The sequence below is a fragment of the Xanthomonas sp. F14 genome (assembly GCF_014199865.1).
The window spans coordinates 1-340760 of sequence record NZ_JACHOM010000003.1 but is presented as its reverse complement, the minus strand read 5'-3'; the positions used below and the strand labels follow the sequence as shown (position 1 = coordinate 340760).

At 66.9% G+C, this 340760-nt stretch carries 286 protein-coding genes, 4 tRNA genes, 1 other RNA gene and 1 riboswitch; of the genes, 185 read left to right on the top strand and 106 right to left on the bottom strand.

Annotated elements, in window-relative coordinates; genetic code table 11:
• Positions 1-288: 288 nt before the first annotated feature.
• Positions 289-1089: a DUF481 domain-containing protein gene (locus GGR73_RS12870; protein ID WP_104569115.1), complete on the bottom strand. Its 801-nt coding sequence runs from the start codon at positions 1087-1089 to the stop codon at positions 289-291.
• A 284-nt stretch (positions 1090-1373) separates the two neighbouring features.
• On the opposite strand from GGR73_RS12870, the gene GGR73_RS12865 reads away from it, so the two are divergent.
• Positions 1374-2339, top strand: coding sequence for a helix-turn-helix transcriptional regulator (locus GGR73_RS12865; RefSeq protein WP_024940221.1), 966 nt, complete (start codon positions 1374-1376; stop codon positions 2337-2339).
• 285 nt (positions 2340-2624) lie between these two features.
• Here GGR73_RS12865 and GGR73_RS12860 read toward each other — a convergent pair whose 3' ends face one another.
• Positions 2625-3194: a lipocalin family protein gene (locus GGR73_RS12860; protein ID WP_184457234.1), complete on the bottom strand. Its 570-nt coding sequence runs from the start codon at positions 3192-3194 to the stop codon at positions 2625-2627.
• Positions 3195-3482: 288 nt separating this feature from the next.
• Here GGR73_RS12860 and GGR73_RS12855 point away from each other — a divergent pair, with 288 nt between their 5' ends.
• Together GGR73_RS12855 and GGR73_RS12850 are read left to right on the top strand one after the other, a co-directional pair.
• Positions 3483-3794: a hypothetical protein gene (locus GGR73_RS12855; RefSeq protein ID WP_024940223.1), complete on the top strand. Its 312-nt coding sequence runs from the start codon at positions 3483-3485 to the stop codon at positions 3792-3794.
• A gap of 67 nt (positions 3795-3861) precedes the next feature.
• Complete coding sequence (locus GGR73_RS12850; RefSeq protein ID WP_184457232.1) at positions 3862-5955, top strand: prolyl oligopeptidase family serine peptidase; 2094 nt, start codon at positions 3862-3864, stop codon at positions 5953-5955.
• 357 nt (positions 5956-6312) lie between these two features.
• Here the strand turns inward: GGR73_RS12850 and GGR73_RS12845 are convergent, their stop codons facing one another.
• Positions 6313-7497 (bottom strand): pyridoxal phosphate-dependent aminotransferase, encoded by a 1185-nt coding sequence (locus GGR73_RS12845; RefSeq protein ID WP_184457229.1) that lies wholly within the window; start codon positions 7495-7497, stop codon positions 6313-6315.
• 109 nt (positions 7498-7606) lie between these two features.
• Here GGR73_RS12845 and GGR73_RS12840 point away from each other — a divergent pair, with 109 nt between their 5' ends.
• The 8 genes from GGR73_RS12840 (at position 7607) to hslU (ending at position 15519) form a co-directional block, all read left to right on the top strand.
• Positions 7607-9721 carry a S9 family peptidase gene (locus tag GGR73_RS12840; RefSeq protein ID WP_184457227.1) on the top strand — a complete coding sequence of 705 codons (2115 nt, stop codon included), beginning with the start codon at positions 7607-7609 and terminating at the stop codon, positions 9719-9721.
• A 162-nt stretch (positions 9722-9883) separates the two neighbouring features.
• The gene (locus GGR73_RS12835; protein WP_184457225.1) at positions 9884-10282 is read left to right on the top strand and encodes a YbaN family protein; all 399 of its coding nucleotides are present in this window, start codon (positions 9884-9886) and stop codon (positions 10280-10282) included.
• Between the two features lie 38 nt (positions 10283-10320).
• Positions 10321-10575, top strand: a complete 255-nt coding sequence (gene lptM, locus GGR73_RS12830) for an LPS translocon maturation chaperone LptM (protein WP_016903632.1) — start codon at positions 10321-10323, stop codon at positions 10573-10575.
• The gene (gene dapF / locus GGR73_RS12825; RefSeq protein WP_024940229.1) at positions 10565-11416 is read left to right on the top strand and encodes a diaminopimelate epimerase; all 852 of its coding nucleotides are present in this window, start codon (positions 10565-10567) and stop codon (positions 11414-11416) included. Before lptM ends, dapF begins: the two co-directional genes overlap by 11 nt.
• A complete protein-coding gene (locus tag GGR73_RS12820; protein WP_184457222.1) occupies positions 11416-12087 on the top strand; it encodes a DUF484 family protein in 672 nt (223 codons plus the stop codon). The genes dapF and GGR73_RS12820 overlap by 1 nt, the downstream gene beginning before the upstream one ends.
• Positions 12088-12165: 78 nt before the next feature.
• On the top strand, positions 12166-13053 hold the full coding sequence (xerC, locus tag GGR73_RS12815; RefSeq protein WP_184457220.1) for a tyrosine recombinase XerC: 888 nt from the start codon (positions 12166-12168) through the stop codon (positions 13051-13053).
• 446 nt (positions 13054-13499) lie between these two features.
• Complete coding sequence (gene hslV / locus GGR73_RS12810) at positions 13500-14051, top strand: ATP-dependent protease subunit HslV (RefSeq protein ID WP_005997221.1); 552 nt, start codon at positions 13500-13502, stop codon at positions 14049-14051.
• A 100-nt stretch (positions 14052-14151) separates the two neighbouring features.
• Positions 14152-15519, top strand: coding sequence for an ATP-dependent protease ATPase subunit HslU (gene hslU / locus GGR73_RS12805; protein ID WP_024940232.1), 1368 nt, complete (start codon positions 14152-14154; stop codon positions 15517-15519).
• Positions 15520-16092: 573 nt separating this feature from the next.
• Here the strand turns inward: hslU and GGR73_RS12800 are convergent.
• Genes GGR73_RS12800 through GGR73_RS12785 form a run of 4 tightly spaced genes read right to left on the bottom strand, consistent with a single transcriptional unit; the run spans position 16093 to position 19806 of the window.
• Positions 16093-16548: a nucleoside deaminase gene (locus tag GGR73_RS12800; RefSeq protein ID WP_184457218.1), complete on the bottom strand. Its 456-nt coding sequence runs from the start codon at positions 16546-16548 to the stop codon at positions 16093-16095.
• Positions 16545-17045, bottom strand: coding sequence for a GNAT family N-acetyltransferase (locus tag GGR73_RS12795; protein ID WP_184457216.1), 501 nt, complete (start codon positions 17043-17045; stop codon positions 16545-16547). Before GGR73_RS12795 ends, GGR73_RS12800 begins: the two co-directional genes overlap by 4 nt.
• 26 nt (positions 17046-17071) lie before the next feature.
• The gene (locus tag GGR73_RS12790; RefSeq protein ID WP_184457214.1) at positions 17072-18160 is read right to left on the bottom strand and encodes an HlyD family secretion protein; all 1089 of its coding nucleotides are present in this window, start codon (positions 18158-18160) and stop codon (positions 17072-17074) included.
• The gene (locus tag GGR73_RS12785) at positions 18157-19806 is read right to left on the bottom strand and encodes an MFS transporter (RefSeq protein ID WP_024940236.1); all 1650 of its coding nucleotides are present in this window, start codon (positions 19804-19806) and stop codon (positions 18157-18159) included. Before GGR73_RS12785 ends, GGR73_RS12790 begins: the two co-directional genes overlap by 4 nt.
• 87 nt (positions 19807-19893) lie before the next feature.
• Between GGR73_RS12785 and ubiE the strand changes: the two genes are divergently transcribed.
• The 11 genes from ubiE to GGR73_RS12730 all read left to right on the top strand — a co-directional run bounded on the left by ubiE (position 19894) and on the right by GGR73_RS12730 (position 35349).
• Entirely contained in the window at positions 19894-20655 is a 762-nt protein-coding gene (gene ubiE, locus GGR73_RS12780) for a bifunctional demethylmenaquinone methyltransferase/2-methoxy-6-polyprenyl-1,4-benzoquinol methylase UbiE (protein WP_016903622.1), read from the top strand.
• 217 nt (positions 20656-20872) lie between these two features.
• A complete protein-coding gene (locus GGR73_RS12775; RefSeq protein ID WP_024940237.1) occupies positions 20873-21763 on the top strand; it encodes a GGDEF domain-containing protein in 891 nt (296 codons plus the stop codon).
• A gap of 234 nt (positions 21764-21997) precedes the next feature.
• On the top strand, positions 21998-23959 hold the full coding sequence (locus tag GGR73_RS12770; RefSeq protein WP_184457457.1) for a M1 family metallopeptidase: 1962 nt from the start codon (positions 21998-22000) through the stop codon (positions 23957-23959).
• A gap of 250 nt (positions 23960-24209) precedes the next feature.
• On the top strand, positions 24210-24929 hold the full coding sequence (locus GGR73_RS12765) for a hypothetical protein (protein WP_039530950.1): 720 nt from the start codon (positions 24210-24212) through the stop codon (positions 24927-24929).
• Between the two features lie 142 nt (positions 24930-25071).
• On the top strand, positions 25072-25695 hold the full coding sequence (locus GGR73_RS12760) for an HAD family hydrolase (protein ID WP_184457212.1): 624 nt from the start codon (positions 25072-25074) through the stop codon (positions 25693-25695).
• Positions 25696-26311: 616 nt separating this feature from the next.
• Positions 26312-28327: a methanol/ethanol family PQQ-dependent dehydrogenase gene (locus GGR73_RS12755; RefSeq protein ID WP_456362953.1), complete on the top strand. Its 2016-nt coding sequence runs from the start codon at positions 26312-26314 to the stop codon at positions 28325-28327.
• Entirely contained in the window at positions 28324-30084 is a 1761-nt protein-coding gene (locus GGR73_RS12750) for a quinoprotein dehydrogenase-associated putative ABC transporter substrate-binding protein (RefSeq protein WP_184457208.1), read from the top strand. Before GGR73_RS12755 ends, GGR73_RS12750 begins: the two co-directional genes overlap by 4 nt.
• A gap of 25 nt (positions 30085-30109) precedes the next feature.
• Positions 30110-30754 (top strand): c-type cytochrome, encoded by a 645-nt coding sequence (locus GGR73_RS12745; RefSeq protein WP_184457206.1) that lies wholly within the window; start codon positions 30110-30112, stop codon positions 30752-30754.
• A complete protein-coding gene (locus GGR73_RS12740; protein WP_184457205.1) occupies positions 30751-31812 on the top strand; it encodes a beta-propeller fold lactonase family protein in 1062 nt (353 codons plus the stop codon). The genes GGR73_RS12745 and GGR73_RS12740 overlap by 4 nt, the downstream gene beginning before the upstream one ends.
• 35 nt (positions 31813-31847) lie before the next feature.
• Positions 31848-32954 (top strand): S-(hydroxymethyl)glutathione dehydrogenase/class III alcohol dehydrogenase, encoded by a 1107-nt coding sequence (locus tag GGR73_RS12735; RefSeq protein WP_047126074.1) that lies wholly within the window; start codon positions 31848-31850, stop codon positions 32952-32954.
• 10 nt (positions 32955-32964) lie between these two features.
• Positions 32965-35349, top strand: coding sequence for a TonB-dependent receptor domain-containing protein (locus GGR73_RS12730; RefSeq protein ID WP_184457203.1), 2385 nt, complete (start codon positions 32965-32967; stop codon positions 35347-35349).
• A 601-nt stretch (positions 35350-35950) separates the two neighbouring features.
• Here GGR73_RS12730 and GGR73_RS12725 read toward each other — a convergent pair.
• On the bottom strand, positions 35951-37924 hold the full coding sequence (locus GGR73_RS12725; protein ID WP_065032118.1) for a sigma-54-dependent Fis family transcriptional regulator: 1974 nt from the start codon (positions 37922-37924) through the stop codon (positions 35951-35953).
• A 247-nt stretch (positions 37925-38171) separates the two neighbouring features.
• Positions 38172-39104, bottom strand: a complete 933-nt coding sequence (locus GGR73_RS12720; RefSeq protein WP_003482735.1) for a carbohydrate kinase family protein — start codon at positions 39102-39104, stop codon at positions 38172-38174.
• Positions 39105-39380: 276 nt separating this feature from the next.
• Between GGR73_RS12720 and GGR73_RS12715 the strand changes: the two genes are divergently transcribed.
• The 9 genes from GGR73_RS12715 to GGR73_RS12675 all read left to right on the top strand — a co-directional run bounded on the left by GGR73_RS12715 (position 39381) and on the right by GGR73_RS12675 (position 51666).
• Positions 39381-40427, top strand: a complete 1047-nt coding sequence (locus GGR73_RS12715; protein ID WP_003482734.1) for a rod shape-determining protein — start codon at positions 39381-39383, stop codon at positions 40425-40427.
• Between the two features lie 172 nt (positions 40428-40599).
• Entirely contained in the window at positions 40600-41853 is a 1254-nt protein-coding gene (gene mreC / locus GGR73_RS12710) for a rod shape-determining protein MreC (RefSeq protein WP_184457201.1), read from the top strand.
• Positions 41850-42335, top strand: a complete 486-nt coding sequence (gene mreD, locus GGR73_RS12705; protein ID WP_016900812.1) for a rod shape-determining protein MreD — start codon at positions 41850-41852, stop codon at positions 42333-42335. Before mreC ends, mreD begins: the two co-directional genes overlap by 4 nt.
• A gap of 3 nt (positions 42336-42338) precedes the next feature.
• A complete protein-coding gene (mrdA, locus tag GGR73_RS12700; RefSeq protein WP_039523408.1) occupies positions 42339-44399 on the top strand; it encodes a penicillin-binding protein 2 in 2061 nt (686 codons plus the stop codon).
• The gene (gene rodA, locus GGR73_RS12695; RefSeq protein WP_054591925.1) at positions 44396-45514 is read left to right on the top strand and encodes a rod shape-determining protein RodA; all 1119 of its coding nucleotides are present in this window, start codon (positions 44396-44398) and stop codon (positions 45512-45514) included. The genes mrdA and rodA overlap by 4 nt, the downstream gene beginning before the upstream one ends.
• A gap of 322 nt (positions 45515-45836) precedes the next feature.
• Positions 45837-47237 (top strand): glycosyl hydrolase family 28 protein, encoded by a 1401-nt coding sequence (locus tag GGR73_RS12690; RefSeq protein ID WP_184457198.1) that lies wholly within the window; start codon positions 45837-45839, stop codon positions 47235-47237.
• Between the two features lie 412 nt (positions 47238-47649).
• The gene (mltB, locus tag GGR73_RS12685) at positions 47650-48789 is read left to right on the top strand and encodes a lytic murein transglycosylase B (RefSeq protein ID WP_184457196.1); all 1140 of its coding nucleotides are present in this window, start codon (positions 47650-47652) and stop codon (positions 48787-48789) included.
• On the top strand, positions 48786-50201 hold the full coding sequence (locus GGR73_RS12680; RefSeq protein WP_184457194.1) for a septal ring lytic transglycosylase RlpA family protein: 1416 nt from the start codon (positions 48786-48788) through the stop codon (positions 50199-50201). The genes mltB and GGR73_RS12680 overlap by 4 nt, the downstream gene beginning before the upstream one ends.
• 259 nt (positions 50202-50460) lie before the next feature.
• Positions 50461-51666, top strand: coding sequence for a D-alanyl-D-alanine carboxypeptidase family protein (locus GGR73_RS12675; RefSeq protein ID WP_016900824.1), 1206 nt, complete (start codon positions 50461-50463; stop codon positions 51664-51666).
• A gap of 145 nt (positions 51667-51811) precedes the next feature.
• Here the strand turns inward: GGR73_RS12675 and GGR73_RS12670 are convergent, their stop codons facing one another.
• Positions 51812-52873 (bottom strand): lipid A deacylase LpxR family protein, encoded by a 1062-nt coding sequence (locus GGR73_RS12670; RefSeq protein ID WP_024939686.1) that lies wholly within the window; start codon positions 52871-52873, stop codon positions 51812-51814.
• 276 nt (positions 52874-53149) lie between these two features.
• Between GGR73_RS12670 and GGR73_RS12665 the strand changes: the two genes are divergently transcribed.
• The 4 genes from GGR73_RS12665 (at position 53150) to GGR73_RS12650 (ending at position 57687) form a co-directional block, all read left to right on the top strand.
• The gene (locus GGR73_RS12665) at positions 53150-53428 is read left to right on the top strand and encodes a YbeD family protein (RefSeq protein ID WP_016900827.1); all 279 of its coding nucleotides are present in this window, start codon (positions 53150-53152) and stop codon (positions 53426-53428) included.
• The gene (gene lipB / locus GGR73_RS12660; RefSeq protein WP_184457192.1) at positions 53416-54114 is read left to right on the top strand and encodes a lipoyl(octanoyl) transferase LipB; all 699 of its coding nucleotides are present in this window, start codon (positions 53416-53418) and stop codon (positions 54112-54114) included. The genes GGR73_RS12665 and lipB overlap by 13 nt, the downstream gene beginning before the upstream one ends.
• Positions 54115-54129: 15 nt before the next feature.
• Complete coding sequence (gene lipA, locus GGR73_RS12655) at positions 54130-55143, top strand: lipoyl synthase (protein ID WP_024939683.1); 1014 nt, start codon at positions 54130-54132, stop codon at positions 55141-55143.
• A gap of 384 nt (positions 55144-55527) precedes the next feature.
• Positions 55528-57687 (top strand): carboxy terminal-processing peptidase, encoded by a 2160-nt coding sequence (locus GGR73_RS12650; protein WP_024939682.1) that lies wholly within the window; start codon positions 55528-55530, stop codon positions 57685-57687.
• Positions 57688-57861: 174 nt separating this feature from the next.
• Here the strand turns inward: GGR73_RS12650 and GGR73_RS12645 are convergent, their stop codons facing one another.
• On the bottom strand, positions 57862-58605 hold the full coding sequence (locus GGR73_RS12645) for a sulfite exporter TauE/SafE family protein (RefSeq protein ID WP_167708400.1): 744 nt from the start codon (positions 58603-58605) through the stop codon (positions 57862-57864).
• Between the two features lie 175 nt (positions 58606-58780).
• Between GGR73_RS12645 and GGR73_RS12640 the strand changes: the two genes are divergently transcribed.
• A complete protein-coding gene (locus GGR73_RS12640) occupies positions 58781-59665 on the top strand; it encodes a LysR substrate-binding domain-containing protein (RefSeq protein WP_102582039.1) in 885 nt (294 codons plus the stop codon).
• 54 nt (positions 59666-59719) lie between these two features.
• On the opposite strand, the gene GGR73_RS12635 is transcribed toward GGR73_RS12640, so the two are convergent.
• On the bottom strand, positions 59720-60586 hold the full coding sequence (locus GGR73_RS12635) for an endonuclease/exonuclease/phosphatase family protein (protein WP_184457190.1): 867 nt from the start codon (positions 60584-60586) through the stop codon (positions 59720-59722).
• A 163-nt stretch (positions 60587-60749) separates the two neighbouring features.
• On the opposite strand from GGR73_RS12635, the gene GGR73_RS12630 reads away from it, so the two are divergent.
• The 8 genes from GGR73_RS12630 (at position 60750) to gnd (ending at position 69331) form a co-directional block, all read left to right on the top strand.
• A complete protein-coding gene (locus GGR73_RS12630; protein ID WP_016900843.1) occupies positions 60750-61805 on the top strand; it encodes a bifunctional nicotinamide-nucleotide adenylyltransferase/Nudix hydroxylase in 1056 nt (351 codons plus the stop codon).
• A gap of 126 nt (positions 61806-61931) precedes the next feature.
• Positions 61932-63335, top strand: coding sequence for a nicotinate phosphoribosyltransferase (locus GGR73_RS12625; protein WP_184457188.1), 1404 nt, complete (start codon positions 61932-61934; stop codon positions 63333-63335).
• Positions 63336-63357: 22 nt separating this feature from the next.
• The gene (locus GGR73_RS12620) at positions 63358-64458 is read left to right on the top strand and encodes a hypothetical protein (protein ID WP_184457186.1); all 1101 of its coding nucleotides are present in this window, start codon (positions 63358-63360) and stop codon (positions 64456-64458) included.
• Positions 64451-65515 carry a DNA methyltransferase gene (locus tag GGR73_RS12615; RefSeq protein WP_184457184.1) on the top strand — a complete coding sequence of 355 codons (1065 nt, stop codon included), beginning with the start codon at positions 64451-64453 and terminating at the stop codon, positions 65513-65515. The genes GGR73_RS12620 and GGR73_RS12615 overlap by 8 nt, the downstream gene beginning before the upstream one ends.
• Positions 65516-65588: 73 nt before the next feature.
• A complete protein-coding gene (locus GGR73_RS12610; protein WP_184457182.1) occupies positions 65589-66362 on the top strand; it encodes a DUF2242 domain-containing protein in 774 nt (257 codons plus the stop codon).
• A 120-nt stretch (positions 66363-66482) separates the two neighbouring features.
• Positions 66483-66863 carry a glycine zipper 2TM domain-containing protein gene (locus tag GGR73_RS12605; protein WP_024939674.1) on the top strand — a complete coding sequence of 127 codons (381 nt, stop codon included), beginning with the start codon at positions 66483-66485 and terminating at the stop codon, positions 66861-66863.
• 213 nt (positions 66864-67076) lie between these two features.
• Positions 67077-68369, top strand: a complete 1293-nt coding sequence (locus tag GGR73_RS12600; RefSeq protein ID WP_184457180.1) for a hypothetical protein — start codon at positions 67077-67079, stop codon at positions 68367-68369.
• A 20-nt stretch (positions 68370-68389) separates the two neighbouring features.
• Complete coding sequence (gene gnd, locus GGR73_RS12595) at positions 68390-69331, top strand: phosphogluconate dehydrogenase (NAD(+)-dependent, decarboxylating) (protein ID WP_104560615.1); 942 nt, start codon at positions 68390-68392, stop codon at positions 69329-69331.
• A gap of 201 nt (positions 69332-69532) precedes the next feature.
• Here gnd and GGR73_RS12590 read toward each other — a convergent pair whose 3' ends face one another.
• Positions 69533-70600, bottom strand: coding sequence for an oxidoreductase (locus tag GGR73_RS12590; RefSeq protein ID WP_184457178.1), 1068 nt, complete (start codon positions 70598-70600; stop codon positions 69533-69535).
• A gap of 150 nt (positions 70601-70750) precedes the next feature.
• Between GGR73_RS12590 and GGR73_RS12585 the strand changes: the two genes are divergently transcribed.
• From GGR73_RS12585 to folK, 5 genes are all read left to right on the top strand, one after another.
• A complete protein-coding gene (locus GGR73_RS12585) occupies positions 70751-71125 on the top strand; it encodes a BON domain-containing protein (protein WP_184457176.1) in 375 nt (124 codons plus the stop codon).
• A gap of 286 nt (positions 71126-71411) precedes the next feature.
• The gene (locus GGR73_RS12580) at positions 71412-73223 is read left to right on the top strand and encodes a sensor histidine kinase (RefSeq protein WP_104609274.1); all 1812 of its coding nucleotides are present in this window, start codon (positions 71412-71414) and stop codon (positions 73221-73223) included.
• On the top strand, positions 73220-73660 hold the full coding sequence (locus GGR73_RS12575) for a response regulator (protein WP_016900854.1): 441 nt from the start codon (positions 73220-73222) through the stop codon (positions 73658-73660). The genes GGR73_RS12580 and GGR73_RS12575 overlap by 4 nt, the downstream gene beginning before the upstream one ends.
• A 3-nt stretch (positions 73661-73663) precedes the next feature.
• Positions 73664-75166 carry a hybrid sensor histidine kinase/response regulator gene (locus GGR73_RS12570; RefSeq protein WP_184457174.1) on the top strand — a complete coding sequence of 501 codons (1503 nt, stop codon included), beginning with the start codon at positions 73664-73666 and terminating at the stop codon, positions 75164-75166.
• 92 nt (positions 75167-75258) lie between these two features.
• Entirely contained in the window at positions 75259-75771 is a 513-nt protein-coding gene (gene folK, locus GGR73_RS12565) for a 2-amino-4-hydroxy-6-hydroxymethyldihydropteridine diphosphokinase (protein ID WP_046345647.1), read from the top strand.
• 12 nt (positions 75772-75783) lie between these two features.
• Here folK and GGR73_RS12560 read toward each other — a convergent pair whose 3' ends face one another.
• Positions 75784-76521: a pteridine reductase gene (locus tag GGR73_RS12560; protein ID WP_184457172.1), complete on the bottom strand. Its 738-nt coding sequence runs from the start codon at positions 76519-76521 to the stop codon at positions 75784-75786.
• Here GGR73_RS12560 and GGR73_RS12555 point away from each other — a divergent pair.
• Both GGR73_RS12555 and GGR73_RS12550 read left to right on the top strand, forming a co-directional pair.
• The gene (locus tag GGR73_RS12555; protein ID WP_024939666.1) at positions 76520-77773 is read left to right on the top strand and encodes a class I SAM-dependent methyltransferase; all 1254 of its coding nucleotides are present in this window, start codon (positions 76520-76522) and stop codon (positions 77771-77773) included. The genes GGR73_RS12560 and GGR73_RS12555 overlap by 2 nt on opposite strands.
• Positions 77774-77805: 32 nt before the next feature.
• Positions 77806-78174, top strand: coding sequence for a VanZ family protein (locus GGR73_RS12550; protein ID WP_202397592.1), 369 nt, complete (start codon positions 77806-77808; stop codon positions 78172-78174).
• Positions 78175-78398: 224 nt separating this feature from the next.
• On the opposite strand, the gene GGR73_RS12545 is transcribed toward GGR73_RS12550, so the two are convergent.
• The gene (locus tag GGR73_RS12545; RefSeq protein WP_184457170.1) at positions 78399-80444 is read right to left on the bottom strand and encodes a TonB-dependent receptor; all 2046 of its coding nucleotides are present in this window, start codon (positions 80442-80444) and stop codon (positions 78399-78401) included.
• A 311-nt stretch (positions 80445-80755) separates the two neighbouring features.
• Positions 80756-81616, bottom strand: a complete 861-nt coding sequence (locus GGR73_RS12540) for a 2OG-Fe(II) oxygenase (protein ID WP_184457167.1) — start codon at positions 81614-81616, stop codon at positions 80756-80758.
• Between the two features lie 189 nt (positions 81617-81805).
• On the opposite strand from GGR73_RS12540, the gene GGR73_RS12535 reads away from it, so the two are divergent.
• The 24 genes from GGR73_RS12535 to GGR73_RS12420 all read left to right on the top strand — a co-directional run bounded on the left by GGR73_RS12535 (position 81806) and on the right by GGR73_RS12420 (position 116268).
• Positions 81806-83284, top strand: a complete 1479-nt coding sequence (locus GGR73_RS12535; RefSeq protein ID WP_024939662.1) for a hypothetical protein — start codon at positions 81806-81808, stop codon at positions 83282-83284.
• 79 nt (positions 83285-83363) lie between these two features.
• On the top strand, positions 83364-86018 hold the full coding sequence (locus tag GGR73_RS12530) for a TonB-dependent receptor domain-containing protein (protein ID WP_167708410.1): 2655 nt from the start codon (positions 83364-83366) through the stop codon (positions 86016-86018).
• Positions 86019-86176: 158 nt separating this feature from the next.
• Positions 86177-86989 (top strand): type II secretion system protein N, encoded by an 813-nt coding sequence (locus GGR73_RS12525; RefSeq protein ID WP_184457165.1) that lies wholly within the window; start codon positions 86177-86179, stop codon positions 86987-86989.
• A complete protein-coding gene (gene gspD / locus GGR73_RS12520; protein WP_184457162.1) occupies positions 86986-89067 on the top strand; it encodes a type II secretion system secretin GspD in 2082 nt (693 codons plus the stop codon). The genes GGR73_RS12525 and gspD overlap by 4 nt, the downstream gene beginning before the upstream one ends.
• Positions 89068-89071: 4 nt before the next feature.
• Entirely contained in the window at positions 89072-90559 is a 1488-nt protein-coding gene (gene gspE / locus GGR73_RS12515) for a type II secretion system ATPase GspE (RefSeq protein ID WP_102582046.1), read from the top strand.
• The gene (gene gspF, locus GGR73_RS12510; RefSeq protein ID WP_184457158.1) at positions 90546-91742 is read left to right on the top strand and encodes a type II secretion system inner membrane protein GspF; all 1197 of its coding nucleotides are present in this window, start codon (positions 90546-90548) and stop codon (positions 91740-91742) included. Before gspE ends, gspF begins: the two co-directional genes overlap by 14 nt.
• 28 nt (positions 91743-91770) lie before the next feature.
• Positions 91771-92235 (top strand): type II secretion system major pseudopilin GspG, encoded by a 465-nt coding sequence (gspG, locus tag GGR73_RS12505; protein WP_184457156.1) that lies wholly within the window; start codon positions 91771-91773, stop codon positions 92233-92235.
• Positions 92236-92262: 27 nt separating this feature from the next.
• Positions 92263-92745 carry a GspH/FimT family pseudopilin gene (locus GGR73_RS12500; protein WP_154831443.1) on the top strand — a complete coding sequence of 161 codons (483 nt, stop codon included), beginning with the start codon at positions 92263-92265 and terminating at the stop codon, positions 92743-92745.
• Positions 92729-93109 (top strand): type II secretion system minor pseudopilin GspI, encoded by a 381-nt coding sequence (gene gspI / locus GGR73_RS12495; RefSeq protein ID WP_184457154.1) that lies wholly within the window; start codon positions 92729-92731, stop codon positions 93107-93109. Before GGR73_RS12500 ends, gspI begins: the two co-directional genes overlap by 17 nt.
• Complete coding sequence (gene gspJ, locus GGR73_RS12490) at positions 93106-93729, top strand: type II secretion system minor pseudopilin GspJ (protein WP_184457152.1); 624 nt, start codon at positions 93106-93108, stop codon at positions 93727-93729. The genes gspI and gspJ overlap by 4 nt, the downstream gene beginning before the upstream one ends.
• Positions 93726-94718, top strand: coding sequence for a type II secretion system minor pseudopilin GspK (gene gspK / locus GGR73_RS12485; RefSeq protein ID WP_184457150.1), 993 nt, complete (start codon positions 93726-93728; stop codon positions 94716-94718). The genes gspJ and gspK overlap by 4 nt, the downstream gene beginning before the upstream one ends.
• Complete coding sequence (gene gspL / locus GGR73_RS12480) at positions 94715-95803, top strand: type II secretion system protein GspL (RefSeq protein WP_184457148.1); 1089 nt, start codon at positions 94715-94717, stop codon at positions 95801-95803. Before gspK ends, gspL begins: the two co-directional genes overlap by 4 nt.
• Positions 95800-96276: a type II secretion system protein GspM gene (gspM, locus tag GGR73_RS12475; RefSeq protein WP_102255667.1), complete on the top strand. Its 477-nt coding sequence runs from the start codon at positions 95800-95802 to the stop codon at positions 96274-96276. The genes gspL and gspM overlap by 4 nt, the downstream gene beginning before the upstream one ends.
• Before the next feature lie 32 nt (positions 96277-96308).
• Positions 96309-96992, top strand: a complete 684-nt coding sequence (gspN, locus tag GGR73_RS12470; protein WP_102255680.1) for a type II secretion system protein N — start codon at positions 96309-96311, stop codon at positions 96990-96992.
• Positions 96993-97716: 724 nt separating this feature from the next.
• Complete coding sequence (locus GGR73_RS12465; protein WP_184457146.1) at positions 97717-100425, top strand: TonB-dependent receptor; 2709 nt, start codon at positions 97717-97719, stop codon at positions 100423-100425.
• A gap of 165 nt (positions 100426-100590) precedes the next feature.
• Positions 100591-103485: a beta-galactosidase GalA gene (gene galA, locus GGR73_RS12460; RefSeq protein ID WP_184457145.1), complete on the top strand. Its 2895-nt coding sequence runs from the start codon at positions 100591-100593 to the stop codon at positions 103483-103485.
• Positions 103482-105917, top strand: a complete 2436-nt coding sequence (locus GGR73_RS12455) for an alpha-N-acetylglucosaminidase (protein ID WP_184457144.1) — start codon at positions 103482-103484, stop codon at positions 105915-105917. Before galA ends, GGR73_RS12455 begins: the two co-directional genes overlap by 4 nt.
• Positions 105918-106038: 121 nt before the next feature.
• A complete protein-coding gene (locus GGR73_RS12450) occupies positions 106039-107205 on the top strand; it encodes a heparan-alpha-glucosaminide N-acetyltransferase domain-containing protein (protein ID WP_184457143.1) in 1167 nt (388 codons plus the stop codon).
• 260 nt (positions 107206-107465) lie between these two features.
• The gene (locus tag GGR73_RS12445) at positions 107466-108188 is read left to right on the top strand and encodes a GntR family transcriptional regulator (protein WP_016900882.1); all 723 of its coding nucleotides are present in this window, start codon (positions 107466-107468) and stop codon (positions 108186-108188) included.
• A 46-nt stretch (positions 108189-108234) separates the two neighbouring features.
• Positions 108235-109512: a sugar MFS transporter gene (locus GGR73_RS12440; protein WP_039523493.1), complete on the top strand. Its 1278-nt coding sequence runs from the start codon at positions 108235-108237 to the stop codon at positions 109510-109512.
• A gap of 40 nt (positions 109513-109552) precedes the next feature.
• Positions 109553-110620, top strand: a complete 1068-nt coding sequence (locus tag GGR73_RS12435; protein ID WP_024940298.1) for a LacI family DNA-binding transcriptional regulator — start codon at positions 109553-109555, stop codon at positions 110618-110620.
• Between the two features lie 5 nt (positions 110621-110625).
• Positions 110626-111654, top strand: a complete 1029-nt coding sequence (locus GGR73_RS12430; RefSeq protein WP_184457142.1) for an SIS domain-containing protein — start codon at positions 110626-110628, stop codon at positions 111652-111654.
• A gap of 2 nt (positions 111655-111656) precedes the next feature.
• A complete protein-coding gene (gene nagA / locus GGR73_RS12425; protein WP_102255674.1) occupies positions 111657-112811 on the top strand; it encodes an N-acetylglucosamine-6-phosphate deacetylase in 1155 nt (384 codons plus the stop codon).
• A gap of 793 nt (positions 112812-113604) precedes the next feature.
• On the top strand, positions 113605-116268 hold the full coding sequence (locus GGR73_RS12420; protein ID WP_184457141.1) for a TonB-dependent receptor: 2664 nt from the start codon (positions 113605-113607) through the stop codon (positions 116266-116268).
• A gap of 169 nt (positions 116269-116437) precedes the next feature.
• Here the strand turns inward: GGR73_RS12420 and GGR73_RS12415 are convergent, their stop codons facing one another.
• Together GGR73_RS12415 and GGR73_RS12410 are read right to left on the bottom strand one after the other, a co-directional pair.
• Positions 116438-117670 carry a multifunctional CCA addition/repair protein gene (locus GGR73_RS12415; RefSeq protein ID WP_024940295.1) on the bottom strand — a complete coding sequence of 411 codons (1233 nt, stop codon included), beginning with the start codon at positions 117668-117670 and terminating at the stop codon, positions 116438-116440.
• Positions 117671-118660: 990 nt separating this feature from the next.
• Entirely contained in the window at positions 118661-120634 is a 1974-nt protein-coding gene (locus GGR73_RS12410) for a transglycosylase SLT domain-containing protein (protein WP_184457140.1), read from the bottom strand.
• Positions 120635-120905: 271 nt separating this feature from the next.
• Between GGR73_RS12410 and GGR73_RS12405 the strand changes: the two genes are divergently transcribed.
• Positions 120906-123785, top strand: a complete 2880-nt coding sequence (locus tag GGR73_RS12405) for a TonB-dependent receptor (RefSeq protein ID WP_054591887.1) — start codon at positions 120906-120908, stop codon at positions 123783-123785.
• A gap of 833 nt (positions 123786-124618) precedes the next feature.
• Here GGR73_RS12405 and betA read toward each other — a convergent pair.
• The 7 genes from betA to GGR73_RS12370 form a co-directional block, all read right to left on the bottom strand.
• Entirely contained in the window at positions 124619-126289 is a 1671-nt protein-coding gene (betA, locus tag GGR73_RS12400) for a choline dehydrogenase (protein ID WP_184457138.1), read from the bottom strand.
• A 157-nt stretch (positions 126290-126446) separates the two neighbouring features.
• Positions 126447-127919 (bottom strand): betaine-aldehyde dehydrogenase, encoded by a 1473-nt coding sequence (gene betB, locus GGR73_RS12395; protein ID WP_024940791.1) that lies wholly within the window; start codon positions 127917-127919, stop codon positions 126447-126449.
• A 40-nt stretch (positions 127920-127959) separates the two neighbouring features.
• Positions 127960-129939 (bottom strand): choline BCCT transporter BetT, encoded by a 1980-nt coding sequence (gene betT, locus GGR73_RS12390; protein WP_184457136.1) that lies wholly within the window; start codon positions 129937-129939, stop codon positions 127960-127962.
• A gap of 136 nt (positions 129940-130075) precedes the next feature.
• Positions 130076-130813, bottom strand: a complete 738-nt coding sequence (locus GGR73_RS12385; protein WP_024940789.1) for an endonuclease/exonuclease/phosphatase family protein — start codon at positions 130811-130813, stop codon at positions 130076-130078.
• Between the two features lie 49 nt (positions 130814-130862).
• A complete protein-coding gene (locus tag GGR73_RS12380; protein WP_016902612.1) occupies positions 130863-131678 on the bottom strand; it encodes a thiol:disulfide interchange protein DsbA/DsbL in 816 nt (271 codons plus the stop codon).
• Positions 131679-131769: 91 nt separating this feature from the next.
• The gene (locus GGR73_RS12375; protein ID WP_184457134.1) at positions 131770-132420 is read right to left on the bottom strand and encodes a thiol:disulfide interchange protein DsbA/DsbL; all 651 of its coding nucleotides are present in this window, start codon (positions 132418-132420) and stop codon (positions 131770-131772) included.
• Positions 132421-132517: 97 nt separating this feature from the next.
• Positions 132518-133315, bottom strand: coding sequence for a c-type cytochrome (locus GGR73_RS12370; protein WP_024939455.1), 798 nt, complete (start codon positions 133313-133315; stop codon positions 132518-132520).
• 144 nt (positions 133316-133459) lie between these two features.
• Between GGR73_RS12370 and yihA the strand changes: the two genes are divergently transcribed.
• The gene (gene yihA / locus GGR73_RS12365; RefSeq protein ID WP_024939454.1) at positions 133460-134083 is read left to right on the top strand and encodes a ribosome biogenesis GTP-binding protein YihA/YsxC; all 624 of its coding nucleotides are present in this window, start codon (positions 133460-133462) and stop codon (positions 134081-134083) included.
• Between the two features lie 72 nt (positions 134084-134155).
• On the opposite strand, the gene GGR73_RS12360 is transcribed toward yihA, so the two are convergent.
• Together GGR73_RS12360 and GGR73_RS12355 are read right to left on the bottom strand one after the other, a co-directional pair.
• A complete protein-coding gene (locus GGR73_RS12360) occupies positions 134156-135133 on the bottom strand; it encodes an MBL fold metallo-hydrolase (protein ID WP_184457132.1) in 978 nt (325 codons plus the stop codon).
• 104 nt (positions 135134-135237) lie between these two features.
• The gene (locus tag GGR73_RS12355) at positions 135238-136074 is read right to left on the bottom strand and encodes a helix-turn-helix transcriptional regulator (protein WP_024939452.1); all 837 of its coding nucleotides are present in this window, start codon (positions 136072-136074) and stop codon (positions 135238-135240) included.
• A 291-nt stretch (positions 136075-136365) separates the two neighbouring features.
• Between GGR73_RS12355 and GGR73_RS12350 the strand changes: the two genes are divergently transcribed.
• The gene (locus GGR73_RS12350) at positions 136366-137730 is read left to right on the top strand and encodes a glutamate--cysteine ligase (RefSeq protein ID WP_184457130.1); all 1365 of its coding nucleotides are present in this window, start codon (positions 136366-136368) and stop codon (positions 137728-137730) included.
• A gap of 135 nt (positions 137731-137865) precedes the next feature.
• On the opposite strand, the gene GGR73_RS12345 is transcribed toward GGR73_RS12350, so the two are convergent.
• Both GGR73_RS12345 and GGR73_RS12340 read right to left on the bottom strand, forming a co-directional pair.
• A complete protein-coding gene (locus tag GGR73_RS12345; RefSeq protein WP_184457128.1) occupies positions 137866-139389 on the bottom strand; it encodes an ATP-binding protein in 1524 nt (507 codons plus the stop codon).
• Positions 139386-140105 (bottom strand): response regulator, encoded by a 720-nt coding sequence (locus GGR73_RS12340; RefSeq protein ID WP_087962308.1) that lies wholly within the window; start codon positions 140103-140105, stop codon positions 139386-139388. The genes GGR73_RS12345 and GGR73_RS12340 overlap by 4 nt, the downstream gene beginning before the upstream one ends.
• 137 nt (positions 140106-140242) lie before the next feature.
• Between GGR73_RS12340 and GGR73_RS12335 the strand changes: the two genes are divergently transcribed.
• The 7 genes from GGR73_RS12335 to fghA all read left to right on the top strand — a co-directional run bounded on the left by GGR73_RS12335 (position 140243) and on the right by fghA (position 149343).
• Positions 140243-141343 carry a glycosyltransferase gene (locus GGR73_RS12335; RefSeq protein ID WP_104594110.1) on the top strand — a complete coding sequence of 367 codons (1101 nt, stop codon included), beginning with the start codon at positions 140243-140245 and terminating at the stop codon, positions 141341-141343.
• 423 nt (positions 141344-141766) lie between these two features.
• Positions 141767-142144 carry a hypothetical protein gene (locus GGR73_RS12330; protein WP_456362971.1) on the top strand — a complete coding sequence of 126 codons (378 nt, stop codon included), beginning with the start codon at positions 141767-141769 and terminating at the stop codon, positions 142142-142144.
• Between the two features lie 362 nt (positions 142145-142506).
• The gene (locus GGR73_RS12325) at positions 142507-146085 is read left to right on the top strand and encodes a PAS domain-containing sensor histidine kinase (RefSeq protein WP_456362952.1); all 3579 of its coding nucleotides are present in this window, start codon (positions 142507-142509) and stop codon (positions 146083-146085) included.
• A 275-nt stretch (positions 146086-146360) separates the two neighbouring features.
• Entirely contained in the window at positions 146361-146636 is a 276-nt protein-coding gene (gene frmR / locus GGR73_RS12320; protein WP_016902624.1) for a formaldehyde-responsive transcriptional repressor FrmR, read from the top strand.
• A gap of 63 nt (positions 146637-146699) precedes the next feature.
• Positions 146700-147809 carry an S-(hydroxymethyl)glutathione dehydrogenase/class III alcohol dehydrogenase gene (locus GGR73_RS12315; RefSeq protein WP_054591879.1) on the top strand — a complete coding sequence of 370 codons (1110 nt, stop codon included), beginning with the start codon at positions 146700-146702 and terminating at the stop codon, positions 147807-147809.
• 68 nt (positions 147810-147877) lie between these two features.
• On the top strand, positions 147878-148453 hold the full coding sequence (gfa, locus tag GGR73_RS12310; RefSeq protein WP_039524052.1) for an S-(hydroxymethyl)glutathione synthase: 576 nt from the start codon (positions 147878-147880) through the stop codon (positions 148451-148453).
• 59 nt (positions 148454-148512) lie between these two features.
• The gene (gene fghA / locus GGR73_RS12305) at positions 148513-149343 is read left to right on the top strand and encodes an S-formylglutathione hydrolase (protein WP_104556174.1); all 831 of its coding nucleotides are present in this window, start codon (positions 148513-148515) and stop codon (positions 149341-149343) included.
• 603 nt (positions 149344-149946) lie between these two features.
• Here fghA and GGR73_RS12300 read toward each other — a convergent pair.
• Complete coding sequence (locus GGR73_RS12300; RefSeq protein ID WP_184457124.1) at positions 149947-151356, bottom strand: aminotransferase-like domain-containing protein; 1410 nt, start codon at positions 151354-151356, stop codon at positions 149947-149949.
• A gap of 128 nt (positions 151357-151484) precedes the next feature.
• Here GGR73_RS12300 and GGR73_RS12295 point away from each other — a divergent pair, with 128 nt between their 5' ends.
• Positions 151485-152276 (top strand): PhzF family phenazine biosynthesis protein, encoded by a 792-nt coding sequence (locus GGR73_RS12295; RefSeq protein WP_184457122.1) that lies wholly within the window; start codon positions 151485-151487, stop codon positions 152274-152276.
• Positions 152273-153199 (top strand): DMT family transporter, encoded by a 927-nt coding sequence (locus GGR73_RS12290; protein WP_184457120.1) that lies wholly within the window; start codon positions 152273-152275, stop codon positions 153197-153199. The genes GGR73_RS12295 and GGR73_RS12290 overlap by 4 nt, the downstream gene beginning before the upstream one ends.
• A gap of 40 nt (positions 153200-153239) precedes the next feature.
• On the opposite strand, the gene GGR73_RS12285 is transcribed toward GGR73_RS12290, so the two are convergent.
• The gene (locus tag GGR73_RS12285; protein ID WP_039509881.1) at positions 153240-153578 is read right to left on the bottom strand and encodes a hypothetical protein; all 339 of its coding nucleotides are present in this window, start codon (positions 153576-153578) and stop codon (positions 153240-153242) included.
• 1006 nt (positions 153579-154584) lie between these two features.
• Here GGR73_RS12285 and GGR73_RS12280 point away from each other — a divergent pair.
• From GGR73_RS12280 to GGR73_RS12255, 6 genes are all read left to right on the top strand, one after another.
• Entirely contained in the window at positions 154585-154677 is a 93-nt protein-coding gene (locus GGR73_RS12280) for a potassium-transporting ATPase subunit F (RefSeq protein ID WP_006452907.1), read from the top strand.
• A 15-nt stretch (positions 154678-154692) separates the two neighbouring features.
• The gene (kdpA, locus tag GGR73_RS12275) at positions 154693-156507 is read left to right on the top strand and encodes a potassium-transporting ATPase subunit KdpA (protein WP_184457118.1); all 1815 of its coding nucleotides are present in this window, start codon (positions 154693-154695) and stop codon (positions 156505-156507) included.
• 11 nt (positions 156508-156518) lie between these two features.
• Positions 156519-158567 (top strand): potassium-transporting ATPase subunit KdpB, encoded by a 2049-nt coding sequence (gene kdpB, locus GGR73_RS12270; protein WP_039515790.1) that lies wholly within the window; start codon positions 156519-156521, stop codon positions 158565-158567.
• Between the two features lie 3 nt (positions 158568-158570).
• The gene (gene kdpC / locus GGR73_RS12265) at positions 158571-159224 is read left to right on the top strand and encodes a potassium-transporting ATPase subunit KdpC (protein ID WP_184457116.1); all 654 of its coding nucleotides are present in this window, start codon (positions 158571-158573) and stop codon (positions 159222-159224) included.
• Between the two features lie 61 nt (positions 159225-159285).
• Entirely contained in the window at positions 159286-161946 is a 2661-nt protein-coding gene (locus GGR73_RS12260) for a sensor histidine kinase (protein WP_065032075.1), read from the top strand.
• Positions 161936-162652 (top strand): response regulator, encoded by a 717-nt coding sequence (locus GGR73_RS12255; protein ID WP_016903095.1) that lies wholly within the window; start codon positions 161936-161938, stop codon positions 162650-162652. Before GGR73_RS12260 ends, GGR73_RS12255 begins: the two co-directional genes overlap by 11 nt.
• A gap of 13 nt (positions 162653-162665) precedes the next feature.
• Here GGR73_RS12255 and GGR73_RS12250 read toward each other — a convergent pair whose 3' ends face one another.
• The 4 genes from GGR73_RS12250 to GGR73_RS12235 are packed head-to-tail and all read right to left on the bottom strand — an operon-like array spanning position 162666 to position 166710.
• Positions 162666-164051, bottom strand: a complete 1386-nt coding sequence (locus tag GGR73_RS12250) for an FAD-linked oxidase C-terminal domain-containing protein (protein ID WP_184457114.1) — start codon at positions 164049-164051, stop codon at positions 162666-162668.
• Complete coding sequence (locus GGR73_RS12245) at positions 164048-164587, bottom strand: metal-dependent hydrolase (RefSeq protein ID WP_024939435.1); 540 nt, start codon at positions 164585-164587, stop codon at positions 164048-164050. The genes GGR73_RS12250 and GGR73_RS12245 overlap by 4 nt, the downstream gene beginning before the upstream one ends.
• Positions 164588-164606: 19 nt before the next feature.
• On the bottom strand, positions 164607-164975 hold the full coding sequence (locus tag GGR73_RS12240) for a YraN family protein (protein ID WP_046345708.1): 369 nt from the start codon (positions 164973-164975) through the stop codon (positions 164607-164609).
• A gap of 4 nt (positions 164976-164979) precedes the next feature.
• Positions 164980-166710, bottom strand: coding sequence for a penicillin-binding protein activator (locus tag GGR73_RS12235; RefSeq protein ID WP_039530705.1), 1731 nt, complete (start codon positions 166708-166710; stop codon positions 164980-164982).
• A gap of 82 nt (positions 166711-166792) precedes the next feature.
• On the opposite strand from GGR73_RS12235, the gene rsmI reads away from it, so the two are divergent.
• Together rsmI and rnpB are read left to right on the top strand one after the other, a co-directional pair.
• On the top strand, positions 166793-167614 hold the full coding sequence (gene rsmI, locus GGR73_RS12230) for a 16S rRNA (cytidine(1402)-2'-O)-methyltransferase (protein WP_039523544.1): 822 nt from the start codon (positions 166793-166795) through the stop codon (positions 167612-167614).
• Between the two features lie 163 nt (positions 167615-167777).
• An RNA gene (rnpB, locus tag GGR73_RS12225) (RNase P RNA component class A) lies at positions 167778-168207 on the top strand.
• A gap of 269 nt (positions 168208-168476) precedes the next feature.
• On the opposite strand, the gene GGR73_RS12220 is transcribed toward rnpB, so the two are convergent.
• The gene (locus GGR73_RS12220; protein ID WP_054591405.1) at positions 168477-169250 is read right to left on the bottom strand and encodes an NRDE family protein; all 774 of its coding nucleotides are present in this window, start codon (positions 169248-169250) and stop codon (positions 168477-168479) included.
• 314 nt (positions 169251-169564) lie between these two features.
• Between GGR73_RS12220 and mraZ the strand changes: the two genes are divergently transcribed.
• The 15 genes from mraZ (at position 169565) to lpxC (ending at position 187276) form a co-directional block, all read left to right on the top strand.
• Entirely contained in the window at positions 169565-170020 is a 456-nt protein-coding gene (gene mraZ, locus GGR73_RS12215; protein ID WP_024939430.1) for a division/cell wall cluster transcriptional repressor MraZ, read from the top strand.
• Between the two features lie 14 nt (positions 170021-170034).
• Positions 170035-171078 carry a 16S rRNA (cytosine(1402)-N(4))-methyltransferase RsmH gene (rsmH, locus tag GGR73_RS12210; protein WP_184457453.1) on the top strand — a complete coding sequence of 348 codons (1044 nt, stop codon included), beginning with the start codon at positions 170035-170037 and terminating at the stop codon, positions 171076-171078.
• Positions 171075-171338: a cell division protein FtsL gene (gene ftsL / locus GGR73_RS12205; RefSeq protein WP_005991913.1), complete on the top strand. Its 264-nt coding sequence runs from the start codon at positions 171075-171077 to the stop codon at positions 171336-171338. Before rsmH ends, ftsL begins: the two co-directional genes overlap by 4 nt.
• 82 nt (positions 171339-171420) lie before the next feature.
• Positions 171421-173289 (top strand): peptidoglycan D,D-transpeptidase FtsI family protein, encoded by a 1869-nt coding sequence (locus GGR73_RS12200; protein ID WP_184457112.1) that lies wholly within the window; start codon positions 171421-171423, stop codon positions 173287-173289.
• A gap of 8 nt (positions 173290-173297) precedes the next feature.
• Entirely contained in the window at positions 173298-174773 is a 1476-nt protein-coding gene (locus GGR73_RS12195; RefSeq protein WP_184457451.1) for a UDP-N-acetylmuramoyl-L-alanyl-D-glutamate--2,6-diaminopimelate ligase, read from the top strand.
• Positions 174770-176263: a UDP-N-acetylmuramoyl-tripeptide--D-alanyl-D-alanine ligase gene (locus GGR73_RS12190; RefSeq protein WP_184457110.1), complete on the top strand. Its 1494-nt coding sequence runs from the start codon at positions 174770-174772 to the stop codon at positions 176261-176263. Before GGR73_RS12195 ends, GGR73_RS12190 begins: the two co-directional genes overlap by 4 nt.
• Positions 176253-177338, top strand: a complete 1086-nt coding sequence (mraY, locus tag GGR73_RS12185; protein WP_024939425.1) for a phospho-N-acetylmuramoyl-pentapeptide-transferase — start codon at positions 176253-176255, stop codon at positions 177336-177338. The genes GGR73_RS12190 and mraY overlap by 11 nt, the downstream gene beginning before the upstream one ends.
• The gene (gene ftsW / locus GGR73_RS12180; protein WP_184457107.1) at positions 177338-178711 is read left to right on the top strand and encodes a putative lipid II flippase FtsW; all 1374 of its coding nucleotides are present in this window, start codon (positions 177338-177340) and stop codon (positions 178709-178711) included. Before mraY ends, ftsW begins: the two co-directional genes overlap by 1 nt.
• Positions 178708-179979, top strand: a complete 1272-nt coding sequence (murG, locus tag GGR73_RS12175; protein ID WP_184457105.1) for an undecaprenyldiphospho-muramoylpentapeptide beta-N-acetylglucosaminyltransferase — start codon at positions 178708-178710, stop codon at positions 179977-179979. Before ftsW ends, murG begins: the two co-directional genes overlap by 4 nt.
• Positions 179976-181409: a UDP-N-acetylmuramate--L-alanine ligase gene (murC, locus tag GGR73_RS12170; RefSeq protein ID WP_046345715.1), complete on the top strand. Its 1434-nt coding sequence runs from the start codon at positions 179976-179978 to the stop codon at positions 181407-181409. The genes murG and murC overlap by 4 nt, the downstream gene beginning before the upstream one ends.
• Positions 181406-182362 (top strand): D-alanine--D-alanine ligase, encoded by a 957-nt coding sequence (locus GGR73_RS12165; RefSeq protein ID WP_184457103.1) that lies wholly within the window; start codon positions 181406-181408, stop codon positions 182360-182362. Before murC ends, GGR73_RS12165 begins: the two co-directional genes overlap by 4 nt.
• Positions 182363-182531: 169 nt before the next feature.
• Entirely contained in the window at positions 182532-183368 is an 837-nt protein-coding gene (locus tag GGR73_RS12160; protein ID WP_054591400.1) for a cell division protein FtsQ/DivIB, read from the top strand.
• A complete protein-coding gene (ftsA, locus tag GGR73_RS12155; protein ID WP_003485272.1) occupies positions 183365-184600 on the top strand; it encodes a cell division protein FtsA in 1236 nt (411 codons plus the stop codon). Before GGR73_RS12160 ends, ftsA begins: the two co-directional genes overlap by 4 nt.
• Before the next feature lie 293 nt (positions 184601-184893).
• On the top strand, positions 184894-186132 hold the full coding sequence (gene ftsZ / locus GGR73_RS12150) for a cell division protein FtsZ (protein WP_016902188.1): 1239 nt from the start codon (positions 184894-184896) through the stop codon (positions 186130-186132).
• 232 nt (positions 186133-186364) lie between these two features.
• Positions 186365-187276: a UDP-3-O-acyl-N-acetylglucosamine deacetylase gene (gene lpxC, locus GGR73_RS12145; protein ID WP_024938333.1), complete on the top strand. Its 912-nt coding sequence runs from the start codon at positions 186365-186367 to the stop codon at positions 187274-187276.
• A gap of 186 nt (positions 187277-187462) precedes the next feature.
• Here lpxC and GGR73_RS12140 read toward each other — a convergent pair whose 3' ends face one another.
• Complete coding sequence (locus GGR73_RS12140; RefSeq protein ID WP_080959932.1) at positions 187463-187909, bottom strand: DUF721 domain-containing protein; 447 nt, start codon at positions 187907-187909, stop codon at positions 187463-187465.
• Between GGR73_RS12140 and GGR73_RS12135 the strand changes: the two genes are divergently transcribed.
• The 5 genes from GGR73_RS12135 (at position 187910) to GGR73_RS12115 (ending at position 194163) form a co-directional block, all read left to right on the top strand.
• Positions 187910-188854 carry a M23 family metallopeptidase gene (locus GGR73_RS12135; RefSeq protein WP_184457101.1) on the top strand — a complete coding sequence of 315 codons (945 nt, stop codon included), beginning with the start codon at positions 187910-187912 and terminating at the stop codon, positions 188852-188854.
• Between the two features lie 155 nt (positions 188855-189009).
• Complete coding sequence (secA, locus tag GGR73_RS12130; RefSeq protein WP_184457100.1) at positions 189010-191748, top strand: preprotein translocase subunit SecA; 2739 nt, start codon at positions 189010-189012, stop codon at positions 191746-191748.
• 448 nt (positions 191749-192196) lie between these two features.
• Positions 192197-192565, top strand: a complete 369-nt coding sequence (locus tag GGR73_RS12125) for a VOC family protein (protein ID WP_016902193.1) — start codon at positions 192197-192199, stop codon at positions 192563-192565.
• 135 nt (positions 192566-192700) lie between these two features.
• Positions 192701-193648: a Nudix family hydrolase gene (locus GGR73_RS12120; protein ID WP_184457098.1), complete on the top strand. Its 948-nt coding sequence runs from the start codon at positions 192701-192703 to the stop codon at positions 193646-193648.
• 2 nt (positions 193649-193650) lie between these two features.
• A complete protein-coding gene (locus tag GGR73_RS12115) occupies positions 193651-194163 on the top strand; it encodes an AAA family ATPase (RefSeq protein ID WP_184457450.1) in 513 nt (170 codons plus the stop codon).
• Positions 194164-194322: 159 nt separating this feature from the next.
• Here the strand turns inward: GGR73_RS12115 and GGR73_RS12110 are convergent, their stop codons facing one another.
• Both GGR73_RS12110 and metF read right to left on the bottom strand, forming a co-directional pair.
• Positions 194323-194994: a hypothetical protein gene (locus GGR73_RS12110; protein ID WP_179464595.1), complete on the bottom strand. Its 672-nt coding sequence runs from the start codon at positions 194992-194994 to the stop codon at positions 194323-194325.
• 70 nt (positions 194995-195064) lie between these two features.
• Entirely contained in the window at positions 195065-195892 is an 828-nt protein-coding gene (gene metF / locus GGR73_RS12105) for a methylenetetrahydrofolate reductase [NAD(P)H] (protein WP_024938327.1), read from the bottom strand.
• A gap of 362 nt (positions 195893-196254) precedes the next feature.
• On the opposite strand from metF, the gene GGR73_RS12100 reads away from it, so the two are divergent.
• Complete coding sequence (locus GGR73_RS12100) at positions 196255-197232, top strand: NAD(P)H-quinone oxidoreductase (RefSeq protein ID WP_167708450.1); 978 nt, start codon at positions 196255-196257, stop codon at positions 197230-197232.
• A gap of 369 nt (positions 197233-197601) precedes the next feature.
• Positions 197602-198537, top strand: coding sequence for a Gfo/Idh/MocA family protein (locus GGR73_RS12095; RefSeq protein ID WP_167708451.1), 936 nt, complete (start codon positions 197602-197604; stop codon positions 198535-198537).
• Positions 198538-198670: 133 nt separating this feature from the next.
• Here GGR73_RS12095 and GGR73_RS12090 read toward each other — a convergent pair whose 3' ends face one another.
• Entirely contained in the window at positions 198671-200041 is a 1371-nt protein-coding gene (locus GGR73_RS12090; RefSeq protein ID WP_024938324.1) for an alpha-amylase family protein, read from the bottom strand.
• Positions 200042-200424: 383 nt separating this feature from the next.
• Between GGR73_RS12090 and GGR73_RS12085 the strand changes: the two genes are divergently transcribed.
• The gene (locus GGR73_RS12085) at positions 200425-200970 is read left to right on the top strand and encodes a DUF2058 domain-containing protein (RefSeq protein WP_184457096.1); all 546 of its coding nucleotides are present in this window, start codon (positions 200425-200427) and stop codon (positions 200968-200970) included.
• 57 nt (positions 200971-201027) lie between these two features.
• Complete coding sequence (locus GGR73_RS12080) at positions 201028-201585, top strand: DUF3228 family protein (protein WP_184457093.1); 558 nt, start codon at positions 201028-201030, stop codon at positions 201583-201585.
• A gap of 261 nt (positions 201586-201846) precedes the next feature.
• Here GGR73_RS12080 and GGR73_RS12075 read toward each other — a convergent pair whose 3' ends face one another.
• From GGR73_RS12075 to ahcY, 3 genes are all read right to left on the bottom strand, one after another.
• The gene (locus GGR73_RS12075; protein ID WP_184457091.1) at positions 201847-202152 is read right to left on the bottom strand and encodes a hypothetical protein; all 306 of its coding nucleotides are present in this window, start codon (positions 202150-202152) and stop codon (positions 201847-201849) included.
• A gap of 16 nt (positions 202153-202168) precedes the next feature.
• A complete protein-coding gene (locus GGR73_RS12070; protein ID WP_046345726.1) occupies positions 202169-202417 on the bottom strand; it encodes an SHOCT domain-containing protein in 249 nt (82 codons plus the stop codon).
• 328 nt (positions 202418-202745) lie between these two features.
• A complete protein-coding gene (gene ahcY, locus GGR73_RS12065; RefSeq protein ID WP_016902210.1) occupies positions 202746-204188 on the bottom strand; it encodes an adenosylhomocysteinase in 1443 nt (480 codons plus the stop codon).
• 31 nt (positions 204189-204219) lie between these two features.
• Positions 204220-204333, bottom strand: a riboswitch (S-adenosyl-L-homocysteine riboswitch).
• Positions 204334-204528: 195 nt separating this feature from the next.
• Between ahcY and GGR73_RS12060 the strand changes: the two genes are divergently transcribed.
• The 7 genes from GGR73_RS12060 (at position 204529) to GGR73_RS12030 (ending at position 217293) form a co-directional block, all read left to right on the top strand.
• Positions 204529-207003: a prolyl oligopeptidase family serine peptidase gene (locus tag GGR73_RS12060; protein WP_435014919.1), complete on the top strand. Its 2475-nt coding sequence runs from the start codon at positions 204529-204531 to the stop codon at positions 207001-207003.
• 387 nt (positions 207004-207390) lie between these two features.
• Positions 207391-210105: a phosphoenolpyruvate carboxylase gene (gene ppc / locus GGR73_RS12055; protein WP_184457087.1), complete on the top strand. Its 2715-nt coding sequence runs from the start codon at positions 207391-207393 to the stop codon at positions 210103-210105.
• 124 nt (positions 210106-210229) lie between these two features.
• Positions 210230-210802: a TetR/AcrR family transcriptional regulator gene (locus tag GGR73_RS12050; protein ID WP_184457085.1), complete on the top strand. Its 573-nt coding sequence runs from the start codon at positions 210230-210232 to the stop codon at positions 210800-210802.
• Entirely contained in the window at positions 210799-211836 is a 1038-nt protein-coding gene (locus tag GGR73_RS12045; RefSeq protein ID WP_184457083.1) for an Lnb N-terminal periplasmic domain-containing protein, read from the top strand. Before GGR73_RS12050 ends, GGR73_RS12045 begins: the two co-directional genes overlap by 4 nt.
• A 77-nt stretch (positions 211837-211913) precedes the next feature.
• Complete coding sequence (locus GGR73_RS12040) at positions 211914-213857, top strand: esterase/lipase family protein (RefSeq protein ID WP_435014918.1); 1944 nt, start codon at positions 211914-211916, stop codon at positions 213855-213857.
• Positions 213858-214182: 325 nt separating this feature from the next.
• Positions 214183-215385: an OmpA family protein gene (locus GGR73_RS12035; protein WP_184457079.1), complete on the top strand. Its 1203-nt coding sequence runs from the start codon at positions 214183-214185 to the stop codon at positions 215383-215385.
• Positions 215386-215970: 585 nt separating this feature from the next.
• Positions 215971-217293 carry a histidine-type phosphatase gene (locus tag GGR73_RS12030; RefSeq protein WP_456362970.1) on the top strand — a complete coding sequence of 441 codons (1323 nt, stop codon included), beginning with the start codon at positions 215971-215973 and terminating at the stop codon, positions 217291-217293.
• A gap of 960 nt (positions 217294-218253) precedes the next feature.
• On the opposite strand, the gene metK is transcribed toward GGR73_RS12030, so the two are convergent.
• On the bottom strand, positions 218254-219465 hold the full coding sequence (gene metK / locus GGR73_RS12025) for a methionine adenosyltransferase (protein ID WP_024938312.1): 1212 nt from the start codon (positions 219463-219465) through the stop codon (positions 218254-218256).
• 447 nt (positions 219466-219912) lie between these two features.
• Here metK and GGR73_RS12020 point away from each other — a divergent pair, with 447 nt between their 5' ends.
• Both GGR73_RS12020 and GGR73_RS12015 read left to right on the top strand, forming a co-directional pair.
• Positions 219913-220719 carry a UDP-2,3-diacylglucosamine diphosphatase gene (locus GGR73_RS12020; protein ID WP_047129583.1) on the top strand — a complete coding sequence of 269 codons (807 nt, stop codon included), beginning with the start codon at positions 219913-219915 and terminating at the stop codon, positions 220717-220719.
• A gap of 233 nt (positions 220720-220952) precedes the next feature.
• Complete coding sequence (locus GGR73_RS12015) at positions 220953-222041, top strand: metal-dependent hydrolase (RefSeq protein WP_184457074.1); 1089 nt, start codon at positions 220953-220955, stop codon at positions 222039-222041.
• A 60-nt stretch (positions 222042-222101) separates the two neighbouring features.
• Here the strand turns inward: GGR73_RS12015 and GGR73_RS12010 are convergent, their stop codons facing one another.
• The 4 genes from GGR73_RS12010 to GGR73_RS11995 form a co-directional block, all read right to left on the bottom strand.
• Positions 222102-222929 carry a class I SAM-dependent methyltransferase gene (locus GGR73_RS12010; protein ID WP_024938309.1) on the bottom strand — a complete coding sequence of 276 codons (828 nt, stop codon included), beginning with the start codon at positions 222927-222929 and terminating at the stop codon, positions 222102-222104.
• A 28-nt stretch (positions 222930-222957) separates the two neighbouring features.
• A complete protein-coding gene (gene dusB / locus GGR73_RS12005; protein ID WP_016903835.1) occupies positions 222958-223956 on the bottom strand; it encodes a tRNA dihydrouridine synthase DusB in 999 nt (332 codons plus the stop codon).
• A gap of 439 nt (positions 223957-224395) precedes the next feature.
• On the bottom strand, positions 224396-225352 hold the full coding sequence (locus GGR73_RS12000; protein ID WP_016903834.1) for a ribokinase: 957 nt from the start codon (positions 225350-225352) through the stop codon (positions 224396-224398).
• A gap of 78 nt (positions 225353-225430) precedes the next feature.
• Complete coding sequence (locus tag GGR73_RS11995; RefSeq protein ID WP_184457072.1) at positions 225431-226729, bottom strand: nucleoside transporter C-terminal domain-containing protein; 1299 nt, start codon at positions 226727-226729, stop codon at positions 225431-225433.
• A gap of 868 nt (positions 226730-227597) precedes the next feature.
• Between GGR73_RS11995 and GGR73_RS11990 the strand changes: the two genes are divergently transcribed.
• The 5 genes from GGR73_RS11990 (at position 227598) to GGR73_RS11970 (ending at position 233115) form a co-directional block, all read left to right on the top strand.
• The gene (locus tag GGR73_RS11990) at positions 227598-228566 is read left to right on the top strand and encodes a potassium channel beta subunit family protein (protein WP_184457070.1); all 969 of its coding nucleotides are present in this window, start codon (positions 227598-227600) and stop codon (positions 228564-228566) included.
• A 332-nt stretch (positions 228567-228898) separates the two neighbouring features.
• Positions 228899-229138, top strand: a complete 240-nt coding sequence (gene hemP, locus GGR73_RS11985; RefSeq protein ID WP_024938306.1) for a hemin uptake protein HemP — start codon at positions 228899-228901, stop codon at positions 229136-229138.
• Positions 229139-229294: 156 nt separating this feature from the next.
• The gene (locus GGR73_RS11980; RefSeq protein WP_184457068.1) at positions 229295-231526 is read left to right on the top strand and encodes a TonB-dependent hemoglobin/transferrin/lactoferrin family receptor; all 2232 of its coding nucleotides are present in this window, start codon (positions 229295-229297) and stop codon (positions 231524-231526) included.
• Positions 231527-231531: 5 nt separating this feature from the next.
• Positions 231532-232164 carry a ChuX/HutX family heme-like substrate-binding protein gene (locus tag GGR73_RS11975; protein ID WP_166771747.1) on the top strand — a complete coding sequence of 211 codons (633 nt, stop codon included), beginning with the start codon at positions 231532-231534 and terminating at the stop codon, positions 232162-232164.
• 27 nt (positions 232165-232191) lie between these two features.
• On the top strand, positions 232192-233115 hold the full coding sequence (locus tag GGR73_RS11970) for a DUF6607 family protein (protein WP_184457066.1): 924 nt from the start codon (positions 232192-232194) through the stop codon (positions 233113-233115).
• Between the two features lie 623 nt (positions 233116-233738).
• Here the strand turns inward: GGR73_RS11970 and GGR73_RS11965 are convergent.
• The 7 genes from GGR73_RS11965 to GGR73_RS11935 form a co-directional block, all read right to left on the bottom strand.
• Complete coding sequence (locus GGR73_RS11965) at positions 233739-234092, bottom strand: DMT family protein (RefSeq protein ID WP_024938302.1); 354 nt, start codon at positions 234090-234092, stop codon at positions 233739-233741.
• Positions 234093-234278: 186 nt separating this feature from the next.
• Complete coding sequence (locus GGR73_RS11960) at positions 234279-235163, bottom strand: ABC transporter permease (RefSeq protein WP_184457065.1); 885 nt, start codon at positions 235161-235163, stop codon at positions 234279-234281.
• Positions 235160-235999, bottom strand: coding sequence for an ABC transporter ATP-binding protein (locus GGR73_RS11955; protein WP_102252746.1), 840 nt, complete (start codon positions 235997-235999; stop codon positions 235160-235162). Before GGR73_RS11955 ends, GGR73_RS11960 begins: the two co-directional genes overlap by 4 nt.
• A 3-nt stretch (positions 236000-236002) precedes the next feature.
• The gene (locus GGR73_RS11950) at positions 236003-237049 is read right to left on the bottom strand and encodes an ABC transporter substrate-binding protein (RefSeq protein WP_184457063.1); all 1047 of its coding nucleotides are present in this window, start codon (positions 237047-237049) and stop codon (positions 236003-236005) included.
• Between the two features lie 85 nt (positions 237050-237134).
• On the bottom strand, positions 237135-238052 hold the full coding sequence (locus GGR73_RS11945) for a TauD/TfdA dioxygenase family protein (protein ID WP_184457061.1): 918 nt from the start codon (positions 238050-238052) through the stop codon (positions 237135-237137).
• Between the two features lie 194 nt (positions 238053-238246).
• Positions 238247-240730, bottom strand: a complete 2484-nt coding sequence (locus GGR73_RS11940) for an ABC transporter permease (protein WP_184457059.1) — start codon at positions 240728-240730, stop codon at positions 238247-238249.
• Complete coding sequence (locus GGR73_RS11935; protein WP_345778024.1) at positions 240727-241332, bottom strand: ABC transporter ATP-binding protein; 606 nt, start codon at positions 241330-241332, stop codon at positions 240727-240729. The genes GGR73_RS11940 and GGR73_RS11935 overlap by 4 nt, the downstream gene beginning before the upstream one ends.
• A 103-nt stretch (positions 241333-241435) precedes the next feature.
• Here GGR73_RS11935 and GGR73_RS11930 point away from each other — a divergent pair, with 103 nt between their 5' ends.
• The 3 genes from GGR73_RS11930 (at position 241436) to GGR73_RS11920 (ending at position 244338) form a co-directional block, all read left to right on the top strand.
• Complete coding sequence (locus tag GGR73_RS11930) at positions 241436-242104, top strand: arylesterase (protein WP_181106135.1); 669 nt, start codon at positions 241436-241438, stop codon at positions 242102-242104.
• A 104-nt stretch (positions 242105-242208) separates the two neighbouring features.
• Positions 242209-242922: a response regulator transcription factor gene (locus tag GGR73_RS11925; protein WP_002811889.1), complete on the top strand. Its 714-nt coding sequence runs from the start codon at positions 242209-242211 to the stop codon at positions 242920-242922.
• Positions 242923-243066: 144 nt separating this feature from the next.
• Positions 243067-244338 (top strand): sensor histidine kinase, encoded by a 1272-nt coding sequence (locus GGR73_RS11920; protein WP_184457057.1) that lies wholly within the window; start codon positions 243067-243069, stop codon positions 244336-244338.
• 235 nt (positions 244339-244573) lie between these two features.
• Here the strand turns inward: GGR73_RS11920 and GGR73_RS11915 are convergent, their stop codons facing one another.
• Positions 244574-245275: an SGNH/GDSL hydrolase family protein gene (locus GGR73_RS11915; RefSeq protein WP_104543800.1), complete on the bottom strand. Its 702-nt coding sequence runs from the start codon at positions 245273-245275 to the stop codon at positions 244574-244576.
• A 318-nt stretch (positions 245276-245593) separates the two neighbouring features.
• On the opposite strand from GGR73_RS11915, the gene GGR73_RS11910 reads away from it, so the two are divergent.
• The 7 genes from GGR73_RS11910 to GGR73_RS11880 all read left to right on the top strand — a co-directional run bounded on the left by GGR73_RS11910 (position 245594) and on the right by GGR73_RS11880 (position 250926).
• Positions 245594-245974 (top strand): diacylglycerol kinase, encoded by a 381-nt coding sequence (locus GGR73_RS11910; RefSeq protein WP_104608404.1) that lies wholly within the window; start codon positions 245594-245596, stop codon positions 245972-245974.
• A gap of 263 nt (positions 245975-246237) precedes the next feature.
• Positions 246238-246858 (top strand): LemA family protein, encoded by a 621-nt coding sequence (locus GGR73_RS11905; protein ID WP_024938291.1) that lies wholly within the window; start codon positions 246238-246240, stop codon positions 246856-246858.
• Positions 246859-247241: 383 nt separating this feature from the next.
• Entirely contained in the window at positions 247242-248138 is an 897-nt protein-coding gene (locus GGR73_RS11900) for a TPM domain-containing protein (protein ID WP_184457055.1), read from the top strand.
• Complete coding sequence (locus GGR73_RS11895) at positions 248138-248629, top strand: TPM domain-containing protein (protein WP_024938289.1); 492 nt, start codon at positions 248138-248140, stop codon at positions 248627-248629. The genes GGR73_RS11900 and GGR73_RS11895 overlap by 1 nt, the downstream gene beginning before the upstream one ends.
• 54 nt (positions 248630-248683) lie before the next feature.
• Positions 248684-249574, top strand: a complete 891-nt coding sequence (lgt, locus tag GGR73_RS11890) for a prolipoprotein diacylglyceryl transferase (RefSeq protein WP_184457053.1) — start codon at positions 248684-248686, stop codon at positions 249572-249574.
• Positions 249571-250365, top strand: coding sequence for a thymidylate synthase (locus GGR73_RS11885; RefSeq protein WP_104555959.1), 795 nt, complete (start codon positions 249571-249573; stop codon positions 250363-250365). The genes lgt and GGR73_RS11885 overlap by 4 nt, the downstream gene beginning before the upstream one ends.
• 66 nt (positions 250366-250431) lie before the next feature.
• Positions 250432-250926 (top strand): dihydrofolate reductase, encoded by a 495-nt coding sequence (locus tag GGR73_RS11880; protein ID WP_102252696.1) that lies wholly within the window; start codon positions 250432-250434, stop codon positions 250924-250926.
• 208 nt (positions 250927-251134) lie between these two features.
• Here the strand turns inward: GGR73_RS11880 and GGR73_RS11875 are convergent, their stop codons facing one another.
• From GGR73_RS11875 to GGR73_RS11835, 9 genes are all read right to left on the bottom strand, one after another.
• A complete protein-coding gene (locus tag GGR73_RS11875; RefSeq protein WP_184432040.1) occupies positions 251135-252094 on the bottom strand; it encodes a symmetrical bis(5'-nucleosyl)-tetraphosphatase in 960 nt (319 codons plus the stop codon).
• 28 nt (positions 252095-252122) lie between these two features.
• Positions 252123-252506 carry a Co2+/Mg2+ efflux protein ApaG gene (gene apaG, locus GGR73_RS11870; RefSeq protein ID WP_039523655.1) on the bottom strand — a complete coding sequence of 128 codons (384 nt, stop codon included), beginning with the start codon at positions 252504-252506 and terminating at the stop codon, positions 252123-252125.
• A 36-nt stretch (positions 252507-252542) separates the two neighbouring features.
• Positions 252543-253331, bottom strand: a complete 789-nt coding sequence (gene rsmA, locus GGR73_RS11865; protein WP_024938283.1) for a 16S rRNA (adenine(1518)-N(6)/adenine(1519)-N(6))-dimethyltransferase RsmA — start codon at positions 253329-253331, stop codon at positions 252543-252545.
• A 115-nt stretch (positions 253332-253446) separates the two neighbouring features.
• Positions 253447-254415 (bottom strand): 4-hydroxythreonine-4-phosphate dehydrogenase PdxA, encoded by a 969-nt coding sequence (gene pdxA, locus GGR73_RS11860; protein WP_184457050.1) that lies wholly within the window; start codon positions 254413-254415, stop codon positions 253447-253449.
• A 4-nt stretch (positions 254416-254419) separates the two neighbouring features.
• Positions 254420-255811 (bottom strand): peptidylprolyl isomerase, encoded by a 1392-nt coding sequence (locus GGR73_RS11855; protein ID WP_104577228.1) that lies wholly within the window; start codon positions 255809-255811, stop codon positions 254420-254422.
• Entirely contained in the window at positions 255808-258240 is a 2433-nt protein-coding gene (gene lptD, locus GGR73_RS11850; protein WP_184457048.1) for an LPS-assembly protein LptD, read from the bottom strand. Before lptD ends, GGR73_RS11855 begins: the two co-directional genes overlap by 4 nt.
• Positions 258241-258366: 126 nt before the next feature.
• On the bottom strand, positions 258367-259275 hold the full coding sequence (locus GGR73_RS11845) for a histone deacetylase family protein (RefSeq protein ID WP_046345757.1): 909 nt from the start codon (positions 259273-259275) through the stop codon (positions 258367-258369).
• A gap of 37 nt (positions 259276-259312) precedes the next feature.
• Complete coding sequence (locus GGR73_RS11840; RefSeq protein ID WP_184381335.1) at positions 259313-259870, bottom strand: cob(I)yrinic acid a,c-diamide adenosyltransferase; 558 nt, start codon at positions 259868-259870, stop codon at positions 259313-259315.
• Between the two features lies 1 nt (position 259871).
• Positions 259872-260450, bottom strand: a complete 579-nt coding sequence (locus GGR73_RS11835; RefSeq protein ID WP_046345758.1) for a hypothetical protein — start codon at positions 260448-260450, stop codon at positions 259872-259874.
• 269 nt (positions 260451-260719) lie between these two features.
• Here GGR73_RS11835 and ubiH point away from each other — a divergent pair, with 269 nt between their 5' ends.
• The 5 genes from ubiH to GGR73_RS11810 all read left to right on the top strand — a co-directional run bounded on the left by ubiH (position 260720) and on the right by GGR73_RS11810 (position 265622).
• Entirely contained in the window at positions 260720-261928 is a 1209-nt protein-coding gene (gene ubiH, locus GGR73_RS11830) for a 2-octaprenyl-6-methoxyphenyl hydroxylase (protein WP_184457046.1), read from the top strand.
• Positions 261925-263106: a UbiH/UbiF family hydroxylase gene (locus GGR73_RS11825; protein ID WP_102252703.1), complete on the top strand. Its 1182-nt coding sequence runs from the start codon at positions 261925-261927 to the stop codon at positions 263104-263106. Before ubiH ends, GGR73_RS11825 begins: the two co-directional genes overlap by 4 nt.
• Positions 263107-263221: 115 nt before the next feature.
• Positions 263222-263944 (top strand): alpha/beta fold hydrolase, encoded by a 723-nt coding sequence (locus GGR73_RS11820; protein WP_184457044.1) that lies wholly within the window; start codon positions 263222-263224, stop codon positions 263942-263944.
• An 86-nt stretch (positions 263945-264030) separates the two neighbouring features.
• Positions 264031-264462 (top strand): nuclear transport factor 2 family protein, encoded by a 432-nt coding sequence (locus GGR73_RS11815; RefSeq protein ID WP_024938273.1) that lies wholly within the window; start codon positions 264031-264033, stop codon positions 264460-264462.
• A gap of 125 nt (positions 264463-264587) precedes the next feature.
• Entirely contained in the window at positions 264588-265622 is a 1035-nt protein-coding gene (locus tag GGR73_RS11810; RefSeq protein ID WP_184457042.1) for a transporter, read from the top strand.
• 193 nt (positions 265623-265815) lie between these two features.
• Here the strand turns inward: GGR73_RS11810 and GGR73_RS11805 are convergent, their stop codons facing one another.
• A complete protein-coding gene (locus tag GGR73_RS11805) occupies positions 265816-266490 on the bottom strand; it encodes a GntR family transcriptional regulator (protein ID WP_024938271.1) in 675 nt (224 codons plus the stop codon).
• A 235-nt stretch (positions 266491-266725) separates the two neighbouring features.
• On the opposite strand from GGR73_RS11805, the gene GGR73_RS11800 reads away from it, so the two are divergent.
• From GGR73_RS11800 to GGR73_RS11790, 3 genes are all read left to right on the top strand, one after another.
• Positions 266726-267631, top strand: a complete 906-nt coding sequence (locus GGR73_RS11800; RefSeq protein WP_104577234.1) for a gallate dioxygenase — start codon at positions 266726-266728, stop codon at positions 267629-267631.
• Positions 267632-267641: 10 nt separating this feature from the next.
• Positions 267642-268001 (top strand): protocatechuate 3,4-dioxygenase subunit alpha, encoded by a 360-nt coding sequence (locus GGR73_RS11795; RefSeq protein ID WP_016900752.1) that lies wholly within the window; start codon positions 267642-267644, stop codon positions 267999-268001.
• 66 nt (positions 268002-268067) lie between these two features.
• The gene (locus tag GGR73_RS11790) at positions 268068-269069 is read left to right on the top strand and encodes a LysR substrate-binding domain-containing protein (protein WP_016900751.1); all 1002 of its coding nucleotides are present in this window, start codon (positions 268068-268070) and stop codon (positions 269067-269069) included.
• A 195-nt stretch (positions 269070-269264) separates the two neighbouring features.
• Here GGR73_RS11790 and GGR73_RS11785 read toward each other — a convergent pair whose 3' ends face one another.
• The 7 genes from GGR73_RS11785 to GGR73_RS11755 all read right to left on the bottom strand — a co-directional run bounded on the left by GGR73_RS11785 (position 269265) and on the right by GGR73_RS11755 (position 276250).
• On the bottom strand, positions 269265-270743 hold the full coding sequence (locus GGR73_RS11785) for an AMP-binding protein (RefSeq protein ID WP_184457040.1): 1479 nt from the start codon (positions 270741-270743) through the stop codon (positions 269265-269267).
• 204 nt (positions 270744-270947) lie between these two features.
• Positions 270948-272417 carry an aldehyde dehydrogenase gene (locus GGR73_RS11780; RefSeq protein ID WP_184457038.1) on the bottom strand — a complete coding sequence of 490 codons (1470 nt, stop codon included), beginning with the start codon at positions 272415-272417 and terminating at the stop codon, positions 270948-270950.
• An 83-nt stretch (positions 272418-272500) separates the two neighbouring features.
• Positions 272501-273328, bottom strand: a complete 828-nt coding sequence (locus GGR73_RS11775; protein ID WP_046345766.1) for a p-hydroxycinnamoyl CoA hydratase/lyase — start codon at positions 273326-273328, stop codon at positions 272501-272503.
• Positions 273329-273362: 34 nt separating this feature from the next.
• Positions 273363-273836, bottom strand: coding sequence for a MarR family winged helix-turn-helix transcriptional regulator (locus tag GGR73_RS11770; RefSeq protein ID WP_024938266.1), 474 nt, complete (start codon positions 273834-273836; stop codon positions 273363-273365).
• Positions 273837-273981: 145 nt separating this feature from the next.
• A complete protein-coding gene (locus GGR73_RS11765) occupies positions 273982-274377 on the bottom strand; it encodes an EF-hand domain-containing protein (RefSeq protein ID WP_039530569.1) in 396 nt (131 codons plus the stop codon).
• A gap of 166 nt (positions 274378-274543) precedes the next feature.
• Complete coding sequence (locus tag GGR73_RS11760) at positions 274544-275266, bottom strand: hypothetical protein (protein WP_016900745.1); 723 nt, start codon at positions 275264-275266, stop codon at positions 274544-274546.
• 81 nt (positions 275267-275347) lie between these two features.
• Positions 275348-276250: an SMP-30/gluconolactonase/LRE family protein gene (locus GGR73_RS11755; protein WP_184457036.1), complete on the bottom strand. Its 903-nt coding sequence runs from the start codon at positions 276248-276250 to the stop codon at positions 275348-275350.
• Positions 276251-276509: 259 nt separating this feature from the next.
• On the opposite strand from GGR73_RS11755, the gene GGR73_RS11750 reads away from it, so the two are divergent.
• Complete coding sequence (locus tag GGR73_RS11750) at positions 276510-277619, top strand: Gfo/Idh/MocA family protein (protein ID WP_184457034.1); 1110 nt, start codon at positions 276510-276512, stop codon at positions 277617-277619.
• A 302-nt stretch (positions 277620-277921) separates the two neighbouring features.
• Here the strand turns inward: GGR73_RS11750 and rlmM are convergent, their stop codons facing one another.
• The 6 genes from rlmM to GGR73_RS11720 form a co-directional block, all read right to left on the bottom strand.
• A complete protein-coding gene (gene rlmM, locus GGR73_RS11745; protein ID WP_184457032.1) occupies positions 277922-278965 on the bottom strand; it encodes a 23S rRNA (cytidine(2498)-2'-O)-methyltransferase RlmM in 1044 nt (347 codons plus the stop codon).
• A 36-nt stretch (positions 278966-279001) separates the two neighbouring features.
• Positions 279002-279562, bottom strand: a complete 561-nt coding sequence (locus GGR73_RS11740; RefSeq protein WP_184457030.1) for a nucleoside deaminase — start codon at positions 279560-279562, stop codon at positions 279002-279004.
• A complete protein-coding gene (locus GGR73_RS11735; protein WP_184457028.1) occupies positions 279562-279978 on the bottom strand; it encodes a hypothetical protein in 417 nt (138 codons plus the stop codon). The genes GGR73_RS11740 and GGR73_RS11735 overlap by 1 nt, the downstream gene beginning before the upstream one ends.
• 176 nt (positions 279979-280154) lie before the next feature.
• A complete protein-coding gene (locus GGR73_RS11730; RefSeq protein ID WP_167708183.1) occupies positions 280155-280406 on the bottom strand; it encodes a hypothetical protein in 252 nt (83 codons plus the stop codon).
• Between the two features lie 61 nt (positions 280407-280467).
• Positions 280468-281397 carry a DMT family transporter gene (locus GGR73_RS11725; RefSeq protein ID WP_046345772.1) on the bottom strand — a complete coding sequence of 310 codons (930 nt, stop codon included), beginning with the start codon at positions 281395-281397 and terminating at the stop codon, positions 280468-280470.
• Between the two features lie 217 nt (positions 281398-281614).
• Positions 281615-283354 carry a glutamine--tRNA ligase/YqeY domain fusion protein gene (locus GGR73_RS11720; protein ID WP_184457026.1) on the bottom strand — a complete coding sequence of 580 codons (1740 nt, stop codon included), beginning with the start codon at positions 283352-283354 and terminating at the stop codon, positions 281615-281617.
• A gap of 242 nt (positions 283355-283596) precedes the next feature.
• On the opposite strand from GGR73_RS11720, the gene GGR73_RS11715 reads away from it, so the two are divergent.
• Both GGR73_RS11715 and GGR73_RS11710 read left to right on the top strand, forming a co-directional pair.
• The gene (locus GGR73_RS11715) at positions 283597-284238 is read left to right on the top strand and encodes a glutathione S-transferase family protein (RefSeq protein ID WP_184457024.1); all 642 of its coding nucleotides are present in this window, start codon (positions 283597-283599) and stop codon (positions 284236-284238) included.
• 1 nt (position 284239) lies between these two features.
• Complete coding sequence (locus GGR73_RS11710) at positions 284240-284470, top strand: putative signal transducing protein (protein WP_016900736.1); 231 nt, start codon at positions 284240-284242, stop codon at positions 284468-284470.
• 65 nt (positions 284471-284535) lie between these two features.
• On the opposite strand, the gene GGR73_RS11705 is transcribed toward GGR73_RS11710, so the two are convergent.
• Genes GGR73_RS11705 through GGR73_RS11695 form a run of 3 tightly spaced genes read right to left on the bottom strand, consistent with a single transcriptional unit; the run spans position 284536 to position 287611 of the window.
• Positions 284536-285000 carry a response regulator gene (locus GGR73_RS11705; protein WP_024938256.1) on the bottom strand — a complete coding sequence of 155 codons (465 nt, stop codon included), beginning with the start codon at positions 284998-285000 and terminating at the stop codon, positions 284536-284538.
• Positions 284997-286907: an ATP-binding protein gene (locus tag GGR73_RS11700; protein WP_024938255.1), complete on the bottom strand. Its 1911-nt coding sequence runs from the start codon at positions 286905-286907 to the stop codon at positions 284997-284999. Before GGR73_RS11700 ends, GGR73_RS11705 begins: the two co-directional genes overlap by 4 nt.
• Positions 286904-287611, bottom strand: a complete 708-nt coding sequence (locus tag GGR73_RS11695) for a helix-turn-helix transcriptional regulator (protein ID WP_024938254.1) — start codon at positions 287609-287611, stop codon at positions 286904-286906. The genes GGR73_RS11700 and GGR73_RS11695 overlap by 4 nt, the downstream gene beginning before the upstream one ends.
• Before the next feature lie 124 nt (positions 287612-287735).
• Between GGR73_RS11695 and GGR73_RS11690 the strand changes: the two genes are divergently transcribed.
• Together GGR73_RS11690 and msrA are read left to right on the top strand one after the other, a co-directional pair.
• On the top strand, positions 287736-288251 hold the full coding sequence (locus GGR73_RS11690) for an SgcJ/EcaC family oxidoreductase (protein ID WP_024938253.1): 516 nt from the start codon (positions 287736-287738) through the stop codon (positions 288249-288251).
• Positions 288252-288333: 82 nt separating this feature from the next.
• Positions 288334-288984, top strand: a complete 651-nt coding sequence (gene msrA, locus GGR73_RS11685; protein ID WP_104541580.1) for a peptide-methionine (S)-S-oxide reductase MsrA — start codon at positions 288334-288336, stop codon at positions 288982-288984.
• 330 nt (positions 288985-289314) lie between these two features.
• On the opposite strand, the gene GGR73_RS11680 is transcribed toward msrA, so the two are convergent.
• The 6 genes from GGR73_RS11680 to ahpC all read right to left on the bottom strand — a co-directional run bounded on the left by GGR73_RS11680 (position 289315) and on the right by ahpC (position 295564).
• Positions 289315-289884, bottom strand: coding sequence for a type 1 glutamine amidotransferase family protein (locus tag GGR73_RS11680; RefSeq protein ID WP_167763015.1), 570 nt, complete (start codon positions 289882-289884; stop codon positions 289315-289317).
• A gap of 338 nt (positions 289885-290222) precedes the next feature.
• Positions 290223-291188: a transaldolase gene (tal, locus tag GGR73_RS11675; protein ID WP_184457022.1), complete on the bottom strand. Its 966-nt coding sequence runs from the start codon at positions 291186-291188 to the stop codon at positions 290223-290225.
• Between the two features lie 75 nt (positions 291189-291263).
• A complete protein-coding gene (gene rnk / locus GGR73_RS11670) occupies positions 291264-291686 on the bottom strand; it encodes a nucleoside diphosphate kinase regulator (RefSeq protein ID WP_054591346.1) in 423 nt (140 codons plus the stop codon).
• Positions 291687-292170: 484 nt separating this feature from the next.
• Entirely contained in the window at positions 292171-293112 is a 942-nt protein-coding gene (locus GGR73_RS11665; protein ID WP_184457020.1) for a LysR substrate-binding domain-containing protein, read from the bottom strand.
• Between the two features lie 79 nt (positions 293113-293191).
• Positions 293192-294784 carry an alkyl hydroperoxide reductase subunit F gene (ahpF, locus tag GGR73_RS11660; RefSeq protein WP_184457018.1) on the bottom strand — a complete coding sequence of 531 codons (1593 nt, stop codon included), beginning with the start codon at positions 294782-294784 and terminating at the stop codon, positions 293192-293194.
• 216 nt (positions 294785-295000) lie between these two features.
• Positions 295001-295564, bottom strand: a complete 564-nt coding sequence (ahpC, locus tag GGR73_RS11655) for an alkyl hydroperoxide reductase subunit C (RefSeq protein WP_016900725.1) — start codon at positions 295562-295564, stop codon at positions 295001-295003.
• A 199-nt stretch (positions 295565-295763) separates the two neighbouring features.
• Here ahpC and prmC point away from each other — a divergent pair, with 199 nt between their 5' ends.
• Positions 295764-296615 (top strand): peptide chain release factor N(5)-glutamine methyltransferase, encoded by an 852-nt coding sequence (gene prmC / locus GGR73_RS11650; RefSeq protein WP_104577244.1) that lies wholly within the window; start codon positions 295764-295766, stop codon positions 296613-296615.
• A gap of 236 nt (positions 296616-296851) precedes the next feature.
• Entirely contained in the window at positions 296852-297793 is a 942-nt protein-coding gene (gene pip, locus GGR73_RS11645) for a prolyl aminopeptidase (protein WP_039512881.1), read from the top strand.
• Positions 297794-297969: 176 nt separating this feature from the next.
• Here the strand turns inward: pip and GGR73_RS11640 are convergent, their stop codons facing one another.
• Genes GGR73_RS11640 through GGR73_RS11625 form a run of 4 tightly spaced genes read right to left on the bottom strand, consistent with a single transcriptional unit; the run spans position 297970 to position 300854 of the window.
• Positions 297970-298755, bottom strand: a complete 786-nt coding sequence (locus GGR73_RS11640; RefSeq protein WP_184457016.1) for an N-formylglutamate amidohydrolase — start codon at positions 298753-298755, stop codon at positions 297970-297972.
• On the bottom strand, positions 298748-299299 hold the full coding sequence (locus GGR73_RS11635) for an NUDIX hydrolase (RefSeq protein WP_181140953.1): 552 nt from the start codon (positions 299297-299299) through the stop codon (positions 298748-298750). The genes GGR73_RS11640 and GGR73_RS11635 overlap by 8 nt, the downstream gene beginning before the upstream one ends.
• Positions 299296-300282 carry a 5'-3' exonuclease H3TH domain-containing protein gene (locus GGR73_RS11630; RefSeq protein WP_184457014.1) on the bottom strand — a complete coding sequence of 329 codons (987 nt, stop codon included), beginning with the start codon at positions 300280-300282 and terminating at the stop codon, positions 299296-299298. Before GGR73_RS11630 ends, GGR73_RS11635 begins: the two co-directional genes overlap by 4 nt.
• A complete protein-coding gene (locus GGR73_RS11625; protein ID WP_039523709.1) occupies positions 300279-300854 on the bottom strand; it encodes a nitroreductase family protein in 576 nt (191 codons plus the stop codon). The genes GGR73_RS11630 and GGR73_RS11625 overlap by 4 nt, the downstream gene beginning before the upstream one ends.
• Positions 300855-300984: 130 nt before the next feature.
• Here GGR73_RS11625 and GGR73_RS11620 point away from each other — a divergent pair, with 130 nt between their 5' ends.
• Positions 300985-303231, top strand: a complete 2247-nt coding sequence (locus GGR73_RS11620) for a DUF1631 domain-containing protein (RefSeq protein WP_184457012.1) — start codon at positions 300985-300987, stop codon at positions 303229-303231.
• A gap of 222 nt (positions 303232-303453) precedes the next feature.
• Positions 303454-305811: a DUF1631 domain-containing protein gene (locus GGR73_RS11615; protein ID WP_054591339.1), complete on the top strand. Its 2358-nt coding sequence runs from the start codon at positions 303454-303456 to the stop codon at positions 305809-305811.
• 38 nt (positions 305812-305849) lie between these two features.
• On the opposite strand, the gene GGR73_RS11610 is transcribed toward GGR73_RS11615, so the two are convergent.
• Positions 305850-306713: an alpha/beta hydrolase gene (locus GGR73_RS11610; RefSeq protein ID WP_104541566.1), complete on the bottom strand. Its 864-nt coding sequence runs from the start codon at positions 306711-306713 to the stop codon at positions 305850-305852.
• 135 nt (positions 306714-306848) lie between these two features.
• Here GGR73_RS11610 and GGR73_RS11605 point away from each other — a divergent pair, with 135 nt between their 5' ends.
• Both GGR73_RS11605 and GGR73_RS11600 read left to right on the top strand, forming a co-directional pair.
• The gene (locus tag GGR73_RS11605; RefSeq protein WP_184457010.1) at positions 306849-307445 is read left to right on the top strand and encodes a TetR/AcrR family transcriptional regulator; all 597 of its coding nucleotides are present in this window, start codon (positions 306849-306851) and stop codon (positions 307443-307445) included.
• A 60-nt stretch (positions 307446-307505) separates the two neighbouring features.
• Complete coding sequence (locus GGR73_RS11600; protein ID WP_054591336.1) at positions 307506-308597, top strand: NAD(P) transhydrogenase subunit alpha; 1092 nt, start codon at positions 307506-307508, stop codon at positions 308595-308597.
• Positions 308598-308809: 212 nt separating this feature from the next.
• On the opposite strand, the gene GGR73_RS11595 is transcribed toward GGR73_RS11600, so the two are convergent.
• From GGR73_RS11595 to GGR73_RS11585, 3 genes are read right to left on the bottom strand one after another with little or no spacing between them, the layout of a single operon-like run.
• The gene (locus GGR73_RS11595; RefSeq protein WP_039810786.1) at positions 308810-309301 is read right to left on the bottom strand and encodes a DUF3106 domain-containing protein; all 492 of its coding nucleotides are present in this window, start codon (positions 309299-309301) and stop codon (positions 308810-308812) included.
• Positions 309302-309306: 5 nt separating this feature from the next.
• A complete protein-coding gene (locus GGR73_RS11590; RefSeq protein ID WP_184457008.1) occupies positions 309307-309651 on the bottom strand; it encodes a hypothetical protein in 345 nt (114 codons plus the stop codon).
• Positions 309648-310211 carry an RNA polymerase sigma factor gene (locus GGR73_RS11585; RefSeq protein ID WP_047128197.1) on the bottom strand — a complete coding sequence of 188 codons (564 nt, stop codon included), beginning with the start codon at positions 310209-310211 and terminating at the stop codon, positions 309648-309650. Before GGR73_RS11585 ends, GGR73_RS11590 begins: the two co-directional genes overlap by 4 nt.
• 123 nt (positions 310212-310334) lie before the next feature.
• Between GGR73_RS11585 and GGR73_RS11580 the strand changes: the two genes are divergently transcribed.
• Positions 310335-310640 (top strand): NAD(P) transhydrogenase subunit alpha, encoded by a 306-nt coding sequence (locus tag GGR73_RS11580; RefSeq protein ID WP_046346232.1) that lies wholly within the window; start codon positions 310335-310337, stop codon positions 310638-310640.
• Entirely contained in the window at positions 310637-312094 is a 1458-nt protein-coding gene (locus GGR73_RS11575) for an NAD(P)(+) transhydrogenase (Re/Si-specific) subunit beta (RefSeq protein ID WP_184457006.1), read from the top strand. The genes GGR73_RS11580 and GGR73_RS11575 overlap by 4 nt, the downstream gene beginning before the upstream one ends.
• Positions 312095-312757: 663 nt before the next feature.
• On the opposite strand, the gene GGR73_RS11570 is transcribed toward GGR73_RS11575, so the two are convergent.
• Complete coding sequence (locus GGR73_RS11570) at positions 312758-313177, bottom strand: hypothetical protein (RefSeq protein ID WP_184457005.1); 420 nt, start codon at positions 313175-313177, stop codon at positions 312758-312760.
• Positions 313178-313351: 174 nt separating this feature from the next.
• Here GGR73_RS11570 and sufT point away from each other — a divergent pair, with 174 nt between their 5' ends.
• From sufT to GGR73_RS11545, 5 genes are all read left to right on the top strand, one after another.
• Complete coding sequence (gene sufT, locus GGR73_RS11565; RefSeq protein ID WP_016900709.1) at positions 313352-313906, top strand: putative Fe-S cluster assembly protein SufT; 555 nt, start codon at positions 313352-313354, stop codon at positions 313904-313906.
• A gap of 64 nt (positions 313907-313970) precedes the next feature.
• The gene (locus tag GGR73_RS11560; RefSeq protein WP_039523741.1) at positions 313971-315056 is read left to right on the top strand and encodes a branched-chain amino acid aminotransferase; all 1086 of its coding nucleotides are present in this window, start codon (positions 313971-313973) and stop codon (positions 315054-315056) included.
• A 314-nt stretch (positions 315057-315370) separates the two neighbouring features.
• The gene (locus tag GGR73_RS11555) at positions 315371-317116 is read left to right on the top strand and encodes a S8 family peptidase (protein ID WP_024938591.1); all 1746 of its coding nucleotides are present in this window, start codon (positions 315371-315373) and stop codon (positions 317114-317116) included.
• 254 nt (positions 317117-317370) lie between these two features.
• Positions 317371-318780: a S8 family peptidase gene (locus GGR73_RS11550; protein WP_024938590.1), complete on the top strand. Its 1410-nt coding sequence runs from the start codon at positions 317371-317373 to the stop codon at positions 318778-318780.
• A 366-nt stretch (positions 318781-319146) separates the two neighbouring features.
• On the top strand, positions 319147-320844 hold the full coding sequence (locus tag GGR73_RS11545; RefSeq protein ID WP_184457003.1) for a S8 family peptidase: 1698 nt from the start codon (positions 319147-319149) through the stop codon (positions 320842-320844).
• A 198-nt stretch (positions 320845-321042) separates the two neighbouring features.
• On the opposite strand, the gene ybaK is transcribed toward GGR73_RS11545, so the two are convergent.
• The 4 genes from ybaK to wrbA form a co-directional block, all read right to left on the bottom strand.
• Positions 321043-321516: a Cys-tRNA(Pro) deacylase gene (ybaK, locus tag GGR73_RS11540; RefSeq protein WP_184457001.1), complete on the bottom strand. Its 474-nt coding sequence runs from the start codon at positions 321514-321516 to the stop codon at positions 321043-321045.
• A 4-nt stretch (positions 321517-321520) separates the two neighbouring features.
• Positions 321521-322006 (bottom strand): asparaginase domain-containing protein, encoded by a 486-nt coding sequence (locus GGR73_RS11535; protein ID WP_016900703.1) that lies wholly within the window; start codon positions 322004-322006, stop codon positions 321521-321523.
• 85 nt (positions 322007-322091) lie between these two features.
• Positions 322092-322436: a DUF2069 domain-containing protein gene (locus tag GGR73_RS11530; protein ID WP_047128204.1), complete on the bottom strand. Its 345-nt coding sequence runs from the start codon at positions 322434-322436 to the stop codon at positions 322092-322094.
• Entirely contained in the window at positions 322433-323089 is a 657-nt protein-coding gene (gene wrbA / locus GGR73_RS11525) for an NAD(P)H:quinone oxidoreductase (RefSeq protein WP_184456999.1), read from the bottom strand. Before wrbA ends, GGR73_RS11530 begins: the two co-directional genes overlap by 4 nt.
• A 51-nt stretch (positions 323090-323140) precedes the next feature.
• Between wrbA and GGR73_RS11520 the strand changes: the two genes are divergently transcribed.
• The 4 genes from GGR73_RS11520 (at position 323141) to GGR73_RS11505 (ending at position 326597) form a co-directional block, all read left to right on the top strand.
• Positions 323141-324418, top strand: coding sequence for a YihY family inner membrane protein (locus tag GGR73_RS11520; RefSeq protein WP_024938585.1), 1278 nt, complete (start codon positions 323141-323143; stop codon positions 324416-324418).
• Positions 324415-325023, top strand: coding sequence for a TlpA family protein disulfide reductase (locus tag GGR73_RS11515; protein ID WP_104568879.1), 609 nt, complete (start codon positions 324415-324417; stop codon positions 325021-325023). The genes GGR73_RS11520 and GGR73_RS11515 overlap by 4 nt, the downstream gene beginning before the upstream one ends.
• Entirely contained in the window at positions 325023-325289 is a 267-nt protein-coding gene (locus tag GGR73_RS11510; protein ID WP_184456997.1) for an acylphosphatase, read from the top strand. Before GGR73_RS11515 ends, GGR73_RS11510 begins: the two co-directional genes overlap by 1 nt.
• A gap of 84 nt (positions 325290-325373) precedes the next feature.
• Positions 325374-326597 carry a hypothetical protein gene (locus tag GGR73_RS11505; protein WP_126966979.1) on the top strand — a complete coding sequence of 408 codons (1224 nt, stop codon included), beginning with the start codon at positions 325374-325376 and terminating at the stop codon, positions 326595-326597.
• On the opposite strand, the gene ppk2 is transcribed toward GGR73_RS11505, so the two are convergent.
• The 5 genes from ppk2 to hemA form a co-directional block, all read right to left on the bottom strand.
• Positions 326579-327361 (bottom strand): polyphosphate kinase 2, encoded by a 783-nt coding sequence (gene ppk2, locus GGR73_RS11500; protein ID WP_024938581.1) that lies wholly within the window; start codon positions 327359-327361, stop codon positions 326579-326581. The genes GGR73_RS11505 and ppk2 overlap by 19 nt on opposite strands.
• 30 nt (positions 327362-327391) lie before the next feature.
• Positions 327392-327910: a molybdenum cofactor biosynthesis protein B gene (gene moaB, locus GGR73_RS11495; protein WP_024938580.1), complete on the bottom strand. Its 519-nt coding sequence runs from the start codon at positions 327908-327910 to the stop codon at positions 327392-327394.
• A gap of 604 nt (positions 327911-328514) precedes the next feature.
• A complete protein-coding gene (locus GGR73_RS11490) occupies positions 328515-330221 on the bottom strand; it encodes an O-linked N-acetylglucosamine transferase family protein (protein WP_184456994.1) in 1707 nt (568 codons plus the stop codon).
• Positions 330218-331303, bottom strand: coding sequence for a peptide chain release factor 1 (gene prfA / locus GGR73_RS11485; RefSeq protein WP_046345802.1), 1086 nt, complete (start codon positions 331301-331303; stop codon positions 330218-330220). Before prfA ends, GGR73_RS11490 begins: the two co-directional genes overlap by 4 nt.
• Complete coding sequence (gene hemA / locus GGR73_RS11480) at positions 331281-332579, bottom strand: glutamyl-tRNA reductase (RefSeq protein WP_046345803.1); 1299 nt, start codon at positions 332577-332579, stop codon at positions 331281-331283. The genes prfA and hemA overlap by 23 nt, the downstream gene beginning before the upstream one ends.
• A gap of 65 nt (positions 332580-332644) precedes the next feature.
• Here hemA and GGR73_RS11475 point away from each other — a divergent pair, with 65 nt between their 5' ends.
• The 12 genes from GGR73_RS11475 to GGR73_RS11420 all read left to right on the top strand — a co-directional run.
• Complete coding sequence (locus tag GGR73_RS11475; RefSeq protein WP_104553649.1) at positions 332645-334333, top strand: tetratricopeptide repeat protein; 1689 nt, start codon at positions 332645-332647, stop codon at positions 334331-334333.
• A complete protein-coding gene (gene lolB, locus GGR73_RS11470) occupies positions 334330-334983 on the top strand; it encodes a lipoprotein insertase outer membrane protein LolB (protein WP_104553648.1) in 654 nt (217 codons plus the stop codon). The genes GGR73_RS11475 and lolB overlap by 4 nt, the downstream gene beginning before the upstream one ends.
• Complete coding sequence (gene ispE, locus GGR73_RS11465) at positions 334965-335852, top strand: 4-(cytidine 5'-diphospho)-2-C-methyl-D-erythritol kinase (protein ID WP_184456992.1); 888 nt, start codon at positions 334965-334967, stop codon at positions 335850-335852. The genes lolB and ispE overlap by 19 nt, the downstream gene beginning before the upstream one ends.
• Before the next feature lie 3 nt (positions 335853-335855).
• Positions 335856-335932, top strand: a tRNA-Gln gene (locus tag GGR73_RS11460).
• A 186-nt stretch (positions 335933-336118) separates the two neighbouring features.
• Entirely contained in the window at positions 336119-337078 is a 960-nt protein-coding gene (locus tag GGR73_RS11455; RefSeq protein WP_002811729.1) for a ribose-phosphate diphosphokinase, read from the top strand.
• 110 nt (positions 337079-337188) lie between these two features.
• Positions 337189-337824 (top strand): 50S ribosomal protein L25/general stress protein Ctc, encoded by a 636-nt coding sequence (locus GGR73_RS11450; RefSeq protein WP_016900688.1) that lies wholly within the window; start codon positions 337189-337191, stop codon positions 337822-337824.
• Between the two features lie 49 nt (positions 337825-337873).
• Positions 337874-338458: an aminoacyl-tRNA hydrolase gene (gene pth, locus GGR73_RS11445; protein ID WP_054591843.1), complete on the top strand. Its 585-nt coding sequence runs from the start codon at positions 337874-337876 to the stop codon at positions 338456-338458.
• A gap of 74 nt (positions 338459-338532) precedes the next feature.
• Entirely contained in the window at positions 338533-339624 is a 1092-nt protein-coding gene (gene ychF, locus GGR73_RS11440) for a redox-regulated ATPase YchF (protein ID WP_054591844.1), read from the top strand.
• A 154-nt stretch (positions 339625-339778) separates the two neighbouring features.
• A tRNA-Tyr gene (locus GGR73_RS11435) sits at positions 339779-339864 on the top strand.
• Between the two features lie 29 nt (positions 339865-339893).
• Positions 339894-339967: transfer RNA gene (locus GGR73_RS11430), tRNA-Gly, on the top strand.
• A gap of 33 nt (positions 339968-340000) precedes the next feature.
• Positions 340001-340076, top strand: a tRNA-Thr gene (locus GGR73_RS11425).
• 46 nt (positions 340077-340122) lie between these two features.
• Positions 340123-340760, top strand: a 638-nt coding sequence (locus GGR73_RS11420) for a GTP-binding protein (RefSeq protein WP_184456990.1), incomplete at its 3' end; no start/stop codon positions are given.

The window sequence follows — 340760 nt, the reverse complement described above, 5'->3', positions numbered from 1 at the left end:
GTGGAGTGTCTGGGCCCATTGACCGCCGCGTCGCGCAGGGTCTGTCCGGCAAGCTGCGCTCTTCGTAGGAGCGGCCCCGGCCGCGAGAGGCTTTATCGGGAACACCCTCGCGGCCAGGTCCGCTCCTACAGATTGCGGTTGCGTAGTGGAGTGTCTGGGCCCATTGACCGCCGCGTCGCGCAGGGTCTGTCCGGCAAGCTGCGCTCTTCGTAGGAGCGGCCCCGGCCGCGAGAGGCTTTACCGGGAAAGCCTGTCGCGGCCGGGTCCGCTCCTACCGCTCGCGGGTGTTTACTTGAACGTATAGACCAGGTTGACCGTGGTCAGGGTGTCGGTCTTCTTGTCGCCGTCGCTGACCTCGCTGTTGTGGCGCATCTGCCAGGCGGCCTTGAGCGCGAAGTGCGAGTTCATGCTGACCTGCACGCCGAAATCGTTCTGCGCGTAGGTGTTGTATTCGCCCGATTCCACCAGCAGCGTGTTGATCAGGTCGGTGTTGTCGGTGACGGTGTACTTGAGGTCGAACAGCCCGCGCCCGATCAGGCCGGTCTCGTTGCGGTCTTCGTCGCTGTTGTGCGCGCGCCGGATACCCGGGCCGATCTGCGCATCCAGGTAGAACCGGTCGGCATCGATCAGGCGCGTGCCGTAACCGATACCGAAGGTGGCCAGGCGGTCGTAGGTGGCAAAGTCGTCGTGTTCGTAACGGCCGGTGGCGGTGAGCTGGCGGTGCTCGCCCAACTGCAGCGCGCTGCCGGCGCTGCCGGTGTAACGCTCGGCAGTGGTCTGGCGCTCGCGCGAGGTGCTGCCGTCGTCGTTGGTGTTGGTGTATTCGGAACTGGAGCGCAGCGCGGTGGCATCCAGGCTGTGGATCCAGTCACCGTCGGTATAGCGCAGGCGGATCCGGCCATTGAGGCTGTCGGTGGTGCTGTTGCCGTGGGCGGCGGCATAGCCGAGCTCGCCACTGCTCCCGCCCCACGGCGACGGCATCACGGCTGCGGCAGGGTCCGCCGGGGCCGGTGCGACTGCCTGGGCCCAGACGGTGGGCGTGATCAACAACAGCGGCAGCAGGGCAGACAACGGGGCACGGCGGGACATGGGCGGCTCGCTTTGGAGGACAGGGGCGAAAGAGGGTGGAAGCGATTTCATGATAACGGACTGAGCGGCTGCGTCATGAGTAAGTGAACGCCGCGCTTCAGAAGGGGTTCGGGCGTCGGCTTGCGCAATGGCAGCGGCTGGCGCATCGCAACCAGGCCCGGCCTTCGCGCGCTGCAGGCCCGCGGCCCGCCCGCCTGCGCGCAGTGGTGGCGCCGATCCAGGCATGATTGCCGGTGTACAGCGACGCTCACCCTGCCACGCAAAGACTCGGACATAATCGACGCATGGACCGCTACGAACGCATCAACTCCCTGCATCGCTTGCTCAAATCGGCACGCTACCCGGTCACGGTGGCGCGGCTGCAGGATGAGCTGAGCTGTTCCCGCGCAACCGTGTACCGCGACCTGGCGTTTCTGCGCGATGCGCTGATGGCACCCGTGGAAGGCGACGGCGAATCGGGGTTCCGCTATCTCTCCGGCGAAAGCGACCGCTTCGAACTGCCCGGCCTGTGGCTGAGTTCGGAAGAGCTGCATGCGCTGCTGGCCTCCCAGCAACTGCTGGCGCGCACCGGTGGCGGGGTGTTGTCCTCGATGCTGGCGCCGCTACAGCAACGCATCGAAGGGCTGCTGGCCGCCCAGGCCGGTGTGTCGCAATGGCCGGTGGACCGGGTGCGGGTGATTCCGCACCGCGGCCGCAAGCTGGACGAAGCCAGCTTCCGCACCGTGGCCTCCGGCGTGCTGGAGCGCAAGCAGCTAAGCTTCGACTACCGCGCCCGTTCCACCGACGAATCGACCAAGCGCACGGTGTCTCCGCAGCGCATCACCCACTACCGCGACAACTGGTACCTGGACGCCTGGGACCACGGCCGCGATGGCGTGCGCAGCTTTGCGGTGGACCGCATCAATCACGCACGCCTGCTCGAGAGCGTGCCGCGCGATGTGCCCGACAGCGAGCTGGACGAGCAGCTGGCAGCCAGCTACGGCATTTTTTCCGGCGCGCCCAAGGGCTGGGCGACCATCGTGTTCAGTGCCAAGGCCGCACGCTGGGTCGCCGACGAGCACTGGCATTCCAAGCAGCAGGGCCGCTTTCTGGCCGATGGCCGTTACGAACTCAAAGTGCCGTACAGCAACTCGCGCGAACTGCTGATGGACGTGCTGCATTACGGCTCGGACGCGGAAATCGTCGAGCCGGTCTCGCTGCGCGAGCAGGCCAAGGCGCTGCTGTCGCTGGCGTTGAGCAATTACGACTGAGCATGGCCGGGCTGTAGCGCGGGGTGCGAGTCGTCATGCGACAGGTGCCCGCGCGCGGTGAGGGTGCTGATTCGGCGCCCCCCGCGGCGTGCTGACATGGCCATCGCCGGTTGCGCGCGTCGGTGTTGTGCGCTGCATCCGGAGACCGCGCCAGGATGCTGGCACATGAAGTGGAGATCGGTGTCGGCCGCGACGCCGCGCGCCTGGTCTCCCCGACCGGCGCATCCAGTCGGCTGACGCCTGGAACACTCGACGCCAGCCGGGTAACCGACCGGCCCGCCAATGTCAGCGCTTGTTAGGCACTTCAAAGCCCAGGCGGTCCACCTGCTCGCGCAGCTGCGGCACGCGCTTGAGCTTGTCGGTGTAGATGGAATAGTCGTCGCGCATCTTGTCGACCAGCTTGCGGTACTGGTCGCGGCTCATGTCCGGCTTGCGCGCGAAGATCCAGGCCAGGTCACGACCGGGGTAGGAGATCAGCATCCACGAACCGTCCGGTGCGATTTCCAGGATGCGCTGCTTGGCCGGGATGACCTTGTAGAACCATACCCGCCAGTCGCGGTTGCCGCTCTCGGCATCCACCGAGGCACGCGCGTTGACCTCCTTCTCCGGCTCGCCGAAGCCCTCGCGGTACACATAGCGCACCGCCACCTTGCCGTCTTCGACCAGGGTGTATTCGTCGCGGCTGGTGACGTGGCCGCGCTCGACCGGGTTGGGCATGCGTGCGATCACATACCAGGTGCCCATGATCTTGGACAGATCGACCGCCGGCTCGCTGGTAGGCGCGTCCTTGGCGGATGCCACGGGCAGGCCGAGGACGAACAGAAAAGCGAGGGCGATCGTAACGGTCAGGCGCATCGCAACATCACAAAGGGGCAGTTGGAGCAGCACACTACCGCATGCAGGGGGCAAGTTCGCGTCAACGGTCGGGTCTGGCGCACGCGGCTGCCTCGGACGCGGCAACCGGGCGCCTGGGTCCGGGTGCGGAAGCGGACCCGGTTGGTGGCCTGGCGGTGGTTGTCGCACCGCGGCGCCGGCACCCGGCAAGGCGGTCTCTCCGGTTTTCGCCGCCAGGTCGCAGTCGGTGAGATGGGCGCAGGCAATCCTGCCGGCCTGTCCTCATCCTTCCTGCCACGGAGTGCCGCCATGTCGATTCGTCCTTCCCGTCGTTCCGAACGTCCCGACCCGCGCGTGCTGCGCCCGGTCCGGCAGATCGCCCTGGCCGGCCTGGCCCTGGTGCTGGTGTGGCCAGCCGCGCGCGGCCACAGCGAGTGGATCGGCTGGCTGCCGCTGTGGCTGGTCGGCATGCCGATGCTGGCTTGGTGGAGCCTGCACCGGTTCGCGTTGCCGGCCCTGGTACGGCCAGGTGCGCGGCGCGGTGCGCCACGTCGGCGCGGGCCGCAGGCGCAACGCCGACGCAGCACGTCGCGCGCGGCAACACAGGCGCGCGCGGCCTGACCTTCGGCAGGGTCGGGCGGCGGAGGGCTATGCTACGTTCCCGGCGTTCGTTCTCCCGGAAACATTCATGTCCAAACTCGCCTCGATCTGCCTGGTTGCCGGTCTGATCACCGCTGGCGCCGTCTCTGCAGAGGAAAACGCCGTGTCCAACGATCCCTACGCCTGGCTGGAAGATGTTTCCGGCGCCAAGTCGCTGGACTGGGTCAAGGCCCAGAACGCCAAGACCGAGGCGCGCCTGGCGGCCACGCCGGCCTTCAAGCAGATGGAGACCAGCATCCGCGAAGTGCTGGATTCGGACGCGAAGATTCCCGGCGTGCAGAAGATCGGCGAGTACTACTACAACTTCTGGAAGGACAAGCAGCACGAGCGCGGCCTGTGGCGGCGCACCACGCTGGACGAATACCGCAAGCCGGCGCCCAAGTGGGAAACGGTGCTGGACCTGGATGCGCTCAACAAGGCCGAAGGCGAGAACTGGGTCTGGCACGGCGCCGACTGCCTGCGCCCGGATTACCAGCGCTGCCTGATCGCGCTGTCGCGTGGCGGCGCCGATGCCGATGTCACCCGCGAGTTCGATCTGGCCGGCAAGCAGTGGGTCAAGGACGGCTTCTTCCGTCCCGAATCCAAGGGCGGGCTCGGCTGGGTCGACCAGGACACCGTCTACGTGTTCACCGATTTCGGTGCCGGCACGATGACCAGCTCCGGCTATCCGCGCATCGCCAAGCAGTGGAAGCGCGGCACTCCGCTCAGCGCCGCCACGGTGGTGTACGAGGGCAAGCCGACCGACATGTACATCGCCGCGATGCACGACGACACGCCCGGATTCGAGCGCGATTTCGTCAGCCGCACGCTGGCCTTCTACAACGAGGAGCTGTATCTCAAGGGTGCCGACGGCAAGCTGGTCAAGGTGGATGCGCCCAACTCGGCCAGCAAGTCGGTCAAGCGGCAATGGCTGACCCTGGAACTGCGCGAACCCTGGACCGTGGCCGGCAAGACCTACAAGGCCGGCTCGCTGCTGGCGACGCGCTTTGACGACTTCATGGCCGGCAAGCGCAGCTTCGATGTGCTGTTCGAGCCCACCGACAGCACCTCGCTGGCAGGTATCGCCTGGACGCGTTCGCACCTGGTGTTGAACGTGCTGGAAGACGTCAAGAACCGCCTGAGCGTGATCACGCCTGGGCAGGATGGCTGGAAGAAGAGCGCCTTCGTCGGTGCGCCGGCGTTCGGCACCGTCGACGTCGGCGCGGTGGACAGCGACGACAGCGACGCGCTGTGGTTGACCGTTACCGACTACCTGACCCCGACCACCTTGTCGTGGGTGGAGGTGGGTACCGCGCCGCAGCCGCTCAAGGCCATGCCGGCGTTCTTCGATGCCGGCAAGGACAGCATCGAGCAGCACTTTGCCACCAGCAAGGACGGCACCCGCGTGCCGTATTTCCTGGTGCGCCCCAAGGCGTTGAAGCTCGATGGCAGCGCGCCGACCCTGCTGTACGGCTACGGCGGGTTCGAGATTTCGATGACGCCCAACTATTCCGGCGGACTGGGCCGCGCCTGGTTGGAAAAGGGCGGCGTCTACGTGGTGGCCAACATCCGCGGCGGTGGCGAATACGGCCCGCGCTGGCACCAGGCCGCGCTCAAGCAGAACCGCCACAAGGCCTATGAAGACATGGCTGCGGTGGCCAGGGACCTGGTCGCGCGCAAGATCACCTCGACCAAGCATCTGGGCGTGCAGGGCGGCAGCAATGGCGGGCTGATGACCGGTAACATGCTGACCCAGTATCCGGAGCTGTTCGGCGCGGTGGTGGTGCAGGTGCCGCTGCTGGACATGAAGCGCTATAGCCATCTGCTGGCCGGTGCCTCGTGGATGGCCGAGTACGGCAACCCGGATACCGACGACTGGAAGTTCATCCAGACCTTCTCGCCGTATCACCTGTTCGACCCGAGCAAGACCTATCCGCCGGTGATCTTCCTGACCTCCACGCGCGACGACCGCGTGCATCCGGGCCACGCGCGCAAGATGGCCGCCAAGATGATCGAGGCCGGCAAGGACGTGACCTATTACGAGAACATCGAAGGCGGCCACGGCGGCGCGGCCAACAACGCACAGGCCGCACACATGGCGGCGCTGGCCTACAGCTTCCTGTGGGAGCGGCTGGCGGATTGAGTTGTCGACTCAAGGCAACTCCGTAGTTCGAGTTGTCTTGATCAGGTGCTGCGTTGAAGAAAGCCCTGGGCCGAATGGTCCAGGGCTTTTTTATTGGTTCCGTCTCCCATTGGCAGAAGGTGCCCGAAGGGTGGATGAGGGTACGCACGCACGCCACGGGCTACGCCCAGCAGGGCGCCCTTGCGGCCACGCGTGGCTGCGGCGCTGGTCTCGCTTCAGGGCGAACCAAGCCCACAAACAGCAGTGCAAAAGCAGCGGCAAATCACAGTCATGGCTGTTTACATCGAGGCAGTGAACCTGCGGCCACGTCCAGGCGCTGTTCGACGAGAGGCGCCGTGCGCACTGGCGCTGGTTCGATCAAAGACGTTGCAAACCACGCGCAATCCGCTCCACCGCCTGCTCGAGGCGCGGCAGGCTTTGCGTATAGGCGATGCGGACGTGCTGGTTGGCGCGGTGGTGGCCGAAGTCGATACCGGGGGTGAAGGCGACATGTTCGGTTTCCAGGAAGTGCGCGCAGAAGGCCTGGGCGTCGTTGGAAAATGCGCTGATGTCCGCGTACAGGTAAAACGCACCCTGCGGTTCGACGGCGATGTTCAAGCCCAGTGCACGCAGCGCGGGCAGCAGGTAATCGCGGCGCTGCTGGAACTCGGCGCGGCGCGCTTCGAAGATGGCGATGCTGTCGGGCGTGAAGCAGGCCAGCGCGGCGTGCTGGGCGATCGTGGAGGCGCTGATGTAAAGATTCTGCGCGAGTTTCTCCAGCTCCGGCACCGCTGCGGGCGGAGCGACCAGCCAACCCAGGCGCCAGCCGGTCATGCCGAAGTACTTGGAAAAACTGTTCAGCACGAAGGCGCTGTCGTCCACTTCCAGCACGCTGTGCGCATCCATGCCGTAGGTCAGGCCGTGGTAGATCTCGTCCACCACCAGGTGGCCGCCGCGTGCATGCAGCGCCTGCGACAAGCCGGCCAGTTGCGCGCGCGACAGCACGCTGCCGGTGGGATTTGCCGGCGAGGCGACCAGTGCGCCGACGCTGTCGGCGTTCCAGCAGGCGTCGATCAGGCCTGGCGTCAGTTGGTAATCGGTGTCTGCGCCGACCGGCACCAGTTGCGCGGCGCCTTCGACCAGGCGCAGGAAATGCCGGTTGCACGGATAGCCGGGGTCGGCGAGCAGCCAGTGTTTGTGCGGGTCGACCAACAGGCTGCTGGCCAGCAGCAATGCGCCGGAGCCGCCAGGAGTGACCAGGATGCGTTCTGGATCGATAGCGCAGCCGTACCGCTGCGCGTAAAACCCGGCGATGGCGGCGCGCAGCGCGGGCAGGCCGCGGGCGGCCGTGTAGCGGGTGTGTCCGGCCGCCAGTGCGGCCTGTCCGGCCGCGACGATCGGTGCGGCGGTGGTGAAATCCGGTTCGCCGATCTCCAGGTGGATCACATCGTGGCCGGCCTGTTCCAGCGCATTGGCGCGCGCCAATAGCGCCATCACATGAAACGGCGCGATGTCCTGGCTGCGGCGGCTGTAGCGGGGGGCATGCGAATGTAGGGAGTCCATACCGAAGAGGATAGAGCAGCATGACCTCGGGCACATGACGCTCCCGGCCGGGCTCTTCCACACTCGGGTGCTGGGATGGCATTGCGTTCATCCAATGGACCCCAATCTGATGAAGCCTGTCCTCGCCCTTCTGATCGCCAGCCTGATGACCACATCTGTTCCTTCCGCCTTCGCAGCTCTCCCGCCGCCACCGGACGTGGCCAAGCGTCCGCATGTGGTCAAGGCCCCGTTCGGCGCCACCCGCAACGACGACTACTACTGGCTGCGCGACGACAAGCGCGAGGACAAGGCGATGCTGGCCTACCTCAACGCCGAGAACGCCTACACCGACACGGTGATGGCGCCGCTCAAGCCGCTGGAAGACGCGCTGTATACCGAGATCGTCGGGCGCATCAAGCAGGACGACGCCAGCGTGCCGTATCGCGAGCGTGGCTACTGGTATTACACGCGCTTCGAGGCCGGCAAGGACTACCCGATCCAGGCGCGCCGCAAGGGCAGCATGGACGCGCCGGAACAGATCCTGCTCGACGTCAACCAGATGGCGCAGGGCAAAGGCTACTTCAGCGTCGGCGATGCGGAAGTCAGCCAGGACAATCGCATCCTGGCCTGGGCCGACGATGCGGTGGGACGTCGCCAGTACACGATCCGCTTCAAGAACCTGGACACCGGCGAGATCTACCCCGATACGGTGGAAGGCGTGTCGGCCAACGTGGTCTGGGCCGACGACAACAAGACCCTGTTCTATGTCGAAAACGATCCGGAAACGCTGCTCACCGTGCGGGTGAAGAAACACGTGCTGGGCACGCCCTCCAAGGACGACGTGCTGGTCTACGAGGAGAAGGACGACAGCTTCTACATGGGCATCGGCCGTACCCGCGACGACAAGTACATCACCATCGGCGTGGAAAGCACGGTGTCGTCGGAGACGCGTTATGCGCCGGCCGACAATCCCGAGCGGTTCACTCTGCTGGCCAAGCGCGAGCGCGATGTCGAATATCACCCCGAGCATTTCGATGGCCGTTGGGTGATCCGCACCAATGCCGATGGCGCCAAGAATTTCAAGCTGGTGACCGCACCCACCGATGCGACCACGCGCAAGCAGTGGACCGATTGGGTGGCGCACGATGACAAGGTCTATATCGAAAACTTCGAGCTGTTCGACGGGTTTACTGCGATCGAAGAGCGCTCCGGCGGGCTAGAGCGCGTACGCCTGCTCAAGGGTGATGGCAGTCATGAGTACGTCAAGGCGGACGAGCCTGCGTATTCGATGGGCCTGGCGGTCAATTCCGAGCCGGACACCGAGTGGTTGCGCTACAGCTACACCTCGCTGACCACGCCGGCGACCACCTACGAACTCAATACGCGGACCGGCGAGCGCAAGCTGCTCAAGCAGCAGCCGGTGATCGGTTACGACGCCGGCAAGTACGTCACCGAGCGCGTCTGGGTGAGCGCGCGTGACGGCGTCAAGGTGCCGGTGTCGCTGGTGTACAAACGCGGCTTCAAGAAGGACGGCACTGCGGCGTTGTTCCAGTACGCCTACGGCAGCTACGGCATGTCGATGGACCCGGCCTTCAATCTGCCGGCGATCAGCCTGCTGGACCGTGGCGTGGTGTATGCCATCGCGCACATCCGCGGCGGCCAGGAAATGGGCCGCCAGTGGTACGACGACGGCAAGCTGCTGCACAAGAAGAACACCTTCACCGACTTCATCGACGTCACCCGCGGCCTGGTGGAACAAGGCTATGCCGCCAAGGACCGCGTCGCCGCCTCCGGCGGCAGCGCCGGTGGGTTGCTGATGGGCGCGGTGGCCAACATGGCCCCGCAGGACTATCGCGTGATGGTCGCGCAGGTGCCGTTCGTCGACGTGGTCACCACCATGCTCGATGCCAGCATCCCGCTCACCACCAACGAATACGACGAGTGGGGCAACCCGGAAAAGAAGGCCTATTACGATTACATGCTGTCCTACTCCCCGTACGACAACGTGACCAGGCAGGCCTACCCGGCCCTGTTCGTCGGCACCGGTCTGTGGGATTCGCAGGTGCAGTACTGGGAGCCGGCCAAGTGGGTGGCCAAGCTGCGCGACGACAACACCGGTACCCAGCCGATCGTGTTCCGCACCAACATGGAAGCCGGCCACGGCGGCAAGTCCGGCCGCTTCCGCCGTTACCGCGAACTCGCCGAGTCCTATGCGTTTGTGCTGGATCAGCTCGGGGTCAAGTAGTTGAGGGGCGGGGATTGGGGAGTCGGGATTGGGGATTGGTAAGCAAAACCCGCCCAATCCTGCGTGCAGACGTCCCCTTATCCGCCGTTTGGAGCCCCTTCTCCCGGTGCGAGAAGGGGATGCCCGGACCATCTCGGCGCCCGCTGGCCGTATCATTTACCCATGACGCGACCGACTCGATTCCGCTGGGCCTGGTGGTTGCTGGCCTACGCCAGCCTGGCGACCGGCATCGTCGGTATCTTCGTGCCCGGCCTGCCGACGACCGTGTTCATCCTGATTTCCGCCTGGGCGGCCTCGCACGGCTCCGAGCGCCTGCACAACTGGCTGCTCTCGCACCCGCGCTTCGGCCCGGCAATCGTCGAGTGGCAGACCTATCGCGCGGTCAGCCGCAAGGCCAAGTGGATGGCCACGCTCACCATGACCGTCTGCGCCGGCATCATGCTGTGGTGCGTGCCGGTGTTCTGGGTCAAATGCCTGTCGATCGGCAGCATGGCGGTGGTGGCGATCTGGCTGTGGCTGCGCCCCGAGCCGCCACCGCGCGCGCTGCCCGCTGCGCGTTGAGCGCACGGCAGTCAGGGTGTTCTGGCTATACTTCGGGCATGAGCATCATGTCCCGACCGTCTGTTCGTCTCGCACTGGTTGGTGCGACCTTTGTCCTGCTTGCCGCCTGCGGCAACAAGGGCCCGCTGGTGATGCCGCAGAAGCCGGTGCCGGTGGAAGCCCAGCCGGTGCTGCAGCCGCCGGATGCGCCGCAACCGCTGGATGAGTCCTCGCCTGCGCCTGCGCCGGTGAACACCGATACGCAGCCCGCGCCCACTACCGACCAGCCCGCTAGCAGCGGCAATGAGCGCTGACGGCCGCAGCGGGCGTCTGCGTTTCACCAAAATGCATGGCGCCGGCAACGATTTCGTGGTGCTGGACCTGCGCGACGGCACGCCGCCGCCGGATGCCGCGCTGGCCGCACGCCTGGCCGACCGCCATTTCGGGGTGGGCTGCGACCAGATCCTGACCATCGAACCCCCGCGCAGCAGCGAGGCGGTGGCCGCGTACGGCATCTGGAATTCCGACGGCTCGGCCGCGCGCCAATGCGGCAACGGCGCGCGCTGTGTGGCGGCCTGGCTGGTGCGCGACGGCACCGCGCAGGGCGATGACTTCGTCATCGATAGCCCGTTCACCTCCCACCGCGTGCAGCGTCTGGACGCCGGCACTTATGCGGTGGCGATGGGCGTGCCGCAATTCGAGCCCACGCAGATCCCGCTGGCCGGCTTTGCGCATGCGCGCGAGGAATACGCGCTGCCGGTGCATGGCGAAACCGTGCGCTTTGGCGCGGTGTCGATGGGCAACCCGCATGCCGTGGTGGAAGTGGGGCGGGTGGAGGCGGCGCCGGTGGAACGCGTCGGCGGCCTGTTGCAGCAGAACGCCGCGTTCCCCGATTCGGTCAACGTCGGCTTTGTGCAGGTGGTCGACCCGACGCATGTGCGCCTGCGTGTGTTCGAACGCGGCGTCGGCGAAACCCTGGCCTGCGGCAGCGGTGCCTGCGCGGCGGCGGTGGTGCTGATGCAGCGTGGCCGTGTCGAGCGCGACGTGCAGGTGTCCTTGCCCGGCGGCGAGCTACGCATCCGTTGGGCCGGCGAACAACAGGACGTCGTGATGTCCGGTCCGGCCGTGTTCGTCTTCGATGGAGAGTGGAACTGATGAGCGAGAACACGGACACATTCAGCGCGCACGAAGTGGCAACCTGGTTGCGGCGCCACCCGACCTTCCTCAAGCAGTTCCCGGATCTGGCGGTGAGTCTGCTGGTGCCGCGCGACGACGGCCCCACCGCCTCGCTGGCCACCTATCAGCTGGAAGTGCTGCGCGACAAGAACCGCGAGCTGTCGCGGCGCCTGCACGAGCTTGGTCACAATGCGCAGGACAACGAGCGCCTGGCAGTACGCACGCATCAACTGACCCTGGCGCTGATGCGCCAGACCAGCGCGGCCGACACGCTCAAGGCGATGGCCGCCTCGCTGGCGGAAGATTTCAATGGCGAACTGGTGCGGCTGGTGTTGCTCAAGCCGGTCGCCGGCCTGGAGGCCGACTGGCTGCAGGTCATCGCCGCCGACGATGCGCGGCTTGCCCCGTTCCGCGATTGCCTGAGCGACGGCGAGCCGATCTGCGGCCGCCTTCAGACGGAAAAGCACGCGCTGCTGTACGCCGACCAGGCTGCCAACGTGCAATCCACCGCGCTGCTGCCGTTGCCCGGCATCGGCCTGATTGCGGTCGGCAGCAGCGACGCCAACCGCTTCTATCCCGGCATGGGCACCTTGTTCCTGCGCATGATGGGCGAGTCCCTGGGCGTGGCCTTGCAGCGCTTCGACACATGATGCGCCGTGCAGGGTGCGCCGATGCGTGCAGCCTGCGCTGGATGGCCGCGCCGATGGTGCGGCAGCGGGGAGTCTGAGGTGGCGTCGGTCGACGATTTCCTGGGATACCTGCAGGTCGAGCGGCAGGTGTCGGCGCATACGCTGGATGCCTACCAGCGCGATCTTGCCGCGTTGGTGGGCTGGGCCGGCGAACAGGCCATCGACGATGTGGCGCAGCTCGATAGCGCACAGTTGCGGCAGTTCGTTGCGTCCGAGCACCGGCGCGGGTTGTCGCCCAAGAGCCTGCAGCGTCGCCTGTCGGCATGCCGCAGTTACTACGCCTGGTTGCTCAAGCATGGCCGCATTGCCGCAAGTCCGGCGGCGGCAATGCGTGCACCCAAGGCGCCACGCAAATTGCCGCAGGTGCTCGATGCCGATGAAGCGGTGCGTCTGGTCGAGGTGCCCACCGACGCGCCGTTGGGCCTGCGCGATCGCGCCTTGCTGGAGCTGTTCTATTCGTCCGGGCTGCGCCTGAGCGAGCTCTGCGCGCTGCGCTGGCGCGACCTGGATCTGGACAGCGGCTTGGTGATGGTGCTCGGCAAGGGCGGCAAGCAGCGCCTGGTGCCGGTAGGCTCGCATGCGATCAGCGCGTTGCGCGACTGGCTGCGCGACAACGGCGGACGTGCCGACACCCATGTATTCCCCGGCCGCGCCGGCGGTGCGATTTCGCAGCGTGCAGTACAGATCCGCATCAAGCAACTGGCGGTGCGCCAGGGCATGTTCAAGGACGTGCATCCGCATATGCTGCGGCACAGCTTTGCCAGCCACATCCTCGAATCTTCCGGCGACCTGCGCGGCGTGCAGGAATTGCTTGGCCATTCGGACATCGCCACCACGCAGATCTATACGCATCTGGATTTCCAGCATCTGGCCAAGGTCTACGATGCCGCGCATCCGCGCGCCAGGCGCAAGAAAGCTGCTGAGTGAGTGGCGCGGCGTGTGTTGCGCGTAGCGGTTAACCACTTCTCTGAAGTACCGCCGCGTGCGAATCGCCGCTCTAGAGCCGCTCACCCATTCGGAGAGCGGCTAGAGCGCAGGCATCGGCGCTAGTGCGCGGATCCATGCGCGGGCCTGCGTGGTTATTCGGGCCGGAGCGTTTCTTGCAGTGATGCGCATATGACGGCCGCATACTGCGGTGACAGGTTTGCGCAGCAGCGTCTCCGCGCCGGCGACGATCACCCGGTTCATCCCGAAGCGCACACCACGCTCCCAATCGTTCTCGTGTGCGGCTGCTCGATGCCTGCGTGCCGGGAGCGCAGACGCATGCTGTCTGCCGTCTGAGCGCGCTGCATCAGTCGCCCGCGCCGCATGCGCGCAGCATGCTTGAACCCGGCAGGGGCGTCCCCACCTCATTGGAAACCCCCGGAGGACCCATGGACCCCAGCCAGAACCCCAACATCGTTCACGCCACCACCATCATCTCTGTCCGGCGTGGTGGGCATGTCGCCGTTGCCGGCGATGGCCAGGTCACCCTCGGCCACACCGTCATGAAGGGCAATGCGCGCAAGGTGCGCCGGCTCGGCCGCGAGGGGCAGGTGCTGGCCGGTTTTGCCGGCGCCGCCGCCGATGCGTTCACCCTGTTCGAGCTGTTCGAAGCCAAGCTCGACAAGCATGGGCAACTGACCCGTGCCGCCGTGGAGCTGGCCAAGGATTGGCGCACCGAGCGCCGCCTGGGCAAGCTTGAGGCGCTGCTTGCGGTCGCCGACAAGGAAACCTCGTTGATCATCAGCGGGACCGGCGATGTGATCGAACCGGAAGACGGCATCATCGCCATCGGTTCGGGCGGTTCCTACGCTCTGTCGGCTGCCCGCGCGCTGCTGGCGCACACCGAACTCGATGCCAAGACCATCGCCACCGAAGCGATCAACATCGCCGGCGATATCTGCATTTATACCAATCGCAATGTGGTGGTCGAAGAGCTGTGAGTCGGGATTTGGGATTGGGGATTCGCAAAAGCACTCCTTTCCCTGCGCCCGGACACGCATCGATCGTTCCTACTCCGCTTTTACGAATCCCCAATCCCCAATGCCAAATTCCGATACTTCAACCATGACTCCGCGCGAAATCGTTCAGGAGCTCGACCGTCATATCGTTGGCCAGCACGATGCCAAGCGTGCGGTTGCCATCGCGCTGCGTAATCGCTGGCGCCGCATGCAGCTGCCCGAAGAGCTGCGCAACGAGGTGATGCCCAAGAACATCCTGATGATCGGCCCGACCGGCGTCGGCAAGACCGAGATCGCGCGGCGTCTGGCCACCTTGGCCAATGCGCCGTTCGTCAAGGTGGAAGCCACGCGCTTTACCGAGGTCGGCTATGTCGGCAAGGATGTGGAACAGATCATTCGCGACCTGGCCGACACCTCGGTCAAGCTGTATCGCGAACAGGCCAAGGTGCGCGTGCGCAACCAGGCCGAAGAACGCGCCGAAGACCGCCTCCTGGATGCGCTGCTGCCGCGCCGTGCGGCCGGGATCGGGTTCGATCCGGAAGCGGCGCGCAACGAGCCCTCGGCGCAGGACAACGACACCCGCATCAAGTTCCGCCGCATGCTGCGCAGCGGCGAGCTGGACGAGCGCGAGATCGAGCTGGAAGTGGCGGTCAACGCCAGCATGGACATCATGACCCCACCGGGCATGGAAGAAATGGGCCAGCAGCTGCGGCAAATGTTTTCCAACCTGGGCAGCGGCAAGTCGCAGAAGCGCAAGCTCACCATCAAGGCCGCGCGCCCGCTGCTGATCGAAGAAGAAGCCGGCAAGCTGGTCAACGAAGACGACGTGCGTGCGGCGGCGATCGAAGCCTGCGAGCAGCACGGCATCGTGTTCATCGATGAGATCGACAAGGTCGCCAAGCGTGGCGAAGCCGGCTCCAACGGCGGCGATGTCAGTCGCGAGGGCGTGCAGCGCGATCTGCTGCCGCTGGTGGAAGGTTCCAACGTGTCGACCAAGTACGGCACGGTCAAGACCGACCATATCCTGTTCATCGCCTCCGGCGCGTTCCATCTGGCCAAGCCCAGCGATCTGATTCCCGAATTGCAGGGCCGTTTTCCGATCCGTGTCGAATTGACCGCGCTGACCAAGGCCGATTTCGTGCGCATCCTCACCGAGCCCAAGGCGGCGTTGATCAAGCAGTACGAAGCCCTGCTGCAGACCGAGGGCGTGCGCCTGACCTTCGGCGCCGATGCGGTGGAGCGCCTTGCCGAGATCGCCGCGCAGGTCAACGAGCGGCAGGAAAACATCGGCGCGCGCCGCCTGCATACAGTGCTGGAGCGTCTGCTCGATGTGCTGAGTTATGAGGCGCCGGATCGCGACGGCCAGAGCGTCACGGTCGATGCGGCCTATGTCGATGCGCAGCTCGGCGAGCTGGTGCAGGACCCGGACCTGAGCCGCTATATCCTCTGATCGCAGCGCACCTGCGTGCAGGTGCCAACGGTCATCAGACCGGTGTGGACGCAACCAGAACCGGCGTGTACGCGTTGGACATGCCGATTCTGACCGCGCTGGCCTGGCGGCGTTGTTAGCCGCCTCCTCCCGGATGCAGTCAAACGCTGGGTCGGTCGATGGCGCGGTGCCCTCACCGCTCGCGGGACACGCCGTGAATCCGTCCGTGGAGGCTCCTTGGCGGCATCCCTGCCGCCAAGGATCCCGCAATCGGTGAGGGCACCGCACCAAATAGTTGGTCGGTGGTCACGCAAAAAGCTGCTTATCGCTCGACTTACGCCGGATGTTGCGCCGGCGCATTAGGATCAAAAAACGCGCATCACGCACTGCCCTTACTGCTCTTAAGCAAGCACACCGACCATCTCGACTTGGTGCTTGCCCGCCCACCGTCGCGGGACCTTACGCGGCATGGATGCCGCGTAAGAGCCTACAGGGACGTACTTGCGGCGTGTCCTGCGATGGTGGGCGGGCAAGGGCCTCGCAGCCAAGCCGCAGATCAAGCGCTCTGCAGCCAAACCGCTGCACCCAAACCGCTCAGTCCTCGCCGATATCCTCGTTCCACACGTCGGGGTTGGCCGAGATATAGCCGCCCAGCAGATCGATGCATTCCTGGCTCTGCAGGTCGATGACAGTGACGCCGTGCTCGCGCAGCCAGGACACGCCGCCCTGGAAGGTGACCGACTCGCCGACCACCACGGTGCCGATATTGAACTGGCGCACCAGCCCGCTGCAGTACAAGCACGGCGCCAGCGTGGTGACCATGATGGTGTCCTTGTAGCGACGCTGCCGGCCGGCCTTGCGGAAGGCATCGGTTTCGCCATGCACGGAGGGATCGTTTTCCTGCACGCGGCGGTTGTGGCCGCAGCCGAGCAGACGTCCGTCGTTGTGGTACAGCGCCGCGCCGATCGGAATGCCGCCTTCGGCCAGGCCCTGGCGGGCTTCGGCAATGGCGGTGTCGAGCAGTGCGCGGTAGTCGGGGGTGGTGATCATGTAGGCTCCTGGGTGGCGGCGTCGGCGCGACGCAGCATGTCGATGTGGGGAATGCCGTCTTCCAGATACGGTGCGGACGAGGGCGTGAAACCGTGTGCGGCGTAGAACGCCTGCAGGTGTGCCTGCGCGCCGAGTTGCACGGCGCTGGCAGGCCACTGCCGGTGCACCAGCTGCAAGCCTTCCCGCAGTAATGCGTGTGCGAAGCCGTGGCCGCGCTGCGTGGCGGCAATCACTACCCGGCCGATGCTTGGCTCGGGGTAACTCACACCGGGCGGTAGCACGCGCAGATAGGCGGCCAACGCACCGTCGTCGGTGCTACCGAGCAGATGCAGCACGCCCGGCAGGCTGTCCTTGCCATCCAGCTCCGGATACGCGCACTGCTGCTCCACCACGAACACATCCGAGCGCAGCCGCAGCAGCGTGTACAACTGCGTGGTGCTCAGTTGGTCGAAGCGCAGGCATTGCCAGTGCAGCGAGGATGGGGACAGGGACGACATCACCGCATGATAGCGGCTGTGTCGCGTCAGTCGACCGCGCTGTCGGTGTCGATCGCCACCACCACCGACATGCCCGGGCGTAGCCGCGGTGCCAGCGCCTGGTCCGGATCGACGCTGATGCGCAGCGGAATGCGCTGGGCGATCTTGACGAAGTTGCCGGTGGCGTTGTCGGCCGGCAGCACGCTGAATTCCGAGCCGGCGGCCGGGGAGATTTCCTGCACACGGCCGTGCAGACGCGCATTGTCCAACGCATCCACGGTGAAGCTGGCGCGTTGCCCGATGCGGATCTTGGCCATCTGGGTTTCCTTGAAATTGGCCACGATCCACAACGTGTCCGGCACCAGCGACATCAGCTGCGTGCCATTGGTGACGTAGGCGCCCTGGCGCACGCCGAGCTGGCCGAGCTGGCCATCGCGCGGGGCCAGGATGCGCGTGTTGTCCAGATTGATCTGCGCCAGTTGCACGGCCGCTTGCGCATTGGCCACCGCCGCTTCCAGGGCGGCGCGATTGACGGTGACGCTGCGTGCGTTCTCCTCGGCGGCCTGCACGGCGGCACGCGCCTGTGCCACGCCGGCATCGGCCTGCGCACGTGCGGCGAAGGCGGTGTCGCGATCCTGTTCGGATACCAGTTTCTGCTCGGCCAGCTGCTGCGCGCGCGCATACGCCGAGCGGGTGCGGTCGCGCTGGGCCTGATTGCTGCTCAGTGCGGCGCGTTGTTCGGCGATGGTGGCATCGGCGCTATGCCGCTGCTGGTCCCAGTTGGACAGGTTGGCCTGCGCGGTCTGCAGCTGCGCCCTGGCCTGTTCGAGCTGCTGGGCATAGATGCGGTCATCGATCCTGGCCAGCAACTGGCCGTATTTGACGTGGGCGAAGTCCTGCACCGGCACCTCGGTGACATACCCGCTGACCTGCGGCGCGATCACCGTGATCTGGCCATGCACCATCGCGTTCTCGGTGCGCTCGACGGCGCTGACGAACGGTGGCAGGCGCCATGCATACAGCACCAGGGCGACACCGAGCAGGGCCAGCCCGCCGAAGCCGATCACGCCACCGATGCGGCGGCGCCTGCGACGTTGCAGATCGGCAGGAGAGGTTGAAGCTGCAGGTGTATTCATGGGCGCGCGGTGGAAGCAGGAGAGGGGGACGCAGCGGATGGGCGCAGATAACGCCGCCACACCAGCACGGACAGGATCCACAGCCCGGTGGCGATGGCGATGCAGCCGATCAACAGGAATACGTCGTTATAGGCGAGCACATTGGCTTCGCGCGTGGCCACGCTGCCCAGGGCGCGCACGCCCTGGGCCTGGCGCAGGGCCGGGTCGCCGATGCTGCGGCCGTACAGCGCGGCATAGGCCTGCACGCGCGCGGCCACTTGCGGGTCGGTCAATGCCAGATGTTCGACCAGTTGGCTGGAATGGTATTTCTCGCGCACGACCTGCACGGTGCCGAGCAGCGCGCTGCCGAGCAGGCCGCCCATGTTCTGTGCCATGCCGAACAGCACGATGAAGCTGATCAGGTTGCCCGGCTGCGCGATGACCCGGCCCAGCCCGGCCACCATCGCCGGGCCGATGAAAAAGGTGCTGCCAAAGGCGAGCAGGAACTGGCTGACGTACATCTGCTCCGGGCGGGTGAGGCTGGTGGCATCGGCATCCATGAAACAGCCGATGCAGATCGCCGCCACCGCAATGATCAGATGCTCGGCCACCCGCGCCGGATTGATCAGCCACGCGCTGGCGGCCACGCCGACCACTGCACCCAGCAACATCAGCGCGAACAGGGTCTGCAGCTGCGTGTTGGCCAGCCCCAGGGTCTGGAAGAAGCCGATCGCGCCGGTGCTCTGCTCGGACAGTACCAGCCGGATCAGCAGGATCGCCAGGCCCAGCCGCAGCATGTCGCCACTGGCCAGCCAGCGCGTATTGATCATCGGGTTGCGGCGGTTGTGCTCGATCCACGCCGCCGTGCACAGCAGCACGATGGAGGCCGCCAGTACCACGCCCAGCCACGGCGTGCTGGTCCACCACAGCAGCCGCCCCAGCGACAGCACCGCCGCCAGCCCGGCCGAACCGGCCGCAAACAGGCTGAAGGTGAGGAAATCCAGTGGCTCGAACACCCGATAGCGGTCGCTGGGCGGCAGCTTGAGCGCCAGCACGCAGGCCAGCGCGAACACCGCCAGGCCCAGTTCGAACAGGTACAGGCCCTGCCACTGCGCAAATTCCAGCAGATCGGTGGAGAACACCCGCGCCAATGGCAGCGCCAGCTGGGTCACCCCCAGCCCGGTCACCACCGCCTTGAGCCGGTATTTGGCCGGGAACGCCTGGATCACGTAATACAGCCCCAGCGAGCTGAGCGCGGCGCCCACCAATCCGTGCGCGGCACGCACGGTGATCGCCGAGCTCAGGCTGTGCACAAACAGATGCGCGAAGGCGATGACCGCATACAGCGCCAGGAAGATCTCGGTGAAGCGCCGCAGCCCGAACTGCTGGCGGAACTTCACCAGCAGCAGGTTGGCCGACATGTTGGTCATCACGTAGGCGGCCGGCAGCCAGGCCATTTCGGTGGCGTAGGCGCCCAGCGTGCCCTGCAGATAGGTCAGGTTGGCGGTGACCAGCGCATTGCTCAGCCCGCCGGTCAGCGCCACCACCACGCCCACCAGCCCGTACTGGATGCGGCGCCGGGTGGAGTGCAGGGGGGTGGAGGCCGACCCGGGCAGGGTGGGCTTCTCGTGGGGCTGCCAGTCGCGCTGGACGTACTTGTCGTGCACGCAGGGCTCGCAGGGCCGGTCGCAGGGAAGGCAGCGATTGTGGTCCGGTTGCGGTCATGGCGGCGTCAGCAGTGCGATAATCCGCCCATGAGCGAATCCCCCTATACCTCCGGTACCACCCATTTCGGCTTCCGCGACGTCGCTGCCAAGGACAAGCAGAAGCTGGTCGGCGAAGTGTTCACCTCGGTCGCGCGCAACTACGACCTGATGAACGATCTGATGAGTCTGGGCGTACACCGCGCATGGAAACGCTACTTCGTGGCGACCGCGCAGGTGAAGCCGGGCGACCGTGTGCTGGACCTGGCCGGCGGTACCGGCGACATCGCCGTGCTGCTCAAGGAGCGCGTCGGCAACGAGGGCGCGGTGGTGCTGGGCGACATCAACGCCGGCATGCTGTCGGTGGGCCGCGACCGGCTGACCAACCGCGGCCTGGTGGCCGGCTTCGATTACGTGCAATGCAATGCCGAGGCGCTGCCGTTCCCCGATCAGAGCTTCGATCTGGTGACCATTTCCTTCGGCCTGCGCAATGTCACCGACAAGGACGCCGCGTTGCGCGAGATGTACCGCGTGTTGAAGGTGGGCGGGCAGGCGCGCGTGCTGGAATTTTCCGAAGTCACCGCCGACTGGTTCAAGCCGATCTACGACTTCCACTCGTTCAAGATCCTGCCCAGGCTGGGCCAGCTGTTCGCACGCGATGCCGACAGCTACCAGTACCTGGCAGAAAGCATCCGCAAGCACCCGCCGCAGGAATCGCTCAAGGGCATGATGGGCGAGGCCGGATTTGCGCGTTGCCACTACAAGAACCTGACCGGCGGCATCGTGGCGATCCACTCCGGCTACAAGATCTGACCCAGATCCGACCCAGCGTGATCTGAGCGTCCGGTCCGGCGCGCAGCATGCGCCGGACATCGCGCGTCGGGCATCGCACGAGCAGGTCATGCTCGTGTTCGCTTGCCGCACGATTGCACTGTGCGCAGGTGCGTTTGCCGACAAACTTTTGAGACTCCCGTCGCGTTGGCTCCACTGACGGTCGGCGACACTAGGCGCTCTTTTGCCGGAGACGTGGATGCGCTTGTACGCAGGGTTGTCGCGCGTGTTTCCCCGCTCCTTCAGCGCCAAGCTGCTGGCGGTGACCTTTGTCGGCATCCACCTGCCGTTGCTGTTGTTGATCGCCTGGCTGGCCGCGCAAAGCGAGTTGAGCGGGCGTCCGCTGTGGTCGGTGGTGATCGTGGCGCTGCTGGCCACGCTGGCTGGCACTGCGGCGACCCTGTCGGCCCTGTATCGCCTGCTCGCACCGCTGCGCATCGCCGCCGACGCACTGGATGCGTATTACGCCGATCAACGTCTGCCCAGCCTGCCCGAACATGGCGACGACGAACTGGGGCGGTTGCTGCGTGGCATCAATCGCAGCCTGCGCGGCATCGATGCCGGCATGCGCGATCTGAAGAAGCACGCCTTGTTCGACCCGCTGACCGAGGCCTTGAACCGGCGCGGCTGCGAACAGGCGATGCGCGACTCGGTCACCGCCGCGCAGCGCGAAGGCTGGCCGTTCGTGCTGTTCGTGCTGGACATGGACAACCTCAAGCCGATCAACGACCGCTTTGGCCATCTGGCCGGCGATCGCGTGCTGGTGCGGCTGGTGGAGTCGGCCTACGGCTGGCTGGGCGCGCAGGACTGGATCGGGCGCTGGGGCGGCGACGAGTTCCTGATCGGCGTGCATGCCAGCGAGGACGACGCCACGCTCAAGCTCAATCAATGGCTGTCGATGCTCGAACGCGAGGATGCCGACGAGGCGCCGCTGCATGTGAGCGCCGGCAGCGCGGTGTGTGAGCGTGGCCTGGATGCCACCGAGCTGTATCGCCGCGCCGATGCGGCGATGTATCGCGCCAAGTTCTCCGGTGGCCGGCGTCTGGTACGCGACGGGCATGACAGCCCGCGCAGCCATCCGGTTGTCTAGGCGATCCGGTAATCGCCTGGCGGCCGGGCCGCAGGCGGGTGCACGCTAGGCACGGGTAGCCTGAGTTACGCCATTAACGCGATTACTGCGTAAGGTTCGCGCCGATGCGGCCAGCGACATGCACGGTGTCCCCAGCCGGCGCGGGTTGAGCGGCCGGGTGCTCGCCATCGGCCGCACGGGCAGGCAACCGCCCGGGGCGTTAAAATGCCCAATTCCCTTGCTGCGGTGCCGTCGATGCGCTTCCCGTTCCTGTCGCTGTCCCTGGCCGTGTCCATTGCGCTGGCCGGCTGTTCCAACGAGTCCACGCCGCCGGCCGCCAGCACCGCCGCGCCGGCCACCACTGCCAAGGCCCCCGTGAAAGCAGACGCCCGCAACCACGACGAAAGCTCCTACGCCCAGCCGCAGCTGGTGGTGATCAAGGATCTGGCGCTGGACCTGAAGCTGGATTTCGACGCCAAGCAGATCGGCGGCACCGCCACCTACACGCTGGAATGGAAGGACAAGGCCGCCAAGCAGCTGGTGCTGGACACGCGCGAGCTGAGCATTGCGCAGGTGCAGGCCGACGACGGCAAGGGCACGCTGGCGCCGCTGCAGTTCGCGCTGGCGCCGGCCGACAAGACCTTCGGCAGCAAGCTCACCATCGAGGCGCCGAATCAGCCGGCCAAGGTCGTGATCACCTATCACACCGCGCCGACCGCCTCCGGCCTGCAGTGGCTGGAGCCGTCGATGACCGAAGGCAAGCAGTTGCCTTTCATGTTCAGCCAGTCGCAGGCGATCCACGCGCGTAGCTGGGTGCCGTTGCAGGACACCCCAAGCGTGCGCTTCACCTATAGCGCGCACGTGACCTCGCGCCCGGACGTGATGGTGCTGATGAGCGCCGACAACGACCCCAAGGCCGCGCGCGACGGCGACTACAGCTTCAAGATGCCCGAGCCGATTCCGTCCTATCTGCTGGCGATCGCCGCCGGCGACGTGGTGTTCAAGCCGATTTCCGCGCGCTCGGGCGTGTGGGCCGAGCCGGCCATGGCCGACAAGGCCGCCAAGGAATTCGAAGACACCGAAAAGATGATCGGTGCGGCCGAAAAACTGTATGGCCCGTATCGCTGGGGCCGTTACGACATGCTGGTGCTGCCGCCGTCGTTCCCGTTCGGCGGCATGGAGAATCCGCGCCTGACCTTCGCCACGCCCACCGTGATCGTCGGCGACAAATCGCTGGTGTCGCTGGTCGCGCACGAACTGGCGCATAGCTGGTCCGGCAACCTGGTGACCAATGCCAGCTGGAAGGACATCTGGCTCAACGAAGGCTTCACCACCTACGTGCAGGCCCGCATCACCGAGGCGCTGTATGGCGCGGAGATGGCCGAGATGGAGCGCGAGATCGACCAGGGCGACCTGCTGGCCGAAGTGAAGAGCATGGCGCCGGCCGACCAGGCGCTGGCGCTGCCGCCGCTGGCCGAGCGCGACCCCGACGAAGCCCTGAGCCAGGTGGCATACGTCAAGGGCGCATGGTTCCTGCAGTTCCTGGAGCAGCGCTTCGGCCGCGAGGTGTTCGACCCGTTCCTGCGCGGCTGGTTCGACGATCACGCGTTCCAGAGCGCCACCACCGACCAGTTCGTCGATTACCTCAACAAGAACCTGCTGGACAAGCATCCCAACACGGTCAGCGCGGCCGAGGTGGATGCGTGGTTGAAGCAGCCGGGCATCCCGGCCTTCGCCGCCAAGGCACGCTCGCGCAGCTTCTCGATCGTGGACACCGCGCGCATCGCCTGGAGCGGCAGCGGCACGCTGCCGAGCAAGCAGGTCACCGGCGAATGGGGCACGCAGGAATGGGTGCACTTCCTCAGCGGCATGGGCGCCACGCTCAAGCCCGAGCAGCTCAAGCAGCTGGATGAGACCTACCACTTCACCGGCACCCCGAACGGCGAAATCGCCATGCGCTGGTATCCGCTGGCGATCCGCAGCGGTTACACCGATGCGCGCCCCGCGGCAGGCGAGTTCATCGAACGCGTCGGCCGCCGCAAGCTGGTGCTGCCGATCTACGCCGAGTTGTTGAAGACCCCGGACGGCATCGCCTTCGCCGAGCAGGCCTTCGAAAAGGCCAAGCCCAGCTACCACCCGATCACCACCGCATCGGTGGCCGAGATGATCGCCAAGGCCAAGGCGGCACCGCCGGCGCAGCCGCAGCCCCAGCCGTAATTGCAGGGGAGGGCGTTGCAGACGCCCTCCGCCGCTTTCATTGCTGCATCGTGCAGGTGGCACCGTGCCCTTGCTCTAGCATCGCGCCCTGCAATCGCCGTTGTAGGAGCGCACCCGGGCGCGACGTGGCGTTACCGGGAATGCTCCATCGCGCCCGGGTGCGCTCCTACGCTGTGTGGCCGTTTGATCGCGGCTGTCGCGGGCAGGCTGGTATCGTTGCCGCTGCCTTTCATGCCTTCCGGAGTCGACGATGAAGTATCTGCTGAGCGCGGCCTTGTGCGTCGCTGCGGTGAGTGGCTGTACCGACCGCGAGGCGCAGCGTCAGGCGCAGGCAAGCGCGCAGGCGCAGGCCAAGCAACAGCAGGCCGACGCACTCGCCAAGCAATACGACGAGGCGGTGAAGGCCGGTAACTGGGACATGGCACGCGCGCATGGCGCCGCACTGCTGGAAGGCTACGCCGGGACCGCGGCGGCCACACGCATCGAACCTGGCTATGCCGACATCAAGGCCAAGGGCGACCAGGCGCGCGAACTGCGCCGCATGCAGGCGTTGTGGCAGTACTCGCAGGTGCCGGCCAAGGGCGGCACGCAGCGCTCGGCGATGATCGATGCCAAGAGCCGCGTGGATGTCGACGGCAGCGGCCCCAAGCCGGTGAGCCTGGTGTTCCGCGATCACCCGCAATGGAAGCGTCACAGCTATCTCGTGCTCAAGGCCGGCGACTTCAATTGCTATGGCGGCTGCAAGGTGCAGGTCTCGGCCGATGGTGGCGCACCACGCCCGATGGCCGCGCACCGCCCCGACACCGATGAAGCGATCGCGATGTTCATCGACGACGACAAGGCGCTGTGGAAGCTGGTGCGCAATGCCAAGCGCATCAGCATCGCGTTCCCGGTGAAAGCTGGCGGCACACGCACGGCAGAGTTCGACGTGGGTGGCCTGGATACCACCCAGATGCCGGGCTGGAAGTAGGCGCACCGCCCTTGCACGGCAACAGCTGCGTAGTCGGCGTACTGCATCGGCATGAGGTGCCGGTCCATTCGGGTGAGTGCGCGATGTGCGTTCCCTGACGGCTTGCGGCGTTGCCTCAACCATCTCTGGAGTCTCCTCACGTATGGACGCCATGGCCATCACACAGATCTCGCCCGCGTTGTCCGGCTACCGCCACTGGGTATTCGACATGGACGGCACGCTGACCGAAGCGGTGCACGATTTCGCGTTGATCCGACGCGCGTTAGAGATCCCGCCCGAGGCGGACATCCTGCACTACCTGGCATCGCTGCCGGCCGAGCAGGCCGCAGCCAAACACGCCTGGTTGCTTGAGCACGAGCGTGAACTCGCACAGGCCGCACAGCCTGCGCCCGGTGCAGTGGCCCTGGTGCGTGCGTTGCAGGCAGCCGGATGCCGGCTCGGCATGCTCACCCGCAATGCGCGCGCATTGGCGCAGGTGACATTGCAGGCGATCGGCCTGCACGATGCATTCGCCTGGGACGACATCGTCGGCCGCGATGAGGCCGCCCCCAAACCCGCACCCGATGGCTTGCAGTATTTTGCGCAACGCTGGGCAGTGGGGGGCACAGCACTGGTCATGGTCGGCGATCACCACAACGACCTGGCCTGCGGCCGTGCAGTCGGTGCCTGCACCGTGCTGGTCAACACACCCGGCGATCCATGGCCCGGCCTTGCCGACTGGCGGTTGCAGGATTGCACGCAGTTGCTGGCGCAGTGGAACCGCTAGCGTGAGCTTTGGCGAGTAGGCCAGGCGCGCGAAGCATGGAGTGCGATGCGTGGCTGGCCGCGTGTCGCTGGATGACGATCAGGACACCGTCATCGCATTGGAAGTGACATGCGCTCGAAGGGGCGTGGACGCTGCTGAATCTTGCAATGCGTCATCAGCAAGCCGGACAGCACACGGCTGTCTGCGCCGTACCCTCATCCGCCCTTCGGGCACCTTCTCCCGATGGGAGAAGGGAAACGCGGCAGCACCCCGTTCGACGACGTAGCTGGCCTTCGGTGAGGTGTTGCCTTGCGCAAGCCACAGCAAGCTATGTCGCCTCAAGCGTGCAAGGTGCGCAGCACTGACCGACAGGCAGTCCCACCCCCGCTGCACCATCCATGTCACAGCACGCCCGGCGCAAACTGTGCCAGAACCGTGACAGTGCGCTTTGCGCAAGCGACTGCCATCACATCAAACCTTGCTGCTCCAACATGGTGCGTCGCACCAGTGCGCTGGCATGGCGTTTGCTCTTTCCCTCTCGACGTTTCCGACGTCCGCGGTGCAACTGGCGGGTGCAACGCCTGCGCTGCGGGATGTTTCAACCGACTGGTTGTTCAATCGAGAGGGGTAGACGCATATGCACCAATCTTCCTGTCGCAGCCTGCGCAGCAGTGTGCTGCTCATGCTTGCGCTGAGCGCCGCGTTGGCCGGCTGCAAGAAAGACGCCGCCACGGAAACGACGACAACGCCCGCACCGGCCGCCAAACCCGCCGCGCCGGCGGCCGCCGCCGTGGTCGATACCGACAGCGAGTTCACTACCAATGCCAGCAACCCGGATAACTGGGGTGGCATCGGGCGCGACTTCGCGCTCACCCGGCACAGCCCGCTGGCCGAGATCAATCGCGACAACGTCAAGAACCTGAAAATGTCGTGGGAAATGAAGACCGATGCCACGCGCGGCCACGAAGGCCAGCCGCTGGTGATCGGCAGCGTGATGTACATGGTCAGCGCGTATCCGAACAACGTGTTCGCCATCGACCTGGCAGCGCAGGACGACGGCGGCAAGGTGTTGTGGAAGTACACCCCGCAGCAGGACGAACGCTCGGTGGCGGTGGCGTGTTGCGATACGGTCAACCGCGGCGCCTCCTATGCCGATGGCAAGCTGGTGTTCGGTAGCCTGAGCGGCGATGTGATTGCACTCGATGCCAAGACCGGCAAGGAAGTGTGGAAGCAGAAACTCGCGCACCCGGACAAGGGCGAAACCATCACCATGGCGCCGATCATCGCCGACGGCAAAGTGGTAGCCGGCATCAGTGGTAACGAGTTCGGCGTGCTTGGGCGTGTCGCTGCCTACAACCTGGCCGATGGCAAGCAGGCCTGGTCCTGCGATGCGGCCGGTACCGACAAATCGATCTGCCTGGGTGCGGATTTCAACAAGGCCAACCCGCAGCATGGCCAGCTCGGCGATCTGGGCGTCAAGACCTTTCCCAACGACGAATGGAAGCGTGGTGGCGGTGCGGCCTGGGGCTGGTATAGCTACGACCCGAAGTTGAAGCTGCTCTACTACGGCACCGGCAATCCCGGCCTGTGGAGCCCGTCGTATCGCTGCGGCAAGACCTCGCAGGATGAATGCAACAACGGCGAGCATGACAATAAGTGGTCGATGACCCTGTTCGCGCGCAAGATCGATACCGGCGAAGCGGTGTGGGGCTACCAGAAGACGCCGTTCGACCAGTGGGATTACGACGGCATCAACGAGCCGATCCTGGTCGATCTGAACATCGACGGCAAGCAGGTGCCATCGGTGGTGCAGTTCGATCGCAACGGCTTTGCCTACGTGCTCGATCGCCGCGACGGCACCTTGCTACGCGCACACAAGTTCGTGCCGGCCAACTGGGCCGAACGCATCGACATGAAGACCGGCCGCCCTGTCAAGGTGGCCGCGCATTCGCCGCTTGAACGCGGCAAGAAGGTGCAGGCCTTCCCGTCGGCGATGGGCGGCAAGGACCAGCAGCCGTGCTCGGTGGATCCGGCCAATGCGGCAGTGTTTTTCTGCGGCACCAACAACTGGCATATGGAGCTGGAACCGCAGGAACGCGGCAACACCATGATGGGCCTGCCGTACGTGTTCGCCAACGTGATGATGAAGCCCAACGAGCCGGGTGCACTGGGCATCGTCAAGGCCTTCGACGTGGTGGAAGGCAAGTCCAAGTGGGAGATCAAGGAGAAGTTCCCGGTGTGGAGCGGCACCCTGGTCACCGACGGCGGGCTGGTGTTCTACGGCACGCTGGATGGCTGGTTCCGTGCGGTGGACAAGGACACCGGCAAGAAGCTGTGGGAGATGAAACTGCCCTCCGGCATCATCGGCAACCCGATCGCCTACAAGGCCAATGGGCACCAGTACGTGGCGGTGTTCTCCGGCATCGGTGGCTGGATCGGCCTGCCGGTGGCCGCAGGTCTGGATCCGTCCGATCCGTATGGCGCGCTGGGCGCAGCCGGTTTGGCATTTGGTGCCGGCTTCGACAAGATCCCGCTCGGCGGCATGGTGCACAGCTTCCGGATCGATGGTGCCGGCAAGACCGTGACCGCCAGTGCCACCGCCACGGCGGCTGCAGGCGGCACCGCCAACACCGCAGCGAAGACCGCACGATGAGTTCCACGCAAGGCGTTGGACGCGCGCACCGGCAGTTCGCTGCCGGTGCGCGTGGCATGCACCGGCAGCTGTGTCGGCTGCTGGTGCTTTGCAGCCTCGGACTCGTCGCCGCAGGCTGCACCCGCGAGCCGTCCTCACCGACGGCTCGCGCTTCTGCTTCCGCTGCGGCGCCCGCGACGGCGGCCTCCACTGCGGCACCGGCCACGGCCAGTGCTCCACCGCCAACGCCCGATCCGCATGTGCTGCGGGTCTGCGCCGACCCGGGCAACATGCCGCTGTCCAACAAGGCCGGCGAGGGCTTCCAGAACAAGATCGCGCAAGTCGTGGCCGATGCCATGGGCCGGCGCCTGGAATACGAGTGGCGCACCTATTACCAACGCGGGCTGGCACGCAGCACGATCACTGCCGGCCGCTGCGATGTGTTGATGGACCTCAACAGCGATTTCGAGCAGGGCCTGACCACGCGCCCGCTGTATCGCTCGGCCTATGTGCTGGTGACGCGCAAGGGCCTGGATCTGGTGCCGACATCGCTGGACGATCCGGCGCTGAAAACACTGCGGCTGGGCGTGTTCCAGAGCTCACCCGCACGCCAGGCCCTGTACGAGCACGGCATCAGCGGCCAGGTGCAATACCTGTTCTACGACTCGGCCACGGCGCCGGAGGAACATCCCGGCAAGCTGGTCGAACGCGTCGCTGCCAATGAACTGGATGCGGCCGAATCCTGGGGCCCGGTGGCCGGTTACTACGCGCAACGCAGCGGCCTGGGCATGGTGCCGCTCAATACCATCGACGATGCGGTGCTGGAGTATTCGATGGCGTGGGCGGTGTCGCGCAAGAACGCGGACCTGCGCGATGCCTTGAACACGGCCATGCAACAGAGTTCAGCAAAGATCGCCGAGATCCTGCGCAGCTATCACGTGCCGCTGGTGCGCTGTGGCGACTGCGTGGTGGCCGGCGATCTGGCCGCGCACGGGCCGTATGCCACGCCGACGCCGGTGTCCAAGGCGCCAAGCCCGGCCGCGTCCTCGCAGGAGCTGGCGCAGCTGCAACTGCGCATCGCCGACGGTGCCGACCCGAACCAGGAACTGGCGCATGCACTGGATGCCGGCGACGCGGTGCGTGTGGCGTGGCTGTTGCGGCATGGCGCCGATGCCAACCGTCCCAACCTGCTCGGCGAGCCGCCGTTGCATCAGGCCATCCGCAACCAGGAACCGGATCTGGTCGGACTGCTGCTCGATGCCGGCGCACGCCTGGATGCGCGCGATGGCAGCGGCTGGACCGCCTTGATGAAGGCGGCCTGGGCCAACGATGCCGGCAGCGTGACCAGGTTGCTCGGCAAGCGCGCGCCGGTGGACACCGTCTCCAGTGATGGCTGGAGCGCGCTGGACCTGGCGGTGTCCTACGCCGATGTCGGTGCGGTGCAGGCCTTGCTCAAGGCGGGCGCGGATGTACGGCGTGCCAATGCCACCGGCTTCACGCCGGTGATGTTCGCGGTGGCGCGCGACGACCCGGCGATGCTTGATGCGGTGCTGGCCGGCGGTGCCGACGTCGGCCACGCCAACCAGGCCGGCGTCACCGCATTGATGCTGGCCGCCGCGGCCGGGCGCGACGCGGCGGCCAAGCGCCTGCTGGCGGCCGGCGCCGACCCTGCCGCACGCAATCGCGACGGCAAGACCGCCGCTGCATTAGCGCAGGCACGCGGCGACAGCGCGCTGGCCACGCTGCTTACCGAGGCCAGGCGCCCCTCCCGGCAATGACTGTGTCACCCGCCGCGCGCACGGGGTGCGCGGTGCTCCCTCCGCTCAGAAAGGTTTGTTCATGCGCAAGTCCACCGTGGGTTGTTTCGATCGTTCCATGCGCGCACCGCTGTGCGCGGTGATGCTCAGCGTCGTGCTGGCGGCCTGCGGCAAGGACGCACCGCCGCCCGCGCCCGCGCCTGAGGCGGCCACCGCACCGGCTGCCAGCCCGCCGGCCACCGGCACTGCCGCGCCTGCGCCTGCGAGCGCCGCGGTGCCCAACCCGGCCGCCGGGCCTGCGCCGGATCCGGCCACGCCGCCCGCAGCGCCGGCCACCGTGGTGCCGATCCCGAAGGGGCCGGAGGTCAAGGTCACGCCCGAGCTGATCGCCGAGGGCAAGAAGATCTATTTCTCCGCCGGCTGCAATGCCTGCCATGGCGGCACCGGTGGCGGCGGCATGTGCCCGCCGTTGACCAACGACATCTGGGTGTATGGCAGCGACGACGACACCTTGCGCACGCTGATCAGCGAAGGCACCGCCGCGATGATCACCCACGGCAAGACGCGGGTCGGGCATGAAAAGGTGGTCGGGCAGATGCCGCCGTTCGCGCCGGTGCTCAAGCCGGGCGACACCGAAAAACTGCTCGCCTTCATCCATTCGATCAACAAGACCGCGGGCAAGGCGCAATGAGGCCAGTGGCAACCGGGTGGCGGTGCCTGCTTGCGGCAACTGCGCTGGGCGCGCTGCTGGCCTTGGCCGGTTGCCGGCGCGATGCGGAGCCGCCGGCGTCCAGCGCGGCGCCGGCGGCAGCGATGCCTGCAACGAAGGACGCGGCCCCGGTGCCCGCAACGCCGCCGGTATTTGCCTATGTGCCCAACCAGCGCAGCGGCACGGTGTCGGTGATCGATACGCACACCGACACGGTGGTGCGTACGCTCAGTGCGCAGGGACAACTGGGCAAGCGCCTGCAGCAGGTATTGCCGGGCCCGCAGGGGCATCTGTACCTGATCGATGCCGAGCATCACCGCCTGATCGAACTCGATACCGACAAGGACGCGGTGCTGCGCAGCGTGGAGATCGGCGAGAACGCCGAGGGCATTGCGTTGTCGCCGGACGGCAAGCAGTTTGCGGTGTGTGTGGAAGGCCAGAACCAGGTGATGTTGATCGATGCGGCGCAGTTCAGCGTGCAACAGGTGATCGCCACGCGCGGGCAGGCGCCCGAGCACTGCGCCTACACGCCGGACGGGCAGTGGCTGCTCACCAGCAACGAGGGCTCCAACGACATGGACATGATCGAGCTGGCCACCGGTCGCTCGCGTGGCGTGGTCGCCACCAGCGGCCATCCGCGCGGCATGGCGTTCGCGCCCGACGGGCACAGCGTCTACATCGCGCAGGAAACCGCCAACGTGGTCGATGTGATCGATCTGCAGACGCGCCAACGCCGCGCCAGCCTGCCGGCCGGCGTGCGCACGGCGGGCGTGGCGTTGTCGGCCGACGGCACGCGGCTGTATGCGTCCAACGGCGGTGCCGGCACGCTCAGCGTGATCGATACCAACACTGCGCGCAGTCTCGCCGAGATTGCGGTGGGAGTGCGGCCGTGGAACCCGGCGCTGACCCCGGCCGGCGACAAGCTGTATGTCGCCAACGGGCGCTCGAACACGGTGAGCGTGATCGACACCGTCGCGTTGCGCGAGATCAAACAGATCCCCGTCGGCGAACTGCCGTGGGGCGTGGTCATCGCGCGCTGAGCGGCGGGCATGCCGCAGCGCGCCAGGGAGGCCGGATGAAGACACGCGCTGCGGTGGCATGGGGTCCGCACCAGCCGCTGACCATCGAAGAGGTGGACCTGCAGCCGCCGCGGCCCGGCGAGGTGCTGGTGCGCCTGGTCGCCACCGGAATCTGCCATGGCGATGCGCATGCATTGGCGCATGCGCAGGCGGGCAGCTTCCCGGTGATCCTGGGGCAGGAAGGCGCGGGCATTGTCGAGGCGGTCGGCATCGGCGTCACCAGCGTGCAGCCCGGCGATCACGTCATCCCGCTGTACATGCCCGAATGCGGCGTGTGCAAGTTCTGCCGCTCCGGCCGCACCAACCTGTGCCAGGCGATCCGCAGCAGCCAGGAGCGCGGGCTGATGCCCGATGGCAGCAGCCGGTTCTCGCTGCACGGCCGGCCGATCCTGCACCACATGGGCACCAGCACGTTCTCCGAATACACCGTGGTGCCGGAGATCGCGGTCGCGCGGATCCAGCCGGAGGCAGCGCTGGATCAGGTCTGCCTGCTCGGCTGCACGGTCACCACCGGCGTCGGTGCGGTGCTCAACAGCACGCATGTGCGGCCCGGCGACTGCGTGGCGGTGTTCGGCCTGGGCGGCATCGGCTTGTCGGTGGTGCAGGGCGCGGTACTGGCGCAGGCCGGGCGCATCATCGCGGTGGATATCGACCCGGCCAAGTTCGCGCTGGCGCGCGCGTTGGGCGCCACCGATTGCCTGGATCCGCGCGACTACGGCGCACCGATCCAGCAGGTGATCGTGGACCTCACCGATGGCGGCGCCGACCACAGCTTCGAATGCGTGGGCGATGTCGGCGCGATGCGCGCGGCGCTGGAGTGCTGCCACAAGGGCTGGGGCGAGAGCGTCATCCTCGGCGTGGCCGACGACGCGCAGGAAATCAGCACGCGCCCGTTTCAACTGGTGACCGGGCGGGTATGGCGCGGCAGCGCCTTCGGCGGAGTGAAGGGGCGCAGCGAATTGCCCGGCTATGTCGCGCGCTATCTGCACGGCGACATCCGGCTGGCGCCGCTGATCACCCGCACGCTGGCGCTGGACGACATCAATCAGGCGCTGGCGGACTTGCGTGCGGCGCGCGGCATCAAATCGATCGTGCTCTATTGAGGAGACGCAGATGGCAGCAGGCACACGCAGCACGGCAAGGTTGCACCATCACGCACTGGCAGGCGCCTGCGCCAGCGCCTTGCTCGCAAGCAGCGCGCTGGCAGTGGCGGCCGATGCGCCGCAGGTGACCTGGCTGGACCGCATCGAGGTCACCGCCACGCCGATCCCTGGCACCACCATCGATGCGGCGCAACTGCCGTACATGGTGCAATCGGCCACCAACAGCGAGCTGTCGCGCGCGCGCAGCAACAACCTCGGCGATCTGTTGCAGCGGCGCTTCGTCGGCGTGGATGGCAACGATGTGCAGGGCAGCGCGTTCCAGAACGACCTCACCTTCCACGGGTTTCGCGCCTCCGCCTTGCCCGGCGCCTCGCAAGGCGTGTCGGTGTATCTGGATGGCGTGCGTTTCAACGAACCGTTCGCCGACATCGTCAGCTGGGACATGCTGCCCGAGTCGGCAATCAATGCAGTGACCCTGATGCCCGGCTCCAATCCCTTGTTCGGGCCGAACACGCTTGGCGGCGCGGTGGTGCTGTCTACCGCATCGGGCCTCACCTCACCGGGAGTGCAGGGCGAGCTGAGCATCGGCAGCGGTGCGCGCAAGCGGCTGGATGCCAGTTACGGGATCGCCAGCCAGGGCGGCTGGCATGGCTTCGTCGCGGTGACCGGTTTCGACGAGAACGGCTGGCGCGATGCCTCGGAGGGCCGCCTGGGAACCGTGTTCGGCAAGGTCGGCAAGCAGGGCGAGCAGACCGACTGGAGCCTGTCGCTGCTGCACGGGCGCAGCCGCCTGATCGGCAATGGCCTGCTGCCGGATACGCGCTACACCGACGATGGTCCCGAGCCCGGCCTGTATCGCGCCGACCGCCGCGCGGTGTACACCTCGCCCGATCTCACCCGCAATCGCAATACGCTGTTCACCGCGCAACTGGACCATCGCTTTGATGCGGACACCGCATTGCATGCACTGGCCTACGCGCGCGTGGGCCGCCGCGACACCGTCAATGGCGATATCGGCGAGGACTACGAGGAATTCGTCGAAGAATGCGCCTCCGGCTACGCCGCCGATGGCGGCGCGCTGGATGCCGATTGCGATGTGGCACGCGCCGATGCCGATGCATTGCCTACCGGCGCGCTCAATACCACCCAGATGCGCCAGGAGGCGCAAGGCCTGGCAGTCAACCTGAGCAGTCAGTGGGGTGCGCATGCGCTCAGCACCGGCGTCACCTTCGATCGTGGCCATGTGCGCTATCAGCAATTCGCGCACGACGGCTGGGTGCAACCGAACCGCTCGGTCGCTGCCGATCCGGATGCCGAGCGTGCGTTCTTTTCCGGCGTGCGCGGCAGCACCAAAACGCTGGGCGTGTTCGTCGCCGACACCTGGGCGCTGGACGATGCCACCCATCTCAGCGCTGCAGTGCGCTGGAATCATGTGGTGGTGGACAACATCCTTTCCACCGCCGACGACGGCGACCGCCCACGCGAGCGCTTCGTCTATGCCAAGGCCAATCCATCGTTAGGGTTGACCCATCGGCTCGATTCGGGGCTGACGTTGTACGGCTCGGTCGCGCAAAACAGCCGCGCACCGACCGCGATCGAACTGGGTTGCGCCGATCCCACCCAGCCGTGCCGGTTGCCGACCGGCCTGCAGGCCGACCCGCGTCTGGAGCAGATCGTCTCCCGCACATACGAGCTCGGCGCGCGTTGGGCGCCGTCGGCCAACAGCAACGCCAGCCTGTCGGTGTACCGCGCCGACAATCGCGACGACATTTTGTTCCTGCGTGCACCGGACACCCAGCTGGGTTACTTCGACAACGTCGGCCGCACCCGCTACCAGGGCGCGGATCTGGCGCTGCGTCTGCGCAGCGGCGACTGGCAATGGTCGGCCGGCTACAGCTTCCTGGATGCGACCTACCGCAGCAATGGCGAGCTGCTGTCCGGCGAGCGCGTGATCGCCTTGCGTCCAGGCTTGCGTATCGCCGCATTGCCACGCCACAACCTCAAGCTCGGCATGGAATGGCAGCGCGATGCGCTGACCCTGGGCGCCGGGGTGCGTGCGGTGGCCGGCCGCGTGGCCAGCGGCAACGAGGATGGTCAGGTCGACAATGCCGACGACGACGAGCCCGCACCCGAGCGCATCGACATCGGCACCGCCGGCTACGCGCTGGTGGATCTGCAGGCGCGTTGGCAACTGGGCGCGCGGCTGTCGCTGTTCGCCCGCGTCGACAACGTCTTCAACCGCCGCTATGCGACCTATGCAGCAGTGGCCGAAGACGTGTTCCCCGATGGCGAACTCGCGCGTCCGCAGGATGCGCCGGTGGAAACCGGCCCGGCAAGGTTCCTCGCGCCGGGTGTGCCGCGGCAGTATCTGATCGGGTTGCGTTGGGCGTTATGAGGCTGGGGATTCGGGATTGGAGATTAGGGATTCGCAAGGCGCAAGGTGCAATCGCCAGTCGCCCGCAGCGTTATCTGGATGGTGCCGAGCTGCGCTAGTCGAGGGCGCGGTGCCCTCACCGCTCGCGGGACACGCCGTAAACCCGTCCCTGGGGGCTCGGTGGCGGCATCCATGCCGCCACACGGTCCCGCAAGCGGTGAGGCCACCGCACCAGACAGTTGATTGGTTGCCTTGTTTAAAACCATGCACACCGACCATCTCGACTGGCCCTTGCCCGCCCACCGTCGCGGGACCTTACGCGGCATGGATGCCGCGTAAGAGCCTACAAGGACGTACTTGCGGCGTGTCCCGCGATGGTGGGCGGGCAAGGGCCCTGCAACCAAGCCCCAAATCATCCGCTCCACAATCGCGGCATCGACAAGTGGTGCATGCCGCACCAAACAACAGCGGCACCCACCTGATGGTCAAGAAGTGCTCTTGATAAATCGCTTCAAATACCAGCGCCAAGACCCCGCCTTGGCTCTGACGAATCCCCAATTCCGAATCCCGAATCCCTGCCCCTCAATTCCCCAATTCCGAATCCCAAATCCCCGCCCCTCAATCACCCGGTATCCAGGCCATGCTTGCGCAGCTTGCGATACAGCGTGTTGCGACTGATGCCCAGGGCATCGGCGGTGCGGCTGACATTCCAGCGGTGGCGTTCGAGTTGTTGCTGCAGCACCAGGCGTTCGGCCTGGTCGAGTGCGACGCGGCCGGGCATGTCGTCGGCGGCCACCGCGCCGCCATCGACCAGGCACGGTGCGCTGCCGGCATCGACGATTTCCTGCGGCAGATTCGGCAGGCGGATCACTCCGTCGCTGCACAATACCGCCGCCGTGCGCAGCACATTGCGTAGTTGGCGCAGGTTGCCCGGCCATGCGTAGCTCAGCAGCTTGTGCATCGCTTCTTCGCTGATGCGCACGCTGTGCTCGCTGGTTTCCTCGCGCAGCAGCGTGCGGATCAACTCGGCCTTGTCGCTGCGCTCGCGCAGCGGTGGCAGGTGCAGCACCACGCCATTGAGCCGGTAATACAAATCCTCGCGAAACTCGCCGGCCGCCACCCGCTGCGCCAGATCGCGATGGCTGGCGCTGATCACGTGCAGCTCCAGCGGTACCGCGCGTTCGCTGCCCAGCGGGGTGACGCATTGTTCTTCCAGCACGCGTAGCAGGCGGCTCTGCAAGGGCAGCGGCATGTCGCCGATTTCATCCAGAAACAGCGTGCCTCCGCTGGCCTGCAGCAATTTGCCATGGCGGCCTTCGCGCGCGGCATCGGTGAACGCGCCGCGCGCATATCCGAACAATTCGCTCTCGATCAATGCCTCGGGAATCGCCGCGCAGTTGATCGCCACGAATGCACCGCCAGCCCACGGCGAGCCGCGGTGCACCGCCTTGGCAAATTCCTCCTTGCCGGTACCGGTGTCGCCGCACAGCAGAATCGACACCCGATGCGCAGCCAGCTTCAAGGCATTGGCCAGGTTGTGGCGCATGCGCGAATCCGAGCCGACATGCTCACCGGGTTGCAGCTCGGTATCCGGTGCCAGCTGCGCCGGCCCGCCCACCGCCGGCAGCGCAGCGCGCGCGCGCGGCGGGCGCACCAGTGCGTAGAACCTTCGCCCGTGGCAGGCGCAGCGGATCGACCACAAGGTGCCGGCATCGCTGCCGGCGCGGTGCTCGAGGGTGTCGAAATCCAGCTGCATCACCTGCGCGATGTTGCGGCCCACCAGCTGGCTGCGATCGATCTTGCCCAGTTGCTCCAGCACCGCCTCGTTGACTGCCAGCACGCGGCCATCGGTATCGATTGCGATCAGTGCCTCGTGCAGCAGGCCGGCGAACTCGGGCCGGCTATGGAAGCGCAGGATGAAGGCATGGCCGAACTGGTTGAGGAAATGCGAGCGCGAGATCTGCGCCGCCGACATGCTCACCAGGGCCACGGTGTGGCGCTGGATCTGCTTGCCGTCCTGCGCGTTGGGGGTGGACGCATCCAGCACCGCCAGCAGCCCGCCATGCGGGTCCAGGATCGGTGCGCCGCTGCACGACAGCGGCAGATGGCGGGTCAGGTAATGTTCGCCGCGGTGCACGCTGACTGCGGTGCGTTCGGCGGCGCAGGTGCCCAGGCCGTTGGTGCCCTGGTGACACTCGGCCCAGCTGGCGCCGCAGAACAGACCGGCCTGGCGGAATTCGCGCAGCAGGGTTGGGTCGTGCACGCTGTGCAGCACGGTCGCCTCGGCATCGGCAAAGATCACGGCGTAGCCGCTGCCGGCGATCTGCTCGTAGAGGTTTTCCATCTCCACCTTGGCAATGCGCAGCACATCGCCCAGACGTTGCTGGCGCTCGCGCACGTGCAGCGCATCGTGCACCAGCGGCTCGGGGGCTGCCTCGGGCAACAACGCGTAATCGTCCAGACAGCGCCGCCACGAGCGCGACAGTGGCGCGGCAAGCGGCGCGATGTCGCGCAGCCGGCGGATCTGCCGGAGCGCATCCGGCTCGATCTCCGGCAGGGCGATGGACGTGGCGGCGACAACGCTTGGCTCGGACATGGGCCAGCGTTCCTCAGTGGGCGCGAAACGTCAGTAGAGGCACAGATCGGGCTGATGCTCAAACTGCATTGCAGCAATTGCGGTGCCGACGCGCCCCTTTCCTGCGGGAGCGGGGGTGCGGTGAGGGGGCGGTGCGAAGCCCGAAGCTGTTCAACTTGCACGGGTCTTCGCCCGTCCCCTCATCCGCCCCTGCGGGGCACCTTCTCCCGAGAGGAGAAGGGCAAGCGCTGATCAGCGGCGGTGCGCGTCAGAGCGCGTAGCCGAACTGCTGCTTGAACTGGTCGTTGAACTCGGCAAAGTCGAACCGCTGGTTCTGCGTGCCCGGGTGCTCCACCTTCAGCGCGCCCATCAGGTTGCCCATCCGCCCGATCGTCAGCCAGTCGTAACCGCCCTGGATGCCGTAGATCAGGCCGGCGCGGAAGGCGTCACCGCAGCCGGTCGGGTCGACCACGCGGCGCTCGTGCGCCGGCGGGATGTCGTAGGTCTTTTCCGGCGTATGCACCAGCGCGCCCTTGGGGCCCTGCGTGGTGATGTAGGCCTGCACGCGCGAGACGATGTCCTTCTCGTCCCAGCCGGTGCGTTCCTGCAGCAGGTTGGATTCGTAGTCGTTGACCACCACGTACTGGGCCTGCTCGATGAACTGGCGCAGTTCCGGGCCATTGAACAAGGGCATCGCCTGGCCGGGATCGAAGATGAAGGGAATGCCGGCGGCAGCGAACTCTTCCGCATTCTGGATCATGCCCTCGCGCCCATCCGGGCCGACCAGGCCCAGGGTCACGCCCGGCACATCCTTCACGTGGTTCTCGTAGCTGCGCATCATCGCGCCCGGATGGAAGGCGGTGATCTGGTTGTTGTCGTGGTCGGTGGTGATGAAGGCCTGCGGGGTGAACAGGTCGTCGATGATCTTCACCCGCGACAGGTCGATCCCCAGCGTTTCGAAATGCTCGCGATACGGGCCGAAGTCCTGGCCCACGGTGCCCATCGGGATCGGCGCGCCGCCGAGCAGATGCAGGTTGTAGGCGATATTGCCGGCGCAACCGCCGAACTCGCGGCGCATGCGCGGGACCAGGAACGACACATTCAGGATGTGCACCTTGTCCGGCAGGATGTGGTTCTTGAACTGGTCCGGAAACACCATGATGGTGTCGTAGGCGAGGGAACCACAGATCAGTGCGGACATCGAGTCAGGCCTTTGCGTTGGGAAATACCCGCCAGTTGCCGGGCATGGCAGCGGGACGGCGCGCGCGCCGCGGCGCAAAGGGTAACGGCTGCGACCGATCAGGGCCACAACCGCATGCCATGCCCGGCGTGACCGGCACATGAAAACGACGCCGCAACGGCCGATTTTTCCTTGCCCGCACCGGGGGGGATTGCTAGGCTAGTGGACTTCGTTTTCTGCCCAAAATTTCGCCAGTCTGGCGGCGGGCACGCGACTTACCCAGGAACAACTCCCTCGATGTTCAAGAAACTCCGCGGCATGTTCTCCAACGACCTGTCCATCGACCTGGGCACGGCCAATACGCTGATCTACGTACGCGGGCAGGGCATCGTACTGAACGAACCTTCGGTGGTGGCGGTGCGTCAGGACCGCGCAATCGGCGGCACGCGCTCGGTGGCCGCCGTCGGCGCCGAGGCCAAGCAGATGCTCGGCCGCACCCCGGGTCACATCACCACGATCCGCCCGATGAAGGACGGCGTCATCGCCGACTTCACCTACACCGAGGCAATGCTGAAGCACTTCATCAAGAAGGTGCACAAGTCGCGCTTCCTGCGCCCGAGCCCGCGCGTGCTGGTATGCGTGCCGGCCGGTTCCACCCAGGTCGAGCGCCGCGCCATCAAGGAATCGGCGGAAGAAGCCGGTGCGCGCGACGTGTATCTGATCGAGGAACCCATGGCCGCGGCGATCGGTGCCGGCATGCCGGTGACCGAGGCGCGCGGTTCGATGGTCATCGACATCGGCGGCGGCACCACCGAAGTGGCGGTCATCTCGCTCAACGGCATCGTCTACTCGCAGTCGGTGCGCGTGGGCGGCGACCGCTTCGACGAGTCGATCACCAACTACGTGCGCCGCAACCACGGCATGCTGATCGGCGAAGCCACCGCCGAGCGCATCAAGCTGCAGATCGGCTGCGCCTACCCGCAGGACGAGGTGCAGGAGATGGAAATCTCCGGCCGCAATCTTGCCGAAGGCGTGCCGAAGATGATCAAGATCAACTCCAACGAAGTGCTCGAGGCATTGCACGAGCCGCTGTCGGGCATCGTCTCGGCGGTCAAGCTGGCGCTGGAACAGACCCCGCCGGAACTGTGTGCCGACGTGGCCGAGCGCGGCATCGTGCTTACCGGCGGCGGCGCACTGCTGCGCGACCTGGACCGCCTGATCTCCGAAGAAACCGGCCTGCACGTACAGGTCGCCGACGACCCGCTCACCTGCGTGGCCCGCGGTGGCGGTCGCGCGCTGGAGCTGGTGGACATGCACGGCAACGAGTTCTTCGCGCCGGAGTGAAGCGTTCGGGATTGGGGAGTCGGCATTCGGGATTCGCAAAAGCGGTTCCTGCCTACGGCCCGGTAGGACTGCTCCGCAGTTCCGCGAGTTCACGTTTTAGCCGCATCCGTATCGGGGGCAGCCAACCGCTCCCCGAATCCCCAATTCCGAATCCCCAATCCCGGCCCTGACAGTGCCCTCCTACGCCGGTCCTCCCGTCGCCTCCCGTCCGGGCGAAGTCACCTCCACGCTGCGGCTGCTGGTCTATCTGGTGCTGGCGATCGTGCTGATCGCGCTCGATAGCCGGGGGGGCTGGCTGAGCCAGGTACGTCTGCAGGCCAACCTGCTGATCCAGCCGATCTGGGCGGTGGCCGGGTTGCCGGGGCGGATCGGCTCGCAGGTGCGCGACAACGCCGCCACCCATGCGCAGCTGGTGGAAGAAACCCGTACCCTGCGCAATCAGTTGCTGGTGGCCAATGCGCGCCTGACCCGGCTACAGACCGCTGCGCTGGACAATGCGCAGCTGCGCGAACTGCTCAACGTCGCCGAGCGCCGCGGGCTGGACGTGCAGCTGGCGCCGATCCTGGATATCGACCTGGACCCGACCCGGCAGCGCCTGTTGTTGGACGCCGGCAGCCGCGATGGCGTGCTGCTGGGCCAGGCGGTGATCGATGCCGGCGGGCTGATGGGCCAGGTGATCGAAGTGACCCCGCTGCATTCGACCGTGCTGCTGCTGACCGACCCCGACCACGCGGTGCCGGTCAGCGTGGCGCGCAACGGCGTGCGCCTGATCGTCTACGGCCGCGGCGACCGGCTGGAACTGCGCGACATCCCGCTCAGCGCTGGCGTGCAGGTGGGCGACGAAATCGTCACCTCCGGCCTCGGTGGCCGCTTCCCGGCCGGCTTCCCGGTCGGCAAGGTCTCCGAACTGCACCCGGACGACACCCACGCCTTCCTGGTCGGCGAACTGACCCCGGCCGCCAAGCTCGATCGCGGCCGCGATGTGCTGCTGCTGCGCGCGGGCAAGCCGTTGCGGGTGGTGCCTGGGGCCGGGATTGGGGATTCGGGAGTTGGGATTGGTCACGGCAACAGCAACGGCGTCGCGGCGGCGGCCGGCGCGCCGGTGACTGCGACACCGCGCACGCCTGCGGGCGGTGTTTCCAGCGCAGCGACTGATACCGCGCGCCCGACGGCCGCCGCAGCATCGGGCACCGGTACCTCGGCGCCTGCACGGTCCGCAGCGACACCTGCCGCGCCCGGCGCGCTCCCGTCCAGTGCGCCAGCGTCCGGCCGCCCGGCCAGCACGTCCGCCCGGCGTCCCGCATCGACTGCATCCAACGGCCCGAATCCCGATTCCCGTTCGTCCCCGCCACAGGGCGCTGCTTCCAGCCAATCCCCAATCCCCACTCCCCAATCCCGTCCGGCTCCGCAGGAGACGGACCAATGACCCGCATGCGCAACACCTGGATCCTGCCGGCGAGCATCGTCATCGCGCTGGTGCTGGGCCTGCTGCCGCTGCCGGTGGTGGTGCAGCCGCTGCGTCCGTACTGGCTGGCGCTGGTGCTGGCGTACTGGGTGATCGAGGAGCCGGATCGGGTCGGGCTGGGCATCGCCTTCGTGGCCGGCGTGCTGGCCGACCTGCTGTATGGCGGGCTGCTCGGCGAGCAGGCGCTGCGGCTGGTGATCATGACCTTCATCCTGCAGCGCTTCCGCGCGCGGATGCGCTTCTTCCCGGTCTCGCAGCAGGCGCTGGCGATCGGCGGGCTGCTGCTCAACGACCGCATCGTCTCCTCGGCCGTGCATCTGGCGGTGGGCGAGCCGACCCTGCCGTGGAGCTACTGGTGGGCGCCGCTGCTGGGCATGGCGCTGTGGCCGCCGCTGTTCGTGTTGCTGGATGCGGTGCGGCTGGGCAAGCGGAGCAAGAAGTAAGCCATGCACGGGCGCCGTCATCCCAAGAACCCGCATGCGGAGGCCGAGCAGTTCCGCCGGCGCGCGGTGCTGGGCTTTGTGATGGTGGTGATCTGCCTGGTCGGGCTGGGCGGCTGGTATTTCAAGCTGCAGGTGCTCGACCACGAGGTCTATGCCACGCGCTCGGAAGCCAACCGCATCAAGCCCAAGCCGGTGGTGCCCGGGCGCGGCATGATCTACGACCGCACCGGCCGGCTGCTGGCCGAGAACGTGCCGGCCTTCCGCCTGGACGTGACCCCGGACAAGGTCGCCGACATGGACGCCATGCTGGCCGCGCTGGGCAAGGTGATCCCGATCGCGCCGGAGGATCTGGAGCGCTTCAACCGCGAGCGGCGCGCGCGCCGCAGCTTCCTGCCGGTCACCCTCAAGCTGCGCATGAGCGATGAGGAAATGGCGCGCTTTGCGGTGGAGCGCTGGCGCTTCCCCGGCGTGGAGCTGGAGCCCTACCTGACCCGGCGCTACCCGTACGGGCCGCTGTTCGCGCACATCATCGGCTACGTCGGCCGCATCGACGAGAAGGACCTGGCGGTGCTGGGCGAGGGCAATGCCGCGCTCACCCACATGGGCAAGTCCGGGCTGGAGCGCTACTACGAGCAGGACCTGCGCGGCCAGGTCGGTTACGAGCAGGTCGAAACCAACGTGCAGGGGCGGGCGATCCGCACCGTTGGCCGGGTCGCGCCGCAGTCGGGCGCGGACCTGCGGCTGTCGGTGGATGCCGACCTGCAGCGCGCGATGGTGGCCGCGTTCGGCGAGCACGAAGGCGCGGCGATCGCGATGGACCCGCGCACCGGCGAGATCCTGGGCATGGTCAGCCTGCCCAGCTACGACCCCAACCTGTTCGTCAACGGCATCTCGCATACCGACTTCAAGATGCTCAACGACAACCCGTCGCGGCCGCAGTTCAACCGGCTGGTGCTGGGCGGCGTGGCGCCGGGCTCTACGCTCAAGCCGCTGATCGCGCTGGCCGGCCTGGACAGCGGCCTGCGCCGGCCGGAAGACCGGGTGTTGTCCACCGGCATGTTCTACCTGCCCGGGGTCAGCCGCGGCTGGGGCGATTCGCACCGCGGCGGCCATGGCTGGACCGATCTGCGCAAGTCCATCGCCCAGTCGGTCAATACCTATTACTACCGGCTCGCGGTGGACATGGGCATCGAGCGCTTCGACCACTACCTGGGCGAGTACGGCTTCGGCCAGCCGACCGGGGTGGACCTGCTCGGCGAGATCGGCGGCATCCTGCCATCGCCGGCCTACAAGTACAAAACCCGCAAGGAGCGCTGGTATCCCGGCGACACCGTCAACATCGCCATCGGCCAGGGCGACTGGAAGGTGACCCCGCTGCAACTGGTGCGCGGGGTGTCGGCGATCGCCAGCGGGCTGCTGCTGCGCCCGCACCTGGTGCTGGAGCAGCGCACTGGCTTCGATCACCCCTGGCAGCCGATGATCCAGCCGCCGGGCAAGCCGATCAGCCCGAGCGCGGCGCATCTGCAGGTGGTGCGCGAAGGCATGATGGACACCATGCGCCCCGGCGGCACCGGCTATGCGATCACGCCGGGCGCGCCGTATCAGATGGCCGGCAAGACCGGCACCGCGCAGGTGGTCAGCCGCAAGGGCGTGGCCGCGGTGGACCCGCGCAGCCTGCCGCTGCACCTGCGCCACCGTGGCCTGTTCGTTGGCTTCGCGCCGGCCGACAACCCGGTCATCGCAGTGGCGGTGGCGGTGGAGGGCGGTGGTTTCGGTACCAGCTCGGCAGCGCCGATCGCACGCAAGATCTTCGACGCCTGGCTGCTCGGCAAGCTGCCCGCCGGGCTGGAGCCGCTGGACAGCGAGCTCGGCATGACCGCGGTGGGCGTCAACCAGTTCGAAGCCGGCGCCACCGATGCGCGCCAGGCCGGCGATGCGGCCGCGGCCACGCTGGACGAGCTGCCGGTGGTGATCGGCCAGACCGCGGTGGCGTTGGACCCCAACACGCCGGCGCAGCCCGTGGTGCCGGATGTGCCCGATGCGGTCCAGGAGACCGACCATTGAGTGACATCCTGCGCTGGCTGGTGGACATGGTTGCGCGTTTCACGCGCAGCCTGGACTGGGTGCTGTGCCTGGCGCTGGGTGCGCTGATGGTGATCGGCCTGTCGGTGCTCAAGAGCGCGGGCGGCGCCGCCAACGGCGATCATCTGGTGATGGCGCAAGCCGTGCGCTTCGTCATCGGCCTGGCTGCGATGTGGGGCATTTCGCGCATGTCGGTGCTGCGCCTGCGCGCCTGGACGCCGTGGGTGTACGGCCTGTCGATGCTGCCGCTGCTGGCGGTGTTCGCGCTGGGCACCGGCAAGTACGGACGCCAGTGGCTGGACCTGAAACTGTTCTACCTGCAGCCGGCCGAACTGCTCAAGATCAGCCTGCCGATGATGGCGGCCTGGTATCTGCACCGCATGCCGTTGCCGCCGCGCATCTCCACCGTGCTGGTGACCGGCGTGATCATCGGCGTGCCGACCGCCCTGATCATGCTGCAGCCGGACTTCGGCACCGGCGTGCTGATCGCCGCCAGCGGCGTGTTCGTGCTGCTGCTGGCCGGCCTGCCGTGGTGGTGGGTGGCGGTGGGTGTGGGCGGCGTCTCGGCGGCCGCGCCGGTGGCCTGGTTCTGGCTGCTGCGGCCGTACCAGAAGGATCGCATCATGATGTTTCTCAACCCGGAAAACGATGCGCTGGGCGCCGGCTGGAACATCATCCAGTCCAAGATTGCGATCGGCTCGGGCGGTTTCGACGGCAAGGGCTGGGGGCTGGGTTCGCAGTCGCATCTGAACTTCATTCCCGAACAGACCACCGACTTTGCGTTCTCGGTGCTCAGCGAGGAGTTCGGCTGGATCGGCGTGGCGACCGTGCTCAGCCTGTACCTGATCGTGATCGCGCGCTGCCTGTGGATCGCCGCGCAGGCGCGCGACACCTATTCGCGCCTGGTCGCCGGTGCCACCGGCCTGGCCTTCTTCGTCTACGTGCTGGTCAATGGCGGCATGATTTCCGGGCTGCTGCCGGTGGTGGGCGTGCCGATGCCGCTGATGAGTTATGGCGGTACCTCGGCGGTGTCGCTGCTGGCCGGGCTGGGCCTGGTGATGGCGGTCAAGGCGCACCGCCCGGTGCACGGCTACTGAGCCGGCGCGTTCTGCAGCCGACGCTGACAGGCACTCACCCATGTCGAAAGAACCAATCGCACCTGGCCAGGCGGACTATGCCGCTGGCGACAGGGGGCATGACACGCAGCTGACGCTGCGCAAGGCGCGCGCGGTTCTGCGCGCTGCGTTGCAATGAGGACCTCCCGGCACGGGGCCGCTTCGCGCATGCGGTATCGGGTTCGCTCGCCTTCTGTGAATGGGCGCGTCGCTCCGTAGAGTCCGATGCGCCGCCGTCCTGCGCGCGGCCGGGTCGCGTTGCAGCTGCAGGCACGCGCCATTCCTCTTCCAGGTGAGCTCTTCCATGAAACTGCCAACCGCCGCGATCGGCAGTGTCTGTCTTACGTTCGCCGCTCACGCCGGCGCCATCAACCTTGCCACCGGCGATACGCGCGCGGTCTCCGAGCCGGCGATTCCCGCCACCTGCCAGCCGGTGAGCGCCAGCCATACGCCAAGCGGGCGGCTGTTCGACGCCGCGCTGGAAAGCGCACCGCCCGACACCAAAGCCATCCAGGCCGCGCTGACTGCCTGCACCGGCAAGAACGGCAGCGTGCTGCTCAAGGCCGGCACCGGCAACGCGTTTCTCAGCGGCCCGCTGACCATTCCCACCGGCGTCACCCTGGTCGTCGATCAGGGCGTGACCCTGTACGGCTCGCGCAATCCGGCCGACTACGGCAGCGGTTGCGGTGTCGCAGGCGCCAAGAGCGGCGGCTGCCTGCCGCTGATCAGCGTCAAGGGCACCAGGTCGGGCGTGATGGGCGTACGCACCGGCGGGCGTCAGGGCACGATCGACGGGCGCGGCGATCTGCCCATGCTCGGCAAGAGCACCACCTGGTGGGAGTTCGGCGAAAACGCCAAGGCTGCCGGCCAGGTGCAGAACAGCCCGGACCTGATCAAGGTGCAGAACTCCAACACGTTCACCCTCTACAACATCAATCTGATCAATGCGGCGTACTTCCATTTCTTCGCCCATATCGTCGATGGCCTGACCATCTGGGGCGTGCGGGTGAAATCGCCGGCGACCAGCCCCAACACCGATGGCCTGGACCTGGACAGCGTGGTCAACGCCAGCCTGGTCGACAACGATGTAATGGGCGGCGACGACTGCGTGGCGATCAAGACCATTGCGTCCAGGTCCGGCAACATCAGCGTGCGCGACAACCGCTGCTACGGCACCCACGGCATCTCGATCGGCAGCGAGGTGATGTCCGGGGTCAACAACGTGCTGGTCGACAACAACGCCATCACCGCCACCGACGATGCCGGCAACCGCAGTACCGACAACACCGGGCTGCGCATCAAGACCAGCCTCGCCAAGGGCGGCCCGGTCAGCCTGGTCACCTATCGCAATACCTGCCTGTACGGGGTGACCAGCCCGCTGGTGATCAACCCGTTCTATTCGGTGGGCGGTAGCGGCACCAAGCCCAGTTTCGCCGGGATCGTCGTCAACGGCCTGCGTACCACCGGCGATGTCGGCCTCAAGGGCAAGGGCTGGATCCTGAAAGGCTTCGATGCGCAGACGCCGCTGGACCTGACGCTGGCCAATGTGGCCACCGGCAATACCGCGGTCTCCGCCAGCGATGCGCAGATCGGGCTGAGCAACAGCGCGCTCACCCCGACCGGCAGCAACGTCACCACGTCCAGCGTGCAACTTGGCGGCAGCGTACCCACCTGCTCGACTGCGCCACGCTTCCCGGCCCTGTGATCGACCAGGCGCGGCCACCCGGCCGCGCCCGATGGCCTGAGTGACATCAAAGGAAGCAAAACCTGCCACTCATGCGGTCAGATGAAGAGGCCAGAAGCAGGCCCACGGCATGCCGCCAAACGCAAAGCCTCGCCAGCCTCTGGCCCGGTCCACCAGACAACCCCGGTCGGCACACGCGCACCCCCGCACCCCCGCACCCCGCACCCCACAATTCCCGAATCCCGAATCCCGAATCCCGAATCCCCATTCCCCATTCCCCATTCCCCATTCCCCATTCCCCATTCCCGGGCAGCACCCAAACCAATCCCCAATCCCCCTCCCAAATCCCCGCCGCTCAGAGCGGCAAGCTAAAGCTCTTTCCTTTCATGGTCTTATTGCCAGAAGTTCATCTGTTCTCTGTTACCCTCAGCCGATGATTCGACGCACTCTGACCTGCCTGCTCACCCTCGGCCTTGTCGCCTGCGCGACTCAGCCCAGCCCTCCGACCCCGCCGCCGGCCGCCAGCGCGCCCCCGGCCAAGCCGCCGAGCGCCCCGGTCGCGCCCGTCAGTGCCGCCGCCGAAGCGCCCGCGCTGCCGCCGGTGGACCTGACCCCGGTGCCGTTCGAGATCGCCCGCGCCAACTTCGTGCGCGACACCGCCGCCAAGTACGGCATTGACGCCGCACAGATCGAAGCAGTGCTGGCGCAGGCGCAATTCAAGGACGCCATCGTCACCGCGATGTCGCGCCCGGCCGAGCGGGTCAAACCGTGGAACGAATACCGCCCGATGTTCATCACCCAGGCGCGGATCGATGGCGGCCGCAAGTTCCTGGCCGAGCATCGTGCTGAGCTGAGCAAGGTCGAAGCGGCCACCGGCGTGCCGGCGCAGGTGATCGTGGCCATCATTGGGGTAGAGACCAGTTACGGCAGCAATGCCGGCAAGTACCGCGTGCTGGACGCGCTGTACACGCTGGCGTTTCGCTACCCGCGCAGCGGCGACCCGGCCAAGCTCGAACGCGAAGTGCGTCGCGAGCTGTTCTTCCGCGATGAACTTGGCCAGCTGTTCGCGCTTGGCAAGGAAGAGCAGCTCGATGTCACCACGCTGATCGGCAGCTATGCCGGCGCGATGGGCATGGGCCAGTTCATGCCGTCCAGCTACCGCCAGTTCGCCGTCGACGGCGATGCCGACGGCAAGCGCAACCTGTTCACCGACCACAACGACGTGTTTGCCTCGGTCGCCAACTACTTCGTCAAGAAGGGCGGTTGGGTGCGCGGTGGCCAGGTCGCGGTGCCGGCCACGCTGGCCGCCGGCCACGAGGAATTCAATCCCACCGACTGGTCGCCGGTGTACACGCTGGCCGACCTGTCTGCGCGCGGCTATCACCCGAATGCGCCGGTGGTGGCCGGCAGCATCGCCACCCCGATCACCCTGGACGATGCCAACGGCAAGCAGTACTGGCTGGGCTTCCAGAATTTCTACGCGATCACCCGTTACAACATTTCCAAGATGTACGCGATGGCCGTGTTCCAGCTGTCCGAGGCCATCGCCGGCAAGGAGTTACCCCCGGCATGAACAGCACGACAGGCCCCAAGTGGCTGATCCCGATGGCGCTGATGCTCGGCCTGGCGGCCTGTAGCAGTGCACCGAAGAAAAGCGCCGGCACCGGCGGCAGCGGCGCGATCAAGGGCGTCAAGGTCGACGGCAAGGGGCCGGCGTATGTGGCCACCGGTTGCCCCTCGACCTCGCCCTACGCACCCGCCAAGGAAGACCCGTCCACGCGCGGCGACTACACCGCCGGCGGCCTGTACAAGCCCGGCGTCAAGGACACCACGCCGGACCACGTGCCCAACGTGGCCTGCATCCCCGAACCGCTGGTCACCAACGAGCCGCGCTCGGCGGTGGGCAACCGCTCGCCGTATGAGGTGCTGGGCAAACGCTACGTGGTGATGGACAACCCCGGCGACTATGTCGAACGCGGGACCGCCTCGTATTACGGCAGCAAATTCCACGGCCGGCTGACCTCCAACAAGGAGGTCTACGACATGTACGCCTTCACTGCCGCCCACAAGACCTTGCCGTTGCCCAGCTTCGCCCTGGTGACCAACACCGACACCGGCGACTCGGTGGTGGTGCGCGTCAACGACCGCGGCCCGTTCCACGATGGCCGCGTGATCGATCTGAGCTACGCCGCTGCGGTCAAACTGGGCATCACCGGCAAGGGCACCGGCAACGTCGAGGTACGCGGCCTGACCGAAGCCGACAACGGCAATCTGCTGGCCAAGCGCCGCAACGGCCGCGCGCCGGTCAGCACTGCGGTGGCCGCCGCACGGCCGGCCGCCAGTGCCAGTCAGATCGATGGGTTGGTGCAGCGCCTGCCCACCCGCACCGTGCCGGCCGCCGCCCCGCGCGCAGTGGCCGCCAGTGCCGCCGCTCCGGTGGCCGCCGCAGGGGCGGGCAGTGCAGGGGCCGCTGCGATTCCTGAGGGCGAGCGTTGGCGCTACCGCGTGGCCGATTCGCGCCAGCCCGGCAACGCCGACAACTTCGATGCCTGGATGAAGTCGCAAGGCGTGCGCGTGGCCACCGGCAAGCCGGCTGCCGCCGCGCCGCGGCCTGCCTCGGCTGCCCCGGTCGCGGTGGCGCCAGCCGCCCCGGTCGCGGTGGCGGCGATCAAGCCCGCCGACAGCGCGCCGGCACGTCCGCTCAGGAGCGAACCGGTACCGGTCAAGGCGCCGAGCGTGGCCGAGGCGGCACTGGGCGACATCCTGTTGCAGGTGGCCAGTTTCGCCAGCCGCGAGAACGCCAACCGCGCGCTGTCGCAGCTTGCCTCGGCCGGGATCGCCGGTGCCAGCGTCAGCGACATCGTCAGCGGCGGTCGCACCTTGTGGCGGCTGCGCGTCAATGCGCGCGATCACGCCAATGCCTCGGAAATCGCGCAGCGCATCGCCGGCCTGGGCTTCGGGCGCCCGCAGATCGTCGCCAACTAGCCACGATCGATCCGGCAGCCAAGGCGTCGGTGGGTAGGCCGGCGCCCGCTATCGACAGCTAGCGTCGGGCAGCCGAAATCACGACGCGCCCCATGCAGCTTGCTCGATCGCCCAGTGCGTCAGCCACGTTCGGCGCGTCGTCTGCCCCCATCGCTGAACTGCGCAGGCGCGCGCAGCATCGCGTGCGTCGCCCTGATCGCCGTGGCGCCTTACAATTTCGCATTACCCAGCCTTCGGGCCCGTCAGGAGTCGTTCTTCAATGAAATTCCGCTTCGCCGCCGCTGCGGTGGCCACGTTCGCCTTTGGCCTGGTCTGCGCGCAGACCCCTGCGCCGCAGCCGACGCCTGCCGTTGCCGCTGCGCCGGCCGCCGTCCCGGTTCCGCCCGCACCCGCGCCGGCGGTGTCCAAGTCCTGGATCCTGATGGATTACGCCACCGGGCAGGTGCTGGCCGGTGAAAACATCCACCAGCAGCTGGCGCCGGCCAGCATCACCAAGGTGATGACGTCCTACGTGGTCGCGGCCGAAATCAAGAATGGCAAGGTCAAGCGCGACGACCAGGTCATGATGAGCGAGCGCGCCTGGCGCGAGGGTGGTGCCGGCACCGACGGCAGCTACAGCGGCTTCCCGGTCAACCAGACCGCGCGTCTGGAAGACATGGAAAAGGGCATGGCGATCCAGTCCGGCAACGATGCCGCGATCGCCCTGGCCGAGCATGTCGCCGGCAGCGAAGAAGCCTTCGCCTCGCTGATGAACAGCTACGCCGCCAAGATCGGCATGAAGGACTCCTACTTCGTCAACGCGCACGGCCTCAGCGCCGAAGGTCACCATTCCACCGCCTACGACCTGGCGATGCTGGGCCGCGCGATGGTGCGCGATTACCCGGAGACCTATGCCTACAACAAGATCAAGGAATTCCAGGTCGGCAGCATCAAGCAGAACAACCGCAACCTGCTGTTGTGGCGCGACCCGGCGGTGGACGGCATCAAGACCGGCCACACCTCCGAGGCCGGCTACTGCCTGCTGAGCTCGGCCAAGCGCGGCGACCAGCGCCTGGTGGCGGTGGTGATGGGCGATTCGTCCGAGCGCCAGCGCGCCGACGACAGCCTGGCCCTGCTCAACTGGGGCTTCCGCTTCTTCGAAACCCACAGCCTGTACGCGCCCGGCAAGGTCGTGACCAAGCAGAAGGTCTGGAAGGGCCAGCAGGACGAAGTGCAGCTCGGCGTGGCCCAGCCACTGCTGGTCAGCCTGCAGCGCGGCCGCTACAACGACCTCAAGCCCAGCATGGAAGTGGCCAAGAACCTGCAGGCCCCGATCAAGCAGGGCCAGCAGATCGGCACCGTCAAGGTCAGCCTGGACGGCAAGATCATCGCCCAGGCCCCGCTGGTCGCCATCAACGCAGTCGAGGAGGGCGGATTCTTCAAGCGCCTCTGGGATGCGTTCTGGATGTGGTGGGAATCGGAGTGATCCAAAGAAAAAGCCGGCGAAAGCCGGCTTTTTCTTTGCGGGGATTGGGGATTGGAGATTCGGGATTGGCAAAGGCGAGAGCAGCAGCGAAGCACCAGCAGCCCGCTCTTGCGAATCCCCAATCCTGACTCCCCAATCTCAGCCCTCAAAGCATCCGACTGATCGTGAAACTGCCATACACCGGCGTTTCGCGCTGGGTGTCGAATTCGCGGGTGCGGTGGTAGCGGGCGATGGCGAACTTCCAGCGGCCGTACATCACCGCCAGGCCGTAGCCGACATCGCCCACGAACGGGCGCTTGTCCACGCTGTGGCTGTTGCGGAAGGTGTTGCCGTCCAGGGTGATGTCGCGCAGCACCCAGCGCGCATCGGTGGTCAGGAACAGATGGCCCGACCAGCCGCTGGCGCGTCCGAGCCGGCTGGGGGCGGTGTTCTCGCCGGCCGGGCGGGTCGGGGTGCTGCCGAAGTCGTCCGGCAGCTTCCAGCCGAAGCGCACCTCGCCACCGGCATTCAGATGCGTGGCCATGTTGCCGACCGCGCCGCCCCAATGCGAGATGAAATCCCAGCCGAAGCCGTCCGCATTGACTGCCGCGTCGCCCGGCCAGCGGCGCATGCGCTCGTGCACCAGGTTGATCAGCGGCTCGTTGTGCAGCTGGTTGTCCCAGCCCTGGAATTTTTCGTCGCCCAGCACATCGTGGATCGCATCCTGCGCTTCCTGCGCAAATGCCCACGGGCCGACCACGCCGACCTGCAGCTGGGTGGTGCGCAGATGCGCATCGTTACGCGCGTTGTAGCCGAAGCTCGCCAGCAGGATGCCCGCATACGGGCGATCGTCCGGGATCACATCGCGGCGGGTGGGATCGGTGGGAGTGAAAATCGCCTGGCCGATCGAGAACACCATGTTCTGCTGGTCGAACTCGCCCGGATGCAGACGCTCCAGATAGCCGTTGACCCAGCGCGCAGTGCGCGGCAGGCAGGGGTCGTCGGTGTAGTCGACCAGATTGGGCGACACCAGCGTCAGCACCGCGCCGTTGGAATAGCCCTGGTCCTGGTCCTCTCCGCCGAACAGGTCGTTGTCGACCCGGAAGTTCACCGCCGGCGGCGTCCGGCTCATTCTGCTGGAATCGCACTGGTCGGCAGCCACGGCCGGCATCGACAGTGCGGAAAGAGAGAGCAGCAGGGCAGCGGACAAGGCGCGCGGTCGAAGCATGGAGGGCCTGGAAAGGTAAGGAGGGGCGATGTTCAGCAAAGGTGCCTGCGGCCGCTGCTGCGCCGCGTGAATGTGCGCAGCAGCAAAAGGCATTTTCTGCCGGCGCCCCGCCGTGTAGAACCATCACCGGCACGTAGCTGTGTTTGGTCCGGGACTGTAATGACAGATTCTTGCTGAAAGTTGGAGGCGGCCCGCCCGGCTCCCCGGCCGTGACCCGCTCATCCGTTCGGCCAGTGCGGGCTTGGGTTTGTCTGGCATCGTCCCGATAATGGGTGGATGGAAATCAGCACCGACAACCCCGATCACGGCTTCCAGTTTCCCGGTACCTTCGAGCTCAGCGCCATGGGCGCGGCCGAACGCGGGCTGGAAAGCGAACTTCCGCGCCTGCTCGCCGCCACCGGTGTAGAGCTGCTGGAGGAAAGCATCAGTTGGAAGCATTCGTCCAGCGGCAAATATGTCTCGGTCAAGATCGGCTTCCGCGCCGAGAGCCGCGAGCAGTTCGACGCTGCGCACCAGGCGCTGCGCGACCACCCGGAAGTGAAGTGGACGCTGTAGCGGTCCAGGCGGCGGAAAGCCCTGTTCCCGTCCTGCCGGCGCAGTTGCGCGATCTCGGCCGACAGGCCTACGCGCCAGTGTGGCGTGCGATGCAGCGTTTCACCGATGCGCGTGATGAGGCCACGGCCGACGAAGTGTGGGTGGTCGAGCATGCGCCGGTGTTTACGCTGGGCCAGGCCGGCAAGCCCGAGCATGTGCTGGCGCCGGGCGAAATTCCGGTGCTGCAGGTCGATCGCGGTGGCCAGGTGACCTATCACGGCCCCGGCCAGCTGGTGGTGTATCCGCTGCTGGACCTGCGGCGGCTCAAGATCGGCGTGCGCGATTACGTGTGCAGGATCGAGCAGGCGCTGATCGACACGCTGGACGAGTGGAATATCGTCGCCGAGCGCCGCGAGGGCGCGCCGGGCGTGTACGTGGGCGGGGCCAAGATCGCCGCGCTCGGGATCCGGGTGCGGCGCGGCTGCACCTTCCACGGCCTGTCGTTCAACGTGGCGATGGACCTGGAGCCGTTCCACCGCATCAACCCCTGTGGCTATCAGGGCCTGCAGGTGACCTCGGTGCTAGACTTGGGCGGCCCCTCCGGGATGGACGCCGTCAAGGCGGTGCTGCTCGATCAGCTGGCGCGCCAGTTCGGTCTCGTTTTGCAGCCTGTCTCCGCGTTGCCCGACCTTTCGCTTCCGGCCTGAGCGCCCGTTACTGCCATGACCCAGCCTATCGCCCGTTCCATCCCCTTGCAGGTCGTCTCCGGCGACACCGCCGCACCTGCGCCGCTGCAGACCGGCGTCAAGCAGATCGGTGGCGACAAGATCAACCGCTCGCCGGTGCAGTTCGTCGATGCGCCGGTGTTGCGCAAGCCGTCGTGGATCCGGGTGCGGATTCCGTCCGGCAATGCAGTGCAGAACCTCAAGGCCAAGCTGCGCGAAAACCGCCTGGTCACGGTCTGCGAGGAAGCCAGCTGCCCGAACATCCACGAGTGCTTCAGCCACGGCACCGCCACCTTCATGATCCTGGGCGAGGTCTGCACGCGGCGCTGCTCGTTCTGCGATGTGGCGCATGGCCGGCCCAAGCCACCGGATGCAAACGAGCCGGCCAGCCTGGCCACCACCGTGGCCGACATGGGCCTGAAGTATGTGGTGGTGACCAGCGTGGACCGCGACGACCTACGCGACGGCGGTGCCCAGCATTTCGTCGACTGCATTTCGGCCATCCGGGTCAGCTCACCCAAGACCCGTATCGAGATCCTGACCCCGGACTTCCGCGGCAAGGGCCGCATGGACCGCGCGCTGGAGATCCTGGCGCTCAGCCCGCCGGACGTGTTCAACCACAACATCGAAACCGTGCCGGATCTGTACCCGAACGTGCGTCCGGGTGCCGACTACCAGTGGTCGCTGACCCTGCTGCAGCGCTTCAAGGCGCAGCATCCGTCCATCGCCACCAAGTCCGGCATCATGCTCGGCCTGGGCGAGACGATGGAGCAGGTGCAGGCCACCTTGCGCGACCTGCGCGCGCACGATGTGGACATGATCACCATCGGCCAGTATCTGCAGCCGACGCCGCACCATCATCCGGTGATGCGCTACTGGACGCCGGAGGAATACAAGGCGCTGGAGGACTACGGCAATGCGCTGGGCTTCAGCCACGTCGCTTCCGGGCCGATGGTGCGCTCCTCGTATCACGCCGATCGTCAGGCCGCCGGCGCGGGCGTCGCTGCTTAAGCCAGCCGATCACGCCTGCGCCCACGCTCAGGCGGGCGCGGCCGCCAGTGCCGGCGTCATCTGATGCCGCATCCGGCCGCATGCCGAGTGCATGTCGTCGCGAACTGCCCGCGACCGCCCGCGAGTAGCTCCGTTGATTTCGAGCTAGAACGACCCACACGACCCCGCACACCGCGGGGTCGTGTCGTCTCCGGCCGCTGCTCTCGGCTTGCAGGGTACGGTCGCGTTCACAATCCGCTACAGGCCCGGCGCTAGGCTGATTCAGCCAGCGGATGACAACGCCAGCAACTTTCGGCACTGTCATGCTGTCTGATCCGTTCACCGCCTTTCTTTCGTCGGCCCTGTGCCGAGAGCCATTCGATGACCTACAACGTTTCTGCGTCCATGAAGGCCGGCCTGCTGGCGCTGGTGTTGACCACTCCGATGGCATTGCTCGCACGCGCCGACACGGCGTTGCCGGCGGCAGCCACGCCCGACCAGGCCACAGCGACCAAGCTGGTCTATGGCCTGCTCTCCGACAGCCGCTATGCCTACCGTCCGCGCACGCTGGACGAGGCCATGACCAAGGACGTGTTCAAGCGCTATCTGGAAACCCTGGACGGCAGCAAACAGTTCTTTACCCAGACCGACATCACCGGATTCGCACCGCTGGAAGCAGGCGTGGGCGACGCGCTGCGCGGCGGCAAGCTGGATCCGGCGTTCCAGGTGTTCTCGGTCTACAAGAAGCGCGTCGACCAGCGCGTCAAGTACGCGCGCGACCTGCTCAAGCAGGACTTCGATTTCACCGGCAGCGACAAGTTCGAGTACGACCGCAAGGACGTGCCGTGGGCTGCCGACGACAAGCAGCTGGACGTGCTGTGGCGCCAGTCGGTGATGAACGACTGGCTGCGCCTGAAGCTGGCCGGCAAGAAGCCCGAAGACATCCGCAAGACGTTGGACAAGCGCTATGCGGCGCTGGCTGATTCGGTCAACGAGTTGAAGGCCGAGGACGTGTTCCAGTTCTTCGTCAACGCCTACACCAACGCAGTCGATCCGCATACCGACTACTTCACGCCGCGCACGGCCGAAAACTTCAATCAGCAGATGTCGCTGTCGTTGGAAGGTATCGGTGCGCAGCTGCAGAAGCAGGACGACATGGTGGTGATCCGCGAGGTCATCCCGGGCGGTCCGGCGGCGGTGGATGGCACGCTCAAGCCGGGCGATCGCATCGTCGGCGTGGGCCAGGCCAAGAACGGCGCGATCGAGGATGTGATCGGCTGGCGCATCGACGACGTGGTCGCCAAGATCCGCGGCAGCAAGGACACCCAGGTGCGCCTGGAATACATCCCGGCCGAATCGGGCATCGACGGCAAGCACCGCACCGTGACGCTGACCCGGCAGAAGGTGCGCCTGGCCGAGCAGGCCGCCAAGGGCGAGACCATCACCCTGCCGGCCAAGGGCAGCGAGCCGGAGCGCCGCATCGGCATCATCAAGCTGCCGGGCTTCTATCAGGATTTCGAAGGCCGTCGTCGTAACGCGACCGACTATGCCTCGGCAACGCGCGACGTCGCCAAGCTGCTGGCCGGCTTCAAGACCGACAAGGTCGACGGCGTGGTGCTGGACCTGCGCAACAACGGCGGCGGTTCGCTGGACGAGGCGATCGAGCTCACCGGCCTGTTCATCGAGCAGGGCCCGGTGGTGCAGGTGCGCGAATCCGGCGGCCGGGTCACCGTCAATGGCGACAGCAATCCCAAGGTGGCCTGGGATGGTCCGCTGGGCGTGCTGATCAACCGCGGCTCGGCATCCGCCTCGGAGATCTTTGCCGGTGCCATCCAGGACTATGGCCGCGGCCTGGTGATCGGTGAAACCAGCTTCGGCAAGGGCACGGTGCAGAACATCGTCGACCTGGACCGCTGGCCGGCGGCGGAAGGCCAGCGCTACGGGCAGGTCAAGCTGACGATCGCGCAGTTCTTCCGGGTCAGCGGCTCCAGCACCCAGCACAAGGGCGTAGTGCCGGACATCGCATTCCCGGCCAGCGTGGATGCCACCGAGTTCGGCGAGAGCACCTACGACAACGCGTTGCCGTGGACGCGCATCGCCGCCGCACCGCACACCCAGTACGGCAACTTCGCGCCACTGCTGCCCAAATTGCAGGGCCTGCACACCGCGCGTATCGCCACCGACAAGGAATTCCAGTGGTGGGAAGAGGACGTCAAGCAGTTCCGCGATGAGAAGGCCAAGAAGTACATCTCGTTGAACGAAGCCGAGCGCGTTGCCGAGCGTCAGAAGCAGGATCAGCAGCGCAAGGATCGCCAGCAGGTGCGCAAGCAGCTGGGCCTGCCGCTGGACCCGCTTGCCGAAGACAGCGATGACGGCCTGACCGGCAACGAGCGCGATATCGTCAAGGACACCGCGCGTGAGAAGGCCGCAGAAAAGCGCCCGGATCCGTTGCTGCACGAATCGGCCGCCATCCTCGCCGATGCGCTGGGCCTGCTGTCGCAGGACCAGCCGCTGTCGGCGCAGGTGCTGCCGCAGTCGACCGCGCCGGGACGTTGGGCCGACTGATCGTTCGTCGAACAGCTGGCGACGACATCAGCGTTAAATACAAGAAACGCCACCGCATCGCGGTGGCGTTTTTATTGGCCGACCCTTTCATGTCTGGCACGACGTCGCGAGCGGATTTGACTGACGATCGATTGCCGGCTGCCGTGCCTGCGTGTCGTGCGACGCCCGTTGTGCTTACGCCAGTGCCTGCCAGACACCTTGCAGACCGAGCACCAGCAAGGTGGTGAAAAAGAAACGTCGAAACGTCTCGGCAGAAATGCGGTTGCGCACCCAGGCGCCCAGCCACATGCCGATGGCGGTAGGTAGCAGTGCCCACAACGACGGAGCGATCGCCGCGCGGGGTAGTGCGCCGTGCCAGGCCAGTGCACTGGCCAGCGCCAGCGTCGCCACGCCGAAACACCAGCCCAGGGAGCGGATCAACAGCTCGCGCGGTAGTTGCAGGGCGGTGAGGTAGGGCAGTGATGGCAGCACGAACACGCCGGTGGCGCCACTCAACAGACCGGTGGCCAGCCCGGCCAGTGGCCCTGCCCACGGTTCGTGACGTGCCTGCATCGTCCAGTGCCGACGAGCCAGCCCAAGCAAGGCGTACAGCGCCAGCAGCGCGCCCAACCCGGCGCGGACCAGGCTGGGGTCGGCGCCTGTCAGCACCCCAGCACTTAGCCAGGTGCCCAGCGTCACGGTGGCCAGCAATGGCCACAGACGTCGCAACAGGGTCGCGGTGTCCGGCCCCCAGGCTTGCTGCACATTCGTCACAAGCGAAGGCAGAACCAGTAAGGTCGCTGCCTCGGCAGGCGTCAGCCACAGACCCAGCAGCCCCATCGCAACGGTCGGCAAGCCCATCCCGGCCACGCCCTTGACCCAGCCTGCCAGCAAAAACACGCCTGCGATCAGATACCAGTGGGTGTGCAATGTCTCCATGCAGCCAAGGATCCGGGCTTGCTCCGGGGCGGACAATGCGTGATTGTTTGATGCAGGCTTCGGCAGCGCCGAAGGCTAAGGCGGGACGCCGCGCGTGCAGAGGCCCCTGGCTTGGCTGGCCTGTCCTGTCGGTGGCGAGCGCATGTCGATGACTGCACGTGCTTGTGGAGTGCTCATGCATCTGGAATTTGTCGATTTACGGTTGTTCATCGCAGTGGTCGAGACCGGCAGCATTACTGCCGGTGCACAACGCGCGGCGTTGTCGCTGGCCGCTGCCAGTGCGCGGATTCGTGCGCTGGAGCTGCAGGTGGGCGCCGTACTGCTGGAACGCGGGCGCCGCGGCGTCAGTCTGACTCCGGCCGGCGGCGTGTTGCTGCGGCACGCACGGCAATTGCAGCGGCAGGCCGAGGCGCTGCAGCTGGAGCTGGGCGGCTACGGTGGCGGTGGCCAGGTGACGCTGCGGCTGGCGGCCAATACCGCGGCGCTGTCGGCATGGTTGCCCGAACGGTTGGCGGATTTTCTCATCGCACATCCGCAGCTGGATCTGGCATTGACCGAGCAGGGCAGCGACGAAGCTGCCGATGCGGTGCGCGAGGAACGCGCCGACATCGCCGTGGTCGCGGGTCATGCCGATCTCAGTGGGCTGCAGGTGCTGCCGTTCCGTGAGGATCGACTGGTGCTGGTGATGGCTGCAGCGCATCCACTGGCCGGCGCCGCGACGCTGCAATTGAGCGAGCTCGCGGGAATGGACACGCTGGGGCTGGCCGGCGACAGCGCCTTGCAACGGCATCTGCGCGTGCACATGAACCGCGCCGGCGTGCAGGTGCGCATGCGTGCAAAGGTACAAGGCATCGACGTGTTGTGCCGCATGCTCGCACAAGGCATGGGCGTGGCGATTCTCCCGCACGCCGCAGTGCAGCGCTCATGCGTGCGCGATCAACTGGCCACGGTGCCCCTGGATGCAGCCTGGGCACCGCGGCAACTTTCGATCGTGCTGCGTTGCGAGCCTGCGCCGTCGACCATGCTGCAAGCGCTAGTGGATTGGCTGCAACACGACTGAGCTGCGTAGCGTCAGAGCGGCCGGCATCGTGACAGCGTCACGTCGCTGGCGCGATCAACGCGGCCAGGCGAATTCGGCCAGCACCGGATAGTGGTCGGACGGCAATACACCGCCGGGACGCTGATCCAGCGTGGAAAAGCGTGTCGGTGTCAGGCCGCGGAACAGGATCCAGTCGATACGACGGGTCGGCTGCGTGGTGAAGTCCTGGAAGGTTTTTTCCGGGCCTTGCGGTTCGGAGACGCGGGCGCGTGCATCGCCAAGCGAGGCGGTGAGGATGGGGTAGGTGCCCTGGTCAGGATCGCTGTTGAAGTCGCCGGTCAGCACCACCGGAATGTTTGCCGGCAGCGCCGCGATGCGCGACAGGATCAGGCGCGCGCTGTGCTCTCGGGCGGCCTCGTCCTGGTCGCGGTGGGCGAAGTGCGTGTTGAGCAGATAGAAGCGGCGCTTGTCGCTGCGACGCTCGAACAGGGCCCAGGTCACCATGCGCGGCAGGTCGGTGTTCCAACTGCTGCTGCCGGGGACCTGTGGCGTTTCCGACAGCCAGAAGTCGCCCGATTCCACCACCGACAACGCGCGGCTGTCGTAGAACACGCCCATGTGCTCGTCGCTGTCGTCGCCGCGGCGGCCCTTGCCGAACCAGCGGTAATCAGGCAATTGCGCAGCCAGATATTGCGCCTGCTCCTGCACCAATTCCTGCGTGCCGAAGACAACCGGGTGCGCTTGTTCGACCAATGCCGCCATCGCCGTGCGGCGCACGCTCCAACGCTTGTCGCCATCGGTATCCACCGGCACGCGCACATTGAACGACATCACCCGCAAAGGCGCAGGCGCAGGTGCAGACAACGCAGGCAAGGCGATGCACAGCAGCGCGAGTGCGGCAAACAGGAAACGTGAGATGGCGCGAACGGACAGGCGTGACATGCAGGCGGATTCCTCAAGGACCAATCGGCGAGTCTAATCGGCATGCATGACCGAAATGTCATCGCCACGCTGCACACGCTTGACGTCGTCGCACATCGGCGTAGCATTTGCACCAAGCCATCGGATAGACCGCTGGCTGCCTACTCAACCGTGAGGGATTCTCATGGCACCGCAGTACGACTATCTCGTGTTTATCGGGCGTTTCGAGCCCTTTCACAACGGCCACGCCGCCGTCGCCCGCCACGCGCTGGGCAAGGCGAACAAGCTCATCGTGTTGATCGGCTCTGCCGATACGCCTCGCACCATTCGTAATCCGTGGACCGTCGCCGAACGTGCGGTGATGATCGAGTCCGCGTTGCCGGGCGAGAGCCAGCGGCTGATCCTGCGCCCGTTGCGCGACCATCTGTACAACGAAAGCCTGTGGATTGCCGAGGTGCAGCGCCAGGTCGCCGAGGCCGTACAGGCCGATGGCGGCACGCTCGATGCGCGCATCGGCCTGATCGGCATGGACAAGGACGCCAGCAGCTACTACTTGCGCGAGTTTCCGCAGTGGCCGCTGGAAGATGTGCAACATACCGCCACGCTGTCGGCCACCGAGTTGCGCCGCTATCTGTTCGAGGCCGGCGAGATCGGTTTCCACGGTGGGTTGCTGATGCTGCGCGGCAATGTGCCGGCGCCGGTGTACGACATGCTGGAAGCGTTCCGGCGCAACTCGCCGAGCTACGCGCAGCTGGTGGCCGAATACCGTTTCATCGAGCAGTATCGCGCCGCCTGGAAGGATGCGCCGTATCCGCCGACCTTCGTCACTACCGATGCGGTGGTGGTGCATTCGGGCCACGTGCTGTTGGTGCGTCGTCGCGCCGAGCCGGGCAAGGGCTTGTGGGCATTGCCGGGCGGTTTCGTCGGCCAGGACGAAGGGCTGCTGGACGGCTGCCTGCGCGAGCTGCGCGAGGAAACACGGCTGAAGGTGCCGGTGCCGGTGCTCAAGGGCTCGTTGCGCGGGCGCCAGGTGTTCGACCACCCCGAGCGCAGCCTGCGCGGGCGCACCATCACCCATGCATTCCATTTCGAATTTCCGGCCGGTGAGTTGCCCGCGGTACGCGGCGGCGACGATGCCGACAAGGCGCGCTGGATTCCGCTTGCCGAAGTCATGGCGATGGGCCCGCGCCTGTACGAAGATCATCTGCATATCCTCGAATTCTTCCTGGGTCGCGGCTGAGGCCGACAACGATTGCGTGCCGTCATCCACCAAATGCGTCCGCGCGCAATCCAAGATCGGCTTGAACCGTAGCCTCCCCGCCGGCGGACAGACCGCTGGTTCATTCGACGCGAAGGAGCTTCCGTCATGCATTACCTCGATAACCTGCTGCTCAACACCGACAGCTACAAGGCCAGCCACTGGCTGCAGTATCCACCCGGCACCGATGCGGCGTTTTTCTATGTCGAATCGCGCGGTGGCGTCTATGACCAGACCGTGTTCTTCGGCCTGCAGTCGATCCTGAAAGAGGCCATCAACCGGCCGGTGACGCATGCCGACATCGACGATGCGAAGGCCTTGCTGGCCGCGCATGGCGAGCCGTTCAACGAGGCCGGCTGGCGTGACATCGTCGATCGTCTCGGCGGGCAACTGCCGATCCGCATCCGTGCCGTGCCCGAAGGCACGGTCGTGCCCACGCACAATGTGTTGATGACGATCGAATCCACCGATCCCAAGGCGTTCTGGGTGCCGTCGTACCTGGAAACGCTGCTGTTGCGCGTGTGGTACCCGGTGACGGTGGCAACGGTGAGCTGGCAGGTGAAGCAGGTGGTACGCGATTACCTGCAGCGCACCAGCGACGATCCGGAAGGGCAGTTGCCGTTCAAGCTGCATGACTTCGGCGCGCGTGGGGTGTCCAGCCTTGGTTCGGCCGCGCTGGGCGGTGCCGCGCATCTGGTGAACTTCCTCGGCACCGATACCTTGTCGGCGTTGCTGCTGGCGCGTGCGCATTACCACACGCCGGTAGCCGGCTATTCGATTCCCGCTGCCGAGCACAGCACCATCACCAGCTGGGGCCGCGAGCGCGAGGCCGATGCGTACCGCAACATGCTGGCGCAGTTCGCGCGCCCCGGTTCGCTGGTGGCGGTGGTATCGGACAGCTACGACATCTACCGCGCGATCCGCGAGCATTGGGGCACCACCTTGCGCGAGGAGGTGATTGCCTCCGGTGCGACGGTGGTGATCCGTCCGGATTCGGGCGACCCGGTGGATGTGGTCGAGCAATGCCTGCTGCTGCTGGACGAGGCGTTCGGCCATCAGCGCAATGGCAAGGGCTACAAGGTGCTCAACCATGTGCGCGTGATCCAGGGCGATGGCATCAACCCGCAGTCGCTGCGCGCGATTCTCGAACGCATCACTACTGCCGGCTATGCCGCCGACAACGTCGCCTTCGGCATGGGCGGTGCGCTGTTGCAGAAGGTGGAACGCGACACCCAGAAGTTCGCGTTGAAGTGCTCGGCCGTGCGCGTGGACGGGCAATGGATCGATGTCTACAAGGACCCGATCACCGACAAGGGCAAGCAGAGCAAGCGCGGTCGGCTGACCCTGCTGCGCGACCGTGCCGATGGCAGCTATCGCAGCGCGTTGCTGGATGAAGTCGACGCGCATGCCGACAGCGAAGATGCGCTGGTGACGGTGTGGGAGAACGGCGTCATGCAGCAGGAGTGGACCCTGGAGCAGGTGCGCGCACGTGCCGACGCCGCGCGCCGCTGACGTTCGCCGCGCGGCTAGCGGCATGTACGCCTCCTTCGACGACGACTCGTTGCTGTCTGCATCGCCGCTGTTGGCCGGGTTGCGCGCCGCCGCGCCCAGCCTGCGGCGGCGTGTGCCGCAACAGGACGAGAGCAGCCGATGGCATGCATTGCGCATCGGCGCGCGCGCGTATCGGGCAGCGTTGCCGATCACCTTGACCCCGTATGCCTCGGTACGGCCATGTTCGGCGCGCTGCGGCTTCTGTTCGGAAAACCTGCGTCAACACCGTGGTGGCCCGGCGGCAGCGATGTTGCGGCCAGGGCCGGACTACTTTGCGCAGTTGCGCGCTGCGTTGCAGCTGCTGCACGGGGTGCCGTTGTCGTATTCCTTGTCCGGCCTGGAGATGACCGACGACCCGGACTGGTTGCAGGCCTTGCTGCAGACCCTGGCGACGACGCCCGACGGCCCGTGCGTGGAGCAGCGTGTGCTGTACAGCAATGGTGCGGGCCTGGCGCGCGCGCAGGGGGCACAGTTGCTCGATGCCCTGGTCGACTTCGGCCTGTCGTGGATCGAGCTGTCGCGTCACCACCCGCTGCAGGCCGGCAACGACGCGATCATGCGCTTTCGTCCAGACGAGCCCATTGCCGATGCGGCCATTTTCGCGCGGACGGCGCAACGCATCGCAGCGCGCCTGCCGGTGCGGCTGGTCTGCATCGTGCAGCGGGGCGGCGTGGACTGTGCCGATGGCGTGGCGCAGTACATCGCGTGGGCGCGTCGCTGTGGCGCCACGCAGGTGATCTTCCGCGAGTTGTCGCGTCTGGACGATGCGTACCGCAACAATGGCACCTGGCGCTATATCGCGCAGCATCGCATCGGCATGGAAAGCCTGTTGGCGGACTGCATGCAGCAGCCGTGGTGGTCGCATTGGCAAGCCGACGGCATGACCGAGGGTTATTACTTCTGGAATCTGCGCATGCGCAGCGAGGACGGCCTGGAAGTGGTGTTCGAAAGCGCCGACTACGCGGCCATGCACGCACGCCACGCCACCGGCGACCTCTACAAGCTGGTGTTCTTCGCCAATGGCCGCCTGTGCGCGGGCTGGGACCCGGATGCCGATGTGCTGTGGGAGCCGGGCGATGGATGAGCTCGACCAGCGCAGCTGGTGGACGCCGGCGCCGGATGAGCCATCCTGGGCACTGCCCGAGGATCTGCGCGCAGCCGACCCGCTTGGCGGGCGCGACTGCGGCTGGGTGAATCAAATGCGCCCGTTCGTGCGGCACTTCAGCGTGCCGGGTGCACAGGTGTTCGATCCGTTCTGTGGATTCGGCAGCACGCTGCTGGCGGCGACGCTGGAAGGGCGTGGCGCGCATGGCATGGAGATCGATGCCGCACGTGCGCAACTGGCACGCACGCGCCTGCAGCGGCACGGCGTGCAGGCGCCGGTCGTGGTCGGCACGCTGGTCGACACCGCGCCCGCTGCGGCGGTCGATCTGTGCCTGACCAACGTGCCGTATTTCGGTTGCCACTGGCACGGTGCGGCATTGCCGGGGCAGTTGTATGCCAGCGCCGACTACGCAGGCTACCTGTCCGGCATGCGGGCGGTATTGCATGCCTTGCGCAAGCGGATGCGAGCGGATGGCTTCGGTGTGGCGATGGTGGAAAACGTCGTCGTCGGCGGGCGGGTGATTCCGCAGGCGTGGGATCTGGGGCGGATCCTTGCCAGCCTGTTCACCCTGCGCGAGGAGCGGGTGCTGTGCTACCGGCGGCCGGGCGCAGCGCTGGCGCCTGCAGGCACGCACAGCAATCGCAGCCACGAGTACGCGTTGATCTTCCAGCACTGCCGTGCGCAGTTGGACCTGCAGCAGGCAGCGCTGCTGCTGCAGGCGCTACGCGCAGACGGCCTGCCGGTGCAGGTGCACGGCAGCTACGCGCGCTGGCTGCAGGCGCCCGAGTCGGTGCCGGAGGGGCCGGCGGATCTGGACCTGATCCTGCAGGCCGAGCAGCCGCTCTGGGACCGCCTCACCGTCTGGCTGCAGGCGCAGGGATTCGCCTTGAGCCTGTGGGGCGAGCCGTGCCGGGCGCCGGTCGCGCTGGCGGCGGTGCGTGCGCACCACTATCTGCGCGCCGAGCGCATTGGCGCAGACGGCAGCCGCCTGCAGCTGGACCTGCAACTGCCAGCGGATGAACCGCCGTTGCCCTGATCGGCCACGCGACGCCGCGCGCACACCGGTTGCGGCTATGCTCTGTGCCGGTTTTGGATGCCGGAATGTCTCCATGTCTTGTTCTTCCCTGATTGCGCGCGGTGCCCTGCTTGGCGCGCTGGCAACCCTGGCTGGTTGCGGTGGCAGCAAGGGCGACACCATGCTGATGCGTGAGTCGTTCAATTCCGACGACACCTACTCGCGCAGTGTGGCCTCCACCTCGCCGCAGGCCTGCGAGGCCGCGCGCCGGGTGTTGTTGAGCCAGGGCTATGCGGTGACGCGTGCCGATGCCGCTGCGGTGGAAGGCAGCAAGAACTTCCAGCTCAAGGAAGCCGACCAGAGCGAACAACTCAATCTGCGCATTTCCTGCGCCACGCAGGACGGCGGCAAGGCGCAGGTGTTCGTCAGCGCATTGCAGGACCGTTACGCGCTGAAGAAGAGTTCGACCTCGGCCAGCGTCGGCGTGGGCGTGCTCGGTTCGTTGTCGTTGCCGGTCGGCAGCAGCGGCGATTCGCTGGTGCGCGTGTCCAGCACCACGGTGCAGGACGCGGCCTTCTACAAACGCTTCTTCGACCGTCTGAATTCGTACCTGCCCAAGGTGACCGAAGCGGTGCCTGCACCTGTTGCTCCGTCACCGCCACCGCATGCGATGTCATCGGCTCCGGTGCCTGCGGCCACTCAGGCCAGCGAGGCAGCCACTCCACCGGCCACGCCCACTACAGCTGCGCCGCAACCTGCTGCAACGCCTGTCGCACAGCCGCCGGTGGCGCCATTGCCGGTGGAGGCGCAGGACCCACCGCCGACACCAGCCAAGCTGCCGCAAACCGAGCCAGCAAGCCAACCGTGACGAAGCGATTCAGGCTCTGCTCCAGAGCCTGAATAGCCGGTTGCACGCTTCACGTCGCGTTCTCGACCAAGTGGCGAAAGTGCAGCCATGACTCGCCAAGGGGCGAGATGGAGACAGACGATGAAGATGCGCAATTCCCTCGTGGGTATGTCCCTGATCGCGTTGATGGCAACCAGCACACTGGCGCAGGCGCAGACGCGTTCGTACCAGCAGCGTTACACCGAAGCAGATGAGGGCCGCAAGTTCGGCGATGGCACGCGCGTGCGCTGCCGCAATGTCGAAGTGCAGAAGAACTCGACCGATCCCAATCGCATCGGCGGGACAGTTGCCGGCGCGGCCATTGGTGGCCTGCTCGGCAACCAGGTTGGTGGCGGCAACGGCAAGAAGCTGGCAACCGTGGCCGGTGCAGTTGCCGGCGGCGCAGCGGGCCGCACCATCCAGGGCAACCGCCAGCAAGCCAACGGTAACCGTCAGGTCGAGCGCGTCTGCGAACGCCGCTGAACCTGATGCAGTGAATCCTACGAGCCCCGGTCCTGCCGGGGCTTTCTATGTCTGAGGATGCAGCAGCTTGCTGCCGATCTACACCACCTTGTACCGATGAGTGCGTTCCAGAAGCCCCGCCCGCAGCGGTGGACGGGAGTGATGCGGCCTGCGTCAGTATCAGTATTCGCGCCGCACCGACCGCGCCGCCGCCTCTCCGTGCGTCTATGCGCGATGGCGCTGCTCGGTGTGCAGCTGTTGCAGGCTGCCGCGGCCGCGCCGAGCGAGACCGCACGCAAGGCGTCCGTTGACTGTGTGGATGCCTTGCTGCAGAAGCTGGGCTGGAGCATTCGCAGCGCCGCAGTGGGTGCGCCGGTGATCCAGCGCGGCGAGCCGTGTACGCGCGGTTCGCTTGCGCAGGCGCGTGCGGCCGGCGATCTGCAGCTGACGCTGCCGGCCAGCTGGAACGCGCAGCAACGCGGCGCCGCGCTCAAGGCCTTGCTGGACGACAGCGCCACCCAATGCGCATACGCGTTCGAACTCGGTGCGGCGACGCGGCGTGCCACCACGCAGCTACAGGACAACCCGGGCTACCGGTTTTCGGCGCTGCAGCTGGGCTGGATCGGATTCGGCTGGCGTGGCGCGGCCTCGCAGGGCTGGAGCGGCTTTCGCAGTTTCGGGCGCGGCTATCAACCGCGCGGCAGCAATGCGCAGGCGCTGGATGCGTTCTATCGCGGCCAGGTGCGTTCCGAATGCGGGGTGGGGCGGCAGGTGGCCCAGCTGGCCACCCAGCGCGAGTTGTATGGCGATGCCGGATTCGATCAGGTGTTCACCTCGGGCGAGTTGTCGATCGGCACGTTTCTGACCTTGCACAACACCGACAGCATCCTGCTGGGCGCGCATGCCGGCGAGTTCTTCGCCGACGGCAAGGCGGCCAGGACCGCGCAGCTGGGGCGGCAGGCATTTGTCGGCGCGCCGGGGTTTATCGCGCATGTGTTCGACAAGTCGTTTCTGGACGACATCCACAACCAGGCCGAAAACTTCGTGGTGGTGGACGTCAGTGATGCGGCGGCGCAGGCGCTGGCGCAGCACGGCGGCTTCGCGCATTACGACGCGCGCAACCGGCAGATATGGGAGCTGGCCAGGGAGCTGCGCGGGCCGGGCAAGCGTCGCTTCGAGCGGCTGCTGTACGAGCGCGATGCCGCGTTGCGTGCCACGCTCGATCCGCAGCAGCAGGCACACCTGCAAACGCTACAAGGCCTGCTGGATGACCCGTTCTACCAGGGCTTTCTGGTGTACGTGCATCCCAAGGGCATCAAGCCGATCGGGTACCACGTGGCGCGCCTGCTCGATCGCAATCCGCGCACGCCGTATGCCATCGACCTGACCCTGCACAATCTGCGCAGCACCTTGTACTGGCGTTGGATCGACTGGCAGCTGCAACAGTGCGGCGCCGGCACCGCGGCGGAACAATCCATTGAGAATTCCGCCACGCCAGCGTACGCCGGGCGTGGCACCCTGCACTGATCAGATCATGAGGAGCGAATATGGAACTGGGTATGGTGGGTTTGGGCCGCATGGGCGCCAACATGGCCGAGCGCCTGGTGCACGGCGGACACCGCGTGCATGGCTACGATCCGGGCGAAGCCGCGCGTAGCAGTGCACAGGCCAAGGGCATTGTCACTGCCGATGCGCTGGCCGCGCTGGTGTCCGCGCTGCCGAGCCCGCGCGTGGTGTGGTTGATGGTGCCGGCGGGCAAGATCGTCGACGACACCCTGGCGCAGCTGCTGCCGCTGTTGCAGGCCGGCGACATCGTCATCGACGGCGGCAATTCGTACTACAAGGATTCGCAACGCCGCGCCGCGCTGCTGCATGCCAGTGGGATCGCCTTTGTCGATTGCGGCACCAGCGGCGGCGTCTGGGGCCTGCAGGAAGGCTACAGCCTGATGGTCGGCGGCGACGAAGCGGCGGTGACCACGCTGCATCCGGTCCTGGCCACGCTGGCGCCGGCAGCGGACAAGGGCTGGGGCCGCGTCGGCCCGAGCGGCGCCGGCCACTTCACCAAGATGGTCCACAACGGCATCGAGTACGGAATGATGCAGGCCTATGCCGAGGGCTTTGCGCTGATGCAGCACAAGACCGACTTTGCGCTGGACCTGCACCAGGTCGCCGAGATCTGGCGCGATGGCAGCGTGGTGCGTTCGTGGTTGCTGGATCTCACCGCCGATGCGCTGGCGCACAATCCGACCATGGCCGGTATCGCACCGTTCGTGGCCGATTCGGGCGAAGGGCGCTGGACGGTGGCCGAGGCGATCGACCTGGAAGTGTCGGCGCCGATCATCACCTTGTCGCTGATGGAGCGGCTGCGCTCGCGCGACAAGGATTCGTTCACCGACAAGCTGCTGGCCGCAATGCGCAACCAGTTCGGTGGTCATGCGGTCAAGACCACCACGGAAGCCGCGCCGACGATCGGCAGCAAGGACGTCTGAGCGATGCCGATTCCTGCGCGCCTGCATGGCGCGCAGTGCAGGTCTGTTCCATCGCGTCTGTGTCTGGCGACTGCCGGCGTGCCCGCTGACTGATGGCAGTGCGCATCGATGCAGTGCCCGGGCGTGGCAGCGCAGAACGCGAGCGCGCCATTGCCGATGCCAAATGTCGGCTGGGCGCCTGCACCGGCGCCCGGCCGTGCATCAGTCGCGTGAAGCCGCGTTCGCGCCTTCCAGCCATTGCACCTGGCCCGAGGCGGCGCTGCGTTGTGCCAGCTCCAGCAGCTCCATCACCTGCACCGCGTCGGCAGTGCTGACCGGTGCCGGTCCGGCGCCCGCCAGGGCATCGCGAAACGCGGCGTAGCACTGGCGGTAGTCGCCCGGCGTGGTGTCGGGTTGATGGGTATGCACGCGGCCTTCGTCGTCGACGCGGGTCAGCGTGCCCGGAAGCGGGTCCACGCCCCAACCGGCGGTACCGGGGCGGCGCCCGGCGCGCAGCTGGTCTTCCTGGGTATCCAGCCCATGCTTGAGGTAACTGCCACGAGTGCCGTGCACGGCAAAGCGCAGGCCGCTGTCGGCCACCAGCGAGCCGGCGTGCAGGATCACGCGCAGCCGCGGGTAACGCAGGGTGACGTGGAAGTAGTCGTCGCTGCGTGCCTGGTTGCGCTGGCGCTGCAGGTCCGCGCCGATCGCCTGTGGCGTACCGAACAGCTGCAGCGCCTGATCGAGCAGATGCGGCCCCAGGTCGTACCAGAGACCGGCGCCGGGGATATCGCTTTCGCGCCAGCGGTCGCGCACCTGCGGCCGGAAGCGGTCGAAGTGAGAATGGAATTCCACCACCTCGCCCAACTGGCCTTCGTCGATCAGCCGGCGCACGGTGAGGAAGTCCGCATCCCAGCGCCGGTTCTGGAACACGCTGACGATGCGCCCGGCCGCCGCCGCCGCAGCGACCACTTCGCGCGCCTGTGCGGCGTCCAGTGCAAAAGGTTTGTCCACCAGTACATGCTTGCCGGCGGCCAGGGCCTGCAACGCGAACGGTGCGTGGGTCTGGTTGGGGGTGGCCAGCACCACCGCATCCAGCGCCGGATCGGCAAGTGCCGTTTCCAGATCGGCCAGCACGGCGACATCGGGAAAGTCGGCCTGCACCTGCTGCGGCTTGGACGACACCACGCTGTGCAGGGCCAGACCGGGGGTGCCGGCGATCAGCGGGGCATGGAAGGTGCGGCCGACATAGCCATAGCCGACGACGGCCAGATTGAACGGTTTAGGCATTGAAAACGGTTCATCGCAACGACGGAGGAGGCCTGCATGGTATTGCACCCACCCGTGTGCGCCGGGTTCACAACCCCTGCATCCGGCAGTCACGTGTGCACGACGAGCGCCACTGCAGACTGCGGCCACATTCACAGGAGGGTACATCCGATGAAGAACATCACACATGCACGCAAGTTGCTGGCCCTGGCGCTGTCGCTCGGTCTGACGCTGGGTGCCTCGCAGGCATTCGCTGCGCCGCAGGAGCACGCCGCGCACAAGGATCACGCTGCCGACAACATGAACGAATCCAAGAAGCCGGTGACCGACACCTGGATCACTACCAAGGTGAAGGCCGATCTGCTGGCCACCGACAATGTGTCGGGCACCGACGTCAAGGTCGAGACCAAGAACGGCATCGTCACCCTGACCGGCACGGTTGCCACCAAGGCCGAGCACGACAAGGCCGTGGCAGTTGCCAAGGGCATTGAAGGCGTCAAGAGCGTCAAGTCCACCGGCCTGAAGGTCATCGCTGCAAAGATGTAACTGCAGCGGTAGCGAATGCCGGGCCAGCCGAGGCGAGGCGGCTGAACCGAGCACAAGGCGCACTCCATGGGGTGCGCCTTTTTTGTTGCCTGCGCGCAAGACGGGCACGCCGACGGGCGGCCGGGCGCTCGCGCCATTTTCACGTTTACTGCACTTATGATATGCCCATTCAGCTATGTCGCCGTGGGAGTGATCAGGCTGAATCGTTAATCTCATCCTGGGCCTGATCGGAGACAATGCCGACTTGCCTTCGGGGCCTTGGCAGCGAGCGGATACAGACCTAGCAATGCAGACAACGGTCCAAGAAGACAGATGGGATCGCTGGCGCCTGCCATTACTGGCGGTTGCCGTGTTTCTGATTGTGGTGGTGCCGTCGCTGCTGCTGCAGCAGATGGCGCACAACGCCAACCAGGCCGCGGTGTGGGTGTCGCATAGCCAGGAGGTGCAGGAGACCGCCCAGCGCCTGGAAGCGGCGATGCGCGATACCGAATCTGCGGCCTTGATGCGCTCGCATGGCGTGCAGCGCCCGGCCCTGCTGGAGCGCATGCGGCGCGGCCGGCGCGAGTCGCTCGCGGCGGTGCAGCGGCTGATCGTGCTGACCAAGGACAACCCCGCACAGCAGGTGCGGATGGGGCGTATCCAGAGCACCATCGAGCGGCGCCTGTTGCTGGCCGAGCGGATTGCGGTGACCACCGCGCCGGAGCAGATCCGTCTGCTGATCAACGACATGACCCTGAACAACCCGATCCGCGTGCTGATCGACGAGTTGCAGGACGCCGAGGGCAAGCTGCTGGAGTTGCGCAATGCGCGCGCCGACACCGAACGCACGCATTACGCGGTGTTGAGCTGGGGCACGCTGGTGGTGCAGTTGCTGCTGCTGGGCACGGTGACCTGGTTGCTGCAGCGGCAGATCCGTCGCCGCCTGGCCGCCGAGCAGGAATACCTGCGCGCCAACGGCCGCGCGTCGTCGGTGCTGCAGACCGTGCGCGAGCCGATCGTGCTGCTGGATTCCGGCCAGCGCATCCTGCTGCACAACCCGGCGTTTGCCGAGTTGTACGGGCTGGACGAGCGCGGCAACGAATCGATGCCGCTGGAGGACGTGGGCGATGGCGTCTGGCGCGATGCGCAGATCCATCAGCGGCTGGCCGACGTGTTGCTGCGCGGCCGCGAGTTGTGGGACTACGAACACGAGCAGCGCGCCGCCGATGGCGTGCAGCGCACCATGCTGATCAACGCGCGGCGCATGCCGCTGCCGGACACCAGCGACGAAGACGTGGTGCTGATGACGGTCAGCGACATCAGCCTGCAGAAGGCCTCGCAGCTGCGCATCCAGGAGCTCAACCGGCAGATGGAAGGCAAGGTGGAGCAGGTGTCGGAGGTCAATCGCGAGCTGGAAGCCTTCAGCTATTCGGTCTCGCACGATCTGCGCGCGCCGCTGCGCCATGTGGCCGGATTCTCCGACAAGCTGGCGCGCCACCTGGGCGATGCGGCGGACGAGAAATCGCGTCACTACATGGAAGTGATCAGCAGCTCGGCGCGGCGCATGGCGTCGCTGATCGACGATCTGCTGGTGTACTCGCGCCTGGGCCGCAGCGCGCTGCGGTTGCAGGCGGTGGACATGCAGTCGCTGGTGTCGGAAACCCGCGCGATCCTGGATTCCAACGTACAGAGCGAGAACACCGGCCACCGTGTGGACTGGCATATCGCGCCGTTGCCGGTGCTGGTGGCCGACGAGAACATGATGCGCCAGCTGTGGATGAACCTGCTCGGCAACGCCGTGAAATACAGTACCAAGCGCGAGGTGGCCAGGATCGAGGTCACCTATACGCCGATGGCCGACGGCGGCCACCAGTTCAGCGTGCGCGACAATGGCGCCGGCTTCGACATGGAATACAGCGCCAAGTTGTTCGGCGTGTTCCAGCGCCTGCACAAGGCCAGCGAATATCCCGGGACCGGTATCGGCCTGGCCAGCGTGCGGCGTGTGCTGACGCGTCACGGAGGCCGGGTCTGGGCCGAAGGCGCGGTCGACGAAGGCGCCACGTTCTATTTTGTGCTTCCTCCTGCGCTTGAAGCGCCCAACCAAGAGTTCAATGTATGACCGCCATCCGTACCATTCTTCTGGCAGAAGACAGCCCGGCCGATGCGGAAATGGCCGTCGATGCCCTGCGCGAAGCCCGCCTGGCCAATCCCATCGTGCACGTCGAGGACGGCGTGGAGACCATGGACTACCTGTTGCGTCGGGGCATCTTCGCCGATCGCGAGGAAGGCCTGCCGGCGGTGTTGCTGCTGGACATCAAGATGCCGCGCCTGGACGGGCTGGAAGTGCTCAAGCAGATCCGCAGCGAGGAGTCGCTCAAGCGCCTGCCGGTGGTGATCCTGTCGTCCTCGCGCGAGGAGAGCGACCTGGCCCGCAGCTGGGACCTGGGTGTGAATGCCTACGTGGTCAAGCCGGTGGACGTGGATCAGTTCTTCAACGCAGTCAAGACGCTCGGCACCTTCTGGGCGGTCATCAATCAGGCACCGGAGCTGGACTGACCCATGCTGCAAGAGGGGGGCAAACTGGAGCAGCTGAAGATCCTTCTGGTGGAAGATTCACCGGAAGACGCCGAGCTGTTGTCCGATCAGCTGCTCGATGCCGGGCTGGATGCGGCGTTCGAGCGGGTGGACAGCGAGCCGTCGCTGCGTGCCGCACTGGATGAATTCCAGCCGGACATCGTGCTGTCGGACCTGAGCATGCCCGGTTTTTCCGGCCATCAGGCGCTGCGCCCGGTGCGCCAGAGCGGCGCCACGCCCTTCATTTTCGTCTCCGGCACCATGGGCGAGGAGACCGCGGTCAAGGCGCTGCAGGACGGCGCCAACGACTACATCATCAAGCACAACCCGACCCGTCTGCCGAGCGCGGTGATCCGTGCGATCCGCGAGGCGCGCGCCGACCTGGAACGCCAGCGCGTGGAGAGCGAGCTGATGCGCGCGCAACGGCTGGAAAGCCTGGCAATGCTGGCGGCCGGGTTGAGCCACGACCTGCGCAACATCCTGCAGCCGTTGCTGATCGTGCCCGACCTGCTGGCCGGACGCACCGACGATCCGCAGCTGCGCCAGCTGGCCAACGTGGTGGCCGAGTGCGGCCGGCGCGGGCACGAGATGGCCGAGTCGATGCTCTCGTTCGTGCGTGGCTCCAACAAGCCGCGCGAGCAGGTGTCGATCGCCAGCCTGTTCCAGGCGGTGCAGATGTTGCTCAAGAGCAGCCTGCCCGACGGCGTGCGCCTGCAGATGGACACGATTCCGCTGGATCTGACCATCGAGGCCAACTACACCGAGTTGCAGCAATGCCTGCTCAACCTGGGCCTGAATGCGATCCAGGCGATGCCGGGCGGCGGGATGCTGACCCTGTCGGCCGATCGCCACGACGGCACGCGCGTGCGCATGAGCGTGGCCGACACCGGCGTGGGCATGAACGAGGATACCCGCGCACGCCTGTTCAGTCCGTTCTTCACCACCAAGGCCGATGGCACCGGCCTGGGGCTGATTTCCTGCAAGCGCATCGTCGAAAGCTACGGCGGCAGCATCGTGGTCGACAGCCGCCTGGGCGAGGGCACGCGGTTCGACATGATCGTGCCGATGCGTGCGGCCGCGGTGACGATTGCCGACACCGAGCCGCCGCTGGCGTTGGGGCATGGGCAGCGCATCCTGCTGGTGGATGGCGAGGCCACGCGCCTGTCGCTACTGGGCAATGCCTTGTCCAGCCAGGGCTATCAACCGCAGCTGGCCACCGATGGTGCGGCGGCGCTGCAACTGGTGCAGCAGCACGCGATGCCGGACCTGGTGATCATCGACAGCGACATCATCCAGCTCTCGGCGGTGAGCGTGTTGTTGAGCATGCAGGAGCTGGGCTACCACGGCCCGGCGATCGTGCTCGAGGATGTCGGCGCGCCGCTGCAACGTTCGCATTTTCCGCCGGACATCCCGGTGCATGTGCTGCGCAAACCGCTGGAAATGCGCCGGGTGTTCCGCGCGGTGGCGCATGCGCTGGAAGCGGCCTGAGGCCAGGGTCTGGCGCGCTGCGGGCGGGCAGGCTCAGATGCGGCACGATTGCAACAGTTGACGCCCACGCTGGCCGCATGCGCGAATAACGCATGACCACCGTGCTTCTCAGCCTCGGCAGCAACGTCCAGCCGACCCACTACCTGCGCCTGGCCGTCGACGCCTTGCGCGCACGTTTCGGCCAGCTTGCCGTCTCGCCGGCGTACCGCACGCCGGCGGTGGGCTTCGACGGGCCGGACTTCGTCAACAACGCCGTGGCGCTGGACACGGACATGGACCTGGCTGCGCTGGATCATTGGCTGCATGCGCTGGAAGATGCGCACGGCCGCGATCGCAGCGGCCCGCGTTTCAGCGACCGCACGCTGGACGTGGATGTGGTGTTCTTCGGCGATTGCATCATCGAAGGCCCCGGTCATCTGCGCATCCCGCGGCCCGAGCTCAAGCATGCCTTCGTATTGAAGCCGCTGGCCGATATCGCACCCGACTTTGTCGATCCGCTCAGCGGGCAGACCCTGGCCGCGCTGTGGCAGGCGCACCCGCAGCACGGCATTGCGTTCATGACGGTGGCGCTGGACGCGGCCCCGGCGCTGGATGTGGCGCGCTAGCGCCATTGCAGCTCAACTGAGCTGGCGGCCACCGTCCACATGCAGGGTGTGGCCGGTGACGAAGCCGGCGTCGTCCAGCAGCCAGCGCACCGCCTCGGCGATTTCCTCGGGCGTGCCGATGCGGGCCAGCGGCGTGCGTGCGAGCAGCGCCTGCCTGGCCGCTGCGGATTTGCCCTCCTCCGGCCACAGGATCGCGCCGGGCGCGACCGCGTTGACGCGCACCTCCGGTGCCAGCTCCAGCGCGAGCGAGCGGGTCAGCATTTCCAGCGCACTCTTGGACGCGCCGTACAGCGGGTGATTGCGCATCGGCTGCTGCGCGTGCAGGTCGGTGATGTTGACGATGGCGCCGCGGTGCTGGCGCAGCTGCGCGGCGGCAGCCTGGGCGATGAAGAACGGTGCGCGTGCATTGACTGCGAACAGCTCGTCCCATTGCGCGGCTGTCGCTGCGCCGAGCGCGGTGGGGTAGAACGCGGAGGCATTGTTGACCACGCCATCCAGGCGGCCGAACGCGGTGATGCAGTCGGCGACCAGCTGCGCCGGCGCCTCCGGCAGGCGCAGGTCGGCGTGCAGGGCCTGTGCACTACCGGCGCGCAGGGCGCACAGCTCCGCTACGCGCGCGCCGAGCGCCGCGCCGGAGCGGTGCGCATGCAGGGCGACGCGGTAGCCGGCCGCATGCAGCGTGGTGGCGATCTGCGCGCCAATCCGGCGACCTGCACCGGTGATCAACACCACCTTGGAACTGTCTGTCATGGCGTACTCGCTCGGCGTTGCAAAGGGCTCGGCTATCCTGTGCATTGTCCCCGCAACCGGTGCCCGCATGCACGCCGACCTTCCTACTCCCGATCCGGACGCCCTGGCGCATAGCGACCGGCTGGCCGCGCATCTGCGCGCCGAGATCGCCGCCGCCGGTGGTGCGATTCCGTTCTCGCGTTTCATGGAGCTGGCGTTATACGCGCCGGGTCTGGGCTATTACAGCGCCGGCTCCAGCAAGTTCGGCGAGGCTGGCGATTTCGTCACCGCACCGGAGCTGGGGCCGTTGTTCGCGGCCACCGTCTCCGGTGCGCTGGCACCGGTGCTGCAGCAGCTCGGGCCGCAGGCGCGCGTGCTGGAAGTGGGCGGCGGCAGCGGTGCATTTGCCGAAGTCACGCTCAAGCGCCTGCTTGAGCTGGATGCGCTGCCGGAGCGTTACGCGATCCTGGAGCCCAGTGCCGACCTGCGCGAGCGTCAGCGCGAGCGGTTGGGGCGCAGCCTGATCCCGCCGGTCTTCGATCTGGTGGAGTGGCTGGACGGGCCGTTCCCGGACGATTGGGATGGGGTGCTGTTCGCCAACGAAGTGATCGACGCATTGCCCACGCCGCGCTTCACGCTGCGCGACGGCGAGGTGTATGAAGAAACCGTGGTGCTGGATGCGCAGCAGCAATTCGCGCGCGGTGAGCAGCCGGCCGATGCCTTGCTGGGCGCGGCAGTGCGGCATCTGGAACGTTATCTGGAGCAGCCGTTCGCCGATGGTTATCGCTCCGAGCTGCTGCCGCAGTTGCCTTACTGGATCCAGGCGGTGGCTGGCGGTCTGAAGCGCGGCGCGATGTTGTTCGTCGATTACGGTTACCCGCGTGGCGAGTTCTATCGTGCGCAGCGCGAAGACGGCACCCTGCGCGCGTTCTATCGCCATCGTATGCATGAGGATTTGTATCGCTGGCCGGGCCTGCAGGATCTGACTGCGTCGGTGGACTTCACCGCGTTGGCCGAGGCCGGCACCGGAGCCGGTTTCGAATTGGCCGGCTACTGCACGCAGGCGAGTTTTCTGCTCGGCAATGGCCTGGATGCGTTGTTGGCGCAGGCCGACACGCGCACCGACGAAGTAGGGCGCATGCGGCTGCGCGAGCAGATCAAGCGGCTGACCTTGCCCAGCGAAATGGGTGAGCGCTTCCAGGTGATGGGTTTTGCGCGCGACGTCGATTTTGCGCCGGCATTCCTGGCGGGCGATCTCACGTGGCGGCTGTGACGCAGACGCTGCGCCCGTTTCATCGGCCGCGGTTGTGGGTGGGGTTGTGGATCGCTGCGATCGTGGTGGTGATCGCGGTCTGCCTGGGGCCGCCGCCGGAGATTCCGGAGCTGCCGGATAACAGCGACAAGGCCGAGCACTTTTTGACCTTCGCGCTGTTGTGCTGGGGCGCGGTGCAGTTGTTTGCCACGCGCCGCGCGCAGCTTGGTGCGGCCATCGGTCTGGTGGCTTTAGGCGTTGGCATCGAGATCGCGCAAGGCGCACTGACCACCAACCGAAGCGCCGACCCATACGATGCGCTGGCCGACACGCTGGGCATTGCTGCAGGCCTGTGCCTGGCGTGGACGCCGTTGTGTCTTGTGATGTTGCGGATCGACCAGCGCCTGTTCGCGCGGGGTTGAGTTGCGTGCGCGCATGCGTGTACGAATGCGCGTGTGCGCCAGGCACTGCCGTTATCGGGCGGTGTACTTGCGATGGCGCATTGACGTATCGGCAGCGGGTAGCGGGATGTCGTGGCAGCTGCCTGCAGCGTGTGGAGTCCCGGATCCGGCGCAGGGCTGCATCGGGTAGCAGCCACGCGTACATCATCGGATGAGACGTCGATCGCAGCCTGTGGATGCGCGGGTTACAGCTTCATGTTCAGGCCAAGATAGAGCTGGCGCCCTGCCGCTGGCGAAAACATCGGCTGCGCCTGCGTCCAGAAGAAGCTGTCGTACCACACGTAGGCATACTCGCGGCCGGTGGCGTTGCGGACCTGCAGATCCACGCTCCAGGCGGGATTGATGGTGTATCTGGCGGTGAGATCCAGGGTGGCGAAGCCGCCGTATTTGCCGGCCAGGTTGCGCTCCTCCAGATAGTAGTCGCCTTGCGCGCGGCCCTGCATTCCCAAGCGCAGCGCAGCGGTCGGGCGGTACTCGACGCCGACGTTGCTGATGTAACGCGGCGTTGCGGCCACTTCGCGGCCGACCAGCGACACGCTGGCATCGCGGTCGTCGCGTTCGATCTTTGCCTCCTGGTACGCGTGCGATGCCCATAGCGTCCACCTGTCGCCCAGCTGCGCATTGATCTGCGCATCCACCCCACGCCTGCGTGTCTTGCCCAGGGTGACGGTGGTGCCGGTGGCGGGCATGTTGGAGACTTCGTTGGCCGCATCCTGTTGCCACACCGCAATGCGCGCCTGGCCGCCCTGGAACGGGCTGAATTTCATGCCCAGCTCCACGCCGGTATTGGTGGACGGGCGGACGTCCGCCTGCCCGGCGGTGAGGTAAGCCGGCGCCGTGGACCCGGTCAGCACCTGGAAGCTGCGGCCCCAGTTGGCATAGACGTTGGTGGTCGGGGTGAAGGCGTAGACCAGGCTCAGTTTGGGCTGCTCGATGGTGCCATAGCGCTGCAGCGGCGCGCGAACGCCGCCGGGCAGTTGGGTGTCGCCGTCGAAGCGGTCCACACGGTAGGCCGGCACGATCTTCAGCGCCTCGGTCGGCTGATAGATCGCCTGCACGTAGGCGCCCCAGTTGTCGAAGGTATGGCGGTCGTCGTTCTGGATGCGTGCCGGCGTGGCATTGAAATTAGTGGGCTCGGCGTAGCTGAAGCGCTCGCGTCGGTAGGCGTTGTCCTGATGCTCGTAGTTGATGCCGCCTTCCAGGGTGAGCGTGTCGCTGCTGCGCCAGGTCAGCGTGTTGAGCATGCCGACCTGGGTCTCGTCCCAGATGCGGCGCTGGCGTGGCGCATTGCCGGTGGGCAGGTCGCTGAAGGTCACCCGGCGGTCGTCGTGATAGCGGTTGGAGTAAAGCTTGGTGCCGAAAAACAGCCCGTCTGCCAGCTTCAGATCCAGATGGACGCCGAACTGGCGCATGTCGCGGTCGTCGCCGTCGTTGCGGTTGCGCAGGTCCGAACTGCGACGGTCTGCCTGCATTTCCGCTGCGGTCATGAAGCCGGGTTCGTCGGCCTGGTTGTGATAGACGCGTGCGGTCAGACCAATGCGCATGCCGTCGTCGAGGTTGCCGTAGAACCATTTGCCGCCCAACGAATACTTGCTGGAGGTGTCGTGGTCGCGGTAGCCATCGGAAGCCTGCACGCCGACGAAATAGTTCTGCGCAAACCCGTCGCGTTCGCGTCCCACGGCCAGCTGCGCATCGCGGGTGTTGAAGCTGCCGTAGGTCAGGCGCGCGTCGGTGTAACTGCCGCCCTGGCGCGTGCCGAAATTGATGTTGCCGCCGATATTGTGCAGGCCGTAGCGCGGATCATTGGTGCCGCGCACCACTTCGATGTAATTGATTTCCAGCGGGAACAGCATGTCGATGAAGCGCTGGTTGCCACTGTTGACGTTGCTGGGGATGCCGTCGATCAGCGTCTTGATCGCATTGAGGTAACCCTCGCCGTTGAAGGCGCGAAAGCTGACCTTGCCCGATTCGGCGCCTTGCCGGGTTTCGGTGAGCTGGATGCCGGGCATCTGCCCGAGCAGCTCCCAGCTATAGGACACGTTCTTGTCCTCGATCTGATCGGCCCCCAGCACGTCCACCGAGGTCAGTACCTGATGCGCGGTGAGTTGGCCTTCGCCATGCTGGTGGACATCGACCTTGCCGAGCGTCAGCGCCGAATCGGACGACTGTGCGCGTGCCTCAGGGAGCAGCAGAACGGCGCCGACGGCCGCCGCGAGAATGTGGATCTTCATGGATCGGACAGCACCAATGCGAAGTGGGAAACCGAATGTGGCATCTTTTGCAATATTATAACATAAATGACAAATCTTCGATCCGAGCTGCAGGGTGCTCGCGGTGCGCGTGCGCTGCCGGGGCTGGATCGCGGCAGCCAGAGCGCTTCGCACCGCGCTCAGCGTGGCTGCGGTCAGCAGGATTGGAGGCCGGCAGCAGCTCCGGTGACCAGGTGTGGCTGGCCCGGCGCAACAGGCTTGGGTGGCAGGCGGCAGGGGGGGCTAGTCGCGTCGGTACGTGCCGGCCGCTGGTGCCGGTGTTCTGCGGAGCGTTAGCCGGGCATGCGTAGCGCGCGTTCGCGTAGCCACTTGGTCGCCACCCACTTTTCGCCTGCCAGGACCGGTGCGCCGGCATGCAGGCTGCGTGTCATTGGATGCGGGCGGTCGTAGCTGAAGAACACCGCATTGCCTTTGACGGCGGCAACGTCCAGGTGCGCATCGGGAAAGCGCGTGGCGCCGCCGCGTTCCGGCGTGTTGAGATACATCACCAGCGACGCGACGCGTTGGCCGCCGGCCTGGAGCAACACCGGCGTGCCGGCGGCCGCAGGGTCGAAGTAATCGTAGTGCGGTTGATACTCGGCGCCGGTGGCATAGCGCAACACCTGCAGTCCTTCGCCGTGGTCCACGGGCCAGTCGAGCAGGCGGGCGATGCGTGCTTCGATGCGTTGGCACAGCGCATCCTGCCCCAGCTGCAGGCACATGCTGTGGCTGGTGCGTGCGGCATGCACGATCTGCGCGCCGTTGTCGTTGTCCACCGTGCGCGAACGCGCCAGACGTGGCTGCGCCAGTGCGATCAATGCCTCGCATTCGGCATCGGACAGGAAATCGCCCAGCACCACCACGCGCGGCAGCAACAGGCTGACCAGCACGCGCACCTGGCGATCGCCCAGGTCCAGCAACGAGGCATCGTTGTGCTGCAGCACTGCCGGCACGCGCACCGGCACCGGCAGGCCATGGGTCTGCGCGTGCTGGTGGATGTGGTCGCGCAGCAGGGCCTCGACTGCATCGATGGCGTCCTGTTCGTTCCAGCCCTGATCCAGGAGCGGCTGTAGCGCCTGTTCGGGCGGCTGGCCGGCCATTGCCTGCGCAATGATCCAGTCGCCCAGGGCAGCGGGGATGGGAGGCGGAGTCATCCTCCTACAGTGCATGTCAATGTGTGGCAGGCATGTGTCAATTGTGTCGTCGTAAGACAAATGAAACAGACAGCCCCTATAAAAGTGACGGGGATCTTGAACGTGCTCGCCACTGCAGTGAGCGGAACGCAACCAATTCTTGACGACTCCTCTTCATACCGGACCTTCCTTGACCTGGAGATCAGCCGCATGTCCGTTCGCAATAGCAGTAAGACACTTCTCATGACCTTTGGTACCGCGCTGGCCTTGTCGGCCTGCGGTGGTGGTGCCGATCGTGTCGCCTCGCCCGGCGAGGGCGCATTTCCGCCGGCACCGACGCCGGCTCCCGCACCGACCCCGGCGCCCACGCCTGCACCGACGCCCGCTCCGGCACCGACCGGCCCGGCCGCCGATTGCCCGACCGGTTTCTCCAACGTCGGCACCATCGCCAACAACACGCTGCGCGCCTGCCAGCTGCCGGACACCATCAACGGCAACCTGGTGGTGCCGGCACGTGCGGGCACGGCGTATTCGATCAGCGGACGCGTCAACGTGGGCACCGACCGCGGCGGCAACGCCATCGCACCGGCCGCCGGCAGCACGCAGGGCATCCTGACCATCGAGCCGGGCGTGACCCTGTTCGGTTCGGCGGGTAGCGACTACATCGTGGTCAACCGCGGTTCGCAGATCTTTGCCGAAGGCAGCGCCACCGCACCGATCGTGTTCACCGCGCGCCAGGCGCTGGAGGGCCAGGTCAGCGCCAACACCATCGGCTTGTGGGGCGGCATCGTGGTGCTGGGCCGTGCGGCCATCAACAACTGCCCGGGCACCACGGTCTCCGGTACGCCGGAATGCCAGGCGCAGGTGGAAGGCACCAACGCGTTCTACGGTGGCAACAGCGCCACCGACAACAGCGGCTCCATGCGCTACCTGCGGGTGATGTATTCGGGCTTCGAAATTTCGCCCAACAACGAGCTGCAGGGCATCACCCTGGCCGGCGTGGGCAGCGGCACGCGCCTGGATCATGTGCAGATCCACAATAGCTCCGACGACGGTATCGAATGGTTCGGTGGCACCGTCAACGGCAGCCACATCGTGATCACCGGCGCCGACGACGATTCGCTGGATACCGACGCCGGCTGGAACGGCGCACTGCAGTTCGGCATCGTGGTGCAGCGCGCCGGTGGCGGCGACCGCATGAACGAGTGGAGCAGCCTGCGCCGTCAGCCGTATTCGCGTCCGAAGGTGGCCAACTTCACCTACGTGGGCAATGCGCGCGCCGGCGCGGCGATCATGCTCAACCAGGGCACGCAGGCCGCGTTCTACAACTCGGTCGTCACGCGTCCGGCCGGTGGCAGCGGTGATGGCCTGGTGTGCTTCAACCTGGCCGATGCCGACACGCTCGGGACCTTCAACTCGGTGTTCTTCGCCTGCCCGACGGCCTTCGGCAGCGACGCGCGTGCGGCCACCCAGTTCGCGGCCGGCACCAACAACGTCGCCAACGGCGTGTCCACGTTGCAGAACACCTTCGTCAATGGCGCCAATGAAAGCGCCGTGCCGGCCTTCCAGGGCTTGAACGGGGTGAGCAGCTTCTTCCAGCAGGTGAACTACATCGGTGGCGTGCGCGATGCCAACGACACCTGGTGGCAGGGCTGGACCTGTGGCCTGACCGCCGATCGTCCCTGCTGAGGCACAGCATCGCAAGGCAGCCCACGCGGCTGCCTTGCGATGCGTCCAGCTTCATCTTTCAGTTGCCAGGGCTCCCACGATGCGAACCTCCGCTGTCGCCCGTCTCTCGCGGACGGGCCTGTCTCTTTCCATTTCCACCTTGCTGTTTTCCGGCGCTGCGCTGGCGCAGTCGACCACCACCGATGCCGGCTCTGCCAGCGGCAGTAGCAGCACCGCCACCAGTGCGCCCAAGCAACTCGACCAGGTCGTGGTGCGCGGCGAGTACATTCCCGAACCGATGCTGCAGACCTCGGAGGTGGCATCGTTCGTCACCCGTGAGGACATGGAGCGCACCGGCGACAGCAGCGCGGCGGTGGCACTGACGCGTGTCACCGGGCTGAGCCTGTCGCGCGGCAAGTATGTGTATGTGCGCGGCCTGGGCGAGCGTTATTCGTCGGCACTGTTCAACGGCTCGCCGTTACCCAGCCCCGAGCCGATGCAGCGCGTGGTGCCGCTGGATCTGTTCCCCAGCGATGTGCTGGCCAGCGTGACCGTGCAGAAAACCTATTCGGCCGATTATCCGGGCGAATTCGGCGGTGGCGTGATCGATCTGCAATCAATGGCAGTGCCGGACAAACCGTTCCTGTCGCTGACCGTGGGTGGCGGCGTCAACAGCGTCAGCACCGGCGAAAAAGGCCTGACCTATTACGGCTCCGGCGATGACGAATGGGGCTACGACGATGGCACCCGCAAGCAGCCTGCCGCGTTGCGCGATGCGATCCAGAGCGGCCGGCGCGTGGATCTGGGCAGTTTCTCGCGCGAGGACATCCGCCGTATCGGCCGCAGCTTGAACGACGCCAACCTGTATGTGCTGCAGGAAAAGGACAGTATCGCCCCGGACGTCAATGTCGGCGGCAGTGCCGGTTACAGCATGGACGTGGGCGAGGCCAAGCTGGGCATCATCGCGGTGGCCAGTTACGACAACGAGTGGCGCACGCGCACCGGCAGGCAGCAGGACGGCATCTTTGTCGGCGATACGGTCGAGTTCAATTCCAACTACGACTTCGCCACCACCCGCAACAACGTGCGCACCAACGGCATGCTGGGCCTGGGTTGGGAGTACGGCCGCCACACCATCGGCTGGACCACCTTGTATGTGCACGATGCTTTGAAAGTGGCACGCAGCCGTGCCGGCCGTGATGAGCTGGCCGGTTTCGATGTGCGCGACGACAACACCGAGTGGTACGAGCGCCAGCTGATCAACAACCAGCTGCGCGGCACGCACGCGTTCGGCGAGTACGACGATCTCAAGATCGAATGGCGCGCAGCGGTGGCCAATGCCAGCCGCGATGTGCCGTACGAAACCGGCATTCGCTACGAGTTGCTCGATGGCTACTGGGCGCACGATGCCTCGCGCGTGCAGAACTACACCCGCTTCAGCAAGGTCGACGACAAGGTGGCCAGCGGCGGGGTGGATGTGACCTGGCGTTTGCCGATCGAGCACGACTTCACCGTCAAGGGCGGTCTGGCCTATCTGGACAACGATCGCAGCGCGTGGAGCCGCGAGTTCCGCTTCCTGGCGCTGGACGGCCCGCTGCCGTTCTACAACCAGTTCCAGCGTGTGGATTACCTGATCTCCGATTACAACCTCAGCAACGATCTGCTGCGCCTGCGCGAGACCACCGGCAGCTTCGGTGCGGCCGCGTACGATGCGACCCTGAAGGTCAAGGCGGCGTATCTGCAGGCCGAGGGCGAGATCGTGCCGACCCTGCGCGCCACCGTCGGTGTGCGCTACGAAGACGCCACCCAGGCGGTGCATCCGTACGACATCTTCACTGGCGTGCGCCAGGACAGCGTGGCACCGCTGGAGAACAGCTACGCGCTGCCATCGGCCACGGTGACCTGGAACTTTGCCGAGAACCAGCAGCTGCGCTTTGGTGCGTCCAAGACCATCGCGCGCCCGCAGTTCCGCGAGATGGCGCCGCAGCAGTATCTGGACCCGGATATCGACCGCCAGTTCTTCGGCAACCCGTTCCTGGTCGATAGCGAGCTGGTCAACCTGGATGCGCGGTACGAGTGGTTCTTCGAGCCGGGCGAGTATTTCACCGTCGGCGCGTTCTACAAGAGCATCGACAAGCCGATCGAAGCCATCGTCAACGATGCGCCCGGCGGCGGCATCGTGCAGAGCTTCATCAATGCGCCCGAGGCCACCTTGTACGGCATCGAGCTGGAGGCCAAGAAATATCTGGACCTGCCGATCGCGGCCGACTGGTGGGGCGACAAGCGGGTGTTCGTGTCCGGCAACTACACGCGCACCAAGTCGGAGGTGAGTGCCAGCGATGGCGACACCGTGCAGCCGTTCGGCTTCACCGCACCGGTGCAGGCGACCTTGTTCATCCGCGATGGCTCGGCCTTGCAGGGGCAGTCCGATGACATCGCCAACCTGCAGATCGGTGTGGAAAGCGAGAGCACCCATAGCCAGGCCACCTTGATCGCCAACTATGTCGGCGAGCGGGTGTCCGCGCGTGGCCGGCCGGGGCAACCGGATTACATCGACAAGCCCGGCACCTCGCTGGATCTGGTGATCAAGAAGGGCCTGGTGTGGTCGGGCAATACGCTGTCGTTGAACTTCGCCGCTCGCAACCTGCTCAAGACCAAGTACCAGGAATATCAGAGCCTGGGCAGCAATCGGGTAGACCTGTACGAGTACCAGCCCGGCGTGACGTATGACCTGAGTGTGACAGCGCGCTTCTGATTCGACGCCCGCTGCCGGTATCGCAAACGCCCGCCCTGCCTCGCATGGCGGGCGTTTGCATCTGGGTCCGTGTCGCCGTGTGTCGGCCTGTGTCATCACTTTCTTCGAACTGACACATTGCTGCCGCATTCTGTCATCCGACCGCAATCCTGAGACGGATGTCCGCTTTGCAGCGAGTTTTGCCCTCCTTGAAACCCCTGATGACGGCGCGCGGCCGCAGCGCACTGGCCTGCGTGCTGCTGGCCTTGCTCGCGCTGCAGTGTGCGCGCGTGGTGTGGGTGATGATCACCCCGATCGGTCCGTTGGGCACCGCCCAGGTCGCCACGTCTGCACAGGCGGAATTGCCGGCACTGCGCCGCGATGTGTTCTATCGCAGCGTTGCGGAGGCGAATAGCGACGGCATCGTGTTGCATGGCATACGCGCGGGTGGCGCGCAAGCGGCTGCGTTCCTGAGCAGCGGCGACGGCAGGCAGGGGGCGTATCGCATCGGCGATGGCGTGGTGGCTGGCGTGACGGTGCAGGCGATCGCGAGCGATCACGTGCTGCTGCGTACCGGTAGCGGCGTGCGACGTCTGGCCTTGGTGGAATCCACCGCGTCTGCGGCGGCCACATCGCCGGCAACGACCACGACTGCAGCAGCGGGCGGCGCACCTGCGGTGACGTCGAATGTCGGCACCGCGGCCGGCACGGCCACGGCGGCGGCCGTCGACCCGCAACAACTGCTCACCACCGCCGGCCTGCGTGCAAGCGAAGACGGCAGTGGCTTCACCGTGATGCCGCGCGGCGATGGTGCGCTGCTGCGCCAGGCCGGCCTGGCGCCGGGCGATGTGCTCACCCAACTCAATGGCCGCACGCTCGATGCCGAACACCTGCGCGAGCTGCAGGACGAACTGCGCGATGGCCAGGCGGCCACGCTGACCTACCGCCGCGACGGCCAGACCCACACCATGACCTTGAAGCGCCCGCAATGACTGCTGCCCGCCCCAGATGGCTGTTTTCGGCCACGTTGTTGCTCGCCCTGCCGGCGGTGCCGATGCTGTCGCTGCATGCCGCCGATGCGCCGGCCGTGCGCCTGCAGGATGTGGACCTGCGCGCCTTCATCCAGGATGTGTCGCGTGCCACCGGCATCACCTTCATCGTGGACACGCGCGTGCAGGGCACGGTCAACGTGGCGCGTGCGCAGGCGATGTCGGAACAGGATCTGCTCGGCATGCTGCTGGCGGTCTTGCGTGCCAATGGCTTGATCGCGGTGTCCAGCGGGCCATCGACCTATCGCATCATTCCCGACGATACCGCTGCACAGCAGCCGGCCAGCGCCGCCAGCGGCAACCTGGGATTTGCCACGCAGGTGTTCACCCTGCAACGTGTGGATGCGCGCAGCGCTGCGGAGATCCTCAAGCCGTTGATCGGGCGCGGCGGCGTGATCATGGCGATGCCGCAGGGCAACAGCCTGTTGATTGCCGACTATGCCGACAACCTGCGCCGCGTGCGCGGCCTGGTCGCGCAGATCGACACCGACCGCGCGGCGATCGACACGGTGAGCTTGCGCAATAGCTCCGCGCAGGAACTGGCGCGCACGCTGACCTCGCTGTTCGGGCAGGGGGGCGAGCGCAGCAATGTGCTGTCGGTGTTGCCGGTGGAAAGCAGCAATTCGCTGATCGTGCGCGGCGACCCGGCGCTGGTGCAGCGGGTGGTGCGCACCGCGGTGGATCTGGACGGGCGTGCCGAACGTCGCGGCGATGTCAGCGTGGTGCGGCTGCAGCACGCCAGCGCCGAGCAATTGCTGCCGGTGTTGCAGCAGCTGGTCGGGCAGACCCCGGGCAACGAGGCGCAGCCCGGGCAGGACACGCGCTCCAACGCGGTGGATGTGGCCGCCGCTGCTGCGGGCGCTGCACAGACGCAGGTGATCACACCGGCCGCCGGCAAGCGCCCGGTGATCGTGCGCTACCCCGGCTCCAACGCCTTGATCATCAATGCCGACCCGGAAACCCAGCGTGCCTTGATGGATGTGATCCGTCAGCTGGACGTGCATCGCGAGCAGGTGCTGGTCGAAGCGATCGTGGTGGAGATCTCCGACACCGCCGCCAAGCGTCTGGGTGTGCAGCTGCTGTTGGCCGGGCGCAATGGCACGGTGCCGTTGATTGCCACGCAGTACAGCGGCGCCTCACCGGGCATCGTGCCATTGGCCGCGGCAGCGGCCGGCACGCGCAGCAACAACGGCGACGACGATTCGGTGCTGGAACAGGCGCGCAATGTGGCCGCGCAATCGCTGCTGGGCCTGAGCGGCGGCCTGATCGGGCTGGCCGGGCAAAGCAACGATGCGGTGTTCGGCATGATCATCGATGCGGTCAAGAGCGACACCGGCTCCAACCTGTTGTCGACCCCGTCGATCATGACCCTGGATAACGAGCAGGCGCGCATCCTGGTCGGCCAGGAAGTGCCGATCACCACCGGCGAAGTGCTGGGCGCGGCCAACGACAACCCGTTCCGCACCATCCAGCGCCAGGACGTGGGCGTGGAGCTGGAAGTGCGCCCGCAGATCAATACCGCCGGCGGCATCACCCTGGCGATCAAGCAGGAAGTCTCGGCGATTGCCGGGCCGGTCAGCGCGCAGTCGTCGGAGCTGGTGTTCAACAAGCGCCAGATCGAAACCCGCGTGGTGGTGGAAAACGGCGCCATCGTCGCGCTCGGCGGCCTGCTCGACCAGAACGACCGGCAGACCGTGGAGAAGGTGCCGCTGCTGGGCGATGTGCCTGGGCTGGGAGCGCTGTTCCGGCACAAGTCGCGCAATCGCGACAAGACCAATCTGATGGTGTTCATCCGCCCGACCATCATCCGCGACGCGGCCGATGCGCAGCGCATGACCGCGCCGCGCTACACCTATCTGCGCGATCGCCAGTTGGCCGATGGCGACCCGGAAGCCGCGCTCGATGCGTTGGTGCGCGACTACCTGCGTGCGCAGCCGCCGCAGCTGCCGGCCGCGCCATCGTCGGCCGTGCCCGCACCGGCAACAACGCCTGCGCCCGGCGCGCGTCCCGCGCAGCGCTGATGCCATGAATACCGCGCGTGCCAGCATTTCCTACGCGTTTGCCAAGCGCCACGGCGTGGTGCTGCTCGGCAGCGACAGCGCCGCGCAGATCGGCCTGCGCGAAGGTGGCGACGTGCAGGCGCTGATCGAGCTGCGGCGTGCGCTGGGCATGCCGTTGCAGGTGCGCACGCTGGCGCCGTCGGTGTTCGACCGGCATGTGTCGGAGATCTACGCCGATGCCGGCATGGAGCAGGGCGTGCAGGTCGAGGCACTGGACCTGCACGGCAGCCTGGATTCGTTGATCGACGACATCCCTACCGCCGATCTGCTCGACAGCCAGGACGATGCGCCGATCATTCGCCTGATCAACGGCATCATCGCCGAGGCCGCGCGCCTGGGCGCCTCGGACGTGCATCTGGAGTCCTACGAATCGCGGCTGCGCGTACGCCTGCGCGTGGATGGGGTGATGCGCGAGGCGGCCACCTTGCCCGGACGCATCGCGCCGTTGCTGGTGTCGCGGGTCAAGGTGATGGCGCGGCTGGATATCGCCGAAAAACGCATCCCGCAGGATGGCCGCGTGTCGCTGGTGATGGGCGCCAAGGCACTGGACGTGCGCGTGTCCACGCTGCCGACGCGCAGCAGCGAGCGGGTGGTGCTGCGCATCCTGGACAAGGAGCAGGGCACCTTGTCGCTGGCCCAGTTGGGCATGCCACCGGCGGTGATGCACACCGTGCAGCGCGCCCTGCAGGTGCCCAACGGCATCGTGCTGGTGACCGGGCCGACCGGCTCGGGCAAGACCACCACCCTGTATGCGGCGCTGAGCCTGCTCAACGATGGCTCGCGCAACATCCTCACGGTGGAGGACCCGGTGGAATACGCCATCGACGGCGTCGGCCAGACCCAGGTCAATGCACGTGTCGGCATGACCTTCGCGGCCGGCTTGCGCGCCATCCTGCGCCAGGATCCGGACGTGGTGATGATCGGCGAAATCCGCGACGCCGAGACCGCGCAGATCGCCGTGCAGGCCAGCCTCACCGGCCACCTGGTGCTGTCCACCGTGCACACCAACGATGCGGTGGGCGCAGTCACGCGGCTGCGCGACATGGGCATCGAACCGTTCCTGCTCGCGTCGAGCCTGCGGCTGATTCTGGCGCAGCGCCTGGTCCGTCGCCTGTGCACGCAGTGCCGCGCACCGCGCCTGCTGGATGCCAGCACGCGGCAGATGTTGCAGGCGCCCGACGATGCAACCATCTACGCCGCCGTGGGCTGCGCGGCCTGCCACCACAGCGGTTATGCCGGGCGCGTGGGCATCTACGAAGCCATCGCGGTGGACGATGCGATGCGCCGCCTGATCGGCGACAACGCCGACGAGGATGCCCTGGCGGCAGCGGCCTTCGCACGCGCAGCGCGCCTGGGCGATGCCGCGCGCGCCGCTGTGCTGCAAGGCCTCACCACGCTGGAAGAAGCGCTGCGGGTGACCCGCCAGCAGGACGATGCGCATGCCACGGTTTGACTACATCGTGCTCGACCTGCATGGGCACAGCCGTCAGGGCGTGATCAGCGCGGACACGGTACAGGCTGCGCGTGCGCAACTGGAGCAGCGGCAGTGGGTGCCGGTACGCGTGGAGGCGGCGGTGGCGGCCAGCAGCGTGCGTCCGGCGCGTTTCAGTGGCAAGGATCTGGTGCTGTTCACCCGGCAACTCGCCACGCTGGTGGAAACCGCGCCGCTGGAAGAAGCGCTGCGCACCATCGGCACGCAATCCGAACGGCGCGGCGTGCGCCGGGTCACCGGCCAGACGCACGGGCTGGTGGTCGAGGGCTTCCGCCTGTCCGATGCGATGGCGCGCCAGGGCACTGCGTTTCCGCCGCTGTACCGCGCGATGGTGGCCGCGGGCGAGAGTGCCGGTGCGCTGCCGCAGGTGCTGGAGCGCCTGGCCGACCTGCTGGAGCGGCAGGCGCAGGTGCGCAGCAAGCTGCAGTCTGCGTTGGTGTATCCGGCGGCGTTGGCCCTGACCGCCGGTGCGGTGGTCATCGTGCTGATGACCTTCGTGGTGCCCAAGGTGGTGGACCAGTTCGATTCGATGGGCCGCGCATTGCCATGGCTGACCCGCGCAGTGATCGGCGTGTCGAATTTCCTGTTGCATGCAGGCATTCCGCTGCTGGTGGCACTAGTCATTGCGGTGGTCGCAGCGCTGCGCCTGCTCAAGCGCCCGGAGTTACGCCTGGCGGCCGACCGTGCGGTGCTGCGCGCGCCCTTGCTCGGCCGGTTGATCCGCGACCTGCATGCCGCACGCATGGCGCGCACGCTGGCGATCATGGTCAACAGCGGGTTGCCGTTGATGGAAGGCCTGATGATCGCCGCGCGCACCGTCGACAACCGCGCCTTGCGGCTGGCCACCGACAACATGGTCACGGCAATCCGCGAGGGCGGCAGCCTGGCTGCGGCGATGAAGCGCGCCGGCGTGTTTCCACCGACGCTGCTGTACATGGCCTCCAGCGGCGAAAACAGCGGGCGCCTGGCGCCGATGCTGGAGCGCGCCGCCGATTATCTGGAGCGCGAGTTCGCGTCCTTCACCACCGCGGCGATGAGCCTGCTGGAGCCGGCCATCATCGTGCTGCTCGGCGGGGTGGTGGCGGTGATCGTGCTGTCGATCCTGCTGCCCATCCTGCAATTCAACACCCTCGCGCTTGGTTGAGCGCGGCCGCCCATCCCTGGAGATCCTCATGCAGTCCATCCCTTCTCGTGCACGTCCTAGCTCGCTCACTGCGCGCGCGCGCCTGCGCGGCTTCACCCTGGTCGAGTTGATGGTGGTCATCGTCATCATCGGCCTGCTGGCCACGGTGGTGATGATCAACGTGATGCCCAGCCAGGACCGCGCCATGGTCGAGAAGGCGCGTGCCGACGTGGCGGTGCTGGAGCAGGCGCTGGAGACCTATCGCCTGGACAACCTTAGCTACCCGAGCACCGAACAGGGCCTGCAGGCCTTGCTCAATGCGCCGAGCGGGTTGACCCGGCCCGAGCGCTATCGCCAGGGCGGCTACATCCGCCGCCTGCCGGAAGATCCGTGGGGCCATGCGTATCAATACCGCCGCCCGGGCCGCAGTGGTGGCTTCGACGTCTACTCGTTCGGTGCCGATGGTGCCGAAGGCGGCGACGCCGACAATGCCGATATCGGCAACTGGCGCTGAGTCGCAACAGTGCTCGCGCAAACGGCCATGGCAAGGCAAGCACGGGCATGTGCGTCGCGAGCGCAGGCGCGCGGCTTCACCCTGCTCGAACTGCTCGCCGTCCTGGTGATCACCGCACTGGCCAGTACGCTGGTGGTGCTGACCTTGCCCGATACGCGGCGCGACCTGCACGACCAGGCCGATGCATTGGCCAGTGCCCTGCTGCATGCACGCGACGAAGCCATCTTGAGCCTGCGCATGGTCGAAGTGACCGTGGATGCAGGTGGCTACAGGTTCCGCCGCCATGCGCAGCAACGCTGGGTGCCGCTGGATGAAAAACCGTTCGCCGCGATGCGCTGGCCTGCCGGCGTGCAGACGCAGTTGCCGGTGGGCGGGACGCAGTTGAGCGTGCGCTTCGATCCCACCGGTGCGGCCACGCCGCAACGCATCGCGCTGGGCGACGGCCAGCAACAGCTGCAGGTGGTGGTGGACGCCGCCGGCGTGGTACGGGTCGATGCGCCCCTGCGGTAAGCCCGATGCCTGCGCCGGATTTTCGCTGCTCGAACTGATGGTCGCGCTGGCGATCTTCGGCATGGCCGTGGTTGGCCTGCTGAACCTGTCCGGCGAAAGCACGCGCACCGCGGCGGTGCTGGAAGAGCGCGCCCTGGCTGCAGTGGTTGCGGAGAATCAGGCGATCGACGCAATGCTGGCGCCCACCGCCGCAGCAGTGGCGCCGGCGAACGGGCAGGAAATGCTGGGCGGACGCAGCTGGGACTGGCGGCGTACGTCGATGCCAGCCGGCAGTACCGGCATCGTGCGCATCCAGGTGCAGGTGCGCGCCGCAGCGCAGGCGCAGGAAATCGCCAGCCTCAGCGTCCTGCGGAGCGCCGAATGATCCGCACACCCGGCAGCGCAGCGGGCACGCGTGGCAGCGCGGGCTTTACCTTGATCGAGCTGCTGGTCGCCCTGGCGGTGTTCGCGCTGGTGGCGGTCGCCGCGGTGGTGGTGATGCGCCAGAGCATCGACCAGCGCGATGCGGTGCGTGCACGTTTGCAGCAGGTCCGCGAGTTCCAGCTTGCACATGGCCTGTTGCGCAGCGACCTGCAGCAGGCCGCAGTGCGGCGCACGCGCAACAGTGAGGGCGGCGCGGCACGCACCGCGTTCGTCGCCAGCCCGCCCGGTGTGCCGGGGCCGCTGTTCGGTTTTGTGCGACGCGGCTGGAGCAATCCGGATCAGGCGCCGCGCGCGTCGCTGCAATACGTGGAATACCGCGTGGTCGATGGACGCCTGGAGCGCAGTGCACGCCCCGCACTCGACGGTGCAATCGCCGGTCCGCCGCAGGTGGTGTTGCGTGGGGTGCGCTCGGCGGTGGTCGGGTTCCATTATCGCGCGCAGTGGAGCGATGGTTGGAGCGGCGGGCTCGACGCACTGCCGGATGCGATCTCGCTGGAGCTGGACCTGGAGCAATGGGGCCGCGTGCGCCAGTTGTTCCTGCTGCCGGAGGGGCGCGGATGAAGGCCTTGAACGCATGCAGGCAGCAACGTGGTGTCGCACTGCTGACGGTGCTGTTGCTGGTGGCGGTGATGACGTTGCTGATGGTCGCAGTGCTGGACGATCTGCGCTTTGGCCTGCGCCGCAGCGGCAACGGCGAGGCAATGACGCAGGCGCAGTGGTATGCGTTGGGCACCGAAACCATCGCCCGGCAACGCCTGCAGGCACTGGCCAGGCGCGACCCGATGCGCACCACGCTGGAGGGTGGCTGGAACGATCAACCGGTGACCCTCCCGCTGGACGACGGCGCAGTGAGCGTGCGGCTGCGCGACCGCGGCGGCTGCTTCAATCTCAACAGCGTGGTCGCCGGTGCACCCGAGCAATGGCAGCGCAGCGACGACGGCGCAGCGCAGTACCGCGCCTTGCTGGAGGTGCTGGGCATCGCACCGCAACAGGCGCAGGCGCTGACCGATGCGCTGGTGGACTGGATCGACAGCGACAGTCAGCCCGGTGCGCAGGGCGCCGAAGACGATCGCTACCTGCAATCGGCAGTGCCGTTGCGCAGCGGGGCGACCCTGCTGGCGGGCGTCAGCGAGCTGCGCGCCATCGCCGGCTACACGCCGCAGGTGATCGCGCAGTTGCGGCCGCATGTGTGCGCACTGCCGGAGGCGCGGCTGTCGCCGGTCAACATCAATACGTTGCGTCTGCAGGATGCGCCGGTGCTGGTGGCGCTGACCGAAGGCGCCCTGGAATTGCCGGCCGCGCGCCGCGTCATCGCCGCGCGGCCGGCCGGCGGATGGCGCGACGCCAGAACCTTCCTGAGCCAGCCTTCGCTGATCCAGGCCGAGCTTTCCAATGCAGCGCTGGAACAGATCGAATTACGCACCCGTTATTTTTCCCTCTACAGCCAGGTCGACCATGCCGGCGCGCAGGTCGTGCTGGACGCCTTGCTGCAGCAGGATCCTGCCGGGCGCGTGCGGCTGGTGGCGCGCCAATGGAGTTCCGACGAATGAGTACCACCGTGCTGTTGCTGCCCGCCGATGCCACCGCGCACGCGATCGCCGTGCGTGTGGACGCGCATGGCCAGGTACTGTCGCAGCGCGTGGCCAGCGCGCCGTACGAACCGTCCGCACGCACAGTGCTGGTGGTGCCGGGCGTGGATGTGCATCTGCGCTGGCTGAGCCTGCCCGGCCGCAGCATCGCGCAGTCGGTCGCGGCCGCGCGCCTGCAACTGGCCGAACATCTGGCTGTGGAGACGCCGGCCCTGCATGTGGTGATCGCCGATCGCAGCGAGGCTGATGGCACGCGCCTGGTCGCTGCGGTGGATGGCGCAACGATGCAGCAGTGGTTGGCACGCGCAGCGCAGCTGGGCGTCGTCCCCGATGCGGTGGTGCCCGATTGCCTGTTGCTGGAGCCCGGCGCGGACGCTGCGGCGGCAGTGGTGGACTGGGACGGTCGCTGGCTGATCCGTGGCGCAGGCCTGGCCTGCAGCCTGGAGCCGGAGGCCGCGCGCATGCTGCTGGGCGCGCGCGCGCCGGCACAGCCGCCAGCGCAGGACACCGCGCACGCCATTGCCTGCCTTGCGCAAGGCGCCACGCGCGCACCGATCAACCTGCTGCAACACGCGTTCGCTGCGCGGCCGGCCGCTGCGCACACGGTCACTGCGCGCCGTCTTGCGGCGCTGGCCGCACTGGTACTGCTGTCGCCGCTGGTGCTGCTGCTGGCACAGACACTGCGCTACGAAATCGGCGCGCGCCTGCTGCAATCGCGCGCCGCCGCGCAGTTGGGCGTGCGCGATACGGCGGCGGTGCCGGCCGCGCTGCAGGCACGCCGGCATACCGGGGCAGCGGCCGATCGCCTGGCCATGCAGCTCGGCGACTTGTTCGCAGCGGTCGATGCCATGCCGGCGGCGGAACTGGATCAGATCGACTACCACGCCACACAGCCGCTGCGCGGCACCCTCCTGCACGCCGATGGCGCCAGCCTGCAACAGTTGTCCACGCGGCTGGCCGGGGAGGGGTGGCAACTGCAGCCCGGCAGCAGCCAGGGCGAGGACGATCGCCTGCGGACGCCGTTCGTGCTGGAGCCATTGCGATGACTGCACCTGTGCAACGCGGCATGCAGTGGTGGCAGACGCGTGCGCCGCGCGAGCGGCTGATGCTGTGCGTGATGTGCGCCGCCGTGGCTGCGTTCGTAGCCTGGTATGCGCTCTACACCCCGTTGCGGCACTGGCGTGCCCAGGCGCAGGCGCGCTATGCCGCTGCGGCGCAGCTGGTGCTCGATGCATCTGCGCAGGCATCGGCGAGCAGGCGTACCGCTGCACCTGGTACGGCGGCACTGAGCGAGCTCATCGCAAGCAGCGCACGCGATGCCGGCGTCGGCATCACCGCCCAGCAGCGCAACGCAGCGGGCGGGGTGGACGTGCAGATCGATGCGGTCAGCGCCGCCAGCTTGTTCGGCTGGCTGGAGCGGCTGCGCCAGGCGCATGACCTGGCGCCGACGCAGCTGAGCATCGTGCGCGACCAGGGCCAACTGCGGGTACGCTGCGGGTTTACGGAGCCTGCACCGTGACGCGCCTGCGTTGGATCGTGGTCTTTTTGTTGATGGTGGGCGTTGCGCTGCTGGCATGGCTGCCCCTGCGCCTGGTGTTGCCACGCGAGGGCTTGCCGTTCTCGGCGCTGGACGTGGAGGGGCCGGTATGGGCAGGCACCTTGCGGCAGGTGCAATGGCAGGGCATCGCCTTTGGCGATGTCATGGTGCGGCCGCGCATCTGGCCGCTGTTGCGTGGACAGCGCCAGGTGCACCTGCAGGCCCCGCAGCTGCAACTGCTGCTGGTGGATGGCGCGCAACACGGTATCGGCGATGCGCAGGGCCAGCTGCTGTTGCGCCAGCCGGCGGGCATGGCCTTGATCGATCTGGCGGTGGAGCTGCAGCAGGTGGATCTGCTGTTCGATGCCACCGGCTGCGTGCAGGCAGGTGGCCGGGTCGGCCTGCAACTGCTGGCGAGCGGGGCGGGCGAGCTGCCCGGTCTGCCGCCGTTGCGCTTGTCCGGGCAGCCGCGGTGCGTGGACGACAGCGCCGTGCTGAGTCTGCTGCCCGATGCACCGTTGCCTGCCGGTGTGCAGGCCGATGCACAGCTGCAAGTGTGGCGCGATGGGCGTTGGCAATTGCAGTCACGCATCGATCCGGGGCAGGACGCAGTGTTGGGTGTGGGCCTGCAGTTGCTGGGCTTCGCCGCCACCCCGGAGCGCAGCTTGTTGCGCATCGACCAGGGGCAATTGCGCTAGGACTGCTGTTACGCGCGGCGCGGCGAGAAATCTGTCGCCTGCACCATTAGCGTGCATGCCCGGAGGCTGGTGTCTTCATCGTGGCCGCTGCGAAGGCACAGTTCATTGATCCGTTGACAACGTTGTCGGCGTAGGACCCTGCGTACTCATTGCGCCAGTTGCTGGGTTGCTTCGATAAGGCAGAAGTGCTGCTTCCGATACACGGGAGCGTGCGGTATGGACTGTGATCCAGCCCGCAACGCGTGTGCTGCGGCCCACACATTCCGGACCCGCCGGAATTGGTCTGGTTACCGGGGATTGGTCAGCGACTGGTCCTGTGACAACGATGCCCGCCACGCACCCAAATGATCCTTTGTGCACCGTCGAAGGTCTTGAAAAGCAGGGCTCAGACGCGTTCGTAGCCGCCGGTCAAACACTTTCGGCAGTGACTGTTGACAGGATCTTTTGAAGACCATAAGAATCAAATCCACTGAATTGGTATTTGCCAGTCAGGGCCGTTGATCAGCAATGGCATGCGATGTCCGTCCTGGGAGGGAGGCGGCATCGGCACCCACGGGGGGCCGTACGGGGTGCTCGCAGACAACAGATCGCAGGCGGTTCCGCACGTCCGGAACTGGTGGCCTGTGCGCGTGTGGGTGGGTTGCCCAGCGTCGTGATCTGTCTTTGCTGATCGATCGGAATGCCAGCCGCGTCGTCGTCCAGCCATTCCACCTCAGGATCTCCCATGTCACCTGTCCCGCGTGCCTCGTTGCGTTGTTGTTCGCCCTCCTCGCTGTCCGTCGCCATCGCGCTGTCGCTGCTTGCCTGCGGTGCCAGTGCGCAGACGCAGCAATCGCCGCCGCCGGCATCGGCGCAGATCTCCCAGCTCGATACCGTCAAGGTCACCAGCTCCTACCAGAAGAGCCTGATCACCGCGATGGACAACAAGCGCGACGACGTGCGCATGACCGATGGCATCTCCGCACAGGACATCGGCAAGTTTCCTGCCGAGAACATCGCCGAAGCGATCCAGCGCATCCCCGGCGTGCAGATCTCCACCATCAACGGGCGTGGCTCCACCATCAGCGTGCGTGGTCTGGGCCCGCAGTATTCGGCCACCACCATCAACGGCCAGGTAATCAAGAGCGCCGACTTCACCGACGGGTTCCGCTACGACATCATCCAGCCGGAAGTGGCCGCCGGGATCGAGGTCATCAAGTCGCCGTCGGCGGACATGGATGCCGGTGGCCTGTCCGGCACGGTCAACATCAACACCACCAAACCGCTGGACTACCAGCAGACCAAGTTGCTGTTCTCGGCCAAGACCCAATATGCAGAGTTCGCCGGTGGCTCGCCCACGCCCAAGGGCGTGCTGACCTATATCGACCAGTTCAAGTTCGGCGGCGGCGATCTGGGCGTGTTCCTCAGTGCCGGCTACCAAAAGCTCAAGGACCGCGCCGATTATCTGTGGATCGACCGCTGGTACACGCAGGACACCGACGCCGGCACCTTGTACATCCCGCGTCGTCCGCGCTATCGCTCGATCGAGCGCGAGACCACCCGCAAGATGTTCAATGGCGGCCTGCAGTGGAAGCCCAACGACCAGCTGGAGATGAACCTCACTGCGCTGTATTCGCAGGACAAGACCGCCAACGACATGAACCAGCTGGTGTACTCGTTCGAGCGCACTCCGCTGACGGTGCTGCAGACCAACGGGTTGACCGCCACGCAGGTGTCGGCATCGGACTACTGGCTGGAAAACAACCGCCAGATCGAACAACACGACCTGTCCACGCAGTTGCTCACCTACGACTTCAAATGGAAGGGCGATGTCTGGACGCTCAGCGGCGCGGCCAATTACACCCAGGGCAAGACCGACGAGAACGAACGCGCCGCGATCCTGGGCCGGATCCCCTCGGCGACGCTGCTGGATACCTCCAATCCCGACGCGATCTCGCTGACCACCGATGCCGACGCCACCGATGCCAGCGCCTGGGACAAGCGCAATCTGGTGCGCAGCGAGTACCCCAACGGCTCCATCCAGTCGCTCAGCAACAAGGAATGGTCGCTGCAGCTGGATGCCGAACGGTATCTGGAACTGGGTGCATTGAATGCGGTGCGCTTCGGTGCCAAATACCGCCGCGAAACCTTCGAGCGCGACGTGCGCCGGCGCGACTTTCTGTATCTGCTCAGGACCGGTGCGGTGTCGGGCTTCGACATGTTCCCGGAGCTGTCGGCCGCCAACAGCACGGTCAGCAACTTCCTCGACGGGCAGCTGGCCTCGCAGGACAGCTGGGTCACCCCGGACATCGCGGCCTACGCACGCTCGCTGGCGGCCGCCGGCATCAGCGTGCCGGTGCTGTTCGCACCGCAGAGCAGCTACAGCATCGAGAACGACATTTCCTCGGCCTATGCGATGGCGCGCATCGATACCGACATCGGCAGCATGCGTCTGCGCGGCAACCTCGGCCTGCGCTACGAAAACACCAAGCGCACCACCGACACCTACCTGACCCAGGCGCAGGCCGCCAGCGACGATGCCAATGTGGTGATCGGCACCGCGCGTGCGCCGTACGAGTATTCCAACTGGCTGCCCAGCCTGAATCTGGTGCTGGACATGCGTGACGACCTGCTGCTGCGCTTTGCCGCCGCCAAGGTGCTGGTGCGGCCGATCCTGGACAGCAACACCGCCATCGCCTCGACCATCTCCACCGGCACCAATACCGGCGGCACCACCACCTATGTCGTCACCCAGGGCCAGACCGATCTGAAGGCACTGACCGCCGACCAGGCCGACCTGAGCCTGGAGTGGTACTACGGCAACGGCGGCGCGCTGACCGTGGCCGGCTTCTGGAAGAACATCAAGAACGGCACCTTCAACAGCATCGTCTGCCCGACCGCCTTCAACGGCACCACGCTGTCCAGCAACGCGGCCGGCGACTGCGTGGACAGTGGCGGCGATATCTACGAGATCACCGCCACCACCAACGACCCGAGCAAGGTCAAGATCCGCGGTTACGAACTGGGCTGGACGCAATCACTGGATGCCTGGCTGCCGATCGACGGCTTCGGGGTGACCACCAACTTCACCCGGGTGATTCCGCAACGCGATACCGATTTCCAGATCCGCAACCTGTCCGAGCAGACCTGGAACGCCACCGCGTACTGGGAGAGTGCGCATTATTCGGCGCGCGTTTCGCTCAACCATCGCAGCGAGTACGAACAGGACAGCAGCGACAGCTTCTTCGCGCGCGAAGGCCACACCATGAAGGCGCGCACCCAGCTGGATGCAGTGCTCGGCTACCAGGTCAACGACAGGCTGAGCTTCCAGCTCGGTGGTCTGAATCTCACCAACCGCACCGAGCAGGCCTACAAGGACATCGCCAGCCGCTGGCAGATGACCGGCGTCACCGGCCGCAGCTACTACCTGTCGATGCAGTGGGACATGCTGTGATGCCGGGCCAGCGAGCACTGCGCCGGCAGGCATCGCTGCGGGTGGCAGCCAGCAGCGCAGGCAATGCCGCAGGTGTGATGGACGCGCGCCATGCAGTGGCTGCGCGCGTGGATGCGCGGCATGCGTCACGGAGCGCGCCTGCGGTGCAGGCTGGCGGGCGCCATCATGCGCAGGCGTGAGTTCCTTGCCGGCAGCGTCTGCGCCTCGTCGCTGCTTGGCGTGCCGGCGCTGCTGCCGGGCGCGGCGAACGCTGTAGCGACACGCGCGGGCAGTGGCGGCACGCCGCGTCCCGCGCCACCGCCAGCGGGCACCGATGGCGCAGGCCAGTGGCTGGACCTGGACGAGGGCTGGCGCTTCCATGCCGGCGATCTGCCGCCGCCGCGCCTGCTGGCGCAGGACGAGACCTACGACAACGCCAAGGCCGGCCGCGCCTGGGGCGCAGCGGCGCCGGACTACGACGACACCGGCTGGCGACAGTTGCAACTGCCGCACGACTTCGTGGTGGAGCAGGCGGTGCGCGCCGACGCCAACATCGCGCAGGGCTATCGCCCGCGCGGCATTGCCTGGTACCGGCGCACGCTGCGGCTGGACGAGTCCGCGCGCGGCCAGGCGGTGGAACTGCGCCTGGACGGCATCGCCAGCCATGCCACCGTGTGGGTCAACGGCATGCTGATGGCGCGCAGCTGGAGCGGCTACAACGGGCTGGTCATCGATCTCACGCCGGTCGCGCGCTACGGCAATGCCGTGAACAGCATCGCCATCCGCGTCGATGCCGAGGCGATGGATGGCTGGTGGTACGAAGGCGGCGGCATCTATCGGCACACTTGGCTGGTGCTGCGTGCGCCCTTGCATATTGCCGGCGATGGCCTGGCGGCGGTGCCGCGCGAAGGCCCGGGCGATCTCTGGCAGCTGCCGGTGCAACTGGACCTGGTCAACAGCGGCGAACGGCCTGCCGAGGCGTGGGTGGATGTGGCGCTGCGCGACCCAGACGGTGCTGTCGTGGCGAGTGGCGAGACGCAACTGCGCGTGGCTGCATTCGGTACCGTGCAGGCGGCCATCAGCATGTCGGTGCCGCAACCGCAGCGCTGGAGCGTGGACACGCCGGTGCTGTACCGCGTGCAGGCCAGCGTGCGTGGCGCGGACGGCCGCAGCGACCGTGCCGAGTGCGAGATCGGCTTTCGCAGCCTGCGCTTCGATGCCGACCACGGCTTCTTCCTCAATGGCCGCCCGCTCAAGATCAAGGGCGTATGCCTGCATCAGGACCATGCCGGCGTCGGGGTGGCGCTGCCCGATGCCTTGCACGCGTTTCGCCTGCAGCGCTTGAAGTCGATGGGCTGCAATGCCATCCGCCTGCATCACGCGGTGGCACCGGAACTGCTGCAGGCCTGCGACCGGCTCGGCATGCTGGTGATGGCCGAGAACAGGCTATTCAATCCCGCACCCGAGTATTTGGCGCTGCTGCAGAACATGGTGCGGCGCCAGCGCAACCATCCCAGCGTGTTCCTGTGGTCGCTGCTCAACGAGGAGCCGCTGCAGGGCACCGCCACCGGTTACGCGATCATGGCGCGCGCCGCCAGCGCCGTGCGCGCGCTCGACGACAGCCGCCCGATCACCGCCGGCATGAACGACGGCATGTTCGCCACCCGTGGCGCGGCCGATGTGGTGGACGTGCTCGGCTTCAACTACCGCCAGTTCAACTACGACCGCGTGCATGCGGCGCGGCCGCGCACGCCGATGCTGTCCAGCGAGGACACCAGCGCCTTCCAGACCCGCGGCGCGTGGTTCACCGACCTGGACGCGCACGTGGTGGCCGAAGACGACAGCCTGGCCGCGGACTGGGGCAATACCCACCGCCGTGCCTGGCAGCTGATTGCCGAACGCCCGTTCGTCGCCGGCAGCTTCGTCTGGACCGGCTTCGATTATCGCGGCGAACCCACGCCGTTCGAATGGCCGTCGGTGGGCGCGTTCTTCGGCATCATGGATCAATGCGGATTTGCCAAGGGTGCCTACTGGTTGCGCCGCGCGCTGTGGATCGACGACGCGCCGGTGCTGCACCTGTTGCCGCACTGGAACTGGCCCGGCCGCGAGGGCCGGCCGATCAAGGTGATGGCGTTCTGCAATGCCATGCAGGTGGAGCTGTGGCTCAATGGCCGCTCGCTGGGCAAACAGGCGGTGGATCGCGCGCAGATGAATCAGTGGCAGGTGGACTATGCGCCGGGTGTGCTGGAGGCGGTGGCCTGGCGCGACGGCCGCGAGGTGGCGCGTACGCGGGTGGAAACCACCGGCGCAGCGGTTGCGCTGCGGCTCACGCCCGACCGCCCCCAGCTACGCGGCGATGGCCGCGATGCGCAGCCGGTGACATTGGAAGCGGTGGATGCGCAAGGTCGCCACGTGCCCGATTGCAATGCAATGCTGACGCTGCAGATCAGCGGCGGCCGCTTGCTGGGGGTTGGCAATGGCGACCCGAATGCACACGCCGCCGATCGGGGCATGCAAGTGGCCCTGTTCAACGGGCTGGCGCAGGCGATCGTGCAGGCCGAGCGTGGCGCAGGCGTATTACGGCTGCAGGCGCGCAGCGCAGGCGTGCGCGATGCGGTGGTCGAGATCGCGTGCGTGACGGTGCCGCTGCCAGCCGCGGTGCCGATCGTGGCGCCGGTGATGGTGGTCGAGAGCTGGCGCCACACCGCCGCCTTCGCGCAGCCGCCGGCGCCGGATCTCTCGCGCCGCCCCAACGACAACAACAGCTGGAGCAACACGTTGCCCGGCACCCTGGAAACCGCGCCCGAACGCGCCGGCTACGTGTTGTACCGCACCCGGTTCACGCCGTGGCAAGGCGTGCAGGCCCACGGCGGCATGCTCGACCTGGGCCGCCTCAGCGGGCCGGCGCAGGTGTTTCTGGATGGCCGTGCAGTGACGCAGGCGGCGGCCGGCACACCGATCAAGTTGGCGCTTGCACCCGCGACCGGCGCGCGCACGCTGGCGGTGATCCTGCAGGTCGCTGCGGATCAACCGTTTGGATTCCACGACGTCGTCACCGTGCAGTATCGGAACTCGCCATGATTACCTCATCGTTTTTCCCGTCCTCGCCCGCGCGGCTGTTCGCCGGCGCAGTGCTGGGCGCCTTGCTCGCCATTCCCCTCACCGTGCTGGCCACACCACCCGCACAGGCGGTGCTGCAACGCCTGATCGGCGCACGCGCCGCCCAGTTCGAGATGCGCGTGGCACCGCGCGGCGACGGCGCGGACTGGTATCGCATCGATGCCGGCGGCGACACGGTGCGCATTGCCGGCTCCTCGCAGGTGGCCTTGGCGCGTGGCGCCTACGCCTATCTGGGCCAGGCCGGTGCGGCCTCGATGAGCTGGGAAGGCGACCGCGTGGCGCTGCCGGCGCAATGGCCGGCCTACAGCAGCGGCCAGGTGCGCACGCCGTTTGCGCATCGGGCCTATCTCAACACCTGCACCTATGGCTACACCACGCCGTTCTGGGACTGGCCGCGCTGGCAGCGCGAGATCGACTGGATGGCGCTGCACGGCATCGACATGCCGCTGGCGATGGAAGGGCAGGAGGCGATCTGGCAGGCGCTGTGGCGTGAGTTCGGCGTGGGCGATGACGCGCTGGCAGAGTATTTCTCCGGCCCCGCCTTCACCCCGTGGCAGCGCATGGGCAATATCGAAGGCTATGGCGCACCGTTGCCGCAGCAATGGATCGACAGCAAGCGCGTGCTGCAGACGCAGATCCTCACCCGCATGCGCGAGCTGGGCATGCAGCCGGTGCTGCCGGCGTTTGCCGGCTACGTGCCCAAGGCATTCGCGCAGGCGCATCCGAACGCGCGCATCTACCGCATGCGCGCCTGGGAAGGTTTCCACGAAACCTACTGGCTGGATCCGCGCGATCCGTTGTTCGCCCAGGTCGCGCGCCGGTTTCTGGAGCTGTACACGCAGGCCTACGGCGCAGGCGAGTTCTATCTGGCCGACGCCTTCAACGAGATGCTGCCGCCGGTGGCCGACGACGGCAGCGACGTGGCCGCCGCCAAGTACGGCGACAGCATCGCCAACTCCGATGCCGCACGTGCCAAGGCGGTGCCGGCGGCGCAACGCGATGCACGCCTGGCCGAGTACGGGCAGGCCTTGTATCGCTCTATCGCGCAGGTCAATCCGCAGGCCACCTGGGTGATGCAGGGCTGGCTGTTCGGTGCCGACCGCGAGTTCTGGCAACCGCAGGCGATCGCCGCGTTTCTCGGCAAGGTGCCCGACGCGCGCTTGATGGTGCTGGACATCGGCAACGACCGCTATCCCGGCACCTGGAAGGCGGCGCAGGCGTTCGACAACAAGCAGTGGATCTATGGCTACGTGCACAACTACGGCGCCAGCAATCCGTTGTACGGCGACTTCGCGTTCTATCGACACGATCTGCAGGCCTTGCTGGCCGATCCGGACAAACGCAACCTGCGCGGCTTTGGCGTGTTTCCGGAAGGGCTGCACAGCAACTCGGTGGTCTACGACTATCTCTACGCGCTGGCCTGGGAGGGCCCGCAGCAATCCTGGTCGCAATGGCTCACGCAATACACCCGCGCGCGCTACGGCCGCAGCGATGCGGCCTTGCTGCAGGCCTGGTCGGATCTGGAAGCGGGCATCTACCAGACCCGCTACTGGTCGCCGCGCTGGTGGAACAAGCGCGCCGGCGCGTATCTGCTGTTCAAGCGGCCAACCGCCGACATCGTTGGCTTCGACGACCGCCCCGGCGATCCGCAACGCCTGCGCCGCGCCATCGACGCGTTGCTGCAGCAGGCCGACCGCTATGCCGACGCGCCGCTGTACCGTTACGACCTGATCGAAGACGCACGGCATTACCTGAGCCTGCACGCCGACCGTCAGTTGCAGGCGGTGGTGCAGGCCTACGACGCCGGCGAGTTCGCACGTGGCGATGCGCTGCTGGCGCGCACCACGCAACTGGTGCAGGGGCTGGATGCACTGGTCGGCGGCCAGCACGAAACCCTGGCCGACTGGAGCGGCCAGGCCGCCGCAGCCGCCGGCAACGATGCCGCACTGCGGCGTGCCTATGTCGGCAATGCACGTGCGCAGGTCAGCATCTGGGGCGGCGACGGCAATCTGGCCGATTACGCGTCCAAGGCATGGCAGGGCATGTACGCGGATTTCTATCTGCAGCGCTGGACGCGCTTTCTCGGCGCATACCGCGCGGCACGCAAGGCGGGCACACCGTTCGACGCAGCGACAGTCAACGCGCAGCTTGCCGCGTGGGAGCGCCAATGGGCCGCGCAGGACGAAGTGCCGAAGCGACAGCCACCCCGCGACCCACTGACCTTGCTGCGCGGCTTGCTGGCGCAGGTGGACGCGCATGATGGTTTGCAACGTGCCATGCAACGCAATGTGCAAGGCAGTACGCACAGTGCAACGCAAGGCATTGCCCAAGGCGACGTGCACGGCATGGCGCACGGTGCCATTCGCGGCACCACGCAAGGTACTGCCCAATGAGCAGATGCGTATCGTACGTCGTGGCCCGACGTGAGCGCTTCCGCGCCGATGCAATGACGCTCGTCACGGGCAGCACGTCTGCACGCCGCCGCCACCTGCAGTCGCTGGGCAAGGAACTGCAATGAGCGCACAAACACTCCCCGCTGCAGCTGGCGCTGCAACCGCAGCACCCAGGCGCGAACGCTTCCTGTCGCTGGACGTGTTCCGCGGCCTGACCATCTTCCTGATGATCCTGGTCAACACCGCCGGGCCCGGCGCGCAGCCATATGCGCAGCTGACCCACGCGGCCTGGTTCGGCTTCACGCTTGCCGATCTGGTGTTTCCCTCGTTCCTGTTCGCCGTCGGCAGCGCGATGAGTTTTGCGCTGGCCACCGGCACGCCGCACCGGCAGTTCCTCGCCCGCGTGGGCAAGCGCGCCGCGCTGATCGTGATGTGCGGCGTGCTGATGTACTGGTTTCCGTTCTTCCACCCGCAGCCCGATGGTGGATGGGCGTTCACTGCAGTCGATCAACTCCGCCTGACCGGCGTGCTGCAGCGGATCGGCCTGTGCTATCTGCTCGCAGCGCTGCTGGTGCGCTATCTGCCGCCACGCGCTATCGCGCCAGTTTGCGTCGCGCTGCTGCTGGGCTACTGGGCGTTGCTGTACGTCTTTGGCGAGCCCGGTGCGGAGCTGAGCAAGACCGGCAACGCCGGCACCCGGCTGGACCTGTGGCTGTACGGGCGCGCACACCTGTATCGCAAGGATGGCGGCTTCGACCCCGAGGGCCTGCTTGGCACGCTATCGGCCACGGTCAACGTGCTGGCCGGCTATCTGGGCGGGCGCTTCCTGCAGCGGCACGGCAAGACCGGTGCCACCACGCGCAGCCTGTTGCTGGCGGGCGCGGGGCTGGTGCTGCTGGCATTGCTCTGGCACCCGGCCTGGCCGCTGTCGAAGAAGCTCTGGAGCGGGTCGTTCGTCGCCTGCACGGTAGGCCTGGATCTGCTGGCGCTGGGCGTCCTGGTCTACCTGCTGGAGTTGCGCGGCTGGAGCGGCGGCAGCGGCTTCTTCACCGTGCTGGGGCGCAACCCGCTGGCGATCTACCTGTTCTCCGAGCTGTTCGTGGTGGTGCTGCGGCTGATTCCGGCCGGCAGCTCCGGGCTGGACCTGTACGCCTGGGCCGGCATCCGCGTGTTCCAGACCATCGCGCCGGGCCCGCTCGGGTCGCTGCTGTGCGCGATGAGCTACACGCTGCTGTGTTGGTGCGTGGGCTGGTGGATGGATCGGCGGCGCTGGTATCTGCGGCTGTGATTGCCCGACCCGGCAATCGGTGACGCAGCCCCGGCGCGCGGACGGTGCAGCACCGGCCTGGTCATCGGCATGCATCCCGCCCTTGACCAGCGCGGTGGACACCTGCGTCAGCCAGTCTTGTCATCGCTCCCGACGATCCACAGCCGCTAATGCGCTGCAGGCAAATTGGTACTATATTGGACCTAACGAATCCAAGTCGGTCCGGAGGACAGGCAATGGCCAAACCGAAAACCGAAGCCAGGACGGACACCGACCCCCGGATGGACGCGCTGACGCTGGACGCCTCCGCGCCGACGCCGCTGTATCTGCAACTGGCGAGCAAGCTGGACGAGCAGATCCGCGGCGCGCAGTGGAAGGCCGGCGAAGCGCTGCCGGCCGAGCGCCAGCTGTGCGAGCGGCTGCAGATCTCGCGGGTGACGCTGCGCCAGGCCGTGGACGTGCTGGTCGAACAGGGTTTGGTCTCGCGCCGGCAGGGCGCCGGCACCTTCGTCACCACGCAGATCCAGCACCAGCTCAGCGGCCTGACCAGTTTCAGCGAGACGCTGCGCATCAAGGGCTACGAGCCCGGCACGCGCTGGCTGGAGCGGCGGCTGCGTCCGGCGCATGGCGAAGAGATCCTGCGGCTGGGCCTGTCGCCGGATGCGGCGGTGGCTTCGCTGACCCGCCTGCGCAGCGCCGACGACCGGGTCATGGCCTACGAGCATGCGGTGTTGCCGCAGCGCATCGTCGCCGACCCGCAGCAGATCGGCGATTCGCTCTACAGCTACCTGGATGCGCAGGGCACCCCGGTGGTGCGCGCGCTGCAGTACTTCCGCGCGATCAATCTGCCCGCGCGGCTGGCCGAACACCTGCGCATGAAGACCGGCGAGGCGATCCTGCATGTAGTGCGCGTGGGCTATGCGCGCGACGGCAGCGCGATCGAATTGACCGACACCTATTGCCACAACGATTTCTACGATTTCGTCGCCGAACTGCGTCGCTGATCCAGCGCGGCGCCCCCCAACCGACAACTCAAGAGCCAGCCGATCCATGACTACCGCCAGGCCCGCAAATCCCGTTGTCTCGATCGCCATCGTCGGCGTGCTGTTCTTCATCATCGGCTTCTTCACCTGGATCAACGGGCCGCTGATCACCTTCGTGCGGCTGGCGTTCGACCTCAACGAGGTCAATGCCTTCCTGGTGCTGATGGTGTTCTACCTGTCGTACTTCTTCCTGGCGCTGCCGGCGTCGTGGATCCTCAAGCGCACCGGTATGAAGAAGGGGCTGGCGCTGAGCCTGGTGGTGATGGCGGTGGGCGCGGCCGGCTTCGGCCAGTTCGCCACCCAGCGCTGGTATCCGGGCGCCTTGGGCGGCCTGTTCGTGATCGGCAGCGGCCTGGCGCTGCTGCAGACCGCGATCAACCCGTACATCAGCATCCTTGGGCCGATCGAGAGCGCGGCGCGGCGGATCGCGCTGATGGGCATCTGCAACAAGATCGCCGGCATCCTGGCGCCGATCCTGATCGGCTCGCTGGTGTTGCACGGCATCGGCGATCTGTCCGCGCAGGTGGCCAGCGCCGATGCGGCGACCAAGCAGCAGCTGCTCACGGCCTTCGCCGCCAAGATCCACGCACCGTATCTGGTGATGTCCGGCGTGCTGCTGTTGCTGGCGATCGGCGTGCTGTTCTCGCCGCTGCCGGAGCTGCGGGCCTCCGAGGCCAATGCCACGCCCGGCAGCGCGGTTGGCGTGCAGAAGTCCAGCATCTTCCAGTTCCCGCACCTGTGGCTGGGCGTGTTGTGCCTGTTCGTCTACGTAGGCGTGGAAGTGATGGCCGGCGATGCGATCGGCACCTACGGCCACGGCTTCAATCTGCCGCTGGACAGCACCAAGATCTTCACCTCCTACACGCTGGGCGCGATGCTGGTTGGCTACATCGTCGGCCTGGCGTTGATTCCGGGTGTGATCTCGCAGGCGCGCTACCTGAGCGTGTCGGCGCTGCTGGGCGTGCTGTTTTCGCTGGGCGCGCTGCTGACCCACGGCTATGTGTCGGTGGGCTTCGTGGCCGCGCTCGGTTTTGCCAACGCGATGATGTGGCCGGCGATCTTTCCGCTGGCCATTCGCGGGCTCGGCCGCTTCACCGAGATCGGGTCGGCCTTGCTGGTCATGGGCATTGCCGGCGGCGCGATCATTCCGCAGCTGTTCGCCATTCTCAAACAGCACTACGACTTCCAGGTCGTGTTCGCTGCGCTGATGGTGCCGTGCTATCTCTACATCCTGTTCTATTCGCTGCGCGGTTACCGTGTGGGCCTGCCGGCCCAGGCCAAGTGAACCAGGCAGCATGATGCGTTCCGACGAACAAGGCACACCCATGCGCAGGCCCACCATCAAAGATGTCGCCGAGCGCGCCAAGGTCTCGTTGAAGACCGTGTCGCGCGTGATCAACAACGAACCGTCGGTGATGCAGGCCACGCGCGCGCGCGTGCTGCGCGCCATCGCCGATCTCGACTACGAACCGGATCCGTCCGCGCGCAACCTGCGCAGCGGCACGCCGTTCGTGATCGGCCTGGTCTACGACAATCCCAACCCGTATCACATCATCGGCATCCAGAACGGCGTGCTGGCCGCCTGCCGCGAAACCGGCTTCGGCCTGCAGATCCATCCCTGCGATTCCACCTCGCCATTGCTGGCCGAAGAACTGGCCGAATGGGTGCAGCGCTCGCGGCTGGCCGGCGTGGTGCTGACCGCGCCGATGTCCGAGCGCCCCGAGTTGATGGCCGGCCTGGCTGCGCGCGGCATCAAGAGCGTGCGCATCATCGCCGCCACCGACGATCCGGGCGACGGCCCCTGCGTCTATATCGACGACCGCGCTGCCGCCTACGAGATCACCGAGCATCTGGTCCAGCTGGGCCATCAGCGCATCGGGTTCCTGTGGGGTGGCCCGCAGCACCGCTCCAGCGGCGAGCGTTACGCCGGTTACGAGGCGGCGTTGAAGGACTACGGCATCACCCTGGACAAGCACCTGGTGATTCCCGGCGATTACACCTTCGACGACGGCTTCCGTGGCGCGCGCCGGCTGCTGTCGTTGCGCGAGCCGCCGACCGCGATCTTCGGCAGCAACGATGAAATCGCCGCGGGCGTGCTGGCCGCGGCCAAGTCCACCGGCATGAACGTGCCGTATCAATTGTCGATCGCCGGTTTCGAGGACAGCCCGTTCTCGCGCCAGTCCTGGCCGGCGCTGACCACCGCCAAGCAGGCCACCGACGACATCGCGCGGCATGCCGCACGCCTGTTGATCAGCCAGCTGCGCAGCGATGCCTACGACGACCAGCCCGCGCAATTGCAGAACCGCGGCTTCGTGCCGCAGCTGGTGGTGCGCGGTTCCACTGCACCGGCGCAGACGCCGTCCGCCAAATCCCTTCCTCCCGAATCCGCCTGAGCACGATGAGCCTTCCCACCGAAACCGAGACCTTGATGTTCCGCGAGGCGGCGCAGACCGCTGACGTGGTCGCCGCACAGTTCGCCCGCAATGCCGACACCGTCGCCACCCTCGCGCAGTCGCTGCGCGATACGCCGCCGCCGTTCGTGGTGACCTGTGCACGCGGCAGTTCCGATCACGCAGCGACCTACGCCAAGTATCTGTTCGAAACACAACTGGGCATCGTGACCGCCTCTGCATCGCCGTCGGTGGGCTCGGTCTACGCATCGCCGCTGCAGTTGCGCGGTGCGCTGTACATCGTGATCTCGCAATCGGGCAAGAGCCCGGACCTGCTGCGCAATGCCGAGGCCGCCAAGGCGGCCGGCGCGCGCGTGGTCGCGCTGGTCAACGTCGAGGATTCACCGCTGGCGCAGCTGGCCGAGGTGGTGATTCCGCTGGGCGCAGGCCCGGAAAAAAGCGTCGCTGCCACCAAGAGTTATCTCGCCTCGCTGGCTGCGCTGCTGCACCTGGGCGCGGTGTGGAAGAACGACCCGGCCCTGCTCGCGGCGGTAGAGGCACTGCCGCAGCAGTTGCGCGCCGCCTGGCAGGCCGACTGGTCCGCGCTCACTGCCGGCCTGGTGCCGGCACACAACCTGTTCGTGCTCGGTCGCGGCCTGGGCCTGGGCGCGGCGCAGGAAGCGGCGCTGAAGTTCAAGGAAACCTGCGGCCTGCATGCCGAGGCGTACAGCTCGGCCGAGGTCAAGCACGGCCCGATGGCGCTGGTGGGGCCGGGCTTCCCGGTGCTGGTGTTCGCCCAGCCCGACGAAACCGGCGCCGGCACGCGTGCGCTCGCGGCCGAATTCCGTGCGCGTGGCGCGCAGGTATGGCTGGCCGCCCCTGACGGCGACCTGCCGCTCGTGGATGCGGCGCACCCGGCCAGCGCGCCGCTGCTGACCGTGCAGAGCTTCTACCGCGCGATCAACGCGCTGGCCCTGCAACGTGGCAACAATCCCGATCTGCCGCCGCACTTGAACAAGGTCACGGAAACCGTTTGAACATGGATGCTTCCCCGATTCAAGCGTTGTGCAATGCACGCGTGCTCACCGACGACGGCTTGCAGGATGGGCTGGTGGTGCTGCTGGCCGGCACGCAGATCCAGGCGGTGGTGGCGGCCGACGATGCGCGGGTTGCGCAGGCGCATACGCGCGTGGATCTGGGCGGCGCCACCTTGCTGCCCGGCTTCATCGACATCCAGGTCAACGGCGGTGGTGGCGTGTTGTTCAACAATGCGCGCGACCCGCAGGCGCTGGCTACGATCGCGGCGGCGCATCGCCGCTACGGCACCACCGGCATGCTGCCGACGCTGATCAGCGACACCGCCGAGGTGATGGCCGAGGCGATCGCCGCCACGCGCCAAGCCATCGCGCAAGGCGTGCCCGGCGTGCTCGGCATTCATCTGGAAGGCCCGTACCTGAGCCCGGCCCGCAAGGGCACGCACGACGCGCACAAGTTCCGCCTGCCCGACGCGCACGAGATTGCCGTCGATACCTCGTTGGACAACGGCGTCACCCTGATCACGCTCGCACCCGAGCGCGTGCCGCTGGACGACATCCGCGCCTTCGTCGCCGGCGGCGCGATCGTGTTTGCCGGCCACACCGCGGCCAGCTACGAGCAGGCGCGCGACGGCATTGCCGCCGGCGTCAGCGGTTTCACCCATCTGTACAACGCGATGTCGCAGTTGGCCGGGCGCGAGCCCAGCGCGGTCGGCGCCGCGTTGGAAGACCCCGATGTGTGGTGCGGCATCATCGTCGATGGCGTGCACGTGCACCCGGCCAGCCTGCGCGTGGCGCTGGCCGCCAAACCGCGCGGCAAGCTGTTGCTGGTCACCGACGCCATGCCGATGGTCGGTGCCGACAGCCCCAGTTTCGACCTGTACGGCGAAACCATCACCGCCGTGGACGGCGTGGTACGCAATGCCGACGGCGCACTGGCCGGCTCGGCGCTGGACATGGCCACGGCCGTGCGCAACAGCGTGCAGTGGCTGGGCGTGGACCTGGCCGAAGCTGCGCGCATGGCGTCCACTTATCCGGCGCAATGCATCGGCCTGGGCCAGCGCCTGGGCCGCATTGCACCCGGCTACCAGGCCGACCTGGTGCTGGTGGATGCCGACGTGCAGGTACTCGCCACCTGGGTCGCCGGGCAGCGCGACTAAGTCCGCTCGCCGCCGCACGAACCCGTTCGTGCGGCGCGATGCGTTTGAAACCTTGTTTGCGGTCGTGTCTGCGGTGAACCGCCATCGTCGGTACGCTGCAGCATGATCGTGCGTGCGTGCGTGCGTGCGTGCGTGCGCGAGTGCAGGGCGTGCTTTCGCCAAGCTCCGGAAAGGCATCAGTGTCGAACGCTGGAGCAGCCAAGCAGAACCCGGGCGCTTCCGACGTCACGCAACACGTAGTGCAACCGACGCGCTTTCCGTTGCAGTAGACGCTCGACGATGACTGCAGCCGTATGCGCTTGCCGCAGGTCAGCACTGCAATCGCAGTGGTTTGGCGAGGCGTTGCGTACACCATCCACCACATCAAAGCCTGCAACACACTCTGCATCGCAACATCCGGCTGCGCAGCCTTGTGGCATCAGGTCGCTACGCGCAGTGGTCTGCATCGTCGATGCACATGAGTGCGAACACGATCACGCTGTCATTCCAATATCTGCATCGCCGGTGCGGTTTCAGGCATGAAACTGGGCTTTTGTGGCAGCGAGTTGACAGGCCCGGCTGCGAAAGGCACCTTCGCTGATAACGTTGTCAGCGAGCAGGAGCCACTTCTGAATTCTTGAAAGCGTTGTCGTCCGGCCGCTGGTCGGACTGGCGCTGACCCGCATGCCGCTACGGCAGTGCGGGACGCTGCTCGCATCCGGCACAGGGGACGGAGTGCGGGCATGTCACGCGCACCGCGCGTTGTCGTGCAACCACATGGTTGCCACCTGACATCCGTCAAGAGGTCTACGCAATGCCGTCTTCCCGTGTATTCGAGTTGTCCCGTCACCTGTTCTGTCATGCGCACCCGCTGCGTCGTACTCCATTGAGCACTGCAGTCCGCGGCCTGTTGATCGGTGGCGCTGCCCTGGCAGGTCTTGCCGCGTTGCCCGCAGGTGCGCAGGAGCAGGCTGCAGCCCCGCAGGAACAGGCGCCCGCGCAAACCAATCCCTCGGTGTCCACGCTGGACGAGGTCAAGGTCGTCGGCTATCAGGCCAGCCTCGGCAAGGCACTCAACGTCAAGCGCAATGCCGATGCGATCGTCGATGCGATCAGCGCCGAAGACATCGGCAAATTCCCAGACACCAACGTCGCCGAGTCGCTGTCGCGCCTGTCCGGCATCACCGTGGATCGCCAGTTCGGCGAAGGCGAGAAGGTCAGCATCCTCGGCACCGATCCGGCACTCAATCGCGTGCTGCTCAACGGCCAGACCATTGCCTCCACCAGTTGGGGCGGCGATCCCAACGACCCGGATAGCCGCTCGTTCAACTACAGCACGCTGGCGCCGGAAGTGGTCGGCCTGATGGAGGTCTACAAGACACCGGAGGCACGCATCGACGAGGGCTCCATCGGTGGCACCGTGATCGTGCACACGCGCAAGCCGCTGGACCTTGAGCGCAACACGCTGACCGGCACGCTGAGCTACGGCTACAACGATCGTTCCGAGCAGGGCAAGCCGAATGCCTCGGCGCTGTACAGCTGGAAGAACCAGGATGAAACGCTCGGTGTGCTCACCTCGGTGATGCATTCGCAGCGCGTGTTGCGCCGCGATGGCGTGGAGATCTTCGGCTACGACAATGTGCAAGGCGCGGGGTTTCCGGCGGCCGTGGTCGGCAACAACACCGGCGTGTTTCCGACCTCGATCAACACCGCGTTGTTCCAGCAGACGCGCAAGCGTGACGGCGTCAGCGCGGCGCTGCAGTGGAAGCCGGATGCCGATTTCGAGCTCAACCTGACCGGTTTGTACGTCAAGGAAAGTTTCGACAACTACAACCAGAGCCGCTATGGCTACTGGGGTTCCACCCCCGGCGATGCGCAGGCGCTGGGCTTCGAGAACGGCGTGGCGACCTCGGGTACGTTCGGCGACCAGTCCAACACTTACCTGGACGGCTACCTGCGCAACAGCGAGGTCAGCACCGGCAGCATCCATCTACGCGCCGACTGGCATGGCGATGGCTGGAATGCGTCCAGCCAGGTGGGCTACACCAGTTCACAGGGCGGTGCCGAGCGCATCTACGGCATCCAGTTCCGCAATCTCGCCGGTTACAGCTATAACATCGACGGGCGTCGTACCGCGATGGACTACAGCACCGACCCCACCAACGCGGCGGCGATGCAGCTCAACAATGCCTCGGCCAGCCACAGCCCGCAGTACGACAAGGAACGCTACCTGCAGCTGGACTTCGACCATGCGGTGGAGTGGGGGCCGTTCACCCAGATCCTGACCGGCATCAAGCTGACCAATCATGCCACCGGGCAGTCCTCCTACAGCCGCACCTGGACCCCGAACGACGGCAGCACGCTGGCCGCGTTCTCGCCGGGCACCACGCCATCGGGCTATCTGGACGGCTTGTCGACCAGCGCCGACATGCAGCGCTGGTCGACCATCAACAGCGGCGCCATCAGCCAGTACATCGGTGGCCTGGAGGGCGATGACGGCTTGCCGATCAGCTACGCCGGCAACTACAGCATCGAAGAGCAGAACCGCGCCTGGTTCCTGCAGGGCAATTTTTCCGGCGAGCGCTATCGCGGCAACGTTGGCGTGCGTTACGTGCACACCCGCGATTCCACCGATGGTTTCAGCTACGCGCCCGGTGGCGGCTATACGCCGGTCAACTTCCTCAACAGCTACGGCAAGTGGTTGCCGTCCTTCAACATCGCCTACGACCTGCGCGACGATCTGATGCTGCGCTTTGCTGCGTCCAAGGTGATCGCACGGCCGCGCTACACCAACATGACCCCGTACGTGGCCACCGACGACACCACGCTCACCGCGTCCACGGGCAATTCTGGATTGAGTCCGTACGAGTCCACCAACCTGGGCGCATCGCTGGAGTGGTACTTCTCCGACAGCAGCCTGCTCAGCGGCGAGTTCTTCTCGCGCGATATCTCCAACTACATCCTGACCACGGTGGAAGACCGGGTGTTCTTCAACAACGCCACCGGCGGCTCGAGCACCTATCAGACCTCCGTGCCGACCAACGCCGGCGATGCCAAGGTGCGCGGCGTTGCGCTCAACCTGCAGCACAACTTCGGCAACGGGTTCGGCGTGGTGGCCAACTACACCTATTCCGATTCCAGGACCGACGGCGATTACAGCCTGCCGTACAACTCGCGCAACGCCTATAACATCAGCCCGTACTACGAGCAGGGCAAATGGAGCGCGCGGGTGAATCTGGGCTGGCGCTCGGAATACTTCACCCAGATTGGCCGCCTCAACGGCCAGCAGATGACCGATGCATTCACCCAGGTCGATGCCTCGTTCGGCTACCAGGCCACCGAGCGCCTGCGCGTGGCGCTGGAAGCCACCAATCTGCTGGACGAAACCTACTTCAGCTACATCGGCAACAAGAACCAGCCGTACTACATCTACAAGAACGGCCGCTCCTTCATGCTGAGCTTGAATTTCAAGCTGTGACGTCGGCCGGGCGGCTGCTCTCGGGCAGCCGCCTTGTTGCAATGGCGGCGGCTCGCGGTTGCAATTTCGACCCGGGGATCTTTCGCTAGTCCGGATCTGAGCGGCAACGCTTTGCTTGGCACGGCTATATCCCTGTCGTGTTGCGACAACGGTATGCGCGATGCATCGGCTATGTGCCGGCCTTTCTTGCGGCCGCAATCGCCGCAATCCGCGCCTTCGCCAATGCCTCGCCGATCTGCGGGCCTTGCAGGCCTTGTGCAGCCAGGTCGCGCGCATTGATGGCCAGCGCGGCGGCGTGCAGATGCTTGAGCTGTTCGCCCTGCGGATATGCGGCGTCTTCGCTGCCCAGCCGGCCACGCTTGTCGGCTTCGCAGACCAGCGCGAGTTGCGCGATGCGCTCGGGGCGGCGAAACGCGTCGCAGCGCACCAGCAGCTCGTGCACGGTGCGGTCGCGCAGTTCGGCCAGGCGATGCACGTTCAAGTGTTCGCGGCAGGCGGTGATGGCGAGCTGGCGATAATCCTGTGGCACCTTGAGCCGCTCGCACAATGTCTGCAGCGGGGCAACGCCGCGCTGTTCGTGCATGATGTGGCGCGGCCATTCTTCCGCCGGCGTGAGCGCCTTGCCCAGGTCGTGGGTCAATGCGGCAAAGCCCACCAGCGCGTCGCCGGGCGCCAGTCGCGCGGCCATGTCGCTGACCATTTCCTGGTGAATGCCGGTATCCACCTCCGGATGAAACTCGGCACGTTGCGGCACGCCATACAGCGCATCGATCTCGGGCAGGATGACGCGCAGCGCATCGGTGTCGTGCAGCGTGCGCAGGAATGCCGACGGCTGCGCACTCTCCAGCACGCGGCGCAATTCCTGCCACACACGTTCGGGCACCAGGCTGTCCAGCTCGCCGCTGGCGGCCATCTCGCGCATCAGTGCTGCGGTCTCTGGCGCGACAGTGAAACCAAGCGGTGCCAGCCGTGCCATGAAGCGGGCAGCGCGCAATACGCGCACGGGATCTTCGACAAAGGCCGGCCCCACGTGCCGCAGCACGCGCGCCTGCAGATCGCGCGCGCCGCCATACGGATCGAACAACTCGCCAGTGTCCTCGTCGCGTGCGATCGCATTGATGGTGAAGTCGCGGCGCAGCAGATCCTCCTCCAGCGTCACCGAAGGATCGGCATCCACCACGAAGCCGCGATAGCCGCGCCCGGACTTGCGCTCGGTACGCGCCAACGCATACTCCTCACCGCTGCGCGGATGCAGGAACACCGGGAAATCCTTCCCCACCGGTTTGAAGCCCAGGCGTTCCATTTGCGCCTGATCGGCACCGACCACCACCCAGTCGCGGTCGCCAGCGGGCTGGCCAAGCAGGGCATCGCGGACTGCGCCGCCAACAAGATAGATCTTCATCGCGACATGATGCCCGATGCGGTGCGTGCGTCGTAGAGCGACTGATCCACTGCCTGGCTGCAGGGCCTTTGCCCGCCCACCATCGCGGACATGCCGTAAGGCACAGTGGACGATCTACGGCTTTGCGGATAGATCCGCTGGAGGGCGGGGTGATGTGTGGCTTTACTGCAGGGCCCTTGCCCGCCCACCATCGCGGGACATGCCGCAAGGCAGTACGGCTTTGCGGATAGATCAGCTGTAGAGCGGGGGTGATGTGTGGTTTTGCTGCAGGGCCCTTGCCCGCCCACCCTCGCGGGACACGCCGCAAGTACGTCCCTGTAGGCTCTTACGCGGCATCCATGCCGCGTAAGGTCCCGCGACGGTGAGCGGGCAAGGACCAGTCGAGATGGTCGGTGCGCACAGCTAAGCGCAATGCTTGATGCGCGGTGTTTGATGCCGATGCGCCGGTTCAATGCGCGATGCGCGTTGAGCGGCAACCAGTCGGGATGTCTGCTGCGCATGGGCAAGAGCAGTGCGTGATGTGCACTTCGGATAGTGATGTACTTGCCCGGCCCAACGGCCAACGTCCAATGCACGTCGTGTAACAAGCTACTTTCACGTGACTACCGACCAACCTTCTGGTGCGGTGTCCTTGCCGGTTGCGGGACCGTGTGGCGGCACGGATGCCGCCACCGAGCCTCCACGGACGGATTCACGGCGTGTCCCGCAAGCGGTGAGGGCACCGCGCCCTCGACGACCCGAGCCTTCGATGCACCGAAACAACGCAAGGAAGGGAAAAGCCTGGTTGGCCTCACAGCCTCACAGTCTCACAGTCTCACAGCCACACAGCCACAGAGCCACAGAGCCACAGAGCTTCAAGCCTAGGAGCGAACGAAAGGCGAGTACCAGAGCGGCATCGCCTAGCTTGCGCCCCAGGCCAAGACAACCACGCGCAACCGCGCAAGCACGACCACCTCATCCGGCCGCCATGTTCGGCGGCTGACTGGGAGCTCAGTCCTGCGCCGCGTTATTGGTCGCCTGGCCTGGCGTGCACACCGGTTTCAGGCGCTTGTCCACCAGCTTGCCCATCAGGCGATCGCTCAGCGGCAGCATGTCGCCGTTGAGCCGCCAGTCGTAGATCACGCTGAAAGCCAGCACGCGCGCGACGTACTCACGGGTTTCCTTGTAGCTGATGGTCTCGATCCAGAAGTCCGGCTCGAAGTTGGGCCGTTGCGATTGCCAGCGCCCGGTCGGCCCCGGGCCGGCGTTGTAGGCGGCGATGGTGAGGTAGGGCAGGCCGTAGGTATTGAGCAACTGGCGCAGGTAGGCGGTGCCGATGGCGATGTTGGTGTCCGGCTCGTACAGACTGGTGGCGCCCGCGTAACCAGGCAGGGCGATGCCCTTGGCCACGGCCGCGCCGGTGCCCGGCAATACCTGCATCAGGCCCATCGCGTTGGCTGGCGAGCGGGCGCGCGGATTGAAGATGCTTTCGGCACGGATCTCCGCTGCCACCCAGGCCGGGTCGATCGCGTTCTTGGCCGCTTCGCGGCGAATGCTGTCGTCGTGATGCAGCGGAAAGCGCAATGCATACAGGCGTTGTTCGTCCGGCTGCTTGCCGAGCGCGAACACTGCGCGATCGAACCAGCCATTCTCGCTGGCCACCTGCACCGCCAGCCGGCGCTGGGTGTCGTCGAAGCGGCTTGCGGCATCGTTCCACTCGGCCACGGCCCAACCGGGGCGGTCGATCTGGAACAAGGCGATGGCACGGAGCAACGCCGGATCGCGCGCGACGGCGGCCTTGGCCTGCGGGGTGTCCTTGGGCTCCCACGGGCACAGCCGATAAGGCTGCTGCAGACGATCGGCGGCCAGGAAGCCGTGGAAGGTCGGCGATTGCGCGGCTGCGCGATACAGCGGCTGCGCGGCCGCGGCAGCGCCGGTCTTCTCGGCCAGGCGCGCCTCGAAATACTGCCAGCGCGAATCGCTGCGCTGGCTGGCGGGCATCTTGCGGATCGCCGCCAAGGCGGCCGGCCAGTCGCCGCGCGCCATCGCCTCGCGCGCACGCCATTCGTGCAGGCGCTCGTCGTACGAGGCATCGGGCACTGCATTGAGGCGACGCGCCGAATCCGGCAGGTACGACGCCACCGTCCACAGCGCGATCTGGTACAGCACCTGGCCGCGCTGCGCCTCGCTGAAACCGAGCGCGCTGGCCAGCTGCGGCAACTGCTGCTCGGCCGCATCCGGGTCGCTCTTGGCCAGCTTGGCCAGGCCATCGACTGCGATGCGTCGGCTGCGCTCGGTCCTGGGCCAGCTCGATGCACGCGGATGCACCTTGTCCAGAAACGCGGCGTAATCGTTGGCCAGGGCCAGATCGGCTGCCGGCAGACCGCGTGCGGCCGTGCGCATCACCGCAGGCAGTTGTGCATCGGCGGCTGCCTCCACGCGCTCCCAGCGCAGCGCCGGAGTGAGCTCGCCGCGCGACTCCAGCCCGGCGACCACCGGATCGCAGGCATCGGGCAGGCCCTTGCCGGTACGCCATAACGCCAACGCATCGCGACTCCACTGCGCATCCAGCTTGCCGGTTGCCTGTCGCGCGGTCAGCTGCGCACAGCGCAGGCCGACGTTGTCGGTGGGTTTCCAGTTGGCCAGCAACGTGGTCCAGTCCTGACGACGCGCCACCGCCGGCAACCAGGTGCTGCGGAAGCTTTCGGCCACCGGCTGGCCTGCATAACGCTGCAAAAATCCCTGTGCCTGCGTGTTGGAGACGTTGTCGATATTGCGCTTGAGCGTGGCAAATTCCAGCCAGCCATAGAGCGGGTGACGGCTCAGGGCACCGAGCTGACCGGCATCGGACTGGCCGCGCTCTGCGGCGGCGATGGCATCGCGCATGGCGGTCAGTTGCGGGTCGAGGCTTTGGGCATGCAGCGTGGTGCTGCCAAGGCACAGCAGGCCGACGAAAACAGTGGCAAGACGGGGGGCATAAGTCATTGCGCGATGATACCGAAGCGCGCCCGCGCGCCTGAGTGAATACGCGCAGGATCGACGCCCGCCAGCGCTGTCGGCAGCGACCTGCGCCGCGAGGCGCAGATGCGTCTCGTCGGCTCGCGCTCGTGGTCTGCAGCCCGGCGCGCAATGCGAAGCGTCTCTCACTGCCTGCATGGTTGGCTTGCGGGGCGTTAAGGTTTCGTTTAAAAGTTGGGGCGGACCGCAGGGCACGGGGGCGTGCGGACACTTAGCAGTCCTTCTGGAGAGAGAAAGGATGAAGCGTCTGATTGGCTCCCCGCGGTCATGCCTGGCCGTGCAGTTGTCGTTGTGTCTGGTTCCCACACTCGCCTGGGCGCAACAGCCCGAGGCCGCCCCGAGTACGCGCACGCTCGACAGCGTGCAGGTCACCGGCACCCGCATCAAGACCGCAGAGTTGCAGGGCCAGGTGCCGATCCAGACGCTCAACCGCGCCGACATCGAACGCACCGGCCTGACCTCGATCGGCGAGGTGCTGCAGGAACTCACCGCGTCGGGTTCGGCGCTCAACGCCAAGTTCAATTCGTCCGGCAACTTCGGCTTTCCGCCCGATGGCGGCGGTGTGGGCGCGGGCTCGGCGCAGGTGGATCTGCGCCATCTCGGCTCCAAGCGCGTGCTGGTGCTGGTCGATGGCATCCGCTGGGTCAACGAGTCTTCGGCCTCCGGCGTGGGCTCGTCGACCGATCTCAACACCATTCCGCTGGCCATCGTGGAGCGCATCGAGGTACTCGAAGACGGCGCCTCGTCGCTGTACGGCTCGGATGCGATTGCCGGCGTGGTCAACATCATCACCCGGCGCAGCTTCGACGGTGCGCAGGTCACGCTCAACTACGGGCAGTACGGCAAGGGCGACGGCGCCAACCAGGGCATGGACTTGGCCTGGGGCACCAGCGGCGAGGATTTCAGCCTGTTTTTGGGCGCCAGCTACGTCAAGCAGGATCCGATCTACGCACGCGACCGCGCGCAGGCCCGCTTCCCGATCCCGGGCACCGGGTTGACCTTTGCCAGCTCGGCAACGCCCGATGGTCGCTTCCAGTTCGTCGACCCCAACACCGGCGTGCGCCAGAACCTCACGCCCAATGCCGGCGTCGGCACGCCGCAATACGATGGCAGCGCCGGTTGTACGCGCAGCGATGACTATCACTGCTTCGGCACCGCAGACCGCTACAACTTTGCCGAACAGAACCTGTTGCTGACACCGTCCGAGCGCAAGGGCGTGTTTGCGCAATTTCGCTATTACTTCAACGACGACGTGCAGTGGTACGTCAAGGCGCTGGGCAACCGGCGCGAGTCGACCAACCAGGCCGCGCCCGAGCCGATCTTTCTCGGCCCCGATGCCGGCACCGGCAATCCGCTGGCCGACAACATCGTGATTTCCGCGCTCAATCCGTTCAATCCGTTCGGCTTCGAGTTGAACTCGGCCACCAACCTGATCCAGATCGGTCGCCGCCCGGTGGAAGGCGGGGCGCGCCGTTTCGAGCAGCAGGTCGACACGCAATACTTCGGCACCGGTCTGGTGGGCACCTTCGAAGGTGCGGCGCGCACCTGGTTCTGGGACATCAACGGCATGTACAGCAAGAACAAGGCCGAACAGACCAACTACGGCAGCTACAACCTCTACAACATCAACCTTGGCCTGGGCGATCCGGCCGCGTGCGCGGCGGTGGCCGGCTGCGTGCCACTGGATATCTTCAGCGGCGCCGGCAGCATCACGCCGGAGATGTTGCGCTGGATCCAGCCGGTGGTGCGCGACCGCAGCCAGAACGAGTTGAGCCTGTTCACCGCCAATCTGAGCAGCGAGCTGTTCCAGCTGCCCGGTGGTGCGGTGTCGTTCGCCACCGGCTACGAATACCGCAAATACGAAGGGTCCTACCAACCCGACCCGCTCACCGTGGCGGGGCGCTACAACGGCGTGCCGTCGTTGCCGACGTCAGGCAGCTACGACGTCAACGAGGCCTATCTCGAGCTCAATATCCCGATCTTCGCCAATGCGTCGTTGGGCGACAAACTCGACTTGAATATCGCCGGCCGTTATTCGGATTACTCCACTTTCGGTGGCGAGTTCACGCCAAAATACGGCTTGCGTTGGCAGGTCACCGATGAGCTGGTGCTGCGCACCAGTTATGCAGAGGGCTTCCGTGCGCCGACCATCGGCGAGCTGTTCGGTTCGGCCGCGCGCGCCGATCTGCAGTTGTCCGATCCGTGTTCGATCGGGCTGGGCGGCACCGCGCCGCGCGGCAGCGCCGCGAACTGCGCATCGCTCGGTGTGCCGGCCGGCTATCAACAGGCCAACCAGCAGATCTCGGTCACCACCGGCGGCAACGAGCAACTGGATCCGGAACGTTCGCGCAGCTTCAGTGCCGGCTTTGTGTTCAGTCCTGGCTTTGCCAGCAATGCCAGCTGGTCCGACCGCCTCGACCTGGAGATGACGTTCTATCGCCATCATGTCGATGGCGCGATCCAGGCGATCAATGCGCAAACCCAGCTGGATTTGTGCGTGGATACCCTGGACGCGCTGTATTGCAATGGCATCGGGCGCGCCTCCACCGGCGGCATCAATGCATTCAACAACCGGTTGACCAATCTCGGTTCGATCAAGACCGACGGTTGGGATGTGGACCTGTTCTGGACGCTGCCGGAAACTGGGTTGGGGCGATTCAAGTTGTCCTGGCAGAACACCTTTGTGGGCCGCTACGAGGCACTCGGTGCGGCAGGGCAGCGCCAGCCGCAGGGGCCGGGCATCGAAGTGGTGGACAGCGCGATCCCCGAGTGGACCAGCAACGCGGTACTGGACTGGTCGCTGGGCAACTGGACCGCATCGTGGACGGCGCGCCACATCTCCAAACTCACCGAGCAATGCGGCGATGCGGTGGAATTTGCGGTGTGTTCCGATCCTGCCACAGGCACCAATCGCCTGGATGCGATCACCTACCACGATGCACAGCTGGGTTATCGCGTCGATTGGCTCAAGGGGCTGCAGCTCACGGCCGGCTTGAACAACGTCTTCGACAAGGACCCGCCGCTCTGCCTGTCGTGCTCACTCAATGGCTACGACGCCTCCACCTACGACATTCCCGGCGGGCGCTTCTGGTATGCGCGGGTCGACTTGAAGTTTTAGTCCATCAGGTCGGGTCGGTCGTAAAGCGGAGGGCGGCTGATCTGCGGCTTGGCTGCAGGGCCCTCGCCCGCCCACCCTCGCGGGACACGCCGCAAGTACGTCCCTGTAGGCTCTTACGCGGCATCCGTGCCGCGTAAGGTCCCGCGACGGTGAGCGGGCAGGGACCCGTCGAGTTGGTCGGTGTGCATGGCTGCGAGCAATGCACGACGTGCGCTGCTCGGTAATGGCGCATCCGATCAGCTTCCCGATTCAATCCGAGTAACAAGCAGCTTTTCACACGACCACCGATCCACTCTCTAGTGCGGTGTCCTCGCCGATTGCGGGACCGTGTGGCGGCATGGATGCCGCCACCGAGCCTACAAGGACGTACTTGCGGCGTGTCCCGCGAGCGGTGAGGGCGCCGCGCACCCGACTAGCTAGCGTTTGACTGCATCTCAGGACGCTACTACCCGAAATCTCGGTTGTCTTGAAGTGCTTGGAGAGTGCGGATAGATCAATTGCAGAGCGGTTGATCTGTGACCTCGCTGCAGGGCCCTTGCCCGCCCACCATCGCGGGACACGCCGCAAGTACGTCCATGTAGGCTCTTACGCGGCATCCATGCCGCGTAAGGTCCCGCGACGGTGAGCGGGCAAGGACCATCGAAGATGGTTGGTGTGCATGGCTTTCAACAAACAACCTGCAAGCTCTTTGGTGCGGTGTCCTTACCGATTGCAAGACCGTGTGGCGGCATGGCTGCCGTCACCGAGGCCCCAGCGACAGGTTTAGGTCGTGTCCCGCGAGCGGTGAGGGCACCGCGCACTCCACCCAGGGGGGCGCACCGCGTTTTCTCGCATCACCCGCGCATAGGCGCATCGCCGGCCACGTAGTAGTCGGCGGTGCTGCGCGGCAGTGGCGTGCGGCCACGCATGCGGTCGGCGATCTTCTCGGCGATCATGATGGTGGTGGCGTTGAGGTTGCCGGTGATGATGCGCGGCATGATCGAGGCATCGATCACCCGCAGGCCCTCCATGCCGTGTACGCGGCCCTGTCCGTCGACCACCGCCATGTCATCGGTGCCCATCGCGCAGGAGCAGGACGGGTGATACGCCGTCTCTGCGCGTGCGCGCACGAAGGCGTCCAGCTCGGCATCGGTCCTGCAGTCCGCGCTCGGGCTGATTTCACGGCCACGATAGGCATCCAGTGCGGGCTGGGCAATGATCTCGCGGGTGATGCGGATCGCATCGCGAAATTCCTGCCAGTCCTGATCGGTGGACTGGTAGTTGAACAGGATCGACGGATGCTGGCGCGGGTCGCGCGACTTGGCATGCACGCGCCCGCGGCTGGGGGTGCGCATCGAGCCCACATGCGCCTGGAAGCCGTGTTCCTTCACCGCATTGCTCCCGTTGTAATTGATCGCCACCGGCAGGAAGTGATACTGGATATTGGGCCAGTCGAATTCTTCGCGCGTGCGGATGAAGCCGCCGGCCTCGAACTGGTTGCTGGCCCCGGTGCCGGTGCCGGCGAACAACCACTCCGCACCGATGGCTGGTTGATTCCACCATTGCAGCGCCGGATACAACGACACCGGCTTGGTGCAGGCGTACTGGATATAGACCTCCAGGTGGTCCTGCAGGTTCTGGCCGACGCCGGGCAGGTCGTGCACCAGCTGCACGTCGAGTGCGCGCAATAGATCGGGCGCGCCGACACCGGAGCGTTGCAGCAGCTGCGGCGAGGCAATCGCGCCAGCACACACCAGCACTTCGCGGCGCGCATGCGCGTCGATGCCCTCGCTGCTGTTGCCGACCAGGTAATGCACGCCGATCGCGCGCTTGCCGGCAAACAGGATGCGGTCGGTGGTGGCGTGGGTGACGATGTGCAGGCCATCGCGCGGACGTGCCATATCCAGATAGCCACGCGCGGTGCTTGCGCGGCGGCCCTGCGGCGTCACCGTGCGGTCCATTGGCCCGAAGCCTTCCTGCTGGTAGCCATTGAGATCGTCGGTGCGCGGATAACCGGCCTGCACGCCGGCGTCGACCATGGCATGGAACAGCACGTTGTTGTCGTTCTTCGGCGTGGCCACGCTGACCGGGCCTTCGCCGCCGTGATAATCGTTGGCGCCGATGTCGCGCGTCTCGGCCTTGCGGAAGTACGGCAACACGTCGCGGTAGCTCCAGTCTTCCAGACCCGGCCGCTTGGCCCAATGGTCGAAATCCAGTGCATTGCCGCGGATGTAGCACATGCCGTTGATCAACGACGAGCCACCCAATCCCTTGCCGCGCCCGCATTCCATGCGTCGGTTGTCCATATGCGGCTCCGGCTCGGTCTCGTAGGCCCAGTTGTAGCGACGGCCCTGTAACGGGAACGCCAGCGCCGCCGGCATCTGGGTGCGGAAATCCAGCCGGTAATCCGGCCCGCCGGCTTCCAGTAGCAACACGCTGACGCCCGGATCTTCGGTCAGGCGCGCGGCCAGCACGTTACCTGCCGAGCCGGCGCCGATGATGATGTAGTCGTATTCGCGTTGCATGGGGTTCTCCTTGTTGCGGTGCCGGTGTGAAGCGGCTTTCAAGACGATTGCGCAGTGGGCAGCTGTTCTTGTTCGAAATGGCAGCGCGGTCTACAGGCTTCAGCTCGCGCAGCTCGCCGGTATCGCCGGCGACGGCCTGCCAGGTGGCGTCGGCCGGTCAAAACACCGACGCGTAGCGTTCCAGTTCGACCTGGATGGATTTGGTGCGGGTATAGGCCTGCAGCGTGGCCAGGCCGTTCTCGCGACCCACGCCGGATTGCTTGTAGCCGCCCACCGGCATCGCTGCCGGCGACTCGCCCCAGGTGTTGATCCAGCAGATGCCCGCCTGCAGGCGATGGATCAGCCGATGCGCGCGCGCCAGGTCGGGCGTCACCACACCTGCGGCCAGGCCGTAGGTGGTGGCATTGGCGCGCGCGATCGCTTCGTCTTCGTCGTCGTAGGTGAGCAGGCTCAGCACCGGTCCGAAGATCTCCTCGCGCACGATGGTCATCACGTCGGTGCAGTCGCTGAAGATGGTCGGTGCGACATAGCAACCTTGTGCCAGCGCGCCATCGCGCAGACGTTCGCCACCGCATAGCAGGCGCGCACCCTCGGCCTTGCCCTGTTCGATGTAGTCCAGCACGCGCTGCATGTGCGCGGCGCTGACCAGCGGGCCGAAGGTGGTGCGCGCGTCCAGCGGGTCGCCGATGTGGATGCGTTGCACGCGTGCCAGCAGCCGCGCCTCGAAGGCGTTGCGCAGCGCGCGCGGCACGAACACGCGCGTACCGTTGGTGCAGACCTGCCCGGAGCTGTAGAAGTTGGCCATCATCGCGATGTCGGCGGCCAGATCCAGGTCGGCGTCGGCGCAGACGATCAGGGGTGACTTGCCGCCCAGTTCCATGGTCACGTCTTTCAGCGACGAACTCGAGGCGCTGGCCATCACCTTGCGCCCGGTCGCGGTGCCGCCGGTGAAGCTGATCTTTTCGATCTGCGGGTGTTCGGTGAGCGCGGTGCCCACGCTGGCGCCGTCGCCGGGCAGCACGTTGAACACGCCATCGGGCAGGCCGGCCTCGGTGAAGAGTTCGGCCAGCTTGAGTGCGGTCAGCGGTGTCACTTCGCTGGGTTTGAAGATCATTGCGTTGCCGGCCGCCAACGCGGGCGCGGCCTTCCATAGCGCGATCTGGATCGGGTAATTCCACGCGCCGATCGCGCCGACTACGCCGAGCGGCTCGTGCCGCGTGTAGAAGAAGCTGCCTTCGCGCAGCGGCACCTGTGCGCCCTGCAGCGCCTGCGCCACCCCGGCGTAGTACTCCAGCACGTCCGCGCCGGTGACGATGTCCACGCTGCGGGTTTCGCTCAGCGGCTTGCCGGTGTTGAGCGTTTCCAGCTCGGCCAGCGCATCGTTGCGCTCGCGCAGCAGCGCCACCGCACGCAGCAGGATGCGCGAGCGTTCCACCGCGGTCAGTGCCGCCCATTGCTGCTGGCCGGCCGTGGCGCTGTCGACCGCGGCATCCAGGTCGTCGGCACCGGCGTTGTGCACATTGGCCAGCACCTCGCCGGTGGCGGGGTTGACCACCTCGAAGGTGTGGCCGCCGCGGGCGGGAACGTAACGGCCGCCGATATACAGCAACTGGTCGGGAAAACGTGGCATGACAAACCTCCTGTGGGGCGCACGCGGCAGCGGCGGCACCTCAGCGAGTGAGATGCAGGAACTGCAGGTGACGCTCGTATTGATCGATGATGTCGTTGATGATCTGCTCGCGGCTGTAACCGACCAGGTCGTAATCCTGGCTGCCTTCGTACAGATACACTTCGGCGCGGTAATAGCGTTGGTTGCGCAGGCGTTGCGCGGCGAAAGACGGCGTCAGGTAGCCGCGCATCACCACTTGGTAGCGGAAGCCCTGCTGCTCGCCATGGTCGACGCTGATTTCCATGTCGTCGTCGTCCAGCCGACTGCTGACCTGCCAGCCTTCTTCCTGCAGTTGCGCGGTGACCGCTTCAATCGCCGGGCGCACCTGGTCGTGCATGAAGCGATAGACCTCATCGCGCGCCGGGAAATGCATCGCCTGGCCCAGGCGCTGACGCCAGCCGCGGTGATGCCGCGATTGCCCGATCAGCGGGCTGGGGCTGTAGAGCTGCGCACGCTTGCGTTGCGATTCTTCGCTGAGCGCGCGCGACAAGCCCCAGGCCATCAGCAGCAACACCGCAGAGAACGGCAGCGAGGCCAGCACCACGGCCGATTTCAATGCGTCCATGCTGCCGGCCAGCAGCAGGCCGCCGGTCACCACCGCGGTGAGCACACCCCAGAACACGCGCAGCCAGCGAGGGCCATCGTCGTGCGGCTCGCCGCCGTGCGAGGACAGCGTGGACAGCACCACCGTGCCGGAATCGGCAGAGGTCACGAAGAACACGAAGCTGATCGCCACCGTCACCGTGATCACCGTGCGGCTCCACGGGTAGCCCTGCAACAGCGAATACAGCACCGTCTGCGGCGCATCGATGGCCTGTTGCGCCAGCGCGCCCTGGCCGTGATGCAGTAACTGGTCCAGCGCGCTGTTGCCGAAGATCGACAGCCACGCCAGGGTGAAACCGAGCGGTATCAGCAACACGCCGAGCACGAATTCGCGAATGGTGCGGCCGCGCGAAATACGCGCGATGAAAAGGCCCACGAATGGCGCCCAGCCGATCCACCACGCCCAGTAGAACACCGTCCAGTTGCCGAGCCAGTCACTGCGGCCGCCGTAGGCGTACACATCGAAACTCTTGTTGACCACACTGCCCAGGTAGTCGCCCAGGTTCTGGATCAGCGCGTTGAGCAGATACTGCGTGGGGCCGGCGAACAGCATGAACAGCAGCAGCGCGATCGCCAGCAGCATGTTGATGTCCGACATCCAGCGCACGCCTTTTTCGACGCCGGACACCGCCACCACGATCGCCGCGCCCATCATCGCCACGATCAGCGCGACCTGCACCCAATGGGTATGCGGCACACCCATCAAGGTGCTCAGGCCGGCGTTGAGATGCAGCACGCCAAAGCCCATGTCCGCGCCCAGGCCGAACACGGTCGCCACGATGCCGAGCGCATCCACGGTATAGCCGATCTGTCCGTTGATGCGCTTGCCGATCAGCGGATACAGCGCCGAGCGCAGAGCCAGCGGCAGGTTGTGGCGGAATGCGAAATACGCCAGCGCCATCGCTGCAAGCGCGAACACGCCCCAGCCATGCAGTCCCCAATGCAGGAACAGCAGCTGCATCGCCTGCCGTGCAGAGGCTTCGCCGCTGCCGGTGCCGCCCTGTGGCGGTTGCAGGTAATGGGTGAGCGGTTCGGAGACGCAGAAGAAGAACAGCGTGATGCTGATGCCCGCGGCGAACAACATGCCGGCCCAGGACAGATAGCTGAATTCCGGCTCGTCGTGATCGGCGCCGAGCTTGATGTTGCCGTAGCTGGACAAGGCCACGCCAAGCACGAACACCAGATACACCGTCATCGCCAGCAGGTAGTACCAGCCGACATTACGCGAGGCCCAGGTCTGCGCGTCCAGCAGCACGCGGCCCGCTTCAAGCGGAAACAACGACACCAACAACGCAAACGTACACACCACCGTGGCCGCCAGCACGAACACCGGGCGCAGGGTGCGCACCGGCAACAGCTGCGGCTCAACCGCACTCATGCCGACACACTCATATGACGCGTATCACGTGCTGTGCTCCCAACGAGAAACCGCCTGCGTTATCGCACAGGCGGTGTCGAGGGGGTGTCATCGGTCGAGTCCGCCAGTGCGAACCCGTAGCCACTTTGCGGGGTGGCTAGCGCAGCAGCTGCAGCGGCACGCGGATATCCATGCCCACCGCAAGATGGTCGGAGAACGCGGCGGGAATCGCTTCGATATGCTCGATGGTCAGGCTGTCGCTGACCAGGATATGGTCGATCGCCCGGTCCGGACGCCAGCTCGGAAACGTATGCACTTCGCAGCTCGGCGGCTGCAACCGCGTGTGCCGGTACAGCGCCTGCATTTCCGGCCGGTCGGCCATGCAATTGAAATCGCCCATCAACATCGCGTTGGGATGCTCGGACAGCAACTCGGCGATGAAGGCCAGCTGCGCCATGCGCGAATTGGCGCCTAGCGACAGATGCGCCACCGCCACCGCCAGGCCTTCGCGCCCCTGCCCGAACTTGGCCAGCAGGATGCCGCGCCCGCCGATCCGGCCGGGCAGGGCGTGGTCCTGCACTTCCAGCGGTTCCAGCTTGCTGAGCAAACCATTCGCGCTGGAGGCCACCCCGCCCATGCGGCGGTTGGGCTGGTGGCTCCAGTAATGGAAGCCGGCGCGCTCGGCCAGATAGTGGGTCTGGTTGGTAAAACCCGAGCGCAGGCTGCCCGGGTCGGCCTCCTGCAGGCCGACGATGTCGCGCTCGCCGGCCAGCTTGGCAATGCTGTCCAGGCTGGTGCGCTTGCTGCCCAGCGGCAACGCATGCGACCAGCTGCGCGTGACGTAATCGCTGTAACGGCGGGTGCTGGAGCCAGCCTGGATATTGGCCGTCAGCACCCGCAGGGTGCGCGAATCCGAAGCGTTCACAGGGCGGCGATCGACAGGATCACTTGGCCAGCGTGGCGCGTTCGCGCGCAATCAGGTGATCGGCGATACGCAGCATGTCCGGGAAGCTCTGGCCCTTGACCAGGTACTTGCCGTTGACGATCAGCGACGGGGTGCCGGTGAGCTTGCTGCGGGTGGCGAACTGCTTGGCGCGGTTGGTCTTGGCCGACACGCCGAAGCTGCTCATGGTGTCGATGAAGGTCTTCTGGTCCACGCCGTACTTGGCGTAGAACGCGGCGATGTCCTGCACCGAATCCTTGCCGCGCTCGCCCTTGAGGGTCTGTTCGGTGTGGATGGCCTTGTACAGCGCTTCGTGGGTCTTTTCCTGCACGCCCAGGGTTTCGGCGGCGTAGAACGCACGGCCGTAGTCGTCCCACGGGCCGCCGAACATCGCCGGCACGTAGACGAAGTGCACGTCCGACGGCAGGCCGGCCTTCCACGGCCCGATCAGCGGCTGGAACGCGTTGCAGGCGGGGCAGACATAGCCGAAGACCTCGGCCACTTCGATCTTGCCGGCGGCCTGCTGGTACGGCTGGCCGCCTTCGATATCCAGATAGTCGGTGCCGGCGACCGGCTCGGGGCCGTTCGGCGCGCGCGGTGCGGCGCTGGGGGCGGCGGCCGGCGGGGTGCTGGCGCTCTCGCCAACTGCAGGCGGTGCGGCGGGATCGGCGGCCGGCGTGGCAGCGGCCGGAGCAGGTGCCGTTTCGGCAGCCGGCGTGGTGGCGGCAGGTGCGGTGTCGGACGAGCCGTCCTGGGCCTTGCAGGCGACCAGGATCGGCAGCAGCGCCATCAGCGTCAGGGCGAAGCGGGTCTTCATCGGATTGGATCTCCAGCGTGGGGCGAGGAAAGGGCCGGACGGCCGCGGGGCGCATGATGCCACGGGCGGCCGTCGGTGGCGGTTACGCGGTTCAGCGCTTGGCAGGCGCAGCGTGTTCGCGGGCGATCAGGTAGTCGGCCACGCGCAGCATGTCCGGGTAGTTGCGCGCGCCGATCAGATAGCGTCCGTTGACGATGATCGCCGGGGTGCCGGGCAGCTTGCTGCGCTTGGCGAACTCGCGCGCGGCATCGAGCCTGGTGTCGACCGCCTGGCTCTTGTAGGTCTCGATGAAGCGCTGCTGCGGCACGCCGTAGCCGGCGTAGAAGGAGGCCAGTTCCTCCGGGGCGACGTTCTGGGTCGGCACGGTCTGCTTTTCGTGGATCGCCTCGAACATGGCGCGATGGCTGCGCTTGGCCACGCCCAGGATGTCGGCGGCGAAGTAGGCACGCGCGAAGGCATCCCAGAACCCGCCGAAGGCCGCCGGCACCGGGGTGAAGCGCACATACGACGGCTGCTTGGCCACCCAGGCCTCCAGGGTCGGCTCGAAGTGCGCGCAGTGCGGGCAGGTGTAGCCGAACACCTCGACCACTTCCACCTTGCCGGCCAGCGGCGCGAACGGCTGGCCGCCGTCGATGACGATGTAGTCGTCGCCTTCGACCGGCGGGGCGTTCTTGTCGGCGGCACAGGCCGCCAGCGGCATCAACAGCAACAACAGCAGGGACAGGCGGGAAAGCAGATTCATGCAGGCTCCGTGGGGGTGGGAAGGGGGAGGGCGGGAAACGACGACGCCGGTCGCGGGACCGGCGTCGTGACACGCTGTGGCGGTTGCGGCGGTCAGCTCATGAGCGGGCGGGCGTTGCTGCGGGCAGTTGCGCGGCGGCGGCATCGTCGGCGCGGTCGTGCAGACCCTGCAGATAGCTGGCCAGCGCCTGGATCTCCTGCTCGGTCAGCGGGTGCGCCACCTGCGCCATGATATTGAACAGCGCCGGGTTGCGCTCCTGGGTGGTGCCGGCCTGGTATTCCTTCAGGCGCCGCGCCACGTACTCGGCATGCTGGCCGCCCAGGCGCGGATACGCCGGGCCCGGATTGCCGCTGCCGGACGGGCCATGGCAGGCCATGCAGGCCGGCACGCCGCGCGCGACATCGCCACTGCGGTAGAGCTTCTCGCCGACTTGGTAGAACTTCAGGCCCTGGTACGGCCCCTCGTTGACCACCGCATCGTCGGCCACCCCGGCAGCGGCTTTCTGCGTGGCGAAGTAGGCGCCCAGGTCGCGCATGTCCTGCGCGGTGAGGTCCTTGACGAACGGCACCATCACCGCCGACATGCCGGTATTGCGCTCGCCGCTGGCGATCAAGGCGACCTGGTGCGCCACGTAGCGCTCGGTCTGGCCGGCGATGCGCGGGTACATGGCCACCGCCGGATTGCCGTCCGGGCCATGGCAGGCCGCGCAGGCGGCGGCCTTGGTCTGACCGGCCTTGGCATCGCCCCAGGTGGTCTTGGACAGGTCCACCTCCAGCGGGGCGATGCGCACCGGCGGCGGATCGGGGATCGGCGTGACCGCCGACTGCGCAAACGCCACGGCGGCGATGACCGGCACGGCGAGGGCGGCGAGGACTAGCACACGAGCATGGCGCATCAGCTAAAGCTCCGTATGGACCCGGCCCGCGCGCGTTGGGTGCTGGCTGTGGCAGGCGTGCTTCGATTATCGACACGCCTTTGCGCCAGGGTCAACGAACAGTGCAGCAAAACCGTCAGGCCCCGAACGTGCGATCCTAGGGAGATGTCGCTCCTTATCGAACAAGCCCGCTACCACCTGTCCGCCCACAACGCCCGGCAATTGCCCGACGATGGCGGCTACGAGGTCGCCTTCGCCGGCCGCTCCAACGCCGGAAAATCCAGCGCGCTCAATGCGCTGACCCGCCAGAACGCACTGGCCCGGGTGTCCAAGACCCCCGGCCGCACCCAGCAGCTGGTGTTCTTCCAGATCCAGCCCGAGCGCTATCTGGTGGATCTGCCCGGTTACGGCTACGCCAAGGTGCCGCAGGACCTGCAGGCGCACTGGCAGGCCTTCATCGACCGCTATTTCCGCACCCGCGAAGCCTTGCGCGGGCTGGTGGTGGTGATGGACATCCGCCATCCGCTCAAGGATTACGACCTGCAGATGCTCGGCTATGCGGCCGAGCGTGGCCTGCCCGCGCATGGTTTGCTGACCAAGGCCGACAAGCTCGGCCGTGGCCAGCAGATGCAGACGCTGCAGAAGGTCAAGAAGGAAGTGACCTCGCGCTTCGGCGACAGCGTGACCGTGCAGACCTACTCCGGCGAGTCGCGCCAGGGCGTGGACGAGTTGCGCGGCATCGTCGGCGGCTGGCTGGGCCTGGACGTCGCGGCGCCTGCCGCGGAGTGAGCCGGGCCGGGCCTGGCGCATGACGCCTGGCCTTCAGAGCATCAGGACGGCGAGCCAGGGCTCGCCGTTTTTTCATTGCGGCACGGCGCCGAATTCGGTCGGCACCCAGGCGAACGCCTTGCCCTCACGGCGCACATGACCCAGCCCTGGGAACGGCAGATGCGCGCCGGCCACCCACCAGCGGCCGTCGGCGGCCTGCGCCAGCAGGCGACGCCGTGAGGCGATCGCCTTGCTGCGGTCGCTGTCGGCCTCGAACGAGGCGTCCGGCCGGGCAAACTGCACGGCGTGGTAATGCAGCACGTCGCCCCACACCAGCACGGTGTTGCCGGCGCCACCGTCGAAGCGATAGGAGACGTGGCCGGGCGTGTGGCCCTGGCTGTCCAGCGCGGTGATGCCGGCCGGCAATGCGCTGATGCCGGGCTGGAAGCGGCGCAGCCGACCCTGGGCCTGATACGGCGCGACGGCCGCGCGTGCCAGCGAGAAGGCGAACTGCAGCGTCGGCGCGGCACCGGCCTCCGAGGCCGGGTCCAGCCAGTACGCGGCATCGGCCTCGGACAGCCACACCGTGGCGTTGGGAAAGGCCGGCCTGCCCTGTGCATCGAGCAACCCGCACAGGTGGTCCGGATGCGCGTGGGTGAGCAGCACATCGTCGACCTGGGCGGGGTGGTAACCGGCGGCGCGCAGGTTGCTCAGCACCTGACCCAGGCCGGGCCCCAGGCACTGCGCGGTACCGGTATCGACCAGGCTGAGGTGGCTGCCGTCCTGGATCAGATAGGCGTTGACTGCCGTCTGCAGCCCCTTGCCGTCTTCGGGCACGTAGCCCTGCGCGAGCAGGCGGTCGCGCTCTGCCGGGGCCACGTTGGAAAGCTGTTGCCGCGTCAACGCCACGCTGCCGTCGAACAAGGCGGTGACGCGCAGCGTGCCGATGCGCTGCAGGTAGAAGCCGGGGACCTGTGCGTGGGTGGATGCGGGCGCAGCGGCGTGCGCCAGCGTGGCGCTTGCGGCGAGCAACAGCGGCGCCAGCGGACGCAGGGCAGAAAAAACAGACATGAGCAACTCCAGGACAGGCGGCAAGCGCCGCGGTGTCGTCATGCTGGCCGCGGCGACCTGCGCGATTCGCTCATTGCGCTGCGCGAAGCGCTCGCGTCGGCGATCTAGCGGCTATTGCCGATGCTGGCCGGATCCAGCCCGTAGCGCTGCTGGAAGCGCTGACTGAAGCTGCGGGTAGAGCGATAGCCGGCCCGCGCGGCCACGGTCTTGAGCGGCCAGCGCGTGCTGTAGAGCAAGGCCATGGCGTGCGCCAGCCGCGCGTCGGTGATCAGTTCGCGCAGCGAGCGGTGTTCGGCGGCCAGATGCCGGCGCAAGGTGGCGCCGCTGATGCCCAGGCTGTCCTCGATATCGCGCGAGCGCCACGCCCGCTGCGGTTGCGCGGTGATCAGCGTACGCACCTGCTCGGCAACGCTTGGCGCCGGCGGCAGCAACAGGCCGCCGTGGCCGCGGCGGCAGAGGGTGACGACCAGTGCGGCCAGCGCCAGGCGTGCTTCGGTATACAGGCCGTGCTGCAGCGCATCGCGCCATTGCCGCAGCGTCAGCGCGAAATCGATCGCCGGCAGTTGCGCGATGTCGGCGCCGGCCTCGGGTAGCGGCTCGTTCCACAACGCGCGTGCAGCGGCCAGCGCCTCTTCGCAGAGGGGGACCACCACGCTCAGGTAGAGCCCGGTCTGCGGGTCGGGCGTGTTGATCACATCGATGCGGCAGCGGCGCGTCACCAGGAACAGATCGCCCGGCACGAACTGCAGCGATTGGGTCGCGCTGCGCACCTGCTTGCGGCCCTGCAGCACCATCGCGAACTGCGCCTGGGTCAGATCCACCGAGCGCGCCCCGTGTTCGCGCCGCGCACTCACGCAGGCAAACCCCTCGGCGCGCTCGCAGTGCAGCAGGCTGGCCATCTGCGCGAGCAGGGCGTCGGTGGGTGTGGGCGCAACGGTCATGGCCGGGCGATGCTACAGGATCGCGGCTGCGCGGCTGAGGACGATCAAACGCCGTGCATCCGCGCCTGCGGGAAGTTGCGGGTGTCCAGTTTCAGCCTGGACGGTTGCGACCCACTGCGCCTCCGTCACGCCCGGCCTCGGCTGCCGCGGCCACGCCGTGCGCATGGATGGAAATCTCAGACCCGGCCGATGGCAGCAATTCTTTCCATGCCCTGCGGTTATAGTGCGGGCCTTGCGGTGGCAGGGGAGGACCCCCACATCGTTCCCCTAAATTTTCCTGCGAGCCTGCCCTTGTCGAGTCCCAGCCACGTTGCCGAAACGCCGATCACCGAACGCGCGGAGCTGGTCCAGGTGCTGGCCTCCGGCGAGAAGCCCAGTGCTGACTGGCGGATCGGCACCGAGCACGAAAAGTTCGGCTTCCAGCTCGACGACCTGCGCGCGCCCACGTTCGAAGGCGAGCGCGGCATCCAGGCGCTGCTGACCGGGTTGACCCGCTTCGGCTGGGAGCCGGTGCAGGAAAACGGCCACACCATCGCGCTGCTGCGCGACGGCGCCTCGGTGACGCTGGAGCCGGCCGGCCAGCTGGAACTGTCGGGCGCGGCAGTGGAAACCCTGCATCACACCTGCGTGGAAACCGGCACCCATCTGGACGAGGTGGCGCAGGTGGCCGGTGAGTTGCAGCTGGGGTTCCTGGGCATGGGCTTCCAGCCCAAGTGGCGCCGCGATGAAATGCCGTGGATGCCCAAGGGCCGCTACCAGATCATGAAGAACTACATGCCCAAGGTCGGCTCGCTCGGCCTGGACATGATGACCCGCACCTGCACGGTGCAGGTCAACCTGGATTACGCCACCGAAGCGGACATGGTGAAGAAGTTCCGCGTGTCGCTGGCGTTGCAGCCGATCGCCACCGCGTTGTTCGCCGATTCGCCGTTCACCGAAGGCAAGCCGAACGGCTACCTCAGCTACCGCTCGCACATCTGGACCGACACCGACGCCGACCGCACCGGCATGCTGGACTTCGTGTTCGAGGACGGCTTCGGCTACGAGCGCTATGTCGATTACCTGCTCGATGTGCCGATGTATTTCTCCTACCGCGACGGTGTCTATGTCGATGCCAGTGGGCAGAGCTTCCGCGACTTCATGCAGGGCAAGTTGCCGGCATTGCCGGGTGCGTTGCCGACGCTGCGCGACTGGTCGGACCACATGACCACCGCATTCCCGGAAGTGCGCCTCAAGAAGTACCTGGAAATGCGCGGCGCCGACGCCGGCCCGTGGGACCGCCTGTGCGCGCTGTCGGCGTTCTGGGTGGGGTTGCTGTACGACGACACCGCGCTGGATGCGGCCTGGGATCTGGTCAAGGATTTCAGCACCACCGAGCGCCACGCGCTGCGCGACGGCGTGCCCAAGCATGCGCTCGGCCTGCCGTTCCGCAATGGCACGGTGCGCGACCTAGCGGTGGAAGCGGTCAAGATCGCCCGCGAGGGCCTGCGTCGGCGTGCGCGCCTGAATGCCGATGGTCAGGACGAAACCGGCTTTGTGGATGTGATCGCCGAGATCGCCGAGAGCGGTGTTACCGCCGCCGAGCGCAAGCTGGCGCTGTATCACGGTGCATGGAAGGGCGACGTCGATCGCGTGTTCCGCGAGTTTGCGTATTGAGCGCTTGCTGATCGCAGCAGTGGTCGCGCGCGGCTGATCGATCGCGCGGATCGTCGTGTGCAGGCGTGAATTCCCGGATACGCGCCGGCCTGCACCGCCGAGCCTGCGGGCGGGATAACGTGCTCCAACCCGGCCCTAGCGCCGCTCCGGCATGCACGGCAGGCGCACCGTCACCCGCAGGCCGCCACCTGTTGCACGGTTGTCCAGGCGCAGGTCGCCGCCATGCGCCAGCACGATGCTGTGCGCCACCGACAAGCCCAGCCCGATGCCGCCGGTGTCGCGATTGCGCGAGGACTCGCCACGCACGAACGGCAACAGCAGCTGTTCGCGCTGGGTCGGGTCGATGCCGGGGCCGTCGTCGTCGATCCACAGCACGCCCTCTTCGCCGTCGCGCTGCAGTTGCAGGCGCGCGCGCTTGCCGTATTTCAGCGCGTTCTCCAGCAGGTTCATCACTGCGCGCCGCAAGGCCAGCGGGTCGCCATCCAGGGTGATCGCCGGGCCGGGCAGCAGTTCGGCATCGGCGCCGATGTCGGTGGCGTTGTCGACCACGCTTTCCACCAGCAGGCGCAGGTCCAGCGGCGCGCGTTTGCCGCGGTGGCGATCGTTCTGGATGAAATCCAGCGCGGCGGAAATCATCGCCTTCATCTCGTCGATGTCGGCCAGCGCCTTGTCGCGCAACGGCGGCTGCAGGCCGTCCAGGCGGAACGACAGGCGCGCCAGCGGCGTGCGCAGGTCGTGCGCGATCGCCGCCACCATGTGGGTGCGTTCGTTGATCAGGCGGTTCAGGCGGGCCTGCATCGCATTGAACGAATCGGCCGCGCGCACGATCTCCGGTGGGCCGCTGCGTTGCAGTGCGGCAGCATCCGGGTTGCGGCCCAGCCGGTCGGCGGCTTCGGCAAAGCGCTTGATCGGCGCCGACAACGCACGCGAGAACCACCACGCCAGCGGGACGTTGGCCAGCAGGCCGGCCAGGAACAGCAGCACCACATGGGTCTTGAACTCGGCCGACAGCCGCCGCGGTGGCGATTCGACCGTGCGCCAGCGGCCATCGGGCTGTTGCAGCGCGGCGGTGAAGCCGTCCAGCAAGGGCACGCCCGGGGTCAGGCGCTCGCTTTCCCAGGCGCCGGGGCTGTCGTCCGGACGCAGTCCATTGCCGAACGGCGGGGCACCGGGGGGGCGCTCGCGCGGCCAGTCGCCTGGCGCCGGCGGCGAGCGCTGCAAGGCCTCGTGGCGGTTGCCGGCGTAACTGGCATCGCCATCATCGGCCCCGAATGCCTGCGATTGGCCAGGCATGCGCGGCGGTGGGGACATGCCGATGCGCGGGCCCTGGCGATCGTCGGCGCTGCGGTAGAAGCGCACGCGCTGCTCGGGGACATCCAGCCAATGGGCCAGCAGCATTTCGGCGAACCCGTCGCGCACCTGGCCTGCCGGCGGCAGCGGGGCCTGGGCCGATTCGTGCACCGTCAGGGTCTGGGTGCCGGCCGGCATACGCGTGGACAGCAGCGCCACCACCTCCGGCGGATGCACCGGCGGCTCGTAGACCGGGGTGCGCATCACCAGCAGGGCGATGCCGACCGCCTGGGCGGTGAGCAGTGCCACCGCCAGCAACACGAAGGTACGGGCAAAGATCGACAGCCCGCGACGTGCCGGTTTGCTCACAGACGCGAGACGCCCGGCAGCAGCATGTAACCCTCGTTGCGCACGGTGCGGATCAACTCGGTATGCACGCGCTCGTTGATCTTGCGGCGCAGGCGGCTGATCTGGCTGTCGATGGCGCGGTCGTAGACGTCGGTATCGCGGCCACGGGCGTAGTCCAGCAACTGGTCGCGGCTGAGCACCCGCTGCGGATGCTCGACGAAGGTACGCAGCAGCGCGAACTCACCGTCGGACAGGTTGATGAAGATGCCGGTGGGGTCACGCAGGTCGCGCCGCACCACGTCCAGCCGCCAACCGGCGAACTCGTAGACATTGCCACGGTGGTCGGCCTGCTCGCTGCTGGCCTGGCTGCGGCGCAGCAGGGCGCGTACCCGCGCCAGCAGTTCGCGCGGATTGCAGGGTTTGGCCAGGTAATCGTCGGCGCCCACTTCCAGGCCGATGATGCGGTCGGTGTCGTTGCCCAGCGCGCTGAGCATGATGACCGCAGGTGAACCGCGCTCGCTGGCCAGCGCCCGCGCCGCGCTCAGGCCGTCTTCTCCAGGCATCATCACGTCGAGTACGATGAGGTCCGGGCGGCGCTGGGCGATGCTCTTGCGCATCTCCGCCACGTTTTCGGCAACGTCCACCTGGTAGCCGTGGGCGCTGAGGAACTCGCCGATCAGCTTGCGCAGGTCCGGGTCGTCGTCGACCACAAGAACGCAGGGTTGTTGCATGTCCATGGAGATCATCGTCGGTGGCGCGGAGCTTGGCCCGCGCAGGGTGGTGGCGACCGGGTACATGGTGCTCGCAGTTGCAGGGCTGGAGCACGCATCATAATGATTGAATTTGTCAACCTTTGGCACACGTGTGACGCAACATGACAGAACGGGACATCGCGCAGGAAACCGGGCCATCGACACTGTGCCGTAGCAATGGCGAGTGTACGCATGACAAGGCGTTTCCGATGATGCGGGTGATCAGCCGCGACAACGGCGTGGGCCTGACCCGGGACATGGTGCTGATGGCGCAGACGCTGCGTGCCGGCGGCATACCGGTGCAGGAAGTGGGCTTCACCAGTCAGCGGCTGCACGACACCGCACGCGAAGCCCGTCTGTGGGCCAGTCGCGCGCTGTTCGGGCGGGTGCCGGTGCAGATCTTTTCCGAGCGCGTGTATGCGCGCTGCCTGCCGCTGGGCCAGACCAACCTGCTGGTGCCCAATCCGGAATGGTTGCTGCCCAAGTGGCTGCCGCGGCTGCCGCAGTTCGACGCGGTGTTGTGCAAGACCCATCACGCGGAGCGGATTTTCCGCAGTCTGGGCTGCACCACGCGGTTCATCGGCTTCACCAGCCCGGATCGCTACGACGCACAGGTCGTGCGTCAGCGTGCGTTCTTCCATCTGGCCGGGCGCAGCACCGCCAAGGGCACCCGTGTGCTGCTGGAGACCTGGCAGCGGCATCCGGAATGGCCGCTGCTGACGGTGGTGCAGAATCCGCGCACGGCCGGCAAGCCGGTGGTGGCGCCGAACATCGACCACCGCGTCCGTTATCTCGACGACGCCGAACTGCGCCGCCTGCAGAACGCGCACCTGTTCCATCTGTGCCCATCCGAGGCCGAAGGCTTCGGGCATTACCTGATGGAAGCGCTGAGCGTGGGCGCGGTGACGCTGGCCACCGACGGTGAGCCGATGAACGAACTGGTCAGGCCCGAGCACGGCGTGCTGATTCCGGTGGCCGAGGTGCACCAGCGGCGTCTGGCGTCGTACTACTTCGTGGACGCGGCGGGCATTGCGCAGGCGGTGGAAACCGCGCTGGCCTTGTCGCAGGCGCAGCTGGATCAGCTGTCTGCCAACGCGCGGGCGTTCTACCAGGCCAACGATGCCGCGTTCGCCGCGCGCTTTCGCAATGCGGTGCTGGCGTCGTTGCCGGCAGATGCGGCGGAGGTCGCCACGGACGTGGCCCAGGCGGTCGTCGAAAATTGATGCGTTAGCCCCTGGCTTGGCCGGGTCACCGCTCTGACAAAGCCCCGGCGTGTTGGATGCAGCACGGTGCTGGCGTGGTCCCAGGTCTTGCACGCTGCATGACGGTGCACGCCAGCGATCGGCGCGCAGCGGCAAATGCACGACATATCACGATGCAACGCTCTCCCTGACCAAGCGGGTATCGCCCGCCATTGCCATGTGCGTGCAGTACGCGCATGCGCCATCCAGCCAGGGAGATCGACAATGGTCCAGACACGCTCCACAGCCGTTGCCATCAGTGCATTGCTCGCAGTGCTCGGCCTGGGCGGCTGCGCCAGTTTCTGCGGCGCGCCTTCCGGCGGGCCACCGCCTCCGCCCGCGCCACCGCAGGCGCAGCGTGGTCCGCCACCACCACTACCACCGAGTGCGAGCGATCTGGCCGCGATGCAGGCCTGTGCTCGTGAGCAGGGAATCGCATCGCCCCCGGCAGCTGCGGCCACGCCGCATCCGGATGCGCCCACGCAAGGCATGGACCGCAGTGCGTTTGAGCGCTGTCTGGCCAGCAACGGCGTGAGCTGGCCAACGCCGATGCCCGGCGAGCCCTGGCGCGACGGCCCGGCGCCCGATGGCCCGCACGGGCCTGGCGAACCACATGGTCCGCCACCCCACGATCCCGACTTCGACGCCGCGTTGCAGGCCTGTGCCACCGCGCAAGGCATCGCGTTGCCTGCGCCTGACGCGCCGCCCCTTGGCCCGCCTCCGCCCGCGCTGTCGCAATGCCTGGAGGCCGAAGGTTTCGCGCCACCGCCGCGGCATGGCTGATCGTGCTGATCACGCCGCCCGGCGGTTCCAGCTGCTGGCGGCGACGCTGCAGCTGGAGTGAGTTGCGCAGGAGCGGCGGTCGCCCTGCACGATGCATTGCGGAATCCGGACGAAGCGGACACTGGCCGCGCTTGGCGGCCTCTACCTGGATCCTCTGACAATCGCCAGGCAGTCGCGAGGCCGACTGAAGCGATTTCCCTCCGTGATGCTTCAGCCGGGTCCTATCCGTACGCCAGGCACTCGATGACACTCGGCAGTGTCGAGCACGCTACTGACAAGCTCTTCGCCATCGATTGCCCACTGTGTGGGCTCACCCGGTACGAATGATCGACGACGATGCGTGCAGGCAAGAGCCGGACACGATGAGTGCCGTGCCCGACGACACCATGCAGGACAACGCGGCGCTGCGGGACGAGCTTTCCGGCATGCGTCGCCTGCATGCCCTGCAGGTCAGCCTGGCGGCACAGGCCGATGCGCGCATCGCGCTGCAGGAGATCACCGCGCTTGCCTGTGCCTTCGCGCGTACCGACTGCGGCTGTGTGCAACTGGTCAGTGCACACAACAGCGAGATGGAGCTGCGTGTCTATCGCGGACATGACGAACGCAGCGCATTCGTCCAGCAGTTCCTGAAGGACGGCTTCCAGGCGACCTGCGACACCGTGCGGCGCGAACGCCGGCAGTTGGTGATCGAGGACATCGAAACCTTCACCCCGTTGAAGGGAACGCCCGATTACGAGGCCGCGCTGTGCAGCGGCATCCGTGCTGCCCAGTTCACTCCGTTGTTCAACCGTGCCGGTGGCTTGCTGGGATTGCTCGGGACCCAGTTCACGGTGCCGTATCGGCCTGCGGAGCACGAACTCAGATTGCTCGAACTGCTCGCATGGACGGCTGCCGACTACATCGAGCGCCATCGCGGCGAGCTGGCCTTGCGCATGAGCGAGTCGCGGCTGGCCGCGCTGTCGGCGGCAAGTTCCGAGGTGCATTACCGCATGAGCGCCGACTGGGACGAGATGCACCAGCTGAACGCCGGCGCACGCACTGCCGATGCGATGGCGACCAGCCGTTCCTGGATCATGGATTACATCCCTGCAGAGGATCAGGCGCTGGTGCGGAGCAGGATCGATGCAGGGATCCGCGCGCGCAGCGCGATCGTGTTCGAGCACCGGGTGCGACGCGCCGATGGCAGCATTGCGTGGATGGCGACCAAGGCGGTACCGGCACTGGATGCGGACGGGCGCATCACCGAGTGGTTCGGTGCCGGCGCCGACGTTACCGCGCGCAAGCAGGCCGAGGAACATCTACGCGAAAGCGAGGCGCGGCTGACCTATGTGCTCGATCAGGTTCCGATCGGAATCGGCCTGTTCGATACGCAAGGCCGCTTCACCTACCGTAATCCACAACTGCGTGAGCAGCTGGCAGAGCGGGTGCCCTCGCGCGAGTCATTGCAGGAGCAACCGTGGGCCGGGGTCGAGCAGCAGGGGCGGGCGGTTGCGATCGAGGAATTTCCCTGCGCCCGTGCGCTGCGTGGCGAAGATGCGACCATGCCGGTGGATTTCCTCGATCCCCGTGACACTGCGCAGCGCTGGTTGCGCATCACCGCGGTGGCGCTGCGCGAAGAGGATGGTGTGACCGGTGGCGTTGCGGTGGTGCAGGACGTCACGGTGCAGCGCCAGGTGCAGACGGAAGTGGGCGCGCTTGCCGAGCGCAATCGCGACATCCTTGAAAGTATTTCCGATGCCTTCTATGGCGTCGACGCACAGGGGCGCTTCACCTACATCAACCAGAAAGCCGAGCTGCTGTGGGGGCGTTCGCGCGACCAATTGCTGGGAAACCTGCTGTGGGAGCAGTTTCCCGACTCGATCGGGTCGCTTCCGTATCAGGCGCATGTGCGCGCGGCACAGACACGCCAGGTGGTCAGACTGGAAGCCTTGTCGCCGGCATTGGGGTACTGGGTGGATATCAGCATCTATCCCACCAACGATGGTGGCATGTCGGTGTATTTCCGCGACATCTCCGACAAGAAACGCGCCGACGCGCGGCTGCGTGCCAGCGAAGAACGCTTCCGCACCGCATTGACGATCGAAACCGTCGGTGCGACCTACTTCGACATGGGCGGCCGCCTCACCGATGCCAACGACACCTTCCTGAAAATGAGCAGCTACAGCCGTGCCGACGTGGAAGCGGGCACGCTCTCCTGGCAGGCGCTGACCCCACCCGAAGCCAGGGACCTGTGCGAGCGGGCGTTCGAGGAACTCAGGACCAAGGGCAGCGCCACACCGTATGAGCGCCAATACCTGTGCAAGGACGGAACCCGGCGCTGGGCCCTGTTTGCGTCCAAGCGCTTGCCCGACGGCACCGGCTTCGAGTTCGTGCTCGACATCACCGACCGCAAGCTCACAGAAGCGGCGCTGCGCGAGGTGCAGGACCGCAATGCCTTCCTGCTGAAACTCTCCGACGCGCTGCGGCCGCTGTCCGATCCGGCTGCGATCCAGGGCGAGGCCGCGCGCGTGCTGGGCGAGCATCTGGCCGTCGGCCGCGCCTACTACGTCGAGGTGGATGCCAGGGCGCAGCAGTACGTGGTCGAGCGCGACTGGCATCAGCCCGATGAAACCAGTCATGCACGTCGTTTCGCGTTGACCGACTGGCCGATGCCCTGGCTGCTCGACGCGCAGACCTGGGTGGTGCGCGATGCCGCCACCGATCCTGCATTGCCCGACGATCAGCGCGCGGCCTATCTGGGCAACCAGATCGCTGCGCTGATCGTGGTGCCGCTGATCAGGGACGGCCGGCTGGTGGCGACCTTCGTGGTCAATCAACGCAGCGCACGCAACTGGAATGCCGCCGAGATCCTTCTGGCAGAGGAAACCGCCGAGCGCACCTGGGCAGCGCTGGAGCGTGCGCGTGCACAGGGCGCGCTGCTCGAAAGCGAGGAGCGCTACCGGGTGATTCTGGAGAGCGCGCTCGACTACGCAATCTTTACCACCGATACGCGCGGACACATCCAGACCTGGCCACCGGGAGCGGAGGCTGTGTTCGGCTGGACCGCGGAAGAGGCGATCGGCCAACACATCGCGATGACCTTCGTTGCCGAAGATCGCCTGACCGGCGTGCCGCAGCGCGAGATCGAGCAGGCGCATTACACCGGCGGCGCGCCGAATGTGCGCTGGCATCAGTGCAAGGATGGCCGGCACGTCTTCATCGAAGGCGCAACGCGGCCGCTGCGCAATGGCAGCGCCGAGCCGCTGGGCTATCTCAAGATCGGCCAGGACGTGACCCGACGACGGCAGTGGGAAGATCGCCAGCAGGTGTTGCTGGCCGAGCTGCAGCACCGCACGCGTAATTTGATGGGTGTGGTGCGTGTGGTCTTCAATCGCACGCAGCGCAGCAGCAAGACCATCGCCGAGCTGGCGCTGATCTACAACGATCGCCTGGATGCCCTGGCGCGCGTGCAGGGCCTGCTGTCGCGCCTGAACGAGGGCGATCGTATCCTGTTCGACGAATTGATCCGGGTCGAGCTGTCGGCCATGGGCGCGATCGATGCGCAAGGCCAAGGCGACCGCGTGACACTGGACGGCCCCGCCGGCGTGCGTCTGCGCTCCAGCACCGTGCAGACCTTTGCGCTGGCCCTGCATGAGCTGGCGACCAATGCCAACAAGTACGGCGCACTTGCACAGGCCGGCGGCCAGTTGCGGGTGCGCTGGCGCCTGCTGGGTACCGCCAAGGGCACCCGCCTGCATATCGAGTGGAGCGAGACCGGTGTGCATATGCCGGCGCCTGGCGAAGCGGCGCAGGGCTCCGGCTATGGGCGCGAGCTGATCGAACGCGCGTTGCCGTACCAGCTGCAGGCCGAGACGACCTACGCGCTGGGGCCGGACGGCGTGCGCTGCACCATCGAGCTGCCGGTATCGCAGAGCATGCGTCTGGACAGCGACGACAGCTGACGGGCGCGTGTTGCGCCTGCACATGCCCGCCAATGGCGTGCTGCAGTGCGGCGGCGGCGGCCGGCGGGCCGAATCCGCCGCCGTGCAGCAGCAAGGGGCGAGGAGCTGCGGACGCCTGGATGGACCTTCAACGCCATGGCTGGCGTGGTGGTGTCGCAGCTGGACTCCGATCCAGTCCACAACCGTCAGCAGCCTCTTTGCGCCGACATGCTCATGGGCGTGGATTTTTTCGGGCGAATCCATATACTGCCCCCCAGTATCTGGCCGGAGCCGTCATGCCGCATTCGCCGCAGGAAAAAAAGCGGGCGCTAGCACGCGTGCGACGTCTGCGCGGGCAATGCGACGCGCTTGAGCGCGCGCTGGAGGCGGGCGCAGACTGTGCGCCTGTGCTGCAGCAGATCGCCGCAATCCGGGGTGCCGTCAATGGACTGATGTCGCAGGTGCTCGAAGCGCATATCCGCGAGGACTTCGGCCACGCCGCCGCTTCCGACGCGCAGCGCGCCGAGCGGGTGCAGGAGCTGCTCGGGCTGGTCCGGTCCTATCTCAAATGAACTCCCACCGGGCCGGCGCCTGCCGTGCCCGTCCTTGAACCCCATCGTCAGGAGCGCCACCACATGAAATCCCGTGCAGCAGTTGCATTCGGACCCGGCAAGCCGCTGGAAATCGTCGAGATCGACGTCGCACCGCCACAGGCTGGCGAAGTGCTGGTCCGCATCACCCACACCGGTGTGTGCCACACCGACGCGTTCACGCTGTCCGGCGACGACCCGGAGGGCATCTTCCCGTCCGTGCTGGGCCACGAGGGCGGCGGCATCGTCGAGCAGGTCGGCGAGGGCGTCACCAGCGTCAAGGTCGGCGACCACGTGATCCCGCTGTACACCGCCGAATGCCGCAAGTGCAAGTTCTGCCTGTCGGGCAAGACCAACCTGTGCCAGGCCGTGCGCGCCACCCAGGGCAAGGGCCTGATGCCCGACGGCACCACGCGCTTCTCCTACAACGGCGAGCCGATCTACCACTACATGGGCTGCAGCACCTTCAGCGAGTACACCGTGGTGCCGGAGATCTCGCTGGCCGTGGTGAACCCGGAAGCGCCGCTGGAAAAGGTCTGCCTGCTCGGTTGCGGCGTCACCACCGGCATCGGCGCGGTGCACAACACCGCCAAGGTCAAGCCGGGCGAAAGCGTGGCGGTGTTCGGCCTGGGCGGCATCGGGCTGGCGGTGATCCAGGGCGCGGTGCAGGCCAAGGCCGGGCGCATCCTGGCCATCGACACCAACCCGGGTAAGTTCGATCTGGCGCGCAGCATGGGCGCCACCGATTGCATCAACCCCAAGGACTACGACAAGCCGATCCAGGAGGTCATCGTCGAGCTGACCGATGGCGGCGTGGACTTCAGCTTCGAGTGCATCGGCAACGTCAACGTGATGCGTTCGGCGCTGGAGTGTTGCCACAAGGGCTGGGGCGAGAGCGTCATCATCGGCGTGGCCGGCGCCGGCCAGGAAATCAGCACCCGTCCGTTCCAGCTGGTGACCGGCCGCGTATGGCGCGGGTCGGCCTTCGGCGGCGTCAAGGGACGGACCCAGTTGCCGGGCATGGTGGAGCAATCGATGAACGGCGAGATCGATCTCGATCCGTTCATCACCCACACCATGCCGCTGGAAGAGATCAACGAGGCCTTCCACCTGATGCACGAAGGCAAGTCGATCCGCACCGTGATCCATTTCTGACCGTACGGCCAGGAGCGGCGCGCGGCCGCTTCCGCGCACGTGGTACCCGATACTCCGGGAGGGGCATGATGACCAGCGTCTCGATTCATCCTTCGGTAGACAGTGGTATAGCGCGTGGCGGTGCGGAGAGCTTTCAGGGCGGAACCCTTGAATGCCACTGCGCCAGCGACAAGGTGACCGTGGACGTGGCTGCGCAGACCGCGCACAACCACGCCTGCGGCTGCAGTAAATGCTGGAAGCCGGAAGGAGCAACGTTTTCAGTGATTGCGGTGGTGCCGCGCGACAAGGTCACGGTGACCGCGCATGCGGAAAAGCTCAAGGTCGTCGACGAAAGCGCGGCGATCCAGCGGCATGCGTGCACCGGCTGCGGCGTGCATATGTTCGGTCGCATCGAAGACAAGGGGCACGCGTTTTACGGTCTGGACTTCATCCATACCGAGTTGTCGCAGCAGTCAGGCTGGTCGCCGCCGGGCTTTGCGGCGTTCGTGTCCTCCATCATCGAAACCGGCACGCCGCCGGCGGACATGGACGGCGTGCGTGCGCGTCTCAACGAGCTCGGGCTGACCCCGTACGACTGCCTGTCGCCGGGATTGATGGATGCGCTGGCCGCCAATGTGGCACGCAAGAAAGGTTTGCTGCACTGACCGTCCAACCCCGCGGCCGGCGCTCGTGCCGGCCGCGGGTTTTTTATCGAAGGAATCTCATGGAACGTATCGAACACCACGCCTGCTTCGGCGGCTGGCAAGACGTCTACCGGCATCAGTCGCAGAGCTTGAACTGCAGCATGCAGGTCGGCGTCTATCTGCCCCCGCAGGCCGCCGATGGCCCGTTACCGGTGCTGTACTGGCTGAGCGGGCTGACCTGCACCGAACAGAACTTCATCAGCAAGGCCGGCGCGCAGCGGTATGCGGCCGAGCATGGCGTGATCCTCGTCGCGCCCGACACCAGCCCGCGTGGCGACGATGTGGCCGACGCGGATGGCTACGACATCGGCAAGGGCGCCGGCTTCTATGTCGATGCCACCGAGCAGCCGTGGGCGGCGCATTACCGCATGTACGACTATGTGGTGAACGAATTGCCGGCATTGATCGAAGCGCAGTTCGCCACCACCGGTGCGCGCGCGATCAGCGGCCACTCGATGGGTGGCCATGGCGCCTTGACCATCGCGTTGAAGAATCCGGGCCGCTATCGCAGCGTGTCGGCATTCTCGCCGATCGTCGCGCCCAGCCAGGTGCCATGGGGCGAGAAGGCATTCGGCCAGTATCTGGGGGCGGACCGCGCAGCGTGGCAAGCGTACGACGCCACCGCGTTGATCGCACAGGCACAAGAGCGCCTGCCGCTGTTGATCGATCAGGGCGATGGCGACGAATTCCTCGAGAACCAGCTGAAGACGTCGCTGTTTGAACAGGCCGCCAAGGCCGCCGGTTATCCGGTCACGGTGCGGCTGCAGCCCGGTTACGACCACAGCTATTACTTCATCGCCAGCTTTATCGGCGAACACATCGCGCACCACGCCGCGGCGTTGCGTGGTTGATCGGCTGGTCGAGTGCGCGGTAGATGCGTGGTATGCGATGGTGGATGGTAGTGGGCATTGCCTTACCTTGCATTGCCGCGCTGCCGTGTTGCGTGGGCCGCGGCTTGAGCAAGGCGTCGAATCGACCTCCCTTCTCCTATCGGAGAAGGTGCCCCTCAGGGGCGGATGAGGGTACGGGCTCACTGGCGGATGAGGTGACGAGCAAAGCTGGTGGAGCAGGCAGGTGGGCTTGTAGAGCAGCCGATCTGCGGCGTGGCTGCAGGGCCCTTGCCCGCCCACCGTCGCGGGACACGCCGCAAGTGCGTCCCTGTAGGCTCTTACGCGGCATCCATGCCGCGTAAGGTCCCGCGATGGTGGGCGGGCAAGGACCAGGCGAGATGGTCGGTGCGCTGGTGCAAGCAGAGCATGGCGTGCCGTTGTTTGGATAACGGCGTCCTGTCAGCTTTTCAATACAGCGCATTCAACAGGCAGGCTTCAACACAACGCCCTGCAAACTTCCTGGTAAGGCGCGCAAGCAGCCTTTTCGCATCTGAAGTCTGCGTCGACCAGCTGCGTCACATCATTATCTTGTCGGCTATAGCCATTGCCACAAACCAAGAACGGCTAATGCACTACCTGCGCCGCAAGCTTGCCCAATCGGCGCATCGCGCGCTCCAGCGTGTCGCTCCATGGCTGGCCGCAGGTCAGCCGCAGGTGGTCTGCGTAGTCGCCACGGCTGGAGTACAGATGACCGGGCGAGGTGCCGATACGTTCTGCCAGCGCGGCCTCGAACACGGCCTGGCCGCTACCGCCGTCGGGCAATTGCAGCCATAGCGATAACCCGCCTGCCGGGTCGCCCACGCGCGTGCCTTCCGGCCAATGCCGCACGATGGCATCGCGCAGCCGCTGCCCGTTGTCGGCCAGGGTGCGGCGTAGCTTGCGCAGGTGCCGTTCCAGATCGTGTTGCGCCAGGTAGTCGGCCAGTGCCAGTTGCGGCAGGCTGGCGCTGCCGACGGTGGAAAAGTACTTGGCGCGCACCAGGGCGTCGGTCCAGTCGCCACCCAGCAACCACCCCACCCGCAGGCCGGGCGAGAGCACCTTGGAGAACGAGCCGCAGGTGATCACGTTGGCACGGGCATCGAAATGGCGCAGCGGACGTGGACGTTGGCCCGACCAATCCAGTTCGCCGTAGATATCGTCTTCGATCACCACGGTGCCATGGCGTGCGCAGCTGTCGAGCAATGCGCGCTTGGCGCTGTCGGGCGTGAGGCTGCCGCTTGGATTGTTGAAGTTGGGAATCAGCACTGCCGCACGCACCGGCGTGCGCTGCAACAGCGTATCCAGACGCGCGACATCGATACCCTGGCCGGGACGGTTGGGTACCTCCAGCACCTTCAGGCGCAGTGCCGCCACCGCCTGCAGGATGCCGTGATACGTGGGCGTTTCCACCAGCACCACATCGCCTGGTGCGGTGAGCGTGCGCAGCGCCAGGCTGATCGCCTCCATCGCGCCGGCGGTGATCACCACCTCTTCTGCGTCGACGGTGGTTGCGCAGTGTGCATAACGTTGTGCGATCTGACGGCGCAGTGCGGCGTGCCCTTGCGGCGGTGCGTAATCCAGCGCCGCCGTGCGCTGGCGACGCAGCTGCCGCGACAGGGCTGCGGCCAGTTGCGAGGTGGGCAATAACGCAGGCGCGGGGGTGGCAGTGTGCAGCGGCACCAGGTCGGTGCGCGCCAAGGTGTCGAGTACGCGCTGCAAGGCCGGGTTGTCGACCATGCTCGGTTTGCGCCGACGTGTGACGGGTGCGGCGGCCGGCAATGCAGGCGCCGCGCTGCGCACAAAGTAGCCCGAGCGCGGGCGCGCTTGCACGCGCCCCTCGCGTTCCAGTTGCAGGCAGGCCTGCACGGCGGTGGCGGTGCTGATGCCATGGTTGGCGGCCAGTTGCCGGATCGAGGGCAGGCGCTCGCCGGCACGCAAGGTGCCGCCGTCGATCTGCTGCCGCAGCTGCGTGGCCAGCGATTCGTACAGCAGCATTTGCGGACGCCTTCCATCTGTATTGGTCAATTTGCAGCGTATCTGAATCTGTGATGGTCGGGTAGCACGTTGCAGACTGGCCGTGCCCGGTGAGTACCCCGGGTATCTTCCCCTCTGTGAGGTTGGCCGTGCTGCTTCCTGTGTTTATCGTCGATGCGTTCACCACGCTGCGTTTCAAGGGCAATCCGGCAGCCGTGGTGCCATTGCAGGCCTGGTTGCCGGAGCCGGTGATGCAGGCCATCGCCAGCGAACACAATCTTTCGGAGACCGCCTTCTTCGTTCGCGACGACAGCGGGGTGTTCGACATCCGCTGGTTTTCTCCGCTCAAGGAGGTCGGCTTCTGCGGGCATGCGACCTTGGCCAGCGCGTTCGTGATCGCGACGCACCAGCTGGCGGCGTTTCCACTACGCTTGCGTGCGCCGGCTGTCGGTGAGATCGGCGTTTCCAGGATGGATGAGCGCAGCTTCGAGCTGCGCTTTCCCAACCATGAGCCGTCGCTGCTGCAAGTGGTGCCGCACGCGTTGTCTGAGTCGTTATCGATCGCGCCCCAAGCTGTCTATGCGAACGCGCAGGCGTATATCGCCGTCTACGCCGACCAAGCACAGGTGCGTGCGGTGACGCCGGATCTGGGCCGGATGCTGGCACTGGCGCCGCGCGATGTGGCGGTCACCGCGCCAGGCCTTGAGCATGATTTTGTTTCTCGCTACTTCTGGCCCTGCAACGGCGGTAGCGAAGATCCGGTTACCGGATCGATTCATGCCGCGCTTGCGCCGTTGTGGGCGCAGCGGCTGGGCAAGACGCAGCTCACCGCGCTGCAGGCCTCCGCGCGTGGCGGCGAACTGCAGTGCCGGGTCGAGCCGCGGCATGTCTACGTGCGCGGCAGCGCTGTCCAGTATCTGCAGGGAACCATTGCGCTATGAACACTTCTTTATCTGTGCATGCAGTATCGGCCGGCGCTGGGCGACGGGCGGTCTGGCAATTGTTGGTTGCCGAAGTCCTGATCGGTTCGGTCGGCGTGTTCGTCCACGAAAGCGGGCAGGATCCGGTGACGGCGGTGTTCTATCGTTGCCTGTTCGGGGCGCTGTTTCTTACCGTATGCGGCTTGGTCGGTGGACAGCTACGAGGGCTATGGCGCGAGCGTGCGCTGTTGCGCGATGCCATCGTCAGCGGTGTGCTGCTGGTGTTGAATTGGGTGGCGTTGTTCGCCGGCATGGCGCGCTCGTCGATCGGCGTGGCGACCATGGTCTACCACGTGTTTCCGTTCGTGATGTTGCTGCTGGCCGCGCTGGTGCAAGGCGAGCGCACGCGGCGTGCCGATCTGGGCTGGACGTTGCTGGCATTCGTCGGCGTGGCCTGCTCGGCAAATCCGGCGCGGTTGTGGCAGGCGGCCGACCGTGGCTATCTGATCGGCATCGCGCTCACGCTGTTGGCGGCGCTGCTATGCGGTGCGTCGCTGCTGATGTCGCGCCGTATCAGTCGCGAGCGGCCGCTGGCGGTGGTGACGGTGCAGTGTTGGGTCGGCACGTTCCTGCTGGCCGGGTTTTCCAGCAGTGCGGCGTTGCATCCGGGTCTGCACTGGCTGTGGCTGGCGGGCCTGGGCGTGATCCACAGCGGCATCGTCTATGTGCTGTTCTATTCGTCCTATCGCCATCTGCATGTGGCCACGATTGCGGTGCTGGCGTTCGTGTATCCGCTGGTGACGCTACTGCTGGACTATCTGCTCTACGGCCACGCATTGGTGCCGGTGCAGTGGCTGGGCCTGGCGCTGATCGTGATGGGCACGCTGGCGGTGAATCTGAAATGGCGCTGGCCGCGGCGTGTGGCAGACAGCGCACCGGCCTGAACAAAGTGCCGCCGCGCAGTGCACGCGGCGGCCGTGGAACTCAACGTACGTCGCGCAGTTCCCAGTGGTGCCCGGCCAGGGCCTGCATGCGCTGCTTGAGCAGGTCGCCGGGGATGCTGGTGGTGGCGACCAGGTCCACACGCAGGTCGCCCTGCTTGCCGGTAACCGTGGCCGATGGATCGGTCACGCCCAGGCTGGGGTCCACCGCGTCCGGGTCGGCCTGCAGCTGGCGCCAGCGATCGAACCAGGCCGGATCACGCAAGGCGGCCTGCAACTGTTCGGCAAAGGCCTCGGCACCATGGGCACTAAAGCTCACGCTCGCATCGCCGCCGCGGGCGAGCTTGGGGTCGGGCAGGCTGATCGAGTAGCTGACAGGCATGTGCAAGGACTCTGATGGATGACGCCGGTACGTTAGTGCAGCGACGGTGATCGCTCCGTCGACAGGTGGGGACAGGTGGGAGCCTCCAGGTGCGAAGTCACGGCCTGTTCCGCGAGCGAAGAGGGTGCTGTGCGCTCGTCCCGCCAGGTCTTGACGGCATCTGGTGAACGAGGCTGCAACTCGGAATCCCGGCTGATTTTGGCTCCTCGTGTATTAGGAATGAGGTCGCTCGGCTAGATCAGTTGTAGAGCGGCTGATCTGCGGCTCCACTGCAGGGCCCTTGCCCGCCCACCATCGCAGGACACGCCGCAAGTACGTCCGTGTAGGCTCTTACGCGGCATCCATGCCGCGTAAGGTCCCGCGACGGTGGGCGGGCAAGGACCAGTCCAGATAGTCGGTGTGCACGGGCGAGCAGGGCGTGGCATGCAGTGTTTGCAGCATGCCCAATCAGTTGCCAAGACGAGCCGAGCAATCAGCAGGCTTTCGATAAAGCAATCTCAGAACGTCCTGGTGCGGTGACCTTGCCGGTTCCGGGACCCTTGGCGGCATGAATGCCGCCAAGGAGCCTCCATGGACGGATCTACGGCGTGTCCCGGAAGTGGTGAGGGCACCGCGCCCTCGACCAACGCGGCTTTGCTACCACCTCATAACGTCCTGACTCAAAACCTGGTCGTCCTGAGTTGGGACTAGAGGCCGAAGTTGCCCGGAAACGGCTGCATAGCGTGGAGACGTGACTGCAGACCGTCGCCACACAGCATTTATGCGGAATTTACGCGGCGGCTGTCGCAGATCCATAGCGACTTTACGCAGCCCGGGCAGACACTGCGCAGGTTGGCGGAGCGGTTCCGCCGTGGACGATTCCGATGCATCCCTTGACCTGTCTGCTCCATCGCCGCTGCGCGCGCGGTGCGGCAGCGCTTTGCCTTGTCGGCCTGCAGACGCTGCATGCGCCGCCGCATCTCGCATCCATCGCGCCGCGTTGCGCGCGTCTCGGGGAGTAGCTGACATGCCTGCCTGGTTGTCCCTGTTGTGCGGCGTGGCCGTACTCGTTGCCGCCGCGTACCTGTTGTACGTGGTCCTGCGCCCCGAAGACTTCTGATGCGAGTGCGCTCCAATGATTGAAACTCTCCTTGTCTACGCGCTGGCCATCGTGCTGGCCTGGCCCCTGGGCCGCTACCTGGCAGCGGTGATGCGCGGCGCCCCGATGCGTGGCGACGTGCTGTTCGGCTGGATCGAACGGCCGTTGTATGCGTTGCTCGGTACCCGCCCGCAGCAGGGGATGTCGTGGCGTGGGTATGCGGTAGCGTTCCTGCTCAGCAACCTGGTTGTCGGCCTGCTCACCTGGGCAGTGTTCATGACCCAGGCGTGGCTGCCGTTCAACCCGGACGCCATCCCGAACATGCGCTGGGACACCGCGCTGCACACCATGGTGTCGTTCGTCACCAACACCAATCAGCAGCACTACTCGGGCCAGGCGCAGTTGTCGTATCTGGCGCAGATGACCGGCATCGTCGGCCTGCAGGTGGTCACGCCGATGATGGGCCTGGCATTGGCGGTGGCGACCTTGCGCGCATTGTTCGGTGGGCGTGCCGTTGCAACTGTGTCCGACGCCTTGCCGGCATCCAATGCGACGGCCAGCGCCAAGCCACGGGTGGCCGGGCTGGAGGAGCCGGAGATCGTCACGCCGCGCCCGGGGCGGCAACAGTCGGCTGCCGGATTGGAAGCGTTGCCGGAGGCAGACGTCGGCAATTACTGGGCGGATGTGATCCGCGCCAGCGTGCGTGTGTTGCTGCCGCTGTGCCTGCTGTGGACTGTGCTGCTCGGCTGGCAGGGCGTGCCCTCCACGCTGCAGGGTGCGGCCACTGCCGCACCGCTGGACAGCAGCGCCGGCATGTCCAAGCAGACCATTCCGGTCGGGCCGGTTGCGGCGATGGTCGCGGTCAAGCAGCTCGGCACCAACGGTGGCGGCTGGTACGGCCCCAACAGTTCGGTGGCGCTGGAAAATCCCACGCCGCTGAGCAACCTGCTGGAGACCTTGGCGCTGGTGCTGTTGCCGATGAGCGTGGTGTTTATGGTCGGCTATCTGACCGGGCGCAAGCGTCTCACCGCGCTGGTGTTCGGCACCATGCTGACGATGTCGGTCGCATCCACCGCGCTGTTGCTGTGGTCCGAAGCGCATTCGGCCAGCGCCAGCTCGGCTGCCTTGATGGAAGGCAAGGAGGTGCGTGTCGGCGCAGATGCGTCTGCGTTGTGGGCGGCCTTGACCACGCAGACCTCCAACGGCTCGGTCAATGCGATGCACGATTCGCTGGCGCCGTTGAGCGGCCTTGTCACGCTGGTGGACATGCTGATCAACGCGATCTGGGGCGGCATCGGCTGCGGCCTGCAGCAGTTCGTGGTGTATCTGCTGCTGAGCGTGTTCCTGGCCGGTTTGATGACCGGGCGCACGCCGGAGTTGTTCGGCCGCAAGATCGAAGCGCGCGAGGTGCAGTTGCTTGCGCTGCTGATCCTGCTGCAGCCATTGGTGGTGCTGGGCTTCACCGCAGTGGCGCTGGCGGTGCCGGCATTTACCGCCAATTCCAATCCCGGCTTCCACGGCATCAGCCAGGTGTTCTACGAGTACACCTCGGCCTTTGCCAACAATGGGTCGGGTTTCGAAGGCCTGGGCGATGCGACGTACTGGTGGAACCTGAGTTGCTCGGCGGTGCTGGCATTGGGCCGCTATCCCGCGCTGATCCTGCCGCTGATGGTGGCCGCGCGCATGGCAGTGAAGCGGCGCGCGCCGGAATCGGCCGGCAGCCTGCATGTCGAAACGCCAACCTTCGCGCTGACCCTGATGGCGATCGTGCTGGTGCTCACCGTGCTGCAGTTCATGCCGGCACTGGTGCTGGGTCCTATCGCTGAACACCTCGCCCTGGCGGCGTCCTGAGAGTTTGAGCAATGTCTACGATCGATACGACTGAAAAACGCGCGCGCGGTGACGCGGCGTTGTTCGACGCCGCCGTGCTGGTGGCGGCAATGCGCGCGGCCTTCCTCAAGTTGGCGCCGCGGCATCTGCTGCGCAGCCCGGTGATGGCGGTGGTGATGGGTGGCACGCTGCTGGCGGCGGTGATCACCGCCAGCGGGTATGGCAATGCCGGGTTCGGCTGGGCGGTGACGGCGATCCTGTTCGTCACCGTGCTGTTCGGCAATTTCGCCGAGGCCATCGCCGAGGCGCGCGGGCGTGGGCAGGCCGCATCGCTGCGCCGTGCGCGCAAGGATCTGGTCGCCCGCCGGGTGGAAACCGCACTCGGCGGCCGCGAGACCCGCGTGCCGGCGGCAGAGCTGCGCCCGGGCGACTACGTGATGGTGTCCGAAGGCGAATTCGTCCCGGCCGATGGCGAGATCGTGCGCGGCGTTGCAACGATCAATGAAGCGGCGGTCACCGGCGAATCGGCACCGGTACTGCGCGAGGCCGGCACCGATCGCAGTGGCGTGATCGGCGGAACGCGCGTGCTCTCCGACGAGATCGTGTTCAAGGTCACCGCCGAGCCGGGGCATAGTTTCCTGGATCGCATGATCGCCTTGGTGGAAGGCGCCAACCGGCAGAAGACGCCGAACGAAATCGCGCTCACCTTGTTGCTGGCGGCGATGACGCTGACCTTCCTGATCGTGGTGGCCTCGCTGCCGGCGATTGCGGGTTTTGTCGGCGTTACGCTGGATCCGCTGTTGCTGATCGCGCTGCTGGTGTGCCTGATCCCGACCACCATCGGCGGGTTGTTGCCGGCGATCGGCATCGCCGGCATGAACCGCGCGCTGTCTGCCAATGTGCTGGCCAAATCCGGCAAGGCGGTGGAAGTGGCCGGCGACGTGGACGTGCTGTTGCTCGACAAGACCGGCACCATCACCTACGGCGACCGGCAGGCCACCGCGTTCCATCCGCTGGCCGGTATCGACCGTGCGCAGCTGCGCGATGCGGCAATGCTGGCCTCGCTGGCCGACCCGACGCCGGAAGGCAAATCTATCGTCAAGCTGGCACGCCAGCAGGGCGCGGTGGCGGTCGAGCCGGAGGGCGCGCATTTCATCGGCTTCACCGCGCAGACCCGCATGTCCGGCGTGGATCTGGCCGGGCGCAGCATCCGCAAGGGTGCCGGCGATGCGATCGTGGCCTATGTGCAGGCGCAGGGCGCCACGGTGTCGCCGGAGTTGAACGGCCGCATCGAAGAAGTCGCGCGCGGCGGCGCTACCCCGCTGGTGGTGGCCGAAGGCCGGCATGTGCTGGGCGTGGTCGAGCTGAGCGATGTGGTCAAGCAAGGCATCAAGGAAAAGTTCGCGCAGCTGCGTGCGATGGGCATCAAGACGGTGATGATCACCGGCGACAACCCGCTTACGGCCGCCGCGATTGCCGCCGAAGCCGGCGTGGACGACTACATCGCCCAGGCGCGCCCGGAAGACAAGCTGGCCCGCATCCGTGCCGAGCAGGCCGGCGGGCGGCTGGTGGCGATGGTCGGCGACGGCACCAACGATGCGCCGGCGCTTGCCCAGGCCGACGTGGGCCTGGCGATGAACTCCGGCACGCAGGCGGCCAAGGAGGCCGGCAACATGGTCGATCTGGATTCGGATCCGGCCAAACTGCTGGCAGTGGTCGAAGTGGGCAAGCAGCAGCTGATCACGCGCGGTGCGTTGACCACGTTCTCGTTGGCCAACGACGTGTCCAAGTATTTCGCGATCCTGCCGGCGCTGTTTGCGGCGGCGATTCCGTCGATGGCCGCGCTCAACGTGATGCAGTTGTCCAACCCGCGGCATGCGGTGCTGGCGGCGTTGATCTTCAATGCGCTGATCATCCCTGCATTGATTCCGCTGGCGTTGCGCGGCGTGCGCTTTCGCCCGTCCAGCGCCACGGCCCTGCTGCGCCGGAACATGCTGATGTACGGCGTCGGTGGCGTATTGCTGCCGTTTGCCGCGATCAAGTTGATCGACCTGGCGCTTGTCGCCACTTTGGGGAACTGAGTCATGACGATTTCTTCGAAAGCCGGTCCGTCCACGGCGCAGCCGTTGCGTGACGACGGCGCCCTGCGCGGGGCGGTGATGCTGGCGTTGTTCATCCTGCTGGGCCTGGGCTTGAGCTATTCGCTGGTCGCCACCGGCATCACCGGCGCGCTGTTCCCCGAGCAGGCGCATGGCTCGTTGCTGCGCGATGACGCGCGTGTGGTCGGCTCGGCCCTGGTGGCGCAGCCGTTTGCCAATGCGCGCTATTTCCAGCCACGCCCCTCGGCGGCCAAGTACGACCCGAGCGCGGCGGCCGGCAGCAACCAGGCGCGCTCCAATCCCGACCTGCAGAGCCGCATCGCCGCCACGCGCGCCGAGGTGGCTGCACGCGACGGCATCGCACCGGAGGCGGTCCCCGCCGAGCTGATCACCCAATCCGGCAGTGGCCTGGATCCACACCTGAGCCCGGCCGGCGCCCAGGTCCAGGTGCGCCGGGTCGCCGCCGCGCGCGGCTGGCCGGAACAGCGCGTGGCCGCGCTGGTAAGGACCGCCACCGAACAGCCACAGTTCGGTCTGCTCGGGCAGCCGCGGGTGAATGTGCTGGCACTGAACCTGGCGCTGGATCGCGCGGGGAATGGGGAGTCGGGAATCGGGAATGGGCCAAGGCAACAGCACTAGAGCTGTCAGCTCGCGGTAGGCTGCACCAATCCCCAATCCCGCTTCCCCAATCCCGGCCTCCATGATTGACGCCCGCACCCAACAAGCCGACGCGCTGATCGGCGAACTGCAGCGCGAACATGGCGGGCGCCTGACCGTGTTTCTGGGCGCGGCGCCCGGGGTGGGCAAGACCTACGCCATGCTGTCGCGGGCGCGCGAGCGCCTGCGCCAGGGCATGGACGTGGTGGCCGGAGTGGTGGAAACCCATGGCCGCAGCGAAACCGCGGCACTGCTGGATGGCCTGCCGCTGCTGCCGCGCACCCGCATCAACTACCAGGGCCGGGAGCTGGAAGAACTCGACCTGGACGCGTTGCTGGCGCGCAAGCCGAAGCTGGCGCTGATCGACGAGCTGGCCCATCGCAACGTGCCGGGCAGCCGGCACGAACGGCGCTGGCAGGACATCGTGGAACTGCTTGATGCCGGCATCGATGTCTACACCACGGTCAACATCCAGCACCTGGAAAGCCTCAACGACATCGTGCTGCGCATCACCGGCGTGCGCGTGTCCGAAACCGTGCCCGATGCGGTGTTCGACCGCCTGCGCGACATCGTGCTGGTGGACCTGCCGCCGCGCGAACTGATCGAGCGCCTGCAGCAGGGCAAGGTGTATCTGCCCGAGCAGGCGACACAGGCCTTGCAGGCGTTTTTCTCGCCTTCCAACCTCACCGCGCTGCGCGAGCTGGCGATGCAGACCGCGGCCGACCGCGTCGACAGCGACCTGCGCGACACCCAGGCCGCACGCGGTTTGCCGGGCACTGCCGCCTTGCGCCGCCGCGTGGTGGTGGCCATCGATGGGCGTGGCAGCTCGGATTATCTGGTGCGGGTGGCGCGGCGGTTGTCCGAACGACGCGATGCCCCGTGGACGGTGGTCACCGTGCAGACGCGCACCGTGGCCGACGCCGCCTGGCAGCTGGAGATCGACCGCGCCTTCGCACTTACACGCCGCCTGGGGGGCGATACCGCGCTGCTGCACGGCGCCAACGTCGCCGAGGCGTTGCTGGATTTCGCCGCGCAAAACGGCGTGTCCACGCTGGTGCTGGGGCGCACGCGCGAACGCCCGCTGGCGCGCATGTTCAACCGCACGCTGACCCAGCAACTGCTGCAACGTGGCGCGCATTACGAACTGGTCATCGTCAGTTCCGCCGATGCGCGCGCACGCGCACGCCAGCGTTGGCGCAATCCGCGCCAGTGGCTGCAGCGTTACGACCTGGCCTTCGCGGCGATCGCCGCCGCTGCCGCGGTCGCGGTGGCGTGGGTGATCCAGCGCTGGACCGACATCGACGACCTGTCGATGGTGTTCATCGTCGCGGTGGTGCTGGTGGCCTCGCGCACGCGCATGGCTGCCGCGGTGATCGCCGCGCTGCTGAGTTTTGTCGCCTACAACTTCTTCTTCATCGAACCGCGCTTCACCCTGCACATCAGCGCGCGCCAGGGCGTGGTGACGGTGTGCCTGTTCCTGATCGCTGCCCTGGTCGCCGGCCGCCTGGCCTCGCGCCTGCGCAGCCAGGTGCTGGCCTTGCGCGCCGCCAATGCGCATGCCAATGCGCTGCAGACGCTGGCCCGCGAGCTCAGCACCGCCGCCGACCTGGGGCAGGTGCTGGAAGCCGGCCGTCGCGCGCTGACCACGGCCCTGGATGCCGAGGCCTGGCTGCGTCTGGAGCAGCGCGAAAGCGATGCACCGGCCAGCTTCGGTGCACTCGATCGCAGCGCGGCGGACTGGACCCAGCGCCACGGTCAGCCGGCCGGCCGCTTCACCGATACGCTGGCCGGTGCGCAGTGGTGGTGCTTGCCGGTGCGGCACGAACGCGGCAGCCTGGGGGTGGCCGCGCTGCGCTTCCGTCAGAGCGTGCAGCGGCCCGGCCTGGAGGAGCGTCGGCTGGCCGAAGCGATGGTGGAGGACATCGGCCAGGCGGCGCTGCGCACGCGCCTGGTCGCCGATCTGGAAGGAGCGCGTGTCAGTGGCGAAACCGAGCGCCTGCGCTCGGCATTGCTGTCCTCGGTCTCGCACGATCTGCGCTCGCCGCTGGCCTCGATGATCGGCTCGGCCAGCAGCCTGGCCAGCTACGGCGATGCGATGGACGCGCAGGACCGCCACAGCCTGCTCGACACTATCCAGCTCGAAGGCGAGCGGCTGGATCGCTACATCCAGAACCTGCTCGACATGACCCGGCTCGGCCACACCGGGCTGACCTTGAAGCGCGACTGGATCGGCGTGGACGAGCTGATCGGCTCGGCCACGCGGCGGCTGCAGCGCTACCAGCCGGCGGTGCGCCTGCAACTGGATCTGGCCGCCGACCTGCCGGCGATCTGGGTGCACCCGGCGCTGGTGGAACAGGCCATCTTCAACGTGCTGGAGAATGCGGCAAAATTTTCGCCAGCCGGTGTGGCCGTCACCGTGCAGGCACGGCTGCAGGCTGGCGCGCTGCAGATCGATATCGGCGACCAGGGTCCCGGCATTCCCGAGGACGAGCGCGCGCGCATTTTCGACATGTTCTACAGCGTGGAGCGTGGCGACCGCGGCCGTCACGGCACCGGGCTGGGCCTGACCATCTGCCAGGGCATGATCGGCGCGCATGGCGGCAGCGTGGAGGCGCTGGCTGGTGCAGATGGTCACGGCACCACGATCCGCATTACGCTGCCATTGCTCGTTCCCGCTGCGCCACCTCGCCCCGATGCCGACTGACCCCACTGCCATCCCGCCTGCCCGCGTGCTGATCGTCGACGACGAGCCGCAGATCCGCCGCTTTCTCGACATCAGCCTGCGTGCGCAGGGCTACCGCGTGCTGCAGGCCGGCACCGCCGAGGAAGGCCTGGCCACGCTGGCCGGGCAGGGCGCCGAACTGGTGGTGCTGGACATCGGCCTGCCCGATCGCGACGGCCACGAGGTGCTGCGCGAGATCCGCCAGTGGTCCAACGTGCCGGTGATCATGCTCACCGTGCGCGCCGGCGAAACCGAAAAGGTCGCCGCGCTCGATGCCGGCGCCAACGACTACGTCACCAAACCGTTCGGCGTGCAGGAACTGATGGCGCGCATCCGCGCGCTGCTGCGCCAGGCCGGCGCCGGCAGCACGGTGGAAGAGAGCGTGTTCGACGACGGCCGCCTGCACATCCACCTGGGCCTGCGCGAGGTCACCCTCGATGGCGAAGCGGTGCCCTTGAGCCGCAAGGAATACGCCCTGCTCGCGCTGCTACTCAAGCACGCCGGCCGCGTGGTCACCCAGCCGCAACTGCTGCGCGAGGTGTGGGGCCCCACCCATGAGGAAGACACCCATTACCTGCGCATCCTGGTCGGCAAGCTGCGCCAGAAACTGCACGACGATGCCGCCGACCCGCATTACATCGTCACCGAACCGGGCGTGGGTTTGCGCTTTATCGGGGTGACGCGCTGAGGCGACCACGCCACTAGCGCGTTGGCAGCACCTTGCCCGGATTCAGGATCCCGTCCGGATCCAGCGCGGCCTTGATCGCGCGCATCGCCGCCAGCGTCTCTGCGCTGAAGGCTTGGGCCATGAAGTCGCGCTTGGCCACGCCGATGCCGTGCTCGCCGGAGAGTGTGCCTTCCAGCGACAGCACCAGTGCGAACAGACGCGGCAATGCGGCATGTGCGCGCGCGTCCTCGTCGGCATCGGCCGGGTCGTACATGATGTTGACGTGCAGGTTGCCGTTGCCGGCATGGCCGAAGGCCACGATCGGCAACGCGAATTCGGCGGCAAGCGCTTCCACGCCGGCCACCAGTTCGGGGATGCGCGAGACCGGCACCACCACGTCCTCGTTGATCTTGCCCGGCTTGATCGTGCGCAATGCCGGCGACAGCGCACGCCGCGCGGCCCACAACCTGTCGCGCGCGCTGCCATCGGCGGCCACGTCCAGGCTCACCACGCCTTCGCCATCGGCGGCATCGTGCAAGGCCTGCAATGCGTAGGGCAGGGTGTCGTGATCGCCATCGGCTTCGATCAGCAGCATCGCGCCGGCCTCGGGCACATCGCTGCCGTTGCGGCGCAGTAATGCGATCGCACTGGCATCCATGAATTCCAGCATCGTCGGCGTGGTCGGTTGCGCCATGATGCGCGACACCGCCGCCGCGGCGCTGGCCGCATCGCGATACAGCGCGCGCACGCCGGCTTGCGCGATCGCGCGCGGCGTCAGCTTCAAGGTCGCTTCGACGATGATCGCCAGGGTGCCTTCGCTGCCGACCAGCAGATGCGTCAGGTCGTAGCCGGTGGAATTCTTCGTGTACGCGCCGCCGCAGCGGATCACCTCGCCGGTGCCGGTCACAGCGACCAGGCCGAGCACGTTGTCGCGGGTGGCGCCGTATTTCACCGCGCGCGGGCCGCCGGCATTGGTGGCCAGATTGCCGCCGACGCTGCAGATGTCCGCGCTGGACGGATCCGGCGGCCAGAACAGGCCATGCGGCTGCAAGGCCTGCTGCAATTGGCCGTTGAGCAGGCCCGGTTGCACGATGGCGCAGCGATCGGCCGGACGCAGCGCAAGGATGCGATCCATGCGTGCCATCGACACCACCACGCCGCCGGAAAACGGCACCGCCGCACCGGTGGTGCCGGTGCCGGCGCCGCGCGCGACGATCGGCACGCCATGCGCGCGGCAGGCCTGCACGATGGCCACCACATCCTCGGTATCGCCCGGCAAGGCGACGGCGGCGGGCAATGCCCAGCGGCGCGAATCGTCCTCGCCATAGCGGCGCCGCGCGTCGTCGCCGGTCAACCAGCCATCGGGGCCAAGCCGCGCGGCCAGTAACGCGGCCAGGGCAGTGGGAAGCACATCGGTCATGAAGTGTGATCCTGTGGTGCCGCGCGCTGGATGCATTTCCATCCCAGCACCGCGACGGTGAGCGGCAGCCAGACCCAGCGCAGCTCGGAGAGCAGCGTGGCAAGGCCGCGCGCATTGAAGAAACCGTTGGCGAAAGGCGACACGCGAATCGGCCGCCATGGCGCGAACCAGCGCGCCTCGCTCCAGGGCCAGGTCAGTGCAACGCCCAGGCCACCGGAGGTCATCGCATCCAGCAATGGATGCGATGCGGCGCAGACGAACAAGAACGCTGCTGCCTGCAGCGCGTCCGCACGCAACAGGCGATGCGCAACACCACCCAGCAGCGCGATCAGCCCGGCAAACAGCAACGAGTGGCTGGCACCGCGATGGCCGAACGCATCCGCATACGGAACATGCAACGCGAACGCCAGCACGTCGGCATCGGGCAACATCGCCGCGACGATGCCGGCACCGAGCAGGCGCGGCGACAGGCGGCCGCGTTCACTGGCGCACCAGAGCGCCAGCGGCACCGCGGCATGGGTGATGATGGTCGGCATCGCGCGTGGGTCGTCGTCGTCAGCAATCGTCGGCGCGGAAGGCGTCGCGGATCCAGTTCAGCACCACCGGCTCGCCGCTGGCTTCCACCACATCGAAGCGGCACGGCAAGGTCGCCAGCGCCGGGTGATAGGCAAGGAACAACTGCGCGGCCAGCACCAGCTTGCGGCGCTTGCGCGCATCCACCGATGCCGCGCCGCCGCCGAAGCGGTTGTCGCGGCGATAGCGCACTTCCACGAACACCAGTGCCTGGCCGTCGCGCATCACCAGATCCAGTTCGCCGCCGCGGTAGTTGGCATTGCCCACCACCAGCTGCAACCCGGCCTGCTCCAGCAGCGTGCGTGCGGCCGCCTCCACCGCCGCACCCCGCTGCTGGCGCGCTGCCGGCATGGCGTCAACGGCCGTCGGCGATCGGCACCGGGCGGCCACCGTTGAAGGTGGACCAGGCCGGGGTGCGCAGCACGTTGCCGAAGCCATCCAGATGCAGCGTGCCGGTGGCGCCACGCAGGCCGCCGTCGGTGCCGGTGGCGAGTTTTTCCAGATAGGCGCTGATCTTCCAGGCGTCGTAGCCGAACGCGAACAGGCGCGCGCCGGGTCCGCGTGCGCTGGGCAGCGTGCTGGCAACCTGGGTGGAGGCCGGCAGCCCGGACACGCCCAGCGCGGTCCAGGTTTCGCTGGGGTAGATGATGCCGTCCAGGGCCAGGTCGTCTTCGACCTTGCCGGTGCCGGCCACCAGCTGCGAGGTGCCCACGCGCGATTTGCCGGCGAATCCGCTCAAGGCCAGTTGCGGCGCCAGCGCGCGCGCGGTGTTGCCGCGCACCGCCAGGAATACCGCATCGGCAGCACCGTAGTTGCGCAGCTGCGCACCGATGTCGCCCGGTACCTCGGCCACGCTGATGCTGCCGGCGACGCTGCCGCCGCGTTCGGTGAAACGGTCGCGGAAGGCCTTGATGGTGCGCTTGCCGTTGTCGTCGCTGGTGCCGACGATCAGCACGTTGCGGCGCTCGCGCGAGAGCAGGTATTCGGCGGCCATGATGCCGTCGTCTTCCGGCGCCAGCGAGAAGCCGGCGCTGCCGCTGGGCGGTGCTTTGTTGTCGGTGGGGCGGTTGAGCGCCAGCACCGGCACTGCCAATTGGCCGCGCGCGAACACGGCGCTGACCTCGTCGCGACCCAGTGGGCCGACCACGTAGTCGACCCCGGCGCTCACCGCCTTGTCGTAGGCGGCATTGGCGCCGGCGGCAGTGCCGGCGGTATCGAAGAAGCGCAGTTCCGGGCGGCGGCGGGTTTCGGCGTAGTAACCGGCCAGCAGGCCGTCGCGCACCGGCGCCGAGGCGGTGGCCAGGCTGCCGCTGAGCGGCAGCAGCACGCCCAGCTTGACCGGCGGGCGATAGCCGTCGCGTTCGGCCGGCGGGCGCTTGCTGGTGTCAAAGCCCCATTGCGCGTCGCGATCGAACGCGCGTGGCAGCGCCAGCCCGCGGCTGATCAAGGCGCGGCCGGCAAAGTTGTACAGCGGGTCGCCCGCCGGCAGCGCCGCGGTGCGGCCCTTCAGCGTGGCGTCGTCGAGTGCGGCGAGCAGGCGCACGATCGCGCGCTGGTTCTCGCTGCGCGGGGTGCCGGTCAGGCTGGCGTCGGCGCGTGCGCGGTCGGCGGCGGCCCCGAACAGGTCGCCGGTGCCTTCCAGTGCGGCGGCGCGTGCCAGCAGCCAGCGGGTCTGCAGCGGCTGCGGCAGGCCTTGCGGGCTGTCGCCCAGGGCCTGCAGCGCCTGCGCGGCCTGCTTGTCGATCACCGCCAGCTCGCCGGTCAATAGCGCGAAGCGGGCGCGGTCTTCGCCGCTGAGATGGCGCGGGGTCACCTGCGCCAGCAGCGTGCGCGCACGTGCGTCATCGCCAGCGTCGTGCCAGCCGAATGCAGACGCGGCCAGCAGGCGGCTGCGCTGCGCACCGCTGGCGCTGGCGGCCTCGGCTTCCAGTTGCTGCGCCGCCTCGCGCGGCTTGCCCTGGTCCAGCAACGCCAGCGCCGCGCTCTGGGTCGGCGAGGCGGTCTGGGTCACGCTGCTGGTGGCGCAGCCGGCGGCCAGCATCACCATCAGCGACAGGGCGGAGATCCTTGCAACACGCTTGTTCATTTCAGATCCATTGGACGGGGCCCGCCGGGGCGGACCGTTAAAAACGCTACGATTCTACCCTTTGCCCTACGGAATACCGTTGATGACCTCCCCCGGAACCCTGCACGTGGTCGCCACGCCGATCGGCAACCTGGCCGACCTGTCGCCGCGTGCGCAGGAGGTGCTGCGTGGCGTGGCCGCGATCTGCGCCGAAGACACCCGCCATACCCGCCAGCTGCTCGGCCATTTCGGCATCGACCGCCCGCTGCTGGCCCTGCACGACCACAACGAAGAGGCGATGTCCGAGCGCATCGTCGCGCGCCTGCGCGAGGGCGAGTCGCTGGCCATCGTCAGTGACGCCGGCACCCCGCTGGTCAGCGACCCCGGCTTCAAGCTGGTGCGCGCCGCCCGTGCGGCCGGGATCCGGGTCAGCCCGGTGCCGGGTGCCTGCGCCGCCATCGCCGCGCTCAGCGTGGCCGGCCTGCCCAGCGACCGTTTTGGCTTCGAAGGCTTTTTGCCGGCCAAGAGCGCCGCCCGCCGCGAGCGCCTGGCGCACCTGGCCGGGGAAACCCGCACCCTGGTGTTCTACGAGTCCTCCCACCGCATCGTCGAGTCGCTGGCCGACCTGCGCGGGGCCTTCGGCGACGAGCGCCCGGCGGTGATCGCCCGCGAGCTGACCAAGCTGTTCGAAACCGTGCTCGACGGCACCCTGGCCGAGCTGCAGGCCAGGGTCGAAGCCGACGACAACCAGCGCAAGGGCGAGTTCGTGGTGATGGTGCAGGGCGCCGCCGACGCCGCCGAAGGCCAGCTGGCCGAAGGCCGCCGCGTCTACGCCAAGCTGGCCGAACACCTGCCGCCGTCCACCGCTGCCAAGCTGGCTGCCGAGCTGACCGGTGCGCCGCGCAAGGCCTTGTATGGCGGCTAGGTGTGCTGTTGCAGGAGCACGTTGACGTGCACTGGGATTTTTCTCGGTAGCGCCTCTCGCGCCCGGGTGCGCTCCTACGGGCAATTGCGGGCCTGCCGGCGATGGCGGGGCCGGCTCGCGGCGCCGTTCTGCACGGTGGCGATAGCGTATAGTGCGCCCCGGCGGAGTCGGCCAGACAGTCGCGTCACTCGCAAGAGTGCCGAGGAAAGTCCGGGCTCCATAGGGCAAGGTGCCAGGTAACGCCTGGGCGGCGCAAGCCGACGGAAAGTGCAACAGAAAGATACCGCCTACGTCCCTCGTCACCCCTCTGCCGCCACTGAAGCGTGTCGGCGATGCATATAGGCATCGCCAAGTGCGTTCGGAGGCCGCAGAGGGGTGGCGAGGGGCCGGTAAGGGTGAAATGGTGCGGTAAGAGCGCACCGCGAGTCCGGTAACGGACCGGCACGGCAAACCCCACCTGGAGCAAGACCAAATAGGGATCCATTGGCGTGGCCCGCGCTGGATCCGGGTAGGTTGCTTGAGCGCTGCGGTGACGTAGCGCCTAGACGAATGACTGTCCACGACAGAACCCGGCTTACCGGCCGGCTCCGCCACCTTACTTTCGGGCGTTCGCCCTTCTCAACGCGGGGCCCCTCTGGGGGCCAGAATTCCGCGGCTGTGTCGCTGCCTTCTTTGGGTGTTCGCCCTAAGCAGACACCCACGCTTCGTACCGCCTTTGGCAGTACAAAACGCGGGCCCCGCTCCTAGGCATGCCAAAACCCTGCGGCTGTCGCCGCGCCCCCTTGACTCAAGGGGGCTTGCACTTGGGTGCGTTGCTGGGCGCCTTGCCTTGGCTGCGATCACTGTGCGCTGGTTGCGGCGGTCATTGTCGACGCGTCCCGACGATGTCCAGCCGCGTTTCGCCCTGGAAGATCCCGGCGGGGCCGAAGCGGCGTTCGTGGATGAAGCCGCTGCCCTGGTGGTCCACCGCGACGATGGTGCTGGCGCGGGTGCCGTAGCTGGAGCCGTTGATGAAGGCGGCCGAGAGCAGGCGTTCGGTGGGCAGGTCCACGCCGGTGTGGGGCAGGGCGGCGTCGGGCGCGATGGCGGGGTTGCCCAGGGCGCTCCACAGCGGTTGCAGGTCGTCGCTGCCTGCCGCGCACCAGTCGTGCAGGACTGCAGTCAGCGCGGCGGTCTTGGGCCAGTGCGCGTCCAGCGGGCCGTTGGACATGCCGTGGATGCCCGGCGCCAGCGTGCGTGCCAACGGCGGGTGGTTGCTGAGGTGTTCGCAGCGCTCGGCGTCGCACAGCAATAGATTGAATGGCGGGAATTCGTGCGCGGCCGCTGCCAGGTCGCCGGCGTACACGGCCGCGTCCAGGCTGCCGGCCAGGTAGTCGGCAATGAGATGTCCGCGCGAGCGGCCGGACGCCGTGGCGAGCGGGTCGCGGACATTGGTCACCACCGCGGCGCGGCCGTCGCTGCCCAACCCCACCCAGCTGCCGCCCGAGCGCAGGTCGCGGCCCGCCAGCACGCCGTCGGCGGGTGCCGGCCAGGGCGCCAGTGCAGCGGTCGGCCGGTCGTGGAATTCATCGCGGTTGCCCGCCAGCAGCAGACGCCAACGGGGGTGGGTTTTCCAGGCAAGAGCGACCAGGCACATGGCGCCGATTGTCGCCTGTTTGCGCAACGACCATGTGCAGCTGGCGCAGTGTGAAGTGAGACTGCGGTCGGGTTTACATGGCCTTCACGCCCCTGAATTTTTGTTCAATCTCAAAATCTGAGATGAAACAGCAACTTGTGGATAACCTTTGAACAAGTCTCTAAAGAGTGCTGCAACTCATTGATGCGACTGGCGATTTGTGACCTTCAAAGTTGTTGACAACCTTTGACGCGCTGCTAAGGTGGGCAACGGAGGGAAAACCAGGTGTTTTGTGGTTTTTCGTGGTTCAATGATCCCCCAGCGGGTATTCGAGGTTGTATTCGGTGTTTCAGGGCGAGACTGCCATCACGGTGGACGACAAGGGGCGTATGGCGGTGCCAACCGCGTACCGCGACCTGGTCACGCGTGTGAGCGGCAATCGCCTGGTGCTCACCTACAACCCGTTCGAAGCCGGGTGCCTGTGGCTGTACGCGGAAAAGGAGTGGGAGCGGGTGCGTGACGATGTGATGTCCAAGCCCAATACCCAACGCGTGATCCGCACGCTGCAGCAGAAACTGGTGGGTTCTTCCGCAGTGCTGGAGCTGGACGCCAATGGCCGTCTGAGCATCCCGGCCAGCCACCGCAATGCGGTCGGCATCGAGAAGAAGGCCGTGCTGCTGGGCATGGGCGACAAATTCGAACTTTGGAGCGAGCAGGCACATCGCGCACTGATCCAGCAGACATTGTCTGACGGGGATCTGGGCGATGAATTGCTCGATCTCAGGTTGTGAGCCGGGGTGCCCGGATGCGCGGTGAAGCGCAGCCCGGTCACCCGGTGTCGCAGCCACCGGCGGCCCATGTGCCGGTGCTGTACACGCAGGTTCTGGACGGCCTGCAGGTGATCGAAAACGGAACCTATCTCGATGGCACGTTCGGACGTGGCGGACACGCCCGTGGCGTGCTGCAACATCTTGGCCCGGGAGGTCGACTGCTGGTGATGGACAAGGACCCCGACGCGATCGCCGTGGCCGAACAGTCGTTCGGTGACGATGCGCGCGTGTCCATCCATCGCGGCAGCTTTGCCGGCCTCGGCCAGGTGGTCGTTGCGGCAACCGTCGACGGCATCCTGCTGGATCTGGGCGTGTCCTCGCCGCAGCTGGACGTGGCCGGGCGCGGTTTCAGTTTCGGCAAGGACGGCCCGCTGGACATGCGCATGGATCCGGACGCCGGCCAGAGCGCGGCCGAGTGGCTGGCGCATGCCAGCGACCGCGAGATAGCCGACGTGCTGTGGACCTATGGCGAAGAGCGCCAGAGCCGCCGCATCGCGCGCGCCATCGTGGCCCGCCGCGCCGAACAGCCGCTGCTGCGCACCGCGCAACTGGCCGAGCTGATCGCCTCGGTGATGCCGCGCGGCGACAGCAAGACCCACCCGGCCACGCGCAGCTTTCAGGCGATCCGCATCTACATCAACCGCGAGCTGGACGATCTGGAAGCCGGCCTGGACGCCGCCCTGGGCGCGCTCAAGCCCGGCGGCCGCCTGGCGGTGATCAGCTTCCATTCGCTGGAAGACCGCATCGTCAAGCAGTTCATGGCCCGCTACGCCAAGGCCCCGCCGAGCAACCGCCGCCTGCCCGAAGCGCAGCCGTTCGTACCGACGCTGCAGCTGATCAGTGGCGCCATAAAGGCCGACGACGCCGAACTGAGCGTCAACCCGCGCGCCCGCAGCGCGGTGTTGCGGGTGGCTGAGAAGCTGGGATTCGGGAGTAGGGATTCGGGATTGGAAAAGCGCTCTGAGCGAATCTCGAATCCCGAATCCCCAATCCCGGCGTCTCAAGGAGACGCTGCATGAGCCGCCTGCTGCTCATCGTGCTGCTTGCCTGCAGCATCGCCTCGGCGATCGGGGTCGTGTACATGCGCCACATGCATCGCAAGCTGTTCGTGCAGTTGTCCAAGCTCGAGCACACGCGCGATGAATTGAATATCGAATTCGGCCGGCTGCAGCTGGAGCAGGCCACCTGGGCGGAAAGTAATCGCGTGGATCAGGTTGCGCGTGCGCGCATCGGGATGAAGTTCCCGGAGACCAACGACATCGTGGTGGTGCGCCCATGAGCAGACGGCAGGTGACCGAACGGCAGGACAGCCGTTGTGCACGGCGTAGCCGCCCGCAGGGTGGCGCACACGGAGGTGCGGAATGAAGGCCGGCCGCAACCGCGCGCGCAGCAACTTCAATCTGCGTGGCCGCTTGACGCTGGTCGGCATCGCGCTGGGCCTGTGCTCGGTGACGCTGATCGGCCGGGCGGCGTTCGTGCAGCTGGTCAACCGCGATTTCTACCAGCGCCAGGGCGAAGCGCGCTACCTGCGCGAACTGCCGATCGCCACCTCGCGCGGCATGATCACCGACCGCAACGGCGAGCCGCTGGCGGTGTCCACGCCGGTGGAATCGATCTGGGTCAATCCGCAGGAACTGTTGCGCAACCCGGACCGCGTCCCCGAGCTGGCCAAGGCGCTTGGCCAGCCGCTGGACGAGTTGAACGCCAAGCTGGCGCAGAAGGCCGGCAAGGAATTCATGTACCTGCAGCGCCGGATCAACCCGGACAAGGCACATGCCATTGTCGACCTGAAGATCCCCGGTGTGTTCTCGCAGCGCGAGTTCCGTCGCTTCTATCCGCAAGGCGAGGCGATGGCCCACGTGCTGGGCTTCACCAATATCGACGACCGCGGCCAGGAAGGCCTGGAGCTGGCCTTCGACGAATGGCTGCGCGGCAAGCCGGGCTCCAAGAAGGTGGTGCGCGATGCGCGCGGCGCGATCGTGGAGAGTGTGGATCTGGTACGTCCGGCCCAGCCGGGCAAGGACCTGACGCTGAGCATCGACCGCCGCATCCAGTTCCTGGCTTACAAGGAGCTGCGCAACGCACTGGTCGAAAACAATGCGGCCGGCGGGTCGATGGTGGTGATGGATGTGGCCACCGGCGAAGTGCTGGCGATGGTCAACCTGCCCACCTACAACCCCAATGCGGTCACCGGCATCAACCCGTCGGCGCGCCGCAACCGTGCGGTCACCGATCTGGTCGAGCCGGGCTCGACGATGAAGCCGCTGACCGTGGCCACCGCGCTGACCGCCGGTGTGGTGACCAAGGACACGGTCATCGACACCAACCCCGGCTACATGTCGGTGGGGCGCTTCACCATCCGCGATGTGCCGCGCAACAACGGCGTGCTCAACGTCACCGGCGTGATCACCCGCAGCTCCAACATCGGCGCGGCCAAGATCGCCGCCAAGGTGCCGGACCAGACCTTCTATCAGTCGATCCGCAACTTCGGTTACGGCGCTGCCCCGCACAGCGGTTTTCCCGGCGAATCGGCCGGCGTGGTGCTGCAGCCGGCGCGCTGGAGCGGCCCGTCCAAGACCACCATGTCCTACGGCTACGGCCTGTCGGTGACGCCGCTGCAGATCGCGCAGGCCTACGCCACGCTGGGCAACGGCGGCAAGCTGACCCCGCCGACCTTCGTGCGCGGCCAGCACAACGAGACCCGCCAGGTGGTCACTCCGGAAGTGGCGCGCCAGGTCATCGACATGATGGAAACCGTGGTCACCCAGGGCGGCGCCAAGGGCGCGGCGATCCTGGGCTATCACGTGGCCGGCAAGACCGGTACCGCCCGCAAGAACGGCGCCAACGGGTACGAGCGCGGGCATTACAACGCGCTGTTCGCCGGCCTGGTGCCGGCCACGCGGCCGCGCTTTGCCACCGTCATCGTGATCAACGATCCGCAGGGCAAGGTGTATTACGGCGGCCTGGTGTCGGCGCCGGTGTTCCACAGGGTGATGGAAGGCGCGCTGCGGCTGATGGACGTGCCGCCGGACGACATCCAGTCGTGGCTGGCGGCGCAGGCCGCCGGCAAGACCGGGCAGCCGGTGGTCAAGCCGCAGCCGGCCGATCTGGACCCGGCGTTGGTGCCGGACCCGGTGGATGAAGTGTCTGCGGGTATTCCCACCGCACTCGCACCGGCTGCACTGCCCGCACCCGCCCAGCCTGCACCGCTGCAGGAGAGCCGCCAGTGAGCCGCAGCATGCCGCTGTCGCAGTTGTTGCCGGACGTGCCGCTTGCGCGCGAGGTGCAGGTGTCGGGCCTGGTGATGGACAGCCGTGCGGTGCGTGCGGGCGATGCCTTCGTGGCGATCGCCGGTTTCGGTGCGCATGGTCTGGGCTTTGTCGACCAGGCGCGCGCCAATGGCGCGGCGGCGGTGTTGTTCGAGCCGCCGGCGCCGGCCGATCTGCCGGCACCGGCCGACGCGATCGCGGTGCCGGGCCTGCGGGCGCGCCTGGGCGCGATGGCCGATCAGTTCCACGGCCAGCCCTCGCGGGCGATGCGCATGGTCGGCGTCACCGGCACCAATGGCAAGACCTCCACCGTGCAATTGCTGGCGCAGGCCCTGACGCTGCTCGGCACCCCTGCCGGCACGCTCGGCACCCTGGGCGTCGGTCTGTACGGCAGCGCCGTGCCGACCGGTTTCACCACGCCGCTGGTGCTGCAAACGCATGCCTTGCTGGCGCAGTTGCGCGACGCGGGCGCGCAGGCGGTGGCGATGGAAGTCAGCTCGCATGCGCTGGACCAGGGCCGCGTGGATGCGGTGCATTTCGACGTGGCGGTGTTCACCAATCTCACCCGCGACCATCTCGATTACCACGGCGACATGGCGCAGTACGGCGCGGCCAAGGCCAGGCTGTTCACGCGCGCCGGATTGAAAGCCGCGGTGGTGAACCTGGACGATGAATTCAGCCGCACGCTGCTGGCCTCGCTCGACCCCGCGCTGCGCGCGATCGGCGTGAGTTCGCGCGCGCAGGCCCAGGCAGGCGTGCGTGCGCAGGCACTGCAGCTGGATCACAACGGCATCAATTTCGCGCTGCATCTCGACGGCCAGGTGCACCCGGTGCACTCGCCGCTGCTGGGCCGCTTCAACGTGGACAACCTGCTGGCCGTGGCCGGTGCGTTGTCTGCGCTGGAGATCGCGCCGGCGCAGATCGCCGAAGTGCTCGGTCGGTTGCAACCGATCCACGGCCGCATGAATCGCCTCGGCGGCGCGCATGGCGCACCGCTGGTGGTCGTCGACTACGCACATACGCCCGACGCGCTGGAACAGGCATTGGCCAGCCTGCGTGCGCATGCACAGGACCGGCTGATCTGCGTGTTCGGCTGCGGCGGCGAGCGCGACACCGGCAAGCGCCCGCAGATGGCGGCCATTGCCGAGATCAATGCCGACGTGGCGATCGTCACCGACGACAACCCGCGTGGCGAGGATGGCGATGTGATCGTGGCCGATATCCTGCGCGGCTTCGCACGTCCGGATGCGGCCATCGTGCAGCGCGACCGCGCCGCGGCGATCCATCAGGCCATCAGCATGGCCAGTGCCTCCGACATCGTGCTGATCGCCGGCAAAGGTCACGAGCCGTACCAGGAAGTCGCCGGCGTGCGGCATGCCTTCGACGACGCCATCGTGGCGGCGCAGGCCTTGTTGCCGCGTACCGTGCTGGGAGTGCGCGCATGAAGCTCACGCCGCTGTCGTTGATCGCCCACTGGGCCGGTGGTGAGCTGCATGGCGACGACGCCATGATCGACACCGTCGGCAACGACACCCGCACGCTGGCCAACGGCAGCCTGTACGTGGCGCTGCGCGGCGAGCGTTTCGACGGGCACGACTTTGTCGCAGACGCGGTGGCGCACGGCGCCAGCGGTGTGCTGGTCGATCGCCTGCTGCCGGCGCTGAGCGTGCCGCAGGTGCTGGTGGAAAATACCGAACTGGCGCTGGCGCGTATCGCCGCCGGCATGCAGCGCGATCGTGCCACGCGGGTGATCGCCTTGACCGGCTCCAACGGCAAGACCAGCGTCAAGGCGCTGCTGCTGGCCATCCTGACCGAGGCCGGGCGTGTCGACGGCACCACCGTGTACGCCACGCCGGGCAACCGCAACAACGAGATCGGCCTGCCGCTGGCGGTGATCGCCGCCCCCGACGATGCGGACCTGGCGATCTACGAAATGGGCGCCGGCAAGCCGGGCGACATCGCCTATCTCACCGAGATCGCCCAGCCGCACGTGGCCCTGGTCAACAACATCGCCCCCGCCCATCTGGAACGCCTGGGCAGCCTGCTCGGCGTCGCCCGCACCAAGGGCGCCATCTACGCCGCATTGCCGGCCGATGGCGTGGCGGTGATCAATGCCGACGATGCCTTCGGTGCCTGGTTCGAGCAGCAACTGCATGCGCAGCCGGTGCAGGGCCGCCGCGTGTTGCGCTACGGCCTGCAGGCCAGTGCCGACATTACCGCGCATGGCTTGCGGCTGCAGGCCAGTGGCGCGCAATTCACCCTGGTGACCCCGCAAGGCCAGGCGCAGATCGCGCTGCCGTTGCCGGGCCGCCACAACGTGCTCAACGCGCTGGCGGCGGCCGGCCTGGCCTTGGGTGCGGGCATCGCCTTGCCGATCATCGCCGCCGGTCTGGCGCAGGTGCGTCCGGTGGCCGGCCGTCAGATCACCCACGCCCTGCCTGGCGGCGCGGTGCTGATCGACGACAGCTACAACGCCAACCCCGGCTCGCTGGATGCCGCCATCGACACCCTGGCTGCTGCGCCTGGCGAAGGCTGGCTGGTGCTCGGCGACATGCGCGAACTCGGCCCGGAAGGCGCCGCCCTGCATGCCGCCGCCGGACGTCGCGCGCGCGCGGCCAAGCTGCAGCGCCTGTACGCGCTGGGCGAGCTCAGTGCCGCCGCCGCACAGGCGTTCGGCGAGGGCGGCCGCGTGTTCGCCACCCATGCCGCGTTGATCGCGGCCTTGCAGGCGGATCTGGCGCAGCTCGCCGTTTCGCCGACCCAAACGCAGGAATCTTCTTCGATGTACGAACACACCGGTGCGGCGGCGCAGACTGCCGCCACCACGGCGCAAACCCCGCCCACGCTGCTGGTGAAAGGCTCCCGTGGCAGCGCCATGGACCGCATCGTCGCCGCGCTGCTCGCACCGGCGGAGGACGCATCCCATGCTGCTTGAGCTGGCGCGTTGGCTGCAGCAACTGGAGAGCCTGTTCGGGCTGTTCAACTATCTGACCTTCCGCGGCATCCTGGCCGCGCTGACCGCGCTATTCCTGTCGTTGTGGATGGGCCCGGCGGTGATCCGCAAGCTGGCCCAGTTCAAGGGCGGCCAGCCGATCCGCCAGGACGGCCCGCAGACGCATTTCTCCAAGGCCGGCACGCCGACCATGGGCGGCTCGCTGATCCTGCTGACGGTGACCTTGTCGGTGCTGCTGTGGGGCGACCTGCGCAACCGTTACGTATGGTTGGTGCTGGCGGTGATGGTCTGTTTCGGTGCGATCGGCTGGTACGACGACTGGATCAAGATCGTGCGCCGCGATCCCAACGGCCTGAAGTCGCGCTGGAAGTATCTGCTGCAGTCGATCTTCGGCCTGGCCGCGGGCCTGTTCCTGTACTACACCGCCGACGTGCCGGCCGCGATCACCTTCTACATCCCGATGTTCAAGTCGATCGCGCTGCCGCTGGCCGGCGTGAGCTTTGTGGTGATCGCCTATTTCTGGATCGTCGGCTTCTCCAACGCGGTCAATCTGACCGACGGTCTGGACGGCCTGGCGATCATGCCGACCGTGCTGGTGGCCTGTGCGCTGGGCGTGTTCGCCTACGCCTCGGGCAACGTGGTGTTTGCCGAATACCTGAAGATCCCGCTGATTCCCGGGGCCGGCGAGCTGATCATCATCTGCTCGGCGATCGCCGGCGCAGGCCTGGGCTTTCTGTGGTTCAACACCTATCCGGCCATGGTGTTCATGGGCGATATCGGCGCGCTGTCGCTGGGCGCGGTGCTGGGCACCATCGCGGTGATCGTGCGCCAGGAGATGGTGCTGGTGATCATGGGCGGGGTGTTCGTGATCGAAACGCTGTCGGTGATGATCCAGGTCGCCAGCTTCAAGCTGACCGGCAAGCGCGTGTTCCGCATGGCGCCGATCCATCACCACTTCGAACTCAAGGGCTGGCCGGAGCCGCGCGTGATCGTGCGCTTCTGGATCATTTCGGTGGTGCTGGTGCTGATCGGCCTTGCCACGTTGAAGGTGCGCTGATGAACGACATGTCCCGCCAGGCCACGCGACTGGACGCCATCGGCGGCCGCTACGACCCGTGGCTGCTCGGGGCAGCGGCCACGCTCGCCTCGCTGGGCGTGGTGATGGTGGCGTCCAGTTCGATCGAGCTGTCCGACAACCCGTTCTATTACCTGACCCGCCATCTGCTGTTCCTGGGCATCGGCGTGGGCCTGGCGTTCTGGGCGATGCGCACCGAGCTCAAGACCATCGAGCAGTACAACCAGGTGTTGCTGCTGGCCTGTTTCGGCCTGCTGATGGTGGTGTTCGTGCCCGGCCTGGGCAGCAGCGTCAACGGCGCCAAGCGCTGGATCAACCTGGGCGTGTCGAAATTCCAGACTGTCGAAGCGGTCAAGGTGCTCTACATCGTGTGGCTGTCCAGCTACCTGGTGCGCTTTCGCGACGAGGTCAATGCGACCTGGCCGGCGATGCTCAAGCCGCTGGGCGTGGCGATCGCCCTGGTCGGCCTGCTGCTGATGCAGCCGGACTTCGGCTCGTCCACGCTGCTGCTGGCGATCACCGCCGGCATGCTGGTGCTGGGCGGGGTGAACCTGCCGCGCATGTCGATGCCGATCGTGTTCGGCCTGCCGGTGTTCGCCTTCATCGCGATCCTGGAGCCGTACCGGCTACGTCGCATCACCTCGTTTCTGGACCCGTGGGCCGACCAGCTCGGCTCCGGCTATCAGCTGTCCAACGCCTTGATGGCGGTCGGCCGCGGCCAGTGGACCGGCGTGGGCCTGGGCGCCTCGGTGCAGAAGCTCAACTACCTGCCCGAAGCGCATACCGACTTCATCTTCTCGGTCATCGCCGAAGAACTCGGCTTTGTCGGCGTGTGTGGGGTGATCTCGCTGTATGCGCTGCTGGTCGGCCGCGCGTTCTGGCTGGGCATGCGCTGCGTGGAAATGAGGCGTCACTTCTCCGGCTACATCGCCTTCGGCATCGGCTTGTGGATCAGCCTGCAGAGCTTCGTCTCGGTAGGCGTGAACCTGGGCATCCTGCCGACCAAGGGCCTGACCCTGCCGCTGATTTCCTCCGGCGGTTCGTCGGTGCTGATGACCTGCGTGGCAATGGGCCTGCTGCTGCGCGTGTCCTACGAAATGGATCGTGCCGAGCGCCTGCGCAGCAAGTTGTCGCCGCAGGGTGCTGGCGCACCGTCGGCCGAGCCGGCCGAACCGGTGGTCGAGTCGGCCACGCCGGCCTACGCGCCCGCGCGCAAACCGCAGCGCGAGCCGGTTGCCGCCGCGCCGGCACCGGTTGCCGCAGCCTCGGCCACGTCTGCGCATGCGTCTGAGTTCCTGCGCGGCACCAGCCGCATGCAGCCGCGCGTGGAACCGACCTTCGGGAGGATTGCATGAGCGCTCATGCGAATCCCGCGCAAACGCCTGCACATCCAGGTGCGGGGATCCGACCAGTGATGATTCTGGCTGGCGGCACCGGCGGGCATATCTTCCCGGGTCTGGCCGTGGCCAAGGTGCTGCGCGCGCGTGGCGTGCCGGTGACCTGGCTGGGCGCCGACGGCGCAATGGAAACCCGGCTGGTACCGCAGCACGATATTCAACTCGATACGCTGGCCATCAGCGGCCTGCGCGGCAAGGGCCTGGTGAAATTGCTCGGTGCACCGGTGCGGGTGATGCGCGCGGTGCGCGCCGCCGGCTTCGTGCTGCGCAAGCGCCAGCCGCGCGCGGTGATCAGTTTCGGCGGCTTTGCGGCCGGCCCGGGCGGCCTGGCAGCGCGGCTGCTCGGGGTGCCGTTGCTGGTGCATGAGCAGAACCGCGCGCCCGGCATGACCAACAAGGTGTTGTCGCGGTTTGCGCGCCGTGTGCTGACCGGTTTCCCGGGCAGCTTCGCCGGCGAAGAAGCGGTGGGCAATCCGGTGCGTGCGGAAATCGCAGCGCTTCCCGCGCCGGCCACGCGCCTGCTCGGCCGTGGAACTGCGGTACGTGTGCTGGTGCTCGGTGGCAGCCAGGGCGCACGCGCATTGAACCAGGCCGTGCCGGCGGCACTGGCCGCGCTCGGTCACCCGGATGTCGAGCTGCGCCACCAGTGCGGCGAAAAGCTGCGTGCCGAAGCCGAGGCCGCGTACGCGCAGGCGGGCGTCAACGCCAGCGTCGAACCCTTCATCGCCGACATGGCCGCCGCCTACGCCTGGGCCGACCTGGTCGTGTGCCGCGCCGGTGCCTCCACGCTGGCCGAACTGTGCGCCGCCGGCATCGGCAGCGTGCTGGTGCCCTTCGCCGCAGCGGTGGACGACCACCAGACCCGCAATGCCGAATACCTGGTCGGCGCCGACGCCGCCGTGCTGCTCAAGCAGGACGACACCCTGGCCGCTCGCCTGCAGCAGGTCTTGCAGACCCTGCTCGCCGACCCCGCCCGCCGCCTGGCGATGGCGCAGGCCGCCCGCACCCTGGCCAAGCCGGACGCCGCCGAACGCATCGCCGACATCATTCTTCAGGAAGCCGGGAGTGGAGATTCGGGATTGGGGATTCGTAAAGAGCAACAGCACAAGCAGGAAAGCATGCAGAAATCCGTTAATGGTCAATTCTCGGCGCGATCGATCGCCGCCGTTGCCAATCTCCAATCCCGAATTCCCAATCCCGGCACCTCCACCGGAGGTGCCGCGTGATCCGCCGTCTGCAGGACAGTGGCGATCTGGTGCGTGCGTTTCCGCGCGTGCATTTCGTCGGCATCGGCGGCACCGGCATGAGCGGCATTGCCGAGGTGATGCTGACGCTGGGCTATGAAGTCTCCGGCTCGGACAACTCCGATAACGCGGCGACGCGGCGGCTGGCCAAGCTGGGTGCGCGGGTGATGCGCGGGCATTCGGCGGCCAACGTGCTCGGCACCGATTGCGTAGTGGTGTCCAGCGCGATCCGCGAAGACAACCCCGAGCTGATGGAAGCGCGCAGCCAGCGCATTCCGATCATGCCGCGTGCGGCAATGCTGGCCGAGTTGATGCGGTTCCGTCGCGGCATCGCGGTGGCCGGCACGCATGGCAAGACCACCACCACCAGCCTGGCCGCAGCGGTGCTGAGCGAGGGCGGGCTGGATCCGACCTTCGTCATCGGCGGGCAGTTGCTGGCCGCCGGCGCCAACGCTAAGCTGGGCGGCGGCCAGTGGCTGGTGGCCGAGGCCGACGAGAGCGATGGCAGCTTCCTGCGCCTGAATCCGCTGATGGCGGTGATCACCAACATCGATTCGGATCACCTGGAAAACTACGGCAACGATTTCGCACGCATCCAGGCCGCCTTCGCCGAGTTCCTGCAGCGCCTGCCGTTCTACGGCCTGGCGTTGCTGTGCATCGACGACCCGGAAGTGGCCGCGCTGGCCGGCAAGACGCCGCGCCACGTGATGAGCTACGGCATGAGCGAAAACGCCGACGTACGCGCTGAAGACGTGGTGCAGGACGGCCCGCGCATGCGCTTCACGCTGCGTCTGCCCGAAGGCACCACCACGCCGGTGACGCTGGCCTTGCCGGGCCGTCACAACGTGCTCAACGCACTCGCGGCCGCTGCGATCGGCTGGCAGCTGGGCGTGGCGCCGGAGACCATCGCGCGTGCGCTGGAAAACTTCGCCGGCATTGGCCGCCGCTTCAACGACCTGGGCGAAGTCACCACCAGCACCGGTGCGCGCGTGCGCGTGGTCGACGATTACGGCCACCATCCGCGCGAGCTGGAAGCGGTGTTCGCCGCCGCCCGTGGCGGCTGGCCGGACAAGCGTCTGGTCGTCGCCTTCCAGCCGCATCGCTACAGCCGTACCCGCGATCAATTCGATGCCTTCGCCGCGGTGCTGAGCACCGTCGATGCGCTGGTGCTGAGCGAGGTCTATCCGGCCGGCGAAGCACCGATTCCAGGCGCCGATGCGCGCGCGCTGGCGCGTGCGATCCGTGCACGCGGCCGCAGCGAACCGGTGGTGGTCGGGCAGATTTCCGGCCTGGCCGAAGTGCTGCCGGACGTGCTGCAGGACGGCGATCTGCTGCTGATGATGGGCGCCGGCGATATCGGCTATGTCGCGCAGCACATCATCAACAACGGTTTCACCGGAGCGAGCGCATGAGCGCGGTGATTCCCAACGCACGTACCAGCGATCCGGCCGCGTTCGGACGCGTCGCCGTGCTGCTCGGCGGTACCTCGTCCGAGCGCGAAGTGTCGTTGAACTCCGGCAGCAACGTGCTCGACGCACTGCGCGCGCGCGGTGTCGACGCGCAGCCGGTCGACGGCATTCCAGCCCTGGCGCAGGCGCTGGTCGAAAAACGCTTCGATCGCGTCTTCAACGTGCTGCACGGCCATAACGGCGGCGGCGAAGACGGCATCGTGCAAGGCCTGATGGAAGCCTTCAAGGTGCCGTACACCGGCTCCAACGTGCTGGGTTCGGCGTTGAGCATGGACAAGATCCGCACCAAGCAGGTGTGGCTGTCGCTGGGCCTGTCCACGCCGCGCTATGCATGCCTGGCCGCCGGTGCCAGCGCCGACGACATCCATGCCGCCGCCCGGCAGATCGGCTTGCCGGTGATCGTCAAGCCGGCCAATGAAGGCTCCAGCGTCGGCATCAGCCGCGTGTTCGACCAGGCCCAGCTCGAACAAGCCGTGCTGCTGGCGGCGCGCTACGACGGCGCGCTGCTGATGGAGCAACTGATCGAAGGCGACGAACTCACCGTGGCCGTGCTCGGCGAGGTCGCGCTGCCGTCGATCCGCATCGTGCCCAAGGGCCAGTGGTACGACTACAACGCCAAGTACCTGGCCGACGACACCCAGTACCTGTGCCCGGGCCTGGACGGCGATGCCGAGACGCAACTGCGCCAGCTCGCCCTGGACGCCTTCCGCGCTGCCGGTGCCCGCGGCTGGGGCCGCGTCGACGTGATGCGCGACCGTGCCAGCGGCCAGCTGTATCTGCTGGAGGTCAACACCGCCCCCGGCATGACCAGCCACTCGCTGGTGCCCAAGGCCGCGCGCCAGCTCGGCATCGATTTCGAAGAACTGGTCTGGCGCGTGCTGGAGCAGACGCTATGACGCGGGGATTGGGGATTCGGGATTCGGGATTGGCCAACAGCGACGCCATGCGCGCCGTTGTTGTTGCCGTGGCGAATCTCCAATCCCTAATCCCCAATCCCGCGCGCGCAGCGCGCGCCGTTGCGATTCCCTATTCCCGATTCCCCATTCCCGCGCGCGGAGCGCGCGCATGAACGCCACCTTGCGCATCCTGGCGTGGTTGCTCGCGGTGGCGCTGGTCGCGTTGCCGGTGGTGGCCGTGCTCAATGGCTGGGTCGGTGCCGAGCGTTGGCCGTTGGCGCGCTTGCGGGTGTCGGGCGACTTCAAGCGGGTGCCGGCCGAAGAGTTGCGCGCGGTGGTCCTGCCGTATGCGCGCGCGGGCTTTTTCGCGGTGAAGTTGCAGAACGCGCAGGACGCCATCGCGCGCCTGCCGTGGGTGGAAAGTGCGCAGGTGCGCAAGCGCTGGCCGGACGTGCTGGAAGTGCACGTCACCGAGCACAAGCCGTTCGCGCGCTGGGGCACCGACCGCATGTTGTCCGAGCAGGGCCGGTTGTTCCGCACCCCGCCGTTGTTGAAGGATTTCAAGCTGCCGCAACTCGGTGGCCCCGACAGCAAGACCCAGGACGTGGTGGCGCTCTACAACGAATCGCGCGCGTTGTTCGCGCCGACCGGGCTGGATGTGGAGCGCCTGGAAATGGACGCGCGCGGCAGCTGGTCGCTGGGCCTGAGCAACGGCGTGCAGATCGTGATCGGCCGCGACGACGCCCGCGCGCGCCTGCAGCGCTTCGCCCGCGTGCTGCCGCAACTGGCCGACCCGCAACGTCCGATCGCCCGCGCCGACCTGCGCTACACCAACGGCTTCACGGTCGAACGGAATTTGGAAAACGCGGTGCCCGAGACCAAGAAAAAACCTCCGCCGGCCACGCCCGCCGCACATCACACGGTCGTGCTGCAACTCCCTCGCACCCATACCCCGCTTTTCTCCAATCCCGAATCCCAAATCCCGAATCCCGGCTTTAAGACATGAACCGCAAAGGCGACAAATCCCTCATCGTTGGACTGGACATCGGCACCTCCAAGGTCGTCGCGCTGGTCGGCGAGTACTCGCCCGGCAATCCGATCGAAGTGATCGGCATCGGTTCGCATGAATCGCGCGGTCTCAAGCGCGGCGTGGTGGTGGATATCGAATCCACCGTGCAGTCGATCCAGCGCGCGGTGGAAGAGGCCGAGCTGATGGCCGGCTGCGAAATCCGCTCGGTGTACGCGTCGATTTCCGGCAACCACGTGCAGTGCAAGAACTCGCCCGGCATCGTGCCGATCCGCGACGGCGAAGTGACCTGGAGCGATCTGGAGCGCGTGCTGGATGCAGCCAAGGCCGTGGCCATTCCTGCTGACCAGCGCATCCTGCATGCGATCCCGCGCGAGTACGTGCTGGACGATTCGCAGGAAGGCATCCGCAATCCGGTCGGCATGACCGGCGTGCGCCTGGAGGTGCACGCGCATCTGGTGGTGTGCGCGCAATCGGCAGCGGCCAACATCACCAAGTGCGTGCAGAAGTGCGGCCTGCAGGTGGACGATCTGGTGCTGTCGTCGCTGGCCTCCAGCGTGGCGGTCCTGACCGCCGACGAGCGCGAACTGGGCGTGGTGCTGGTGGATATCGGCGCCGGCACCACCGATCTTGCGGTCTACGTGCAGGGCGCGATCTGCCACACCGCCTCGCTGCCGATCGCCGGCGACCACGTCACCAACGACATCGCGCACATGCTGCGCACGCCCACCCCGGAAGCCGAACAGATCAAGGTGCGCTACGCCTGTGCGCTGGCGCAGCTGGCCACCGCCGAAGAAAGCATCCAGGTGCCGTCGGTCGGCGATCGTCCGCCGCGGCGCATGCCGCGGCATGCGCTCGCGCAGGCAGTGCAGGGCCGTTACGAGGAAATCTTCGAAATGGTGCAGGCCGAACTGCGCCGCTCCGGTTTCGAGGAAATGGTGCGCGCCGGCATGGTGCTCACCGGTGGTGCGTCGAAGATGGAAGGCGTGGTCGAACTGGCCGAAGAGATGTTGCAGATGCCGGTGCGCGTGGGCATTCCCCAGCACGTCACCGGCCTGGGCGAAGTCGTCGGCAACCCGGTGCACGCCTCCGGCGTGGGCCTGTTGCTGATGGGCAGCCAGATCGAACACCCGCGCCGCCCGTCGATCCCGACCGGTCGCGCCGGGAGCTTGTTCAAGAAATTGAAGAACTGGTATCGCGGGGAATTCTGAGGGGCCGGGATTTGGAATTCGGAATTTGGGATTGGCAAGGGCGAAAAAAAGCAGAGTGGTAGCAACGATTAAGTGGAGAGCGGCGAGCGGGTAGGCGGTAAAATTTTTTGCAGGCATTGCGTCGAGGAGTAGGTGCCGTGAGTCGTAGAGCGCAACAGCGCATCCATGGCCCAGGCACACGAATCCCGACTTTCAAACAACAACACTCGCCGTGATGCGGAGTGGGACAGGGACCAGCGCGTTTGCGACTCCCCAATCCCCACCCCCCAATCCCGGCTCAAGAGGACACTGACATGGCACATTTTGAACTGATCGAAAAGATGGCTCCCAACGCGGTAATCAAGGTCGTTGGCGTGGGCGGCGGCGGCGGCAACGCGGTTGCGCACATGGTCAACACCAATGTCGATGGCGTGGAGTTCATCACCGCCAACACCGACTCGCAGGCGATCAAGAACTGCGGCGCCAAGCTGCAGCTGCAGCTCGGCACCAACGTCACCAAGGGCCTGGGCGCGGGCGCCAATCCGGAAGTCGGTCGCCAGGCCGCACTGGAAGACCGCGAGCGCATCATGGACGCGCTGCAGGGTGCGGACATGGTGTTCATCACCGCCGGCATGGGCGGCGGCACCGGCACCGGCGCCGCCCCGGTGGTTGCACAGCTGGCCAAGGAAATGGGCATCCTGACCGTGGCCGTGGTCACCAAGCCGTTCCCGTTCGAAGGCCGTCGCCGCATGCAGGTCGCGCTCAAGGGCATCGAGGAACTGAGCCAGCATTGCGACTCGCTGATCACCATCCCCAATGAAAAGCTGATCACCGTGCTCGGCCGCAACGCCACCATGATCCAGGCTTTCCGCGCTGCCAACGACGTGCTGCAGGGCGCCGTGCAGGGCATCGCCGACCTGATCGTGCGTCCGGGTCTGATCAACGTCGACTTCGCCGACGTGCGCACCGTGATGTCGGAAATGGGCCTGGCCATGATGGGCACCGGCTCGGCTCGCGGCGACGATCGCGCGCAGGCCGCTGCCGAAGCCGCCATCCAGAACCCGCTGCTGGACGACGTCAACCTGGCCGGTGCCAACGGCATCCTGGTCAACATCACCGCCGGCCCGGACTTCACCATGTCCGAGTTCGACGAGATCGGCCGCACCATCGAAGCGTTCGCCTCGGAAGATGCGACCGTGGTCGTCGGCACCGTGCTCGACCCGGACATGCAGGACGAAGTGCGCGTCACCGTGGTGGCCACTGGCCTGAACCGTGCGGTTGCCCGCCAGACCCAGCGTCCGGACCAGCGCGCGCCGATCAAGCTGGTGCGCAATGCCACCACCGGCCAGCCGGAGTTCGGCGATTTCGACACCAGCGGCGGCGATGCGGTGTCCAAGGCCGTCGGCGGCAGCATGGGCCTGGGCCTGCGTCGTCCGAGCAGCGACTCGGTCGGCAGCGGCAGCAACAACGGCGGCGGTTCGGCTGCGCCGGCCGCAGACTTGCCCAACGACTACCTGGATATCCCGGCGTTCCTGCGCCGCCAGGCCGACTGAGGATCGTCGGCTGCGTCGCTACGGCGGCGCGGTCCGTCCCGCCCCGGGGTTCGCCCCGGGGGTGCAGTGCCATGTCCTTTCTGCCGGATCGGCCACGATCCGGCAGCTTTTGCAGTGGCGTGACCCGGGGATTACAGTTCCCGTCACGCGCGACTTGTTAAAATTCAGATAATCTCTACGGATTAGACAGCCGGTTCAGCGTCTGTCTGCATTGTTCATCCAGACTTCGCATATGACCCAGCAACGCACTCTCAAGAACACCATTCGCGCCACCGGCGTCGGCCTGCACAGCGGCGACAAGGTGTACATGACGCTACGACCGGCTCCGGTCGATCATGGCGTGGTGTTCCGGCGTGTGGACCTGGAGCCGATCGTCGAAGTCCCGGCCGATGCCGAACTGGTCACCGAGACCACGCTGTGCACCGGCCTGACCTGCAATGGCGCCAAGATCCAGACCGTCGAGCACCTGATGTCGGCACTGGCCGGCCTGGGTGTGGACAATGTCATCGTCGAACTGTCCTCGGCCGAGTTGCCGATCATGGACGGTTCGTCCGGCCCGTTCGTGTTCCTGCTGCAGTCGGCAGGCATCGTCGAGCAGAACAAGGCCAAGCGCTTCATCCGCATCAAGCAGACGGTGGAAGTGCGCGAGGGCGACAAGGTCGCGCGCTTCGAGCCGTACGAGGGCTACAAGCTCGGCTTCACCATCGAATTCAATCACCCGATGATCCCGGCCAAGCAGTCGCGCCAGGAAATCGAGTTCTCCACCTCGGCCTACGTCAAGGAAATCTCGCGCGCCCGCACCTTCGGTTTCATGCGCGACCTTGAATACATGCGCGAGCGCAATCTGGGCCTGGGCGGTTCGATGGACAACGCCATCGTGCTGGACGAGTTCCGCGTGCTCAACGAGGACGGCCTGCGTTACACCAACGAATTCGTGCGGCACAAGATCCTGGACGCCATCGGCGACCTGTATCTGGCCGGCGGGGCCATTCTGGGCGCCTACGAAGGCTTCAAGTCCGGCCACGCGCTCAACAACAAGCTGGTGCGTGCGCTGCTGGCGGATCAGGCCGCCTGGGAATGGGTCAGCTTCCCGGAAGGCACCGTGCAACCGCCGGTCACCTACGCCAGCCCCGTCTACGCCTGATGTCGGGGAATGCCGCAGTCGGCGTTCGAAGTGTGAACTGCGTCGGATTACCGGCCCGTTCTTAACTTTTATTTAAGACTTCTCTAACTCCTGCGTGGCTGAGGCCCGCTAGGATGCGTCGGGTCGTGCGCGGTCTTCGCAATTCTTTCACGCTGCGGCGGCCGCTTCGCACCAGCGGCGCGGTGCTCACCGTTTGGTGGGTGGAACATCCTGCAGGGAGGCCAGCGCATCGCGCAGACCTCTGTGCGTGGCCTCCGAGACGGGGCGCGGACGCTCGCGATTCTGCTGCATTGGGGAATGCAGCGGGGTGGTGGCGGTCTTGATGGTCACTGCGGTGGCCTTCAGTCCGATGGATCGGGCGGCATCCAGTAGTTGGGTCTCGGCAAGTCGCAACTTGGCATGCCAGACAGGTGAATCAACCAGAAAAACGAGCTGTTCGTCTCTGACATTGGCCAGCCGGCAACGGGTGGCCAGATGAGGCGGTAACAGGGGGCGCAACTGTCGGTCCAGCGCATCGAGCCACAACGCTCGGCGCAAGGGGTCGCCAGCCTTTTCACCCAACGCGGCCTCGATGGCCGGTTGTGGGACGGAAGGGTTGCGTGCGTTGGACTTGGGCTTGGACATGACACTCATATGGCGTTGAAGAAAGTTGTAATCAAATCTCGCGAAACCCGGGCGCAGCGGTTGGCCCGCCAGTTCCAGAGCTTTGCCGCGGATCGACCGATGGTAGTCCTCGGCGCCGTGCTTGGGCTGGGCATGTTGATCGGCATCGGTGCCAGCACCGCCACCGGCATGGTGACCAATTCCGCGTTGCAGGCCAAGGTTGCCCGGCAGCAGGCCGAGCTGGCCCAGGCGCAGCGCGCCTCGCAGGCGCAGGTCAACGCACTGGCCGCGCGCATGGGCGAGCTGCAGGCGCAGGCCACCCGTCTCAACGCTTTGGGCGAGCGGCTGACCGAAATGGGCAAGCTGAAGGACGGCGAGTTCGACTTCGACGCCCCGGTCGGCGTCGGTGGCGGCGACGAGCCGGTCAGCGACATGCCGGTCGAGTCGCTCAAGCAGACGCTGGGGCAGGTCGAACAGCAGTTCTCCGCCTCCGGCCAGCAACTGAACGTGCTGGCCGCGCTGATGTTCGATCATCAGCTCGAACAGAATTCGGTGCCCTCGCGGATGCCGATCCGCAACACCTACATCACCTCCGGCTTCGGCGGCCGCGCCGATCCGTTCGACGGTGGTTCGGCCTTCCACAAGGGCGTGGACTTCCACGCCAACGTGGGCGACCCGGTGATGTCGGTCGCCGACGGCGTGGTCAGCTATGCCGGCGTGCGCGGCGGCTACGGCAACGTGGTGGAAGTGGACCACGGCAACGGCTATGTGACCCGCTATGCGCACAACTCGCGTCTGGTGGTGAAGGTGGGCGACCTGGTCCGCGCCGGCCAGCAGGTGGCCCGGGCCGGATCCAGCGGCCGCTCCACCGGCGCCCACGTGCATTTCGAGGTGTGGGCGGACGGGCGGGTGGTCAATCCGCGCAAGTTCCTGGGCGATACCAACACGCCGGTGGGCCGCCGCGGGCGCGGTTGACGACGGCGCGGGCGGCGCTTGATTCGTGAAGGCCCGCCCCAAGCTACAATAGGGTGTTGCCATCGACAGGGCGCAGTGCGCCCTGTTTCGTTTACGGCGGCCGGGTCTTGGGGACCGGCGTCGGTCAAACCGTTCCTTTTCAACCGGTTTCTTCAATGATCAACAGTCTGCTTACCCGTGTCTTTGGCAGTCGTAACGAACGCCAGCTGCGCCAGCTCAACCGCCTCGTCACCCAGATCAATGCGCTGGAGCCGACGATCGAGAAGCTCTCCGACGCCGAGCTGCAAGCCAAGACCCCGGAGTTCAAGCAGCGACTTGCCGCCGGCGAGTCCCTGGACAAGATTCTTCCCGAAGCCTTTGCGGTGTGCCGCGAGGCCAGCCGCCGCGTGCTCGGCATGCGCCATTACGACGTGCAGCTGATCGGCGGCATGGTGCTGCACCTGGGCAAGATCGCCGAGATGCGCACCGGTGAAGGCAAGACCCTGGTCGCCACGCTGCCGGTGTACCTCAACGCGCTGCAGGGCGAGGGCGTGCATGTGGTCACGGTCAACGACTACCTGGCGCGCCGCGACGCCGCGCAGATGGGCAAGCTGTACAACTGGCTGGGCCTGAGCGTGGGCGTGGTGTATCCGGGCATGCCGCACAGCGACAAGCGCGAGGCCTACGGCAGCGACATCACCTACGGCACCAACAACGAGTTCGGTTTCGACTACCTGCGCGACAACATGGCGCTGTCCAAGGCCGACCGCTACCAGCGCAACCTGCATTACGCGATCGTCGACGAAGTCGACTCGATCCTGATCGACGAGGCGCGTACCCCGCTGATCATCTCCGGCCCGGCCGACGAGTCGCCGGAGCTGTACATCCGCGTCAACCGCATCGTGCCGCAGCTGACCAGGCAGGAAAGCGAAGAGGGCGAGGGTGACTTCTGGATCGACGAGAAGGGCAAGCAGGTGCATCTGTCCGAGGCGGGCATGGGCCACGCCGAAGAACTGCTGATGCAGGCCGGCATCCTGGAAAATGCCGAAGACGGCCTGTACGCCGCGCAGAACCTGAGCGTGGTGCATCACCTCAATGCCGCGCTGCGCGCGCATGCGATCTATCAGCGCGACGTGGACTACATCGTGCGCGATGGCGAGGTGGTGATCGTCGACGAATTCACCGGCCGCACGTTGAGCGGGCGGCGCTGGTCCGACGGCCTGCACCAGGCGGTCGAGGCCAAGGAAGGCGTGCCGGTGCAGCGCGAGAACCAGACGCTGGCCAGCATCACCTTCCAGAACCTGTTCCGCATGTACAAGAAGCTGTCCGGCATGACCGGTACGGCCGACACCGAAGCCTACGAATTCCAGAGCATCTACGGCCTGGAAGTGGTGGTGATCCCGACCAACCGCCCGACCGTGCGCAAGGACCATCCGGACCAGGTGTTCCTCAACCGCAAGGGCAAGTTCAACGCGGTGCTGGCCGACATCGAAGACTGCGCCAAGCGCGGCCAGCCGGTGCTGGTGGGTACCACCTCGATCGAGACCTCGGAGATGCTGTCCGAGCACCTGCGCAAGGCCGGGGTCAAGCACGAAGTGCTCAACGCCAAGCAGCACGAGCGCGAAGCCACCATCGTGGCCAACGCAGGCCAGCCAGGCGCGGTGACCATCGCCACCAACATGGCCGGCCGCGGTACCGACATCGTGCTGGGCGGTTCGCTGGAAACCGAGCTGCATGCCATGGGCGACGACATCAGCGACGAGCAGCGCCTTGCGGCCAAGACCGAATGGCAGCGTCGTCACGATGCGGTCAAGGCGGCCGGCGGCCTGCACATCATCGGTACCGAGCGGCACGAGTCGCGTCGTATCGACAATCAGCTGCGTGGCCGTGCCGGTCGTCAGGGCGACCCGGGTTCCTCGCGCTTCTATCTGTCGCTGGAAGACAACCTGATGCGCATCTTCGCCTCGGACTGGGTCCAGAAGGCGATGCGCATGATGGGCATGAAGGAAGACGACGTCATCGAAGATCGCCTGGTCAGCCGGCAGATCGAAAAGGCGCAGCGCAAGGTGGAAGCGCACAACTTCGACATACGCAAGAACCTGCTGGACTTCGACGATGTCAACAATGACCAGCGCAAGGTGATCTACGCCCAGCGCGACGAATTGCTGGATGCCGAATCGGTCAAGGACAACGTCGACGGCATCCGTGGCGATGTGATCTACGACCTGGTCGCACGCTTCGTGCCGCCCAACTCCGTCGATGAGCAGTGGGACCTGAAGGGTCTGGAAGCCACGCTGGAATCGGAGCTGGGCATGCCGCTGGCGCTGAGCGAGATGGCACGCATGCAGGAAGAACTGGACGCCGAGCAGATTGCGGCCAAGGTGCAGGCAGCGGTGGATGCGCACTTTGCCGAGAAGGAAGCGGCGGTGGGCAACGACACCATGCGCGCATTGGAAAAGCACGTGATGCTGACCGTGCTCGACCAGGGCTGGAAGGAGCATCTGGCCAAGATGGATTACCTGCGCCAGGGCATCTATCTGCGCGGGTATGCGCAGAAGCAGCCCAAGCAGGAATACAAGAAGGAAGCCTTCGAGCTGTTCTCGGAGATGCTGGAGAACGTCAAGCGCGAAGTGATCAACCTGCTGGCGCGCGTGCGCATCCGCAGCGAAGAGGAAGTGGCCGAACTGGAAGAGCAGGAGCGTCTGCAGGCGCAGGCGCGCTTGATGGCCTCGCAGTTCCAGCATCAGGACGCCGGCGGCTACGGTGCCGACGAGGAAGTGGAACAGATGCAGGGCGGCAACGCTCCGGTGGCGGTGTCGCAGGTGACCCGCGACGAGCCCAAGGTGGGCCGTAACGATCCGTGCCCCTGCGGCAGCGGCAAGAAGTACAAGCACTGCCACGGTCAACTCAGCTGAGCTGAGTTGACCGTGGTGCAGCCCGCTTGGCGGGCTGCACACCAGGCGTCCGCATAGCGGACGCCTGGTGCACGGTCCTTGCTTCCGATCCCCACGCCTTTGGCGCGCTCCCTTACCAAGGGGGCTCTGCTTACGGATGGGATCCTGAGGGGGTCTTGAAGCAGGAAAGGGGATATCGCAGACCGGGTACGAGGCCACGCTCAGGTTTCGCCGCCCTTGGCCAACTCCCTGCGAAGCCATGGCTTGCATTGCTGCCAGGCAAGGTCGACAAGCACGGCATAGACGCTGGAAGAATCCGGTGAGCTGTCTTGCGGCGGGCCTCGGCACGGCAGGTCCGCCACACGCTGTCCATCTCTCGCGGCGCCAACGGCGCCTTCCGCATGCAGGCCTCTCCGCCGGTGCCACTGCGGGGCGTATGCTCGATCCACATCCTGCGTGGAGTGCGGTCATGGCGCTGCTGTCCAGCCAGCAATTGAAGGTGTTCGTGCCTGCACGCGACTACGCGGTGTCGCAGCGGTTCTATCGCGCGCTGGGCTTTGTGCAGGAGGACGAGGTAGGCAATGTGACCTGCTTCCGGCATGGCACGCATTGCGCATTCCTGCTGCAGGATTTCTATCTGCGCGAACTGGCCGAGAACCTGATGCTGCACTTGTGGGTGGACGATGCCGACAGCTGGTGGCAGCACGTGCACGACACCGGCCTGGGCGCGCAGTTCGGGGTGAGCTGCAGCGCGCCGGAAGATCGGCCGTGGGGCGCACGCGATTTCACCTTGCACGATCCCAGCGGTGTGCTCTGGCGCATCGGGCATCCACTGTAGGCCGGGATTGGGGATTCGGGATTCGGGATTGGCAGAAGCACACGTGCCGCGCTTTGACCAATCTCGAATCCCGAATCTCCATTCCCCGCCGCCAAGCGATTGCACTGAACGGCTCACTCGCGGCACTCTTGTGCCATGCCTGATTCTCTAAGATCCATCCACGTCGTTGCCGGCGTGATCACCGACGCCCGCGGCCGCATCCTGCTGACCCGCCGTACCGAAACCCGCGACATGCCCGGCCTGTGGGAGTTTCCGGGTGGCAAGCGCGAACCTGGCGAAACCTCCGAACAGGCATTGGTGCGCGAACTCAACGAAGAGCTCGGTATCGAGGCGCAGGTCGGCGAGCGGCTGATGGACGTGCCGCAGTTGTACCCGGACAAGCGGCTGCGCCTGGAAGTGCGCCACATCACCGCATGGAAAGGCAGCCCGCGCGGCCGCGAGGGCCAGGCGATGACCTGGGTGGCCGCCGACAAACTGACCCGTTATTCGATGCCGCCGGCCGATGTGCCGGTGGTCGGTGTGCTGCGCCAGCCCGACCGCTATCTGATCACGCCCGAGCCGGACGATGACGCGCTGTGGCTGGAGGGTCTGGAGCGTGCGCTGCAGGACGGCATCACGCGCATCCAGTTGCGTGCGCGGCAGGCCGAACCGGCGCGCTGGCAGGCCTTGCTGCAGCAGGTGATGCGCCTGCGCGGCCGTACGCGCGCGCAACTGCTGCTCAACCGCGACATCGCACTGGCCGGCGAACTCGGCATCGGCGTGCATCTGGGTTCGGAGCAACTGGCCAGCCTGCAGCAGCGCCCGTTGCCGGCCGAGCAGCCGGTCGCCGCTTCCTGTCACGGGTTGGAAGATCTGCGCCACGCACAGCGTCTTGGCTGCGATTTTGCGGTGCTGGGCCCGGTGCAGGCGACCGCGTCGCATCCGGGTGCGACACCCTTGGGATGGGATGGGTTCGAACGCCTGCGCGAGCAGGTCTCCCTGCCGATCTACGCACTCGGTGGCATGCAGGTCGACGACCTGCGCGAAGCCCGTTCGCATGGCGCGCAAGGCATCGCGGCGATTCGCGCGCTGTGGCCGCAGTGACCCTGCAGTCGGCGATCTTGGTGGTGTTCGGCGGATTGCCGGGCGTCGGCAAAAGTTCCATTGCCCAGGTGCTACTGACGCAATGCACTGCGTTTTATTTGCGTATCGATACGATCGAGCAGTCACTACGCGAAAGTGGTGCACTCGCCAACGATGTCGGAGCAGCGGGCTACATGACCGCTTACGCACTTGCCGAGGCCAATCTGCAACTGGGTCACGTGGTGGTCGCCGATTGCGTGAACCCGTTGCCGGTCACCCGTGAAGCGTGGCGCGATGTAGCTCGTCGTGCACGGAGCCGCTTGCTGGAGATCGAGGTAGTGTGCAGCGATCGCAACGTGCATCGGCAGCGCGTGGAATCGCGGCAAAGCGACGTGGTCGGATTGCGCGTGCCGGGGTGGGCCTCCGTGCTCGCGCATGATTACGTGGCCTGGACCGAGCCGCACTGGGTGATCGACAGCGCCGTGCTGAGCCCGCAGCAGGCGGTCACGCAGATCATGGGCCGGCTTGTCGCATAGCCTGCAAGCGTCACCTATGAGGCATGAGGTTCGGAGTCTCTGAGCCGATACGCTCACTGCCTCGCAGCCAACACCACCATCGTCACCATCACCGATTGCCGGGGCAATGCGCCGTCGCACGTACTTGGCCGCTGCAATCCGCTCACGCCGGGCGCTGCGCTAAAACGTCACCCAGAAGCAGTTGTACTGCCGGCGCAGCCGCAACACGCTGCTTGCTGGCGCACCGCTGGCGAGGTTCTGTTCCAAACGCAGGCCCCAGGGGCGCGGGCGGCTTGGCGGTGCCGGGAGTGGGGCGTCGATGGCGCTGCCGTCCAGGGATGGAGCCGCTGCCGTGCCGGCATCGGCTTCCCAGGTCGGCGGATCGCGTTGCGGGTACATCGGCACGATGTCCAGCAATGGGCGTTGCACGATCGCCTCCAGCCGGCTCAGCACCTGGTTGGCAGCGGCGTCGGACTGGCCGCTCCACAGGTAGAGGCTGGAGAGCCGATTGACGTCGCGGCTGTCCACCGCCAGTTGCAGCAACGACACCAGTTCGCTCAGCCGGCGCGGGCAGCCGTAGCGATGCAGGCCGGTGTTGCCCTGCGTGCGCGCGGCCGGCGGCGGACGCGCCGCGGCGCCGACATCTTCGCAACGACGGTCGGTGAACATGGTCTGCCCGTCCGCTGTCACGCAGCGACGGATCTCCTGCGCCTGCACGTGCATGGCCGGGCACAGGCAGAACAGCAGTAACAATGGCAGCAGGAGGCGAGGCATCGGCGCAGCGTAACGGGGCCTGCGTGAGCCGGCGAGCAACGCGCCGGGACAGTGGCAGCTTGCACGGCGTTTGCGCATCACGCGCGCGTTTGCCGATGATGTGCCCGCGTGGAGATGCCCGCCGAGGGCATGGCTGCGACCGGCTGGCTCAGCGCCCGAGCAGCTGCAGCACCTGCGTGGTCGGCTTGGCCAGGTTGAGCGTGTAGAAGTGCAGGGCAGGCGCGCCGCCGGCGATCAGGCGCTCGCACACGGTGGCCACCACTTCCGCACCGAAGGCGCGCACCGCATCGGCATCGTCGCCGTAGGACTGCATCTTCTTGCTGATCCAGCGCGGAATTTCCGCACCGCATTGCTCGGAAAAGCGCCGCAACTGCGAGAAATTGGAGATCGGCATGATGCCGGGGATGATCGGGATCTCCACGCCCATGCGCTGCACGGCGTCGCGGAAATGAAAGTACGCGTCGGCGTTGTAGAAATACTGGGTGATCGCGGCATCGGCGCCGGCATCCACCTTGGCCTTGAAGTAACGCAGATCGCTCAGCGCGTCGGTCGCCTGCGGATGGGTTTCCGGATACGCACCCACCTCGATCCGGAACGCATCGCCGTGCTCGGCGCGGATGAAGGCGATCAGGTCCGAGGCGTAGCGCAGGTCGCCGGGATGGCCCATGCCCGAGGGCAGGTCGCCGCGCAGCGCGACGATGCGGGTACAGCCGATCGCGCGATACAGCTTGAGCAGCTCGCGGATCTCCTGGCGGCTGCCGCCGACGCAGGACAGATGCGGGGCGGCTTCGAAACCGTGCTTCTGCTTGAGGTGACGCACCGTCTCGGAGGTGTAGCTGAGCGTGGAGCCGCCGGCACCGAAGGTGCACGACACGTATTCCGGCGCGTAGCCCTTCAGCCTGGCCGCCGTGCGGTCCAGCTGGGCGCGCTGGTCGTCGGTCTTGGGGGGGTAGAACTCGAAACTGAGATGCGTCATCGCGGCAGGTCCGGCGGATCGTGCCAGCATAATATCGCTTCATCGCGATGAATGCATATTTGGTTGCGGGTGTCCTGCATTCGGTTACCTGGCGTGCTGTCAGCGGAATGACGGCGCGATCTGCGGGGCCCTGCAGGCGCTTGCCGCGCGGCGGCGAGCGAAGCCTTGCCTTGCAGCGGGCAGGCGAATCGCGTTTGTCGCCGCACTGGTTCAGCGCGTGATGCCGGCCATCGCGTCGTTGCCTGCCGAGGGTTGGTGTAGAGGGGTTTCGCCAGGCCTGCGTGCCATGTCGCGACCGGGCTTGCGCCGGACGTTGACGCAGGCAGCTCTACACTGGGTGCACTTTCTACGGAGTGCTGCGCATGAGCGATACCACGATGACTGCAATCGCCATACGCGATGGCAAGGGCGATGCGGATGCACTGTACGCCAGCGAGCAGCCGCGCCCGCGTCCGGCGCCGGGGCAGGTGCTGATCCGCGTGCATGCGGCCGGGATCAATCGTCCCGACCTGCTGCAGCGTGCCGGCCACTATCCGCCGCCGCCCGGCGCGCCGCAGACGCTCGGGCTGGAAATCGCCGGCGAGATCGTGGAGCCGGCCGGTCGCTGGAAGGTCGGCGATCGGGTGTGTGCACTGCTGGGCGGTGGCGGATACGCACAGTACGCAGCGGTCGACGCGCGGCATGTGCTGCCGATTCCGCCGGGCATGGATCTGGCGCATGCCGCGGCGCTGCCGGAAACCATCTTTACCGCGTACACCAACCTGTTCGAGCATGGCCGGCTGGCGGCCGGGGAATGGCTGCTGCTGCACGGCGCCACGTCCGGGATCGGCGTGACTGCGATCCAGATGGCCAAGGCCGCCGGTGCGCATGTGCTGGCGACTGCGCGTTCGGCAGGCAAGGCAGCGCAGGCGCGCGAACTGGGCGCCGATGTGGCGATCGACTCCACCACCGAATCGTTTGTCGACGTGGCCAAGGCGCATGGCGGGGTGGATGTGTCGCTGGACATGGTGGGCGCTGCGGTATTCGCCGACACCCTGGAGGCGCTCAACCCACGCGGGCGCATCGTCTACATCGCCTCGCAGGCCGGCTCGACCATCGAGGTGCCGATCCCGCTGCTGATGCGCAAGCAGGCCATCCTCACCGGCTCGACGCTGCGCCCGCGCAGTGCCGACGAAAAGGCGCGCCTGGCTGCGGAAGTGGAGCGCGTGGTGTGGCCGTGGATCGCGCAGGGCAAGCTGCGCGTGCTGCTCGACAAGCGCTTCCCGCTCGGCGAAGCCGCTGCAGCGCACCGCTATCTTGAGCAGGGCAGCCACCTGGGCAAGGTCGTGCTGGAGATGTGAGCGCATCGCAATGCGCATGCAGGTAGCTCTGTCTGCAGCAGGCGTCGCAGGCCTGGCCATACATCGGCCGCAGGCCGGGCGCCCCACCGCAGCCGCCGAGTGCTCCAGCGCGACCAGGTGGAAGGCCACGAACGGCAAGGCGTGCCGTGCAGTTGCACCGATGCAGCATGGCGGCTCCTGCACGGCCACCGGGCGGCGCAGGTATAGCAAAACAAGCAGGAGCGATGTCTCGCAGCGAACCGCAGCCTGACCTTACACTGCGCCGTTGCGTGCGCTGGTGCAGCGCGCCGCTGCCGCAGTCTCCGTGCATGCGCCTGAAACGGGCGATCGCGCGGGTCCCGCCACGTCCCTATCAGCCCGAAGGTTTCGATGAAGCATCCAGACGCATTGCGCATTGCCCTTGTCGGCATCGGCAAGATCGCCCGCGACCAGCACGTGCCCACCATCGCCGCGCGTGCCGATGTGCAGCTGATGGCCACGGTGAGCCGGCATGGCACGGTCGATGGAGTGCCGGCCTACCACAGCCTGGAAGAGGCCTTCGCGGCGCATCCGCAGATTGAAGCGGTGGCGCTGTGCACGCCACCGGTCGGGCGGCACGCGCAGGCACAGGCCGCGCTGGCCGCCGGGCGCCATGTGTTCCTGGAAAAACCACCGGCCGCCACCCTGGCCGAGATCGACGATCTGCGCGCGTTGGCGCAGCGTGCGCAACGCAGCCTGTTCACCAGCTGGCATTCGCGCTGCGCCGCTGCCGTGGAGCCTGCGCGGGCGTGGCTGGCCGACAAGCAGATCCTGCGCGCGCATATCACCTGGAAGGAAGACATTCGCCATTGGCACCCGGGCCAGGACTGGATCCTGGAGCCGGGCGGCATGGGCGTGTTCGACCCCGGCATCAATGCGCTGTCCATCGTCACGCATCTGCTGCCGCGCCCCTTCGCGCTGCGCGAAGCGGAGTTGCACACGCCGGAAAATCGCCAGGCACCGCTGTATGCCAGGCTCGGTTTTGTCGATACCGCAGGGGTGCCGGTAACGGCGGAACTGGATTTTCTGCAGACCGGCCATCAGCGCTGGGATATCGAAGTGGACACCACCGATGGCCTGCTCATGCTCAGCGAGGGCGGTGCCAGGCTCAGTATCGATGGCCAGCCGCAGCCACTGGAAGCCGCCGGCGAATACGACGGCTTGTACCGGCGTTTCGTGCAGCTGGTGCGCGCCGGCGAATCGGAGGTGGATGTCACCCCGTTCGTGCATGTGGCCGATGCGTTCATGCTCGGCGCGCGCAAGGTCACCGCGCCGTTCGCCTGGTAGCCGGTCGCACCATCCAACGTGTTGCAGCATCCACAACACCGGCGATAAGCCGGTGTTTTCCTATGGCAGGGGGCGAGTGCCTTTGCGATCGGGCTTCAACCACGCAGCGGACGCCTCGTGCTGGCCCGACAGCTCAGCGGCGCCACATGCGTGCACCGCGCGCCGGCAGCGTGAAGGTATAGGAGCCGCTGGAAATGCGCACCACGCTGCCCGAGCCCAGTGCATCCACATAATCCGCATTCCAGTACAGCACGCTGCCATTCATCGCCACGGTGGTGGTGACCGGATTGCCACACTTGTTGATGCCGACGATGCCCAGGCTGCCGCGCCGGAACAGCACATGGCAGGAGCTGGACGACAGCACCTGCATGTCGCTGCCTTGCACGCCGTTGTGGAAGCCGATCATGCGGCGCAGGTCGTCGCGCAGGTAGGCGTTGACCCAGCGGTTGTCGCCGCTTTCGTTGTTGTCGGTGTAGACCATCGGCATGCCGCCGTTGCGGCCGATCAGATACGCGTATGCCAGCGTCTCGTCGACGGGGTCGAGGATGGCGTAGCGGAAGCCGGCATTGTTGGGGATGTCGTGGGTGACGGCGAAGGTCACCGCGCGATTGCCCGGCAACGCCTGTCCGGTGGACGCGGGATCCACCAGCTGCTGCAGGCTGGCGCCAATGGCGAATGCATTGCGCACCGCGTTGAACAACGGGAAGTCATAGGCCGCATGCGGCGTGGACTGCAGGTACGGCGCCAGGAACTGGTCGTAATCGCCATTGCCGCTGCCGCCGCCGGTGATCACTTCGCCGAACACATACACGCCGGAACGAATGCCCGCATCGAAGACCCGATTGAGATGGTCGAAGCTCATATGCTTGGCCGCATCGACACGGAAGCCGGTCACACCCAGGCCCTTCAGCGCTTGCAGATAGGCGCGCTGCTGCTGCACCACCCAATCGTTGCCGACCAGGTCGGGCAGGCCCGGATCGCTGCCGCCACCGCAGATGCGATAGGTGCGCACCTGGTAGGCGTCGTTGTAGTTGGTGATGCACTGGGCCGGACCGAAATCGCTGGCGCTCAGGAAATTCGATTGCAAGGTGCCGAACAGACGCAAGGTGTCGTAACGGCCTGGATTCGCAGCGTATTGCGCGAGCACGGCGCTGCCGGGGTAGTTGAGATCCGAACGTGTCGCGGCCTCGTTGGCCATGTGATTGAGCACCACATCGGCATAGGTTTCCACACCGTTATTGGCCAGCGCCTGCACCATGCGCGAGAACGCGGCGGTGTCGCCCAGCGGGCCATCGATCACGCGCAGATCCTGCGGCTGGTAGCGTGCCCACCACGCGCTGCCTTGCGAGCGATAGGCGGGAGCGACCAACACCTTGCGATAGCCGGCGTCGGCAATCTGCTTGGCGCGTGCCTCTACGGTGGCATACGGCCAATTGAAGGCGTGCAGGATCACATCGGCCTGCACATTGGCGGTGGTCAGCAGCAGCACCAGCGCGGCGAGCAGCAGCCGCGAGCTGCGTTGAAGCCGTGAGGGTGGGGGTGGAGTGTGCGTATCGCGCATCGGATGGATCTCCAGTCGGTAAGCGCGAGCACACGCATGCTGTGCGATGCCCGCATCAAGGCCTCCGGCCCCTGTTCCGGAAAGCGCGCGCACGGCGTGCAGCGCGCGGTGATGCTAAGCGTGCATCGCGGCGCAACATCGCTGTTGTGCATACGTATTCAATGCGAGTACCTGCAAAAAAACCGATGCAGGTCGCGCTTTGCGCGGTGCCGGTGGATCGCGGTACTGCGGTACGGCGCGGTGCTGCAGCCGGGGCGGGCTTGGGCAGTCAGGCTGGGTGGCGCGGGGCGCGGTAAACTGGGCGCACATTCACCGGTTCCCCTCCCATGCGCAATCCGCTGCAAGAACAACTGCTCAAGGCCGGCCTGGTCAAGAAGGCCCAGGTGGACAAGGTCGCGCGCGAGCAGAACAAGCAGCGTCATGCCAAGGGCGCGGCCGTGGTGCCGGCCGAGGTCGACAAGGTGGACGCGGCGCGGCTACAGGCCGAGCGCGCCGAGCGTGATCGCGCGCTGGCCGAAGAACGCAAGCTGCAGCTGCGGCGGCAGGAAGTACTGGCCCAGGTCCGGCAGATCGTGGAGACCAACAAGGTCAAGCGCGATGGCGAGATCGACTACCGCTTCAACGACGGCCGCGTCATCCGCAGCGTGCTGGTCAATCCCACGCTGCGCAGCCAGCTGGCCAGCGGAGCGCTGGTGATCGTGCGGCATGGCGATGGCTTCGAGCTGATTCCGCGCTCCGCCGCCGACAAGATCTACAGCCGCGATGCGGACACTGTGGTGCTGGATCATGGCCGTAGCAGCACGCCTTCGGCGCCGGACAGCGACGACGACTATTACAGCCAGTTCAAGGTGCCGGACGATCTGATCTGGTAGGTGGCCGCATGGCAGGGCTGCAGGCTACCCTGGCGTTCTTTGCCACCCACCACCGTCATGTCCATCGTTCTCACACCGTTTGCCCGCACCCGTCTGTTTCCCCGCGATGGTCGTCGCAACGCCATCCAGGACTGCACGCCCGAGCAGTTCATCCAGCGGCTCAATGAAGAGGCGCCGGTGCGCGTGATCGAAGGCTATGCGCCGTTCTGCCAGCTGCATGTGCACCGCAACTGGACCTCGACGCGCTGCCTCACTGAACCGATCACCGACGACAACCGCCACCAGCTGCGCTCCGGCTACGAGGCACGCAGCACGCAGGAGTTGCCGGTGCTGGTGCGCTGGTTCGAAGGTGTGGAGCCACCGGTGGCGACGTATCTGCTGCCGATCCTCTATAGCCGCGATCAGCTGGCCAAGGAGGGCGCGCCGATCGACGCCGACTGGGGCGTGGTCGGTTGCCTCTACACCACCGAGCCGGAAGAAATTCCGATGGCGCCCATCACCATGCTGCGCAATGCACTGGGCGTGGACGAGGGCGGCTCCGGTGTGGCACTGGACCGTGATGCCTACCGGCGCAGCGTGGCGTTCTGGGAACGCAATGCGAACTGGCGGCCGTAGCGGGCGGATAGCCACGGCGTGTCGTGCAATTCTTCCGCGCGGCAGGGAACGCAGCGCTGCTCTTGAACTCAGGCGTGGCGGTGCGGTGCCGCTCGCCACCGCGGGCGCTTGCTTTCGTCGAGCACAAACGTAGCTGCAGGTGGGACTGCAGAGCCGAGCTGCGTCTGCAGTTTTCGGACTTGCCGCAGCGCGACATTCTCAAGCGCGGCATTGCGTGGATTGCACCGGATCAGCTGCCGGCACCCCTGGCGCAGATGCGTGCTAGCCGACGCCGAGCACGGGCATGTCCGGGGCGACCCATACGACGGTAGTGATCGCGCCTTGCACCAGTCCCTGATCCCTGAGCTGCGCAAAGACGGCCGCCGGCGGCCAACCCGCAGGTGCGTCGGCAAAGGGAACCTGCAGTGACTGCAGCAGGCTGAGGATTTCGGAAAGTTCTTCAGAGCTCTTGAAGCTCAGACTGATGCGGTCTTGCATCGAACTGCCACGCGTCAGCAATCGCTGGCGCATGGCACTGTCGCAGATCACATGGACATGTTGATCCAGGACAGCGGAAACATGGTTCATGCGTTGCAGCCGTTGCTCAGATCTCGCTGAGGATATGGCTGCGGCGCTGTTGGTACTCCGCATCGGTGATCAATTGCTGCGACCTCAGCGTGTCCAGCTCCAGCAGTCTGGCTTGAGCGCTCTTCGGCACTGCTGACCCCGTCGTTGCCACAGTCGATTTGCGCGACGCGCGCTTTGCGACCCAGACGATCAGGCTGATCACGGCAGCAATGCTGCAGAAGAAGAAAAGAACGATGATCCAGTGCCAGATGCTGAAGCCGCCCATGTTGGTTCCTTTTGACGATGGGTGTTACCTAGTGGTTGACCGGTCTTGCTGCCACGCAGGTAAGTCACAAGCCTTGCGCGAGTATCGCACACGGCAACAGCTGGCACGCCGACGGCAAGGCTACCCGGCGTGCTGGATTCCATGGTGTCTTGCTCGAGGCGTTGCATCCATGCGATGCATGTCGATGCCGCATGGCACGAACGCAAATTGGTCGCCATGTGGGGCCGCTTGCACGCGGGGCCATCCAGCATCCTGCAAAGAAAACGGGCGCCTTGCGGCGCCCGTTCTGTTCAAGCGGTGACATCCGGGCAATCAACCGCCCGGCTGATCAGTAGCGGTAATGATCCGGCTTGTACGGGCCGGCCACGTCCACGCCGAGGTAGTCGGCCTGGTCCTTGGTCAGGGTGGTCAGCTTGACGCCGATCTTTTCCAGGTGCAGACGTGCCACTTCTTCGTCCAGGTGCTTGGGCAGGATGTAGACCTTCTTCTCGTAGCTGTCGCGCTTTTCCCACAGGTCGATCTGCGCCAGGGTCTGGTTGGCGAACGAGTTGGACATCACGAAGCTCGGGTGGCCGGTGGCGCAGCCCAGGTTGACCAGGCGGCCATCGGCCAGCAGGAAGATCGCATTGCCGTTGCCGAACACGTACTTGTCGACCTGCGGCTTGATGTTGATCTTTTCCACGCCCTTGAGTGCGTTCAGCGCATCGACCTGGATCTCGTTGTCGAAGTGGCCGATGTTGCAGACGATGGCCTGGTCCTTCATTGCCTGCAGGTGCTCGACGGTGATGATGTCCTTGTTGCCGGTGGTGGTGACGTAGATGTCGCCGCGGCCCAGGGTGGATTCGATGGTGTTGACCTCGAAGCCTTCCATCGACGCCTGCAGGGCGCAAATCGGGTCGATCTCGGTGACGATCACGCGGGCACCGTAGGCACGCAGCGAGGCGGCACTGCCCTTGCCGACGTCGCCATAGCCGCAGACCACCGCGACCTTGCCGGCCAGCATCACGTCCATCGCGCGCTTGAGGCCATCGGCCAGCGACTCGCGGCAGCCGTACAGGTTGTCGAACTTGCTCTTGGTGACCGAGTCGTTGACGTTGATGGCCGGGATCAGCAGCTTGCCGGCTTCGGCGATCTGGTACAGGCGGTGCACGCCGGTGGTGGTCTCTTCGGAGACGCCCTTCCAGTCCTTGACCACGCGGGTCCAGTAACCCGGACGCTCGACGGCCACGCGCTTGAGCAGCGCCTTGATCACGCCTTCCTCGTGCGAGGAGGCCGGCTCGTCGACCCAGGTGCTGCCATTTTCGAGCTCATAGCCCTTGTGGATCAGCAGGGTGACGTCGCCGCCGTCGTCCACCACCAGCTCCGGGCCGGTCTGGGTGCCGTCAGGCAGGGTGAAGGTCAGCGCGTCCAGGGTGCAATCCCAATACTCTTCCAGCGTCTCGCCCTTCCAGGCGAACACCGGCGTGCCGGAGGCGGCGATCGCGGCGGCCGCGTGGTCCTGGGTGGAGAAGATGTTGCACGAGGCCCAGCGCACGTTGGCGCCGATGTCCTTGAGCGTTTCGATCAGCACCGCGGTCTGGATGGTCATGTGCAGCGAGCCGGTGATGCGTACATCCTTCAGCGGCTTGGTCTGCGCATGCTTGCGGCGGATCGACATCAGACCCGGCATCTCGTGCTCGGCGATGTCCAGCTCCTTGCGGCCCCAATCGGCCAGGGAGAGGTCGGCGATCTTGTAATCGGTGTGTGGGGCGATTTTCGTGACAGCGTTCATGCAATAGCTCCGGTAAGCAGATCAATGTCTGCAATGCGGGGCGCCGTTGAACGATGAATGCTTGTCGAGCCTGGCCGTATTTCCTGCACTTTTCGTGCAGTTGGCGGATCAGTCCGCCATACCGGTCGCAGCGCCCCTCGACGAGAGCGTTGATTATATCGGCAGCACCCCCCTCCGGCATGAATTGGCCGGCTTGAAGTGGCACGCGCCCCAACCAACGGCAGGGGAGCGGGGAGCGGGGGGCGCGTGGCTGCTATGGTCCGGAGTCGATCGACACTGGGGATGGACAATGCAGGCGACACCCGATGCACGGCACGGCAGGCGGCAGCAGCGATGGGCCCTGGCAGGCGTACTGGCGCTGAGCGCACCACTGGCTGCGGCCGCAGCCGTCGCGCCGGCTGGCCCGCCTGCCGCTGCGGCAAGCACTGGCTACCAACTGCCCTCCAAGGCGCTGCAGGCAGTGGTGGACGCCCCGCGCGCGCCGCTGCTGCACCTGTCGCCCAAACGCGACCTGGGCGCGATGCTGCAGTTGCCGGCGTTGCCGGACATCGCCGAGGTGGCCCAGCCCGAACTCAAGCTGGCCGGCCTGCGCATCCATCCCAAAACCTTTGCCAGCAGCCGGTTCTCCTTTGCCGACAAGCTGTGGCTGCTGTCGGTGGCCGACGGCAGCGAGCGGCAGATCGCCGGGCTGCCGTCACCGTTGTCGCTGGCCACGTTGAGCTGGTCGCCGGATCAGCGCTACCTGGCGTTCCGCCGCGAGGACGCGGCCAGCGGTGCCAACGAGCTGTGGCTGGTGGACGTGGCGGCCGGGCAGGCGCGGCGTCTGGTGGCCGGTTTGAACACCAGTGTCAACGACGATCTGCGCTGGTTGCCCGATGGCAGCGGCCTGCTGCTGCAGCAGCAAGTGGCCGGGCAGGGCGCGCCGCCCACCCGCGATGCGGTGCCGGACGGCCCGGCGATCCAGCAGACCAGCGCCGCTGCCGGCGTGCGCTCGCTGCCGACCTATCAGGACCTGCTGCGCAACGAGGCCGATGCGCGCGTGTTCGAGTATTACGCCACCGGCCAGCCCATCATCATCAGCGTGAGCGGGCAGGTGCGCCCGATCGCCACGCCCGGCATCTATCTCAATCTGTCGGTGTCGCCGGATGGCCGTTACATCCTGAGCGAACGCAGCGAACGGCCGTTCTCGTATCTGGTGCCGGCGGACAACTTCGCACGCCGTATCGAGGTGCTGGACCTGCAGGGCAAACTGGTGCGCCAGATCGCCAGGCTGCCATTGGTGGAAGGCCTGCCGACCGGCAACGATGCCGTGCCCACCGGCGTGCGCGACATCGCCTGGCGCGTCGATGCGCCGGCCACGCTGGTCTGGGCCGAGGCGCAGGACGGCGGCGACCCGGCACGCGAGAGCAAGATCCGTGATGCGGTGCTGATGCAGGCTGCGCCATTTACGCGCGCGCCGGTCACGCTGGCGCAACTGGGTAGCCGCTTCGAAGGCATCCAGTGGGGCCGCGGCGATCTGGCCATCCTCAGCGAAAGCTGGTGGAAGACCCGCCGCACCAAGCAGTGGCGCATTGCACCGGACCAGCCGCAGCGCGCGCCCGAATTGCTGTGGGACCGCTCCTCGCAGGACCGCTACAACGATCCCGGCACGCCGGCGACCGTGGCCGACGGCAAGGGCCGCACGCTGCTGCAGACCGGCGCCGATGGCAACAGCCTGTTCCTGCTCGGCAAGGGCGCCTCGCCGGAAGGCGACCGCCCGTTCGTGGATCGCTTCGATCTGCAGAGCAGGCGCGCCACGCGCCTGTTCCATTCGCAGGCGCCGAGCTATTCCGCACCGCTGGCATTGCTGGATGCGCAAGGCACGCAGTTGCTGCTCAGCCGCGAGTCGCCCGAGGAGCCGGCCAACTATGTCGTGCAGGCGCTGGGCGATGCAGCGCCTGCGCCGCGGGCGTTGACGCATTTCGCCCATCCGCTGCCGCAGTTGCGCGGCGTGCAGAAGGAGCAGATCCGCTACAAGCGCGCCGATGGCGTGGACCTCACTGCCACGCTGCTGCTGCCGCCCGGTTACGACCCCAAGCGCGACGGCCCGCGGCCGCTGCTGATGTGGGCCTATCCGGGCGAGTTCAAGAGTGCCGACACCGCCAGCCAGGTCACCGACTCGCCCTATCGCTTCAACGCGATCAGCTACTGGGGGCCTCAGGCGTTTCTGGCGATCGGCTATGTGGTGCTCAACAACCCGACCATGCCGATCGTCGGCGAAGGCGATGCCGAACCCAACGACACCTATGTGCCGCAGCTGGTCGCCGATGCGCAGGCCGCGGTGGACGAAGTGGTGCGGCGCGGGGTCACCGACCGCGAGCACATCGCCATCGGCGGGCACTCCTACGGCGCCTTCATGACCGCCAACCTGCTCGCGCACACGCGGCTGTTCAAGGCCGGCATCGCACGCAGCGGTGCCTACAACCGCACGCTCACCCCGTTCGGCTTCCAGGCCGAGGAGCGCAACTACTGGCAGGCGCAATCGGTGTATCAGGCGATGTCGCCGTTCAACTACGCCGACAAGATCAAGGATCCGCTGCTGTTGATCCACGGCCAGGACGACAACAACACCGGCACCTTCCCGATCCAGAGCGAGCGCATGTTCGCCGCGATCAAGGGCCTGGGCGGTGACGTGCGGCTGGTGCTGCTGCCCAACGAATCGCATGCGTATCGCGCGCGGCAGTCGATCCTGCAGATGTTGGCCGAGAGCGAGCAGTGGTTGAAGACCAATCTCGGCGAGCCGATGAAGGAGACCGGCGCGACGCGCACGCGGTGATCGGTGGCGCGCTGGCACCGATAGGAGCGCGCTTGGGCGCGATGCGGCTTTATCGATAACGCCTCGTCGCGCCCGGGTGCGCTCCTACGGCGAATGCGTCCGCCTCGCGTCCCGGGAAGATTCGCTGCGCCGTCCACGCGATTGCCGCGATCACCGGTAGGAGCGCACCCGGGCGCGACGCAGCATGACCAGAACAGCCACCTCGCGTAGCAGCGGGCCTGTCCGCGATGGGGCATCACCGGGAAGCCCCATCGCGCGCCAGCGCGCTCCTACGGGGTCATGGGCAGGCACGATGGTTGGTGTTGAAACCGTCGTGCCGGTCGCGATCATCTAATCCTTTTGGGTTAGTCTTCGACGACTTTGCGCTTGAGAGGGTGTGCGTTTCCGATGAACGAGTACCGCAGCAGTCTTGTGTTCGCTACCCCCGATCTTGCCTTGCGCGACGATGTGCGTCGGCTCGGTGCACTGGTCGGTGACCTGCTCGCCGAGCAGGTCTCTGCGGAATTCCTCGATGAGATCGAACGCGTCCGCACCACGGCGATTGCGCGCCGCGAGAGCGATGCACCGCCGTCGACGCTGAGCGAGCAGCTGGCCGGGCGCGAGCCGCGCGAGGCCGAGTCGCTGGTGCGCGCCTTCAGCACCTATTTCCAGGTGGTCAACATCGCCGAGCGCGTGCACCGCATTCGCCGCCGCCGCGAATACCAGCGCAGCGGCACCGACACGCCGCAGCCGGACGGGTTGCACGATGCCTTGCGCAGGCTCAAGGCGCAGGGCGTGACGCTGGACGAGCTCAGCGAGTGGTTGCCGCGGATCGACGTGGAACCGGTGTTCACCGCGCATCCCACCGAAGCGGTGCGCCGCGCGCTGCTGGAAAAAGAGCAGCTGATGGTCGCCAGCCTGGTCGACAACCTGGACGGCATGCGCACGCCCAACGAGCGCGCCACCGACGCGGCGCGCTTCCGCATGGCCTTGACCGCGTCCTGGCAGACCGCTGACTCCTCGCCGGTGCGCCCGACCGTGGAGGACGAGCGCGAGCATGTGGGCTTCTATCTCACCCAGGTGCTGTATCGCGTGGTCCCGGTGATGTACGAAACCCTCGAACACGCCATCGAAGAAACCTACGGTAGCGTGCCGACCCTGCCGCGGTTGCTGCGCTTCGGCACCTGGGTCGGCGGCGACATGGACGGCAACCCCAACGTGGATGCCGTCACCATTGCCGGCACGCTGGATGCGCAACGGCGTGCGGTGCTGGACCGTTATCAGAAGGAACTCTGGCAACTGGCCAGCCTGCTCAGCCAGTCGACCACGCTGGTGGCGGTGAGCCCGGCATTGAGCGAGCAACTGCAGCGCTACCGCGCGCTGTTGCCGCAGGACGCCGCACGCTCGCGTCCGCGCCACGGCGACATGCCGTACCGGCTGCTCAACGATCTGATGCGCGCGCGCCTGCAGGCCACGCTGGACGATGCCGAGGGTGCCTACACCAGCCCGTCCGAGCTGGAACACGATCTGCAATTGATCCTGGACAGCCTGCAGGCCAACAAGGGCCTGCACGCCGGTTGGTTCGCGGTGCGCCGCCTGTTGTGGCGCGTGCGCACCTTCGGCTTCCACCTAGCGCGTCTGGATGTGCGCCAGGAATCGAGCGTGCATGCACGTGCAGTGGCCGATGCACTCGGCCAGGCGGATTGGGACGAACAGGATGCCAGGCAGCGCGCTGCATTGCTCGGTCCGTATGCAGCCGGCGAGCAGGCATTGCCGCGCGTGGATGACGAAGGCAATGCGCGGCTGGATGCGGTGTTTGCCGCGCTTGCCGATGCGCGCAGCCGCCACGGCGCCGATGCGCTGGGCAGCTACATCATCTCGATGGCGCACAACCGCGCCGACGTGCTCACCGTGCTGGCGCTGGCGCGACGCGGCGGCCTGGTCGACGACGCCGGCGCGGTGCCGCTGGATATCGTGCCGCTGTTCGAAACCGTGGACGATCTGCGCGGCGGTACCGGCACCGTGCAGGATCTGCTGGCCGACCCGGTCTACCGCCAGCATCTGGCCGCGCGCGGTGATACGCAGATGGTGATGCTCGGGTATTCGGACAGCGGCAAGGACGGCGGCATCACCGCCTCGCGCTGGGGGCTGCAGCGCGCGCAGGTGGAACTGCTCGAAGCCGCCGCCGAGTTGGGCGTGCGGCTGACCTTCTTCCACGGCCGTGGCGGCTCGATCGCACGTGGCGGCGGCAAGACCAGCCGCGCGCTGGATGCCGCACCGCGTGGCAGTGTCGATGGCCGGCTGCGTGTGACCGAGCAGGGCGAGGTGATCCATCGCAAGTACGGCATCCGTGCCCTGGCGCTGCGCTCGCTGGAACAGATGACCGGCGCGGTGCTGCTGTCCAGCCTGCGCCCGCGTGCGCCCGAGCCGCGCGAGGATCGCTGGCGGCCGGTGATGGACCTGGTCGCCGAACGCAGCACCGTGGCGTACCGCGCCTTCGTCGGCGCGCCGGATTTCATGCAGTACTTCCGCCGCGCCACGCCGATCGACGTGATCGAACGCATGACTCTGGGCTCGCGCCCGTCGCGCCGGCTCGGCCAGGACGCGGCCTTGTCCAACCTGCGCGCGATTCCGTGGGTGTTCGCCTGGAGCCAGGCGCGTGCGGTGATCCCGGGCTGGTACGGCGTGGGCAGCGGCCTGCAGGCGGCAGTGGATGCCGGGCACGAAGACACCTTGCGCGAGATGGCGCAGGACTGGCCGTTCTTCCGCACCTTCCTCGACGACGTGGCGATGGTGCTGTCCAAGGGCGATCTCACCATCGCCGAGCTGTTCTCGCGGCTGTCGGGCGACCTGCACCAGCGGTTCTTCCCGACCATCGGCGCCGAGCTGGCGCTGACCAAGGGCTGGGTGAAGGCGTTGACCGGCCAGCAGTCGCTGCTGCAGCACGACCCGCGGCTGGCCTTGTCGATCCGTCTGCGCAACCCCTACATCGACCCGATCAGCGTGCTGCAGGTGGACCTGCTGCAACGCTGGCGTGCCACCGATGGCGAGGACGACGAACTGCTGCGCGCGCTGGTCGCCTGCGTCAACGGCGTCTCGCAAGGCGTGCAGAACACCGGCTGATCCGGTTCGCTGATTGGACCGTCGGATTCGATGGTCCAATCCGATCCGACCGTTGGTCGGAGAGGGCGCGAAATCGACAAGCGGACTCTGGCGTAACCGGACAAATCTGTCCGATAATGCCGCGATGACGACTTCCCGCCCTGATGCCGCGCTGCGCCGCCGGCAGATACTCGATGCCGCCGACGAAGTGTTCAGCGAACACGGCGTCAATGCCCCGCTGGAACTGGTGGTCGAGCGTGCCGGCCTTGGCCGCGCCACGTTGTACCGCAATTTCCCCGACCGGCTCGCGCTGATGACCGCGCTGATGACCCGCGGCCTGGATGGCCTGGAGCGGCTGGCCGCCGATCTGGCCGAGCGCCCGGACGGACTGGCCGTGCTGCTGCACGACGTGGCCGAGCACATCGCCCAGTCCGCGCCGCTGGTGGATTTCTGGCGGTCCATCGAACGCGCGCACCCGGCGGTGGAAACCGCCGACCGGCGCGTGGTGCGCATCTTCCTGCCATTCGTGCATCGCGCCCGCGACGCCGGCCTGTGCCGTGCCGATGTCGACGACGAACAGCTGCTGCTGGTGATCGACATGCTGGGCAGCTGCCTGCGCGGCAATGACGAGTCCGAACGCAAACGCCTCGCCCATCGTTCGGCCGATCTGTTGATGCAGGCATTGGGCATGCAGGTGCCGGAAGGCGGCACCCGATGAAACCGGCCACGCGTTCGCGCGTCGGGCGCTGGACGTTGCGGGGGGCGCTGGTGCTGGCCGCGCTCTGGGGCGGGCTGGCGATCTATTTCGCACTGACCGGCAATGCGTTCGTGCGCGCGGCGTGGGTGGGTTCGTGGTGCGCGATGGCAATCGCGGCGTTGTGGGGCCTGCGCCGTGGCCGCGAGAACTGGGCCTTGGTGGGCATCTTCAGTGCGGCATTTGCGGTGCTGGCGGTGTCGTGGTGGATGATGCAGCCCAGCCAGGACCGCGACTGGGCCGACGATGTCGCCCAGCGCCTGCAGCCCGAGGTGCACGGCAACATCGTCACGCTGCACAACGTGCGCAATTTCGACTGGCATAGCGAAACCGACTACCAGCCGCGCTGGGAAACCCGCCAGTACGATCTGGACCGTCTGGTCAGCGCCGATCTGGCGCTGTCGTACTGGATGGGCCCGGCGATCGCGCACACCCTGGTGTCGTTCGGTTTCGACGACGGCTCGCACGTGGTGTTCTCGCTGGAAATCCGCAAGGAGCGCGACGAGTCGTTCTCGGCATTGGGCGGGTTTTTCCGCAGTTTCGAAGAGACCCTGGTCGCCGCCGACGAGCGCGACATCCTGCGCGTGCGCACCAATGTGCGCGGCGAGGACATGTATCTGTATCGGCTGGCGATTCCCAAGGCCGGGCTGCGCCGCATGTTCATGGGCTACGTGGGCCTGGCCAGCGACTTGAATCGCGCGCCGGCGTTCTACAACACGCTCACCAGCAACTGCACCACGATCGTGTTTGCGTTGGCGCGGCAATTGCAGCCCACATTGCCGCTGGATCATCGCCTGCTGCTGTCCGGCTACGCCGACGCATACGCCTACGATCACGATGGGCTGATGCCCGGCTACGACTTCGCCACACTGAAGCAGCGCGGGCATTTCACCGCACGCGCGATCGCTGCCGACAAGGCGGCCGATTTTTCCGAGCGCATCCGCGCCGGCATGCCGCAGGCACCGGCGCCTGGGGCCACCGCGAGCGCACCCCGGTGAAGGCTTGCCTGCGTGGATGCCGTACCGCCGCGGTGCTGGCGGGCGTACTGGCGAGCCTGTGGCTGAGCGGCTGCGCCATGGTCACGGTGCAATCGCACAGCAGCGGCGACTTCATCGCGCGCACGCGTGGCGATGTGCTCAGCACCGGCGCGTTGAGCCAGGCCAGCGGCGAGACGGTGCAGGTGGCCGGTCTGCAACCCAAGGCCTGCCGCAGCGACCCGCTGCCCTGCCTGCAGCAACTCGCCACCGTCGCAGGCATCGGCGATGAGCGCCGGCTGGCAACGCAGGCCGAGCTATGGACCGCACATGCGATTGCGCTGGGCGGGCGCGACCCGACAACCATGAGCGATGCCGCAGTCGACGCCTGGCTGGAGGCCGCGCGGCATGCGTACGCGTACCTGTTTTTCACCGATCGGGCGCCCAGTGCGCGTGCGTTCGAAAATCGCCAGACGCAGGTGCGCGACTACTACAACTACGCCGTGCAGCAGGTGATCGAACGCCTGTTCGCACGCGCGCAGCAGACCGGCCAGAGCGAGCGCGAACCGACCAGCATAGGCCGCTGGCAGGTCGGTATCGACATGTCTGCATATCGGTTGCCGGGCGGCGGCAACACGCCGCGCGCGATCTTTGCCGCCTCGGCATTGCGCTTCGATGGGCTGCGCAGCACGTATCGACGCGACGGCTTCGGCGCCGAACTGGTGGCCGAGGTGGACCCGCAGGTGGTCGGCGACCCTGCCGGACTGGCCTTGCAACAATCTGCTGCCGCTGTCGCGACACCTGAGCGTCCATTGCCCACCTTCAGCGAGATGCCGTATGCACCGGCAACGCTGCTGCTGCGCTTCGAGGGCGATACGCTGGATGCGGTGCTGCGCGGTCGTGCCGTCACCGTGGTGCCTTACGACCCGTATCGCCAGAACGAAGTGGTACTGCATGGCCAGCGCGTGCCGCTGGCGGCCAACTTCACCGCCGCGTATGGCCTGTGGCTGGCCAGGTCCGGGTTTGCCGCGCAGTCCCTGCGCTCGATGCTGGGCAGCGCGCGCGGCATCGACCGCCCGCATCTGTATCTGATGCAGCCCTACGACCCGAACCGACGCGTGCTGCTGATGCTGCATGGCCTTGCCAGCAGCCCGGAAGCCTGGGTCAATGTCGCCAACGAAGTGATGGGCGATGAAGCGCTGCGCCAGCGCTACCAGATCTGGCAGGTGTACTACCCCACCAATGCGCCGGTGGCGGTCAACCGCGCCGAAATCCAGGCCCTGGTGGAGCGCAGCCTGCAGCACTTCGATCCGTCCGGCACGGCGATCGCATCGCACGACATGGTGTTGATCGGCCACAGCATGGGCGGGGTGATCGGGCGCCTGCTGGTGTCTTCGTCGGGCGAGCGCCTGTGGAATTCGCTGCTGGAAGACTACCGGCTGGACGGCGAGCGCGGCGCACGCATCCGCGCGAAGTTGTCGCCGTTGCTGCATTTTTCGCCAATGCCGCAGGTCGACCGCGCCATCTTCATCGCCGCGCCGCATCGCGGCACGCCCTTGGCTGAAGGTGGTCTCGGGCGCTTTGTCGGCCGCCTGGTGCGTTTGCCGATCGCCTTGCTGGATCGCTTCGGCGATGTGTTTCAGGACCTAGCTAGCAGCGAGCGTGGCGGCCAGGGCGACGACCCGCGACGCAAGCGGCGCCTGCTGCCACCGACCAGCATCGACAACCTGCGCGATACCGACCCATTCGTGCGCGCCAGCATGGACCTGCCGATCTCACCGCAGGTGCATTACCACACCATTGTCGGGCGCGAAAAACCGCAGGTGCCGCTGGCCGAGTCCGACGATGGCCTGGTGCCGTATCGCAGCGCGCATCTGGACGGTGCCGAGTCGGAGCTGGTGGTGACCTCCTGGCATAGCGTGCAGGAAACCCCGCAGGCGATTCTGGAAATTCGCCGCATCCTGCACGAGCAGCTGCAAGCCGAAGCGGCAGGCACAAACCAGGCGCAGGCCGCGCGTCCGGCTGCGACGCCTGCGACGTTCTGAGTGCGCTGCACCCTCGCTGGAAGGTGTGGCTACTAGTCACGCACCGCGGGGTGTGGAGTTTGTCCGCTGCCAATGCGCACCATTGTCCGGTACGCGTCCCGGCGTTGCGATCGCTCACGCCTGGGCCGGCAAACCTGGGCAACACGCGGTCATCCGGTGGGTGCGGACGACGCGCAGGAGGCGGAGTGCACGAGCATGCCGATCCCGGCACCGACCGCACTGCCTGACGGTCGCGCAGTCGTTGCGTTGGCCGCGTTTAGCGCGTTGTTTACCTGGCCCGTGCTATCAGGCGGTTCTCGAACACGCTCGAACCAGGGAAGACGCAATGCGCAAGACGCTGTCGGCAGTGATCTGGGTGCCCTTGCTGCTGGCCGGCTGCGGCCGCGGCGAAGGGCAACGCGAGGTAGCCGACCCTGCGGGCGCCACGCCGCCGGCAGCGCAGACCGCAGCGCCTCCATCCGCATCGCCACCGGTCGCCGATGAAGCGGTGCCCGAATTCCCGGCCATCCCGTCGATCGTGGTGCCGGAGATTGCCGGCGTGACCCCGGCGCAACGCGCGCTGGAAGCCTCGCTGCAGGACATTCTCGACCCGATCGAAGGCGTCAGCGTGACGCCGGCACGCTGCGGCGATGGCGGCAGCCTGATCAACGACGCCGGCATCACCAGTGTCGATGCCAACGGCAATCTGCTGCGCAACGGCGACGGCGGGCTATTCGACCTCAAGGCCGATGGCAGCGGTAACGCCAACTTCGACGGCGGCCTGATCCGCGTCAATGCCGACGGCAGCGGCACCATCAACGCCAGCGGCGCCGGTGGCGACGACGCGATCATCCAGGTCCAGGCCAGCGGCGCTGGTACCTACAACGGCCCGGCCGGCCTGATCAGTCTGGACGGAAAGGGGGCAGGCACCTGGAACAGCGACAAGAGCGGCTTGGTCGACAACCACGGCGATGGCAGCGGCACCTGGAACGGCCCGCGCGGTCTGATCACCATCAACGCCGACGGCTCGGGAACCTGGAACGGCCCGGACGGACTGGTGCAGAACCGCGGCAATGGCACCGGCACCGTCGGTACCCCGCCGCGCGAAGTGCGCATGCCGCCGCTGCCGAAGGTGCCGCCGGCCGGGCGCTTCCCGCTGCTGCAGAAGTTCGCACTTCCCGGCGCACCGTGCGGCTATCTGATCACCTTGAACGAGCGCATCCTGTTCGACTTCGACAAGGCCGAAATCCGCCCCGACGCCGCGCGCGTACTCGACGTGCTGGCGGCCGCACTCGGCAAGGTCAGCGCCAAGGACATGGAGGTTCGCGGGCATACCGATGCCAAGGGCAGCGACGCCTATAACCAGGCGCTGTCCGAGCGCCGCGCCGAGGCGGTGCTGGCCGCATTACGCACCCGCGGTGCCGCGCAGTCGGCCGGCGCAAAAGGCTATGGCGAATCGCAACCGGTGGCACCCAATACGCTGGATGGACAGGACAACCCCGGCGGGCGACAACTCAACCGACGCGTGGAAATCTTCCTGCGCACCTGAGTGGGCCGATCTGCACGCATACAGTCGCATGCAGGCGCAGGAGCACGACGGTCCCGGATAGCTGGCGCGCCGCGCAGGCGTGTGTCGATGGACGGATGCCGGTCCACCTCATGTCAGCGCGGCGCGGCCTCGCGCAGTGCGTCCTGATGGTCGGTGCGCGGGTGATCTACTCAAAGTGGCGCACCACGCGGTGAGTTGCGGGTGTACAAAACTGATGCCGCGCTTCGAGCGGCCAACACATCGACTGCGCCGCCGGCATGCGGGGCGGCCGTGCTCGGAAGCATCACGGACCACTCGTACATTTCGATTCTGGGCGCGCGTCCGCACCTACCTGACGACCGTCAGCGTTCTTGTGTTGGCCGCTCTGGTACCGCAACCGTGCGACCGCTTCCGGGCATTCATCGCCGCGTGGTGGCTACCCGGACATGTTGGATAAGTTCCGCCAGGTGTCGTCTGCCTTGCACATTGGCCCGGTAAATTCCGCGATGAACAACGGGATGACTGACAGGTATGGGTTCCAGGCAAGCGAAGAAAATGGGGCAGGGCGGTGAACAGACGCCCGCAGGCGATGACGGCAACGACGCGATGGGGATCGCGTCGTTGCCGTCGTGCGGGATCAATGCGCCGTTGCACGCAGGTGCCAGGCAACGTGCGACGACAGCGCTGCGGTCGCGATGGCGGATGCCGGCACTCGCACTCGGCGCGCTGTTGCTGATCGGCTGCACGCCGCGTCCGCCCGGGCCGCCCGCAATCGCGCAGACCGCGCAATTGGAACGCGTGGTCGCTGTCTTCCGGCACGGCGTGCGCGCACCGCTGCAGGGCGAAGCCGCCGCAGCGCACTATGCCGATGCGCCGTGGCCGCAATGGTCCACACCGGCCAGCCTGCTGACGCCGCACGGGCGCATCGGCGTGCAGCTGAGCGGTGACTATCTAAGGCAATGGCTGGCGCAGCAGGGCGTGCTACCGCGTGGCGGGTGCCCGGCAGCAGGCAGCGTCTCGGTCTGGGCCAATACCGATCAGCGCACCATCGACAGCGGCGCCTTGCTGGCCGAGGCGCTGGCACCGGGCTGCGGGATCGTCGCCGGACATCGCCAGGCCGGCAGCAACGATCCGTTGTTCCGCCCGATCGAAGCCGGCGCGGTGCCGTTCGATGGCACGGCGGCGGTTGCGGCGATCGAAAGGCAAACCGGTGGCCCCGCCGCATTGCTGCGAGGGCACGCAGCCGAGTTGCAGGCAATGCAGCAGATCCTGGGTTGCACGCGCACGCCCTGCGACTTCGCGCAGATGCCGTCCACGCTGGCGCCGTCGGTCAACGGGCGCGGCCTGGCCCTGGGTGGGCCGATCGATCTGACCTCCGGCACCGGCGAGGTGTTGCTGCTGCAATACGCCGAAGGCCTGCCGCTGTCACAGGTCGGCTGGGGCCGCGCCACACCCGAGCGGCTGGCGCAGGTCTCGCGCCTGCATGCCTTGTTGTTCGACATCTACGCGCGTCCGCATTACATGGCCTCACGTTCGGGCGCACCGCTGGCGCGCGAAGTGCTGCAGCGCTTCGGCGATCTGCAGGCGCCAAAGGTCTCGGTCTTCGTTGGCAGTGATACGCATATCGCTGCGTTGAGCGGTTTGCTGGGCGTGCACTTTCATCTCCCCGGCTACGGTGCCGACGATCCGCCGCCGGGTGGTGCATTGCTGCTGGAGCTATGGCGCGAACCGAATGGGCAGCAGGTGGTGCGTGCGCGGTATCTGGCGCAATCGCTGGATCAACTGCGGACGCTGGCGCCGCTAAATCTTGAACATCCGCCGTTGCAGCAGAAGTTGGCGCTTGGAGTTTGCAGAGCAGAGCAACGCATGGCGTGTCCGTTGAAGGCGTTCGCTCAGGCGTTGGAGCAACAGTTGCAACGTGAGCCTTGAACGCAATGCCGGGGCTGCGATGTGCAGGCACCTTCAGCTCGTCGAAGCATCCGCATGGAGCGGGTAGATGTCGTGCGCAAGATTGATCGGAGTACGGAATTGGTCGGCAGCGCGGCCCCGCATCCGGTGTCGGGACACGCCGTAAATCCATCCGTGGAGGCTCGGTGGCGGCATCCATGCCGCCACACGGTCCCGCCCCCGGACGCGACACCACGCTCCCAGCATTGCTGCTGCTGATCGGCAAGCACTGTTTTCAAGCAGACGTAGCGCCTGCGGATTGGGTCGGCCAGGTCGTCGAGATCACCTCAACACTTCGTCGTTAGGTAGTGGCGGTAGAAACAAGATCCAGGCCACGACCAGTCAATCAGCCGCCGCTTTTCTCTCAGTTGCCGACAATGATCGGTGGTGCTTGCGCGGGTGCCGGCGTGGGACCTTGAGCGGCATGGATGCCGCGCCAGAGCCTACATGGACGTACTTGCGGCGTGTCCCACGCTGGTACGCGTGCAAGCGCCCGCAGCAAACCGAAGCAGATGCATGAAACGCAAGGTGTCGTGCGCAAGATCGATCGGTGTACGGAGTCGGCCGGCAGCGCGGCGGCGCACCCGGTGTCGGGACACGCCGTAAATCCGCCCCTGGAGGCCCGGTGGCAGCGTCCATGCCGCCACACGGCCCCGCGCTCCCAGTATTTCCACTGCTGATCGGCAGACACTACGCGTGCAAGCGCCTTCAGTGGCCGAAGCCCTCAGTAACAAAGCATCAGTGACCGGAGCATTCGCACAACCCCACTAGACGTCCAACACGGAGATTCGTCAGTACGCGGTGGCTGCATCAAAAAACCGGACACGCAGTGAATCCATCCGTGGTGCTTCGTTGGACGCATCCACTCCACCAAAACGCACATGGGCCGCATCAGCGGCCCATGTGCAATTCACTATATTCGCTCCCGCAGGAGCAGCTGGCTTACTTCAGCTTGGCGTCGGCGCGCAGGGCGTCGGCGCGGTCGGTCTTTTCCCACGAGAACGCGGTGGCGGTGTGCTGCGCACCGGTTGCGTCGGTGTAGGAGAAGTCCTTCGGCTTGCGGCCGAAGTGGCCGTAGGACGCGGTCTGCTGATACATCGGGTGGATCAGGTCGAGCATCTGGATGATGCCGAACGGACGCAGGTCGAAATGCTTGCGGATCAGCTTTTCGATCTGCTCGTCGGCGATCTTGCCGGTGCCGAAGGTGGTGACCGAAATCGAGGTCGGCTCGGCCACGCCGATGGCGTAGGAGACCTGCACTTCGCAACGGTCGGCCAGGCCGGCAGCCACCACGTTCTTGGCCACATAGCGCGCGGCGTAGGCTGCCGAGCGATCGACCTTGGACGGATCCTTGCCGGAGAACGCACCGCCACCGTGACGCGCCCAGCCGCCGTAGGTGTCGACGATGATCTTGCGGCCGGTCAGGCCGCAATCACCCACCGGCCCGCCGATCACGAACTTGCCGGTCGGGTTGATGTGGAACTTGGTGCCCTTGTGCAGCCACTTGGCCGGCAGCACCGGCTTGAGGATTTCCTCGCGCACGGCCTCGACCAGATCCTTCTGCTTGATGCCAGGATCGTGCTGGGTCGACAGCACCACCGCGTCGATCGCGGTCGCAACGCCGTCTTCGTAGCGCAGGGTGACCTGCGACTTGGCGTCCGGACGCAGCCACGACAGCGCCGAGTTCTTCTTCTTGCGGATCTTGGCCTGCTGCTCGACCAGGCGGTGCGCCAGATGGATCGCGGCCGGCATGTGGCTGTCGGTCTCGTTGGTCGCGTAGCCGAACATCAGGCCCTGGTCGCCTGCGCCCTGCTGTTCCGGGTTCTTGCGATCCACGCCCTGGTTGATGTCCGGCGACTGCTTGCCGATCAGGTTGAGCACGCCACAGGTCTCGCCGTCGAAGCCGACGTCGGAGCTGTTGTAGCCGATGTCCAGAATGACCTTGCGGGTCAGCGCTTCCAGGTCGATCCAGGCACTGGTGGTCACTTCGCCGGCAACGATCGCCACGCCCGTCTTGACCATCGTCTCGCACGCCACGCGGGCGCGCTTGTCCTGGGCCAGGATGGCATCCAGCACTGCGTCGGAGATCTGGTCGGCGATCTTGTCCGGATGGCCTTCGGAGACCGATTCGGAGGTGAACAGGTAGCTGGACATCAGGCTTATATCCCTTGATTCGGATGAAAAGATGGGTGCGGATGATACACCGTCCGACAACCCCGTGCATTGTGCGCCTGAACAGCCCGCTGTGGCGTTAAACCCGTGTCGTGGCGGGGTTTGCACGGTCATCCGGGTGTCGTCAGCTTGCCATGCAGCGGTCGTACTGACCGGTCAGCATGCGCGCGTGCCTGGCGGCATGGCTGCGTGCAGCCACGCCGCTGGAGGGGAATGAGCCATATCGTCGGACAGCGTGCCGGGGCGAGGGGCGCATGGCTGCCATGGCGACCACGAGCCGGGATGCGCGCGTCCGATTGCAGTGCTACGCCGCGGCTTGCTGCGGGGCGCATCTGTGTCAGCGCGCTGCCGATGCCTGCGGGCGGCGCGCGCAGCCTGCCTGCGCAGCGCCCGATCGCGGCCGACATTTTTTGCCCTGGAGATGTCCGCATGCACGTGTCCACATTGCACCCTCCCGTCCGCGCCCTGTTCCTGTCCGACCTGCACCTGGGCTCGCGGCACTGCCATGCTGCCGAGATCGCCGCGTTCATCGGCCGCCAGCGTTGCCAGACCCTGTATCTGGTCGGCGACATCATCGACCTGTGGTGGATGTCGCAGCGGCGCGCGGTCTGGGATGCGGCGCATCAGCAGGTGATCGCCGCCCTGCATGCGCAGGCCAGGCGCGGCACCGAGATCATCTACGTGCCCGGCAACCACGACCGTGCCATCCGCCGCTTCTGCGGCCTGGTAATGCCGGCCATGCAGGTGCGCCGACGCAGCGTCCACACCTTGCTGGACGGGCGCCGGCTGCTGGTCACCCACGGCGACGATTACGACGCGCAAACCCATTTCGGCGGCTTGCAGGAACGATTTGGCGACTGGCTCTATTACCGCATCCTCACCGGCAATCAGCTGACCAATCGTCTGCGGCGGCGCCTGGGCATGCGCTACTGGTCGCTGGCCGAGTTCCTCAAGCGCCGCAGCGGTGCGGCCGAGCGCTACATCGGCCGCTTCGTGGCGGCCGGCCTGGCCGATGTGGTGCGTCGCGATCTGGACGGCATCGTCTGCGGGCACATCCATCGCGCCGCACTGCGCATGCAGGCCGGCCATCTCTACGCCAACACCGGCGACTGGGTGGAGAGCCTGACGGCGCTGCGCGAAACGCAGTCCGGCGCACTGCAACTGGTCAACCATCACGGCGACGTGCTGGCCGAGCTGGCGCCGCAACCTCATGCCGCGCAGCAGCGCGCGGCGTGAGGTTGGCCAGGCGCAGCAGCTGCCGGCAGACCGCAGCTGCCGGTATGTGCCATCGGACGTGCGCGGCGTGCAGCGTTCGCTGTCCTGGTGCAAGGACTGCGGACGGCGGCTGCAGCGCCGTTTTCGACCGCGAGCCGCAGCGCGATGCGAGCACTGCGGCTACTGGCTGACTGCCGGCCGGCCGGAACGCACGTGATGGCACTGGACGATGCCCGTCCTGCTAGCATCGGCCGATGGATTCATTGACCCAGATCGTTCTTGGTGGCGCCGTCGCTGCCGCCATCGCACCGGCCGGACAGCGCCGTGCAGCCCTGTTGGCCGGCGCCGCACTGGGCACCTTGCCCGATCTCGATGCGCTGGTATTGCTGCCGCTGACCGACGATCCGGTCACGCTGATGACGGTGCATCGCAGCGCCAGCCATTCGTTGTTCGTGCTGCCGTTGCTGGGCTGGCTGATCTGGTGGCTGTTTCGCCGTTACGGCAACGGGCGCGTGGCCACTGCGCCCAAGCGCTGGTTCTGGGCGATCCAGCTGGCCTTGATCACGCATCCGCTGCTGGATGCCTTCACCGTCTACGGGACTCAGCTGTGGTGGCCGCTGCAGCCGCATCCGGCAATGTGGTCGAGCGTCTTCATCATCGACCCGGCCTACACGCTATGGCTGTTGCTGGCCTGCGCGGTGGCATGGTTTGCGCGCGCGCGGCCGCTCGCGCAGCACGCGCTGGTGATCGGGCTGGCGCTCAGCTCCGCCTATCTGGGCTGGTCGTTGCTGGCCAAGCACATGGTCGACCAGGAGGCGGACCGTGCGCTGGCCGCGCTCGGCTTGAAGGATGCGCCGCGCTTCTCGGTGCCGATGCCGCTCAACACCTTGCTGTGGCGCGTGGTGGCGATGACGCCCAACGGTTATGTGATCGGCGAACGCTCGCTGGTGGCCGACAAGGGACCGATGCAGTTTCGCGGCTATTCCAGCAACACCCAGGCCCTGGGCGAGGTGGCCGGTTTCGACGCGGTGCGCCGGTTGACCTGGTTCAATCGCGGCTTCATGCGCGCACGCCTGGTCGATGACGAGCTGATGCTCAGCGACCTGCGCATGGGTCTGGAGCCGGACTACAACTTCAACTTCGTGGTGGCGCATCGCCAAGACGGGCAATGGCAACCGATTACGCCGCGACAGATCCAGGCCGCCTACCGCGCGCCGGTGGCGCGCGATCAGATCGGCGAGGTGCTGGCGCAGATGTGGCGCCGTATCTGGCACGAGCCCGCCGGCACGGTGCTGACCGGCGACCTGGAACACGCCGCCACGCCTGCTCCGGCAGCTCGGTAGGCCTGCTTGGCGGGGGGCGCTCGGCAACGCGGACGTAGTAAGCCCGAGCAGCCCGCCGGCTCAATACACTGTCGCGCGCGCCTGCACGAACGAGTAGAAGAACACCGCGTTCGGGTCGCTGTGCACCTGCGCCAGTTCGCGGCGCATGCCATCCACGGTGTCTGCGTTCACCGCACCGGCCTCGCGCAACTGGTCGGCCGCCGACAGCAGCACTTCTTCCCAGAACCCGATCATGGTCTTGCGCCGGCCCGGCTCGCGGTTGTCCAGATGCAGCGTCTTGATCTCGGTGTGCACATCGCGAAAGCCGCCGGCCAGCAGCAGGTTGCCCAGCTTGGCGCCGACGAACGGGTCGCCGCCCTGGTCGTGCTGGAAATCGTTGAAGGCCATCCAGTAGCGCCACAGATTGGGCGAATACGGATGCAGCAGGAACGAGGCGTTCATCACCTCGGTGACATACACCGGCGAGCCCGGCAGCAGCACACGCCGCACCTCGTTGAGCACGCGCGCAGGCGAGGGCACATGCTCCAGCACCCAGCACAGGAACGCCGCATCGAACTGACGCGCCTCGAACGGCAGATCGCTGGCATCGGCCTGCTGTAGCGTGTAGCGCTCGCGGCACCATGCCAGCCGTTCCAGATTGGCGCGTGCCGCGCCCAACTGCGCCTCGCTCAGGTCCACGCCGGTGACATGCAGGTCGGGGAAACGGCGCAGCAGGATTTCGGTCTGCGCGCCCACGCCGCTGCCTACTTCCAGCAGCCGGCGTGCGCCGCTGTAGTCGATCTGGTTGAACAGCGTGGCTTCCAGCAGGCGCGCCTGTTTGAGCAGGCGTGCCTGTTCGGTAGACGAAAACCCATGCAGATAGGTCGGGGTGTCGCTTGGTGCGGTCATGGCTGCAGCTCCAACAACGCAGGAAAACTCAGGCGGCAACCGACAACGCTGGCGGCACACCGGCGATCAAGGCGTCGAAATACGCGCGGGTCAGTTCCAGCTGCGCTTCCGGCGTTTCGGCGCGATTGACCACTGCACGGAAGTCGGCGCTCTGCGGGTGATCCTTGGCGTACCAGCCCAGATGCTTGCGCGCGATGCGCACGCCCTGCGGCTGCCCGTAGAACGCATGCAGCGCTTCCAGATGGCCGAGCAGGGTGTCGCGCACGAACGCCAACGACGGCGGCGGCAACAGCTCGCCGGTGGACAGATAGTGCGCCACTTCGCCGAAGATCCATGGGCGCCCCTGCGCGGCACGCCCGATCATCACCGCATCCACGCCGGTCTCGCGCAGCACCTGCGCCGCCTTCTGCGGCGAGTCGATATCACCGTTGGCGATCACCGGAATCTGCAGCGCCGCCTTGATCTGCGCAATCGTGGCGTACTCGGCAGTGCCGGTGTAATGCTGATCGCGGGTACGCCCGTGCACGGCCAGCGCGGCGATCCCGCAGTCCTGCGCGATGCGCGCGATGGTCGGGCCGTTGCGGTGATCGCAGTCCCATCCGGTGCGGATCTTCAGGGTCACCGGCACATCCACCGCCTGCACCACCGCGCTGAGGATGCGTGCCACCAGGTCTTCGTCGCGCATCAGCGCCGAGCCGGCCCAGGCATTGCAGACCTTCTTGGCCGGGCAGCCCATGTTGATGTCGATCAGCTGCGCACCGTGGTCGACGTTGTAGCGCGCCGCCTCGGCCAGTTGCTGCGGCTCGGTGCCGGCAATCTGCACGCTGACCGGATCCGGCTCGCCGGCATGATCCATGCGGTGCAGCGATTTGCGCGTGCCCCAGAAGCGTGGATCAGAGATGGTCATCTCCGACACCGCCAGCCCGGCGCCCAGCCGCTTGCACAGCAGCCGGAACGGCTTGTCGGTGACGCCGGCCATCGGGGCCAGGATCACTTTCGGGTCGATGGAATAGGGGCCGATCTGCATGGTGGCATTGTAGCTGGGTGGGGATTCGGGAATCGGGATTCGGGAATCGGGAATCGGGAATCGGGAGAGCAGTTCCGGCCTTCGGTCTTGTGCGGTTGCTGTGTGGGTCAGGTGACCAGTAGAGCGAGGGCAGCGGCGAGATTGCTGGCTGACCGTACCTTCACCCCAACTCCTCTCCCGTCGGGAGACGGTGTCGCGTCAGCGCCGGATGAGGGTACGAGTGCCCGACGCGGCATCACGCCGGGTCCTGCCGCCCAGACTGCTATCCGATGAAGAAGATCGAAGCTCCGGCGCAGCGGGTCTGGCGGCGTCCGTCGATGGACAGGCCTCGACATGCTGTTCGCGGATCGAAGCAGTCTCCTGTGTATGCCGACGCCTTGAACGCAAAAGGCGACCGCATCGCTGCGGTCGCCTTCGTTGTTTGCTTGAAGCGTGCGGATCACACGGCCGGTTCGGGCACCATGCGCGGCATCGAGGTGGCGGCGCCTTCCACTTCGGTAGAGCGCGCGGCGTAGCGGGTGGCAAAACGCACGTGGGTGATGAAGCTGGCAGTCGGCGCCTGCGCCAGCGAGGCGACCAGCGCGCCATTGAAGGCGTCGCCAGCGCCAGTGGTGTCCACCGTCTGCGCGCTTTCCGCGCCCACGCGGTAATGCGCGGCCGTGTCGCCGCGCAGCTGTTCTTCCGCATGCGAGATGAAGGCGCCCACCGATCCCAGCGTCACCACCACGGTACCGCCCGGCAGCAGCTTGCGGCACAGCGAATGCAGCGTGTTGCCGTCCAGCGCCGCCACATCGTCGGCATTGATGCGTTCGCCGACGTGGCGGCCGAGCAGGGCTGCAAATTCGGTTTCGTTGGGCGTCAGCACGTCCGACAGCTTGAGCAGGCCGATCGAGGTCGGCGCATTGGCCGGTGCGGCGTTGAGCACGGTCAGCACGCCGCATTCGCGTGCCAGCGCCAGCGCCGACTCGATCGTCTCCGCAGGCGATTCCAGCTGCGCCAGCAACACGCCGGACGAGGCCACCAACGCGCGCTGGTTGTCCACAAACGCTGCGCTCAGCACCGAGTTGGCACCGGCGCCGATCACGATGGTGTTGCGGCCGTGCGCGTCGACATAGATGCCGCCGGTGCCGGTCGGCTCATTGCTGGGCTCGGCGATCAACGCAAAGCCGTCGTGCGCAGCCAGCGAGCGCGCCAGCGCGCCGCCGGCGTCGTCGCCCAGCGCGCACAGGAAGTGCGTCCTGGCACCGGCACGTGCGGCCGCGACCGCCTGGTTGAAGCCCTTGCCACCCGGGCCGGTGCTGTAGCGACCGGCGATGGTGGCACCCGGCGCAGGCAGGACATCACAGCGCCACACGTGATCGACATTGAAGGACCCGACAACGACGACCGAACTCATAAATACCCTTGACTTGAATGACTGAATGAAACGTGGCGTGCGGCGATTAGACCGTCACACCGATGAACCCGCGCCGCCTCAACCGAAATGCGAGAACACGCCGGCAATGGTAGCGGTCATGAACGTGGCGATCGAACCGCCCAGCACTGCGCGCAGGCCGAACTTGGCCAGATCGTGACGGCGTTCCGGTGCCAGCCCGCCGATGCCACCGATCTGGATCGCAATCGAGCTGAAGTTGGCAAAGCCGCACAGCGCATACGTGGCAATCAGCCGACCTTCCGCGCTCAGGCCAACGCCCGGCACTTCGCCCTTCACGATACGCGACAGCTCGCTGTAGGCGACGAACTCGTTGATCACCACCTTCTGCCCGATCAGCGAACCGACCGTGGTCGCGTCCACCCACGGGGTGCCGATCACCCAGGCGATCGGCGCCAGCACGTAGCCGAAGATCGTCGACAGGTTGGTCGGCCGGCCCAGCAGCGCGGCGGCGCCGGTGATCTCGCCCAGCCAGGTCAGCGGTGCGTTGATCAAGGCGATCAGCGCAATGAAGGCCAGCAGCATCGCGCCGATGTTCAGCGCCAGGCGCAAGCCATCGCCGGCACCGGCCGCCGCCGCATCGATGACGTTGCTGGTGGTCTTTTCCACTTCCATCTTGACCGTGCCGCGGGTCAGCGGGGTGCCGGTCTCCGGCACCAGCAGCTTGGCCACCACCAGGGTGGCGGGCGCGGCCATGATGCTGGCAGCGAGCAGATGCTTGGCATAGAACGCCTGCTGCGCGGGGTCGCTGCCACCGAGCATGCCGACATAGGCGGCCAGCACGCCGCCGGCGATATGCGCCATGCCGCCGATCATCATCGTCAGCAGCTCGGACTGGGTCATTTTGGGGATGTACGGACGCACCGTCAGCGGCGCTTCGGTCTGGCCGATGAACACGCTGGCGCACACGCTGGTGGTTTCGGCACCGGACACGCGCATCACCTTGGTGATTGCCCACGCCATCGCGCGGACCACCACCTGCATCACGCCCAGGTGGTAGAGCACGCCCATCAGCGCCGAGAAGAAAATGATGGTGGGCAGCACCTGGAACGCAAAGATAAAGCCGTAGCTGTCGATGTTCATCAGGTTGCCGAAAATGAAGGTGGACCCCTCATTGACGAAGCTCAGCACCTTGACGAAGCCCTTGCCCAGCGAGTCGAACACATCGCGTCCGCCCGGCACCAGCAATACCAGCGCGGCGAACGAAATCTGCAGCGCCAGACCGGTGGCGACCAGCCTCCAGTCGATCGCGCGGCGGTTGCTCGAAAACAGCCAGGTGATGCCGATGAGCACCGCCAGACCGAACAGGCCGAAACCGATCCTTCCCAAACCTTCGACCATTCCAATCCCCGGGGCTGCTGACGGCAAAACGAGAAGCCTAGAGCAGGGGGTGACCGTGGGCAAGGTGAGCAGCATTCAGGGCCCGCCCGTTGGCCCGCAGGCAAGCCAGGGCGGGCGCGGGCAGTTGCCTGCGCCCGGGCGGGCGAGCCGCGCTTGCGCAAGGTCTTGGGGCGGGGGCGTCGATTCGACGCCCGTGCGTCGCCCGCAAAGACCGCGCCCCGAAGCGCGATCACCTTACCGGACGCCGCTTTTCCAATCAGCCGTCGACAAAACCCGTGGTGCTTGCGCGCGTACCGGCGAGGGACCTTGAGCGGCATGGATGCCGCGCCAGAGCCTACATGGACGTACTTGCGGCGTGTTCCACGCCGGTACGCGTGCAAGCGCCCTCGGTAGACCGGAGCTTGCACTGAGAACCTGAAGATCTCATGCGCGTGGTCGGTCGGCGGCGCGGCGCCGCATCCGGCGTCGGGACACGCCGTGAATCCGTCCCTGGAGGCTCGGTGGCGGCATCCATGCCGCCACACGGTCCCGCCCCCGGACGCGACACCACGCTTCCAGCATTGCCACTGCTGATCGGCAAGCAATGCGTCAAGCACGTGTTGATCTCTGCGGACTCCGTGGCCGCTGTGATCGGTAAGCGATCCATCTGGCGTCACGCGCCAGGAATGGACGCTAGGAAGAACGTGCAGCTCATCTGGCTGTTCGCACTTCTTTCCGGAACCGATAGAACCGGTGGTACCTGCGCGTGCCGGCATGGGACCTTGAGCGGCATCGATGCCGCGCAACCCTGTCGCCCCGGCAGCACCACGTCCTACACTGCGCACGCCGATCCGGGGCAGGGCGCCGCGGAGGTTGCTGGAGTCTGCCAATGCAATACCGTCGTCTGGGGTCCACCGGGCTGCAGCTGTCGGCCCTGTCGTTCGGGGCCTGGGTCACCTTCGGCAAGCAGATCGGGCGCAGCGAAGCGCGCAACCTGATTGCCGCCGCCTGGGACAACGGCATCAATTTCTTCGACAACGCCGAGGTCTACGCACGCGGCCGCGCCGAAGAGGTGATGGGCGATGTGATCGCCGACCTGCGCCTGCCGCGCGATGGTTACTGCGTGTCGAGCAAGGTGTTCTTCGGCGCGGTGGACAGCCCGCGCCCGACCCAGCGCGGACTCTCGCGCAAGCATGTCACCGACGCCTGCCATGCCGCGCTCAAGCGCCTGCGCGTGGACTATCTGGACCTGTACTTCTGCCACCGGCCCGATCCGGACACGCCGATCCGCGAAACCGTGCGCAGCATGGATGCCCTGATCCGCCAGGGCAAAGTGTTGTACTGGGGCACCTCCGAGTGGAGCGCCGAGCAGTTGCGCGAGGCCATCAGCATCGCCGGGCAGGAACACCTGCACGCTCCGGCGATGGAGCAACCGCAGTACAACCTGCTGCACCGCGACCGGCTGGAGCGCGAATACGCGCCGCTGTGCGAGGGCGGGCTGGGTACCACGATCTGGTCGCCGCTGGCCTCTGGCCTGCTGACCGGTAAGTACAACGCCGGCGTGGACGCGGACAGCCGCCTCGGCCAGCCTGGCAATCAGTGGCTGCAGGACGAAGTGCTGGGCGCACCGGAAGCGCGCCGCCTGGAACGTGCCCGCACCTTCTGCGCGTTGGCCGCCGAGCTGGGCCAGTCGCCCGCGCGCCTGGCGATCGCCTGGTGCCTGCGCAACCCGCACGTGTCCACGGTGATCCTGGGGGCCAGCCGGGTCGCGCAGCTGGAAGAAAATCTCGGCGCGCTGGAGACCCTGACCCAGGTCGATGCCGACGGTTGGGCACGGGTGGAGGCGGCGACGCGCTGAGGAATGCCCCATGCGGTGGGTGCAAGTGCGGGACGGTTGGCTGCGACGCTTTTTCGTCGGGCGCTTCAAAACAAGCGAGAAGCCGCATCTGACCGGTCGTGCACGTCAGCCAAATCCATGCATCGCAAGGTGCTGCCGTCCGCTCAGTCCTCGCGCTTGCCCAGCGTAGTCCTCACCACCGATGTGATCAGCAAGGCCACGAGCTCTGCACGGAAAACCCCAATCAGAAATCGCGGCTGAATCTTTTCAATAGGATTGGTGAATCGAAATCGTCTGAACCATGCAAAGGTCGTGTCAAGAAGATGAGAATGGCTCTTGATCATTAAATGAGAATGGTTATTATTTGTCTGGCCAACCGACTGGAGATCCAGATCATGACCGCTCATCCCGTGCTGCTCCGCTCCGAACCGGTCAACCTGCGCGACCGTGCTGCTCCGCGCGCCGTCCCCGCAGAAGACCTCATCAGCAGCGAGGCGCTGCTCAAAGGCCGTCGCGAAGTGCTGATCCAGCATGGCGACCGGGTCTATCGCCTGCGCCACACCAGCAACGACAAGCTCATCCTGACCAAGTAAGTTTTTACCCTCCGATTCCGCGCAGTGGCGCCGGGGATCGGGTTGTCTGCCGCGGGCGTTGCCGCCGCCGTCCGCGCATCCCACGCTCTTTCCCGGCGGCCGGTCGCGGCCTAGTCTGCAGCACACGCTGCCGGGAACTTCCCTCAAAGGTTCCCGATGATTCGCCTGCATCCGCTGGTGGTCGCGCTGTCGCTTGCGCTGCCCGCTCTTCCGTTGAGTGCCCACGCTGCCGACCTTGCCGCCAATGGTGACGCCGCGCGTGAGGTCCACGACTTCGACCGCTTGCAGGTGACCGCCACGCGCACCCAGCGTGCCCTGGTCGATGTGCCGAGCACCGTGGATGTGATCGATCGCGAACAACTGGACAACCAACTGGTGCGCGAGCTCAAGGATCTGTTCCGCTACACGCCCGGCGTGTCGGTGACCAGCACCAGCGGCCGCTTCGCCGGCGCCAACGGCATCCGCATCCGCGGGCTGGACGGCAACCGCGTGGCGATCCTGGTCGACAACGTCCCGGTGTCTGACACCTTCAGTTTCGGCAGCTACCTCAACGCCAACCGCAACTTCGTCGATCTGGAAACGCTCAAGCGCGTCGAAGTGGTGCGCGGGCCGGCCAGCTCCCTGTACGGCTCCGACGCGCTGGGTGGCGTGGTGGCTTTCGTCACCAAGGATCCATCCGATTACCTGAGTGCCGACAAGCGCAGCTATGTCGGCCTGAAGTTCGGCTACGAAGGCGACTGGAACGGCCTGTTCGCCGGTGCCACCGGCGCGTTCGGCGGCGAGCGCTGGAGCGGCATGGTGGCGGTCAGCCATCGCCAGGGCCAGGAAGCACAGAACCAGGGCGACAACCGCAGCCGCGATTTCACCCGTACTGCGGCCAACCCGCAGCGCATCGATGGCCGCAGCGTGCTGGCCAAGCTGGTGTACGCGCCCAGCGCGCAGCAGCGCTTCAAGCTCACCGTGGAAGGCAACGAAGACTATGGCAGCATCGAGGCGTTGACCGGCATCGACCCGCGCGTGACCACGCCATCGCTGCGCATCCTGTCGCAGGACGGACGCGACCATCAGACCCGCGCGCGCGTCTCGCTGCGCCACGAGCTGGATGCATTGGATTGGGCGCTGGCCGACGACCTGCAGTGGCAGCTGTATCGCCAGGACAGCGAGAGCCTGCAGCGTACCGACGAGCTACGCGGCAACAACACCCGCCGTCATAACGAACACAACTTCGATCAGCGCGTGTACGGCCTGCTGGTCAACGCGCACAAGACCATCGACACCGGCACGCTCAGCCACGACATCACCTATGGCCTGGACGGCACCTGGACCGACACCCGCGCCAAGCGCGATGGCTACTCGGTCAATCTGGCCAATGGCGCAATCACCAACCGCGTCGGTCAGGACGTGTTCCCGGTGCGCGATTTTCCCAAGAGCGAGACCACCAAGCTCGGGCTGTATGCGCAGGACGAGATCCGCCTGTTCGATGGCCAGCTGTCGCTGACGCCCGGGGTGCGCGTGGATTACTTCCGGCTGTCGCCGCAGGTGGACGACATCTTTCGCGAAGACAATCCCGGCGTTGCCGCCGAGACCATCGACGAGACCCAGGTGTCTCCCAAGTTCGGTGCGGTGTGGCGGTTTTCGGACGCGTGGTCGGCGTATGCCAATTACGCACACGGCTTCCGCGCGCCGCCGTACAACGACGTCAACATCGGCTTCACCAATCTGCAGGCGCGCTACACCGCCATCGCCAATCCGGATCTGAAATCGGAGACCAGCCGCGGTGGCGAACTCGGGCTGCGTTTCAATGATGCAGTCGGCTATCTCGGTGTCAGCGTGTACTACACCGACTACCGCAACTTCATCGAATCGTATGCGCCGGCCGGCTTCAATGCCGAAGGGCTGATGCTGTTCCAGTCGCGCAACGTGGACGATGTGGTGATCAAGGGTGCCGAAGCGCGCGGCGGAATCGACCTGGGCGCGCTGGCCGGCTGGCAGGGTTGGTCGCTCAACAGCGCCGTGGCGTATGCGGAAGGCGACAATCTCACCGACGACACCCCGCTCAACTCGGTCGACCCGCTGCGCGGCACGCTCGGCGTGGCCTTCGACAGCGATGCCTGGGGCGCGGAGCTGATCGGCACCTTCGTCGCGCGCAAGCGTCGCCCGCAGCTGGACAGCTATTACACCCCGGCCGGCTACGCCACGCTGGACCTGATGGGGCATTGGCAGTTCGCACCCGGTGCCAAGGTCACCGCCGGCATCTTCAATCTCGCCGACCGCCGCTATGTGGACTGGAATGCGCTGCCCAACGGTACGCTGGCCAGCAGCACGGTGCTCGATCGCTTCACCGGCGCCGGGCGCACCGCCTCGGTCAGCCTGGCGGTGAGCTGGTAGCGGCCATGCCCATCGCCCGCCCGCTGCCGTCGTTGTCGCATGCACGTGCCACCCGCGCAGCGCTGCCGCGTCCGCAGCAGTTGGCGGCGTTGGGCACGGTGCTGTGCCTGTACCGGCCCGCATTGGGCAACGAACTGGATGGTTGGCAGCATGCGGTGGATGCGGCGGCGTGCCGGCAGGTCGACAGCGATGGCGTGCGTGAGAGCATCTGGTTCTTCGATGCCGAGGGGCAGTGCTGCTGGCGCATCTGCCTGCTGCCTGACAGCGATTTCCTGATCTGGGATCGCCTGGTCTCGCGGCTGCCGCCGTTGCCGATGGAAACCCATGAGCTGGGCGTCGGCGAGCGGCTGTGGCGTCGTCTGGCCGGGCGCATGCGTGGGGAGGCGTGGCGATTGAGCGCATTGCGCCTGCAGGCGGCCGCCGCCCGCGAGCAACCGTTTGTCGCCAGCCTGGCGACCGTGTCGGCGCTGGGCGCGGAAGTTGCCGCACGCCTGGCGCGCGAAGAGGGCATCGACGGCCGCGTGGCGGTGGACGATTGCTGCTGCGCGCGCGCTGCCGCCTTGCGCACGGCCTCCGCCACATCCAGCAACAACAACCCATCCGGCATGACCACGTCGCTGGTGCGCCTGCGCCGCTGACGTCTCCCACCACTCCCGAGAGCTACGATGAGCCGAACGTTTTCCCGTTGTATCGCACTGACGCTGAGCCTGTTGCCGTTGATTGCCGCCGCCGACGCCCAGCGCGATCGGCAGAGCATCCTGGCGATGCAGGGCGAATACGCAGTGGACTTTGCCTTCGACGAGACGGTGTTGCTCAAGCCCGGTTACGAGCGTGCATCGGCCATGCGCAGCGGCGCCAGCGAAGTGGTGATCGTGGTGGAGGATTCACCGCGCAAGCTGGTGTTGCAGCATCTGCTGGTCGACGAGAAGAGCAGGCATGTGACCAAGCATTGGCGGCAGGACTGGATCTACGAGGCGCCGCAGCGTTTCGAATTCAGCGCCGATCAGACCTGGACGGTGCATGCGCTGCCCCCGGCAGTCACCGCCGGCGCCTGGACCCAGTGCGTCTACGAGGTCAGCGACGCGCCACGCTATTGCGGCACCGGTCGCTGGGACTATGCCGACGGCCATCCCACCTGGACCAGCGACCTGAGCTGGCGCCCGTTGCCGCGCCGCGAGTACACCAAGCGCAGCGACTACAACGCGCTCGCGGTGATCAATCGCCACACGCTCACGCCCAACGGCTGGACCCACGAACAGTTCAACACCAAGGTACTGCGCAAGCCCGACGGCAGCCAGGAAGCGATCGCGCGCGAGTTCGGCTTCAACGATTACCGCAAGACCACCGAGGTCGACTTCGCCCCGGCCTATGCGTACTGGAAGGGCACCCAAGGCTACTGGGCCAAGGTGCGCACGCGCTGGGCAAGGTTCCTCGATACGCCCCCCGGCCTGCATCTGAAAACCAAGCCGGACGGCATGGCGATGATCATGCCGATGTTCCAGCAGGCCGAGGCGGTGCAGAACGGCAAGCGGATCAAGGACGCGCAGTTGGACGCGGTGTTCGCGCAGTGGGTCGAACCGGCGAACTAGGCACCCGCATGCCGTAGGAGCGCACCCGGGCGCGACGTGGCATTCCCGAAAAGGCCCATCGCGCCGCAGGACGCTCTTGCGAGGTCGCGCCCGGGTGCGCTCCTACGAGCGAGACGGCGGGGCGCCCAGAGCGATGGGGCCAAGGTGCGCACGCGCTGGGCCAGGCTGCTCGATACGCCCCCGGCCTGCATCCGAAAACCAAGCAGGACGCGGTGTTCGCGCAGTGGATCAAACCGGCGAATTAGCCACCCGCATGCCGTAGGAGCGCACCCGGGCGCGACGTGGCATTCCTAAAAAAGCCCATCGCGCCGCAGGACGCTCTTGCGAGGTCGCGCCCGGGTGCGCTCCTACGAGCGAGACGGCTGGACGGGCGCCCAGAGCGATGGGGCCAAGGTGCGCACGCGCTGGGCCAGGTTGCTCGATACGCCGCCCCGGCCTGCGTCCGAAAACCAAGCAGGACGCGGTGTTCGCGCAGTGGGTCGAACCGGCGAATTAGCCACCCGCATGCCGTAGGAGCGCACCCGGGCGCGACGTGGCATTCCCGAAAAGGCCCATCGCGCCGCGGGACGCTCACGCGAGGTCGCGCCCGGGTGCGCTCCTACCGGCGAGACGGCGCTTGGTCGTTATTCCTTGAACATCAGGAATGCCGCGACCAGGATCAAGCCGAATGCGGCCCAGTGATTCCACTTCAACGACTGGCCCAGGTAGAAGGTCGAGAAGCCGGCGAACACCAGCAGCGTGATCACTTCCTGCATGCCCTTGAGCTGCGGCGCCGAGTACACCGCGCTGCCCAGGCGGTTGCCCGGTACCTGCAGGCAGTATTCGAAGAACGCGATGCCCCAGCTGACCAGGATCGCGATCATCAGCGGCGTGCTCTTGTACTTCAGATGCCCGTACCAGGCAAAGGTCATGAACACGTTGCTGGCGATCAGCAACAGCACCGGATACAGATAGGCAGTGAAGGGGGCGGTAGGCATGACGGCAGACGGCAGGTAAGGGGCCGGCAGCATAAGCCAGCCCCGTTAAGCGCACGCGACCGTGCCGATGAGCCCGGCACGCGGGCTCAGGGCGTTGGTGGCCGGCGCAACACGTTCATCTGCAGCGTGGCCAGGCAAAACGCCTGGCCACGCATCGCTGCGCTCGCAGCGCCTGCGGTCATCCCGCTAGCGCTGCATGCCCCAGCGGCGCACGGTCAGCCGCTCGATCGCCTGGAACACCACGCCCTCCACCAACAGGCCCAGCACGATTACCATCGCCAGGCCGGCGAACACGCGGTCGGTATACAGCTCGTTGCGGTTCTGGAAGATGTACCAGCCCAGGCCGCCCTGGCCGGAGGTGGCGCCGAACACCAGCTCGGCGGCGATCAGCGTGCGCCAGGCGAAGGCCCAGCCGATCTTCAGCCCGGACAGGATCGCCGGCAGCGCGGCGGGAATCAGCAGCTGCGCCACGTAGCGCGGCCCACGCAACCCGTAATTGCGCCCGGCCATGCGCAGCGTTTCCGGCACGGCCTGGAAACCGGCGTAGGTGGTCAGCGCCAGCGGCCACAGCACCGAATGCACCAGCACAAACACCAGGCTGCCGGTGCCCAGGCCGAACCACAGCAAGGCCAGCGGCAGCAGCGCGATCGCCGGCAGCGGATTGAACATGGCGGTCAACGTGCCGAGCACGTCGCGGCCCCAGCGCGTGGAAGCGGCCAGCGCGGTCAGCACGAAGGCCAGCACCACGCCGAGCGCATAGCCCTGCGCCAGTACGCGCAGCGAAGCGCCCACGCGGCGCAGCAGCTCGCCGGACAGCAGTCCGTCGTAGAACGCGCGTGCGGTCTGCAGCGCGCTGGGCAGCATCAGATCGTCGCCGACCACGCGTGCGGCGATCTCCCACACCGCCACCAGCATCACCAGCACCAGCGCCTTGCGTAGCCACGGCGGTGCCTGCCAGCGCGTCGGCGCGGCGGCTGCAACCAATGCCGGGTCCAGCGGCTGCAGGGCGACTTCGTACTCGGCCCGCACCGGTGGCAGTGGCGGCAGCGCGGTGGCGTTGCTGCGGCTCATGGCAGCGCCTCGCGTTGGCGCTCGGCCGGGCGACGCAGCGGCGCCACCTTGGCGTCTTCCAGGGCGTCGTCGGGCAGGTCGAACAGCAGCCGATGAATGCGCTGCGCAGTCTGCTGGAATGCCACGCTACCGGCGCTGTGCGGGCCGAACGCATGCGCGTTGAGCTCGGCGCGCACCTGGCCCGGATGCGGCGACAACAGCAGCACGCGATTGCCGACCACCAACGCCTCCTCGATCGAATGGGTGACGAACAACAAGGTGAAGCGCGATTGCTCCCACAGCTCCAGCACCTGCTCCTGCATGCGCGAACGCGTCAGCGCATCGAGTGCGGCGAACGGCTCGTCCATCAGCAACACGCGCGGCCGCATCGCCAGCGCGCGTGCAATCGCCACGCGTTGCTTCATGCCGCCGGACAAGGTGTGCGGGTAGGCCTGGGCAAACGCGCTCAGCCCGACCTGCGCCAGGCTGTCGTCGGCACGTTCGCGCGCCTCGGCGCGCGACAGCCTGCGGGCTGCGCGCAGGCCGAACACCACGTTCTCGCGTACGGTCTTCCAGGGCGCCAGCTGGTCGAATTCCTGGAAGACGACGACCCGGTCCGGCCCCGGCCCGGTGACCGCCTTGCCATCCAGACGGATCTGCCCCTCGCGCGGGGTGACGAAGCCGGCCACCGCCTTGAGCAGGGTGGATTTGCCGCAACCCGAAGGCCCCAGCAGCACGAAGCGATCGGCTTCATGCACATCGAAGCGCACGCGATGGGTGGCGCGCACCACGCGTTGCGCCGAGGCGTATTCCAGGCTGACGTGATCGACCTGCAGCAATGGTGTGGACGGACTCATCGCTCAGCTCCCGCCCGCAATCAGCGGATCGTCGAAGAAGTAGTCGCCCAGCTTGCTCGGGGTCTGCTTGATCGCGCCGCTGTGCCGCATGAACTTGCCCAGCCCCAGCGTGTTCTGCGGCACCACGGTGAACTGCACTTTCGGGTCCTTGAGGATCTGCAGCACCAGCGCGCGATCGATGCTCGAGCCATTGCGACGCAGGAAGATATCCGCCGCCTGCTCCGGATGCGCGGTGACGAAGCGCGCGGCCTGATCCAGTGCCGCGACGAAGGCGCGATAGGTCTTGGGATTGTCGCGGCGGAATTTCTCGGTGGCATACAGCACGGTGGCCGAGGAGGGGCCACCTTCGATCTCGTAGGAACTGGTCACGATGTGCGCGGCCGGGTTGCGCGCCAGCTCCTGCTCCTGGAATGGCGGGCTGGCGAAATGCGCGGTGATCTCGGTGCGGCCACGGATGATTGCGGCGGCCGCGTCCGGGTGCGGCAAGGCGACCTGCAGCGGATCCAGCTGGTGGGTGCCCTTGTCGCCCCAGCGTTGCTGGGAGGCATGCTGCAGGAAACGCGACTGCACCGACACGCCGGTGGCCGGCACCGCGATGCGGTCCTGCGGGGTGAAATCGCCGATGCTCCTGATGCGCGGATTGTTGCTGATCAGGTAGTACGGGAAGTTGCCCAGCGACGCCACGCCGCGCACGTTCTGGCGGCCATGCGTGCGGTCCCAGATGGTGAACAACGGCCCGACGCCGGCACCGGCGATATCGATCGAACCGGTCAGTAGGGCATCGTTGACGGCCGCGCCACCGGACAGCTGCAGGAACTGCACGTCGATGTCCACGCCGGCGGCCTTGCCCTGCTGCTCGATCAGCTTCTGATCCTGCGCCACGTCCAGCAACAGATAGACGATGCCGAACTGTTTGGCGATGCGCAGCTTTCCTTCGGCCTGCGCATGCGCGCTGTGCAGCAACGGCAATGCGGCCAGGAGCAGCAGCGCGACACGTCGGGAAAAACGTCGGCGCTGAGGACGTGCGTGAGAGTTGACGGTCAAACGCATGCGGCGCTCCAGTCGAGGGGGGAGGAAGAAGGCGCGTTTCCCAGCGCATTACGTGTTGCGAAACGCGCGCGAGGCAGCACCTTGGCTAGAACGGCGCATCGCCTTCGATGGTGGTGCGGTTGAGCCGGCGACGCAGATGATCGGGCGTGCCGGCGGCCAGATGCGTGACCGAGCGGTTGTCCCAGAACACCATGTCGTGCGGCTGCCAGCGATGCCGATACACCAGCGCATCGCCGGTGCTGTGTTCAAACAGGGCCTGCAGCAGCGCAGCACTTTCGTCGTCGGGCAAGCCGACGATGCGGGTGGTGAAATGCTCGCTGACAAACAGCGCTTTCTGGCCGGTTTCCGGATGGGTGCGCACGATCGGATGCTGCACCGGCTTCACTTCGGCAATCTGCTCCGGCGTCAGCGCCGGGCGCCACGGATTGCGCGCACGCAGTTCTTCGTACTTGGCCAGATAGCTGTGCTCGGCACGCAGGTCCTGCACCGCGTGCTTGAGCGCGTCGGGCAGGGTCTGCCAGGCCAGGTGCTGGTTGGCGAACAAGGTGTCGCCGCCTTCGCTGGGCAGTTCCTGCGCATGCAACAACGATCCCAGGCTGGGGGTGTCCTTGTACGACAGGTCCGAGTGCCAGTAGTGGCCGGCATCGCCCAGACCGATCGGCTCGCCGTTCTCCTTGATGTTGGATACCACCAGCACTTCCGGATGTCCTTGCAACTGGAAGTTGCGCAGCACATGGATCTGCAACGGGCCGAAGCGACGGCTGAAAGCGACCTGCTGCGCCGGTGTGATGCGTTGCTCGCGGAACACCAGCACGTGGTAGTCCAGATGCGCCTGATGGATGCGCGCAAAGGTGTCTGCATCCGGTGGCTGTGACAGATCCAGGCCGATCACTTCGGCGCCCAGCGGGGCATCGAACGGTACGATCCGGACACTGGAAGAATGCTCTGTGGAAACCGCATCGCGCGGCGGCTGCGCACGCGCAGCGGAAGTGACGCTGGCCATGACGGTGGCACCTCGACGGCAACGGATGGCCGCCTGGGCCGGCGGCCGGACACACCACTGTAGGCAGTCCGGTCGCCGCTGCGAACGTACGATTGGCAAGGTGCTTATGCGCTGCCGGTATATGCAGCGGTGTGACGGAACGCGGACGGGCGACGCCTGCGCGCCGCCCGTCCGCGGGTTCAACCGACCCGGCCTTAATCGGTCCGCAGTGCCAACGCCGGTGGCGTGGACAGGATGCGTCGCGTGCCCGACCAGCCGGCCAGCAGGCTCAGCGCAAGGCCAAACGCGCCGCCGAGCAGCAGGCGCGGCCAGTCCGGCGTCAATGCGATCTCGAACGCCTTTTGCCCGACCACCGCACCGATCACCGCGGCGGCGGTCACCGCCAGCGTCGCCGCCAGCAGACCGAGCGCGCCGAACTCCACCAGCACCGCACCACGCAACTGGCCGCGCCGCGCGCCCAGCGTGCGCAGCACCGCGCTGTCATAGCGACGCTCGCCGGCGGTGGCCTGCAAGGCCGCCAGCAGCACCAGCACGCCGGCCAGCAGGCTGAAACCCATCACCAGTTGCACCGCCTGCGCCACCTGGTCGATCACCTCGCGTACGCGGCCGAGGATCGCATCGATGTCCAGCACCGAAATGTTGGGGTAGTCGCGGCTCAGCGCCGCCAGCTTGGGTGCATTGCCGGGCGGCAGGTGGAAGCTGGAAATCAGGTTGTACGGCGCATCGCCGACCGAGCCCTGGTTGAGCAGTAGGAAGAAATTGACCCGGAACGAGTCCCAGTCGGCCTTGCGGATGCTGGTGACGGTGAAGCTGCGCTGCTGCTCGCCCAGCAGCAGGGTGATGCGGTCGCCCAGTTTGAGCTGATACCGCTGCGCCCAGCCTTCTTCCACCGAGGCCTCCGGCGCGGTGCTGTCGGCCGCCCAGAACTTGCCTTCCAGCAAGGTGTTTGCCGGCGGAAATGCATGCCGCCAGGAGAAATTGACCGGCCGGTTGTCGCCGTCGCCATCGTCGGCCGGATCGCGGTCGCCGCGCAGTGGCGGCTTGTCGTTGATCGCCACCAGGCGCCCGGTCGAAAACGGCTCCACGGCCGCATCCTGCACACCCAGGCCGCGCAGCGTCTGCAGCACCGGTTCGGTCTGCTCGGGCTGGATATTCATCAGGAAATAGTTGGGCGTGTCCGCCGGCAGCCGATCGCGCCATTGCCCGAGCAGGCCGGGGCCGACCACCGCCAGCAATAGCAGCGCGCACAACGACAGCGACAGCCCGACCAGCTGCACCACGCTCAGCCCGCGGCGCCGCGTCAGCGAGGCCAGGCCCAGCTTCCAGGCGCCGCGCAGGCGGTGCTGGATCGGCCGCAGCAGGGCCAGCAGACCCAGTCCCAGCGCCATCGCCACCAGCGCCAATGCGGCCAGGCCACCCAGCACCCAGCCGGCCAGCACCAGGTTGCCGGTCGCGTACACGGTCAGCGCCAACGTGGCCGCCAATGCCGCGGCGTAGACCAGCAAGGAACTCGGCGGCACCGCGGCAAAGCTGCGGTTGAGCACGCGCATTGGCGGCACGTTGCGCAGCCGCAGCAGCGGCGGCAGGCCGAAGCCCAGCAACAGCACCAGGCCGATGCCTGCGCCCGCCAGGGCAGGGGTGGCCTGCGGCAGCGGCAGCCGGTTCGGGATCAGGCTGCCCAGCGCCTGCACCAGGCCTTCCTGCGCGAGCATGCCTAAGCCGATACCGACCAGGCAGGCAGGGATCGCGGTCAACAGCAATTGCAGCGACAGCATCGCCAGGATGTCGCGCTGACGTGCGCCCAGGCAGCGCAACACCGCCACGGTGTCGATACGCCGCATCGCAAAGCGGTTGGCTGCCAAGGCAGTCGCCACACCTGACAACAGCACCGCCAGCAACGCCGACAGGGCCAGAAAGCGCCCCGCGCGATCGAACGCCGCGCGCATGCCGCGCTGGGTGTCCTCGATGCCGACCAGGCGGTATTCGCTGGCGCGCGGTTTCAGCCAGGCACGCAAGTCGGCGATGGCCTCCGGCGCGCCGGAGAACATCAGCCGATACGAAGCGCGACTGCCCGGGCCGAGCAGGCCGGCACCAGCGATATCGGCGCGATTGACCAGCAGCGGCGGCGACAGCTGCATCAGCTCGCCGGAGGCATCCGGTTCGGCACGCAGCACGCCGGTGATGGTGAGATGGCCGGCGCCGAATTCCAGCTGTTCGCCCACGCGCAGGCCCAGGGCCTCCAGCAGGCGGGGATCGGCATAGGCCTGGCCCGGCGGCGGTGCGCCCGCAGGCTTGCCCTGCATGCCGGCACTGTCCGCGGACACCAGCAATTGCCCACGCAGCGGGTAGCCCGCGCCGACCCCGCGGATATTGGCCATCTGGCTGGCGTCGCCATGGAACAGCACGCTGGGGAAGCTGACCATGCGCGTGCTCTGCAAGCCACGCCGCTGCGCTTCCGCGGCGAAGTCGGCCGGAATCTCCTGGCGGCCGGTCACGCCCAGATCGCCACCGAGCACCTCGGCCGCGCTGGAGGTCAGCGCCAGGGTCACCCGATCGACCAGCGTGCCGACGGCCGTCATCACTGCCACGCCCAGTACCAGCGCGGCAAACACGGTCAGCAGGTCGCCGGCCAGGAATTCGCGGCGCACCGCGCGCGCGGCTTGGCGCAGCACGTTCATGCGGCCGAACCGGGCTGGGCGTGCAGGCGGCCGCTGTCGATGCGGTAGATGTGGTTGCAGCGCTGCGCCAGCGTCATGTCGTGGGTCACCAGCACCAGGGTGGTATCGCTGGTGGCATTGAGCGCAAACAGCAGGTCGCTGATCTGCGCGCCGGTGGCCTGGTCCAGGCTGCCGGTGGGCTCGTCGGCAAACAGGATGCGCGGTTTGGCCACGAAGGCGCGTGCCAGCGCCACACGTTGCTGCTCGCCGCCGGACAGCTGGCGCGGGTAGTGGCGCGCGCGCGCGCTCAGGCCCACCGCCTCCAGCACCTCGCGCACCCGCGCCGGGTCCTCGCGCCCGGCCAGTTCCAGCGGCAGTGCGATGTTTTCTTCGGCGGTGAGTGCCGGCAGCAGATGGAAGCTCTGGAACACGAAGCCCACCTCGCGCGCGCGCAGGGCGGCACGCGCCTCTTCGTCCAACTGGCCCAGCTGCTGGCCGGAGAGCGCGATGCTGCCGCGGCTGGGCAGGTCCAGCCCGGCCAGCAGGCCGAGCAGGGTGGTCTTGCCCGAGCCGGACGCGCCGACGATGGCGATACTGTCGCCTTCACTGACCGTCACGCTGATGTTGTCGAGGATGTGGAGTGTTCCCTCCGGTCCGCTGACGGACTTGCCGACCTCGCGGACGTCGATGGCGGTGCGGGTGCTGGAGCGGGGGGCCAGACTGTCGATGAGGAATCTCCGAATGCGTGAAAGAACACTGCGATATGGCGCGCTGGTCCTGTGGCTGCTGACACTGTCCCTGCTTGCGCCGGGAATTGCCTCTGCCAAAAGTCCGGTGGCGACCGCACCGATCCTGGTGGTCGGCGACAGCCTGAGCGCTGCGCACAACATCCCGGTGCAGTCCGGCTGGGTCACCTTGCTGGACCAACGCCTCAAGCGTGACATGGCGACGCCACCGGCGGTCGTCAATGCCAGCATCAGCGGCGAAACCACCTCCGGTGCGCTGACGCGGCTGCCCGGCCTGCTGCAGAAGCACCGCCCCGGCGTGGTGGTGATCGAACTCGGCGGCAACGATGCGCTACGCGGCCTGACCCCGGCCCAGCTCAAGGGCAACCTGGAAAAGATGATCCAGCTCAGCCAGCAGGCCGGGGCGAAGGTGCTGTTGTTGGGCATCGATGTGCCGCCCAACTACGGCCCCGCCTACCGCGAGCGCCTGAAGGCGAGCTACGCCGACCTGTCCAGGCAGTACAAGACCGCCTTGGTGCCGTTTTTCCTGGAAAAGGTCGCGCTGCAGCCAGGCCTGATGCAGGCAGACGGCCTGCATCCCACTGCCGCTGCCCAGCCCAGGGTGCTGGAAACGGTGTGGCCGGCGCTGCGTCCGTTGCTCGGGCGCTGACAACCGGCGGCCACCGCGCACCGTCACAGAACGTTAGTTGGTCTTCACGCCCTTTCCACTGCCGATCCGGCATGTTTCACAAAGCTGAAGACCGAGGAAAGTCCATGCGTCAGACCAAGGAAACGTCCGGCCTCGTGCTGGTCGTCGAAGACAACCGCAATATCTCTGAAATGATCGGCGAGTACCTGGAAGGCCGTGGCTTCGAGGTCGACTATGCGCAGGACGGACTCGACGGCTACCGTCTGGCCGCCGAGAACAGCTACGACGTGGTCGTGCTGGATCTCATGCTGCCACGTCTGGACGGCATCGAAGTGTGTCGCCGCCTGCGTAACGACGCACGCAAGTCCACCCCGGTACTGATGCTGACCGCCCGCGACACGCTGGACGACAAGCTCACCGGTCTGGGTTTCGGTGCCGACGACTACCTGACCAAGCCGTTTGCGATCCAGGAACTGGAAGCGCGCCTGCGTGCCCTGATCCGCCGCGAGCGCCGCCAGGTCGGTTCGGAAGTGCTCAAGGTCGCCGACCTGGTGCTCGATCCGGTCAGCATGCGCGCCACCCGCGCCGGCACCGAGCTGCAGCTCTCGCCGATCGGCCTGCGCCTTCTCACCATCCTGATGCGCGAGTCGCCGCGGGTGGTCACCCGCCAGGAAATTGAGCGCGAGATCTGGGGCAACGGGTTGCCGGATTCGGACACCCTGCGCAGCCATCTGTACAACCTGCGCAAGATCATCGACAAGCCGTTCGACCGTCCGTTGCTGCACACCGTGCAGAGCGCCGGCTACCGCATCGCCGACATCGCCCAGCCGATGGCCTGATGTCACCGGCCGGCCGCCGTTCTGGCGGCCGGTCACCTCCTTTAGGCGCCCACGCGCCTGTCGCTTCCGCGTGCTGCCGTCTGGCTGCACGACGGGCTTACGGAAGCGTTGCCTATAATCCGGCGCTCTCCCCTGGATGCAGCAATGCCGCACGGGCTTCCACGAAAAATACGTCTCGCCTTCCTGCTGCAGGTCGCCCTGGCGAGCCTGGCGATCGTGCTGGGCGGCTATCTGCTGTCCTTCGTGATCAAGTACAGCCTGGTGCGCACCGTGCTTGCCGACGAGGCAGTGCATTTCTGGCGCCTGCACAAGAATGCGCCGAGCAATCCGCCGCCGAATACACGCAACATCCAGGGCTATTTTTCGCCCGCCGGCCAGGGCCGCGATCCTGCGCCCGCGGCGTTGCGGCAGTTGTCGCCGGGCTTCAGCGAAGTGGCCGCCGCCGACGCCCTGGTGTATGTCGATCAACGTCCGGAAGGGCGCTTGTACCTGGTGTTCCCACGCTCGCGCGCGGCGCACCTGACACTCTGGTTCGGGGTGGTGCCGGCGATGCTGGTGCTGCTGGCGATCTATGGCGTGTTCTGGGTGACCTACCGGATTTCCAAGCGGCTGGTCTCGCCGGTCAGCTGGCTGGCGCGGCGCGTGTCGCAGTGGGATCCGCGCAATCCCGATGTCGACGAACTGGCGCCGGAGCGGTTGCCTGCCGATCTGCAGGGTGAGACGCGGCAATTGGCCGCCGCGCTGCATGCGCTGGGGCAGAGGGTCAGCGATCATGTCGCACGGGAGCGCAATTTCACCCGCGATGCCAGCCATGAGCTGCGCACACCGTTGACGGTGATCCGGGTGGCCAGCGACATGGTGCTGGCCGACGACGAACTGTCGCAGCGCACCCAGCGCAGCCTGCGCCGGATCCAGCGTGCCGGCCGCGACATGGAAGCGGTGATCGACGCCTTCCTGATCCTGGCGCGCGAGGCCGAGATCGACCCGCAAAGCGAAACCTTCGATGCCGCCGAACTGGCCAGCGAGGAAGTCGACAGCGCCCGCGAACTGCTGGGCGACAAGCCGGTGTCCCTGACGATGGTTGGCGACCGCAGCCTGCAGATGTTCGCCCCGCCGCGGGTGATGCGGGTGGTGCTCAGCAACCTGCTGCGCAACGCCTGTGCCTATACCGACACCGGCAGCATCGAAGTGGAAGTCACCCAGGACCGCATCATCGTGCGCGACACCGGCATCGGCATGAGCGAGGAAGCGCGCGCGCGCGCATTCGAGCCGTTCTTCCGCGCCGATCCCACGCGCCCGCAGGGCACCGGTCTGGGCCTGTCGATCGTGCGCCGGCTGTGCGATCGCTTCGGCTGGCGGATCGAACTGCATAGCGAGTCCGGGGTCGGCACCTCGGTTGCAGTGGTGGTGGCCTGAGGTCGTGGTGGCGTTAGCGACATGCGGGTCGCCTGGAATCGTCTGCTGACGAGGCAGGCGCGCTGCATGCGCCTGGGGCGCTGTTTGCGGTTGCAATGATGGTGTTTTCCACTGCGCGGCATTGATCCCGCGCGCGGTGGCGATCCACCGCAGACGCCAGCTGCATCTGCGGGATCGCTTGCCGCAATTGATCGACCGATCTGGCAAGCGCCTCGCCAGATCGACCTGCAGGGCGCTACTTCTGCTCCAACACCGGGGCCACCGCCTTGCGCCAGATGGCGTAGCCATCGGCGGTCATATGCAGCATGTCCTGGCGAAACAGCTCGGCGCGTGGTTTGCCGTCGGTGTCGAGCATCGGCGTGTAGACGTCCACGTAGTCCACGTGCGGCAGCGGCGCGAGTGCGTCCTTGATCAGGCGGTTGGCAGTGACGATCGAAGGCAGCAGATGTGCACGCGACGGGCTGGGTTTGATCGACAGATAGCTGATGCGCGCGGTGGGCAGATCACGGCGGATGCGCTGCACGAATGCCAGCACGTCATCGCGCACCTGCTGCGGCGTGCGGCCGCTGTTGAGATCGTTGTCGCCGGCATACAGCACCACCTGGCGCGGCGCATACGGGATCACGATGCGGTCGGCGTACCAGGTGCTGTCGCGCACCTCCGAACCGCCGAAGCCGCGATTGATCACCGGCATGCCGGGGAAATCCTGGGCCAGCGTGTCCCAGAAACGGATCGACGAACTGCCGACGAAGACGATGCCGTGCTTGGGCGGCGGTTGTTGCGCATCACTGTCGGAAAAGCGCCGCATGTCGTCTTCCCAGGCGGCGTTGGACACCTGCGCCGGTATCTGTGGTGCGGTGTGCGGGGCGGCGGCGTGGACGTGGCCGGACAACAAGGCAAGCGCGCACAGCAGCGTGCGCAAGGGATGTTTGGTCATGCGAAAGAACCTGCGACAGTGAAGCGGACCACCATGGTGCGACAGGCTGGAAGCCGAGGGCAAACCGGCGGGCGTTCAGCGCCTGCCACGGGTTGCTCGCAGAGCCTGCCGCCGGGCCTGCACCGGCAATGTGGAAAAGATCGCGCCATGCGGCAGCATCTGACGGCCTTGCAGGCCCAACGCCAGCTGTTGCGGCACCTGGTCACGCCCTGGCGGCGCGCTGCACGACGGTGCAAGATTCGCACTTTCCCCAGCAGTGACCACGCCATGCGTTCGAGCCGTCCCCAGATATGCCCTTGCGGCCGGAAGCACTGACGCATGGCCGATCAACTGGGACACGTGCCACGCGGTCCGCGCCGCATGCTCAAGGCGGCGGTCTGGTCATGGCAGGGCCTGCGCGCGGCATGGCTGCACGAATCCTCGTTTCGGCTGGAGGTGTGCCTGGCGGTAGTGCTGCTGCCGCTGGGGCTGTGGCTTGGCCAGTCCGGCCTGGAACGCATTGCGCTGATCGCGCCGTTGCTGATCGTGCTGGCCGCCGAACTGCTGAACTCGGCCATCGAGGCGGTGATCGAACGTTACGGCCCCGAGCACCACGTGCTGGCCGGCCGCGCCAAGGACATGGGCTCGGCGGCGGTGTTCCTGCTGCTGATCAATGTGCTGCTGTGCTGGGGACTGATCCTGCTGCCGCGCTTGTTCTGAAGAGTGTGGGCTGCGCGACGCGCAGCCGCCAGTCGGCTTCTGTAGGCGACTGGATTGGCAGGTGCATGGAGACCTTCGTTGCGATGGGACGCACCGGATCGCGCCAGCTGACGTATCAACCTGTCACGCGGCATGCAGCGACTGCTTCTGCCGATGGCCGGGCGTCATCATGCCTGGCCGAATCGCCTGCCAGGCGCACGCGTGCATGCCGGCTTGACTCGCCGCGTGGCATGCTGCGGCTCTCTTTCAACGGAATCGCCTGCATGCCCGTCCTGATTCGCGCCCTGGTGTTGCTGATCCTGACCGTCTCGCTGTCCGGTTGCGGCTACAACGCGATCCAGCAGAAGGAAGAAGGCGTCAAGGCAGGTTGGTCGGAGGTGCTGAATCAATATCAGCGTCGCGCCGACCTGATTCCCAATCTGGTGCGCACCGTGCAGGGCTATGCCCAGCAGGAGCGCCAGGTGCTGACCGAGGTGACCAATGCGCGCTCGCGGGTCGGGCAGATCCAGGTCAATGCCGACGACGAAGCCTCGCTCAAGCAGTTCCAGCAGGCGCAGGGCGAACTCGGCAGCGCACTGTCGCGCCTGTTGGTGGTCAGCGAAAACTATCCGCAGCTGAAATCCGACCAGTCGTTCCGCGATCTGCAGGTGCAGCTGGAAGGCACCGAAAACCGCATCACCGTGGCGCGCGGTCGCTACATCCAGACGGTGCAGGAGTACAACACCTACATCCGTTCGTTTCCGCAGGTGATCACCGCCAAGATCTTCGGCTACCAACCCAAGCCCAATTTCAGCGTGGAAAACGAGGCGCAGATTTCGCGCGCACCGCAGGTGGATTTCGGTAATCAGCAGGCGCCGCAGCAGCAGCCCGCGCCTGCGCAGTAAGCAATCGCAAACTGCGCGCCATCAACTGCTGCGTGTCGTGCATGGCATGGCGTGGGACTGTTAGCTGGGCCATGTCGACCTATCCATCGTTCGCTGGAGCAATCGACTTCAGACGCGGCACATCAAGCCTCTGCCCTCGGGGCGATAAGGCACGGCTTGCGCGCCGCTGGCGCACGTGCCCTGGAGCGCCCGCGCTGCTAGCGAGGGCCGGGTGGCGGAGCGGGGGAGGGGAGGATATGGGGTGAAGTCCTCGTGCTATTCCAACTGGACGAAGCTTCGCTCGCACCCTCATCCGCCCCTTCGGGGCAGCTTCTCCCGCAGGGAGAAGGATCAGTCAAGCCAGTGCCGATGACGTGTCAGTGCTAATCAGCCAGGAGTTGCGAATGCGGAAGAACTACATGCGGGTGTTCTGGATGTTGGCGCTGTTGCTGTTGCCGGCCTCGCTGCTGGCGCAGGATCTGGCAGCCATTCCGCCACTGCGCTCGCCCGTGGTCGATACCACCGGCACATTGGACGCAACGCAGACCCGGCAACTCGAGCAGCAGGCGCTGGCCTTGCAGCAGCGCAAGGGCGCGCAGTTGCAGGTCCTGATCGTGCCGACAACGCAGCCGGAGCCGATCGAGCAGTACACCCAGCGCGTGTTCGACCAGTGGAAGATCGGCCGCAAGGGCGTGGACGACGGTTTGTTGCTGCTGGTAGCCAAGGACGACCGCCGGGTGCGGATCCAGCCCGGCTACGGCCTGGAAGGCGCGATCCCCGACATCACGGCCAACCGCATCATCCAGGAGTATCTGGCGCCGCGCTTCCGTGAGGGCGACTACGCCGGTGGCATCAGTGCGGCGACTGCGACGCTGGCCGGCCTGATCGAGGGCGAGGCCTTGCCCGCGCCGGTCAGCGGGCACGCCGATGGCGGCGCGGGCAATGGCTCGGGTGGCGGCGGCTGGATCATGGCCTTGTTCATCGGTTTTGTGGTCGCGATGGTGGCGCGCGGCATTCTTGGTGCCCTGCCACGGCCGCTGCGCGCGCTGCTGACCGGCGTCGCCGCCGGTGGCGCCGCCTTGCTGTTTACCTCGCTGCTGTTCGCCAGCGCCGGCGCTGCGGTGATCGGGCTGCTGGCCGGCCTGGCGTCCGGTTCGCCGGGGCGCTTTGTCGGCGGCGGTGGCTGGGGCGGTGGCGGATTCGGTGGCTTTGGAGGCGGTGGCCGCGGCGGTTTCGGCGGCGGCGGCTGGGGTGGTGGTGGCGGATCATCGGGAGGCAGTGGCGCCTCGGGGAGCTGGTAATGCGGTGGCTCAGGCATGTCTTCGCGCCCTCGGCGCAGCGCAGTTTCCCGGCCGGCTGCATGGACGCGATCGCGGCGGCGGTTGCCGCCAGCGAGCGCACCCATACCGGCCAGGTCATGGTGGCGGTGGAAGCCGACCTGCCGCTGGACGCGCTATGGCGCGGGCACACCGCGCGCCAGCGTGCCGAGCAGGCCTTCGCGCAATTGCGCACCTGGGACACCGAAGCCAATAACGGGGTGCTGCTGTATTTGCTGCTGGCCGACCACGCCATCGAAGTGGTCGCCGACCGTGGGCTGCGCAGCCGGGTGCCGGAAGCGCAGTGGGCCGAGGTGTGCCGGCGCATGCAGCAGTTCCTGCGCGAGGGCGAGCACGAGGCGGCGGTGCTGGCCGGGATCGAGGCGGTAACCGAGCTGTTGACCGAGCATTTTCCTGCCGCTGCCGGCTCCCAGCATGAAGATGAGCTGCCCGATCGTCCCCAGCTCTTAGGCTGAACGCGTGCGAGGTGTCAGAATAGACGCCTCGCTTTTTCGTGATCCGCGGTCCGCATGATCTATCTGCACGCCATCGACCCCATCGCCTTCTCGCTTGGACCGGTGCAGGTGCACTGGTACGGGTTGATGTACCTGGCCGCATTCTTCTCTGCCTGGGCGCTGGGGCGCTCGCGCATCCTGCGCGGCCGCCTGCCGGGCGTGGACATGGACGGATTTTCCGACCTGTTGTTCTACGGCATGCTCGGCGTGGTGCTGGGCGGGCGCATCGGCTACATGCTGTTCTATGCGTTCGACAGCCTGCTGGCCAACCCGTTGATCCTGTTCAAGGTGTGGCAGGGCGGCATGAGCTTCCACGGCGGCCTGCTGGGCGTGCTGATCGCCTGCGGGCTGTGGGCGCGCAAGCACCGGCTGCACTTCTTCGACGTGATGGATTTCGTGGCGCCGCTGGTGCCGCTGGGCCTGGGCTTCGGGAGGCTCGGCAATTTCGTCGGCGGCGAGTTGTGGGGCAAGTTCACCGATGCCGGCTGGGGCGTGATCTTCCCGCTTGCACCGGAACTGGCCGGCAAGTTGCCGGCAGAACTCCAGGCGCAGTACGCCGCCGGTGCGTTGAACCAGTTCGCGCGCCATCCTTCGCAGCTATACGAGGCGGCGCTGGAAGGCGTGGTGATGTTCGTGGTGCTGTGGACCTTCTCGATGAAGCCGCGCGCACGCTATGCGGTGTCGGGGATGTTCGCGCTGCTGTACGGCGTGTTCCGTTTCATCGTGGAATTCGTGCGCGTGCCGGATGCACCGATCGGCTACCTGGCCTTCAACTGGCTGACGATGGGGCAGATCCTGAGCCTGCCGTTGATCATCGGCGGCCTGGTGTTGCTGGCGATGTCGCGCCGCGCGCCGGTGCTGCAGCCGATGCTGGCGCATACCGCGGGCGCGGAGGCGGCCAAGTGAAGCCCTATCTGGACCTGCTGCAGCATGTGCTGGAACACGGCGCCGAGAAGTCCGATCGCACCGGTACCGGCACGCGCAGCGTGTTCGGCTGGCAGATGCGCTTCGACCTCAATGATGGCTTTCCGCTGGTCACCACCAAGAAGCTGCACCTGCGCTCGATCATCCATGAGCTGCTGTGGTTCCTGCAGGGCGACACCAACATCGGCTATCTCAAGGACCACCAGGTCCGCATCTGGGACGAATGGGCCGACGACAACGGCGATCTCGGCCCGGTGTACGGCAAGCAGTGGCGGCGCTGGACCGGCCCGGACGGCGTCGAGATCGACCAGATGCAATGGCTGGTGGACGAGATCAAGCGCAACCCGGATTCGCGCCGGCTGGTGATCAGCGCCTGGAATGTCGGCGAGCTGCCGCAGATGGCCTTGATGCCGTGCCACAGCCTGTTCCAGTTCTATGTGGTGAACGGCAAGCTCAGCTGCCAGCTGTATCAGCGCAGCGGCGACATCTTTCTCGGCGTGCCGTTCAATATCGCCAGCTATGCACTGCTGACGCATATGGTGGCGCAGGCCACCGGCCTGGGCGTGGGCGATTTCGTGCACACGCTGGGCGATGCGCACCTGTATTCGAATCACTTCGCGCAGGCGCGCGAGCAACTGACCCGCACACCGCGCGCGCTGCCGCGCCTGCGCCTGAATCCCGCCGTCAACGACCTGTTCGCGTTCCGCTTCGAGGACATCGCCATCGAGGGCTACGACCCGCATCCGGCGATCAAGGCGCCGGTGGCGGTGTGAGCGTCGCTTCACTGGCTGAGTGATGCCACACATTGATTTGATGTTCGAAGGGATATCGTCCGCTGCATGAAACTTATCCTGATCGTCGCCTTCGACCGCAGCAACGCCATCGGCCGCGACAACGAATTGCCGTGGAAGTTGCCGGACGATCTCAAGCGCTTCAAGGCGCTGACCGTGGGCAAGCCGATCCTGATGGGGCGCAAGACCGCGCAGTCGCTGGGGCGTGCCTTGCCGGGGCGATTGAACCTGGTGTTGACGCGTTCGGGGCAGGTGCCGTTCGCAGACATGCAGGCGGTGGCGTCGCTCGATGAGGCGATTGCGCAGGCCGAGGCGGCCGGTGCACAGGAGCTGTGCGTGATCGGTGGCGGCGAGGTCTATCGCCTGACCATGGAGCGTGCGGACCTGCTGGCTGTCACCGAAGTGGACACCACCGTGGAACGGGCCGACACCTACTTTCCACCGATCGACCCGGCCGTGTGGGAACCGGTGCAACGCGCGTCGCATGCGGCCGATGCGCGGCATGCCTTCGCATTCGATTACGTGGACTATCAGCGGCGCTGAGCTCACTTAGCCGCGCACGCACGATGGTGCTGCCGGGGGCATGCCAGTCCGGCGGTTTCGAGACAGCGATGCAAATCGATGCGCTTGCGTGCCGAAAGGCCCAATGTGCAAGCGTGCCAGTCACGTGGCGGATGCAGGATCAGGCTGATTCGCAAGCGCCGAGGCATTACCCCGGCATGCTGCGGCAGTGCGCCGCCACGCCCGTTACTTAGTCCGCAGTGGCAGCGGGCGGGGCGGCACTGGAAGCGGCGGAGCCGGTGCCTGCGTTCGCATTGTCTCCGCCACCGCCGCGCTGGCGTTGCCGGCGGCGCGGTGGCCGGCTGCGCTGTGCGGTCTTCTGCGGCTGCGTGATCGGGATTCCCGGCACCTGCACCACGCGCAGTTCGTCGGTATCCAGCTGCAAGGCGGTGAGCTTGCCGCCCCATACCGCACCGGTATCGATGGCATGCACGCCCTGGGTGATGGTCAGCCCGAGTGCGGACCAATGCCCACAGACGATCTTGAGATCGCGCTCGACCCGGCCCGGTACTTCGAACCAGGGATACAGGCCCTGCGCCTGGGTACCCGGCGTGCCCTTGTCGTCGGTGGCGATGCGCCCGCGCGGGGTGCAATAGCGCATTCGCGTGAACAGGTTGATGATTGCGCGGCTGCGGTCGTACCCGCTCAGGCCCGGCGACCAGCCCGGCTGATCGCCGTACATGTTGCGCAGCAGTTTGCGATAGCCGCCGCCCTGCAGTTGCTGCTCGACCTCGCGCGCATGTTTCTCGGCCATCTGCGTGGTCCATTTCGGCGCCAGCCCGGCATGGATCATCATCCAGCCCAGTTCGCGGTCCACGTGCGCCAGCTTCTGCATCCGCAGCCAGTCGAGCAGCAGGTCGCGGTCCTCGGCCAGCACGATGCGCAGCAGATCCGGGTTGACCTTGCGCTGTTCCTCTTCCGAACGCGCGCCGATCGCCAGCAGCGACAGGTCATGGTTGCCCAGCACCACCACGCTATGCGCGCGCAGCGAATGCACCAGGCGCAGCGTTTCCAGCGATTGACCGCCGCGGTTGACCAGGTCGCCACAGAACCACAGGGTGTCCTGCGCGGGGTCGAAGTTGATTTTTTCCAGCAGGCGCTGGGTGATGTCGTAACACCCCTGCAGGTCGCCAATTGCCCAGACGCTCATCGCGTGCGCTCCATCAGTCCAGCATCCATCAGTGCAGCGTCCTGGGTACGCTCAGCACGAAGGCGGCGATCGGGGCGGTGAATTCGGTGCCATCGTCGGCCACCATGTCGTAATGACCTTGCATCTGTCCCTGCTCGGTCTCCAGCAGCACGCCGGAGGTGTAACTGAACGCCTCGCCGGGACGCAGCCAGGGCTGTTCGCCGACCACGCCTTCGCCATCCACCCGTTCGGTGCGTCCGTTGGCGTCGGTGATCTGCCAATGGCGCGCGATCAGGCGCGCAGGCACGGCCCCCGCGTTCTGGATGCGGATGCTGTAGGCGAAGGCATAGCGGCCTTCGTCGGGGGTCGATTGATGGGCGAGGAAGCGGGGCGACACCTCGACCTCGACCCGGTAGCGCGGATCATCGTGCATGCGGAAAGTCTAAATAAAACCGTGTGGGAGCGGCGCTCAAGCCGGCTCGACATTGGCCAGGCGGATGAAATCCGCGACCTCGAGTTGTTCGGCGCGAGCATCCGGACGCACCTGCGCGGCCTCGAAGTGGGCGGGCTCGCAGACGTTGGACAAGGCATTGCGCAGGGTCTTGCGACGCTGGCCGAAGCCGGCGCGCACCACGTCGGCAAAGCGCCGCCGATCCCTGATCTGCACCGTGGCCGGATCGCGCGGCACCAGCCGTACCACCGCCGAGTCCACCTTCGGCGGCGGCCGGAATGCGCCCGGCGGCACCACGAACAGCGCGGTGACCTCGCAATACGCCTGCAGCATCACGCTCAAGCGCCCGTACACCTTGCTGCCGGGGCCGGCGGCCATGCGGTCGACTACTTCCTTTTGCAGCATGAAGTGCATGTCGGCTACCGCACCGGCATGGTCCAGCGCGTGGAACAGAATTGGCGAGGAGATGTTGTAGGGCAGGTTGCCGACCAGCCGGATCGGCGTGCCATCGGCCAGTGCAGTGAAATCCACACTGAGCACATCGCGATGGATGATGCTCAGCGCGCCGATCGGTGCGGCGGCGTCGGTCAGTGGTGCGATCAGGTCGCGGTCGAATTCGATCACGGTCAGTGCGCCGTGCTTGCGCAGCAGCGGAAAGGTGATCGCGCCCTGACCAGGACCGATTTCGACCAGGTGCTGGCCGGCGCGCGGGTCCACTGCCTGCACGATGCGGTCGATGTAATACCGGTCGGCAAGAAAGTGCTGGCCAAGCGACTTCTTGGCCGGTGCGCTGAAAGAATGATTCATGTGCGCAGTTTAACGTGGCAGCGCCTGCACGCGGTGCCGGTTCTGCGCATCGCCGGCACGCCAGACGGGCTGCGTGCACGCTGCGCCCCGTCGATTGTTGGCAATCAGGCCTCGCTCAGCCGCGTGCGGCCAGGCGCGCGCATAGCTCGGTCGCCGCCATCAGGCTGGACGGGTCGGCGATACCGCGCCCGGCCAGCTCCAGCGCGGTGCCGTGATCGACCGCCACGCGCGGATAGGGCAGGCCGAGCGTGATGTTGACCGCCTGCTCGAAGCCGCTGTACTTGAGCACCGGCAGGCCCTGGTCGTGATACATCGCCACCACCGCATCGAAGCCGCTGAGCTTCTGCGGCAGGAATGCGGTATCGGCCGGCAGCGGGCCGATCAGCTGCATGCCGTCGCCGCGCAGCTGCTCCAGTATCGGGATGATGACGTCCAGTTCCTCCCGGCCCAGGTGCCCATCTTCGCCGGCATGCGGATTGAGGCCCAGCACCGCGATGCGCGGGCGCTCCAGACCGAAGTCGCGTCGCATCGCGGCGTCGGTGATGCGCAGGCAGCGCGCCACGGCCTCGGCAGTGATCGCATCGGCCACTGCGCGCAGCGGCAGATGGGTAGTCACCAGGGCGACGCGCACGATGGCGTTGGCCAGCATCATCACCACCGGGCAGCCCGCCTGCTCGGCCAGCAGCTCGGTGGTGCCGGTGTAGGGAATGCCGCCGGCATTGATCGCCGCCTTGTGCACCGGACCGGTCACGATGCCCTGCAGCTTGCCGGACAGGCAGTCGCCGGCAGCGCCACGCAGGCCGGCAATGACCGCCGCCGCATTGGCGGGGTCCGCGGTGCCGAAACGGGTCGGCACCGCCTGACGGATCGGATGCAGCGGCAGGTCGCCGGACGCGCGGGCGCGCTGGTCCGGATCGAGCAGCCGCACAGACAAAGACAGCGCCTTTGCGGCGCTGTGCAGGGTGTCCGGATCGGCGTAGGCGATCAGGTGGGCATCCGAGCGCGGCCGCTGGGCGAGCCGGACGCACAGTTCCGGCCCGATCCCGGCCGGCTCGCCTGGCACCAGCGCGAGCGACGGGAGCATCGAATCAGCGTGTCGGCTGTGCCGGCGGCGGCGTCGGCGCGGCAGGGTCGGCTGGCTTGGCCGGAGCGGCACTGGCATCGCCATCGGCGCGGTCGCCGGTGCGGAAGCTCACGTAGGCTTCGCCACGCAGTTCCTGCAGATAGCGGTTGTACTCTTCTTCCAGCTTGCGGCGGCCGATCGTTTCACGGATCTGCGCACGCTGGCTTTCGGCGCTGACGTCGGTCTGACGGCTGCCCACGCGCTGCACGATGTGCCAACCCGCCTGGGTGCGGAACGGCTCGGACACCGCGCCGTCGGCCAGGCCTTCGACCTGCTTGCCGAAGTCCGGGCCGAATGCGTCGGCGGGGAACCAGCCCAGATCGCCCCCCTGGCCACGGCTGTTGGTGTCTTCGGACGACTCCTTCGCGGTGGCCTGGAAATCGGCGCCACCGACGATGCGCGCACGCAGCGTGTCGATCTTGGCCTTGGCCTGCGCCTCGGTCTGGCTGTCGTTGATGCGCACCAGGATGTGGCGTGCGTTGTATTCGGTGACCAGCTTCTTTTCGCCGCCGGCATTGGCGTCGCGCATTTCCACCAGCTTGAGCAACTGGAAACCGCTCGGGCCGCGCAACGGACCGGCGACCTGACCGGGCTGCATGTCGCGGATCAGCTGGGCGAATGCGTTGGGGATCTCGTCCAGGCTGCGCCAGCCCAGGTCGCCGCCTTCCAGCGCGTTCGGGCTGTCGGAATACCGCACTGCCGCTGCCGAGAAGTCCAGCTCGCCCTTGTCGATCAATGCCTTCACGCCATCGACCTTTTTCTGGCCGGTGGCGATCTGATCGGCCGTCGCGCCTTCCGGCAGGCCGACCAGAATGTGCGCCAGGTGATATTGGCTGCCGGTGGTGGCCTGCTGCGCCAGCGCAGTGTCCACTTCACCTTCGCTCACGCTGATGCGGCTCTGCGCAAAGCTCTGACGCAGGCGCTGCACGATGATTTCGTCACGCACCGAAGCGCGGAAATCGCCATAGCCCATGCCGTCGGCCGCCAGCTTCTGGCGCAGGCCATCGACGGTGGTGCCGTTCTGCTGGGCGATGCTGGCGATTGCCCGGTTGAGTTCCTCGTCGCTGACGCGGATACCGCTGCCATCGGCACGACCGACCTGCAATTTGACCAGGACCAGACGCTCCAGCACCTGGCGCTGCAGGACATCGTCCGGCGGCAGCTGGTTTTCCCGGCCGGCGTACTGCGACTTGACGTTGCGTACGGCGCGATCGAGCTCACTCTGCAGCACCACGTCTTCATCGACGATGGCGGCAATGCGATCCAGCGGCTGGGATTGCTGTGCCGAGGCCAACGGCGAGAGCGTGCTGGTGAGTACCAGCAGCGAGGCAAGAACAACAGAGAAAGGCTTGGTCATGGAATCAAGTTCGGATCGTAATCGTCCGGATTAGTCGTGGTATTGCTGGGCGGGACCAGGTACAGGTCGTCGCGGTAATAGCCGAGAATAGCACGGCGCAAAGTGCGGTCCGTGTTCTGCCCGAACGAGCTCAAGCCCTTCAGCACGAACTCCACCTGGATGGAGTTGTCCATTTCGCCATCACGGTTGCGCACGAACCGGCGCACCAGCGCGCGCACCGCCAGGCAGCAGCTGTCCCACTGCACGCCACCGATCATCTCCAGTGGTTTGCGATCCAGGAGCGAGTAGTAGTAACGGCCGACCGCACTCCAGCTGGGGTTGATCGGGTACAGGAAGGAGAAATCTGCCTGCTCAAGCTGGTCGCTATTGTTGGTCGGGTTACGGCGGTAGCGATACGCAAGATTGATGATGCCGTCGTTGTTGAGCAAATAACGCGTACGCAGGCTGGCCAGATCTTCCTTGCGCGAATTCGGGTTCCACTGATAGGTGGCGCCCATCGACCAGCGGTCGTTGATCATGTAGTTGGCATCTGCCACCCAGGCGGACTTGCCCTGTTCGATGGGTTGTTCGCTGCCGGCGGCCGAATTGGTGCTGTTGTTGATCGTGACCAGCGAATCGTTGAAATACAGGATCTGGCCTGCACTCAGCGACAGCTTCTCGCGACCGTCATCCTGGCGCAGCCAGCGCGAGGTCACCGCCAGGGTCAGCTGGTTGGCATCGTTCTGACGGTCGGCGCCGGTGTAGCGCGAGTCACGGAACAACTGGCCATAGCTGAAGGTGAACGGGCGGGTATCGAAGACCGGCAGATCGTCCTGGTCGCGGTACGGCACGTACAGGTAGTACATCCGCGGTTCCAGCGTATTGAGATAGTTGGTACCGAACAGCGAAGTCTCGCGGTCGAAATACAGGCCGGCGTCCAGCGAGGCGATCGGCAGGCTGCGCGAGGGGGAGCGATCACCGGTCAGCGGCGCGGTGTTGGCCAACGTCGAATCCAGCTGATAGGTGGTGTAGCGCCACGCCACGGTCGGAGTAAAGAACCAGGCTGCGCCGGACAACGGCATCGAGATGTAGGGCTTGATGTCAAGGCGCGAACCGCTGCCATATTCTTTGTTGCGGATATTGGTGCGGACGTAATCGTCATCATCGTCATTGCCGCTGGTGCTCCCGTTCAATGGGGGCCTGACGAAGTAAGAATCATCGTGAGTGAACCGCACTGCCTCGGCATACACGCCGGCCTCGAAGATGCCGAACGGCTTGTCCCAGGTGAAATACGCGCGCGGCTGGCGGTTGTAGGGCAGCGACTGCTCATCCAGCGTGTAGTCGGTGAGCTGCCAGCGGTCGGCCATCAGGCCGGCGGTCCAGGTTTCGCCGGTACCGTAGATGCCCACGGTACTCTGCACGCTAGAGGCCGAGCCCATGCCGTTCAGGCGGCTGGTGAAGTCTTCCACGTAACGCGTATCGCTGACCCAGGAGATACTGCTGCGCGCCTGCCAGTGATCATTGATGTTGTGGTAGCCGCTGTAGAAGACGCTGCCGCGGTCCTTGTCGCGCAACTTGTCGTTGGGCAGGTAGTTGCCGGTGATTTCGCCGCGACCGCCTTCGTACAGGTAGCGGAACTCGGTGCCGAACATGAAACCGCGCTTGCTCATGTAGCGCGGCAACAGGGTTGCGTCGTAGTTCGGCGCCAGGTTCAGGTAGATCGGTTGCAGGTAGTCGAAGCCATTGCGGCCGGACAGGCCGAACTGTGGGAACAGCAGGCCGGTCTGGCGACGGTCGTCGATCGGGAACTTGAACCAGGGGAAATACAGCACCGGCACCTTGCCGATCTGCAGCACGGCGTTGCGGGCGGTGCCGAAGCCTTCTTCGTTGTCGACGTCGATCTCCGGCGCGCGCACGCGCCAGATCGGCTGCGAGGGATCGCAGGTGGTATAGGTCGAGCGGTGCATCTGCCCGACCTGGCCCTGCAGGTCCACCGACTCGGCCGCACCATTGCCGCGCCGGTCCACCAGTTGGTACTGGATATTGGTGACCTTGTGGGCGTCGGTGTCCTGATTGCCTTCGGCGCGGTCGGCGACCATGCGGAAGGAGGTGTCCTGGTAGCGGACATGGCCTTCGGCGATGTAGTTGCCGGTCTCGGTGTCCATGCGCAGGTTGTCGGCGCCCAGGAACTGGTCGCCGCGCTTGAGCGCCACATTGCCCTGGTACTGCGGGGTGGTGCTGGTGCCTGACAGCTGGTCGCCTTCGATGTCGGTCGGCAACTGCTGGCGCATTTCGGCGGCCTTGGCATCTGCGGCGGGCGCGCCGTCGAAGCCTGGCAGCGGATCCACGGCCGGGCACAGTCCCCAGTTCAACGGCTTGTCGGCAGCCATGGCCGGGAGGCAGATGGCGATGCTCAAAGGCAGGGGCAGCAGGCGGAGAACTCGGCGCACGCGTGATTCAACCAATAAAATGGCGACTAGCTTGCCGTATACCCCGCATAGGGGCAATGAAGAGCTCCCTGGTCGGGAGGGCGAGGTTCATCGCGATGGGGGGCGCGAGCAAGGCGCCGGTAGGGTTCAACGCAGCGCGGCCACGTGCGCCACGCTGCTTTCGCGCAAGGCCTGCAGGTCGTAGCCGCCTTCCAGCATGGACACCACCCGGCCACGGGCATGCCGCTCGGCCAGGGTGCGCAGCGCGCCGGTCAGCCAGGCGAAGTCGTCGGCATCGAGCATCAGATCGGCCAGCGGATCGCGCAGATGCGCATCGAAGCCGGCCGAGATCAGGATCAGCTGCGGGCGGAAGGCATCCACCAGCGGCAGCATCTCGTCTTCCCACACGTTGCGGAAGCGCAGCCCGTCGCTGCCTGGTTGCAGCAGCAGGTTGTGGATGTTGCCGATGCCGCGCTCGTAAACGCTGCCCGAGTGCGGATAGAGCCCGGACTGGTGGGTGCTGAGATACTGCACGCTCGGGTCGCGTTCGAAGATCGCCTGCGTGCCGTTGCCGTGGTGGACGTCGAAATCCACGATGCTGATGCGTTCCAGCCCATGCCGGTCGCGCGCGTGCGCGGCGGCCACGGCAATGTTGTTGAACAGGCAAAAGCCCATCGACACCTGCGCGGTGGCATGGTGCCCGGGTGGGCGCACGGCGCAGAAGGCGGTGCGGGTGGCGTCCTGCATCACCGCGTCCACCGCGGCGATGCCGGCCCCGGCCGCGCGCAACGCCGCCGCGCGCGAGCCGGGCGACATCACGGTGTCCACGTCGAGCCGGTGGTGGCCTTCGAAGGCGGTTTCCAGCACCGCGTCGACTTGTTCGCGCTCATGCACCCGGCACAGGTCGCCGAGCTTGGCCAGCGGCGCCTCGCGCCAGTCCAAGTCCGGGAACGCGTCGCGCAGTGCCTCCACCACCGCTTCCAGGCGGGCGGGGCTTTCGGGATGCTCGGGGCCGGCGTCGTGCCCGAGGCAGGCGGGATGGGTAAAGACCAACATGGGGCAAATCTAGCCTGTCCGCCGTGCCATGTGCAGGTCAGCCGCGCCGGCGGTCGTGCCGCCACAGCACTTCCTGCTGGCCATCGGCGCGCGCCAGCACGCGCGCCAGCACGAACAGCAGGTCGGACAGCCGGTTCAGGTAACCGATCGCCTCGCTGCGCACGGTCTCCTGGCGCGACAGCGCAACGGTCTCGCGCTCGGCCCGGCGCACGATGGTGCGGGCCAGGTGGCAGCGCGCAGCGGCCTCGCCCCCGGCCGGCAGGATGAACTCCTTCAGCGGGGGCAGCGTGTTGTTGAAAAGGTCCAGCTGGCGCTCCAGCGCATCGATATCGGCGCTATCGATGGCGGCATGGCCGGGGATGCACAGCTCGCCGCCCAGATCGAACAACTGGTGCTGGACGGTGGTCAGCAGCCCGGCGATCGGTTCCGGCACGCCGGGGGCAGCCAGCAGCACGCCGATGGCGGAATTGGCCTCGTCCACGGTGCCGTAGGCGTTGACCCGCAGCGCATCCTTGCCGGTACGGCTGCCGTCGCCCAGCCCGGTGCTGCCGTCGTCGCCGGTGCGCGTATAGATCCGCGAGAGCCGGTTGCCCATCTCAGCCGGCCTGGGTCTGGCCGGGCGCGCTGGTCAGGCGCTCGGCGGCCACCTGGATCGCCGCGGCAGCGGCGACATATAGCGCGGCGCTGCGCAGATACGGCCCAAGCCAGTCGGTGTAGTTCTTGAACCAGCCGGTCACGGTCGGCTCGGCCACGCTGGCACTGATCCAGTAGAAGCTGCCCTGGGCGATCAACTGGCACAGCGCCACCGAGAGCAACAGCGCCGGCACCAGCCGGGCCAGCGCGCTCCACTGCGCGCCGTGGTACTGCCGACGCAGCCACATGCCCCCGGCCCACAGCGCGAAATACGCCGGGATCAGGCACCAGTACGCCGGCGACACGCAGTAGTGCCGCCAGAAGCTCAGGCCCTGGCTGGTGATCACCAGCCAATCCACCGCCACTGCCAGCAGCATCAGCAGCGGGAACGCCAGCCTGGTGCGCGCGGCCAGATGGAAGCCGCCGATGAAAAACACCGCCCAGGACGCGTCGGGGATCGGCGCGAAGTGATTGATCCGCGTGGCCGCCATCAGGACGGCAAGCAGACTCAAAACCAAGGTGTCGTGCGAGCGAGGAGTCATGCGCGGGGGTGGCCGGATCACAGGCTGGCGAGTGTAGCGTGGAACCCGGCACGCCCGCGCCATTGGCGGCTTTGCGGTGGCCCGCCCGGCCGCCCCCGTTGCTGGACACGACGAACGCAAATCGGTGGGTGCCCGGATGCGCCCTGCACCGGCCAGGGCCGGCAGCGCTCCCTGCGCGAGCAGCCGGCCGCGTCAGACCAGCTAGGGCGCGGCAAGCTGTCCCACCCGCTCGCGGCAACGGGTCATGGGCGAAGGCTTATCATGTGGCAATGACACATCCACATGACGTTCTGATCGTCGGCGGCGGCCTGGTCGGCTCCAGCCTGGCGATTGCGCTGGACCGCATCGGCCTGGATGTCGGGCTGGTGGAAGCCACCCCGGCCGGCACGCCGCCAGCGGTGTTCGACCAGCGCAACCTGAGTTTTGCTGCCGCCACCGTCAATGCGCTGAGCGTGCTGGGGGTGATGGCCAAGCTGCGCAGCGCACCCGGGCCGATCCGGCGCATCCACGTCAGCCGGGCGGGCGACTTCGGCCGGGTGCAGCTGGATGCGGCCGATTACGGCCGCGACAGCTTCGGCCAGGTGGTGGTGGCGCGCGATTTCGGCGAGGCATTGGCGGCACGCCTGGACGAGCTGACCCGGTTGCGCCGCTATCGCCCGGCACGCTGCATCGGGGTCGAGCCGGTGCAGGACGGTGTGCGCGCGCTGCGGATTGCCACCGCCGATGGCGAGCAGCGCGTGCAGGCCCGGCTGGTGGTGGGCGCCGACGGCACCCATAGCGCAGTGCGCGAGCTGCTGCATATCGGCAGCGATGCGCACGACTTCCTGCAGACCTTGTTCGTGGCCCGGGTGCGTGCCTCCCGCCCACCGGATGGCACCGCCTGGGAGCGCTTCGGCGAGCACGGGCCGACTGCGCTGTTGCCGCGCGGCGACCGCCATTACGGCGCGATCCACTGCGTGGCGCGCGCCGAGGCCGAGGCGGTGGCCGCGCTCGACGAGACCGGCTGGCTGGCCAGGTTGCAGCGGGCGGCTGGATGGCGCGCCGGGCGCTTTGTCGCCAGCGGGGAGCGCAGCGCGTACCCGCTGGTGCAGGTGCTGGCCAACGAGTTGGTCGCCGAGCGCGTGGTGCTGCTCGGCAACGCCGCGCAGACGCTGCATCCGATCGGCGCGCAAGGCTTCAACCTCGGCTTGCGCGATGCACTGACGCTGGCCGAATTGATCGAGCACGATCGCAGCGATGCCGGGGCCGGCGCATTGCTGGCCGGTTACCTGGCACGCCGACGCGTGGACCGCGAGCAGACCATCGGGTTTTCCAGCGGGCTGGCGCGGCTTACCGGGAATCCGGCGCCGTTGCTGCGGCCGTTGCGCAGCCTCGGCCTGCTCGCCACCTCGCAGGCGGCGCCGCTGCAGTCGATGCTGGTCGGCGGGGCGATGGGTTTCCGGGGCGATGTGCCGCAGTTGTGCAGGGGCGTCGCATGAGCCGTCGTGGTAATCGTGATGCCTTGATCGTTGGCGGTGGCGTGGTCGGTGCCGCCTGCGCGCTGGCGCTGGCCGATGCCGGCCTGAGCGTGGCCCTGGTCGAAGGCCGCGAGCCCGCGCGTTGGCGGGCCGACCAGCCCGATCTGCGCGTCTATGCCTTTGCCGCCGACAATGCTGCATTGCTCGACAGCCTGGGCGTCTGGGCGTTGGTGCGCGCTGCCCGCGTGCAGCCGTACCGGCGCATGCGGGTCTGGGATGCGGCCGGTGGTGGCGAGCTGAGCTTCGATGCCGACACCCTGGGCCGCGAACAACTCGGCTGGATCATCGAACACGCGGTGCTGGTCGATCGCCTGTGGGCCGCCGTGCATGCGGCCGGCATCGAGGTGCATTGCCCGGCGCGCGTGGTCGAGCTGGAGCAGGATGCACACAGCGTGCGCCTGCGCCTGGACGATGGCAGCCGCCTGGAAGCGGCGCTGGCCATCGCTGCCGATGGCGCCGCATCGACCTTGCGCGAGCTCGCCGGTCTGCCGGTGTCGCGGCATGCCTACGCGCAGCGCGGCGTGGTCGCCTTCGTGGAGACCGAACAGCCGCATCAGGCCACTGCCTGGCAGCGTTTCCTGACCACCGGCCCGCTGGCATTCCTGCCGTTCGCCGATGGCCGCAGTTCGATCGTATGGACCTTGCCGGATGCCGAGGCCGCGCGCGTGCTGGCGCTGGACGATGCCGACTTCTCGCGCGAGCTGACCCAGGCCTTCGCGGCGCGGCTGGGGCAGGTGCGTGTGGTCTCCGCGCGCACGGCGTTTCCGCTGCAACGGCAACTCGTGGAGCAATACGTCAGCGGCCGCGTGCTGACATTGGGCGACGCCGCGCATGTGGTGCATCCGCTGGCCGGGCAGGGCGTCAATCTGGGCCTGCGCGATGTCGCTGCGTTGCGCGATGAGGTGCGCAATGCGCTGGCAAGGCGTGCGGACTGGGCCGCCCCGCATCGGCTGCAGCGCTGGGCGCGCACCCGGCGTAGCGAGAACACCGTGGCCGCCTATGGCTTCGATGCGATCAACACGGTGTTCTCCAACGACGACATGCACCTGACCCTGTTGCGCGGGTCGGTGCTCGGGCTGGCCGGCACGTTGCCGCCGCTGGTCGATGTGCTGTGGAAGCGCGCCTCCGGCAGCGCGTGATCGCGTGACAGCGCGACGCGCACGTTGGCGGCCATGTCTTGGTATGTTGATTCGCTTATAGCGCGGGCAGCATGTTCCATACGACGGGCGCAGCCGGCGTGGCTACAGTCGAGCCATGTCATCTTCCGCCACCCATTCGTCCCGACCTGGCCTGCTGCTGCTCTGCGGCCTGCTCTGCGACGCCAGCATCTGGCAGCCGCAACGCGCGGCGCTGAGCGATCTGGCCGAGGTGCAGGTGCTGGACTTCGCCGGCTTCGACAGCATCGTGCAGATGGCAGCACACGTATTGGCCGTCGCTCCGCCGCAGTTCGCAGTGGCCGGCCATTCGATGGGCGGGCGGGTGGCGCTGGAGATCATGCGCCAGGCGCCGCAACGCGTGCAGCGCCTGGCCTTGCTGGACACCGGTATTGCGCCACGCCGCGACGGCGAGCGTGAGCAGCGCGCGGCGCTGGTGCGGCTTGCGCAGACGCAAGGCATGCAGGCGCTGGCACGGCAATGGCTGCCGCCGATGCTGCATCCGGACCGGCACGCCGATGCCGGGCTGATGAACCCACTGATGGCGATGGTGCAGCGGCATAGCGTGCAGACCTACGCCGGCCAGATCGAAGCCTTGCTGGAGCGCCCCGATGCCGCGCCGGTGCTGGCACAGATCCGCTGCCCGACCTTGCTGGGCGTGGGTCGCCAGGACGTCTGGAGCCCCCTGGCCCAGCACCAGCAGATGGCGCGGCAGATCCCGCACGCACGGCTGGTGGTCTTCGAAAACAGCGGGCATATGGCGCCCCTGGAAGCGCCCGCGGCCGTCAGTGCTGCAATGCGCGACTGGCTGCAGGACGCGTGATGGCGGCCCGGTCCGGCTGGCGGCGCGTGCGCTGCCGTCGCTGACCAGGCGTGTCGGTTTTTTCAGCAACACCCCGAGGAGGCTGCATGCCCGACGATGCATCGATCATCATTGCCTGCGAGCAGGCGATTCGCCAATTCGCACTGCTCAACGATCGTCACGATCACGACGGGCTCGCCGCATTGTTCACTGCCGACGGCGTGTTCGCCCGCCCCAGTGCGCCGGAGCTGCCGGTGCACGGGCGCGAGGCGATTCTGCAATCGTTCCGCGCGCGCCCGCCGCGGACGACCTGTCACCTGATGCTCAACACCCTGGTCAGCATCCAGTCGCCGACCCTGGCGCATGCGCACAGCAAGGTCCTGCTCTACACCGCTGCAGACACCTCGACGGCGCCGCCCTGGACGGCTCAATCGCCTGCGTTGCTCGGCAGTTTCGACGACGTGCTGGTACTGGAGCAGGGGCGCTGGTTGTTCAAGCAGCGGCTTGGCGCCTTGCTGATGCGCATCGGCGCTGACTGATCGCTGCCTCTAACCCATTCAACGACGCACAGACGGCGCGTTCGCCGCCGCCGCGTACCGCAGCACCGCTTTCCTCCCCCACGTCGCGCCGCAGTCATCCATCCATCGCATTGGAGAATCGCCTAGTGGAACGCGTGAGCTCATCTGCCCGTTGTGCCGTTGCACCGCCACGGTTGCCGTCGTACCGGCGCCGTGTCCTGACCTTGCTGACACTGCTGGGCGCCGGCGTGCCCGTTGCGGCATCCGCACAAGCGGTGCCGGAAACCGCTGCACCGCCGCAGGGCATCAACCTGGGCGGGACGAGTTTTCTCGATGGCTTCGGCTCCTCGACGCCGGGCTGGACGGTGATCGAGTATCTACGCCACTACGACTTCGACGCGATCAAGGACGCGCGCGGCGACGATTCGGCCGCCTTCCGCGATCCCAAGGTCGGTGTCAGCGTCCTGCTGACCCAGCTGATCTACGTCACGCCCTATCGGTGGAAGCGCGCGTCGCTGAGCCTCAATGCGATCGTGCCGCTGGTCAATTACGACATGTCCTTCGCCGCAGACAGCCCCGTGCAGTTGCGCGGCAACGGGTTCGGGATGGGCGACATTTCCTTCGGCCCGGCGCTGCAGATCGACCCGGTGATGCGCAACGGACGAGTCCTGTTCTTCCAGCGCTTCGCAATCGATGCGTTCGCTCCGGTGGGCAAGTTCGATCGCGATGTCGCGATCAACCAGAGCACCGGATTCTGGTCGGTGGCGCCGCATTGGGCGTTCACCGTGCAGCCCAGCGACAACTGGGAGATCAGCATGCGGCTGAACTATCTCTACAATTTCCGCACCGATCGCGCCGGCGGCGTACCGCCGATCCCGGGATTCCGTTTTCGCAATGGTCAGGCCGGCGATGTGCTGTGGGCCAACCTGGCCAGCTCGTTCAAGGTCAGCGAGCAACTGCGCCTGGGCATCAACGGGTATTACCTGCAGCAGCTGAAGGACAACCGCACCAACGGGCAGCGTGTGCCCGACAGCAAACGCATGCAGTTCTATCTCGGGCCGGGGCTATCCTGGCGGCTGGATGCCAACAACCTGCTGAATTTCAATGTCTATCTACCGGTAGAGGTGAAGAACTCGGTGGCCGGCACCAGCGTCAACCTGATGTTCGTGCATTCCCTTTGACGTGGAAGCACGCACATATCCGCAGCATGCACGCCGGCGGGTCTGCGTGCATGCTGCGGCGCAGACGGATGCAGGCAACGCTGCATGCAGCGCAAGCCCGGGTAGTCCTACGTTCGAGTTCTGAGCTGTGCAGGCTGCTTCGCCAGACCAGGCCTCGCCAGTGCACGCTGTCCGCGCCAGACCCGTGCGCGCGTCAGATGCCCATGCTGTGGCGCTGGGTATTGGCATGCTCGCGGAACAAAAGCTCGGCACGCGCGCCATCGCGTTGTTCGATGGCCGAGACGATGGCGCCGTGCTGCCGATGTCCGTAGTACAGATCGTCGTAGGCCAGGGTGGGCGAGCGTTGGCCGAACACCACATTGACCGGGCTGACGAAGGGCACCACGGTGCACCGGTCCACGGTCTCGGTCAGGATCGGCTTGTTGGCGGCCACCACGATGGCACGGTGGAAGCGGGCATTCATCGCGCCATAGGCCTGCTCGTCGTCGGCATCCAGGCTGCGCGAGGCCAGGATCCGGTCCCCTTCGCCCAGACAGGCATGCAGCGTGGCCAGCAACGCAGCCGAGGCGCCCTGTTCGGCGACGGCGCGTGCGGCCATGCCTTCCATCAGGGCACGCACCGCCAGGGCGTCCAGGCTTTCCTGCTGGCTGAAACGTCGCACCGCATAGCCGCGGTTGCCGGCCTGCACCAGCAGGCCTTCCTGGCACAGCGCCGGCAGGGCCTGACGGATGGGGGTGCGCGAGATGGCCAGTCGTTCGGCCAGCGCGGCTTCGGTGATGCGCTCACCGGGGGCAAAGGTGCCGCACAGGATCAGTTCGCGTAGCTGCTGGACCGCTTGCAATCGGTGGTTGTTCGCCATTGGCTCCATTCTCTCGCGCCGTACCGCAGCGCACGTTCCTTCGACGGGGAAAACTCGCAAAACCGGTATAAAAACCTTGCAGATGAGAGCGCTTGGTGGCACTTTGGATCCCAAGGATACCGTTTTGGCGGTCCGGAGTGGCTGGTCGGCGTTGTTGGGATCCCATGGCGGGACGGATTTCGACTCAATCAATGGTGCGCACCCGGCCAGGGAAAGTGGCCGGCGTGCATCGCAGGAGTGCAGCATGGCAAGCATCATCGGCGGCATCGGAACCTCGCACGTTCCCACCATCGGGGTGGCCTACGACAAGGGCAAACAGCAGGATCCGTTGTGGAAGCCGTTGTTCGACGGCTACACGCCGGTGGCTGCCTGGTTGGCCGAGCAGCAGGCAGACGTGCTGGTGTTCTTCTACAACGACCATTGCACGACGTTCTTCTTCGACCTGTATCCGACCTTCGCCCTGGGCATCGGCGAGCGCTTCCCGGTGGCCGACGAAGGCGCAGGGCTGCGCAACCTGCCGCCGATCCGCGGCGATGTGCAATTGCAGGCGCATATCGCCGAATGTCTGGTCAACGACGAGTTCGATCTGACGGTCTTTCAGGACAAGCCGATCGACCATGGCTGCGCGGCGCCGCTGCCGTTGCTGTGGCCGCACGTGCCGGACTGGCCGGGCACGGTGGTGCCGATCGCGATCAACGTGCTGCAGTACCCGCTGCCGACCGCGCGCCGCTGCTACCGCCTGGGCCAGGCGGTGCGGCGGGCGATCGAATCCTATCCGGAGGATCTCAAGGTGGTGGTGGTGGGCACCGGCGGGCTGTCGCACCAGATCCACGGCGAGCGCACCGGTTTCAACAACACCGACTGGGACATGGAATTTCTGGACCGCTTCCAGCATGCGCCGGAAACGCTTACCGATCTCACCCACACCGATTACGTGCGCCTGGGCGGCGCCGAAAGCGTGGAGCAGATCATGTGGCTGGCGATGCGTGGCGCGCTGGGCGGGCCGATCCGCAAGCTGCATCAGAACTACTACCTGATGACCACCACCGCGATGACGGTGGTGCTGTACGAGCCGGGCGTCGAAGCCGCTGACGCGCCGTCTTCGACGCAATTGCTCGCGCACGCCACGTCTACCGCGAATGCTGCATGAGGGCCGGCCGATGAATCCGCAAGTACAGGGCATGGAGCAGATCGGCGGCACTTACCTGTTCGATCTGCGCACCAGCAACCGCGCGTTGCGCATCAACCGATTCTTCTGGCATATGATCCGCGCCCCATGGCGCGATCGCTTTCTCGAAGATTCCGAAACCCTGATGCAGGAAGCCGGCCTCACCGAGCATGAAAAGGCGCTGATCCGTGCACGCGACTGGCTCGGGCTGGTGCAGTACGGCGCCAACTTCTTCGTCATCGAAAAATTTGCCCGCGTGGTGCGCATGACCAATCTGCAGGTCTACGCCATCATGCGTGGCGAATCCTTCGAAGATTTCATGCAGACCCGGCGTGTACCCGATGCACGCTGAGCTGCAGGCGGCGGCCTGGTGCCGTCCCGCCGCATTCCCCGACTTCCCAACGTAAGGTCTACCCCCATGACCATGTCCTCCGTGTTCTTCGAACACCGCATCAAGGTCCGGCATCTACGTGTCATCGAGGCGCTGGACCGGCAGAAAAGCCTGCTCCGCGCCTCACGCGTGTTGAACGTCACCCAGCCCGCATTGACGCGTGCCCTGCAGGAGATCGAAGAGATCGTCGGCGCGCCGCTGTTCGAGCGCCATTCGCGCGGCGTGCGCCCCAATGCGATGGGCGAGGTGCTGGTACAGACCGCGCATGTCGTGCTCGGCCAGTTGCGCCGCGCGCAGGACACCTTCGAAGGGCTGCTGCAGGACGACGCGCTTACCATCACCGTGGGCGCGTTGCCGGTCGCCGCCAGCGGCCTGTTGCCGGCCGTGCTGGCCGCCTTGTATCGCGCCGAACCCACGCTGCGGGTACGCCTGCTGCACGGACGCACCGACGAACTGCTGCCCAAGCTGGCCGGTAACGAGATCGACCTGGTGGTGGGCCGGCTGTATCCGTTGGCCCGCTACGACGCGTTGATCCGCAAGGTGCTGTACCAGGACCCGATCGCGCTGGTGGCGCGCAGCGATCACCCCCTGTTTGCCAACGGCCAGGTGCGCATCGCCGAAGCCGCTGCGTATCGCCAGGTGCTGCCGACGCTGAGCCAGCATGTCGAGCGCGACGTGGCGCAGGTGATGCGCGAGCATGGGCTGGCCACGCGCGATCAGCTGCGTTCCAGTTCGGCCAGCTTCACCCGCGAGATCCTGCTCGGCACCGACAGCATCGCGGTGATGCCGAGCATGATGGTGGCCGGGGATATCGCACGCGGCGAGCTGCGCGCCTTCCAGCTGCAGCAGCCGTCGCAGGCGCGCGCAGGCGGGGTGATCTATCGCGATGGCAGTGCCATCCACAAGCCCGGCGTGCGCCTGTTGATGCGCGAACTGGAACACCAGTTGGCGGTCATGGCCGAGCAGGGGGCGGTGTGGGTGGACGACCAGATCAGCGAGGACAACCTGTTGCTGGGCGAGTCCGCGTGATCGATTGAGCGCGGCATGCGCGGCGTAAGCCGCTGCCATGTCGCGATGGCGCTGGAGTGCGGCATGCATGCAACGGGCAGCTCAGGCTGCCCGTTGTGCTGTCTGGCATCGGCCGCTGCCGTGTCGCTGTTGTGGCGGGGCAGCAGCCTGCGCGTCACTGCCGGCTGCTTGCGGCGTAATCCAGATCCGGGCGCATCACACTTCGTTAGCCAGCGCATCTTTCAGGCGCGCCTTCTGCAGCTTGCCGGTCGCGGTGCGCGGCAGCGCCTCGACCACGCGCAGGTGTTTGGGCACCTTGTATTTGGCCAGCCGTTCGATCAGATAGGCGCGGATCTGCTCCAGATCCGGCGTCTCGTCGGCCGGCACGATCGCCAGGTAGCCCACCTCTCCCCATTGGGGGTCGGCGATCCCCACCACTGCGCATTCGCGCACCTGCGGGTGATCGGCAAGCAGCGCTTCGATCTCGGCCGGATACACGTTCTCGCCGCCGGAAATGAACATGTCCTTCTTGCGATCGACGACCCAGAAGAACCCGTCGGCATCGCGCCGCACGATGTCGCCGGTGCGGAACCAGCCGTGCTCGTCGAGCGCAGCGGCGCTTGCCTGCGGGTCGCGCCAGTAGCCGGGGCTGAGGTTGGCGCCGCGCAACAACAGCTCGCCGGGCATGTCGACCGGGCAGTCGTTGCCATCGCCATCGACCACGCGCGTCTGCACTGCAGGGGTCGAAATGCCGACTGCGCCCAGCTTGTCGCGGATCACCGCGCAGTCCACCGACATGCCGAACACCGTGCCGGCCTCGCTCATGCCGAAGCCGCTGACCATCGGCACACCGTCGTCCAGCCAGCCGAGCAGGTCATCGCTGGCATGCGGCGCGCCGCCGCTGACCAGCGCGGTGAGATGCCGCAGCGACGCCGCGTCGAAACCGGGCTGGCTGCGGAAGGCCTGCATCATCTGCGGCACGCCGACGTAATGGGTGATGCCCATCGACTGGTCGCTCAGCCAGGCCAGCGTGCGCGTGGGCTCGAAGCCGTTGGAGACCTGGATCGAGCCGCCCACCGCCAGCACCGGGCGCACGTTGGTGGCCAGGCCGATGATGTGGAACATCGGCGCTTCGCACAGGAAACTGCTGCCGGCATCCACGCGCGTGGTGACGCCGAAGTTGTGCGCCACCTGCTGCAGGTTCTGCTCGCTCAGCATCACGCCTTTGGGCTGGCCGGAGGTGCCCGAGGTAAACAGGATCAGGCTGATGCGTTCGGGGGGAATCGACCCGGTGTCCGCCGTGTCGAGCGTGTTCGCCGCATCGACGAAGTCGGCCAGCGAGGCGACATCGGCACGCCCTGCCGCAACGTCGTCGCCCAACAGCAGGCGTGGCTCGGCGCGCTGCAGCAATGCATCCAGTTCGGCCGTGCTCAGCCGCCAGTTCAGCGGCACGTAAATCGCGCCGACCCGTCCACAGGCGAAATGCAGCGCCACCTGCCAGACCGAATTGCGCGCCAGCACGGCGAGCCGTTCGCCATCGATGCAGCCGCGCGCCTGCAGCAAGGCGGCCAGACGGCCGATCAAGACATCCAGTTCTGCGTACGTCCATTGCCGGTCTTGCAGCAGGTCGCGGGCGGCAAGCCGGTGTGGGGTGAGGCGGGCGTGGAAGGAGATCGAGTCGGTCGGCATGGTCATGGCGCTGTCTTCCGAATGCAGATTGGGGGAGTGACTGGCGTGAGTGCGACGGCTGCGGCTGAAGGTTGACGCGTGTGCGAAAACACCTGGCGAACGTTCACCAGGAAGTGCGAACACACCGCAGGAACCGATGGACAAGGCAGTGCCTGTCGCATCGCGTTGCGACCGCGCTCTGGTGATTGCGCGGTCGGTGGACTGAAGGGCCTAACTGAGATAGATGGTCTTGGTTTCGAGGAAGGCGTGCAGCCCTTCGATGCCGCCTTCGCGGCCGATCCCGGAATGTTTGACCCCGCCGAACGGCATGTCGAAGTCCACCCACATGCCATTGATCGAATGACTGCCGCTGCGCACGCGGCGGGCGATGCGGTAGGCGCGATCGGGGTCCTCGCTGTAGACCGTGCCGTGCAGGCCGAAGTCGCTGGCATTGACCTTGGCGATCAGGTCGGCCTCGTCGTGGTAATCGATGAAGCTCACCACCGGGCCGAAGATCTCTTCGCGGGCGATGGTCATGTCCGGCGTCACCCCGGCAAACACCGTCGGCTCGATGAAGAAGCCGCGCGGCAGATGCGTCGGGCGGCCGCCGCCCATGACCAGGCGCGCGCCCTCGGTGCGGCCTTGTGCGATGTAGGACTGCACGCGCTCGAGCTGGCGGCCAAGCGCCAACGGGCCCATGCCAGTCTCGGCTGCGAACGGGTCGCCCAGCTTGAGCGCGCCCACGGCCGCGCAGTACGCCTGCAGGATCTCTTCGCGTCGCTGCGCCGGCACCAGCACCCGGGTGAGCGCGAAGCACACCTGGCCGGTGATCGGCATCGAGTAGGGCACCAGGCTGGGCAGCAGTTTGGCGATGTCTGCATCGTCCAGCACGATCGCGGCCGACTTGCCGCCCAGCTCCAGCCCGACCCGCGCCAGGCGCTCGGCGCAGGCCACCCCGATCAGCCGCCCGGCCTGGGTGGAGCCGGTGAAACTCACCTTGTCCACCTGCGGATGGCGGATCAGCTGTTCGCCGACCTCGCGACCGCCCGGCAGCAGATTGAACACGCCATCGGGTACGCCGGCGGCGCTGATGCATTCGGCCAGGATGTAGGCGTCGATCGGCGTTTCCGGCGAGGGTTTGGCCACCACCGTGCAACCGGCCGCCAGGGCCGCAGCGACCTTGTAGCAGAGCAACACCAGCGGTGCGTTCCAGGGAGTGATCGTGGCGACCACGCCTACCGGCTCCTGCACGATATGCACGCGGCCGCCGTTGGCACGTGCACGCGGCTCCACGAATGGGTGGGTTGCGATCAGGTCGCCGTAATAGTCGAACAGGCCGGGTGCCTGCTGCGAGGCGCGGCGACTGAAGCCGATGGTGGCGCCGACCTGTCCGGTCCAGGCCTCGGCCAGCTCCGGCAGGCGCGCACGCAGCTGTGCGGCCACGCGCTTGAGCACGACGCCACGCTCTTGCGGCGATAGCTGCGGCCAGGGGCCGCTGTCGAACGCGGCACGCGCGGCGGCGATGGCCGCCTCGGTGTCCGCCGGCGAGGGCTCGGTGTAGCGCAGCAGGCGTTGTTCGGTGTGTGGGGCAATCACATCGACGTCGCGATCGCCGCTGCTTGCGCGCCATTGGCCATCGATGAACAGGCCCAACGGCCCACGCGCAGCGATCCCGCGCAGGGTTGCGGACAAGGCTTCCATACTCCCTCCTCGGTGCAGAAAACCACTGGCAGCGCCAGCGATGCGCGTGCTGCACGCATCGCTTCAGGCGCCGTAGGACGTGCTCAGGCGCTGTTTTTGGTCAGGTCGTATTCGCCCAGGCCAGGCTTGTAGCTCTTCTCGTCGATGAACTGACGGATGCCTTCTTTGCGGGCGTTGTTGTCGAACGAATTGGCCGCTTCCTGCATGCGCACCAGGTAATCTTCGGCTTCGTCGTAGGTCATGGTGCCGACCCGGCGCACCGCATCTTTTGCGTACTTCAGCGCGACCGGGTTCTTCCTGAGCAGCAGCTCGGCCACCTCGCGCGTGCGCGCTTCCAGCCGTTCCAGCGGCACGCTTTCGTTGACCAGGCGCCATTCGGCGGCCTTCTTGCCGTCGACCATCTCGCCGGTCAGCGTCATCCACATCGCATCGCGCATGGACAGCAGTTCCACCGCGACCTTGGTGACGCCGCCGCCGGGCAGGATGCCCCAGTTGATTTCCGACAGGCCGAACTGCGCCTCGTCGGCGGCGATCGCCAGGTCGCAGGCGAACAACGGCCCGAAACCGCCACCGAAGCACCAGCCGTTGACCATCGCGATGGTGGGTTTCTGGTACCAGCGCAGGCGGCGGAACCAGCCGTAGGATTCGCGCTGCGAGCGACGCACGCCGCGCAGGCCCTGGGCCTCGGTTTCGCGGAAGTATTCCTTCAGATCCATGCCGGCCGACCAGGCGGTGCCTTCGCCACCGAGCACCAGCACGCCGACGTTGTCGTCGAATTCCAGCTCGTCCAGCACGTCCATCATGCGGCGGTTGAGCGCCGGGCTCATCGCATTGCGTTTGTCGGGGCGTGCGAACTTCACCCAGGCAATGCGGTTTTCGATACGGACCGATACCACGTCATGCTCGTTCAAGCGGCGTCTCCTTCGAGTCGGTACAGAGTGGAAATCACAGTTCTTCGGCGAGCGCGGCGTCCGGCACGTTTGCCCGTTCCAACGTGGCGCTGGCGTTCAACTTGCAGAGCAGGCGCAACAAGGTCTGCTGCTCGCTGGCCTGCAGGCCGGTGCAGGTGCGCGCGACCGCCCGCGCCAGGCAGCCCTGGGCGGTGCCGAGCGTGCGCTCGCCAAGCGGGGTGAGGTACAGGCCCTTGCTGCGTCGGTCGCGGCCGGCCAGGCGCTCGATCAGGCCCTGCTCGGCCAGTGCGTTAGCGATCTTCATGCCGGCAGCGCGATTGACCAGCAGGCGGTTGCCCAGTTCGGTCTGGTCGCAGCCGGGCTGGTCGCGGATGTGGATCAAGGCGGTGACGCGCGCCGGGGTCAGGTGCAGTTCGGCCAGTTCCTGGCGCGCGGCGTGGCTGGAGGCCAGGGTCGCCAGTTGCAATTGATAGCCAAGGTCTGCGGCAAGGGCCAGGCGAGCGCTCATCGATCCATCCAAATTGTATCCGTTAAATACAATCTAGCCGACCGAAGCGGGCACTGCAAGAGGTTGTGGCGGTCATAAACGAAGGGCCATGCGCGCCTGCGTAGCGCGGACGCGCGCGGCCCTGTTTGCGATGCTGCCGAATGCCTTACTGGATCAGCCAGCCGGCCAGCTGTTCGCGGCTCAGGTGGCCGCTGTGCTGGGTGTCGAGCGCGTCGAATTCATCGGCCAGTGCCGGGTTGGCCTGTGCCTCGGCGCGGCTGATGCTGCCGTCGCCGTCGGTATCCATGGCCTGGAAGTCGATGCGGTAGCTGCCGACCACGCTGTTGGGCTGGATCGAGCGCACGATCACGCTGGACTCGCCGCGCGGGCGTTCCAGCTGGGCCTGATGGGTGACCTCGCCGCTGGACAGCGGCTGGGTGCGAATCACATTGGGCACATCGATCAGCGGCATGCTGCTGGCCGGCGTCGGCGCCTGTTGCGCGAGCGCGTGGCCGCCGAGCAGCAGCAATACGGAAAACGAAACGGTACGAACGGTGGTCATCAGATCCCCCTGATGTGGAACAGCCCGCAAGCATAGAGGCTGTCGGGCGTCCTGAGGTGTGCAACGTGCGCTCGGGCTGACGGCAGTGCAGCGTGCGCGATGCGGCATCGGCAACCGGAACCCATGGCCGCAGCACACCGTCGCACGCCGCATCCAGGACAGCGGCTCAGCCGGGGATGAATGGAAACACGATCTTCAACAAGCCCTTCAGACCGCCCTCGGCAGTGCTGGCCACGGCCTTGGCGCCCAGGCTGTTGAGCGCGCGCCGTACGTCTTCCCAACGCACCTGCGCGATATCCTTCTTCAACAGGTCCGCCACTTCTTCGGCGGTGGGCGTGAGCTTTTGCAGTTCGCGCACGGTGGCCTGCGGATCCGGTTGCAGATAGCCCCAGCGCTCGGCGACTTTCAGCAGCGTGTCGAAGCGTACCGCGACCACTTCGCGATTGCGCTCGTACACCGGCAAGGCACCCACATCCAGGATGGCCTGTTCGAATTGCTGCGCATCGTCCGGGTGCTCGATGCGTACCGCCAGAAAGCCTTCCTTGCGGCTACGCTCGCTGACGTGCTTGGCACCGGAGCGCAGGTTGTCTTCGGTGAGCACGTTGGCGACGATGCGCTGCATTGCCGCGTCGCCTTCCTCGGGTACCAGCGAGCGCCAGCGCGCATAGCCGTCACGACGCAGCGCCTTGACCTTGGCCGAGGTCACCCGCAGCTGCAGCGCGACCATTGCGTTGGAGCTGTTGCGCGAGATGGCGCCGTCGCGTTCGAGCAGCACGAAGATCAGCAATTCCAGATCGCGCTTGGTCAGCGATTGGAATCCCTGCAGCAGGGTCAGGCGCAGGAATTCGTTGCCGAAGGCAGCCGCGTCCTTGAGTTCGATCGGTTGCATGGGGAGTCCTCCACGGGTGACCTGCAGGATGCCAGGACGCTGTTGCGCGACCTGAGAACCGTTGCGACGCGCGCAGCAGTTTCAGCGTCCGGTTTCGCGGCCCGGACGATCGGACCTGAACGTTTCAACTGCGCCACGATCCTGCAAGGTGACGAACACCTGTTTGCCATCGGTGCCGCCGAACGCGACGTTGCTGGCCTTGCGGCCTTTCAACGCGACCGTGCGCAGCAACTTGCCCTGCGGTGAGACCACCGCGATCTGCCCGGCATCGTAGCGGGCGATATAGAGGTTGCCGTCGGCATCGCAACGCATGCCATCCATGCCGAAGTCCGGGAAGCTGATCAGCAGGCGCTTGTTGCGCAGGCCGCCGTCGACGCGGTCGTATACCCATACCTTGCGCGACATGCTTTCGTTGACGTAGAGATGCTTGCCGTCGGGGCTGACGTCCACCCCGTTGGGCGTGGTCATGCCCGATTCGATCAACGTGACGACGCCCTCGCGGCTGATGTGCCACAGGCGGCCGCTGTTGTCCTTCCAGTTCGGGTCGCTTGCATAGAAGCTGCCATCGGGCGCAATCGCCAGATCGTTGGGGCCGTCGGCGTCGGGCAGCGAGGCGAAGGTGCTGACCGCACGCGTCTGCAGGTTCACCTGCAGGATCTTGTGGCCGGTGAAGTCGGCCACGTACATCGTCCCGTCGCGGAAGCGGATGCCATTGCCGGTACTGCCCACGGGCAGGGTCACGAAGACCTCTGCCTTGGCGCTGCCATCGGCGTGCAGGGCAATGCGCGCGATGGTGCCGTCCTTGCCCAGATTCACCGCATAGAGCGCGCCATCCGGTCCGGCGGCAGGACCTTCGGCATTGTGGGTGAAGGCGCCATCGCCGATCAGGTCGCGCGCAACGAAGGGCGCATCGGCAGCGGTCGCCAGCGAGCTGGACAACAGCAACGCCAACGGCAGGAAACGGCGGCGTACGACAGCGGTCATGCGGCATGCTCCAGATGGGATCGTTGCCAGTGTGCCAGAACGTGCGCAGCGGCCATGGCGGTGATCACGCACGATCAAGTAAGGTGCCCGGGCAGCATTGGCCGACGAGCGACCAACAGCAGCACTGCGCCCATCTGCGGGCAGTGTGAGTGGGCGCGGTGCGGCATGTACCCACTGACACTCCGTGCGAGTGTGTCGTCGTCGCTGACGACCGCATGCGATGGTGTCAGCCGCTCTCAATCTTGCCAAGGAGGTTTGCATGTCCGTGGAATCGATCACACGTCGCCGTTTGCTCGCCGCGTTCGGCGGTGCCGGCATCCTGCTTGCTGCGCCCGGCTGGGCATTGCCGAAGAAAAAGCCGGGCAAACCGCTCAACGTGGCGTTGGCCGGCCTGGGCAGTTATGCCAGCGAACAGCTCGCGCCGGGCCTGGCATTGACCAAGCATTGCAGGCTGGCCGGCATCGTCACCGGCACGCCCGCGAAGATTCCGCAGTGGCAGGCCAAGTACGGTATCGCCGACCGCAACGTCTACAACTACGAGAACTTCGACCGGATCGCCGACAACGACGACATCGACGTGGTCTACATCGTCACGCCGACCCATCTGCATGCGCCGCTGACGCTGCGCGCGGCGGCGGCCGGCAAGCACGTCTGGTGCGAAAAGCCGATGGCGATGCATGCCGGCGAATGCGAGGCGATGATCGCGGCGTGCAAGCGCAACAAGGTGGCGCTGACCATCGGTTACCGGATGCAGCACGAACCCAACACGCGTCGCCTGATCGCGATGGCCAGCGAAAAACCGTTCGGCGCAATGCAGCGTGTGCGCGCCGAGGCCGGGTACAACGGCTATCACGATGCGACCAAGGCCGACCGTCCGTGGCGCTTGCGCTCCCAGTTCGGCGGCGGGGCGATGTACGACATGGGCGTGTATCCGCTCAATGCCGCGCGCTACACGGTGGGCAGCGAGCCGTTGGCCGTGACCGCCAAGCGCTGGACCGATCGCCCCGAGCTGTTCGACGAAGTCGACGAGCATATGGACTTCACCCTGGAATTCCCGAACGCGGTGCGTGCCGCGTGCAAGACCAGTTTCGGCAACAACATGAACGTGCTGCGTGCCGAATGCGAACGCGGCTGGTACGAGTTGTCGCCGTTCCAGAGCTACCAGGGCGTGACCGGCAAGGCCAGCGACGGGCGCGTGTTCGACGCCAAGGTGCCGCACCAGCAGGCACTGCAGATGGACGAGGACGCGCTGGCGATCATCAATGGCACCCCGCTGCGTGCGCCCGGCGAAGAAGGCCTGCGCGACATCCGCATCGTCGATGCGATCTACCGCTCGGCCCGCGAGGGCAGCAAGCGAATCGTGCTCTGATGCGCGTAAGCTCTGTCAACCTGCGGAGCTGCCCGCCGAAGCGAAACGAGCAGGCTGGCGCGCACCAGCCTGCCACGATGAAATTCCCACAGCCCGTGCAGTCCAGCACCGAGAGCGGCTACCGATCAATCACGCCGGACTGCCATCAGTGCGACTGGCGCAGGTGAATCACCACACCAGCTCCCGCGATACCCGCCAGCACCCACCGCAATAACAACGCCACCAATCCGCGCTTTTACGATTCCCGAATCCCGAATCCCAGCTCTTACGATTCCCCAATCCCGATTCCCGATTCCCCGCTCTCAACCCCGCATCGCCAACACCGTGATCTCCTCACGATCGTGATACAGCTGCTTGGCACGCACGATCAGCGATTTCTCGGCCTGCTGCTCGAACAGGTCCAGGCACAGGCGGGTCTCGTCCCAGCGCTTTTTCATCGGCAGCTTGAGGTTGAAGATGGTGTTGCGGCACCAGCCTTCGCGGATCCAGGTGGCCATGCGTTCGGCCACGCGGCGCGGTTGCTCGACCATGTCGCAGACCATCCAGTCCAGCGCCTGCGCAGGCTTCCAATGAAAGCCGTCGGCACGCAGATGCTCGACCAGGCCGGTTTCCAGCACATGATCGCGTAGCGGGCCGTTGTCGACGCTGGTGACATGCACATGCTGGCGGGTCAGCACCCAGGTCCAGCCGCCGGGGGCTGCGCCCAGATCGGCGGCGCGCATGCCGGGCTTGACCAGCGCTTCGCGTTCGTCCGGTGCGAGCAGGGTGAGCAGGGCTTCGTCGAGTTTGAGCGCCGAGCGCGATGGCGCCTCCGGCAACAGCTTCAAACGTGGAATGCCCAGAGGCCAGGGCGCGCTGTCGGCACTATCTGCCACCGCCAGCAAGGCGTGGTCGCCATCGAGAAAACAGATGTGCAGCCGTGCCAGGCGCGGCTGCGGCTTGTCGGTGAGCAGGCCGGCCTTGCGCAAGGCCGGACGCAAGGCATTGCCGAAGCTGCGCGCCAGCCCTGCCAGCGGCTTGCCCGCGTCCGAATCCGGGTGTTCCACCCACAGATCGCCGAAACGCGGCTGGCCTTCCAGTGCGGCCAGGATCGGCGTGATGCGGTCCTTGGGGTCGATGCCCTTGAGTTCGGCAATCACCACCAGCTTCTGCCGCGCGAAGATCAGCTCGCGCCAGTGCAGCCTGGCAGCCAGTTGTGCGGCCTCATCGCAGACGAACAGCACATAGCCGTCGTTGCGCTGGGTACGCGCATAGCCGGCGATGCCGACAAATGCGGCGCGCGCGCTCAACTCGGCGGCCAGCTCCGGCTCGAAGCCCTGGCGGCAGTAACACAGCAGGCCGCTCATCGCAGTGCCTGGCGTGCGCGATCGCTGCGGGGCAGATCAGTAATGGTCACCGCCGCCCTCGCCATAGTTGCGCAGCACCACGCAGGCCTGATCGCGATGCACGTCGCGCACCACCTCGATGCCGCGGCGGGTGAGCTCGCCCACCCAGTCGGCAGGCAGCGGGCCTTCGTCGAATTCGGTCAGCGCCATCACGTCTTCGGCGCGTGCGCCGATCAGCAGGCGGTCGATGCCGGCCCACACCGTGGCGCCGTAGCACTGGCAGCACGGCTGCGCGGAGGTGGCCAGCGTTACCGGCGACAGCACATCGTTCAGGCGCGGCGTCTGCAGGCGCTGCTGCGCGAGCATGTAGGCCATGTTTTCGGCATGCGCCAGCGAGGTGGTCTGCGGCACCACGCGGTTCACCGCCGCGGCGATGATGCGGTGGTCCGGGCCGAACACGACCGCACCGAACGGGCCGCCGCTGCGCTCTTGCACATTCATCCGCGACAGCTCGATTGCCAGCGCCACCTTGTCCTCGTCGCTGGGATAGGCGCGGCTGTCGTCGACATGCGCGTGGATCCAGTCGGGCAGCGTGAGGTGGACTTGCGCGTAAAGCATCAGTGGACCATTTCTGTAGAGGGGGGAGCGGGGCGCAGTGTATCGGCCTGGGCGTCCTTTGCGGCACATTGCCCGGCCACGCACTGGCAGGCACTGATCTCGCGGAAGCCGCACACGCTCATCATGCCGCTGGCCTGGCACTGCGCCAGTACGCCTTTGGGGTCGGTGGCACTGTTGACGTTGACGCAGGCCGGGAAGGCGCCGCAGCAGTTGCCGACGTTCTTCACCGTGCAATCGGCGTCGGTGCGGCAGGTGGTGGTCACGGTGACCGGTTTGCCGGTGGCCGGGCCGCTTGCCGAGTCGGTCGCCGGAGGCTGCGCGGCGGTATCGGCCGGCGGTGCGGCCACACAGCCGATCGACACCAGACAGGCCAGCAGCAACAGCGTGCTCAGACACCGGGACAAAAGACGGGACATGCGGCCGCTCCGATCAGACAGGTGAGCGGCCATGGTAAGCCCCGGATGCGCGGAATGTGGCGCGCGCTGGATCAGCTACGGAAAGCCCGGGGATCGCGGGCCCTGCGCGCGTTGCGGCTGATGACGCTGGCCGGGGCGCGGCGTGTGACCGCAACACGCCTGCAGTTTCACCGCAGTCAACGCTGTCTGCGCAGCGCCAGGTGGCAGCGCGTGGCAAGGTCCAGTTGCTGCATGCTTTCGTCGCGGCGGTCGCTGGGCAGATCGTCATCTGGCCGGCCCGGAAGAAGCGTGCAGAACACCTCGGCCGGGGTCACCGCGTTCGGGACCGGTGGCTGCGGCGAGCAGGCCGCCAGGCCGAACGACAGGGAAAACACCGCGCTGCGCAGCGTGTTTGCAGGCGGGCGTGGACATGGTTGTGGGAGGCACATGGCGGCGTTGCTGGCGGACACAGCCTGCAATCTAGGCCGCTGCGTGCATCAGGTGCCGGCGTCATTTCGCTTCCGCATGCAGTGCTGCGCACCACAGCACGCCGACCAGCAGGCAGGCGATAGCGGCCAGCTCCAGTGGCGTGGGCAGGCGCATTTCCCAGGCAAAGCCGTATAGCAACGCAAAGATCGTCTCGAACACGATCATCTGGCCAACCAAAGTCAGCGGCAGCACCCGGCTGGCCCGGTTCCACAAGGCGTTGCCGATTACCGAGGCCAGGATGCCCAGCAACAGCGAAATACCCCAGAAACTGGCCCAGTCGATCGGCGCATGTGGCGCGCTGCCGATCAGTGCGGCCGGCGCCAACAACAGCGCCAATGCGCCGGTGACCACACCGGTCAGCAGCGACCAATCGCCACCGGACAGGTCCGGGCGCCGCCGCAGCCAGCGCGCATTGCCGATGGAATAGGCCGACCACGACACCAGTGCACCGACTGCGCACAGCAGGCCGGCGATGCGGGTGGCGCGATCGCTGGCGTGGTGAGCGGCATCGTGCTGCAAGGTGTCCAGGGCGACCAGCGCCACGCCGATGACGCACAACACGCAGGGCGCGGCCAGGCGTCGCAGTTGCACCGCGCCTGCGGCCCGCGTACCGATCACGGTGACCACCACCGGCAGCAGGCCGATGATCAATGCGGTCGCCGCGCTGCCGGCCCACTGCACCGCGCTGCTGAGCAGCACGTAGTAGATCAGGTTGCCCAGCAGGCTCAGACGCACCAGCGCCCACCATTCGGTGCGCCCCAGCCGCGCAGCGGTCTGGCGCGCGCGCGGTGCCAGCACCAGGGCTGCGACCGCGCCATACGACAGGTAACGGGCAACGGCCAGTTGCAACGGCGTAAACGCCGCCAGCAACTGCGGCGCCAGAAACACCAGTCCCCATAACGCACCTGCGCCGATGCCGCAGGCAACACCCACCATCAAGCGCTCACGCATCGTGCTGCTCCTTCATGCCATGCAGCATGCAACGAAGTGCGGCAGGCAGTCTCCATTGCGCTTGTTCATCAACTCAGAAGATACCGCTCTGAGGCGCCGTCCCCGCTGACTGCATCACGCGTGATGGCCACAATGGGTGCGCCGATCGCCGCAGGCCTCGCTGCGGCTGCCTGCTGCCGTTCCCGCGCCGGATGGCTGGCATCCGGCGCGGTCTGACTCACTTGGCCCAGGTGTCGCGCAGGGTCACGCTGCGGTTGAACACCGGCGTGGCGGCGCTATGGTCGCGGCGATCGGCAACGAAGTAGCCGGTACGCTCGAACTGGAACGACTGCTCGGGCGCCGCCTGTGCCGCACTTGGCTCCACATAGCCGCGCACGCTGCGCTTGGACTCGGGGTTGAGATAGTCGCGGTAGGTCTTGCCCTCGGACTCGTCATCGGGCTTTTCCACCGAGAACAGGCGGTCGTACAGGCGGATTTCTGCTTCCACCGCATGCGCGGCGCTGACCCAATGGATGGTGCCCTTGACCTTGCGGTTGGCGCCTTCCATGCCCGGACGCGACTCCGGGTCCAGCCAGCCACGCAGCTCGACGATCTCGCCCGCGTCGTTCTTGATCACCTCGTCCACGCGCGCAATGCCTGCGCCGCGCAGGCGGATCTCGCCGCCGGGCACCAGGCGCTTCCAGCCCTTGGGCGGGACTTCGGCAAAATCCTCGCGCTCGATCCACAGCTCGCGTGAGAACGGCACCTCGCGCGTGCCGAAGCTCTCGTCCTTGGGATGGTTGGAGAAACTCAGCGTCTCGCTGTGGCCTTCCGGCAGATTGGTCAGCACCAGCTTGAGCGGGTCGACCACCGCCATGCGGCGCGCCGCGGCCGCATCCAGGTCCTCGCGCAGGCAGCCTTCCAGCACCGAGAAATCGATCAGCGAGTTCTGCTTGCTGATCCCCACCCGGTCCACGAACAGGCGCATCGCCGCCGGCGTATAGCCGCGCCGGCGCAGGCCCTGCAGCGTGTACATGCGCGGGTCGTCCCAGCCGTCCACCAGCTGTTCTTCCACCAGCGCGGTGAGCTTGCGCTTGCTCATCACCGTGTAGTTGATGTTAAGGCGCGAGAACTCGATCTGGCGCGGCTTGGCGGCCTCGCGCGGCAGGCCCTTGTCCAGCAGCGGCTGCAGCAGCTCCGGATGCGCGGCCAGGTCCACCTTGTCCACGCACCAGTCGTAGAGCGGGCGGTGGTCTTCGAATTCCAGCGTGCACAGCGAATGGGTGATGCCTTCCACCGCATCGCCCAGCGAATGCGCGAAGTCGTACATCGGGTAGATCGGCCACGCATTGCCGGTGTTCTGATGCTCGACATGCTTGATGCGGTACAGCGCCGGGTCGCGCAGGTTGATGTTGCCGCTGGCCATGTCGATCCTGGCGCGCAGGGTGCGTGCGCCATCGGGGAATTCGCCGGCACGCATGCGCCGGAACAGGTCCAGGTTTTCCTCGACGCTGCGCTCGCGGAACGGCGAATTGCGGCCGGGCTCGGTCAGCGTGCCGCGGTATTCGCGCACCTGCTCGGCGGACAGGTCGCAGACGAAGGCATGGCCGTCGCGGATCAGTTTTTCCGCGGCCAGGTAATACACCTGGAAATAATCCGATGCGTGGCGCAGCTGCGCCCACTCGAACCCCAGCCAGCGCACGTCGTCCTGGATGGCGACCACGAACTCGGGGTCTTCCTTGGCCGGGTTGGTGTCGTCCAGGCGCAGATTGCACAGCCCGCCGAACTCGGCGGCCAGGCCGAAATCCAGGCAGATCGCCTTGGCGTGGCCGATATGCAGATAGCCGTTGGGCTCGGGCGGGAAGCGGGTGCGGATGACCGTGTGCTTGCCGCTGGCCAGATCCTCGCGGACGATCTGGCGGATGAAGTCTTTCTTCTCCGCCGGGGCGGTGGCGTCGGTGGCTAGGGTCTCGGACATGCGCGCATCAGCAATAGGTAAACCGCAAGTTTAGGCGGTGGCACCGGTTAGGGGTAGGCGGCGTGTCGGGGCCGGCCATCGCGCGCCACCTGCGCGCGGTGGTCCTGCGCGCAAGCGCCTTGCTGCCGGGGCCTGCATGGCTGGCCGCAGCCAGGCCGGGTGCCATCGGCAGGCGGCACGGCGGGCTGGCCGGCACCGCCGCCGGCGCGTACGCTGCGGCGATCCTTCGGAGTGCCCCTCGCATGCCTTTGCCCCGTCTGGTGATCGGCGACAAGACCCTGTCCTCCTGGTCGCTGCGCCCGTGGCTGCTGCTGCGGCATTTCCAGGTACCGTTCGAAGAGATCGCGCTGCCGCTGGATACGCCGCAATTCCAGGCCCGCATCGCCGGTTATTCGCCCACCCGCAAGGTGCCGGTGCTGTGGGACGACACCCTGCATGTCTGGGATTCGCTGGCGATCTGCGAATACGTCAACGAACGCTGGCTGGATGGCCGCGGCTGGCCGTCCGAGCTGTCGGTGCGGGCGCAGGCCCGCGCCGCGGCGGCGGAAATGCACTCGGGCTTTGTGGATTTGCGCACCCAGCTGCCGATGAACCTGGCCCGCGCGCCTGGCCCGGCCCGCTGGGACGCGGCTGCCGAGCGCGACATCACCCGCATCCAGGCGCTATGGGCCAGCCTGCGCGCCGAGCACGGCCATGCCGGGCAGTTCCTGTGCGGCCACTTCGGCATTGTCGATGCGATGTTCGCCCCGGTCGCGCTGCGTTTTGCCAGCTACGGTGTGCCGCTGTTCGAGGCTGCCGGCGATTACCTGGCCGCACTGGATGCACTGCCGGCACTGCGCGAGTGGAAGCAGGACGCCGCGCGCGAACGCCTGGAGCGCGGCTGACATGCAGATCGCCTATCGCGCCAGTCACATCATCGACGCGCATCTGGCCAAGCACGCGCTGGAGGATGCCGGTATCACCGCCTTCGTGTTCGGCGAGTCGCTCTTGGGCGGTGCCGGGGAACTGCCTGCCTTCGGCGTGCTGCAGGTCTGCGTGGCCGACCTGCACCTGAGCCAGGCACAGGCGGTACTGGCAGAGATCGGCCTGTGCGGCGAGGTCACCCGCGCGCTGTAGCGCAGCGCTGGTGTTATCGGCACAGCCCCGGTCGCGCCCGGGTGCGCTCCTACGATGTGCGCGCGTCATTCCGGCTGGCGCCACCCTGGCGGCGCCGCATCCGGTGCGGCCAGCGCCCGCAGGCGTTTGAACAGCACGGTAGTTTCGGCCACGTTCCAGACCCGCAGCGCGACCTCGAAGGTGTCCAGCGGCTTGGTCAGGAAGTCCTTGGCGCCCAGGCCCAGGGCGCGATGGCGCGCGCTGCGGCTGGGGTCGGCGGTGAGCACGATCACCGGCAGGAAGTGGCCGGGATCGGACAGCCGCGCCAGTTGTTCCAGCAGTGCATAGCCGTCCAGTTCCGGCATCTTCAGATCCAGCAGGATCAGGTCCGGCGCGAATGCCGACACCAGCCCCATCACCCGCAATGGGTCGGTGGTGGCGATGACCTGCTGGAAGCCCTCGCGCTGCAGCAGGTCTTCGAGCAGCCGCACATTGGCCGGCTCGTCGTCGACGATGAGGATGCGGGAACCCAGGATTTCGTCGCGTGTCATGCCAGCAGCCCGTCGATCACAGTGAAGAATTCCGCCACATCGAGCGGCTTGGTCAGATACGCGCGCACGCCCTGATTGCCGACGCGCGCCAGGGTAGCGGTGGTGGCATCGGCACTGATCACCACCACCGGCACGCCGGCGGTGGCCGGCTGCGCCTGCAGCTCGCGCAGCAGTTCTTCGCCGTTGCCGTCGCTCAGATGCAGGTCCAGCAGGATCAGGTCCGGCACGCCGTGCTGCAGCAGCGCGCGCGCCTGCGCCAGGCTGGCCGCTTCCAGCAGCTGCCATTGCGGGCGGCGTTCGCTGAGGGTGCGGATCAGGGCCTGGTTGGACGGGTTGTCTTCGATGCTCAGCAGCCGGCACACGCCCGTGCCCGCGTTACTCGGCGGCACGATGGCGCGCGCCGGCTCGCTGCGTTGCGGTTCGCCCTGCGGCAGCGAGATCCAGAAGCGCGCGCCATCGCGGCTGCTGTCCACGCCGATGCGCCCGCCCATGGCCTCGATCAGCCGCTTGCTCAGTGCCAGACCCAGGCCGGTGCCTTCCACCGCCGAGCGCTCGGCACCCAGCCGCTCGAACGGCGTGAACAGCCGCTCGATCTGCGCCGGCGTCAGGCCCGCGCCCTGGTCGGCGACCGTGATGCGCACCTGCTCGCCATCCGGCCGCGCGCTCACCTGCACCTGGCCGCCAGTGCGATTGAACTTGACCGCGTTCGACAGCAGGTTGAGCAATACCTGGCGCAGCCGCTGCGCATCGGCGCGCACCGTCCACGGCCCGTCGATGGCAGCCGGCTGCAGCGCGATGCCGTGCTTGTCCGCGTCCGGGGCGATCAGGCCCAAGGCCTCGTGGACGGCAGCGCGCACCGAGACCGGCTCCGGGCTCAGATCCAGTTGGTCGGCTTCGATCCGCGCGATGTCCAGCAGCTCGGTGATCAGCCCCAGCAGGTGCCGGCCTGCGCCGAGAATATGCTGCAGATGACGGCGATGCCCGGGCTCGGGCAGATCCATTTCCAGCACCTGCGCATAGCCCAGGATCGCATTGAGCGGCGTGCGCAATTCGTGGCTGCTGCGCGACAGGAATTCGGTCTTTGCGCGGTTGGCGGTTTCTGCCTCGCGCCGTGCCAGTTGCGCTTCGGCGGCACGTGCGGCGAGCAGTTCGCTGGCCTGCGCCAGGCGCTGGCCGACCTGGCCCAGCTCGTCGCCGGCGCGCGGTTGCGGCGCCAGCGGCAGGCCTTCGCCCAGCCGGTCGGCATTGGCGGCCAGCGTGCGCAGGCGCCCGGACAGTGCCGAGGCGAACCACGCCACCGCGAACACCGCGCCCAGGCCGCCCAGCATCGCCGCACTTAAAGTGATGATGAGATTGCGCTGGCGCAGCCCCTGCGCCTTGGCGGTACGTAGCTGCAATTGCGCGGTTTCGTAATTGCGCAGTTCGCGCAGTTCGGCACGCAGGATGTCGAGCTTGTACTTGCCGTCCCACAGCTGGCGGATCTCTTCTTCGCGGCTCAGATCCGGTGCCAGCAACCGGCGCCACCCCTGCATTTTTTCCGCAAACAACGGTTTGATGCGCGCAAACCGTTGCGCCTGCCCCGGGTCGGTGATGCGTTGCGACAGCCGCTCGGCCACCCGTTGCAGGCGCGGCTCGGCATCGCGGTATGGGGTAAGGAATTCATCGCGGCGCACCAGCCGATACCCGCGCACGCCGGCCGCGGTTTCGGCCAATAGCGCGTGTGCTTCGTACAGATCGCTCAACACCTCCAGCGTCTGCCGCACATCGTTTTCGGCGGCGATGTTCTGCCGCTCCACGCTGTAGATCGCCATCAGGGCCACCGCCAGCAGCAGCAGGGGCAGGGTCACCACCGCCAGGCTCTTGCGGGTGATCGGCCAATCGTTCCAACGCACCGCCATTGCATTCATAGCGCGAGTCCGGCTTGGACCGCGTACACCGCGGCCTGGGTGCGATCTTTTACCTCAAGTTTTTGCAGGATTCGCTCCACGTGCACTTTGACCGTGCCGGGAGAAATCCCCAGTTCAGCTGCCAGCGTCGCATTGGTGAGGCCGCGCGGCAGCAGGGACAGTACCTGTTTCTCGCGCTTGCTGAGCGCGGCCAGGCGGTCGTCCTGCACCGGCTTGCGCCGACGCGTGGCGAGCGGTCTGGCCGGTTCGGCCACCATCGCCGGCAGCAGCAATGCGAAGGCCTGCAGGGCCTGTACATCGTCGTTGCCGGGGGCGGGACGGGTGTCGTTCCAGGCCACGCACAGCATGCCCAGGGTGCTGCCCAGCGCCTGGATCGGTACCTTGGCCTCGCGGATATCGGCCGGGCGCGGTGGCATCAGCCAGGCCGCTTCATGGCTGTCGCCGGCTGCGCTGGCACCGGGCGGCAATGCGCGGCCGCGGCTGGCCAGCACCTGCGCGCGCGGCCCGCGCTGTGCCAGCACCGCGCCATCTTCCAGGCCCAGCAACAGCAGCACCCGGCCCAGTACCGCGTCGCAGGCCTGTTCCGGCGTCTGTGCCTGACGCAGCGCCACCGCGACTTCCCAGAGCGCCTGCCAGCGTGCGCTGTCGGATGCTTCGCGGCGTAGCGTCAGGCGCCAATCGCCAGCATTGGTAGGGGTTTCCATGAGTTCGCTCTAGGCCGATCAGCATATTTGAGTATATGCCAGTCGGCAGAATTGTTGGGGCCGCTTGGTTTCGATACTGCGCTTGCCCGATGCGGCAACCCCCTCAACCACACGGAGATTTCCCATGCGTCGCACTCTGTTCTCTCTGGTTCTGGCTCTGGCTGCCACCCCGGCGCTGGCTGGCGGCGTGATGCACTACACCGACAAGGCCACGTTGCCGGCCGGCGGCGAAGAACGCGAAGTCGCCGCGCTGTTCGACACCTGGAACGCGGCACTGGCTACCGGCAATCCGGACAAGGTGGCCGATCTGTATGCCCCGGACGGTGTGCTGCTGCCGACCGTGTCCAACGAGGTCCGCGCCTCGCGCGAGCAGATCGAAAAGTACTTCGAGATGTTCCTGACCAAGAAGCCGCAGGGCGTCGTCAACTACCGCACCGTGCGTGTGCTCGATGACGACAGCGCGGTGGATGCCGGCGTCTACACCTTCACGCTGACCGACAAGGACGGCAAGAAAACCGACGTGCAGGCGCGCTACACCTTCGTTTACGAGAAGCGCGACGGCAAGTGGCTGATCATCAATCACCACAGCTCGGCGATGCCGGAAGTGGACACCGCCACCGCCTCGGTGACCAGGAAGTAACGCCGCATTGGCCGTAGTGGCTTGAAAGCCGCTACGGCCGGCGCCATCCAGCAGGCAATCCTCACGATTGCGGAGTTGCACCATGCTGGGAATCGGCGCTTTCAAACAACGCATGCCACGTCCGGGCGAGGCCTTGCCCGGACGTGCGCAGGCACTACCGCTCCACAACACCCACCTAATCAACGGCCATCCGTTGCGCGGGGAGTTCACCGGCCTGGCCCAGGTGCAGTTCGGGCTCGGCTGCTTCTGGGGTGCAGAACGCAAGTTCTGGAACCTGCCGGGGGTGTACACCACGGCGGTGGGTTACGCCGGCGGCGAGACACCCAACGCCACCTACGGCGAAGTGTGTTCCGGGCAGACCGGCCATACCGAAGCGGTGTTGGTGGTGTACGACGAAGCGTCGGTGTCGTTCGCACAGTTGCTGCGCACGTTCTGGGAAAGCCATGACCCCACCCAGGGCATGCAGCAGGGCAACGACGTCGGCACGCAATACCGCTCGGCGATCTATTGCACGACACAGGCGCAATACGACGCCGCGCTTGCCAGCCGCGATGCGTACCAGCAGCAACTGGACGCCGCCGGGTATGGCGCGATCACCACGGAGATCCGTTTCCCGGCGCCCGCGTTCTACTACGCCGAAGACGATCACCAGCAATATCTCGCCAAGCATCCCAATGGCTATTGCGGGCTTGGCGGAACGGGAGTGAGCTGCCCGATCGGGCTGGATGCCTGACGGAAAGGCGGGCCGGATTGAAGCGCTGTCATCCACGTGATCGTGGCGGCGTGCCGATGGCCAACAGTGACCGGCAGCGTTATCACGATCAGGCAGCGCATGGGAGTGCATGCCAGGCAACTTGAATGGCTACGCCGGAGACGGCGTGGCCATCTTTTTTTGCGGCGCGCGTAAGCTGCGCCGCCGCCGCCGCGGGTGGCCGAGCGGCGAACCGGCCCAGCGGATCATTGCGTTCAATCACGACCGCCAATCGGTGCAATGGATCGGTGCGGCGACCCACTGCATCCAGTCAGTGCAGCCAATGCGCCAGGCGTGCCGGAATCCGCTGGATCAGACGAACTCGCCGGCGAACATGCCGCGCAGCTGGGCGAGCATGTCGGTGCGCTCCGGATGCAGCAGTCGCATGCAGGCAAGCGCGAAGCCGACCGGGCTGGTGCCGGGTGCGGTGATCACGCCGTCGGCGGTCACTACCTTTTCGTGCCGGTATTGCGCAGCACCGGCATACGGCACCACGTGTTGCTGCAGGAAGGCCAGCGCGTTGCTGGTATGCGCGCGCTGATCGAGCAGGCCGGCATAGGCCAGGGCGATGGTGGCGCCGCAGATCGCCGCGACCGGGCGCTGGTGCTGCACGCGCTCGACCAGCAGGCCGCTCAGGCCGGGGATTTCGCCGGCCTGCCAACGCTCGCTGCCGGGCAGGATCCAGAGATCGGCGTCCAGCGGCGCCAGATCGGAGAGGGCAAAGTCCGGGGTGATGCGCAGCCCGCCGATCGACTGCACCGGCTGACCATCGATGCTGGCGATGGCGACCTGGTCGCCGAACCATTCGCGCGCCGCCGGCAGGACAACGCCAATTTCCCAATCGGCCACGCCGTCGACCATCACCACTGCAATGTTTGCCATTGTCCGCTACGCCAGTTGAGGAACCCGGATTCTAGGCAGTGCGGGTTGCGCGGGTGTAAGCGGCGTGTGGAGAGCGACGCAGATCCGCGCGCCGATCAGGCCAAGGCGCGCGTATGGCAGCTTGGTGGCGGCTGCGCAGGCGTCGATGCGTCCACAAGCTCGACGGTGCCTGAAAAGTACGGCGGCCCAGGCCGGCAGCAGTTTCCAATGCCAGCATCGCGAGGGCCTTGTCTTACGCGTCGTGGCTGCATTGTGTGCTGCGCAGCCAGATTGCAAAAACCAAAACGCCCACAGCCACCAGGCTGCAGGCGTTGGTACTGCGAACGGCGGCGCTGCGATCAGCCGGCGAGCTTGTCGGTGATGGTCTTGCGCAGTGCCTGCAGATCCTTGGCGAAGGCGTCGATGCCGCTGGCCAGCTTTTCGGTGGCCATCGGGTCGGCTGCCAGATCGGTGGCGAAGCTGTCGCTGTCGATCGGGGTGATCTGCGCGTTGTCGGCCTGCGCAGGCGAGAGCTTGCGCGGCAGCTCGCCCTGTTCGGCGTCGAGCTTTTCCAGCAGCTCCGGCGAGATGGTCAGCCGGTCGCAACCGGCCAGGGCTTCGATCTGCGCGGTGGAGCGGAACGAGGCGCCCATCACCACGGTGGACGAGCCGCGCTGCTTGAACTCGTTGTAGACCGTGCGCACGAACACCACGCCCGGGTCTTCGTCGATGCTGGCCGGGGTCTGCCCCTGGGCGACGTAGTAGTCCAGGATCCGGCCGACGAACGGCGAGATCAGGAACACGCAGGCTTCCGCACAGGCCAGCGCCTGCGAGCGGTTGAAGATCAGGGTCAGATTGCAGTCGATGCCTTCGCGCTGCAGCTGGCGCGCAGCCTCGATGCCTTCCCAGGTGGCCGCGATCTTGATCAGGATCTTGTCCTTGGACACGCCACGCTCGGCGTACATGGCGATGAACTTGCGCGCCTTGGCGATGGTCGCCTCGGTGTCGTGCGCCAGGTCGGCATCGACCTCGGTGGAGACGCGGCCGGGGACCAGCTCGGCCAGCCTGACGCCGACGCCGATAGTGAGGCGGTCGGCCACTTCGTTGACCGTGCTGGTGCGGTCTTCGCCGCCGTGTTTGCGGCCCCAGGCCAGTTCGCGCTCGATCAGGTCGGCATACACCGGCAGATCCAATGCCTTTTTGACCAGGGTGGGATTGGTGGTGCAGTCGACCGGCTTCAGGCGCTTGATGGCGTCGTAGTCGCCGGTGTCGGCAACGACGACGGACAGGTCACGCAACTGGGCAAGCTTGGAGGGAGCAGTCATGCGGGTTCTCTCGAATCGTGGAACGGGTCGTGGATAGGACGCAGCGCGCTACGGTAGCGCGCCTGGCGTGTGAAGTCAGGCGCCGGCCAGGGCATGTTGATCGTGCACGGCGCTGACACGCAGACGCAGGTCGCGCCCGTCGGGCGTACGCCAGTCGATGCTCTGACCGACCGACAGGCCGAGCAGCGCAGTGCCGACCGGCGCCAGCACCGAGATGCGGCCGTGCTGCACATCGGCCTCGTGCGGATACACAAGGGTGAGCGTATGTCGTTCGCCATGCAGCTCATCTTCGCAATCGATGCGGGAGTGCATGGTGACGACATCGCCGGGAATCTGGTCGGGCGGCACGACGCGTGCGCGGCCCAGTTCGTCACTCAGCGCGGTGGCGGCCGGGTGCTTGTTGAAAGCCGGGGAATCGAGCAGGGCCTCAAGCCGGGCGAGGTCATGGCTGGAAACCAGGATGGACGGCGGCAAGCCGCTGTGGTGCTGCGAAGTCATGGCAATCTCCTTGACGATGGCGGCCCGCCAACATGGCAAGCCTCACTGCCCAGATGAGGGCGCCGCTACCCGATCGCAATGCATGGCGAGATGGCGCAGTGCACGGCATGCGTCGGGCGAGGCAGGCGCGGCACTACCAGTTGCGGGCCGTGGCCATAGAACCACGCAAGCACGGCAGTGTTGCAGCGCTCAGGTGCGCGCCTTCACTCAGCGACAAGCGGCTGACTTGAAGTTTCCCGTCCGAGTCCACCACGTGCCAATGACACCACAACCGCCAGGTGCTTCCAGAGACATCGCGCCATAACCACCCACCAAACAAAAAACGACGCTTGCGCGTCGCTTATGTCCAAAAAAAGGTGAAAAAAACACGTCAAGCAACCGCAGCCATGAAACGATTTCCCGATTCCCGATTCCCGATTCCCGATTCCCGATTCCCGATTCCCGATTCCCGATTCCCGAATCCCGAATCCCGAATCCCGAATCCTCAGGCCGCAACCGCCTTAGGCCCAGTCGCCGGCTGGTCCAGCGTGAACAGGCTCTCCGGCAGCTCCTTGAACAACTGCGCCAGCTGCTCCAGGAACGCGGTCATGGCCGAGCTGCGGCGCCAGGCCATGGCGATGCGGCGGCTGGGCTGCTTGTCTTCGCGGAAACGGATCAGGCGGATGTTCTCCGAGCGCGCGACCGGTGGTTTGACCGCCAGCAGCGGCAGCAAGGTCACACCGACATTGGCAGCCACCATCTGGCGCAGCGTCTCCAGGCTGGTGGCCTGGAATTCGGATTTTTCCAGGGCGCCTGCAAGATGGCAGACATCCAGCGCCTGTTCGCGCAGGCAGTGGCCATCTTCCAGCAGCAACAGCCGCTGCTCGGATAGATCGTCCAGCGTCATGCTGTCGTGGCGCGCCAGCGGATGGCCTTCCGGCACGGCCAGCACGAAGGGTTCCTCGAACAGGAATTCGGCATGCAGCTGCTCATCCTGCAACGGCAGTGCGAGCAGCGCCGCATCCAGCCGGCCTTCGCGCAGCTGGTGCACCAGCTGATCGCTTTTTTCCTCGATCAGCAGCAGTTCCAGGCGCGGGAACCGCTCGCGGATCCGCGGCACCACATGCGGCAACAGATACGGCGCCAGGGTGGGAAAGATGCCCAGCCGCACGGTGCCGGCTTCCGGATCCTGGCTGCGCCGCGCGGCTTCCTTCATCTGTTCCACTTCGGCCACGATGCCGCGCGCGCGCATCGCCGCTTCGCGGCCGGCCGGGGTCAGCATCACCTTGCGCGGCGCACGTTCCACCAGCGGCACGCCGAGCTCGTCTTCGAGTTTCTTGATCTGTGTGGACAGCGTCGGTTGACTGACGAAGCAGGCCGTCGCAGCACGGCCGAAATGCTTGTGGTCGGCCAGGGCGACCAGATATTTCAGGTCACGCAGATTCATGTGTAGCAGCCCTCATTGCGGTGACGGGGTACGACTGGAGCTTAGCGCCCGGGCTGGCCGGGCGCTGGCTTGAGTGCGCTTATGCTGCCTGGGCGACGTTGTCGGCGCTGACCGGTGCACTGGAGCGGATCAGGTAATCGAACGCGCTCAACGCAGCCTTGGAACCTTCGCCCATCGCGATCACGATCTGCTTGTACGGCACCGTGGTGGCGTCGCCGGCAGCGAATACGCCCGGAACATTGGTCTGGCCACGGTCGTCGACGATGATCTCGCCGCGCGGCGACAACGCCACCGAGCCCTTGAGGAATTCGGTGTTGGGCAGCAGACCGATCTGCACGAACACGCCTTCCAGATCCACGTGCTGAATGTCGCCGCCCGTACGGTCCTTGTAGACCAGGCCGGTGACCTTCTGTCCATCGCCAAGCACTTCAGTGGTCTGCGCGCTGGTGATGATGCGCACGTTGTGCAGGCTGCGCAGCTTGCGTTGCAGCACTTCGTCGGCACGCAGCTTGTCGTCGAACTCCACCAGCGTGACATGCGCCACGATACCGGCCAGATCGATCGCCGCCTCGACGCCCGAATTGCCGCCGCCGATCACCGCCACGCGCTTGCCCTTGAACAGCGGGCCATCGCAATGCGGGCAGTAGGCCACGCCCTTGTTCTTGTACTGGTCTTCGCCCGGCACGTTCATCTGCCTCCAGCGCGCGCCGGTGGACAGGATCACGGTCTTGCTCTTGAGCGAGGCGCCATTGGCCAGCTTGATCTCGATCAGGCCATCGGCACCGGCCGGAATCAGCTGCTCGGCGCGCTGCAGGTTCATGATGTCCACGTCGTACTGGCGCACATGCTGCTCCAGCGCGGCGGCCATCTTCGGGCCTTCGGTTTCCGGCACCGAGATGAAGTTTTCGATCGACATGGTGTCCAGTACCTGGCCACCAAAACGCTCTGCCGCCACGCCGGTGCGGATGCCCTTGCGCGCGGCGTAGACAGCCGCTGCCGAACCGGCCGGGCCACCGCCGACCACCAGCACCTCGAAGGCGACCTTGGCGGCGATCTTGGCGGCGTCGCGCTTGGTCGCGTTGGTGTCGAGCTTGGCGACGATCTGCTCCAGCGTCATGCGGCCCTGGTCGAACAGCTCGCCGTTCAAGTAGACGGTGGGCACCGACATGATCTGGCGGGTTTCGACCTCGTCCTGGAACCACGCGCCGTCGATGGCCACGTGCTTGATGCGCGGGTTGAGCACGGCGGCAAGATTCAGCGCCTGCACCACGTCCGGGCAGTTTTGGCACGACAGCGAGAAATAGGTTTCGAACTGGTAGTCGCCGTCCAGGTGCTGCACCTGCTCGATCAGCTCGGCGGCGGCCTTGGACGGGTGGCCGCCCACCTGCAGCAGCGCCAGCACCAGCGAGGTGAACTCGTGGCCCATCGGCAGGCCGGCAAAGCGCAGCGAGATATCCTGGCCCGGCGTGGTCAGCGCGAACGAGGGCTTGCGCTGGTTGTCATCGCGGTGGATGTCCAGGCTGATCTTGTCCGACAGCAGCACCAGATCCTCGAGCAGGTCGAGCATTTCGCGCGAGCCAGCGCTTTCGTCGATCGAGGCATTGATCTGGATCGGACGGGTAACCCGTTCCAGGTAGGCGGTCAGCTGGGTCTTGAGGTTGGCATCCAACATGGAGAACTCCTGGGAATGGGCAAGGGGAGGGCGTGGCGTCGCTGCGCTGAGGCAGGTCGCCGGGGAGGAAGGGGATGAACCGCAGCCGGCGCGATGTCGGGAATGCGTGCTGGCGATGGCTGGCGGGCAGCCCGGCACCGGCTCCGGTTCACCCCCGGCCCAGTGCTGGGCCGGAGATGCTCCGGCCTCAACCACAGGCCGGAGGTGTCAGTCGGTTTAGATCTTGCCGACCAGGTCCAGCGACGGAGCCAGGGTCTTGGCGCCTTCCTTCCACTTGGCCGGGCAGACCTGGCCCGGGTTGTTGGCGACGAACTGGGCAGCGGTCAGCTTGCGCAGCGTCTCGGTGACGTCGCGGGCGATCGCGTTGTCGTGGATCTCGAGGGTCTTGATGACGCCGTCGGGGTTGATGATGAAGGTGCCGCGCAGGGCCAGGCCTTCTTCTTCGATGTGCACGCCGAACGCGCGGGTCAGCTTGTGGGTCGGATCGCCGATCAGCGGGAACTGCGCCTTGCCCACGGCCGGCGAGGTTTCGTGCCACACCTTGTGCGAGAAGTGCGTATCGGTGGTGACGATGTAGACCTCGGCGCCTGCCTTCTGGAACGCGGCATAGTTGTCGGCGGCGTCTTCCACTTCGGTCGGGCAGTTGAAGGTGAAGGCGGCCGGCATGAAGATCAGCACCGACCACTTGCCCTTCAGGCTGGCCTCGGTGACTTCGATGAAGTTGCCGTTGTGGTACGCATTCGCCTTGAACGGCTGGACCTGAGTGTTGATAAGAGACATTGAGTTTCCTCGTGCGATGAAAGGGCGGGGGATGGAACAGTCGCCATGGTAGGTAGGATCGATAGATTTCTCAAATCGATTGATGGAATTGTATAGATAGGCTGTGGCTATCGAGTTTGCAGACGGCGTCTGCCGCTGCAGGGGCCGATTCCATCTCCGATAATGGTCAGCCGATGTTGCGCATGAGTGAATGATCCGTATGAGTGAGGACCCAGCCGGTCTTGCCGCCGAGCAGCTGCTGCGGCGTGCGGTCGAGCGGATTGAGCGCAGTGATGCCGAGCCGCTGCTGCTGCACGCGCTGGGCCGCGACCGCGCCTGGCTGTTCGCGCATGGCCGCGATCCGGTCGAGCCGTCGGTCGCGCAGGCATTCGCGGCATTGGTGCAGCGGCGCCAGGCCGGCGAACCGGTGGCGTACCTGACCGGCACGCGTGGGTTCTGGACGCTGGATCTGGCGGTCTCCACTGCCACGCTGATCCCGCGCGCCGACACCGAGGTGCTGGTCGAGCTGGCACTTGAGCGACTGGACGCCCGGCCGGGCCGCCGCGTTGCCGATCTGGGTACCGGCAGCGGCGCGATCGCGCTGGCCATCGCCAGCGAGCGGCCGCAGGCACAGGTGATCGCCACCGATGCCAGCGCGGCGGCGCTGGCGGTTGCCCGGCGCAATGCCGACAGCCACCGCTTGCGCAATGTCGAATGCCGGCAGGGCAACTGGTTCGCGCCGCTGGCCGGCGAGCGCTTCGACCTGATCGCCAGCAACCCGCCGTATATCGCCGCGCAGGATCCGCATCTGGGCGAAGGCGACCTGCGCTACGAGCCGGCCAGTGCGCTGGCTTCCGGCCCCGATGGCCTGGACGACATCCGCCTGATCGTCGCCGATGCGCCTGCGCATCTGCTGCCGGGCGGCTGGCTGCTGCTCGAACACGGCTGGGACCAGGGCGCGGCGGTGGCCGGGCTGCTGCAGGCGCGTGGCTTCGACGCGGTGGCCACGCATCAGGACCTGGAGCAGCGTGACCGGGTGACGTCGGGGCGCTGGTCGCCCGCTGCGGGCTAGCGCGGCCGGCCACGGAGCGGTCGCCAGGTGGAGGGGGGACGGCGCGCTCGGAGCTGAAACAGGACATGCCGCTTCCGGGCACCGGCCGTGCCCGTCCGGCGCTGCGTGCAGGAGCCTGGCTCCGTCGCTCCACTCCTTCGCGCTTCGCCGTGCGCCCGCCCTGGCCCGATCGCATGGGGCGCCCGCGTGTGCAGACCGGGTGCCGATACACTAGCGGTTTCCCGCAGGACCGACGCATGCGCACGCTCTATCCCGAGATCACGCCGTACGACCACGGCACCCTCCAGGTCGACGACCGCCACACGCTGTATTTCGAACAGTGCGGCAATCCGCAGGGCAAGCCGGTGGTGATGCTGCACGGCGGCCCCGGCGGCGGTTGCAACGACAAGATGCGGCGCTTCCATGACCCGGCCAAGTACCGCATCGTGCTGTTCGACCAGCGCGGCGCGGGCCGCTCCACCCCGCATGCCGATCTGGTGAACAACACCACCTGGGACCTGGTTGCCGATATCGAGCGCCTGCGCGAACACCTGGGCATCGCGCGCTGGCAGGTGTTCGGTGGCAGCTGGGGCTCGACCCTGGCGCTGGCCTATGCGCAGACCCATCCGCAGCAGGTCACCGAGCTGGTGCTGCGCGGCATCTTCCTGCTGCGCCGTTTCGAGCTGGAATGGTTCTATCAGCAGGGCGCCAGCCGGCTGTTCCCGGATGCCTGGGAGCATTACGTCAACGCGATTCCAGTGGTGGAGCGCGCCGATCTGATCTCCGCCTTCCATCGCCGCCTGACCAGCGACGACGAAGCCACGCGTCTGGCCGCGGCCAAGGCGTGGAGCGTGTGGGAAGGTGCCACCAGCTTCCTGCATGTGGACGCCGACTTCGTCACCGGACATGAGGACGCGCACTTCGCCCTGGCGTTCGCGCGCATCGAGAACCACTACTTCGTCAACGGCGGTTTCTTCGAGGTCGAAGACCAGCTGCTGCGCGACGCACACCGCATCGCCGACATCCCCGGCGTGATCGTGCACGGCCGTTACGACGTGGTGTGCCCGCTGCAAAGCGCCTGGGACCTGCACAAGGTATGGCCGAAGGCACAGCTGCAGATCAGCCCGGCATCGGGGCATTCGGCCTTCGAGCCGGAAAATGTCGATGCGCTGGTGCGCGCCACCGACGGGTTCGCCTGAGCGCAACCGCGAGCGTGCACGGGAAGCTGCAGCAGCGCTCGCGCGCCAGCGGTAGGAGCGCACCCGGGCGCGACGTAGGGTAACGGGACGGCCTGTCGCGCCCGGGTGCGCTCCTACGAGGCAACCGTCGTCACCGAGGCTGCGGATCAGCGCGGCCGCCGCATGCTCCGTAGGAGTCAGTGCGGCAGCAGTGCCTGCGCCAGCGGCGGCAGGATGCGTGCCAGGCGTTGTGCCCACGCCTGTTGCCCGGCGGCATCGGCAATCAGGTCCTGGCGCAGTTCCAGCTCCACATGCAGCAGTCCGCGGCCTTCGCCGTAGACCGGAATCGCATAGTCGCTGGTGTCGCTGACCGCGTAGGGCTGGTTGTCGCCAACCACCAGATCCGGCTCGTCGCGCAAGGCCTGCAGCAGGCGGTGCGCCAGCCGCGTGTCGCGGTTGTACAGCACGCCGGCATGCCAGGGCCGTGCATTGCCAGCCATGATCGGCGTGAAGCTGTGCATCGACACCAGCACGGTGGGTTGCCCGCGCTGTGCGCGTGCATCCAGTTCCGCCGCAATGCGCGCGTGGTATGGCGCAAAGATCGCATCGATGCGCTGCTGCCGATCGTCGGCCGACAGCTGCCGGTTGCCCGGAACCGAGGTGCCGTCGCTGACCTCGGGCATCAGCGTGGCCGAACCATGCGGGCGATTGCAGTCGATCACCAGGCGCGAATAGGTCTGCGCGATGGCGACCGCATCCAGCGCATCGGCCAGCAGGCGGGTGACCTCGGCAATGCCGATATCCCAGCCGATATGGCGGTCCAGTTCCTGCTGCGGCAGGCCCAGATTGGCCAGCCGCGCCGGCACGCGCTGACCGGCGTGGTCGGCGATCAGCAGCCACGGCGAGGCGGCCTGCGGGTTGTGCACGCTGAACGGCGCGGGATCGTCGGCACCGAGCAGGCGGGCAGCGGTCGCTTCAGCCACGCGGGGTGCCGTCCAGTGCGTGATCGACCAGATACAGCCCGGCCCACAGTTTGGGGTCCATCTGATAGCCCTCGGTCATCTTCTGCACCAGCCAGGCGCCGACCTGCGTGCGCGGGATCTCGTGCACGGTGATGTCTTCGCTGGCATCGCCGCCGCCGGCGCCGACCTTGCGCAGCCCGGTGGCGCGGACGAAGGCGACCTTCTCGCTGCTGGCGCCGGCCGAGGTCGGGCCGATCATCAGCACTTCGGCGTGCTCGGCGGTCCAGCCGGTTTCTTCTTCCAGTTCGCGAATGGCCGACAGCTCGATCGACTCGTCGGCATGCACGTCGCCGACCAGGCCGGCCGGCATTTCGATGGTGCGGGCCTGCAGCGGCACGCGGAACTGTTCGACGAACAACATCGCATCGTCCGGGGTCACCGCCACGATGATCGCGGCCAGGCCGCCGGCGTGCACGCGTTCGGAATATTCCCAGGTACCGCGCACGACCATGCGCTGGTATTTGCCTTCGTAGACCACGGTGGGCGGAGTGTCGTGTCGGTTCATGGATGCAGGCCTTGTTCCAGGGAAACGGGAGTGCGCGGTGACGGCGCGCCGCCGCAGGCGGCCAGCAACCGGCGCCGGGTGAGCGGGCCGAAGCGCAGGCTCTCGCACAATCCAGCCAGCATGTCGGTATCGGCTTGCGCGCGCGTGAAACCGGCATCGGTCAGCGCCAGCGGCGCATCAAGTGCGATGGTGGTGAGCTGACGCCACAGCAGTGCGTGCTCGCGTTGCTCGCGCAGGCGCGCGGCCATCTGCGCCGCGCCGCGCAGGCGCAGGAACGGGATCTCGTCGATGCGCTCCAGCAAGGCATCCAGGCTGCCAAAATGCGCCAGCAGGACCGCCGCCGATTTGGCGCCGATGCCGGTGACGCCGGGAATGTTGTCGATCGCATCGCCACACAGCGCCAGGTAGTCGGCGATCTGATGGGCGTGCACGCCGTGGCGCGCCTTGACCCCGTCCATGCCCCAACGCAGGTTGCGCGCGTAATCCCACTGCTCGTCGTGCTCGAGCAGCAGCTGCGACAGATCCTTGTCGGCCGACACGATCACCCCGCGCAGGCCGTGCGCACGCACGCTGTGCAAGGCGCTGCCGATCAGGTCGTCGGCCTCGTAATCGCGGTGCGCCAGCACGCTCAGGCCCAATGCCGCGCACAGCGCCTTGCAATGCGCGAACTGGCGCCGCAACGCATCCGGTGCCGGGGTGCGATTGCCCTTGTAGGCCGGGTAGATCGCATGCCGAAAACAGCTGTCCAGCGCTTCGTCGAAGGCGATGGTGATGTGCTGCGGATCCTCGCGTTCGAGCAGGTCGAGCAGGAAGCGCGCAAAGCCGTGCACGGCGTTGGTCGGCCAGCCTTGCGCATCCTGGAATTCGTCCGGGATCGAATGCCAGGCGCGGAACACGTACAGGCTGGCATCGACCAGATACAGCGGGGTCGGGCGGCTGATCGCTGCCGGCGCGCCTGCAAGCACGGGGGCGTGCGTGGTCACGGGGTCCAGTCGCGCAGCAGCGCACGCGGGTCCGGGCGTTCGCGCTCTGGCACCTGCAGGCGCGGGGTGCCGATATGGATGAAACCGGCGATGCGCTCGTTCTGCTCCAGGCCCAGATAGCCGGTCACCGCCGGGTCGTAGGCCATCCATGCGGTCAGCCACTGCGCACCGAAGCCATGCGCCTGCGCGGCCTGCAGCAGCGCAAAACACACGCAGCCTGCGGTGAGCAGCTGTTCCTGCTCGGGCACCTTGTGCCCGGGGCGCAGCGCGGCGATCACCACGATCACCAGCGGCGCATCGTTGAAACGGTTGCGGTCTTTTTCGACCGCGGCGGGCGGCGCCAGCGGGTCGGCGGCCAGGCTGCGCTCGGCCAGGAAATCGCCCAGTGCCTGGCGGGCATCGCCGCTGATGCGCAAGAAGCGGAACGGCACCAGCTTGCCGTGGTCGGGCACGCGCACTGCCGAGGTGAGCATGCGCAGCAGGGTGTCTTCATCCGGGCCAGGTTCGCCCAGCTGTTTGGAGGGGACCGAGCGGCGCGCGTCCAGCGCCTGGAGCGAATACGGTGCGTGCATAATTCCGGGTCGAGGCGAGGATGCGGGCAATTATAGACGGGCCCTTCCCAACGCCCGCCGCATCATGGGCGGCGGGCCGATGCCGGCCCGGTCGTGACATCCCTTCCATGTTCGTCCTGTGCGCCGCCCGATGACCCAGTTCGTGTCCACCCCCGTGCTCCCCAGCCGCAATTCGCAGCTGCTCGACCAGGTACGCGAGATCGTGCTGGTGCCGCTGGCCGATGCCTTTGTCCAATTCCAGGACACATTGGCCGAGGCGCTGTTCCAGCTGGCGGCCGATGCCGGCCCGGCCCAGAACGACTTCCTGGAGGCGATCCAGGCGGTGCGGCAGCAGCGCGAGCCGATCACCGCGCGTTTCCGCGGGCATCTGGCCAAGGCCTGGCAGGGGCTGGAATCCGGGCGGCCGTTGTCGGCCGATCGCAGCCTGGGCCGCGGTGCGGCCGGGCTGACCCTGCTGCCCGAGCAGGACCTGGAGGTGCGCCTGGCGGTGCGCAACCTGGCCGGCGCGCTGCAGCACCAGTGGCGCACGGAGCTGATGCGGCTCAATCGCTATCTGGGCTTCATTGCCGGCGGGCTGCGTATCGATGGCGACAGCAATCCGTTCGGGCCGGAGCATCTGGGCGTGGCCCTGTACGAGGCCTTTCAGGGGGTGACGCTGGCGCCCAAGGCGCATCTGGCGGTGATCAAGGTCTGCGAGCAGCACCTGATGGAACGCGTCGGCCAGCGCTACGGCGCGCTGGAACAGGCGCTGGCGCAGGTGGCGCGCTTGCGCGAGTTGCCGCAGCCGCGCAGCCGGCGGCGCGGCATTCCGCGCCAGGACGAAGGCGCCGGCGAGCAGACCGCCGAGACGCCGGACTGGATCGCGCGCTTCTTCGCCGACTGGTCGGGCGGGCAGGGCGCGTTGGCCGGCGTCGAGGCGATCGACGTGCATCTGCGCAGCGGCCGCGAGCTGTTGCCGGTCGGCCTGCACCATTTGCTGCAGCATGCACGCCGCCAACGCGAACCCGATGGCGACACGCCCGCACCTGCCGGGCAGCGCCTGCTGTCGCCGCGCGAGGTGGTGTCGGCGCTGTCGCTGCTGCAGACCATGCCTGCGGCCGGCTTCGATGCCATCGACGGCACCGATTCGGACCTGGCATGTGGCCTGCGGCAGCAGGTCAGGCGCGCCGCCGCCGCGCTTGGGGTGGATCCGGCCACCACCTGCCTCAACCCCGACGACGAGGACGCGCTGGATCTGGTGGCCTTGTTGTTCGCCGCGATCCTGGTGCAGAGCCATCTGTCGGATGCGCAGCGCAGCCTGCTCGGCCAGTTGCTGGTGCCGATGGCCAAGCTGGCGATGCTGGACGGCCACCTGTTCGTGCGCGACGGCCATCCCGCACGCCGCCTGCTCAACCTGTTGGTCGACGCCTGCGATGGCAATGCCGGCGAAACCGCGGCAGAGCAGGCCTTGCTCGGCCAGGTGCAGGCGGTGATCGACACGGTGGTGCGCGATTTCGACGAGCATCCGGGGCTGTTTCTGACGCTGGAGGCCGAGTTCGGCGCCAGCTACGAACAATATCGGCGCCGGGTGGAAATCGCCGAGCGCCGCGCCAGCGAATTGCAGCGCGCCGAAGAACGCCGCGAAGCCGCACGCAGCATTGCCGCGCAGGCGCTGGCAGAGCGCCTGGCGCGCGGACCGCTGCCGCCGCTGGTCGAGCACTTCCTCGGCCGCGTCTGGCAGCCGTATGTGCAACAGGTGGCGTTGCGTGGCGACGGCACCGGCCAGGCCTTGGACGCGGCCGTGGCCCTGGGCGATGCGGTGTTGGCGCAACTGGGTGCTGCGCCTGGTGACGCCGCGCTGGAGCCGCAGCGTGCGCAGCTGCTGCAGGCTTTCGCGCTGGCGGGCCTGGCGCAACGCGACGCCGAGCTGGCCCTGCAGGAACTGCAGCGCGCGCTGCCGTCCACGCCATCGGTGCCGGCTGCGGGAGCGCCGGATCCGGCCCTGTTTGCGCCGACCTTGAGCGCGCTGCGCCCGAGCCCCGGTCCGGCCGAGCCGGTCGGCGAGCCCCTGACGCCGATGCTGGATGCCACCGCGCAGGTGGAATTCGATCTTGTCACCGCCGATTTCTTCCGCGGCATGGCGCTCGGCACCTGCCTGGAGTTCGTCGACCGGCATGGCCGCGTGCAGGCCGGCAGGTTGTGCTGGATCAGCCCGATCTCCGGGCGGCTGATGTTCGTCAACCGGCGCGGCGGGCGGCTGTGCGTGTCCTCGCCGGAGGAACTGGCGATGATGGTGTGGCTGGACCGCCTGCGTCTGCATCGCGACGAGGACGCGTTTTACAGCGCGATGCAGGATGTCGTCGATGCGCTGGACCGGCCGCACATGCTGAAGGCTTAACCCCCGCAGGCGGTTGATACGCGCTGGCAAGCGCCACCGCAGCGATGCACGCTAGGATGTCCGACTGACACGCAAACCCTGGGCGGTCACGACTAAAGTGCGAATTGCGTCACACTTAACAAACGAGCGAAACGCCTACCATGCGGTGGCGGAATTTGGGGCCGCGTCTGTTTTCTTTCGTTTGAATATTTTCACGCCTGCAGGGGCGGGGAGCCTTTGCGCATGACTTTTCAGCCCAGTCCGTCGGGACATCCGGGCCGTGACCAACGCTTGCTCGAACAGGCGCACGCCGTGTTCGTGCCCGCACTCGCGCAGGTTTTTGCCGCTGCAGTCGCACACTTTGACGATGTGCTGTTCGATCGCGCCGAATCCGCGGGCACATCGCAGTTGTTGTTTCTCGACGGCATGCGCGAGTTGCGCCGCAAGCGCGACGAAGTGGCCACGCGGTTCCGCCAGCAGCTGGACGACGGCTGGCAGGCGTTGTTGCTGGGCGAGCCGCTGTCGGCCGAGGTGGTCCTGGCAGGCGACATCGGCACCGGCCCGCTGAGTCTGGTGCCCGAACACGTGCTCGAATCGCGGCTGGCGGTGCGCAACCTGGCCACGGTGCTGCTGCGCGACTTCAAGCAGGTGCTGGCGCGGGTGGACCGCCGCCTGGGCTGGATCGCCGGCGGCCTGGAACTGGTGGCCGACACCAACCCGCTCGGTCCGGAGCATCTGGGCGTGGCGATCCACGAAGCCTTCGCCACCTGCGACCTGGCGCCGGAAGTGCGCCTGGTACTGATCAAGCTGTGCGAGCGCGACCTGGCCGAGCCGATCGGCAAGCTGTATGCGCGCCTGGACGAGACGCTGGCCAAGGCCGGCGTCATGCCGGAAATCTCCCAGCCCAAGCGCCCGCCGCCGCGCGTGCAGCCACGCGGCGACACGCCCGAGGAGCGCGCCCAGGCCGAGGCCCAGGGCGCGGCTGCCGACATCGGCGGCGACGACCAGAGCGACCAGTACGCACCGGCCTGGGCCAACCGCTTCCTGGACCGCTGGGCGCACAGCCGCGGCCGCATGCAGGCCGCCGCCCAGCGTGGCCAGGCCGGTGGCGGCGCTGCCGGCGGCATGGATGGCGGTGAGGCCGATCACCCCGGCGGCAGCCAGGGCATGTTGCTGGAGGCGCTGCACGAATTGCTGCAGCAGACCCGCAGCGTGCGCGACAACACCGCCTCTGCCGCATCGGTGGCGGTGGGCCAGCAGCGCCCGTTGAGCCAGCGCGAGATGATGTCGGTGCTGTCGCTGCTGCAGGCCACGCCGAGCGCGACGCTGCAGGCGGCCATCGGCGACGACACCGAGTCGCTGGCGCAGCGGCTGAAGAACGAAGTGCTGTCCAGCGCCACCCGGCTGGGCGTGGACCCGGCGACCGCGCGCCTGGACCCGATGGATGAGGATGCGATCGACCTGGTCGGCATGCTGTTCGACGTGATGCTGGACGAGCGCGATCTGGAAAACCGTTCGCGCGAAATGATCGGCCGGCTGGTGGTGCCCTTCGTCAAGGTCGCGCTGCTGGATCGCAAGATGTTCGTGCAGAAGACCCATCCCGCGCGGCGCCTGCTCAATTCGCTGGCCGAGGCCTGCGAAGGCAACACCGGCGACAGCGCTGCCGAGCGTGTGCTGATGGGCAAGGTCGAGGAAATCGTCGACCGCCTGGTGGCCGAATTCAACGAGAACCTGGCGATCTTCCTGACCCTGGAAGAGGAATTCCGCGATTTCCTATCGCAGCATCGGCGCCGGGTGGAAATTGCCGAGCGGCGCGCCACCGAAACCCAGCGCGGCCAGGAAAAGCTCGAGCTGGCACGCAGCCGCGCGCTGTCGGAGCTGGAACAGCGCACGCAGGCCGGCACGCCGCTGCCCAGGGCCGTGGAGGATTTCCTGCGTCAGCCGTGGCTGCACCATCTGACCATGGCGATCCTGCGCGACGGTGAGGAAGGTCCGGGCACCGTGGAGGCACTGGCCCTGGCCGATGGCGTGCTGGAAGAACTGGCCGAGGCACGTCGCCACATCGTCGGCAAGCCGTGGCTGCAGGTCTGGCAACCGGCCCTGCATCGCGTATTTGCCAGCGTCGGCCTGCATGGCGACGCGGTGGTGGTGGCCATCACCGCATTGCACGACACCTTGCAGGCCATCGCCGAAGCGCGCCCGGAGCTGGAAAAGGCCTTGCCGGAACTGCCGCAGGTCAACCTGCCGCCGCCGGCTGCCGAAAGCGTCAGCGTGGTGCTGGGGGCCGAGGCGGTGGCGCAGAGCATCGACAGCGCCGATGCCGAGCGTTTCCGTGCGATGGATATCGGCACCTGGCTGGATTTCGTCGACAAGGACGGCAAGGTGCAGGCGGGCAAGCTGTCGTGGGTGAGCCCGATCTCGCAGCGGCTGCTGTTCGTCAATCGCCGCGGCGTACGCTTCTGCGTCGCTTCGCCGGAAGAGCTGGCGGTGATGGTGCGCCTGGGCAGGCTGCGCGAGCACATCAACGACGGCGCCTTCGACAGCGCCATGCAGGGCGTCATCGACCGCCTGGATCCGTTGCACAACAGCACCGTGCACTAGCGGGTACCGCGCGATGCGCTTGCCGCATCGCGGTACGCTCAGGCCCGCGCCGGTCCGATAAAGTCCAGCGCCGCTTCGATGACCGAGGCATGGTCGACCATGCGGTTGTGTCCCAGGCCTTCGGTGGTCAGCAATTGCGCCTGCGGCCACAGCGCCGCAAAACGCGCGCCTTCGTCCCAGGGTGTCTCGCGGTCGCGGCGGTCGTGGATGATCAGGGCCGGACGCTGGAAACGCGGCAGATGCGGGGACGCATCGAAATCGGCAAAGCGTTTGCCGGTGATCGCATGCAGCAGGTTCTCGAACGGAACGAAGGTCTTGGCCGCGATGCCAAAGGCGCGGAACTGGCGGCGTGCGGTCTCGGCCGGGGCCAGCAATGGCGCGATCAGCACGTAGCGCGCCGGCTGCCAGGCCGCTTCATCGGCGAACACGACCGATGCCGAACCCAGCGAATGACCGATGAAGGCCGCCGGCCGGCCGAAGCGCCGCCCGATCCGGCGCAGCACCTCGACAAAGTGCGGCATGTAGCTGATGCGCCCACCGCTCAATCCGTGCCCGGCCTGGTCGAAGGCCACCACCGCATAGCCCAGCGCCTGCAGCCGTGGCACCCAGGCGGCAAAGCGCAGGCCATAGCTGGACCAGCCGTGGGAGAGCAGCACATACGGTTGCTGCGCCGGATCGCCCCAGACATACACCGCGATCTCGATGCCATCGATGGACAGGCTGTCGCGGCCCACGTCGGACAGCGTCGCCAGGGTGGATGCGGCATGCCGGCGCGATGCCGCATCCGGCGTCACGAAGCGGCGCGCCAGCAGGCGGCCGGTCGGGCCGGGAGCCAGGCGGCTGGCCGACCCGAACAGCGTGCGGGTCAGGCGCATGCGCCAGCGGGAGGATGCCTTGGCCATGAAAAAACTCGCTGGGGAGGGGCTGCATCCGCCGCCAAATCTTGACGCTGGCAAGATGCGGGGCGAGTCTGCACCGCCAATCTTGTCAGCGTCAAGATTCCCTGCTCCAATGACATCCCGATTTGCGAAGCCGCCATGTCCCACGCGCCCAGGTCAGCGACGTATCACCATGGCGATCTGCCCGCCGCCCTGCGCCGCGCGGCCTGGGAGATCGTCGGCGAATCGGGTCCGCGCGGGTTGAGCCTGCGCGAGTGCGCCCGCCGTGCGGGCGTTTCGCATGCCGCGCCGGCACATCACTTCGGCTCGCTGGAAGGTCTGGTGGTGGAACTGGTTGCAGACGGGTACGAACGCATGGTCGAGTTGATCATGCAGGCCCAGCGCGAGGTCGACCCACTGCTGGGTGGCGGCCTGGGCTATATCCGGTTCGCCATCGCCTACCCGCAGCAGTTTCGCCTGATGCAGAGCCTGGAGCCGCAGCGACGCAGCCTGCCGCGCCTGCTGGCAGCCACCGATGCGGCAATGGCCTGCCTGCGCGATGCCCTGCATGCGGCCTGGCTGGCCCGGCACGGCAGTGCGCCGGATGCGCACCTGCTGCATCAACGGGTGCTGCTGGCCTGGAGCGCGGCGCATGGTTATGCGTGTCTGGCCATCGACCACCGCACTGAAGCGGTGGCGCTGGCGCCGCCCGAGCAGTTGCTCGCCCCGATGCTGCCGGCCTTGCTGACGCCCTGAGCGTGGCTGCCGCGCTCTGCTAGCATCGCCGCGACGACAGGCGCGCGAGCGGAGCAAGCCATGGCTGTGCAGGTGCTGGTGCTGAAAGAACGCGCGGCAGGCGAGCGCCGCGTCGCCGCCACGCCGGAAACGGTCAGGAAACTGGTCGCGCTCGGCGCCAGCGTGTGGATCGAGCCAGGCGCCGGCTGTGCCAGCAGCATGGCCGACGCCGCGTATCTGCAGGCCGGGGCGCAGCTCGCCACGGCAGACACGCTGGCGCAGGCCGAAGTGCTGCTGAGCGTGCAGGCCCCGCCCACCGAACTGCTGCAGCAATGCAGGCCCCACGCCGTGCTGATCGGCATGCTGGCGCCGGACGCCGACCCGGCACGTGCGCAGGCGATCGCCGCCGGTGCGCTGGTCGCGTTTCCGCTGGAGCGCCTGCCGCGCACCACACGTGCGCAATCGATGGACGTCTTGAGTTCGCAGGCCGGCATGGCCGGCTACAAGGCCGTGCTGATCGCCGCGCAGCTGGCGCCGCGCTTCTTTCCGATGCTGACCACCGCCGCCGGCACCATGCGCCCGTGCAAGGTGCTGGTGATCGGTGCGGGCGTGGCCGGGCTGCAGGCGATCGCCACTGCCAAACGGTTGGGCGCGCAGGTCGAAGGCTTCGACGTGCGCCCGGAAACGCGCGAGCAGATCGCCTCGCTGGGTGCGCGCTTCCTGGATCTGGGCGTGAGCGCGGCCGGCGAGGGCGGTTATGCGCGCCAGCTCACCGACGACGAACGCGCCGAACAGCAACGCCGGCTGGCCGAACACCTCAAAGGCGTGGACGTGGTGGTCTGCACCGCCGCCGTGCCCGGCCGGCCGGCGCCGAAGATCCTGAGCACGGAGATGCTGCACGGCATGCGCGCCGGCAGCGTGATCGTCGATCTGGCCGCGGAAACCGGCGGCAATTGCGCTGCCACCCGGCCCGGCGATACCTATGAGCGCGACGGCGTGGTGATCGCCGGGCCGCTCAACCTGGCCAGCCAGGGCGCGGTGCACGCCAGCGAGATGTTTGCGCGCAACGTCTACGCGTTCGCCGCATTGTTGATCAAGGATGGCGCGCTGTCGTTCGACTGGGACGACGAACTGCTGGCCAAGACACGCTGGTCGGCGCCAGCGACTGCGTAGCCCCGCCGAGCCCATGCGCCTTGCGCACTGGCGGGTAGGAGCGCGCTGGCGCGCGATGGCGCTTTATCGGTGACGCTCCGTCGCGCGATGGCGCTTATCTGTAATGCTCCATCGCGCGCCAGCGCGCTCCTACGGGGGCTGCGCGCATGTTCGTCTGTGACCGGGATGCCGCCCGTGCGCTGGCGTGCCGCGTCCGCCGCGGCAGCGCTGCGTCAGTCGTCGGTGGGCGGATGCTCGCGCAGCCAGGTGCTGCGTTCGGCCGGGCTCATCTTCTGCCAGCGTTGCTGCAGCTCATTGCGTTGTTGCTGGTTGAGCGTGCGCATGCGTTCAAACAAGGCCTTGGCCTCGCGGCGTTGCTCCGGGCTCATGTTGCGGAAGCGGTCCATGCCGGCCTTGGCCTGTTTGCGCTGCTCCGGGGTCATGTCCAGCCAGCGGCGCGCGTGGCGGTACATGCGCGGGCGTTCTTCCGGCACATCGTTCCAGCGTTCGCGCAGCGCATCGATCAGCACCTGCCGCTGCTGCTGGGTGAGCTTGTCCCACTCGGGCATCGGCGTGTCTGCCTCGCGCGGTCCGGGTCCTCGCGGGCCGGGGCCATCCGGCGGTGGCGGTCCCGGCGGTCCGGGGGAATGGGCCTGAGCCAGCAGGGACGCGCAGGGCGCGGCGCACAGCAGCAGGGTCAACAACAGGCGGGTGGTGCGGGTCATCGTGGTTATTCCATGGCCAGGGCGGTATCGGACCCCAGCCAGACGTACAGGTCCGGATTCTGGGTGAGCATGTCGTCGGTATCGGTGGTGGTGCCGGCGACCACCTGGGTCGGGGCGCGGTCCGGCGAGGCGCGCTCGCCTGGACGCAGCTGCAGGCCGATGCCGACCGCCAGCAGGCCGGAACACGCGGTCGCCAGTAACCAGTAGCCGCGCCGGGCGCGCGTGGGAGCGGCCGCATGACGGGCCTGGCGCAGGCGCGCCAGGGTCTGCGGCGGCAGGCTGGTCAGTGCGGAGGCATGCAGCTGGCGCAGGTACGCATCCAGCTGGGCCGGGTCGTGGGAGCGGTTCACAGGAAATCCTCGAACTGTTTTTGCAACGCGTCGCGCGCACGCGACAGGTGGGTTTTGACCGAGCCTTCCGAGCAGCCCATCGCCTTGGCGGTGGTGGCCACGTCCAGGTCTTCAAGCACGCGCAGCGTGAACGCTTCGCGCTGGCGCGCTGGCAGGTTGCGCAAGGCCTCGACCAGCCGTTGGTAGGCCTGTTGATGCTGTTGTTCGTCCACCGGGCCGGTGCCGGGGTCGGCCCAGTCGATGGTGCCCTCGTCGTCGGCGCGTTCGGCCGGCGCCCAGAACTTCAGGCGGAAGCTGCGCCGGCGCTGCAGGTCGATGATGCGGCTGCGCAGGATGCTCCAGAACAGCGGCGTCCATTCGGCGGCCGGGCGCTCGCGGTAGCCGAGCAGCTTCACCATGGCGTCCTGCACGGCGTCCAGCGCATCTTCGCGGTGACGCAGGCCGGCCTCGGCAAAGCGGAACGCACGCGGGCCGATGCCGGCCAGGAAGGCGTCCAGCGAAGCCGGCACGGTGGCGGCCGGTGCGGCAGGTTGCGGATCGAAAGGGGTTCCCACCAGCACAGCGTAGCTTCCGCGGAGACGATACGACGTCAACGAGCGAGTGCCGATTCGGTTGACACGCGCCCGGGCGCGCACGGCGTGGGTATGATCGGCGGGCCGCACCGGCCAGTGGAGCGAACGACGATGAGCGACGGATTCGTAGCGCTGTACATCTTCATGCTGGCGGCCATCGCCGGCCACGTGATCATCTCGCGGGTGCCGGTGATCCTGCATACCCCGCTGATGTCCGGCTCCAACTTCATCCACGGCATCGTGCTGATCGGTGCGATGGTGGTGCTGGGGCATGCCGATACCACGCTGGAAAAGGCGCTCGGATTTGTCGCAGTGATGCTGGGTGCGGGCAATGCGGCCGGTGGTTACGTGGTGACCGAGCGGATGCTGGACATGTTCAAGTCCAGCAAGAAGCCGTCGGGCGGGGACGCGCCATGAACGTCTCCACTGCCGAGCTGCTGGCATGGCTGGTGAAGTCCAGCTATCTGGTCGCGGCGACCTTGTTCCTGCTCGGGCTGCAGCGCATGGCGTCGCCGCTGACCGCGCGCAGCGGCATCCGCTGGGCCGGGCTGGGCATGCTGATCGCCACGGTGGCGACATTCTTCCTGCCCGAGCTGCATAACGTGCCGCTGATCCTGGCCGCGCTGGCGATCGGTACCGGGGTGGCGTGGTGGTCGGCCAGGAAGGTTGCCATCACCGACATGCCGCAGATGGTGGCCTTGTACAACGGCATGGGCGGCGGCTCGGCGGCGGCGATCGGGGCGGTGGAGTTGCTGCGCTTTGCCTTCTTCGCCAACCGCGATACCACCCACTGGAGCGCCCAGGCGATCGCCGAACTGGCGGCGCGGCGGCCGGACACCCCCACGGTGGTGCTGGCGGTGGTGGGCTCGGCGATCGGCGCAGTGTCGCTGTCCGGGTCGATCGTGGCCTGGGCCAAGCTGGATGGCCGGCTCGACCGTCGGGTGACCTTCGCGGGCCAGCAGGCCTTCAATCTGCTGGTGGCACTGGCAGTGCTGGTGCTCGGCATCTGGGCGGCCAGCAGCCTGCAGCCGCTGGCGATCATCGCCTTCTTCGTGGTGGCGCTGGCGCTGGGTGTGTTGATGACGCTGCCGATCGGCGGTGCCGACATGCCGGTGGTGATCTCGCTGTACAACGCATTCACCGGCCTGGCGGTGGCGTTCGAAGGCTATGTGCTGGGCAACGAGGCGCTGATCATCGCCGGCATGATGGTCGGCGCGGCCGGCATCCTGCTGACGCGCCTGATGGCCAAGGCGATGAACCGGCCGATCAGCGGCGTGCTGTTTTCCAACTTCGGCGGCGGCGGGCAGGCACAGGAGATCGCCGGGGCACAGAAGCCGATCGAGGCCGGCGACGTGGCGGCGATGATGGCGTTCGCCGAGCGGGTGGTGATCGTGCCCGGCTACGGCATGGCGGTGGCACAGGCGCAGCACAAGATCTGGGAGCTGGCGCAGCGGCTGATCGCGCGCGGGGTCAAGGTGAAGTTCGCAATCCACCCGGTCGCCGGGCGCATGCCCGGGCACATGAACGTGCTGCTGGCCGAAGCCGGCGTGCCCTACGACCTGATCGCCGACATGGACGACATCAACCCCGAGTTCGCCAGCACCGACGTGTCGCTGGTGATCGGCGCCAACGACGTGGTCAACCCGGTGGCCAGGACCGACCCGGCCAGCCCGATCTACGGCATGCCGATCCTGGACGTGGTCAATTCGAAGAACACGGTAGTGATCAAGCGCGGCAAGGGCACCGGCTTTGCCGGCATCGAGAATGCGCTGTTCTACGCCGACAACACCCGCATGCTGTACGGCGATGGCGCGGAAGCGGCCGGCGCGCTGGTCAGCGAGCTGAAGGCGCTGGACGGGGGCGGGCACTGAGGCGTCGCTTCAAGAAAATACCGGGCTTTGTAGGGCGTAGCGGTGTTTAAAGACATTCAAAAGCTCGGCTCTTCGAGTGCGCGGTGCCCTCACCGCTTGCGGGACACGCCGTGAATCCGTCCATGGAGGCTCCTTGGCGGCATCCATGCCGCCAAGGGTCCCGCAACCGGCAAGGACACCGCACCAGGAGGTAGGTCGGTGGTCAGTTGCAAAACTGCTTTCGGTTGCGTTTTGCACTGGGACACTGAAAAGTTTGCAGGTTGCTTTGTTGAGCCGCTGCCGGTTACTCGGCTCGCGCTTGGGAAGCCGATCGAACGCACGGTGATCCGGACAACGCACACCATGCATTGCTTGCACCAGCGCACCGACCATCTCGCTTGGTCCTTGCCCGCCCATCGTCGCGGGACCTTACGCGGCATGGATGCCGCGTAAGAGCCTACACGGACGTACTTGCGGCGTGTCCTGCGATGGTGGGCCGGCAAGGGCCCTGCAGCAAACTCGCAGCGTCGAGGGCCCCGCAGCCAAGCCTCAGAGCTCCCCGGAAATCGCTGCGTCAGGAATATAAAGCGCCAGCGCCAAGCAGGAGCGGCGTGGCTTGAGCTGTGCACATGAAGCATCAGCTTCAACGGATGCCTAGTGGCAGCCATTGCGAACGCGTCCGACTCAGCGCGCCGCCCACCCCGCCAGGACCAGCGCGGCGGCATAGCACAGCAGGTCGAAGCCGTTGTTGGCCAGTTGCAGCAGGGTCCAGGCCAGCCCGGTGCCCATCTTCTGTGCCGAGGTCCACGGGTCCAGGCCCAGTGCGCCACCCAGCTGCGCCGAGGCGATGCCCCAGTTGGCGCCGACGATGATCAGCGCGGTCGCCACGACCGCGATGCCGATGCGCAAGGGACCGGCGCCCAGCGTGCCCAGGCGCAGCATCCAGACGATTTCCAGCGCCACCAGCACCGCCATCCAGCCGGCCTGGTTGCCCAGCGCGAGCGCGATGAGCATCCAGGCGATCAGGGCGGTGACGCATCCCAGCAGCAGGAGCGGGGGCCAGAGCCAGTGGGCGGTTCTGGCGGACGCGGTGGTAGGCGGCATTGGAGCTCCTGACAGTGCGCACATGATAAAGCGCGCGATGTACTTTGCGCGGTGATGGACGCGCCGATGGAATGCAGCGTCGTCGCCGGCTCCATCCCGCAACGGCAGCGGCCTTGCCGTGGTCGGCTAGAATGGCGGACTTGCGCGCATCCGCCGCGGCCCCATATCCAGCCCATGTACTCCCGTAGCAGCGAACCCGTCCAGTTCGAACGCGATTGCGATGCCGTCATGGTGCCGCAGGGCGATTCGGTGACCCTGCCCGCAGGCAGTTACGGCTATATCACCCAGGCGCTGGGTGGCAGCTACACGGTCTTTGTCGAAGGCAACCTGTTCCGCATTGCCGGCAAGGATGGCGATGCGATCGGCAAGGAGGCCCCGCCGGGGCTGGAACTGCCCGCCGATGCCAGCGACGAAGAGGTGGAGGCACTGGTGTGGCAGCAGCTGCGCACCTGTTTCGACCCCGAGATCCCGTTCAACATCGTCGATCTGGGCCTGGTCTACGAGGCGGTGGTCAGCCATCGCGAGGAAGACGATCAGCGCCGGGTGGACGTCAAGATGACCCTCACCGCGCCCGGTTGCGGCATGGGCGAGATCCTGGTCGACGACGTGCGCAGCAAGGTCGAAATGATTCCGACCATTGCCGAGGCCGACGTCGAGCTGGTCTTCGACCCGCCGTGGGGCCGGCATATGATGTCCGAAGCAGCCCGTCTCGAGACCGGCATGCTCTGACCGTCAGGCGCCATGTCCAACAGGTGGCGCCGCGTCCTTTCGCCCGCCCTACAGGAATCTTCCGGTGTCCGTGTCCTTCGCTTCCACCCGTTCCCCGTCGCCGCGCAGTGCCGACGAGCTGTCCGTGATCCTGGCCGCGCCCGGCTTCGGGCTGCATTTCACCGACCACATGGTCGCCATTTCCTGGACCAACGAGCTCGGTTGGCACGACGCGCAGGTACGCGCGTATGGCCCGCTGCAGCTGGATCCGGCCGCCTCGGTGCTGCATTACGGCCAGGAAATCTTCGAAGGCATCAAGGCCTACCGGCATGCCGACGGCTCGATCTGGACCTTCCGCCCGCAGGCCAATGGCGAGCGGCTGCAGCGCTCGGCGCGGCGGCTGGCGCTGCCGGAACTGCCGGTGGACCTGTTCGTCGAATCGCTGCGCCAGCTGGTGGCGGTGGATGCGAGCTGGGTGCCGTCGGCCCCGGAAACCAGCCTGTACTTCCGCCCGTTCATGATTGCCGACGAGGCGTTCCTGGGCGTGCGTGCGGCGCACAAGGCCTCGTACTACGTCATCGCAAGTCCCGCCGGTCCGTATTTCGCCAAGGGCGTGGCACCCGTGTCGATCTGGTTGTCCACCGAGTACGCACGTGCGGCCAAGGGCGGCACCGGTGCGGCCAAGTGCGGCGGCAACTATGCCGCCTCGCTGCTGCCGCAGCAGAAGGCCTATGCGCAAGGCTGCTCGCAGGTGCTGTTCCTGGACCCGGTGGAAGGCAAGTACATCGAAGAACTGGGCGGCATGAACGTGTTCCTGGTCTACAAGGACGGCACGCTGGTGACGCCGGAACTGTCCGGCAGCATCCTGGAAGGCATCACCCGCGACAGCATCCTGCAACTGGCACGTGATCGCGGCATGCAGGTGATCGAGCGCAAGGTCGCCATCGACGAGTGGAAGCAGGGCGTGGCGTCGGGCGAGATCACCGAGGTGTTCGCCTGCGGCACCGCTGCCGTGGTCACCCCGATCGGCGAGCTGAAGGGCGATGGCTTTGCGGTCGGCGATCTCTCCGCACCGGCCGGCGAGGTGACCATGTCGCTGCGCCAGGAGTTGACCGACATCCAGTACGGGCGCGTCCCGGACCGCCACGGTTGGCTGGTGCGTCTGTCCTGAGCCAGCGCATCGCGTCAAAGAAGGCCTCTGCGCGGTCGCGCAGGGGTCTTTTTTTTGGGGCAACGCAGCAGGTGTGTGCCAATTCCTGTCCGGATATGTCGTCAACTGGCTGAACGGTGCCGTACGGTGTCACAAATCTGATATTTAATTTTTCGAAAGTGCGAACTTCTTATTGTCCAGTCTGGTTGTAGTGCGGTAGGTTCGCTGAACGGATCGATAACAGGGGATCGGTCCGGGACCTCGGTGCTGACCTATGGAAGGCGGCACCGGCTACCACCGCTACGGCGGTTCTCTTTGATCTAGAAGGGAATTCGATGTCGAACGAGTCTTTCCGCAAGCGCCCCCGCGCACTGACCATCCTGAGCGCAGCTGCGCTGACCTCGTTGTTGCTGGCAACCCCGGCCTTTGCCGGCGAGGTGTATCTGGATGGCCTGGCCACCGCCCAAACCCACCAGAAATTCATCGTGACCTATAAGGACGGCAGCACCGCGCTGGCCAGTCCAACCGCGCTGAGCACCTCGCTGCGCACCGCCGCGCGCGCTGTTCCGGCCAAGGCCGGCAAGGCGTTGGGCCTGAACTCGGTGCGCCGCCTGGCGCTGGGACCGGAGCTGGTCAAGGCCGACCGTGCACTCGACCGTGCCGAAGCCGAGACCCTGATGCGCCAGCTGGCCTCCGACCCCAACGTGCAGAGCGTGGAAGTCGACCAGATCCTGCACGCCACGCTGACCCCGAACGACACCCGCCTGTCCGAGCAGTGGGCCTTCGGCACCACCAATGCCGGCCTCAATATCCGCCCGGCCTGGGACAAGGCCACCGGCGCCAATGTGGTGGTGGCGGTGATCGACACCGGCATCACCACCCATGCCGATCTCAACGCCAATATCCTGCCGGGCTACGACTTCATCAGCGATGCCGCGACGGCGCGCGATGGCAACGGGCGCGACAGCAATCCCGCCGACGAAGGCGACTGGTATGCCGCCAATGAGTGCGGCTCCGGTATTCCCGCCGCCAACTCCAGCTGGCATGGCACCCATGTGGCCGGCACGGTGGCCGCGGTGACCAACAACACCACCGGCGTGGCGGGGACCGCCTACAACGCCAAGGTCGTGCCGGTGCGCGTACTCGGCAAGTGCGGCGGCTCGCTGTCGGATATCGCCGACGCCATCATCTGGGCCTCCGGCGGCAGCGTCAGCGGCGTGCCGGCCAACGCCAATCCGGCCGAAGTGATCAACATGTCGCTCGGCGGCGGCGGTACCTGCTCGACCACCATGCAGAATGCGATCAGCGGTGCAGTCTCGCGCGGCACCACGGTGGTGGTGGCGGCAGGCAACGATTCTGCCAACGTGTCCGGTTCGCTGCCGGCCAACTGCGCCAACGTGATCGCGGTGGCAGCCACCACCTCGGCCGGCGCCAAGGCCAGCTATTCCAACTTCGGCACCGGGATCGACGTGTCGGCGCCGGGCTCGGCGATCCTGTCCACACTCAACAGCGGCACCACCACCCCGGGCAGCGCCAGCTACGCGTCCTACAACGGTACCTCGATGGCGGCGCCGCATGTGGCCGGCGTGGTCGCGCTGGTGCAGTCGGTCGCGCCGAGCGCACTCACCCCGGCTGCCGTGGAAACCCTGTTGAAGAACACCGCGCGTGCGCTGCCGGGCGCCTGCTCGGGCGGCTGCGGCGCCGGCATCGTCAATGCCGATGCGGCGGTGACTGCCGCCATCAGTGGCAGCAATGGCGGCGGCGGTGGCGGCACCGGCAACACCCTGACCAACGGCACGCCGGTCACCGGACTGGGCGCAGCCACGGGTGCGGAACTGAACTACACCATCGCAGTGCCGGCCGGTAGCGGCACGCTGACCGTGGCGATCAGCGGCGGCAGCGGCGATGCAGACCTGTACGTGCGTGCCGGCAGTGCGCCGACCGACACCACCTACACCTGCCGTCCGTACCGTAGCGGCAATGCCGAGACCTGCAGCATCAGCGCGCCGTCTGGCACTTACTACGTGCGCCTCAAGGCGTACAGCACGTTCTCCGGCGTGACCTTGCGCGCCAGCTACTGAGGCACGTCGGCACTGCCTGACCCCGCCGGCCAGGCAGTGCCGATCCGATCCGCTTCACCCCATCAGCGACCTATTGCCCACGTCTGCCGCATCGGCAGGCGCCGGCGGTGTGTTGCCGCTCGACCGGAATGGACATCGGTCAGTCGTCTCGCCGGGCGCCCGCGCCCGTGCACTGCCTGACCCGATCCGCAGCACGTGGAGCCGGTTTGGCCATCTCGCCGCAATTGCGGTACCTCTCAATTAAGGAACGATCGATGTCCAATGTGTCGCAACGTCGTGCGCCCACGCGCGCGCTGGTGGTTCTAGGTGTGTCCGCGCTGACTTCGCTGCTGGCAGTGCCGGCGTTTGCTGGTCAGGTCAATCTTTCCGGGCTGGATTCGCAGCCCACCCTGGACCGCTTCATCGTCAAGTACCGGGACGGTTCCAGCGCCGCGGTGAGCCCGACCTCGCTGCGCGCATCGCTCAATTCGGTCGCCACCGCCGTGCCGGCGCGCGCTGGCCGCGCGCTGGGCCTGAATCACGTGCGTCGCACCGCGCTGGGGTCGGAAGTGCTCAAGACCGACCGTGGCCTGGACCGTGCCGAGGCCGAAACGCTGATGCGCCGGATCGCCGCCGACCCGAGCGTGGAGTACGTGGAAGTCGATCAGATCATGTACCCGACGCTGACCCCCAACGACACCCGTCTGTCCGAGCAGTGGGGCTTCGGCACCACCGCCTCGAGCATCAACGTGCGTCCGGCCTGGGATACCGCTACCGGCACCGGCGTGGTGGTGGCAGTGATCGACACCGGCATCACCAGCCACCCGGACCTCAACGCCAACGTGCTGCCGGGCTACGACTTCATCAGCGACGCGGCGCGTGCGCGTGACAACAATGGCCGCGACAACAACCCGGCCGACCAGGGCGACTGGCGCGCAGCCAACCAATGCGGCTCCGGCGTGGCAGCGGCCAACTCCAGCTGGCACGGCACCCATGTGGCCGGCACCATTGCCGCGGTCACCAACAACAGCACCGGTGTGGCCGGCACCGCGTTCAATGCGCGCATCGTGCCGGTGCGTGCGCTGGGCCTGTGCGGCGGCACCACCTCCGACATTGCCGACGCAATCGTGTGGGCATCCGGCGGCACCGTCTCCGGCGTGCCGGCCAATGCCAATCCGGCCGAAGTGATCAACATGTCGCTGGGCGGCAACGGCACCTGCTCGAGCACCTACCAGAACGCCATCAATGGCGCGGTATCGCGCGGCACCACGGTGGTGGTGGCGGCCGGCAACAGCAATGCCAACGTGGCCAACTTCACCCCGGCCAGCTGCGCCAACGTGATCTCGGTGGCGTCGATCACCTCGGCCGGTGCGCGTTCGAGCTTTTCCAACTTCGGCAGCACCATCGACATCTCCGGCCCGGGCTCGGCGATCCTGTCCACGCTCAACAGCGGCACCACCACGCCGGGCAGCGCCAGCTACGCCTCCTATAACGGTACGTCGATGGCGGCACCGCACGTGGCCGGCGTGGTGGCGCTGGTGCAGTCAGTGGCCAGCCGTCCGCTGACCCCGGCGGCAGTGGAAACGCTGTTGAAGAACACCGCGCGTCCGCTGCCGGGCGCCTGCTCGGGCGGCTGCGGTGCCGGCATCGTCAACGCGGCCGGTGCGGTCAGCCAGACCCCGTAAGACGCCTCGCGGTGCCAGCGGCCGAGCCGTTGGCACCGCTGGGGTCTGCGTGATGCGGTGTGTCTGCAGCACGCTCGATACCCCCATTGCCCCGCCAAAGTGCGGGGCAATGGCGTTTTGGGGGCAGCGCTGGAGGGTGGGACGGCGCGGTCCTGGTCGCCGCCGGCATCTGCCTCTCGAGCCGCCACCTTAACCAACCCGGTGGTTCGCCACGCCTGGCCAGCGATCCCGGCTCAGGTCCGCGCATACCCGGTCGATAGCGTGGGCAGGTGGGCAGCGACGCCAGTCGGCGCGCCTCACCACGATGCAAGGGCGGCACAGGTGTGCCCTCGTTTGCACCACGACATCCCGGGGAGGGGTCGATCCATGCGTTATTTACCGTTCAAGGGGCTGCGCCATGTCGCGCTGGCCTGTGCACTGCTATGCGGCACTGCGCCTGCATTCGCTGGCGACGTCAGCCTGCAGGGGCTGGGGTCGGCATCGGCCCATCAGCGTTTCATCGTCAGCTACAAGGACAGCAGCGCCGGCAACCGTGGGCGTCTGAGTGGCTCGTTACGCGAGATCGCCCGTGCGGTGCCGGCGCGGCGCGGGCGGGCGCTCGGCCTGTCGTCGTCGCGCTGGCTCGGGGTCGGGCCGCAATTGCTGGTGGCCGATCGCGCGCTTGACCGGGTCGATGCGGAAACCCTGATGCGCCGCTTGGCGGCCGACCCGGCGGTCAAGCGCGTGGAAGTGGACATGCTGCTGCGCCCGATGCTGGTGCCCAACGACAGCCGCCTGTCCGAGCAATGGGCGCTGGGGGCCACCAGCGCCGGCATCAACGTGCGCCCGGCCTGGGACAAGGCCACCGGCAAGGGCGCGGTGGTGGCGGTGATCGATACCGGCGTGACCGCGCATCCGGAGCTGTCGGCCAATGTGCTGGCCGGCTATGACTTCATCAGCGATGCCTTCATCGCCCGCGACGGCAACGCGCGCGACACCGATGCCGCCGATCCGGGCGACTGGGCCGCGGCCAACGAGTGCGGCAGCGGCGCAAGCGCGTCCAGTTCCAGCTGGCATGGCACCCATGTGGCCGGCATCGTCGCGGCCGCCGCCAACAATGGCGCCGGCACCGCGGGCGTGGCGTTCAATGCAAAGGTGCTGCCGGTGCGCGTGCTGGGCCGTTGCGGCGGCTACCTGTCCGACATCGCCGATGCGATCGTGTGGGCCTCCGGCGGCACGGTGTCCGGCGTGCCGGCCAATCCGACCCCGGCCAGGGTGATCAACCTGTCGCTGGGCGGCATCGGTTCCTGTTCCACCACCTTGAGCAATGCGATCGCCAGCGCGGTGTCGCGCGGCACCAGCGTAGTGGTGGCTGCCGGCAACAGCAATATCGACGTATCCAAAAGCGTGCCGGCCAATTGCCCGAATGTGATCGCGGTGGCGGCGACCACCTCGGCCGGGGCCAAGGCCAGCTTTTCCAACTTCGGCCAGGGCGTGGATATCGCCGCGCCGGGGCAGGCGATTCTGTCCACGCTCAACAGCGGCAGCACGGCGGTGGGCACCCCAGGTTACGCGGTCTACAGCGGCACCTCGATGGCGGCGCCGCATGTGGCTGGCGTGGTGGCATTGATGCAGTCGGTGGCGCTCAATCCGCTCAGTGCGGCCAGCGTCGAAGCGATGCTCAAGAGCACGGCGCGTGCATTGCCGGTGGCGTGTCCGCAGGGGTGTGGGGCAGGGTTGGTCAACGCCGATGGTGCGGTGGCTGCGGTGATCGCCTCGACCACCCTGACCAGCAATGCAGCACGCAACGGCCTGGCTGCAGCCACCGGTGGCTCGCTGTATTACCAGGTCAACGTGCCCGCAGGCACGCGCAGCCTGCGGGTGGCGCTCAGCGGTGGCAGCGGCAATGCCGACCTGTCGCTGCGTGCCGGTGCATTGCCGAGCGATACCGCCTACAACTGCCGCACTGCGGTGGTGGGCAATGCCGACAGCTGCACGCTGAGCGCACCCGCGCCAGGGGTGTATTACGTGCGGCTCAAGGCCACGCTGGCGTTCTCGGCGGTCACGCTGGTGGCCACGTACTGAGCGTGCCCGGAGTCCTGCGCCGGTGGGTGCAGGACCTCGGTCTTGCTTGGGGCTTGATCTTGCATCGGCCATGTGACGCCGGCGAATCCATCACGCCGCAGCGGAGGTGCGTGATCGCTGCCGCAAACCGGAGCCACCTTTGGATTTCCAGGTGCCGGCTTGCGTCAGCCGGCCACGCAGCGCGGTGTCTCGCCGCGGCTAGTCGCAAACACTGCAGGGCCGCGCCTTCAATGCGGCAACGATGCCATCGCCCGGCAATTCCAGCAGCAAGCCGCGTTGCCCGGCGTTGATCCACAGCGACGGGGCATCCAGTGCACTGGCTTCGATCAGGACCGGCGCCTGGCGTTGCTGCCCCAGCGGGCTGATGCCGCCGACCTTGTAGCCGGTGCGACGCTCGGCATCGGCCACCTCCATCATGCGCGCCGACTTGCCGTTGCAGGCACTGGCCAGTTTCTTCAGCGACACCCGGCGATCGCACGGGATCACCACGCACACCGCCTCGTCGTCGACCCAGGCCATCAATGTTTTCAGCACCGTGTGCGGCACCAGTCCCAGGGCGTTCGCCGCCTGCACGCCCTTCGCGTCGGCATCGGCCTGGTAGGCGTAGGGGTGCAACACATAGGCCACGCCGGCGGCATCCAATGCCTTGGTCGCGCGGGTGGCCTTGCTCATGGCGTCAGAGCGATTCGAAGCGGTTGGCGGCGACGTTCTTGCGCACCTTTTCCGGATTCCAGATGCGCCCGTTCATGGCGATGTACACGCCCGCCGGCAGCGACTGCACCGCGCCGACCGCGCAGCCGATGTTGAACTCGGCATCGGAGCCGCGAAAGCGCGCCGGATTGAGCGCGCCGGTCATCACGATGGTCTTGTCTGCGATCGACTGCAGCACCTTGCCGGTTTCCACCATCGAGTCGGTGCCGTGGGTGATCAGCACGTGGCGGGTCGGCTGGGCGGCGATGGTGGCGCGCACCAGTTCGCGGTCGGCATCGGTGATGTGCAGCGAATCCTTGCGGATGATCGGAATCACCGAGAAGCGGAAGGTCACGCCCAGCTCCTTGAGGATCTGGCCGATCTGCGGGTCGCCGATCTGGTAGTCCGATTTGTCGTCGAAGTAGATTTTGTCGATCGTGCCACCGGTGGTGACGATCAGGAGGTCTTCCATTGCTGCGGGTCCTTCAAACGGGCGCGGTGCAGGCCGCGCGAGGGCCGTCATGATACGACCCCGGCGCGGGTGCTGCCCAAGCGGGTCAACGTGGAGGGCGCTTGCGGCCGAAGCGCGCCGCCATGCCGGGGCCGCCCACCAATGCCACCACCAGCAGGGCCAGCAGTACTTCCAGCCAGGCCAGCCCACGTGCCTGCGGCTGGCTCCAGGCGGCCATCACGCCGTGACTGAACCAGCCCAGCGCGAACACGCCGGCCCAGAAACGCGCACGTGCGCTGCGCAGCGCCAGCGCGGCCATCAGCGCTGGCGGCAGTGCGAACACCAGCAGCGCCGCGGTGCGGTGGCGGTCGTCGTGAAACCAGCTCACGAACAGCACCGTCAGCGCGATCAGCGCGGCAGTCAGCAGCCAGTGCGTGGCACGCACGCTCATGGGCTGGCCAGGCGCCGGGCGATATCGGCCACCCGGCGACCCAGCGCACGCGCCAGCAGCGCTTCGTCCTCGCTCGGTTGCGGGTCGCCGCCGGCGCCGGAGACATGGCCGGCGCCATAGGGCGTGCCGCCGCTGGTGGTATGGCTGAGCGCCGGCTCGGTGAACGGGATGCCGACGATCAGGCAGCCGTGGTGCAGCAGCGGCAGGTGCATCGACAGCAAGGTGGATTCCTGGCCGCCGTGCATCGAGGCGGTGGAAGTGAACACGCCTGCCGGCTTGCCGGCCAGGGTGCCGCTGGCCCACTCGGCGCCCAGGCCGTCGAGGAAATGCTTCATCGGCGCGGCCATGTTGCCGAAGCGGGTCGGGCTGCCCAGCAGCAAGCCGCTGCATTCGGCCAGATCGGCCTTGTCCACGTACGGCGCGCCCTCGTCCGGCACCGGCGGGGCGCTGGTTTGGGTCACCGCCGCCACCGGCGGTACCGTGCGCAGCCGCGCGCCCATGCCCGGTACTTCGCCGATGCCGCGCGCGATCTGCCGCGCCAGCCGCGCCACCGAACCGCCACGGCTGTAATACAGCACCAGAATCTCCGCCATCGCGCATCTACCGCCTGTGTGAGTTGCCGCAGTATCGGCCAAGCCACCGCCTGCCTGCACGCCGCAGTTGCGGCAAGGCCGCGATGACGGCGCATCGGGTACCCTTGCGCGATGTTGCGCGTGAACAAAATCCACCAATGGAAAGAACGGCTGCGCGACCGCGCGCGGACGGTCAGCTTCGGGCGCTTCCTGTGGCGCCGCTTTCTCGACGACCGCTTGTTCCAGGCGGCCGCCTCGCTCGCCTACACCACGGTGTTTGCGCTGGTGCCGCTGGCGATCGTGGTGTTCGGGGTGCTGTCGGCGTTCCCGGCCTTCAACGAGTGGAAGGACGCGCTGACCGACTTCATCTTCAACAACTTCGTGCCTGGCGCGGCACGCTCGGTGCAGAACTACCTCAATCGTTCGCTGGAGGATCTGGGCAAGTTCACCGTGGCCGGTATGGTCGCGCTGGTGGCCTCGCTGCTGATCACCCTGCATAGCATCGAGCAGACCTTCAACAGCATCTGGCGGGTGGCCGCCGCACGCCCGAAGGTGACACGCTTCCTGATCTACTGGACGGTGCTGACCCTGGGCACGATGCTGGCCGCCGCCTCGATGGCGATGGCCGCCTACGTGTTCGCGCTGCCGCTGTTCCGCACCACCGAAGGCCAGTGGCTGGCCGAATTCGCCTGGCGGCTGGCGCCGATGGCGGTGGAATTCGTCTGCATCGTGCTGATCTACCGCGTGGTGCCGCAGCATGGGGTACGCCTGCGGCATGCGCTGCCGGGCGCGTTGCTGGCGGTGATCCTGATGGAAATCGTCAAATGGGGCTTCGGCTTCTATCTGGGCAATTTCCAGACCTACCAGCGCATTTACGGTGCGCTGTCGGCGCTGCCGATCCTGCTGTTGTGGATCTACCTGAGCTGGGTCTCGGTGCTGCTGGGCGCCTCGCTGGCCTCCTCGATGGCGGCATTCCGCTACCAGCCCGAAGCGATGCGGCTGCCGCCGGGTTTCGAGATCTATGGCCTGCTGCGCCTGCTCGGCCGCTTCCGCCAGGCACGCATCCACGGCAACGGCCTGGATGAAGACCGCATCCTGGCGCTGGAGCCGATGCTCACCGACACGCTGATGCAGGAGTTGCTGTGCGAACTCAAACGCATCCGCCTGTTGCGCCGCGACGAGCGCGGCCAATGGCTGCTGGCGCGCGACCTGGACGTGGTGCCGCTGGCCGAACTCTACGAAAGCTGCCAGCTGCGCGTGCCGATCGAAGACCGCCCCCTGCCGTGCCGCGACGATGCCTACGGCCAGGCCGCTGCCGCTGCGCTGGAACAACTGCGCCAACCCTTGCGCAGCGTGCTGGCGCAACCGGTCGGCGACCTCTACACCCACCTTCCCGGAGACCTCCCATGACCGTGCGCCTTGTGCGCGGCGCCTGTGCGCTGCTGTTGCCGCTGTTGCTGCTGACCGCCTGCAAGCCCACCGGCGAGGGCACGCCCTCCGCCGGCGGTGCAGCGCCGGCGACCACCGCACAGACGCCGCAAAAGCCGGCCGCTCCCGCCGACCCGGCCAGCCCAACCGACACCTCGGTGGTGCAGCAGACCGCCGAGATGCCCAAACTGTCGCTGCCGACCGTGACCGGCGAGGCCTACGATCTGGCCGCGCATCGCGGCAAGTGGGTGGTGGTCAATTTCTGGGCCACCTGGTGCGCGCCGTGCCTGAAGGAAATGCCCGAGCTGTCGGCGCTGCATACCATGCGCGACACCGTCGAAGTGGTGGGCCTGGCCTATGAAGACATCAGTAGCGCCGACATGCAGGCGTTCCTGAAGGACCACCCGGTGTCATACCCGATCGCCATCCTCGACCCCTACCAGCCGCCGCAGGACTTCGCCACGCCGCGCGGCTTGCCGATGACGTATCTGATCGGGCCGGACGGCAAGGTGGCCAAGCAGTTCCTCGGCCCGGTGACCGCACGCGACATCGAGACGGCGGTGGGCATCACCGGCAAGGCCGGCTGATGCAGGCGGCGCGCTTTATCGTCACCGGCGTGGTGCAGGGCGTGTGGTTCCGGGCCTCCACCCGCGAGCGCGCGGTTGCGCTGGGCCTGCGAGGGCATGCGCGCAACCAGCCCGACGGCAGCGTGGAAGTGGTCGCCGCCGGGCCAGACGCCGTGCTGGATGCGCTGGAAACCTGGTTATGGCAAGGCCCGCCGGCGGCCAGCGTGGCGGCGGTGACCCGCACGCCCTGCGCGCCGCCGCCGACTGAAGAATTTGTAACTGGCTGAGTTGCCGCCAGCCGGGCAGGCCAACAGACTTGCGATGCGTCGCCGATAACCTTGTCAGCGCGATCAGGCGTGCAGGGGGAATATATGGCCGCTCCATCTCAAGATCACACCGACGGGCAGGAACTGCCTACCCGCAACCGTCGCCTGGCGCAGCTGGCGCCATGGCTGTACCTGGGCGTCCTGTCGGGCAGTGGCTGGCTGCTGTTTCTGCAGCCGCAGACCCGCGTGCTGCAGCCGGGGCAGGCGGCCACCAGCTGGCTGCTGGCCTGGATCTTCGGTGGCATCGTGATCGCTGCGGTGCTGTGGAGCCTGAAGCTCGCACGTCACGGCCTGGGCGCGTCCGCTGCCAGCTATCCGCTGTCGGCGCGTCTGCCCGATTCCTGGGCCGACGCCTACGCAGCCCTGTTGCGCCCGGCCCCCGCGGTGCCGCTGTCGGCCTCCAGGCCGGATCCCGCCGGCACCCAACGCGGCGCAGCCTGGCACCGTTTCGGCGGCGGCATGCTCAACGTGGAGAATTTCGATCCCAACGACGCCACCCGCGCGCCCTGGGACACCCTCGATGCCCAGGCCTGCATCGCGCGTCTGGACGATCTCCGTCCGGCCTGGCAGAACGCCACCGCCAACCGCGCGCTGCAACAGGAGCGTCGCTATTGGCTGGACGTGGTGCTGTCGCTGCTCGACCACGGCGTGATGCGCCCGCTGCAGGACGGCTACCTGCCCGACACCGCCACGCTGCGCACCGAACGTTTCCTGCTCGGCGCCGATGCCGGCCCGATCGTCCTGGCCGAAGTGCCGGCGCTGTTCGCACGCCGCCTGGCGCTGGCGATCGAGACCATGCCGGCCCCGCAGCGCGAGGCCGCCGGCGTCCAGTGGCGTCTGCTGCAGCAATTGCACGGCCTGGTTGCCGAGAGCCGCATGCTGGACGAGCGCTCGCAGGTCATCCAGGTGCTGGCGTGGAACCCGGATGTGGACCTGGACCAGGTCGAAGTGGCCTACATCCTGGCCGCCGAGTACCGCCAGGGCATGCGCGACTGGTTGCGCCGCGCCGCGCTGGTGCGTCTGCCCGACAGTGCGCTACGCCTGGACGAAGTGCTGCTGTCGTCCTGCAGCCCGCTCGGTGCGCAGGCCGACGACGTCGACTACATCGAAGCGATGCGCCCGCTGCACCGCGGTTTCATGCAGCTGTTCAGTCAGCGCCTGAGCCAGTTGGTGCTGCAGGCCGAGCAGGCCGAACGCCAGGCCGGCCTGTATCCCTTGCCGCGCGCCACCGCGGCCAGCGACGAGATCTCTCAGGACTGGCCGGCGTAATCGTCGATCGGTTCCAGCACGCCGTAACGTTCCTTGTGCGGCTTGCCGTCCAGTGGCGGCAGCTGCAGCGTGTCATCTGGCACCGCGGTGTCCGGGAGCCGATCCAGCAGATTGCGGATCAGGCTCAACCGGCCGCGCTTCTGGTCGTTGAAATCCACCAGCGTCCACGGCGCGTCCGGCGTATGCGTCACCTCGAGCATGCGCTCACGCGCGGCGGTGTAGTCCTCGTACTTGCTGCGTGACTGCAGGTCCACCGGCGACAGCTTCCAGCCCTTGAGCGGATCTTCCTGGCGTTCGGCAAAGCGCTGTTCCTGCTCGGCCTGATCCACGCACAGCCAATACTTGAACAGTAGGATGCCGTCGTCGACCAGCAGTTGTTCGAAGCGCGGCGCCTGCTCCAGGAACGCGTCGTATTGCGCGTCGGTGCAATAGCCCATCACCCGTTCCACGCCGGCGCGGTTGTACCAGCTGCGATCCATCAGCACCAACTCGCCGGCCGCTGGCAGGTGCGCCACATAGCGCTGGAAATACCATTGCGTGCTTTCGCGATCGTTGGGTGTCGGCAACGCCACCACCCGGCACTGGCGCGGGTTCAGATGGCTGGCGATGGCCTGGATCACACCGCCTTTGCCGGCGGTGTCGCGGCCTTCCACCAGTACCAGCGCGCGCTGGTTGGTATGCCGCAGCCAGCGCGCCATGTTGACCAGTTCCAGCTGCAGCGGTGCCAGCAACTTCTTGTAGGCCTTGCGTTTCAGGTGCGACATGCGCGTTCCAACAGCGATGGAGCGCGCAGGCTATTCGCCCAGACGTGGACGCAGTGTCGCCAGATTGCAGGGCTTGGTCCGCGCATCCAGCTGCGCACGCACGATCTTTTCCCAGGCCGTGCGGCAGGCCGAGGTGGAGCCGGGCAGGCAGAACACGAAACTGTGATTGGCCAGCCCCGCAAACGCGCGCGACTGCAGTGAGGAGGTGCCGATTTCGTCGACACTGACCGCGCGGAACAACTCGCCGAAACCGGGCATGGTCTTGTCCAGCAACGGGGTAATTGCCTCCGGCGTGCTGTCACGGCCGGTAAAGCCGGTGCCGCCAGTGATCAGGATGCCGTCGACCTGCGCATCGGCGATCCACGCAGAGACGATCGCGCGCATGCGGTAGCGATCGTCCGGACACAGGGCGCGCTCGTGCAGCACGTGACCGTCGTGAGTGAGGGCATCGACCAGATAGTCGCCGGAGCGATCATCGGCCAGCGTGCGGCTGTCGGACACCGTCAGCACGCACAGGTGCAAGGGAATGAAGTCGGGATTGGAAGGCATGCCCCAAGCCTAGCGAGCCGGAACGACCGGGTACAGCACCACGGCGTGAAGCCGCACAACATTGATTGCCAGCGGGGTTCGCTGACACTGGCAATTAGCAACTGACAGTTCGTGGCAAATCGACCAGTCGCTCTCCCTGCGGGCGAGAAGGCGCATCTTGCGCGCCACTGGTGTGCGTTCCGCCGAGCGCCCACGCGGCAAGATTGGACGCCGGTCTCCCGCCGGGAGGAGGGGGTGGGGTGAGGGTACGGCGAAGCAAGATGCCTGTCGGTACTCGCTTCAGCGAGGGCGGCAGCGCGGCCGGGGATCGGCTCCTCGGCTCGGCAGACATCCTGTCTGACTCGCCGCCGCGGCACATCCCTGTGCCGCTCTCCGCCAATCCCCGGCCACGCTGCCGCTCTGCACGTTGTTTCCATGACATGAAAAGGTCTCGAAGAAACTCAATGACGCTTTCAAGCACCTCTCCCGCAGGGGCGAGGAGGGACAGCTGGGCGCGCGTGCCTTGGAGCGCCCGCGCCGCAAGCGCGGGCCGGGGCACGGACGCGCGGGTTTGGGTGGGGTGCGGCGGAAGACAGCCATCTAGCTTGAAAAGGCAAGCAGCCCGCTAGTCACCCAACCAACCATGTTGGCGCGCGAGTGCTTGCATCAGGTCCGCGAACCCGTCGGCAAACCCATCCATATCGAACACGCCCGACTCGCGCCGACGCTCCGCCACCTGCGCACGCAGCGCACTCAATGCCGCTGGATCACCCGCCAACGCCACCGCCTTCGCAACGAACGCGGCGTCATCGGCCACATTCATCTCATCCAGGCCCAGATGATGATTCAGGCTGCCGGCCACGCGCGCGGCAAATGTCTCGCCGGGCGTGGTCAACACCGGGCAACCCGCCCATAAGGCATCCGATGCGGTGGTATGCGCGTTGTACGGATGCGTATCCAGGAACAGGTCCGCATGCCGGTAGCGCGCCAGATACTGCGCGTGCGGCAGCTTCGGCATGAACACCAGGCGCTGCGCAGCCACGCCTTGCGTCTGCGCCACCGCACGCAGGCGTGCGTCGGCCTCGCCCGGTCCGGACAACAGCCACAGCACGCTGCCCGGCACCGCACGCAACACCGCCAGCATGCGCGCCATGCTGCGGGGATTGAGCTTGTAGCTGTTGTTGAAGCAGCACAGCACTACGCCATGCTCGGGCAAACCGCACTGCGCCCGCGACGGCGGCTCGGCGACCACGCGCGAGGTGTCCGACGGCTGAAACGCACCGTTCAGGCGCAACACGCGCTCGCGATAGAACGGCTGCAGCGCCGGCGGCAGCGCAAACGCATCGCCCAGCACATAGTCCATCCACGGCGCGCCCGATGTGCCCGGATACGCCAGCCAGTTGAGCTGCAGCGGCGCCGGCCGCAGTGCGAACACTTCCGGGCGCCCGCCACCGCCCCAGCCGCGCAGGTCGAACAGCAGATCGATGCCCTGGTCGCGGATGTGCTGCGCGGTGGCCAGGTGCCCGAGCGCGGTGACATCGTGCAGCGTGGTGGCTTGCGCCAGGCGCGCGCGGATCTCGCTGCGGTCGTCATGGCTGGTGGCGAACAGATGCGGTTGTAGCGCCGGCTGCCGGCGCTTCAGCGCTTCGAACAGCGCGACCGTCAGCAAGCCGGTGGGATGCGCACCAAACCCGTTGGAAACGAAGCCGAGCCGCAACCCGCCCTGGCTGCGCATGGCAGTCGGCGGTAACGGGCGCAGCATCGCAGCGACTGCCTGGGCGCGCGTCCGTGCACACGCCAGCTGTTCGGCAGCGCTGGCGTCCTCGCTCAGGAAGGCGAACGGTTCCACCGCGGCAGCGCCCTGGGCCACGGCACTGCGCACCTGCGCAACAAGCGCATCCAGTTCGCGCCAATCGCACAGGCGGCGTCGCCAGTTGAGCAGTTGCGCAGCGATATATGGCTCGTCGGGCAGCAACTGGTGCGCACGCGTATACGCGGCCGCGGCCGCTTCGGCCTGGCCTGCATCTTCCAATGCGTGCCCCAGCCACAGCGCGATGCCCGGATGTTGCGGCACCAGGTCCGATGCCTGCTGCAACAACGCTGCCGCCTCGGCATGTCGTTGCTGTGTCCAGCGCACCCGGCCAAGCCGCGCCAACGCTTCCGGATGGCCCGGCTGCAGTGCAAGCGCGCGTTGTACCGCGGCCTCGCCTGCAACGATTGCGCCCATGCCGAGCTCGGCATCGGCCAGCATCAGCCAGGCGATGAAGTCGCCCGGCTGGCGTCGCACCGCCTCGCGCAGCTGCAGCAGCTCGCGCGGGACCTGCGCACTCACGGGCTGTCGCTCAACCGTGCCAGTTCGTCGGCCTGATGCTCGTGCAGCAGTCGTGCGATCAGTGCATCCAGATCGCCTTCGATGATGTTGGGCAGGTCGTACAGCGTCAGGCCTTCCACGCGGTGGTCGGTGATGCGGCCCTGCGGGAAGCTGTAAGTGCGGATGCGCTGGCTGCGGTCGCCGCTGCCGACCTGCAACTTGCGCGTCTGCGCTTCGGCGGCGGCCGCCTTGCTGCGTTCGGCTTCCACCAATTGCGCCTTCAGCCGCTTCATCGCCTTGTCGCGGTTGGCGTGCTGGCTGCGTTCGGTCTGGCATTCCACCACCACGCCACTGGGCACATGGGTGATGCGGATCGCCGACTCGGTCTTGTTGACGTGCTGGCCGCCGGCACCGGACGAGCGGAAGGTGTCCACTTTCAGGTCGGCCGGGTTGATCACGATCTCTTCCACATCGTCGGCTTCGGGGATGATCGCCACCGTCGCCGCCGAGGTGTGGATGCGGCCCTGCGATTCTGTCGCCGGCACGCGCTGCACGCGGTGGGTGCCGGATTCGAACTTCAGCCGCGAATACGCACCGCGTCCGACCACCCGTGCCACCACTTCCTTGTAGCCGCCGTGCTCGCCGGGGCTGTCGGATTCGATTTCCACCTTCCAGCCCTGGCGCTCGGCATAGCGCGCGTACATGCGGAACAGGTCGCCGGCAAAGATCGCCGCCTCGTCGCCGCCGGTACCGGCGCGCACTTCCAGGAACAGGTTGCCGTCATCGCGCGGGTCGCGCGGCACCAGCAGCAAGGCCAGTTGCGCATCCAGTTCTTCCAGGCGCGCCTGTGCGGCGGCGATCTCCTCTTCGGCCAGCTCGCGCATCTCCGGATCGTTGCGCATCGCTTCGGCCGCGCTCAGGTCGGCCTTGGCGCGCGCTTCGTCTTCCAGGGCCACGGCCACCGGCTCCAGCTGCGACAGTTCGCGCGACAGCGCGCGGAACCTGTCGTTGTTGTTGACCACATCGGGGTCGGAGAGCAGGTGCTGCAGTTCTTCGCGGCGCTCGGCCAGCGCTTCGAGCTTACGGCGCAGGGTCGGCGTCATCGGTCCTCACGATCGGGGTGGCTACAGGGGGATGTCGATAACCCGGCTTTTCCGGGAACAGCCGGTCGGCCGCGCTGGTCAAGTCCAGGTCGTTGTTGAGCGCGGCATCGCGCAGCGCGGCGGTGGGCGGATGCAGCAGCCGGTTGGTCAGCGCATGCGCCAGTTGTTCCAGTACTTCGTCGGCCGGCTTGCCGTTGTGCAATTGCTGGCGCGCCTTGGCCAGCAGTTCGTCGCGGGTGCTGTCGCCGAACGCGCGCAAGCGCTTGAGCGGCGCCTGGCGCGCGTTGGCCTGCAAGGTCTCGACATAGCGAGCCACCTGCAGGTCGATGATGGCTTCGGCCTGGTCGGCGGCTTCACGGCGGCCGCGGCGGTTGTCTTCCACCGCGCGTTCCAGGTCGTCCACCGTGTACAGGTAGGCGTCGCCGAGTTCGGCCACCGAGGCTTCGATGTCGCGCGGCACCGCCAGGTCGAACAGCAGCATCGGCTTGCGCTTGCGCGCGCGCAGTGCCTGTTCCACCTGCACCCGGGTCACGATCGGCTCGCGCGCGGCAGTGGCCGAGAACACCACGTCGGCTTCGGCCAGATGGCGGTCCAGATCGGTCAGCGGCAGCGCGTAACCGCCGTGCTGGCTGGCCAGCGTCTGCGCATGCGCAAGCGTGCGATTGGCGATCAACAAGCGGCGCACGCGGCCTTCGCTCAGATGCTTGGCCGCCAGCTCGATGGTTTCGCCCGCGCCGATCAGCAGCACGGTGGATTCGTTGAGCCGCGCGAAGGATTCCTGCGCCAGTCGTACCGCAGTGGAGGCCACCGACACCGGATTGGCACCGACGCGGGTATCGGTGCGCGCCCGCTTGGCGACCGAGAAGGTCTGCTGAAACAGGCGGTCCAGCCCGCTACCCAGCGCGCCGTGTGCACGGGCCACTGCCCAGGCATCCTTCACCTGGCCCAGGATCTGCGGCTCGCCCAGCACCATTGAGTCCAGCCCGGTGGCGACGCGGAACAGGTGGCGCACCGCCGCTTCCTCCTGATGCTGATAGAGGTAACCACTCAAGCCCGGCGCATGGGTCTCCAGCCAGCTCACCAGGCTGTGCGGGTCGTCGGACATCGCATACAGCTCGGTGCGGTTGCAGGTGGACAGCAGCGCGGCCTCGCGCACCTGCGGCAACGCGCGCAGGGATTCGAGCGCGCGCGGCAACGCGTCACCTGCGAACGCCGCGCGTTCGCGCAGGTCCACAGGTGCGGTCTGGTGATTCAGTCCGAGCACCCACAACGTCATTGTTCAGTTGCTTGCGATAAGCTGGCGGCCATTCAGGGCCCCATTTTACGGCCCGGTTGCCCCCGATGCCTGTACCGATTCGCATCCTGTGTGTTCTTTTGCTGGTCGCAGTCTCCGCCAGCGCCACTGCAGCACCCAAGAAAGCACCGCCCGCGCCGCCGCCCGGTCGCGCCGGCGCCACCTCGCTGGAGCCGGTGCTCGCCGGCGAATTCGCCTTGCAGGCCGGGCAGTTGGACGATGCCGCCCGCGCCTACCTGGACGCCGCCAAGGCCGAGGCCGGCGATGCCGGGCTGGCCGAACGCGCCGCCCGCATCGCCATGCTGGCCAACGACGACCCGCGTGCGATCGAGGCCCTGGCGCTGTGGCGCTCCCGCGCACCCTCGTCGATGTCCATGCGCAGTACCGAAGCCTCGCTGGCCTTGCGCCGCAACGACCTGCGTACCGCCCGCCGTGACCTGCTCGGCCTGCTCAAGGAGCCAGACCCGCGCGGCTGGCGCTTCGCCCTGATCGCCCTGGCCAATGGCGGGCGCGAGCCGGAAGCCTCCGCCGACGTGCTCGAAGACCTGGTCAAGGCCGGCGCCATCCCCAATCAGATCGAAGCCTGGCAGGAATTCGGCCGGCTCGCCCTGCGCATGGAGCGCCCGGCGCTGGCCAAGCGCATCGTCGACGAAGTGGTGCGCCGCTTCCCCGAAGAGCCACGCGTTGCCTTGTTGCATGCCACCCAGCTGCAGCAGGAAGGCAAGAACGACGAAGCGCTGGCACTACTGAAGAATGTCGAGCCGCAGGCGGTCAAGGATTCGGAGCTGCGTGGCGCGCTGGCGTTTGCCTACGACGCCATGGGGCAGACCGAAGCCGCCGCGCGGGTGTTGTCGACCGGGCCGCAGGACACCCAGACCTACGGGCTGCGTGCCTCCATGCTGGCCAAGGAAAAGGATCGCACTGCGCTGGAGGCGCTGTACGGCGAGCTCAAGAGCAATGCCGCCAAGCCCGACCCTGACCGCCGCCTGCTGCTCGGCAAGATCGCCGAATTCCTCAAGCGCTACGACGAGGCGGTGGAATGGTATCGCGGCGTGCCCGGCGGCCCGCAGCTGAGCGAGGCGCGCCTGCGCGCCGCCAGCGCCCTGTACGAGCTGGGCCGCAAGCCCGAGGCGCTCGCCGAAGCGCGCGCATTGCAGAGCGATGCCAGCGCCGACGACGACGCGCGTCGCGACGCCTACGTGCTCGAAGCCGAGCTGCACCAGCGCGCCGACGACGCAGCGGGCGAACTGGATGCCTTCGAGCGCGGCCTGGCCGCCTACCCGGACGACGGCGCGCTGCTGTACGCCCGCGGCCTGGCCTGGGAGCGCCGCGACGATGTCGCGCGTGCCGAGGCCGACCTGCGCAAGATCCTGGTGGCCGAACCGGAAAACGTGGCGGCGCTGAACGCGCTGGGCTACACCCTGGCCGACCGCACCACCCGCTACAAGGAAGCGCTGGCGCTGATCGACCGCGCCCGCACCGCCGACCCGGACAACCCGGCCATCGTCGACAGCTACGGCTGGGTGCTGTATCGCATGGGCCGCACCAAGGAAGCCCTGGTGCAACTGCGCCGTGCCTGGGCCCTGGTCAAGGACCCGGAAATCGCCGCGCACGTGGGCGAGGTGCTATGGGTCAGCGGCAAACAGGACGAAGCGCGGCGCTACTTCGATGAGGCGCGGCGTCTGGATCCGGACAACCGCGCGCTGCAACGCGCCGTGGAAAAATTCGGGCTATGAGCGGGACGATCCGAACACTGGCCCTGAGCGGGCTGGTGCTGGTCGGGCTGTCGGCCTGCGTCAGCGTGCCGCGCGGGCAGGGCGGTGGCGCCGCAGTGGTCGCGCAGGTTTCCGAGGGTGCGCGGCAGGCCGAAGCCGCACGCCAGGCCTGGCTGCAGGCGCATCCGACCTGGTCGTTCCAGGGCCGGGTGGCGATCAGCAAGGGCAGCAATGGTGGTAGCGGCCGCATCGACTGGCAGCAGGACGGTGCGCAGTATCGCGTACAGCTCAGTGCGCCGGTAACCCGGCAGAGCTGGGTGCTCACTGGCGACACCGCCAGCGGCGCCGGACGCCTGGAAGGGCTGGACGGCGGCCCGCGCAGCGGTCCGGATGCCGAGCAGGTGCTGCTTGAAGCGACCGGGTGGACCATCCCGGTCAACCAGATGCCGGACTGGGTGCGCGCGCTGCGCATCGCCGACGCCGGTGCCGAACGCGCCGATCTGGATGCGGCCGGGCGACCGCGTACCGTGCAGCAGGATGGCTGGACCATCGACTTTCTCGCCTGGGCGCCGGCCGGCGCCGGGCAACCCGAGCTGCCGCAGCGCATCGAAGCCCGCAACGGCGAGGCCAAGGTGCGCCTGCTGGTCGATCAATGGACGGTATCGCCCTGATGTCCGCGCTGGAGACGGGCTGGTCGGCGTGGCCTGCGCCGGCCAAGCTCAACCTGTTCCTGCAGATCGTCGGGCGCCGCGCCGATGGCTACCACCTGCTGCAGACCGTGTTCCGGCTGCTGGACTGGGGGGACATCATTCATCTTCGTGTGCGCAACGACGGGCTGATCCGGCGCATCGGCGACAGCCTGCCCGGCGTGGCGGAAGACGATGACCTGGTCATCCGGGCCGCGCGCCTGCTGCAATCCAGCGCGGGCACGCAGGCCGGCGCCGACATCCGGGTCGACAAGCGCATCCCCGCCGGCGGCGGCTTCGGCGGCGGCTCGTCGGATGCCGCCACCGTGCTGGTCGCGCTGAATGCCTTGTGGGGCCTGGGCTTGCCGGTCCAGACGCTGGCCGAGCTGGGGCTGCGGCTGGGCGCCGACGTGCCGGTGTTCGTGCGCGGTCACAATGCCTGGGCCGAGGGTGTCGGCGAGCGACTGACCCCGATCGGTCTCCCGGCGGCGTCCTACGTGCTGGTCGATCCGGGAATTCACGTGCCCACCCCGGTCTTATTTCAATCACGGGAATTGACGCGGGATGCTGCGCCCGTGAAAATAGCGGACTTCGCTTCGGGTTCCCTGCTCGACAATGCGTTCGAGCCGGTCCTGCGGCGCCGTGAACCCGCCATCGAGGCAGTGTTCCAGGCGCTGTCCAGGATCGGGACGCCGCGTTTGACCGGGTCGGGGAGCGGGTGTTTCGTCGAATTCGCCACGCGCGCTGCTGCAGAGCAGGCCATGGCGCAGTTGCCGGACAACCTGAGGGCGTGGGTCGTGGAAGGTGCAGCGCACTCGCCACTGCTCGACGCGCTGCACGCGAGACAGGTTTGATGCAGGGGCGTCGCCAAGAGGCCCAAGGCACCAGGTTTTGATCCTGGCATTCGTAGGTTCGAATCCTACCGCCCCTGCCAGTTGTTGATGCAGGTCCCTCTGCAGCAGTCGTATATGCAGGTCCCCTGCAACAGCCGTATATGCAGGTCCCTCTGCAACAGCCCGCACATCCATGTGCGGGGATTCAACGAAAAGCCCGGCATTTGGTCGGCTTTGTCCAGCTCCATCATCGCCCGCACGCTCTTTGCCGCCGCCCGAGAGATCCCATGCAAGACCAACGTAACCTGCTGGTGTTCTCCGGCAATGCCAACAAGCCGCTTGCCCTGAGCATCTGCAAGGAGCTCGGCGTTCGCATGGGCAAGGCGCTGGTCACGCGCTTCTCCGATGGCGAGGTGCAGGTCGAGATCGAAGAAAGCGTGCGCCGGCAGGAAGTGTTCGTGATCCAGCCGACCTGCGCGCCGAGCGCGGAAAACCTGATGGAGTTGCTGGTGCTGATCGACGCGCTCAAGCGCGCCAGTGCCGCGTCGGTGACCGCGGTCATCCCGTACTTCGGCTACTCGCGCCAGGACCGCCGCATGCGCTCCTCGCGCGTGCCGATCACTGCCAAGGTCGCCGCCAAGATGATCTGCGCAATGGAGGCCGACCGCGTGTTGACGGTCGATCTGCACGCCGACCAGATCCAGGGCTTCTTCGACGTGCCGGTCGATAACGTCTATGCCTCGCCGTTGCTGCTGGCCGACATCTGGCGCGCCTACGGCACCGACAACCTGATCGTGGTATCGCCGGACGTGGGCGGCGTGGTGCGCGCGCGCGCCGTCGCCAAGCGCCTGGACGATGCGGATCTGGCCATCATCGACAAGCGCCGTCCGCGCGCCAACGTCGCCACGGTGATGAACATCATCGGCGATGTGCAGGGCAAGACCTGCGTGCTGGTCGACGATCTGGTCGACACCGCCGGTACCCTGTGTGCCGCCGCCGCAGCGCTGAAGCAGCGCGGCGCGCTCAAGGTGGTGGCCTACATCACCCACCCGGTGCTGTCCGGCCCGGCAGTGGACAACATCAATAATTCGCAGCTTGACGAGCTGGTGGTCACCGACACGATTCCGCTGAACGAAGCCGCGCGCACCTGCGCCAAGATTCGTCAGCTGAGCGTGGCCGAACTGCTGGCCGAGACCATTCGCCGCATCGCCTTCGGCGAGTCGGTGAGTTCGCTCTACGTCGACTGATGCCGCATTCGGTGCCCGGAGTTCCGGGTGCCGGTACTACGTCTCGCCTGGTCGCGGGTGAGACGCTTCATCGCCGCGAGGCGGTATTCCAATCCAGGTAGTGAAACAACATGGCAAAGACTCACGAAATCAAGGTCGAGCGCCGCGCGAACGAGGGGAAGGGTGCGAGCCGCCGCCTACGTCACGCTGGCGTCATTCCGGCCATCGTTTACGGTGGCGAACTCGAGCCGGTCAGCATTCAGCTCAACCACGAGCAGATCTGGCTTGCCCAGCAGAACGAGTGGTTCTACTCGTCGATCCTCGACCTGAACCTCAATGGCGACGTGCAGCAGGTGCTGCTGCGTGACATGCAGCGCCATCCGTTCAAGCAGCTGATCATCCACATCGACTTCCAGCGCGTCAGCGCCAACGAGAAGCTCAGCGCCGCCGTGCCGCTGCACTTCATCAACGAAGCGGCCTCGCCGGCCGGTAAGTCCAGCGAAGTGGTCGTGACCCATGAACTCAACGAAGTTCAGGTGGTCTGCCTGCCGAAGGATCTGCCGGAGTTCATTGAAGTGGACCTCGGTGCCCTGGAAGTGGGCAACGTGATCCACTTGTCCGAGATCAAGCTGCCGGCCGGTGTGGAAATTCCGGAGCTGAAGCTGGGCAAGGAGCACGACGTGGCGGTGGTTGCTGCCAAGCACGTGCGGATCGAGGAAGAAGACGCTGCCGGTGAAGAGGGCAGCGAAGGCGCCGAGACCAAGTAAGCCGTCGGCCGATTCCTCGCGCTGCGCGGGATCGGCTGCGGTCACTGGCATGTCTGCACTCCGCCTGATTGTCGGACTCGGGAATCCCGGTCCGGAACACGCGCAAACCCGGCACAACGCCGGGTTTCGTTTCGTCGATGCCCTCGTCGAACGCCATGGCGTGCGCTGGGGGCTGGACGCCAAGTTGTTCGGCGAGACCGCAAAGGTCGAGATCGCCGGGCAATCGGTCTGGCTGCTCAAGCCGGCCACCTTCATGAATCTCAGCGGCAAATCGATCACCGCCGCGTTGCGGTTCTGGAAGATCGAGCCGGAGCAACTGCTCGTCGCACACGACGAACTGGATCTTGCGCCGGGCATCGCGCGGCTCAAGTTCGATGGCGGTCACGGCGGCCAGAATGGCCTGCGCGACACCATTCGCCTGCTGGGGCACGGTAAATTCCATCGCTTGCGGATCGGCATCGGCCATCCCGGCCACAAGGACCGCGTGGTGCCTTGGGTGCTGGGACGGGCAGGGCGCGACGACGACGCGGCAATCGGCGCTGCGGTGGACGCGGCCATCGATATCCTGCCGCTGGCACTGCAAGGTAATTTCAACGAGGCGATGAAGCGCCTGCATACCAGCAGGGATGCGTGATTGGGGATTGGGGATTTGCAGCCGTGCGGCATGGCGAATCTCCAATCCCGAATCCCAAATCCCGGATGTGACCCATGGGTATCAAATGCGGCATCGTCGGCCTGCCCAACGTCGGCAAGTCGACCCTGTTCAATGCGCTGACCAAGGCGGGCATCGCTGCGGCCAATTTTCCGTTCTGCACCATCGAGCCGAACGTCGGCATCGTGCCGGTGCCGGATCCGCGCCTCAATCAACTGGCTGAGATCGTCAAGCCGCAGAAACTGATTCCGACCGCGGTCGAGTTCGTTGATATCGCCGGCCTGGTGGCGGGTGCGGCCAGCGGCGAAGGGCTGGGCAACAAGTTCCTGGCGCATATCCGCGAAGTCGATGCGATCACCCACGTGGTGCGTTGCTTCGAGAACGACGACGTCATCCATGTGAACAACAAGGTCGACCCGATCAGCGATATCGAAACCATCGATACCGAACTGGCATTGGCCGATCTGGACAGCGTGGAAAAGGCGCTCAACCGTGCCGAGCGCAGCGCCAAGGGCGGCGACAAGGATGCTGCGGCGCGCAAGCCGGTGCTGGCCAAGTTGCAGGCCGCGCTGTCCGATGGCAAGGCGGGGCGTGCAGCTGGCCTGGACGATGATGAAAAGGCGCTGGTGCGCGACCTGTTCCTGTTGACGCTCAAGCCGGTGATGTACATCGCCAATGTGCTTGAGGACGGTTTCGAGAACAATCCGCACCTGGACGCGGTGCGTCGGCATGCGTTGGCCGAAGGCGCCGAAGTGGTGCCGGTCTCGGCAGCGATCGAGGAAGAGCTGTCGCAGCTCGACGACGAGGACCGCGACACCTTCCTGGCCGATCTGGGTCTGGACGAGCCGGGTCTGAATCGCGTCATCCGTGCCGCCTACAAGCTACTTGGCCTGCAGACCTACTTCACCGCCGGCGTCAAGGAAGTGCGTGCGTGGACGGTCAGGGCTGGCTCGACCGCGCCGCAGGCGGCAGCGGTGATCCATACCGATTTCGAGAAGGGCTTCATCCGCGCCGAGACGATCGGTTTCGACGACTTCATCAAGCACCGCGGCGAAGCCGGTGCGCGCGATGCCGGGCGCCTGCGCCTGGAAGGCAAGGAATACCGCGTGCAGGAAGGCGATGTGCTGCACTTCCGCTTCAACGTCTGACCGGTTGCGCGCGACCCCGATGGTCGCGCGTCTTCGGCACTGACGATCTGCTCAAAATTTTTGTTGACACCGCATGCATCCCACAACAAAATAACGGGCTGCTTCACCCCGAACCGAATTCGCCTCATCGCGCACCGGTCCGGTAGTAAAAGCTGGAGGGATACCCAAGCGGCCAACGGGGGCAGACTGTAAATCTGCTGGCTTACGCCTTCGGTGGTTCGAATCCACCTCCCTCCACCAGTTTCATGTTGTGGCATGCAGTTCCCGGCGCGGGAGTAGTTCAACGGTAGAACCTCAGCCTTCCAAGCTGATGGTGCGGGTTCGATTCCCGTCTCCCGCTCCATTGAACGCAAATGCATGGCATAATACAAAACTCGCTCACGTAGCTCAGTCGGTAGAGCACCTCCTTGGTAAGGAGGAGGTCGAAGGTTCGATTCCTTTCGTGAGCACCACTACTCAATCGTCTTCAACTCCAAACGATTACCGAGACACGCACCCATGGCAAAAGCTAAATTTGAGCGCACCAAGCCGCACGTGAACGTCGGCACCATCGGTCACGTTGACCATGGCAAGACCACGTTGACAGCCGCGCTGACCAAGATCGGTGCTGAGCGTTTCGGTGGCGAGTTCAAGGCGTATGACGCGATCGACGCGGCGCCGGAAGAGAAGGCGCGCGGCATCACGATTTCGACCGCCCACGTCGAATACGAGTCCCCGACCCGTCACTACGCGCACGTCGATTGCCCCGGCCACGCCGACTACGTCAAGAACATGATCACCGGTGCAGCGCAGATGGATGGCGCGATCCTGGTGTGTTCGGCTGCTGACGGCCCGATGCCGCAGACCCGCGAGCACATCCTGCTCTCGCGTCAGGTCGGCGTGCCGCACATCGTGGTGTTCCTGAACAAGGCCGACATGGTCGACGACGCCGAGCTGCTCGAGCTGGTCGAGATGGAAGTGCGCGAGCTGCTCAGCAAGTACGACTTCCCGGGCGATGACACCCCGATCATCCACGGTTCGGCGCGTCTGGCGCTGGACGGTGACCAGAGCGACATCGGCGTGCCGGCGATCCTGAAGCTGGTCGAGGCGCTGGATTCGTTCATTCCGGAGCCGACCCGCGACGTCGACCGTCCGTT

What these genes read in the sequence shown, in the direction of transcription:
- GGR73_RS12080 (WP_184457093.1), top strand. Translation starts at nt 201,028, where the DNA reads ATGTCCATCGTTCTCACACCGTTTGCCCGCACCCGTCTGTTTCCCCGC.
- GGR73_RS12030 (WP_456362970.1), top strand. Translation starts at nt 215,971, where the DNA reads ATGGGGATCGCGTCGTTGCCGTCGTGCGGGATCAATGCGCCGTTGCAC.
- GGR73_RS12760 (WP_184457212.1), top strand. Translation starts at nt 25,072, where the DNA reads ATGGACGCCATGGCCATCACACAGATCTCGCCCGCGTTGTCCGGCTAC.
- ispE (WP_184456992.1), top strand. Translation starts at nt 334,965, where the DNA reads ATGGACGGTATCGCCCTGATGTCCGCGCTGGAGACGGGCTGGTCGGCG.
- GGR73_RS12325 (WP_456362952.1), top strand. Translation starts at nt 142,507, where the DNA reads ATGAGTGCCGTGCCCGACGACACCATGCAGGACAACGCGGCGCTGCGG.
- GGR73_RS12100 (WP_167708450.1), top strand. Translation starts at nt 196,255, where the DNA reads ATGAGCGATACCACGATGACTGCAATCGCCATACGCGATGGCAAGGGC.
- GGR73_RS12370 (WP_024939455.1), bottom strand. Translation starts at nt 133,315, where the DNA reads ATGCGCCATGCTCGTGTGCTAGTCCTCGCCGCCCTCGCCGTGCCGGTC.
- ahpC (WP_016900725.1), bottom strand. Translation starts at nt 295,564, where the DNA reads ATGTCTCTTATCAACACTCAGGTCCAGCCGTTCAAGGCGAATGCGTAC.
- GGR73_RS12650 (WP_024939682.1), top strand. Translation starts at nt 55,528, where the DNA reads ATGAAGGCCGGCCTGCTGGCGCTGGTGTTGACCACTCCGATGGCATTG.
- GGR73_RS12455 (WP_184457144.1), top strand. Translation starts at nt 103,482, where the DNA reads ATGATTACCTCATCGTTTTTCCCGTCCTCGCCCGCGCGGCTGTTCGCC.
- GGR73_RS12585 (WP_184457176.1), top strand. Translation starts at nt 70,751, where the DNA reads ATGAAGAACATCACACATGCACGCAAGTTGCTGGCCCTGGCGCTGTCG.
- frmR (WP_016902624.1), top strand. Translation starts at nt 146,361, where the DNA reads ATGCCGCATTCGCCGCAGGAAAAAAAGCGGGCGCTAGCACGCGTGCGA.
- GGR73_RS11975 (WP_166771747.1), top strand. Translation starts at nt 231,532, where the DNA reads ATGCCCATCGCCCGCCCGCTGCCGTCGTTGTCGCATGCACGTGCCACC.
- GGR73_RS12315 (WP_054591879.1), top strand. Translation starts at nt 146,700, where the DNA reads ATGAAATCCCGTGCAGCAGTTGCATTCGGACCCGGCAAGCCGCTGGAA.
- GGR73_RS11475 (WP_104553649.1), top strand. Translation starts at nt 332,645, where the DNA reads ATGCCTGTACCGATTCGCATCCTGTGTGTTCTTTTGCTGGTCGCAGTC.
- GGR73_RS12610 (WP_184457182.1), top strand. Translation starts at nt 65,589, where the DNA reads ATGTCTTGTTCTTCCCTGATTGCGCGCGGTGCCCTGCTTGGCGCGCTG.
- GGR73_RS12740 (WP_184457205.1), top strand. Translation starts at nt 30,751, where the DNA reads ATGAGGCCAGTGGCAACCGGGTGGCGGTGCCTGCTTGCGGCAACTGCG.
- GGR73_RS12795 (WP_184457216.1), bottom strand. Translation starts at nt 17,045, where the DNA reads ATGTCGTCCCTGTCCCCATCCTCGCTGCACTGGCAATGCCTGCGCTTC.
- GGR73_RS12450 (WP_184457143.1), top strand. Translation starts at nt 106,039, where the DNA reads ATGAGCGCACAAACACTCCCCGCTGCAGCTGGCGCTGCAACCGCAGCA.
- GGR73_RS12500 (WP_154831443.1), top strand. Translation starts at nt 92,263, where the DNA reads ATGGCAAGGCAAGCACGGGCATGTGCGTCGCGAGCGCAGGCGCGCGGC.
- pdxA (WP_184457050.1), bottom strand. Translation starts at nt 254,415, where the DNA reads ATGCTCCCGTCGCTCGCGCTGGTGCCAGGCGAGCCGGCCGGGATCGGG.
- GGR73_RS12545 (WP_184457170.1), bottom strand. Translation starts at nt 80,444, where the DNA reads ATGAAGATCCACATTCTCGCGGCGGCCGTCGGCGCCGTTCTGCTGCTC.
- GGR73_RS11765 (WP_039530569.1), bottom strand. Translation starts at nt 274,377, where the DNA reads ATGACCACCGTTCGTACCGTTTCGTTTTCCGTATTGCTGCTGCTCGGC.
- fghA (WP_104556174.1), top strand. Translation starts at nt 148,513, where the DNA reads ATGGAACGTATCGAACACCACGCCTGCTTCGGCGGCTGGCAAGACGTC.
- GGR73_RS12220 (WP_054591405.1), bottom strand. Translation starts at nt 169,250, where the DNA reads ATGTGCCTGGTCGCTCTTGCCTGGAAAACCCACCCCCGTTGGCGTCTG.
- GGR73_RS11955 (WP_102252746.1), bottom strand. Translation starts at nt 235,999, where the DNA reads ATGAGTCCGTCCACACCATTGCTGCAGGTCGATCACGTCAGCCTGGAA.
- GGR73_RS11940 (WP_184457059.1), bottom strand. Translation starts at nt 240,730, where the DNA reads ATGAACGTGCTGCGCCAAGCCGCGCGCGCGGTGCGCCGCGAATTCCTG.
- GGR73_RS11900 (WP_184457055.1), top strand. Translation starts at nt 247,242, where the DNA reads ATGCGGAAGAACTACATGCGGGTGTTCTGGATGTTGGCGCTGTTGCTG.
- gspN (WP_102255680.1), top strand. Translation starts at nt 96,309, where the DNA reads ATGGTGGGCGTTGCGCTGCTGGCATGGCTGCCCCTGCGCCTGGTGTTG.
- GGR73_RS11755 (WP_184457036.1), bottom strand. Translation starts at nt 276,250, where the DNA reads ATGACCGCTGTCGTACGCCGCCGTTTCCTGCCGTTGGCGTTGCTGTTG.
- apaG (WP_039523655.1), bottom strand. Translation starts at nt 252,506, where the DNA reads ATGCACGATGATCCGCGCTACCGGGTCGAGGTCGAGGTGTCGCCCCGC.
- GGR73_RS11535 (WP_016900703.1), bottom strand. Translation starts at nt 322,006, where the DNA reads ATGGAAGACCTCCTGATCGTCACCACCGGTGGCACGATCGACAAAATC.
- ftsW (WP_184457107.1), top strand. Translation starts at nt 177,338, where the DNA reads ATGAACGACATGTCCCGCCAGGCCACGCGACTGGACGCCATCGGCGGC.
- GGR73_RS12575 (WP_016900854.1), top strand. Translation starts at nt 73,220, where the DNA reads ATGACCGCCATCCGTACCATTCTTCTGGCAGAAGACAGCCCGGCCGAT.
- GGR73_RS12530 (WP_167708410.1), top strand. Translation starts at nt 83,364, where the DNA reads ATGCGAACCTCCGCTGTCGCCCGTCTCTCGCGGACGGGCCTGTCTCTT.
- GGR73_RS12665 (WP_016900827.1), top strand. Translation starts at nt 53,150, where the DNA reads ATGGAAATCAGCACCGACAACCCCGATCACGGCTTCCAGTTTCCCGGT.
- metK (WP_024938312.1), bottom strand. Translation starts at nt 219,465, where the DNA reads ATGTCCAGCTACCTGTTCACCTCCGAATCGGTCTCCGAAGGCCATCCG.
- GGR73_RS11505 (WP_126966979.1), top strand. Translation starts at nt 325,374, where the DNA reads ATGGCCGCTCCATCTCAAGATCACACCGACGGGCAGGAACTGCCTACC.
- lpxC (WP_024938333.1), top strand. Translation starts at nt 186,365, where the DNA reads ATGACCCAGCAACGCACTCTCAAGAACACCATTCGCGCCACCGGCGTC.
- GGR73_RS12675 (WP_016900824.1), top strand. Translation starts at nt 50,461, where the DNA reads ATGAAATTCCGCTTCGCCGCCGCTGCGGTGGCCACGTTCGCCTTTGGC.
- GGR73_RS11700 (WP_024938255.1), bottom strand. Translation starts at nt 286,907, where the DNA reads ATGAATGCAATGGCGGTGCGTTGGAACGATTGGCCGATCACCCGCAAG.
- ubiE (WP_016903622.1), top strand. Translation starts at nt 19,894, where the DNA reads ATGAGCGAATCCCCCTATACCTCCGGTACCACCCATTTCGGCTTCCGC.
- GGR73_RS11835 (WP_046345758.1), bottom strand. Translation starts at nt 260,450, where the DNA reads ATGACTCCTCGCTCGCACGACACCTTGGTTTTGAGTCTGCTTGCCGTC.
- GGR73_RS11545 (WP_184457003.1), top strand. Translation starts at nt 319,147, where the DNA reads ATGCGTTATTTACCGTTCAAGGGGCTGCGCCATGTCGCGCTGGCCTGT.
- GGR73_RS12440 (WP_039523493.1), top strand. Translation starts at nt 108,235, where the DNA reads ATGACTACCGCCAGGCCCGCAAATCCCGTTGTCTCGATCGCCATCGTC.
- GGR73_RS12645 (WP_167708400.1), bottom strand. Translation starts at nt 58,605, where the DNA reads ATGGAGACATTGCACACCCACTGGTATCTGATCGCAGGCGTGTTTTTG.
- GGR73_RS12750 (WP_184457208.1), top strand. Translation starts at nt 28,324, where the DNA reads ATGAGTTCCACGCAAGGCGTTGGACGCGCGCACCGGCAGTTCGCTGCC.
- GGR73_RS11855 (WP_104577228.1), bottom strand. Translation starts at nt 255,811, where the DNA reads ATGACCAAGCCTTTCTCTGTTGTTCTTGCCTCGCTGCTGGTACTCACC.
- GGR73_RS12125 (WP_016902193.1), top strand. Translation starts at nt 192,197, where the DNA reads ATGGCGCTGCTGTCCAGCCAGCAATTGAAGGTGTTCGTGCCTGCACGC.
- GGR73_RS11580 (WP_046346232.1), top strand. Translation starts at nt 310,335, where the DNA reads ATGAGCGACGGATTCGTAGCGCTGTACATCTTCATGCTGGCGGCCATC.
- hemP (WP_024938306.1), top strand. Translation starts at nt 228,899, where the DNA reads ATGGTTATTATTTGTCTGGCCAACCGACTGGAGATCCAGATCATGACC.
- GGR73_RS11710 (WP_016900736.1), top strand. Translation starts at nt 284,240, where the DNA reads ATGCAGATCGCCTATCGCGCCAGTCACATCATCGACGCGCATCTGGCC.
- GGR73_RS12335 (WP_104594110.1), top strand. Translation starts at nt 140,243, where the DNA reads ATGACAGAACGGGACATCGCGCAGGAAACCGGGCCATCGACACTGTGC.
- tal (WP_184457022.1), bottom strand. Translation starts at nt 291,188, where the DNA reads ATGACTGCTCCCTCCAAGCTTGCCCAGTTGCGTGACCTGTCCGTCGTC.
- ychF (WP_054591844.1), top strand. Translation starts at nt 338,533, where the DNA reads ATGGGTATCAAATGCGGCATCGTCGGCCTGCCCAACGTCGGCAAGTCG.
- GGR73_RS12850 (WP_184457232.1), top strand. Translation starts at nt 3,862, where the DNA reads ATGTCCAAACTCGCCTCGATCTGCCTGGTTGCCGGTCTGATCACCGCT.
- GGR73_RS12730 (WP_184457203.1), top strand. Translation starts at nt 32,965, where the DNA reads ATGGCAGCAGGCACACGCAGCACGGCAAGGTTGCACCATCACGCACTG.
- GGR73_RS12845 (WP_184457229.1), bottom strand. Translation starts at nt 7,497, where the DNA reads ATGGACTCCCTACATTCGCATGCCCCCCGCTACAGCCGCCGCAGCCAG.
- gspM (WP_102255667.1), top strand. Translation starts at nt 95,800, where the DNA reads ATGACTGCACCTGTGCAACGCGGCATGCAGTGGTGGCAGACGCGTGCG.
- gspL (WP_184457148.1), top strand. Translation starts at nt 94,715, where the DNA reads ATGAGTACCACCGTGCTGTTGCTGCCCGCCGATGCCACCGCGCACGCG.
- GGR73_RS12620 (WP_184457186.1), top strand. Translation starts at nt 63,358, where the DNA reads ATGTACGCCTCCTTCGACGACGACTCGTTGCTGTCTGCATCGCCGCTG.
- GGR73_RS11800 (WP_104577234.1), top strand. Translation starts at nt 266,726, where the DNA reads ATGGCAAGCATCATCGGCGGCATCGGAACCTCGCACGTTCCCACCATC.
- mreD (WP_016900812.1), top strand. Translation starts at nt 41,850, where the DNA reads ATGACCCGCATGCGCAACACCTGGATCCTGCCGGCGAGCATCGTCATC.
- GGR73_RS11455 (WP_002811729.1), top strand. Translation starts at nt 336,119, where the DNA reads ATGCAAGACCAACGTAACCTGCTGGTGTTCTCCGGCAATGCCAACAAG.
- GGR73_RS11880 (WP_102252696.1), top strand. Translation starts at nt 250,432, where the DNA reads ATGAAACTTATCCTGATCGTCGCCTTCGACCGCAGCAACGCCATCGGC.
- GGR73_RS12355 (WP_024939452.1), bottom strand. Translation starts at nt 136,074, where the DNA reads ATGACCGTTGCGCCCACACCCACCGACGCCCTGCTCGCGCAGATGGCC.
- GGR73_RS12200 (WP_184457112.1), top strand. Translation starts at nt 171,421, where the DNA reads ATGAAGGCCGGCCGCAACCGCGCGCGCAGCAACTTCAATCTGCGTGGC.
- GGR73_RS12430 (WP_184457142.1), top strand. Translation starts at nt 110,626, where the DNA reads ATGAGCCTTCCCACCGAAACCGAGACCTTGATGTTCCGCGAGGCGGCG.
- GGR73_RS12635 (WP_184457190.1), bottom strand. Translation starts at nt 60,586, where the DNA reads ATGTCACGCCTGTCCGTTCGCGCCATCTCACGTTTCCTGTTTGCCGCA.
- mltB (WP_184457196.1), top strand. Translation starts at nt 47,650, where the DNA reads ATGATTCGACGCACTCTGACCTGCCTGCTCACCCTCGGCCTTGTCGCC.
- GGR73_RS12415 (WP_024940295.1), bottom strand. Translation starts at nt 117,670, where the DNA reads ATGAAGATCTATCTTGTTGGCGGCGCAGTCCGCGATGCCCTGCTTGGC.
- GGR73_RS12280 (WP_006452907.1), top strand. Translation starts at nt 154,585, where the DNA reads ATGCCTGCCTGGTTGTCCCTGTTGTGCGGCGTGGCCGTACTCGTTGCC.
- rnk (WP_054591346.1), bottom strand. Translation starts at nt 291,686, where the DNA reads ATGACTTCGCAGCACCACAGCGGCTTGCCGCCGTCCATCCTGGTTTCC.
- GGR73_RS11625 (WP_039523709.1), bottom strand. Translation starts at nt 300,854, where the DNA reads ATGCACGCACCGTATTCGCTCCAGGCGCTGGACGCGCGCCGCTCGGTC.
- GGR73_RS11895 (WP_024938289.1), top strand. Translation starts at nt 248,138, where the DNA reads ATGCGGTGGCTCAGGCATGTCTTCGCGCCCTCGGCGCAGCGCAGTTTC.
- GGR73_RS12120 (WP_184457098.1), top strand. Translation starts at nt 192,701, where the DNA reads ATGCCTGATTCTCTAAGATCCATCCACGTCGTTGCCGGCGTGATCACC.
- gspF (WP_184457158.1), top strand. Translation starts at nt 90,546, where the DNA reads ATGCCACGGTTTGACTACATCGTGCTCGACCTGCATGGGCACAGCCGT.
- GGR73_RS12775 (WP_024940237.1), top strand. Translation starts at nt 20,873, where the DNA reads ATGCGCTTGTACGCAGGGTTGTCGCGCGTGTTTCCCCGCTCCTTCAGC.
- GGR73_RS12035 (WP_184457079.1), top strand. Translation starts at nt 214,183, where the DNA reads ATGCGCAAGACGCTGTCGGCAGTGATCTGGGTGCCCTTGCTGCTGGCC.
- gnd (WP_104560615.1), top strand. Translation starts at nt 68,390, where the DNA reads ATGGAACTGGGTATGGTGGGTTTGGGCCGCATGGGCGCCAACATGGCC.
- gspJ (WP_184457152.1), top strand. Translation starts at nt 93,106, where the DNA reads ATGATCCGCACACCCGGCAGCGCAGCGGGCACGCGTGGCAGCGCGGGC.
- GGR73_RS12285 (WP_039509881.1), bottom strand. Translation starts at nt 153,578, where the DNA reads ATGCCTGTCAGCTACTCGATCAGCCTGCCCGACCCCAAGCTCGCCCGC.
- GGR73_RS11980 (WP_184457068.1), top strand. Translation starts at nt 229,295, where the DNA reads ATGATTCGCCTGCATCCGCTGGTGGTCGCGCTGTCGCTTGCGCTGCCC.
- GGR73_RS11605 (WP_184457010.1), top strand. Translation starts at nt 306,849, where the DNA reads ATGTCCCACGCGCCCAGGTCAGCGACGTATCACCATGGCGATCTGCCC.
- pip (WP_039512881.1), top strand. Translation starts at nt 296,852, where the DNA reads ATGCGCACGCTCTATCCCGAGATCACGCCGTACGACCACGGCACCCTC.
- GGR73_RS11695 (WP_024938254.1), bottom strand. Translation starts at nt 287,611, where the DNA reads ATGGAAACCCCTACCAATGCTGGCGATTGGCGCCTGACGCTACGCCGC.
- GGR73_RS11450 (WP_016900688.1), top strand. Translation starts at nt 337,189, where the DNA reads ATGGCAAAGACTCACGAAATCAAGGTCGAGCGCCGCGCGAACGAGGGG.
- GGR73_RS11510 (WP_184456997.1), top strand. Translation starts at nt 325,023, where the DNA reads ATGCAGGCGGCGCGCTTTATCGTCACCGGCGTGGTGCAGGGCGTGTGG.
- GGR73_RS12570 (WP_184457174.1), top strand. Translation starts at nt 73,664, where the DNA reads ATGCTGCAAGAGGGGGGCAAACTGGAGCAGCTGAAGATCCTTCTGGTG.
- hslV (WP_005997221.1), top strand. Translation starts at nt 13,500, where the DNA reads ATGGACCCCAGCCAGAACCCCAACATCGTTCACGCCACCACCATCATC.
- GGR73_RS11570 (WP_184457005.1), bottom strand. Translation starts at nt 313,177, where the DNA reads ATGCCGCCTACCACCGCGTCCGCCAGAACCGCCCACTGGCTCTGGCCC.
- GGR73_RS11550 (WP_024938590.1), top strand. Translation starts at nt 317,371, where the DNA reads ATGTCCAATGTGTCGCAACGTCGTGCGCCCACGCGCGCGCTGGTGGTT.
- GGR73_RS12835 (WP_184457225.1), top strand. Translation starts at nt 9,884, where the DNA reads ATGACGCGACCGACTCGATTCCGCTGGGCCTGGTGGTTGCTGGCCTAC.
- GGR73_RS12525 (WP_184457165.1), top strand. Translation starts at nt 86,177, where the DNA reads ATGTCCGCTTTGCAGCGAGTTTTGCCCTCCTTGAAACCCCTGATGACG.
- GGR73_RS12045 (WP_184457083.1), top strand. Translation starts at nt 210,799, where the DNA reads ATGAAACCGGCCACGCGTTCGCGCGTCGGGCGCTGGACGTTGCGGGGG.
- gspG (WP_184457156.1), top strand. Translation starts at nt 91,771, where the DNA reads ATGCAGTCCATCCCTTCTCGTGCACGTCCTAGCTCGCTCACTGCGCGC.
- GGR73_RS12820 (WP_184457222.1), top strand. Translation starts at nt 11,416, where the DNA reads ATGAGCGAGAACACGGACACATTCAGCGCGCACGAAGTGGCAACCTGG.
- GGR73_RS12340 (WP_087962308.1), bottom strand. Translation starts at nt 140,105, where the DNA reads ATGGACATGCAACAACCCTGCGTTCTTGTGGTCGACGACGACCCGGAC.
- GGR73_RS12615 (WP_184457184.1), top strand. Translation starts at nt 64,451, where the DNA reads ATGGATGAGCTCGACCAGCGCAGCTGGTGGACGCCGGCGCCGGATGAG.
- ahpF (WP_184457018.1), bottom strand. Translation starts at nt 294,784, where the DNA reads ATGTTGGATGCCAACCTCAAGACCCAGCTGACCGCCTACCTGGAACGG.
- GGR73_RS11665 (WP_184457020.1), bottom strand. Translation starts at nt 293,112, where the DNA reads ATGAATCTGCGTGACCTGAAATATCTGGTCGCCCTGGCCGACCACAAG.
- GGR73_RS11780 (WP_184457038.1), bottom strand. Translation starts at nt 272,417, where the DNA reads ATGGAAGCCTTGTCCGCAACCCTGCGCGGGATCGCTGCGCGTGGGCCG.
- GGR73_RS12590 (WP_184457178.1), bottom strand. Translation starts at nt 70,600, where the DNA reads ATGCCTAAACCGTTCAATCTGGCCGTCGTCGGCTATGGCTATGTCGGC.
- rsmH (WP_184457453.1), top strand. Translation starts at nt 170,035, where the DNA reads ATGCGCGGTGAAGCGCAGCCCGGTCACCCGGTGTCGCAGCCACCGGCG.
- GGR73_RS12255 (WP_016903095.1), top strand. Translation starts at nt 161,936, where the DNA reads ATGCCGACTGACCCCACTGCCATCCCGCCTGCCCGCGTGCTGATCGTC.
- GGR73_RS11910 (WP_104608404.1), top strand. Translation starts at nt 245,594, where the DNA reads ATGGCCGATCAACTGGGACACGTGCCACGCGGTCCGCGCCGCATGCTC.
- ftsZ (WP_016902188.1), top strand. Translation starts at nt 184,894, where the DNA reads ATGGCACATTTTGAACTGATCGAAAAGATGGCTCCCAACGCGGTAATC.
- GGR73_RS12110 (WP_179464595.1), bottom strand. Translation starts at nt 194,994, where the DNA reads ATGCGCAAACGCCGTGCAAGCTGCCACTGTCCCGGCGCGTTGCTCGCC.
- dusB (WP_016903835.1), bottom strand. Translation starts at nt 223,956, where the DNA reads ATGCAGATCGGCCCCTATTCCATCGACCCGAAAGTGATCCTGGCCCCG.
- gspI (WP_184457154.1), top strand. Translation starts at nt 92,729, where the DNA reads ATGCGCCCCTGCGGTAAGCCCGATGCCTGCGCCGGATTTTCGCTGCTC.
- GGR73_RS12190 (WP_184457110.1), top strand. Translation starts at nt 174,770, where the DNA reads ATGAAGCTCACGCCGCTGTCGTTGATCGCCCACTGGGCCGGTGGTGAG.
- murG (WP_184457105.1), top strand. Translation starts at nt 178,708, where the DNA reads ATGAGCGCTCATGCGAATCCCGCGCAAACGCCTGCACATCCAGGTGCG.
- GGR73_RS12260 (WP_065032075.1), top strand. Translation starts at nt 159,286, where the DNA reads ATGATTGACGCCCGCACCCAACAAGCCGACGCGCTGATCGGCGAACTG.
- GGR73_RS12040 (WP_435014918.1), top strand. Translation starts at nt 211,914, where the DNA reads ATGGTCACGGTGCAATCGCACAGCAGCGGCGACTTCATCGCGCGCACG.
- GGR73_RS11715 (WP_184457024.1), top strand. Translation starts at nt 283,597, where the DNA reads ATGCCTTTGCCCCGTCTGGTGATCGGCGACAAGACCCTGTCCTCCTGG.
- GGR73_RS11990 (WP_184457070.1), top strand. Translation starts at nt 227,598, where the DNA reads ATGCAATACCGTCGTCTGGGGTCCACCGGGCTGCAGCTGTCGGCCCTG.
- GGR73_RS12790 (WP_184457214.1), bottom strand. Translation starts at nt 18,160, where the DNA reads ATGAATACACCTGCAGCTTCAACCTCTCCTGCCGATCTGCAACGTCGC.
- GGR73_RS11615 (WP_054591339.1), top strand. Translation starts at nt 303,454, where the DNA reads ATGACTTTTCAGCCCAGTCCGTCGGGACATCCGGGCCGTGACCAACGC.
- kdpC (WP_184457116.1), top strand. Translation starts at nt 158,571, where the DNA reads ATGACGATTTCTTCGAAAGCCGGTCCGTCCACGGCGCAGCCGTTGCGT.
- GGR73_RS12535 (WP_024939662.1), top strand. Translation starts at nt 81,806, where the DNA reads ATGTCCGTTCGCAATAGCAGTAAGACACTTCTCATGACCTTTGGTACC.
- GGR73_RS12445 (WP_016900882.1), top strand. Translation starts at nt 107,466, where the DNA reads ATGGACGCGCTGACGCTGGACGCCTCCGCGCCGACGCCGCTGTATCTG.
- betB (WP_024940791.1), bottom strand. Translation starts at nt 127,919, where the DNA reads ATGCCACGTTTTCCCGACCAGTTGCTGTATATCGGCGGCCGTTACGTT.
- GGR73_RS12670 (WP_024939686.1), bottom strand. Translation starts at nt 52,873, where the DNA reads ATGCTTCGACCGCGCGCCTTGTCCGCTGCCCTGCTGCTCTCTCTTTCC.
- GGR73_RS11750 (WP_184457034.1), top strand. Translation starts at nt 276,510, where the DNA reads ATGTCCGTGGAATCGATCACACGTCGCCGTTTGCTCGCCGCGTTCGGC.
- GGR73_RS12410 (WP_184457140.1), bottom strand. Translation starts at nt 120,634, where the DNA reads ATGACTTATGCCCCCCGTCTTGCCACTGTTTTCGTCGGCCTGCTGTGC.
- GGR73_RS12075 (WP_184457091.1), bottom strand. Translation starts at nt 202,152, where the DNA reads ATGAACCATGTTTCCGCTGTCCTGGATCAACATGTCCATGTGATCTGC.
- GGR73_RS12870 (WP_104569115.1), bottom strand. Translation starts at nt 1,089, where the DNA reads ATGTCCCGCCGTGCCCCGTTGTCTGCCCTGCTGCCGCTGTTGTTGATC.
- GGR73_RS11790 (WP_016900751.1), top strand. Translation starts at nt 268,068, where the DNA reads ATGACCATGTCCTCCGTGTTCTTCGAACACCGCATCAAGGTCCGGCAT.
- GGR73_RS12020 (WP_047129583.1), top strand. Translation starts at nt 219,913, where the DNA reads ATGCACGTGTCCACATTGCACCCTCCCGTCCGCGCCCTGTTCCTGTCC.
- GGR73_RS12865 (WP_024940221.1), top strand. Translation starts at nt 1,374, where the DNA reads ATGGACCGCTACGAACGCATCAACTCCCTGCATCGCTTGCTCAAATCG.
- GGR73_RS12300 (WP_184457124.1), bottom strand. Translation starts at nt 151,356, where the DNA reads ATGCTGCTGTACGAATCGCTGGCCACGCAGCTGCGGCAGCAGATCGAC.
- GGR73_RS11725 (WP_046345772.1), bottom strand. Translation starts at nt 281,397, where the DNA reads ATGCGTGAGCGCTTGATGGTGGGTGTTGCCTGCGGCATCGGCGCAGGT.
- msrA (WP_104541580.1), top strand. Translation starts at nt 288,334, where the DNA reads ATGCTGGGAATCGGCGCTTTCAAACAACGCATGCCACGTCCGGGCGAG.
- GGR73_RS12360 (WP_184457132.1), bottom strand. Translation starts at nt 135,133, where the DNA reads ATGTCTGTTTTTTCTGCCCTGCGTCCGCTGGCGCCGCTGTTGCTCGCC.
- GGR73_RS12720 (WP_003482735.1), bottom strand. Translation starts at nt 39,104, where the DNA reads ATGTCCGCACTGATCTGTGGTTCCCTCGCCTACGACACCATCATGGTG.
- dapF (WP_024940229.1), top strand. Translation starts at nt 10,565, where the DNA reads ATGAGCGCTGACGGCCGCAGCGGGCGTCTGCGTTTCACCAAAATGCAT.
- mrdA (WP_039523408.1), top strand. Translation starts at nt 42,339, where the DNA reads ATGCACGGGCGCCGTCATCCCAAGAACCCGCATGCGGAGGCCGAGCAG.
- lipA (WP_024939683.1), top strand. Translation starts at nt 54,130, where the DNA reads ATGACCCAGCCTATCGCCCGTTCCATCCCCTTGCAGGTCGTCTCCGGC.
- GGR73_RS11920 (WP_184457057.1), top strand. Translation starts at nt 243,067, where the DNA reads ATGCCGCACGGGCTTCCACGAAAAATACGTCTCGCCTTCCTGCTGCAG.
- GGR73_RS11555 (WP_024938591.1), top strand. Translation starts at nt 315,371, where the DNA reads ATGTCGAACGAGTCTTTCCGCAAGCGCCCCCGCGCACTGACCATCCTG.
- GGR73_RS12630 (WP_016900843.1), top strand. Translation starts at nt 60,750, where the DNA reads ATGGCACCGCAGTACGACTATCTCGTGTTTATCGGGCGTTTCGAGCCC.
- yihA (WP_024939454.1), top strand. Translation starts at nt 133,460, where the DNA reads ATGTCGCTCCTTATCGAACAAGCCCGCTACCACCTGTCCGCCCACAAC.
- GGR73_RS11690 (WP_024938253.1), top strand. Translation starts at nt 287,736, where the DNA reads ATGCGTCGCACTCTGTTCTCTCTGGTTCTGGCTCTGGCTGCCACCCCG.
- GGR73_RS12540 (WP_184457167.1), bottom strand. Translation starts at nt 81,616, where the DNA reads ATGACTCCGCCTCCCATCCCCGCTGCCCTGGGCGACTGGATCATTGCG.
- rsmA (WP_024938283.1), bottom strand. Translation starts at nt 253,331, where the DNA reads ATGAATCATTCTTTCAGCGCACCGGCCAAGAAGTCGCTTGGCCAGCAC.
- ahcY (WP_016902210.1), bottom strand. Translation starts at nt 204,188, where the DNA reads ATGAACGCTGTCACGAAAATCGCCCCACACACCGATTACAAGATCGCC.
- GGR73_RS11815 (WP_024938273.1), top strand. Translation starts at nt 264,031, where the DNA reads ATGCCCGACGATGCATCGATCATCATTGCCTGCGAGCAGGCGATTCGC.
- GGR73_RS12050 (WP_184457085.1), top strand. Translation starts at nt 210,230, where the DNA reads ATGACGACTTCCCGCCCTGATGCCGCGCTGCGCCGCCGGCAGATACTC.
- GGR73_RS11915 (WP_104543800.1), bottom strand. Translation starts at nt 245,275, where the DNA reads ATGACCAAACATCCCTTGCGCACGCTGCTGTGCGCGCTTGCCTTGTTG.
- GGR73_RS12245 (WP_024939435.1), bottom strand. Translation starts at nt 164,587, where the DNA reads ATGCCGACCATCATCACCCATGCCGCGGTGCCGCTGGCGCTCTGGTGC.
- GGR73_RS12755 (WP_456362953.1), top strand. Translation starts at nt 26,312, where the DNA reads ATGCACCAATCTTCCTGTCGCAGCCTGCGCAGCAGTGTGCTGCTCATG.
- folK (WP_046345647.1), top strand. Translation starts at nt 75,259, where the DNA reads ATGACCACCGTGCTTCTCAGCCTCGGCAGCAACGTCCAGCCGACCCAC.
- lgt (WP_184457053.1), top strand. Translation starts at nt 248,684, where the DNA reads ATGATCTATCTGCACGCCATCGACCCCATCGCCTTCTCGCTTGGACCG.
- GGR73_RS11770 (WP_024938266.1), bottom strand. Translation starts at nt 273,836, where the DNA reads ATGAGCGCTCGCCTGGCCCTTGCCGCAGACCTTGGCTATCAATTGCAA.
- GGR73_RS12070 (WP_046345726.1), bottom strand. Translation starts at nt 202,417, where the DNA reads ATGGGCGGCTTCAGCATCTGGCACTGGATCATCGTTCTTTTCTTCTTC.
- GGR73_RS12000 (WP_016903834.1), bottom strand. Translation starts at nt 225,352, where the DNA reads ATGAGTTCGGTCGTCGTTGTCGGGTCCTTCAATGTCGATCACGTGTGG.
- ppk2 (WP_024938581.1), bottom strand. Translation starts at nt 327,361, where the DNA reads ATGTCGCACCTGAAACGCAAGGCCTACAAGAAGTTGCTGGCACCGCTG.
- betT (WP_184457136.1), bottom strand. Translation starts at nt 129,939, where the DNA reads ATGAGTGCGGTTGAGCCGCAGCTGTTGCCGGTGCGCACCCTGCGCCCG.
- kdpA (WP_184457118.1), top strand. Translation starts at nt 154,693, where the DNA reads ATGATTGAAACTCTCCTTGTCTACGCGCTGGCCATCGTGCTGGCCTGG.
- GGR73_RS12690 (WP_184457198.1), top strand. Translation starts at nt 45,837, where the DNA reads ATGAAACTGCCAACCGCCGCGATCGGCAGTGTCTGTCTTACGTTCGCC.
- ftsL (WP_005991913.1), top strand. Translation starts at nt 171,075, where the DNA reads ATGAGCCGCCTGCTGCTCATCGTGCTGCTTGCCTGCAGCATCGCCTCG.
- ftsA (WP_003485272.1), top strand. Translation starts at nt 183,365, where the DNA reads ATGAACCGCAAAGGCGACAAATCCCTCATCGTTGGACTGGACATCGGC.
- GGR73_RS12840 (WP_184457227.1), top strand. Translation starts at nt 7,607, where the DNA reads ATGAAGCCTGTCCTCGCCCTTCTGATCGCCAGCCTGATGACCACATCT.
- GGR73_RS12140 (WP_080959932.1), bottom strand. Translation starts at nt 187,909, where the DNA reads ATGAGTGTCATGTCCAAGCCCAAGTCCAACGCACGCAACCCTTCCGTC.
- GGR73_RS12640 (WP_102582039.1), top strand. Translation starts at nt 58,781, where the DNA reads ATGCATCTGGAATTTGTCGATTTACGGTTGTTCATCGCAGTGGTCGAG.
- GGR73_RS11795 (WP_016900752.1), top strand. Translation starts at nt 267,642, where the DNA reads ATGAATCCGCAAGTACAGGGCATGGAGCAGATCGGCGGCACTTACCTG.
- GGR73_RS12735 (WP_047126074.1), top strand. Translation starts at nt 31,848, where the DNA reads ATGAAGACACGCGCTGCGGTGGCATGGGGTCCGCACCAGCCGCTGACC.
- mraY (WP_024939425.1), top strand. Translation starts at nt 176,253, where the DNA reads ATGCTGCTTGAGCTGGCGCGTTGGCTGCAGCAACTGGAGAGCCTGTTC.
- GGR73_RS12330 (WP_456362971.1), top strand. Translation starts at nt 141,767, where the DNA reads ATGCAGGCCTGTGCTCGTGAGCAGGGAATCGCATCGCCCCCGGCAGCT.
- GGR73_RS11515 (WP_104568879.1), top strand. Translation starts at nt 324,415, where the DNA reads ATGACCGTGCGCCTTGTGCGCGGCGCCTGTGCGCTGCTGTTGCCGCTG.
- GGR73_RS12015 (WP_184457074.1), top strand. Translation starts at nt 220,953, where the DNA reads ATGGATTCATTGACCCAGATCGTTCTTGGTGGCGCCGTCGCTGCCGCC.
- GGR73_RS11680 (WP_167763015.1), bottom strand. Translation starts at nt 289,884, where the DNA reads ATGGCAAACATTGCAGTGGTGATGGTCGACGGCGTGGCCGATTGGGAA.
- GGR73_RS11970 (WP_184457066.1), top strand. Translation starts at nt 232,192, where the DNA reads ATGAGCCGAACGTTTTCCCGTTGTATCGCACTGACGCTGAGCCTGTTG.
- gfa (WP_039524052.1), top strand. Translation starts at nt 147,878, where the DNA reads ATGACCAGCGTCTCGATTCATCCTTCGGTAGACAGTGGTATAGCGCGT.
- GGR73_RS11950 (WP_184457063.1), bottom strand. Translation starts at nt 237,049, where the DNA reads ATGCGTTTGACCGTCAACTCTCACGCACGTCCTCAGCGCCGACGTTTT.
- hslU (WP_024940232.1), top strand. Translation starts at nt 14,152, where the DNA reads ATGCCAAATTCCGATACTTCAACCATGACTCCGCGCGAAATCGTTCAG.
- GGR73_RS11740 (WP_184457030.1), bottom strand. Translation starts at nt 279,562, where the DNA reads ATGCTTTACGCGCAAGTCCACCTCACGCTGCCCGACTGGATCCACGCG.
- rlmM (WP_184457032.1), bottom strand. Translation starts at nt 278,965, where the DNA reads ATGAGCGGCCTGCTGTGTTACTGCCGCCAGGGCTTCGAGCCGGAGCTG.
- kdpB (WP_039515790.1), top strand. Translation starts at nt 156,519, where the DNA reads ATGTCTACGATCGATACGACTGAAAAACGCGCGCGCGGTGACGCGGCG.
- gspE (WP_102582046.1), top strand. Translation starts at nt 89,072, where the DNA reads ATGAATACCGCGCGTGCCAGCATTTCCTACGCGTTTGCCAAGCGCCAC.
- GGR73_RS11635 (WP_181140953.1), bottom strand. Translation starts at nt 299,299, where the DNA reads ATGAACCGACACGACACTCCGCCCACCGTGGTCTACGAAGGCAAATAC.
- nagA (WP_102255674.1), top strand. Translation starts at nt 111,657, where the DNA reads ATGGATGCTTCCCCGATTCAAGCGTTGTGCAATGCACGCGTGCTCACC.
- ppc (WP_184457087.1), top strand. Translation starts at nt 207,391, where the DNA reads ATGAACGAGTACCGCAGCAGTCTTGTGTTCGCTACCCCCGATCTTGCC.
- GGR73_RS11530 (WP_047128204.1), bottom strand. Translation starts at nt 322,436, where the DNA reads ATGAGCGTGCGTGCCACGCACTGGCTGCTGACTGCCGCGCTGATCGCG.
- prmC (WP_104577244.1), top strand. Translation starts at nt 295,764, where the DNA reads ATGAGTGAGGACCCAGCCGGTCTTGCCGCCGAGCAGCTGCTGCGGCGT.
- GGR73_RS11905 (WP_024938291.1), top strand. Translation starts at nt 246,238, where the DNA reads ATGCCCGTCCTGATTCGCGCCCTGGTGTTGCTGATCCTGACCGTCTCG.
- GGR73_RS11520 (WP_024938585.1), top strand. Translation starts at nt 323,141, where the DNA reads ATGTTGCGCGTGAACAAAATCCACCAATGGAAAGAACGGCTGCGCGAC.
- GGR73_RS12420 (WP_184457141.1), top strand. Translation starts at nt 113,605, where the DNA reads ATGCCGTCTTCCCGTGTATTCGAGTTGTCCCGTCACCTGTTCTGTCAT.
- GGR73_RS11600 (WP_054591336.1), top strand. Translation starts at nt 307,506, where the DNA reads ATGGCTGTGCAGGTGCTGGTGCTGAAAGAACGCGCGGCAGGCGAGCGC.
- pth (WP_054591843.1), top strand. Translation starts at nt 337,874, where the DNA reads ATGTCTGCACTCCGCCTGATTGTCGGACTCGGGAATCCCGGTCCGGAA.
- GGR73_RS12010 (WP_024938309.1), bottom strand. Translation starts at nt 222,929, where the DNA reads ATGACCGCACCAAGCGACACCCCGACCTATCTGCATGGGTTTTCGTCT.
- hemA (WP_046345803.1), bottom strand. Translation starts at nt 332,579, where the DNA reads ATGACGTTGTGGGTGCTCGGACTGAATCACCAGACCGCACCTGTGGAC.
- GGR73_RS12290 (WP_184457120.1), top strand. Translation starts at nt 152,273, where the DNA reads ATGAACACTTCTTTATCTGTGCATGCAGTATCGGCCGGCGCTGGGCGA.
- GGR73_RS11925 (WP_002811889.1), top strand. Translation starts at nt 242,209, where the DNA reads ATGCGTCAGACCAAGGAAACGTCCGGCCTCGTGCTGGTCGTCGAAGAC.
- rsmI (WP_039523544.1), top strand. Translation starts at nt 166,793, where the DNA reads ATGACCTCCCCCGGAACCCTGCACGTGGTCGCCACGCCGATCGGCAAC.
- GGR73_RS12085 (WP_184457096.1), top strand. Translation starts at nt 200,425, where the DNA reads ATGCGCAATCCGCTGCAAGAACAACTGCTCAAGGCCGGCCTGGTCAAG.
- GGR73_RS12680 (WP_184457194.1), top strand. Translation starts at nt 48,786, where the DNA reads ATGAACAGCACGACAGGCCCCAAGTGGCTGATCCCGATGGCGCTGATG.
- GGR73_RS12725 (WP_065032118.1), bottom strand. Translation starts at nt 37,924, where the DNA reads ATGTCCGAGCCAAGCGTTGTCGCCGCCACGTCCATCGCCCTGCCGGAG.
- GGR73_RS12800 (WP_184457218.1), bottom strand. Translation starts at nt 16,548, where the DNA reads ATGATCACCACCCCCGACTACCGCGCACTGCTCGACACCGCCATTGCC.
- GGR73_RS11575 (WP_184457006.1), top strand. Translation starts at nt 310,637, where the DNA reads ATGAACGTCTCCACTGCCGAGCTGCTGGCATGGCTGGTGAAGTCCAGC.
- GGR73_RS11845 (WP_046345757.1), bottom strand. Translation starts at nt 259,275, where the DNA reads ATGTTGGTCTTTACCCATCCCGCCTGCCTCGGGCACGACGCCGGCCCC.
- GGR73_RS12715 (WP_003482734.1), top strand. Translation starts at nt 39,381, where the DNA reads ATGTTCAAGAAACTCCGCGGCATGTTCTCCAACGACCTGTCCATCGAC.
- lptM (WP_016903632.1), top strand. Translation starts at nt 10,321, where the DNA reads ATGAGCATCATGTCCCGACCGTCTGTTCGTCTCGCACTGGTTGGTGCG.
- GGR73_RS11730 (WP_167708183.1), bottom strand. Translation starts at nt 280,406, where the DNA reads ATGTGCCTCCCACAACCATGTCCACGCCCGCCTGCAAACACGCTGCGC.
- GGR73_RS12560 (WP_184457172.1), bottom strand. Translation starts at nt 76,521, where the DNA reads ATGACAGACAGTTCCAAGGTGGTGTTGATCACCGGTGCAGGTCGCCGG.
- moaB (WP_024938580.1), bottom strand. Translation starts at nt 327,910, where the DNA reads ATGCCTTCCAATCCCGACTTCATTCCCTTGCACCTGTGCGTGCTGACG.
- GGR73_RS11875 (WP_184432040.1), bottom strand. Translation starts at nt 252,094, where the DNA reads ATGAGCGTCTGGGCAATTGGCGACCTGCAGGGGTGTTACGACATCACC.
- GGR73_RS11945 (WP_184457061.1), bottom strand. Translation starts at nt 238,052, where the DNA reads ATGGCCAGCGTCACTTCCGCTGCGCGTGCGCAGCCGCCGCGCGATGCG.
- GGR73_RS12855 (WP_024940223.1), top strand. Translation starts at nt 3,483, where the DNA reads ATGTCGATTCGTCCTTCCCGTCGTTCCGAACGTCCCGACCCGCGCGTG.
- GGR73_RS11930 (WP_181106135.1), top strand. Translation starts at nt 241,436, where the DNA reads ATGAGGAATCTCCGAATGCGTGAAAGAACACTGCGATATGGCGCGCTG.
- GGR73_RS11760 (WP_016900745.1), bottom strand. Translation starts at nt 275,266, where the DNA reads ATGCAACCGATCGAACTCAAGGACGCGGCTGCCTTCGGCAACGAATTC.
- GGR73_RS11720 (WP_184457026.1), bottom strand. Translation starts at nt 283,354, where the DNA reads ATGTCCGAGACCCTAGCCACCGACGCCACCGCCCCGGCGGAGAAGAAA.
- GGR73_RS12605 (WP_024939674.1), top strand. Translation starts at nt 66,483, where the DNA reads ATGAAGATGCGCAATTCCCTCGTGGGTATGTCCCTGATCGCGTTGATG.
- gspK (WP_184457150.1), top strand. Translation starts at nt 93,726, where the DNA reads ATGAAGGCCTTGAACGCATGCAGGCAGCAACGTGGTGTCGCACTGCTG.
- secA (WP_184457100.1), top strand. Translation starts at nt 189,010, where the DNA reads ATGATCAACAGTCTGCTTACCCGTGTCTTTGGCAGTCGTAACGAACGC.
- sufT (WP_016900709.1), top strand. Translation starts at nt 313,352, where the DNA reads ATGTACTCCCGTAGCAGCGAACCCGTCCAGTTCGAACGCGATTGCGAT.
- GGR73_RS12195 (WP_184457451.1), top strand. Translation starts at nt 173,298, where the DNA reads ATGCCGCTGTCGCAGTTGTTGCCGGACGTGCCGCTTGCGCGCGAGGTG.
- GGR73_RS11705 (WP_024938256.1), bottom strand. Translation starts at nt 285,000, where the DNA reads ATGACACGCGACGAAATCCTGGGTTCCCGCATCCTCATCGTCGACGAC.
- GGR73_RS11620 (WP_184457012.1), top strand. Translation starts at nt 300,985, where the DNA reads ATGACCCAGTTCGTGTCCACCCCCGTGCTCCCCAGCCGCAATTCGCAG.
- GGR73_RS12095 (WP_167708451.1), top strand. Translation starts at nt 197,602, where the DNA reads ATGAAGCATCCAGACGCATTGCGCATTGCCCTTGTCGGCATCGGCAAG.
- GGR73_RS12465 (WP_184457146.1), top strand. Translation starts at nt 97,717, where the DNA reads ATGTCACCTGTCCCGCGTGCCTCGTTGCGTTGTTGTTCGCCCTCCTCG.
- galA (WP_184457145.1), top strand. Translation starts at nt 100,591, where the DNA reads ATGCGCAGGCGTGAGTTCCTTGCCGGCAGCGTCTGCGCCTCGTCGCTG.
- GGR73_RS12435 (WP_024940298.1), top strand. Translation starts at nt 109,553, where the DNA reads ATGCGCAGGCCCACCATCAAAGATGTCGCCGAGCGCGCCAAGGTCTCG.
- GGR73_RS12375 (WP_184457134.1), bottom strand. Translation starts at nt 132,420, where the DNA reads ATGAATCTGCTTTCCCGCCTGTCCCTGCTGTTGTTGCTGTTGATGCCG.
- GGR73_RS12235 (WP_039530705.1), bottom strand. Translation starts at nt 166,710, where the DNA reads ATGAACAAGCGTGTTGCAAGGATCTCCGCCCTGTCGCTGATGGTGATG.
- GGR73_RS12625 (WP_184457188.1), top strand. Translation starts at nt 61,932, where the DNA reads ATGCATTACCTCGATAACCTGCTGCTCAACACCGACAGCTACAAGGCC.
- betA (WP_184457138.1), bottom strand. Translation starts at nt 126,289, where the DNA reads ATGCAACGCGAATACGACTACATCATCATCGGCGCCGGCTCGGCAGGT.
- gspD (WP_184457162.1), top strand. Translation starts at nt 86,986, where the DNA reads ATGACTGCTGCCCGCCCCAGATGGCTGTTTTCGGCCACGTTGTTGCTC.
- ybaK (WP_184457001.1), bottom strand. Translation starts at nt 321,516, where the DNA reads ATGAGCAAGGCCACCCGCGCGACCAAGGCATTGGATGCCGCCGGCGTG.
- GGR73_RS11735 (WP_184457028.1), bottom strand. Translation starts at nt 279,978, where the DNA reads ATGTCCCGTCTTTTGTCCCGGTGTCTGAGCACGCTGTTGCTGCTGGCC.
- GGR73_RS12405 (WP_054591887.1), top strand. Translation starts at nt 120,906, where the DNA reads ATGAAGCGTCTGATTGGCTCCCCGCGGTCATGCCTGGCCGTGCAGTTG.
- ubiH (WP_184457046.1), top strand. Translation starts at nt 260,720, where the DNA reads ATGACACATCCACATGACGTTCTGATCGTCGGCGGCGGCCTGGTCGGC.
- GGR73_RS12380 (WP_016902612.1), bottom strand. Translation starts at nt 131,678, where the DNA reads ATGAAGACCCGCTTCGCCCTGACGCTGATGGCGCTGCTGCCGATCCTG.
- GGR73_RS11995 (WP_184457072.1), bottom strand. Translation starts at nt 226,729, where the DNA reads ATGGTCGAAGGTTTGGGAAGGATCGGTTTCGGCCTGTTCGGTCTGGCG.
- GGR73_RS12770 (WP_184457457.1), top strand. Translation starts at nt 21,998, where the DNA reads ATGCGCTTCCCGTTCCTGTCGCTGTCCCTGGCCGTGTCCATTGCGCTG.
- GGR73_RS11785 (WP_184457040.1), bottom strand. Translation starts at nt 270,743, where the DNA reads ATGACCATGCCGACCGACTCGATCTCCTTCCACGCCCGCCTCACCCCA.
- GGR73_RS12860 (WP_184457234.1), bottom strand. Translation starts at nt 3,194, where the DNA reads ATGCGCCTGACCGTTACGATCGCCCTCGCTTTTCTGTTCGTCCTCGGC.
- GGR73_RS11825 (WP_102252703.1), top strand. Translation starts at nt 261,925, where the DNA reads ATGAGCCGTCGTGGTAATCGTGATGCCTTGATCGTTGGCGGTGGCGTG.
- GGR73_RS12600 (WP_184457180.1), top strand. Translation starts at nt 67,077, where the DNA reads ATGGCGCTGCTCGGTGTGCAGCTGTTGCAGGCTGCCGCGGCCGCGCCG.
- GGR73_RS11960 (WP_184457065.1), bottom strand. Translation starts at nt 235,163, where the DNA reads ATGAGCCGCAGCAACGCCACCGCGCTGCCGCCACTGCCACCGGTGCGG.
- GGR73_RS11595 (WP_039810786.1), bottom strand. Translation starts at nt 309,301, where the DNA reads ATGACCCGCACCACCCGCCTGTTGTTGACCCTGCTGCTGTGCGCCGCG.
- GGR73_RS11965 (WP_024938302.1), bottom strand. Translation starts at nt 234,092, where the DNA reads ATGCCTACCGCCCCCTTCACTGCCTATCTGTATCCGGTGCTGTTGCTG.
- GGR73_RS12240 (WP_046345708.1), bottom strand. Translation starts at nt 164,975, where the DNA reads ATGCCGGCAGCGCGCCAGCAGCGGGGTGCGGCGGTGGAGGCGGCCGCA.
- prfA (WP_046345802.1), bottom strand. Translation starts at nt 331,303, where the DNA reads ATGACGCCGACCCTGCGCCGTAAGCTCGAAGCGCTGGCCGAGCGCCGC.
- GGR73_RS12250 (WP_184457114.1), bottom strand. Translation starts at nt 164,051, where the DNA reads ATGACCGATGTGCTTCCCACTGCCCTGGCCGCGTTACTGGCCGCGCGG.
- metF (WP_024938327.1), bottom strand. Translation starts at nt 195,892, where the DNA reads ATGACGCATCTCAGTTTCGAGTTCTACCCCCCCAAGACCGACGACCAG.
- GGR73_RS11820 (WP_184457044.1), top strand. Translation starts at nt 263,222, where the DNA reads ATGTCATCTTCCGCCACCCATTCGTCCCGACCTGGCCTGCTGCTGCTC.
- GGR73_RS12580 (WP_104609274.1), top strand. Translation starts at nt 71,412, where the DNA reads ATGCAGACAACGGTCCAAGAAGACAGATGGGATCGCTGGCGCCTGCCA.
- GGR73_RS11805 (WP_024938271.1), bottom strand. Translation starts at nt 266,490, where the DNA reads ATGGAGCCAATGGCGAACAACCACCGATTGCAAGCGGTCCAGCAGCTA.
- GGR73_RS11610 (WP_104541566.1), bottom strand. Translation starts at nt 306,713, where the DNA reads ATGGCCAAGGCATCCTCCCGCTGGCGCATGCGCCTGACCCGCACGCTG.
- GGR73_RS12765 (WP_039530950.1), top strand. Translation starts at nt 24,210, where the DNA reads ATGAAGTATCTGCTGAGCGCGGCCTTGTGCGTCGCTGCGGTGAGTGGC.
- lolB (WP_104553648.1), top strand. Translation starts at nt 334,330, where the DNA reads ATGAGCGGGACGATCCGAACACTGGCCCTGAGCGGGCTGGTGCTGGTC.
- GGR73_RS11840 (WP_184381335.1), bottom strand. Translation starts at nt 259,870, where the DNA reads ATGGGCAACCGGCTCTCGCGGATCTATACGCGCACCGGCGACGACGGC.
- GGR73_RS12135 (WP_184457101.1), top strand. Translation starts at nt 187,910, where the DNA reads ATGGCGTTGAAGAAAGTTGTAATCAAATCTCGCGAAACCCGGGCGCAG.
- GGR73_RS12555 (WP_024939666.1), top strand. Translation starts at nt 76,520, where the DNA reads ATGGCGTACTCGCTCGGCGTTGCAAAGGGCTCGGCTATCCTGTGCATT.
- GGR73_RS12165 (WP_184457103.1), top strand. Translation starts at nt 181,406, where the DNA reads ATGAGCGCGGTGATTCCCAACGCACGTACCAGCGATCCGGCCGCGTTC.
- GGR73_RS12160 (WP_054591400.1), top strand. Translation starts at nt 182,532, where the DNA reads ATGAACGCCACCTTGCGCATCCTGGCGTGGTTGCTCGCGGTGGCGCTG.